Consider the following 446,947-nt stretch of genomic DNA (forward strand, 5'->3'; position numbering starts at 1 on the left):
CGGGATTATCCGGCAATTCTCATCACCACCGCCGACACCGATGATCGCGTTGTTCCGGGCCATAGCTTCAAATATGCCGCTGCGCTCCAGGCGGCGGCACTTGGCGACAAGCCACGCCTGATCCGCATCGAGACGCGCGCTGGCCATGGTTCCGGCAAGCCGACCGACAAGATCATCGAGGAAGCGGCCGACCAATGGGCGTTTATCGCGCGGTGGACCGGCATGACGGTCGCCGCGCCCGAATAGAATTGGTCCTGTTCACGCGGGACCGGGGCATTGTCCCGCCCGGCCGTCCATATGATGCTGCCGGGACCGGCGGGGAATGCCGGTGTCGATCCCGGCGCCCCCAGGCGCAGTTCATCGCCGGGACAGCGGAACCGGTTTATCCCGATGATGCTTTACGACTCGACTGTTGATCGGAAGGATCATGCGATGGTCAGGTTGGGTATATCCGTTGTCGCCTTGGCCTTCGCGGCGCCGCTCGCCGCGCAGGTTGAATCGGTGCCGCTGCCGCCTTCCTCGGTGGCTGATGACCGGCCGGACGCGGCGCTGAGCCGCGACATCGGTCGCGCCGCCGGGGCAATGGCGGTCGCCGCCGGCCGAGTTGCCGCGGATGCGAAGGGCGCGGCGCGCGCCGCAAAGCACGAATTTCGCCGTGGTTTCGCGGAAGGCGCCAGCGCGCAACCGCCGTCCGAACGCCTCGCTCCGCCGCCGATCCGCTATGAGGAGGAGGCGGTAGACGCCTGCGCTGCCGCCGCGGAGGAGGAAGGGCTGGCGATCGCCCGGCTCGCCGCGGTTCGCGACATCCTGCGTGTCGGAGCCGGGCGTTACGGTTGGGACATCGAAGGTACGATCGACCTGCGCGACAGCTATCTGGAACGGCGAGGCCCGCCGTTGCGGTTCGTTTGTGCGGTTCGTGACGGTGGTATCGCCGATCTTCGCCTTGGCGACAGTCTGGCGCGGCGCTGACGCGACGGGGCTTCCCCCGCGCGCGTCATCTGCTAACAGCCGCGGATGACCGATGCCGCGCACGACACCATCCTGATCATCGATTTCGGCAGCCAGGTGACCCAGTTGATCGCGCGCCGGGTGCGCGAGGCCGGGGTCTACAGCGAAATCGCGCCGTTCAACGCCGCCGCCGAGGTTTTCGCGCGGCTGAAACCCCGGGGGATCATCCTGTCGGGCGGCCCCAATTCGGTCGTCGGCATCGATCCGCCGATGCCGCCGCAGGCTGTCTGGGACGCGGGCTTGCCTGTCCTTGGTATCTGCTATGGTCAGCAGGCGATGGCGCAGGCGCTGGGCGGCACCGTCCATGCCGGCGACAGCGGCGAATTCGGCCGCGCCTTCATCGAGGTTGCCGAAGATTGCGCCTTGTTCGACGGGCTGTGGCAACCCGGCGAGCGGCATCAGGTGTGGATGAGCCATGGCGACAAGGTCGACGCGCTTCCGTCCGGCTTCCGTCCGGTCGCGCGGTCGGAAGGGGCGCCCTATGCCGCGATCGCCGACGAAAGCCGCCATTTCTATGGCGTCCAGTTCCACCCGGAGGTGGTGCACACGCCGGACGGCGCCAGGCTGATCGCCAATTTCGCCCGCCATGTCTGCGGTCTTTCGGGCGACTGGTCGATGGCGGAGTTCCGGGCCACCAAGATCGCCGAGATCCGGGCGCAGGTCGGCGAGGGCAGGGTGATCTGCGGCTTGTCCGGCGGCGTCGATTCGGCGGTGGCGGCGGTGCTGATCCACGAGGCGATCGGCGACCAGTTGACCTGCGTCTTCGTCGACCATGGCCTGATGCGGCTGGGTGAGGCAGAACAGGTCGTCAGCCTGTTTCGCGGCCACTACAATATCCCGCTCGTCCACGTCGACGCGAGCGAGACCTTCCTCGGCGGGCTGGCCGGCGTGTCCGACCCGGAAGCGAAGCGCAAGTTCATCGGCAAGGCGTTCATCGACCTGTTCGAGGGCGAGGCGAAGAAGATCGGCGGCGCCGACTTCCTCGCACAGGGCACGCTCTACCCCGACGTGATCGAAAGCGTCAGCTTCACCGGCGGGCCAAGCGTGACGATCAAGAGCCACCACAATGTCGGTGGCCTGCCGGAGCGGATGAACATGCAGCTGGTCGAGCCGCTGCGCGAGCTGTTCAAGGACGAGGTGCGCGCGCTCGGTCGCGAACTGGGCCTGCCAGAGGTTTTCGTCGGCCGCCATCCGTTCCCCGGCCCCGGCCTTGCCATCCGCATTCCCGGTGCGGTGACCAGGGAGAAATGCGACATCCTGCGCAAGGCCGACGCGGTCTACCTCGACGAGATCCGCAAGGCCGGGTTGTACGATGCGATCTGGCAGGCGTTCGCCGTGCTGCTGCCGGTCAAGACCGTCGGCGTGATGGGGGATGGACGCACCTACGACCATGTTTGCGCGTTGCGCGCCGTCACCTCGACCGACGGCATGACCGCCGATGTCTATCCGTTCGAAAGCGCCTTTCTGAGCGCGGTCGCCACCCGCATCGTCAACGAGGTGCAGGGCATCAACCGGGTCGTCTACGACTACACGTCCAAACCGCCCGGCACGATCGAGTGGGAATGACGGGGCTTCATGCCCCGTCGCTCGGGCGGACACGGAAGGGAGGCAGGGCATGGCGCATTGGCTGATCAAGTCGGAGCCGGTCAAATATAGCTGGGCCGATCTGGTCCGCGATGGCGAGACGATCTGGGACGGGGTGCGCAACAACCAGGCCGCGCTCTACCTGAAGGCGATGAAGGTCGGCGACGAGCTGCTCTACTATCATTCCAATGAGGGGCTGGAGGTCGTCGGCATCGCGAAGGTGGTGAAAGAACATTTCATCGACCCGACCGATCCGAAGGCGCGCTTCGTCGCGGTGTCGGTCGCGCCGGTGCGGCCGTTGCCGCAGCCGGTGTCGCTGAAGGCGATGAAGGCGGAGCCGAAGCTGGCCGGGATGGCGATGTTCCGCCAGTTCCGCCTGTCGGTGACGCCGGTCGGCGACGCCGAATGGGCGACGATCCTTGCGATGGGAGGGGATGCGGCATGACCGTCACCCTGTACGGCATCAAGAATTGCGACACGATCAAGAAGGCGCGAACCTGGCTTGAGGGGCACGGCGTCGCCTATGCCTTTCACGACTACAAGACGGCGGGGATCGATGCCGCCCGGCTGAACGGCTGGGTTGCCGAGCTGGGCTGGGAGACGGTGCTGAACCGGGCGGGCACGACGTTCCGCAAGCTGCCGGAGGCGGACCGGACCGGGCTGGACGCGGGCAAGGCGGTGGCGCTGATGCTGGCGCAGCCGTCGATGATCAAGCGGCCGATGCTCGACCGGGGCGACCGGCGGGTCGCCGGGTTCAAGCCGGACATCTACGCCGCGCTGTTCGGCTAGGCTGGTCACGCGCCGGCCGGCATCGTAAGGCGGCGGCATGTCTGACGCCCCGCTATCGCCCCCCGCCCCGATCGTCGTCCGGCGAGAGGATTACCGGCCGCCGGAATGGCTGGTGCCGGAGGTTGCGCTCGACTTCGACCTCGACCCGGCGCTGACCCGGGTGAAGGCGGTGCTGGCGGTCCGGCGCAACGCCGGCGACGGGCCGCTGCGGCTGGACGGCGGCGGGCAGCAGCCGCTGGCGGTGCGGGTCGACGGCGCGAAGGCGGAATGGCGGATGGAAGGCGACCAGCTGGTCATCCCGCTCGCCGGGGAAGCGCATAGCGTCGAGACCGAGGTCGAGATCGCGCCAGAGACCAATACCCAGCTGATGGGGCTGTATGCGTCGGGCGGGTTGCTGTGCACCCAGTGCGAGGCGGAGGGGTTCCGGCGGATCACCTTCTTTCCCGACCGGCCCGATATCCTGGTACGTTATCAGGTGAAACTCACCGCCGACCAGCGGCAATTTCCGGTGCTGCTGTCCAACGGAGATCGTGTCGGAGCCGGAATGATGCCGGACGGGCGGCACTGGGCGGAGTGGCACGACCCGTTTCCGAAGCCGGGCTACCTGTTCGCGCTGGTTGCAGGCGACCTGGCGGTCAACCGCGACAGTTTCACCACGATGAGCGGCCGGGTGGTCGAGCTGGGCATCTGGGTGGCGGAGGCGGACCTGCCGCGCACCGGCCATGCGATGGCGGCGCTGAAGGCGGCGATGGCGTGGGACGAGCGCGTTTACGGCCGCGAATATGATCTGGACGTGTTCAACATCGTCGCGGTCGCCGATTTCAATTTCGGGGCGATGGAGAACAAGGGCCTCAACATCTTCAACTCGCGCTATATCCTGGCCGACCCGGAAACCGCGACCGACGCGGATTTCGACGCGATCGCCGGTGTCGTCGCCCACGAATATTTCCACAACTGGTCGGGCGATCGGGTGACCTGCCGCGACTGGTTCCAGTTGTCGCTGAAGGAAGGCTTCACCGTCTACCGCGACCAGGAATTCAGCGCCGATATGGGCAGCGCCGCGGTCAAGCGGATCGAGGATGTCAGGGTGTTGCGCGCCGCCCAGTTCCCGGAGGACGCCGGACCGCTGGCACACCCGGTCCGCCCGGAAAGCTACATGGAGATCGCCAATTTCTATACGGCGACGGTGTACAACAAGGGCGCCGAGCTGATCCGGATGATGGCGACGATGCTGGGGCCGGAGCGGTTCCGCGCCGCGACCGACCTGTATTTCGCCCGCCACGACGGCACGGCGGCGACCTGTGAGGATTTCGTCGTCGCGATGGAGGAGGGCGGCGGTATCGACCTCAGCCGGTTCCGCCTGTGGTATACGCAGGCCGGAACGCCGCGCGTCGCCGCGTCGCTGACCCACGCGCCGGGGAGCGGCAAGGCGGTGCTGCGGCTGGCGCAGACGCTGCCGCCGACACCGGGCCAGCCGGACAAGCAGCCGCAGCCGCTGCCGCTGCGCGTTGCGCTGTTCGGCGAGGCGAGCGGCGCGCGGTTGTGCGACGAGCGGCTGGTGGTGCTGGACGAGGCGCAGGCCGAGGTGGTGTTCGACGGCATCGGCGAACGGCCGCTGCTGTCGATCAATCGCGGCTTTTCGGCGCCGGTGATCGTCGATACCGACCGTTCCGCCGCCGAGCTGGCGTTCCTGTCCGCCCATGACGACGATCCGTTCGCCCGTTACGAGGCGATGCAGCAGCTGATGCTCGACCGGCTGGTCGCGACGGTAAGCGGCGGCGACGGCGACCCGGCGCCGGTGGTGGCGGCGGTGCGCGCGACGATCGCCGACCCGACACTGGACCCCGCCTTCGTTGGCGAGGCGATCGTCCTGCCCAGCGAGGCGTTCATCGGCGACCAGCTTGCCAGCGTCGACCCCGACGCGGTGGCGCGGGCGCGCGACGGGCTGCGCCAGGCGATCCTCGACGGCATCGGCCATGGCGCCTGGCGGGCGCTGTGGGCGGCCAACCGCGACAATCGATACGAGCTGGACCCGCGTGCCAAGGGGCGCCGGCGGCTGAAGAATGTCGCGCTCGGCTATCTGCTGGCCGACGAGGCGCCGGATGCGGTGGCGCTGGCCGCCGACCAGTATCGCTATGCCGACAACATGACCGACCGGCTGGCGGCGCTGCAGTTGCTGGCCAGCACGCGCGGCGCGACCCGCGATGCGGTGCTCGCCGATTTCCACGACCGCTGGGCCGACAACGGGCTGGTCCTCGACAAATGGTTTACCGCGCAGGCGCTCAGCACCCGCGCCGATGTCGTCGAGCTGGTCGAGGCGCTGGCCCGCCACCCGGCCTTCACCCTGGCCAACCCCAATCGCGCCCGCGCGCTGATCGGCGCATTCGCGACCAACCAGCGTGGATTCCATGCCGCCGACGGCCGCGGCTACCGCTTCGTTGCCGACATGCTGATCGCGCTCGACCGGCTGAACCCGCAGACCGCGGCGCGGCTGGTGCCGCCGCTTGGCCGCTGGCGGCGGTTCGAGCCGGGCCGCGCCGCGCTGATGAAGGCGCAGCTGGAGCATATTCTGGCGGCGCCGCGCCTGTCGAAGGACGTGTACGAGCAGGCGTCGAAAAGCCTGGGGCCGGCTTAAAGCCTGTCCGCGTCAGGCGGGAACGGGCTGGTGCCGCTTGACGGGACAGGCCCCGGTTGCCGGCAGGGCCGGCGCGATCAGGCGCAGGCGTCTGGATCGGCGGGATCGTGCGCCTGCGCGCAGTGGGACACTTCGATCGTGACATGGCTGAGCCATGACAGCGGCGCGAGGCGGGCGCGGTAGGTGGCGGGCGGTTGCGGGTCGGCCGCGACCAGCGCGACGATTGCCGCATGGGCGCCCGGCCCGACCTGCCAGACATGGAGATCGGTGACGGTGACGTCGCCGGGCGCGGCGATCCGATTCGCGACATCGGCGATCCGGTCGGTTTCCGAGGCGTCGACCAACACCCGCGCGCAGTCGCCGAGCAGCCCCCAGGCCCAGCGGCCGATGACGATCGCACCGACGATGCCGACTGCCGGATCGAGCCAGAGCCAGCCGAACTGGCGGGCGCCGAGCAGGGCGAGGATGGCAAGGACCGAGGTCAGCGCGTCGGCGAGGACATGGAGATAGGCCGAGCGGATATTGCGATCCTCCCCATGGCCGCCGGCGGCGGGGACCGCGTGGGCATGGCCATGGGCGTGGTCGTGATGGTGCCCGTGCCCGTGCCCGTGCCCGTGATCGTCGCGCAGCAGCCAGGCGCTGACCAGATTGACCAGCAGCCCGAGCACCGCGACCAGCATCGCCTGGTCGAAGGCGATCGGGCCGGGGGTGACCAGCCGGGCGACCGATTCGGCGACGATGCCGAGGGCGACGACGCCAAGCAGGATCGCCGAGGTGAAACCGGCAAGGTCGCCGACCTTGCCGGTGCCGAAGGTGAAGCGCGGATCGCCGGCGCGGGTGCGGGCATAAGCATAGGCGGCGACGCTGATCCCCATGGCGCCGGCATGGGTGGCCATGTGGAAACCGTCCGCCAGCAGGGCCATCGACCCGGACAGCCAGCCCACCGCGATCTCGCCGACCATGGTGACGGCGGTCAGCACGACGACGATCAGCGTCCGCCGTTCATTGCGGGCATGGCTGGCCGGCAGGTAATGGTGACGGTGGCCGTGATCGGCCGCGCTATGCCCGTCGCGCATCAGCCGGCCGATGCTGGGTTTTCGGTCAAACAGGCTCCTTTGCCGGCAATACGCCGCGCCTGATCTGGTCGAGTTCGATCGATTCGAACAGCGCCTTGAAATTGCCTTCGCCGAAGCCGTCATTGCCCTTGCGCTGGATGATCTCGAAGAAGATCGGGCCGACCATGTTTTCGGTGAAGATCTGGAGCAGCAGGCCGCCGCCGGTTTCCGGCGCGCCGTCGATCAGGATGCGGCGCTTGCGCATTTCGCCGATGTCGTGGCCGTGGCCGGGCAGGCGCTGGTCGATCATGTCGTAATAGGTTTCGGGGCTGTCCTGAAACCGGATGCCGTTGGCGCGCAGCGCGTCGACCGTCGCGAAGATGTCGTCGGTTGCCAGCGCCAGATGCTGGATGCCTTCGCCCTTATATTCTTTCAGAAATTCCTCGATCTGCGAGTGTTCATCCTGGCTTTCGTTGAGCGGGATGCGGATCTTGTCGTCCGGCGCGGTCATCGCCTTGGACAAGAGCGCGGTCTGCTGGCCCTCGATGTCGAAATAGCGGATTTCACGGAAATTGAAGATCGTTTCGTAGAACGATGCCCAGTGGTTCATCCGGCCGCGATTGACGTTGTGGGTCAGGTGGTCGAGCGTGTGGAGGCCGACGCTGTTGGCGTCGCGTTCCGCGCCGGGTACCGGCCGGAAATCGATGTCGTAAATCTCGTGCGCGCCATAGCGGTCGACGAGATAGAGGTTGGAGCCGCCGATCCCCTCGATCGCCGGGATGTTCAGTTCCATCGGGCCGACGCGGCCCTCGATCGGCTTGGCGCCGCGCTTTACCGCCTCCTCGAACGCCTGCGTGGCGTCGTGGACGCGAAACGCCATCGCGTTGGCCGACGGGCCGTGGGCGTCGCGGAACGACGCGACCTGGCCGGCGCCGTCCATGTTGAGCAGGAAGTTGATGTCGCCCTGCGCGTAGCGGCGGACGTTCTTTGACCGGTGGGTGGCGATGTGGGTGAAGCCCATCGCGGTGAACAGGCTGGCCAGCGCCTCCGGATCGGGGCCGGTGAACTCGACGAATTCAAAGCCGTCGAGGCCGAGCGGGTTGGCGTGTGGAGTGGGTGTGGTCATTGGAAATCACCATGAAAACATGCTGTCATGGCCATTGACCTACCATCCGGCGCGGGGCACCGCAAACGGCGCTTGACATGTTATAAAATAACATGTGTGTGCGCGCTTCCGCAAGGGAGCAGCCCATGAAATCCGGTCTTTCGTTCGTTGCCGCGTCGATGCTTGCCGCCGTTTCACCGGCTGCTTTTGCCGCGTCCGCCGACGACCCGGGCCAGCCATCCGCCGGCGACCACCACGATGCGGCGCCGGAGATCGTCGTCACCGCCCTGTCGCGCAACCGCGGCGACCTGCTGTCGGGCACGTCGGTGCTGTCCGGCACCGCGCTGGCGACGGTGAAGCGCGCGACGATCGGCGACACGCTCGACCATCTGCCGGGCGCGAGCAGCAGCAGTTTCGGCCCGTCTGCCGCGCGGCCGGTGCTGCGCGGGCTGCAGGGCGACCGGGTGCGGGTGCTGACCGACGGCATCGGCGCGTTCGACGCGTCGGGCACCAGCGCCGACCATGCGGTGGCGATCAACCCGATGACCGCCGACCGGATCGAGGTGCTGCGCGGGCCGTCGGCGCTGCTCTACGGATCGGGCGCGATCGGTGGTGTCGTCAACGTCATCGATTCCCGCATTCCGCTGCGCGTGCCGGACGAGGCGGTCCACGTCCACCTCGACGGCGGCTATGCGAGCGCCGCCGACGAGCGCACGATGGCTGGTGCGATCGACCTGCCGCTGGCCGGGCGGATCGTCGTTCATGTCGACGGCAGTTACCTGAAGGCGAACGACATGCGCACCGGCGGTTATCTGCTGTCGGCGCCGCTGCGCGCGCAGGCGGCGGCATCGCCCGACGCGGATATCCGGGAGCTGGCGACGCTGAAGGGCAGGCTACCCAACACCGCGGCGCGGACCTGGGAGGTGGCGGCGGGCATCGCCTATATCGGCGACGGCGGCACGATCGGCCTGTCCTATGCGCGTCTCGACAATGTCTATGGCGTGCCGATCCGCTTTTCGCTGGACCCGGCGGGCGACGCGGAGGCGCCGCGCATAGCGCTGAAGCAGGACCGTTATGATCTGCGCGCCGAGGTCAATACCGGCGGCGGCTTCCTCGACAAGCTGCGGCTGCGCGCCGGTTATGGCGATTATGTCCACCGCGAGCTGGAACCGGACGGCGCCGTCGGCACGACATTCTACAATACCGGCATAGAGGGCCGGATCGAGCTGATCCAGGCGAAGCGCGGCGCGTGGAGCGGTGCGTTCGGCGGGCAGGTGGTGACCCGCGATTTCGACGTGGTCGGGGCGGAGAAGTTCCTGCCGAAATCGTCGACCGAGCAGGCCGGGCTGTTCACCGTCCAGCAATTCGACCTTGGCGCGGTCAAGGCGGAGGTCGGCGGCCGGATCGAGACGACCAGCGCCCGCGCCTATGCCGACGCCGCCATCGGCAACCCCGACCTGCGCCGGCGTTTCACCGCGCTGTCCGGGGCGGCGGGGGCGAGCCTGGCGGTGGCCGACGGCTGGCGCGCCGGCGTCAACCTGACCCATTCGGAGCGGGCGCCGACGGTGGAGGAGCTCTACGCCAACGGCCCGCACGGCGGCACCGAATCCTTCGAGATCGGCCTGCCCGGCGCGCGGCTGGAGCGCAGCAACGGTGCCGAGCTGACGCTGAACGGCAAGGGGCCGGGCTATTCGGTCGAGCTGTCGGGCTATTACAACCGCTTCTCCAACTTCCTCTATCAATTGCCGACGGCGGATATCGAGGACGGACTGCCGGTCTATGAAATGGCGCAGGGGCGGGCGACGCTCTACGGCTTCGAGGCGCAGGCGCAGGTCGACGTCGCGAAGGTCGGCGCCGGCACCGTCTCCGTCGACGGGGTCGCCGACTATACGCGCGCGACAGTGAAGGGCTTCGGCCCGGCGCCGCTGATCCCGCCGCTGCGCGTGCTCGGCGGCGTCGGCTATGACGACAACGCGGTCAACGCCCGGGTCGAGGTGGAGCATGTCACCGCGCAGGACCGGGTGGCGCCGCTGGAGACGCGGACGCCTGGCTTCACCATGGTCAACGCGTCGCTGGCGTGGAAGGTCGGCGGGCCGGGGGCGCCGCTCAGCCTGCGCCTGTCGGCCAACAACATCTTCGACGTCGAGGCGCGCCGTGCCGCGTCGCTGCTGAAGGATTATGCGCCGCTGGCGGGCCGGGACATCCGCGTCGGCGCGGCCGTGCAGTTCTGACCGGCCAGGGGGGCACGCGACACGACACCGGACGCGGTTGCCGAAGCGGGGGGGATTGCCTATCTCCGCAAGCATTCCTTCCCGCTTTGCAACGGACAGCGCATGAGCACGACGCACACCACCCGGATGCTGATTTTGGGGTCCGGCCCGGCCGGCCTTTCGGCCGCGATCTACGGCGCGCGCGCCGGCATGGCGCCGATCGTCGTGCAGGGCATGCAGCCGGGCGGCCAGTTGATGACCACCACCGATGTCGAGAATTATCCCGGCTTCCGCGATGTCATCCAGGGGCCGTGGCTGATGGAGCAGATGCAGGCGCAGGCCGAGCATGTCGGCACGCGGATGCTTTGGGACCAGATCGTCTCCGTCGATCTGTCGCGCCGGCCGTTCCGGCTGACCGGCGACGGCGGCGACGTGTATGAAGGCGACGTGCTGGTCATCGCCACCGGGGCGCAGGCCAAGTGGCTGGGGCTGGACAGCGAGAAGCTGTTGCAGGGCAAGGGGGTCAGCGCCTGCGCCACCTGCGACGGATTTTTCTATCGCGGCAAGAAGGTGGTGGTGATCGGCGGCGGCAACACCGCGGTCGAGGAAGCGCTCTACCTGACCAACCACAGCCAGGACGTGACGCTGATCCACCGCCGCGACAGCCTGCGTGCCGAACGCATATTGCAGGAGCGGCTGTTCGCCCACCCGAACATCACGGTGCTGTGGAACAAGACGGTCGACCGCTTCGTCGGCGCCGGCGATCCGGCGGTGCTCGTCGGCCTCGACCTGAAGGACACTCTGACCGGCGAGATCAGCCATATCGCCGCCGACGGCGGGTTCGTCGCGATCGGCCACAAGCCGGCGACCGAGCTGTTCAAGGATCATCTGGAACTGGATGCGGACGGTTATATCCGGGTCGAAACCGGGTCCACCCGCACCGCCATCCCCGGCGTGTTCGCCTGCGGCGACGTGATGGACAAAACCTACCGTCAGGCGGTGACTGCGGCCGGTACCGGCTGCATGGCCGCGCTCGATGCCGAACGGTTCCTGGCCGAGGCGGATTTCGAGGCGCAGCGCGAGCGGGTTGACGCCTGAGGGGGCTTCCCGGCCCGGCCGGTTCCTTGAGGACGGGCCGGAGATATTCGCGACTTTTCTGTCCATCCCGAGCGTAGTCGAGGGACGCACCCAGTCATTGTGCGTCCCTCGACTGCGCTCGGGATGGACGGGTTCGGGTAAGGGCTTGGTGGGTTCCGGGTTCGCTGGGGTTCAGTGTTTTGCCTTGAGTGCTTCGGCCAAGGAGGCGGTGGCGCTACCGCGGCGGGCGGGTTTCGGCTGCGACGGATCGGGCGCCCAGCCGGTCAGGTAGACGAGATCGAAGACTTCGGGCGTCCGGCCGTCCGCGTCCGCCTGTTCCGCGAAGGAAGCGAGGGCACGGGCGAGCTGGGCGCGGCCGAGCGGCGGGGCGGTGTCGGCCAGAACCGAGGTGGCGCCCATGCCGCGCAGATCGGCGGCGAGGCGGATCAGCGCGCCGTAGCGCACCGTCAGCCGTTCGCCGTCCGCGACCGGCAGGGCGAAGCCGGCGCGCATCAGCAGGTCGCCGGCGCCGCCGACATCGATCTGCGGGTGGATGCGGGCGGCGACATGGTCGCCGTCGCCCTCGAACATCGCGAGGCGCAGCCGCGCCAGGCTGCCGGCGCCGATGAAGGCGCCGAGGAACAGCCCGTCCGGGCGCAGGATGCGGCGGATTAGCGCCAGCGCGCCGGGCAGGTCGTTGACGCTGTCGAGCACGCCGACCGACAGGACGAGATCGACGCTGGCGTCGGCGAAAGGCAGCCGGTCTTCATCGCACTGCACGCCGCCGGCGGCGCGGGCGAAGGCGAAGCCGGCGTCGGCGGCGACGACGGCGGTGCCGGTCGCCCGCAGCCGGGCGATCAGTTCGGTGTCGGCGGCGCCGATGACCAGCGCCCGCGCGAAGCTGTGCTTGACCAGCGCCAGCCGGTCGAGCAGCTCGTCGCCGACCCGGCGAACCAGAAAATCATGGTCGGCGAAGCGGGCGGCGGCGCGGTCCCGCCTTTGGCGGCGGCGGCGGCGGTCGAACAGTTCGGCGGTGTCCATCGCCCGGCTTGTGCAGAAGCGGATCGGCGCCGACAAGGGGCGATGGCGTTGTTTCTCCAGCCCTTCGCCGCCGCCGTTGCCTTTGCGCTGCCGCCGCGCTGCCCGGGCTGCGGCGTTGTTGTCGACGCGGACCGGCGCTTCTGCGTCCGCTGCTGGCAGACGATGGATTTCCTGACCGGACCGGGCTGTATCACCTGCGGCGCGCCGCTGGCCGGACCGCCGGGGGGGCAATGCGCGCCGTGCATGGCCGAACCACCGGTGCATGACGGGGTTCGCGCCGCCGTCGCCTACGGCCCGATCGCCCGCGCGCTGGTGCTGAAGCTGAAATACGGGCGCAAGCCGGGGCAGGCGGCGCTGATCGCTGAGCATCTGGCCCGCCGGGTCGCGCCGGGCGAGGCGGCCCTGCTGGTGCCGGTGCCGCTCCACCGCTGGCGGTTGTGGGGGCGCGGTTTCAATCAGGCGGCGCTGATCGCCGGGCGGATCGGCGCGGCGACCGGCCTGCCGGTTGCACCGGAGCTGCTGCGCCGGGTGAAGCGGACGCCGCCGCTGCGCGGGCTGGGCCGGGCGGCGCGGGCGCGGGCGGTGCAGGGGGCGTTCCGCGCCGCGCCGGACGCGCGGCAGCGGATCGGCGGGCGCGCCGTCTATCTGGTCGACGACGTCTATACCAGCGGGGCGACCGCCAATGCCTGCGCCGCCGTGCTGAAGCGGGCGGGCGCGGCGCGGGTGACGGTGCTGTGCTGGGCGCGGGTGGTGCACGACGAGGGAGATTGACGACGGTGACGATCGCACGGCAAAGAGTCGGTATGGCTAAGGTGGAAATCTATACCAAGTTCGGCTGCGGCTATTGCGTGCGGGCCAAGGCGCTGCTGACCGCCAAGGGTGTCGCGTTCGAGGAATATGACATCACGATGGGCGGGCCACAGCGTGCCGAGATGCTGGCGCGGGCCAACGGCCGCACCACCGTGCCGCAGATCTTCATCGACGGCGCTCATATCGGCGGTTCCGACGACCTCGCCGCGCTCGATCGCGGCGGCAAGCTCGACCCGCTGCTCAGCGGCTGATCCGGCGATGCGCGCCGCCCTGTTCCAGATGACCAGCGGCATCGACCCTACCGCCAATGCCGTCGCGCTGGCGGAGGCGGTGGCGACGGCGAAGGCGGGCGGCGCCGACATGCTGTTCGTGCCCGAAATGGCCGGGCTGCTCGACAGCGACCGGGCGCGATCCGCCGCCCATATTGTCGCCGAAGCGGAGGACCCGGTGCTGGCGCGGGTGCGCGAGGCGGCGGCCGCCGCCGGGCTGTGGGTCCATATCGGTTCGCTGGCGCTGGCCGAGGGCGACGGCGGGCGACGGGTCAATCGCGGTTTCGTCATCGACGACGGCGGCGCGATCCGGGCGCGCTACGACAAGATGCACCTGTTCGACGTCGACCTGCCGAGCGGCGAAAGCTGGCGCGAATCGGCGGTCTATGCGCCCGGCGCCGGGCCGGTGACGGTGGCGACGCCGTGGGGGGTACTTGGCCTCAGCATCTGCTACGACCTGCGCTTTCCCGACCTGTACCGTGCGCTGACCGACGCGGGCGCGACGCTGCTGGCGGTGCCGGCGGCGTTCACCGTGCCGACCGGCCAGGCGCATTGGCACGTGCTGCTGCGCGCCCGGGCGATCGAGGCCGGGGCGTTCGTGATTGCCGCTGCCCAGTGCGGCACCCATGCGGACGGGCGGCGGACCTACGGCCATTCGCTGATCGTCGACCCGTGGGGGGCGGTGGTGCTCGACGCCGGGGAGCGGCCGGGCCTTGCCTATGCCGACATCGACCCGGCGCAGGTCGCGGCGGTGCGCGCGCGGGTGCCGGCGATCCGCCACCGCCGCGCGATAGGCCCGGTGGCGGCGGCATGATCGTCTTCGACCTGAAATGCGGCGACGGTCATGTCTTTGAAGCGTGGTTCGGCAGCAGCGCCGATTATGAGGACCAGCGCGGGCGCGGGCTGGTCGCCTGCCCGCTGTGCGGCGATCCCGATGTGGCGAAGGCGGCGATGGCGCCAAGGCTGGCGCCGGGCGACCGTGCCGCCGCCGCGCCGCCTTCGCCCGATGCCGGCGACCCGGCGGCCGCCCGGCGGATGCTGAGCGAGCTGGCCCGGATGCAGGCGCGGATGCTGGAAAAGTCCGACTGGGTCGGCGATCGCTTCGCCGAGGAAGCGCGGGCCATGCACCATGGCGAGCGTGACGAGCGCGCGATCCATGGCCGGGCGAGCGCCCGCGACGCCGAGGCGCTGGCCGAAGAAGGCGTCAGGGTTGCGCCGTTGCCGTTTCCGGTGACGCCGCCCGACCAGTGCAACTGACCCCCGCCCGGCGCCGGGCGGGGCGGCGAGAAGGGGGCTTGCCGCGAAAACGCCCGGACCCTAGGGCGGACGCCGGGCGCCCGTAGCTCAGCAGGATAGAGCACCAGATTCCTAATCTGGGGGCCAGAGGTTCGAATCCTCTCGGGCGCACCACCGGCCACCCGCCGGCGGCGTCAGGATGATTGCGCCAGCAGGGTCGACAGCGGGACGTGGTTCCAGAACCGCCGGACCTCGTCGTCATGGCCGGTCAGGTCATAACGCAGCAGCGAGACCGGCAGGCGGCCGGTGTTCATCAGATAGTCGTGGAACGCCCGGAGCGAGAAGGCGTCGCCGAGCTGGCGCTTGCGATCAACCAGGAGCTGCTGAAGCTGCATCGCCCCGATCGTGTAGGTCATGCCGTAGCCCGGCGGGCGGCGGATGTAGATGGCGGCGTCGACCCGGGCGACATTGTCGTCGAGATAGGGCGTCCATTCCTTCCAGAATGCCATGGTTTCGCCGACGGTCATCTGGTTGCGCTGCATCTTCACGTCGCCGATCGTCCGCGCGGCACGGAACAGGCCGAAGATGTAAATGAATTCCCGGGTGCGGGCGCGATCGTCGAACAGGCCGAGCTGGAGGGCGGTTTCTTCCAGATAATAGCCCCAGCCTTCTGTCCGGCCGCTGTCGCGGATGTGACGGCGGATCGGGTCGGTGACCCGCTGGCCGGTCATTCCGTCGAACCGGTGGCCGGGGAAGGTGGCGTGGAGGTGGTCGGGCGACGCGTCACGGAACTGGATCTGTTCCCAGAACATCGGCCCGTTCGGGCGAACGATCCACGGCGCGTTGAAGCCGACTTCCTTGTAGCTCGACGGAATATAGTCGGGGATCGAGATGATCTCCTCATCCTTCAGCCAGCCGCGGATCTTGGCGTCGGTGGCGGCGAGCTGCGCCTCATATTCCTCCGCCGAGCGGGCGAGGTCGAGTTCCGGCAGGTTGCGGTTGCGGTGCCGTTCGGTCGTGTAGTTCGCCCAGTGGCGGTTCAGCTCGCGCTCGGCGAGGGTGACGATCTGGTCCGAATCATACGGCATCAGCCGGACGTTGGTCAGGAACCAGTCATAGGCCGGCTTGCCGACGCCGGCGCGCGCCGTCATTCCCGGGCGGGCGGCGACCAGCCAGTCGCGGAACCCGGCGATCGCGCGCTGGGCGGCGTCGATGTCGCGGACCAGCGTCGGCTGGGTGGTGGCCGCGCGGCCGCGCAGATCGGCGAACCAGCCGATCAGCCCTTCCGGCTCCACCGCGCGGTAGGGCATGCCGTGGCCGACGCCGTCGCCGTGCGACAGGCTGTGGATCGCCAGATCGGCGTAATCGGCAGCCACCGAATCGAGGTTGACCCGCGCCTGCGCCAGATAGGCCGGGACCGCGCGCAAGCGGGCCTGGAACGCGGACAGCGCCGGGCCTTTCAGCGGCAGATCGGCATAGGCAAGCCGTTGTAGCGTGTCGATGTAAAGGCCGGGGTCGCGGGCCCATGGCTTGGTGACGTTCAGGGTGAAGTCGGCCAGGTCCATCTGGGCGCGGACCGCCAGATAGTCGACCTGCTGGTGCCGGCCCCAGCGCGCGACGGCGAAATCGGGAAGCTTCGCCTGGAAGGTGCGGAGTTCGGCGCGGCGCTGCGCGACGGCGGCGGGGCTGTAGTCGACGACGCCGTCGACTGCCTTTGGCGTATTCCATTCGGTGAAGGCGGCGAACAGGGCGACAAGCGCATCGTGGCTGCCATTGCCGTTGGGCGGGCCGGCCGGGGCGGCGGCGGCCGGGTTGATCGCGGCGGCGGCCGGGGCGAGGGCGGTGCCGCCGGCGAGCAGCGCCGCGGCGAGGATGAGCGAGGCCTTGCGCATGGTTCGTCTCCCGTTGCGCGACCGCGCCAAGACGTGGTCGCGCGTATTTAATACTAAAAACGCATGAATTTGGTTATGATGTGGTGATCGCCGATGGCGGTCAAGGGCCTTTCGCAGCAGGCCGGGGCCGGCGTGCCGGACTGCGGGCACCGGCAATATAGAAGCCGTCGGGAAGCCGGGTTGGTGCTGGTCGGTACGGTCAGGCAATAAAAGGAGCACTGTTATAACAATGGTATGGATATAGCCTGGGCGTTGGTGACGTGTCCCGGAGATGGCGGCGATGACCGCCGCCGTGCGAGGCGTATCAAAAATGCCACGTTTCAGATTTTTTACACCGGGCGATTGACGCCATCGGGCAATATAATCAAAATCACGCAACTGTTCACGGGATTTGAATGGCGATGCACGTCAGCGGCCCTGGCGGTCACAGGCGGCATACGCAGGTCTGGGGAGTTTAACGAACATGGGAATCAAGCGGGATATGGGCATTCGGGCAGGTTTGAAGGCCGGTTCGGCACTGTTTCTTTCGATGGCGGCGATGAGCGCGGCCATCGCGCAGGCGCCGGCGGATGACGATGACGGCGCGGCGATCGTCGTCACCGGATCGCGCATTCCGCGCCCCGACATCGTGTCCAACAGCCCGGTCAACGTTGTCGGCGCCGAAGAGATCAAGCTGGCCGCCACGGTCGAGAGCGAGCAGCTGCTGAACGCGCTGCCGCAGGCGGTGGCTGGTGCCGGTGCCCAGTCGAACAGCGGCAACGGGTCCGCGACGGTCAACCTGCGCAACCTGGGCACCGTCCGCACGCTGGTGCTGCAGAACGGCCGCCGCGTCGTCGGCGCGTCGCAGGACGGCGTCGTCGACCTGAACATGATCCCGCCGTCGCTGGTGTCGCGGATCGACGTCGTCACCGGTGGCGCCTCCGCCGTGTACGGGTCGGACGCGATGGCCGGTGTCGTCAACTTCGTGATGAAGGACGATTTCGAGGGCCTTGAGGTTGGTGGTTCCTACGGGATCAGCGACGAGGGCGATGCATCGCGTTACAACCTGGAAATGACGGCTGGCGGCAACTTCGCCGACGGTCGCGGCAACATCGTCTTCCACGGCAGCTATTATAACCGCGCCCAGGTGAAGGGCGCTGCGCGCGACCACGCCACCGTCTATCTGGCCGACGCCGTCGTCAACGGCGTGCCGAGCCTGATCCCGGCCGGCAACGGCGTGACCCCGCAGGGGACGATCTTCAGCCCGCAGCTCGTCGGCCTGACCGACCCCTACGGCAACACGATCGGCACCGCCGGCATCTTCTTCGCGCCGGAAGGCTGGCGCGCCTACCGGGCGAGCGACGGCTTCAACGACCGGCCGTACACCAATCTGCAGATGCCGATGCAGCGCTGGCAGGGCTCGGTGCTCGGCCATTTCGACGTGACCGACAGCGTCACCGCCTTCTGGGAAGGTTCCTACGTCCACAGCAAGATCAATTCGACGCTGGGCGCGGTGCCGATGAGCAGTTCCGGCTTCATCCCGGGTTTCCAGCTTGACCTGCGCAACCCCTATCTCGACCCGTCGCTGCGTAATTTCCTGAGCGCGAACATGGATGCGGACGGCGACAATCTGGTCCCGGTCAACATCAACCGCCGTCTGCTTGACGGCGGGTCGCGGACCAGCGACCAGACCCGCGATTTCTATCGCTTCGTCGTCGGGCTGAAGGGCGACCTGACCGACCGGCTGAAGTGGGAGGTCTTCTTCAATCAGGGCCAGACCAAGATCACCGACGTCCAGGGCGGCGGCGTGCTGATCGATAATTTCGCCAACGGCTTCCTGACCAACCCGGCCGACCCGTACAAGTGCGCGTCGGCGGACCCCAAGTGTGTCGTCCTCAATCCCTTCGGTCTCAATTCGCTGACGAAGGAGATGATGGACTATATTTACACCGACCTGACCAACATCACGACGATCCGCCAGAAGCAGGTCGGCGCGAGCCTGACCGGGTCGCTGTTCACCCTGCCGGCCGGCGATGTCGGCATCTCGCTGGGCGCCGAGTATCGCAAGGAAAGCTCGTCCTTCAATCCCGACCAGCTGTATGTGCAGGGCAAGGCGCTGTCGCGTTCGGCCGGGCTGAGCCCGACCGCCGGTTCGTTCGACGTCGCTGAGGTCTATGGCGAGTTGTACGTGCCGATCCTGGCCAACACGCCGGGCTTCGAACTGCTCGCTTTCGAGGGCGGTTTGCGCTTCTCCGACTATTCGACCGCCGGTTCGGTCTGGTCGTACAAGGCGGGCGGTGAGTACTCGCCGGTTCGCGGGCTGAAGCTGCGCGGCCTGTATCAGCGCGCGGTGCGCGCGCCGAACGTGGTCGAGCTGTATTCGGGTGCGACCAACACGGCGCCGCAGGCCGTCGACTTCTGTAACGCCGGCCCCGACCGTACCGCGCAGGAGCGTGATTTCTGCGTCAACACGCTTGGCGTGCCGGGCGCGGTGATCGACGTGTTCCAGCAGGAGAACCAGCAGATTCGCGCCATCACTGGCGGCAACCCGAACCTGCAGGAAGAAACGTCCGACACCTGGTCGGTCGGCGCGGTGTTCCGCCCCGATTTCCTGCCGGGTTTCCAGCTGACGGTCGATTATTACAACATCAAGATCAAGGACGCGATCGGCTCGTTCGGCGGCGGTCTGCAGGCAGTGATCACCGCCTGCAACGCCGACATGTCGCTCAGCAACGTGTTCTGCCAGCCGCTTCGCAACCGCACGCCGGACGGCCAGCTGTATGACGTGCCGTTGCTCAACGCCAATATCGCGCGGATGGAAGCGTCGGGCATCGACTACCGGCTCGACTATCGCCACAACCTCGGTTCGGCGGGCACGCTCAGCTATTATCTGGCTGGCACCTACCTGATCGACGCGATCACGCAGGGCAGCCCGATCGCCAACCCGGTGAACTGTGCCGGCTATATCGGCGGTGGCAGCTGCAGCACGGCCAACCCGAAATGGCGGTTCACCCAGCGGCTGACCTGGGGCACGGACAAGCTGCAGCTGTCCCTGCGCCACCGCTTCATCGGTTCGGCCAAGGACGGCCGGATCGCCGGCGCCAAGGCGTCGGGCGCAGCGATGCCGCAGCTTGCCCGTCCGAAGACCGGGGACGTCCACTATTTCGATCTGAGCGCCAATTACGACGTTGTGGAGAATTTCAGCTTCTTCGCGGCGATCGACAACCTGCTCGATCGGAACCCGCCTTACTACCTCTACGAGCGTGAAACCTACGACGCCATCGGTCGGCGCTTCACCGTCGGGTTCAAGGCGAGCTTCTGAGTGGAAATGTCCCGGCCGTGGCGGCATGGTGCCGCCACGGCCGGGGTGCCATCGGACGTTTATACAGGTTGAGGTTGCGCCAGATGGGTAAGGCAAGTCTATTCCGGCCGGGTCTGTTCCGGTCGGCCGGGGTGATGGCGGCGCTGCTGCTGTCGACGATGGCGGCGGCGCAGGACCGTCCGTGGCCCCATGCGCCGGTTCATGGCGGGGCGGCGGTGGCGGGCACGACGCTGTCGATCGATGCGCTTTACCAATACCAGAGCCTGATCGGCACGACGCCGGAAGGCTATAGCTGGACCCGCGACGGCGGCACCGTGCTGTTCCTGTGGAACGACGCGGGCTTCAGCTTTCGCGACATCTGGGCCTATTCGGTCCGCACCGGCAAGAAGACGCGGCTGACGTTCCTTGGCCGCGACAGCAAGCCGGAGGCCGAGCAGAAGGGCGTCGCCCAGGCGATCGCGCTCGACGGCAAGGGCCGGATTGCCTTCACCGTTGGCGGGCAACTGCACATTCGGGCTGCTGACGGCACGATCACGAAGGTCGAGACCGACAAGCAGGCGATCCGCAAGCTGGCGCTGTCGCCGGACGGCACGCGGCTGGCCTTTATTTCCGGCAACCCGGTCGACGCGCGCAATCGTGTGACGCTGGGCGGGGTGCTGTGGGTGCGCGATGTCGCCACAAATGGCGACAGTGCCGCGCGCCGCGTCGCCGGTGCCGACGATCCCAAGGTCTATATCAACGATTTCCAATGGTCTGACGACGGCAGGACGATCGCCTTCCAGCAGGGGGACGACCGCGCGATGCCGGAGCGCGATATCTATTATTACGCCAAGGGCGCGCTGCAGAATAATCGCGTCATCCGCGCCTTTCCGGGCGACGAGACGACCAAGGCGACGGTCGGCGTCGTCACCCTCGCCACCGGCGAGACCCGGTTTTTCGAGCGGCCCGAGGCGAAGGACCATATCTGGGATTACGGCCTGTCGGGCGATGGCAGGCGGCTGTTCGTCAGCGGCTCCGACATGGAGGCCAAGGCCCACACGATCTACGTCTATGATGTGGCGACCGGCGCGCGCGAGACTTTCTACCAGCTGCGCGAGCCGAAGCACCTGCGGCCCGACTGGAAGGTGGCGTGGGCGCCCGGAGACGACGGGCTGATCATCCTGACCGACCGCGACGGCTGGCTGCACCTGTACCACCAGCGCGCCGCGGGCGCCGCGCCGCGCCAGATCACCAGCGGCCAGTGGGAGGTCGAATCCTTCACCGTCGACCGCAAGGGGCGGCAGCTCTATTTCACCGCCAACGAAGCCTATATCCCGGAACGGCAGATCTATCGGGTGCCGGTTGCCGGCGGGGCGATCAAGCGGATCAGCGGCGCCGCTCCTGGCACGCACGAGCCGGTCTATTCACCCGATTTCCGTCATATCGCCGACTGGTACAGCAACGACGACACGCCGCCGGAACTGTACCTGATCGATACCGCGAAGCCGGGGCGTGCCGTGCAGGTGACCCGTTCGCCGCAGCCGGCGTTCTATGACCAGACCTGGGCCAATATCGGCTATGTCGAGTTCCCCAGCCATGTAGACGGCGTGCCGTTGATTGCGCGGCTGAGCCTGCCGGCGAATTACGACCCGGCGAAGCGTTATCCGGTTATCGTCGGATCGGTCTATTCCGACGCGGTTCGCAACCAGTGGGGCGGGCGGCGCGCCCACCCGACCTGGGGGCTGGACCAGTATTTCGTCGCGCGCGGGTATATTGTCCTGAACGTCAATATCCGCGGGTCCTGGGGCCAGGGGCGCGACCATAACCAGACCCAGTATCACAGCTATGGCGAAACCGACATCAACGACCTGGAGAGCGGCGTCCGCTTCCTTGTCGAAAAGGGCTATGCCGACCCGCGGCGTGTTGGCCTGTGGGGTTCCAGCTATGGCGGGCTGATGACGATCATGTCGCTCGCCAAGAAGCCCGGCGTCTATGCCGCCGGCATCGCCGGGGCGCCGGCGACCAACGTCTGGCACGCCTATCCGTCGCAGATGTGGATCATGGGGCCGCCCGACGGCCCGGACATGCCCGGCCGCTACGAGGCGCAGTCGGCGCTCTATCAGGCGCAGGGCATCCGCGACCCGCTGATGATCATCCACGGCACCCGCGACCCGGTGGTGCTCTATTCGGACACGATCGCGCTGGCGGAGGGGATGATCGGCCGCGAGCAGATGTTCGAGCTGGTGACATTGCCGGGGGCCAACCACGCCTGGGCGAGCGACACGCTGCCGCAGGCGCGGTTCGCATTCAAGAAAATGGTCGATTTCTTCGACCGCAACGTCCGGGACAGGAAATAGCATGTTGCGGCGCCTGATCACCGCCGTTGTGGGCGGCGCGATGCTGTTCGCCGCGCAGGCGGCGTCGGCGGAGGCCGACGTCCAGCGGCTCGGCGCCGAGTTCTGGGACTGGCGGGCGACGACCCAGCCGGCGACGAGCGACGACATCCCGCGTATCGTGCGGCCGGACAACTGGCTGCCCGACTGGTCGCCGCAGGCGGTTGGCGCGCAGCGGGCGCGGCTGGCCGCGTTCGAGGCGCGGTGGCAGGCGCTGGCCGGCCGGCCGCGCTCGGCCAGCGAGACGGTCGATTACCGGCTGGTCGGGTCGGCGCTGGCGCGGGTGCGCTGGGAACTGGACCATGTCGCCGCCTGGCAGCGCCAGCCGCATTTCTATGTCGCGCAGGCGCTGAACCCGATTTTCGAGCGGCTGCTGCCGCCGCCCCCGCTGGAGGCAGCGCGCATTGACGGCGTCATTCGCCTGCTTGGCAATGCGCCGGCGATCCTTGCTGCCGGCAAGGCCAATCTGACCGACATGCGCGGGCCGTTCGTCGACGTCGCGCTGGAACAGATCGCGGCGGTGCCGGCGAGCCTGAACGGGATGGTCGCCGGGATCGCGCCCGAAGCAACGCCGGCGCAGCGCCGCCGGCTGGACGCCGCGGCGGCGCGGGCGAACGCGGCCTTCGCCGATTTCGAAGCCTTTCTGAAGGCGCGCCGCGCCGGATTGTCCGACGCGACCGCGGTCGGCGGCGACAGCTATCGGTATTTCCTGGGCAGCGTTGCCCTCTACCCCTACTCGCCCGAGGAACTGCAGGTGATGGGGCGGCAGGAATGGGCGCGCGCCGTGCTGTTCGAGGAACTGGAGCGCAACCGCAATGCCGGTGTGCCCGAACTGCCGATCGGTGCGTCGATCGAAGCGGTGATCGCCCGGCTGAACGCCGACGAGCTGAAGGTCCGCGATTTCCTGCGCGTGAACAACCTGCTGACCGTGCCGGACTGGGCCGGGCATTACAACGCGCGGCCCTTTCCCGCCTATCTGGCGCCGATCGGCTGGCTTGGCCGCACGTTCGACCTGACCAGCCGGGTGCGTGTCGGCCAGGACGCGACCGTCTATCTGCCCGAACCGTCGCCGGCGCTTGGGTACTTCAACCTGTCGATCACCCGCGACCCGCGCCCGATCATCGTCCATGAAGGGGTGCCGGGGCATTTCTTCCAGCTGACGCTTGGCTGGAAGCACCCGAACCCGCTGCGCCGCCACTATTACGACAGTGGCGCCAACGAGGGCACCGGCTTCTACGCCGAGGAGATGATGCTGCAGGCCGGGCTGTGGGCCGACGCGCCCAAGACCCGCGAGATCATCTACAATTTCGCCCGGCTGCGCGCGCTGCGCGTCGAGGTCGACGTGAAGCTGGCGCTGGGCGCATTCAGCATCGCCGAGGCGGCCGACTATCTGGAACGGATGGTGCCGATGGACCGTGCCACCGCCGAAGAGGAAGCGGTGTTCTTCGCCGCGTCGCCGGGGCAGGCGATCAGCTACCAGATCGGGAAGCTGCAGACCGCCGAGTTCCTGGCGGAGGCGCGGGTGGCCGAAGGCAAGGCTTTCGACCTGAAACGCTTCCACGACTATCTGTGGCTGAACGGCAACGTACCCATCGCTCTCCAGAAGGAAGAGTATCTGGCGATGCTGGGCGGGAAATAGGGGAAGACATGCGTATCATCCGTCTGGTCGAGCCGCAGTCCGGCCTGTCCGCGCGCTGCCGGTTGCTTGACGATGTAGCGCCGCAATCGACGGCGTTCCTGTGGGACCTCGCCGAACGCAAGGCCGGGTTCGAGGCGATGCACGCGATCTGGACCGGCCCGGAAATTTCCGTGCCGATGCCGTCGAGCACGCTGCCCGCCGGCATGGCGCAGCCGCCGATCCCGGCCGAGAACGCCACCGCCTTTCCCGAAGCGGGCGACATCGTTCTCGCCTATCTCGCGGCGGGCAGCACCAAGGGGCTGCCGCCCGGGCCGTTTTACGACATCGGGCTGTTCTACGCCGGCGGTGGCCGGTTGTTGATGCCGTTCGGCTGGATTCAGGCCAATGTCTGCGCCCGTATCCTCGACGAGGATCTGGCGAAGGCGCAGGCCGATTGCCGCAGCATCCGGCGCAGCGGTGCCTGCACCATGACCATCGAAACCGTCTGAGGACCGCCGCCGATGACCTATGACCAACTGATGGCGTTGCTGGGCAACTGGCTGCTCCCCGGCTCGCTGGTCGCCATCATGGTGTCGATGGGCCTGTCGCTGACCGCCGCCGATTTCCGGCAGGTGTTCCGCAACAAGCGCGCCCTGATCTTCGGTGTCTGCTCAATGCTGGTGGTGCCGCCGCTGATCGGCCTGACCCTGGCGGTGACCGTTGCGCCGACGGCGGCGCTGGCGGTCGGTTTCGTGCTGCTGGCAACGACGCCGGGCGGGATGTTGTCGAACCTGTTCACCGACATGGCGGACGGGGACCTGGCGCTGTCGATGTCGATGACGCTGATCCTCAGCATGATCTACATTTTCGTCGTGCCCTTCTACGCGCATTTCGCGCTGCTCCATTTCATGGGGCTGGAAGCCGACGTGCAGGTGCCGCTTGCTTCGTTCTTCTGGGACATCTTCTCGATCACCGTGCTGCCCGCCGCGGTCGGCTTTGCCGTCCGGCGGTGGCGTCCGGATTTCGCGATCTGGTTCAAGCGCTATCTGAAGAATGCCGCGACGATCGTGCTGTTCAGCTCGTTCGGCGTGATCCTTTACGATCAGGTGCCGGTGCTGCGCGAGAATCTGGGCGCGCTGTTCTGGATCACCGTGGCGCTGAACCTGATCATGGTCGTGGTGGTGATGTCGATCGTCCAGTTCGCCGGGTTTACCCGCCGCGAGAATGTCGCGATCGGCATCGAGCATCTGATGCGCCAGGAGGGCACGGCCATCTTCATTGCCGTGACGATCGTCGGTAACAACGAGATGTCGTTGCCGATGATTATGAACACCCCCGTCGCGCTCTGTTTCGTGCTGCTGTTCGTCGCCGTGGCCCGGCGAACCGGGCGGCCGGAGTCGGGCAGTCCAGCCACACGCTGAAGCATAGCAGGATAAGGCGCCCGCCGACCGGGCGCCGAGGAAAGTTCGCAGTCATGACTTTGTTCCCAGTAATGGGCGCCGCGGCGGAACTGCTCCCCCCGGTTGCGACCCGTGCCCCTTTCGGCGCCCCGGTGGAGCGGTGATGCAGCGCCGACCCTTGCTTGCCGTCGGGCGCGGCAATGGCGTGACCCAGCCGTTGTGGACGGCGACCGCGGCACCGGGACCGGCGCTGTCCGCCCTGTCCGGCGTGGTCGACACCGACATCCTGATCGTTGGTGGCGGCATTGCCGGCATGGCGACGGCGTTGCACCTGGGCGAACGCGGCCTGCGCGTCGCGCTGGTCGAGGCCGGGCAGCCCGGCGACGGCGCCACCGGGCAAAGCGGCGGGCTGGTCGCGCCCGATTATATCCGTCATTCGCCGGAAACCGCCCGCGCGCTGTTCGGCGCGGAAGCGGGCGAGCGGCTGACCGGGATGATCGGCGGTTCCGGCCGGCATGTGTTCGACCTGATCGACCGGCTGGGCATTGCCTGCGACGCGCGCCGCGACGGTTTCTATACCCCCGCCCATACCGAGGCGCTGGCCGACAACCAGCGGGAATATGCCGCACAGTGGCGCGCGCGCGGGCATGATGTCGCCTTCATCGACGGCGACGAGGCCCGCCGGCTGTTCGGCGCCGACCGTTATTGCGGTGCGCTGCGCTTTGCCGAGGGCGGCAGCCTCAACCCGCTGGCCTATGTGCGTGGCCTGGCGACGGCGGCGGAACAGGCGGGCGCCCGGCTTTTCGCCAACAGCCCGGTGCGCGCGCTTGAGCGCCGCAGTGACGGCTGGACCTGCCGGACGCCGGGCGGCACCATCCGCGCCGCGCGGGTGGTGCTGGCGGCGAACGGTGGCAACGCCGCGCTGCACCCGGCGATGCGGCGGACCACTTTGCCGCTTCACGTCTTCCAGTTCGCGACGGCGCCGCTCGACCCGGCGCAGCGCGAAGCCATCCTGCCGGCCGGCGGTGGCTTCACCGACAAGCTGCCCTATCTGTTCACCGCCCGGATCGACGGGCATGGCCACCTTGTTTCCGCCTTTCCGGCGTCGTTCATGGTCAGCGGCAATGCCCGGCTGTACCGCGAGGCGCGGCGGCGTCTGGCGCAGCATTTCGCGGTGCTGCCGGCGGCGGAAATCGCTTTCCTCTGGCGGGGGCTGGCGCGGGTCAACACCTCTTTCCTGCCGGAAATCTATGACCTGGGCGACGGCGCGATCGCAATTCAGGCGTGCAACGGGCGCGGTATTGCGACGAACAGCGTGCTGGGCGCGGAAGTGGCCGCTTTCCTTGCCACCGGCGACGAGGCCGCGCTGTCGGTCCAGCCGCGCAGTCCCGCGCCGATCCGTTTCCACGCCGCCGCCGCGCTGCTGCCGAAACTGCTGATGTCGATCGCCTATCTGTCCAACTGAGCCGCGTCGGAAAGGAGCCGTGATGGCCAAGCGAACCCTGTCCCTGCCCCGCGCCCTGGTGCGCGCGGCAATGCTGAGCGGCGCGGCGCTGCTGCTCGGTGGGGCGGCGACGCCGAACCTGCCCGACCTGATCGCGCAGTACGAGCATTTCGCCGAAGATTATCCGATGGAGGCGGGGCGGTCCGATCCGGCGCGCGCGCGCAGCGGCTGGCCGGACGAGACGCCGGAGGGCATGGCCCGCCGCAAGGCGGCGCTGCAGAAGATCGCCGGTGCGCTTGACCGGCTGGACACGACTGCGCTCGACGATGAGCGCCGCGTCGACCGGGCCTATCTGCGCGAACTGATCGGCTGGCGGATCGAGGGTATCGATTTCGACGAGCGTCGCTTCGCGTTTGTCGCCCACGAAGGATTCTACAACACCCCTTACGCGCTGGCCCGCGCCCTCAACCCCGGAAACGAGGTGGAGGCGCGCGCCTGGGTGGAGCGGATGCGCGGGGTTCCCCGCTATTTCGCCGAGCAGCGCGCAAACCTCGAACGCGGGGTCGCAACCGGCTGGACCCATCCGGCGGTGGTGATCGACGTCGGCGTCGCAATTCTGCGCAAGCAGATCGCCCAGCCGGTGGCGGAGGACCCGATGCTGGCGCCGCTGAACGCCTATCCGGCCGTTCTGGCGGAAGCGCGGCGGCTGATCGAGACCGAGATCCGGCCGGCGCAGCGCGCGACGCTTGCCTATATCGACGGCCCGTATCGCGCCCATGCGCGCAAGGATCTGGGTATCGCCGCGGTGCCGGGCGGGCGGGCCTATTACGATTTCCTGCTGCGCTATTACACCACGACCGACCTGAATGCCGAGCAGATCCACCAGATGGGGCTGGCCGAGGTCGCGCGCATCCGCGGCGAGATGGACAAGGTGATTGCCGCCGCCGGTTTCACCGGCAGTTTCGCCGACTGGTTGCATTTCCTGCGGACCGACCCGCAATTCTATGTGACGAGCCGCGAGGCGCTGATCGAGAAATACGCCGCGGCCGCCAAGCGGATCGATGGGGTGCTGCCGCGCTATTTCTCCGTCCTGCCGCGCCAGCCGTTCACGATCGTGCCGGTGCCGCGCGAGCTGGAGGAAGGCTATACCACCGCGCGGGGCGGTGGCGGCGGTGATTTCGACAAGGGCTTCCCCGGCTATTTCGTCGTCAACACCTCTCACCTCGACCAGCGGCCGCTCTACGAGGTGCCGGCGCTGAGCCTGCATGAGGCGGCGCCGGGGCACAACACCCACGGTTCGCTGAACAACGAGAACAAGGCGCTCCCCGGTTTCCGCCGCGCCCGCGACCTGCTCGCCTTCCGTGAGGGCTGGGCGCTCTATGCCGAGCGGCTGGGCCATGAGATGGGGGTGTATCGCGACGCCTATGAAGCGTTCGGCAGCCTGTCGACCGAGATGTGGCGGGCGTGCCGGATGGTCGTCGACACCGGCATTCACGTCATGGGCTGGAGCTATGCGCAGGCGCGGAAGTGCTTTGAAGAGAATACCGCGCTGGCCGACATCAACATCGACACCGAACTGGCGCGCTATATCGGCGCGCCGGGCGGCGCCGTCGCCTACAAGGTCGGGGAACTGAAGATCGTCGAGCTGCGCCGGCGCGCCGAACAGGCACTGGGCGACCGGTTCGACATTCGGGCCTTTCACGACCTGATCCTGGCGCAGGGCCAGTTGCCGATGACCCTGCTTGAGGCGAAGGTCGACGCCTGGATCGCGCGGATGCGCGGGTGACGGCGGCCGGGGCAGGCAGCGGCCGCCCCGGCAATCAGCCCGGTACGACGTCGAAAGCGATGGTCGTGCGGTGGGCGGTGTCCGCGAACGGCACGGTCCCGTGGTAGAAATAGGACGGAAACAATACCAGCAGCCCCGGTTCCGGGCGGATGCGGTGAAGCACGCGTTCGCGCGGGCCGAGCCGCAGCCCGGTTTCGCCAAAGCACAGCCAGCCCTGTTCGCCCTGCGCGACAGCGGCGGGGAGGGCGACATAGTAGACGGCGCTGATCCAGCCTTGCGGATGGATATGGTTGCTGTGGTGGCCACCGTCGTGCAGCCGCGCCGACCAGGAGCCGGAGAAGGCGAAGCCACGCCCCTTGCGGTTGAGGAAAGGATGGGTGGGATCGTCCGGTAACGCGGCGATATAGCGCCGGACCCCGTCTTCGATCAGCGCGCGGATGGCGTCGACCGCCGGTATCGCGCGGCCGAACAGGTCGTCGGTCGTCTGGGTGCCGCCGCGCAGGGTCTGCTCCAGCGGGTGGTGGCGGGCATGGTGGAGCGTGTCGAGCGCGCGGTCGAGGCGGCGGTTGAAGGCGGTGCCGTCGCCATCGCCGGGGTGCAGCGCCACACGACCGATCAGCGCCGGATCGACCAGCCAGCCGGCGCGTGGATCGCCGGTCAGGCGCCAGGCGACTGCCTGCAGCGCCAGCGCCTGCTGATCGTGCGGCGCGGCGGCGAGGCGTTGGGCAAGGCGCGGCAACGCCGCCTCCGCCCGGTCGAGGATGAGCAGGGCGCGGGCCGATTCGCATAGCGCGCCCGCATGGCCGCTTTCGGTGGCGAGCACGGCGTCGAACGCCGCCAGCGCCGGTTGCGCCGCGCCGCTCGACCACAGAGCCTGCGCTTCCCGATAGCGGAGTTCGGCGCCGCCGATGCCGCGCGCCACCGCCGGGGCGAGCAGTGTCGCCGCGTCCGCCGCCGCCCCGGACAGGGTGAGGCGGGCGGCGAGGCCGGCGAGGAGGGTGGGCGCGTCAGGATGATCGGCGAGCGCGGCGCGGTAGCTGTCGACATGGCGGTCGCGCTCACCCTGCGCCCAGAGCAGGCGGCTGAGCGAATCGTGGATCGCCGCGTCGGTCGGCGCCAGCCGGATCGCGGCGCGATAGCTGTCCGCCGCCGCGCCCGCGTCCCCCAGGTCCTGAAGGCAATGGCCGAGATTGTAGAGGATATCCGCCTGTTGCGGCATGCCGGCGGCGCAGGCCCGAAACAGCGGCAGTGCTTCCGCCGCCCGACCGGTCAGCCGCAGCGCCACCGCGAGATTGTGCTGCCAGGGGAGGTGGCCGGGGCGGAGGCGAAGCGCGGCGCGATAGGCGTCGACCGCCTCGGCGTTGCGGTTCAGCGCGTTGAGCGCCTGACCAAGCACCGCCCAGCCGCGCGCCTGATCCGGCCGGGCATCGACCAGCCGGCGGAGTTCGGCATGCGCGGCCCTGGCATCGCCAAGCGCGATCCGGGCGACAGAGCGGTTGATCCGTGCCTCGTCATAGCCGGGACGCAGGGTCAGCGCCCGGCCATAAGCCTCCGCCGCGTCCGCGTGGCGGCCGAGCGCCGCCAGGCTGTTGCCGAGGTTGTTCAGCACGTGGGGCTGGGCGGGGCGGGCGGCCAGCGACTGGTGGAACAGGGCGATGGCCGTCGCCTGATCGCCGCGTTGCCGGGCGATCATGCCGAGCAGTTGCAGCGCGTCAGGCTGGGCGGGTGTCCGGGCGAGGATCGCGCGCAGTTCGGCCTCGGCGGGGGTCAGTTGCCCCGCCTTGGCCAGCGCCATTGCCCGGCCGAGCGCCTGTTCGAGATCCGCGCGTGGCGTGGCCGTTTGCATGACGCCCTCCCGGCGATCGCGATCGCCGGCCGACCCGATCTGGTGTCAGACAAGCAAATCCCTCTTGTATCGTCAAGGCAATCGCGCTTTAAATCACGTGTAAAATCACATGTTCTGGAGATCGTCATGCCTATCATGTCCATCGGTCGTTCGGCGTTTGGCCGCGGGCGGCGTGCTGCTCTGGGCGCTGGCGTGTTCGCTGTGCTGGCCGTGTTGGCACCGACGGCGGGCGCCGCGCAGCGCCCGATCCCCGAAACCACAGACGATATCCGCCGCCTGCCGATCCCGCCGGTCGACCGCAGCCGCGAGCCGGTCGTCGCCATCGTCGGCGGCACGTTGATCGACGGGCGTGGCGGCAGGCCTGTCGCCAATGCCGTGGTGCTGACCCAGGGCGATCGCATACTCGCCGCCGGCCCGGCGGGCAGCGTTGCGATTCCGGCGGACGCGGCGCGGCGGATCGACGCGACGGGGCTGTACATCCTGCCCGGGCTGATCGACCTGCACATTCATTTCACCCAGCAGCGCGGGGCCGATTTCGGCAAATATGCCGACAGCCCGGCCGGCGCGGCGATCCGCGGGGTTGCGCTGGCTGAACAACTGGTGGGCGCTGGCATCACCGCCGTGCGCGATGTCGGCACCGTCGACGACGTGGCGCTGCGTATCAAGGAAGCCGTCGACCGCGGTGTCGTGCGCGGGCCGCGCGTGTTGTGGAGCGGCCGGATCATCGCCACCACCGGCGGCCATGGCGACGAGGTGACGTCGACAGCCACAGGGCGGCAGAAGCCGGCGATGGGCGGGACGACCAAGGGCTATAACGGCCCGTGGGAATGGCGCGCGGCCGTTCGCCATCAGGTCCGCAACCTGGCCGACTGGATTAAGCTGGGCGCGCCGGCGAGCAAGGAGGAACTGGCCGCGGCGATCGACGAGGCCCATTCGCTGGGCGTCCCGGTCGCGATCGACAGCTATGGCGAATACACCGACTGGGCGATCGAGGCCGGGGTCGACACGCTGGAACATCCGTTGCTGATGAGCGCCGGTTCGGTGGCGCTGATGAAGAAGCACGGCACCGCTTTCGTCCCGACGATCGGCGCGTTCGACAATCTGCTGGAGGGCGGCTACCCGACGGCGGGCATCCCGACCGGCGGTTTCTACCACACCCATTCGCGCCGCTTCGTCATCGACCAGCAGGATCATCTGAACAAGGTGACCGAGGCCTATCGCGCCGGGGTGCCGATCGGCGTCGGCACCGACATCCCGTTCGAGAACGATACCCGCTATCCCGACGCCTATTTCCGCGAACTCGCCTATCTGAGCCAGGCGGGGATGAGCAATGCCGATGTCCTGGCTTCCGCCACCCGTGTCGGCGCGGAGATCATGCGGATGGGCGACAAGCTGGGCACGGTCGAAAAGGGCAAGATCGCCGATATCCTGATCGTCGGCGCCAGCCCGCTCGATTCGCTCGGTAACCTGCGCGACGTCCGCTACGTGATCGCCGACGGCAAGGTCGTGGTCGACGGAGCGGCCCGCTAACCGCCGGTCCGGCGCCAGCGCCCGGTCCCCGGCCCAGCCGCCGCCGGGGACCGGATGAAGGTTATTCGATCGGCAGCTTGCTGAGATTGGCGCCGATCTTCTGCAGGGTGCGCAGCAGATGGGCGATGTCGCGGTTGCTGATACCGTCCATCGCCCGGGTGAACTGCCGCCCGACGATTGGCGTCAGTTTGCGCAGCGTCTGCTGGCCGCCGGGGGTCAGCGTCACTTCGGTGATCCGGTGATCTTCGGGGTTGGACTCGGTGGTTACCAGCCCCTGTTCGACCATCCGGTCGATGATCCGGCTGATCGTCGAACGCTTGGTCAGCGCGGCTTCGGCGATTTCGCCGATGCTGGCCGGCTGGCGTTCGCGCAGCACGGTCATGACCCGGTAGACCGGCTTGGACACGCCGTGCTTGTGCAGCACCTTGTCCATGTCCTCGTGATATTTGAAGTCGGCGTGAGCCATCAGGTAGAAGGGCGAGTTTTCAAGGCGGAAGGTCGCACTGCTCGGGTCGTAATCGCTACGATTTTCCATTTGATCCCCTGTGGTCTCCGTCGATGCGTCCGCCGGTCCTGGCGCATGTCTTCCTCAAATATCCGGTCGGATCAAGCCGCTCGATCATGGCTGCCGCCGCCCGCGCGAAACAACCCGAAGCAGGTGTATTTGAGCCGAGTTGCCGCGACGGCCGCCGTGCGAGCGGTTCTCCGCGCCGGGAAGCGGCCTGTCGCGCATCGCGTCGAAATTGACAAGATTTACGTGAAAACGGATAGATGACCGATGCCGATTTACGGCACGACCGACGGGGAGGAAGAGGCCGGTGCCAAGGAACGGATTGCGGTTGCTGCTGAGCGCGCTGGCGCTGTCGTCGACGATGATTGCCGCCCCGACGCAGGCGCAGGAGGCGAAGCAGCGCTGGGAGCAACTGTGCCAGATCCGCAAGGACAAGCTGGACCTGATCCTGCCCGAGGCGATGCGCGAGAACGGCATCGACATGTGGCTGGTCGCGTCGCGCGAGGGGCATGACGACCCGAACGCGGCGATGCTGGGCGGCGGCTATGTCGGCGATATCGGCTACTATATCTTCACCGACCGCGGCGGCGGACGGATCGAGCGGGCGGCGCTGGGCATTGGCGGCGCGGCGTTCGACCAGTGCCCGCTCTATGACATAAAGGGCGCGCCATCGGGCCTGCGCGCCTTTGTCGAGGCGCGGGCGCCGAAGCGGATCGGCATCAACGTCGCGACGGAGATCGGCACGGCCGACGGGTTGAGCCATTCACTCCACGAACATTTGCGTAACACGCTTGGCCCGGAACTGGCGGCGCGGCTGGTGTCGGCGGAGAAGCTGGTGTCCGACGTGCGGTCGCGGCACACCGCCACCGAGATCGCCGCTTTTGCCCGCGCCGGCGAATATGCCCGCACCATTACCGAGCGCGCGCTGTCGAACGAAGTGATCCGCCCCGGCCACACGACGACCGGCGACGTCGCCTGGTGGATGATGGAACGGTTGTACGAGAACGGGCTGGGCAACAGTTTCGGCATTCCCAGCATCTATGTGCTTGGCCCCGGCGAGCGTGGGCCGGTATCCGGCGACCATGTCATCCAGCCGGGTGACCTGATCACCATGGACTGGGGCGTCAATTATCTGCTCGCCTATACCGACATGAAGCGCATGGCCTATGTGCTGAAGCCGGGCGAGAACGGGCCGCCGGCCGGGGTGCAGCGGGCGTTCGACAAGGCACTGGAGATCCGGCGGATGATCACCGAGTCCGTCCGCCCCGGCGTGACCGCCGGGGAGGCGCTGGCCGCGGCCAAGCAGCGTGTCGCCGCGACGCCGGGGCTGGCGATGGGCCGCTATGACGACCCGAGCAGCGATATGAAAGTGTCGGACGTGGTGATCGGCAGTCACGCGGTCGGCGACTGGGGGCATGGGTCCGGCCCGTCGATGGCGGATTTCAACCCGCTCCGGATGACCTACACGTTGCGACCGGGCAATTTCCTGTCGATCGAATTGTTCCTCTATACGCCGGTGCCCGAATGGGGGCCGCGCAAGATCAAGATCCCGCTGGAGGATAACGGCATGGTCACCGCGCGGGGGCTTGAGTGGCTGGCCCCGCCGGCGAGCCGCGTCCTGCTGGTGAAATAACGCCGCCGGCCGGCGGCGGTCCCGTTCCGTTTGGCCGTGTTCGGCCCGCCTGCCCGCGCGCCATGCTCGGCAAGGGGAGACTTGGCTTTCAAAATGAGATATATCACGCAATAATTCACATGATGGCAGTGTTTGGAGATCGCAGATGAAGTGGCCGGCCCAGCGCCTGACGACCGGATCGAAGAAAAGCTTCGGCATGTACGACGAAGCAGTGAAGCTGGACGCCGAGGGCGCCGACCTGATCCATCTGGAATTTGGCCGGCCGCATGCCGACACGCCGGTTCACATCAAGGAGGCCGCGAAGGCGGCGCTTGACGCCGGCATCGTCCATTATGGCGATTTTCGCGGCACGCTGTCCTTCCGGCAGGCGCTGGTCGAAAAGCTGCGCTCCTTCAACGGGCTGGACTATGGCGCCGACGAGGTGCTGGTCACCAACGGGCTGACCCACGCATCCTTTGCCGCGTTCATGGCGGCGATCGATCCCGGCGACGAGGTCATCCTGCTGTCCCCCTATTACCCCCAGCATGTCGGCAAGACCGAACTGGCCGGCGGCAAGGTGGTGGTGGCCGAGCTGGACGCGGCCAACGATTTCGCGATTTCCAAGGAAAACATCGCGGCGAAGATCACCGACCGGACGCGGATGATCGTGTTGATCAACCCGGCCAACCCGACCGGTCGCGTCTACAGCCGCGACGAGTTGCAGCAGGTCGCCGATCTGGCGATCGCGCACGACCTGCTCGTGCTGTCCGACGAGGTCTATGAATACATCACCTATGGTGACGCGCGCCACGTCAGCATCGCCAGCCTGCCGGGCATGCGCGAGCGCACGATCACCTGTTTCGCGTTCACCAAGGCTTATTCGATGGATGGCTGGCGGATCGGCTATCTGACGGCGGACGCGCGGCTGATGCCGGCGATCCTGCGGATCGCGATGACCGACGTCACCCACGTCAACGTCTTTGTCCAGGAAGGCGCGCGCGCTGCCGTCGAAGGCCCGCAGGATGCGATGCACGCCCTGGTCGCGGCGGACCGCCGCAAGCGCGATATCGTCGTCCAGGCGCTGAACCAGATGCCCGGCGTGACCTGCGCTGAGCCGGAAGGCACGATTTATGCGTTTCCCGACATCACCGGCACCGGCCGCACGTCCCACGAGCTGGCGATGGCGATTTTGAAGGATGCGCATGTCGTCGTCGAATCCGGCAGCTTCTACGGCCCCGGCGGCGAAGGCCACCTGCGCGTCTGTTTCGGTTCCGAATCCGAGGCGCGGGTCAAGGAAGCGATGGACCGGCTCGGCCGTTTCTTCAACGCACTGTGACGCCGGCCGCGGTGATGCGCAGAAAGGGAATTGCCATGAATACCCGATTGCTCCCTCTTGCTGCCGCGCTGCTGGCGGCCCCTGTTCTGTCGGTTGCCGTCGCGCCGGCGCTTGCCGCGCAGGCGCCGGCCCAGCGTTCAGACCACGCTGCACTGGTCACGCTGTACGAAGCGTTTCGCGCGATAGTGCCGCCAGCGGTGGTGAACGGCGTGCCGGATTATTCGCCGGCGGCGATGGCCGCGCAGCAGGCGGAGCTGGAACGGTTCCGCGCGCGGTTGAAGGCGATCGACGACAGCGACTGGCCGGTTGCCGAGCGCGTCGATTACATGGTGGTGCTGGCCGAGATGCGCGGGCTGGAGTTCCAGCACCGTGTCGTCCAGCCGTGGAAGCGCGACCCGGCGTTCTACAGCACGACGAACCTGGGCTTCGGACCGAAGATGCACGGGGCGATGGCGATCCCGAAGCTGCCGTTGCCGAAGGACCGCCTTGCCGCGTTCCGAACGAAGCTGGACGCCGTGCCGGCGATTCTGCGGCAGGCGCGCGTCAACCTGACCGAGCCGCGCGGTGACTTGGCACGGCTGGCGATCGCGCAGAAGCAGGTCGAGGTGAATGTCTATGGCGAACTGGCCGCGCAGGCCGACAAGGTGCAGCCGGCGCTTGCCGCCCCGGCACGGCGGGCGCAGGCGGCCGCGGCCGAATTCAAGGCCTGGCTGGAGAGTATCGAGGCCGGTCTGCCGGCGCATGGCGGGGTCGGCCACGACAATTACGCCTGGTATCTGAAGAATGTGCTGCTGCTGCCCTACACCCCCGAACAGGTTGGGGTGATCGGCGAGCGCGAATATCAGCGGCAGATCGCCTTCCTGAAGATCGAGGAGCATCGCAACCGCGCGATCGCGATGCCGGAGCCGGTGCAGACCCGCGCCGCGTTCGATGCCAAGCGCAAGGCGGAGGACGAGGCGCTGCTTGCCTTCCTGCGCGACGGCGACTGGGTGACCATCCCTGACTATGTCCAGCACGACCCGGAAGAAGGGCCGTACCAGTTCCCGTTCGAGAAGGACCCGTCCAAGCCGGGCCTGTTCGACCCGCCGCTCAACCTGCATTTTTTCTTTCAGGCCGAGTTTCGCGACGGGCGGCCCCTACGTGCCCATAACCTGCCCGGCCATGCGTTCGACGCGTTGCAGGCGGCGCGCGACACGCGGCCGGTGCGCGGCGCGCCGCGGCTGTTCTTCGTCAACGGCCTGCGCAACGAGGGCTGGGCATTCTATCTGGAGGAGATGATCCTGCAGGCGGGGATGCTGGACGACCGGCCCAAGACGCGCGAGATCGACTATATCCTTGGCGCGAAACGGGCCGCCCGCGTCCTGCCTGAGCTGAAGATGCAGGCCAATGAATGGACCTGGCAGCAGGCGAACGAGTCCCTGATCGCCCGGACGCCGAAGTGGATGGCGAAGGGAGACGCCGTCGCCCAGTTCGACATCGAGCTTTACCTGCGTCAGCCCGGCTATGGCATTGGCTATTACATGGGCAAGGTGGAGCTGGAGAAGCTGATGGCCGATGTCGCGATGCAGGAGGGCGCGGCGTTCGACATCAAGCGCTTTCACGACCGTTTCCGCGCCGCCGGCTCCATCCCGATTTCACTGATCCGCTGGGAAATGACCGGACGTGACGACGAGATCCAGGCGATGCGCGACTGAACGCGCTCGCCCGCGCCCCGGTGCGGGCGGCGCCTTGTTTCGGTGCGCCCGCTCGCCTATTCGCCGAAAAATGGTTGAACATTCATGATTCGACACATGGCCGGCCTTGGCGCGTTGATAATGGGTTGCGGGGTGCTTCTGCCCGTGCCGACGCCTGCGGCGGCGTGGGTGCAGCCCGATGCCGGCGCGCCGGCGATGGAGACGGTGACGATCCGCCGCGACCCGTGGGGTACGCCGCACGTCTATGGCGACACCAGCTACGGCCTTTTTTACGGCTTCGGCTATGCGATGGCGGAAGACCGCCTTTACCAACTGGAAATGGCCCGCCGGTCCGGCAATGGCACGGTCGCCGAAGTGCTTGGTGCCGACTTCGTGGCGACCGATGTGGCGACCCGGACGGGCACCGACATCGCGTCGATCCGCCGGCAGATGGCGGCGCTTTCGGCAGAGGATCGCGCGATGTTCGACGGCTATGCCGCCGGGATCAACGCGCGCATCGCCGAAGTTCTTGCCGCGCGCGACCGGCTGCTGCCGCGCGAATTCGTCGATGCCGGGTTCGACCCGCAGCGCTGGACGGCGGAGGACACGGCGCTGGTGTGGATCGGCCTGATCCTGCAGCGATTTTTCGGCGGGACGATGGAGGTGGCCAATCTTGCGCTGCTGAACGATCTGGTCGCGGCGCGGGGTGAGCGGATCGGCCGGCAGATCTATGACCAGATGCGCTGGCGCGACGACCCGCGCGCGCCGACGATCATCCGGCAGCCAGCCGGCGCGGACGAAGCGTCTTCGGTGCCGGTAGCGCCGAAGCCGGCTACCCGCGCGACTGCGCCGTTGCGGCCGCTGTCGTCGTCTGGCGCCGTGGCGTTCCGCGCCGCGCAGGTCGCGCTCTCCGGCCTGGCCGCGACCGAGGGCATGCCTACCGCCAGCAACGCCTGGGTGCTGGGGCCGGAACGGACGGCGGATGGGGTGGCGATTCTCCACAACGGCCCGCAACAGGGGTTCACCAACCCCGCCTTCGTTGCCGCGATCGGCCTGCACGGTGCCGGTTACGACCTGACCGGCATGACCCCGGTCGGCCTGCTGCCGGTGCTGTTCGGTACCAACGGCACGATTGCCTGGGGGTCGACGGTGGGGTCGCTGGACACCAACGACAGTTACCAGGAGCAGCTCAACCCCGCCGACCGGTATCAATACCGGTTCAACGGGCGGTTCGTGGCGATGGACAGGCGGACCGAAACCATCCGCGTGAAGGGCGAGGCGGATCGCGCCGTCGTCCTCTACGCGACGGTGCATGGCCCGGTGCAGAGCTGGGACCTTCCCAATAACACCGCGTACACGATCAGGCGGTCCTGGCACGGCGCCGAGGTGGAAACGATGCTGGGCTGGGCGAAGGCGGCCCAGGCCAGCGATTGGACGGCGTTCATGACGCAGGCGGCACGGGTCAGTGCGTCGATCACCTGGTTCTATGCCGATGTGCACGGGAATATCGGCGCGGCCGGCCTTGGCGCTTTGCCGCGGCGCCCGGCCAAGCAGGATGTTCGCTTCCCGGCGCGCGGCGACGGCAGCATGGAATGGCAGGGCCTGCTGCCGTTCAGCGCCAACCCCAAGGCCTATAACCCCGGCGCCGGCTATTTCGCGAGCTGGAACAACAAAATCGCGCCTGGGCTGCGCGCGGACGGTGCGGTCTTCGGGCTTGTCGACCGCGTCAACGAGATCACCGCCCGGCTCGACGGTAACGCCAGGCTGACGCGCGAGGCGATCTGGGATGTCGGCAACGCCGCCGCGCATGCCGACCTCAATATCCGCTATTTCCGCGACGGCATCGGCCGCGCGGCGGCGGCGCTGGCGCCGGACAATCCAGCCCGGCAGGCCGCCGACGCGGTGCTGGCGTGGGACATGCAGCTGACCGACGCCGACCGCGACGGGCATTATGACGGCCCCGGCGTCACCATCCTGCAGGCCTGGCTTTCGGCGATGGCCGAGGCCGTGTTCGCCGACGACCTGCCGCCCGCGATTCTCGATACGTTGCGCGATCTGGGATATCCCGCACCCGGCGGCAGGACGCCGGGGAGCGTGCGGCCGGCGCCGGTGGCGTCGCTGCTGTTCAATGCCCTGCGCGGCGGGGCGGCCGGCGTGCCGCAGCATTATGATTTCCTGAACGGGGCGTCGGCGGATGCCGTAGTCCGCGCCGCGCTGGAGCAGGCGGTCGGCCAGCTCCGGCACCGGTTCGGGGCGGACATGGCGCGCTGGCTGACACCGGCCGCCGCGCACCGGTTTTCGAAAGTGAACGCGATCGGCGTGCCGTGGGCGGCGGCCGACCGGACCGCCGCGCTCTACCAGAATCGCGGCACCGCCGACGTCCAGTACGTTCTGCGCCCTGGTGGGATGGAGATGTGTTCACTGATGGCGCCGGGGCAGAGCGGGTTCGTCGGGGCGGACGGCCGGTCCGGCGCGCATGGTGACGACCAGATCACCCTGTTCGAGCGCGGGGCGTGCAAGCCGCAGGCGGTGGGCGCCGCGCAACTGGCAACCGGCAGTGCCACGGAGAAGACGCTGGCGGTGCCGCGCGACCGGTAGGCCGCCGCCGGCCGCGCGTTTTTCAGTACAGGCCCTCGGCCCGTAGCTTGAGCCCGGCGGTGAACAGCGGGGTCGGGGCGGCGGCGAAGGCGCCCGGGGTCATGCCGAAGAAGTGGCGGAATTCCCGGTTCAGGTGCGACTGGTCGAAATAGTTGAGCGCGGCCAGTTCGTCGGCGCTGAACCGGCTGAAGCCGCGCATCGCCATCGCCATGTCGAGGGCGCGGCTGCGACGAAGCACCGCTTTTGGCGAATGGCCGAAGGCGGCGCGGCACTGACGCTCCATCTGGCGGACGGACAGGCCCAGCCGTTCGGCCGCGTCGACGACGCGGATCGTGCTGTCGTTGCGCGCGATATATTCGAAACGCAGCATCTGCGGGTCGGTCGGATGGTCGGCGCGCGCGATCCGGTCGGCGACCACCGCTTCGATCGCCGCGACCACGCCGGTATCGTCAGCGGCGTCACGGACGCCGTGGAGCAGGCGGTCGGCATCGTCGCCCCACAGATCGTGCAACGGGCACATGCTGTCGGCATAGTCGCTGGCCGGGCGGCCGAACAGCGTGCGCCAGGCGCTGGGGTGGATCGACACGCCGATCACCCGGAACGGGCCGGTGACCTTGACCGTGAACGGCCGGAAATTAGAGCCGAACAGCACCACCGGGCCGGCGCCGCGCCAGTCGCCGGGCGCCACTTCGCCCAGCCATTCGCCTTTCAGCAGGATGCGGATGAACGCGGTTTCGGCGAGCAGCCGGTCGATGACCGTGTGGTCTGGCGGCAGGTCCGCCTCGAATACGTAGATGCGCCGCAGATAGGGGGCGAGCGCAGGCGCAGCCGGATAATTGCGCGACAGCAGCAAATTCGTATCCCCAGACCCCTGTTACCCCCGACCCTTAACCGCGATACTTTGGTTGGCAAGCCTTTCCGATCCCACTTTTGATTGGGTTTTCGGCGCGTGATGGCTATATACTGTGCATGGCAACATCTCCCGACACAAGCGGCTACGGCGCCGCCTCCATCAAGGTGCTCAAGGGCCTGGACGCGGTTCGCAAGCGGCCGGGCATGTATATTGGCGACACCGACGACGGATCGGGCCTGCACCACATGGTGTTCGAGGTATCGGACAACGCGATCGACGAGGCGCTGGCCGGTTATTGCGACCTGATCCAGATTCAGCTGAACCCGGACGGATCGGTGTCGGTGGAGGATAACGGCCGCGGTATTCCGACCGGCATCCACCCGGAGGAAGGCGTGTCGGCGGCCGAGGTCATCATGACCCAGCTCCACGCCGGCGGGAAGTTCGAAAACAGTGTCGACGACAACGCCTACAAGGTGTCGGGCGGCCTGCACGGCGTCGGCGTGTCGGTGGTCAACGCGCTCAGCGAGTTTCTGGAACTGACCATCTGGCGTGGCGGCGAAGAGCATTTCATGCGCTTCGAGCATGGCGAGGCGGTCGCGCCGCTGAAAGTCGTCGGCCCGGCCGGCGACAAGCGCGGCACCCGTGTCACCTTCCTGCCGTCGCCGGAGACGTTCAAGATCGTCGTCTTCGACTTCGAGCAACTTGAGCACCGTTTCCGCGAACTGGCTTTCCTCAATTCCGGCGTCCGGCTGCGGCTGACCGACGCGCGCGGCGAGGAGCCGGTGTCACGCGAGCTGCATTACGAAGGTGGCATTGCGGCGTTCGTCAAGTTCCTCGACCGCAACAAGACGCCGTTGTTCCCCGAGCCGATCACCGTCCACGGCCAGCGCGATTCGATCGGCATCGACGTCGCGCTCGAATGGAACGACAGTTATTACGAGAACGTCCTCGCCTTCACCAACAACATCCCGCAGCGCGACGGCGGCACCCACATGGCGGCGTTCCGCGCCGCGCTGACCCGCACGCTGAACAGCTATGCCGACAAGTCCGGCCTGCTGAAGAAGGAAAAGGTCAGCCTGACCGGCGACGACATGCGCGAGGGGCTGACGGCGATCGTTTCCGTCAAACTGCCCGACCCGAAATTCTCGTCGCAGACCAAGGACAAGCTGGTCTCGTCGGAAGTCCGCCAGCCGCTCGAGGCGCTGATGTCGGACAAGATGGCCGAGTGGCTGGAAGAGAACCCGACGGACGCCCGCTCGATCGTCCAGAAGGTGATCGACGCGGCTGCGGCGCGCGAGGCGGCGAAGAAGGCGCGCGAACTGACCCGGCGCAAGGGGGCGATGGACATCGCCTCGCTTCCCGGCAAGCTGGCCGATTGCCAGGAACGCGACCCGGCCAAGTCCGAACTGTTCCTGGTCGAGGGCGATTCCGCCGGCGGTTCCGCCAAGCAGGGTCGCGACCGGCATTATCAGGCGATCCTGCCGTTGAAGGGCAAGATCCTGAATGTCGAGCGCGCCCGCTTCGACCGGATGCTGTCGTCGAAGGAGGTCGGCACGCTGATCCAGGCGCTCGGCACCGGCATCGGCCGCGACGATTTCAACATCGACAAGCTGCGCTACCACAAGATCGTCATCATGACGGACGCCGACGTCGACGGCGCCCATATCCGTACGCTGCTGCTGACTTTCTTTTACCGGCAGATGCCGGAAATCATTCACCGCGGCCATTTGTTCATCGCCCAGCCGCCGCTGTACAAGGCGACACGCGGCCGGTCCGAAGTCTATCTGAAGGACGACGGCGCGCTCGACCAGTATCTGATCGACGCCGGGCTGGCGACGATGGTGCTGGACGGCACCGAAGGCCAGCGTGCCGGCGACGACCTGCGCCTGCTGGTCGAACATGCCCGGCGCATGCGGATGCTGATGACTTATATCCCGCGCCGTTACGATCCGGCGATCGTCGAGGCGATGGCGCTGACCGGGGCGCTGGCGACGGAACTGGACGAGGCGGGCAAGACGGCGGCGGTCGATCGTGTCGCCGCCTGGCTGGGCACGGCCGACCCCGGCGCGCGCTGGAGCGGTTCGCTCGGCAGCGACGGCGGCTACCACCTGGCCCGGCTGTGGCGCGGCGTGACCGACCATCACCATGTAGACGGCGCCTTCCTGGCCAGCGCCGAGGCGCGCAAGCTTCACGGCCTGACCCAGGAACAGGCACAGGCCTATGCCGCCCCGGCGCGGCTGGTTGCCGCCCGGCAGGCGGCCGCCGCGCGCGATGAAGAAGGCGAGGAGGATGTCGTCGATACGCGCGGCACCCCCGTCAACCGGCCGAGCGAGCTGCTGGAGGCGGTGCTCGCCGCCGGGCGCAAGGGGCTGGCGATCCAGCGCTACAAGGGTCTGGGCGAGATGAATTCCGAACAGCTGTGGGAGACGACGCTCGACCCGCAGAACCGCTCACTGCTCCGCGTGCAGGTAGCGCAGGCCGATCTGGCCGACGAAATCTTCACCCGGTTGATGGGCGATGTCGTCGATCCGCGCCGTGAGTTCATTCAGCAGAACGCGCTGAGCGTCGCCAACCTCGACGTGTAGCGTCGCGGCAACGTCGCCGCGCGGACGCTGCGGCTCACCGTGGAAAGCGGGAACTTTCCGCGGCGATCCGCGCTTCTGCCGCATGGGTGTGAGCGATTTCTTCCGGCAGGCCAGAACGGCCCGCCAGGCCGAACGGGCCGGCCGTCTGCGCGCCGAGGCGAGCAATTGTCTGGCGATCGCGGTCGGCAAGCGTGGCGATAGTGCCGCGGCGCTGATCGACGAGGCCGTTCGTCTGGCTCAGCGCGCCCGGGAACTGGGTCGCCCGGCCGAATAGCCCGGCGCTGACCATGCTGGCATCGCGCGGCGGAATGCCGCACACAGCGCACATGACCCAGCCGAACATCGTCGACCGCCCGACCTTCGTCAGCCATCTCGAATGCGCCGCGACGGGGGAGCGTTACCCCGCCGATACCGTCCACGGCCTGTCGCGGGTCGGCAAACCGCTGCTCGTCCGTTACGATCTGGACCGTGTGCGCGACGTATTGAGTCGCGCGGTGCTGGCGGCACGGGCGCCCGACATGTGGAAATGGCGCGAGATGCTGCCGGTGCGCGCCACCGCCAATATCGTCAGCCTGGGCGAGGTGGCGACGCCGCTGGTGCCGGTGCCGGTGCTCGGTGACCGGCATGGCGCGGTGGCGCCGATCGTCAAGGATGAGGGCCGGTTGCCGACCGGGTCGTTCAAGGCGCGCGGACTGGTGATGGCGGTCAGCATGGCCAAGGAACTGGGCATCCGCCGCATCGCCATGCCGACCAACGGCAATGCCGGCGCCGCGATGGCCGCCTATTGCGCGGCGGCGGGGATCGAATCCTATGTCTTCTGCCCCGATGATACGCCTGAGGTGAACGTCCGCGAGATCGCGCTGCAGGGCGCGAAGGTGTGGCGGGTCAACGGCCTGATCGGCGACTGCGGCAGGATCGTCGGCGACGGGCGGGAGGCGATGGGCTGGTTCGACCTGTCGACGCTGAAGGAGCCGTATCGGATCGAAGGCAAGAAGACGATGGGGCTGGAACTGGTCGAGCAGCTCGGCTGGCAGGTGCCCGACGTCATTTTCTACCCGACCGGCGGCGGCACCGGGTTGATCGGCATGTGGAAGGCGTTCGCCGAACTGGAGGCGATTGGCCTGATCGGGCCGGAGCGGCCACGGATGGTGGCGGTGCAGGCCAGCGGCTGCGCGCCGATCGTCAACGCATGGAAAGCCGGCGCTGACCATGCCGAGCCGGTTGCCAACGCCCATACCGTCGCCTCCGGCATCCGCGTGCCCGGCGCGATCGGCGATTTCCTGATTTTGAACGCGGTGCGCGAATCGGGCGGCTTCGCGATCGCGGTCGATGACGACGCGATCATCGAGGTCCGCGACCGGGTGGCGCGCGAAGGCGGTTTTCTGCTCTGCCCGGAAGGGGCGGCGACGGCGGCGGCGTGGGAAGCGGCGCTTGACCAGGGGCTGATCGCCCGCACCGACCGCGCCGTGCTCTATAACTGCGCCAGTGGCCTCAAATACCCGATGCCGCCAGCCGACGCGGCGATCGACCGGCACCAGCCGATCGACTGGGCGGCGATACGATGAGATTGGGCCGCGCCGCTAGAATTCTCGCGACAGCGCGAATTCGAAGCGGGTGCGCTTGAATGCATAGAGGCCGACGGTCGAATCGTTGACCGACCGGGTGACGCGCAGCAGTGGGGACAGGCCCTTATAGCTGAACTGGCGCAGCACGATGCCGCCGGTCACATCCCAGCGGGTGTCGCGGCGTGTCTTGGGAAACAGGCCGAGCCGCGCATCGCTGCCCAGCCGGCTGACGCTGCCCTGCACGAACAGCAATTGTTTGCCGAAGCTGCGCGCCGCGAGCAGCTCGATCGCGCCGCTGGTCGAGGCGAGCGCGGACATCGCCGCTGTCTGCCGATCGAATCGCGCGCCGATGCGGGTGCTGAAGCGCGGCGTGATCGCACGATCATAGGCGATGTTCAGGTCATAGAGCGTCCCGTTCTGCGCCGGGACCAACGGGTAGCGGCTTTTAAGCGCGGTCGCTTCGATCTCGATCTGGCTGCGCGGGTCGAGCGGTTTCAGCACGTTGAGCGACGCGCCATAGCTGTTGGCATAGAGCCGGCCGCCGAACCAGCGCTTGCTGGCGATCGCCGCCGGTCGCCAGCGGGTGCGCCCGGCGCGGATTTCCGGGCCGGTGGCGACGGTGGCGATGATGTCGTTGAAGCGGCTGGCGCCGTATAGGTTGGCGCTGCCGGACAGCCGGGTCAGCCAGGACGTGGTGTCCGACAGGTCGACGCGGGCGAAAGCCTGACCGGCGATTGCGACGCCAAGGCCGGAGCGGGCACGGGCGTCGTCGTCCAGGTAAAGCGGGGCGATGACCGTATCGACGGTCTCGCGCGCGGTGGCGCGGTTGATGTTGCTGTCCGGCGCGAGCGCGATTTCGAACGATCCGCCGAACGGGCGGCTGGAGCGCAGCGCGGCGGCGAAGCGGTCGACGGCGCGGGCGACGTCCTCCGGCAAGCCGGCGGCGCCGGCGCGGCGCAGTTCGCGACGGGCGCCGGATTCGTCACCGGCGAGGGCGAGCAGGCGCGCCAGTTCCAGCCGCACCGGCTGGGCATTCGGTTGCTCGTCGAGCAACGCCTTCAGCAGCGCGACCGCGCTGTCGCGGTCACCCCGGCTTTCACGCAGGCGGGCGAGGCGGAAGCGCGCTTCGGCGCGGATGTCGGCCTGCCCATCGCCGGTCAGGCCGCGCAGCAGGGTTTCGGCGTCGTCGAGCCGGCCGGCGCCGATATAGCGGTCGGCGGCGGCGAAGACCTCTGCGGCGGTCAGATTGGTCGCGCAGGCGCGGTCCGGCGGGCAATCGGCCGGGGGCGCCTGCGCCGCCGCTGCCCCACCGCACAAGGCGAGCGCGGCGGCGATCAGCAGCCGGAACATGGCGCGACCGGTTAGTTTTTCTTGCCGACGACCGCGCCGACCGCGGCGCCGTTGGCGCCGGTCAGGCGGTAGGTGTAGCCCATCTCGCTGCCCGTCGGGCCGAAGAAGGCGCCGTTGAACCCGCCGGAATAGACATTGCCGCCGGCATCGGTGCCCTGATGGGCGAAGGTGCCGCCGAACCCGCCGCCGAACTGGGCGATGGTGCCTGTGCCCTTGAACAGACCAAGCGTTCTGGTGCGGGAGCCGTCGAGGATGTCGGTGCCGGTCAGGCTGAGGTCGGTCGATACCGTCATCGCCGAAAAGTCGGCGTTGAACGTAGCTGTGCCGCCAAGTGCGAAGAGCCCGGATGTGGTGTTCCACGACCCGTCGACCTGGGTGGTATAGCTTGCCGAACCGGTGCTCGGCTGGTTCGCTCCCTGGCGGATGCCGTAGACGAAGTAACGCTGGTCGACGTTCAGCGACCCGCCATCGTCGAGGATCGTCTGCCAGGCGCCGTAGCTGACATAGGTCAGAGCCAGCACCGTGTTGCCGGTGCCGGGGTTGAACAGCACCAACTGGTCGCTGCGGTTGGCGGCGTCGGAACGGCCGTAGACGCTGATGACCGCGGTGCTGTCGGCGGCGCTTCGGTCTGCCGGCAGGAAGGTCTTGCTCGCCGCGCCGTCGGTGATCGTATAGCCGCCGGTCGCCGCGTTATAGGCGAGGGACACGCCGCCGCCGAAATCGCGCGCGGCGGAAGTGATGCCGCTGGCGGTTGTCGTCGTCTTGTTGACCGTTGTGTTCACCGACGCGCCGGCCGCCTGGAAGGTCTCGCTGACCGACAACGGACTGAGCGTCGTGTTGGTCGGCGTGGGACTGGGCGAGGGTGATGGGCTCGGCGAGGGTGATGGGCTCGGCGAGGGTGACGGGCTCGGCGAGGGTGACGGGCTCGGCGAAGGCGACGGGCTTGGCGTGGGGGTAGGGGCCGGGGTGGAATTGACCCCGCCCCCGCCGCCGCACGCGGCAAGCACCAGCCCGAGGCTGAATATGCAGTAGTTCCGGCCGTTCATCATGGGGGTTACGCCTGCCTTCGCTAATACGGATGGGAAGGCTATGCGTAGCAGGCGTTGCGAACTGGTTAACGCCGCGTTGAGATTGCGGCGGGCCGATCAGGCCGCGTGCATGTCCAGTGCCTTTTGCCGCCGCCGCTGCACCGACGAGCCGATGCCTATCGCCTCGCGATATTTGGCGACGGTCCGCCGGGCGATGTCGAAGCCGCGTTCGCGCAGCATGTCGACCAGCGCGTCGTCGGACAGAATCGCGTCGCGATCCTCCGCCGCGATCAGCGCCCGGATCGCGCTCTTCACCGCTTCCGCCGACACCGATTCGCCGCCGTCGGCCGCCTGAATCGCGCTGGTGAAGAAGTATTTCAGTTCGAACAGCCCGCGCGCGCAGCTCAGATACTTGTTGCTGGTGACACGGCTGACCGTCGATTCGTGCATGCCGATCGCCTCCGCCACCGTGCGCAGCGTCAGCGGCCGCAAATGGGCGACGCCGTGCAGGAAAAACGCCTCCTGCTGTTTCACGATCTCGCTGGCGACCTTGATGATCGTTCGCTGGCGCTGGTCGAGGGCGCGGACCAGCCAGTTGGCGCTGGCGAGGCATTCGGACAACCAGCTCTTCGCCGCCTTGTCCGGGCTGCCGGCCTGCAAATCGACATAATAGCTGCGGTTGACCAGCAGGCGCGGCAGCGTTGCGGCGTTGATTTCGATCGCCCAACCGGCACCGCGCCGGGCAACGAACAGGTCCGGCGTCACCGCCGGGCTGCGCTCACCGCCGAAGCGCAGCCCCGGTTTCGGATCGTAACCGCGCAATTCGCGGATCATGTCGGCCATGTCTTCGTCCTCGACGCCGCACATGCGTTTCAGCCGATTGATTCGCCCGGCGGCAAGCAGATCGAGATTGTCGAGCAGCCGCGCCATCGCCGGGTCGTAGCGGTCGGCTTCGCGCGCCTGCAACGCCAGGCATTCGCCGAGCGAGCGGGCGCCGACCCCGGTCGGGTCGAAGCCCTGGACCACCGCCAGCACCCGTTCGATCCGCGCGAGCGGGACGCCCAGCCGGGTCGCCATGTCGAGCAGATCGGCATCGAGATAGCCGGCCTCGTCGATCTGGTCGATCAGGTGGCCGGCAATCGTCAGATCCGCCGCGGCGAAGGCGGTGCCGGCCTGGGCCAGCAAATGATCGTGGAGCGACGGCGCGTCCGCCGCGAAGCTGTCGAAATCGATCGCTTCGCCGTCCCCGCCCGCGCCGCCGCTGCCGCCAAGGCCAAGCGCCCCGTCCATGCCGGGCGCCGCCGCGTCGGCGGCGCTGTCATGATGGAAGGTTTCGGCGGCGTAGTCGACATCGAGCGGGGCGTCGCTGTCGGCGGCGCCATGTTCGAGCAGCCGATCGGCGGTTTCCGGCTCCGGCGCCTCGCCGCCGATTTCGCCGCCCGCGTCGCTGCTGTCGTCGTGCCCGGCGCTATCGCCGTCAGGAACCGGATCGCCGCGTTCATCTCCGCCGGAATCGAGCAGCGGGTTACGCTCCAGTTCTTCGGCGATGAAGCTTTCCACCTCCAGATTGGACAGCGCGAGCAGTTTGATCGCCTGCTGAAGCTGCGGCGTCATCACCAGCGACTGGCTCTGGCGCAGGTCGAGGCGCGGGCCGATCGCCATCGTCGCTACAACTCGAAGCTTTCGCCGAGGTAGAGGCGCCGGACATTTTCGTCGGCAACGAGCGCCGCCGGGCTGCCGGCGAACAGCACCCGCCCGTCGTAGATGATGCAGGCGCGGTCGACGATATCCAGTGTTTCGCGGACGTTGTGGTCGGTGATCAGCACGCCGATGTTGCGCTTCTTCAGGTCGCGGACCAGGTCGCGGATGTCGGCGATGGAGATCGGGTCGATGCCGGCGAACGGTTCGTCGAGCAGCATGATCGACGGGTCCGCGGCCAGCGCGCGGGCAATCTCGCAGCGTCGCCGCTCACCGCCGGACAGCGCCATCGCCGGGGCGTCGCGCAGTCGGGTCAGGCCGAATTCGGCGAGCAGCGTTTCCAGCCGTTCGGCGCGGACCGCCTTGTCCGGTTCGGTCATCTCCAGCACCGCCGAGATGTTCTGGCCGACGCTGAGGCCACGGAAAATCGACGTTTCCTGTGGCAGATAGCCGAGGCCGAGGATTGCGCGCCGGTACATCGGCAGGCCGGTGATATCCTCTCCGTCCAGCATGATCCGGCCCGAATCGGGGCGGACCAGCCCCATCACCGAATAGAAACAGGTGGTCTTGCCGGCGCCGTTCGGGCCGAGCAGGCCGACGACCTCGCCGCGCGCGACCGACAGCGATACGTCGGACAGCACCGACCGCCGGTCATAGGCCTTGGCGATCGACACCAGCGCCAGACCGTCGGCCGGCGGCGGCATGTCGTGAGAGGAAAAGGCTGCTATATCGTCCATCCTGATTCCGGCTGGTCGCATGAAGCGGTTAGGCGATGGTTAACGGCGGGGATTCTGGCAAGCTTCGTGCATGGCGGCAACCCGCCATCGTCACGGCTGGGGTGTCGGCGCCGGATTTGGGGCGGCATTGCCACGATCCGGCACGGTGAACCGGCCGGTCACCCGGCCGCCGGTGCCGCCTTCGATGCGCGGGCCGCCGGTTGCGGCGCCGTCAACCGAGGCGCGGCCGCTATCGAGATCGTAGACCAGCCGCGCACCGCGCAGATGGTTTGAACCCTGATCGAGGATGACGTTGCCGAGCATGGTGATCTGGCGCCGGTCGAGGTCGTAGATCGCGAAGTCGCCGCGCGCGGTTTCGCCGCGGCTGCGGACCACCACTCCGCCGGCCGCGTCGAGCCGCCGGATCTGGATGCTGCTGCCGGCCGCGGCATCGGCATAGGCGACGGTTACCCGCTGCGAATCGAGCGCCAGCCCGGACTGGCGGACGCGGACATTGCCGGAAAAGATCGCCCGGTCGGCGCGGTCCTGCACTTCGATCCGGTCCGCTTCGACATCGACAGGTGCGCGCGTGTCGTGGTTTTTCAACGCCTGGGCATGGGCCGTCGCCCCGCTGGCGCCGAGCAGGAGGAGCGAGAGGAGCGGGACAAGACGCGTCATTGCGTTCCCTTGGCCGCGCGTTGATCGATATGCAAGCGGGCGCGGCCCTCCAACCGGACGATGCGCTGGTTGAGGTCGGCGCTCATCCGATCGCCGCTGAAGGTGCCGAGCGGCATCTGGCCCTCGACCGCGCCGCGGCTGGCGGCCATGCGATTGCGGATGTCGACGTCGACGTCGTGGGTCAGGATGCGATAGCCGTCGGCCGAACGGAACAGCACCGGGCCGTCGACGGCGATGGTTTCCCGGTCCATGTCATAGCGGCCCTGGTTGGCGGCGATGACCGCCGGGCCTTCCTGCATCTCGATCCGCGCGGTCAGCCGGTTGAGCCGGACCACCGGATCGGCGGAACTGCGCTGCACCGCCGAGCCGGCGCTGAGCACGAACGGTCGGTCCTTGCTGTCGCGGCCGCGATAATTTGCGGCGACGACACGCATCCTTTCCTTGGCGACGGCGACCTTGCCCTTGTCGAGTACGAAGCTCAGGTCCTTGCCGGTGGTCAGCGGCGCGATCGCCAGCAGCGCGGTCAGCCCGCCGATCGCCGCCGGCAGAATGACACGCAGCACCCGGATCAGCGAATCGTGCGGGCTGCCGGGCGCCGCCCAGCGTCGCCGCGCCGACTGCTGCCGGATCGCGATTTCAGACATGGGCGAAAATATCGATTTCCGGCCAGCCGGCCAGATCGAGCGCGGCGCGGTGCGGCAGGAAATCGAAACAGGCCTGGGCAAGGGCGGTGCGCCCCTCGCGCGCCAGCCGGCGGTCAAGCTCCTCCTTCAACTGGTGGAGGTAGCGCACGTCCGACGCGGCATAATCTTTCTGCGCGTCGCTCAGCACCGGCCCGCCCCAGTCGGACGATTGCTGCTGCTTCGAGATGTCCTGCGCGAGCAGTTCGCGGACCAGTTCCTTCAGGCCATGACGGTCGGTGTAGGTCCGCACCAGCCGCGACGCGATCTTGGTGCAATAGACCGGTGCCGCGACCACCCCCAGATAGGCCTGGATCGACGCCAGATCGAACCGTGCGAAATGATAAAGCTTCAGCCGCGCCGGATCGCTCAGTACCGCCTTCAATACCGGTGCGGCATAGCGGCTGCCGGGGCCGAAGCGGACGAGATGCTCGTCGCCGCCGCCATCGGAAATCTGGACAAGGCACAGCCGGTCGCGGCCGGGGTGCAGCCCCATCGTCTCGGTATCGACGGCGACGGCGGCGCCGGCGGCGAACACGCCTTCCGGCAGATCTTCTTCGTGGAAATGGACAGCCATCAGCGGCCAATAGGCGCGCTGGGCCGCCGGCTCAATGGCTGATCATTCGCCAGCATGCCCGCCGGCCCGGCGGCGGGCACGCCGCGCCGCCATGTTCAGCCCCTCGACCAGCGCGGAGAAGGCCATTGCGGTGTAGATATAGCCCTTGGGCACATGGACGCCGAAACCGTCGGCGATCAGCACCAGCCCGATCATCAGCAGGAAGCCGAGCGCCAGCATCACCACCGTCGGGTTATTGGCGATGAAATTGGCGAGCGGATCGGCGGCGAGCAGCATCACGGCGACGGCGGTGATCACCGCGATGACCATGATCGGTACGTGATCGGTCATGCCGACCGCGGTCAGGATCGAATCGATCGAGAAGACGAGGTCGAGCAGCAGAATCTGGACGATCGCGCTGCCGAACGACAGCGCGGCGGCGCCCTTTTTGTCGAGCATGGCGTGCGACGGCGTCGGGTCGACGCTGTGGTGGATTTCGGTCGTGGCCTTCCAGATCAGGAACAGGCCGCCGGCGATCAGGATCAGGTCGCGCCAGGAAAAGGCGGTTTCCAGCGCCGGGCCGTGATCGCCATCGATGGTGAAACCAAGGTCGAACACCGGCGTTGTCAGCCCGACCAGCCAGGATACGGTAAGCAGCAGGCCAAGCCGCAGGCCAAGCGCCAGCGAGATGCCCAGCCGCCGCGCGCGCTGGCGCTGCCCTTCCGGCAGCCGGTTCGACAGGATCGAGATGAACACCAGATTGTCGATGCCGAGCACGACCTCCAGCACCACCAGCGTGGCAAGCGCGGCCCATGCCGTCGGGTCGGATAGCAGGGTGACGATTGCGTCCATCGATGTGCCTTTGGGTTCGGCCGGATAGCCGGGAAGGGTGTTATTGCCGGACTCTATAGGGATGAATAGTCATCAATTGGCGTGGTCACTTCGAAATTGTTCGCCCAATGCTGTTTTTTTCGCTATGAACGACTAGTCGGCGCGACTCTGGTTTGCGTGCCGTAGGTCTTGCGCCCGTCGCCCGGCGTGCAAGGTCTCGCGTTAAGTCGGGCGGACCGGGAAAGATCAACAGGGCATGAGTTTTGAGAAAGGGCGGCGCGGCCAGCGTGGTGGGCGCGATAAACGCGACGGTTTCGGCGACGAGCATTTCGACGGTTACCAGGACAGGGGCAGCAGCCGGTTCGGCGGCGGCGATAGCTACGGCGGCGGTGGCGGCGGTTACGGCGCTCCGCGTGGCGGCGGCTACGGCGGTGGCGGCGGTGGCGGCTTCGGTGGTGGCGGTGGGCGTGGCGGCATGCCTGCCCAGGTCGTCGGCGAAGGCAATGGCGTCGTAAAATTCTTCAACGGCCAGAAGGGCTTCGGTTTCATCGTCCGTGACGATGGCGGCGAGGATGTGTTCGTGCACATCAGCGCGGTCGAGCAGGCCGGGCTGACCGGTCTGGCCGAAGGCCAGCCGCTGGGCTTCACCCTCGTCGATCGTGGTGGTCGCGTGTCGGCCACCGATCTGAAGATCGAGGGCGAACCGCTGCCGGTAACCGATCGCGGCCCGCCGCCGCGGGATCGCGACAGTGGCGGTGGTGCGCCGCGTGGCGGCCCGCAGCGCCAGCTAACCGGCGAAAAGGCGACCGGAACGGTGAAGTTCTTCAACGCAATGAAGGGCTTCGGCTTCATTCAGCGCGATGACGGCCAGCCCGATGCGTTCGTGCATATCAGCGCAGTCGAGCGGGCCGGGATGGCGGCGCTGAACGAAGGCGACCGGTTGGAGTTCGAGCTGGAGGTCGACCGGCGTGGCAAGTACGCCGCGGTCAACCTGCAGGCGGCCCAATAGCACCTGCCGCCGGCCTACCGGCCCGGCGCGGACTGCATGAGATAACCCCCGGTGGAGCCACGGCTTCACCGGGGGTTTTTCTGTGTATCGGCAGCGGCGTGGTGGGCGATGGCTATCGCATCACCAGGTGCGGATAGCGCATGAACCAAGAAGGCGCGGCCGCCCCGACCATGAGGCGCGGGCCGAATCGCCTAGTCAGCGAAACCAGTCGGTCAGGCGCGGTCCTCGACCAGCGCGATCGACAGATGGGCGCGAATCCGCTTGAGTTCGGCGAGCATGGCGGCGGACAGGCCGGCCGGTGCCTGAACCACCGGTTGCGGCTGGATCGGCGCCGGTTCGGGCGCGTCATCGTGCGGATGGGTGCCGAGCAGTTTCTGCACGCCCCGGATCGTATAGCCTTCCTGGTTCAGCAGCCGGTTGATCCGCCGAACCAGCGCCACGTCGTCTGGGCGATAATAGCGGCGCTTGCCGGCGCGCTGCAGCGGCCGCAACTGGGGAAAGCGTGTTTCCCAGTAACGCAGGATGTGCTGTGGCAGACCAAGGTCCTCGGACACTTCGCCGATGGTGCGGAACGCGCCGGCGGCCTTGTCCTCGGACATGGCGGTCAGCCGGCGCGGACGATGCGGTCGCGCATCATCTGGCTGGCGCGGAAGGTCAGCACCCGGCGCGGCGCGATCGGTACTTCGATCCCCGTCTTGGGATTGCGGCCGATGCGTTCGCCCTTGTCGCGCAACACGAAGCTGCCGAAGCTGGAGATCTTCACATTCTCCCCCTTCGCCAGTGCATCGCCGATATGACCGAGCAGTTGTTCGACGATCGCCGCCGATTCGGCTCGCGACAGGCCGATTTCAAGATGAATCGCCTCCGCCAGATCAGCGCGCGTCAAAGTTCCCGGTTCAGCCATTCGCTCTTGCCCTTTTTACCCCTTGCCGGCGTACAGTATACCAATACGCCGCTGGGTAAAAGCACAGTGCTGCTAGTGCTTTAGTAGCGTAGGACCGACGCGCCCCAGGTGAAGCCGCCGCCCATCGCCTCCAGCACGACGAGGTCGCCGCGCCGGATGCGCCCGTCGGTCACCGCGGTGTCCAGCGCCAGCGGCACCGATGCGGCCGAGGTGTTGGCGTGGCGGTCGACCGTCATCACCACCTTTTCCGGCGGCAGGCCGAGCTTGCGCGCGGTCGCGTCCAGGATACGCGCATTGGCCTGGTGCGGGACCAGCCAGTCGATCGCGTCGGGGGAAATGCCCGCTTCTTCCAGCACCTCGTTCATCACCGATGCCAGGTTGACGACGGCGTGTCGAAACACCTCGCGTCCCTTCATCCGCACCTTGCCGACCGTCTCCGTCGTAGATGGGCCGCCGTCGACGTAGAGCAACTCGTTGTGACGTCCGTCGGCATGCAGCCGGGTGGCGAGGATCCCGCGGTCGCCGCCCTGTTCCGCGCCGAGCACGACGGCGCCGGCCCCGTCGCCGAACAGCACGCAGGTGCCGCGGTCTTCCCAGTCGAGGATGCGGCTGAAGGTTTCCGCGCCGATAACCAGCGCGGTCCGCGCGGCGCCGGTGCGGATCATGCTGTCGGCGACGGACAGCGCATAGAGGAAGCCGGAACAGACCGCCTGCACGTCAAACGCCACGCAATCGTCGATGCCGAGTGCCGCCTGCACCTTGGTCGCGGTTGCCGGGAAAGTCTGATCCGGCGTTGCGGTGGCGAGGACGATCAGGTCGATCGCGTCGGCGGCGATGCCGGCGGCGGCCAGCGCCCGGCGGGCCGCGTCGGTGGCCAGCGTCGCCGTCGTTTCGCCTTCACCGGCGATATAGCGGAAGCGGATTCCGGTGCGCTCGACAATCCACGCGTCGGTGGTGTCGATGGTTTCGGCGAGTTCGGCGTTGGAAACGCAGCGCCGCGGCAGCGCCGAACCGGTGCCGAGGATAACGGAGCGTGTTGTCATTGCGCGGCGGCCGGTGTCGCGGAGGTCTGCGCGCCAATGCCGGTCAGATCGTCGGCGATCCGCCGGCCGATATCGTCGCGGACCAGCTTGGCGGCAACGCCGATCGCGTGGGCAACGCCGGCTGGGTTGGCGCCGCCGTGGCTTTTCACGACAATGCCGTTCAGCCCCAGGAATACCGCGCCATTGTGGTTGTTCGGATCGAGATGGGTGCCGAGCATGTGGAAGGCCGGGCGCGATAGCACGAAGCCTGCCTTGGATCGCAGCGAGCTGGTGAACGCCCGGCGCAACAGGTCGGTGATCATCCGCGCGGTGCCTTCCATCGATTTCAATGCGATATTGCCGGTAAACCCGTCCGACACGACGACGTCGACATCGCCGCGGCCGAGCCGGTCCGCTTCGATGTAACCGTCGAAGCATAGCGCCAGGTTCGGCGCGGCGCGCAGCATGGCCGCCGCGGCCTTGACCTCGCTGGTGCCCTTCAGCTCTTCCTCGCCGATGTTGAGCAGACGGACGCGCGGCTGGGTCAGGCCGTTGACGGTGCGGGCATAGGCGGCGCCCATCACCGCGAACTCGACCAGGTTGCGCGCATCACACTCGGTATTGGCGCCAAGATCCAGCATCACCAGGTCATTGTCGCCCAGCGTCGGCAGTAGTGCGGCCAGCGCCGGCCGGTCGATGCCCTTCAGCGTGCGCAGGGTGATCTTGGCCATCGCCATCAACGCGCCGGTGTTGCCGGACGACACGGCCGCATCCGCATTGCCTGCCTTCACCGCGGTGATCGCCAGGCCCATCGAACTGGTCTTGATCCGGCGCAGTGCGGCGCTTGGCTTGTCTGTGCCGGCGATCACTTCGCTCGCGGCGACGATGTCCGACGCAGCGGCCAGATTCGGGTGGGTGGCGAGCCCGGCGCGAATCTGCGCCTCGTCGCCGACCAGCAGGAAGCGGAGCGCGGTATTCTGGCGGCGCGCGAGGGCAACGCCGTCCAGCATAACCGCCAGACCCTCGTCACCGCCCATCGCGTCAATCGCAATCCGCGGCGCACCGCTCACTCGCCGCACCTCCCGGTAAGCGTGACCGTCAGGCCCCGATCGAAACGACCTCGCGGCCGTTGTAATGCCCACAGGACGGGCAAATATTGTGCGGGCGCTTCAGCTCGCCGCAGTTCGAGCATTCCTGAAAAGCGTGGGCCGACAGCGCGTCATGGCTGCGGCGCATGTTGCGCTTCGAAGGCGAAGTCTTTCTCTTTGGCACTGCCATGACGGCACCTGTTCCAATCCGAATCCAACCATGTACGCAGGGAAGGCCGCAGAAGAACAACGGCCGTCGGGGCCGCGGACCTTTGGCGGCCGACTGTGCGCAAGCGAGCCTGGGCCTATAGCGATTCCCGCCATCGTTGCAAGCGCCGAGTCCGCGTGGCATGCCGCTGTCGATAACGGGGAGGGAAAGATGATCCTGCCGATCACCCTGACGATTGCAGGCGCCGCGGCGCTGATCAACATCTGGCTGGGCTGGCGTTGCGGCCAGATCCGCACACGCGAAAAGATCTTCATCGGCGACGGTGGCAACCCCCTGCTCGTTGCCAGGATGCGGGCCCATGCCAATTTCATAGAGTATACCCCGATCGTGCTGATTCTGATCGGCCTGATCGAGCTGGCGGAAGGAACCAGCCCGTGGCTGTGGACGGTCGGCGTCGTCTATGTCCTTGCCCGTATCTGCCACGGTTTCGGCATGGACGGGGTGGTGCGGCTGCGCGTCATCGGCACGGTGGTGACGATGTTGACGCTCGCCGGACTCGGCATCTGCGCGCTCGTCATCCCCTTCGCATCGGGCGGGCGGGTTAGCGAGGCGGTGACGATTGGTTCGGCGCCGGCGTCGGCGCCGGCGGCGATGCTGACGCTGCCGCGCGTCTCGCTGCAGTAACCGCTCAGCCGGCGGCGAGTACCGAATCGGCAACGAACGGGTTGCTGCGCCGTTCGTGCGCGAAGTTGGACATTGGACCGTGGCCGGGCACGAAGGCGGTGTCGCCGCCCAGCGGCCACAGCTTGCCGGTGATCGCGTCGATCAGGTGCTGATGGTTGCCGAGCGGAAAGTCGGTGCGGCCGATCGACCCCTGGAACAGCACGTCGCCGACGATCGCCAGTTTTGACGCTGCGTGGTGGAAGACGACATGGCCGGGCGTGTGCCCGGGGCAGTGGATGACATCCAGCACCAGGTCGCCGACCGTCACCGTATCGCCGTCCGCCAGCCAGCGGTCCGGCTCGAACACCCGCCCGTCGACGCCGTAGCGGCGGCCGTCATCCTCCAGCCGCGCGATCCAGAATCGGTCGGCCTCGTGCGGCCCCTCGATCGGCACGCCCAGTTCCTTCGCCAGCGTTCCCGCTTCGCCGCAATGGTCGATATGGCCGTGGGTGATCAGGATCTTCTCGATGGTGACACCGGCCTTGGTCGCCGCGTCGCGCAGCCGGGGCAGGTCGCCACCCGGATCGACGAACGCCGCCTTGTTGGTCGCGGTGCACCACAGCAGGGTGCAGTTTTGCTGCAACGGCGTGACCGGCACGATCGCCGCTTTCAGGGGGGGATTGCTCATCGCCCGGAAATGGCGTGGCCGGCGCGCCGGCGCAAGCCGTCGCCGCCCCTTGCCATCACGCGCAGATCCGGCTTTGACGCCGGCGTGACCCTGCCCGAACCGTTTGTCCTGCTCGATGACGCCGGCCCCAGCGGCAGCGCGCGCCTGTACCGCGCGCCGGCGGAGATCATCCGCGCCGACCGGCCGGAGGAGCTGGCGCCGGCGCTGGCGCGGTTGCGCGCGACGTCCCGCCACGCCGTCGGCTTTCTGTCTTACGAGGCGGGGCACGCGCTGGAACCGGCGCTGGCCGGTGTGGCCCGCGCGTCCGGCGCGCCGCTGCTGTGGTTCGGCCTGTTCGACCGGGTCGAGACGGTCGACGCCGACGCGGTGCTGCCCGACCCGGCCGGCGCCTGGGCCGGGGTGCCGCGCCCGGCGGTCGATGCCGCCGCCTATCAGGCGATGGTCGCGGCGGCGCAGGCGGCGATCACCGCCGGCGACATCTACCAGGCCAATATCAGCTTTGATGCCGCCGTGCCCGTGCTCGGCGATCCACGGGCGCTGTATGCCGGGCTTCGCCGCCGCCAACGCGCCGGGTACGGTGCACTGCTGTTCACCGGCACTGACTGGGTGCTGTCACTGTCGCCCGAACTGTTCTTCACGCTGGAGGATGGCACGCTGACCGCGCGGCCGATGAAGGGCACGGCAGCGCGGACCGACGACGATGCCGCTGCCATCGCCCGCCTGCGCGACGACCCGAAGCAGCGGGCCGAAAACCTGATGATCGTCGACCTGCTGCGCAATGACCTGGCGCGGGTCGCGAGGCCGGGCAGCGTCGCCGTGCCGCAGCTGTTCGCGGTTGAGACCTACCCGACCGTCCACCAGATGACGTCGACGGTCACCGCCCGGCTGGCGGCGGGGCTGGACGCGGTCGACGCGCTGACGGCGCTGTTCCCGTGCGGATCAATCACCGGCGCGCCGAAGCTGCGGGCGATGGAACTGATCGCCGCAATCGAGGGCCGGGCGCGGGGAATCTATACCGGCGCGATCGGCAGGCTTGATCCGGACGGCAATGCGGCGTTCAATGTCGCAATCCGCACGCTCCATTTGCGCGCCGGGGCACAAACGGCGTCGCTGGGGCTGGGCGCCGGGATCGTGTCCGACAGCGTACCGGCGGCCGAATGGCGCGAATGTCTGGACAAGGGAGCGTTCGTGGCGACAGCGACGGGATTCGACCTGATCGAGACGATGGCCTTCGATCCGGTCGACGGCCTGCTCCGCCTCGACCGCCATCTGGCGCGGATGAAGGCCAGCGCCGAGGCGTTTGGCTTTCCGTTCGACCGGCATCAGGCGCGCAACGAATTGCAGGCGGCCACCTTTCGCCTGCGCGATCCGGCGCGGGTGCGGTTGCTGCTTGCCGCCAACGGCGCGCTGGCGGTGGAGGCGCGGGCCGCGCCAGTCGCGCCTGTCGGGCCCGTCGACGTCGCGCTGGCACCGCTGCCCGTTCCCCCGGCTGATATCCGCCTGCGCCACAAGACCAGCGACCGAGGTTTCCTGGCCGCTGCCCGCACCGCCGCCGGCACGTTCGAGGTGGCGTTTGTCGATCCCGACGGCTTCCTGACTGAGGGAAGCTATTCGAACCTGTTTGTCGCGCGCGGCGACCGGCTGCTGACCCCGCCCGCCACGCGCGGCTTGCTCCCCGGGGTGTTGCGGCAGGATCTGCTTGATAGCGGCCGGGCGGTGGAGGCGGATTTGACGCCCGCCGATCTCACCGACGGCTTTTTGATCGGAAATGCCCTTCGCGGCCTGTTGCCCGCGCGTGTCGTTGCGCTATAGCGCCGCCGCGCCGCAACATAAGGAAACGCCATGCCCCGCCTCTCCGCCGCGATCGATCGCATTCAGCCGTCGGCCACTCTTGCCATGACCGGCCGGGTGTTCGAGCTGAAGCGCCAGGGCGTCGACGTGATCGGCCTGTCGGCGGGTGAACCGGATTTCGACACGCCGGATTTCGTCAAGGAGGCGGCGATCGAGGCAATCCGTGCCGGCAAGACCAAATATACCCCGGTCGACGGCACCGCCGAGCTGAAGCAGGCGGTGATTACCAAGTTCAAGCGCGACAACGGCCTGACCTATGAGGCGAACCAGGTCAGCGTCAACGTTGGCGGCAAGCACACGCTGTTCAACGCACTGGTGGCGACCGTCGATGCGGGCGACGAGGTCATCATTCCCGCGCCCTACTGGGTCAGCTATCCCGACATCGTCGCCTTCGCCGGCGGCACGCCGGTGATCATCGCCGCCGGGGCGGACCAACAGTACAAGATCACCCCGGCGCAGCTTGAGGCGGCGATCACCCCGCGCACCCGCTGGGTGCTGCTCAACTCGCCGTCCAATCCCAGCGGCGCTGCTTATTCGGCGGATGACCTGAAAGGGTTGGGCGAGGTGCTGCGCCGCCATCCGAACGTGCTGATCCTGACCGACGACATGTACGAGCATATTTTCTATGCCGACTATGCGTTCGCGACGATCGCCCAGGTCTGCCCGGACCTTTACGACCGCACGCTGACGGTCAACGGCTGTTCCAAGGCCTATGCGATGACCGGCTGGCGGATCGGATTTGCCGGCGGCCCGGCCTGGCTGATCAAGGCGATGGCCAAGCTGCAGTCGCAGTCGACGTCCAACCCCTGCTCGATCGCGCAGGCCGCGGCAACGGCGGCGCTGAACGGCCCGCAGGATTTCCTGAAGGAGCGGCAGGAAGCGTTCCGCAAGCGCCGCGACCTGGTCGTCGGCATGCTGAACGCGGCGCCCGGCCTTGTCTGCCCGACGCCGGAAGGCGCCTTCTACGTCTATCCCGATGCCGCCGGCTGCATCGGCAAGTCGACGCCGAAGGGCGTGGTGATCGACAGTGACGAGGCACTGATCAGCTATTTCCTCGACGAGGCGCGGGTCGCTGCCGTTCATGGCGGCGCGTTCGGCCTCAGCCCCGGTTTCCGCGTCAGCTATGCGACGTCGGAAGCGGTGCTGACCGAGGCGTGCACCCGCATTCAGCAGGCTTGCGCCGCGCTGCGCTGACGCGGCCGCTGAACCAATGCCAACCAGCCGGTTAAGCGAACGGTCATCGATTCGCGGCTAGGCGGTGGCGTGACGCTTGGCCGCAAGACGGGAATCCATTTCGTGACCACCTTTTTCCGTTCCGATCTGTTCCGGCATTTCGCCGCCGGCTTCGCGCTTGTCGCCATTGTCGTGCTGGGTTTTGCGCCCGATACGGATGCCGATTCCGCCGCCGCCGCGCCATCGGCGGTCGAGCAGCCCGCCGGCTGATCCGACCCGGTGGGGTTTACGGTTCGCGGATATCCGCGTCGCCGCGATATTTCAGTTCCAGATATTTGCCGCGGGTGGCGAGCGCGTCGAGGTCGCCGGCGGCGAGCTGCTCGGTCATCCGCGCCAGTTCGCTGTCGACCAGCTTCAGCCCGTCGAGGAGCTGGGCGTCGGGGCTGGGGCCGTCGCGTCCCTCGCGGCGCAGGCTGGCGGGCACGCGCTGATAGCCCTTGACCAGTTCCGGCAGATCCTCGCCGATCAGGCGGCGCACTTCGGCGGCGGCCGGTTCGCGCGGGTCGAGGCCCTGAAGTTGCGGCGCGATCGCGTCGAGGCGGACGCCGATGCCGTCGACCAGCCGGGCGGCGGGGGCGGGTAGCGCCGGGCGCTGGCGTTCCAGCCATTCCTCCGTGCGGCCGGGAAGCAGGGTGAGGTCGGTCTGGACCAGCGCCTCCGCGCTCGGTTCCGGGCGACGGGAAAAGGCGATGACTGTACCCCAGGTGAGGACGAGGGCGAGGGCGGTGACGAGAACGCCGGTGTCGCCGATCGGCCCGAGGACAAGCCCGGCGACGATCGCGGCGAGGAAGATCGCGACGGTGGCGCCGAACAGCCGCCGCGCCACCCGCCAGAACGCCCGGCGGCGGCGCTCGCGGGCGCGACGCGCCCGTGCCCGCCCTTCCGGCGACACGCGCCGCATGAATTCCTCAGCGTGGCGGATGATGCTGTCGCTGTCGACCAAGGCCGGTCCTTACCCCGCCTGCTCCAGCGCGCCGAACGGATCGGGGCCGGACGGCAGCGCCTTCGCCTGCTCCGCGCCCTCGGCACGGGCGATATAGCCTTTCGACTTCTCGACCTCCGCCGACAGGGTGTTGACCGTCGTCTTCATCGAATCGAGCGCCTTCAGCTTGAACGTGTCGATCGAATCCATCGTGTCGTAGATGTTCTGGAACGCGCGCTGCAGCACCTCGATTGGGATCGTCGCCGACGCCGCCTGCTCATGGATGCGGCCGGTCTGCTCCTTCAGCATCTTGCCGGTACCATCGATGATGTTGGCGGTGGTGGTGTTCAACTGGGTGATCTGTTCCAGCACCAGCTTCTGGTTGGTCAGCGCCTGGGCGACGGTGACGGCGGTGCGCAGCGCCGAGACGGTGGTGGTCGACGCGCGGTCGACGCCCTTGATCAGCTCGACATTGTTCTTCTTGACCAGATCGAGCGCCAGATAGCCCTGCACGCTGACCGCCATCTGGGTCAGCAGATCCTGGGTGCGCTGGCGCACGTAGAACAGAGCGGTCTCGCGGATCGCCTTGGCCTTGGCCGGATCGGTCGCGTCGAGGTCGTTCGCCTTGTCCTCAAGCTGGGCGTCGAGCGTCTTCGACATGTGGATCATCTGTTCGAGGCGGCCCATCGCCGCCCACAGCTTCTGTCGCTCGACCGCGATCGCGGCATTGTCCATCAGCAGCTCGTCCTTGCCGCCGGCGAGGCGGGTCAGGATGGTCGCGATGTGGCTCTGCGCCGATTTGTAGCCGTCGAAATAGTCGCGCATCTTCGACCCGAACGGGATGATGCCGAACAGTTTCTTCGGGGCGAGCAGGTTGCCGCGCCGCGACGGATCGAGATCCTCGATCGTCTGGCGAAGCTGAAGCAGGTCGTTGCCGACGCCCGATTCCTGATCCATCGCCCGTACCGGCCGGTCCAGGAAGCGGTTGCTCTCCCCTGCGGCGGCGCGGATTTCCTTCTGGCCGAGCGCGGTGATCGAATCGACCCGCTTGCCGAATTCAGGGCTGTTGACGTCCTGCGCGATCAGGTCGTCGACGAAGGCGGAGACTTTCTGGTCGAGCGCGCTTTTCTGCCCGCTGTCGAGCGGGACGAGACCGGCGGCCTTTTCCGGCGCGACGGCGGGAACCGGATCGGGGGCGGTGAGGACGAGATCGGCCTCCGCCGTATGGGTTGGGGTGCTTGCCATGGGTGCTCCTGCCCGCGTTTCTTCCAAGATTAGGCGCTTTGGTCGCCCGTTCAAGCGCGTTCGTGGAAGGCGGTGGTGTGTCGGTCGAGGGGGGAGAGGGCTGGCGCCGCTTCAAACAAAAGCCCCCACGCGGCTAGCGCGGGCGGCGATAGGGGGTGAATTCGCCGAGCAGGCAGAACGGGCCGGGCATCGTCGAACCGGGCTGGAGGGAGTAGAAGCGGTCGCCGCGACAATACTGGCCGCCAAATGTCTCGGTCACCAGGGTTCGCGCCGGGGCGAGGCCGGGGCAGGGCGCGTCGAGCCGGCTGACCCACAGGGTGCGGCCGTCGCGATAGGCGAGCGTTTGATTGTCGATCACCCGCAACGCTTCGCCGCCGTTCGCGGTGGGTACGCAGCGTGCGGGTTTTCCGGCGGTGCGGCCGGCGATGTCCTTCGTAAGCTGGCGCTGGGCGCTGGTCGGCGTGTCGGCACCGCACAGCGCAAGGGCCGGCAGCAGGAGCAACGGCAGGGCGAGGCGAGTCATCGTCCCCGCTTATAGCACCGATCGGGTTGCGATGCGCTGGTGGAGATGCGACAATAAATGCGCCCCTTTCCGCGCCGCACCATTTAGGCTATGCGCGACCGCCCGCTTTTTCGCGCACCATCGGAATTCTGAATGAGCCTTCGCAATGTAGCCATCATCGCGCACGTCGATCATGGCAAGACCACCCTTGTCGACCAGCTTTTCCGCCAGTCCGGCACGTTCCGAGACAATCAGCGCGTCGAAGAGCGGGTAATGGACTCGAACGATCTGGAGCGCGAGCGCGGGATCACCATCCTTGCCAAGTGCACGTCGGTCGAGTGGGACGACCAGTCCGGAAACAAGACCCGGATCAACATTGTCGACACCCCCGGCCACGCCGATTTCGGCGGCGAGGTGGAACGTATCCTGTCGATGGTCGACGGCGTGATCCTGCTGGTCGATTCGGCCGAAGGGGCGATGCCGCAGACCAAGTTCGTCACCGGCAAGGCGCTGGCGCTGGGCCTGCGCCCGATCGTCGTCGTCAACAAGATCGACCGCTCCGACGCCCGCGCGCAGGAAGTGCTGGACGAGGTGTTCGACCTGTTCGTGTCGCTGGAGGCGAGCGACGAACAGTTGGATTTCCCGGTGCTGTTCGCGTCTGGCCGCAACGGCTATGCCGGCGACAACCCGGATGTGCGTGAAGGTACGCTGGCGCCGCTGTTCGAAACGATCGTCCGCCACGTGCCGGCGCCGAAGGCCGACCCGAACGGGCCGTTCAAGTTTCTCGTCACCCTCCTCGACCGCGACAATTTTCTCGGCCGCATCCTGACCGGGCTGGTCCATTCGGGCTCCGTCAAGCTGAACATGCCGGTCCACGCGCTCGACGGTGACGGCAATATCATCGAAACCGGCCGCGCGTCGAAGCTGCTTGCGTTCCGCGGGCTGGAGCGGGTGCCGGTGGAGGAAGCAGGCGCCGGTGACATCATTTCGATCGCGGGACTGACCAACACCACCGTCGCCAACACCATTGCCGACGTCAGTGTCAGCGAGCCGCTGCATGCCCAGCCGATCGACCCGCCGACGCTGTCGATGCGTTTCGCGGTCAACGACAGCCCGATGGCCGGGCGCGAAGGCACCAAGGTGACCAGCCGGATGATCCGCGACCGCCTGCTGCGCGAGGCGGAGAGCAATGTCGCGATCAAGATCACCGAGGCGGCGGACAAGGACAGTTTCGAGGTCGCCGGCCGCGGCGAGTTGCAGCTTGGCGTGCTGATCGAGACGATGCGCCGCGAGGGGTTCGAGCTGGGCATCAGCCGGCCGCGTGTGCTGTTCCGCGAGGAAGGCGGCGTGCGGCAGGAGCCGTATGAGACCGTCGTCATCGACGTCGACGACGAGCATTCGGGCACCGTTGTCGAGAAGATGGCGATCCGCAAGGCGGAGTTGACCGACATGCGTCCGTCGGGCGGCGGCAAGACGCGGATCACCTTTTCCGCCCCGTCGCGCGGGCTGATCGGCTACCACGGTGAGTTCCTGTCCGACACCCGCGGCACCGGCATCATGAACCGGCTGTTCGAGAAATACGGGCCGTATAAGGGCGTGATCGAGGGCCGGAAGAACGGCGTGCTGATCTCCAACGGCGGCGGCGAGGCCAACGCCTATGCGTTGAACGCGCTGGAGGAGCGCGGCATATTGATGGTCGCGCCGGGCGACCCGCTCTACGAGGGGATGATCATCGGCGAGAACGCCAAGCCGGATGACCTGGAGGTCAACCCGATGAAGGCGAAGCAGCTGACCAATTTCCGCGCCAGCGGCGGCAAGGACGACGCGATCCGGCTGACCCCGCCCCGGCGGCTGACGCTGGAGCAGGCGATCGCCTATATCGACGACGACGAAATGGTCGAGGTGACGCCGAAGTCGATCCGGCTGCGCAAGCGCCATCTGGACCCCCACGAGCGCAAGCGGGCGTCGCGCGCCAAGGCGGCCTGATCGTCCCGTTTCGGGACGACGAATCGCCGCGCCATGCCCACGCCGCGTGACAGCATGGTTACCGGCGCAGTCATCAAACTGTCAGCACCCGATGGAAGGAGGGCGCTGTCCGCTGCCGCATGCCGGCAGAACGGACGGGTCCAGTTCTTCACGGGGAATATCGATCATGCTCAAGTCCAGTTTCGTTCTGGCTGCCGCCGCGCTGGCTGCCGCCGCTCCCGCATCGGCCGTCGTCGTCACGCCGGTCGGCGTCACCGCGTCCAGCACCCAGGCTCATGGCGGCGTCTACAAGGCCGGGAACCTGATCGACGGTAGCGGCCTGACCGGCGGCCTGCACGACGCCAATTTCGCCAATATGTGGATGACCAATCAGGGTGACGGTGCCGCGCAGGCGCTGCTGACCTTCGATCTGGGCGCCGTCTACACGCTCTCCAGCGCCGACATCTGGCAGTATAATTTCGGCACCAACACGCCGGTCATTTCCACCCTCGATCGCGGGGTGAAGGACTTCCGCATCCTGACCTCGCTTGACGGGGTCAGCTTCGCCGAAGTGTTCAGCGGCCGGATGGACCGGGCGCCGGACGGCACGCCGATCGCGGCGCAGCGTTTCGCGATCGGCGGCGACGCGCGCTACGTCCAGATCGACATCCTCAACAACTATGCCGAGGGGACGATTTATACCACCTATTCGTCCGGCCTGTCCGAAGTCCGCTTCAATGCGGTGCCGGAACCGGCGAGCTGGGCGATGATGATCGGCGGCTTTGCGCTGGTCGGCGGCGCGGTGCGCCGCACGCGTCGCCCGGCGGCGCTCGCTGCCTGACCGCGAATGGATGAACGGGGCGGGGAGGGGCATCGCGGCCTTTCCCCGCCCTGTTTTCGTATCCGCCAGACGCCCCGCTCCGCCGCTGCCGGTTGAATTGCAGCTTAACGGCTGGTTCGCCGCCGGTTCAGCCGGCCTGCGCGATAGTGCATAAGACGACAGGACAGCGTGCGAGTCGCGCCGCCGCTCGTCGGGTACTGCTCAGGTGGAGACAAGCGATGAAATCTTGGATGGGGAAGGTCGCGCTTTCAGCCGTCGCTGTCGGTGCGATGGTAGCGGCAACGACACCGGCCGAAGCGCGGCGTTATGGCGGCGGTTATTACGGCGGCCATGGCGGCTATAGCCACCATTATCGTGGTTATCGCGGTGACCGGGCGGGGCTGGCGATCGGCGCCGGCATCCTCGGCCTGGCGGTCGGCTCTGCGCTCGCCTCGCGCGATCGCGGCAGGTATTACGATGGCGGTTACGGGTACAGCTACGCGCCGCCGCCGACGCGCTACTATGCGCCCGGCCCCTACTACCGCGACTATGGCCGCTGCTGGTGGGACCGTGAGTGGGACGGCTATGGCTGGCGGCGGGTGCGCGTCTGCGACTGATCAGCGCAGAGCGCGAATGGTCGCGCCGATATCCGCCATGCGGACGGAGGCGATTTGCGGCGCAGGCGCGTCGGCTGCGGCCGGCGCGTCCTTCGCGTAGATGAAGCCATAGGTCGGGTAGACAGTGGTGCCGAGATTGCCCGATCCGGCATACCAGACGCGGACCCGGCTCCAGTCGCCGCTATCAGACACGTCGACCATGCGGACGTTGCGTTCGACCTGGCCGCGGCGCGACCAGTTGGCATGGGTGACCAGCACCTCGCGCGCCGAGACGATTTTGCTGACCATTGCGACATGGCCGACGCGCATATCGGCATAGGGTTTCAGCACGACGACGGCGCCCGTCTGCGGCGACTGGCCGCGCTCGTAGCGGTTTTCCGCCTGTGCCCACCAGGTGCCGGCGTTGCCACGGATGTCGATGCCGGAGATCGAGCGGGCGAACGGCGCGCACTGCCAAAACTGCGCCATGGCCGGCGTGGCCGCCACGGCGGATGTCGCAAGAACCACAGCGCAGAAAAACGTGCGAATCGAACCGGTGATCAAGATGCCCGCCCCTTCGAGGTACAATCGGTGTGGCGGCACAGGCGCCGGGAGGAAAGAGCGCCGGGTTAACGGATGCGCCGCTTTGCGATGAGCTGACGCGACGACGCGATCAGTGCGTTTCGTTCAGGCGCCGGTCAGAATGGGAGGGGCAGGACCGTTGCCATGACTGTGCGTTCCGTCCTACCCATCGCTGGCCTTGCCGCCCTGCTTGCCGCCGCGCCCGCGTTGGCGGAGGCGCCGGACACGGCCGCGCCGGCCCACGTCATCCGCCTGACGCCGGAACAGCGCGAAGCGGCCATGGCGGATGGCAGCGAGAAAAAGGTCGACGTGGCGCTGGCCCAGGCGGCTGGCGGCGGCGCCGTCGAGGATGACGCGTTTGAGGACATCGACCGGCCCGACCGGCGGATTCACGGCGAAGTCGGCTTCATGATCGGCACCGGCGGCGCGCGCGGCGTCTATGGCGCGGCGGCGATTCCGCTCGGCGACAATGCCGGGGCGATGATCTCCTTTTCGCAGCAACGCTACGGTCTGCCGCGCTACCGGCGGCGTTAGCCGGCGAAGCGGCACCGGGCGGTTGCCCCGGCGGGGAGGCGCCGAGGCAGGGCCGGTTATTTCAGCACGTCGATCGAAGCACCGAAATTGATGTGATAGGGCTGGCCGTCGAGGACGAGCGCCGGCACCGACTTGACGCCGGCAGCCTCCGCTTCCGCAACCCGGCCGGACTCTTCGCCGAGATGGACGATCTCGACCGCGTAGCGCGCCGGGTCGATCGCGGCGGCGACCGCCTGCTCGGCATCGACGCAGACGCTGCAGCCGGCATGATAGAAAATCGCTTTCTTGGGCATAGGATTCTCCTTGGTCGAGCGCAATAAGTAGCGACTCGATACCATTCGAATGCCACAGGCTTTCGACTTGAGCAAATGGTTTTTAGTCGATACCATCTGGGCTGTGCCCGATCGCCTGCCCGACCTGTTGACCCGCGCCGCCCGGCTGATCGCCGGCGACGGCCATGGCGACGGGTTGAAGCCGGTTCAGTTGCAGGCGCTGCGCTACCTGGCGGAGGCGAACCGATTCTCGCGCACACCCGGCGCGCTGACCGCCTGGCTCGGCCAGACCAAGGGCACGGTGTCGCAGACGATCGCCGCGCTGGAACGCAAGGGGCTGGTCACGCGGACCGGCGATGCGGCCGACCGGCGGTTGGTGCGGCTTGCACTGACCCAGCGCGGGCAGGCGGCGCTGGCCGAGGCGGGGGACGGCGTGGCGGAGGCGATGCTTGCCGGGCTGGACGCGGGCGAGCGGGCGGCGCTGGCGCCGCTGTTCGCGCGGATGCTGGCGACTTATCTCGGCGCGCGCGGCTACCGCGCCTTTGGCCAGTGCGCCGACTGCCGGCATTTCCGCCGCGATGCGGAGGGCGGCGCGCCGCATTTCTGCGCGCTGCTGGCGGTGCCGCTCGACGCCCGCGATGCCGCCGCGATCTGCGTGGAGCAGGAAGCGGCGTAGGCCGGCGGCGCGCGCGGATCGGCGCGCGGTTTCCCGGATCAGCCGCCCAGTGCGTTGACCGCGAGGCCGGCGAGCAGGATCGCGGTGCGGTCCTGATAGAGGTCGGCGATCACCTGCATGCCGATCGGCAGGCCGTCCGCCGTGGTGCCGATCGGCGCTGCGGTGGCAGGCAGGCCGGGATAGGCGGCGATGCCCGCCCAGGCGAACTGCACGCCGAACGGCGTCGCTTCCCCGTCGATCAGCAACTGGCGCTTGCGCGGGTCCGGTTCCGGATCGTGGGGGAAGGCGGCGACACCGCAGGCGGGGGCGAACACCGCGTCGAAATCCTCGAACAGCCGGTGCCACTGCCGCTGGTAGCGGGCCTGATCGTCGCACATCGCGAACCATTGGGCGGCGGTGGTTGCGGTGCCGCCGGGCGGCGGCGCGCCACGGGCGAGGGCGGTGTTCATCATCCGCATATAGGCGCGGTGCATCGCGTCCAGATCGGACAGCGCCGCGCTGTCGGCGACATGGGCGCCGGCCCGCGCGCAGGCATCGCCCGCCGCATTGATCGCCGCGACGATCGCGCTGTCGGCGCGGGCGAGCGGGTGGGCGGTCAACAGCAGGATGCGGGCGCCGGCCAGCGATTCCACCCGTGCCGGCGGCGGCGGGATGTCGGCGGTTAGCGCCAGGGCGAGGGCAAGGTCTTCCGGGTTGCGGGCGAGCGGGCCAACCACGCCCAGCGGGACTGGCGCGCCATCGGTACGCGGGAAGGCGTGGCCTTCCGACGAGACCAGCCCGAAACTGCTCTTGTGCCCCCACACCCCGCAGAAATGCGCCGGGGTGCGGATCGACCCGCCGATGTCGGAGCCATATTCGAGCGGGATCATGCCGGCGGCGAGCGCGGCGGCGGCGCCGCCCGACGAGCCGCCGGGGGTGCGCGCCGGATCGTGCGGGTTGTTGGTGCGGCCGTGGATTGGGTTGTCGGTCTGCAGGTCGGTCAGCCCGGTCGGCACGTTAGTCTTGCCAAGAAACACCGCTCCTGCCGCCTTCAGCCGCCGGACAACGACCGCGTCGGCGGCGGGAACGTGGTCGCTGAACTGGGGAAAGCCCCAGCTGGTCGGCAGGCCGGCGACGTTGAACGATTCCTTGATCGTCATCGGTACGCCGAGCAACGGCGCGCGTTCACCCGCCGCCAGCCGCGCGTCGGCGGCATCGGCGGCGGCAATGGCGCGATCGAAGTCGCGGATGACGACGGCGTTGATCGTCCCGTCCCGCTCCACGATCCGCGCGATCGCCGCCTCGCACGCCGCTCGCGCGCTGGTATTGCCAGCGGCGATGGCGGCGGCGGTGGCGATCGCGCCCGGCTCTGCGGCCGGCCGGATCACGCGGTGAAGCGGCCCTTCGTCTCCGCCTTTTCCTTCAGCAGCGGCGCGATGGTGAAGCCGTGCTTTTCGAGGCCGGCGACAATCTTGTCATTGCCTTCGAGATCGGCCCAGAACATCGGGCCGCCGCGATAGACCGGCCAGCCATAGCCGTAGATCCAGACGACATCGATGTCGGACGCGCGCTGCGCCATCTTTTCCGCCAGGATCAGCGCGCCTTCGTTGACCATCGGGTAGAGGGTGCGCTCGACGATTTCCTCGTCGCTGATCGCCCGCTTGGTCATCCCCGCCTTGGCGGCGAAATCGTCGATGATCGCCTGCACCTCCGCGCTCGGGCTGGGCCGGCGCTTGTCGTCATAGTCGTAGAAGCCCTTGCCGGTCTTCTGCCCCCAGCGGCCGACGGCGCAGAGCGCGTCGCGGATATTCTCGATTCTGGCCGGGTCGCGGTGCCAGCCGATGTCGACACCGGCGAGGTCGCTCATCTGGAACGGCCCCATCGGCATGCCGAAATCGACATGAACCTTGTCGATCTGCGCCGGGGTTGCCCCTTCCATCAGCAGCTTCATCGATTCGACCTGACGCGGCATCAGCATGCGGTTGCCGATGAAGCCGTGGCAGACGCCGGCGACGACCGCGACCTTCTTGATCTTTTTGGCCAGCGCCATCACCGTCGCCAGCACGTCCGGCGCCGTCTTGGCGCCGCGCACCACCTCCAGCAGCTTCATCACGTTGGCCGGCGAGAAGAAGTGCATGCCAAGCACGTCCCCGGCCCGGCCGGTCGATGCGGCGATCTCGTCGATATTCAGGTAGCTGGTGTTGGAGGCGAGGATGGCGCCGGGCTTGACGATGCGGTCAAGCTTGCCGAACACTTCCTTCTTCACATCCATATTCTCATAGACCGCCTCGATCACCAGATCGCAGTCGGCGAGGTCGTCGAACGACAGGGTCGGGGTCAGCGCCGCCATCGCCGCCTCCACCTGTTCCGGCATGAAGCGGCCCTTGGCGGCGGACGCTTCGTAATTCTTGCGGATCAGGCCGACGCCGTGATCGAGCGCCTCCTGCTTCATCTCGACGATGGTGACCGGAATGCCGGCGGTCAGGAAGTTCATCGAGATGCCGCCGCCCATCGTGCCGGCACCGATGACGCCAACCTTGTTGATCGGGCGGAGCGCGATGTCCTTGTCGACGCCGTCGATCTTCGCAGCCTGCCGTTCCGCGAAGAAGATGTGGCGCATCGCCGCCGACTGGGCGCCGAACAGCAATTTGGTGAACTGTTCGCGCTCGAATGCCATGCCTTCGTCGAACGGCAGGCGGGTTGCCGCCTCGACGCAGGCGAGGGCGGCGGCGGGGGCGTCGAAGCCGCGGAATTTCTTCGCATTGGCTTCGGCGAAGGCCTTGATCGCGGCCGGGGCGCCCTTGATCGGCAACGCGCGGGTCGGGCGCGGGCCTTGCGCGATCACTTCGTTGGCGAAGGCGAGCGCGTCGGCGGTCAGGCTGTCCTCGCCGGCCAGCCGGTCGACCAGACCAAGGTCGAGGGCGCGTCTGGCGCCGATCGGCGTGCCGGTGGCGCACATTTCCGCTGCTGCTTCGATCCCGGCGGTGCGTGGCAGGCGCTGGGTGCCGCCGGCGCCGGGCAGCAGGCCCAGCTTCACTTCCGGCGTGCCGAGCTTCGCCGACGGCACGGCGATGCGGTAGTGGCAGCCGAGCGCCGTCTCCAGCCCGCCGCCGAGCGCGGTGCCATGGATCGCGGCGACGACCGGTTTCGGGCTGGCCTCGATCGTGTCGACCAGCGCGGGCAGCCAGGGGTCAACCGGCGGCTTGCCGAATTCGGTGATATCTGCGCCGGCGAAGAAGGTGCGGCCTTCGCAGCGGATGACGACCGCCTTGACCGCGTCGTCGGCGACCGCCGCGCGGATCGCAGCGTCAAGCCCGGTGCGGACGGCGGCGCCGAGCGCGTTGACCGGCGGATTGTCCGACGTGATGACAAGGACGTCGCCGTGGCGTTCGGTGGAAATGGGGGAGGACATGGGCTTCCTTTCTTACGCAGCAGTCTTGCCCGTCTCCTGACGGGTCACGGGGTGGGAGGAGGACAGGCCGCCGTCGACGGCGATCGCCTGCCCGTTGACATAGCTCGCCTCGTCGGAGACGAGGAACAGCGCCAGCGCCGCGACTTCCGCCGGCTGGCCGGCGCGGCGCAGCGGGTTGAGCCGGCCGATGCGGTCGGTCACGCCCTTTTCGGCGGCATAGTCGAACGCACGCTGGGTCATGCCGGTCTGGATCAGGCCGGGGCAGATGGCGTTGACGCGCACGCCGGTACCGGACAGTTGCTGCGCCGCGGTCTGGACCAGGTTGATCACCCCGGCTTTCGATGCCGAATAGGCCGGGCAGCCGGCGCCGGAGCGCAGGCCGGCGACGCTGGCGGTGCACAGGATCGCGCCGCCGCCGGCCGCGATCATCACCGGCGCGGCGTGCTTTATCAGCAGGAACGGGCCGATCAGGTTGACGCGGAGGATGGCGTCCCAGTCGGCGACGCTATGATCGAGCAGGCCGGTCAGCCCGCCAGAGATGCCGGCATTGGCATAGGCGATGTCGAGCTGGCCGAAACGGTCGGTGGCGGTGGCAACCAGCCGGGCGACATCGGCTTCGTCGCCGGCGTCGATGACGAGCGCGGTCGCGGCGTCGCCGATCGCGGCGGCGGTTTCCAGCACCGAATCGCTGGCGTCGCCGAGCACCAGCCGCGCGCCTTCGGCGGCGAAGCGCCGTGCGGTCGCCCGGCCGATGCCGGACCCGGCGCCGGTGATGATCGCGACCTTGCCCGCCAGCTTCACCGTTTTCCGTCCTTCCTCATGCCCCCGCCCGTTCGGCGAAATGCCAGGCGGCCTGCGCCAGCGCCGGCAACCGCGCCGCCGTAGCCTCCGCTTCCGCCGAGCTGGCATTGCCGTCGACGATGCGCTTCTTGATGCCCTGGACGATGCCTGTAAGCCGAAACAGGTTGTAGCTGAAATACCAGTTGAGGTCCGGCAGGGCAGAACGCCCGGTCGCGGCGCAATAGCGTTCCGCCGCCGCCTCCAGCGTCGGGATGCCGAGCGCCGGCAGGTCCAGCCCAGCGAGGCCGGAGCGGCCCTCCGGCTCCGTCACCCAGTTCATCAGCAGGTAGGAGAAATCGGCGAGCGGATCGCCGAGCGTCGACAATTCCCAGTCGAGCACCGCGACGACGCGCGGTTCGTCGGCGGCGAAGATCAGGTTGTCGAGCCGGTAGTCGCCATGGACGATCGAGACGCGGTCCTGCGGCGGCACCGTTGCGGGGAGCCAGGCGATCAGCCGGTCGACTTCCGGCACAGTTTCGGTTTCCGACGCGCGATACTGCTTGGTCCAGCGGGCGACCTGCCGTTCGAAATAATTGCCAGGCCGGCCATAGTCGCCAAGGCCGACGGCGGCGGGATCGACGGTGTGGAGGCGGGCGAGCGTGTCGATCATCGCGTCATACAGGCCGTGCCGCTCGTCCGGCGCGCAGCCGGGCAGGCTGCCGTCCCACAGGTTGCGCCCTTCGGCGAGGCCCATCACGTAGAACAGCGAACCGATCACCGCCGGATCGGTGCACAGGCCGTAAGGGCGGGCGACCGGAAAGCCGGTCGGGTGCAGGGCGGCGATCACCCGATATTCGCGGTCGACGGCGTGGGCGGAGGGGAGCAGCGGGCCGAACGGCTGGCGGCGCAGCACATAGGCGCCGCCGGGCGTATCGACCCGGTAGGTCGGGTTGGACTGGCCGCCCTTGAACTTGGCAAGGGTCAGCGGGCCGGAGAAACCGGCGATATTGGCCGCCATCCACCGTTCGAGCCGGCCGATGTCGAGCCGGTCCCGCTCGGCGACGGGGATCGTGTCGCTCATTCGAAGACCACGACGCTGCGGGTCGAATCGCCCTGGCGCAGCTTGGCGAAGGCGTCGTTGATCCCGGCGAGCGGAATGCGTTCGGCGATGATGCTGTCCAGATCGAGCAGGCCGCGCAGGTAGAAGGCGACGAGGCGGGGAATGTCGACCGGGAAATGGTTGCCGCCCATCAGCGCGCCCTGCAGTTTCTTCGACGCCAGCAGGTCGAGCGCCGACAGGCCGACCTTGTGGGTCAGTGGCATCATGCCGAGGATGGTCGCGGTACCGCCGCGCCGGAGCACGCCGACGGCAAGGTCGCCGGACGCCGGGCGGCCGACCGCCTCGATCGCGTGGTGGACGCCGCCCTTGGTCATCGCCACCACCTGCGCCGCGGCGGTGTCGGACGCGGCGTCGATCGCGTCGGTGGCGCCGAGCTTCAGTGCCAGCTCGCGCTTTTCCGGCACCGGGTCGAGCGCGATGATCCGGCCCGCACCGGCGATCTTCGCGGCGTTGACCGCCGCCAGGCCGATGCCGCCGCAGCCGACCACCGCCACCGTTTCCCCTGGCTCGACGCCGGCGGCGTGGAAGATTGCGCCGGCGCCGGTCGTCACCGCGCAGCCGAGCACGCACGCCCGGTCGAGCGGCATGTCCGGGTCGATCGCGACGCAGGCATGTTCGTGGACCAGCATCTGCTCCGCATAGGCGGACAGGTTCAGCATCTGGTGGACGGTGCTGCCGTCGGCGGCCAGGGTCAGGCGCGGCGGCTGGTCCTTGCGCCGCTTCACGCCGGCGTCGGTGCACAACGCCATATGGCCGGTGACGCACTGGTCGCAATGGCCGCAAAAGGCGCTGAGGCAGGTGACGACCGGGTCGCCGGGGCGCACCGTCGTCACCTCGCTGCCGACCGCCTCGACGATGCCGGCGGCTTCATGGCCGGGGATGGTCGGCAGCGGATGCGGATAGGCGCCGTCGACGAAATGCAGGTCGGAACGGCAGACACCGACCGCGACGGTGCGGATCAGCACCTCGTGCGGGCCGGGGGCGGCGATCGTCACCTCCTCTATGGTCAGCGGCGTGCCGGGGGCGGTGAGGATCGCGGCCTTCATCGGGCTGCCCCCGCTTTGGCGGCAGCGATCGCCTCTCGCCCGCCATGCTTGCCGAATTCGAGGCGGGCGATGGCGCGGTTGTGGACCTCGTCCGGCCCGTCGGCGAGGCGCAGGGTGCGGATGCCGGCATAGGCGCGGGCCAGCCCGAAATCCTCGCTGACCCCGGCGCCGCCATGCGCCTGGATCGCGTCGTCGAGGATGCGCAGCGCCATTTGCGGGGCGGCGACCTTGATCATCGCGATTTCCGCCTGCGCCGCCTTGTTGCCGGCCTTGTCCATCATGTCGGCGGCCTTCAGGCACAGCAGCCGGCACATTTCGATGTCGATCCGCGCGGCGGCGACGCGCTGTTCCCAGATGCTGTGTTCGGCGATCGCCTTGCCGAAGGCGACGCGCGACAGCAGCCGCCGCGCCATCTTGTCGATCGCTTCCTCGGCGACGCCGATCGTCCGCATGCAGTGGTGGATGCGGCCCGGCCCGAGGCGGCCCTGCGCGATCTCGAACCCGCGTCCTTCGCCGAGCAGCATCGCGTCGACGGGGATGCGCACGTCCTTCAGCGCGATCTCCATATGGCCGTGCGGCGCGTCGTCGTAGCCGAACACCGGCAGGTGGCGCAGGATGGTGACGCCGGGCGCGTCGAGCGGCATCAGCACCATTGACTGCTGGGCGTGGCGCTGCGCCTCGACATCGGTCTTGCCCATGACGATGGCGATCTTGCAGCGCGGGTCGCCGGCACCGGACGACCACCATTTGCGGCCGTTCAGCACATAATGGTCGCCGTCGCGGGCGATCCGTGTCTCAATATTGGTCGCGTCGGACGAGGCGACGCCCGGCTCCGTCATCAGGAAGGCGGAGCGGATCTCCCCGTCCATCAGCGGTTGCAGCCAGCGGTCTTTCTGCGCGCGGGTGCCGTAGCGGTTCAGCACCTCCATATTGCCGGTGTCGGGCGCGGAGCAGTTGAACACTTCCGACGCCCAGCCGATCCGGCCCATTTCCTCCGCGCACAGCGCATATTCGAGGTTGGTCAGCGCTGGCCCGTCAAACGCGAAGCTGTCGTCGACCGGGGCGTGGCCGGACGATGGCGGCATGAACAGATTCCAGAGGCCCGCCGCCTTTGCCCGCGTCTTTTCCTCCTCGATCACCGGCAGCACTTTCCACCGGTCTCCTTCCGCCTGCTGGGCGTGATAATCGCCGTCGCGCGGGCGGACATGGGTGTCGATGAACGCGCGGACCCGGTCGCGCCAATGGGTCTGGCGATCGGTCAGGGTGAAATCCACGGACACTCTCCCGGCTGCTGTTCACGACAGTCTTGTCAGCCGGCGCCCGAGTCCGCCAGCCCTGAAATCCGTCATTTTTTCGGCGCCGGCGCTGCCGCTACGGCAAGCTTGGCCAACCGCGCCTCATGCTCTGCCCGGCCGAAAGGAAAGCGAGTGAACAGCCAGGCCGCGATCAGGCTGAGCGCCACCGTCACCCCGGCGAATCCGGCCATCATCCGGTCGACCACCGAGTCGGGAAGCGTACCGGCGACCGCCCCGGCCGGCAGCGCGGCGGCGGCGACGATCAGTCCGGCGGCAAAGATGCCGAGGCCGGATGTGCATTTCTGCATGAACAACGAACCGGCGTAGAACAACCCTTCGTCGCGCCGTCCGGTCCGTTCTTCCGATGCTTCGACGACGTCGGCCATCATCGATCCGGTCAGCATCATCACCGCGACGCCGCAGCCGGTGGCGGCGCCGGCCAGCGCAAGAAAGGCGGGCAGCATCGCCGGGTTGCCAGGCAGCGGAAACAGGTCGGCCAGCCGCAGCCAGTAGGGCAGCGTCGCGAACAGGCAGGCGCACAGGGCGAGCAGCGCCGCCGCATGTTTCTTGCCGAGCCGGCGCGCGATCGGCGTCACCGCGAAGAAGGCGACGGCGACCCCGGCGAACAGGACCACGGCATAGATCAGGAAATCGCGCGGCGCGAAATGCCAGACGAAGTTCAGCAGGTAATTGGTCATCGCGAATGTCACGCCCTGATTGACATAGGCGAAGATGCCGGCCGCCATCAGCAGCAGGAAGGCGCGGTTGGACAAGGCGCGGCCAAGGTCGCGCAGCAGCGCGCGCGGCGATTCCACCCTGACGCCGGCACGGTCGGGCAGCGCCGCCATCCGCCGGTGGGTGGCGAGGGCGGACAGCAGTACGCTGACCAGCATCACCGCCGCGCCGACCAGCGCGAAATTATGGTAGCCGGGCGGGGCGAGCGGGCCGGTCAGCGCGCCGCGCGGCGGCACGAACAGCCAGCCATAGGCAAGGAACAGCAGCGCCAGCCCGCCGGCCCAGCCGAACAGGTAACGATAGCGGATGACGGCGGTGCGTTCGTGATAGTCGCGGGTCAGTTCCGGCACCATCGCCACCGATGGCACTTCGTTGGTCGAGATGGCGGTGCGGACGAGGATGGCGATCAGGAACAGGTAGAGCGGGGTCGAAAAAGCGTCGGCCGGCGGCGGATTCCACAGCAGGACCCAGCTGAGCGCGATCGGCAGCGCCGAACCGTAGAGCCAGGGATGGCGGCGGCCCCATCGGGTGCGGGTGCGGTCGCTGGCGACGCCGATCGCCGGGTCGACGAAGGCATCGACGAACAGCGCCGCCATGATCACCAGGCCAACGGTGCCGGCCGGCAGGCCGACGACCTGATTGTAGAAGATCAGCAGGAAGACCTGAAAGCCGTTGTCCTTGATGCCGTAGGCGACGGCGCCGAAACCATAGGCCAGCTTAGTGGCAAGCGGGACCCGGTCGGCCGCGCCGGTCATTTCCCGGCCATCGCCTCCAGCGCGTCGAACAACCCCGGTGAATCCGCGTCCCAGCTATGCCGGGGGCCGACGCTCATCCCGCCGTCGACAAGGATGTGGGTGCCGGTGACGAAGCCGGCGTCCTCTTCGCTGGCGAGGAAGGCGACGGCGGCGGCGATGTCTTCCGGCCGGCCGGGGCGGCGGACGGGCTGGGAACCGGCGGCGACGGTGGCGATCGCGGCGTTGGCCTGATCGCGCACTGCCCCGGTCAGGCCAAGGGTGGCGGTGAAGATGTTGGTGACGATGAAGCCCGGCAGCACCGCGTTGACCCGGATATTGCTGCGCGCCAGATCGGCCGCTGCCATCTTCGTCAAATGGAGGACGCCGGCCTTGGCGGTCGAATAGGCGGTCGGCGCCGCGCCGGACATTGTCGCCGCGATCGACGCGGTGTTGACGATCGCGCCGCCGCCCCTCGCCGCCATCAGCGGTGCGGCGTGGCGGATGCCGAGCGCGACCGAGCGCAGCAGAAGCGCCATCGTCGCGTCCCAGCCGACGGCGTCGATCTCGTCGATCCGGCCGCGCTGGCCGCCGGCGCCGGCGTTGTTGAACAGGATGTCCGGCCCGTCGGCGGCGGCGAGCAGCGCGACGATGTCGGCTTCGGCGGTGACGTCGGTGCGTTGGAAGCGGATGCGGCCCTGTGCCTCCGCCTCTGCCACCAGCGCGGCACCGCCGGTTTCGTCGATGTCGCCGGCTATCACCTGCGCGCCCTCGCGGGCGAAGCGCAACGCGGTCGCCCGGCCGATGCCGGACGCCGCCCCTGTCACCACCGCCGTCTTGCCCGTGAATCGCATCGGTCCTCTCCTGTTCTCACGGTTGAGAATATGGCCGGGACGGGCGCCGTCAACGGCCAGCCATCCGCCGCTACGGAATGCGGCGTTGCGGCGTTGCGACTTGACGAGAACGGCAAGCGCGGTCGACACAGCCCCCGAAAACGCGGAGGTTTGCCATGGATATCGCAGGACTGTTCAGCCTTGAGGGGCGCGTCGCGCTGGTCACCGGGGGATCGCGCAACATCGGCCGCTGGATCGCCGAGGGGTTCATCGCGCAGGGTGCGAAGGTCTATATCTCTTCGCGCAAGGCCGACGCCTGCGAGGCGACCGCCGCCGAGCTGGGGCCGAACTGCATTGCCCTGCCGCAGGACGTGTCGACGGTCGAAGGCTGCAAGGCGCTGGCAGCGCGGCTGGCGGGGGGTGAGCCGCGGCTGGACATACTGGTCAACAACGCCGGCGCCGCGTGGGGCGAGCCGTTCGAGAGCTTTCCGGAGGCGGGTTGGGACAAGGTGATGGACCTGAACCTGAAATCGCCGTTCTTCCTGACCCAGGCGCTGTACCCGCAACTGAAGGCCGCCGCAGCCGGCGGCCGCCCCGCCAAGGTGATCAACATCAGCTCGATCGACGGTCAGCGGCTGAACGGGTGGGAAACCTACAGTTATCAGGCGTCGAAAGCCGGGCTGATCCACCTGACCCGGCGGATGGCGGCGCGGCTGATCGCCGACGGCATCGTCGTGACCTCGCTCGCCCCCGGTGCTTTCGGGTCGGACATGAACAAGGCGGCGCGCGACCATGGCGACGCGGTGGCGAAGGCGATCCCCGCCGGGCGGATCGGCCGGCCGGAAGATCTGGCGGCGGCGGCGGTCTATCTGGCCAGCCGCGCCGGCGATTATGTGGTTGGCGATACCGTCACAGTCGACGGCGGGCTGGTCAATGCCCGGATCGATACGATGATCGATGGGTGACGGGCGGCGCGGCTAGTCCCGGTCGATCAGCACGTTCATCCAGGCGGTGGCGACCGGGCGGGCGCGGTCGTCCTGCCAGGCGATGGCTTCCAGATTGGCGATGCGGTTGCCGAGGCGGGTGACGATGCCGACGGCGCGCGTCTCGCGCTCGCGGGCGCCGCGCATATATTCGACCGAGACGTTGATCGGCTTCAACCGCGGGTGATCGTCGCCGGAAAAGCGGGCACGCAGCGCGCCGAACGCGGCCATTTCCAGCAACCCGCCGAGCGCGCCGCCGTGAACGAAGCCGGGGCGGCCGATCACTGGCGGCGCGAACGGCATCACCAGCACCGGCGCGCCGTTCTCCTCTCCCTCGACGGTCAGGCCGAGGCTGAACGCGTAGGGGGGCAGCGCCATGCTCATCCCATGCTCGCCATGAACATGAAGGTGCCGACGACATGGGCGACCGGGTCGTCTGGATCGCCGTCATGCGCCTGCCCGCGCACGAAGCCGATCGATCGGGTCAGTCGATAGCATTCGCCGCGGCCGGTCACCCGGTGGCCGGGCGTTGCCGGGCGCAGATAGTCGACACGCAGGTCGAGCGTCGCCTGCGGGCGGAAGCGGCCGCTCCTGACCCAGATCGCCATGCTGGTCGCCATGTCCATCATCGCCAGGATCGGGCCGGAGGCGAGCACGCCGTTTTCCGGATCGCCGACGAGGTGTTCGGCATGGGGGATGGACAATTCTACCCAGTCGGCGCCGTGGCGTTCATAGCGCAGGGCGAGCAGGCCGCTGTGATGACGACCGGCAAGCGCGTCGATGAACCGCGCGGGATCGAATGCCGGACCCTCTGTGTGTGCCATGACGCGAGCCTGTAGCGGGCCGCCACTTGCCGACGCAAGCGACATGCTCTTGCCGTGCCAGCCGGCGTGATGGAAAGTCGGCGGCGGCAAGGGACTGGAAAGGCAGGGGCATGGGTGATCGGGTAACGATGACGATGACGGACGGCGTCGCCGATGTGCGGCTGGCCCGGCCGGACAAGATGAACGCGCTCGATCCGGCGATGTTCGACGGGATCGTCGCGGCGCTGGCCGAGCTGGAGGCTATGCAGGGGCTGCGCGCTGTCGTGCTGTCCGGCGCGGGACGCGCCTTCTGCGCCGGGCTGGATGTGGCGAGCTTTGCCGGTGGGCTGACCGGTGGGCTCGACGCCCGGCCTTACGGCCCGGCCAATATCTTCCAGCATGTCGCGCTTGGCTGGCGGGCATTGCCGGTGCCGGTGATCGCCGCCGTCCACGGCGTTGCATTCGGCGGCGGGTTCCAGATCATGCTTGGCGCCGACATCCGTATCGCCGCGCCCGACAGCCGGCTGTCGATCATGGAGATCAAATGGGGGCTGGTGCCGGACATGGCCGGTGTCGCGCTGTTGCGCACATTGGTTCGCGACGATGTCGCGCGCGACCTGACCTATAGCGGCCGGCAATTCGATGCGGCGGAGGCTGCCGCGCTTGGCGTCGTCACCCGGCTGGCCGGCGACCCCCATGCCGAGGCGCTGGCGCTGGCGCGGGCGATTGCCGGGCGCAGCCCCGATGCCGTCCGCGCCGCCAAGCGGCTGTTCAACGCCGCGCCGGATCAGGATCTGGCCACTATCCTGCGGGCGGAGAGCGCGGAGCAGGCGGCGCTGATCGGCGCGCCCAATCAGCGCGAGGCGGTGCTCGCCAATGTCGAGAAACGGACACCGTGTTTCACGACTCCATGAGCGCGTCGTCCGGTGCCGTGCATAGCGGCGGCGCGCGCCCCCTTTTCTTCACCCGCGGAACCGGCCATAGTCGTGCCGTAACAGGGGGTTCGGCACATTCGCCGCCATCGGGGCAGCCCGGCAATGCGCGCGGAATGACCGGTTGAGTCAAGCAGAACAGGCAAACCGCGATTGGCGGCAGGGATGGGGTTGCACCGGTGGATTCGCTCGACAGTTCCGACATCAACGACCGCGACCTTGTTCATTCGCTTGCCCGCGGGCTGGAAGTCATCTGCGCCTTTACGCGCAACCGGCCGAAAATGACGTTGAGCGAGGTGGCGCGCGCCACCGATATGACGCGGGCGACCGCCCGCCGCTTTCTGCTGACGCTGGTCCATGAAGGTTATGCCGACAAGGACGGCAAGCTGTTTTCGCTGAAGCCGAAGGTGCTGCGCCTCGGCTATTCGGCGTTGGCGTCGATGGGCATATTGGAAGTGGCGCAGCCGATCATGAACGATCTGGCGAAAACGCTTCAGGAATCGGTGTTCGTAGCGGTGTTGTCCGGCGAGGACACGGTCTATATCGCGCGGGCGACATCGGATCGGCTGATGAATATCAGCTTCGCGGTCGGCACGCGCGCGCCCGCCCATGCGGTGTCGACCGGGCGTATCCTGCTGGCGATGGAGCCTGAAGCGGTGCTGCTCGACTATCTCGACCGGGTGAAGCTGGAACGGCTGACGTCGAATACCGTCACTTCCCGGGTCAAGCTGCGGGCGATGATCGACGAGGCACGCACCCAGGGCTACGCGATCGTCGATCAGGAGCTTGAGGTCGGCATCCAGTCTATCTCGGTGCCGATTCGCGATAGCGCTCACCGGACGATCGCGGCGCTCAACGTCTGCTGCCCGACCGCCCGCTTCGCCATGCCCGATATCACCGGGCGAATCCTGCCGGAATTGCAGGCGGCGTCGCGACGGATCACCGCCGGTCTCTAGGCCGGCAAGCGGCGCATTGACAATGTTCGCCATGCGAACGCAGTAATTTCGTAGCAAATCAGCCACTAAGACGATTGTTGCGAACACGTCTTGCGCGCGTGGCGAACATTTGTACTCTTCACTTGTATACAATATTCGGGATCGCTGGGTTCCGATACCAGTGGGGGCAGTGTGATGAAGGCGATGATGGCGTTCGCGGCCGGTCTGGCTGTGCTGGTGTCCGCGCCGGCGATGGCGGCGGAAAAGACCGATCCGGCGATGCCGGCAATCCTGCCGCTGGTCGAGCGCGCCAAGGTCGAGGACCGCTGGCTGAAGGAGCGGCTCGACACGCTCGTGCCGATGCTGATGCGCCGCGACAAGGTGCAGATGTGGATTCTGGTCGCCGGCGAGTATAACGAGGACCCGGTTGCCGAAACGATGCTGCCCGCCACCTGGCTGAGCGCGCGGCGGCGGACGATCCTGGTGTTCTTTGACCGTGGCGGCGACAAGGGTGTCGAGCGGTTGGTGCTCGCCCGCTATCCGGTCGGCGATTTCGTGCCATCTTGGAACCCCGACGCCCAGCCGGACCAGTGGGCGGAACTGGCGAAGATCGTGCGCGAGCGCGATCCGAAGACGATCGCGCTCAACCGCGCCGCTGAATTCCCGCTTGCCGACGGCATGACCGCCAGCTACCTCGTTGAACTGACCCGCGCTGTCGGGCCTGAATACGCCGCTCGCTTCGTCAGCTACGACCGGCTTGGCCTCGGCTGGCTGGAAACGCGGATTCCGGCGGAAATGGCGACCTATCCGACGTTGTCGCGGATCACCCATGCGATCATCCAGGAAGGCTTTTCGGAGCGGGCGATTACCCCCGGCGTCACCACGACGCAGGATCTGGTCTGGTGGTTCCGCGAACGGGTGGCAGAGTTGAAGCTCGACACCTGGTTTCAGCCGTCGGTGTCAATCCAGCGCCCACAGATGGCAACGTTCGATATCGAGACGATCAGCCTCGGCAACAAGGAGATCATCCAGCCGGGCGACATGCTCCACCTGGACTTCGGCATTTCCTATTTGGGGCTGAAGACCGACGTGCAGCGCATGGCCTATGTGCTGCGCCCCGGCGAGACAGAGGCGCCCAAGGGGCTGCGTGACGGGCTTGACGCGATGAACACCGTTCATCGCGCCGCGGTGGCGGAGCTGCGGTCCGGGCGGACAGGCAACGACGTCCTTGCCGCCGCGCGCAAGCGCATTGCCGCCGCCGGTGTCGACGGCACCATTTATTCGCACGCGATCGGCTATCACGGCCACGGTGCCGGTCCGTGGATCGGTGCGTGGGAGGATCAGTCCGGCGTGCCGTTCCGCGGCGAGTACCCGATCCACCCGAATACCGCCTGGTCGATCGAGCTGAGCGCCAGCCATCCGATCGCGGAATGGGGCGGCCAGAAGGCGCGCTTCATGTTCGAGGAAGATGGCTTCTACGACGGCAAGACCTTCCGTTTTCTCGACGGCTACCAGTCCGACATGATCCTGATCCCACGGCCGTGAGCGGTTCTCGCCGGGCCTGAATCGCCAGCATGCTGACCAAGGATTATACACCGATGACCCGTTTTTCGCGCTTTGCCCTGCTCCCTCTGCTCGCCGCGGTGGCGCTGCCGGCCGTGCCCGCGGCTGCCCAGCCCCCGGCGGCGTTGAACACCGAGGAGATCGATCGTCCTGCTTATCCGCAGGTCTTGTCCATGCGTGAGCGGGCCGAAGTCCGCGACGGCTGGTTGAAGGAGCGGCTCGACACGGTGGTCGCGCCGCTGATGCGCGAAAACGGCGTCGACATGTGGGTGTTGATCGCTCGCGAGAATTTCGAGGACCCGGTCGTTCAGACGATGCTCGACGCAAAGAGCATGCACGCGCGGCGACGGACGATCCTGGTGTTCTTCGACCCTGGCGCCGGCAAGCCGATCGAGCGGTTGACCGTCAGTCGCTATGGCCTCGCCGATTTCTTCAAGGCGGCGTGGGAGCCGGAGAAGGAGCCGGATCAGTTCAAGCGGCTTGCCCAGATCATTGCCGAACGCAACCCGAAGAAGATCGCGATCAATGCGTCTTCGCTGACCGCCTATGCCGACGGCATGACCCTCAGCCAGTATGAGGATATGACCGCGGCGATGACGCCGGAACTGCGGTCGCGGATCGTGCGGACCGACAATCTGGCGGTCGGCTGGCTCGAAACCCGCATCCCGGCGGAAATGGAGCGCTATCCCGAGATCGTCCGCCTGGCCCATGCGATGATCGCTGAGGCCTTGTCGGAAAAGGTCATCACCCCCGGCGTCACGACCACCGACGACGTCGTCTGGTGGTTGCGCGACAAGATCGCCGAAATGCGGGTAAGGACATGGTTCCAGCCGTCGGTATCGGTGATGCGGCAGGGCGCGAGCGGTCGGCTGGGCGGTAATACCGTCATCCAGAAGGGCGACATGCTGTGGACCGATTTCGGCATCACCTATCTTGGGCTGAACACCGATACCCAGCATCTCGGCTATGTGCTGCGTGACGGTGAGAGCGATGTCCCGGCGGGGCTGAAAGCCGGTCGCCTGGCAAACAACCGGGTGCAGGACGCGCTCACTTCATCCTTCCGGGTTGGCGATAGCGGCAATACGGTCCTCGCGCGCGCGCGCGCCAAGGCGATTGCGCAAGGGCTGCAGCCGTCGATCTATTCGCACCCGATCGGCTATCACGGCCATGCCGCCGGTGCGTCGATCGGTTTCTGGGACAACCAGAATGCCGACCCGCGCGGCGAATACCGGCTGCGGCCGAACACGGCCTGGTCGATCGAACTGAGTGCCACCGCCGCCGTGCCGGAATGGGGTGGGCAACTGGTCACTTTCCCGTCGGAAGAGGATGCGTTCTTCGACGGCAAGGTCGTGCGCTACATCGACGGCCGCCAGAGCGGCTTTCATCTGGTCAGGCCAAACCCCTGATCGGGTCGCCGGGCCGCTCGCCGGGCGCGGGCGGCCCTTGGTTGGAGCTACATCGAAAGATTGAGGCGCCGGTGCACCACTGCACCTGAAATGTGTCCGAATAGTGAAATAATGTTCGCTATGCGCCCAAATAACTTGGTTAGATAACGATACCTACGTAACGCCTGTGATACCGCGCGCTCGCAAAAGGCGCGTCAGGCTGAGGTTTGGCCGAAAGGGGGAAGTTTATGAGGGGTTGGACGACGGTGCGTCGCGGTCTGCTGGCAAGTGCGCTGGTAATGGCTGCCATGCCGGCGGCGGCGGAAAATTTCCGCGTCGAACTGGCCGGCAAGGGGCTGGAGCGCTCCTATGACGGTCGTGTCATTCTGATTCTGACCCCCGACGGCAAGACCGAGCCGCGCTTCCAGGTCAACCCGACCTTCAAAGGCGCGCAGATTTTCGGCGTGAATGTCGACGGGTTGAAGCCCGGCCAGGCGACGACGATCGCGCCGGGCGTGTTCGGCTTCCCCGCGAAAGATGTCGGCCAGGTTCCGGCCGGGACGTATTACGTTCAGGCGGTTCTGCATAAATACGACACGTATAACCTGTCGAACGGCAAGACGGTGAAGCTGCCCGCGGCGCGCGGCGCCGGGCAGAACTGGCGGATGGAGCCGGGCAACGTCATCAGCAAGCCGATGCAGATCACCTTCGACCCGGCGAAATCCGGCGAGATCAAGGTGACGCTGGATACGGTGCTGCCGCCGATCGCCGAGCCGAAGGACACGGAATTCGTCCGCTACTTCAAGTTCCGCAGCCCGAGCCTGTCGAAATTCTGGGGCCGCGACGTGTTCATCAACGCGCATGTGCTGGTGCCCAGGGATTTCGACAAGCACCCGGAGGCGCGTTACCCGCTGGTGGTGTTCCACGGCCACTTCCCGAAGGAATTCGGCGGGTTCCGGACGACGCCGCCCGATCCGAACGAGGCGTGCGTGCCGAGCGCTCGGTTCGGCGAGCCGTGCTACAACCGGATCGAGGCGCAGGAGGCCTACGACTTCTACCAGAAGTGGATCTCGCCCGACTTCCCGCGGATGCTGATCATCGAGATCGACCACTCGAACCCGTATTATGACGACAGCTATGCGGTGAATTCCGAAAATCTCGGGCCGTATGGCGATGCGATTACGCATGAGTTCATCCCGGCGCTGGAAAAGAAATTCCGGGGCCTGGGCCAGGGCTGGGCGCGCTTCACCTATGGCGGCTCGACCGGCGGCTGGGAAGCGCTGGCCGTTCAGGTCAAGTATCCGGACGAATATAACGGCGCCTTCGCCGCTTGCCCGGACCCGATCGACTTCCGGCAGATGGAAGTCACCAACATCTATGACGATGACAATGCCTATTGGCGCTACGGCCCGTTCGGCCGCGTGCCGAAGCCGGCGCATCGCGACTATCTGGGGCATGTCACCCACACCGCCGAGATGGAGAACCACTGGGAATTGGTGCTGGGCGACAAGAGCCGCTCCGGCGCGCAGTGGGATATCTGGGAAGCGGTCTATTCGCCGATGGGCGAGGATGGCTATCCGAAGCGCATCTGGGACAAGAAAACCGGCGTCATCGACAAGGAGGTCGCCGCCTACTGGCGCGAGAATTACGACCTGCGCCATATCATGGAGCGTGACTGGCAAACGCTTGGTCCGAAGCTCCAGGGTAAAGTTCACATCTATGTCGGCGATATGGACAATTATTACCTGAACAACGCCGTCTACCTGACAGAGGATTTCCTGAAGAAGACCAAGAACCCGCACTACGACGGGGAGGTCAAGTATGGCGACCGTGACGAGCATTGCTGGAACGGCGATCCGAACCAGCCGAATGCTATTTCGCGTCTGCGCTACAACACGATGTACGTGCCGAAGATCCTGAAGCGGATCGAGGCCGCCGCTCCGGCGGGCGCGGACCTGACAAGCTGGCGCTACCGCTAAGAGCGGCCGCCGCAGGCGGCCGCGCCGAAGGGAGGCGCGGCCGCAAAAACAACAACCCGAAACACGACAGGAAAAGGGGGGTTTCATGAAATCCACGACAATCAAGACCTTGCTGATGGCCTCGACCGTACTGGTCGGGGTGGCCTATGCCGCGCCGGCCGTGGCGCAGGACGGGGCGGAAGCCGCTGACATCGTCGTCACCGGTTCGCGCATCCGTTCCGCCAACCTGGAGAGCGTCAGCCCGATCACCCAGGTGAACAGCGAGGAATTCACCGCGCGCGGTACCGTCCGTACCGAGGACATGGTCAACCAGCTGCCGCAGGTGTTCGCCGCCCAGGGCGCGAACAACTCGAACGAAGCGACCGGCACCGCCCAGGTCGACCTTCGCGGTCTGACCCCGTCGCGCACGCTGGTGCTGATCAACGGCCGCCGTCTGCCTTACGGTTCGCCGAAGAACATCCCGTCCGACGTCAACCAGGTGCCGCAGGCGCTGATCGAGTCGGTCGAAGTGCTGACCGGCGGTGCGTCCGCCGTCTACGGTTCGGACGCCATTGCCGGCGTCGTGAACTTCAAGCTGCGTAACAACTTCGAAGGCGTGCGGTTCTCGACCAACGTCTCCGGCTTCCAGCACCACAATGACCGCACCGAACTGCGTAACCTGCTCGACAGCTTCAACGCCCAGTTCCCGGGTGAATTCGAGAATGCCGACAAGAACGTCTGGAACGGCTTCGCCCAGGATTACTCGGTCGTTCTCGGTGGCAACTTCGCCGAGGGCCGCGGTAACGTCACCGCTTATGCGACCTACCGCAAGGTCAATCCGGTCCTGCAGAAGGACTTCGATTACAGCGCGTGCGCGCTGGGCGCGGCCGGCACCGGCGGCAGCGACTACACCTGCTCCGGTTCCGCCAATAATGCACCGGCCAACCTGACCAATGCCGGTGCCAACCGCATCACTCAGTTGCCGGTTTCGTTCCGTGTTTCGAACGGCCAGTTCGTCGACGGCACGGCGCGTTACAACTATCAGCCGTCCAACTACTATCAGCGGCCGGACGAGCGCTACATGCTCGGCGCGATGGCGCATTACGAGGTGAACGAGCACTTCACCCCCTATGTCGAGCTGAGCTTCATGGACGATCACTCGGTCGCCCAGATCGCACCGGGCAACAACTCGGGCGGCATCTTCAACACCGGCGGCAGCCTGAACAGCATCAACTGCGACAACCCGTTTCTCAGCGCGCAGCAGGCGGATTATCTCTGCACCAGCACCGGCCGTTCGCTTGGCAGCATCTATGATGCCGCTGGCAACTATGTCGGGCCGGAAGGGATTGCGGAAGGCATCACCATGGCCCGCCGCAACGTTGAAGGCGGCAACCGCCAAGACGATCTGCGTCATACCGTCTACCGCATTGTCCTTGGCACCAAGGGCAAGCTGGCCGGGCCGTTCAACTACGACATCTACGGTCTGTACGCGAACGTCGGCTACCGCAGCAGCTTCCTCGGCGATTCCAATCGTCAGCGTACGTCCAACGCGTTCTACGCGGTGCGTGATGGTCGTCCGGGGTCGAGCACCTACGGTCAGCCCGTTTGTATGATCAACGCGGATGCCAGCACCGCCAACGACGATCCGAAGTGCTCGCCGCTCGATTATTTCGGCGCGGCCGCCAGTCAGGAAGCTGTTGATTATATTGCGGAATACAAGAGCATCACTGGCGACACCAGTCTGGTCAACATCGTTGCCGCCGTTGACGGCGACCTCGGTGAAGTCGGTCTGACTTCGCCCTGGGCGAGCACCGGCGTCGGCATCGCCTTCGGCGTCGAGTATCGGAAGAACAGCGTCAACTATCAGCCGGACGAAAACTACCAGAACGCCGGCAGCCCTGAACTGCCGATCAAGGGCAACACCGTGGCGAAGGAAGCCTTCGTCGAGGTCAATGTCCCGATCGTCGAGGATCAGCCGTTCTTCGAGCTGCTGTCGTTCGAAGGCGCGTACCGTTATTCCGACTATAAGGGTCGCGACGTTCTGACCGGCTCGCGGGCGAACTTCAAAACCGACACCTACAAGCTGGGCGTGAACTGGGCCCCGGTGCGCGACGTGCGTTTCCGCGGCAGCTACCAGCGTGCGGTGCGTGCGCCGAACGTTGTGGAACTGTTCTCCAACCAGTCGATGTTCGAGGTCAACCTGACCCGCAACGCGGACGGTTCGTTCGATCCGTGCGCCGGCGCGACGCCGTTCGCCACCCTGGCGCAGTGTCAGCGTACCGGGGTGACTGCCGGTCAGTACGGCTTCATCGTCGATAACCCTGCCGGCCAGTTCGGCGCGATGATCGGCGGTAACCCGGGCCTGAAGCCGGAAACCGCGAACACACTGTCGTTCGGCACGGTCATCCAGCCGTCGTTCATTCCGCGCCTGTCGATCTCGCTCGATTACTTCAACATCAAGGTCAAGGGCATGGTGGGCAGCGTGAACCCCACGCTGTCGCTGAAGAACTGCCTCGAGACCGGCGATCAGTATTTCTGCGATCTGATCGTCCGCAACCCGAACACCGGCTCGCTGTGGCAGGGTGACATCGGGCACTTCGAGCGGTTCAACGTCAACACCGGCTCGCTCAAGACGACCGGCCTCGACGTGAACGTCGACTACCGCGCGGATCTGGCCAGCCTGGTCGGCAGCGAACTGGGTAGCCTGAGCTTCAACCTGGTCGGCACGTACCTCGGCAAGTTCGAAACGACGCCGCTGCCGGGTTCGCCGCAGTCCGACGTTTACGACTGCGCCGGCCTCTATGCCGGTCTGTGCGGCCGTCCGCGTCCGGAATGGCGGCACAAGTTCACCACGACCTGGAACACGCCGTGGGATCTGTCGGTTGGCTTGACCTGGCGTTATACGTCGGCGGTCAAGATCGCCTCGACCAGCTCGCAGCCGGCCCTGAACGGCAGCTATGCGCTGGTTGACAAGGAGCTGGGTTCGCGCAGCTACTTCGACCTGACCGTCGGCTATGAGATCCGCAAGGACTTCAACCTGCGCGTCGGCGTCAACAACATCTTCGACCGTGATCCGCCGCTCACCACGAGCACCGCGATCGAAGATGGTGGCAACGGCAACTCTTATCCGCAGTATTATGACGCGATGGGCCGTTACCTGTTCGCGGGCGCGTCCATCAACTTCTGATGACTGCGCATACGAAAATCTGGTGACATGGAAGGGCCGATCGCGTGTGATCGGCCCTTCTTTTTTGAAGTGAGGATGAGGAAGAAAATGCACCGCCGTACCGTCAAGTTCATGCTCGGCGTCACCGCGTCGATCCTGGTCGCAACCCCCGCCCTGGCACAGAAGACCACGGTCACCGACGCTGACCGCGCGATGGTGCGCGAAATGGTGGAGGAAGCGATCAGCTTCCGCACCGCCAAGGGGCATGGCCAGGTGCCGGCGCTGGTCGACGCGCTGACCGCCCGGTTCCGCGCGGCCGGTTTCGCGGCGGAGGACATCCAGTCCGTACCGGTCGAGATCGACGGTGAGCAGACGATGGGGCTGGTCGTGCGCTATCGCGGATCGGGCAAGGGGGCGAAGAAACCGATCGCATTCCTCGCCCATATGGACGTGGTCGACGCGCTGGCTGAAAACTGGGCGACCGATCCGTTCAAGCCGGTCGAAAAGGACGGTTATCTCTACGGGCGCGGCTCGAGCGACAACAAGGCGGGGATGACCCTGGTCGCCGCGACCTTCATGCGGCTGAAGAAGGCGGGCTGGACCCCCAGCCGCGATCTGGTCATCGCCTTTTCGGGCGACGAGGAAACCGGCATGCGCACCACCCGCGCGCTGACCCAGCACCCGTGGGTGAAGGATGCCGAATTCGCGCTTAACGCCGATGCGGGCGGCGGGTCGATGGAGCGCGACGGCTCGAACCCGACCTTCTCCATCCAGGCGGCGGAAAAGACCTTTGCGACCTTCCTGATCTCGACCAGCAACCCCGGCGGGCACAGCGCCTCGCCGCGCGCGGACAATGCGATCTACGAACTGGCGGACGCGATCAAGGCGGTGCAGGGCCTGAAATTCCCGGTCCAGTTCAACGAGATCACCCGCGACATGGTGAAGAAGGTCGCCGCCAAGCGCGGCGGCGATGTCGGCGCCGCGTTCAACCGGCTGCTTGCCGATCCGAACGACGTGGCGGCGCGCGCGGTGGTCGAGAAAGTGTCCGATTCCAACATTCTGTGGACGACCTGCGTCGCGACGATGCTGAAGGCGGGCAACGCCCCCAACGCGCTGCCGCAGAATGCGATCGCCACCGTCAACTGCCGGATCTTCCCGAGCACCCCGGTGGCGGAGGTGCAGCAGACGCTGGCCAAGGCGATCGGCAACCCGGCGGTCAAGGTAGAGCTTGACGGCGAAGGGGTCGAAAGCCCGGCCTCGCCGATCAACGAACCGCTGTTCGCGATTCTGCGCAAGGCGATCCACGCCAATTATCCCGGCGCCCCGGCGGACCCGAGCATGTCGTCGGGTGGCACCGACGGTCGCGAATACCGGCGCGTCGGCATCCCGACCTACGGCGCGGGCAGCCTGGCGATGGTCCGCCCGGACGACAGCCGCGCCCACGGCACCGACGAGCGGCTGCTGCTCAGTTCCTTCTACAAGGAACTGGTGTTCTGGGATGTGCTGCTGAAATCACTGGCGGGAGGGAAGTAAGATGACCATGCCCAGCGCAAGCCGGCGGAATTTTCTGGCGCTCGCGACCGGCGCCGGCGCGGTCGCCGCGACGGCCGGGGTCGCGTCGCGCGCTCTGGCCCAGGTGCCGGCGGCGCCGGCCAACACGCCGATCGCCGCCGCGGCGCCGATCACCCGTGAGGAGCGCAACGCCCGCCTGTCGCGCGCCCAGGCGCTGATGCGCCAGCACGGCATTGCCGCGCTGCTGGTCGAGGCAGGGTCGACGCTGACCTATTTCACCGGCGTCAAATGGGGGCGCAGCGAGCGGCTGACCGCGGCGCTGCTGCCCAATGACGGGCCGATCTGCATGGTCACCCCCGCGTTCGAGGAATCGCGGGTGCGTGAGATGCTGGTCGTGCCCGGCGAGGTGCGGGTGTGGGAAGAGGATGAGGACCCGTCGAAGCTGGTCGCCGGCTGGTTGCAGGAGCACAAGCTCGCGTCCGGCAAGATCGGCATCGAGGAAACCGTCCGCTATTTCGCGGTCGACGGGCTGCAAAAGGCGCTGCCCGGTGTGCAGGTGCTGTCCGGCAACCCGATCGTCAACGGCTGTCGCATCATCAAGACGCCGACCGAGATCGCGCTGATGCAGCGCGCCAACGACATCACGATCGCTGCCTATCGTTCGATCGGCCAGAAGATCGAGCGCGGGATGAGCGGCGCCGACATCACCGCGCTGATGCGCGCGGCGACGGCGTCGTTCGGCGGCGAAACGCCGTCGGGCGGCACCACCGTCGACAAGGCAACCGCCGCGCCGCACGGGCTGAAGGAGCCGCAGCTGGTCAAGGACGGCTCGGTGATCCTGATGGACTGCGGCTGCACCGTCGACGGCTACCATTCCGACATCTCGCGCACCTTCGTCTACGGCGAGCCGTCGAAGCTGCAGCGCAAGATGTGGGCCGACATCCACCGCGGGCAGGAAATCGCGATGGAAGCGGCTCGCCCCGGCGTGCCGTGCGGCAAGGTCGACGACGCGGTCCGCGCCTATTACGAGAAGATCGGCTATGGCCCCGGCTACAAGACGCCGGGCCTGTCGCATCGCACCGGCCACGGCATCGGCTTGGACGTCCACGAACCGGTCAACCTCGTCCATGGCGAGACGACGCCGCTCGCCGCCGGCATGTGCTTCTCCAACGAGCCGGGCCTGTACGCGCCGGGCGTGTTCGGGGTGCGGCTGGAGGATTGTTTCTACATGACCGAAACGGGGCCGCGCTATTTCTCGGTGCCGCCGCCGTCGATCGACAACCCGTTCGGCTGATCGTCGGGCGCCGCTGGGGAGAGAGCATGATGAAGCATTTCTGGCTGGCGGCGCCGTTGGCGCTCGCCCTGGCGGCGCCGGCCGCCGCCGCCGCGCCCGCGCAGGGTGAGGAATCGATGAGCCCGGCGCGGCCGGCGATCCTGCCGCTGCGCGAGCAGGCGAAGCTGCGCGACGCCTGGCTGAAGGAACGGCTCGACACCGTCCTGCCAATGTTGATGCGCGAAAACGGCATCGACATGTGGGTGCTGGTCGCGCGCGAATATCTGGAAGACCCGGTGGTCACGACGATGTTGAACGCGGAAAACCTCCGCGCGCGGCGGCGGACCATCCTCGTCTTCTTCGATCCGGGCGAGGGCAAGCCGGTCGAGCGGTTGGTGATCAGCAAGCATGGGATGGGCGACGTGTTCCCGGCGGCATGGGACATGGAGAAGCAGCCCGACCAGTGGAAGCGGCTGGCAGAGATCATCACCGAGCGCAATCCGCGCAAGATCGCGCTCAACACCTCGTCGCTGACCGCCTTTGCCGACGGCATGACCTACAGCCAGTATAACGACCTGCTGGCGGTACTGACGCCGGAACAGAAGGGGCGCGTCGTCTCCGGCTATCCGCTGGCGATCGGCTGGCTGGAGACGCGGACCCCGGCGGAGATGGAGCGCTACCCCGAAATCGTCCGCATCGCCCATGCGATCATCGGCGAGGGGTTTTCCGGCAAGGTGATCAAGCCGGGGGTGACGACCAATCAGGACCTTGTCTGGTGGTATCGCCAGCGGGTGAACGACCTCGGCCTCGGCTCGTGGTTCCATCCGTCGGTGGAAATCACCCGGCGCGGGGTGCAGGGGGTGCTGCGCGAACAGGGCGCGCCGATCGAGAAGGGGGACATGCTTCGTGTCGACTTCGGCATCGTCTATCTTGGCTTCAGCACCGATACCCAGCACGTCGCCTACGTTCTGAAGGACGGGGAGACGGACGCACCGGCCGGGCTGAAGGCCGGGCTGCTCGCCAATAACGGCGTGCAGGACGCGGTGACGTCGGAATTCCGGGTTGGCGACACCGGCAACCAGGTGCTCGCCCGCGCGCGCGCCAAGGCGATTGCCGCCGGGCTGAACCCGACGATCTATTCCCACCCGATCGGTTATCACGGCCATGGTGCCGGCAGTTCCATCGGCCTGACCGAGGAGCAGGTCTTCGTTCCGCATGGCGAGCACAGGCTGCGGGCCAACATCGCCTGGTCGATCGAGTTGAAGGCGACCAAGGCGGTGCCCGAATGGGACAACCAGATTGTCGACTTCAAATCCGAGGAAGACGCGTTCTTCGACGGCAAGACGGTGCGTTACATCGATGGCCGGCAGACGAAATTCCACCTGATCCGCGCCGAGGATTGATCTGCCCCCGCCGGCCGGGCTGCAATCAGCGGTCCGGCCGGTTCAGAACAGCCCCTGATAGACGCCGCCGTCGTTGACGATGTTCTGGCCGGTGATGAAGCCGCCATGCGCGCTGCACAGGAAAGCGATCAGCGCGCCGCATTCCGCTGGATCGGCGAAGCGCCCGGCCGGGGTCCGCGCCAGCCGGTCGGCGACGATCGCTTCATAGCTTCTGGATGCCCGCTCGGCGTGGCTGTGCAGGTTCTGGCGCAGCGCCTCCGTATCGAAGAAGCCGGGCAGCACACTATTGATCACGACGTTATGCGGCGCAAGATCGCGGACCATCGCGGCGATCGTCGCGGCGAGCGCGGCGCGCGCGGCATGGCTGTGGGCAAAGCCGGTCTGCGGGAATTTGATGTTGCTGACCGATATGTTGACGACCCGGCCGAAACCACGCCCGCACATGCCCGGCACCGCCGCCAGGATCAGGTCGCGGACAGCGTGGAAATGCGCCTCCATCCAGAAATCCCAGCCGTCGCGGCCGAGCGCGTGGATGTCGGCCGGCGTCTGGCGGACGCCGGGATTGCATACCAGTATGTCCGGCTCGCCCCATGTCGTGGTCAGCCGGGCGCGGGCGTCGGGACAGGTCAGGTCGGTGGCGATATGGTCGACAGTGACGCCGGCTTCCGCGCTGATCGCTCCCGCCGCCGCGGTCAGCGCTCCGGCGTCGCGCGCGACCAGGGTCAGGTGCACGCCCTCGCGTGCCAGTGCTTCCGCCGCCGCGCGGCCAAGGCCGCGGCTGCCGCCGCAAACCAGCGCGTGTCGCCCGGCGATTCCCAGATCCATCGTCCCTGCCCCTAATCCCTCGTCCGCCCGATCACCCCGCCGGTCACATCGCCTTGCCGTCGACCGCCGCGAGACCGATTTCGTCGATCCGCCGCCCGCTGTCGGCGTCGAAAAAGTGCAGGCGATGCTGGCGCAGCGCGAAACGCACCGTCTCCCCGACTGCTGCGAGGCTGGAACCGGCGATGCGGGCGCACAGCCTGGCGCCGCCCGTCTCCAGCGTCAGGATCGTTTCATGGCCGATCGGCTCGACCGCGCCGATCCGTGCCGCGAACGGGCCGTCGCCGACCGTCACGTCCTCCGGCCTTATGCCGACGGTCACCTGCCATGTCCCGACCGGCCGGTCGCGGAACCGCCGGATGCCGAGGTCGACGGTCAGTCCGCCGATGCCCAGGATCGCGCGGTTCTCCTGGAACAGCAGCGCGCCGTCGATCAGCGCCATCGCCGGGGTGCCGACGAAACCGGCGACGAAGCGATTGGCCGGGCGCTCGTAGATGTCGGCGGGCGTGCCGTATTGCTGAAGGGCGCCGTCGGCCATCACCGCGATCCGGGTGGCCATCGTCATCGCTTCAAGCTGGTCGTGGGTAACGTAGAGCATCGTCCGGCCCAGTCGCCGGTGCAGGTCGATCAGTTCGCCGCGCATATGGGCGCGCAGCTTGGCGTCGAGGTTGGACAGCGGTTCGTCGAACAGAAAGACACTGGGGTCGCGCACCATGGCCCGGCCCAGCGCGACGCGCTGTTGCTGCCCGCCGGAAAGCTGCGCCGGTCGTCGGTCGAGCAGCGGCGCGATCTGGAGTGTTTCGGCCAGCGCGCGCACCCGCCGCAGCCGTTCAGCGCGCCCGACGCCACGCTTGCGCAGCGGATAGGCGATGTTCTGGGCGACGGTCATGTGCGGGTAGAGCGCATAGCTCTGGAACACCATCGCGATGTCGCGCTCGCCCGGCGTCAGCCCGCCGACGTCGCGGCCGTTGATCAGCATACGGCCGCTGTCGGGCATGGTCAGCCCGGCGAGCATCCGCAGCACCGTCGACTTTCCACACCCTGACGGGCCGAGCAGCGTCACCATTTCCCCGGACGCAATGGTCAGGGTGAGCGCGTCGATCGCGACGACGTCGTCGTACCGCTTGCTCACCCGGTCGAATACCACCTCCGCCATACCGCCTCCTTCAGCTCCGGAGCCCGGCGGTGCCGATCGCCCGGCTCAACTGGTGGTGGAAGAAGGTGAACAGGATGATCGGCGGGATGCTCATCAGCACCGACGCGGCCATCAGCATCGACCATTCGACGTTGAAGGTGGTGACGAACATGGTGATGACGCCGGTGGTCAGCGGCCGGGCGGTGTCGGTGTTCACCAGCACCAGCGCGTAGAGATAGTCGTTCCAGGCAAGGATGAAGGTGAACAGCGCCGTCGCGCCGATGCCGGGCAGCGCCTGCGGCAGGATGACGTCGACGAAGGCGCCGATGCGGCTGGCGCCATCGACCCGCGCCGCCGCCTCCATCTCCTCCGGGATAGCCGCCATGAACGAACGCAGCAGCCATAGCGCGTAGGGCAGGGCGAAGCTGGTATAGGCGATGATCAGGCTGGCGAGCCGGTTGGCGAGGCCCACCTCGACCATCATCAGGTACAGCGGCACGATCAGCACCACCGACGGCAGCAGGTAGGTGGCGAGGACCAGCGTCGCCAGCGTTTCCCGGCCGCGATAGGAAAAACGCAGCAGGCTGTGCGCGCCGATCGCGCCGATGGTGACGACGAGCAGCGTCGTTGTCGTCGCCAGCACGACCGAATTGGCGAAATAGCGCGGGAACGGCGTGTCGGTGAGCAGGCGCAGATACGGCGCGAAGGTTATGCTTTCCGGCAGAAAGGTCGGCGGCAGAGCGAACAGCTCGGTCTGTGGCTTCAGCGAGGTGAGCAGCATCCACAGCAGTGGAAAGACGATGAGCAGGACCAGCGACCAGGTCAGCGCGGTCGCGCGCCATGCGGGGCGGCGGGCGGTCACCGCCGCCTCCGGGTGCGGACGAGATAGGGAATGGTGATCGCCAGCGCGAGCAGCATCATCAACACTGCATAGGCGGATGCCATGCCCATCTGGTTGAGGCCGAACGCCTGCTGATAGACAAGGAGCGGCAATGTGCGTGTGTGGTCGAGCGGCCCGCCGCCGGTCAGCAGATAGATCAGGTCGAATTCGCGGAAATCCCAGATCATGCGGAGCAGGGCGACCAGCCCCAGCACCCCGGCCAGATGCGGCAGGGTGATATCGGTAAAGCGCGCCCACGATCCGGCGCCGTCGAGTCGTGCCGCTTCGTACAGATGGGCCGGCACGGTCTGCAGCCGGGCGAGCACGGCGATGACGACGAACGGGAAGAATTTCCACGCGCCGATGACGATCGTCGTCGCCATCGCATTGGGCATCGTGCCCAGCCAGTCGATCGGCGCGTCAATCAGGCCGAGGGCGATCAGCATATGGTCGACGACGCCGAACAGCCCGTTCAGCAGCCAGCGCCAGACCAGCACCGCGACCACCGTCGCCAGGAAATAGGGGAAGAGGACAAGACTGTGGGCGAGCGCGCGCAGGCGGATGTTGCGGTTGAGCAGTAACGCCATCGCGACGCCGAACAGCAGTTGCAGGACAAGGGTGCCGATCGTCCAGACCAGCGTCGTCGCCAACGCGCGCCAGAAGACGCTGTCGGAGAGGATGGCGTGATAATTGGACAGGCCCACCCATTCCGTCGCCAGCGTCGGCGTGTAGACGCTGTGCAGTGACAGATAGGCGGTGGCAGCCAACGGGTAGACGACGACCGTCGACAAAATCAGCACCGTCGGCGCGATCAGCAGCAGGCCGAGCATCGCGTCGCGCCGCGCCAGCGCCTGGGGGGATGTGGCCGGCCGCAGGCGCAGGAAGGCGGCCAGGCCGGTCACGCCGACATCAGCCTTTCCAGCGTGTCCGCCGCGCGCCCCACCGCCTGGCGCGGTGGCTCGCCCTCAAGCACCACACGCTGCACCAGTTCCGCGATGCAATTGCTGGCGATGATCTCGCCGGCGCGGAGATTGGGATGATGGGTGGGTGATTCCATGCCGAGATTGTGCCCGTTCGCGGCGTGTTTCGCCATCATCGCGATCTCGCGCTGGTATTTCCCGATCAGCGGGTCGGCCAGGTAGACCGGATCGTCGACGATTCCCTTTAATGTCGGCAGGATATGACCCGGCGTCGCGCGCAGTTGCGCGGTGTAGATGTCGGGCGAGAACAGCGAGATGGCGAAGGCCTTGGCCAGCGCCGGGTTGCGCGATCCCTTGGGGATGAACAGGCTGGGGAAGTCGTTGAAGGTCCAGGACGGGATCGCGCGCGACAGGGTCGGATAGGCGACGCAGTCGATCACGTCGGCGATGCGTGGGTTCTGTGCCGCGACGTTGGCCAGCACTCGGCCGCTGTAGATACCGGTCGCGCTGGCGCCGGAAACGAAGGCGGTCAGGCAGTCGCCCCAACTGAAGATCGTCGCGCCGGGCGGACAGAACTCGCGCATCCCGCGATAGAAATCGAGTGCGGCATAAGTTGGCGGCGTGTCGATCGCGACGTCGAGGTCGGGGGTGAACACCTGGCCGCCGGCCTGGTGGATGATGCTGACGAAGATCAGCGACGTCATACTGTTCATGCCATAAGGCAGGGCGGTGCCGTACAGGCCGCGGCGCTGGACCCGCGCGCAGGCGGTGCGCAGTTCGTCCCAGGTGCGCGGCGCGTGGTCGATCCCGGCGAGCTGCAACAGGTCCTGCCGGTACCACAGCATGTCGACGGCGGTGCTACCGATCCCGACGGCGCAATAATGGCCGTCGGCGGCGCGGAACGGGGCGAGCGCGCCGGGAAAGAACTGGTCGGCGCCGATCGCGGCGACGACATCGTCCATCGGCTCGATCAGGCCGCGATCATAGTAGTTCTGGGCGGCGAAGGACGGCAGGTGGGTGACGAGGTCCGGCATCTGGCCGGCGGCGAAAGCGGCGGCGAACTGGGTCGGATAGCCTTCGTCCGACGTTGGCTCGAAAACGATGCGGACATTGGGGTTACGGCCTTCGAACGCGCTGATCTGTTCGCGATAGCTGGCGACCTGCTCTGGCGCTGACTGCGGCGACCACCAGCGCAGGGTGGTCGGACCGCCGGACCGCTCACTGCCGCAACCGGGAAGAAGCGACAGTCCCGCCGCCAGCCCGCCGGCGCCGATGCCGCGGAGCAGTTGGCGCCGGGCGATCGGCACTGGTCGGTGCCTGTCCGGCCTCGGTCGCTGTTGCCAGCCCATCCGCGATGATCGTCCCTGTTCAGTTCAGATATCGAACATTTGTTCAATATGCGACCACCATTAGCAATGGCGGGCGATATCAAATGCGCGAAACGACCAAATATTTCCACCTAATCCGTCTAAAAATAACAGATGATTGACATAATATTGCGCGATCGGTGCCATGGCCCGCGCCGGCGCCGCTCTTAGCGGTAGCGCCAGCTTGTCAGGTCCGCGCCCGCCGGAGCGGCGGCCTCGATCCGCTTCAGGATCTTCGGCACGTACATCGTGTTGTAGCGCAGACGCGAAATAGCATTCGGCTGGTTCGGATCGCCGTTCCAGCAATGCTCCGCCCGGTCGCCATATTTGACCTCCCCGTCATAATGCGGGTTCTTGGTCGTCTTCAGGAACGCTTCGGTCAGGTAGACGGCGTTGTTCAGGTAAAAATTGTCCATATCGCCGGTGTAGATATGGACTTTGCCCTGGAGTTTCGGGCCAAGCGTCTGCCAGTCACGCTCCATGATATGGCGCAGGTCGTAATTCTCGCGCCAGTAGGCGGCGACCTCCTTGTCGATGACGCCGGTTGTCTTGTCCCAGATCGGTTTGGGGTAGCCGTCCTCGCCCATCGGCGAATAGACCGCGTCCCAGATGTCCCACTGCCCGCCCGAACGGCTTTTCGATCCGATGACCCGCTCGTAGCGATTCTCCATCTCGTTGGTCCAGTTGACGTGGCCGAGATAGTTGCGGTTGATCATCACCGGGACCCGGCCGAACGGGCCGGTTTTCCAGAACGCATTCTCGTCGTCATAGATGTTGACGACCTTGGTCTGGCGGAAGTCGATCGAATCCGGGCAGGATGCGAAGGCGCCGTTGAACTCGTCGGGATATTTGACCTGAACGGCCAGTGCTTCCCAGCCGCCGGTCGAGCCGCCATAGGTGAAGCGCGCCCAGCCCTGGCCCAGGCCCCGGAATTTCTTTTCCAACGCCGGGATGAATTCGTACATGATCGCATCGCCATACGGCCCGAGATTTTCGGAATTCACCGCATAGCTGTCATCGAAATACGGGTTCGAGTGGTCGATCTCGATGATCAGCATCCGCGGGTGGTCGGGCGAGATCCACTTCTGGTAGAAGTCGTAGGCTTCCTGCGCCTCGATCCGGTTGTAGCACGGCTCGCCGAACCGCGCGCTCGGCACGCACGCCTCGTTCGGATCGGGCGGCGTCGTCCGGAACCCGCCGAATTCCTTCGGGAAATGGCCGTGGAACACCACCAGCGGGTAACGCGCCTCCGGGTGCTTGTCGAAATCCCTGGGCACCAGCACATGCGCGTTGATGAACACGTCGCGGCCCCAGAATTTCGACAGGCTCGGGCTGCGGAACTTGAAGTAGCGGACGAATTCCGTGTCCTTCGGCTCGGCGATCGGCGGCAGCACCGTATCCAGCGTCACCTTGATCTCGCCGGATTTCGCCGGGTCGAAGGTGATCTGCATCGGCTTGCTGATGACGTTGCCCGGCTCCATCCGCCAGTTCTGCCCGGCGCCGCGCGCCGCGGGCAGCTTCACCGTCTTGCCGTTCGACAGGTTATACGTGTCGTATTTATGCAGAACCGCCTGAACGTAATACGTCCCGGCGGGCAACTGACCGAGGTCCTCGATCGGATAACCGGTGATGCCGGTGGTGATCGTCGCCGATTCACCGCCCTTGATGCCGTTCACGTCGACGCCGAACACCTGTGCGACATCCAGCCCGCGCGACGCCTGGAAACGCGGCTCCCGCTTCGCGTCCTTGCTGATGATCAGGATAACGCGGCCGTCATAGCTGGCCTGCGGCAGGCCGCGGCCAAGCTCGACACGGAACGTCTCGGCCTGGGCGGCGGTGGCGGTGATCGCGGTCAGCGCGATAGCGCCGCCGGTCAGAAGCGCGCGCAGGTAAGTCTTCATATTATCCCCCCCGAAGGTCTGGCGCGAACCCGCGCCGTTATCGCTGAAAGGATAGCGCGGCCCCGGTGGGATGACCACCGGTTTTGCGAACGTATGTGCGTTGCGCGAATTTTCTGGATGCATCCGGCTGGCCCGGCGCGGGCGCCGTCGCGCCCTGCCGGACCATGCCGCCGGTCAGCCGTTGCGCGCCGCCGCCATGCCGCGTTCCAGGTCGGCGATGATGTCGTCGCTATGCTCCAGCCCGACGGACAGGCGGACATAGCCGTCGGATGCGCCGGCGATCGCCCGTTCCTCCGCCGACAGTTGCGAATGGGTGGTCGACGCCGGGTGGATCGCCAGGCTGCGCGTGTCGCCGATATTGGCGACATGGTAGAATAGCTGCAGCGCGTCGATGAACCGCTTACCGGCCTCCAGCCCGCCTTTCAGCTCGAAACCGAGCAGCGCGCCAAGGCCGCCCGTCAGGATACGGTCGGCCCGTTCGCGCTGGACGCCGGTCTGCACCGACGGGTGGATGATCCGCGTCACCTGCGGCTGGCTCTTCAGATAATCGACGACCTTCAGCGCATTGGCGCAGTGGCGCGGCATGCGCAGCGGCAGCGTTTCGACGCCCTGCAGGATCTGGAAGGCGTTGAACGGCGACAGCGCCGCGCCCAGATCGCGCAGCAGCACGGTGCGCGCGCGCAGGATATAGGCGATCGGGCCGAGCGGCTTCGCCGCCTCCACCCACACCGCGCCGTGGTAGCTGGGGTCGGGTTGGTTCAGGTTCGGCTGGCGTTCCGGCACGGCGCTCCAGTCGAAATTGCCGCCGTCGACGATCATCCCGCCGATCGAGGTACCGTGGCCGCCAAGATATTTGGTCGTCGAATAGACGATGATCGCGGCACCGTGGTCGAACGGCCGGGCGAGCAGCGCCGCGCAGGTGTTGTCGACGACGAGCGGAATGCCGAGCGGCCGGCCGAGTGCGGCGATCTCGTCGATCGGACAGACCGACAGCTTCGGGTTGGGCAGCGTTTCCGTATACCAGGCGCGAGTGCGCTCGTCGCTGGCGCGGACAAAGGCTTCCGGGTCGGCCGGGTCGGCGAAGCGCACCTCGATCCCCATCGTCTTGAAGGTGTTGACGAACAGGTTCCACGTGCCGCCGTACAGGTCGGTGCCGGCGACGATGTTGTCGCCGGCGCTGGCAAGGTTCTGGATCGCGTAGGTCGACGCGGCCTGGCCGGACGCGACCGCCAGCGCCGCCGCGCCGCCCTCCAGCGCGGCGACGCGCTGTTCCAGCACGTCGGTCGTCGGGTTCATGATGCGGGTATAGATGTTGCCCATTTCCTCCAGCGCGAACAGCCGGGCGGCGTGGCCGGTGTCCTTGAACTGGAAAGAGGTGGTCTGGAAGATCGGCGGCGCCACCGCGCCGGTCGTCGGGTCCGCGCGCCAGCCGGCGTGCAGGGCCAGGGTTTCCGGGTGCAGGGGACGGTCGGTCATCATTCTCTCTCCAGGTTCGAACAGGGGGTGAGCGGCGACGGGCTAGCTTTCGTCGCGGATCCGCTCGTGGTGGTGGATCACCTCGTCGATGATGAAGCGCAGGAATTTCTCGGAGAATTCGGGGTCGAGGTGAGCCTCATGCGCCAAGCGGCGGAGCCGTTCGATCTGGCGTTGCTCGCGGCCGGGGTCGGCGGGCGGCAGGCCGTGCTCGGCCTTGTGGCGGCCGACGGCCTTGGTGATCTTGAACCGTTCGGCGAGCATGAACACCAGCGCGGCATCGATGTTGTCGATACTCTCCCGGTATTGCGTCAGCCAGTCGTCGGTCATCGCATTCCCCATCTTCGCGCCCGTTTCTAGGCGGTTGCGGTGTCGCTCCGGCGCTTGGCGCTTGCGCTTGGCGCCGGGGCGGGCCACATCGCCGCCATGACCGCGACCATCCACCAGATCGGCGCCCGGCGCCAACCGTCCCTTGACCCCATGGTCGCGCTGGTGGCGCACGAAATGAATGCGGTCAACAGCGTGATTCTTGACCGGATGAAATCGGACATTCCGCTGATCCCGGAACTGGCCGGCCATTTGATCGCCGGCGGTGGCAAGCGGATGCGGCCGATGCTGACCGTCGCCTGCGCGCGGCTGGTCGGCTATCTCGGCAACCGCCATCACCGGCTGGCGGCGGCGGTCGAGTTCATCCACACCGCGACGTTGCTCCACGACGATGTCGTCGACGGGTCCGACCTGCGGCGCGGGCGGCGGACGGCGAACATCATCTGGGGCAACCCGGCCAGCGTGCTGGTCGGCGATTTCCTGTTCAGCCGCTCGTTCGAGCTGATGGTCGAGGACGGCAGCCTGCGCGTTCTCCGCATCCTCTCCGGCGCCAGCGCGGTGATCGCCGAGGGCGAAGTCAACCAGTTGAGCGCCCAGCGCCGGGTCGACACCGGCGAGGAACAGTATCTGGCGATCATCGGCGCCAAGACCGCCGCGCTGTTCGCCGCCGCCTGCCGCATCGCCGCCGTCGTCGCCGAACGGCCGGAGGCGGAGGAGGAAGCGCTCGATTCCTACGGCCGCAATCTCGGCATCGCTTTCCAGCTGATCGATGACGCGATCGACTATGCGTCCGACGCGGAGACGATGGGCAAGGGCGTCGGCGACGATTTCCGCGACGGCAAGGTGACGCTGCCGGTCATTCTCGCCCACGCGCGCGGCGCCGATGCCGACAAGGCGTTCTGGCGCGACGCGATGATGGGGCACCGGATTTCCGACGCCGATCTCGCGCATGCGACCGGCCTGCTGCGTGCGACCGGGGCGCTAGACGACACGCTGGCGCGCGCGCGGGTTTACGGCCAGCGGGCGATCGACGCGCTCGGCCGCTTCCCCGACGGGCAGGCCAAGGCGGCGCTGGTCGAGGCGGTCGAATTCGCGGTGGCGCGGGCATACTGAGCGCGCTGCCGATCGCAGCGGTGCTGCCGGCCCTGCTCGCCGCATTGCGGCGGGGGCCGAATGCGGTGCTGGTCGCGCCGCCCGGTGCCGGCAAGACGACGGCCGTCGGCCCGGCGCTGCTCGCCGAGGACTGGTGCAGTGGGCAGGTGCTGCTGTTGTCGCCGCGCCGGCTGGCGGCGCGGGCGGCGGCGGAACGGATGGCGGCGCTCGCCGGCGAACCGGTCGGCCGGACGATCGGCTATGCGACGCGGATGGATTCGAAGCAGTCGGCGGCGACCCGGCTGCTGGTGCTGACCGAGGGGATTTTCCGCAACCGCATCCAGGCCGACCCGGAACTGGCCGGGGTGTCGGCGGTGCTGTTCGACGAAGTGCACGAACGCTCGCTCGACAGCGATTTCGGGCTGGCGCTGGCGCTCGACGCGCAGGCGGCACTGCGCCCGGACCTGCGGCTGCTGGCGATGTCTGCGACACTGGACGGTGCCCGCTTCTCCGCGCTGATGGACGGCGCGCCGGTGATCGAGAGCGCCGGGCGCAGCCATCCGCTGACCCTGCGCCATGTCGGTCGGGCGGCGGAGGCGCGGATCGAGGATGCGATGGCCGCCACGATTCGCCGTGCGCTGGTTGAGGAAGCGGGCGGGCTGCTCGCCTTCCTGCCCGGCGTGGCGGAAATCGAGCGGACGGCGGAGCGGCTGGACGGGCTGCCCACCGACGTCGTGCTCCACCGGCTGCACGGCTCGCTCGACCCGGCGGCGCAGCGCGCGGCGATCGCCCCGGCCGCGCCGGGGACGCGCAAGCTGGTGCTGGCGACGGCAATTGCCGAGACCAGCCTGACGCTCGACGGCGTGCGGGTTGTCATCGACAGTGGGCTGGCGCGGCGGCCGCGCTATGACCGGGCGGCCGGGCTGACCCGGCTGGTCACCGAGCGCGCCAGCCGCGCCGCCGTCACCCAGCGCGCCGGCCGCGCCGCGCGGCAGGCGCCGGGCGTCGCCTACCGGCTGTGGGAAGACGCGGCGACCGCCGGGCTGCCGCCCTATGATCCGCCCGAAATCGCCGAGGCCGACCTGTCGGCGCTGCTGCTCGATTGCGCGCTGTGGGGCGTCGCCGATCCGCGCACCCTGCGCTGGCTCGACCCGCCCGGCGCGGCGGCGCTGGACGAGGCGCGGCACCGGCTGGCGGCGCTTGGCGCGCTGGACGAGTCCGGGCGGCCGACCGCGCATGGCCGGGCGATCGCGGCGCTGCCCCTGCCACCGCGCCTGGCCCATATGCTGATCGCCGGTGGCGCGCGCGGCTGGGGGCGGGCGGCGGCAGTGGTCGCCGTGCTGTTGTCCGAACGCGGGCTTGGCGGCAATGACGCCGATCTGGAACTGCGCGCCCGGCGCTGGACAAGCGAGCGCGGTTCGCGCGCAGAGGCGGGGCGGCGGCTGGCGGAACGCTGGCGCCGGCTGGCCGGGGCTGATGACGACGGCAGCGGAGACATCGGCGCCTGCATCGCCCTCGGCTTTCCCGATCGCGTGGCCAGACGGCGCGGCGCGGACGGGGCCGACTGGATCAGCGTCGGCGGGCGCGGCTTCCGCCTCGACCCGGCTTCCCCGCTGGCGCGGGCGGAATGGCTGGCGGTCGCCGAAACCCAGGGCACCGCCGCCGGCGCCCGCATCCTGGCGGCGGCGGCCATCGATTATGCAACGGTCGAGGTGCTGTTCGGCGAGCGGATCGAAACGATACGCAGCGTCGCTTTCGACCCGGCGACCGGCGGTGCCTCGGCCAGCCGCGTTCGCCGACTGGGCGCGATCGTGCTGGCGCGGGGGCCGGATGACCGCGTGGAACCGGAGGCGATCGCGGCGGCGCTGCTCGCCGGGGTGCGCGCCGGCAGCCTTGCCCTGCTGCCATGGGACGGGCCGGCCGCCGCGCTGCTCGCGCGGGCGCGCTTTGCCGCCGCGCACAGTGCCGGGCTGCCCGACCTGTCCGACGCCGTGCTGGCCGATACGCTCGATGCCTGGCTGCCGCCGCTGCTCGCCGGCCGGCGGCGACTGGGCGACATCCCGGCGGAGGCGCTGGCGGCGGCGGTCGCCGGCCTTCTCGACTGGGACGGGCAGCGGCTGCTCGATCGCTTCGCACCGGCGCGGCTGGAAACGCCGGCGGGCAGCAGTCATGCGATCGACTATGCGGCGGAAGGCGGACCGAAGGTGGAGGTGCGGGTGCAGGCGTTGTTCGGCCTCGCCGTCCATCCCACGGTAGCGGACGGGCGGGTGCCGCTGGTCCTCAGTCTGACTTCGCCGGCGGGCCGGCCGATCCAGACGACGCGCGACCTGCCGGGTTTCTGGGCGGGGAGCTGGGCGGCGGTGGCGAAGGAGATGCGCGGCCGCTACCCCCGACACCCCTGGCCGGACGACCCGGCGGCGACCGCGCCGACGTTGCGCACCAAGAAGGCGGACGCCCGCCGGCGCTGACCGGCTTGCCAGCGCCTATCGGTCGCCGGTATGGGCGGCGGAACAGGAGCATGGCATGGCGACGGCGCGAATCTACCAGCGGATGAAGAATGCGATGCAGTCGGGGCGGGCACGCACCGACCTTTGGATGCTGGAATATGAACCGGCGGAGGCCAAGCAGCCGGACCCGCTGACCGGCTGGGCCGGATCGGGCGACACCCGCCAGCAGCTCCGCCTTGGTTTCCCGACGCTGGAAGCGGCGACCGCCTATGCGGAGCGCGAAGGCATTGCCTATCATGTCGTACCGGCGCCGGAGCGGGTGCTGAAGCTGCAAGCCTACGCGGATAATTTCCGCTAGGCCCAGTCTGGCGGAATGAAACCGGCGTGCATATGCCTCGCCGCCGGCGTGCCGATCAGCTTTCGCTGGCGCGCGCCGCCTTTTCCGTCAGCCCGGATACCCCGTCGCGGCGATCCAGCTCGGCCAGCACATCGGCCAGCGACACGTCCATGTCGGCCAGCAATACGGTCAGGTGGAACAGCAGGTCGGCGGCTTCCGATATGGTGCCGCGGCGGTCGTCTGCGGTGGCGGCGATCACCGTTTCCACCGCTTCCTCGCCCAGCTTCTGCGCCATCCGCCGCCGCCCGCCGGCGGTGAGCTTCGCGACGTAGGAACTGGCCGGGTCGGCGTCGCGCCGGGCGCGGATTGTTGCTTCGAGGCGGGAGAGCGTGTCCATCGGCGTCACCATCCCAGCGGCTTTCGCACCGGCAGTCCCGCCGCCGCAAGCGCGGCGTGCGCATCGGCGATGCTGATCTGGCCGAAATGGAAGACGGACGCGGCGAGCACCGCGCTAGCGTGGCCTTCCGCCACCCCGGCGACAAGGTCTGACACCTGGCCGACCCCACCGCTGGCGATCACCGGCACCGGCACCGAATCAGCGATCAGCCGGGTCAGCGACAGATCATAGCCGTCGCGGGTGCCGTCGCGGTCGATCGCGGTGACCAGCAATTCTCCCGCGCCCAGCTCGGCCAGGCGCACGGCATGGGCGACGGCGTCGACCCCGGTCGCCCGCCGACCGCCATGGGTGCACACTTCCCAGCCCTCGTCGACCCGCCGGGCGTCGACCGAGGCGACCACGCATTGCGCGCCGAACCGGTCGGCTAGCTCGGCAACCAGTTCCGGTCGGGCGACCGCCGCCGAATTGACCGCGACCTTGTCCGCCCCGGCAAGCAGCAGCGCGCGCGCATCCTCCACCGACCAGACGCCGCCGCCGACGGTCAGCGGCATGAAACAGACTTCGGCGGTGCGGCGGACGACGTCGATCATCGTTCCGCGCTGCTCGTGGCTGGCGGTGATGTCGAGGAAGCACAGCTCGTCCGCCCCGGCCGCGTCATAGGCGCGCGCCTGCTCGACCGGGTCGCCGGCATCGGCAAGGTCGACGAAGTTGACGCCCTTGACGACGCGCCCGCCGGCGACGTCGAGGCAGGGGATGACGCGGATGCGGACGCTCATCGACCGGTCCTCATGGTGCTGCCGTCGCAATGGCGAGCGCGGTGGCCAGGTCCAGCCGCCCGTCATACAGGGCGCGGCCGGTTATCACGCCTTCGACGCCCTCCTTCGCGTACCAGCTGAGCGCGCGGATATCGCCGATGCCCTTGACCCCGCCGCTGGCGATCACCGGGATGCGGACGGCGCGGGCGAGGTCGACGGTCGCCTCGACATTGCAGCCTTTCAGCAGCCCGTCGCGCCCGACATCGGTGAACAGCAGCGCGGCGACGCCGGCATCCTCGAACCGGTGGGCGAGGTCGACGACCGGCACGTCGGATACGTCGGCCCAGCCGCGGGTCGCGACCATGCCGCCGCGCGCGTCGACCGCGACGACGATGCCGCCGGGGAAATCGCGCGCCGCGGCGCGGACGAAATCCGGGTCGTCGAGCGCGGCGGTGCCGATGACGATGCGCGCGACGCCAAGGCCGAACCAGCGTTCCACCGCCGCCCGGTCGCGGATGCCGCCACCCAACTGGACATGGCCGGGAAAGCGTTCGACGATCGCCTGCACCGCCTCGGCATTGACCGCCTGACCGGCGAAGGCGCCGTCAAGGTCGACGACGTGCAGATGCGCCGCCCCCGCTTCAGCGAACAGCAGCGCCTGCGCCGCCGGATCGTCGCCATAAATGGTGGCGCGGTCCATATCGCCTTCGGCAAGGCGGACGACCTGTCCACCCTTCAGGTCGATGGCGGGAAAGACGATCAGGCTCATGGCCGCCACGCCAGAAAGCGTTCGAGCAGCGCGATGCCGTAGCGCTGGCTCTTTTCCGGGTGGAACTGCACGCCGGCCAGATTGTCGCGGCCGATCGCGGCGACCACCGGACCGCCATGATCGCTGGTCGCCAGCACATCGGCGCCGGTGAATGCATAACCGTGGAGGAAATACGCCTCGCCGGCGTGGATCAGCGGGTGATCGCCCACTGGCACTACGTCGTTCCAGCCCATGTGCGGCACCTTGACGCCGTTGCCGTCCAGCGCCGCCACCTGTCCGTCGATCCAGCCCAGACCTGCCGTCTCGCCATGTTCCAGCCCGGCCTTCGCCATCAATTGCATGCCGACGCAGATGCCGAGGAACGGCCGGCCGCCGTCCAGCACCGCCGCGTCCAGCGCCGCGACCATGCCGTCGATCGCGCGCAGCCCGGCCATGCAGGCGGCAAAGGCGCCGACACCGGGCAGGACGATCCGGTCGGCGGCGGCGACGACCGCCGGGTCGGCGGTGACGACGACATCGCCGGCGCCCGCCGCCTTCAGCGCATTATGGACGGAATGCAGGTTGCCCGCGCCATAATCGATCAGCGCGACCCGATCAGCCACCGCCAAGCGTGCCCTTGGTCGACGGGATCGCGTCGGCCTTGCGCGGGTCGATCTCGACCGCCTGGCGCAGGGCACGGGCCAGCGCCTTGAACGCGCTTTCGGCGATATGGTGGTTGTTCTGGCCGTACAGCGTCTCGACGTGCAGGGTGATTCCCGCCGCGCTGGCGAAACTGTGGAACCAGTGCTCGAACAGCTCGGTGTCCATCTCGCCCAGCCGTGGCTGGCTGAACCCCGATTTCCACACCAGGAACGGCCGGCCGGAAATGTCGATCGCGGCACGGGTCAGCGTTTCGTCCATCGGCGCGTAAGCGTGGCCGTAGCGGGTGATGCCGCGCCGGTCGCCCAACGCCTGCGACACCGCCTCGCCGATCGCGATGGCGCTGTCCTCGACGGTGTGATGCTGGTCGACATGCAGGTCGCCCTGCACCTCCAGCGTGATGTCGATCAGCGAATGGCGTGACAACTGCTCGATCATATGGTCGAGGAAACCGATGCCGGTCGCCACCTGGTAGCTGCCGGTGCCGTCGAGGGCGACGGCGACGCGGATCGCCGTTTCCTTCGTCTTGCGATGAATCGAGCCGTTGCGCATGGCGGACGCCTATAGCGATGCGGCGGGGCGGTGCAACGCGTCTTGACCATCGGCGCGCGCGCGTTCACCACGGCGGCGATGAACGACAAGACACCCGACAGCCTGATTCCCTATGACGAGATCGTGCAGGAGGCCCTGCGCGCCGTCGTCGGGCGCGTGCTGGGCGAGGTCGAGAAAACGGGTGGTCTGCCGGGCGAGCACCATTTCTATATAACCTTCAAGACCGGCGCCGTCGGCGTCGACATTCCGAAACACCTGACCGAACGTTTCCCGGACGAAATGACCATCGTCCTCCAGAACAAGTTCTGGGATCTGAATGTTCAGCCGGACGGCTTTTCGGTCGGGTTGAGCTTCAACCAGTTGCCGGCGAAGCTGGTCATTCCGTTCGCGGCGGTGACCGGTTTCGTCGATCCGGCGGTCGATTTCGCCTTGCAGTTCCAGGCGCAGGGCGATGGCGATGGCCCGGAACCGCACGATGAAGCGGAGAATGACGGGCCTGTCGCAACGCCGGTGGAAGACGGGTCGAACGTTGTCACCGTCGATTTTGGCCGCAAGAAATAATCCGCCTTCGGGCTTGACCCGCGCGCGCCAACGCCGTTGAGGCATGGGCCAGCACTGGCCCACCCAACGGAGTTGCAGGATGAACACCCGTACCGAAACCGACAGCATTGGCGCGATCGAGGTCCCGGCCGACGCCTATTGGGGCGCGCAGACCCAGCGGTCGGTGGAAAATTTCCCGTTCGGTGCGGAAGAACGGATGCCGATCGGCATCGTCCACGCGCTGGCGCTGGTCAAGCAGGCGGCGGCGCGGGTTAACCGCAGCCACGGGCTTGACGCAAAGCTGGCCGAGGCGATCGACGCGGCGGCGGCGGAAGTCGTCGCCGGCAAGCTCGACGACCAGTTCCCGCTGGTCATCTGGCAGACCGGCAGCGGTACCCAGTCGAACATGAACGCCAACGAGGTGATCGCCGGTCGTGCCAACGAGGTGCTGAGCGGCCAGCGCGGCGGCAAGACCCCGGTTCACCCGAATGACCATGTAAATCAGGGCCAGTCGTCGAACGACAGCTTCCCGACCGCGATGCATGTCGCGGCGGCGCGCGCCGTTGCCGATCAGTTGCTGCCGGCACTGGCGACGCTGCATGCCAGCCTCGACGGCCATGCCCGCGACTGGGACGACATCGTCAAGATCGGCCGCACCCACCTGCAGGATGCGACGCCGCTGACGCTGGGTCAGGAATTTTCGGGCTATGCCGCGCAGGTCGCCGCCTGCATCGAGCGGGTCGAGGCGGTTCGCCCGCGCCTGCACCAGCTGGCGCAGGGCGGCACCGCCGTCGGCACCGGCCTCAATGCCGCGCCCGGCTTTGCCGAGGGCGTCGCGGCGGAACTGGGCCGGCTGACCGGCCTGCCCTTCGTCAGTGCGCCGAACAAGTTCGCCGAGCTGGCGGCGCACGACACGCTGGTCGAGCTGGCCGGGGTGCTGACCGTCGTCGCCGTCGCCTTCACCAAGATCGCCAACGACATTCGCCTGCTTGGCAGTGGCCCGCGCTGCGGCCTGGGTGAGCTTGACCTGCCGGCCAACGAGCCGGGCAGCTCGATCATGCCGGGCAAGGTCAACCCGACCCAGTGCGAGATGCTGACGATGGTCGCCGCGCAGGTGATCGGCAATGGCCAGGCGGTGACGGTCGGCGGCCTGCAGGGCCATATGGAACTGAACGTGTTCAAGCCGCTGATCGGCGCCAATGTGCTGCGCTCGATCGCCCTGCTCAGCATCGGCGCGGAAAGCTTCACCGAACGTACCCTCGCCGGGCTAAAGCCCAACCGCGCGCGGATCACCGAACTGCTCGGCCGCTCGCTGATGCTGGTGACGGCGCTGGCACCGGAAATCGGTTATGACAATGCGGCGAAGATCGCCAAGCACGCCCATCTCGAAGGCCTGACGCTGAAGGAGGCGGGCCTTGCGCTCGGCCTGATCGATGCCGAGACGTTCGACCGGGTGGTGCGGCCGGAGGCGATGCTCGGTCGCTGACCGGCGCGACGGCGCCGACCGGTCGGGAACCTTTGCCGCCGTGCCGCGCTATGGGCGGGATGGGGAGGATTGCATGATCGGCAAGGTTATCGGTGCTCTGGTTGGCCGACAGATCGACCGGCGGGATGGCAAAGGCGGCGTGAAGGGCGCTGTGCTCGGCGCCGCCGTTGCCGGCGGGCTGCGGCGGTTCGGTCCGCTTGGCCTGGTGATCGGCGGCGCCTATGTGGCGAAGAAGCTCTACGATCGCAGTCGTGCCGACGGGGCCGCGCCGGAACCGCCGGAGGCGCCCTGATTGTTCGACATGCCATGCGGTGATTGACGGCGCGGCTTCGCCACGGCACTAGCGGCCATGGCCGAACCGTTCCCGCCCAAGGCCCCGCCGGCCGACCGTTCCGATCCGTTCAAGTTCAAGCGACGGGGGATGCTGTTCGTCATCTCCTCGCCGTCCGGCGCCGGCAAGTCGACCGTGTCGCGCAAGCTGCTCGCCGCCGACACCGGCCTGGAGATGTCGGTTTCGGTGACGACGCGGCCGATACGGCCCGGCGAGGTCGACGGCGTCGACTATCATTTCGTCGACCTGGCGCGGTTCCGCGAGATGGTGACCGCCGGCGAATTCCTGGAATGGGCGCACGTCTTCGGCCACCGTTACGGCACGCCGCGCGCGCCGGTGGAGGCGATGCTGGCCGCCGGCCGCGACATCCTGTTCGACATCGACTGGCAGGGCGCGCAGCAGCTACACCAGCTCGCCGGCGGCGACGTGGTCCGCGTGTTCATTTTCCCGCCGTCGATGGAGGAGCTGGAACGCCGCCTGCGCAGCCGCGCCACCGATTCGGAAGAGGTGATCGCCGCCCGCATGGCCCGTGCCACGACCGAGGTCGGCCACTGGGACGGCTATGACTATGTGCTGGTCAACCAGGACGCCGACGTCTGTTTCGGCGCGCTGAAGACCATCCTTGACGCCGAACGCCACCGGCGCAGCCGCCAGACCGGGCTGATCGGCTTTGTCCGCAGCCTGACCCGCGACCCGATTGTGCAGGGAACCGGTCCGGCCTAGCCTCCGTTGTCGCACGACAGGGAGGAACCCCCATGCCAAAGCTAGTGCTCGGCGCGGTCGCCGCCGCGATCGCCATGTTCATCACCGGCTTCATCTTCTTCGCCACGCCGCTGGGCCAGATCGCCTACGGGTCGGCGACCGAGGCGCAACAGGCGGCGGTGCAGAACGCGCTGGCCGCAAACCTGTCCGGCACCGCCACCTATGTCGTGCCGTCGCCCGACACGCCGGCGACAACCGTGCTGTTCGGCAAGGGGCCGGTGGCGACCGTCCATTACAACAGCGCCGGGTTCAGCGTCGCGTCGCCGGACGCGCTGATCGCCGGCTTGGTCCTCGACCTGATCGTCGCGCTGCTGATCGGCCTCGCCCTCTACGGTGTTGCCGGGCGGGTGACGCAGTTCGTCGATCGCGTTCGTCTGCTGGTGCTGTTCTCGGTCGCGGCGCTGCTGATCGGCCTGGTCAGCGATTCGGTCTGGCTGCACGTCGACTGGGTCTACACGCTCTATGCGTTCGTCGGGTCGCTGGCGATGCTGGTGGTTGGCGGGCTGGTCATCATCCGCTGGTTCCTGCCGGCGGCAGCGGTGGCGGCGGCTTCAGCCGAGCAGGTGTAGAAAGCGTGCCGCCGCGTCGAAATCGGCGCGGCGTGCGGCGCGGGCGGCGGTGGCGAGCGCGTCCTCGCCCCACTGCGCTTCCTGCCACAATTCGTCATGGTGGACGGCCTGCCAGACGGCGTCGGCGTCGAACGCGCGTTCGGCGAGCGCCAGTGCCGCGACCAGCGACCCGCCGATCGTGACCAGCGGCGACAGCGCCGCCAGCGCGAACGGGTCGTGCGCGGTCAGCGCCTGGGTCAGCCGCGCGACCGTGGCTTGCGGCTGCGGCCGGTGAAGGATGCCGGCGACGGTTTCGACATGCGCGTCATAACGCTGCCGTGCCCAGGCGAGCAGCGGGTCCCACGCCGCCGCCTGCGCCGCGACCAGCGCCGCCGGATGTTCGGCGCGATAGGCGAGCAGGTCGGTTTCGGCATAGGCGGCGAGCGGAACGGCGAAGGCGGTCGGGTCCGGCGCGACGATGTCGATCGCGGCGTTGGCCAGGCCGGTCAGCGGCATCGCGCGCGGATCGAGCGTATCGCCGACCGCGTTCCACTCGGCCGCGACCGCATCGGCCAGCGCCGCGGTCGGCAGGGTGAGTGCCCGCCCACCCGGCGTCCGCACCGGCCGCCCGTCAAGCGCGAGCGCGCCGTCGGTCACCGTCGCCTGTTTCCAGAATCGCTTCACGGCCGCGGCGGCGTCCGCCATCGCCGGGCAAGCAGGCGCGGGAACAGTACCATGTCGAGCAGGCCGGCGCCGATCAGCGCATAGCCGGCCACCGCCGGCAGGCTCTCGACCCGGCCGGATGTGACGACGATGCCGATCAGCACCAGAACCGCCCCGCTCAGCCGGACCAGCGACAGCGCGAAATAGCGGGTGCGCGCCTGCGCGTCCCTGTCCCTGTTGTCCCCGGTCATGCCAGCGTCTCCAGATGGGGCGGCAGCGCGCCGGCGCTGGACACCACCAGCCCCGCGCCGGCCGCGATCAATTCCGCCGCGTCGTGATAGCCCCAGTCGACACCGACGGCATGGGCGCCGGCCGCCTTCGCCATCAGCATGTCGAAGCTGGTGTCGCCGATCATCACCGTCGTCTCCGGGCTGGCGCCCGCCTCCGCCATCGCCAGCGCGGCCATCGCCGGGTGCGGCTTCGACGGGTGGCGATCGGCGGTCTGCAGGGTGACGAAGGCGCTGGCAAGGCCATGATGCTCCAGGCACAGCTTCAGCCCGCGATCCGACTTGCCGGTGGCGACGCCGAGCAGCCATCCGGCATCGGCCAGCGCGGTCAGCACCTCCGCGATGCCGTCGAACAGCGGCTCCTCGACCAGCCCGTCATGGCGCAGGCCCTGGAACACCCGCTTGTAGTCGGCGGCCAGCTTCACGTGCAGCGCATCCTCGCCGTCGGGGACCAGCGCCCGCATCGCCTCGACCAGATTCAGGCCGACGATGCGGCGGATCGCGGCGCGGTCGGGCGCGGCAAGGGCAAACCCGTCGAACGTCTGCTCCATTGCCCGGCAGATATTGGCCTGGCTGTCGACCAGCGTGCCGTCGCAGTCGAACAGCGCCAGCCGGTTCGGGCCGCCGCTCATGCCGGCGTGCGCCCGCGCCCGCGCCGTTCGCCCTTGCGCTCCTTGCGGCGGGCCTTGGCGGCGGCGCTCGCCGCCTTGCGCTTGCCCTCCGGCGTTTCGGAGAATTTGATCTCGTCGATCGGCAGGTCGCCCAGATGCGGGTCGAAGCCGAGATGGGCGACGCTGTCGGCGAAATGCTGCGGCGGTTCGGCGGTGACGTCGACGCGGCCGCCGTCGGGGTGGTCGATGCGGATGCGGCGGGCGTGCAGGTGCATCTTGCGGCTGATCCCGCCGGTCAGGAACGCATCCTGCCCGCCATATTTGCCGTCGCCGACGATCGGGTGGCCGATTGCCGCCATGTGGACGCGCAACTGGTGGGTGCGGCCGGTGAACGGTTGCAGCTCGACCCAGGCGGCGCGGTTGCCGGCGCGCTCGATCACCCGGTAGCGGGTCCGCGCCGGGCTGCCCGCCTTTTCGTCGACATGCATCTTCTCGCCGCCGGTGCCCGGCTGCTTGGCTAGCGGCAGTTCGACCATGCCGTCCTCGATAGACGGCACGCCGACGATCAGCGCCCAATAGACCTTGCGCGCGGTGCGGCCGGAAAAGCTCTTGGCGAAAAAGGCGGCGGCGCGGGCGCTGCGCGCCAGCAGCAGCGCGCCGGACGTGTCCTTGTCGAGCCGGTGGACCAGCTTCGGCCGGTCGTCGCGCTCGAAGGCGAGCGCGTCGAGCAGGCCGTCGACATGGTCGTGGGTCTTGGTGCCGCCCTGCGTCGCCAGGCCCGGCGGCTTGTTGATGACGATCGCCTGCGCGTCGCGGTGGATCACCATGTCCTGGGCATAGGCGATCTGGTCGGGGCTGAGCGGCGCTCGTTCGCGCTTCGGCCGGGCCTTCGCCTCCGGCTTCGGCTCGGCGGGGGGCACGCGCAGCACCTGCCCCGTCTCGATCCGGTCGCCGGGGGTGGCGCGCTTGCCGTCTACGCGCAACTGGCCGGTCCGCGCCCAGCGCGACACCTGCGCGAAGCCGACGTCGGGCAGGTGGCGCTTGAACCAGCGGTCGAGCCGGATGCCGTCGTCGTCGGGCGCGACGGTGAACTGGCGAACCTCGTTCATGCCACCGCCCGGGCCAGCGCCAGCCCGGCGAACAGCGCGGCGACCGCGCCGATCACCGACACCGCGACATAGCCGGCGGCGGCAAACAGCGCGCCGCGCTCGATCATCAGCGCGGTTTCCAGACTGAAGGCGGAAAAGGTGGTGAAGCCGCCGAGGATGCCGACGCCGACGAACAGGCGCCACGCCTCTCCGCTGCCGCTCAGCCGGCCGAGCAGCCCGGCGAGCAGGCCCATCGCCAGTCCGCCGATCAGGTTGGCGAACAGCGTCCCCCACGGATAGTTGGGGCCGAGCAGCAGCATCGACCCGCGGCCGAGCTGATAGCGCAGCAGCGCGCCGATCGCGCCGCCGACCATGACCAGAAACGATGCGTTCATGCCCCGCCTTAGCCGGGCACGGGGCGTTGGAAAAGGCTCAGCGGCCGTTGTTGACGACCAGGTCGGCATCGCCGCCGCCGGTGCGCGGGCTGACGATAAGGTAATAGGCGTCGTCGCCGCGCGTGCCGGCCAATATGTCCGCCTATCCCTCGCGACCCGTTCCGCGTCGAAACCGGCGCGGTGGGCGCGGGTGTAGTAGTAATCGAGCAGCGCCGCCGGTGCCGCGTCGGTGGTGAAGCTGACGATACGCAGCCGGCAGCGCACGGTGTCGCTGCGCTCCTTCGTCATCGGCCTGTTTGCCATCCGGGCTGCGGAAATGCCCGAAAAACGTGAAGGAAGATTTGACCACGCCCCTGCCCTTTTGGTCCAATAGGCGTTTGACAGTGCGTGCGGCGCCCCCACATGGGGCGGGACCAAGGGGAGCAGGCGATGCGGCTCAACGCGAAATGGATCTTCGGCGGGATTGCGGTGGCGGCCGCGGCGGCGGCGGGCGGCTGGTATCTGCGCGAACGGGCGACCGAGCGGCCCAATCACCGCACCATCGCCACCGACGGCGCGTTCGAACTGCGCGCCTATCCGGCGGCGTTGCTCGCTGAAACGGTCCGCTCCGGCCCGCGCGTCGCCGCGCTGATGGAAGGCTATGAGGCGCTGCTCGACTATGTCCTCGCCCGTTCGCGCAAGGGTGAGCGGCTGGCGATGACCACGCCGGTGCTGAGCGACCGCGCCGAACCGGTCGGCTGGCGCACCCGCCTGTTCATGCCGGGCAAGTGGACGGCGGCAACCCTGCCGCCGCCGCCGGACGACATCGCGATCGTCGAACTGGCGCCGCGCCGGGTCGCCGCCGCCCGCTTTTCCGGTCGGGCGGACGACCGCACGCTGGGCCGCAAGGAACGCGCGCTCCGCCGCTGGCTGGAGGGGCAGGGCCTGCGCGCCGCCGGCCCTGCCGAATATGCGTCCTATAGTGGCCCGTCGGTGCCGGCGCCGATGCGCCACAATGAAGTGCTGATTCCAGTCGCGTAGAGTTTGCGCTGTTCAAACGGCACCGGGCCGCTCCCGATTCCGTCCGAAGCCGGCAAACGCCGGACTCCAGGTCTTGCGCGCGCGGGCGGACACCCCCACTATCGGGATATGCTGAACATCCTCTCGATCCTGATCGGCCTGTTCGCGCTCTTGCTGGCGATCCCGGCCTTTATGCCCATCCTCGGTGCCGCGAACTGGCTGATCGTACCGATCGCGCTGGTCGGCATCGGCGTCGGCGCGCTGTCGCGCAGCAACACCGGCCGCAACCTCAACATCATTGTCTTTTTGATCTGCTGCGTCCGCCTCTGGCTGGGCGGCGGCATTCTGTAAGCGGCCCCCGCCTTAGCGGAAACGCCAGCGGAAACGGCCCGCTCCGCCGCGCTCGCCGCGCATGATATACTGTTCGGCCAGGTAATGGCGCGCGCAGCCAAGAGTGAGCCAGTCCATCAATCGCGTCCGGCGCCGGCCAAAGCCGTTGACCCGACCGTCGACGACATTCAGCCCGGCACCGCGCATCAGCGCCAGCGCCGAATGCTCGGTGAAGAAGCGCAGGTGGGTGCGGTCCATGATGCCCGCGTCGGTATAGTCGAAACGCCGGCGGAGCAGCAGGTCGCGCACCACCTTGTAATGGGCGACGTTCGGCACGGAAACGATTACCGCGCCGCCCGGCTCGAGCAGGGCGACAAGATTGGTCAGCACCGCCTGCGGGTCGGTCAGATGCTCCAGCACATCAAGCGCCAGGATCAGGTCGAACCGGCCGAGATCGTCGGGCAGCGGCTGTTCCAGGTTATGGATGACGGCGCGGTCGACGCGCTGTTCCAGCACCGGGCGCAGCGCGGCCTGTCCCTCGCAGGCGACCGCTTCCGCTTCCGGCCAGCGCTGCTTCAGCCAGGCCAGGGTGCCGCCGGCGCCGCTGCCGATTTCCAGAATGCGGCGGGGCGCCCTGTCGGGCAGCAACGGCGCGATTTCGGCGCGGATATGCTCGAAATATTCGGAAGGACTCTGGTCGGCCATCTTTCACTCTTCAACAAGGCGGCGGCGCCCGCCGGGGCCGGCACGGCGGCACCCGCAATAGGGCGTTACCCTTAAGCGATGATGACCGCCACCGATCTGCATAGGCGGGCGGGGGCGGCATCGCCAAGCCGAAAACGCGCCGCGCCGTCATCGGCCCGGTTCTTAGCGCGGTGTTGAAGAAATCGGTGGCATGCTACGGCCGAATGTGATTCGCGGCGCGGTCGGCGTCCAACGGGTAGAGTGGCTGCATGTTGAGAGCGCTGAAGGGCGGCATTGCGAATTATCTGGCTTTCCTCATGAAGCCGGCGCCGGCCGTGCTCGGCCCCTTTCGGGCGCCGGTGGCGCCACACCGCGCGTTGGTGCGCAAGACGCTGTTCCTGGCGGCCTGCGCCTTTGCCGGCATCTTCTACGGTTTTGTGTTCACGGTGTTCCCGCCATTCTTCGTCATCGTCCTGTCGATCCCGATCCTTGTGCTGATGCTGGTGGTGATCTGGTCGCTGCCTGATCAGAAGACGGCGCCGACCCGGTTGCTGACGTGGCTGCTGTTCTTCTTGCTGATCGTCACCGTGCTGTGGCCCAATTATCTGGCGATCGCGCTGCCCGGCATGCCGTGGATCTCGGTCCGCCGGGTCGTTGGCGCGATGGTCGGCATCGTGCTTTTGCTCTGCCTGTCGGTCTCGTCGGATTTTCGGGGCAGGCTGAAAGAGGCGCTGACCGCTACGCCCTTCCTCTATTACGGCATGGTCGGTTTCGTCATCATCCAGTTCGCGACGTTGTTCTGGTCGGACCCGCTGTTCAGCAGTTTCTTCCCGGTGCTCGACCACCAGTTCGTCTGGACCGCCGCCTTTTTCGCCAGCGTTTGGGTGTTCCAGCAGCCGGGCCGGGTCCGTCTCTATGCGGCGCTGATGGTGGGGATGACGGTGTTCCTCGGTCTGATGGCGATCGCCGAATACCGCAACCAGGCGATCCTGTGGGTCAACCACATCCCGTCCTTCCTGCGCGTCGGCGACGAAGCGGTCGAGCGGATGCTGACGTCCAATTTCCGCGACGGGCGCTATCGCATCACCACCACCTTCGGCATGTCGCTGACTTTCTCGGAATTCCTCGCGATGGTGTCGCCCTTCGTGCTGCACCGGGCGATGAACGCCAAGCATGTGTTCAGCATCGCGTTCTGGGTGATCGCCGACATCTTGTTGCTCGTCCTCACCTACATGACGACATCGCGGCTCGGCGTCGTCGGCTGGATCGCGGCGCATTGCTTCTACCTGATGGTCTGGACCTTCCGCCGCTGGCGCCAGAACCCAAGCGATCTGTTCGCGGTGGCGCTGGTCGTGGCGCTCCCGGCGGCGGGCGCGATGGTACTGATCGGCGTGACCTCGGTTGATGCGATCAGCAAGCGGACGATCGGCGGCGGTTCCACCGGGTTGAGCGACACCGGCCGAAAGGAACAATTCCGCATGGCGCCGCCGGTCATCGCCCGCAATCCGCTCGGCTACAGTTCGGGCAAGGGCGGGCCGGCGCTCGGCTACCGCGCGCCCGGCGGGCAGTTGACCGTCGACAGCTATGTCCTGAGCGCGGTGCTCGACTATGGCGTCATCGGTTTCATCATCTTCTTCGGTATGATGATCGGTATGATCTTCGGCCTGTCAAAGGTGACGCTGGAGGAGGACGGGTCCGACCCGGACATCCACCTTGCGCTTGCCGTGGCGGGATCGCTCGTCGCCTTCCTGACCACGAAGCTGGTGCTCAGCCAGGAAGACAACCATATTCTGTACTTCGTCCTGCTCGGCATGGCGTGCGCGATCCTCGCGCGCCACCGGCAGGCGATGGCCGGGCGGGCGCCGGCGCTGCCGGCAGTGGCCTGAACCGCCGCGTCCGGTTACGCCGGGATAACCGCCGTCGCTTCAATCTCGACCAGGAAATCCGGTATCGCGAGGCGGGCGACGCCGATCAGCGTGCTCGCCGGCAGGTGGTCGGCGCCAAAGAATCCGGTCACCGCCTCGCCGATGATCGACAGATAATCCGGCTTGTGGTCGACGACATAGATGCGGATGCCGACGACATCGCGCGTCGCCGCCCCTGCCGCCGCCAGCGCGCGGCCGACATTGCGCAACGCTTCGTCAAGCTGGGCGGCGAAGTCGCCGGCGCCGATCAGGGCGCCATCCTTGTCCCACGCCGTCTGGCCGGAACAATAGACGGTCTCGCCGGCACCGGCCTTGACCACCTGGCTGAAACCGAATGGGCCGCTGTCGAACAGCGTCGGGGGGTAAAGGCGGTGATGGGCCATGGCGTAACGCTCCACACGCTGTTTCAGAGGATCAGGGGAATAACAGAACCGGGCCGATCGTGTCCCGGCTTTCGACCTTGCGGTGGGCCGATGCGGCGTCGCACAGCGCGAAGCGGCCGCCGATATCGACCGTGATCGCGCCGCTGCGCAGCATCGCGAACAGGTCCGCGGCGCTGGCCAGCAGGTCCTCGCGCCGCCTGGTGTGGGCGAAGAAGGACGGCCGCGTGTAGAAATAGGATTTCCAGATGTCGAACTTCATCAGCTCCAGCGGCGGCGGGTGGCCGGATGCGATGCCGTAAAGCACCATCAGCCCGAACGGGTCGAGGCACTCCAGCGACTGCATGAAGGTTGCCTGCCCGACGGAATCATAGACAACCGGCAGTCCGGCGCCGTCGGTGATCTCGCGCACGCGAGCGACGAAATCTTCCTCGCTGTAGTTGATGATATGGTCGCAACCGTGGGCGCGGGCATAGTCCGCCTTGTGCGCGCTGCCGACCGTGCCGATGACGGTGGCGCCCAGATGCTTCGCCCATTGGCAGACAAGCGATCCGGTGCCGCCGGCGGCGGCGTGGACCAGCACCGTGTGCCCGGCGCCGACGGCGAATGTCTTGCGCACCAGATAGCGGGCGGTCATCCCCTTGTGGATCGTCGCGGCGGCCAGCTCGTCGGAAATGTCGTCGGGCAGCGCGATCAGTCGTTCGGCGGGCAACACCCGCTGCTCGCAATAGCTGCCGGTCGGCACCGTTGCATAGCAGACCCGGTCGCCGGGCTTGAATTCGCTGACCCCGGCGCCGGTCTCGACGACCACCGCCGCCGCCTCGATGCCGGGGACGGTCGGCAGCGGCGGGCAGGGGTAGGCGCCTTGCCGCTCGCCGATCTCCTTCATGTTGACGCCGATCACCACGTTGCGCAGCAGCACTTCGCCGGGCCCCGGCGGCGCAACCTCAACCTCCTCCCAACGCAGCACGTCCGGGTCGCCGACGGTGTGGAAACGAATGGCGTTGGTCTTCATGGGCGGCACGATCCTGCTGCTCTGTTCGGGAAAGGGGCTCAGAATGTCCGCCGGACGGACAGCGACCATTCGCGCGGGTGGGAGAAGACACCCTCGATCACCCCGGCATTCTGGTCGTTCACCCCCGCGACCAGATAGGACCGGTTGGTGATGTTCTTGACCATCGCCGTCACCGCCCACAACGCATCGGCGTCGGTCAGGCGCAGCGCGGCGTTCAGCAGGCTGACCGGTTTCTGGATCAGCAGCGGCGTGTTGGCGGCGTCGTTGGCGATCGTCGAGGTGTAGGCATAGTCGACGCGCGGCGTAACCATCCACCCGTCCGCCACCGCGATGCTGTAGGCAATCGCCGCGTTGACCGACCATTTCGGCGTGTTGACCAGCCGGTTGTTCAGGGTCAGCTGCGCGCCCGGCTCCAGGCTGCGATAGCGGGCGTCGAGGTAGCCGAGGCCGCCTTCCAGCACCAGATTGTCGGCCGGCACCGCGTGCAGCTCCAGTTCGCCGCCGCGGATGCGGGCTCTGGCGGCATTGCGGGTGATCGTGCCGATCTCGGTGGTGCCGGGCGTCGCTTCCGACACGTTGATCTGCATGTCCTTATAGTCGGTCCAGAACAGCGCGCCGTTCAGCCGGACATGGCTGTCGGCCCAGCTCGACTTGAAACCGATCTCGTAGGCGTCGACCTTCTCCGGCCGCGCGCTTGGAATGTCCGGGCGCGGCGGGAACACGCGCTGGGTGAAGGTGCCGGATTTGAAGCCCTTGCTGTAGGACGCATAGGTCATCACGTCCGGCGTCCACTTATAGGCCAGGTTGACGTAGGGCGTCGTCTCCCTGGCGTGGATCGCTTCCCAGCGGTCCGGCAGCACCGGCACGCCGGCGGGAATACCCAGGCCGTTGTCCTGCGCCACCGCCGACTTCGGATTGAACTTCTTGGTCTCGTCGGTGTAGCGGCCGCCCAGCGTCACGCTCAGCTGGTCGGTGATGTCGTAGGTGAACTGGCCGAACAGCGCCTTGTTGTGGCTTTTCACCAGCCCGCCGGAATTGAACACCGCACCAGCCAGCTCGATGATGTCGATGTGGGTGCCCTGCTCCTCGAAATAATAGCCGCCGACCAGCCAGGCGAGGCGGTTGTCCGCCGTCTTGCCCTGCACCTGGATTTCCTGGCTGAACTGGTCCTGCTTGTAATAGTCGGTGGTCTGCAGGACGGTCAGCGGCGAATGGTCCGAATCCCGGCTCCAGAAGCCGGAGATCTTGCGATAGGCGCTGATCGACCGGATCGAGACGCTGTCGCCGACCTGCCAGTTCAGGTCGAGCGAGGCGCCGAACGCGCTGGTCCCGGTGTCCGGCGACAGCGGGTGGCCGGGGATCAGCGCGTTGACCAGCGGGTTGGTGCTCAGATGCTGGCTGTAGGTGCGGTATGGCCCGGCGATCCACTGCGCGTTGAAGCATGTCGGGTCGGACAGCCGCGCCGGGCTGCCCTGGTTCAGGCAGTTGGCGCTCGGGTTCTTGCCATATCGGTTGACCGGGTTGGTCGGGTCCAGTTCCAGCCCGTTGGCGATCAGCGGGAAGATCGCGTTTTCGTTGGCGGCGATCAGCACGTTCGCCGCCGGGTTGGTGCGGTCGCGCGATCCGTCGACGGCCAGATAGACGTCCAGGTCCGGTGACGCCTTCCACAACAGGCTGGCGCGCCCGGCCCAACTTCCCTCGTCGCCCAGGTCCGGCCCGCCGGGCAGCAGGTTCCTGACGTATCCGTCGCGGCTCTTGCGCGATCCGGCGAAATTCACCGCCAGCGAGTCGGACAAGGGCAGGTTCAGGCTCAGGCGGAAATCAGCGCGGCTGTAGCGGCCGATGGTGATCTCGCCGCTGCCCGAAACGCCGTCGAAGCTGGGCTTGCGGGTGGTGATGCTGATCGCGCCGCCAATCGTGTTGCGGCCGAACAGGGTGCCCTGCGGGCCTTTCAGCACCTCGATCCGCTCGACATCCAGCATGTCGAGCACCCCGCCGATCGAGCGGGCGACATAGACGCCGTCGACATAGACGCCGACGCCGGGGTCGGTCGCCAGCGCCCAGTCCTGCTGGCCGATGCCGCGGATGTAGATCGACGATGCCGAACTGGTCGCGGCGAAGGCGGCGGTGTTGCGGAAGGTCAGGTTGGGCGCGAAACTGTTGATCTCGGCGATGTTGGTCAGGCCGCGCGCCTCGATCCCGGCGGCGGAGAATGCGGTGATCGCGATCGGCGTGTCCTGCAGGTTCTCCGCCCGCTTGCGCGCCGTGACGATGATGTCTTCCACCGCATAGGCGGTGGTGGATGCCGGCTGGCCTTCCCCGGCCTGCGCCTGCGCGCTGGCAAGGGCAGGGGTGGTCCCCCCCATGAAACCCGCCAGGATGATTGTTGCGGAAAGCAATGATCCCGATGTGTGCCGCATGGACCGTTCCCACCCCCTGCCAGTTCTTGTCGTTATGTGTTTTTGCGCTGCCTGCCGGGCGACCGGGCCTGCCCTGCAAACAGCGAGGGGCAAGGCTAGGTGGGGGCACGCGCTGCGGCCTATATCGTTTCGGCCGAATCCTAGCCCAATTCCGTCGAAATCGTGCTGGGCGGCGGCGGAAGCGGCGGGCCGGATTGACAAAATTCATGCCCCGGCAGCAGAAAGGCGGCGGCTACGGAGATACGCAGCATGGCCTCGTCCCGGAACGCTGTCGCGGGGATCGCTCCCCTTGTGATACCGGAATGGCGGGGGCCGGGCATCGCCGACAGCATGGCGACCAGCGTGTTCCACCGCTTCGCCACCACCGATCTCGACATCGTGCGCGATACGATGTGCGGCCGGTTCCGCCCGCATGCCATCAACCCGCGCGGCCGCCCCGGCGAACCGCGCATGTTCGAACTGGACGAAGTGGCGCTGGGCGGTGACCTGATCCTGACCAAATTCCGCTACAATCGCGAAGTGACGATAGAGGCGCCGCCGCTCGACGATTTTTTCGTGCTGAAGTTCACGCTCAGCGGCCGGTGCCAGACGTCGCAGGGCGACGCGTCGACAAGCAGCCTGCCGGGCACGCTCTGCGTGCTCAACACCACCCAGCCGATCCGGCTCGATATGGACGACGCCTACAGCCAGATGACGGTGCGGATCGGGCGCAACGTGCTGGAGGAGGCACTGACCGCCGATCTCGGCCGCCGTCTGCCGCGCCGTCTGGAATTCCAGACGGCGGCACGGCCGCTTCACGGCGGACTGGCCAGCCTCGCGCGGACGGTGGTGGCGATCTGGGGCGATCTGGCGGCGACCGGCGATCATTCCGGTTATTGTCTGAAAGCGGTGCAGAAAAGCACGCAGCAGACCATCGCCGCGCTGCTGCTGTCCGCCTTTCCCCACAATTTCTCGGATGCGCTGCCGGGGGCCGGGGATGGACCGGTCCCGTATTTCGTATTGCGCGCCGAACGGTTCATCCGGGCTCATGCCGCCGATCCGATCGCACTGGCCGATATCGTGCGCGCCGCCGGTGTCGGCGAACGGGCGCTGCAGGCGGGCTTTCGTCGGTTTCGCGCCACTTCGCCGACCGGTTATCTGAAGCTGGAACGGCTGGAACAGGCCCGACTGGCACTGCTCACCGGCGCCCGTGCCCGGCGCACGGTGACCGACATCGCGCTCGACTGCGGCTTCTCCCATCCCAGCAAATTCGCCCGGTGCTACCGCGATCGATACGGCGAAACCCCGTCGGAAACCTTGCGGCGCGGGTGGGGCTGAATCGGCCGCTTTTCGCCTGCCCACGCCCTCGGGCGTGGCCGATATGCAACATGATTGGCATCGCCGGGCGATTGGTCTAGGGGCGCGGGCGGCAGGCGGGGTCACCCGCTTGTCGCAAGATCGCGCCGGTGCCCCGCAAGGGGCTTAAACGGGAATGCGGTGCGGGTGGCGACACCCAAATCCGCGGCTGTCCCTGCAACTGTAAGCGGTGAGCGTGATGCACTGGGTCCCTCCGATGGAAGGGGCTGCCACTGGGCCGAAGCCGAAACGGCGGGGTCTGGGAAGGCGTGCATCGTGCCCTGACCCGCGAGCCAGGAGACCTGCCGGCGCATGGTCGCTCTTGCCCCGGTCCAGGGAATGGCCGCGGCACGGTCCTCCGTCTGAGCGACGCAGTGTGCGGCCGGGGCCGCACCGGCATGTGTGCCGGGCGCTATCGCGTCCGTCCGGCAGCGCGCGCTGGCCGCTCGCGCGGACGCCCCGGCCCGTCGTTCGGACGCTTGGGGTTTTTTGATAATGTTCAGTTCTGTCTCTTCACGCGCGGCGATCGCGGCAATCCTGTGCGCCGGCGCCGCCCATGCCGAGGGCGCGCCGGCTCAGCCGGACGACGGCAAGGCGATCGTCGTCACCGCCTCGCGCTCTGGCGATGCCATCCCCGCCTACCTGCTTGGCGCATCCGTCACCCTGCTCGACGCGGCCGCGCTCGAACAGCGCCAGACCCGCATCGTTTCCGACGTGCTGCGCGACGTGCCCGGCGTTGCGGTCAGCCGTGCCGGCGGCGTCGGCGGCCTGACCGCGCTGCGCATCCGCGGCGCGGAGGCCAATCACGTGCTGGTGCTGGTCGACGGCATCAAGGCCAGCGACCCGTTCAACGGCGAGTTCGATTTCGGCACGCTGATCGCCGATGAAGCCGCGCGGATAGAGGTGCTGCGCGGCCAGCAGAGCGCGCTCTACGGATCCGACGCGATCGCCGGCGTCGTCAACTACATCACGTTGAGCGGGCGCGAGGCGCCGGGCGTCAGCCTGCGCGCGGAAGGCGGATCGTTCGAAACCCTGTCGGCCGGCGCCCGCGTCGGCGGCGTAGCCGGCACGCTCGACTATGCGTTGACCGGCACCTACTTCCACACCGGTGGTACGCCGACCGCGCGCGGTGGCAACCGCGATGTCGGGTCGGACAATGCCGGCGCATCGGCCAAGCTGGTGTGGGCGCCGTCGCCGGACTTCAAGGTCACCGGCGTCGCCCGTTACAGCTATACCGACGCCGAACTGAACGCCAGCGACGGCGACGCGGCCAGCCCCAGCTTCGGCTACACCATCGACAGCCCCGGCGCCCATTACCGCAACGAGGCGTTTTACGGCCTGGTCCGGGCGGAGGCGACGGCGTTCGACGGCCACTGGACCAGCGCGCTGTCGTTCCAGATCGCCGACACCACGCGCAAGGGCTATGACGTGCCCTTCTCCTTCCTGCCGCGCGCCGGCCAGACCGTCGGCTATGCCTATGGCGACAAGGGGCGGCGCTATCGCGGCTCCTATGAAAGCACCGTCCGCTTCGGCAATGCCGACGTGCAGAACCGCTTCACCTTCGCCGTCGATGCGGAGCGTGAGGAGTTTCAGAACACCTCGCCGCCCGCCATCGCCGGCAATTTCACCGGAAAACGGCACAGCGACACGCTCGGCTTCGTCGCCCAGTATGACGTGACGCTGTTCGACCGGCTGGCGCTTGGCGGCTCGCTGCGCATCGACGACAACGACCTGTTCAGCGACAGCACCACCTACCGGGGGCAGGGCAGCTACCGCTTCGGCGAAGGCACCCGCATCCACGCGGCGGCCGGCTCCGGCATCAAGGCGCCGGGCTTCTTCGAACTGTTCGGCTTTTCCGACGGTCGCTACACCGGCAACCCGGCGCTGCGCCCTGAACGCTCGGAAGGCTGGGAAGCGGGGGTCGAGCAGAGCTTCGCCGACCGGGCGGTGACGCTTGGCGCCACCTATTTCTCCAACCGCTTCAGCGATGAGATCTACACCACCTACGTTCAGGTCGGCGGCCAGTATGTCGCGACGCCGGACAACCGCGCCACCGCCACCCGGCAGAAGGGTGTGGAGGCCTATGCCCAGGCGCGGCTCGGCGACGGCTGGCGCGTCGATGCCAGCTACACCTGGCTCGACGCGAAGCAGGATCAGGACGTGCTGCCGGTCGTCGCCTTCGTCCCGACCCGGTTCAGTGGGCAGGCGGTCAGGCGGGCGAAGCACATCGCCAGCGCCAACCTCAGCTGGGCGCCGGTGGACGGCCCGCTGAGCGCGACGCTGACCGTGCGCTATAACGGGGCGCAGAACGATCTGGCCTTCGTCGACCCCGCCTACGTGCCCGAACTGGTTCGCCTGCGCTCGTTCACGCTGGTCAACTTCAATGCGGAATACCGGCTGACCCCGGCGATCGCGCTGTTCGGCCGCGCCGAAAACCTGCTCGACCGGCGTTATGAGGAAGTGTTCAGCTTCGCTACGCCGGGCCGTGCCGTCTACGGCGGCGTCAAGGTTCGCCTCTAATGCCGCCCGCCGCCCGGATGCGCCTGCCGCATCTGGGCGGCCAGGCTGCGCGCGGCCCGGACATAGGCCGGGCCGCCGCACACCGTCCACGCCTGCGACAGGCGAAGGCGCGGGATCGCGGCCAGCGCCGGATGCCGCAGCATCTCGGTGCCGTGGTCGACGACCTGCTCGCTGTCGCTTTCGACGATCAGATAGTCCGGCCGGCTGGCGACCAGCTCCTCGATGCTCAGCCGCGACAGCGGGCCCTTGCCCAGCACGCTGGCCAGGTTGCGCAGCCCCACCCGGCGCATCAGCTCGTCTATCAACGTGCCGGTGCCGCTCAGGAAGCCGCGCCGCTGGTAATAGGCGGCAACGCCCCCGCCCTTCAGCACCGGGATCGCCGCCAGCTCGGCGCCCATCCGGCGGATCATCGCCTCGCCGCGCGCCGGGTGGCCGACCGCCGCGGCGACGGTGCGGATGTTGGCGATGATCTCGGCATGGCTTTCCGCCGCCGGCAGCTCGACGACGCGGTAGCGCCCGCTGGTCAGCGCTGCGATCCGCCCCATTGCGAAGCCGGGGTTGGCGACGACCAGATCGGGGCGAAGCGCCAGTACGGCCTCCGCGCTGCTGTCCGATACCGGCGCGTCGCGCGCCTCGGCTGCGGCGGCGGACATCGAAGGGTCTTTGACGAACCGGGTCAGTGCGGCAATCTGGCTGCGGTCGGCCAGCGCGAGGACGAGCTGGTCGGCGCACAGGTTGAGCGACACGATCCGCGCCGGTGGGGCCGCCGCCGCCGGTGCCGCCGCGCCGCACAGCAGCAGGGCAAGGCAAAGGCGTAGGGCGATGGCGGGCATGGATCTCTCGACGGACGCGGTCACGCCCCCGCTCATGCCGCCGCCCGGCGGCCGGCACAAGCGCGCTCTGGTCACCCTCGGCTTGCTCTTCGCCTGCGTGGTGGCGGCGCTGCTGTCGGTGCTGGTCGGCCCCGCCGGGCTGCCGCCGGGGCGGCTGCTCGCGGCGGCGGCGGGCGGCGACGACTGGATCGCCCGCACCATCCTGTTCGAACTGCGCCTGCCGCGCGCGGTACTGGCGCTGGCGGTCGGTGCGATGCTCGGCGCCGCCGGCGCGGCGCTGCAAGGTTATCTGCGCAATCCGCTCGCCGAACCGTCGGTGCTCGGCGCGTCGAACGCGGCGGCGCTGGGCGCGGTCGTCGCGCTTTATTTCGGGCTGGCGGCGCTGCACCCGGCGGTGCTGCCGCTCTGCGCCATCCTCGCGACGCTGATTGCTTTGGCGTTGCTGTTCCTGCTCGCCGGCCGGTCGGAAAGCCCGCTGACCCTGATCCTCGCCGGCATCGCCGTCGGGACGATGGCCGGTGCCGGGATCAGCCTCGCGCTCAACATGGCGGCCAACCCGTTCGCGGCGATGGAGATCATGACCTGGCTGCTCGGTTCGCTGGAGGACCGGTCGACCACCCATATCTGGATCGCGCTGCCCTGCATCGCCACCGGCCTCGCCCTGCTGCTGTGGGACGGCCGGGCGCTCGACGCGCTGACGCTGGGCGAGGACGGGGCGCTGGCGCTCGGCATCGACCTCGGCCGGGCGCGGCTGCGGCTGCTGCTCGGCGTCGCGATCGGCGTCGGCGGCGCGGTCGCGGTGTCCGGCGCGATCGGCTTCGTCGGGCTGATCGTGCCTCACCTCGTCCGGCCGCTGACCGATCGCTCGCCCTCGGCGCTGCTCGTGCCCTCGGCCATCGCCGGGGCGGCGCTGCTCACCCTTGCCGACGTGCTGGTCCGGGTCATCCCGTCGACCAATGAGCTGAAGCTCGGCGTCGTCACCGCCTTCGTCGGCGTCCCCGTCTTCCTCGTCTATCTGATGCGGGAGCGACGGCTGTGGTGACGATCGCCCTCGACGCGCTCGGCGTCACCCTCGGCCGCCGGCCGGTGCTGCGCGACGTTTCCGCCACCCTCGGCGGCGGCAGCCTGATCGGCGTCATCGGCCCCAACGGCGCCGGCAAGTCGACGCTGGCGCGGGCGATATTGCGGTTGGTGGCTGCACAGGGGCGGGTGCTGGTCGACGGCACCGACGCCGCCACCCTGTCGCGCGCCGAACTGGCCCGCACCATCGCCTATCTGCCGCAGGGCCAGACGCTGCACTGGCCGCTGGCGGTGGAACGGCTGGTCGCGCTCGGCCGGCTGCCGCACCTAGCGCCCTTCTCGCGCATCGCCGCGGCCGATCATGCCGCGATCGAACGGGCGATCCGCCTCGCCGACGTCGACGCGCTGCGCGACCGGGTGGCGACCGAGTTGTCGGGCGGCGAGCGCGCGCGGGTGCTGCTCGCCCGCGCGCTGGCGGTGGAGGCACCGGCGCTGATCGTCGACGAACCGCTCGCCTCGCTCGATCCGGGGCATCAGCTTGAGGTGATGGAACTGCTGCGCGATCAGGCGGCGGGCGGGGCGCTGGTCATCGCCGTGCTGCACGAACTGACGATGGCGGCGCGCTTCTGCGACCGGCTGCTGTTGCTCGACGGTGGGGCGCTGGTCGCCGACGGCACAGCGGCGGAGGTGCTGACCCCGGCCCGTCTTGCCGCCGTTTACGGCATCGATGCGTGGATCGGCACCGCCGGCGACGCGGCGCTGGTCGTGCCGCTGCGCCGCTGTGGAGATGACCGGACGGGATAAGCGGGCGCTGCATCACCCCCATGCCCCGTCCGGCCAGGTCGCCGGTCGGACCCTTCCGGGAATTCAGGATCCGGCCAGCTTCGCTTTCACCACCGTGGTGAATCGGTCGATCGGGCAGGGCGCGGTGTCGCCCGCCGCGTTGCAGCCGGGGATCGGCAGATAGGCGCGATAGCCCGGCGCATCCGGGTCCAGCGCTTGTTGTTCCCGCAACTGGTCCATCGTCTGCGCGCGGAAAAAGGCGCGGACGAAGCGCTGGCCCTTGCCGTCGCGCAGCAGTTCAAAGCCAAGCGCCCCGCCCGGCGGAATGTCGTCTTTCGGATAGCTCGGCACCTGCCAGTCAAGGCCGAGCAGGCTGCCGATATCGGCCAGGTTTGTGTCATGCCCGAACAGCAGGGTCATCCGGGCTCCGTCCGCCCCGGCGGTCAACGCGCCAAGCATGCGCGAAACCAGCGGCCCTGCCGCGCGCTGCGCGACATAGGGCGATCCGTTCTCGTAGCGGAACTTGACCGGGTGGAAGACCAGCAACTGTTCGATCTGGTCGCGGGTCACCCGGCCCCAGCCGACATCGCTCATCGGCATGCCTTCCAGATATTCGAGCAGCAGGGTCTGGCTGATCGTCGACCCGATCGCCAGCGGCCCTTCCAGGTCCGGCCGGTCATGCGGATGGGCGGCGAGCGTCGTCGGCAGGTCGGCCAGCGTACAGGCTTCGCCAGCCCCGTTCGCCGCGCAGACCGTGGCTGAACAACAGCCAAGGACGGTGCCCAGCATGGTGATCTCGGTGTTGTAGGCGGCGGCCTCTGCCGGCATGCCACCGGCCGGCGCCAGCGCCAGCGCCTCGGCATGGCCGCGCGCGCCGTCGAAATCGGCCGGACCGGAATCGAGCGGGTGGAAGATCGCGTCTTCCGGCCCTTCCTTGGCCGGGTGGGCGACCGCGACGACGCAGCCGGGCAGCAAGGTTTCCAGATAGGCCTCGCCGGTCTTGATCGCGCGCTGCTTGGCGCTCGCCTCGGCATCGACGGCGCCGGCGGCCAGGCAGCCATTGGCCGGGATCAGCCCGCGCTTTACATATTCGGCGCGGTCGGCGGTGCCGAGCAGGCGGATGCCGGCGGCGCCGCGTGGGGTCAGTAGGCCGTAATCGACCGGCCAGGCCGGCCACGGATCGCTGGCATAATTGGTGCCCTTCGCCGGGTCCTTGGTCGGCGGGCGGATGCCGTGCCGCATCACGAACACCACCCGTTCCAGCGCCATGTCGCTGGCGCCGGCCGGGCTGTCGGTCGCGGCGCAGCCGCCGGCGGCCAGCGTCGTCAGCGCAACGCCGATCATGGCGCGAATGGCTGTGTGCATGGTCATCCTCCCCTCCGGCCGCTCAGCGGCTTTCCAGTTTCAGCGCGGCGGCGATGTCGGCCCAGCTGACGATCTTGAAATTCTGCTTTTCGCCGGGCAGCACGTTGCGGCCGTCCTGCGCGACCATCGCGCCCTTTTCGAAACCGGGACCAAGCGGCAGGCTGGTCACGTCCAGTCCGTCGGTTTCCGAAATGCCGTCGATCCCGGTCGCGCCGTCGGCGACGACGGCGAAGGAACCGCGATAGGCGTTGGTGCCGTCGCGGTCGTAGACGGCGTAGCTGTTATTGCCCTGGCTCGACACGACCAGATAGCCGCGCCCCTTGCCCAGATCATACAGCGACACGCCTTCCAGATCGTCCTTCAGCGACGGGTTGGCGGCGACCGAATCGACCTGCTTGCGGGTGTCCCCGGCCTTCGGTTCGGCGCCGACCCGCCACAGCGCGACATCCTCTTCGGCGATGTAGAGCGCGCCGTTGGCGTCGTCGGCGACACAGCCTTCGGTCTGCGACCCGAACCGGATGTCGCGCACCTGCCTGATCGCGATCTTGCCGTTCGGCCGGGAGACCAGTTCCCACTGGCGGTTCAGCCCGTCCGGGTCGCTGACGATCACATAGCTGCGGCCCGACTTGGCGCTGCGGTACATGCACAGGCCATAGGGGTCGGACAGGCCGGACGGCTGCAACCCGTCGGCAATGTCGATCAGCGCTCCGGTCGCGGTGTCCAGCCGGTATATCGCCACCGCCTTCCGCGTCCGGTCGCTGGCGGTGACCAGCACGATCGGCTTGCCGTCCAGCATGAACCCGTCGCGCAGGTCGACATTGTTCATCCGCCCGACCGGCGCGAAATGCACGACCTTGCCCTGCATGTCGTAGACATACAGCCCCGCCTTCTTGTCGGTGCCGATGATCAGGCTGGCGGCCGGGTCGGCCGGGTTGTGCCAGATCGCCGGGTCGTCCGCCGCGTCGCCGGCGGCGGCGACCGGCACCGTCTCCACCCGCGCGGTGACGGTCGGGAAGCGCGGCGCGACGCTGGTCGGCGGCAGCTCCGGCGTGCCGACCGCCAGGCCAAGCGGCGCGGCGAGCGCGTCGAACCCGACCAGCTTGTAATTGGCGCCGCCGGCCGCGTCCTCATCCGCCGCGATGAGCAGGCCGTGGCCGAACGCACTGCCCAGCGCGGCGCCGGTCGCGGCGAGGCCGCCCGGTTCCTTGACCGCCGCGCCGCCCGGGCCGGCCAGCGTCACCGCGCCGGCATAGGCGTCGTCCTTGTTGCGGTCGTACAGGAACAACCGGCCGGTCGATGCGTCGGACGCGATCAGCCAGCGCGCCGCCCCGGCGTTGTACAGCGCGACACCGCCCAGTTCCTCGCTGATCTGGCCGATGCGCGGCGCGTCGATCAACGCCGGCGACGAATCGGTTTCCGGGTCGCCGTTGAACCGCCACAGGCCGGTTGCCTGTTCGGCGACGTACAGTTTTCCGCTCACGTCGTCGGCGACACAATGCTTGATCTTGGTCGGCAGGGTGATGCGCCGCGCCTGGCGGGCGTCTACCTTGCCGTCGGGGGTCGCGTAGACCATCCACTGATCGATCTCGCCGCCGTCGCCGACCGCGATCGCATAGAGCGCGGCGTCGGGCGCGTTGCGGAACAGGCAGACATTCTCGACCGCAAAGTCCAGCGGCACCGCCCGTGCGCCGACCTCGGTCAGCCGGTCGTCGCCCAGCGTGAAAAAGCGCAGGGTATTCGCCGCGCCGTCAGCGGAAACCACCAGTGTCCGCGCCGCGCCGCCCAGCATGAAACCGCCGCGCAGCGCGACGCCGACCGCCTCGCCGGCCTCCGCCGTGTCGAGCAGCCGGCCGTCGAGCGCGTGAACCTGCAATCCCTTGCCCTCGGCGGTGGTGACGATCCGGCTTGCTTCGGGCGCGGCCGGATCAACCGCGATTGCCGCCTGGTTGGCGTCGCCGCCGGGGGTGGCCTGCGTCTCGGCTGCCGCTGTCACCGTCGCCGGCTGGCTCTGGGCGATGCCGGCCGCCGGCACCAGCGCTGTCCCGACCAGCAGGCCGATCGTCGTTACCAGTTTCATCCCTCTCTCCCGCGCTGTCAGGCTGTCATCGCCGCTTCATTTCGCCTGCGCAGAGTAAGTGCGTGCGAAAAATATGCAAGAACTATTCTAAATATGTTGCAAAATAGAATTTTCATTCATACTATCTCCTGGACGAATCGCACCGAGCCAAGAGTGCGGGGCGGATATGGAGGGCAAGATGGCTGCTGATCTCGGGGCGTGTGTAAAGGCGTTGATGCTGACGACAGGGCTTGTCGGTCTGGCGCCGGCCATGGCCCAGGGTGGGGGCGGCCCGGACGATATCGTTGTCACTGGTCGTCGTGCCGCAGATCGCGCGGCCATCGAGGAAAAGCGGCAGTCCGACAATCAGGTTGATGCGGTGCGCGGCGACGACGTCGGCCGCCTGCCGGACCAGAATGTCGCGGAAGCGGTGCGCCGCCTTCCGGGCCTGTCGGTCGCCAACGATCAGGGCGAGGGCCGATACCTTACGGTCCGCGGCGTCGGCCCGGAATTGCTGAACGTCACGCTGAACGGCCAGTCGGCGCCGGCGCCGGAACCGGACGGCCGCCAGGTCAAGCTGGACGACATCCCTTCCGCGCTGATCGGTTCGGTCACCGTGGTCAAGACGCTGACGCCGGACCTCGACGCCAACGCGATTGCCGGTCAGGCCAATATCCAGACGCTGACGGCGTTCGACCGCAACAAGACCTTCGTTACCGGCAAGGCGGCGGTCGGCTATTATCAAGCCAACCACAAGAAGCCGTATGAGGTCGACCTGACCGCCGGCGCGCTGTTCGGCGCCAACAAGGAATTCGGCGCGGTGCTGTCGTTCAGCCGGTCGGATCGCAAACTGCGGGCCGACAATGTCGGCGCGTCGGAAAACTGGGTGGACGTCAACGGCTTCGTCATTCCCGACGAATTCAGCATCCGTCGTTATTCGACCCACCGCACCCGCACCGGCGCCGTCGCCAATTTCGACTGGCGGCCGAGCACCGACGTCAAGACTTTCCTGCGCTTCACCTATTCCAAATACGAAGACAGCGAATCGCGCCAGCATTTCGGCGCCCAGTTGCCGGTCGACGACCCGGCGGAAATCACCAACCAGACGGCGACCAGCGGCGACTACGCCAATGGCAGCGCCGACCGGCGCGTCCGTACCCGTCAGGAAGCGACGAGCAGCTTCTCCGCCTCGACCGGCGGCGAATTCATGCTCGGCGACAGCCAGTTGAACGTCGAAGGCACCTATTCGCGCGCCCGCAAGCGCGATCCGCATCGCGACGAATGGACGTTCAAGGCCAAGAAGATCGGCGGCAGCTACGAATTCGACGATTATATGGTCGACGTCTCGCCGCTCGCGGCCGCCTATGACCCGTCGAAATTCACCGCGTCGAAGGCCAAGTACGAAAACCGGCTGGCGCTGGAAAATCTGTATCAGGCGCGGATCGACTTCCGCACCCCGCTGGAAATCGGCGACAGCGCCTATTTCAAGACCGGCGCGAAATATGTCGATCGCCGCAAGAGCAACGACAAGGAAAATCGTACCTACGGGACCAAGGGGCCAATGACCGCCGCCGACGTGGTCGGCGCCGATGTCGGCAACATCTACAAGGGCACCGCCTATCCGTTCGGCTCCGGTATCGACGCGGCGGCGGCCGATGCCTACTTCGCCGCCCATCAGGGGGAATTCAAGATCGACGACGAAGGCTCGATCTCGGACAGCCTCGCCGGCGACTATCGCATCCGCGAACGGGTGCTTGCCGGTTATGTGATGGCCAGCGCCAGGTTCGGCGCCTTCACCATCGTGCCGGGTGTCCGCATGGAGCGCACGCGCGGCCATTTCGCCGGCAAGACGGTGACCGATACCTCGACCTACGATCAGGGCTTCGACAGCTTCGGCCGGCGCAGCTACACGGACTTTTTCCCCGGCATCAACCTGCGCTTTGATCCGGCGCCGGGGCTGACGATGCGCGGCGCGGTTACCCGGGCGATCGGCCGGCCGAATTACGAAGACATCGCGCCCTATGTGCTGGTCAATGCCGGGGACAAGGAAGTCAGCCTCGGCAACCCCGACCTCAATCCGCTCTATGCGACCAATTTCGACGCCGCGATCGAATATTACATCGGCAAGCAGGGCATCCTGTCCGCGGCCTTCTTCCACAAGCGGATCGAAAACCCGATCTTCCTGACCGGGCGGACCGTGGTCGGCGGCACCTATGCCGGCCAGACGCTGCCGACCGCCTTCGTCACCCAGCCGCAAAACGCGGACGAAGCACGGGTCACCGGGCTTGAACTGAACGCGCAGATGGAATTGAGCTTCCTGCCGTCGCCGCTCGACGGGTTCAGCGTCGGCGCCAGCATGACCTTCGTCAAATCGCGGGCGACCGGCATCCCCGACCGCGCCGACGCGGTCCGGCTTGCCAACCAGTCAAATCGCGTCGCTTCCGCCCAGCTCACCTACGAAAAATACGGCATCTCGGCGCGTGTCGCCTACACTTACCGGTCGCGCTACCTCGATACCGTCGGGGAAACCCGCGCCGGCGATCAGTATGTCGACAACTTCAACCAGTTCGATGCCCGCATCGGCTATGCGGTCACCCCCAACTTCAATATCTTCGTCGAAGGGGCGAACCTGAACGACGAACCGCAGCGCCGCTTTATCGGCATCCCGCGGCATATGGTTGAGATCGAACGCTACGGCTGGTCGGCGAAAACCGGCGTACAGCTTAGCTTCTAGGCGGTTTCCGGGCCGGCTTCGATCCGGCGCCGGGTTCACTGGACGGCCCCGGTCCGGCCCATGCCGGGCCGGGGCCGGAACGGCACCGGGTACAGCCGGGCCGTGGGCGAAGGGAGCGGGGGACGGCGATGCTGCGCTATTTCGTGACCGGGCAGGATCGCCCCGTTCTGGCCGACAAGGCGGAAATCGACCGGCTCTACCGCCACCACCGCCTGCGGGTGATGATCGCCATCACCCTCGGTTACGGGCTGATCTACACCTGCCGCCTCGCCCTCGGCGTCGTCAAGAAACCGCTGATCGACGAAGGCATCTTCACCCCGGTCGAGCTGGGGATGATCGGTTCGGCGCTGTTCTATACCTATGCGCTCGGCAAGCTGGCCAACGGCTTCCTCGCCGATCACGCGAACGTTCGCCGTTTCCTGACCGTCACTTTCCTTGCCACCGCCCTTTGCAACATCGCGATGGGCGGCATCACCGTGCTCTGGGCGGCGGTGCTGGTCTGGGGCCTGAACGGCTGGTTCCAGAGCGCGGGCGCCCCCGCCGGCGTCGTCGCGATGACCGCCTGGTATTCGAACCGCGAACGCGGGCGCATCTACGGGATCTGGAGCACCGCCCACTCGATCGGTGAGGGATTGACCTTCGTCATGGTCGGCGGGCTGGCCGCCGCCTTCGGCTGGCGCTACGGCTTCTGGGGGCCGGGTCTGCTCGGCCTGCTGACCGCCGCCGGTTGCTGGTGGCTGCTGCGCGACCGGCCGCAGACGCTTGGCCTGCCCCCGGTCGCCGAATGGCGCGGCGACCACCATGCCCATGTCGAACGCGGCACCGCGCGCAGCGTTCTGGCCACCCAGCTGTCGATCCTGAAGATCCCGGCAATCTGGGTGCTCGCCGTGGCCAGCGCGCTGACCTACGTCACCCGCTATGCGATCGACAGCTGGGGCGTGCTCTATCTGCAGGAAGTGCGCGGCTACAGTCTGCCGATGGCCGGTACGCTGCTGATGCTTAGTACCCTGGCGGGTATCGTCGGTGCGATCGCCTTCGGCTTCATTTCCGACAAATGGTTCGCTACCCGCCGCCCGCCCGCCAACCTGCTGTTCGCCGTGCTTGAACTGATCGGCCTGCTGCTGATCTTCTTCGGCCCGGCGAGCACGCCGATGTTGGTTCTCGGCATGCTGCTGTTCGGCATGGGGCTGACCGGCCTCGTCACCTCGCTCGGTGGCCTGTTCGCGGTCGACATTGCGCCGAAACGGGTGGCCGGCGCGGCGATGGGGGTGATCGGCGTGTTCAGCTATGTCGGCGCCGCGGTGCAGGAACATGTCTCCGGCGCGCTGATCGAAGGCGGCATGCGGATCGTCGACGGCCAGCGCCATTACGATTTCGGCCCGGTCATCTGGTTCTGGATCGGCGCCTCGGTGCTGTCGATGCTGCTGGCTGCCAGCCTGTGGCGGACCCATCTCTCCGATTGAGCCGGCCCCGCTCACCCGCCGAACGCCCGCCGGACGGTGAACAGCACGGTCGGCGTCGTCGCCGTCCGCCGCGTCTCGGTCTTGTCGGGGGCGGCCAGGCTGCGCGCGCCGGCATATTTGCGCCGGGTCTCGGCAAAGGACAGGCCGGTCAGATTGACGGCCTCCAGCCGCAGGCGCCAGGCCGGGCCGGGCCGGTATTCGACATGCGCGTCGAACCGGAAACCGCGCGCCTTGGTGCGGATCTCGTCCAGCCGGTATTCGCGCTTCAGCTCGGCCATCCGCATATCCGCGCCCCAGCTTATCGCACCGCCGGGCAGGTCGTGGATCAGGCTGATCGTGCCGGTCACCGGCTTGTCGCCGGAAATCCAGCGGCGCGCGCCGGTCACCGGGTCGTCGACCCGGCTTCGGGTCAGCGTCACGTTCGATACGATCCGCGCCCCGGCCATGCCGAGCGGCGTCAGCGGCAGGGTGGTTTCGGCGGTCAGCGTGTCGCGGCTGCCGCGGCCGATATTGCCGATCGCGTCGAACGGCACCCCCTGGTCGTGGCGCACGACATGGTCGACGACGTCGCTGATCCGTTCATGCGCCGCGCGCAGCACGATCGCGCCGTCGCCGGCGAAACGGTGTTCGTAGGTCGCGGTGACCGTCCAGCTGCGCGGCGGCCGCAGGTCGACCGCCCCGGCGTTGATCTCGCCCCGGTCGAGCGAGGCGGACGCGACGAAGTCGTTGAAATCGAGCTGGCCGACGTCGCGCTGCACCGCCAGCCGGATCTGATCGCCGCCGCCCAGCGCGCGGGTCAGCGCCAGCCTCGGCTTCCAGTAAGTGAAGCGCCGGTCGAGCACCGCGTCGCCGCGCTGGCGCAGCCCCGATCGCTCCAGCCGCAGCGCCGGTTCGACGGTCAGCCGGGCGAACGGGCGCCAGGTCGCGCCCAGCGACGCCTCAACGCGCTGCTCCTCGACCCGGCTGTTCGATCCGGGCACCGGCACCGGCGCGCCGTTGGCGAACAGCGCGGCGCTGCCGTCGGCGCTGTTGATCGCGCCCTCGATCGCCGCGTCGATCGCCAGCGTTCCGCGTTCGCGGCGCAGCGACAGCCGCGCGATGCTTTCCGCCGTGTCGCTGCGCTGGGTGAAATGTTCGCTGTCGCTGCCCTCGGTCGCGGTCGAATCGAACCGCAGCCGGCCGATGCGGCGGATCACCAGCGCCTCGATCCGGCTGTCGGCGCCGATCGGATGGCGGTACTGCGCGCCTGCCTCGCCCTCGGTCAGCGTCTCGCGCTCGCGCACAGCCTCCGCGCCGGTGTCGACATCTTCCCGCTTGCGCGCGCGGCTGACGCTGGCGTTGGTGGACAGCGTGCCGCCGGCCAGTGGCGTGTCCCAGGCGCCGCGCCCGGCCACGGTCTGCACCGTTTCCCATTTGCGGCGCGGCTGCTGCCGGGTGACCACCCCGGCCGCGTCGATCGTCCGGGTCGTGCCGCGCCCGGCATCCTCGTCGATCTCGGTGGTGATCCCGATTGCGCCTTCGATCCGCCGGGCGCCGGACTGGCGCGACGCCTCCAGCGTGACGACAGGGCGCAGGACATGGTCGTTGGCCGCGACCGCGCCGGCGGTGATCGCGGCGTGGCGGCTGGCGGTGGTCGCGCGCACGACATTGGCGACGACGTCGCGCCCGCCCATCGCGATCCCCGGCGCGCCGCCGCGGATCAGTTCGATCCGCGCCACCGCCGCCGCCGGTATCCGGCGCAGCAGGTCCTCCAGCGACTCCGCCTTGGTCGACGGCGGCTTGCCGTCGAACAGGATATTGCCCGCCGCCTCGGCATAGCCGCGCACCTCGGCATCGGCGTCGACGATCGCGAAGCCGGGCAAGCGCCGGATCATGTCGAGCGCGTCGTTCGGCCGCGAACCGGCGAAGAAGTCGGGCGTGAACACCAGCACGCCGCTGGCGGCGGCGGGTTCGGCGGCGGGCGCGGCGATCGCGGGTGTGCCGGCAAGCAGCAGCACCGTCACGGTTCCGGTGGTGAATCTGTTGGCTCCCATGCCGGCGGTGATAGGCGCCGGGTGCTGACGCCCCGCCGCCGCCGGCCGTCAGCCGGATGTCAGCGGCGCCTGGTTAGGCAATGGCCATGATGAAACGCCCATCCCCCCGCCAGACGATCGCCGCGGCGCTGCTGCTCGCCATCGTCCCCGCCGCTGCCGTTGCCGGCAGCAAGTCCCACAAGTCGCACGAGCAGGTTCGCGATGCGCTTCGCCGTGGCGAAGTGCTGCCGCTGACCCGAATCATGGCGATCGCCCAGGCCAGCGCGCCCGGCCAGGTCATCAAGGTGGAGCTCGACGATGACGATGACCATCCGCGCCTGTTGATCTACGAAGTGAAAACGCTGTCGCCCAACGGACGGGTGATGGAGGTGGAGATCGACGCCCGCACCGGCAAGGTGCTGAAGGTCGAGGAGGACTGACCGCCGGATGCGCGCCCTGGTCGTCGAGGATGAAGCCGCCGTCGCGGAAGACATCCGCGCCGCGCTCCATGCGGCCGGCTTCGTCGTCGACATCGCGCCGGACGGCCGCGATGCCTGGTTCGCCGGCGATGTCGAGGATTACGACATCGCCATCCTCGATCTTGGCCTGCCGCAACTCGACGGCCTTTCGGTGCTGAAACGCTGGCGGGCCGCCGACCGGCTGTTCCCGGTTATCATCGTCTCGGCGCGCGGCGACTGGACCGAACGGGTCGAAGGGATCAACGCCGGCGCCGACGACTATCTCGGCAAGCCGTTCGAGATGGGCGAGTTGATCGCCCGGGTTCGCGGTCTGCTGCGCCGCGCCGCCGGGCGCGGGTCGAATGTGGTCGCCGTTGGCCCGCTGCGCATCGACAGCCAGCGGATGACGGCGGAACTGAACGGCGTGCCGGTCCGCCTGTCGCCGCTCGAATTTCGCCTGCTCGATTATCTGGCGCACAGCCCGGCCCGCGCCGTTTCCGCCATGGAACTGGCCGACCATCTCTACGGCGCCGCCGATACGACCGATTCCAACGCGATCGAGGCGCTGGTCGCCCGGCTGCGCCGCAAGGTCGGCGCCGGGCTGGTCACCACCCGGCGCGGCTTCGGTTACATGCTCGGCGACGGCGGGTGAGGCTGCTCGCCTCGCTGCGCTGGCGGCTGCTCGCCGTTGGCACCGTCGCCATCGCCGCGGCGCTGGTCGCCGCCTGGCTGTTCATGACCGTGCTGTTCGAACACCATCTCGAACGCCGCCTCGCCGACGAATTGCAGCGCGACGGGCTGAAGGTCATTGCCGGCCTGTCGCTCGCCCCCGGCGGCGCGCTTCGGGCGCAGGACATGCCGACCGACGATCGCTTCGCTACCCCGGCGAGCGGCCTCTACTGGCAGGCGTCGAACGCCGCCGGCATCGTCCGCTCGCGCTCGCTGTGGGACCAGGCATTGCCCACCTCCTCCTCCGCCTCGCGGGAAAGGTGGAGCGAACGCCTTGCCCCCGGCCCGTTCGAACCCCGGCTGGTCATGCTCGAACGGCGGGTGGTGCTCGACGCCGGCAGCGATCCGGTGCTGGTCCAGATTGGCCAGAATGCGGACGCGCTGGCCACGGCCGGGCGGGAATTCGGGCGGGAACTGGCGATCTTCCTTGCCGTGCTGTGGCTGGCGCTGTCCGGCGCCGCCTGGGTACAGGTCACACTCGGGCTGCGGCCGCTCGCCCGCATCCGCCATGCGCTCGACCGGCTGCGGCAAAGCCCGGCGGAACGACTGGCGGCGGAAGGGCCGTCGGAAGTGCAGCCGCTGGTCGACGCGATCAATGCGCTTGCCGACGCGCGCGAGGACGATGTGGAACGCGCCCGCCGCCGCGCCGCCGATCTCGCCCATGGGTTGAAAACGCCGCTCGCCGCGCTTGCCGCGCAAAGCCGCCGCGCGCGCGAATCCGGCGCCACTGCTGCCGCCGACGGGCTGGACCGGGCGATTGCCGCCGTCCGTGCCGCGGTCGAGGGCGAACTGGCCCGCGCCCGCGTCGCCGGGGTTCGGCGCGGCCCCGGCCTGTCCTGCCCGGCGCGCGCCATCGCTGAACAGGTGGTCGCCGTGCTCGAACGGACCGAAAAGGGGGAAGGGCTGGCCTTCGCCGTCGCGGTGCCGGACGCGCTGCGTCTGCCGCTCGCGGCGGAAGACCTGACCGAACTGCTCGGCGCGGCGGCGGAGAACGCGGTGCGCTACGCGCGGCGGCGGGTGCGGATCGCCAGCGCCGAACGCCATCTGACGGTCGAGGATGACGGCCCGGGGCTGGACGAGGCGGCTGCGCGGGCGGCGCTGGAACGCGGCGCCCGCCTCGACGAAAACGGCGGGCAGGGCCTCGGCCTCGCCATTGTGCGCGATGTCGCGGTGGCGACCGGCGGCGCGATAACCTTGTCCCGCTCTACCCTTGGCGGACTGTGCGTGACGATCGGCTGGCCGGAATAGCGGCCGCCTTCGCCGGCCTTCGCACCCGTTATCCCGCTCTGATCGCGTCGAGCAGTTCCGCCTGAATCTGCGGCGTCGTCGCCAGCACGGTGCCGCCGGACAGGTCGAGCGCGGTCCCGGCGGTATTGGTGACGACACCGCCCGCCTCGCGGACGATCACCACCCCGGCCGCCATGTCCCAGGCGCTGACGCTCTGCTCCCAATAGGCGTCGAACCGGCCGCAGGCGACATAGGCCATGTCGACCGCCCCGGCGCCCAGCCGGCGGATGCCGGCGACGCGCGGGGTCAGGCGTTCCATCTCGGTCACGAACTGCTGGTGGCGCGGCTTGCCGGCGAACGGGATGCCGACCGACAGGATCGCCTTCACCATCTCGCTGCGCCGCGACACCTGGATGCGCTGGTCGTTCAGCCAGGCGCCGCCGCCGGTCTCGGCGCGGAAGGTTTCGTTCTGCGCCGGTACATGGGTGACGCCGGCGATGACCTCGCCGTCGCGGGCCAGCGCGATGTTGACCGCGAAGATCGGCAGGCCGATCAAGAAATTCGCCGTGCCGTCCAGCGGGTCGACGATCCAGACATGGCGCTTGTCGCGGCCCTCGCGCAGCCCGCCTTCCTCGCCCAGGAAACCGTAATCGGGCGCGGCCTGTTCCAGCATCGACCGCACCGTTTCCTCGGCGCGCAGGTCGGCCTCGGAAAACGGGTCCGCCGGGCCGTTCTTGTGGCGGACGTCAAGCCGGTCGATCGTCGCGAAATCGCGCATCAGCCCTTGTCCCGCCGCCTCGGCGGCGGCGACCATCGTTGCGATCAGGTCGGATCGGCCGGCCATGTCCGTCACGCCATTGTCGGGATGACGAAGGCGTTCGACCCGTCGGGCGTGCCGTCGGGCCAGCGCTGCGTCACTGTCTTGACCTTGGTCCAGAAACGCACGCCGTCCATGCCGTACTGGTTGGTGTCGCCGAAGGCGGAACGCTTCCACCCGCCGAAGCTGTGGTAGGACACCGGCACCGGGATCGGCACGTTGACCCCGACCATGCCGACATTGACCCGCGCCGCGAATTCGCGGGCGGCATGGCCGTTGCGGGTGAAGATGGCGACGCCGTTGCCATATTGGTGGTCGCTCGGCAGCCGGAGCGCGGTCTCGAAATCGGGGGCGCGGACGATCTGCAGCACCGGCCCGAAAATCTCCTCGCGGTAGCTGCTCATCTCCGGCGTCACCCGGTCGAGCAGGGTCGGGCCGACGAAAAAGCCCTGCTCATGCCCCTGCAGGGTGAAACCGCGCCCGTCGACGACCAGTTCGGCGCCCTCGTCGATCGCGGTCTGGACCCACGCCTCGATCCGCGCCTTGTGCGCGGCGTTGACCACCGGCCCGTAATGGGCGTCGGCGTCGGTCGATATGCCGACCTTCAGCGCGGCGATCGCCGGAATCAGCCGCTCGCGCAGCCTGTCGGCGGTGTCCTCGCCCACCGGCACGACCACCGGCAGCGCCATGCACCGCTCGCCGGCCGAACCGAACGCCGCGCCGCACAGGTCGTGGATCACCTGATCCAGGTCGGCGTCGGGCATGACGATGCCGTGGTTCTTGGCGCCGCCCATCGCCTGCACCCGCTTTCCGGCGGCGACGCCGCGATTGTAGACGTAATGCGCGATGTCGGACGACCCGACAAAGCTGACCGCCGCTATCGCCGGGTGGTCGAGGATCGCGTCGACCATCTCCTTGTCGCCGTGGACGACCTGCAGAATGCCTTCGGGCGCGCCCGCTTCCAGCATCAGTTCGGCCAGCCGCAGCGGCACCGACGGGTCGCGCTCGGACGGCTTCAGGATGAATGCATTGCCGACGGCAATGGCGATGCCGAACATCCACATCGGGATCATCGCCGGGAAATTGAACGGGGTGATGCCGGCAACCACGCCCAGCGGCTGGCGCATCGAATAGACGTCGATGCCGGGGCCGGCGCCTTCGGTATATTCGCCCTTCAGCGCCTGCGGGATGCCGCAGGCATATTCGATGACGTCCAGCCCGCGCTGCACGTCGCCGCGCGCGTCGGCCACCACCTTGCCGTGTTCGGACGACAGCAGCAGGGCCAGTTCCTCCATATGCGCCTCGACCAGTTCCTTGAACCGGAACATCACGCGGGCGCGGCGCTGCGGGTTGGTCCGCGCCCAGCCCGACTGGGCGGCGAGGGCGGCGGCAACCGCCTTGTCGAGCAGCGCGGCGTCGCCCAGCGGCACCTGCCGCGCGATCTGGCCGGTATTGGGGTCGAACACGTTGCTCTGGCGGCTGCCTTCCGAAGAATGCGTGCCGCCGACGAAATGTGAAACGATGGTCATGACAGGTCCTTGCTAAACACCAGTTGGTTCAATTCCGGGCGACGATCCATGCATGGGCGGGATCGTTCTTGAAGATCCACTCGCGTTTCGGCCCGGCCATGACGTTCAGGTAATACAGGTCATAGCCGTGCGGTGCGCCGACCGGATGATAGCCGCGCGGTGCCATCACAACATCCCCATCCTCCACGGTGATCGTCTCGTCAATGCTGCGGTCGTCGGTGTAAACCCGTTGAAAGGCAAAGCCCTGCGGCGGATTCAGCCGGTGGTAGTACGTCTCCTCCAGCGCGGTTTCCTCGCCGGGCACGTCGCGGTCGTGCTTGTGCGGCGGATAGCTCGACCAGTGGCCGCCCGGCGTGATCACCTCGACGACCAGCAGGCTGTCGGCCGGCTCGTCCTGCGGCAGGATGTTGCGGACGAAGCGCTGGTTGGTGGCCTCGCCGCGCACCTCGCGGGTCATTGTCTCCGGCGCGATCAGCCGGGGCGCCCGGCCGGGCGTGCCCGGCGCGGTGCACACCGCCAGTTCGACCGCGTCGCGGGCCGTCACCCGATAGCGGGTTTCCGCCGGTACATAGACGGCGGCCGGCGCGACATCCTCGAACACGCTCGCCCGCCCGCCAATGCCGGGAAACGCGGCATCACCGGCGGCGATATCGGCGGTGCCGGACAGCACGACCAGACAGGCTTCGCGGTCGACGCCGCCGCCGGCCAGCATCTGCCCAGGCGTTAGCCGATGGACGCGGAAACCGACGCGGTCCCAGCCGGCGCTCTCCGGCGTCACCTCCAGCACGCAGCCGGTCGCGTCGGGGGCATGGGGGCGCACGCGCAGGGTCATGCCGCCGCTCGCCATGCCAGCCCGGCCTGGTCGGCGCAGCGTTCCAGCGTGCGCAGCCCGATCTCGCCGTAACGGCGGGGGTCGGCAATCGCCGGGTCCTGCTCCGCCTCGACGATCACCCAGCCGTCATAGCCGATGTCGGCCAGCGCCCGCATCGCGTCGCCGTAATCGAGGTAGCCGTCGCCCGGCACGGTGAACATCCCGTCCAGCACCCCGTCCAGAAAACTGCCCTGCCGCCGTCCCAGCGCGCCGAACACCTCCGGCCGGATGTCTTTGCAATGGACGTGGGCGACGCGCTCGGGGTGGTCGCGGATCAGCCGGAACGGGTCGATCCCGCCCAGCGCAGCATGGCCGGTGTCGACGGTCAGCCCGACGCTGGCGCCGGTTGCCTGTAGGAAAAGTTCCAGATCGCGCTGCCGCTCGACGACGGTGCCGAGATGATGGTGATAAGCTAGGCGCAAACCCGCCGCCGCGACATGGTCGGCCACCGCCGTCAGCCGCGCCCCGAACCGCTGCCAGTCGCCCGCCGCCAGCCGCGGTGTCGCGGCCAGCGGCCGGCTGCGGTCGCCGTGGATCGCGTTGCTCGTCTCGGCGATGATGAACACGGTGCAGCCCATCGCCTTCAGCAGCCTCAGGTGCGGCTGCAACGCGGCGATCTCCGCTTCGGCGGATCGGGTCAGCAGGCTGGCGCTGTACCAGCCGCCGACCAGTGCCAGGTCATGCCGGTCGAGTAGCGGCTTCAACACCGCCGGGTCGCGCGGGAACACGCCGCCCAGTTCGACACCGGTGAAGCCGATCGCCTGTGCGTCGGCCAGCACCGACTCCAGCGGCGTGCCGCCGCCCAGTTCCGGCATGTCGTCGTTGATCCATGCGATCGGGCTGACCCCGAATCTTATCGCCATGTCCGTCTCACTTCCCCTCGTCCCGGCGCAGGTGCCGCTCATAGGCGGCGCGCGCCGTATTGACCGCTTCGCGCGCCGACACTTCCGGCACCGCGACGTCCCACCAGGCGCCGCCGGCCTCGGTGCTCGCCACCGGGTCGGTGTCGATGACGATGACGCTGCTGTGCGTGGCCGTCCGCGCCCGTTCCAGCGCCGCTTCCAGTTCGGCGATCGACCCGACCTTCTCGGCATGGGCGCCAAGGCTGCGGGCGTGGCCGGCGAAGTCGATCTCGGCCAGTTGCGTGTGGCGGGTGTCGGCCAGCAGGTTGTTGAACGGCGCGCCGCCGGTCGCCGCCTGCAACCGGTTGATGCAGCCGAAGCCGCGATTGTCGAGCAGCACGACGATCAGCTTGATGCCCATCGCGACGGCGGTCGCCAGTTCCGAATTCAGCATCAGGTAGCTGCCGTCGCCGACCAGCACGTACACCTCGCGCTCCGGCGCCGCCATCTTCGCGCCCAGCCCGCCGGCGATCTCGTAGCCCATGCACGAATAACCGTATTCGACGTGGTAGCCACCGGTCGCTCCGGTCGGCCACAGCTTGTGCAGCTCGCCGGGCAGGCCACCGGCCGCGCAGACGACAACCGCGTCCGGCGCCGCGCCGCGCGCCACCGCGCCGATCACCTGCGCGTCGGACGGCATTTCATTCCCGGCCGGCGCCGCCGTCACCGCTGCGGCGGCACGATCCCATTCGGCCCGCGCCGTCCGTGTGTCCGCCTGCCATGCCGCGCTCGCCGCGATCCCATCCGCCGCCCCGGCCAGCGCCAGCAGCACCGCCCGCGCATCGCCGAAAACCGGCAGCGCGCCATGCTTGTGTGCGTCGAACGGTGCAACGTTGACCTGCGCCAGCCGGGGCGCGCCGTCGATCAGCGCGCGCGATCCGGTGGTGAAATCCTGCAACCGGGTGCCAAGCCCGACGATCAGGTCTGCTTCCGCCGCCGCGCGGTTGGCGGCGCTGCTGCCGGTCACGCCGATGCTGCCCAGATTGTGCGGGTGGTCGTGGGGCAGGGTGCCCTTGCCCGCCTGCGTTTCGGCAAAGGGAATGCCGGTCGCCGTGACGAATGCATCCAGCGCCGCCTCACCCCCGGCGTAGCCGACACCGCCGCCGACGATCAGCAGCGGCCGCGCCGCCACGCGCAGCCTGTCGGCCAGCGCGGCAATGTCGGCGGGGTCCGGCATCACCACCCGGTGCCGCCAGCTGCGCGGCGCGAAGAATGCTTCGGGATAGGCAAAGGCTTCCGCCTGCACGTCCTGGCAGAACGCCAGGGTGACCGGCCCGCAATCGGCCGGGTCGGTCAGCGTTGCCATCGCGCGCGGCAGGGCGTCGAGCAACTGTTCCGGCCGCGTGATCCGGTCGAAATAGCGCGACACCGGCCGGAAACAGTCGTTGGCGGAAACGGTGCCGTCGCCGAAATCCTCGATCTGCTGCAACACCGGGTCGGGCCGGCGGCTTGCATAGACGTCGCCGGGCATCAGCAGCACCGGCAGGCGGTTGACATGGGCCAGGGCGGCGGCGGTCACCATGTTTGTCGCCCCCGGCCCGATCGACGTCGTGCACAGCATCGCCCGCCGCCGACGGTTCTGCTTGGCAAAGGCGATGGCGGCGTGGGCCATCCCCTGCTCGTTATGCGCACGCCAGGTCGGCAGGGTGTCGCGGGCGGCATAAAGCGCCTCGCCGATCCCGGCGACATTGCCGTGGCCGAAAATCGCCCAGGCGCCGGCAAAGAAGCGTACCGGGCCGTCGGGCAGGGGGACATACTGGTTGGCAAGCCAGGTCACCGCCGCCTGCGCTGCCGTCATCCGCCTGTCGGTCATGCCGTCTTCCCCACGCCGGCGCGCGCCTTGCGCCACGCCTCGACGAGCAGCGAGAATCGTTCGGCCAGCGCGTCCACCGCGTCGGCATCGCTGATCGCGCCGCGCATCCATTCGCGCGCGACATCGTAGAAGATCGTGCGGCCGACGGCGAATCCCTTGACGACGCCGACCGCGGCGGCGGCGTCGAACGACGCGATCAGTTGCGGCATGGGCGTCGACAGGCCAAGCAGCACCACCCCCCGGCACAGCGGGTCGTTCTCGGCGATCGCCGCCTCGATATTGCGCCACGCCGCCGGGTCGTCGACAGGTTCCAGCTTCCACCAGTCGGGGTGGATGCCGATCGCGTAGAGCCGGCGGATCGCGCGGGCGACGGTCATCGCGTCAACCGGCATGTCGGGCGGAACGATCACCTCGACCAGCAACTCATGGCGGGTTTTGCGGCAGGCGTCGAACAGGCGCAGCAGCTGTCGCTCCTGCCGGTCGCGCATCTCCTGCGTGTCGTCGGGGTGGTAGAAGACCAGGCATTTGACGACATGGTCGACCGGCCATTCCGCCAGCTCGGTCGCGACATCGGCCGATCCCTCGAATGCCAGCGGCCGCGATTTGGGCCGCTCGATCGGCCGGCCGATCCAATAGGGGTGGTCGGCGGCGGCGGCGAGCGTGTCGAAGCCGTATCGCCCGTCGACCAACAGGCCGAAACCGGGATCGCCCTGCGCCACCCTGTCGAGCGCGGCGAGTGCAAAGCCCTTGAACCGGCCGACCCGTTCGGTGTCGACGCCCAGTTCCTCGGCCAGTTCCTCGAACTGGCTGCGGTGGTCGACGGCGATCACGGTCAGCGAGGGGTATGCGCGTCGCCGCGTCGTTGCCCAGTGGATCTGCTCCAGCGCGGTGTCGTCGCGTAGGCGCAGCGGATAGGCGTCTCTCGCCAGAAAGGCTTCCAGCTCGGTCCAGCTTGGCATCGCGGGCGCGCAGCCGTGGCGCGACACCACGATCGCGCCGCAGGCATTGCCGAAGGTGCAGCAGTCGGCGATCGTCTCACCGCGCAGCCAGCCGCGCGCGAACCCGGCCATGAACGCGTCGCCGGCGCCAAGTACGTTGAACACCTCGATGCGGAAACTGCGGCCGCTGATCCCATCGTCCAGCCGGTCGGGAATAGCGCCCTCGAACGCGGCGCAGCCCAGCGCGCCGCGCTTGCACACCAACAGCGCGTCGCTCCGGGCGCGGATCGCACGCAGTGCGGCGATGGTGTCGGTGCTGCCGCCGAGGATGTGGATTTCCTCCTCCGTCCCGACGATCAGGTCGCACAGCGGCAATACCTGCTGCAGCCGCTCGGTGACGGCCGGGTCGGCGACGAAGCGGTTCTCGCCCATGTCGCGCCCGGTCAGACCCCATAGGACCGGTCGATAATCGATGTCGAACAGCACCTTGCCGCCCGCTTCGCGCGCCCAGGTCGCGGCGGCGACGCTGGCGGCATAGACGTTCGGCTGCGACAGGTGGGTGCCATTGATCAGCACGGCGCCGGCCGACTGGATCCAGGCGCGGTCAAGGTCGTCGCGGGTGAGCGCCATGTCGGCGCAGTTTTCGCGGTAGAAGATCAGCGGAAAATTCTCGCGGTCGCGCAGGCCCAGGATAACCAGCGCCGTCAGCCGATCAGGGTCGAAAACGACGCCGCGAGTGTCGACGCCTTCGCGCTCCAGCTGCTCTTTGAGGAAGCGCCCCATATGGTCGGTGCCAACCCGCGTCACCAATCCGGTGCGCAGCCCCAGCCGGGCGCCGCCGACGGCGGTGTTGGTCGGGCTGCCGCCGACATATTTGGCGAAGGACGCCGTGTCCTCCAGCCGTCCGCCCGACTGCTGGCCATAGAGGTCGACGCTCGATCGTCCGAGGGTGATGAGATCGAGCGTCTTGTCCGAATGCGCCATAGCGGTCCCGTTCCCGCCGCCCGCAGCATCGAGCGACATGTAACGTCTATTCCATCGATTCCACTTATGCAATAGAAATTCTAGAATGGACCTGCGGCAAAATATCTCAACCGCGTTTGGCCGGCGCCGTCTCGAATGCAAAGCGGATGACCAGCGCCTGCGCCAGGCACATCGACGTCGCCAGAGAGCGGAAACCGCGCACTTCCGACTCGCGCACCTGCAGGACCAGCGATGCCGGCTTGGCGATCGGGCTGACCAGGCTGTCGCTTAGCGACAGCACCGCCGCGCCCTGTTGCGAGGCGATATCGACCAGCTGCACCGTTTCCTCGGCATAGGGGTGGTAGCTGATCGCAATCAGCAGGTCGCGCGGGTGCATTGCGCTCGCCTGCTGCTTCGCCAGCCCGGCGACGCCGTCCATGAACAGTACCCGTTTCCCGGTCTGCTGAAGCGAATAGGCCAGATAGGCGGCGACCGGAAAGGAGCGGCGGAACCCGGCGACATGCACGGTTTCGGCCTCGGCGATCATGGCAATCGCCCGGAGCATATCCGCGTCGCTGATCGTCTGCGCCAGGTTTTGCAGGGCAAGGACATTGCCCTCGACGAACTCGTTCAGCACTTCTTCGCCCGCCTTGCGGCGGCTGACGACATCGTTGAACTGGCGGACCCGGTCACCGTAGCCGAGCGCGGCGTTGCCGGACAGCAGCCCGTCGCGGAACAGCCGTTGCATCTGCGTCGCCCCGGAAAATCCGAAGCTTTTGGCAAAGCGGACGATGGCGGAAGGCTGCACGCCCGATCGTTCGGCGATAACCGCCAGCGTTTCCAGCGCCAGTTCGTTGGGCTGGTCCAGGACGTAGCGGGCGATCTGCTGCAGGCGCCGGCTCAGCCCGTCATAGCGCTCCAGCACCAGCGCGCGGAATTCTTCTGCTGTCGTCGGTACCTGCGGCTCGTCGGTCATGGGAATCCTCGATACTGGCCGGGTTAGAATATCTGTTCCGACCGCAAACGCAAAATATCATTGCTGCGATGTAAATTCCATTCTATTCAGAAACGGAAATCACATTCTATATGATGATTGATTGAGGCAAGGAGACGGCGCCATCATCCGCATCGCACAACTCGGCGCCGGGCGCATGGGCAGCGTTCACGCCCGCAACGCCGCCGCCAACCCCCGCCTCGACCTGGCGTGGATTGTCGACCCGCGCGCCGATATCGCCGGCGCTCTCGGCCACGAAACCGGGGCGCAGGTTGCGACGCTTGCCGCGGTGCTGGCCGATCCGGAGGTGCGCGGCATTGTCGTCGCCAGCTCGACCGACGCCCATCTTGACGACACCCGCGCCTGCCTTGCCGCCGGCAAGGCGGTGTTCTGCGAAAAGCCGCTCGACCTGTCGCTGGAACGGTTGGAGGCGGCGGCCGCCGACTTCACCCGCGCAGATGTGCCGCCGCTGTTCGTCGGATTCAACCGGCGCTTCGATCCGCATTACCGGCTGCTGAAGCAGCGGCTCGACGCCGGCGAGATCGGCGCGCTCGAATCGCTTCAGATCGTCAATCACGATCCGGAAACCCCGCCGCCCGCCTTCATTCCCGGCAGCGGCGGGCTGTTCAAGGATTTCACCATCCATGATTTTGACCTGGTTCGCTGGCTGGTCGGCGAACCGGTGGTGCAGGTCTTCGCCTGGGCCAGTTGCCTGATCGATCCCGAAATCGCCGCGCTCGGCGATGTCGATACCGCCAAGCTGTTGCTACGTACTGCCTCGGGCAAGCTCTGCGTCATCTCGAACAGCCGCCGGTCCGGCTACGGCTATGACCAGCGGATCGAGGCATTCGGCGCGGGCGGGGCGCTGCGCGTCGACAACGTCACCAACAGCGCGGTCAGCGCCTGGCGCGCCGGCGGCGCCCAGGCCGATGCCTTCCCCTATGCGTTCATCCAGCGCTACGCGGGCGCCTATCAGGCGGAAATGGACCATTTCGCCGACATCCTCGCCGGCGCCGCCACGCCGGAAACCGGCTATGCCGCCAGCCGCGCGGCGCTGGCCCTGGCAGAGGCATCGGCGCTTTCGGCGCGCGAGGGGCGGCCGGTGGCTTTGGACAAGGAATGACCATGTACGAAATCGCCCTGATCGGCGCCGGCCGCATCGGCCGCATCCACGCCGGCAACGTCGCCGCCGAACCGCGCCTGCGCCTTAGCCATGTTGTCGATCCAGTCGACGCGGCGGCGCGGGAGGTGGCGGCGGCAACCGGCGCTGCCGTTGCGACGCTCGATGCCGTCCTCGCCGATCCGGCGGTACACGGTGTGATCATCGCCAGTGCGACCGATACCCATCTTGATTACACGACGCGGGCAATCGCCGCCGGCAAGGCGGTGTTCTGCGAAAAGCCGATCGACCTCGATCTGACGCGCGCACGCGGGGCGGCGGATCGGCTCGGTGGCGCCGGGGTGCCGCTGCTGCTTGGTTTCAACCGCCGTTTCGATCCGCATTTCCGCGCGCTGCAGGCGCGGCTCGGCGCCGGGGCGATGGGTAGCCTCGAAACGCTCCACATCATCAGCCACGACCCGGCGCCGCCGCCGATCGCTTATGTCAAAGTGTCGGGCGGCCTGTTCAAGGATATGGCGATCCACGATTTCGACATGGCCCGCTGGCTGCTGGGGGAAGAGCCGGTGGCGGTCTTCGCCGCCGCCAGTTGCCTGGTCGATCCGGCGATCGGCGAGGTCGGCGATGTCGATACCGCGCGCATCTTCCTGCGCACCGCGTCCGGCAAGCTCTGCGTCATCTCGAACACCCGCCGTTCCGGCTATGGCTATGACCAGCGGATCGAGGCGTTCTGCTCCGGCGGGCTGATCCGCGCCGGCAATGTCCGCGAAACGACGGTCGAGTGCTGGGGCGAGGCGGGGGCCGCCGCCGATCCGCTGCAGAATTTCTTCCTCGACCGCTACGCCGACGCCTATCGCGCGGAAATGACCCATTTCGCCGACATGCTCGCCGGTGCCCCCGCCGCCGTCGGCTATGCCGACGGCATCGCCGCGCTGGTGCTGGCGGAAGCGGCCGGCCGTTCCGCCGCCGAAGGCGCCGTCGTCACGCTGTAACGGGCAGACCCAGGCCGCAATCCCCGCGTCGCATCAGCCGCGGCGGCGCCGCGCCTCGCGCCGCCGGCGGCGCTGGCTGACGGCGCGCCAGATCGCGCCCACCCCCGCCAGCAGGATCAGCGCGATCAGCGCATAGGCGATCAGGTGTCGTGGCTCAGGCATGCGTCATTCTCCCGCGCCCCCGTCAGCCAAGTGTACGGCGCGGTCTGGTTACCGAACAATGAATCCCGCGACGCAAGGTGGGCTGGCCGGGACGAACGCGCCCGGTCGCGCCTATTCGCCCATCGCGTTCATGATGATGTCGTGAATGCGGTTCTGTTCGATCACGCCGCGCACTTGTGCGGACCCCGCGCCGATCGCGTAGAGCGGCACATCCTCGCCGCCATGGGTTTCGGCGCTGAGCGGGACGAGCGCCTGTTGCCGCGCCCTGGGGTCGTCCGACGGCGCCGGGCGCGGGGCGGTGGTCACCGCGCCGGGGCCGTTGCGATAGCCGAGTGCGGTATAGGGCTGGCCGTCATCGGCAAGACTTGGCCGCTCGTTCGCGACGCCGCGCGCGTCGTTACCGGTCACCAGCCCCAGGATCGGGTTGCCGCGCGTCGGGTAGCCGCCGAGGGTGAAGACATGGCTGTGGTCGGCGGTGACCAGGATCAGCGTGTCGGACAGGTCGACACTGGCGCGCGCGACGGCGACCGCCTTCGACAGTTCCTGCACTTCGCGCAGGGCATAGGCGGCCTTGCCGTCGTGGTGGCCATGGTCGATGCGGCCGGCCTCGATCATCAGGAAATACCCGCCCGGGTGCCGCGCCATCCGGGCGATTGCCGCCTGCGTCATTTCGGCCAGCGTCGGCTCGCGCGAATCTGGCGCACGGTCGAGGGTGTAGGTCATGTGCGAATCGGCGAACAGGCCGAGAACCGGGCGGTCGCCGGCCAGTGCCGCTTCCATCCCCGCCCGGTCCTGCACATAGACGCCGCCGGTCCGCGCCGCCCATACGCCCGGCAGGTTGTCCGTGGCGTCAAGCCGCGCACCGCCCCCGGCCTTGCCAAGGAAGTTCGTCCGGCCGCCGCCCATCGCCAGGGTAAACGGGAAATCGACCAGCTGCCGCGCGATATCCTGGCACCCCTTGGCGCGCTCCGCTTCGGGGATGGCGGCGTCGCTTTCCCATCCGCGTTCTGAAACATGGGCAAAAACCGCCGCCGGGGTGGCGTGGGTGATCCGCGCGGTCGATACGATGCCGATCGCCTTGCCGCGCCCGGCCAGCGTCTCGGCCATCGTCGGCAGGCGGTGGGCCAGCGCCCCGGCGCAATCGCCACGCAGGCTTTCCGGCCCGACGCCGATCATCCCGGCGCGCGTCTTGACCCCGGTGTTGATCGCGGAAGCGGTGCCGGCGCTGTCGGGCACCTGCTGGTTGGTGTTGTAGGTCTTGACCAGCGCCAGTTGCGGGAAATGCTCGAACGCCAGCAGGTTCTCCTCGCCGGTGCCGCCGCGCGACTGACCATCGTAAATCCGCCCGGCGGTCACCGTCGACACGCCCATGCCGTCGCCGATAAACAGAATGACGTTGCGCGCCCGCCCGTCTGCGCCGGCGGCCGACGCCGACAGCAGCGGCGGCGTGTCCTGGGCGGTGGTGCACGCCGCGGTCAGCGGCAGTAGCAGCGCGGTCAGCGCGGCGACGATTCCGGGCCTGGTCATCCGGTTCCTCCTGTGGGCAAAGCTGCGTTCAGTCGGCGGACCCGGCCGGGCCTGCCATGGCGGGATCGGTCACGCCGGCCAGGCCGGTTTCGACCCGCCCCGCATAGCGCCAGTCGAAACCGCCGTCGTCGGTCGAAACGCTGAGATCATACCAATGGTGGTGGTGCGCGCCACCATCCCGGCTTCGACCGGCGCGGTGAGAGTGTGCCGGTCGAAGCCGTGGATCGGGGTCGCGGAGCGCGTGCGAAACCTGCTTGCCGCCTGTTTCGCGCAGCGCGTCGGCGAAAACGCCCGGTATTCGCGAAGATGGTGAGGTTATCGCTCGCGAATTTTTGGGCTTGCCGCCATCGCCTTTTCGTGAGGCGGGCTTTGCCGCAATGGCGATAACGGGGCTTTCGGGGCGTCGCCATTCATGCTTGCCGAACTATAAACCGGTTCGACTTGGCGTTTTTCTTTAATCTCCCTATGTTTTCTTGGCCGTAACGACGGGTCGCCGTACACGATAATAGCCTTTGGTTCCGTTGTGGACGGGTGGGGAGAAGCTGTGTTTTACGGAAAGGCACGGGTGGCGGCATGGGGCGCCGGGGTGGTGATGATCGCGGTGTTGGCCGGCGCGGCGGATGCGCAGCCGGGCGCGGCGCAGCGGTTGCGCGCGGTGGATGCCGCGCGAATGGCGCAGGTCGAAATCGCGCCGCCGGCAGAGGCGGCCGCCTATGCGACACCGGGGTCGGTGACGCTCCGGGCCGGCAGCACCAGCGCGGTCCTGCGCCAGTTGTCGGTCAGGCAACGCCTGCCGCTGGCGACGCTGCGCGCCAATCCGGTTGTTGCGCTTGGCGACGGCACGGCCGACCTGCGCCCGTTGCTGTCCAACCCGGCGGCGCTGACCAACATCGGCGCGCGGCTGAAGAGGCAACCGGCGCTGGCCAGGGTGGCGGCCGATACGCTGGAAGCGGTGGAGGTCGATCAGGGGCTCGTCGTTCGCCAGTTCCTGTCCTACCGGCTGAACACTGGCGTCTGCGCCGACAGCCGCAAGCGGGCGCAACTCGCCCGCGATGGGGTGTCCTGCTTCGAACGCCAGACGCCGGCGGCACGTGCCGCCGCCTTCGCCAATCCGGCTGATCCGCATTACGTCGCCGACCGGCGCGACCGGGCGAAGGCGCTGGCCCGCGCGGCGGAGGCCGAGCGGGCAGAGACCGCGGCGGTGGCGGAAGGGCTGGCGACCTTCCGCGCGATGCTGCGTGACCCGGCTCGCCGCGCGGAAATCGTGCGAGAAATCGGCGCGGCGGAGGCGGACCGGCTGGCGAGGCTGGACGACGCCACGCTTGAAGGCGAAATGCTGAACGCCGCCGAAATCGAGATAGAGGAGGTGCTGTTCGTTCCCGGCCGGTCGCTGGCCGGTCCGGCGTTGCGCCGGCGGGCCGATCTGGCGCTGGCCGGCGCCTTCACCGCCGCCCCGGCCAGGGACAGCGGGTCGAAAACCATCCCCCTTGTCGACATCCGCGCCGCGCTCAAGGCCGAACACCGGATCGACGACCAGATTTACCTGACCGGCTTCACCCTCGGGCGGGAACATGAATGGCGCCGGCGGGTATCGGTATCGATCAAATGGTGTCTGGTCGGCTGCAAGAAGACCTATTTTGCCGAATTATATGCCGGCTTCAACTACGGCTTCGGTCTGCGTTTCCCGGTCCGGCTCGGCGGCGCCTACGCCTATGACGGCCGGGCGGCCAGCTTCACGCCCCGGTTCGAGACGATCAACGGCGCCCCGGCGGATTACGCCGCCTCCGGCCTGCCCGCGAACAAGCTGTTCGACGGGAAGGAACTGGTCGCCGAAGTCGGCGCCTATGCCGGTCTCAACTACAAGGTGCCGGCGTTCGGCAGCGGCGGCGTCGGCTTCGACATCGGGCTGGACCTGACCCGCCAGTTGCCGGCGCCGTTCGCCAATGGGCAGTTCGCCCCGCCGATGCCCGGCCGGCCGGCGACCCGCGGCGACAAGCTGTTCGAGTCGATCGACCTGATCGGTGGCCGCGCCAATTTCGGCATTGTCGGCGGCAAGGTGATGCCGGCTCTCCAGCTTTCCCTGCAATCGGATCGGCTCGATTTCCGGCTGACCGACCGGATCACCGGCCAGTCGCAGGTGGTGAACGCCTCCGGCCGGGCCTATCGCCTGGCGGTCGACCCGACCGATCGGACGAGCCGCTTCGCGATCGGCGATCCCGCCTATCGGCTCCGCTTCGCGATGACGCCGGGTATCGTCGGGCGGTTGTTCGTCGATGTGAAGGCGTGGTCCAAGACCTGGGACTGGCCGGTCTGGTTCCCGGAACTGGCGATTGCCCTGCCGGCGGGAAATGACAGTTTCGGCTGTCATCTCGGCACGGTCTGCGCGCGCAACTACGTGATGTCGCCGACCACGGCACAGGGGGGCACGGCGGAGAGCGCCGATCCGATCGAGCGGATCGTCGGCCGCTGGGCGGAGGAATTCGAACCATTCTGGGCGCGGCAATGCCCGGACGAGAAGCTCCGCCTGTGCGCGACCGCGATCATGGCGACGACGACCAACTACCGGAACCGCATGGTCGTCGACATGGGCAAGGCGAAGGCTGAGCGCGATCAGCTGGTAATCTTATCGAAATACAAGGCCGAGGCGCAGAAGAAAGCCGCGTCGATCATCCGCGAATCGCGTCAGCGCGCCGCCCGCCGATAGCCGTGGTCGCCGGGCCGGCGCAGACGTGCCCCGGCCCGGTCGCCCCGGCGGCGTCAACGCGCCGCGGCCAGCGTTTCATAGCTGGTGATCAGGTTGCGATAATCGGGGATGTGGCTGGAAAACAGCGCGCCCAGCCCATCGACATCGTTGCGCCAGTCGCGGTGCAATTCGCAGGCGGTGCCGAACCAGGTCATCAGCTGCGCGCCGGCCTGGGTCATCCGCGCCCATGCCGCGTCGCGGGTGATCGGGTTGAACGTGCCGGATGCGTCGGTGACGACGAACACGTCATAGCCTTCCGCCAGCGCCGACAGGGTGGGGAAGGCGACGCAGACCTCTGTCACCACGCCGGCGACGATCAGCTGCTTGCGGCCGGTGGCCTTCACCGCCGCGACGAAATCGGCATTGTCCCATGCGTTGATCTGGCCGGGGCGGGCGATGTACGGCGCGTCGGCGAACTGCTCTTTCAATTCGGGGACCAGCGGGCCGTTCGGGCCGGTCTCGAAACTGGTGGTCAGGATGGTCGGCAGCGCAAAATAGCGGGCGAGCGCACCGAGTGCGAGGACGTTGTTCTTGAATCGGTCCGGCTCGATATCGCGGACCAGCGACAGCAGCCCGGCCTGGTGGTCGACAAGCAGCACCGCCGCGTCGTTGCGGTCGAGGCGGGTATAGGGTCTGGACATGGGTGTCTCCTCCGTCGCCCGCGACAAAGCCGCCGCGCGGGCGGCGCCCGGCGGACGACCGGCGGCGGCGCGAGCTGGAACCGCCGCCGACACATTTCAGGAAAAAGAGGCGGCCCGATCCCGAAGGACCGGGCCGCCTCAAGGGTCAGGCGGCGGCGGCGAAGCGACCGGCGTTGAAGTCGTCGATCGCCTGGCGGATCTCCGCCTCGCTGTTCATCACGAACGGGCCGTAGCCGACGATCGGCTCGTCGATCGGCTCGCCGGTCAGCACCAGCAGCTTGGCGTCGCCGTCGGCATGGACGGCAACGCCGCCGCCGGTCCGGTCGAGCAGCACGACTTCCGCCTCGCCCGCCGGCTCGGTGCCGTTGACCGTGACATGGCCGCCAAGCACGACCAGCATCGCGGTGTGCCCTTCCGGCAGGTCAAGCGTCACGTCGGCATCGCGGTTCAGCCGCACGTCCCAGACGTTTATCGGCGTGAAGGTCCGCGCCGGCCCCCGTGCGTCGCCGAACGCGCCGGCGATGATCCGGGCGGTGCCGGTGCCGCCGGGCAGGGCGACCGACGGGATGTCCGCCGCGGTGATCGCCTGATAGGCGCCGGGCGTCATCTTGTCCTTCGCCGGCAGGTTGACCCACAGCTGCACCATGCGGAACGGGCCGCCGGTCCTGGCGAAGGCCGGCGAATGATATTCCTCGTGCAGGATACCGCCCGCCGCCGTCATCCACTGGACATCGCCGGGGCCGATGACGCCGCCGTTGCCGGCGGAATCACGGTGCTCGACTTCGCCGTCATAGACGATGGTTACCGTTTCGAACCCGCGGTGCGGGTGCTCGCCGACGCCGCGCCGCGCATCGGTCGGCTCGAACATGTGCGGCCCGGCATAGTCGAGCAGCAGGAACGGGCTGATATGCGCGCCCAGCGTGTTGTAGGAAAACAGCGAGCGGACGGGAAAGCCGTCGCCGACCCAGTGGCCGGGGGTGTTGCCGTAGCGGCCGAGAATCTTCCTGGTCATCGTTTGTCTCCACGGGATGGCGGATTGCGGCCGTCCCCTTCGCCAGCAGAGATAATCGCAGGACGAATAATCGGAAAGATTGAGATGGCGGACCCTGCGTCCTATAAACAGGACGATGCAGGACCTGAACGACCTTTATTATTTCGTGCAGGTCGTCGACCATGGCGGCTTCGCGGCGGCCGGGCGGGCGATCGGGCTGCAGAAGTCCAAGCTCAGCCGGCGCATCGCCCAGCTGGAGGCGCGGCTGGGGGTGCGGCTGCTCAACCGCTCGTCGCGGCGCTTTTCGGTGACGGAGGTCGGGCGCGAATATTACGAACGCTGCGTCGCGATGCTGGTTCAGGCGGAGGCGGCCGACCAGCTCGTCGCCGAATTGCGGGCGGAACCGCGCGGGGTGGTCCGGGTCAGTTGCCCGGTGGCGCTGCTCGATTTCCAGTTCGCGGCGCTGTTCACGCGGTTCATGGCCCGCCACCCGGCTGTCTCGCTTCACCTTGAAAGCACCAACCGCCGCGTCGACCTGATCGCCGAAGGGTTCGACATGGCGATCCGCGTCCGCTTCCCGCCGATTCCGCCCAGCGATCTGGTCATGCGCCGGCTCGACAGCAGCACCCAGTGCCTGGTCGCCAGCCCGGCGCTGCTCGCCGCGCCGCTTCGCTCGCCGGCCGACCTGCCGGGCCTGCCCAGCCTGGCGCTGTCGGCGCCGCGCGGCGCCCACCAGTGGCAGCTCGAACATGCCGATGGGCAGACGGCCGTCGTCCCCCATGCGCCGCGGCTGGTGACGGACGACATGACCATGCTGCGCGACGCGGCGATCGAGGGCATCGGCATCGTCCAGTTGCCGACGATGATGATCTGGCGCGATGTCGCGGCCGGCCGGCTGATCCATGCCCTGCCGGACTGGCGGCCGCCGGCCGGGATCGTCCACGCGGTGTTCCCGTCGCGGCGCGGCCTGCTGCCGTCGGTTCGGGCGCTGCTCGATTTCCTTGCCGCCGCCTGCGCGGAGGAACGGCGGCGCGTCCGGCTCGACCCGCCCGGCTCAGGCGGCGCCGATCGCGGCTGAATGCGGGTCCGCCGGGTGGATGGCGGGCGCGTCCCCGTTCGTCTCCGCCGCCAGCGCCGCGCCGATCCGGGCGAGGTCCGCCACCGTGTCGCGGATGTCGGCGTCGCTTGTCCGCGGGTTAATCGTGCACAGCCGCAGCACCGAACGGCCGTTCAGCACTGTCGATGTGACCAGCGCGCGCCCTTCGGCCATCAGCGCCTCGACGATCCGGCCCTGCAGCGCGTCGACCGCCGCGTCGGCCATCCCGGCCGGGCGGTAGCGAAAGGTGGTGACGCCGATCTGCGCCGGGGTCACCACCTGCCAGGCCGGGTCGCCGGCGCGCAGCACCGCTTCCGCCAGCTCGGCGAGACCGATGCCGCGCGCGATCGCGGCGCGGAACGCATCGAGGCCGAAGGTTTGGAGCGACAGCCATAGCTTCAGCGCGCGGAAGCCGCGGGTCAGCTGGATGCCGTAATTGCCGAAATTCACTTCCTCCGCCGTGCCCAGCGTGTCGCGCAGATATTCCGGCATCACCTGGAAGGTGTCGCGCAGCAACGTGCGGTCGCGCACCAGCACGCAGCCGGTCTCGAACGGCTGGAACAGCCATTTATGCGGGTCGAGCGACAGCGAATCGACGCCGCCCAGTCCGTCGAGCAGGACGCTGCCCGCCTCGGTCAGCACCGCCGGCGCGCCATAGGCGCCGTCGGCGTGCAGCCACATGCCCTCCGCCCGGCACAGCGCCGCCAGCGCCGGCAGCGGATCGATCGCGCCGCTGTTGGTGGTGCCGGCATTGGCGATCACGCAGAACGGCCGGCGCCCGGCTGCGCGGTCGGTGGCGATCGCCTGCGCCAGCCGGTCGAGCGGCAGCTGGAAACGCTCGTCGCTCGGCAGGATGCGGATGCGGTCGTCGGTGAGGCCGAGCACGCGCAGCGCCCGCGCGACGGAAGAATGGGTCTGGTCGCTGGTATAGGCGACGGCGCCGTCGGTGCGGTCGGCAAGGATCGCGCTGCGCGCCACCGCCAGCGCGGTCAGGTTGGCCATCGATCCGCCGCTGACGAACAGGCCGCCCGCCCCGTCCGGCAGGCCGCAGAGCGCGCGCAGCCAGTCGATCACCACCAGCTCGACCTGCGCCGGGCCGGACCCGGCATACCAGGTGCCGGCAAAGCAGTTCAGCCCGGCGGATAGCGTTTCCGCCATCACGCTGACGAAGTTGCTGGCGCCGGGTACGAAGGCAAAGAAGCGCGGATGGTCGACGTGCAGCATGTTGGGGAACACGTCGCGTTCCAGCCGGTCGAGCAGCGCCGCCGGGTCGCCCGGTCCCTCCGGCACCGGCTCGCGCAGTAGCGCCTCCAGCGTCGACCGCTCCGCCTTGCGCCCGACCGGCTTGTCGGCCAGCCCGGCGCGGTGGTCGATCAACATGTCGACCACCCGATAACCGAGCGCGCGCATCGCTTCCGCCGGAAGCGTTAACGGCTCCTGCTCCGTCGCCATGATCCCCCTTCGCCCTTTCCGTCCGCCGTTAACCCGATTTCGTTTTGTCGTTGTCCGGCGCGTCGTTAAACTGGCGGCGCGCGCGGCATCGCGATGGCCTACACTGCTTGAAAACACAAGTATTTTGCCGTCCGCCGCGTGAGGACAGGGGAGATTGGTGATGACAGATACGCCCGCCGCCGCCCTGGCGATTGCCGCCTTGCTCGTCGGTGTCGCGCCGGCGCCGCTCGCCGCGCAGACCCGGCCGGCGCCTTACCCGGACCGGTCGCACATCCGGCCACCGGCCGGCGACTATGCGCAGACGCTGCGCTGTGAATCGCGCAAGAACCGGCGGCAGCGCTGCGTGGCCGACACCGGCAATCGCGTGCAGTTGATCCGCCGTCTCGGCGGCACCTGCACCGAAGGGCGCAGTTGGGGCTATGACCGCCGGGCGATCTGGGTCGATCGCGGCTGTCGCGCCGAATTCGCCTATGGCCGCTACGGTGGCGGCGGGCACTATCCGCGCCCCGATCCGAATGCCGATCGCGACAAGGGACCCAGCACCGGCGCGATCATCGCCGGGGTCGCCGTCGCCGGTGGCCTGCTTGCCCTGCTTGCCAGCAACGCCAACAAGAAGAAGGCGGAACAGACCAGCGCCGCGACGCCGGAACCGCAGGCCCCGGCCAGCTTCCCGCCCGGCCCGCCGGCGGTGATCACCGCCGATCTGTCGCCGCTGCCGTCCGCGTCGCGGCCGTCGGTTCAGACCTGCCTGAACGAGGCCTCGCGCCAGGTTGGCGCAACCGGCGGCACCCGCCTGTCCTATGACCGGCTGACGTCGCTGGAACCGGGCAATGGCGGCTGGCGGTTCGGCGCGGTGCTGACCGGCACCTATCCGGACGGGCCGCGTGTCCTGCCGATCTATTGCCGGGCAACGCCGACGAAGATCGTCCAGTTCGACTTTACCGAGGCGGAATAGGCGGGTTCCGGCGCGGTAATCTACCCGTCATCGGGTTCCGGCACGGTGCACACATCGACCCAGGCGGCGCCGGTCAGCGCGACCATCCGTTCCGGGGTGATGCAGACGGAAGCGGTGCGCGCGCCCGCCGCCGGGTAGACGGTGTCGAAGGCCCGCAGCGATATGTCGCAATAGACCGGGATCGCCGTCGCCAGCCCGAACGGGCAGACCCCGCCCGGCGGGTGGCCGGTCAGCGCCTCGACATCCTCGGCGCCCAGCATGCGCGGGCGGTTGCCGAATGCTGCCTTGGTCTTGCGGTTGTCCAGCCGCGAATCGCCGCGGGTGACGATCAGCATCGGCTGCCCGTCGACCCGGATCGACAATGTCTTGGCGATCCGGGCCGGGGCGACGCCCAGGGTGGCGGCGGCTTCGGCCACGGTGGCCGTGCTCGCCGCCTGGGCGATGATGGCGATGTCGGGGGCCTTCTCCGCGAAGAAAGCCCGGACGGACGCCAAACTCACGGCTCAGCCGTTCAGCCGGTCCTTGACCGCCTTGGCGGCAGCGAAGGTCAGCTTCTTCGACGCGGCGATCTGGATGGTCGCGCCGGTCGCCGGGTTGCGGCCTTCGCGCGCCGGGCTTTCCTTCACCTTGAACTTGCCGAAACCGTTGAGGGACACTTCCTCGCCACGGGCGGCGGCATCGGCGATCGCGGCGAAAACCGCATCGACCGCCTTGCGCGCGTCGGCCTTGGACAGGTCCTGGCTGGCGGCGAGCGAATCAGCGATATCGGCGTTGTTCATGTGCAAATCCTTCCTTGTGGTCGCGTTCGCCTCCTAGACGCGGAAATAGGCACTGGTCCAGACGGTCTGCACCGGGTTTGGGCGGTGTATCGCGGTCAATCGTCGCCCCGTCGCCCGAAACACGGTTAATCGGGGTCCTGCTCGATCGACGGCCGGGCCAGCGGCTGCGGCGCTCCGGCCAGCGCGCGGTCCAGTTGTTCGCGGTCCAGCGCCCCGTCCCAGCGGGCAACGACCACCGTCGCCACCGCGTTGCCGATGAAGTTGGTCAGCGACCGGCACTCGCTCATGAACCGGTCCACCCCCAGGATCAGCGCCATGCCGGCGACCGGGACCGACGGCACGATCGACAGCGTCGCCGCCAGGGTGATGAAGCCGGCGCCGGTCACCCCGGCGGCGCCCTTGGAACTGATCATCGCGATCAGCAGCAGTGCGATCTGGTCGCCCAGCGACAGGTCGACATTGCACGCCTGGGCGATGAACAGCGCCGCCAGCGACATATAGATGTTGGTGCCGTCGAGGTTGAACGAATAGCCGGTCGGCACGACCAGCCCGACCACCGGCTTGCTGCACCCGGCCGCCTGCATCTTGTCGATCAGGCTGGGCAGCGCGGCTTCCGAAGAGGATGTGCCGAGCACCAGCAGCAACTCCGCCTTCAGATAGCGGCAGAGCGCGAGGATCGAAAAACCGGTCAGCCGCGCGATGGCGCCGAGCACCAGCAGCACGAACAGCAGCGCCGTCAGGTAGAATGTCGCGACCAGCGCGCCGAGGTTGACCAGCGCGCCAAGGCCGTACCGGCCGATGGTGAAGGCAATGGCGCCAAGCGCGCCGATCGGCGCCGCCGCCATCAATATCGCGACCAGCCGGAACACGACCAGGCCGGTCCGCTCCAGCAGGTCGAGCACCGGCGCCGCCGGTTCGCCGACCAGCGATAGCGCCACGCCGAACAGGATGGCGATCAGCAGCACCTGCAGAATCGACCCGTCGGTCAGCGCCGACAGCGCCGTCGTCGGGATGATGGCGAGCAGGAAACCGGTCAGTGACGCTTCATGCGCCTGTTCGCTGAATGTCGCGACCGCGCCGGCGTCCAGCGTCGCCGGGTCGATGTTCAGCCCGGCGCCCGGCTGCACGACATTGGCGACGACCATCCCGACGATCAGCGCCAGCGTCGAAACGACGAGGAAATAGGCGAACGCCTTGCCGGCCACCCGGCCGACCGACGCCATTTCCTTCATGCCCGCGATGCCGGTCGCCACGGTCAGGAAGATGACCGGCGCGATGATCATCTTGACCAGCTTGATGAAGCCGTCGCCGAGCGGCTTCAGCGCCTCGCCGAGCTGTGGCCAGAAATGGCCGATGACCGTGCCGAGCAGGATCGCCGCCAGCACCTGCACATACAGGTGGCGGTACAGCGGCCGGCGGCCGGGCGGGGCGGCGTTTGCGCTGGCGGAAATCGTCGACGCTCCTCTCTGCTCCGGCCGCTTGGGCGCTGGGCACGCCTTCTACTGCCTGTCTCCGGCGGATGGAATCGGCAACTCGCGGCGGCGCGCCCGTTCAGTGTTCCAGCGTGTCGAGGATCGGGCAGTCGGGGCGGCTGTCGCCATGGCAGCGCGCGGCGAGGTCGAGGAGGACGCGGCGCATCTCCTCCAGCGCCAGCGCCTTGCGGCCAAGCGCCTCGGCGCGGGCGGTGGCGAGCGCCTTGACGTCGGCGGAGGACCGGCCGGCGTCGCTCCACAGGCCGAGCAGGGTGCGGATCTCTTCGATCGGGAAGCCCAGGTCGCGCGCGTTGGCGATGAAGCGCAGGCGGTGGACGTCGGCGTCCGAATAGTCGCGATAGCCGCTGTCGCGCCGGGGCGGTGCCGGCACCAGCCCGATCGCCTCGTAATGGCGGATCATCCGCGCCGAAACGCCGCTCGCCGCCGCCGCCGGGCCGATCTTCACAGCGCCACCCGGTTGAGGCGCAGCGCGTTCATCACCACCGCGAAGGACGACAGCGCCATCGCCGCGCCGGCGAACATCGGCGACATCAGGATACCGGCGACCGGGTAGAGCACGCCCGCCGCCACCGGCACGCCGATGCCGTTGAACAGGAAGGAGAAGAACAGGTTCTGGCGAATGTTGGTCATCGTTGCCTCGGCCAGCCGGCGGGCGCGCACGATAGCACCCAGATCGCCGCGCACCAGCGTGATGCCGGCGCTCTCGATCGCGACGTCGGTGCCGCCGCCCATCGCCAGCCCGACATCGGCGGCGGCCAGCGCCGGCGCGTCGTTGATGCCGTCGCCGGCCATCGCCACCTTCGCGCCGCCCGCGCGCAGTTCGGCGATGATCTGCGCCTTGTCGTCGGGGTGCAGCCCGGCGCGGACCTCGTCCAGCCCGCCGGCGGCGGTCGCCACCGCCTCGGCGGTCGCCCGGCTGTCGCCGGTCAGCATCACCAGCCGCAACCCGTCGCGGCGCAGCGCCGCCAGCGCCCCGGCGGCGGATGGGCGCAGCGGGTCGGCGACGGCGAGCAGCCCGGCGGCCTTGCCGTCGATGGCGATGAACATCACCCCGGCACCGGCCTGGCGGTGGGGCGCCGCCCGTGCCTCCAGCGCGGCCGGGTCGGCGCCCGCCTGTTCCATCTGCCGGGCATTGCCGACCGTGACGGCGTGGCCGTCGACACGCGCGCTGACCCCGCTGCCGGTATGCGACTGGAAATCGGCGACCGTGCCGGTGGGCAGGCCGCGTTCGGCGGCGGCGGTGACGATCGCGTGGGCCAGCGGGTGCTCGGAATGCGCCTCGACCGCCGCCGCCAGCGCCAGCAGCCGATTCTCCTCAACCGCGCCGAGCACCTCGATCGCGATCAGCTTCGGCTTGCCTTCGGTCAGCGTGCCGGTCTTGTCGACGACCAGCGTGTCGACGCGTTCCAGCGCCTGCAATGCCTCGGCATGCTTGACCAGCACGCCGGCGCGCGCGCCGCGCCCGGTGCCGACCATCACCGCCATCGGCGTCGCCAGACCAAGCGCGCAGGGGCAGGCGATGATCAGTACCGCGATCGCGTTCAGCAATGCATGGCCCAGCCGGGGTTCCGGCCCCGCCAGCGCCCAGACGATGAAGGTCAGCACCGCAATCGCGACGACCAGCGGCACGAACCAGCCCGCCACCCGGTCGGCGACCGCCTGAATCGGTGCGCGGCTGCGCTGCGCCTCGGCAACCATGCGGACGATGCGGGACAGGATCGTGTCGGCGCCGACCGCCTGCGCCTCGATGACCAGACTGCCGGTGCCGTTAACCGTGCCGCCGGTGACGGCGTCGCCCGCCGTCTTGGCAACCGGCGCCGGTTCCCCGGTCAGCATCGCCTCGTCGACGGCGGATCGTCCGTCGACCACGGTGCCGTCGACCGGCATCGCCGCGCCGGGGCGGATGCGCAGCCGGTCGCCGACCGCGACGCGGTCGAGCGGCACCTCTTCCTCGGTTCCATCGTCCCGCAGACGCAGCGCGGTTGCCGGGGCGAGCCGCATCAGCGCGCGGATCGCCCGGCCGGTCGCGGCGCGGGCGCGCAGCTCCAGCACCTGGCCGAGCAGGACAAGCGCGACGACGACGCCCGCCGCCTCGTAATAGACCGGCACCATGCCGCCGTGGCCGCGCGCCGCATCGGGCAGCAGGCCGGGCGCCACCGTCGCGACCAGGCTATAGGCGAAGGCGGCGCCGACTCCGATCGCGATCAGGGTGAACATGTTCAGGTGGCGGGTGCGCAGCGATGCCCAGCCGCGCGCGAAGAACGGTGCCCCGGCCCACAGCACGATCGGCGCCGCCAGCGCCAGCTGGACCCAGGGCGACGCCGCCGGGCTGACCAGGTGGATGCCGGCCATGTCGCCCAGCATCGATACGAACAGCAGGGGGATTGCCAGCACTCCGGCCACCCACAGCCGCCGGGTGAAGTCGGTCAGCTCCGGGTTGGGCGTGTCGTCCAGCGACGGCGCCTCCGGTTCCAGCGCCATGCCGCATAGCGGGCAGCTATCCGGCCCGTCGCGGCGGATCTCCGGGTGCATCGGGCAGGTCCAGATCGCTCCCGTCGGCGCCTCTGCCACCGGGCGCGGCCGGCCGTCCAGATAGGCGGCCGGGTCGGCGACGAACTTGGCGCGGCAGCCAGCGCTGCAGAAATGATAGGCGCACCCGGCCTGTTCGGCATGGTGCGGTGTCGTCGCCGGGTCGACGGTCATGCCGCAAACCGGGTCGATCGCCGCCGTGTCGGCGGACGCCGTCGCCGCGCCGCCGCCGCAACAGGCACCCTTATGCCCGCTATGTCCGTCGGCGGCGTGGCTGGACGGGTGGCGCGCGCCGGCATCTGGCATGTGAGTCGATCCTGTCATGCCGACCCAGATAGGGTCTGACATCATGTCAGGGTCAAGCGGCCGGTGAAAATGCGCAAAAGGGGGTTGACCCTGCCATAATGTCAGGTGCGATTGGCCGGTGATGGCATTCACGCGCCCGGCTCTGAACATCACCGCCCCCGTCGACCGGCGAGGGTTGCTGCGCGGCGCCGCCGCGTTTGGCGGCACCGCCGCCTTCGCGCCATGGTTCCCCGGCTGGGCGCAGCCGGTGTCGGCGGGGATCGTCCGGGCGCCGACGGTGCTGTCGGGCGGCGACATCCACCTGCGCATCGCCCACCAGATGCTGAGCATCGACGGCAAGACCCGCCACGCCATCGGCCTCAACGGCACCGTGCCGGGGCCGCTGCTGCGCCTGCGCGAGGGGCAGGACGTGCGCCTGCACGTCGAGAATGCGCTGGACGAGGACAGTTCGATCCACTGGCACGGGTTGCTGCTGCCGGCCCATATGGACGGGGTGCCCGGCGTCAGCTTTCCCGGCATCGCGCCGCGCGCCACCTTCGTCTACGAATTCCCGGTCCGTCAGGCCGGGACCTACTGGTATCACAGCCATTCCGGCCTGCAGGAGCAGATGGGCCATTACGGCCCGATCGTCATCGACCCCGCCGGCCCCGACCCGATCGGTTCCGACCGCGAGCATGTCGTGGTGCTGTCGGACCACAGCCCGTTCCACCCGCACGCGATCTTCCGCAAGCTGAAGCTGCAGGGCGGGTATTTCAATCGCCAGAAGCAGACGCTGGCCGACCAGCTGCGCGGCGAGGGGCAGTCGGCGGCGGAACGCTTTGCCTGGGGCGCGATGCGGATGGACCCGACCGACATTTCCGACGTGACCGGCGCCGCCTATACCTATCTGGTCAACGGCCACGGCCCCGCCGACAACTGGACGGCGCTGTTCGCGCCGGGCGAGCGGGTGCGGTTGCGCCTGATCAACGCTTCGGCGATGACCACCTTCAACGTCCGCATCCCCGGCCTGACGATGACCGTGGTGCAGGCCGATGGGCTCGATGTCCGCCCGGTGACGGTCGACGAACTGCAGATCGCGATCGCCGAGACCTATGACGTGATCGTCACCCCGGCCGAGGACTGCGCCTATACGCTGGTCGGCGAAAGCGTCGACCGATCCGGCATGGCGCGCGCCACCCTTGCCCCGCGCGCCGGCATGGCCGCGCCGGTGCCGCCGCTGCGCCCGCGCCCGACCGCGACGATGGCGGATATGGGCATGGGCGGCATGGCGCACGGCGGCGACGCCTGCACCGCCGAGCATGCGGCGATGGGCCATTGCACTCCGGCGGCGCACGGTGCGCCCACCGGCGCGCCGGCAATGGATCACGGCATGCGCGATTTCGCCAATGCGCCAGAGGTAAAACGCACGCCGGTCGTCCAGTCGATATCGCCGATGCCGGTCGACCGCACCGGGGAGCCGGGGCAGGGGCTGGCCGATGCCGGCCACCGCGTCCTCGTCTATCGCGACCTTGTCGCTACCAGCCGCAACCCGGACATCCGCGCCCCGGCGCGGGCGATGCGCATCCACCTGACCGGCAACATGGAACGCTATATGTGGGCGTTCGACGGCACGACGCTGAACGCGGTCACCGCGCCGATCCCGTTCCGCCAGGACGAGCGGGTCCGCATCACCCTGGTCAACGACACGATGATGGGCCACCCGATCCACCTGCACGGCCATTTCTTCGAGCTGGTGACCGGCCATGGCGACCATGCGCCGCGCAAGCACACGGTGCAGGTCCAGCCGGGCGGCACGGTGACGTTCGACGTGACGATGGATGCGCCCGGCGACTGGGCGTTCCACTGCCACATGCTGTACCACATGCACGCCGGGATGATGCAGGTCGTCACCGTCCGGCCGGTCGAAGGCGCGCCGGCATGAGCGCGGCGCTTGCCCTTGCTGCCGCGCTGGCGGCGCCGCAGGCGCACGGCGATGGCCATGCGGTACCGCTGCCCCCCGCCTGTACCGCCGAACATGCGGCGATGGGGCATTGCACCCTGCCACAGGCCCCGCCGCCACCCGCCCCGGCCTGCACCGCCGAGCACGCCGCCATGGGCCATTGCACCCTGCCGGCCGCCCCCGCGCCGGACCCCCATGCCGGGCATGCGCTGCCGGAACCGGCCGCCGCCGGAACCGCCCTGCCGGCGGGAACCGCGCCGCCGCCGCCCGCGTCGGCGGCGGATTATGCCGACCGGGTCTGGGGCGGCGCGGCGATGGCGGCGTCGCGCGCCGCGCTGCGCCGCGACCATGGCGGCGGCCGCTTTTCCCAGCTGATCGTCAACCTTGCCGAATATCAGGCGCAGCGCGGCCGCGACGGCTATCGCTGGGCGGCGGAGGGCTGGTTCGGCGGCGACATCAACCGCGTCGTCGTCAAGACGGAGGGCGAGGGCGTTTTCGGCGGCGGCGTCGACCATGCCGAGGGGCAGTTGCTCTACAGCCGGGCGATCGACCCCTATTTCAACCTGCAGGCCGGTGCGCGGCAGGATTTCGCGCGCGGCCGGGCGCGCAGCTACGCCACCGTCGGGGTCGAGGGGCTGGCGCCTTACTGGTTCGAGGTGGAAGCGGCGTTGTTCATGTCCGACCGCGGTGCCCTGTTCGCTCGGCTCGGCGGCAGCTACGACCAGCGCATCACCCAGCGGCTGATCCTGCAGCCGCGCGCCGAACTGAACCTCGCCGCGCAGGCGGTGCCGAAAAACGGCGTCGGCGCCGGCCTGACCGATGTCGCGCTGGGCCTGCGCCTGCGCTACGAGGTGGTGCGCGAATGGGCGCCCTATGTCGGCCTGTCCTGGCACCGCAAGGCCGGCGCCACCGCCCGCCTCGCCCGCGTGGCGGGAGAGGATGTTTCGGCCACCAGCATCGTCTTCGGCGTCCGCGCCTGGTTCTGATTCAGCCGTCGATGTAGCTGCGGTAAGCGATCACGTCGTTGCTGGTCTGGATATAGAGCGCATCCTGCACCTCGGGCGGCAGGGTCGCGGCCTCGGCCAGCGCCTCGGCCAGCGTGCCGTAAAGCACCGTCTCGGCGGTCCCGCCAACTGCGTCGTCGAGCAGATAGAGCCTGACCGGCACGTCTTCGGAAATCGTCCGCATCGCCGCGCGCCCCGCCCGCTTATTGCCCGTCGAGCAGCTTGATGATCGCGGAGAAATCCAGTCCGCCGTGCCCGGCATTGTGAAACGCCTGGTACAGCGCCTCGGCGGTCGCGCCCATCGGCACGCTGGCGTCGACGCTCTGCGCGGCCGCCATCGCCAGCTTCAGGTCCTTCAGCTGCAGCGCGGCGGCAAACCCGCCCTGGTAATCGCGGTCGGCCGGGCTTTCCGGGCCGACGCCGGGCACCGGGCAATAACTGGTCATCGACCAGTTCTGGCCGCTCGCCTTGGACGAGATATCGTAGAACGTCTGCAGGTCCAGCCCCAGCTTGCGCGCCAGAACGAACGTCTCGCAGGTCGCGATCATCGACGCGCCGAGCAGCATGTTGTTGCAGATCTTCGCTGCCTGCCCGCTGCCGGACGGGCCGGCATGGATCACCGCCTTGCCCATCGCCGCCAGCACCGGCTCGGCGCGGGCGAAGTCGGCGGCGGACCCGCCGACCATGAAGGTCAGCGTGCCGGCATTGGCGGCGGCGATGCCGCCCGACACCGGCGCGTCGACCATGCCCAGCCCGCGCGCGCCAGCCGCCGCGCCCACCGCCCGCGCGGTATCGACGTCGATCGTCGAACAGTCGAGCAGCAGCGCGCCCGGTGCGGCGGCGGCGAAAATCTCGCCCTCGTAAACGGCGCGGACATGCTTGCCGGCCGGCAGCATCGTCACGACCGCATCGGCGCCGTCAACCGCGTCGGCGGCCGATGCCGCCACCAGGCATCCGGCGTCGGCGGCGCGGGCGAGCGCCGCTTCCGCCAGGTCGAACGCACGCACCGCATGGCCTTTCTTGGCCAGGTTCGCGGCCATGCCGCCGCCCATATTGCCCAGCCCGATGAAAGCGATGCGTGCCATTGTCCCGTGTCCTGTCCGTTCAACCCATGGGTTCGCCGGGGCTTAGCGCCCCTGCCACACCCCTTTGCGCTTCTCGACGAAGGCGGTCATCCCCTCCGCCTTGTCCTCGGTCGCCGCCAGCCCGGCGAACAGCCGCCGCTCGAACTGGATGCCCATGCCCAGCCCGGTCTCGAACGCGGCGTTGACCATCTCCTTGTTGGCGATCGTGGCAAGCGGCGGCATCGCGGCAATCGCCTCGGCGGTCTTCAGCGCCTCGGCGATCAGCTCGGCGGCGGGGACGACGCGCGACACCAGGCTGGCGCGTTCCGCCTCGGCGGCGTCCATGAACCGGCCGGTCAGGCACATCTCCATCGCCTTGGCCTTGCCGACGGCGCGGGTCAGGCGCTGCGATCCGCCCATGCCCGGCGCGACGCCCAGCTTGATCTCCGGCTGGCCGAATTTCGCGCTGTCCGCCGCGATGATGAAATCGGCCATCATCGCCAGTTCGCATCCGCCACCCAATGCAAAGCCGGCGACGGCGGCGATCCACGGCTTGCGCGTCGCCGTCACCCGTTCCCAGCCGGCGAACAGGTTCTCGCCATAGACGCGGGCAAAGCCCATCGGCTGCATTTCCTTGATGTCGGCGCCGGCGGCGAACGCCTTCTCGCTGCCGGTCAGCACCGCGCAGCGTTGTTCGGCGTCCGCGTCATAAGCGGCGAAGGCGGCGATCAGGTCGGCCAGCACCTGCGCGTTCAGCGCGTTCAGCGCCTGCGGGCGGTTGAGGGTGATCAGCGTCACCGGCCCCCGCGTCTCGACAAGGATCGTCTCGTAATCCGCCATGCTCGTCACTCCTTCTCTACAGCGGCGTCCATTCCTGGTCGGCCGGCAATGGTGCGAAAAACGAATCGACCAGTGCGTCGCTCACCGCTTCCGGGGTGGCGGGGTTCCAGCGCGGCGCATTGTCCTTGTCGATGATCAGCGCGCGCACCCCTTCCAGAAAGTCGGGCTGGCGGCAGATGCGGGTGGCGATCCGGTACTCGGCGGTCATTTCGTCGGCGAAGTCGCGGCGTTCGCGCGCCTCGGCCAGCAGCCGCAACGACACCTTGCAGGTCTGCGGACTCTTGGTCGCCAGCGTTGCCAGTTCGGCCTTCGCCCATTCGGAGCCGTCCGCCTTCAGCGCCGCGAGGATATCCTCATACCGCTCGGCGGCGAACAGCCGGTCGATCGTTTCGCGCCGGCCGAGGATGCGCGCCGGCGGCGGCGTCACCGCCGCCTCGGCCAGAATCGCGGCGACATCGCCCGGCGCCTCGGCCAGCCGCTGCTTGACCCCGGCCAGTTCGGCGGACGGGATGTAGTGGGTGGCAAGGCCCAGCGCCATGCACTCGGCCCCGTCGATCCGCGCCCCGGTCAGCGCCAGGAACGCCCCGGTCCGCCCCGGCAGCCGCGACAGATACCAGCCGCCGCCGACATCCGGGAACAGGCCGATGCCGCTTTCCGGCATCGCATAGCGGGTCTGCTCGGTGGCGACGCGGTACCGCGCCGGCTGCGAAAGGCCGACCCCGCCGCCCATCGTTATCCCGTCCATGAACGCGACGATCGGCTTGCTGTAGGTGAACAGCAAATGGTTCAGCCGGTATTCGGCGCGAAAGAAGCGCGCGGCATCGGCGCCGTCGCCACCGCCGCTCTCGGCGATCATGCGGATGTCGCCGCCGGCGCAGAACCCGCGCCCCTCGGCATGGTCGATGGTCACCAGCCGCACCGCCGGGTCGTCGCGCCAGCGCAGCAGCGCGGCGATCATCGCCTCGCACATCGCCAGGTTCAGCGCGTGGATCGCCTTCGGCCGGTTCAGCCGGATGCGGCCGACGCCGCCTTCCTCCTCGATCAGCACGTCGGTGGTCATTGGCGCAGCAGCTCCCGTGCGACGATCATCCGCATCACCTCGTTGGTTCCCTCCAGAATCCGGTGGACGCGCAGGTCGCGCCAGAAACGCTCGACCGGATAATCCTGCAGATAGCCATAGCCGCCGTGCAGCTGCAGCGCCCGGTCGACCACCGCCGATCCGGTATCGGTCGCCAGCCGCTTGGCCATCGCCGCGAACTTGGTCTTGTCCGGCGCGTTTTCCGTCACCCGCGCCGCGGCGGCGTAGAGCAGGGTGCGCGCCGCCTGCAATTCCGTCTCCATGTCGGCCAGGGTGAACTGGCTGTTCTGGAAATCGGCGATCGCCTTGCCGAACTGGCGGCGCTCGCGGGTATAGGCGATCGCTTCGTCCAGCGCGCGCTGCGCCCCGCCCAGCGAACAGGCGCCGATGTTCAGCCGCCCGCCGTCCAGCCCGGCCATCGCGATGCGGAAGCCTTCGCCCTCGCCGCCGACCCGGTTGGCGACCGGCACGCGGACATTGTCGAAATTGACCTGCGCGGTCGGCTGGGCATGCCAGCCGAGCTTCTTCTCCTGCGCGCCGAAACTGACGCCGGGCATGTCCTTCTCGATGACCAGGCAGCTGATGCCCTTCGGCCCGTCCTCGCCGGTGCGGACCATCGTCACATAGATGTCATTAACGCCGCCGCCGGAAATGAACGCCTTCGATCCGCTGACGACATAATGGTCGCCGTCCAGCACCGCCCGCGTCCGCAGCGCCGCCGCGTCGGACCCGGACGACGGCTCGGTCAGGCAATAGGACGCGATCCGCTCGCACCCGACCAGCGACGGCAGATAGGCGTCCTTCACCGCCTGCGATCCGTAACGGTCGATCATCCACGATGCCATGTTGTGGATCGAAATGAACGCGCTTGTCGCCGGACAGCCATAGGCCATCGCTTCCATGATCAGCGCCGATTCCAGCCGACCGAGGCCGATGCCGCCGCTCGCCTCCGATACGTAGATCGCGCCGAAACCAAGCTCCGCCGCCGCCTTCACCGTGTCGCGCGGAAAAATATGCTTCTCGTCCCATTCCGCCGCGTGCGGGGTGATCGCGTCGGCGGTGAACTTGCGCGCCATGTCCTGGATCGCGCGTTGTTCGTCAGTCAGGTCAAATTGCATCGTTGCTCTAGCCCTTGCGGGTGCCGGGGACGGGCGTCGCGTCGCGGCGCGAGTCCCCTTCGCACATGCCCTCCATTTCCGGCACCGGCGCCGCTTTGTCCATCGCCGAACCGCGTATTGGGCCGGGCAAGGGCATGATCGTGCCGCGCCAGGCGCCGGAAAAAGCCTGATAATGCTTCCACTTGCGCGGATCGAGGGCTAAGGGGCTTCGCGATCGGGCGCCGCCGCGCGCCGGAAGCAGGGGAGCGACGATGAGCGTTCTGGAACATGCGTTGATCACGATAAAGCCCGGCGCGGAGGCGGCGTTCGAAGCCGCCGTCGCGCAGGCGCTGCCACTGTTCCGCACCGTTCCCGGCTGTCACGCGGTCCGCCTCGACCGGTCGATCGAACAGGGCAGCTATGTGCTCCTTGCCCGCTGGGACGAGGTCGCCGACCATATGGTGTTTCGCGCTTCTCCGGCTTTCGCGCGCTGGCGCGAACTGGTCGGCGGCTATTTCGCCGCGCCGCCGGTGGTGGACCATCTGACGCCGACCGCCGCCGCTTTCGGCATATTGGAAGGCTGAGGGCCGGTCAGCCGTCCTTGCCGCCCGTGCCGGGCAGGGCGTTGAAATAGCCGCTCAGCCGGTCCATCGCCTGTTCGATCCGCGGCATCGGCTCCGATCCGAAACAGATGCGGATATGCCCGCGTCCGCCGACGCCGTAGAACGCGCCGTCCTCGACGACGACATGCGCCTGTTCCAGCAGGTCGGTCGCGATGCTGGTCGAATCCCGGCCGGTGCCCTCGATATTGGCGAAGGCATAGATCGTCGCCTCCGGTGACGCGCATGTCACGCCCGGCATCTGGTTCAGCCGCCGGACGACATAGTCGCGCTTGTCCCGGTCGTCGGCGACCATCGCGGCGCGGCTGGCCTGATCGTCGGCGACGGCGGCCAGCGCGCCGTACTGGATGAAGGTGTTGACATGGGTCACGTCGTTCATCGCGATCTTCAGCAGCGCCGGGATCATCGCCGGCGGCGCGGCGATATAGCCCAGCCGCCACCCGTCCATCGCATAGGCCTTGGTAAACGCGAACAGCGACAGGGTACGCTCCGCCATGCCGGGCAGCGATGCGATGCTGATATGGGCGCCGTCGTACAGGACATGCTCGTACACTTCGTCGGTGACGACCAGCAGGTCATGCTGGATGGCGAGCGCCGCCACCGCTTCCAGCTCGGCGCGGGAATAGACCCGCCCGGTCGGGTTGGACGGGTTGACCAGCACGATCATCCGGGTCCGTGGCGTGATCCGGCGCTCGATCCACTCGGCGCGGATCGCGAAGCCGTCGGCGCGGTCGAGCGGGGCGAACACCGGCACGCCGCCAGCCAGTTCGATCTTGTTGATGTGCTGCGGGTAATAGGGGTCGAGCAGGATCACCTCGTCGCCGGGGTCGATGCTGGCCATGAACGCCAGATAGGCGGCATGGGTCAGCCCGTTGGTGACGAGCACTCCGTCCGGCCCGACGGCGATGCCGTTGTCCGCCGCCAGCTTGGCGGCCAGCGCGGCGCGCAGCGCCGGCTCGCCGCACAGGTCGCTGTAATGGACCTTGCCGGCCTGCAGCGCGGCGATCGCCGCGTCCTTAATGTGCTGGGGCGTGTCATGCACCGGCTTGCCGAATTCCAGGTGGATCAGGTCATGCCCGGCCGCCTCCAGCGCCAGCGCCTTTTCGAACATGCCGAATGATTTCTTCGACGTGTCGGTAATGCGGTTGGCGGGCCATTTCATTGCTGCGTGTCTCCGGTTCGGCGGGCGGCCGGGCGGCGGCGGCCCCCGCCGCGCCGGGGCGGGCGTGCGCCGCCCGGGCCGAAAAGCCTGAAGGCCCGATCCCATATGCCATTGGAGATATTTGTCAAATCATATGATGAATATTATATCTGCCGCGCGCCGACCCCGGCACCGCGGCGGTTTCAGGCGGCGTCCACCGGCTTCAGCAGGGCGGCGCGGATGTCGTCGGGCCAGGGCTGCGACCGCCCGGTCGCCATCGCCATGCTGACAATGACCACCGCCGCGCGCAGCCGGACCGTGTCGCCGCAGCGCACCTCCACTGTCAGGTGGAGCGAGCTGTCGCCGACCCGTTCGACGGTCAGGTGAAAGGCGAGGGTCTCGCCCAGCCGGCTCGGCGCCACGAAATCGACGTCCAGCTTCACCGTCGGAATGGCCAGGCCGCGCTTCAGGTGCAGCGTCGCGAAATCGACACCGACATGCCCGGCGAAAAAATCCTCGACGGTTGCGTTCAGCATCTCGAAATAGCGGGGATAGAACACGATGCCGGCGGCATCGACATGGGCGAAGCGCACGGCGCGCCGGGCGACGAAGCTCATTCGAATTCTCCGTTCGCATGTTCCGCGCCGATCGACGCCTTCATCACCGCGAGCAGGCGGTAAAGCGCGCCCAGCTCGTCGCGCGACACCCCGGCCAGCATGCTCTTGATCGACGCGTGGTGGGCGGCGGCCATCTCGGTGAAATGCGCCCGGCCGGTCTCGGTCAGCGAGACGATCGACGACCGCCGGTCGTCGGGCGCCGGCCGGCTGGTGATAAAGCCGGCCTTCTCCAGTTGGCGGACCAGCGCGGTGACGTTGCCGTTGGACACCAGCAGCCGCTTGGACAATTCTCCCATCGACAGGCCGTCATCCTCGCGTTCCAGCGCGGCCAGCACGTCGAAACGCGGCAATGTCGTGCCGAACCGCTCGGAAAAACGCCGGCGAAGCCGCTTCTCGATCGTCGTCGTGCAGCTCAGCATGCGCAGCCACACCCGCACGTCCATCCGCCCGGTCAGTGCGCCGTCATGCTTTTCCCTGATCGGCCGCGCCACGTCGCTTCCCCCGCCAATGCGGCAAGGCCGCGATATATTTCAGCTATAAAAGGGGCGCCGGCCTTGCAAGCTGCAACCGGTCCCGCCCATCGGAACCAGCCTTAAGAATGGCCGCGCCGGTCATTTTTCCCGACATTCTTCCATGTCCAGATTGGCATAGAGCCGCCCGAGCAGGTCGATCAGCTTGTCGAAATCGCGGGCGGACAGGCCGCGGATGATTTGGGCATAGACCGGCGCGGTCGCGCGCCGCGCCTCGGCCAGCTTGGCTTCGCCCAGCGGCAGCAGAGAGACATGGGTGACGCGCGCGTCCTCGGCGCAGCTCGTCGCGGCGACCAGCCCGGCGGCGGCCATGCGCTGGATGATCCTGGTCATCGTCGACAGCGGGATGACGGCGCTGCTGGCGATGTCGCGCACGCCGCGCGGCGCCCGTTCGCCCAAAATCATCAGCACCCGCCAGTAGGGGATGTCGAGGCCAATGGCGCGCAGGCGCCCGTCGATCACGCCGTTGTAACGTCCGACCAGCCGGTTGAGCAGGTAGAACGGGTATTTCTCGACATGAAACGCCTCGGTGCTCGGATCGCCGAGAATACGATTGTCCACGGGCACTCCCTGTTTGGGTGACGCCTTAATCCGCCGGCGGCGTTGCGGCAACGGGCGGGCGGCGCGCTCATGCCGCCACCGCCGGTGCCGCAACGGCATTGCTGCCGACAAGCGTGGTGCCGCGCAACCATAAAAGTTGCATCTGCACGTTTTATCGGGCAGTCTTTCGAATCGAGAACATCGCCCCGGGAGGATTATCATGTCGCTTGCCACGCTGACCGACTTCGCCGCCGCCGTCGCCACCGGCGCCATCCGCACCGTCGACCTCACCCAGACGCTGTCGCCCGACACGCCGACGCTGGTCCTGCCGCCGCCGTTCGGCCAGTGCGCGCCCTTCTCGATGGAGGAAATCTCGCATTATGACGAGCGCGGCGTCGCGTGGTACTGGAACAACTTCACCGTCGGCGAACATACCGGCACCCATTTCGACGCGCCGGTCCACTGGGTGACCGGCAAGGACCTGGCCGATAATACCCTCGACACGATCGACCCCAAGGCGTTCATCGCCCAGGCGGTGGTGATCGACATTTCGGCCAGGGCCGCCGCCGACCCCGACTATCTGCTGACCGTCGCCGATATCGAGGCGTGGGAAGCGGAACATGGCCGCATCCCGCCGCGCGCCTGGGTGCTGCTGCGCACCGACTGGTCGAAACTGCCGGTCGACGCCTACACTAACCGGCGCGAGGACGGTGCCCACACCCCCGGCCCGTCGGCGGAAGCGGTGCGCTTCCTGGTCGACGATCGCGACGCCCACGGCTTCGGGGTGGAAACGATCGGCACCGATGCCGGTCAGGCGCATCTGCTCAACCCGCCCTATCCGGCCCACGCGCTGTTCCACGGCGCCGGCCGCTACGGCCTGCAGTGCCTGCAGAATCTGGATAAGCTGCCGGCGACCGGCTCGGTCGTCGTCGCGACGCCGCTCAAGATCAAGGGCGGCTCGGGCAGCCCGCTGCGCGTGATCGCGCTGGTCGCGGAATAAGGCGATGGCGGAAAGGTCCTTCAAGAAGGAAGTCGAGAAGCTCCGGCTCGGCGCCGGTGAGGTGTTCGAGGGTGAAGGCATTCTCGCCGTCACCAAGGCGCTTCTCCAGGCGGGCGTCGCCTATGTCGGCGGCTATCAGGGTTCGCCGATCAGCCACTTGATGGACGTTTTCGCCGACGCCGATCCGCTGTTGCGTGAACTCGGCGTCCATTTCGAATCCTCGGCGTCGGAAGCGGCGGCGGCGGCGATGCTCGCCGCCTCCGTCAACTATCCGCTGCGCGGTGCGGTGGCGTGGAAATCGGTGGTCGGCACCAACGTCGCCTCCGACGCGCTGTCCAACGTTGCCTCGGGCGGCATCACCGGCGGCGCCTTGGTCATCGTCGGCGAGGATTACGGCGAAGGCTCCTCGATCATGCAGGAGCGCACCCACGCCTTCGCGATGAAATCGCAGATGTGGTTGCTCGATCCGCGGCCGAACCTGACCAGCATCGTCGACATGGTCGAAAAGGGCTTCGAGCTGTCGGAGGCGTCGCACACCCCGGTGATGCTCGAACTGCGCGTGCGCGCCTGCCACGTCACCGGCAGCTTCGTCGCCCGCGACAACAAGCGCCCGCCGCTGACGGTGGGGGAGGCGGCGGCCAGCCCGCGCCGCGACGTCAACCGCATCGTGCTGCCCCCCGCCAATTTCCTGCACGAGGTCGAGAAGATCGAGCAGCGCTGGCCGGCGGCGGTGCGCTTCGTCGCCGAACAGCGGCTGAACGAACATTTCGGGCCGGAACGCGATTCGATCGGCATCATCGTCCAGGGCGGGCTGTTCAACACGCTGAACCGCGCGCTGGAACTGGCCGGCCTGTCCGACGCCTATGGCGCGGCGCAGGTGCCGATCTATTGCATGAACGTCACCTACCCGCTGATCCCGGACGAACTGCGCGCCTTCTGCGCCGGAAAGTCCGCGGTGCTGCTGGTCGAGGAAGGCCAGCCCGAATTTATCGAGCACGAACTGAACACGCTGCTCCGCCAGGCCGATCTCCAGACCCGCGTCATCGGCAAGGAATTGCTGCCGCGCGCCGGCGAATATTCCGGCCAGGTGCTGTATGACGGCATCGTCGGCTTCCTCCGGCAATGGGCGCCAGAACGGGCGCCGACGGTTCCCGTCCCGGTCCCGCCGGAACCGGAACTGGCGGCGGTGGTGCCGCCGCGCCCGGCCGGTTTCTGCACCGGCTGCCCGGAACGGCCGATCTTCGCGGCGATGAAGCTGGTCCAGCGCGAACTGGGCGAATTCCACGTCTCCGCCGACATCGGCTGCCACCTGTTCTCGATCCTGCCGCCGTTCCATATCGGCAACACGACGATGGGCTACGGCCTCGGCACCGCCGCCGCCTCGGCATTCAAGCCCAGCGAAGGGCCGGGCGGGCGCCGCGCGATCGCGATGATGGGCGACGGCGGCTTTTGGCATAACGGCCTGACCTCGGGCATCGGCAACGCGGTGTTCAATCAGGACGACAATCTGACGATCATCGTCGACAACGGCTATTCGGCGGCAACCGGCGGGCAGGACATCCTGTCGTCCAAGGCCGACAACGCGACGCGCAAGACCAATAATCCGATCGAAAAGGCGGTGCGTGGCATGGGCGTCCGCTGGGCGCGCACGCTGACCCGCACCTACGACGTCGCGGCGATGCGCGATGCGATGCTGGAAGCGCTGACCAGCCCCGAAAAGGGGCCGAAGGTTATCGTCGCCCAGTCCGAATGCATGTTGAACCGCCAGCGCCGCGAACGGCCGCTGCTCGCCAAGGCGGTGAAGGACGGCAAACGTGTCGTCCGCGACCGCTTCGGCGTTGATCCGGACACCTGCACCGGCGACCATGCCTGCATTCGCCTGTCCGGCTGCCCGTCGCTCAGCGTCAAGGCAAACCCCGATCCGCTGCGGCAGGATCCGGTCACCCATATCGACAACAGCTGCGTCGGCTGCGGCAATTGCGGGGAGGTCGCGCATGCGGCGGTGCTCTGTCCTAGTTTCTATCGTGCCAGCATTATCTCCAACCCCACCGGTTGGGACCGCACGCTGCACCGGGTGCGCGGCGCGGTGATCGGCTGGCTCCAGCGGCGGCAGGCGCGCGGCATCGCCGCGCGGGCGTTCTGATGAGCGGCCCCTTCCCACAGGACCGTGACCGCATCACCATCGCCATTCTGGCGCTGGGCGGGCAGGGCGGCGGCGTTCTCGCCGATTGGATTCTCGATACCGCCAACGCCAATGGCTGGACGGCGCAGGGCACGTCGGTGCCGGGCGTCGCGCAGCGCACCGGCTCGACGGTCTATTATATCGAAATGGTCCGCAAGGGCGCGGCCGGCGCCAACCGTACCGATCCGGTGCTGGCGATGATGCCGGTGCCCGGCGACGTCGATGTCGTCGTCGCGTCGGAATTGATGGAGGCCGGCCGGGCAATCCTGCGCGGCTTCGTCTCGGCGGAACGCACGACGCTGATCGGCTCGACCCACCGCATCTACGCGATCTCCGAAAAAGCGGCGATGGGCAACGGCCTGGGCAGCAGCGAACGCATCCTCGACGCGGCGGAACGGCGGGCAAAGCGGTTCATTGGCTTCGACATGGACGCCGCCTCGGCCCGCTCCGGTGCCGCGATCAGCGCGATCATGCTCGGCGCGCTGGCGGGCAGCGACGTGCTGCCGTTCGGGCGCGAGGCGTTCGAAGCGGCGATCCGCCACGGCGGCAAGGCGGTCGCCGCCAACCTGAAGGGCTTCGAGGAAGGCGCCGCCCGCGCCCGCAGCCGGGTCGACGAAGTCGAAGCGGCGCTGCAACCGCCGGAGCCGACGACCGCGGCCGGGGCAGAACTTGCCGCCCGCATCGCCGCGACGCTGCCGCCCGCCGCCCACCGCTTCGCGATCGAGGGCGTCCGCCGGCTGATGGACTATCAGGACCGCGCCTATGCCGAATTCTACCTCGACCGGCTCGACAGCGTCCGCGCGCTCGACGGCGGCGAGGACGATTTCCGCCTGACACGGGAAACCGCGCGCCACCTTGCTCTCTGGATGAGCTATGAGGACACGATTCGCGTCGCCGACCTGAAGGTGCGCGCCACCCGCATGGACCGTGTGGAAAAGGACGTGCTGCTCGGCCGGGACCAGCTGATGACGCTGACCGAATATATGCACCCGCGCCTGCAGGAAGTGTGCGAGACGATGCCGGCCTGGCTCGGCAACGCCATCCTGTCGCGCCCCGGCCTCAGCCGGCGGTTGCAGCCGTTCTTCGAGAAGGGCCGCCATGTCCAGACGACCAGCCTGCGCTGGTTCCTGATGCTGAACATGCTGTCCGGCATGCGGCGCTGGCGCCGCTCGACCCTGCGCTACATCCATGAGCAGGAACGGATCGAAGGCTGGCTGGACAAGGTTCGCCGCGTCGCCGCGACCGACGTCGCCCTGGCAGCGGAAATCGTCGCCACCCAGCGGCTGATCAAGGGCTATGGCGACACGTTCGAACGCGGCCTCGGCCGGTTCAACGCGGTGGTCGATGCGGCGGTACCGCTCGCCGGCGCGCCCGATGCGGTCGATCAGGTCCGCCGGCTACGCGATGCCGCGCTGGCCGACGAGAGCGGTGCCGCTCTCGCCGGCGCGATGGAGCAACTGCCCCCGGCCCGGGTTCAGGAAAACGCCTGAAGCCCGGTCTGGGCGCGGCCCAGGATCAGCGCGTGGACGTCGTGCGTCCCTTCATAGGTGTTGACGGCTTCCAGGTTCATCACGTGACGGATCACGCCGAATTCGTCTGAAATGCCGTTGCCGCCGTGCATGTCACGCGCCATCCGCGCGATGTCGAGCGCCTTGCCGCAATTGTTGCGCTTGATCAGGCTGATCGCCTCCGGCGCCAGCCGGTGGTCGTCCATCAGCCGCCCGGCGTGGAGGCAGGCGGACAGGCCAAGGGTGATCTCGGTCTGCATGTCGGCCAGCTTCTTCTGGAATAGCTGGGTCTGGGCCAGCGGCCGGCCGAACTGCTTGCGGTCGATGCCGTAGCGCCGCGCCGCGTGCCAGCAGAACTCCGCCGCGCCCATCGCGCCCCACGCAATGCCGTAACGCGCGTTGTTCAGGCAACCGAACGGCCCCTTAAGGCCCTCGACGCCGGGCAGCAGCCGGTCCTCGGGGACGTGCACGTCGTTCATCACGATCTCGCCGGTCACCCAGGCGCGCAGAGAGAATTTGCCCTCGATCTTCGGCGTCGACAGGCCGGCGTCGCCGCGCTCCAGGATGAAGCCGCGGATCTTGTCGTCGTCGCACTTGGCCCAGACAACCAGCACGTCGGCGAAGGGGGAGGAGGTGATCCACATCTTGGCGCCGTTCAGGACATAACCGTCGGCGACCTTGCGGGCGCGGGTCTTCATGCCGCCGGGGTCGGATCCGGCGTCCGGCTCGGTCAGGCCGAAACAGCCGATCCATTCGCCGGTCGCCATCTTCGGCAGATAGCGTTCGCGCTGCGCCTCGGTGCCGTAGGCGTAGATCGGGTACATGGCGAGGCTCGACTGCACCGACAGGGCAGAGCGGTAGGACGAATCGACCCGCTCGGTCTCACGCGCGATCAGCCCGTAGGCGACGTAGCTGACACCGGGGCAGCCATAGCCGTTGATCGTCGGGCCGAGCAGCCCGACCGAACCGAACGCCTGCATCAGTTCGCGCTGGCAGGTCTCATGCCGGTTCGACTCGAGAACGATCGGCGCCAGATGCTCGTCGGCAAAGGCGCGGGCGGTGTCGCGCACCAGCCGTTCCACGTCGGTCAGCAACTCGTCGAGCAGCAGGGGGTCGTCAGGGGAAAAGCTGGGCCAGCGGGTGGAATCGGCAGACGACATACGGGTTTTCTCCGGTGGTTTCGCGGCATAATTATTTTATGCTTGAAATAATTTCAAGGCGTTTTAGGATTCGTTTCATCCAAAGCGGAAGGCGGCCAATGAAGATTGCATGCGTAGGCGGCGGTGCCGCCGGACTCTATTTCGCCATCTCGATGAAGCTGCGCGATCCCTCGCATGAGATCGCGGTTTTCGAACGCAACCGAAGCGGCGACACGTTCGGCTGGGGCGTCGTGTTCTCCGACCAGACGATGGAAAATCTCTACGCCAACGACCCGATCAGCGCCCAGGCGATGCTCGATGAACTGGCGCATTGGGACGACATCGATATCCGCATCGAAGACGGTGAGAAGAAGACGGCAATCCGCTCCGGTGGCCACGGCTTCATCGGCATCGGCCGCAAGCGGCTGCTCAACATTCTGCAGGACCGCGCCCGTGAACTGGACATCGACCTGCATTTCCAGGTCGAGGTCGAACCGGACAGCGCGTTCCTCGCCGACTATGATCTGGTGATCGCGGCCGACGGCCTCAACAGCAAGCTGCGCCGCCGCTACGACGAACATTTCGAAACCGACATCGACGTCCGGCTGAACAAGTTCGTCTGGCTCGGCACGCACCAGCGCTTCGACGCGTTCAAATTCCTGTTCGTCAACACCGAATGGGGCTGGATCTGGGCGCACGCCTACCAGTTCGACAAGGACACCGCGACCTTCATCGTCGAATGCGGGCCGGAAACCTTCGAACGCGCCGGCTTCGGTGAAATGAGCCAGGAAGAAACCTGCCGCCTGTGCGAAAAGATCTTCGCGGAGCATCTCGGCGGCCATCCGCTGATGACCAATTCGGCGCATATCCGCGGCTCGGCGTGGATCAACTTCCCGCGCATCATCTGCAACACCTGGCATTACAAGAACATCATTCTGCTCGGCGACGCCGCGCATACCGCGCATTTCTCGATCGGCTCGGGCACCAAGCTGGCGCTGGAAGACGCAATCAAGCTGGCGGAGGTGATGAACCGCCCCGGCATTGCAGAGGCCGGCGCCCTCGACACCGCGCTCACCGACTATCGCGACGAGCGGCAACTTGAGGTGGTGAAGCTCCAGAACGCGGCGCGTAACTCGACCGAATGGTTCGAAAATCTCGACCGCTATCTGAAGATGGAACCGATGCAGTTCGCCTACACGCTGCTCACCCGCAGTCAGCGTGTCAGCCACGAAAATCTGCGCCTGCGCGACCCGGAATGGCTGGCCGCGCTGGAAGCGAAGCTGGTCGAAACCGCAACCGGCAAGCCGGCCGAAGGCCCGACGCCGCCGATGTTCCTGCCGCTGAAGCTGCGCGGGATGACGGTGCGTAACCGCGTCGTCATGTCGCCGATGGCGATGTATTCGGCGGTCGACGGCATGCCGGACGATTTCCACCTCGTCCACTACGGCGCCCGCGCGCTCGGCGGTGCCGGCATCATCTTCACCGAAATGACCTGTCCGTCGCCGGAAGGGCGGATCACACCCGGCTGCACCGGCATCTGGAACGACGAGCAGGCCGCCGCCTGGCGCCGGATCACCGATTTCGTCCACCGCACGCCCGATGCGCGCATCTGCCTGCAAATCGGCCATAGCGGGTCGAAGGGATCGACCCGGCTGGCATGGGACGGCATCGACAAGCCGCTGGAAAGCGGCAACTGGCCGGTGGTCGCGCCGTCGGACGTCAAATACACGCCGGAAAGCCAGACGCCGGTCCCGCTCGACCGGGCTGGGATGGACGTGATCCGCGACGAATTCGTCGCCGCCGCCCGCCGCGCCGACGATGCCGGCTTCGACATGATCGAACTGCACTGCGCCCACGGCTATCTGCTGTCCGGCTTCATCAGCCCGACGCAGAACAAGCGGACCGACGAATATGGCGGCAGCCTGGAGAACCGGCTGCGCTATCCGCTGGAGGTGTTCCGGGCGATGCGCGCGGTCTGGCCGGTCGACAAGCCGATGTCGGTGCGTATTTCCGCCCATGACTGGGTCGGCGACGACGGCGTCACCCCGGACGAAGCGGTCGAGATCAGCCGCGCCTTCGTCGAGGCGGGCGTCGACCTGATCGACGTGTCGTCGGGGCAGGTGACCAAGGCCGAAAAGCCGGTATATGGCCGCATGTTCCAGACGCCCTTCTCGGATCAGATCCGCAACGAACTCGGCGTGACGACGATGGCGGTCGGCAACATCTACGAGATCGACCACGTCAACAGCATCATCGCCGCCGGCCGGGCCGATCTGTGCGCGCTTGCCCGCCCGCATCAGATGGACGCCAACTGGGTGATCCGCGCGGCGGCGCAGCAGCAATATCCGGCCGCGCCGGTGCCGAAGCAGTATCTGAGCGGCTATTTCCAGCTGAAGCTCAACCTGCAGCGCGCGGCGCAGATGACGCCGCTTAAATGACGGCGGCGCCCCATGCGGTGGTCACCGGTGGCGGCAGCGGCATCGGCCTCGCCATTGCCCGCGCGCTCGCCGGTGCCGGCCATCCGCTGACGATCATGGGGCGCAACCGCGCCCGGCTCGACGCGGCGCTCGCCGATCTGCCCGGCGCGCGGGCGCTTGCCTGCGACGTTGGTGACGGCGATGCGGTCGCCGCTGCCTTTGCCGATGCGGCCGGGGCGGCGGGGCCGGTCGGGCTGCTGGTCAACTGCGCCGGGGTCGTCCGCACCGCGCCGTTCGAAAAGGGCGACGACGCGCTGTGGGCGGACCTGTGGCGGACCAACGTCATCGGCTGCGTCAACACCTGCCGGGCGGTGCTGCCGGGCATGCGCGCGCTGCCCTCGGCGCGCATCGTCAACATCGCCAGCACCGCGTCGCTGAAGGGCTATGCCTATGTCAGCGCCTATACCGCGACCAAGCACGCGCTGCTCGGCCTGACCCGGTCGCTGGCGCTGGAACTGGCCGGCACCGCGATCACCGTCAACGCCGTCTGCCCCGGCTATGCCGATACGGAGATCATCCGCCAGTCGATCGCGACGATCGTCGCGCGCACCGGCCGCAGCGAGGCGGATGCGCTGGCGACATTCACCGGCACCAATCCGCAGGGCCGGCTGATCGACCCGGACGAGGTGGCGGCGACAGTGCTATGGCTGGCGGCGGACGCCGCGCGCTCGGTCACCGGTCAGGCGATCGTCGTCGCCGGCGGCGAGGTTATGTAAAGGGAGAGATGATGAGCGGTTTCGATCCGGCGAGCTATGCGCCCGACCATTTCGCGTTCGCCTTCGCCGACAGGGTGGCGACGGTCACCCTCAATCGGCCGGAGCGCAAGAACCCGCTGACCTTCGAGTCCTATGCGGAACTGCGCGATCTGTTCCGGGCGCTGGTCTACGCGCCCGCCGTCCGCGCGGTGGTGGTGACCGGCGCCGGCGGCAATTTCTGCTCCGGCGGCGACGTGCACGAAATCATCGGCCCGCTGACCAAAATGACGATGCCGGAACTGCTCGCCTTCACCCGGATGACCGGTGATCTGGTCAAGGCGATGCGCGGCTGCCCGCAGCCGGTCGTCGCCGCCGTCGACGGCGTCTGCGCCGGGGCCGGGGCGATCATGGCGATGGCCTCCGACATCCGCTTCGCGACGCCCGCCGCCAAGACCGCCTTCCTGTTCACCCGCGTCGGCCTCGCCGGCGCGGACATGGGCGCCTGCGCCATCCTGCCCCGGATCATCGGGCAGGGCCGGGCGGCGGAACTGCTCTATTCCGGCCGCTCCTTCTCGGCGGAGGAAGGCGAACGCTGGGGCTTCTACAACCGCGTCTGCGCCGCCGACGCGCTCGCCGGCGAAGCCGCCGCCTATGCGAAGATGCTCGCCTCCGGCCCGACCTTCGCCCACGGCATGACCAAGAACCAGCTCAACATGGAATGGGCGCTGCCGATCGAAACCGCGATCGAGGCAGAGGCGCAGGCTCAGGCGATCTGCATGCAGACGAAGGATTTCGAACGCGCCTACCATGCGTTCGTCGCCAAGCAGAAGCCGGTGTTCGAGGGCGATTGACATGGCTGACCAAAGCTTCATCGACTGGCCGTTCTTCGCGGCGCACAACCGCGACCACTTCGCCGCGCTGAAGGCGTGGTGCGGCGCCAACGACGCCGCGCTCCATGCCGAAACCGGCGATGTCGACGCCGACTGCCGCCGCCTCGTCCGCCTGCTCGGCGACGCCGGCTGGCTGCGCCACGCCGTCCCCGCCGCCTATGGCGGGGCGAGCGAGACGCTCGATGTCCGCAACCTCTGCCTGACCCGTCAGTCGCTCGCCTATCATGCCGGCCTCGCCGACTTCGCCTTCGCGATGCAGGGGCTCGGCACTGGCGCGATCAGCCTGTTCGGCAGCGAAGGGGTCAAGCAGGCCTATCTGCCCCGCGTCGCCAGCGGAGAGATGATCGCCGGCTTCGCCCTGTCGGAGGCAAAGGCCGGGTCGGACGTCGCGGCGATGGAGACGACGGCGCGCCGCGTCCCCGGCGGCTGGGTGATCAACGGCGAAAAGACCTGGATCTCCAACGGCACCATCGCCGACCTGCTGACCGTCTTCGCCCATAGCGGAGAGGCGCCGGGCGCCCGCGGCATCTCCGCCTTCGTGCTGCCGACGGCGACGGAGGGTTTCTCGGTCGTCGATCGCATCGACGTGATCGCGCCGCACCCGCTGGCGACGATCCGCTTCGCCGACTGCTTCGTGCCCGACGATCATCTGATCGGCGAAGCGGGGCAGGGCTTCAAGATCGCGATGGCGACGCTCGACGTGTTCCGCTCGACGGTCGGCGCCGCCGCGCTCGGCTTCGCCCGCCGCGCGACGGACGAGGCGCTCGACCGCGCGGTCAACCGCAAGCTGTTCGGCGCCCCGCTCGGCGATCTGCAGCTGACGCAGGCGGCGCTCGCCGACATGGCGCTCGGCAACGATGCCAGCGCGCTGCTGATCTACCGCGCCGCCTGGGCCAAGGACAGCGGCCAGCCGCGCGTCACCCGCGAAGCGGCGATGGCGAAACTCCACGCCACCGACACGGCGCAGCAGACCATCGACAAGGCGGTCCAGCTGTTCGGCGGCGCCGGGGTGGTCAGCGGCAACATGGTCGAGCGGCTCTACCGCGAAATCCGCGCGCTGCGCATCTACGAAGGCGCCAGCGAGGTTCAGAAGGTCGTTATCGCGCGCGCGGCACTCGCCGCCGCGCAAGCAAGGGAAAAGTGATGAAGCGAGTATTGTTGCCGGCCGGCTGGCCGCGCCCAAAGGGTTACGCCAACGCCATCTCGACGCGCGGCCGCACGATCTACGTCGCCGGGCTGATCGGCTGGACGGCGGAGGAAGTGTTCGAGGCGAAGGACCTGCCCGGCCAGTTCGAACAGCTGCTGCGCAATCTCGTCGCCCTGCTGGCGGAGGATGAGGCCGGCCCCGAACATGTCGTGCGGATGACCTGGTACATCACCGACAAGCAGGCCTATCTGCGCAACGCCCGCCGCATCGGCGAAATCTACCGCGAGATCATGGGCAAGAATTTCCCGGTCATGGCCGTGGTTCAGGTCGTCGCCCTGATCGAGGATGAGGCGCTGATCGAAATCGAAGCCACCGCCGTCGTCCCCGACTGATCCGGCGCCGGGGGCGGCCCGCCAGCCGCCCCCAGTGCGCTACCCCCTGCGCTACCCCTCCGCCGCCAGCCGCCGCCGGTCTTCCGCGTCGATCGCGACCAGCGACGCCCCCCGCGTCTCGCGCATGGTCAGCGCCGCCGCCAGGCTCACCGCCCCCGCGCCCAATATGTAGAGCGCGATCGGCAGCCACGCGTCATACGCGCGCAGCAACGCCGTGCCGATCAGCGGCGCCCAGGAACCGGCGATGATCGCCGTCGCCTGATAACCGATCGACACGCCCGAATAGCGCATCCGCGTCGGGAACATCTCCGCCATGATCGCCGGCTGCGGCGCATACATCAGCGCGTGGACCGCCAGCCCCAGCATGATCGCGAGCAGGATCATCGCCGTCGCCCCGCTGTCGAACAGCGGAAAGGCCAGGAACGGCCACGCCATGGTCAGCGCCGCCCCCGCCGCATAGACCGGCCGCCGGCCGATCCGGTCGGCCAGCGTCCCGACCAGCGGGATGACGACGACATGCAGGACATGCGCCGCGAACAGCAACGCCAGGATGCGCGTCGTGTCGACCCCGCGATGGTGCAGGTAGGTGATCGAGAATGTGACGACCATGTAGTAGACGATGTTCTCGCCAAACCGCAGCGCCATCGCCGTGAACACCCCGCGCGGGTAGCGGCGCACAACCTCGATCAGCCCGTACCCCGCCTCCGCCGCCTGCTCCGCCTTGGCCTTCGCCGCCTCGAAAATCGGGGAATCGCTCACCTGCGTGCGGATGTAATAACCGATGATGACAATCACCGCCGACAGCCAGAAACCGACGCGCCAGCCCCAGGCAAGGAACGCCTCGTCGGGCAGCGCGGCGGACAGCGCCAGCAGCACCACCGTCGCCAGCAGGTTGCCCAGCGGCACGCCTGCCTGCGGAAAGCTGCCCCAGAAGCCGCGGCTGCGGTTCGGGCAATGCTCGGTGACCAGCAGCACCGCGCCGCCCCATTCCCCACCCAGCGCAAAGCCCTGGATGAAACGCAGCGTCACCAGCATCACCGGCGCCCAGTATCCGGCACTGGCGAAACCGGGCAGGCAGCCCATCAGGAACGTCGATACGCCGATCAGCACCAGGCTGAATTGCAGCAACGCCTTGCGGCCGATCCGGTCGCCGATATGGCCGAACACCACCCCGCCCAGCGGCCGCGCGATGAACCCCACGGCATAAGTGGCAAAGGCGGCGATGATCCCGTCCAGCTCGTTGCCGGTATCGGGAAAGAACAGCTTGCCGAACACCAGCGTCGCGGCGGTGCCGTACAGGAAGAACTCGTACCACTCGACAACCGTCCCCGCCATCGACGCGCCGACCACCTTGCGCAGATAGGGCAGGTCCGCCTGCTGTTCATGCCGCATCCTCGCCCGCTCCCCCGCCTGTCAGTCCCCCCTGCCTATGCCCCTGCACCCCCAAAAGAAAGACGGCGGTATAGTCTTCAAACACACTCAATCGCAGTGGGAGGATATCTCACCAACGGCGGATTCTAATTCGCTCTGTGCGCTCTTGAGGCGCCGAAACTCAGTGGAGCAATCGTCTCGACCATCGCTGTTTGAAAGGCAGTTACCGTACCGCCTCAGGGCATACGACACGTCGCTGAGGGCAAAGTTGTAGCGATCAATAGCGTCGCCGCAGTCCGAAGCGCGCGCTGGCGTCGATGCAGCAATCAAGGCCCCGATCGCAAGAACAGCAACGGACTTCACTCCGGATTCTCCGGCGGTGACGCCTTTGCCTTCGCGACCTTCTTCAGCCGCTCATTCCAATACGCTTCATCCTCGTCCGCCTCATGTTTGCGGGCGGCTTCCTTGATCGTGTCCATCTGCGATTGCTCATCCGGCACGATACGATTCCTTAATGGCGTTGCGACGAAGGTATGGGGTCGCTATATAACAGCGAAAGAGACGGTGGACCTAGAGGGACTTGCACCCTCGGGGCGACAGGTGGGTAGCCGGCACCCCGCACTATGCTAGGCCCAACGCTCTGGACGCCCCACCCTCACAGGTGGGGCGTTCGCACATCAGAAGGGGATGTCTTCATCTAGATTGTCGACACCACCCCCTGCTTTAGAGTCCCAACCGCTTGACGCTTGGGGAATATAATAGACGCCCTTCCGGCCCTCGACACTGTTTATGATTCCCTTTTGGGCCATCCGGTACAGCTTATTCATGATAAAACGGCGCTCCTGCTCGACTTTGTGGCGGCGCCAAAGCTCGATGATGATCGAGTCCAGTCCGACCTCTTTTCCGTTCGCCGCAGCAACTATATCGCGCATTTGCTGCTCCAACTCGTCGATTTTCGCGAGATTAAGTTGAGCGATAACGGATGGGGGGAGATCAGATAGATCACCGTACTCGGTAGGAACTGAAAGAAGGCGCTTTCGCGACAATTCCAGCTCTTCCACGACTGCCTCAAGATTTTCGGCGTTGCGGGTGTAGCGATTGGCGCGAGCGGTATGGCCCTCATCCTCAGAGGCCTTCGCCCACTTACGATAATTGGCGACAAGCGCCTTGACCTTCACAAGTGCATCAGGCACCGTGAACTCCTCTAAATGAGGGGTGTAGGGTTCGACCGCCAAGAAGAACCTACGCCCCCATGGACGGCCTCGATTCGCTTGCAGCGGTTCGGGGCCGTTTTGCTGTATGCGGCATTAACGCCGATCGTGTCAAGCGCTTGCCCCGCACTCTTCCGCATTTCAGTCTTTTCGCACTCTTTTGTTTTGTCGCAATCGTTGCCTGTCTCGTCAGTTTCTTGTATTTAGTCGTGCGCGTTTCTCGAGATTCGGACGGCGGGTTGCCCGTGGGCGAGGAGTTTTCCTGCAATCCCCCACGCGGCCGCGACGGCGCGATTGGTGTCGTTGCAGTGGAGAGCGCCCAGCTATTGTAGCAGAGCTCATATTCCGCCGGATATCGGTGCACATGCTGCTCGGCGTTGTCCTGATAGAACCCGTTCACGCCGCACTTGAGGATCCGGAAGTAGCCTTCCGCCGTAGTCGCAATGCTCGTCAGCCATCACGCGGACCTCGCGAGCGACGGTGGCGCGAAAGATCGACATGAACGTTTCGGCCTTCACATTCTTGACAGCCATCGTTCGGGTATTTCCGGTGTTGCGGTCAACGAGGGCGAGAACCTTGGTCTTGTGGTGCAAGGCAAGGCGCTTCTCGACCCCCTTGAGTTGGGCGATGAACGCGTCGTCCACTTCCACTATTCCGCCAGCGCCGCCGAGCCGGGTAAAGTCGCCGTCCGTCATGGCTTCGCGGATACGGAGGGCCAACAACCACGCGGCCTTATAGGTGATCTCAAGGACGTGGTGCGGTTGAAGGGCGTTGATGACCTTCTTGCTGCTAGTCATGGGATAAACCGCCTGAATCGCCTTGTTCAGCGGGAGGCGCATATGTTCGAACAGCGCGCCGATCTTGTCGGTGCACTGCCGATTGCAATCGCCATAGCGCCACAGGCCAACACGGACGCGCTTTTCGGGATTCGCTTTGTCCTTCGCGATGCGGCCCAACCTCCCGCAATGCGGGCATACCGGCGAGCCGTTCCAGATGCTACGCGATAAGTGGGCGAACTCAGCTTCCTCGTTGTGGATCTTGGGGCAGCTAAATGCGGACACGACATTGAACTCTTTATGCGGAGCTTATGGGATGCCCGGCTGCGTTTGCGATATATATATGAACCCCAAAGGGAAGCCGCCCCGCATCCAGCCCCTGCTTCCCTTTTCCCCCCTTCGGCGGTAAGGCGGCCCGATTTTTTCTGATTCCTCCAAGGTCCAGAGGCACGAATTTGGCGAAAGAAGAACTGCTCGAAATGCGCGGCCAGGTGGTCGAGCTGCTTCCGAACGCGATGTTTCGCGTGAAGCTTGAGAATGACCATGAAATTCTCGGCCACACCGCCGGCAAGATGCGCAAGAACCGCATCCGCGTCCTTGTCGGCGACGAGGTGCTGGTCGAACTGACCCCGTATGATCTGACCAAGGGCCGCATCACATACCGCTTCAAGTAATGCCGGGCGCCGCCGGGCGCGGGCCGGGCAGGGGCGGCCGATGCCGCTGATCCTCGCCTCCGCCAGCCCGCGCCGCCGCGATCTCCTCGCCCGCATCGGCATCACCCCCGACGCCATCGACCCGGCTGACATCGACGAAACGCCGCTGAAGGCGGAACTCCCCGCCGCCCATGCCCGCCGGCTGGCGGCGGCGAAGGCGGCTGCGGTCGCCGCGCGCCACCCCGGCGCCACCATCCTCGCCGCCGACACCGTCGTCGCCGTCGGCCGCCGCATCCTGCCCAAGGCAGAGGATGCGGCGACCGCCGCCGCCTGCCTGGCGCTGCTCTCCGGCCGCCGCCACCGGGTGTTGAGCGCCGTCACCCTCGTCGACGCCGCCGGCGCCGCGCGCCACCGCCTGTCGACCAGCGTCGTCGCGTTCAAGCGGCTGACCGATGCGGAGGTCGCCGCTTACCTCGCCGGCGGCGAATGGCGCGGCAAGGCCGGCGGCTACGCGATCCAGGGCAGCGCCGAGGCGTTCGTCCGCTTCCTGTCGGGCAGCCATTCCGGCGTCGTCGGCCTGCCGCTGTTCGAAACCCGCGCGCTGCTCGCCGCCGCCGGCCATGCCGCCGGCTGAGTGGTTGGTCGAGGACGGCGTCGGCGAAACCCGCGCCGCGCTGGTCGAAGGCGGCACGATCGTCGAGGCGCTGGTCGAGCGGGACGATCCGGCGCCGCGCCCCGGCGCGATCGTCTCCGCCCGCCTCGTCCGCCTGCTCGTCCCCGGTCGGCGCGGCATCGCCCGGCTCGACGGCGGCGACCTCGAAGGCTGGCTTGAACCGATCCCCGCCGGGCTGAGCGAAGGCGGCACTTTCCTGGCGGAGGTGACGCGCGAGGCGCTGGCCGAGCCGGGCCATCCGAAGCGCCTGCGCCTGCGCGCCGCCCCCGCCGGTGCCGCCCCGGCGCCCGGACCGGCGCTCGCCGACCGCGTCGCCGCCACCGGCCTGCCGGTCCGCCGTCTCGCCGCGCATCAGCCGGACCGGCTGGAGGCCGCGGGGTGGGGCGAACTGCTCGACGCGGCGATGACCGGCGATGTGGCCTTCCCCGGCGGCGGGCTGCGCATTGCGCTGACCCCGGCGATGACGCTGATCGACGTCGACGGCACGCTCGCCCCCGCGGCGCTCGCCGTTGCCGGGGCGCGGGCGGCGGGGCAGGCGATCCGCCGCTTTGGTATCGGCGGCTCGATCGGCATCGACCTGCCGACCGTGCCCGATCGCGCCGCTCGCCTCGCCGCCGCCGCCGCGCTCGACGCCGCGCTGCCGCAGCCGTTCGAACGCACCGCCGTCAACGGTTTCGGTTTCCTACAGGTCGTCCGCCGCCGCGCCCGCGCCTCGCTGTTGGAAATGCTGCGCGACGACCCGGCCCGCGCCGCCGCCCTCGCGCTCCTCCGCCGCGCCGAACGCACCCCCGGCGCCGGGCTTTGCACGCTGGTTGCCGATTCCGCCGTCGTGTTTCACCTGACAACCTGGCAGGAAACGCTCGCCCGCCGCATCGGCGCCCCGGTCGCCTTGCGCACCGACCCTTCGCTCGCCATATCCGCCGGCGATGTCGAATTCCGCCAGGCCTGATCGCTGCCCGATTTGCGGCAAGCCCCCCGCCGCTCCCCACGCCCCGTTCTGCGGTCAGGGCTGCCGCGATCGCGACCTGCTCGCCTGGCTTGGCGAGTCCTATCGCATCCCCGCGCGCGAAACCGGCGAAGATGGACTGGACAGCCCCCCTCGGCCGCCTCTATAGGCCGCCTTTCCCGCCCGTGCGGGCATGCCCAGGTAGCTCAGTTGGTAGAGCATGCGACTGAAAATCGCAGTGTCGGCGGTTCGATTCCGTCCCTGGGCACCACCGTCTTCCATCCTCGCGCCGCTTGCCCGCGCTGCGGTGTGCATGTGATCGGGGCGGCATCGGGTGAGGGCGGACCATGGCGCGGCTGCTGATCATCGAAGATAATATCCGGCTGGCGAAGCGGATTGCCGAGGGGCTGGATCAGCGCGGCTATCGCTGCGACCACGTCGCCTCGCTGGCCGATGCCGACGTGGCGCTCGGCACGGACATGTTCGACGCGATGATTGTCGACCTCGGCCTTCCTGACGGCGACGGGCTGGCCTGGCTCCGCGGCCGTCCGCCGGGTGGAGAACCGCCGGCGCTGATCCTGACCGCGCGGGACGGGCTGGAGGACAGGATCAACGGCCTTGATGCCGGTGCCGACGATTACCTGGTTAAACCCTTCGCGCTGGACGAACTGGCGGCGCGGCTGCGCGCGATGCTCCGCCGGCCGGGCCGCCGCGCCGGCACCGTGCTGCAGGTCGGCGAGATTTTCTACGACAGCAGCCGGCGTGCCGCCCATGTCGCGGGACGGGTGCTCGACCTGACGCGGCGAGAGGCCGACCTGCTGGAACTGCTGCTGCGCCAGGCGGGGCAGGTGGTTCGGCGCCAGGCGATGGAGAGCGCGCTGTATCGTTTCGACGAGGCGGTCACCCCCAACGCGATCGAGGCGAGCGTGTCCCGGCTGCGCCGCAAACTGGACGAAGCCGGTGCGAACGGCCAACTCCACACCGTCCGCGGCGTTGGTTACTTGCTGAAAGACGTGCCGTGAAGCGTCAGGAGTCGATCCTCGGCCGGCTGATGCGCAGCCTTGCGCTGGTATCCGCTACCGGGCTGTTTCTGCTGCTTGTCTTCATCTGGGTCGAATACCAGATATCGATCCTGCACTTCGCCGATCTCGATCAACTGAGGCGGTCGGCATACGAACTGCTCGAACATATCGGCCTGCCGATGGTGCTGCTGGCGATCCCGACGGTTCTTGCCGGGCGGTGGGCTATCCGGCGGGGGGTGCAGCCGCTGGCGGAGGCGGCGGCGCGGATCAACGCTGCGAGCGGCGAAGCGCGCGGCGTCCGGGTCGATGCGTCGACATTGCCAGTCGAAACCGTGCCCTTCGCCGATGCGGTCAATCGGTTGCTCGACCGGGTCGACCGGGCCGCCGCTGCGCACGAAGCGTTTGCTGCCGACGTAGCGCATGAGCTGCGCACGCCGCTGACGCTGCTCTCACTGGAGCTAGACGGGCTGGACGATCCCCGTGCCGAAGCGATGCGTGCGGATGTGGCGGCGATGCGCCGGTTGATCGATCAGTTGATGCTGCTCGCCCAGATCGATGCCGAAGCAGCCGCGCACCTGCCGCCCGACGATGTGGATCTGGTCGAAGTGGCTGGTGACGTGGTTGCGCGGATGGCACCTGCGGCGCTTGCCGACGGCAAAGTGCTGGAACTGCGTGGGGAACGGGCGGGGATAATACGGGGGCGGCGGGAAAGCGTGGCCGCCGCGCTGCGCAACCTCGTCGAGAATGCGTTGCGGGTCACAGATGCAAAGGTGCCGGTCGTCATCCTTGCCGACCGACCGTCCGAGCTCGCGGTGCGAGACGGTGGCCCCGGACTGTCCGTCGTTCGCCTGCACGCCATGACCCAGCGTCTTAGTCGTGCCGATCATGCGAGCGCGAACGGCGCAGGCCTTGGTCTGGCGATCGTGTCGCGGATCATGGCGGCGCATGGCGGGTGGCTTACGGCCGATGAGGAAAAGCGCGAACTGCGGCTGATCTTCGCAAAAAGCTGACCCCTCGTCAGCGGGGCGTCAGTTTTCTCCGCCTAGCTGCGCGTCATGATAAGGACCAAAGGGTTTTGGGCGGCGGCGCTTGGCGTGGTTGCACTGGTGATCGCCGGTTGGCTGGTGTTCTCCGGCCGGGGTGGCGACGGCGCGGGTGGCGACACGCCACGCCCGCCGAACGTTGCGACGTCTGGCGAGATACCACTGACGGCGGATCAGGTCGCTGCTCTGTCGCTGCGCTTCGCAGCTGCAGAACCGGCATTGGTCGAGCCGGTCGCTGCCCTGCCGGCGCAGATCGCTCCGCCGCCGAATGCTCGGGTCGCCGTCGCCGCTCAATTGCCCGGCATCGTCACCCGCATTCATGTCGTCGAAGGCGATGTCGTGCGCGCCGGCCAGACTCTGGCGACGGTATCGAGCCGCGACATGGTGTCGCTTGGCTCCGATCTGGCACGCGCGCGCGCGCGACTGGCCGTGGCACGGGCGAGCGCCGACCGGATCGGGCAGTTGAACCGTGAGGGCATTGTCGCCGCCGCACGTCTGGACGAGGCGCGTGCTACGCTCCGCGAGGCAGAGATCGATGTGCAGGAACATGCGCGTCTGGTCGGCATGGCGAATGGAGCGGCGGGGGGAAGCTATGCACTGATCGCGCCGATCGGCGGCCGGGTCAGCGCGATGACGATTGAAACCGGCAAGGCGCTCGACCCCGGCGCTGCACCGTTCGTGATCGATGGCGCCGGGCCGTTGCAGGCGCAGGTGCAGCTGCCGCATCGGCTGATTGGTCGCGTGCACCCCGGTATGCGCGTCATCGCGGCATCCGGCCTGGAAGGGCAGGTCGTCGCGGTCGGGACGACGCTTGACCCGCAAACGCGGTCCGCGATGCTGACCGCCCACTTTCCGGATGCCACCGGGCTGCGATCCGGTCAGTCGTTGATCCTGTCGGTGCTGGGGCCGGCGCCGGACGGCGCGGTGCGGGTGCCGGCGACAGCGATCGCCCGATTGGGCGATGATACGCTGGCCTTTGTCCGGACCAAGGGAGGGGTGGCGGTACGCCCGGTCCAGCTTGGTGAGGGCGGCGGCACAGACGGGGTGCAGGTTGTGCTGTCTGGCCTCAAGCCTGGCGAACAGGTGGCGGTAAGCGCGGTGAGTGAGTTGAAATCGCTCGCGGCGGCGGATTGACCGCCGATGCTGCGCGCACTCGTTGCCTATTCCCTGTCCTACCGGTTGCTTGTGCTGCTGGTCGCCGGAATCATCGCGGCACTTGGCGCCTGGGCGTTCGCCCGGCTGCCGGTGGATGCCTATCCCGATATCGCGCCGACGCAGGTGAAGATCATCCTGAAGGCACCGGGCATGACGCCGGAGGAGGTCGAAACGCGCGTCATCACCCCGATCGAGATGGAAATGCTGGGTATTCCCCGGCAGGTTGTTCTGCGCTCTCTCGCCAAATACGCCCTTGCCGACATTACCATCGATTTCGAGGATGGTGCGGACATCTACTGGGCGCGCCAACAGGTGACCGAGCGGTTGTCTGGCGTGATGGCAGAATTGCCGCCGACGGTCACCGGCGGTCTCGCGCCGATTTCGACGCCGCTGTCCGAATTGTTCATGTTCACGATCGAAGGGCCGTTGTCGCTGGAGGCCAAGCGCAGCCTGCTTGACTGGACGATCCGTCCGGCACTGCGCACCGTGCCGGGTGTTGCCGATGTCAATGTGCTCGGCGGGCATGTGAAGGCGTTTGAGGTCCGGCCGGACCCGGTGGCGCTGGCCGCCGCCGGGCTGGGCATGGACGATTTGCGGGAAGCGATAGAGGCAGGCAACCGAAACGATGGTGCCGGGCGCCTTGCCGATGGCGAGGATGTACTGATCGTCCGCGCGGTCGGCGCCATACGGACGGTGGCCGATCTGCAGGCTCAGGTGCTCCGGGCGCACGACGGCAAGGTCATCCGGCTCGGCGATGTCGCCGAGGTCGGCATCGGCAGCGTCACGCGCTACGGCGCGGTCAGCAAGGACGGACAGGGCGAAGCGGTGCAGGGGCTGGTGATCGCCCTGCGCGGCGCCGATGCGCGCCGGGTAGTGGATGGCGTCAAGGTCCGTCTGGCCGAAGTGCAGGCAACCTTGCCGGCCGGCACCGACATTCATGTCTTTTACGATCGGTCGGACCTGATCGACCGCGCTGTCGGCACCGTCGAAAAGGCGCTGCTCGAGGCGACGGTGCTTGTCGTCATCCTGCTGATCCTGTTCCTCGCGGATTGGCGCGCCGCGGCTATTGTCGCCGCCACCTTGCCTCTTGCGGCGCTGATCACTTTCCTTGTCATGCGCGGGGTAGGGCTGACGGCCAATCTTATGAGTTTGGGCGGACTGGCAATCGCCATCGGCATATTGGTAGATGGCGCGGTCGTGGTGGTCGAAAATGTCGTGGAGCGCCTGAACGGCGCCGACCCGGCCGACCATCGCCCGCGTCTCAACCATGTATTCCGCGCCACCAGCGACGTCATCGTCCCGGTTGCCGCGGGTATCCTGATCATTGCCCTCGTCTTTCTGCCGCTGCTGTCGCTGGAAGGGCTGGAGGGCAAGCTGTTCGGCCCGGTTGCGCTGACCATCATCATCGCGCTGATCGCGTCGCTGCTGATTGCGCTGACGCTGGTGCCGGTGCTGGCGTCGCTCGGCCTGCGTCCGGGCCGGCATGCCGAACCGTGGATCATGCGCATGCTGATGCCGCGCTATCGTGCCCTGCTCGAAGCGGCCTTTGCCAACAAACCGGTCGTCTACATGCTGGCTGGCGCAGGCCTGGTGGCGGCAGTGGTCGCCTACGGCGCGGTCGGCAAGGCCTTCATGCCCGCGATGGATGAAGGGTCCGTCGTCATGCAGACCGCCAAGCTGCCCAGCATCGGCCTCGCTCGATCGGTCGAGATGGACATAGCGGCGCAGCAGGCCATTCTGGCAAAGGTGCCGGAGGTGACTGCGGTGATCACCCGCGTCGGCACCGATGAGATCGGTCTCGACCCGATGGGGCTGGGCGAGGCGGACAGTTTTGTCATGCTGAAACCGCGTGCTGAATGGCGCGGTGACAAGGACCAGATCGTCGCCGGCATGCGCGAGGCAATGCAGGCCCTGCCCGGCACCGATGTCAGCTTCACCCAGCCGATCGAGATGCGGGTATCGGAAATGCTGACCGGTGCACGCGGGGACCTGGCGATCAAGGTCTTCGGTCCGGACCTTGGCACGCTCGCCGATCTTGCCGGGCGCGTGCAGGCGGTGCTGTCGCGGGTGCGTGGCGCGTCGGAGGTGCTGACCGTCGCGAATGATACGGTCGACTATCTACAGATCGACATCGATCGGCTGGCGGCCGGGCGCGCCGGTATGCCGATCGATACGCTACAGGATGCGATGCGGACCCAGTTGGAAGGGATGGATGCCGGAATAGTCGCCGAGGGGCAGCGCCGGACGCCGATTATCGTCCGTGGCGACGACACGTTGCGCAATGACCCTGCGCGCTTCGCTGATCTGATGCTGCGTTCGCCGAACGGCAGCCTGGCCCGGGTCAGCGATCTTGCGGGCCTATCCCGCGTTGCCGGTCCGGTGAAGATCGATCATGAGGATGGCGCCCGCTACGCGCTCGTCCAGGCCTTCGTGTCCGGCCGCGATCTGGTCGGCTATGTCGATGAAGCAAAGGCGGCGGTTGCGGACGAGATTGCCCTGCCGGATGGCTATCGGCTTGTCTGGGGCGGGCAGTTCGAGAATCAACAGCGGGCCTCGGCTCGGCTGATGCTGGTCGTTCCCGTCGCGTTGCTGCTGATTTTCCTCGTGCTGGTCGGCGCACTCCGGTCGTTGCGTGCTTCTGCTCTGATCATCGCCAATATCCCGTTCGCGCTGGTCGGCGGCATCCTGACCCTCTGGATATCGGGAGAATATCTGTCGGTGCCGGCATCGGTCGGCTTTATTGCGCTGCTTGGCATCGCGGTGCTGAACGGATTGGTTCTGGTCACCTATTTCCGGCAATTGCGAGCGCAAGGCATGCCGATGGCGCAGGCTGTGCGGCTGGGTGCCGAACGCCGCCTGCGGCCGGTGATGATGACGGCAAGCATCGCCGCATTCGGTCTTGTCCCGTTGCTGTTCGCCACCGGACCGGGGTCTGAAATCCAGCGGCCGCTGGCGATCGTCGTGATCGGCGGCCTTGTCACCTCGACACTGCTGACGCTGATCTTGCTACCGATGCTGTTCGAGCGATTTGGTGAAGCCGCCGAGGAGGTCAGCTATGCCTGACGTGATGCTCACCTTCTACTGCGCCGCCGCTGACGGCGGTATGATCGCCCAGGCCATGCGCGACGTGGCTGGCGGGATCGTGCACCTTCGTCCTGAAACCGTTTTCGGACGCGATTTTAGCGATGCCTGCACCGCTGAACAGGTCGCCGGACAGCTCGATCGGGCGGCGGTCGCCCTGATCGTGCCGGGGGATGCGGTCGACGGGCTTGTCGCCAGCGTCGCGGCGCTTCAGCGCAGCGGACCGGTGCGTTGGCAGGTCATGCCCGTATTGGCGGCGGGGCGGGTGGCATGAAGGAGGCGGCGCTTTCACGATGGCTTTATGCGCTGGGCACGGTCATGCTGGCCGGCACTGCCGCCCATGGCCAGCGCGCCGATCTGCCGGTGCCGGAACTGGTCGCTGCCGCTCTCGATAATCACCCGACGGTCCTTGCCGCGTCCGCCCGGCTCGATGCGGCGCGTGCGCAGGCCGACATGCTGCGCGCTGGCCCGCATGAAATCACCGTCGAGGGTGGTTACGCCCGCCGCTCGATCGAGATGGAGGGGCGCTTCGGCGAATTCGACGCGACGATCAGCAGGCCGATCCGCCTGCCCGGCAAGGCGGCGCTCGACCGAAGGGCGGGGGGGCTTGTCATCGATGCGGCGCGCAATCGTCTGGCCGACGCCCGTCACGCGATGGCGCTGACGCTGGGGCGGCTGTGGTATGACTGGTTGACCGCGACCGCTCTCGCGCGGACCGACGCGGAGGCGGTCGCCAATCTGGAGCAGGCGCGTGCCGGGGTCAGCCGACAGATCGCCTTGCGCGATGCTGCCCCGCTCGATGGAGACCGGGCGGGCTCGGCACTGGCGATGGCAAAGGCGCAACTGGCGGAATCGCGGGCCCGTGCGGCGGCGGCCCGCGCGGTATTGGCGGCAAGCTTTCCGGAACTGCCGCTGCCGGTGGACCCGCCGGCGCTGGCTGAACCGACGGCGCGTGCGGATGGCTTGCCGGCATTGCGCGATCGGGTTGTCGCGGAAAGTCACGCGATCGCCGCCGCCCGAGCGGAAGCAGGTCGCCATGTCGTGCTTGCCGATCGTGCGCGTGCGGACCGGGTTGCCGACCCATCGCTGGGCATTCGTCTGTTCAGCGAGCGCGGTGGCATGGAAAAAGGAGCCGGGCTTGTTGCGTCGATCCCGATCGGCGGACGGCATCGCGCTGCCGCTGTCGACGATGCCGCTGCCGCCACCCGTTCGGTCGCGCTGGAACTGGCCGCCACCGAGCGCGAGGTAGAAGCGGAGGCAAGTGCGGCCCTGTCAAACGCCCGGATGCTGCTCGACGTCTGGAAGGAAGTCGCAGAGGCGGCGACGCAGGCCGAAGCTGTTGCCGGACGCACCGCGCGCGGCCGCGCGCTGGGCGCGATCGATCTTGCCGATCAGCTTTATGCCGAAAGACAGGCGCGCGAGGCGCGCCGAGCAGAGATCGCCGCCCGTGGCGAAGCGCTGCGCGCCATGCTGCGGCTGGAGGTTAACGCCCATGTGTTATGGGCGGCGGAGGCCGGATAGCGTGGGTCTGGTTTCAGACCGTCTTGCTTAGCCAGCGACGACGGGGTGGCGCAGGGTGCCGATGCCGTCGACTCCAGCCTCGATCACGTCGCCGGGCCACAGCCATTCCTGCGGATCGCGGCCGGCGCCGACGCCCGCCGGCGTGCCGGTGGCGATGATGTCGCCGGGTTCGAGCGCGATACCCTGGCTGATGTCGGCGATCAGGGTGGCGACGTCGAACAGCATGTGGCGGGTATTCGACCGCTGCTTTTCAACCCCGTTGACGGTCAGCCACAGGTCGAGCGTCTGCGGATCGGGAATCTCATCGACGGTGACGATGCACGGGCCGAGCGGCGCGTAGCTGTCCATGCCCTTCGAATAGATCCACTGGCCGGCGCGGCGGTTGTCGCGGGCGCTGATGTCGATGCACACGGTGTAGCCGAACACGTGGTTCAGCGCGGCTTCGGTCGACACCCGACGCGCGCTGCGCCCGATCACGCAAGCCAGTTCCACCTCCCAGTCGAGCTGCTGGGTGATCGCGCCGTTGTGGACGACGGGGTCGCCGGGGCCGATGACGCAGGTCGGCGGCTTGGAGAAGATGATCGGCTGCTTCGGCAGGTCTTTGGCGGTGTCGAGCGAGCGGGCGCTTTCGTTGACATGCTCGACATAGTTGAGGCCGATGCCGAACAGGTTCTTGCGCGGGCGCGGGATCGGCGCGAGCAGCGTCACATTCTCGATCGGAAGCGCCCCGCCGACCGGCCAGCGGCCGTTCGCCGCCGCCAGCAGCGCCCTCAACTCGGCAAGGGCGACCGGGCCGAGATCGATGAAGTCCAGCATCCGCGACGGCATCGGCACGTTGGCGCGGGCGCCGAGCGCCGCGACGTCGACGACCAGATCGTCGACCAGCACGCCAAGCCGGCTCTCCGCTTCGATGGTGGCGCGATAGGTGACGAGACGCATGGCAATCCTTTCGGGAGCGGGAGATCAGGGAAGAACCGGCTGGCGGCCGCCATTCTCGGCCAGGCCTTCGGCCCGGTAGAGACCGAGCGATCGCATCACCGGCAGGTCGTGGAACGAGAACAGGCAGGCGTCTTCGCTGGCGGAGGCGTTGGCATGTTCGTGCCACATCCACGACGGGACGACGAAGATGTCGCGTTCTTTCCAGTCGAGCCGGTGGCCGTTGACGATCGAGTGCCCGGCCCCCTTGGCGCATTGATAGACGAAGGAGCCGACCTCCCGGTGCGCCAGCGTGTGCTCGCCGGGGCGCAGCAACTGCATCGACGCGCCCATCGTCAACATCGGCGGGCCGCCGGTGAACGGGTTCACATAATCCATGTGGATGCCGTCATAGGGTGAGCCGTCGGTGACCCGGCTGTAGCGCAGCAGCGCTTCGTAGGTCGGCGCCCATTCATATTTGAGCAGCGGCGAATAGCGTTTCGACCAGTTTTCGCCCGCCGGCTTCAGCGCGGGATTGCCCCAACTGGCGGTCGAATCGTCGATCGGGAACGGAACCGCCTGCTGCAGGTCCGGGTGGACCTCGTAGAAATTGGCGTCGAGCGCGTTCATCAGCGGAATGTCCAGCCCGTCCTGCCAGGTGCAGATGGTGCCGCCTTCGGCGACGCCATGTTCGTGCCAGGTGCCGTTCGGGGTCAGCACGAAATCGTTGCGGCCGAGGGTCATCTTGTGACCGTCGACATTGGTGAAGGCGCCGGACCCTTCGATGATGAAGCGCAGCGCCGATGCGGAATGGCGGTGGCTGGACGCCAGCTCGCCCGGCGCCATCACCTGGATGCCGGAATAGAGCCAGCCGACCGCCGCGGTCACGTCCACCCGCCCCGGATTGGCGAGATAGACGACGCGCCGTCCCGCCTGTTCGGGCGTCACCAGATCGAGCGCGCGCAGCACATGGGCGCGCAGCCGGTCGTAATGCCAGACGACGGGGACGGAAGGGGAGGCAGGCTCCCACGGCTCGATCTTGTTGGCGACGGTCCACAGCGCGCCGGCGTGCTGCCGTTCCAGGTCGCGGTAGAAATCGACCAGCTCGGCGGTGTCGGCCACGTTGGCGCGGCCGATCATTTCTTCGCGATACTGGTCGTAGCTTTCGGTCGCCACCGGCGCGCTCCCTTGCAGCTATTATAGGCCTAAAATATATCCACTCGGGCTGTCAACGCGATGGCCGACCGGCTATCGCAAGCGGACGGAGGCTTCAGATGACCCAGTATAAGACAGCGGTAGTCCAGTCGGCGTCGGTGCCGTTCGATCCGCTCGCCTCGGCGGAGAAGGCCGCCCGGCTGGTTCGCGAGGCGGCGGCGGCCGGGGCGCGGCTTGCGGTGTTCCCGGAAGTGTTCCTTGGCGGCTATCCGAAGGGGGCGTCGTTTGGCGCCCCGGTCGGCCTGCGCAAGCCGGAGGGGCGGGACGCCTTTCGCCGTTACCATGACGGCGCGGTCGATCTGGATGGGCCGGAACTGGCAGTGATCGCCGAGGCGGCCGCCGAAACCGGCCTGTTCGTGGTGATCGGCGCGCTGGAGCGGGACGGCGGCACGCTTTACTGCTCCGCCCTGTTCATCGACGGCGCCAACGGGCTGGTCGGCAAGCATCGCAAGCTGATGCCGACGGCCGCCGAACGCCTGATCTGGGGGTTCGGGGACGGATCGACCCTGCCGGTGTTCGAGACCAGCCTGGGCCGGATCGGCGCGGTGATCTGCTGGGAAAACTACATGCCGGCGCTGCGCCTGGCGATGTACGACAAGGGGATCAGCATCTATTGCGCGCCGACCGCCGACGACCGCGATAGCTGGGCGGCGACGATGCGGCACATCGCGCTGGAAGGCCGCTGCTATGTGCTCTCCGCCTGCCAGCACATCACCCGCGGGGTGTTCCCGGCCGATTATGAATGTGCTCTGGGCGATGCGCCGGACACGGTGTTGATGCGTGGCGGCAGCCTGATCGTCAGTCCGCACGGCGAACTGCTCGCCGGCCCGGATTTTAGCGGCGAGACCATCCTTTATGCCGACATCGATCTGGGCGAGGTGGTGCGCGGCAAATATGATTTCGACGTCGTCGGCCATTATGCGCGGCCCGACGTGTTCCGGCTTATCGTCGACGAGGCGCCGAAGGCCGCCGTCGTCCGCCAGGGCTAGGGCGGTGGACGTCGACATGCGCGCCCTGCCGCGGGAGGGGCGCTACAAGATTTTGACGGCATGCGTGACGCCCCGGCCGATCGCCTGGGTCACGTCGTGCCGGCCGGGCGGGCCGGTCAATGCCGCGCCCTACAGCTTCTTCAACGTGCTGGGCGACGCGCCGCCGACGATCGCGCTCGGCCTGCTCGCGCGTGGCGAGGGACGGCTGAAGGACACCGCTGCCAATATCCGCGCGACCGGGGAGTTCGTCGTCAACCTGGTCGATACGACGCATGGCGCGGCGATGAACCTGACCTGCATCGACGCCCCGCCGGAGGTGAGCGAGGCGGAATTGGCCGGGCTGGCGCTGACGCCATCCGCGCAGGTGGCGCCGCCGCGCATCGCGACCGCGCCGGCCAGTTTCGAATGCCGGGTGCTGCACGCGATCGAGACCGGCCCGCACCAGACTGCGGTGATCGCCGAGGTCGTCCACGCCCATATCGACGACGCATTGCTGCTCGACCGGGACCGGCTGCACATCGACACGCCGGCGATGGACCTGATTGCGCGGATGCACGGCGCCGGCTGGTATGCGCGCCAGCCCGAGCTGTTCCAGATGGAGCGCCCGCGCTGGACGGAGCGCGCCGGGCCGGACAAGGCCTGACGGCGTACCCGCCGCGGTCAGGCGCGGATCGCCGCCTGCTTGGCGATCTCGTAGAGCAGGGCGACATAGGCCTTGCTCGCTTCCGCCATGCCCATCACCTTCGGGTTGGCGCTGTCGATCAGGAAATATTCGTCCGGCCCGTGCGCGCCGCTGCCGTGGCCCATGCCCCATTGCGCGGCCGGCAGGTTGAGCGGCGGCCCGGAGAAGACGACGCCCGGCCATGACCCGGCGCTGCGCGGGATGATCGTGTAGGCGACGCCCAGCCGCTCCATCACCGCCTTTTCGGAGCGGACGAGCGCGCTGTCCTCGTTGGTGATCGTCGGGCCGTAGCCGCCGGTGATCTCCACCTCCAGATCGTCGAAGCCGTGCTTCTTCAGATGGGCGTTGAACTTAGCGATCGCCTCTTCCTTGGTCATCGCCGGGGTCAGGCGGAACTCCATCTTGGCGACGGCGCGATGGGGAAGGATCGTTTTGCCGCCCGGCCCGGTATAGCCGGCGACCAGGCCCTGGATGTTGATCGTCGGCTGCGAAGCGAGCCGTTCCAGCGCCTGGACCCAGGACTCGTCGTTGATCCAGCGTTTGACGCCAAGCTGGCGCTTCACTTCGTCCTCGCTCGTCCGCTTCGCGGTTTCCGCGATCAGCGCCTTTTCGCGCGCGGAGAGCGGCAGGACATTGTCGTACCAGCCGTCGACCGCGATGGTGTGCCCGTCCGGCTTCATCAGCGTGTCGAGCGCCTGGACGAGCCGCCAGGCCGGGCTGTCGACGCGGGCGAAGTTGCTCGAATGGATGTCCTTGGTCGGCCCGCGCCCCCAGCGTTCGCCGCTGGAAATCAGCTGTAGCTCGACCGCGCCCTTCGCGCCCAGCGTCAGCGTGCTGGTGCCGTCCATCGCCTGGCTGGCGGACGGGATGAACACGCCGACGCATTTCTGCAGGATCGGCAGCACGTCGGGATGGCTGATCGCCTTCGGGAAATTGGGTGAGGCGATCTCCTCCTCGCCTTCGGCGATCAGGGCGATGTTGACCGGCAACTTCCGGCCGCTGTCCTTGAAGGCGCGGACGGCGGCGAGGAAGGTCATTTCCGGCCCCTTCTGGTTCACCGCGCCGCGCCCGACCATCACCTTGCCGAGGCCGGGCCGGTCGACCAGCCGCGCCTCCAGCGGTGGCGACGACCACTCTGCCGGGTCGAACTGCTTGACGTCGTACATGAAGTAGACGCCGATCCAGTGCTTGGCGCCGCTATCCAGCGTTGCCAGCACCGACGGTACGCCGCCGGTCGGGATGGCCTTCGCGGTCTGAAAGCCGGCGTCCTGCGCCAGTGCGATCATGTGGGCGACGCCTTCGTCGATATTGCGCTTCTCGGCGGCGATCGACGGCAGCTTGATCCAGTCGGCGAGGCGCTGCACCGCCGCGTCCCGATTGGCGTCGATCGTCTTCAGTACCGCCGCCTGATCGGCATCGCCGCGCGCCGCTTTGGCCACGGCCGGCGCCAGCAGCGCCGCCGCCGCACCTCCCGTCTTTATCATCGTCCGCCGATCGACTGACGCGGTACCCTTATCGCTGTCGCTGACCATCCCGCCTTCCCCTGCGCATCGTATTGATGCGGCAGCCTATCTCTGGGCAAACCGGCTGAACAGAGGGATAGCGGGCAAAAAGAAACCCCGGCAACCGGCTCCTGGAAGGAGCGGTTGCCGGGGCGGCGTTTCAGGTGACCGGGATCAGATCGCCGCGTGGGCCAGCGCCGCGAGCAGTAGTAGCGCAACGATGTTGGTGATCTTGATCATTGGGTTGACGGCGGGACCGGCGGTGTCCTTGTACGGATCGCCGACGGTATCGCCGGTGACCGCAGCCTTGTGGGCTTCGCTGCCCTTGCCGCCATGGTTGCCGTCCTCGATATACTTTTTGGCGTTGTCCCACGCCCCGCCGCCAGAGGTCATCGACACGGCGACGAACAGGCCGGAAACGATGACACCGAGCAGCAGCGCGCCGAGCGCGGCGAAACCTTCCGCCCGGCCGGCGACGGCACTGACCGCGAAAAACACGACCAGCGGCGCGAGTACCGGCAGCAGCGACGGCACGATCATCTCGCGGATCGCCGCCTTGGTGACGAGGTCGACGGTGCGCGCGTAGTTCGGCCGGCTGGTCCCTTCCATGATCCCCGGGTTATCGCGGAACTGGGCGCGAACCTCCTCAACCACCGATCCGGCGGCGCGGCCGACCGCGGTCATCCCCATGCCGCCGAACAGATAGGGCAGCAGCGCGCCGAGCAGCAGGCCGACGATCACATAGGGGTTGGACAGGGTGAAATCGACCGCGAGATCCGGGAAGAAGATGCCGAGGTCGGTGGTGTAGGCGCCGAACAGCACCAGCGCGGCAAGGCCGGCCGAACCGATCGCATAGCCCTTGGTCACTGCCTTGGTGGTATTGCCAACTGCGTCGAGCGCATCGGTGCGGTGGCGGACTTCGTCTTCCAGACCAGCCATTTCGGCTATGCCGCCGGCATTGTCGGTCACCGGGCCATAGGCGTCGAGCGCAACGACCATGCCGGCGAGTGCCAGCATCGAGGTGGCGGCGAAGGCGATGCCGATGACGCCGGCGATCTGGTAGGCGGCGATAACCGCGACGACGATGACCAGCGTCGGCAGTGCGGTCGATTCCAGGCTGATCGCCAGCCCCTGGATGACATTGGTGCCGTGGCCGGTTTCCGACGCCTTGGCGATCGAGCGGACCGGACGATAGCCGGTGCCGGTGTAGTATTCGGTGATCCAGACCAGCAGGCCGGTGACGGCAAGGCCGATCATCATGCACCAGAACAGGCCCATGCCGGTCACGCCGCCGGCGATGCCGGTTGCGGTGGTCGTGTCGACCAGACCGTCGGGGAAACCTTCGGTCGCGCTTTGCAGGAATTCGGCGCCGCCGATCACCTGATGCATGTCGCCGAGCGCGTACTGGGTGGCGAAGTAGATCGCCGGGACGGCGAGGATTACGGTGGCCCAGAAGCCCTTGTAGAGCGCGCCCATGATCGACTGGTTGCCGCCGAGGCGGACGAAATAGGTGCCGATGATCGAGGTGATGATGCAGACGCCGCCGACGAGCAACGGCAGCGCCATCAGCGCGGCGAGCTGGGCGGCGGAAGTCTGCACGAGCAGCGCGACCGACACCATGGTGACGCCGAGGGTGACGACATAGGTTTCGAACAGGTCGGCGGCCATGCCGGCGCAATCGCCGACATTGTCGCCTACGTTATCGGCGATAACTGCCGGGTTGCGGGGGTCGTCCTCCGGAATCCCAGCCTCTACCTTGCCGACCAGATCGGCGCCGACATCGGCGGCCTTGGTGAAGATGCCGCCACCGAGGCGGGCGAAGATCGAGATCAGCGAGGCGCCGAAGGCGAGGGCGACAAGCGCGTCGATGACGATTCGGTCATTCGGAGAATTTCCGGCAATATCAGTAAGATACCAGTAGAATCCGGCGATGGCGAGCAGGCCGAGCCCGGCGACGAGCATGCCGGTGACCGCGCCGGAGCGGAAGGCGAGGGTGAGGCCGCCCTGCAGCGAGCCGCGTGCCGCCTCCGCCGTGCGGACGTTGGCGCGGACCGAGATGTTCATGCCGATGTAACCGGCGACACCGGAGAGCAGCGCGCCGATCACGAAGCCGGTGGCCGAGACCATGCCGAGGAAAACAGCGACGATGACTGCAACAACAACACCAACGATCGCGATGGTACGATATTGACGGCCAAGATACGCCTTGGCCCCTTCCTGGATCGCACCGGCGATCTCTTGCATCCTTTGATTGCCAGCCGATGCGGCGAGGATTTGCCGACTGGTAACGACGCCGTACAGCACCGCAATCACGCCACAAATCATGGCGAGTATGACCACTGTCATCTATCAATCCTTCCCCTGCTCTCGACGCGTAGACCCGAGGGCGGCATCCGCGTCTTTTATGCCGTCATATGTATAGGGGCCGATTTTTCGATTTGACAAGCGAATGGCACGGCCGGGGTCGGCGGCGGGTGTCAGCCGTGCAGATAGCCGAGCCGGGCGGGAAGCGGCACTGGTTCGCCGCCATCGGTGAGCGCCAGTCCGCTGCCTGTCGCGAACCGGCCGATGCGGGTGGCGGCGACAGGGACGGCGCGGTCGGGCGCGAGAGCGAACAGCAATTGATAATCGTCGCCAGCGGTGGCGGCGTCGCCGACGGCCAGCCCTTCCGCCCGTGCCACATCCGACAGCGGCACAGCGTCAAGGGCGAGGGTGAGGGCAAGGCCGCTCGCCGCCGCCATTCGCGCCGCATCGAGCAGCAAGCCGTCGGACACGTCCATCATCGCGCTGACATGCGGTGCGAGCGCGCGGCCATCGGCAAGGCGGGGGACCGGGCGGCGATAGGCGGCGATCGGCGCCGCAGGTTGGGTGCGGCCGGCGCGGAGCAGGGCGAGGCCAAGCCCGGCATCGCCGATCGTGCCGGTGACGTAGAGCGCGTCGCCCGCCCGCGCCCCGGCACGCGACGGGGCGACGGTGGCACGACCGATCGCGGTCAGGCCGAAGCTGCGCGGCGCCCCGGCCGGCATCGCCACCGTGTCGCCGCCGAGCAGCGGCAGGGCGAAATGCGCCAGCGCCGCGCCCAGCCCGTCGACGAAGGCGGCGTTCCACCCGGCGTCACCGCTTAGTCCGGCGCCGAGCAGGCAACCGACCGGTTCCGCCCCCTTGGCGGCCAGGTCCGACAGGTTGACCGCGACCAGTTTCCACGCAACGTCGGCGGGAGGGTCGTCGGCAAGGAAATGTACGCCGGCGACGATCATGTCGTGGGTCAGAACCAGATCGCCGAGCACCGCCGCGTCGTCGACAAGCCCACGTGCCGCCGGGTCGGTGGCGAGGGTGCGCAGCGCGGCGATGAAAGCGGCTTCGTTCATCGCCCGCCGCGCGCGGTCACGGCCGCGCCTGCTTCGCCACCGCGTCGAGCAGGCCGTTGACGAAGCTGGTTTCCCGCTTGTCGTAGAACGCATGGGCGACGTCGACATATTCGCTGATGACCGCGGCGACGGGAATGTCGGCGCGCGCGAGCAATTCATAGGTGCCGGCGCGCAGTATCTGGCGCATCGGCCGGTCGAGTCGGTCGAGCGACCAGCCGGCGGCGAGGTGCGTGCCGATCAGCGTGTCGATTTCGTCGCGGCGAGCGATCGCGCCCTTGACCACATCGTCGAAGAAATCGACCTCCGCCTCGGCATATTCGACCTCTTCGATCGTCGCGCCGAGACGATGGTGGTGGAATTCGTGGAGCAGCCGTGGCGGCTCGGTACCCTCCATCTCATGCTGGTAGAGGGCCTGGACGGCGGCGAGCCGCGCCGCCGATCGGGACTGGGAACGGTTGGATTTAGTCATACTGCGCGTCCCCCTAGAGCCTTTTCGCGGCAGATGGAATTGCGCGTCCCGCTTTCGTGAGAGCCGGGTGGGGGTGTGCGGCAATTGTGGGGGAAGATGTCCGGCGGTCAGCCGTCCAGCCGGGCGGCGACCGAGGCGGCATGGGCCGGCAACCCTTCCGCTTCGGCCAGCGCCACCGCCGCCGGGCCGATTGCGGCGAGTGCGGCGGAATCGCAGGACAGGAAGCTGGTCCGCTTCATGAAATCGGTGACTGACAGGCCGGAGGAGAAACGCGCGCGCCGCCCGGTCGGCAGTACATGGTTCGGCCCGCCGACATAGTCGCCGACCGCTTCCGGCGTGTAGCGGCCGAGGAAAATCGACCCGGCATGGCGGACGGCGTCGAACAGCGGAGCCGGGTCAGCGACGGCCAGTTCCAGATGTTCCGGCGCCAGCCGGTCGACCAGCGGCGCCGCGTCGATCAGCCGTTCGACGACGATGATCGCGCCGTTGGCCTGCCAGCTGGCCCGTGCGGTCGCTTCGGTGGCGAGGGTAGGCAGGCGGCGTTCGACCGCCGCCGCCACCGCATCGGCGAAGCCGGCGGCGTCGGTGAACAGGATCGATTGGCTGGTCGGGTCGTGTTCGGCCTGGCTCAGCAGGTCGGCGGCGATCCAATCCGGATCGTTATCCGCATCGGCGACGACGACAATTTCGCTTGGCCCGGCGACCATGTCGATGCCGACGACGCCGAAAAGCTGGCGCTTCGCCTCTGCCACCCAGGCGTTACCCGGACCGGTGATGACGTCGACCGGCGCGATGCGCGCGGTGCCGTAGGCGAGGGCGGCGATCGCCTGGGCGCCGCCGATCCGCCAGATTTCGTCAATACTGGCGATTTCCGCCGCGGCGAGGACCAGCGGATTGAGCGCCCCGTCCGGTGCCGGCGTGACCATCGCCAGCCGCGCGACCCCGGCGACCCGCGCCGGTATGGCGTTCATCAGCAGCGAACTGGGATAGGCGGCGCGGCCGCCCGGCACATACAGCCCGGCGGCATCGACCGGGCGCCAGCGCGCGCCGAGGCGGACGCCGGCGGCGTCGACCGAATCGCTATCCGCCGGCTTTTGCGCGGCGTGGTAGGCGGCGATGCGCTGGGCGGCGAGATCGAGCGCGCGGCGCAGGTCCGGCGACAGGCCGTCGAGCGCGGCGCGGCGCTCCGCAGCGGGCACGGTCCAGCCCGCTGTGTCCGGATCGAAACGGTCGAAGCGGCGGGTATAGTCGGCAACCGCTGCGTCGCCATTGGCGCGGACCGCAGCGATGATCGCCGCGACATCGCGGGAGACATCGGCATCCGCTTCGCGCCGGGCGTTGACCAGCGCGGTGAAGGCGGCCGCGAAATCCGAGGCGGTGGCGGTGAGGCGCTGGGTCATGGGCGGGCGCGGTTGGGCTGGAGCGTGGTGGGTCCCTCGACTTCGCTCGGGATGGACGGAGATGTGGGGGTGTTGGTGGGGGTGGCGTGTCCCTTGGCTGCGGTCGGGATGCGCGGGGGTGTTGGGGTGTTGGTGGAGCGGCGGCGGGATTGTGCGTCCCTCGACTGCGCTCGGGATGGACGGGTTTGGAAGAAGGCTGTGCTATTCCGGGCGACGGAAGGGGCAGGGCCGGGCACCGTCCCGTCCATCCCGAGCGTAGTCGAGGGGCGCACGAGGGGGGTCATGCCGCTGCCTTGCGGAACGCCTCGACCAGCGGTGCCACCTCGGCCGCGCGCAGCTTGAACGCGGCACGGTTGACGATCAGGCGGGCGGAGACTTCGGCGATCACCTCCACTTCGACCAGCCCGTTCTCCTTCAGCGTGCGGCCGGACGAGACGAGGTCGACGATACGGGAAGCGAGGCCGAGGGTGGGGGCGAGTTCCATCGCGCCGTTCAGCTTGACGCATTCGGCCTGGATGCCCTGCGCCTCGAAATGGCGGGCGGTCAGATGCGGGTATTTGGTGGCGATGCGGACGTGGCTGCGTTCGCGCTGTTCCGTCGCGGCGAGGCCGACCGGTTCGGCGATCGAGATGCGGCAGCGGCCGATGCCCAGATCGACCGGCGCGTAAAGTTCCGAATAGTCGAATTCGAGCAGCACGTCGGAACCGACGACGCCGATCTGCGCCGCGCCGTGGGCGACAAAGGTCGCGACGTCGAACGCGCGGACCCGGATCAGCGAAATCGTCGGATGGTTGGTCGAGAAACGCAGCGCCCGGCTGTCGGGATCGGCGAAGGCGGCTTCCGGCTCTATCCCGACCTGGGCGAGCAGCGGCAGCGCTTCGTCAAGGATGCGGCCCTTCGGCACGGCGATGATCAGTGGCGCGGACATGGCCGCGCGGCTTTACGGGCAGCGCGGGGCGAGGGCAACCGGGTGCGCGCCACCTCAGGCGGCGGGGCGGGCCGAAAGAAAGGCGCGGATCGCGCGGTTGACCGGTTCCGGGGCTTCCCAGGTCAGGAAATGGCCGGCGTCGACACGGACCAGCGTCAGATCGTCGACCAGCCCGTCCAGCCCCTCCAGCTGACAGGGGAGCAAGGCGGCGTCGCGAGTGCCCCAGACGACCAGCGTCGGCACCGTTACCGGCGGGAACGGCGCGTCGATAAACGCCGGGCGCTCGACCGTTTCATCCGGCGCCGGCACGACGACGGCCGCGGCGCGGTACCAGTTGAGCATGCCGGTCAGCGCCCCCGGCTGGCCCCATTCGGCGAGGTAGGCGGCGCGGTCTTCGGCGGCGATGCGGGTGAGGTCGGCATGGTTGCGGAAGCTGGTGTCGAAGAAGGTGCCGAGGCCCATCGCGGTGATCGCCGCCTCCATGCCCGGATCGCGAAAGGCGCGGATATACTGGCTGGCGGCACGCTGGGCGGGATCGTCGATCAGCGTGCGCTGGAAGATCAGCGGGTGTGGGGCATTGAGGATGACGAGGCGGGCGATGCGGTCCGGTCGGGCAAGTGCCGCCGCCCAGGCGACCGCGCCGCCCCAGTCGTGGCCGACAAGGGTGAAGCGGTCGATGCCGAGCGTATCGGCAAGGGCGAGCAGATCGGCGATCGGCTGGGCGGTATGATAGGCGTCGACCGCCTCGGGCTTCGACGAGCCGGCGAAGCCGCGCTGGTCCGGCGCGACGACGAAATGGTCGCGGGCCAGTTCCGTCATCTGGTGGCGCCAGGTGCGCGCCGATTCAGGGAAACCGTGCAGGAAGATCAGCGCGGCGCCGTCCTCCGGCCCGCCGAGAGTGACGTCCAGCGTCACGCCGGTGGGGAGGGGAATGCGCCTGCGTTCGAGATCGATCATGCGGACGGTCCTTTCCCGGCGGCTGAGCTACGCGATCATGCGACCGGTTTACGCAAACGGCAAGTCAGGGATAGCTGACCGTTTTCGGCACTTCCGGGATCGGGATGAATTCCTTGTCGTCGCCCGGCACCGTCGGGAAGCGGCCGGCTTTCCAGTCTTCCTTCGCCTGGTTGATCCGATCACGATCCGACGAGACGAAGTTCCACCAGACGTGGCGCGGGGTGGCGAACGCTTCCCCGCCGCACAGCATGACCCGGCCGCCCTGTTCCGAGCGCAGCGTCGCGGCGGCGCCGGGGCGCAGCACGTACATCGTCTGCGGCTCCAGCGGCTGGCCGTCGAGGCTGGCATCGCCAAGCGCGACGTAGAGCGCGCGCTCGTCGGCGCCGGCGTCGATCGGGATGGTGCCGCCGGGGGCGAGCAGGATGTCGGCGTAGATCGTCTCCGCATGGCAGGTGGTCGTAGCCGTCTGGCCCCACAGCGTGCCCATGATGACCCGCGCCGACACGCCGTCGTCTTCGACCAGCGGCAGATCATCCGCCGCGACATGTTCGAAGGCAGGGGCGATCTCTTCCTTGCCGTCGGGCAAGGCGAGCCAGGTCTGGATTCCGGAGAGGTCCGGTCCGATGGCGCGCTCTGCGGACGGAGAGCGTTCGGAATGGACGATGCCGGTGCCGGCGGTCATCAGGTTGACCGCGCCCGGCGTGATCGTCGCGAAGGTGCCGAGCGAATCGCGGTGGTCGATCGCGCCGTCGAACAGGTAGGTGACGGTTGCCAGGTTGATATGCGGATGGGGGCGGACGTCGATGCCCTCGCCGACCGGGAAGCTGGCCGGGCCCATCTGGTCGAAGAACACGAACGGGCCGACCATTGTGCGCGGCCGCGACGGCAGGGTGCGGTGGACCTTGAACCCGCCAAGGTCGTGGCTGGTCGGCGTTATGGTCTGGATGACGATGTCTTCAACCACGGTCTGAACTCCATTCTCGTGCGTCCCAGCCCGGCGCCACGGCGTCGAGCATAGCAACGATATCGGCCGGGAAAACCGGCTCAGTGGGGGCGGCCAGTTCGGCGCGGGTCCACCAGTGCAGCCCGGTCATCACCCGAAGCTCCAGCGGCGTCAACGCTGCCCGGCTGATCGTCCGGTCCGGCACGCGCAGCAGATAGTAGCGTTCGTCGGCGACCACCGGCTCGCCTTCGACGGTGGTGAAGCGGGCGCGGCGGCGCGCCACTTCCGGTCCCGGATCGAGGCTGAGGCCGGTTTCCTCGAACAGTTCGCGGCGGGCGGCGGTGGCGTGGTCCTCGCCCGGGTCGAGCGCGCCGCCCGGCGTCGCCCAGAACGGCGCCATCGCGATTTCCGGCACGAAACGGAACAGCAGCACCGACCCGGCCGGATCGACCATCAGGATCCGGGCCGCAGGACGTTCGCGCAGCGGCGCGGTCACAACCCCGCTTCCGCCGGGGTGCGGACCGCCATGGTCAGCGCGTGGACCCGGTCGGCGAGCAGATCGGCGAGGGCGCGGTTGACCATGCGTTGCCGTTCAACCCGGCCGAGGCCGGCGAAGGCGGCGCTGACCAGTTCGACCGAAAAATGCGATTCGCCGCGCGGATCGTGCCCGGCATGGCCGTGATGTTTGGCGCTGTCGTCGGTGACGACAAGGTGGACGGGGGCGAAGGCCGTGGTCAGCCGGGCGACGATCTCCGTCGCGACCGGCCCTCTCGATTGATCGGGCATCGGCCATATATAGGAGGTTTTTCGAGTACGGGGAGCCGGTTTGGCACGCAGCGGCGACGGCAGGGACAGGACGGCGACGCGCTTTCACGGCCGGGTGGAGGGCGCCGCCCCGCATTGCGCGGCGCCGGGATGCACGGCGGCGGGCGAGTTCCGCGCGCCGCCGGAGGGCGGGGCTGCAAGCGGCGACGCACCGCGCGCGTGGCGCTGGCTGTGTTTGGAGCATGTTCGCGCGTTCAATGCGAAATATAACTATTTCGCCGGGATGAGCCCCGACGAGATCGAGGCGGAACAGCGGCCCTATGCCGGGTGGGAGCGGGAGACGCGCGCCTTTGCCGCCAACGGATCGCCCGGCCCGCGCTGGGCCGATTTCACCGACCCGCTGGATGCGATCGGCGCGCGTTTCGGCCAGCGGGCAGCGACGGAACGCAAGGACGGCCGGCCGCTGTCCGGCGACGACCGGCGCGCGATGAAGGTGCTCGGTCTGGCGCCCGACGCCGACCGGCAGGCGCTGCGCCGTCGCTACACCGAACTCGTCCGGCGGTATCACCCCGACCGCAACGGCGGCGATCGCAGCCACGAACACAAGCTGCGCGAGGTGATTGCCGCCTATGACCGGCTGAAGGCGGCGCCGGCGTTCGCCTGACCATAGCGACGGTGGTCGGCCACCGAGGGGCTAATCGGGCACGCCGATCCGTTGCGATCAGGCGGCGGGATCAGTCGCTGCCGGTGTCGAGCAGGGTGGTGAAGCCGCCGAACACCAGGCGCTTGCCGTCGAAGGGCATCTCCTGCGGCCCGTCCTTCAGGCGCGGATCGGCCATCACCTTGGCATTGCCGGCGTCGCGCGCCGCCTTCGACGGCCAGACGATCCACGAGAATATGACATTCTCGCCTGATTGCGCCTGCACCGCGCGGCGGAAATCGGTGACCTTGCCGTCCGGCACGTCGTCGCCCCAGCATTCGACCACGCGGGTGGCGCCATGTTCGATGAAGATCGGCGCTGCCATCGCCGCCATCGCGCGATAGGCGTCGCGCTTGTCCTGCGGCACCGGTATGATGAAGCCGTCGATATAGCTCATCGCATCTCTCCTGCGGATTATATCGTCGGGCAACGCGCGGATGCCCGCCCGCGATCCGGGATTTTGGCGACTATTGTCGCCGTTTATGCGCAACCCCCTTCATTTTTGTGGCGTTTGGGGTGAAAGGGCAATCGACTGGCCCGCGGCGCGGGTGGATGAAAGACCGAGCATGACCGAGATTCCCAACACCCAGCCCGACAGCCGCGCCGAAACCGTGCTTGCCGCCCCGGACAGGACCGTCGACGCACGCGAACTGTTCGGCATCGACATCGACATGCAGGTGCCGGCGTTCAGCGAGGCGGACGAGCGGGTGCCGGACCTTGACCCCGCCTATGTCTTCGATCCCGACACGACGCTGGCGGTGCTCGCCGGCTTCGCCTTCAACCGGCGGGTGATGATCCAGGGCTATCACGGCACCGGCAAGTCGACTCACATCGAACAGGTGGCGGCGCGGCTGAACTGGCCGTGCATCCGCATCAACCTGGACGCGCATATCAGCCGTATCGACCTGGTCGGGCGCGACGCGATCGTGCTGAAGGACGGCCAGCAGGTGACGGAATTCCGCGAAGGCCTGCTGCCCTGGGCGTTGCAGACGCCGACGGCGCTGGTGTTCGACGAATATGACGCCGGGCGGCCGGACGTGATGTTCGTCATCCAGCGGGTGCTGGAGACCGAGGGCAAGCTGACCCTGCTCGACCAGAACCGGGTGATCCGGCCGAACCCGTGGTTCCGCCTGTTCGCCACGTCGAACACCGTCGGGCTGGGCGACACCACCGGCCTGTATCACGGCACCCAGCAGATCAACCAGGGCCAGATGGACCGCTGGAACATCGTCGTCACGCTTAACTACCTGCCGGCGGCGGTCGAGTCGCAGATCGTCCTCGCCAAGTCCGGCGAATATGATTCGCCCGATGGCAAGAAGCTGGTCGAGAACATGGTGAAGGTCGCCGAACTGAGCCGTGCCGGCTTCGTCGCCGGGGATATTTCGACGGTGATGAGCCCGCGCACGGTTATCACCTGGGCGCAGAACGCGCTGATCTTCAAGGATGTCGGTTTCGCGTTCCGCCTGTCCTTCCTCAACAAGTGCGATGAGGCGGAGCGGCCGCTGGTCGCCGAGTATTATCAGCGCGTGTTCGGCAAGGACCTGCCCGAAAGCGTGGCCAAGAAGGCAAGCTGACCGCGCCGATGGCGGAACAGACCCCCCTCGATCAGTTTCGTCAGGTGCTGGGCGGCGCCGCCCGCGCGCTGTCCGGCGAGCCGGAGGTCGAGCTGGCCTACACCGCCGACGCGCCGACCGCGGCGGGCAAGCACATCAAGGTGCCGATGCCGGCGCGCGGCCTGCCGCCGGAACAGGTGGCGGAGGCGCGCGGCTTTGCCGACGGTTTCGCGCTACGGCTGAAGCACCATGACCCGGCGCTGCACGCCCGCGGGGTTCCGGCGGAAGCGGTGGCGCGCGCGGTGTTCGACGCGGCGGAAACCGCGCGGGTCGAGGCGCTTGGCACCCGGGCGATGGCGGGGGTGGCGGACAATCTGGATTCGGCGCTGGCGGTGCGGTTGCGCGCCGACCCGATCACGCGCGCCCGCAGCCGGGACGAGGTGCCGCTGTCGACCGCCGTCAGCCTGCTGGTTCGCGAGCGGCTGACCGGGCGGCCGGTGCCGGCGGTCGCCGCCAGCGGCATGGCGATGGTGCGCGACTGGATCGAGGAGAAGGCCGGAAAGGGCCTTGATTCGCTGGCGCTGGCACTGGACGACCAACGCGCGTTTGCGACTCTGGCCAACCGATTATTGCAGGATTTGGAGCTGGTCGACGGCGAGGTGTCGCCGGACGATACGCCCGACGAAAACGACGAAAGCGACGGTGAGGACCAGGACGAAGGCGAGGACGGCGACGAGGGCGATGAGTCCGCCAGCGCCGCCGGCGATGTCGACGCCCGCGCCGACGCTGAGGATTCGGCGGACAGCGATGCCGAGGGCGACGACCCCGGCGAGGAAAGCGGCGACGAGGGCGATGAGGGCGGCGACGGCGAGGAAGGCATGCTGCCGGTGCGGCCGAACCGCCCGCCGGCCGATTTCACCCCCGATTTCGACTATCAGCCCTATACCACCCGTTTCGACGAGATCGTCGTGGCCACCGACCTGTGCGACGAGGACGAACTGGTGCGGCTGCGCGCCTATCTCGACCAGCAACTGGTTCACTTGCAGGGCGCGGTGACCAAGCTGGCCAACCGGTTGCAGCGGCGCTTGATGGCGCAGCAGAACCGGAGCTGGGATTTCGACCAGGAGGAGGGGCTGCTCGATGCGGCGCGGCTGGCCCGTGTCGTCGTCAACCCGACCCATTCGCTCAGCTACAAGATGGAGCGGGACACCGATTTCCGCGACACCGTCGTGACGCTGCTGATCGACAATAGCGGGTCGATGCGCGGCCGGCCGATATCGATCGCCGCGATCAGCGCCGACATATTGGCGCGCACGCTGGAGCGGTGCGGCGTGCAGACCGAGATTTTGGGCTTCACCACCCGCGCGTGGAAAGGCGGGCAGGCGCGCGAGGAATGGCTGGCCGCCGGCCGTCCGACCCATCCCGGCCGGCTGAACGACCTGCGCCATATCGTCTACAAGAAGGCGGAGGAGCCGTGGCGGCGGGCGCGCAAGGCGTTGGGCCTGATGATGCGCGAAGGGCTGTTGAAGGAGAATATCGACGGCGAGGCGCTGCTCTGGGCGCATAGCCGGTTGATCGCCCGGCCGGAGGAACGGCGCATCCTGATGGTGATTTCCGACGGCGCGCCGGTCGACGATTCGACCCTGTCGGTCAATTCCGGGACCTATCTGGAAAAGCATTTGCGCCAGGTGATCCACTGGATCGAGAACCGGTCGCCGGTGGAGCTGTGCGCGATTGGCATCGGCCACGACGTCACTCGCTATTATGCGCGGGCGGTGACGATCATGGACGCCGAGCAACTGGGCGGGACGATGGTGGAGCAGCTTGCCGCGCTGTTCGACACCGAACCGCGTTAGGGTTTGTCGGCCTTAGGCGGATCGGTGCCGTTCTACCGACAAACAAAGGGCCGAGGTCCGAAGACCCCGGCCCCCTTTCCCCCGGCTACGCTACTGGGAGGAAAGCAACCCTCGATACGCGACCCGAGGGATGAAAGGATGGCGGTTCAGCAGCGGCGGGGGCTGTCGGCCCGGTCGATCGCCCGGCCCGCCAGGGCGCCGACGCCGGCGCCGATGATCGCGCCCGCCGTCTTGTCACCGTGCCGCCCGACCACTTCGTTGCCGAGCAGGCCGCCGGCGATCGCGCCGATGATCGTTCCGCCGGTGCCGCTGTCGCAACGATAGCTGTTGCGGTAGCCGCGATAGGCGCGGCGGTCCTGATAGCGGTAACCGCGATAGTGGTTACCGCCGTTATAGTAATTCCCGTTGTAATAGCCGCGATCATAACCCCGGTCGTAACCGCGATACTGGGGACGAGCCTCCGCGGAGGCGGGGATCACAGCGCCGGCCGTCATCGCGATGGCCGCGCCGATCATGCTCAGCTGCTTGATCATTTCCAACTCCTCCAGTCTGCGCCGGCGGTTGCCCGTCGACAGGGCCTTGATGGACCGATTCGCTTGAGTGGGTCCTGAACACGGGTGTTAGCTGCCGTTCAGCTTGGTAAATGCGCTTCCCCGTCCGGCCGGGCGCGGTAGAAGCGGACGTGGCCCGTTTCCTGACCCCGGTCCTGCTGCTGCTCGTTGGCGTCGGCGACTATGCCGGCGAACCGGCGCGGCCGCTGATCGGCCCCGGCGCACCGATCGGCACGATGGCGGTGCCGCTTGTTCCCGGCGATCCGGCTGTCCGGCGGGTCGGGGCGCTGACTTTCGTCGCGGGATGGCAGTTGACCAGCGCGGACCCGGCATTTGGCGGGGTATCCGCCATGGCGGTGGCCGGTCGGCGCTTCACCCTGTTGAGCGATGCCGGCAGCGTGATGGCGTTCGACCTGGACGAGAAGGGGCGCGCGAGCCGCGTCCGCTTTACCGACCTGTCGACCGGGCCGGGGGTTGGCTGGTCGAAGGACGACCGGGACACCGAGTCGCTGGCGATGGACCCGGCGAGCGGCCGCGCCTGGGTCGGCTATGAAGGATTCAACCAGATCTGGCGCTATGCACCGGGTTTCACGCGGGCGGAGGCGGCGGTCGCGCCGCCCGAAATGGCGGACTGGCCGACCAATTCAGGCGCGGAGGCGATGGCGCGGCTGCGGTCCGGCCGGTTTGTCGTCATCGCCGAGGCGCCGGGCGCGGACGGAACCCATGCCGGGTTGCTGTTCGCCGGCGACCCGACGCGGGGCGAGCGGCCGGTGCGTTTCCGTTATGCCGCGCCGCGCTGGTACCGGGTGACCGACATGGCGGAACTGCCCGACGGGCGGCTGCTCATCCTGCACCGCAACGTCAACCCGCGCCGCGCCCGATTCGGCTGGCGGGACGGACGGGTGACGCTGGTCGCCGGGGTGTCGGCGCTGGTGACCGCGATCGATCCGCGCGCGATCACGCCGGGCATGCGGCTGATGTCGACCGAGGTGGCGCGAATCGGCCCGCCGCTCAATGTGGAGAATTACGAGGCGATGGCGGTGACGCAGGAAGGCGGCCGGACGATGGTATGGATCGCCTCGGACGACAATTTCGCCTGGTATCAGCGAACCCTGCTGATGCAGTTCGCACTCGACCCGGCGGTGCCGGGCCGGGCGGCGCGGGTCAGGCGGCCTTAGCCTTCGCCACTTCGCGCTTCAGCCGCCGGGCGCGCAGGCTGAGCTTTTCGTCGTTGGTCTTGAGCAGCCAGTTGTCGAGGCCGCCGACATGTTCGACCGAGCGCAGGCCGTGAGTCGACACGCGCAGCCGCACGCTGCGGGCCAGCGTGTCCGACATCAGCGTGACATTCTGCAGATTCGGCAGGAAGGTCCGCTTGGTCTTGTTGTTGGCGTGGGAAACATTGTGCCCCACCTGCCGGCCCTTGCCGGTCAGTTCGCAGATACGCGCCATGTCATTCGTCCTGAATTTCGGGTTGCCCGGAAAGCGCTGGCCGATACCGGAGAAGCACCGCGCGGTCAACCGGATGGTGGCGCCGGGCCGGCGAGAGGCCGCGCGACATAGCGCGCGGCACCATAGGCGGTCGAGTGGCACGACGCCACCACCCGATAGCCGCACGGTATCCGGGGCTGAGGGTGGGGGTGGCGCTCGAAAACCCTCGCTGGCTGGCCCTCGCTGATTTTGCGTTGCGGCGAGGCGTCATTGCCAAGCCCGGCGCGGAGGTATAGAGCACAATGAGAATTACTCGCAATAGCAGAGCTGCTCCGTCCCTGTGAACACGCGTTCGATCCGCGCCTGGTATCTGGTCCATAAATGGACCAGCCTTGTCTGCACGCTGTTCCTGCTGATGCTGTGCCTGACCGGCCTGCCGCTGATCTTCCACGACGAGATCGACGCGTTGAGCGGCGATCAGGTGACGATGGCCGGTCTGGCTTCGTCCGGCGACGGGCCGGGACTGCTGCCGCTCGACACGATGCTGGCGAAGGCGCTCGCCGCCCGGCCCGGCGAGGTGCCGGTGCTCATGGCGTTCGACAATGAATCGCCGGTGCTGACCGTCACCACCGCGCCGCGCCCGGATTCGCCGGCCAGCGCCATGACCATCCAGCTGTTCAACCGGGCAACCGGCGCGCCGGCGGGCCAGGTCGACGAACAGGGTGTGATGCCGTTCCTGCTCCAGCTTCATACCGACATGTTTCTTGGCCTGCCGGGCATGCTGTTTCTGGGGGCGATGGGGCTGCTGTTCGTCGCGGCGATCGTTTCCGGCGTCGTCCTCTACGCGCCGTTCATGCGCAAGCTTCGCTTCGGCACGCTGCGGCTGGCACGCAGCGCCCGGCTCAAATGGCTCGATTATCACAATCTGCTCGGCATCGTCGTGCTGGCGTGGATGACGGTCGTCGGGCTGACCGGGGTGATCAACGCGCTGGCGACGCCGATCATCCAGATCTGGCAGATGAACGAACTGGCGGAGATGACCCGCGCCTATCAGGGGCGTTCAGCCTTGCCGCCGGCGCGTTATGGCTCGCTCGACACCGCGATGGCGGCGGCGCGCAAGGCGATACCCGGCAATAACCCGCAATTCATCGCCTTTCCCGGCGGAGCGTACAGCAGCAAGCATCACTATGCCGTTTTCTTCCAGGGGACGACGCCGCTGACCGAGCGTGCGCTGACCCCGGCGCTGATCGATGCGGAGACCGGACGGCTGACCGACGTGCGGCCGATGCCCTGGTACACGCTGGCGCTGACCTATTCGCAGCCGCTGCATTTCGGCGACTATGGCGGCTTGCCGCTGAAGCTGCTGTGGGCGGCGTTGACCCTGTTCACCATCGTCGTGCTCGGGTCCGGCCTTTACCTCTGGCTCGGCCGCCGCCGCGCGCCGTTGGAGACGCGGGTGCGGGAAGTCGAAGCCGGCGGGCTGCCGGTGCCGGCCGAATGAAGCGGCACCAGTCCAACCGCGCGATTTTCGCCGCGCCGGTCGTCATAGCGGCGGTCAGCCTGTTCGGGCTGGTTGCGGCGCTGACCGGCGACGGCCTGCGCGACATGGCGTCGTGGATCGGGCTGGCCGTGCCGGTCGCCGTCATCGCCTGGGCGCGCCGCCGGGCAGGATCATCGGAACCAGACAGCGCGCAACGACGCGCACCGGGAAAAAAGGGGACTTTATCATGACCATGTTTCGCCGACGCACCGTGACCCGGCTGACCGTCGCCGCCGGGGTGGTGGCGCTCGCCGCCCCCGCCGTCGCGCAGGACGACATCATCGTCACCGCGCAGCGCGGCAACCAGACGGAGGTCGCCCGCGGCGGTAGCCTGGGCATATTGGGCGACAAGGCGGCGGAGGACGTACCGTTCGCGGTCAAGAGCTACAACAGCGCGCTGATCCTGAACCAGCAGCCGCAGACCTTGGGGCAGGTGCTGGAAAACGACCCGTCGGTCCGCACCTCCTACGGTTTCGGCAACGCGGCGGAGCAGTTCATCATCCGGGGTTTTGCCCTGTTCGGCGACGATGTCGGCCTCGACGGCCTGTACGGCATCGCACCGCGCCAGCTGATCGCGCCCGAACTCTATGATTCGGTGCAGGTGTTGAACGGCTCCAGCGCTTTCCTGAACGGCGCGGCGCCGTCCGGCTCCGGCCTTGGCGGCAGCGTCAACCTGATGCCCAAGCGCGCCGGCACGCGGCCGCTGACCCGCCTGACCGCCAACTTCACGTCGGACGCGCATATCGGCGGCAGTTTCGACGTCGCGCGCCGGTCGGGCGACGTCGGCTTGCGGATCAACGGCGTGGGGCGGTCGGGCGACGTCTCGATCGATGGCGAGTTTCGCAGCACTTATACGCTGGGTGGCGCGCTCGATTACGACGGCGGCCCGCTGCGGCTGTCGCTGGACCTCGGCTATCAGCGGGTGAAGGTCAGGGGGCTGCGGCCGAAGGTCACCGTCGGCACGACGGTTATCCCACGGGTGCCGAAGGCCGACAGCAACTATGCGCAGCCGTGGACCTATACGACGCTGCGCGACGTGTTCGGCATTGTGAAAGCCGAATACGACGTCGCCGACAATGCGATGCTCTATGCCTCGTTCGGCGCGCGCGACGGGATGGAAGACGGGATTTACGGCGGGATTACCATATTGGATGCGGCAACCGGCGCGGCCAACGGCAACGCCCTGTATGTTCCGCGCACCGACAATAACGAAGCGGCGCAGGCCGGATTGCGCGTCAAGCTGGGCGAACGGGTGACCCATGAGATCAATTTCGGCGGGGCGATCAACTGGCAGGTCAACCGCAACGCCTATGATTTCCTGTACGGTCCCGGCTTCGCGGGTTTCGACACCAACCTCTATAACGCGACGCCGGTCGCGATCCCGAGTTCCGCGCTGGTCGGCGGCGATCTCGACGACCCGTTCCCGATCAGCCGCACCCGCCTGACCAGCCTGTTCGCGTCGGACACGATCGGCCTGTGGGACGACCGCATCCTGGTCACCGTCGGTCTGCGCCTGCAGGCGATCCGGGCGAAGGGCTATGCAGCCAACGACAGCACGATCTTCGATCCGGTGCCGTTCAGCGCCGGCGACCTGATCAGCGAATATAACGAGGACGCGGTGACCCCGGCCTTCGGCCTGGTCATCAAGCCTATTGAGGGCCTGTCCTTCTATGCCAACCGGATGCAGGGTTTCGAGAAGCCGGACGCCGCGCCCGCCAGCATCGGCGGCGTCGCGGTCAGCAATTCCGGTGCGCTGTTCGCCCCGGTCAAGAGCAAGCAATATGAACTGGGCGCCAAATACGGCACCGGCCGGTTCAATGCGTCGATCGCGCTGTTCCAGATCGACCGGCCGCGCCCGTCGGCGGTGGCCGACCCGGCCGACCCGACCCGGGCGGTTTACGGCCTGTTCGGCGAACAACGGAACAAGGGCGTCGAACTGAGCGTCGACGGCGAGCTGACGGAAGGGCTGCGCCTGATCGCCGGTGCGTCGCTGGTCGACGCCAAGCTGCGCCGGACCTATGGCGGGGTCAATCAGGGCAATGACGCGCCGGGCGTGCCGGAATATCTGGTCAACGCCAATGTCGAATGGGACATGCCCTTTGTCCCCGGCTTCACGATGACCGGCCGCGTCGTCCACACCGGCAAGCAGGCGGCGAACGAGGCCAATACCCTGACCCTGCCGTCATGGACGCGGTTCGACCTGGGCGCCCGCTATGTCGCGGTGGTTGCCGACAAGCCGCTGACCCTGCGGTTCAGCGTCGATAACGTCGCGAACAAGCGGTACTGGGCGTCGGCGTTCGACACGTTCCGGCCGGACCTGCTGCAGGGCGCGCCGCGTACCTTCAAGGCGTCGGCGTCGATCGATTTCTGATCGGCGGGGCCGGTGCCGCCCGAACGGAACAAACTCTATTCCGGGTCGCTGTCGTCGAACAGAATGCGTTCGGCCGCGCCGTCCAGGTCCTCGTACTGGCCGGCGCGCAGCGACCAGAAGAAGGCGGCGAGGCCGAGGCAGCCGAGGCCGATCGAGATCGGCAGTAGCAGCCACAGCATGTTCATTGCGCCGCCGCCGCGATGCGGGGCGGGGCGGCTGTTCCGACGCGCCGTCGCCCGGCGCCGCGCGCGGGGCGCAGGCGCAGCGCGTTGGCGACGACGATGATGGAGGAACCGGACATCGCCAGCGCGGCGATCAGCGGCGTGACGAAGCCGGCGATCGCGACCGGCAGCGCGATCAGGTTGTAGATGACCGCGAGCGCGAAATTCTCTCGCACCAGCCGCCGCGCGGCAACGGATATGGCGAAGGCGAAGGGCACCGCGTCCATATCCGGACGCAGGAATACGAAGTCGGCGGCCTGCCGCCCGACATCGGCGGCGGTCGCCGGAGTCATCGAGACATGGGCGGCGGCGAGGGCCGGGGCGTCGTTCAAACCGTCGCCGACCATCAGCGCCTTGTGGCCCCGCCCGGCGAGCGCCCGGATATGGGCGGTCTTCTCGCCCGGCAGCATCTCTGCATGGACGGTGGCGATACCAAGCGCGTCGGCCAGCCGCGCGACCGGCACAGCGCGGTCGCCGGACAGCACCGCCAGCGACAGGCCGGCACCGCGCAACGCCGCCACCGCATCGGCGGCGCCCGGGCGGCTGTCGTCGTCGAAGCGGAAGGCGGCGACGAAACGACCGTTCAGGGTCAGCAGCGTTTCCGCCGCGTCGCCGGCGTCATGGCCTTCGCCTTCGCCGTCGATTGCCCATCCGGCCCGGCCCAGCCGCCATGCGCCGCCGTCGACCGTCGCTTCCAGGCCGAGGCCGGGCTTTTCGACGACGCTGTGGAAGTCGGGTGACGGGCTTCCGGCGAAGGCGGCGAGCGCGCGCGAATAGGGGTGGCGCGAATGGGCGCCCAGCGCCGCGGCGATCGCCAGATGATCGGCAGAGACGCCGTCGCGGCGCAGGGTCGGTTTGCCGAGCGTCAGCGTGCCGGTCTTGTCGAACAGCACGGTATCGACCTCGCCCAGCCGTTCCAGCGCCGAGCCGTCCTTCATCATGATGCCGCGTTCGTAGAGGCGGCGCGCGGCGATGACATGGACCATCGGCACGGCAAGGCCGAGCGCGCACGGACAGGTGATAATCAGCACGGCGACGGCGACGGTGACGGCGCGGTGGGCGTCGCCGGTCGCCAGCATCCAGCCGATGAAGCTGAGCAGCGCCGCGCTGTGGACCACCGGGGCGTAGAGCCGGGCGGCGCGATCGGCGAGCCGGCGGTAGCCGGAACGACCGGATTCCGCCGCTTCCATCAGCCGCACCATCTCCGCCAGGAAGGAATCGTCGGCGATCGCGTCGGCGCGGATGGTGAGTGGCCCGGTCAGGTTCAGGGTGCCGGCGCGCAGCACCGATCCGGCGGCGACCGCTTGTGGCGCGCTTTCCCCGGTCAGCAGCGCGCAATCGAGGTCGGACCGGCCCGACAGTACCGTCGCGTCGACGGGCACCCGTTCACCGGCGGCGAGCAGGATCGTCATTCCCGGCGCGATGTCCTCGGTCGGGGTGTAGCGCTGGCTGCCGTCTTCTTCGACGACCATCGCGCCATAGGCGGCGAGCCGGCTCAGCCCCTTGACGGCGGTGCGCGCCCGTTCGCGCATCACATGGTCGAGCGTCCGGCCGATCAGCAGGAAGAACAGCAGCGAGATCGACGCGTCGAAATAGGCGTGCGGCTGGTGGTGCAGCGTGTCGTACAGGCTCATCCCGAAGGCAAGCAGCACGCCGATCGAGATCGGCACGTCCATGTTGGTCTGGCCCCGGCGCAGCGCGCGCCAGGCGGACGCGAAGAAAATGCGGCCGGAATAGGCGAGGGCGGGCAGCGCGATCGCCGCCGATATCCAGTGGAACAGGTCGCGCGTTTCGCCGGTGGCGCCCGACCAGACCGAAACGGACAGCCCCATGATGTTCATCGCCGCGAATCCGGCGACGGCAAGGGCGCGGATCAGCGTGGAGAGCGTCGCGTCAGGCCGGTCATCCGCACCGTGCTGGAGATGGGCTTCATACCCCATACCCTCCAGCGTTTCGCGCACCGGCGGCGGGCCGTCGGCGGCGCGCCAGCGCACGGTGACGCGCCTGGTCGACAGGTTGACCCGGGCCTGGGCGATGCCCGGAAGGGCGGTCAGCGCCTGTTCGATCCGCCGGATGCAGCCGCCGCAATGGATGCCGGGGACGGCCAGTTCATTTTGCCGAAGGCCGTCGGGCAGAGCGCGGCTGGCGAGCAGCAGCTCATCGCCGCCGTGGCTCATCGCACGGCTTCATAGGCGTGCCATGTCGCGTGCCCGAGCAGCGGGAACACCAGGATCAGCCCGACGAGGCCGGTGGCGAGGCTGAACAGAAACAGGGCGAGGACGATCGCCCCCCAGACCAGCATCACCGGCAGGTTGTGCCACACCATCATCCAGCTCGTGCCCATCGCGGTCAGCGCATCGATCCGCCGGTCGAGCATCATCGGGATCGAAAAGGCGGAGATCGCGAAGGAAAAGGCGGCGAACAGCCCGCCGATCAGGCTGCCGACGATCAGCATCGCCCCGCCGACCGGCGTCGTGAACAGCATCGTCACGATATGGTCGAGGCCGGGGAAGGGCCGGACGCCGAAAAACAGCGCGTAGAGCAGCACCGCCGCGCGCATCCACAGCATCATCAGCAGGCAGAGCAGCGCCCCGGTGAACAGGATTTGCCCGCCGGACGCGACCTGCGGCGCAACCATGCCGGCCAGCGATACCGGTTCGTCGCGCGCCAGCCGCCGGCTCTTGTCGTACAGGCCGAGCGCCAGGAACGGGCCGACGACCATGAAGCCGGCCAGCGCCGGGAACAGGATGTAATCCCATTGCAGCAGAACGAGGCCGAGGGTGATCGCCAGCGACAACAGGAAAACGAACAGGCCGTAGGCCAGGCTAGGCCCCGGATTGGCCCACAGGTCGCGCCAGCCGGCGCTGAGCCAGCCGAACGCATCGCCCGGCCGCAGGACGCGGTCATGGCGGCGTGCCCGTGGCAGTGGGGGGACGGTAGGCGGAATGACAACCATCATGCTCTCCCGTTCTGACCGGCCATCAGCATGACGGCTTGGCCGCGGCGAAGCGGCCTGGCGTCGGCCCCGCGCTGTCGGCGCGAAGATGGGCGACGCAATCCGGCTGGGTGGTCAGCGCAACATAGATCATGTGCCCGTTGGCGGCGAGCAGGACCAGGCCCGCGACCGCCAGCACCGCCAGCACCACGGGCCGTGACAGGCTCATTTGGCTGCCGACCGATCGAGCACGTAGAGCGTCAGGATCTTGCGATCGGTATCGCTCAGCCGTTCGTTCCAGGCCGGCATTTCGCCCTGACGACCGCCGTGGATGCTGGTGTAGATCGCGTTGGCGTCGCCGCCGAATATCCACGCCTTGTCGGTCAGGTCGGGTGCGCCGAGCGCCTGGTTGCCGCGCCCGTTGTCGCCGTGGCAGACGGTGCAGTTGGCGTCGAACACCGCCTTCCCCGCGGCGACCGAGCGGGCCGCGCTTTTGGCGACCGCCGGATCGGACAGAGAGCGGACATAGTCGGTGACCGCGAGCACCTGATCGTTGGTCAGAATCTGGTCGCGGCCGAAGGCAAGCATCTGACTGACCCGGCCTTCGGCATGGCCGTTGTTGATGCCGAAGGCGATGGTGTGCGCGATCGCGTCCGGCGTGCCGCCCCATAGCCAGTCCTGGTCGGTCAGGTCGGGATAGCCCGGCCCACCCCTGGCATTGGCGCCGTGGCAGGCGGCGCAATTGTCGCCGAACAGCGCGTGGCCGCGCTCGCGCACTGCCTGCATCAACTGCGGGTCGGCCTGGATCGCGGCGTAGTTCAGCCCGGCGATCCGGCGCGTCCATTCGGAGCGTTCGAGCTGGGCCTGCCTGACCTTTTCGGTGACCGCGCTGCGGGCATCGGCGCCGAGCAACCCCTTGGTATAGCTGCGTCCCGTCGGCCAGGCGGGCATCAGCACCCAATAGACGATGCCGAACAGCGCTGTCGCGATCAGGAAGAACCATACCGGCCACGGCACCGGAGTGTTCAGTTCCTTGATGCCGTTCCATTCATGACCGGTGGTCATGTGGCCGGTCAGCGGATCGCGCTCGCCTACAGACACGGTGTGTCCTCACTATCCTCGAGAATGGCGTTGGCGGCGCGGTCGAACCTTTCCCGGTTCGACGGCCACAGCGCATAGGTCAGCGCGGCCAGCGACAGGCCGATCAGGTAGAACAGTCCGAACGACTTGGAGAAGCCGACCAGGATATGGTGGTCGAAGATCATTTCGCGGGCGCCTCCGCCGTTGCCGGCGCCGGCTTGTGCGCGGCGTCGGTCAGTTTGCCGAGGATCTGGAGATAGGCGACCAGCGCGTCCATTTCGGTCACCACCGGCTTGTTGCCGTCAAAGGCGCGGACATGGGTTGCCTCGCCATAACGCTCGGTCAGGCCGCTGACGCCATCGCCGTCCGGGTTGGCCTGGGCCAGCGCGTCGGCTTCGGCATTGGCGATCTGCGCGTCGGTATACGGCACGCCGACCGTGCGCTGGGCCGCCAGATGCTTGCCGAGGTCGTCGGTACGCAGCCGGTTGCGGGCCAGCCAGCCATAGGCCGGCATTACCGATTCCGGCACGACGTCCCGCGGGTTGATCAGGTGGGCGACCTGCCAGGCATCCGAATACTTGCCGCCGATGCGCGCGAGGTCCGGCCCGGTGCGCTTCGACCCCCATTGCATCGGATGATCGTATTTGGATTCGACCGCCAGCGAATAGGGGCCGTAGCGTTCGACGTCATCCTGCAGGGTGCGGATCATCTGCGAATGGCAGGCGTAGCAGCCCTCGCGGATGTAGATGTTGCGGCCCGCCAGTTCGAGCGGGGTGTAGGTCCGCATGTCCGGCGCCGCCTCAACCGTGTCGTCGATGGTGAACAGCGGTGCGATCTCGACCAGGCCGCCGATGCTGGCGACCAGCATGATGCCGAGGGCGAGGCCGATCGACTTGCGTTCAAGCTTGTAGTGGGTGGAGAACATGGGACCTTATTCCGCCGGCTGGAGGCTGGGCGCCGGCGCCGCCGGCAACGGGGTTTCCTGCCCGGTGGCGCCGGATTCCTCCGCGCCCTGACGGATCGTCATCCAGATATTGTAGCAGCCGACGATCGCGCCGAGCAGGAACAGCAGGCCGCCGATCGCCCGCGCGATATAATAGGGGTGCATCGCGACCAGCGAGTCGGTGAACGAGTAGGCGAGGGTCCCGCTCTCGGTATAGGTGCGCCACATCAGGCCCTGAATGATGCCCGAGTTCCACATCGCGAAAACGTAGACCAGGGTCCCCGCCAGGGCGAGCCAGAAGTGGACTTCCACCAACGCCGGCGAATACATCCGCTTGCGTTTCCACAGCGATGGCACCGTGGCGTAGAAGGCGCCGAAGATGATCATCGCCACCCAGCCGAGTGCACCGGCGTGGACATGGCCGACCGTCCAGTCGGTATAGTGGGACAGCGAGTTGACCGCACGGATCGCCATGAACGACCCTTCGAAGGTCGACAGGCCGTAGAATACCGCCGCGATCATCATGAAGCGCAGGGTCGCGTCGTCGCGCACCTTGTCCCACGCGCCGTTCAGGGTGAGCAGCGCGTTCGCCGCCGCGATCCACGACGGGACCAGAAGGGTCAGCGAGAAGGTCATGCCCAGCGTCTGCACCCACTGCGGCAGCGCGGTGTAGTGCAGGTGGTGGGACCCGGCCCACATGTAGAAGAAGGTGATGCCCCAGAAGCCGACGATCGACATGCGATAGGAATAGATCGGCCGCTCCGCCCGCTTCGGCAGGTAGTAGTAAAGCATGCCGAGGAAACCGGCGGTGAGGAAGAAGGCGACGGCGTTGTGGCCGTACCACCACTGGGTCATCGCATCCTGCACGCCGGAGAACAGCGAGTAGCTCTTGGCGCTGAGGAACGACACCGGCACCGCCAGCCCGTTGACGATGTGGAGGATGGCGACGACCAGGATGAACGCCAGATAATACCAGTTGGCGACGTAGATATGCGGCTCTTTGCGGCGCATCAGCGTGCGGATGTAGAGGATGAAATAGGTCACCCAGACGATGACCAGCCAGATGTCGGCATACCATTCCGGCTCGGCATATTCCTTCGACTGGGTAATGCCGATGAAATAGCCGGAAATGGCGAGGATGCAGAACAGGTTGTAGCCGATCAGCACGAACCACGGGCTGAGCTGGTCCGGCATCCGCGCCCGCGAGGTGCGCTGCATGACGTGGAAGGACGTGGCGATCAGCGCGTTGCCGCCGAAGGCGAAGATCACGCCGGTGGTATGGACCGGGCGCAGCCGGCCGAAACTGGCCCATGCCGCGTCGAACGTCAGTTCGGGATAGGCGAGCAGCCAGGCGACCCAGTCGCCGACGAACATGCCGAACACCGCCCAGACCATGGCGATGACAATGCCGGCCTTGGTCGGGCTGTCGTAATAGCTGCGCAGCCGCGACTCGGATGGTTCCGGCGCGGAATAGCCGGACGCGACCACGAACAGCATCACGATCGCGTAAAGCAGCACGATGAAGCCGTGGACGCCCAGCGGGTCGTTGCTGCCGCCGATGGCCATGATCATGCCGCACAGCGCAAGCAGGCCCGCTATCCCCATCGCGCGTTCGCGCTCGGCGACTGTCAGTTCAGAGACCATCTCGTCATCGCTCCGCTGCCCAATTACGCGTCGTTTCAGGCGATTGGGCGGCTGACGCCTAGCCCAAGCCGGCGGCGGTGTATTTGACCTGGATCAAATCTATGACCGGGCCGGCGCTGACAAGCGATGGCCGATCTGGCATGAGGCGGCATGGGCTATGTGGAACCGCATCTGGACGAGCGTTGCGCGGCCTGCGTGGTGCGGGATCAGGCGCTGTGCGCCAGCCTCGCCGACGATGAACTGTCGGCGCTGAGCGCGATCGGGCGGAGCCGCCCGCTGGCGCGCGGGCAGACGCTGATCTGGGCCGGAGACAGCAGTTCCGTCTGCGCCAACATCGTCACCGGCGTGCTAAAGATGGCGACGGCGACCGCCGACGGACGCGAGCAGATCGTCGGCCTGCTGTTCCCCGGCGATTTCGTCGGCCAGCCCTTTGTCGAGGAGGCGAGCCTGACCTTCGCCGCGCTGACCGATGCCAGCCTGTGCGTCTATCCGCGCGAGGGGTTCGTGGAGGTTCTGGCCGATTATCCGGCGCTGGAACGGCTGCTGCTCCAGCGGACGATGGCCGCGCTCGACGATGCCCGCGCGCGGATGCTGACGCTCGGCCGGCGCAGCGCGGGCGAAAAGGTCGCCGGCTTCCTGCTGGAACTGGGCAACCGCCTGCCGCGCCGCCCCGGCGCGCCCGCGGCCGCCGGTTATGTCTTCGATCTGCCGCTGGGCCGTGCCCAGATTGCCGATGTGCTTGGTCTGACCATTGAAACCGTCAGCCGGCAACTGACGCTGTTGCGGGCCAGCGGCGTGATTGCCCTGAGCGGCCGGCGCACCGTTGCGATCCATGAACCGACCCGCCTCAAGCGCCTGGCCGGTGCCGCCGGCGCCTGAGGCGTGAATCGCGACATGGTCGTGTGCGTGCTGGAAGAAGCGCTGCGCCGCTCAAGGACGAACGCGTCGCCGATCGGCAGGCAGCCGCACCAGTTGTGGACATACGTCCACAACTGAATTGGCTGGCGAGCTTCCGGCGGCTTCAACCCTGCGCGCGGCGCAGGGCCTCGTTCATGCGGCTCTGCCAGCCGGGGCCAGCGGCCTTGAACTTCGCGATGATGTCGCGATCGATTCGGAGCGACACCTGCACCTTGTTGGACCCGCGCGGGCGCCCGCCCTTCGATTTGGGGAAGGCGGCGGCCAGTTCGGGATATTCGTCGAGGGGGCGGGCCCCGGCGAAATCCGCCTCGGTCCATTCCGGGTTGTCGTGGTCGAAAGTGACGGGCTTCTTAGGCATGGCGTCTGACCTCCTTGGCGTGGGCGCGGCGTAGGCTGATGGCGCACACCGTCTGGCCCGCGCAGGGTGGCAGCGGCGCAATGCCAGGTCCCGTCGATGCGGCCGTAAACGCGGAACCGGGCTTCATCGAACCGATCATCGGCGACGACGATCGCGTCTTCCATGTCGGCGACGCGCGCCAGTGAGATGCCATGCTTGTCGCGGTTAATGGCGTCTTTCGCTGGATCGAACTCAATGTCCATATGGTTATTGTGGATACAATAACCCATGACGTCAACAGGTTTTCGTATCTACAATTCGGCGCCAGCGTATGGATATCCATATGCTGGCTCGGCCGGACAAATTGTCCGGGCAAGAGGCTTGCGACGCGTCACCATATGGTGACGACTGCAGTCGCGCTTGGCTGGGTGACCTTTTTTGGAATTTACCGAAAAACAGGCTGGGCGGCGAGCGGCCATGCTGCATCCGTGTTGCATGTAGCCGCCGGCACTCATTCAGAAACGGCGGAAATCCGAGAGAAATGACGCAACGCCAAGCAACATATGGCGGCGCTCAATCGGCACGCCTGTCAGCAATTAAGATATTGATATAAGTCGATTTTTGTTGGTAGCGGAGGAGGGACTTGAACCCCCGACACGCGGATTATGATTCCGCTGCTCTAACCAGCTGAGCTACTCCGCCCCGTCGGGCTTGCGCGGAGGCGGCCTATAGGCACCGCGCCAACGGCGGTCAACAGCGTCCGGTGCCGCTGGTTGGCCACCGGGGCTTTCGCCCGTCCGCCGCCACGGCTAAAGCGGCGCGATGAGCGATGTCGAGCGCCCGATCCTGACCCCGCCGGACGGCGCAGCCAAGGTGCTGCTGCACAGCTGCTGCGCGCCCTGTTCCGGCGAGGTGATGGAAGCGATGACCGCGAGCGGCATCGACTACACGATCTTCTTCTACAATCCGAACATCCACCCGAAGGAGGAGTATCTTCTCCGTAAGGAGGAGAATGTCCGCTTCGCCGAGAAGCACGGCATTCCGTTCGTCGACGCCGATTACGACACCACCAACTGGTTCAGGCGCGCCAAGGGCATGGAGTGGGAACCGGAGCGTGGCGCCCGCTGCACGATGTGCTTCGACATGCGGTTCGAGCGCACGGCGCTTTACGCGCATGAGCACGGCTTTCCGGTCATCACCAGTTCGCTCGGCATATCGCGCTGGAAGAACATGGCGCAGATCAACGATTGCGGTGAGCGGGCGGCGGCGCATTATCCCGGCATCGCCTACTGGACGTTCAACTGGCGCAAGGGCGGCGGCGCCAGCCGGATGATCGAGATTTCCAAGCGTGAGCATTTCTATCAGCAGGAATATTGCGGCTGCGTCTATTCACTGCGCGACACCAACGCCCATCGGGTCGCGCAGGGCCGCGACGAGATTCGCATCGGCGAGCTGTATTACGGGGACGACGGCGTCTGAGCGGCGGCCGCGCCGTTGCCCCTTGGACCCGGCAACTCGTCGCAACGAAATGTTGCGATGCACAAAAATCGTTGATCCGGCGACGGCGATCGGCCATTCTCGACTCATGCAACCGAACAAGCTCCTGCTCGAGGCGATCGCGCTGCGCAAGTGCATCATGGCGACGTACAACCGCACCGCGTTCAAGCTGGCGCCGCACATCCTTTACACCCGTCACGACGACCTGTTCGTCGACGCGGTGACAGTGGAACGTGACGGCCGCCCTCCGCGCGAAATCAAGCTCGGCGCGTTCAAGCTCGCCGGACTGAGCGAGCTGGCGCTGACCAGCCAGACCTTCGAGACGGAGGCGCTGTTCGATCCGTCTGCCGAGCGCTATGTCGACACGACGGTGTTCGCCGTCGAGCCGTGATTGCCCGCTGCCGGGCAGGGAGAGGGACATGGCGGATTTTCGCCCCGCGCCGGAACTGGACGTCACCGAATGGCTGAACACGCCGGAACCGCTCAGCCTTTCCGCGCTTCGCGGCCGGGTGGTGGTGGCGGAAGCGTTTCAGATGCTGTGCCCCGGCTGCGCGCAGATGGCGTTGCCGCAACTGGCGCGGGTGCATGAACAATTCAGCCGGATGGGCGTGGCGGTGCTCGGCTTGCACACCGTGTTCGAGCACCACGAGGCGCAAGGCCCGCGTTCGGCGCTGGAGGCGTTCCTGCGCGAATATCGCTACAGTTTCCCGGTCGGCATCGACCGCCCCGCGCCCGAGGGGCGCGGGATGCCGGTGACGATGGCCGCGTACCGCATGGAAGGCACGCCGACGCTGATCCTGATCGACCGGCATGGGCGTCTGCGCCGTCAGGCGTTCGGTCATGTGCCCGACCTGCAACTGGGCGCCGAGATCATGGCGCTGATCGCGGAGCGCGACGCCGCCTGAAGCCGCCGTCGCACCGGGCGACTTCCCTGCCCACGGCAGAAAACGGGACAGCGGCGCGCGCGCTCGGCGCTTGCCAAGGGGGGGTGTCGCCGGTAGCCCCGTCGCCAGGGGTGGCGCCTTGGCGTCGCGCATATGTGCAGCAGTTGTGCAGGCGGAGGGGCTGACATGGGGGAAATCGCGTCGCGGTCGCAGATACGCATGGCATTGCTCCGTCGCGCGCTGGTGACGGTGCCAGGGGTGGTTCTACTCGGTTTTGCATCGGCGAAATTTTCCGGTTCCACGACCGACAGCTACTGGTTCCAGCAGTTGGCGCTGCCGGCGTTCATGCCGCCGGACTGGCTGTTCCCGGTCGCCTGGACCATCCTCTATGCGCTGATCGGCATCGCGCTGGCGGTGGTGCTGAACGCGCGCGGCGCCGCCGGGCGCGCGCTGGCGATCGCGCTGTTCGTTGTCCAGCTGGCGCTGAATCTGGCCTGGTCGCCGCTATTCTTTCGCCTGCATCAGGTCGATGCGGCCTTCTGGCTGATTGTCGCGCTGCTCGCCGCCGCCGTTGCCACTGGTGCCCAGTTCGGCCGGGTGCGGGCGATCGCCGGCTGGCTGTTTCTGCCCTATATCATGTGGATCGCCTTCGCCGCCGCGCTGAATTTCAGCATCGACCGGATGAATCCAGGGGCGGGAGAGGTTGTCGAGCCGGCCGCCTCTACCAACATACAGGTCTGAAGGAGATCGCGATGCAATCCGAAAATCGCTTGTTCGAGGACCTGAGCAAGGTCGTGAACGGTTTCGCCGGGACGATTGCCGGCGTCGGCCGCGAGGCCGAGGCGGCGGCGCGCGAGCGTGCGCGCGAATGGATCGGCGGGCTGGATTTCGTCAGCCGCGACGAGTTCGAGGCTGTGAAAGCAATGGCGGCGGCAGCCCGCGACGAGGCGGACGCGCTCCGCGCGCGTCTCGACGCGCTGGAAGCGGCGGCGGGCGGCACGAAGCCTGTGCCGAAGCGGGCGCCGCGCAAGGGAGCCTGACTGTCCCGCCTGCTTTTTTGCGGGCAAGGCCGTTTCCGATCATGCACAAACGCCTCACCGCTTATCCACAGCTTTTTCCGCAGCGGGCTTGCCCGGCGGCCGCGATCGCGTCAGCTAAGCGGCGGGCGCGAAACGGGGCGATTGACGCCGAATGACATTGGACGAATTCGAGGACACACCGGGCGACGAAGCCGCCCCGATCGACATGCTCGAGGATTATTTCGGCGCGCGTGGCTGGAGCTGTGACCGTGGCGGCGATGACGAGATCGTCGCCCATGTCCAGGGCAGCTGGGGCAAATACGAGCTGCGCGGCGTGTGGCGGGAAGAGGACCGCGTTCTCCAGTTCCTGGCGATGCCCGACATCCGCGTGCCCGACGACAAGCGCGCGACGCTGTACGAGGCGATCGGGCTGGTCAACGAACAGCTATGGCTCGGCCATTTCGAACTGTGGGCGAACAGCGGCATCCTGCTGTTTCGTCACGCCGCGCTGCTTTCCGGCAATGACGGCCCGACGCTGGAGCTTGATCAGGCGGAAACGCTGGTCGAGGCGGCGATCGACGAATGCGAGCGCTTCTACCCGGTGTTCCAGTTCGTGCTGTGGGGCGGCAAAAGCCCGCGCGAGGCGATCGACGCCGCGCTGATCGAGACGCAGGGCGAGGCCTGAACCGCCGCGGGCGCGGTTATCCGCCGCTGCCGGACCCTTCCGCCATCAGCACCTGATTGCGGCCATGACGCTTGGCGCGATAGAGCGCGGTGTCGGCGTTGCGCAACATGGTTCGGCCGTTCTCGTCATTGTGGAGTTCGGCGACGCCGGCGGAGAAGGTGACCTGGCCGATCGGATCGCCCGAATCCTTGAGGCCTAGCCGGCGCGCGGCAAGGGTGCGGCGCGCGTCGTCGACCACCTCGAATGCCTGATCGGCGGTCTTGCCTTCGAACAGGATGACGAACTCCTCGCCGCCGTGGCGGGAGACGTGGCAGGCGTCGTTCGAGATGTCCGACAGCAAACGGGCGACATATTTCAGTACCCGATCGCCGACCTCGTGGCCGTGGGTGTCGTTGATCTTCTTGAAATTGTCGATGTCGCAGAACGCCAGCGCCAGTGGAGCGCCGTTGCCGCGCGCGGCGTGGACGGCGCGGGCGAGCTGGCTTTCGAATGCGCGGCGGTTGGCGAGACCGGTCAGCGGATCGCTCTCCGCAACCCGCTGGGCTTCGACAAGACTACTGCGCAAAGCGGATATCCGCTTGTCGGTCTGGCGCAGCTGGCGTTCTGCATCGCGGGTCTTCTCAATCATCGCGCGGGTCAGGAAGACCAGCGCGGCAAGGCTCTGATCACCACCCTCTGCGCCGTCTTCGCGGGACAGGCCGGCAACCTTGTCCTCCAGCGCTTCGCCATAGGCCTGGGCATCGGCGCCGGATTGCTTGACCACGCCGGCGATGCTGGCAAGGCCAAGCTGCGCTTCGTCGATTAGCTTGGACAGCGCCTCGGCTGACAATTCGCTGCGGGTTTCGGCCAGGATCGCCTCGGCCACTTCGTCGGTCAGCCGGCCGTCGCGCGCGATCGCCCGGTCGACGGCGAAGCGCAGCCGGCGATTGGAACCGAGGCAATAGGCATGGGCCAGTTCGTAATGGCTGGGCAGTGGTTCCAGCTGATTGGTGAACAGGAATACGCCGATCCGCTCGAACAGGTCGCGGCCGCTTTGGTCCGGCGCGTCTGCGTCGGCATCGTCGCCGCCCAGCATGGAACGGACGGCGTGGATCAGCCGGTTGGTACGTCGGTCGCCGGGCCTGTTTGTCGTCACGCTGTCGCCTCTCTCGCGCATCGCCATCACTGTTTCTCCGTCTCGTCATGTTTAACGGCGGATTTCGTAATATTTTGCTAGGCGCTGGCGGCGGCGGCGAAAGATTGCGCCGCTTCGGAGGAAATTTTGCACGCGGATGCGGTGTATGGCCGCATCCGTTGAACGGGAAAGCCCGGATTCCCGATGAATTTCGCGCTGGCCGATTATAAGGGTGAGTGATGACGACACTGGATGAAACGATGACACCGCTGTGGATGATCGGCTGCGGCAACATGGGCGGCGCGATGCTGACGCGCTGGATCGCGGCCGGGCTGGACCCGGCGGCGGTGACGGTGGTGCGCCCAAGCGGCCAGCCGGTCGCGCCGGGGGTGCGCGTGGTCACGGCGATCCCGGTGGGCGAGGCGCCGCCGCGCACGCTGATCCTGGCGGTCAAGCCGCAGAAGCTGGCCGACGTCGCCGCCGACGTCGCGGCGGTGGTGGGGCCGGACAGCCTGGTCGTGTCGATCCTTGCCGGGGCGCGCGTTGCCGCCCTGCGCGATTATTTCCCCGGCGCCGGGGCGATCGTCCGCGCGCTGCCCAACACGCCGGTCGCGATCGGCAAGGGCGTTGTCGGGCTGCATGCGGGCACGGAAGCGGACGCCGGGGCGCGGGACGCGGCGGCGGCGCTGATGGCGCCGCTCGGGCTGGTCGAATGGATCGCCGACGAAGAGCAGTTCGATCTGGTCACCGCGCTGTCGGGCAGCGGGCCGGCCTTCCTGTTCCGCTTCGTCGGCGCGCTCGCCACCGCCGGGGCGGAGCTGGGCCTGCCGGCGGACCAGGCGGCGCGGCTGGCGATCGCCACCGTCGAGGGTGCCGCGCTGCTTGCCGCCGCTTCCGACGAGACGCCGGGCAAGCTGGCCGATCGCGTCGCCAGCCCCGGCGGGTCGACGCGTAAGGGGCTGGATGTGCTCGACGCCGAGGGCGGGCTGCTGCCGCTGCTACGTGAAACGCTGGCCGCCGCCGCCCGCCGCAATGCCGAGATGGCGGCAGAGGCGGTCAGAGCCTGAGTAGCCGGGCGCGCTCGCTTTCCGGGATCAGCCCTTCCAGCACCCGCCAGAAGCCGGTCACGGCGTCCTGCCCCGCCTCCGCATAGGCGGCGGCAAGGCGGCTGCGCATCGCCTCGTACAGCTGCGATTCCAGCGCGCGGCCGGCATCGGTCAGGCGCAGCAGCCGCTGGCGACGGTCGTTGCGGCCCTGCCGGGTCTCGACCAGCCCCTGCGCCGACAGGTCGGCCAGGACGCGGCCGAGCGACTGTTTGGTGATCGCCAGCAGGCGCAGCAGATCGGTGACGCTCAGGTCCGGCTGGCGGGCGATGAAATAGAGCGCGCGCTGGTGCGCCCGGCCCAGCCCGGCGGCGGCCAGCGCCGGCTCCAGCGCGCGGTGCAGCGCCGCCTGCCCGAAATGCATCAGTTCGATGCCGCGCCTCACCTCCGCCTCGCGGAGGAACAGCGCCGACGCTGCGGGACTCTGGCTGACCATGTTGACGCCTCTAGCGGCCGCGCCTAGGTCCGGGCAAGCCGCGACCCGGTTGCCGCCGGGTAACGGCGCCTGACCAGCCGGGAGCAGCAAATGGGCGATACGCCGCCGCAATTTACCTTCGAACCCAATGCCAACGCGGTGTCGGCAGCGGAGCGGGCCGGCCTGATCGCCGATCCCGGTTTTGGCCGGGTGTTTACGGACCATATGGCGGTCGTCCGTTATTCGGACGCGAAGGGATGGTACGATGCCAGGATCACCGCCCGCGCGCCGCTGCAAATGGACCCGGCGTCGTCCGTGCTCCATTACGCGCAGGAGATTTTCGAGGGGCTGAAGGCCTATCGCCTGCCGGACGGCGGCGCCCAGCTGTTCCGGCCGGAGGCGAATGCCCGCCGCTTTCGCCATTCGGCACGACGACTGGCGATGCCGGAAATGCCGGAATCGCTGTTCATCGAGTCGATCGAGCGGCTGGTCGAGGCCGACCGCGCGTGGATTCCGCAGGCCGACGGTGCCGCGCTCTACCTGCGCCCGTTCATGATCGCCAGCGAGGTGTTTCTGGGGGTGAAGCCGTCTTCAGACTATCTCTACATGGTCATCGCGTCCGCCGTCGGCGCCTATTTCAAGGGCGGCGCCAAGGCGATCAGCCTGTGGGCCACGCCGACCTACAGCCGCGCCGGGCCGGGCGGCACCGGCGACGCCAAGTGCGGCGGCAACTACGCGTCCAGCCTGATCGCTCAGGCGGAGGCAACCCGCAACGGGTGCGACCAGGTGGTGTTCCTCGACACCAAGGAGCACCGCTGGGTCGAGGAACTGGGCGGCATGAACATCTTCTTCGTGTTCGAAGACGGATCGTTGCTGACCCCGCCGCTCGGCGGCACGATTTTGCCCGGTATAACCCGCGATTCGCTGGTCGCGCTGGCGCGGGCCGAAGGGCTGACCGTGCGCGAGGAACTGTACGGTATCGACCAGTGGCGCGCCGATGCGGAAAGCGGGCGGCTGCGCGAATGCTTCGCCTGCGGCACCGCCGCCGTCGTCACTCCGATCGGTCAGTTGAAGGGACCGGATTTCGGCTTTGTCATCGGCAATGGCGGGCCCGGCATGGTCACCGGCAAGCTGCACGATGCGCTGGTGTCGATCCAGCGCGGCACCGCGCCCGACCCGCATGGCTGGTCGCGCCGGCTGTTCTGACGCGCTTTCGTGTCGCGCGCTCTTTTCAGCGGGCGCCGGCGCGGCTAGACGCTTTCGCCCGGGCCGACGCGCCCGGCCCTGCTGGGGCGTAGCCAAGCGGTAAGGCAGCGGTTTTTGGTACCGCCATGCGCAGGTTCGAATCCTGCCGCCCCAGCCATCATCGCGTCCTGTTCCGGGGCGCGATCGTCGTAATCTCGATGTCTATCCATTCGCAGGTCGGAACTGGCTTGCCGCCTGGCCCGGATTGCCGAAACCGCCTCCAGTTCGCGAGAGATGCGGGCGCGATGACAAGTTTCCCAATGGCCGGAACGGCGCGCACGCTGCGACGGTGTCCGAGGCTATCGGCCGACGGTTTCGGGAACAATGCTATCTAACGGTTGGATTGGCAGGTGCCGATGGCGTCTTATCGTTCGCACCGCGCAGCCGGAAACGGATCGGCCGGGCGGGGAGAATGATGTGACGCTATCGGAAGAACTGCGGCTGCGGCAGCAGGGGGCCGTGGCGGCCGGGGTCGCCACGAAATCGATTTTCGCCGACCGGGCCGACAATGCGGAACTCTGGGATATCGACGGGCGGCGCTATGTCGATTTCGCCGCCGGCATCGCCGTTAACAATACCGGCCATCGCCACCCGAAGGTGATGGCCGCCGTCGCTGCGCAGGCCGAACGTTTCACCCACACCTGCTTCCACGTCGCGCCGTTCGAGGACTATGTCCGCCTGGCCGAGCGGCTGAACGCGATCGCGCCGGTGCGCGGCGCGGCCAAGACGATGCTGGTGACCACCGGCGCCGAAGCGGTGGAAAACGCGGTGAAGATCGCCCGCGCGGCCACCGGGCGGTCGGCGGTCATCGCCTTTTCCGGGGCGTTCCACGGACGCACGATGATGGGCATGGCGCTGACCGGCAAGGTCGCGCCTTACAAACGCGGCTTCGGTCCGTTCCCGGCCGACGTCTACCATGCCGCGTTCCCCAACGAATATCTGGGCGTGACGACCGAAGCCGCGCTGGCCAGCATCGAAGATTTGCTGGCGGTCGATGTCGACCCCGGCCGGGTGGCGGCGTTTATCGTGGAACCGGTGCAGGGCGAAGGCGGCTTCGTTCCCGCGCCCGATGCTTTTCTGCGCGGCCTGCGCGCGCTGGCGGATGCGCATGGCATTCTGCTGATCGCGGACGAGGTGCAGGCCGGGATGGCGCGGACCGGCCGGATGTTCGCCTGCGAGCATGCCGGGATCGAGGCTGATCTTGTCGTGCTGGCCAAGGGACTGGCAGGCGGCTTTCCCCTTTCCGCGGTTGTCGGTCGCGCCGACGTGATGGATGCGCCGGCGCCCGGCGGTCTTGGCGGTACCTATGCGGGCAACCCGCTTGCGGTGGCGGCGGCCAACGCGGTTCTGGACGTCATCGAGGAAGAAGGCCTCTGCCAGCGGGCGGTGGCGATCGGGCAGCAGATGACGGCCCGCCTGCAACGGCTGGCGGAGCGCCCCGACATGGCCTTCATCGGCGATGTCCGGGGACGCGGGGCGATGGTTGCGTTCGAACTGGTCGACGACCGCCGGGCGCGCACGCCCGATGCCGAACGCGCGGTGAAACTGGTCGCGGAAGCGCAGCGTGCGGGGTTGGTCCTGCTGTCGTGCGGCACCCGCTTCAACGTGATCCGGCTGCTGCCCCCGCTGACGATCAGTGACGCGGTTTTGAACGAAGGGCTGGACATCATCGAGCAGTCCCTTGCCGCAATCGCCCGTTAGGCGGGCCATGCGCATTGTCTCGCGCTTGTCCTCCCGAATGCAACCGTGCGGATATGGCGATACCGGGCGGAATATGACAGTGATTCTGTTGGTCGAGTACTAACCATGGATAGTATGTGAAGAGATTGCTCGATGTTACTTCGCATGATATAAAATTGTGTAAATAATATTATATAATAAATATGTGATTAGCCTGAAAAAATCCAAATAATAGATAAGAATAATAATTTTATTATATAAAATACTACAAATTCAAATATAAATAAAATCATTAGGGAGGATCTGCGATGAAACACGGGGAGGAATGTCCGTTCTTTTTCCTGGCTCTTGCGGGTGGCCTGGGTCTGATGGCACTTTCCGCGCCCGCCCTGGCACAGGAAGCGCCGCTCCCCACCGCCGCGGAAGGCAGCGGCGCCCTCGATGACATCGTGGTCGTCGCGCAACGGCGCGCGCAGAATCTTCAGGATGTGCCGACCGCCATTTCAGCCCTCGATTCAGCCAGGCTCGAGCGGGCCAGCGTCGTTTCCGTCAACCAGCTTGGCGCTCTCGTCCCCAGTTTCCAGGTGGCGCAGCCCTTCGGCGCGGGCGGGCCGGGCGCCTACACCATCCGCGGTATTTCCTCGACCGACTTCAGTCATAACCAGAGCCGCCCGATCGCCGTCTATATCGACGAAGGTGTGCGGCAACTGCCGGCGCTGGAATTCATGCCGCTGTTCGATTTGGAACGGATCGAAATCCTGCGCGGCCCGCAGGGTGCGCTTTACGGCAAGAACGCCACCGGCGGCGCGGTAAACATCATCACCAAAGAGCCGGGGTTCACGACCGAAGGCCATCTGATGGCGGGTTACGGCAATTTCGACCGGCGTGAGAGCCAGGGCGCGATTCAGGCGCCGATTGTAGATGACATGGTCGCTGTGCGGGTCGCCTACACCTACATCAAAGATGATGGCGTTATTAAAAACGTCTTTCCGGGTGTTCGCGACCTTGACCAGACCGATGTCTTCGGCCTGCGGGCAAGTCTGCTCCTCAAGCCGAGCGAAACGTTCAAGGCTATCCTTCGCTTCACCCATTCCAGCTCGACCGGCGCGCCGGCGGCGGCCTATGCCACCGACATCGATTTCGCCGGCGCCGGCTTTCCCTCGCTGGCCGCGGTGCCGGGCAGCGACCGTGCCGGTCTTGGTTTCTTCAAGAACAACCAGCCGTTGCGCGGTTCGCAGAAGCTGAAGTCGGACGGCGTGAACCTGCGCCTCGACTGGAACCTGGGCGACGCCGTCGATCTGACATCCGTCACCACCTATGACGAGGCGAAATGGATCCGTTTCCAGGAGGGGGGCGGCCTGCCGCTGTCGCTGGCGCCGCTCTACGAAGACGGCAAGGATATTTCCCAGTTCGTGCAGGAAGTACGGCTGGCCGGCGGCGACGCGGGGTTCCAGTGGCTGGTCGGCGGCTTCTACGGTCGCGACAGCATTTTCGTGACATCCTATTATCCGTGGATGACCGACCCGCGCTGCGGCGCGGAGTGCGATTTCTGGCTGGGTGGGGGCGGTATCGGCTTTGTGTCGACCAATGCCTTCCGGCAAAAGCGGCAGAGCTATGCCGCCTTCGCGCGCGGCGAGTATGAACTCACCCCCGGACTGACTCTGGCGCTGGGCGGTCGATACAGCCGCGACGAAATCCGGCGCAGCGATCTGATCGCCTTCATCGGGGATTCGGCGGCACCCGAACTGATCCAGACGATCGGCGCGCCCGCCGACGGCGGACCGCTGGCCCAGCGCCGCAATTTCGAACGGTTTACCGGCGAGGCGACGCTGAGCTGGGCGGCGAGCGACGACGTCAATGCCTATGCCAGCTTCAAGCAGGGTTATCGGTCCGGTGCGTTCAACGCGTTCGTGTTCCTGATCGACGACGCGACGATCGCGCCTCCGGAAACCGCCGACAATTTCGAGCTGGGCATCAAGTCGCAGTTCCTCGATCGACGGGTGACGTTCAACCTCGCCGGTTTCTACACCAAGTATAAGAACCAGCAGGTGATCAGCGCCGAAAACGGAACCTTCCCGCTGCGCCGCGTCGACCGGGCGCGGATCTGGGGACTTGAGGCGGATCTGACGGTGCGGCCGGTGTCGGCACTGACGCTGAACGCATCGCTTGGTTACACTAACCCGAAATACCTGCGGGGTATGATCGCCGGTATCGACGTGTCCGGCAACCAGATAACCAATGCGGCCAAATGGGCGGTCAATGTCGGCGCGGACTGGACCATGGCCGATCTGGGCGATGGCAGCGTGACCCTGCACGTCGATGCCCGCCACCAGTCGCGCGTGTTTTTCGACATCAACAACACGCCTTCCATCGGCGACGGCGGCTATACGGTCGCCAACGCGCAACTATCGTTTAACATGCGCTCGTGGGATTTCGAGCTGTGGGGCAGCAACCTCACCAACACGCGCTACGCCAATTACGGCGTCAGCCTACAATCCTATGGGTTCAGCTATCTGAACCGTGGCACCCCCCGCCAGTTCGGCGCGCGGGTCCGCCATCGTTTCTGATAATGTCGCCGGCGATTTGAGGGCAGCGCGGGCGTTACGCGGCCGGCTCGTCTCCGAACAGATGGGCGATGAACTGCCACAGCACCTCGCGCTCGGTGGTGATGTCCAGCTTTTCGTACAGGCGGTGCTTGTAACTTTTCACCGTGCCGACCGTCAGGTTCAGTTTCTGCGCGATGCCGCTGGTCGGATAGCCGCGGATCGTCAGTCGGATCAGCTCATGCTCGCGCGGCGTCAGGTTGTTGGTTTCGGCGAAGCTGGCGAGCGATCCCTCGATATCGCCCTGGACATAGCCGGGGCTGCGGCTTTCGAGCAGGAAGACCCGCCCGTTCGGCGCCAGCGGATGGTCGGCCGCGATCTGGTCCCAGTGCAGGATATAGTCGCCAATCCGCACCGGCGCGGCCGGACCGCCGCCGCCTGATACTTCCGCCATGATCTGATCGACGACATCGCTTTCGGGGAAGTCCCAGTTGGCGCTGCGGTGGAGCACCCGACCGTCGACGTCGCAGACCGCCTTGCGGGTGGGGTTGTCCTCTCGCGGCGTGTCGATGTCGCGGGCAAGGCTGCGTTCGATGTGGAGCCGGTGGAGCGGCACCACAATGTCGCGCAGCAACCCGGCATGATGCAGGTCGCCCGGTGTGAAACTGGCGTCCCGATATCCCAGCGTCAGCACCAGATACGCGCCGCCAAGGTCCGGGGAAAAGACGATCAGCTCGTCCTCGACGAAGCTGCGCCGGTACAGTCCGTCATAAGAGGCGTCATGCTCCCCCTGGCTCCGCAGTTCGCGGAACGAGGTAACCGGCGGCGGCGTGCCGCGCGTCACCATCTGGAGTATGGGGTCGAGCCGGTACAGCCCGTCGAGGTAGATGGTCGCGGTCTGGCGGGAAATGGCGCGGTTGACGATGATTTCCGGCCGCGCGAATTTACGGTAGCGCATCAGCATCCAGCGCTTGCTATCCAGATACTCGGACGCGAATTCACCGAGCGACTGATAGAAGGCGTTGGTTCCGACCGATCCGATCACCCCGCCAAGCAGAGCGAAGGACCGTGCGTTGCAAGCGTCGCGGCGCGCCCGGTCGGCCGGGGCATTCACGTTTCGGCGCCTTGCGTCATCGAATGCTGCCGGTCGTGCTGATCGCGGGATAACAGCCTACAAAGCCGGTGATGGGCCTGCAAGGACCGCCGGCGTGCCGGGGCGGCCGCGCGATCAATACTGGCTTTCGGGCAGGTGGACGATCAGCCCGTCCAGCGCTGGCGACACCTTAATCTGGCAGGACAGGCGCGAATTCGCGTCGGGGTCCCTGGCGAATTCCAGCAGGCTTGTCTCCATGTCGCCGGCCTCGCCGGTCGCGGCCAGCCAGCGCGGATCGACGTGGATGTGGCAGGTGGCGCAGGCACACGCGCCGCCGCAGTCGCCAACCACCCCCGGTATGCCGTGCTTCACGGCGAGGTCCATGACGGACTGACCTGCCTCTCCCTCCACGACATGCACTGCGCCGTTATACTCGATGAATGTGATCTTCACGCTGTCTCGTTCCGTCATTCCGTGGTCTGCGTGGCCTGCGCCAGGCATTGCTTGATGGGGATGGTCGCATCGGCGAGCCGGTCGGGGCTGACGCGTCGGCGGTCGGCGACCAGCATCCGCCCGAACATGAACTCGGCGGGCGCGTTGACTGCCTCCACCGCCTGAACGCGCTCTTCGGCGTCCAGATGGAATATCGCGAAGCGGCCGCTGTCCCGGTCGCCGCGCAGATACGTCTGTGCGACGCCGATCGGTAGCCCGACGATCTGAAGCTTGACGTCGTACTGGTCGGACCAGAACCACGGTGCCTCCGGCGCCGGCGCCGGTGCGCCGGTCAGGTCCGCCACGAGTTGCCTGGCCTGCTCGAGCGCGCTCGGCACACTCTCGACGCAGGCGGTCGCTTCATAAAGCGGCAGCGGACGGCGGGTGGCGTCGCCAATCGCGTATATTCCCGGAACAGATGTCCGCGCGCGGGAATCGACGATGATGCCGTCGTCGCATGCACAGCCCAGAGCGCGGGCAAGCGCATCGTTTGGCGCGGCACCGATGCTGACCAGCGCAAGGTCCGCCGCGATCGTCCGCCCGTCCGCCAGCGCGACGCCGCGCAGCACGCCATCCTCGCCGTGGAAGGCGGCGACCTCCGCGTCACATTCAAAAACGACGTCGCGGCGCTGGTGATAATCCTGAAAGAACGCCGAAAGCGGTTCGGACGCGACGCGGGCGAGAATGCGCGGCGCGCGTTCGATGACGACGACATCCACCCCCAGGCTGCGGGCGGATGCGGCGACTTCAAGGCCCAGATACCCGCCACCGATCACCGCCAGCCGCCCGGACGTCGCCAGCGCGGTCTTCAACCGTTCGGCATCAGCCGCGGAACGGAGCGCGAGCACGCCGGGAAGGTCATGACCCGGCACGCCCAGGCCGCGAGCGCGGGCGCCCGTCGCCAGGATCAGCGTGTCGAACGCGACCGTCTCGCCGGTCGAGAGCGACAGGCTGCGGGCGGCCGCGTCGGCGCCGGCGACTGTTGCACCCAGTTTCAGGGCGATTGCCCGTTCGGCGTAGAAGGCGTCGTGCTTCAGCGCCAGCGCCCCGGCGTCCGCCTTCCCCTTCAGCCATGCCTTGGACAGGGGGGGGCGCTGATAGGGCAGGACCGGCTCGTCGCCGATCAGGGTGATCGGGCCGGTCCAGCCGTGCTGCCGGAGCAGCGCCGCCGCGGTGCCGCCAGCATGCCCCGCGCCGACAATCGCGATCCTGTTGTCCGGTTGGTGCATTGGCCTTGTATCCTGCCGGTTTTCTTACTGGGCGAAAATCGGGCGGCCGCGCCGCCGCCGGTCGGTCAGGGTCCGGGCGGACCCGCTTTCGCCGGGAATGCGATGCGCCTCAATTGTAGATAGTCGTAGGTGTGCCGCGCTGTCTCGATCTCGTTCAGGCCGATCTCCGCCGACAGCAGGGTTTCCGACGCCCCGTCGGCTTCGGCGAGAATTCGGCCGGCGGGGTCGACGATCAGGCTGCCGCCGGCAAAGCTGTCGATGCGCCCCTGCCCGACACGATTGCACATGACGAGGAATGCCTGGTTCTCCATCGCCCGCGCGCAGGCCGCGATCCGGTGATTTGGCCCGAACGGCGCCATGTTGCCGTTGCACACCGCGATAACCCGCGCGCCCGCCACCGCCACCGCGCGCGCGGTTTCAGGGAATTCGACGTCGAAGCAGATCAGCGCGCCAATCCGCGTGCCATGCCATGCGGCGGAACCGAACGTGTCTCCGGGCGTGAAGATGCCGGTTTCCCCGACCCAGAGCTGGGTCTTGCGATAGGCGATCTGCACCGCGCCGTCGGCGACGACCACCGCCGTATTGAACAGTCGGCCCGCGTCGCGCTCCGCAAGGCCGCAGGCGATGGTCAGGTCATACGCGCGGGACCAGTCGCGGAGGCGGGCGACGGTGGGGCCGTCCAGCGGTTCGGCCAGTCGCTCGACATCGTCGCGCGACGCAAAGCCGCTCGTTGCCGTTTCAGGCAGGACGAGCAGATCGTGATCCGGCCCGGCCGTGGCGACCGCGGCGCCGATGCTGGCGAGGTTGGCCGCATAGTCGCCATCGACGAGCGCGATCTGCGCGGCGGCGACGCGAAGCCGTGTCATCGCCGCCGTCCCGCGCCCGAGCGTTGCGCCGGCCACATGTCAGCGGCGGCCCAGCGCGATCGCGGACAGCGCCTCGAGCAGAATGCGCACGCCCAGCCGCGAGGTGATGCCGGACGGGTCCCAGGGCGGCGACACTTCCGCGACATCGACCGCGCGGATCGGCAGCCTCCGGAAGCCGCTGATGATCGTCAGGATTTCGCGGGATGTCATGCCGGACGGCGTCGGCACGCCGGTGCCGGGCGCATAAGCGGCGTCGAGCACGTCGATATCGACGGTCAGGTAGATCGCGTCGAGATCGGTCATCACCTCGCGCGTGCCCTCGACGATCGCCTGGGGACCAAGCGCGCAGACGTCGTCAAGGGTGAACAGGGTGATGCCGGCTTTCTTGACATATTCCAGCTCGGACGGCGGGTTGAGCCAGCCGCTCGGCCCGATCGTGACGATCTTGCGCGGATTGAAGCCGGCATCGACCGCGCGGGCGACCGGGCAGCAATGGCTGAGTGGTTCGCCGCCGATTTCCTCTGCGGTGTCGAAATGGGTGTCGAAATGGATCATCCCGCAACGCGCATATTTCTTCGCGAAGGCGCGCGACGGCCCGATGGTGATCGAATGCTCGCCGCCCAGCACGACGGGGATCGCGTCGGCCGCCAGTATTTCGGCGGTGGCGGCTTCGGCGCGGTCCTGGGTTCGGGCGGGGTTGCCCGGCACGACGGCGACATCGCCGCAGTCGACGATGTTGAAGGCGGTGTTGAGGTCGACGCCGCTATTGGCGTTGTAGGACAGGAACTGCTCGCTCGCTTCGCGCAACCCGCGCGGACCAAGCTGAGTGCCGGGGCGGCTGATGCAGGTGCCGTCCCAGGGAAAGCCAAGTACTGCGACGGTTGCGCCGGCGGCCCTCAAAAGAGCGGCGTCCGGTGCCACGCGTGGGCGGTTCATGAACGTACCTAATGATCCCGAATGCAGGGAGCCGTCCCAAATATTGTCGTCAACCATCTCTTTTTCCACGCCCATCGTGGCCTCCCGGACCAAGTAGTCGGGCAGGGTATGGACGGCCTTTCAGGCGAGCAATGCTATCGGAGGATGACTTTGACGGGGGGCACCCGGCTGCCATGATCGGCCATAGAGAGTGAGGCGGTTCGCCCGCTCCATGGGGAGGGTTTTGCAGGGGGGCGGGCGCCGCCGCGCATCCGGCCTGCGAAGGCAGCTGAAAGGAATCCCGGCCGTGGACGCCACCGATGTCGATTCACCGCTTCTGCGCATGATCGATTTCCTCAACAGCGGGGATGTCGATAGCGCGATGAAGCTGATCGCGCCCGATTTCGAAGGCGAGGAGGTGCCCCATGGCGGCATTATCCGCGGCCGTGACGGCGTGCGGGCCGAAGCCGAGGGCTGGGCCGGACTGGACGGTGGACAGCGGATCAGCAACGTCATTGTCTCCGGCGACCGGATCGTCCTCGAAGGCGTCATCGGCGGCACCCACAGCGGGCAGGTCACGATCGGCGGTGAGGCGTTTCCGCCGACCGGGCGCCATGTCGAAATCCGTTTCTGCACCATCGGCACCATCCGCGACGGCATGGTCGCCCGCGAGGTGCATTACTACGACATGGCCGCGCTGCGCGCCCAGCTTTCCGCTCGATAACGCTTTTAAAGATGGAGTCTTTTTCCATGGCGAATACCGCGACGCCGCTGTTCAGCCCCGAAGGGGCGGCGGTGCTGGCCAACGTGATGAAGCCGGCGTTGCAAGCGTCCACGCTGCCGGCCGAGGCTTATTGGTCCCCCGCCGTCTATGAGCGTGAGATGGAACGGATCTTCCGCAAGGAATGGATCTGCGTCGGGCGGCGCGAGGATGTGCCGAATACCGGCGACTATTTCACCACGACGCTTGCCGGTGAGCCGTTGATCGTCGCGCGCGACGAAAGCGGCGAGATCGGTGCCTTTCTGAACGTCTGCCGCCATCGCGGCTGCGAGGTTGTTCAGGGCGCGGGCAATGCGGAGCGGTTCCGCTGCCCCTATCATGGCTGGCTTTACGGTCTGAACGGCGAATTGAAGACGACGCCCAATTTCGCCGGGGTCGAGAATTTCGACAAGAGCAAGCACGCGCTGCACGCGGTGAAGGCGGAGGTCTGGGAAGGCTTCATCTTCGTCAACCTCGACCGTGACGCCGAACCGTTCGCGCCGCGGGTGAGCGAGATGAGCCGGTGGCAGTTTGAGAAATACGGCTTTGGCGACAAGGAAGTCACCCACAGCTTTTCCTACGACATCGCCGCCAACTGGAAGACCTATGTCGAAAACGGCATGGAGGAATATCATACCCCCTGGGTACATGCGGAAACGCTGCAGCCGTTCATGCCGATGCTTGGCTGGAAGGAGCTGACCGACGTCAGCGATCAGCCGTGGACGGTGATGATCGGCCAGTTCCCCGGCATTTCGATGAGCCCGACCGGCAAGTCGCTGTTGCCGATCCCGGACTCGTTCAAAGATATCGATCCGCAGTTCGACGGCATGCCGATCGCCAACATCTTTCCGAATTTCCTGATCGTCGCGACACCGGATTCGATGTCCTACATCATGGTGGAACCGACCGGCCCGGAAACGACGCGGGTGACCATCCGCATGTGTCTGCCGAAAGAGGTTGCGGCGGCGTTCCGCGCCGGCGACCCGGAGGCGACGAAGATCGCCGAAGCCTATGCGGAGACGATCCCGCCGTTCATGGCCGAGGACAACATGACGGCGGAAGCCCAGCAGCGCGGGCTGCGTTCGAAGCTCGCCTCGTCCGGCCGCTATTGCAAATACGAACAGCTCGCCTGGCGCTTCGTGAACTGGGTTGCGCGGAAGGCCTATATCTGACGCGCGCAGGCGCGCGTGGATGAAAGTCGAAAAAGAGCAAAAGGCGAAGGCCGCAAGGCCGCCTTCGGTCGGTGATCGGGGAGAGGAGCAGCCAGTGACGAGCAAGAACAATCCAGAGCTCTGGATGTACGAGCGCATGTACAAGAGCCGGCATTTCGAGGAGCGGATCGAGGCGATCTACCTCGAAGGCAAAACGCCGCTGTTCAACATGGCGAACGGCCCAATCCCCGGCGAGATGCATCTGTCGAACGGGCAGGAGCCATGCGCGGCCGGCGTCTGCGCCCACCTGACGGCGGCGGATTTCGTGACCGCGACCCACCGGCCGCATCACATCGCCATCGCCAAGGGGGTCGACCTGAACGCGATGACGGCGGAAATTTTCGGCAAGGCGACCGGTCTGTCCGGCGGCCTTGGCGGGCACATGCACCTGTTCGATCCGCGCGTGAATTTCTGCTGCAGCGGCATCATTGCGCAGGGCATGGGGCCGGCGGTCGGCGCCGCGCTGGCGTTCAAGATGCGCGGGGAACCGCATGTAGCGGTTGCCTATGTCGGCGAAGCCGCCGTGAACCAGGGGGCCTGGCACGAGGCGATGAACCTCGCCGCGGTGTGGCAGTTGCCGTTCGTCTGCATCATCGAGGACAACGCCTGGGGGATTTCCGTGTCGAAGGAAGCGTCGACGGCGGTGAAGACCAACGACGTGCGGTCGGCGAGCTACGGCATTCCCGGCGTGCACGTTCCGGGCAACGACCCGCTGAAGGTCTATGAGGCGGCGGGCGATGCCGTCCGCCGCGCCCGCGACGGCCAGGGGCCGACGCTGATCGAGATCGAGACGTTCCGGCTTGCCGGCCACTTCATGGGCGATGCCGAAACCTATCGCGCGCCGGGGGAAAAGGTCGCGCTGCTCGAACGCGACGCGCTGCCCCTTCTGCGCCAGCGGCTGATTGCGGCGGCAACCATCACAGAACCGCAGGTCGATACTATCGAGGCGGCGGCGCGCGAGGAGGTCGATGAGGCGATCCGCCTGGCGCGGGCGGCGCCGGCCCCGGCGCCGGGCAGCGCCGAAAAAGCGGTGTTTTTCGAAGGGAGGGACGCGCAATGAGCGACGCACCGGCCGACAGGGACGCGGGCGGCACCGGGAAGCTCCGGCGCCTGACGATCGCGAAGGCGATGAACGAGGCGATCGCCCAGGAAATGCGCCGGGACGAAAGCGTGTTCGTGATGGGCGAGGATCTCGGCGCCCTCGGCGGTATCTGGGCATCCACGCAGGGGTTGCTGGACGAATTCGGCGCCGAGCGGGTTCGCGATACGCCGATTTCCGAAACCGCGTTCATCGGCGCGGCGGTGGGCGCATCGGCGGTCGGGATGCGGCCGATCGTGGAACTGATGTTCGTCGACTTCTTCGGCGTGTGTTTCGACGCGATCTACAATCTTGCGGCGAAGCAGGCGTATTTTTCCGGCGGCAATGTCAGTTGCCCGATGGTGCTGATGACCAGCGTCGGTGGCGGCTATTCCGACGCCGGGCAGCATTCGCAATGCCTCTATGCCAGCTTCGCGCACATGCCGGGGCTGAAGATCGTCTCGCCATCCAACGCCTATGACGCGAAGGGGCTGATGGTCGCGGCAATCCGCGATCCGAATCCGGTGGTGTTCATGGGCCACAAGGCGCTGCAGGGCATGGGCTGGCTCGGTACGGCCAAAGGCTCGCTCGCCGACGTGCCGGACACACTCTACACCGTTCCGATCGGCAAGGCGGCCGTCGTTCGCGAAGGCGGCGACATCACCCTGATCGGCTGGGCATCGACCGTTCACACCGCGCTGGCCGCCGCCGATGCGCTGGCGAAGCAGGGCGTTTCCGCCGAGGTGGTCGACGTTCGCACGCTCGCGCCGCTCGACATGGAAACGGTCCTCAAATCGGTTCGCAAGACCGGGCGCGTCATCGTCGTTGACGAGGATTATGCAACCTGCGGCCTCGCTTCCGAAATCGTGGCGCGGATCGCGCGTGAATCGTTCAGCGACCTGCGTAGCGCGCCGGGGATGGTGACCTATGGCGATGTTCCCCCGCCCTTTGCGCGCAATCTCGAGCAGGCGCTGATCCCCAGCGTCGATACGGTTGTCGAAATGGCGGCCCGGCAGGTGGCACCGTGAGCGCGGCAATCGACATCATCGTCCCCGAAGGCGTCGGCGAAGACGCGGATGACGAGATCGTGCTGGCGGCCTGGTATTTCGAGGACGGCGAGGCGGTTTCGGCGGAAGCGGACATCTGCCAGTTGATGGTGTCGAAGGTGAGCTTCGATGTCATGGCACCGGCGGCGGGGCGGTTGCGCCATGTCGCCGCGGTCGAAGACATCGTGACGACCGGGCAGGTCATTGCCCGGATCGAGCCGGCGTGACCGCGACGATCGCCTTTTCTGGAGCGCGCGGCGCGATCGCGCGCCACATGAAGGAAAGTCTCGCGACCGCCGCGCAGCTTAGCTACTTCGCGGTAGCGGATGCCTCGCTCCTGAAACGGGCGCGCGCGGCGTGGCAGGAACAGGGTGTCGCCGCCGGCTTCGAGGACCTGATCCTCGCCGCGCTGTGCCGGGTTCTGGGGCAGTTTCCGCAGTTCAACGGCGTGGTGCGGGACAAGGGCGCGGAACTGGATGACGCCGTCCGCGTATCGGTGGCGATCGCGCTTCCCGGCGGGCTGATGGCCCCGGCGCTGCCAGACCTGCGCGACATGACGGTGGCCGATATCAGCGCGGCGCGGCGCGATATGGTCGATCGTGCCCGGCGCGGAGCGCTGACCGTCGCGGAAATGAAGGCAGGCACCTTCACGATCAGCAACCTTGGCGTGTCGCGGGTCGACCATTTCACGCCGATCCTGAACGGCGGTCAGATCGCGCTTCTCGGTCTGGGCCGGATCGCCGATGTGCCGGCGGTGCTGGCCGACGGGCGGATCGGCGCCCAGCCGCAACTGGCGCTGTCTCTCACCACAGATCACCGCGTGGTCGACGGCGCCCCGAGCGCGGCCTTCCTGTCGGCGCTGGCGGAGGCGATCGAGACCGATCTCCCCCTGCCGGCAGCCCGGTAACGGCGGGGGGCGGCTGGTTGGCGCGGGGGCTGCCGTTGGAGGTGCCGCGGCCATGACGAAGCGGCCGAAAGGCCCTCGGCCACTGCGCAGGCTTTGGATATGCCTGCGACGGGTGTGGTGGGCGTCCGGTAACGCCCAGAACCACCCCAATCGCGAGATCGAAAACCTGCCGGAAGAGATGCGCGACCGGGTAAGGCAGCGCTTCTGGATCAACCCGCGTCGATGATTGCCCCCGCCGCCGCCGCGCGCGATGGCGGGATCAGGCTCCGTCGTCGCGATAGGCGAGCAGGCGCAGCGCGTTGAACACGACCAGCAGGGTCGACCCCTCATGCACCGCAACCGCCGGGCCGATGCCAAGGCCCAGGATCGTCGCCGGAACGAGCAGGGCGACGATGCCAAGGCTGACGAACACATTCTGGCGGATCACCGCGCGGGTCGTGCGGCTGAGACCGACGGCGAAGGGCAGGTGCGACAGGTCGTCGGCCATCAGCGCGACATCGGCGGTTTCCAGGGCGACGTCGGACCCGGCAGCGCCCATCGCGATGCCGACGGTCGCGCTGGCCATGGCGGGGGCATCGTTGACGCCGTCGCCGACCATCGCGACCTTCGCCTCTTCGCGCAGCGTCCGGATCGCCTCGACCTTGTCCTCCGGCATCAGGTCGCCCCACGCCTCGTCAAGGCCGACCTGGGCGGCAACGGCGTCGGCCACGCGCTGGTTGTCGCCGGAAATCATGATCATTCGCTCGATGCCGATCGCGCGCAGCCGGTCGAGCGCGGCGCGCGCCGTTTCGCGTGGCGTATCCATCAGGCCGATTGCGCCGAGATCGCGGTTGTCGCGCCGCACCACCATCGTCGTATGGCCACTCTCGCGCAGCATCGCGATTGCCGTCGCCATGTCTTCGGAAAGCGGCGGGATCCCGTCGGTGCCGAACATCTCCGCCTTGCCGATCAGGATCTCGTCTTCGCCGATGATTGCCGACACGCCCTTGCCGGTCAGGCTTTTCAGCGTGTCGGCTTCGGGTATCGGGCGGTCGCCGGCATGCGCGCGACCGTCGCGGGCGATCGCCTGAGCGAGCGGATGGTCGGACAGGCTTTCCACCGCCACGGCGACCGCCATCAACTCTTCGGTGGAAACGCCCATGGCCGGGACGATGCGCTGGATGCGCGGCTCGCCTCTGGTCAGCGTGCCGGTCTTGTCGAATGCGATCGCGTTCAGCGATCCCAGCAGCTCAAGCGGCGCGCCGCCCTTGACGAGCACGCCGCCGCGCGCGGCGCGGGCGACGCCGGACAGCACCGCGCTCGGCGTCGCGATGGCAAGCGCGCACGGGCTGGCGGCGACCAGCACCGCCATCGCGCGGTAGAAGCTGTCGCGAAACGGCTCGTCGACGACGACCCACGCGAACAACAGGGTGAAGGCGAGCAGCAATACGCAGGGCACGAATATCCGCTCGAATCGGTCGGTAAGGCGCTGGGTCGGTGATTTCTGGGTTTCCGCCTCGCTGACCATCTTGACCACCTTGGCGAGCGTGCTCTCGCTCGACAGCCGGGTGACCTCGATCTCGATCAGGCCGCTGCCGTTGATCGTGCCGGCAAAGACACGGCAGGCCGGGTCGACCCGATCCGGGTTGGCGCGCGCCAGTGCCCTGTCCGTGACCGGCCGCTTGTCGACCGGCATGCTCTCGCCGGTCACCGGCGCCTGGTTGATCGCCGACGTTCCGGCGGTGACGAAGCCGTCGGCGGCAACCCGTGCGTCGGGTTTGACGATGACGGTATCGCCAAGCTGCACCGCCTCCACCGGAATTTCCTCAACCGCGCCGTCCGCGCGCCGGACGGTGGCGGTGCGCGGCGCGAGCTCGGCCAGCGCGGCGATCGCCTGCTTGGCGCGCCCCATCGCATAATGTTCCAGCGCGTGACCGAGGCTGAACAGGAACAGCAGCAGCGCGCCTTCGGCGAATGCGCCGAGCGCGGCCGCGCCGGCTGCGGCGACCAGCATCAGCGTGTCGATCTCGTAGGTGCGACGCTTCAGATTCCCCACCGCTTCGCGCAGGGTGAAGAACCCGCCAAAGCCGTAGGCGCCGATATAGAGGGCCAGTGGCAGCCAGCCCGGCGCTCCGGGAACCAGTGTCTCGACGGCGAAGCCGGCGGCGAGCAGTGCGCCGCACGCCAGCGAAAACACCAGTTCGGCCGCGGCGCCGAGCGGGCCGCCGTGGTCATGGTCGTGATCGCCGCCATGGTCATGGCCGGCGGCCGGTGCGGCGGGCTGCGGGCGAACCCCCATACCGCTCAATGCTTCGCGCAACGCCTGTTCCGTCATCCGGGTACGATCAAACTCGACGCGCACCATGCCGGCGGCGGTGGCTTCCGCTTCCAATACGCCGGGCAGCGCGCGGAGTCCGTCGCCGACCGCGCGCGCCTTGCGCTGGTGCCCGACCCCCTCGACCGGCCAGAGGATGTGGCCGTAACGGCCGGCGATTTCCGCGCCGGCCGCCCGGGCGATGGCGCGGATACGCGGCATCGACACCCGATCCGAGGCGTAATGGATGCACAGCAGCGGCGGCGCGTCGCCCTGGGCGGCGACGACATGCGCCTTCTCCACCCCCGGCCGGGCGGTCAGGTTGGCGGTCAGCCGGGCGACACAGGTGTCGCCGGCATCCGGTATTTCGGGAAGGATGAGGGGGATTTCGAGCCGAAGTTTCTCCGTCATCGTCATCTCCTGTCTGCAATGGCCGAAAGGGAAACGTCGTCCTGCACCTGCGCGTCCCACCGCCCGTAACGCGCGTAAAGCGTCGGCAGCACGAACAGGGTGAGCAGCGTGGCAGAGATCAGCCCGCCGATCACCACCGTCGCCAGCGGCTTCTGTACTTCCGCGCCCGACCCGGTGGCGATCGCCATCGGCACGAAACCGAGGCTGGCAACCAATGCGGTCATTACCACCGGCCTCAGGCGCATCATCGCGCCTTCATAGGCTGCCTGCGCCCGTTCCATGCCGCCGGCCATCAGGCTCTGGATCGACGTGACCATGACCAGACCGTTCAGTACGGCGATGCCGGATAGCGCAATGAAGCCGACCGCCGCCGATATCGAGAAAGGCATGCCGCGCAGCGCCAGTGCCGCGATCCCGCCGACCAGCGCCAGTGGTACGCCGGTGAACACGATCGCGGCGTCACGCGCGCTGCGCAACGCCCCGTAGAGCAGCAGGACGATCAGCACGAAGCAGGCCGGCACCACCAGCATCAGCCGCGCGCTGGCGGAGCGGAGATTTTCGAACTGGCCGCCCCAGTCGAGATATTGGCCGGCGGGCAGGCGTACCTCCCGGTCGATCGCGGTCTGCGCATCGGTCACGACACCGGCGACGTCGCGGCCGCGCACATTGGCCTGGACGACGACGCGCCGCTTGCCGTTTTCCCGGCTGATCTGGTTGGCGCCGTCGGTGACGCCGATCGTGGCGACGCTTTGTAGCGGCACGAAGCCGCCGCCGGGCAGCGGCACCGGCAGTTGCGCCAGCGTCTGCATGTCGGCGCGGGCCTGGTCCGCCAGCCGGATCGTCACGGCGAAGCGCCTGTCGCCTTCGAAGATCATCCCGGCATCGCGCCCGCCGACGGCGGCGGCCACGGTGTCCTGCACGGTCTGCGCGGTCACTCCCAGCCGCGCCATCGCGTCGCGGTTCGGGCGGATGTCGAGCATCGGCAGCCCCTGCGTCTGTTCCACCCGCACGTCCGCCGCGCCCCGCGTCTTGCGGAGTACGGCGGCAATCTGGGTGGCCGTGGCGTTCATCGTGTCGAAATCGTCGCCGAACACCTTGATCGCGACATCGCCGCGCACGCCGGCGATCAGTTCGTTGAACCGCATCTGGATCGGCTGGCTGATCTCGAACGCGCCGCCGGGAATGCCCTCCAGCAGCGTCTCGACCTTGGTCACCAGCGCCGCCTTGGTCAGGCGTGGGTCGGGCCATTGCTTCTTTGGCTTCATGATGATGAAGGTATCGGAAATGTTGGGCGGCATCGGGTCGGAGGCCAGCTCCGCCGTACCGGTTTTCGAAAAGACGAACTGCACCTCCGGCAACGTCGCGATCGCCTTCTCCACGCGCGACTGCATCGCCTGGCTCTGGTCGACGGATGTGCCGGGCACGCGCAGCACCTGCGCGGTCAGGTCGCCTTCGTCGAGTTGCGGCAGGAATTCCTGCCCCAGCGCCGAAAAGGTCAGCAGCGCGACGAGGAAGGCGCCGATGCCGACGCCCATGGTCAGCGTTGGCCGCCGCATCGCGCGGCCAAGGCCCGGCGCATAGCGCCGCTTCAGCCAGTCTATGATCCGGCCTTCCTTCTCCTCCACCGGTTTTGACAGCCATAGCGCCAGCATGGCCGGCACGAAGGTGATCGACAGGACAAACGCAGAGGCGAGGGCGATGATGACGGTCAGCGCCATCGGCGAGAACGTCTTGCCCTCCACCCCGGTCAGGGTCAGCATCGGCACATAGACGAGGATGATGATCGCCTGCCCGAAGACCGACGGGCGGATCATTTCGCGCGCCGCCCGCGCGACCGAATCGAGCCTTTCGGCCCGTGTCAGCGTGCGTTCCAGCCGGTGTTGCCGTTCGGCGATCCGCCGCAGCGCGTTTTCGACGATGATCACCGCGCCGTCGACGATCAGGCCGAAATCCAGTGCGCCAAGGCTCATCAGATTGGCCGAAACCTCGCCCTTCAGCATGCCGAAACTGGTCATCAGCATGGTGATCGGGATGACGAGCGCCGCGATCAGCGCCGCGCGGAAATTGCCGAGCAGCAGAAACAGCACGACGATGACCAGCAACGCGCCTTCGGTCAGGTTCTTCGCCACCGTCCGGATCGTCGCGTTGACCAGCGCGGTACGGTCGAGCACCGGCTGGATGACGACATCCGCCGGCAGCGACGCGTTGACCGTCTGCAGCCGTTCCGCCACTGCGGAGGCAACGGTGCGGCTGTTCTCGCCGATCCGCATGATCGCGGTGCCGACAACGACCTCGCGGCCGTCCTCAGACGCCGAACCATGGCGGATCGCCTGACCGAGGCGGACCTCGGCGACCGAATCCAGCCGGATCGGCAGGCCGTCGCGGGTGGCGATGACGGTCGCCGCCAGTTCGCCGATCGTGCGGATCCGCGCGTCGGAGCGGACGGCAAGCCCTTCGCCGCCGCGGTCGACCACGCCGGCGCCGACACTGGCATTGTTCGCTTCCAGTGCCTCAGCCAGGTCGGTCAGGCTCATGCCGATCGCGGCGAGCCGCTGCACGTCGGGAACGACCTGGAACTGTTTCACATAGCCGCCGATCGAATCGACCCCGGCCAGGCCGGGTGTGCTCTTCAGGAGCGGTGCGACGATCCAGTCCTGCGCGGTGCGCAGATAGGTTGCCTGTTCCGCTTCGGTGACCAGCCGGTCGCCTTCCGGGGTGATGTAGCTGCCGTCGGGCTGCATGCCCGGTTCGCCCGGCTTGTGGGTATCCTCGTCTCGGTGCTGGAAATGGACGGTCCACATATAGACTTCGCCCAGCCCGGTGGCGATCGGCCCCATCGTCGGCGTCGCCCCTTCGGGCAGGCTTTCCTCGGCGATACGCAGCCGTTCCGCCACTTGCTGGCGGGCGAAATAGATATCGGTCGATTCGGAGAATATGGCGGTGACCTGCGCGAAGCCGTTGCGGCTGAGCGAGCGGGTATGGTCAAGCCCCGGAACCCCGGCGAGCGCCGTCTCGATCGGGAAGGCGACCTGCTTTTCGACCAGTTCGGGCGAAAGCGCGGGCGCGGTGATGTTCACCTGCACCTGGTTGTTGGTGATGTCGGGTACGGCGTCGATCGGCAGGCGGGCGATGGCCCAGCCGCCGATGACCATGGCGATCAATGTCATCAGCAGCACAAGCCAGCGCCGCTCGACGGACAAGGTGACGATGCGGTCGATCATGCTCAATGTCCGTGCTCCGCTTCGCCCTTGCCCAGTTCGGCTTTCAGGGTGAAGCTGTTGGTACTGGCGATCCGTTCGCCGCCGTTCAGGCCCGTCGTCACGATGACATCGTCGCCGCTTGGGCCGCCCAGCGTCACCGGTAAGGCGCGGAAGCCGCGATCGGTGCGCACGAACACGGTCGGTCGTCCTTCCACCGTCTGCACAGCGCCCTGCGGCACCAGAACCGGCGCCGCGCCACCGGCCTTGGCATCGGCCAGGCGGATCGACGCCGTCACTGGCTCCCCGACACGCCACTGCCCGGCGCGGTTGTCGATCACCGCGATCACGGCCGCGAGCCGCGTCTTCTCGTCGAGGATCGGTGAGACGAAATCGACCCGCGCGGTCGTGCTGCGATCGCCGGAGGTGATGGCGATTTCCGCGCCAGGCCGCACCTTGCCGGCATCGGCGGGCGGCAGGGCCAGCGTCACCGCCACGCGCGACAGGTCGGCGACGCGGAATAGCTCCGCATCGGCCGCCACCGTCTGGCCCAATGTCACGTTGCGCGAAACGACCTGCCCGGCCAGCGGCGCGGGGATCGCGATGCGGTTGAGCGCACCGCCGCCGCCGCCCGCCGCCGCCACCTGCTGCTCGGCCAGGCGCAGGGCGATGCGCGCCTCGGTTGCGGCGGTCCGCGCCGCGATCAGGTCCTGCTCTGGCGAGACTTTCTGGTCGAACAGCCGCTGTTCGCGCCGCAAATTGGCTGCGGCGAGCGCAAGCCGCGCGCGGGCGGCTTCTATCTCGGCGTTCAGCGCCGCCGCTTCGCGGCTTTCGATTACCGCCAGCGCCTGCCCGCGCCCGACCGACTGGCCAAGGTTGCGGGTCAGCGCGACGACACGGCCACCGATCGCGGCGGAAACGACCTGCATGCCCTGCGGGTCGCCCTCGATCGTCGCGGGCAGGGTCAGGGCACCGCTGCCGCCACGCACCGTGCGGACCAGCGTGATGCCGGCGGCATCGATCTGCGCGGCGGTCAGCACGATTTCGCCCTCCACCGCATCGTGTCCGGCGGCTTCGGTCGCATTATCGGTTTCCGGCGCGGGCGCGTCGGCGGAACAGCCGGCGATCAGTAGCGCCGCCATCACCAGCGGCAGGGCCGTTCTGTATGGCATGGTCATCGGTCAGTTTCCCTGAAGGTCGGGCGCGGGCGCGGTCAGCCGTTCCAGCTGCGCCTGGGCGATGTGGTAGGTAAGAAGGGCATCGATCGCGGCCAGCCGGGTGTCGGCCAGCGTCCGTTCGGCATCGAGCAGGTCCAGCTGACCGGATTTGCCCTCGCGATAGCCGATCCGGGCAATGCGGGCGGTCTCTTCCGCCGCCGCCAGCGCCGGGCCCTGGGCGTTCGTTGCCAAAGTAGCCGCATTGGCGGCCTGCGCCTGCGCGCGGGCGATCGCCTGATCGGCCGCCAGCCGGGCCATCCGCTGCTGCGCCTCGGCCCGGCGGCGTTCGGCCGCCGCCTGGTCGACCGCGGCGCGGCCGGTGTTGAACAGCGGCAGCGGAATGCTCAGGCTGAACACCGCCGCGGTATCACCGGTTTCGCGCAGGTAACGCGCGCCGGTGCCGACGGTCAGGTCCGGCATGCGCTGGCTGCGGGCCAGGCGGACGCCGGCGTCGGCAATCGCCAGGTCGGCGTCTGCCGCTGCCAGCGCCAGCGTGCCGGTGCTGTCGGCCTGCGGCGGCGGGCCGTAGCCGGACCGGACATCGCCGAACCAGCGGCTGTCAAGCACACCGGTCACCGGCCGGCCGATCAGCCTGGCCAGAGTGAAGCGCGCAACTTCCGCCAGGCGGCGGTCGCGCTCGGCGGCCGCGCCGGCGTTCAGCCGGGCAACGTCGGCGCGCTGCACCTCGATCGGGGATGCGCGCCCCGCCGCGACCCGCGCTTCGGCGGCGCGCAGCCCGTCGGCGGCGATCTGCGCCTGCTCGCGGGCGGTGGCCAGCCTCTGTTCGGCGGCGGCTGCTTCGGCATAGGCCTGGATAACGCTCTGGCGCAGTTCCGCCTGCGTGATCGCCGCCTGCACCGCCGCGCGTCGCGACCGGGCGTCGGCAACGCCGATCCGGGCCGACCGCTTGCCGCCCAGCTCGATCGGCAGGGCGACGGCGGTGGTCGTTTCCATGCTGCGGGTGCCCCGATACACGCCGCTGCCCGCGACATTCTCGGCGTCGATCGTGATCTCCGGATTCGGCCGCAGGCCGGCGACGGCGCGCCCGGCGGCGGCGGCGCGGATGTCGGCTTCGGCGGCGTCGAGCGACGGTGCCGTTGCCCCGGCCAGGGCTAGGGCTTGCTCAAGGCTGAGGGGGGCGTCCGCCGCGACGGCGGGCGCGGTTTGCGCCTGCGCGGTGCTGGCGCAGGCCGACGCGGCCAGCATGGCCGCGATCAATCGATGCATGACGGAATATCCTGAACTGAAACGTCAACGGCGCCACACCCCGCGCTGGCGGGGCAAGGTTGCGATCATGACGGGTTCAGGCGATCGGCGGGCGCAGGTCGGGGCCGGTCGGTCGGGACGGGGGCGTGTGCGCCTGCATCATGGCAAAGGCGTTGGCGCCGGGATGCGGCACGGCATATGCCGGGCCGGCTCCGCCCAGAAAGGATGACGCGGTGTGGCAACCATGGTGATGGGCGACCGCCTTGTCTGTGTCGCCGGATGGGCCGGACGGCGGCGCGTCATTCTGCTCGGAATGAACCTCGCCGACGCATTCCAGCTGGGTCAGGCCGGACGATTCCTGCGCATGCACGATGGTCGACGCGACCAGCGACGTGATCAGAAGGCACAGAATGGCAAGGTCCTTGCGGAACATGTCGCGTCCATAGCGGCGTTCCGATCCGATGTCACTGCAAAATTATCATGAATGGCCAGCAATACAGAAGGCTGCGTAAATTGATTCTGCGATCGTCATGAATAACGATAGGAAATCCGGGGAATTGGACTATTCGGTAACCCCGAAATCAAATTCATTTGATATGGTATAACGTGGTTATGTAGAAAACTATTGCATGGTTACAAGATAACATCATATCGCGGTGGTCCCATGGTTATGCTGTATTCACTGTTCGTCGACCCATTCACGGCGCAGCGCCGGGCCAGCCGCCGCCATCAGCACGGCGGCAAGGGCGTAGAGGGATAATGCGTAAAGCATGGAATAACGCAGCGCCTCCGCACCGTGAATCGGCGTCAGCAGGCGGGACAGGGCGCCAAGCGCATAGATGCCGCCGCCCAGCCCGATCAGGTTGTTGATCAGCAGGAACAGCGCCGACGCCATCGATCGCGCCGCCGGGCGGACCAGATGCTGCACGGCCGACAGCACCGGGCCAAGCCAGATATAGGCCAGCGCCTGCGGGATCAGGAACAGCAGGAATGCGGCGGCCGCACTGCTGCTCAGCACGCCGCCGGCGAACAACGGCGCGCCGATGATGAAGGCGAGGCCCGGCAGATAGCCATAATAGGCGCGGTCGCGCCGCCCCAGCCAATCGCCCAGCCAGCCGCCGGCCAGCACCCCGGCGGTGCCGCCGATCAGCAGCACGGCGCCGAAGAATTGCGATGTCTGGACCAGATTCAGCCCGAAACTGCGTTGCAGCAGGCTGGGCAGCCAGAAGGCGATGCCATAGCCGAGCATCGAGCTGGATGCGGCGCCGAACGCCAGTAGCCAGAAGGCGCGCTTGCCGGCCAGCGTGCGCGCGGTCGCGGCCAACTGGCCGCGGCTGTCCGCCCGGACCGCCGGTTTCGGCGGGTCGCGCACCAGCCATTTGAACAGCGGCGCGATCGCGACGCCGGCCAGGCCGACGGCAAAGAAGGCCAGCCGCCAGTCGACGGTCGCCGCGATATAACCGCCGGCCAGCGCCCCGGCCGCCGAACCGATCGGGATGCCGAGCGAATAGATCGACAGCGCAAAGGCGCGCCGCTCGCTGGGGAAATAATCGCCGATCAGCGCGTAGGACGGGGCGACGCCGCCCGCCTCGCCGATGCCGACGCCCAACCGTGCGAGGAAGATGTGCCAGAAACCGTGTGCCAGCCCGCACAGCGCGGTAAAGCCGCTCCACAGCAGCAGCGAGGTGGCGATCACCCAGCTTCGGCTGGTCCGGTCGGCCAGCCAGGCCAGCGGCACCGCCAGCGTCGAATAGAGCAGCGCGAAGGCCAGGCCGCCGAGCAGCCCCATCTGCGCGTCGTCCAGGCCAAGGTCGGCCTGGATCGGTGCGGCGAGAATGGCGAGGATCTGCCGGTCGACGAAATTGAAGATGTAGACAAGGAGCAGCATCGCCAGCACGATGCCGGGCCGCTGTCCATGCCGGCCGCCGGCGTCAACCATGGCGGGCAAGGAAGGCCTCGATCGCGGCGATGGCTTCCGGCTCGTCGAGGAGCGGCGCATGGCCGCGCCGGGCGATGTCGACCCGGCTGAACGCCCCGGTATGGCGCCGGGCCATGTTATCGGCGGTGGCGGCGGCCAGCACGTCGCTCAGCGCGCCGCGCAGCAACAGGGTCGGAACGGTGCCGAGACTGTCCCACAGCGGCCACAGGTCTTGTTGCACCGCTGCCGTCTGCATCGCCGCGCCGACCGCCGGGTCATAGGCGAAGGCGACACGCCCGTCCGCCAGTTCCGTGCAGGTGCGCCGGGCAAAGGCGGCCCAGTCCGCCACGGTGAAATCGGGAAAGGCGGCGCCGTTGATCGCGGCGCAGCGGCCGGCCGCTGCGGTCCAGTCGGCGGTGGGTGCCTGACCGCCGGTATAGCCGCGAATGCGTTCCAGCCCTTCCGGCATCAATTCCGGCCCAACGTCGTTCAGCACGATCAGCGACACCCGGTCGCGGTGGACCGCGGCCATGATCATCGCCATCAACCCGCCCATCGACGTGCCGATCAGCCCGATGCGGTCGATGCCTAACCCGTCGAGCAGCGCCCACATGTCGAGCGTGTAGATGTCCGGCCGGTAATTTGCCGGCTGCGGGTCGGGGTCGGACAGCCCACGCCCGCGCTGGTCGGGGACGATCAGCCGGTGGCGCCCGGCCAGATGCCGCGCCAGCGGCTCGAAATCCGCGCTGTTGCGGGTCAGGCCGTGCATCAGCAGCAGCGGTGCTCCGTCGCCGGGGTAATCGCGGGCGAACAGGGTCAGCCGCCCGTCGGCGCTACGGTAGCGGCGGCTTCGGTAAGGCGGGGTCATCGCGGGGCACCGTCGCGTGTCCGTCGGCCACACCTCAGAATTTCAGCGTGCCGGTGACGAAGACCTGGCGCGGGTTGCCGTAGAACGCGGTCAGCGTCCCTTCCGTGCCGAGGTTGCCGACCGGCAGGCCGTTCGCGCCGGGAATGATTGCGCCGGTGTCGGGCCTGACGTTGACGAAGGTATAGCCCGACGTCTTGTACTTCTTGTTCGCCAGATTCTTGCCGTGCAGGCCGATGCTCCAGCGGTCGTCCGCGCCGGTATAGACCAGGTTCGCGTCCCACAGCATGAAACCCTTCTGGTCGATATACGGGTTCGGGATTTCGAACTGGTAGGTCTTGCTGCGGTAAGACAGGGTCGTGCTGAAATCGATCGTCCCGTCACCGGCCGGCGCGCGGTAGGCGAGGGTGCCGCTGGCTGTCCATTTCGGCGTATTCTGCACCTTGCGGTAACGCGCGACATCGGTCGGCACCCCGGCGATGTTGGTGATGTATTTCTTGTATTCGGCGTCGATGTAACCAAGCGATCCGGCCAGGCTCAACCGGTCGCCGCCCACCGCCAGGTCGCGGCCGATCCGGGCGTTGGTTTCGAATTCCAGGCCCTTAAACGTCGCCTTGCCGGCGTTGGAGACGATGCCGCAGAAGGTCGAAATGCCGCCGACGCTGCACGCGACAGAACCGGGAATCTGCACGTCGGTATAGTCGGCATAGAACCCGGCCAGCGCGACATAGACCGCCCCGTCGATCAGGCTGCCCTTGTAGCCCACTTCGTAGCTGTCGACCTTTTCCGGTCGGAAGCTCAGGAATGTGGCGATCTCGCTGTCCTCGACGACGCCGTTCTTGTTCAGGTCGGGCGCGTTGTCGCCAACGCCGCGTGGGTCAAAGCCGCCGCCTTTGAAGCCTTGGGAATAGCTGGCGTAAAGGTTGTGGTCCGGCGTCGGCTTGAAACTCAGCGACGCGCGCGGTGTGAATTTCTTGAAGCTGCGGCTGCCCTGAAAATTGGTGTTCGGCGCCCCGAACGGCACGCCGGCGCCGCCGAAGAAAGGCGATCCGCCGCCCAGATAGTTCTGGCGCAGGATATAGGCGGTGCGCTCGTCCCAGGTATAGCGCCCGCCGACCGACAGACTCAACTGGTCGGACAGATCGTAGGTGAAATCGCCGAACACCGCGTAAGTGTTGGTGTCGACATCCGCCTGGGTGAAAGCGGTAAAGCCCTGGAAGGTGGTGAACAGGCGTACGTCGAACAGCGTGTCCGCCTTGGCGTTCAGATAGTAGAAGCCCAGCAGCCCCTTCAGCGGGCCGTTGTCGTAGAGCAGCTGGAATTCCTGGCTGATCTGTTCGTTGTAATAGGCGCCGGGCACGTCGAGGTCGGCATCGGGCAGCGCGTCGAAATCGATCGGCGTCTCGCTGTTGTCCTTGCGCCAGGCGCTGATCGAACGCAGCGTCACCGCGTCGTTCAGCTCGGCGGTGATGTTCATCGCCAGACCATAGGATTCGACGTTCTGGATCGGGTCGATCAGGCCGCCCTGCGTGTCGAACACGTCGCGCAGCACCGGCGTGCCGGATACCTGCGCCGGAATCAGCCGGTGGCCGCCGCGCGGCGCGCTCTTGTCCTTAGAATAATCGCCGGAAATGCGGATCAGCACCGGTTCGCCATGGCCGCCGATCTCGACGGTCGCGCGCCCGGCCCAGATGTCCTTGTTGTAATTCTCCAGCCCGGTGGTCAGGTTCCGGCCGAAGCCGCCGCGCGACAGCCGCGCCAGCGATCCGCCGACGCGGACGATGTCGCCGATCGGGGCGGAAACGCTGACCACGCCGTCGGCCTGGTCATAGCTGCCATAGGTGCCGCGCAGGCTGAGCGCGAAATCCTGCGGCAACTGGCGGGTGACGTATTTGACCGCGCCGCCAATCGTGTTGCGGCCGTAAAGCGTGCCTTGCGGGCCGCGCAGCACCTCGATCCGTTCGACATCGTATATGTCGAGCACCGCCGCCTGCGGCCGGTTCAGATAAACGTCGTCGAGGTAAATGCCGACGCCCTGTTCGAACCCGGAAACCGGGTCCTGCTGGCCGACGCCGCGAATGAACGCGCTCAGGGTGGAATTGCTGCCGCGTGAAACCTCCAGCGTGGTGTTCGGCGTCACCTGGCCGAGATCGGTGATGTCGAGCGCGCCGCCCCGGCTGAGTTCCGCGCCGGAAAAGGCGCTGACAGCGATCGGGACATTGACCAGATTTTCCTCACGACGCCGGGCTGTGACGACGATCGTGCCATCGCCGTCCGCCTCGTGGGCAGCGGGCGCTGCCTGGGCGTGGAGAGGGGCGGCCGGCATACCGGTTGCAAGGGCAAGGCCGAGGGCGAACGTGCTGGCACCGGGCATGGCAAGGCGGAAAACGGTCATTATGTCCTCTCCCGAACGCATTATGCAGTTTCGATGGCTCCCATCTTTAATGAAATATGAATCACCTTTCAAGTTTGTGTGATTGCGCGGGGATCGATGTGCCGTTAGCTGTTGCCGAATGGACACGCCGCATGCCGCCCCCCGACCGTCGACCGCCCGGAAACCCCGCACCGAACGCGGCCGGCAGACGCGCCGCAGGCTGATCGACGCGGCGGCGGCGGAATTCGGGGAAAAGGGGTTTCACGACGCATCGATCAGCGGCATCACCCAGCGCGCCGGCACCGCTCTGGGCAGTTTCTATACCTATTTCACCTCGAAGGACGAGATTTTCAGCGCGCTCGTCCACGATCTGAGTGAGCGAGTCCGGAACCGCGCCGCTGACGTCGTCGCACCCGAACGCAATGCCGTCGATACAGAACGCGAGGCGCTGGCCGCCTTCCTCACCTTCGCGCGCGAGCATAAGGAAATCTACCGGATCATCGACGAAGCCGAGTTCGTCGACCCGCAGAGCTATCGCACCCATTACGAAAGCGCGGCGGCCCGCATCCTCCAGCGCCTGCGCGGCGGCGCCGAACGGGGGGAAATCCGCCCCGATATCGACGAAGCCCATGCCTGGGCCATCATGGGCATGAACGTCTTTCTCGGCCTGCGTTACAGCATCTGGTCGGATGAGCGCGCGGTGGAGGATATCGCCCGCGTCGCCAACGCGGTGCTGCGCGACGGCCTCGCGCCGAAAGACTGATCTTCGCGAAGGGGCGCGCAGCGGGTCCTCCGCTCCGGCGCGCGGCTCAATTCTGCTTGCGGACCCCGGCGATCGCGGTCGCCTCGATCTCGATCATCAGTTCGGGCAGCGCCAGCGCCCGCACCTCGACGATGCTGTCCGCCGGGTAGGGCGCGGTGAACCATTTGCGGCGCAGTTCGACGACCTTCGGGAAATACTGCATGTCGGTCAGGAAGATCGTCACCTTGACGATGTCGGCCAGGCTGGCGCCCGCCGCCGCCAGCAGCCGCGCGATATTGCGGAACACCTGCTCGGCCTGCGCGTCGAAATCGCCGATGCCGACGACGGCGCCTTCTTCCGTCATCGCCGCCTGCCCCGACAGGATGATCAGATCGCCGATCCGGAATCCCTGCGACAGGCAGAAGGGTTCGAACGGATCGGGGCTGGTCTTTATCCGCTGTGCCTGACGGCCTTCCATGTCTGCCTCCCCATTATGCCGGTGTCTGGTCCCGGCGGGCATCGCCGCCGGGGTGTGGCTGCCCGGCGCCCGCCGGCATGGGCGGTTCGTCGCAGGCATGCCGCAGGCAGTGAAGCCGATGCCGGCGGTCGGGGCAAGGGGGGCGGGAACAAGGCTGGGCGGCCGCCCGCCACATGGTCAGCGCAGATCGGGCGCCGGGCCGGTGCTGCCGCGCACCACCAGTTCGTGATCGAGGGTAACGACACGGGTCTCGGTGGCGGCGCCTTCGATGATCGCCAGCAGCAGCTTGACCGCGGTCTTGCCGATCATCTCCATCGGCTGCCGCACCGTGGTCAGCGGCGGGTCGAGGTAGCGGGCATAGCGGATGTCGTCGAAACCGACGATCGACAGGTCGCGCGGGCAGCGCAGGTCGTGGGCGCGGCAGGCGGCGAGTGCGCCGACCGCCATCTCGTCGCTGAAGCAGAATATCGCGGTCGGGCGCTCCGGCAGGGTCAGCAACCGCTCGGCTTCGCGCTGCCCCGCCTCGATGGTATAATCGGCATGGCGGATCAGCAATTCGCTTTCCCGTCCGGGGGTGGCGGCGGCGTTGCGCACCCCGGTCAGCCGGTCGCGGGTGATATTGCTTTCGATCGGCCCGGCGATGATCCCGATGCGACGGTGGCCCATCGACTGCAGCAGCGCCATCGCTTCATGCGCGGCGCGGGCATTGTCGATATGGACGCTGGATACGCCGAACGCGGGGGAGAAATCGCAGCTGTTGACGATCGGCGCCTGCGGCCCCTTGTCCCGGACCGCGTTGACCAGCGCCGTCGGCATCCGGTGGCCAAGGAAGATCACCCCGTCGGCTTCCTTGCGCTGGAGCATGTCGGCGAACTGCGCCTCACGCTTCGCATCGTCGCGCGTGTCGCCCAGCAGCACCGAATAACCGGCCTGCTTCGCCATGTCGTCCGCCCGGCGCAGCACTTCGGAAAAGAACGGGTTGGACACGTCGGGGACCATCATCACGATCTTCGACGTGCGCAGCATGCGCAGGCTCTTGGCCGCGAAGTTGGGCGCATAGCCCAGTTCCTTGATCGCGGCCTGCACCTTGGCGCGGGTTTCGGGGACGACGATGTCGGGGTTGCTGAGCGTGCGCGAAACCGTCGCCGTCGAAACGCCGGCGCGCGCCGCTACCATCTTGATCGTGCTCATTGCCCCCTCTCGCCCCGTACCGGCGGCTTCGTCATGTAAAGGATCCCATGCGCCGATCAACGCCGCGTCGGCCCGCCAGTCACCATCGAAACCCCGCCAATGTCAACGGGCGGATATGCGGGCTTGACGGGAGGCGCGGCATCGACGATTTCATATGTAAACCATTACAGGCGTAAGGGAGCGGTCGAATGGCGGGCATCGTGTCTGAAAGGCGGTTGTTCGCCGGTAGTTGCGCCGCCATTGCCGCGCTGGCGTTCAGCTTCGCGGCGATCAGCGCGATCATGTACGACCTGAAGGGCGAATTTCTGCTCGACAATGCCCAGGTCGGCCTGATCGGCGGCGCCGCCCTGTGGGGCATGGCGATTTCGCAGATCGGCTTCTCCTCGCTGTGCGACGTGTTCGGCATGCGCAACCTGATGCGACTGGCCTGTGTCGGCCATGTCGCCGGGGTGCTGCTGCTCGTCACCGCCGGCGGGTTTACCGGGCTTTTCGCCGGTGCGCTGGTCCTCGCTATCGCCAACGGCGTGATCGAGGCGGTGTGCAACCCGCTTGTCGCGACGCTGTACCGCGACCGCAAGGCGGCGATGCTCAACCGCCTTCACCTGTGGTTTCCCGGCGGTATCGTCATCGGCGGCCTGGCCATCTGGGGGCTGAGCCTGCTCGCCGTCGACTGGCGGGTGAAGCTGGTGGCGATGCTGGTGCCGGTGGCGCTCTACGCCTGGCTGCTCTGGCGCAGCCATTTCCCGCCGACCGAGGCGGCCGAACATGGCGCGCCGCTTGCCGCGGTGTTCAAGGCGGTCGCCTCCACCCCCATCCTCTGGCTGTTCCTGGGGCTGATGATGGTGACGATGAGCCTCGAACTGGGGCCGAACCGGTGGATTCCGGCGGTGCTCGAAGCCGGCGGCCTGCCCGGCATCCTGGTCCTCGTCCTGATCAACGGGGTGATGGCGCTCGCCCGCGCCAACGCCCATACCATCCTTGACCGCGTCTCGCCGCCGGTGCTGCTCACCGTCTGCGTCGCGATCGCCGGGCTCGGCCTGCTCGGCCTCAGCTACGCGGAAGGGCTGGCGCAGACCATCCTCGCGGCGCTGGTCTTCGCCCTTGGCATTTCGGTGGTTTGGCCGACGATGATGGGTTTCGTCGCGGAACGAGCGCCGGCGACCGGCGCGCTCGGCCTTGGCTTGATGGCGGCGGTCGGCTCGCTCGCCGTCGGTGTCGTCACCACGCCGATGCTCGGCCGCATCGCCGACTCGCACCTGCTGGAAGCGGTGTCGCCGGCCGCGATCCACAGCGTTGCGGTCGACGCGCGCGCACAGCCTGGCCCGCTGCAAGGCGCGGCACAGGCCATCGCCGACGGCCGCGCCTCGGCGGAGGAAACGCGGGACTTCCTGCGCCGCGCCACCGCCGGAGAGGCGGGGCCGCAGGTCGCCGCCACCGCCGGCCCGCTGCTGCACGCCGGAGAGAACAGGTCGGGCCTGCTCTCCTTCCGCTATCTTGTGCCTTTCGCCGTGCTGGTCTGCCTGTTGCTGGGCGCGGTTGCGCTGAACGATCGGCGCAAGGGCGGTTACGCCGCCCAGGCCGCCCGCGCCCGGCTCGACGGCAACGGCTAGCGGTCAGTTCTGCCGTTTCGGGGGAAGCGCGAAGGCGATGAAGCTGCCGCCGGGCAGGTTCGCGCCGCCGGCCTTGCCGCCCCCGGCCGCGATCACGACGAACTGCCGGCCCTTCGCTTCGTAGACCGCCGGGGTGGCGTTGCCGGCGGCGGGAAGCGTCGTTTCCCAGAGCAGCTTGCCGGTCCGCTTGTCATAGGCGCGGAACTTGCGGTCGTCGGTCGTCGCGCCGATGAACAGCAGCCCGCCGGCGGTGACCACGCCGCCGCCGTAATTGTCCGACCCGGTGTTGCGGATGCCCTTGGCGACCAGTTCGGGATATTCGCCGAACGGCTGGCGCCAGGCATAGGCGCCGCTGTTCAGGTCGATCGCGCTCAACGTCCCCCAGGGCGGGAGCAGCCCCGGATAGCCGTCGGCGTCGGTGAACTTGCCATATCCGGCAAAGGTATAGGCCGCCGCGTCGGATCGCGGGCCGACGGCGTGGGTCAACGCCGTGTCGCGATCGTAGACGATATAGTCGGCGACCGCGCCGATCCCCTCGTTGCCGAGGTGGGCGAAGCCCGGCATGCGTCCGCCGCCGCGGGCGATCATGCCGAACACGTTGAATTTGGTCAGCCGGTCGCCAATGCCGATCAGCGACGGGAATTCCGGCGGCATGCCTTCCCGCTTGCTACCGTGGCAGGCGGCGCATTCGGATTCGTATATCGCCCGGCCCGATGCGACGGCCGAGGTCGACCGCTTGCCAAGCTGCAGGATCGACGGCTTCTCGTTGCTGTTGACGTACAGCATCGCGGTTTCCGGGTCGAACGCGGCGCCGCCCCATTCGGCGCCGCCGTCGGTGCCGGGGGTGATCAGCGTCCCGCCGAAGCTGGGCGGCGCGAACAGGCCGGTGGCCTCGAACTGGCTGAGGCGTTCGGCCATCGCCCTGGCGGCCTCCGGCGTGCGGTCGGTCACGTCGTCGGCGGTGATCTGCTGGCGGGCGAATGGCTTGGGAAGGAGCGGGAAGGGCTGCGTCGGCGATGCGTATTCGCCGGGGATCGGCGACGGCGGCACCGGCCGCTCGACGATCGGGAACAGCGGCTCGCCGGTCACCCGGTTGAACACATAGACGAAGCCCTGCTTGCTGATCTGGGCAACCGCGTCGACCGGCCGGCCGTCACGCTTGACCGTGACCAGCGCGGGCGGCGCAGGGAAATCGTAATCCCACAGGTCGTGGTGAACCGCCTGGAAATGCCACAGCCGCTTCCCGGTTGCCGCGTCCAGCGCCAAGAGCGTGTTGGCGAACAGGTTGTCGCCCTTGCGGTCGCCGCCAAAGAAATCCTTGTCGCCCTGTCCGGCCGACGCGGTCGGCACGAACACCATGCCGCGCGCCTGGTCCACCGCCAGGCCGGCCCAGGCATTGGCGCCGTTCATCGTTTTCCATGCGTCCTTGGGCCAGCTGTCATAGCCGGTTTCGCCGGGCTGGGGGATGGTGTGGAACGTCCACCGGATCGCACCGGTGCGCACGTCATAGGCGCGGATGTGGCCCGGCGCCCATCCGGTCGTGCCCATGATCAGCAGGTCTTTGTAGACGACACCGGGCGTATTGGCGCCGACCGACACGTCCCGCGGGTCGCGGCCCAACCCGTCGCGAAGGTCGACCCGGCCGTTGGTGCCGAAACTGGGGATCGCCTTGCCGGTACGCGCGTCGATCGCGATCAGGAAGGATCGCGCCGTCATGAATATCCGCGCTTCCGTCCCGTCCGACCAGTAGCTGACACCGCGCAACCGCTGCTTGGTCAGCACCGGCTGGTCGCCATTGGGGTCGAACACCCAGATCTGCCGCCCGGTCGCGGCGTCGAGGGCGAACACCCGCAGCTTGGGCGACACGACATACATCACCCCGTCGACGATGATCGGGTTGCACTGCATTTCCGACGCGTTGCCGCCCTCGCCGAAAGCGTCGCCGGTGTCGAACGTCCACGCGACGGACAGTTGCGCGACATTGCCGGTGTCGATCTGGCGCAGCGCCGAATACTGGATGTGGTCCGGTCCGCCATAGACCGGCCAGCCGCGATAGGCGGCATCGTCCGCCAGCAGCGGGGCGGCGATCACCAGTCCAGGGGCGGCGGCGAGGGCAAGGATGGTGAGGCGGCGCATCGGCGGTCTCCGTGACGGGGGGCGGGACGAATGGTTCGCGACGCCGCTTCTACACGCTGCGCCGGTGGGTCAGAAGCCCAGGATGCGCCGGTTGCGCGCGTCGTCGCGCTCGCCGCCGCCGACGAAATCGTCAAAGCCGTGACTGGTGACGGGAATGATGTGGCGCCGGACGAACGCGGCGCCCTCGCGGGCGCCGACCGCCGAATCCTTCAGCGCGCATTCCCACTCGACCACCGCCCAACCGGGGAAGTCGTATTGGGCGAGCTTGGAAAATATCGCGCCGAAATCGATCTGGCCGTCGCCGAGCGACCGGAAACGGCCCGGCCGTTCGGCCCAGCCCTGATAACCGCCATACACGCCGCTGCGCCCGTTCGGGCGGAACTCGGCATCCTTCACATGCATCATCTTGATGCGGTCGCGGTAGATGTCGAGGAACGCCAGATAGTCCAGTTGCTGAAGCAGCAGATGGCTCGGGTCGTAGAGGATCGACGCGCGCGGATGGGCGCCGACCGCGTCCAGGAACCGCTCGAAGCTGGCGCCGTCGTGCAGATCCTCGCCGGGATGGATTTCGTAGCACAGGTCGACGCCGGCATCCTCATAGGCGTTCAGGATCGGCGTCCAGCGGCGCGCCAGCTCGGCAAAGCCTTCCTCGACCAGCCCGGCGGGCCGCTGCGGCCAGGGGTAGACCATCGGCCACAGCAACGCGCCGGAAAAGGTCGCCGACGCGGTCAGGCCCAGCCGCTGGCTGGCGCGGGCGGCGAGCAGCAACTGGTCGGTCGCCCAGACCTGCCGTTCGCTGTCCGATGCGGTGCGCAGCGGCGCGGGCAGGAAATTCTCGAACAGGGTCCGCACCCCCGGGTGTACCGCGACCATCTGGCCCTGGATGTGGGTCGACAATTCGGTGATGACCAGGCCGTGTTCGGCCAGCGTGCCTTTCAGCTCGTCGCAATAGGCGTCGCTTTCCGCCGCCAGCGCCAGATCCATGCAGCGCGGGTTGTCCGACGGCATCTGCACGCCCAGATAGCCGCATTCCGCCACCCACGGCGCAATCGTCTCCAGCCGGTCGAACGGCGGCGTGTCGTTCATGAACTGGGCCAGGAACAGGGCGGGGCCTTGGATGGTGCGCATGCCGGACTCCAACGGGATCAGTCGTTTACCGCGACCCAGCCATGGGTCCGGCTGCTTTCGATAACGGCCTCGACAAAGGCCAGGCTACGCATGCCGCTGGCGATGCCGGGCAGCGGCGGCGCGGCATCGCCACGGCCACGAAGCGTCAACGCAAAGCTACGGTACAGATTCGCCAGCGCCCCGATATAGCCTTCCGGGTGACCGCCGGGCAGCCGCAATGCGGCGCGCGCGGCGGGGTCCGTCATCATCGCCGGATTGGCCGAAAGGGTCGTCGCCCGTCCGTCGGCGTCGGTCAGGACGATCTGCGTCGGCTGCTCCTGCGCCCAGCGCAGCGCCCCTTGTGTCCCGAACAGCGCGATATCGAACCGGTTCTGTTCGCCCGCGCAGACCTGGCTCGCGACCAGCGTGCCGCGCACGCCCCCGGCCAGCCGCAGCAGCGCGGCGCCGTCGTCGTCCAGCCGCCGGCCCGGCACGGCGGCGCGGATGTCGGCCATGACCGCCTCGATCGGCAGGCCGGACAGGAACTCGACCATGTTCTGCGCGTGGACGCCGATGTCGCCGAAACAGCCGCTGCTGCCCGATTGCGCCGGGTCGGTGCGCCACACCGCCTGTGCATTGCCCTGCGTCTCGACCGGCTGGGTTAGCCAGCCCTGAGTGTAGCTTACCGAAACCCGCTGCAGCGTGCCGATCGCGCCGGCCGCGATCAGCGCCCGCGCCTCCTGGACCATCGGGTAACCCTGATAGGTATAGGCCATCGCGAACCGGTCGGGGCGGGCGGCGGCAAGCGCGGCCACCGCGTGGGCATCGGCGGCGTCGCGCGCCAGCGGTTTTTCGCAGAATACCGCGAAACCGCGCTCCAGCGCCGCCGTCGCGACCGCGGCATGGATATTGTTCGGCGCGATGATGCTGATCAGTTCCGCGCGCTCGTCCTTTGGCAGCGCCGCTTCGCGGTCGAGCAGGGCAATCGCGTCGGTGGAAATCCGGGCGGGGGAAATGCCGGCCGCCTCGGCGGTCGCGCGATTGCGACCGTCATCGCGGCTGAACGCGCCGGCGACCAGGCGAATGCAGTCGTCCATGGCGGCGGCGCGGCGATGGACCGGGCCCATGAATGAGCCGGGGCCGCCCCCAATCATCGCCATTCGTACCGGATTCATGGCCCCTCCTTGCCGTTGAGCCTCGTCTAAGCGTCAATGTAAACAATTACAATAGAGCGATGCCAACGACTCTCAATATCCCCCGCGCTTAGAAGGGGGGCGTCGGATTCGGCCAAAATGCGCCATGCTTGACAGCGGATAACCGAAAGGATCATGATGAAATCGGTTTCATTGGGGTTGCCGGCCAACGCGCTGCGTCCGCAGTCGCCCGGCCCTTCTGAGGCGTGACGACGGGCGGAAAACAGAGATGGGCATGGCAGAGGATATTCTTCCTTCCGGAACGGGCGGCCTGCTGGGTGCCGCCGTCGATCGCCGGGCGCTGATCCGCGGCGCGGGCGGGGCGCTTGGCGGGGTGTGGCTGTCGGCGCTCGGCGCCGGCCCGCTCGCGGCCGACGCCGGTCTGGCGCCGCTGTTCCGGCGGCTCGGCGAAATCGTCATCCCGACCACCGATACGCCGGGCGCCGGTACGGAGGAGCTGTTCGCCTTCCTGTCGCGCGCGGCCGAGGCGGGATTGTTCGGGGTGCCGGCCGATCTGCTCGGCCGCCTGCGGCGGGATGTGGATGCACGCGCCGGCGGCGATTTCCTGCGGCTGCCGGCGGCGGCGCAGGCGGCGCTGGTCGTCGCGCTCGATGCGGAAAGCTATGCGCCGGGCAGTCGCGGCGATGCGCCCTGGTGCATGGTCAAGACGCTGATCCTCGTCGGCTATTATACCAGCGAGGCGGGCGCGTCGGAGGAACTGGACTATCAGCCGGTGCCCGGCCGCTACGACCCGGACGTTCCGACCGGTGCCGGCTATCGGGCGCAGTCGACCGACTGGTCCGGCCTGTCGATCAGAAAGGATGTGGCGCGGCCATGAGCACCCAGTTCGATGCGATCGTCGTCGGTTCCGGCATCACCGGCGGATGGGCGGCCAAGGAACTGACCGAGCGCGGTCTGACCGTATTGCTCATCGAGCGCGGGCCGATGGTCGAGCATCAGGTCGACTACAAGACGGAAATGCTGGCGCCGTGGGAGATGCAGTATCGCGGCCACGGCGATGCCCGGCTGTTCGCGCGCGACTATGCGGTGCAGAGCAAGGGCATGTCGTTCAACGAATGGACCTACCAGCATTTCGTCAACGACCGCGAAAACCCCTATCAGACGACGGAGGAAAATCCGTTCCAGTGGCGCCGCGGCTATCAGCTCGGCGGCAAATCGCTGCTGTGGGGTCGGCAGTGCTACCGGTGGAGCGATCTCGATTTCGCGGCCAACGCCGCCGACGGACATGGCTGTGACTGGCCGATCCGCTACCGCGACGTCAGCCCGTGGTACGATCATGTCGAACAGTTCATCGGCGTGTCCGGCTCCAGCGAGGGCCTGTCGCAGCTGCCCGACGGCCAGTTCCAGAAACCGATGGCGATGAATGCCGTCGAACTGGCGCTGAAAGCGAAGCTGGAGGCCGCCTATCCCGACCGCAGGCTGGTGATCGGCCGCAGCGCCAACATGACCGAGGAAAAGGAAGGGCGCTCGCCCTGCCAATACCGCAATATCTGCGCTCGCGGCTGCTCGTTCGGCGCCTATTTCAGCACGCAAAGCTCGACGCTCCCGGCCGCCCGCGCCACCGGCCGCCTGACGCTGCTGACCGACAGCCTCGTCGATTCGCTTGATTATGACCCGACAACCAAGCGGGTAACCGGCGTCCGCGTCGTCAACACCCAGTCCCGCGCCCGCCAGGCCTATACCGCTCGCATGGTGTTCCTCTGCGCCGGCACGATCAACAGCATCAGCGTGCTGCTACGCTCGGCCAGCGCCGACCAGCCGCACGGCCTCGCCAACGGCAGCGGCACCCTTGGCCGCTATTTCATGGATCACGCCCTGACGATGTCGGTCGTCGCCGAAATCCCCGGTTTCCTCGATCACGGCTATTTCGGCAACCGGCCGAACGGCATCATCGTCCCGCGCTTCTACAATCTCGACAACAGCGCTCGCGATCTGGTCCGCGGCTATTCCTATCAGGGCGGCGCCTATCGCCGTGGTTGGGCGCGCGGCGCGAATCGGCCCGGCGTCGGCGCGGCATTCAAGCAAGAGCTTCATGCGCCGGGCGAATGGAACTTTCTGCTTGGCGCCTTCGCCGAATGCCTGCCGCGCGCCGAAAACCGCGTCTCGCTCGACCCGAAGATGGTCGACCGGTTCGGCATGCGTCAGTCCCGCATCGATTTTGCCTATGGCGACAATGAGCGGCGGCTGTTGGCGCGGGCCGGGCAGGAGGCAAAGGAAATGGTCGCCCTGCTCGGCGCGAAGCTGGTCAGCTATTCGGAAGATCCCGGCCCCGGCGGCACGGCGGTGCACGAAATGGGCGGCGCGCGGATGGGCAATGACCCGGCGGCGGCGGTGCTCAATGGCTATAATCAGGCGCATGATGTCGCCAATCTGTTCGTGACCGACGGTGCGGCGATGGCGTCGTCAGCCTGCCAGAACCCGTCGTTGACCTACATGGCGCTGACGGCGAGAGCCGCCGCTTATGCGGCTGACAGGCTAAGCAACAACGCGTTGTAGGCGCTGATTTGCAGGGCGCGCGCGAGGGCGTTTCCGGCGACATAAGCGTTGATTGCGGCGGCGTAGGGCGGGGTTTTCGCCGGGCGGAAAATGGGGCTTCCATTTTTGTGTAAAATGCGCGATGTAATCGTTACCATTTTGCACGCAGGTTAGTTGAAACGGCAAGCGACAGGCTGGAGTGTCTCATCATCGGGCAAGGAATGTAATCGATACCATAACGAAAGAGGGCGGCTACATGGTCGGGGTGATTGGCCCGGCCGCGGTGCCGCAAGGGCATGCTCTAGTGTCGCCTCCGGATGGTTTCGAGCGTTCCGATCACGAGAATGAGGCTGGCCTGGCTTTGCAGAGTAGGGTTTGAGAAGGGGAGGGTTATGATCAACTTTGAACGTATCGCTGGAAAACGGCGCTTTCTGGCAAGCGCGGCGGCTGTGATCGCGGTGGTCGTGCCGGCGGCGGCGATGGCGCAGGATGCCGCTCAGTCGGACGATGGCGGCATTGGCGAGATCGTCGTGACCGCAGAGCGGCGTGAGACTACGGTGCAGAAGACGCCGATCGCGATTTCCGTGCTGGATTCCGACGCGATCCGTCGTAACGGCGTGAACAGCCTGATCGATCTGTCGTCGCTGACGCCGAGCCTCAATTTCGCGCAGAACTCCGTCAACACGATCATCACGATTCGTGGCGTTTCGAGCCGCGACACAACCGAGATCGGCGATCCGGCCGTCTCGATCTCCACCGATGGTTTCTATTATCAGCGTCCGTTCGGCTTCAACGATACGCTGTATGATCTTGAGCGCGTTGAGGTGCTGCGTGGCCCGCAAGGCACGCTTTACGGTCGCAACGCGACCGGCGGCGCGATCAACTTCATTACCGCCAAGCCTGGCCGGGATTTCGGCGGCTTCGCCACCGTTGGTGTCGGCGCCTACAACCTCCTCACCGGCGAGGCGGCGGTCAATGTTCCGCTGGCCGACAACCTGCAGACCCGCACCTCGGTCTATTTTCAGCGGCGCGATGGCTACCGGAAAAACAACTATGTTGGTCGCGACGGCGATGACGCCGATTCAGTCTCGGTGCGCTTCCAACTCAACTTCGAGCCGACCGAGCGGCTGTCGATGCTGCTTTCGGCGCAGACAACCAATATCGGCGGGGTCGGTCCGACGATGTACGGTGTGCTGTTCAACGGGCCGGTCAACCACAATGTTCGCCCGGTGATCGACCGCAAGGGCTCCGTTCTCGGTTCGCCGCGGCAGAGCATCGACGGTGCCAACCGGTCGATCCAGCTGACCGTCAATTACGACATGGATTTCGCGACGCTGACCTATCTCGGCGGTTTCCGGAACCAGAAGTACCGGCAGGTCCGCGACCTCGACGGTGTGGCGAAGTCTGACGCCTATTTCCTGCCGAGCGAGGACGTGCGCGACTGGCAGCATGAATTGCGCGTCACGTCGAATGGTGACGGTCCGTTCAAGTGGCAGGCCGGCCTCTTCTATTTTGACGAAGACAACAACACCAACACCGATTTTTCGAGCTATACGAACCCGATCGCGCCCGGTGAGCCGGTCGCGCGCTTCATCTTCCGGTATCCGAGCGTGGTTGCCCGTTCCAAGGCGGCGTTCGCCCAGGCGTCCTACGAGATTGTGCCAGGCCTGTCGTTCGAAGCGGGCATCCGATTTTCGCGGGATTACAAGGCGCGGCGCGGTTTCTCGAACACGACGGGCACCGCGTATACCGGCGTCGGCAATGTTCCGACCGACGTCAATACGCGCAGTCGCAAGACCACGACCCATTTCGCCCTGCACTGGCAGGCCACCCCGTACAACCTGATCTATTTCAAGCGTGACACGGGGTATAAGGCCGGCGGCTTCAGCGATGTGCAGAACATCGGTAACGTCCCCTATGGGCCGGAAAACATCACGTCCTACGAGTTCGGCGCGAAGAACCGCTTTTTCGACAATGCGTTGCAGCTCAACCTGTCGGCCTATCGCTACGACTATCGCGACCAGCAGATCAGCCAGTTCAACAATGGCTTCACCGCGATCTTCAACGCCGGTAAGTCGCGGATCAAGGGTGTCGAGATCGAAGCGGTGGCACAGCCGGCGCCGGGCCTGCAGTTCGACGGGTCGATCGGCTATCTTGACGCCAAGTTCCTCGACTTCCTGGTCAGCAATGTTCAGTACGCCGGCAACCGGCCGCCGAGCTCGCCGAAATGGCAGCTGGGCGCGGGGCTCCAGTACGACATCCCGGTCGGCGAGGGCACGCTGACGCCGAGGGTGCAGACCCATTACGAGAGCCAGTCCTATCTTGCGTTCACCAATTACGAACGCGAGCGCAACCGGGCGTTCTCACGCACCGACCTGATGCTGACCTACAACGCGCCCGACCGGCGCTGGAGCCTGCAGGGTTACATCCGCAATCTTGAAAACAAGATCGTGATCACCTCGGCTTCGGCAAGCGGCCTGTTCGGTGCCTACACCTATCAGCTGGCTCCGCCGCGGACGTTCGGCGCCCGGCTGACCTACAACTTCTGATGAGCGTTACGCCGCGAACCCCGGCGCGGCGCGAACGGGCGGCCAGGGCATTGATTGCCCTGGCCGGCCTGGTCGCGCTGGGCAATGTCCAGCCGGACGCCGCCGAATGGCGTCCGCTGTTCAACGGGAAGAACCTCGACGGCTGGGTGGCGAAGGTCAATCATCACCCGGTGGGCGACAATGCCTACGGCACCTTCTCGGCGAGTGATGGTATCCTGCACGTCCGCTATGACGGCTATCCCAGCTTCTTCGACGAATTCTCGCATCTCATCTACAATCAATCTTTCTCCAGCTACCGGCTGCGCTTCGATTACCGCTTCGTTGGTACCGACACGCCTGGTGGGCCGCCGTGGAGCAAGCGCAACAGCGGCGTGATGATCTACGGCCAGTCGCCCGAGGGGATTGGCCGTGATCAACCCTTTCCGATCTCTATCGAAATCCAGTTGCTGAATGGCGAAGAGGGCAGCGGGCGCAGTACCGGCAATATCTGCACCCCCGGCACCAATGTCGAAGTCGATGGAAAGCGCGTGACTACGCACTGTATCCAGTCGAGTTCGCGCCCGTATTCCGGCGAAAACTGGGTTCACGTCGAGATCGAGGTGCGTTCAGGCCGTAGCACGACCGTAGAGGTCGATGGCATTCGCGTCGCGCAGTTCGACAAGCCGGAACTGGACCCGACCGACCTGACGGCGATGCCGGTCTATCTCGCCGCCGGGGCCAATTCGGTGGCGCTGACCTCCGGCTATATCTCGCTTCAGGGGGAAGGGCACCCGATCGACTTCCGCCGCATCGAGATTCGGGAGCTGGCCGACGACGCCCCCTGAGCGGAGCGGCGTTACTCGACAGCTTCGGAATCGTAGACGATCACGCGCTCCCAAAGCTGCGAATAATCGGCGACAAATTTCAGATGGATCGGGTCATCCTGATACGCGTCCTGATCGGCCTTGCTGTCGAATGCCAGCATCCACGACACCGCATAGGACCGGTCGATGACCGGCCGGTCGGTCCCGGCCGGCGTGCCGATGTGATAGGCCTTGATCGTCTTGATCCCGGTCAGGCTCCTGAGGCCCTCGATCAACTTGGCGCGATCATCGGGCTGGTCGGGCTGCTTGAGCCAGAAATAGACGTGATGAACGAACGGCTGGGAAAGTTCCGCCGCGAATGCGGGGGCGGCCATGGCGCCGGCGATCAATCCGGCGACGATCATGCTGGCCATTGGCCTGCGGATGTTTCCTCTCATCGGCCTTGCTCCATCAATGTAACCGATTACGTCATGATTGCGTCGGGCGGTGACTGTCAAGTCGACCATCGGTATGGAAGTCAGGCCGTCGACCGAGAGATTGACATTTGCTTTGCGGCGTAGGACGCTGATAACGATTACATTGGGATGGGGCGCATGGATAGACGGCAATTCATCACCGCATCGGCGCTGGGGCTTCTGGCGGGGGGGCTGGTTGCGCCTGCTGGGGTGTATGCGCGCCGGCCGCACCGGCGCTGGGGGTTGCAGCTGTTCACCGTCATTGCCCCTCTTGAACGCGATTTCGAAGCTACGGTTCGGACTGTCGCCGCCATAGGGTATAAGGAAGTCGAAACCGTTGGCAGCTTCGGACGCGACCCGCGACGAGTCCGCGATACGTTTGAGCGGTATGGTCTTGTCTCGCCGTCGCAGCACATCGCGTCCGACGCGCTTTATGCCTCATTCTCGGCGTGGACCCGGCGTGAGATCAGCACCGAGCAGAACCGGGCCAATTACGTCGCGGCGTTCCAACCCGACAATGCCGCTCGCCTCGTCGATGAAGCGATCGGCGTCGCCAAGGCGCTGGGGCAGCGTTATGTGGTCTGGCCGATCCTGCTCGCTCCGCATCTCGCCACGCGCGAGATGGTCGACGCATTTATCAAGGCGTTCAACGCCGCCGGGGCTGCCTGCGCGCGCGAAGGGCTGGTTTTCACCTTCCACAATCACGACCGGGAACTGGCCCGTCTCGGCGACGACGTGATCTATGATCTGTTGTTGCGTGGGACCGACCCGGAAACCGTGAAGATGGAGATGGATTTCTACTGGTTCCGAAAGGCGAATGCCGATCCGCTAGCCTATCTTGCCGGCTATCCCGGTCGGTTCCGGCTGGTCCACGTCAAGGACATGGCGCCCGATGGCGACTTCACTGTCGTTGGTGGCGGGATCATCGATCTGAAGCAGTTGATCGGCCGGGCCCGCGAAGCTGGGGTTGAGCATTTTTATGTCGAATATGATCGTTCGGCCGATCCTCTCAAGGAGGTTCGGGCGTCGTTCGCGTATCTGAATCGTATTCGCTGACCGGTTCGTTCGCGCGAAGGCGTGGCGGTCATGGTCGGTGCACAGGGGATTTGCAGGGAGTAGGATGAATGATGATCGATAGACGCCAGTTTCTCGCGCGCGCCGGTGCTACGGCGATGGTGCTCGGCGCGGCCCCGGCCCTGGCCGGTGGGCGGGCGCGGCAGTTCGGTGTCCAGCTCTTCTCGATTCCGAAGATGCTGGAGCAGGATTTCGCCGGGGCCATCACCTTTCTGGCGGAACTCGGCTATCGTGAGATCGAGACCTTCGGCCCATATACGTTCAGCGATCCGCAGCAGATCGCAAGCTGGAAACGGATCACGCCCGACCTCGGCTTTTCGGGAAGCGGCTTTTTCGGCAAGACGCTGGTTGAGGCGCTCGCCATCCTGAAGGGCAATGGCATGTCGGTGCCGTCGATGCACACCGACCTGCATACGCTAGAGGGGCGGATGGGCCAGCTGGCGGAGGCCGCCCACCAACTCGGTGCCGGTTATGTGACTCTCCCGTCGATCCCGGCGGACCGGCGCAAGTCACTCGACGACTACAAGCGCACGGCCGAGCTGTTCAACCGGGTCGGCGCGGAAGCCATTAAGCATGGCGTGAAATTCGCCTATCACAATCATGGCTACGGTCTGAAGCCGATGGACGGGCAGGTTCCGCTCGAACTGCTGTTGCAGGCCACCGATCCGGCGCTGGTTTTCCTGGAACTCGACATCTACTGGACCGTCGCCGGCGGCGCCGATCCGATCGATTACCTGAACCGTCATGGCAATCGCTATCGGCTGATGCATCTGAAAGACATGAAGCAGATTCATCATTTCGAGGGGGACGGCGGGACGCCTGACCAGTGGATCAAGCTTTTCCCCTACATGACCTATCTTGGCGACGGTGCCATCGCCCTGCCGGCGATCCTTTCGGCTGCCGAGCGTGTGGGCGTTGAGCATTATTTCGTCGAGCAGGACACTGTTGCCGACCCGCAAAAGGCGTTGCAGGCCAGTGCGGCGTATCTGCGGACGCTTGGTTTCAAATAGGCGCGAAAGCCAGGGCGCTCGCCCATCGGGCGGGCGCCCGTGCGCACGGGTGGTCAGGGGAGGGGCTGGCCGGTCGCCGCTTCCAGTAGGGTATACCAATCCTGCCGGGTCCACACCACGCGCCTGGCATCGGCCGCCCGCCGGATGCGTTCAGGTGCTTGCGAGCCGACGATGGGGATCGGCCGCGCCGGATGGGCCATTACCCACGCCAGGGCAATCGCGGCATCGTCCACGCCGTGCTGCGTGCCGAGGGCGCGCAGCGCTTTCGCGAGCGGTGCGGCGCATTGTTCCAGCCGACCGCCGCCGAGCGGCGACCAGGCGAGGACGGCGGCACGGCGGGTCATTGCGTCATCCAGTGTACCGTCGTGCAGCGGCTGGGGTTGCCACAGCGAAAATTCGACCTGCGTCGACCGAGTTGGCGCGCCGATGAATGCGTGTAGCGCGGCCGCTTCCGATGGCGCATAATTGGACAGGCCGACCGCGCCGATCTTACCGCTGGTTATCATGTCGTCGAGTGTCGCGGCCAGTTCGTCCGGCGCGGTCAGCCAGTCGCGGCGGTGGATCTGATACAGGTCGATCCGCTCAACCCCCAGGCGCCGCAGCGATCCGTCGAGCGCATCCAGCAAATAGGCGCGGGAGCTGTCATAGGGGATGCCGGGACGGATGCCGCCTTTCGTCGCCAGGCAGATGCGATCGCGCAGGCATGGCCGCTCGCGCAACGCCTGACCGAGCAGCGTTTCGGCCGCGCCGAAACCGTGGGATGGCTCACCGTAAATATCGGCGGTGTCGAACAGCGTGAACCCCGCCTCCAGCGCCGCGTCGATCCGTTCGCGCGGGGCGGCGCCCGCTTCGCACAACCGCCAGCTACCCCAGGCGATATCTGACACCAAAGGGTGGAATGACATGGTTGATATCCTTGCGCCGCCAGCGAGCCATTATTTGTAAACGATTTCAGAATACGATGCGACCGAAACCGGACGCGCGCCGGTTTGATGCGCGGAGTGTCGCGTAACCCGCTCGGTTGCTTACGGGACCGGGCTGGCGCGGGGTGGCGTACCGCCGGCGGCACGCTGGCGGACGAGGCGGAGATAGGTGTCGACCAGGGCCTGATTGACCTGATCCCAGCCGAAACGTTCGCTGATCCGCTCGCCGGCGTGGCCGGAGGCGGCGCGGGCCTGCGGCTTTTCGCAGTAATATTGCAACGCGTCGGCAAAGGCTTCGATCGCGCCGGGGCGGATCAGCCTGCCGTTGACCCCATCTAGCACCAGGCTCTGGCTGCCGGTGGCGACCGCCGCGACGACCGGAAGCCCGGCGGCCATCGCTTCCAGCGTCACGTTGCCGAACGTTTCGGTGACGGATGGGTTGAACAGCATGTCCATGGACGCGACGGCGCGGCCAAGGTCGCCGCCGCCCTGAAAGCCAGCGAACACCGCTTGCGGCAGCCGGCGCTGGAACCAGTCCCGCGCTGGCCCGTCGCCGACAACAAGGACCCGGTGGGGAACGCCGCGCCGTTCCAACTGGTCGACTGCGTCCGAAAACACGTCCAGCCCTTTTTCCATCACCAGCCGGCCGACGAAGCCAATCGTCACCGCGTCGTCGGCAATGCCCAATGATCGGCGCCAGGCAAGATCGCGGCGGGCGGGGTTGAAAACGGTGCGGTCCACCCCCCGCGTCCAGATGCCGACGTCGAAGCTCATCCGCTGTTCGCGCAGCAGTTGCGCCATCGATTCCGAAGGCGCCACAATCGCATCGCAGCGCCGGTAGAAGCGCCGCAGCATCGCCTCGACCAGCGGTTCCAGGAAGGCGAGGCCGTAATAGCGCGGATAGGTCTCGAACCGGGTGTGGACCGAGGCGACAACCGGAATGCTGCGCCGCCGCGCCAGGCTGACCGCGCGATGGCCGAGTATTTCCGGGCTGGCAACGTGGACGACATTGGGGGCGAAGGTAGCAATATCGCGGCGCACGCTGGGCGGAATCAGCAACGGTGCGCGGTATTCGGTACGGCCCGGAAAGGGCAGGGCGGGTATTCCGACCAGATCGCCGGTCGGTGGAAAAGCCGGGTTGGGCACGACCGGGGAATAGATGCGGACGGCAGCCCCCTGCCGGAGCAGATAGCCGACCAGCCGGTTCAGGGCCTGGTTCGCACCGTCGCGCACATAGTTGTAGTTGCCGCTGAACAGCGCGACGCGGAGGTGGGTGACGTCCATCTGCCGGCTTGTTAGGCGGATCATGCGCAAAATGCCACTGCCGCCATACGCTTTATATCCCGCCAACCATCCGCGTGATTGATGCCGCGCACCCGCACACCATATAAGGCGCGAACCGCACCGCGCAGGTGCCGCCGGAGTTTGCATGAAAACAGTTTATCCGATCCTTCCGCTTCGCGACATCGTGGTATTCCCGCAGATGATCGTGCCGCTGTTTGTCGGCCGCGAGAAGTCTGTCGCCGCGCTTGAGCAGGCGATGGCCACCGACAAGGAGATTTTCCTTGTCTCGCAGCTCGACCCGGCGGAGGACGACCCGCGCCGCGAGGACCTTTACGACCTCGGCGTGCTGGCGACGGTGCTGCAGTTGCTGAAACTGCCCGACGGCACAGTGCGCGTGCTGGTCGAGGGGCGCCACCGTGCGACCCTGCATAATCTGGAGGAGGAAGGCACCTATCTTGTCGCCACGATCGCCAAGGTCGAGGAGACGACGGTCGAGGGCAACGAGATCAAAGCGCTGATGCGCTCGGTTGTCGAGCAGTTCGAAAATTACGCCAAGCTCAACAAGAAGCTGCCGGCCGAAACCGCCGTGCAGCTCGCTGAGATCGACGATCCGTCGAAGCTCGCCGATGCGGTCGCCGCAAATATCTCGATCAAGGTGGCCGACAAACAGGCGCTGCTTGTCGAAAGCGATCCGGCCCGGCGGCTGGAGATGAGCTTTGCCTTCATGGAGGGCGAACTGGGCGTGCTGCAGGTCGAGAAGAAGATCCGCAGCCGCGTGAAGCGTCAGATGGAGAAGACGCAGCGCGAATACTATCTGAACGAGCAGTTGAAGGCCATCCAGCGCGAACTGGGCAGCGAAGGCGATGATGACGGTAACGAGATTGCCGAACTGGCGGCGCGGATCGCCAAGCTGAAGCTGTCCAAGGAGGCACGAGCCAAGGCGACGTCGGAGCTGAAGAAGCTGAAGACGATGGCGCCGATGTCGGCTGAGGCGACGGTCGTCCGCAATTATCTGGACGTGCTGCTCGGCCTGCCCTGGGGCAAGAAATCGAAGCTGAAGCGTGATATCGCAGAGGCGCAGCGCACGCTCGACGAGGATCATTACGCGCTGGAGAAGGTCAAGGACCGGATCGTCGAATATCTCGCGGTGCAGGCGCGGACCAACAAGCTGAAAGGGCCGATCCTCTGTCTCGTCGGCCCGCCTGGCGTCGGCAAGACGTCGCTCGGTCGCTCGATCGCCAAGGCGACGGGGCGCGAGTTCGTCCGCCAATCGCTGGGCGGCGTGCGCGATGAAGCGGAAATCCGCGGCCACCGGCGCACCTACATCGGTTCGTTGCCCGGCAAGATCGTCACCAACCTGAAAAAGGCGGGGGCATCGAACCCGTTGTTCCTGCTCGACGAGATCGACAAGCTGGGGCAGGATTTCCGTGGTGACCCCGCCTCGGCGCTGCTCGAGGTGCTCGACCCCGAACAGAACAACAAATTCCAGGACCACTATCTGGAAATCGACATTGATCTGTCGGACGTGATGTTCGTCACCACCGCCAATTCGCTGAACCTGCCGCAGCCGCTGCTCGACCGGATGGAAATCATCCGGCTGGAAGGCTATACGGAGGACGAGAAGGTTGAGATCGCCGAACGCCATCTGATCGCCAAGCAGGTCGAGGCGAGCGGGTTGAAGCCGGGCGAGTTCGTGCTGACCAACGCCGGGCTTCGCGATCTGATCCGCTATTACACCCGTGAGGCCGGTGTCCGCACGCTGGAGCGGGAGATCGCCCGGTTGGCCCGCAAGGCGCTTCGGCGCATTCTCGAAGGCAAGATCGAGAAGGTGGAGATCGGCCCGGACAACTTGGCCGACTATGCCGGCGTGCGGAAGTTTCGCCATGGCATCGGCGAGGAAGAGCATCAGATCGGCGCGGTGACCGGACTGGCGTGGACCGAAGTCGGCGGCGAATTGCTGACCATCGAGTCGGTGACGGTGCCGGGCAAGGGCGGCGCCCGCACCACCGGCAAGCTGGGTGAGGTAATGACCGAGTCGATCCAGGCGGCGCTCAGTTTCGTCAAGGCGCGTAGCCCGGCCTATGGCATCAAGCCCAGCCTGTTCGCGCGCAAGGACATTCATATCCACCTGCCGGAAGGCGCGGTGCCGAAGGACGGGCCTTCGGCCGGCATCGGCATCGTGACGTCGATCGTTTCGACGCTGACCGGCGTCGCGGTGCGCCGCGATGTGGCGATGACCGGAGAGGTGACCCTGCGCGGTCGGGTGCTGCCGATCGGCGGCCTGAAGGAGAAATTGCTGGCGGCGTTGCGCGGCGGGATAACTACCGTGTTGATTCCAAAGGATAATGAGAAGGATCTGGTCGAGATTCCGGCGAATATCGTTGACGGGCTGACCATCGTGCCGGTCGCCCATGTCGATGAGGTGCTGAAACTGGCGCTTACCGAGCCTCTGACCCCGATTGACTGGACGGAGGCGGATGAGCTGGCCGCGCAGCCGCCCGCTGCCCTGCCGCCGGTGGTTGGCGACGGTAGCGCCGGGCGGACGCATTGAGCGGGAACGATATGTGGGAAAAATAGGGTTGCCGCCGGCCATACGGTGTTTTTTGCCGCTTTTGCTTTGACAGGCACCGCAACACGCGCCTTACTGCCGCCCGGCTGAAAGCCATGATCCAATATTTAGCTCAATTTAGGGGGTTCCCAGGGCATGAATAAGCAAGAGCTGATCGGTGCCGTCGCGGACGGTTCGGGCCTGAGCAAGGCGGATGCCGGCAAGGCCGTCGAGGCCGTGTTCGACTCGATCGCCGCCGCTCTGAAGAAGGGTGACGAAGTGCGCCTCGTCGGCTTCGGGACCTTCTCGGTCAGCAAGCGCAAGGCGTCCACCGGCCGCAACCCGCGGACCGGCGAGCCGATGACCATCAAGGCGTCGAGCCAGCCGAAGTTCAAGGCGGGCAAGGGCCTGAAGGACTCGGTCAACTGATCGTTCGGCCGGCGCGGGGGCGACCCCCGCGCCGGCACCGTTCCGTCCGGCGCGATACGGGCTGGACAATCACGTGGCGGATGCTATTTCGCCGCGACCGGAGCGGTTAGGCCTTGCCTGATCCCTTTCGGTGCGGAGGGCGCCACCACGCGCCAGATGCGGGCAATCCCGCCTCCACGACCCGATATTTGGGCGCGTAGCTCAGTGGTAGAGCACACCCTTCACACGGGTGGGGTCGCAGGTTCAATCCCTGCCGCGCCCACCATCACTGAAGCATTTGATTGTATTTGGCCTGCTTGTGGCTTTGCGCGCCCGTTCTCGGTGACCATTTGAGCAGCCTCTGCTGCTTCGCTCGGTCGCCTGAGGCCGTTCGGATCGCTGGAATTATGACGTCGCACTTCTTTGTCCGAGGCGCGGCGCCGAATAGTCATCGGGTTTTTCGATAAGGGTGACAGTTTTTATGACGCTGGTGAATTGGCACCATGCGGCTAACAAAGACCGTCGTCATTTCGGAAGGAGAAGCTGCCATGACCAAGACACACCCCGACGCCGGCCAGTGTCCGGTTTCCCATCTGACGACGGCATTCGGTGCGCCGGTGCCCGATAATCAGGACAGCCTCACGGCCGGCGGGCGCGGGCCTTTGCTGGCTCAGGATGTTTGGCTCAACGAGAAGCTCGCCAATTTTGTGCGTGAGGTGGTCCCCGAGCGACGCATGCATGCCAAGGGATCGGGCGCTTTCGGCACGTTCACCGTGACCCAGGACATCAGCCGCTACACCCGCGCCAGCATTTTTTCAGAGATCGGCAAGAAGACCGAGATGTTCGCGCGCTTCACGACCGTCGCCGGCGAGCGCGGCGCCGCCGATGCCGAGCGCGACATTCGCGGCTTTGCGCTGAAATTCTACACCGACGAAGGCAATTGGGACATGGTCGGGAACAACACCCCGGTCTTTTTCCTGCGCGACCCGCGCAAATTCCCCGATCTTAACAAGGCAGTGAAGCGCGACCCGCGCACCAACATGCGTAGCGCCACCAATAATTGGGATTTCTGGACGCTGTTGCCCGAAGCCTTTCATCAGGTGACGATCGTGATGTCCGATCGGGGCCTGCCCAAAAGTTATCGCCACATGCATGGTTTCGGCAGCCATACCTACAGTTTCTGGAACGAGGCGGGCGAGCGCTTCTGGGTTAAATTCCACTTCAAGACCCGACAGGGCATTGACAATCTGAGCGATGCGGAGGCGGCGGCGCTGGTCGGCGACGACCGCGAATCGCACCAGCGCGATCTGTACGAGGCGATCGAGCGTGGCGACTTCCCGAAATGGACGATGTATGTCCAGATCATGCCGGAGGCGGACGCCGAAACCTATCGCTTCCACCCCTTCGACCTGACCAAGGTCTGGTACAAGGCCGATTATCCGCTGATCGAGGTCGGCGAGTTCGAGCTCAATCGCAACCCGGAAAATTTTTTCGCCGATGTCGAGCAGAGCGCTTTCGCGCCGTCTAATCTGGTGCCGGGAATCGGCGTGTCGCCCGACCGCATGCTCCAGGCGCGTCTGTTCAACTATGCGGATGCCCAGCGTTACCGGCTCGGCGTCAACTATCATCAGATTCCGGTCAACGCCGCGCGCTGCCCGGTGATGAGCAATCATCGCGACGGGGCGGGGCGGGTAGACGGCAATTACGGCAGTCGTCCGCATTATGAGCCGAACAGCTTCGGCCAGTGGCAGCAGCAGCCCGACTATGGCGAGCCGCCGCTGCGCATCAGCGGCGACGCGGCGCACTGGAATTTCCGCGATGACGACGACGATTACTTCACTCAGCCACGCAAGCTGTTCCAGCAGATGCGGCCGGAGCAGCAGCAGGTGCTGTTCGACAATACGGCGCGGGCGATGGGCGATGCACCAGCCTTCATAAAGCAGCGGCATATCGACAATTGCACCCGCTGCGACCCCGCTTACGGCGCCGGGGTCGCCGCCGCGCTTGCGATGAGCGCCCGTCCGGCGGCCGATCTTCCGGCGGAGCCGGAAACGCCGCCACAGAATTCGCGGCGCTGATCCATGCGCCCCTCCCTTTCGGGGGAGGGGCGCGGCTCGCGCGAAACGGAGCCGGATGCCAAGGACATTTGAAGCTGCATCCGCGCCAATCATCGTCAGCGGCTGGCGGAGCGTTACGCGTGCCGCATCGCTGGATGTCGGGCTGCGGAGAGCAGAGACAGTCTCAGGTCTCTCAATTGCCCATCAAGTCCGGGAAGAAGTTTTCGTGAGCGGAACGAAGGGTGGTGAGGGACAGGGCGACGGCATTTGCCGGGTCAGTGATGGCGTCGGCAGCTACTTGGCCTACCAGCAGGGCCTCTACGCCGGCGGCATCGGCCGCGGCGACGAGCGCGTCTGAGTCGGCGGTCGTCACCAGATAGCGGGCCTGATCCTCGCCGAAATACCAGTCGCGGGCGACGGTGCCGGCGGGCAGGGCGGCGAGCGCCGCGCCGAGATTGCCGGCAAGCGCCATTTCAGCGAGCGCGACGAGCAGGCCGCCGTCCGACAGGTCATGCACGGCGGTCAGCGTGCCGTCGGCGATGCGATCGCGGACGAAATCGCCGTTGCGGCGTTCAGCGGTCAGGTCGACCGGCGGCGGCGGGCCATCTTCTCGCCCGGCGATCTCGCGCAGCCACAGTGACTGGCCGAGATGGCCGGCGGTGGCGCCGATCAGCACGATCGCTTCGCCTTCCGCCTTGAACGCGACGGTCGCCGAGCGGCTCCAGTCGGCGAGCAGGCCGACGCCGCCGATCGCCGGGGTCGGCAGGATGGCGCTGGTCGTGCCGTCGTCGTTGCGGGTTTCGTTGTAGAGGCTGACATTGCCGCTGACGATCGGGAAGGCGAGTGCGGTGCACGCTTCCGCCATGCCCTCGATGCAGCCGACGAACTGGCCCATCACCTCCGGCCGCTGCGGGTTACCGAAATTCATGCAGTCGGTGGTGGCGAGCGGCGTCGCGCCGACGGCGGTCAGGTTGCGCCAGCATTCGGCGATCGCCTGCTTTCCGCCCTCATAGGGGTCGGCGTAGCAATAGCGCGGGGTGCAGTCGGTGCTGATCGCCAGACCTTTCTGCGTGCCGTGGACGCGAACGACCGCGGCGTCGCCGCCGGGGCGCTGGACGGTGTCGGCGCCGACCATGTGGTCGTATTGTTCCCAGATCCAGCGCCGGCTGGCGAGGTCCGGCGACGCCATCAGTTTCAGCAGGTCGGCGGCGATGTCGGTCGAAGCCGGCACGTCGGTGAGCGGCGCCGGCTTCGGCGTCGGGACATGGGGGCGGTCGTAGAGCGGGGCGGAATCGGCGAGGGGGGCGAGCGGGATGTCGGCGACGGTCTCGCCCCGCCAGTTGAGGACCATGCGACCGGTGGTTGTCACCTGGCCTATCACGGCAAAATCAAGTTCCCACTTACGAAAGATCGCTTCCGCTTCCGCCTCGCGGCCGGGCTGTAGGACCATCAGCATGCGTTCCTGGGATTCGGACAGCATCATTTCGTAGGGGGTCATCCCTTCTTCGCGGCAGGGGACGGCGTCCATGTCGAGGACGATGCCGACGCCGCCCTTCGACGCCATTTCGACGCTGGACGAGGTCAGGCCGGCGGCGCCCATGTCCTGGATCGCGACGATCGCGTCGGAGGCCATCAGTTCGAGGCAGGCCTCGATCAGCAGTTTCTCGGTGAACGGATCGCCGACCTGTACGGTCGGGCGCTTTTCTTCCGAATCCTCGGAGAATTCGGCCGACGCCATCGTCGCGCCGTGGATGCCGTCGCGGCCGGTCTTGGAGCCGACATAGACGATCGGATTGCCGGCGCCGGACGCGGCGGAATAGAATATCTTCGCGGTTTCAGCGACGCCGACGGTCATCGCGTTGACGAGGATGTTGCCGTCATAGGCGCGGTGGAAATTCACCTCGCCGCCGACCGTCGGCACGCCGACGCAATTGCCGTAGCCGCCGATGCCGTGGACGACACCGGCGATCAGGTGACGCATCTTCGGGTGGTCGGGCCGGCCGAAACGCAAAGCGTTCAGGTTGGCGACCGGGCGCGCGCCCATCGTGAACACGTCGCGCAGGATGCCGCCGACACCGGTCGCCGCGCCTTGATAGGGTTCGATGTAGGACGGGTGGTTGTGGCTCTCCATCTTGAAGATCGCCGCCTGCCCGTCGCCGATATCGACGACGCCGGCATTTTCGCCGGGGCCGCAGATGACCTGTGGGCCGGTGGTCGGCAGCTTCTTCAGATGCAGGCGCGACGACTTGTAGGAGCAGTGTTCCGACCACATGACGGAGAAGATGCCGAGTTCCGTCAGGTTGGGCGTGCGGCCCAGCGCGGCGAGGACGCGGTCATATTCTTCCGGCGAAAGCCCGTGTTCGGCGACGATGTCTGGCGTGATCTCGGTCATGGGCCGATCCGGTAGCCTGCCGCGACGGCCCTGTCAGCCTGAATTGCGGCGACGGTGGAAAGCGGCGATGCTTCGCCCCGTTCCGAATCGCAGGAGAGCAACGATGGCGCGGCCGATCCCCGAGGGGTTTCATACCCTCACCCCCTATCTGACCGTCGACGATGCCGATGGCGCGATCCGTTGGTATGGGGCGGTGTTCGACGCGGTCGAACTGTTCCGGCTGCCGTGGGGCGACAAGATCGGCCATGCCGAGATTCGCATCGGTGATTCGCATATGATGCTGGCCGACGAGTCCCCGGAGAGCGACACGCGCAGTCCACGCGGGCTGGGCGGGACGACCGGCACCCTGTTGCTGTATGTCACGGATGTCGACGCGGTGTTCGCGCGCGCCGTCGCCGCCGGGGCGACCGCGCTGCGGCCGGTCGAGGATCAGTTCTACGGCGATCGCGCCGGGCGGTTGCGCGACCCGTTCGGCCATGAATGGATGCTGGCCACCCATATCGAGGACGTTTCCCCCGAGGAGATGGAGCGGCGGATGGCCGGCATGGCGCCGGAATGCTGATTGCGGCGGGCGATCAGGAGGCGATGCGGCGGGCGCCGGTGAGCAGTTCGGTCACCACTTCCGCCGGTGACGGATAGCCGAACAGGAAACCCTGGCCGACGGTGCAGCCGTGGCGTTTCAGGAAGGCGGCCTGGCGGCGGGTTTCCACCCCTTCGGCTACGACGGTCATGCCGAGCGAGTGGCCGAGCTTGATGATCGCCGAGACGATCGCGCCGCTGTCGGTGCCGTTGCCGGTTTCGCCGAACAGATCCATGATGAAGCTGCGGTCTATCTTCAGCGCGTCGACCGGAATTTCGCGCAGGTGGGTCAGCGATGCGTAGCCGGTGCCGAAATCGTCGAGCGAGATGCCGAAGCCTTCGTGCTTCAGTTCCAGAATCATCTGGCTGACCAGCGGCGCGGCGCGGCCGACGAACACGTCCTCGTTGACTTCAATGCAGAAGCGGTCGCGCGGGATGCCGGCACCGTCGGCATGGGCGATCAGCCGCTGAATGAAGTCGCGGTTGCGGAATTCGGCGGTCGAGGCGTTGATCGACATCACGCCGAAATCCAGGCCCTGAGCGCGCCACATCTTCATGTCGGCGACGATCATGTTCAGCATTTCGATACCGATCGCTTCGGCAACCTCGAAGTCCTGGAATGCTTCGTAGATCGTGCCGGGCAGACAGATCGCGCCGCTGCGGTCGCGCCGGCGCAGCAGCGCCTCGAAGCCGAGCACCGCGCCGGTTTCCAGCGAATATTGCGGCTGGTAGTAGGGGAGCAGCCGGCCGTTCTCCACCGCTTCACGGCCGAGGTTGATCATCGCGACCCGGCGCTGCATCGCGTTTTTCATCTTCGGTTCGAAGGCGAGGTAGCGGCCGCGGCCGGTGTTCTTCACCTCGTAAAGCGCGATGTCGGCGTGCTTGAACAGTTCCGACGCGTTGTTCGCCTGGGTCGGGAAGATCGCCCAGCCGGCACTGGCCCGGCAGTCGAAATCGCGGCCGTCGAGCTTGATCGGGGTTTTCAGCCCGGCGAAGATCGCTTCGATCAGGTCTTCCATGACCTTCGGGCTTTCGAGGTTGGGCAGCAGCACCGCGAATTCGTCGCCGCCGAGACGGGCGATCGTCCCTTCGACGAACACGCTGTTCTGCAGCACCTTGGCGAACTGCATCAGCAGCCGGTCGCCGGCGTCGTGGCCGAACAGGTCGTTGACGTCCTTGAAATGGTCGAGGTCGAGGACCATCAGCCCGACCCGGCTCATATCAAGCGCGGCATGGGCGATCACTTCGTCCAGCCGGCGGTTGAACAGCGCGCGGTTGGGCAGCGCGGTCAGCGAATCATGCTCCGCCGCCCAGCGGGTCTCGATTTCCTGGAGGACGATTTCGTGAATGTCCTCGGTATAGCCGTACCACTGGAGAACGGTGCCGCTTTCGTCGCGCAGCGGGAAGCATTGCGAGCGCATCCACCGATATTCGCCGCTGGCGACGCGGAAGCGCAGGCGCACGTCGGTCGCCTCGCCGAGCATCATCGCCCGGCCGACCGTCGCCTGCATCTTTTCGAGGTCTTCGGGGTGGATGACCTTCATCCAGCCGAGGAAGCCGAGCGCCTCCTCCTCTTTCAGCCCGACCAGCTTCAGATAGCGTTCGGTGACGGCGGTGACGCCCTTATCCTGTTCCGCCAGCCAGGGCAGCTGCGGGTTGAGATCGACCGTCTGCCACAGATGCTTGTTGCGGCGGCGCAACTGGGCGATTTCCTCGCGTTCCTGGGTGCGGTCGACGATCGTCGCGACCAGCACCCGCTGATCCGCCGTGCCGCCAAGGCTTAGGGTGATGTCGCTGTGGACAACCGCTTCGTCGACCAGCCAGCCGACGGCGAGCCGGGCACCCTGCCCGGCGAGGGCCTGCCGAATAGCGGCGAACAGCGCGGCGCGGTCCGCGGGCGCGACCAGCCGGAGCAAGGCCCGTGCGGTGGGTGCCGGCCCGATTTTCAGCAGGGCGGCGGCGATCGGATCGACCTGCGCCGACGCGTCCAGCCCGGTCAGCCGGCATTGCCCGACGCCGGCCAGTGCCAGCGCCGTTGCCATGGCGTCTTGCGCCGCCGGAGCGGCAGAGCCGGGGCCGAACCAGTCGGCCGGGGAGGGCGGATCGTTCTTCAATGGTGCACTCGTCCGTGCGGTTTAGTGAACAAGATTTAAGGGAGGCTTACCGGCGGCGCGCAAACCGGCTGTTAACCAGGGCGGTCTATCGCGGGACGACAGTGTTTCACGGGAGGCCTGACGCATGGCCGTTCACGCCGCAGCCGGCGGCCCGCCGCCATCGGCCTATCCCCGCCTTCGCACGGCGGTGATTATCGAAAACAGCCTGGAGACGCTGGTTGGCGCCTTCGCCGAGGCGCTGCGCGAGGACGGCATTGCCGGCCATGTCTGCGCCCGCGTCGGCGACGGGGCGGCGCAGGCGCTGTTCGGCGACATGCCCGAACTGGTTCTTTTGAATGACAACACCGATGTGGCCTGCGACGATGACGGTTTGATCGTCCGCCTGTCCGCGCCGCCTTCGGCCGAAGCGCGGGCGCGGGTGCGCGGCTATGCCGTGCTCTACGCGGCGCGGGGGGTGGAGCTGCACGCGATTGCGTCGCAACCGGCGACGGCCTGCGGCCTGACAGTGCGCCAGCGTTTCATTCTGGGACGGCTGTTGCTCGGCGATTGCCCGGACGAAATCGCCGCGGCAAGCGGGGCAAGTGTGGCGGCGATCCGCGACGCAACGCGCCGTGCGGCGGCGATCCTGGGTGCGAAGAATCAGCAGGACGCGGTGGCAATCGCCGCCCGGCGCGGGCTGCTTCTTACCACAGAGACTCGATTTCCCGCTTTATCCCCCCGAAATATTGCCTATTATTCCTGAAACCGTCGCGCGTCGGCGGCTGGAGGGCGGGTGTAGTGCTGCATTTGGTGACGAGGGAGAATCGCTCGCTCTACGAGCGTGAACTCGACGATCTGTTTCGTCGCCGCAAGACGGTATTCGTCGATGAACTGGGCTGGCACCTGCCGGTGACCGCGGATGGCCGCGAAATCGACGGTTATGATGATGATCTGGCGATTTACGGCATTGGTTTCGACAGCGCCGGGCGGGTGACGATGTCCGGCCGGTACCGGCCGACCGCCGACCGTTCGATGCTGGTCGACGTGTTCCCGGACGCGCTGGCCGATGGCCCGGACGGGCTGAACGGCCCGGATGTTTGGGAGTTCAGCCGCGGGTTCTGCCTGGAGACCGGCGGGCGCGACCATAACCGCCGCCGACGCGCGATGTTGATGCTGACGCCGCTGGAAGTGGCACTGGCCCGCGGCATCAAAAGCTATGTCGCCTTTTCGGAGGTGCGGTTGCTGCCGTTGTTCATCAGCATGGGCTGGCGCGTGCGGCTGCTCGGCGACCCGGTATCCTATGGCGAGGGCGAGGGCATTGCCTATCGCGTCGAGGTGTCGGAGGAAGCGGTGCGCGAAATGCGCGAAAGCTATGGCCTGCCGGCGCCGGCCCATATCCACCTGTTGCCCGACCCGACCGACACCCGCAGCGTCCATGAACGGGCGCGGGAGATTGCCGAGCGCAACCCGGCCTATGCGCGGATGATGCCGCAGCCCGACGACCGACCCTATGTCGCCCACATCGGCGTCCGGCCGATCGACGAGGCGGTGCTGCGCCGGCGCGCGGTCGCCTGGACCCGCCAGAACCAGCACATCGTCGGCTGAGCGCCATGAAAAAGGCCGGCGGATCGCTCCGCCGGCCGTTATGCCTTGAATGGCGTGGCGGTTCTTAGCTCTTGCAGCTTTGCGGCGCGTCGCCGTTGATGCCGATGTTGACCGTCTCTCCGGTGCCGGAGATCGACCAGCCGTTGCCGGACATCGCCTCGCCCTCGGTCTCCGCGGTCACGTGCGCGGGCAGATCGGTGCGCTGCAGGCGCAGGTTGGCCGATTTGTCGTCCGACATGAAGTCGACATAGACGACGCGGTTGTCCTTGCAGCGATAGCTGACGCTGGACTTGACCGACGGCGGCAGCTCGACGGGCGGCGCGTTGGCCAGCTCGGTCGCCATCGGATCGGGGTTGGTGTCGAGGACCTCGGGCTTGCTGTCACAGGCGGCGAGGGTGAGGAGAGCCGCTACGGCGGCGAGGGGAAGGGTGTGCTTCATGGCGGGGGCACCCTTTCGCGGGCGCGTGGGGGTCAGTCAAGGGTTGATGGCGGTTTGGCCGTATTTTTCCTTTGCGGATTGCAAGCACTGCCTGCTTGCCGGACTCGCCTGGGCTCGGCTATCGGCAGGGTATGATCGCTTCCGACACGCTCGCGCTGATCGGTAACACACCGCTCGTTCGCCTCAACGGCCCTAGTGCGGCAACCGGCTGCGAAATCTTCGCCAAATGCGAATATGCCAACCCAGGCGCTTCGGTTAAGGACCGTGCCGCGCTGTACATCGTCGAGGATGCGGAGGCGCGCGGCGTCCTCGCCCCCGGCGGGACCATTGTCGAGGGGACGGCCGGCAACACCGGCATCGGCCTGGCGCTGGTCGCCAACGCCAAGGGCTATCGCACGATCATCGTCATGCCGGAGACGCAGAGCCGGGAGAAGATGGACACGCTGCGCGCGCTTGGCGCCGAACTGGTGCTGGTGCCGGCGGCGCCTTATTCCAACCCCGGCCATTTCGTCCACACATCCCGCCGGATCGCGGAGGAGACGGAAAACGCGGTCTGGGCCAATCAATTCGACAATATCGCCAACCGCCGCGCCCATATTCGCGGCACCGCCGAGGAGATCTGGACGCAGATGGACGGGCGGGTCGACGGTTTTACCTGCGCGGCGGGGACCGGCGGCACCATTGCCGGCGTCGGCCTGGGCCTCAAGGCGAAAGACCCGGACGTGACGATCGCGCTGACCGACCCGCACGGCGCCGCGCTCTACAGCTATTTCGCCTGCGGCGAGCTGAAGGCCGAGGGCAATTCGGTGGCGGAAGGGATCGGCCAGGGGCGGATCACCGCCAACCTCGACGGTGCGCCGATCGATACCCAGTTCCGCATTTCCGACGAGGACGGGTTGGCACAGCTGTTCGCGCTGCTCCGCGACGAAGGGCTGTGTGTCGGCCTGTCGAGCGGGATCAATGTCGCCGGGGCGATGGCGCTGGCCCGCCAGCTGGGGCCGGGCAAACGGATCGCGACGATATTGTGCGATACCGGTTTCCGTTACCTGTCAACGCTTTACAATCCCGAATGGCTGGCGGCGAAGGGGCTGCCGGTGCCCGGCTGGCTGACGGCGCGCTGAGCGTTCGACAGCGGCGGCGGAACAGGCTAGCCTAGGCGCGATGCGCGTGGACGAAAGGCAGCTCCGGATGCAGCGTGTGCGGGTTGGCCTCACCGGCCTGGCCGTGGTCCTGCTGATCGCGGCGGCGACGGCCGCCATCCTTCAATCGGCGAATAGCGACGAGAGCGCGGCGAACGGTAATGCGGCGATCGCCGCGGCGGTGCCGGGCGGCGCCGGCAATGTCGTCGATGCGCCCAGGGAGCCGCTGGCCGAGATCGGCGTCGCCCCCGGTGCCGGGATGACCGATGTCGAAAAAGCCGCCGAGGCGACCAACAGCGATCGCAAGCTGGCGCCCCCCGCCAACGCCCCCGGCCGCTGACATGGCCGATTCGCCATGCCCGCGCCTCAGCTTTCGGTGCCAAGCACCTGTAACCATGGTTAAAACCGGGCGGAACATCCCGCGAACGCCGTTTTTGGCGTCCGCGAAACCCCCCGGATTCCAGCGGGTTGGAGAAACCTCTCCATAGATTCCCGTAAAATCCCGTAAAATCCCGTTGTATCCCGCATCTGCTCCAAGTATGCATTGGAGCAGGGCGGGAGATTTCCCTGTGTCACGCACGACACCGAAAGGCCGGCGCGAGCCGCTTTTCGGATCGGGGAAGCTTGTTCACCGCCCGCGAAGGGCAGCAGGTGAGCGACAGGCAGGCATATTCAGGCATGGCGGTGACCGGGATCGACGCGAAAGGTCGCGCCGCCATCCCCGCCTTCCTGCGTGCCGCGCTTGACCGCAACGGCGCGGAATCCCGCGTCATCATCGCTGAAAGTGCCAATGCGCCGTGCCTGATCGGCTTCGACCCCGCCTACCTCGAAGCCAATCGCGCCAAATACGGCAGCCGCGCCGACGCCCGGCTCGATGCCGGCGAAACCGTCGACGCCAACGCCGCCCGCCTGGCCTTCGCGCTGAACGACATCGCCAGTTACGATTCGAGCGGCCGGTTCGTCCTGCCGCCGTTCCCGGCGATGAAGGCCGGCCTCGACAAGACCGGTCCGGTGCTGTTCGCCGGGCTGGGCGACACGTTCGAGATCTGGAACCCGGAACTGCTGGAGGCCGACGCCAAGGTCCACCCGGCGTTCAAGGAGCGCGCGCTGTTCTGCCTCAGCCAGTGGAAGAAGGGGGGCAAGGGATGACCGCCGCCCAGCCCGCCACCCAGCCGCATGTTCCGGTGATGCGCGACCCGTTCGTCGACGCCCTTGCCCCGGCCCCCGGCAAGCGCGTCGTCGACGGCACGTTCGGCGCCGGCGGCCATAGCCGTGTGCTCCTGGCGCGGGGCGCGACGGTGATCGCCCTCGACCGCGACCCTGACGCGATCGCCGCCGGGCAGGCGCTTGTCGCCGAGGCCGATGGCGCGCTGACCCTGATCCACGAGCGATTTTCGCGGATGGATGCGGTCGTCGACGGCGCGGTCGACGGCGTCGGCCTGGATATTGGCGTGTCGTCGATGCAGATCGACCAGGCGCCGCGCGGCTTTTCCTTTCAGGCCGACGGGCCGCTCGACATGCGGATGGATCAGGCCGGGCCGAGCGCCGCCGACTTCGTCAACGAGGCCGACGAGGGGCTGATTGCCGACATCCTCTATCGCTACGGCGAGGAGCCGCGCGCCCGGCGCATCGCCCGCGCCATTGTCGCGGCACGGCCGATCGCGCGTACCGGCGAACTGGCGGCGGTGGTGCGCCGCGCGGTCGGCCACCGGCCCGGCGAAAAGAAGGACCCGGCGACCCGCGCCTTCCAGGCGATCCGCATCCATATCAACCGCGAGCTGGGCGAGCTGGAGGATGGGCTGGCGGCGGCGGAACGGGTGCTGAAGCCCGGCGGCCGGCTGGCGGTCATTACCTTCCACAGTCTTGAGGACCGGATGGTGAAGAGCTTCCTGCGGATCCGCAGCGGCGCCACCCCCGCCGGTTCCCGCCACCTGCCGGCGGCGCCGGTAGGCCGCGCCCCCACCTTTGATGCGGTTGCCAAGCCGGTCCGCCCGAGCGCGGCCGAACTGGAAGCCAACCCACGGGCGCGTTCGGCGACGTTGCGCGTCGCCAGCCGCACCGCCGCCCCCGCCTGGCCCTTCGCAGGAGACGCATGATGATCGCCCACCGCCTTCGCCCGATCGGCTGGATTCTGGCGGTCGCCGTCGCGGCGCTGGTCCTGTATCTGATCTCGTCGCGGGTCGCGGCGGAGCGTGGCCGGCTGGACGCGGTCAACGCCGAGATCAGCCGGGTGAACGGCGACATTCGTCACCTGCAGACCGAACTGGCGGCGCGGGGCAGCCTGCGCCAACTGGAGCGGTGGAACGGCGAGGTGCTGGCGCTGTCCGCGCCGAGCGCCGAGCAGTACCGCAACGAGGTCCAGCTCGCTTCGCTGCAGGTCGGTCCTGCCGCGAAAACGCCCAATGTCGTTCAGGTCGCGCTGGTCAGCGCCGAGCCGGCGGTGCGCGCCGCGATGCCGGTCGTCGCCCGCGCGGTCGAGACGCGCCGGACGAGCAATGCCGGGCCGGCCGATCCGTCCGGCGGCCGCCCGGACATGCTGCGGGCCGCCGCGCAGATCGTGCCCGCGCGGCCGGACGCGGCGCCGCAGGCGCGGCTTCAGCGCGTGGCGATGCTGGATGCCGGAACGCTGGACGACCTGTCGCGCCGCGCCGCGCGGGAAGCGCATGAGGCGGGGGGGCGGTGACCGCGCTGGTCGCGTCACCACGCCGATTCCGCCAGGCAAGCCAGCGCGGCCAGAGTGTCGCGCTTTCGCATTTTCGGCTGACCTTGCTGATGCTGCTGTTTATCGGTGGCACCGTTGCGGTTGCGACACGGCTGGTCTGGCTGGCGGTGTTCAGCGACGCGGCCGCCGTGCGCAGCGGCATTGCCGCCGGCATTCCGCCGCGCGGCGACATAGTCGACCGTAACGGCGTGCCGCTGGCACGGATGATCGACGCCTGGTCGATCGGCATCCACCCGGCCAAGGTGATCGGCGACAAGCGAAAGCTGGCGGAGACGCTGGCCCGGCTGATGCCGGAGCGCGATGCCGATGCCTATTACCAGCTGCTGCGATCGGACCTGACCTTCACCTATCTGCGCCGCCGCGCGCTGCCCGAGCTGGTGGCGGCGGTCAATGCGCTGGGCGAGCCGGGCATCGCCTTCGCGCGCGAGCCGGAGCGCGTCTATCCGCAGGCGACGCTGGCCGCGCACGTGCTTGGCTATCTCGACATCGACGGGCATGGCCGGCAGGGCATGGAGCGGGTGCTCGACAAGCGGCTGACCGACCCGCTGACCCGCGGCAAGCCGGTGGCGCTGTCGATCGACAGCCGGGTGCAGGCGGCGATGGAAAGCGAGCTGTACGCCGCGATGGTCAAACACAGCGCGCTGGGCGGCACCGGTATCGTGCTCGACGTGGAAACCGGCGAGGTGATCGCGATGGCGTCGCTGCCGGTGTTCAATCCCAACCGGGTCGGCGCGTCGCCGGAGGACGCCCGCCGCAACGGCGTGACCCAGAGCGTTTACGAACTGGGTTCGACGTTCAAGCCGCTGACCGTCGCGGCGGCAATGGACAGTGGCGTCATAACGTCGATGGGCCAGCGTTACGATGTGTCGACGCCGTTGCAGGTCGGCCGGTTCCGCATTCGTGACGACCACCCGGCCAAGGGTTCGTTCACCATTCCGGAGATTCTGGTCCATTCGTCCAACATTGGCACCGCCCGCATCGCCGACGCGATGGGGCAGGCGATGATGGAGAAGAATTTCCGCGCGCTCGGCTTTTACGGCCCGCCCGATATCGAGCTGCGCGAGAAGGGCGCGTCGATCGTCCCGTCCTTCTGGGCGCGGACGACGGTGATGACCACCGCCTATGGCCACGGCATTGCCGTGACGCCGCTGCAGCTGGCCAACGCCTATGCGACGCTGGTCAACGGCGGCATCTGGCGGCCGACGACGCTGCTGCGCCGCGATGCCGACAAGGTGCCCGCCGGCCACCGCGTCTACAGCGAGGCGACCAGTTTCCGCAGCCGCCAGCTTCTGCGCCTGATCGTCGAGGACGGTACCGGCCGCAAGGGCGATGCACCCGGTTTTCGGGTCGGCGGCAAGACCGGGACGGCGGAAAAGCCTTCGAACGGCGGCTATAACCGGCGCAACAACGTGTCCACTTTCGCCGCGGTGTTTCCGATGGACGCGCCGCGCTATGTTGTGATCGCGATGCTCGACTCGCCCAGGGGCACGGCCGACACCTTCGGCTTCACCACCGCCGCCTGGACGGCGGCGCCGGTGGTCAAGCGGGTGATCGAGCGCACCGGGCCGATGCTGGGCGTCAACCCCGATTTCGGCCGCGACATCGACACGGCCGAAATGAACGCGCTCGTCGCGAAAAAGGAAGATTGAGAGGGATGAAGCTCGGCGCGCTGATCGGAGGACAAGGCGGGCCGGAGGTGACCGGATTCGCGATCGACCACCGCAAGGTGGCGCCCGGCACCGTGTTCGGCGCGTTCCGCGGCAGCCGCGTCAACGGCGAGGACTATATCGCGCGGGCGGTGGCGGCGGGCGCGATTGCCGTCGTCGCCCGGCCGGAGGCGGAGGTGACGGGCGCCGCCCATGTCGCGTCCGACGACCCGCGCCGCGCCTTCGCATTGCTTGCCGCCCGCTTCTTCGCGCCGTTCCCGGCGACGACGGTGGCCGTCACCGGCACCAACGGCAAGACGTCGACCGTCGAGATGACCCGCCAGCTCTGGCGGATGCAGGGCCACCATGCCGCATCGATCGGCACGCTTGGCGTCACCACATCCGTCGACCGGGCGGTGACCGGGCTGACCACGCCCGACATCGTGACCTTTCTGTCCAATGTTGCCGGGCTGGCGCGCGAGGGGGTGACTCATCTGGCGTTCGAGGCATCCAGCCACGGGCTGCACCAGTACCGGACCGAGGGGCTGCCGGTACGCGCCGCCGCCTTCACCAACCTGTCGCGCGATCACCTCGACTATCACGGCGACATGGCGGCCTATTTCACCGCCAAGCTGCGGCTGTTCTCCGAGGTGGTCGATAGCGACGGCAGCGCGGTGATCTGGGCCGACGACCCGGAGGCGGCGCGGGTGATCGACCTGGCGCGCGAGCGCGGGCTGAAGCTGCTGCGCGTCGGCGAGCATGGCGAGGAACTGCGGCTGCTGAGCCGGACACCGACCCGGCTGGGGCAGGCGCTGGTCGTCGAGGCGGGCGGGCACCAGTATAAGGTGACGCTGCCGATGATCGGCGCCTATCAGGCGGCGAATGCGCTGGTCGCTGCCGGGCTGGTGATCGCGACCGGCGGCGACGTCGCGGCGACGCTGGACCATATGGCGCGGTTGCAGCCGGTGCGCGGGCGGCTGGAGCGGGCGTTGATTACCCGCGCGGGCGCGCCGGTCTATGTCGACTATGCCCATACCGCCGACGCGCTGGAGGCGGCGATCGTGGCGCTGAAGCCGCATGCGAAGGGGCGGCTGATTCTGGTGTTCGGCGCCGGCGGCGACCGCGACACCGGCAAGCGGGCGGAGATGGGCAAGATCGCCGTGGCGCTGGCTGATCACGCGATCGTCACCGACGACAATCCGCGCACCGAGGACCCGGCGGCGATCCGCCGCGATGTGCTGGAAGGCGCGGTTGGCGCCGACGAGATCGGCGACCGCCGCGCCGCGATCGCCGCCGCGATTGCCGAAGCGGGTGCGGATGACATCGTGCTGATCGCCGGCAAGGGGCATGAGCAGGGCCAGCTGGTCGGCGACCGGGTGCTGCCGTTCGACGACGTGGCGGTGGCGCGCGAGGTTGCCGGATGAGCGCGCTGTGGACAGCGGACGCCGTCGCCGCGGCGACCGGCGGCACCGCGAGCGGGGATTTTGCCGTCAACGGCGTCGCCTATGACAGCCGCGAGGTCGGCCCCGGCGACCTGTTCATCGCGCTCGCCGGCGAGATGACCGACGGGCACCGATTCCTTGACGGGGCGTTCGCGGCCGGGGCGGCCGGCGCCCTGGTCGAGCATGACATTGCGCAGCCGCATGTCCGCGTTGCCGACACGGCGGCTGCCCTGAATGCCCTTGGGGTCGCATCCAGGGCGCGCACGGCGGCAAAAATCGTCGGCGTAACGGGGTCGGTGGGCAAGACCGGCACGAAAGAGGCGTTGTTCGCGGCGTTCGACCGCATCGCGCCCGGCCAGGCCCACCGATCCGTCAAGAGTTACAACAACCATGTCGGCGTGCCGCTCAGCCTGGCGCGGATGCCGGCGGCGACGCGCTATGGCGTGTTCGAAATGGGCATGAACCATGAGGGCGAGCTGGCGGCGCTGACCCGGCTGGTCCGCCCCGACATTGCCATCATCACCGCGATCGCGCCGGCGCACCGCGCCCATTTCGCCAGCGAGGAAGCGATCGCCGACGCCAAGGCCGAGATTTTCGAGGGGCTGGAGCCCGGCGGCACCGCCATCGTCCCCCATGACAGCCCGCACCGCGACCGGCTGGTCGCCGCCGCCCGGCCCCATGCGGCGCGGGTGTGGACATTCGGCTTCGGCGAGGGCGCCGACGTGCGGGCGACGGCGACCGCGCCGGCGGCGAACGGCGGCACCACCGTGTCGATGACGATGCCCGACGCGCAGCTGACCTTCACCATCGGCCAGCCCGGCGCGCACTGGGTGTCGAACGCGCTGGCGGTGCTGGCGGCGGTTGAGGCGGCGGGCGGCGACATCGCGGTTGCGGGGCTGGCGTTGGCCGGGCTTGGCGGGCTGGCGGGGCGCGGCCAGCGCCACAGCATTCGCGTCGGCGACGGCGAGGCGCTGCTGATCGACGAAAGTTACAACGCCAACCCGGCGTCGATGGCGGCGACGCTGGCGGTGCTCGGCGCCGAACCGGCGGCGCGGCGGATCGCCGTGCTGGGCGCGATGCGCGAACTGGGCGAGGAGAGCGATGCGCTCCACGCCGCGCTGGCCGGGCCGATCGAGGCGGCTGGCGTGGATTTCGCGCTGCTCGTCGGCGCGGAGATGGCCCCGCTTGCCGCAACGCTTGAGGGGCGGGTGAAAATCTGTCAGGCGCCGGATGCCGCTGCCGCGCTGGCCATCCTCCACGATGTCCTGAAGCCCGGCGACGCGGTGCTCATCAAAGGGTCGAACGCAATCGGGCTTGCCCGCACCGTGACGGCATTGGCGGGGGACAAGGACTGATGCTGTATCTGATTGCCGAGCAGCTGGGCTTTCCCGGCGTTCTGAACCTGATCCGCTATCTGAGCTTTCGCACCGGCGGGGCGGTGGCGACGGCGTTGTTCCTCGGCCTGCTGATCGGGCCGAAGTTCATCGGCTGGCTGCGCCTGCGGCAGGGCAAGGGCCAGCCGATCCGCAGCGACGGGCCGCAGAGCCACCTTGCCAAGCGCGGCACGCCGACGATGGGCGGGCTGATGATCCTGACCGCGCTCAGCGTGTCGCTGCTGATCTGGATGGACCCGCGCAATCCGTTTGTCTGGGCCTGTTTGTGCGTGACGCTGGGTTTCGGTGCGATCGGTTTCATGGACGATTGGGACAAGGTCCGGAAATCGAGCGCCAAGGGCATTTCCGGGCGCACCCGGTTGCTGCTTGAATTCGCCATCGCCGGGGTCGCGAGCTGGATCATCCTGCGCCAGACCGGAACGATGCTGCATGTCCCGTTCTTTTCCAATATCGCGATCGACCTTGGCTGGTTCTACATCGTCTTTGCCGCGTTCGTGATCGTCGGCGCGGGCAATGCCGTCAACCTGACCGACGGGCTGGACGGGCTGGCGACGATGCCGGTGATCATCGCCGCCGTCGCCTTCATGATCATCGCCTATCTGGCCGGTAATGCGAAATTCGCTACCTATCTGGGCATCCCGCACGTGCCGGGGGCGGGCGACCTGGCGATCCTGTGCGGGGCGATGGTTGGCGCCGGCCTTGCCTTCCTGTGGTTCAACGCGCCGCCGGCGGCGGTGTTCATGGGCGATACCGGCAGCCTGGCGCTGGGCGGCGCGCTTGGCGCGATCGCGGTGACCGCGCACCATGAAATCGTGCTGGCGATCATTGGCGGGCTGTTCGTCGTCGAGGCGCTATCGGTCATCATCCAGGTCTACTTCTTCAAGCGGACCGGGAAGCGCGTGTTCAAGATGGCGCCGATCCACCACCATTTCGAGCAGCTCGGCTGGAGCGAGCCGACGGTGGTCATCCGGTTCTGGATCATCGCCTTCGTGCTGGCACTGGCCGGCCTGTCGACGTTGAAGCTCCGGTGATCCTGTCCCCCGCCTTTGCCGGTCGCCGCTATGCCGTGCTGGGGCTGGCCCGATCCGGGCTGGCGACGGTCGCGGCGCTGGTCGCCAGCGGGGCGGAGGTGGTCGCGTGGGACGGCAATGCCGAGGCGCGGGCGAAGGCGGAAGGCGTGACGCTGGCCGATCCGCTGGCGATCGACCTGGCGGGGTTCGCGGGCGTTGTCGTGTCGCCGGGGGTGCCGATCAACCGCCACCCGATCGCCGCCAAGGCGCGGGATGCGGGGGTGCCGCTGATCGGCGATATCGAACTGTTCGCGCAGGCGCGGGCCGAGTTGCCGCCACACCGGGTGGTCGGCATTACCGGCACCAACGGCAAGTCGACGACGACCGCGCTGATCCACCACATCCTGACGACGGCCGGGGTGCCGAGCCTGATGGGCGGCAATATCGGCCTGCCGATCATGGCGCAGACGCCGTTGCCAGCGGGCGGCGTCTATGTGCTGGAACTGTCGAGTTACCAGATCGACCTGACCGACACGCTTGCCTGCGACGTGGCGGTGCTGCTCAATATCACCCCCGATCATCTCGACCGTTATGACGGTTTTGCCGGCTATGTCGCGTCGAAGGCGCGGCTGTTCGCGATGCAGCGGCCGGGGCAGGTGGCGGTGATCGCGACGGAGGACGAGCAGACGCGGGCAATCGCCGCCACGCTGCCGGAACCGGTTGCCGTGTCGTCCGCCGCCATTGGCGACCAGGCGCGGTGGCCGGCGCTGCAGGGGCCGCATAACGCCCAGAACGTCGCGGCGGCGACGGCCGTCTGCACCGCGCTGGGGCTGGACGCGGCGGCGATCGAGGCGGGGCTGGCCAGCTATCCCGGCCTGCCGCACCGGATGGAGCGGGTGGCGACGCGCGGCGGCGTGCTGTTCGTCAACGACAGCAAGGCGACCAACCCGACGTCGACCGCGCCGGCGCTGGCCGCTTATCCGAAGATCCGCTGGATCGTCGGCGGCAAGCCCAAGACCGACGAGCTGGACGCCTGTGCCCCGCATTTCGGCCATGTCCGGTCCGCCTACACGATCGGCGAGGCCGGGGCGCTCTATGCCCGGCTGCTGGCGCCGCACATGCCGGTGGTCGAGAGCGGGGTGCTGGAGGCGGCGGTCAGGGCGGCGGCCAACGACGCCGAGAGCGGCGACGTCGTGCTGCTGTCTCCCGCCTGCGCGTCGTTCGACCAGTATAGCGACTATGAGGCGCGCGGCGCCGCGTTCCGCGCGGCGGTGGAGGCGCTGGCATGACGGCGGAGGCGACGATCAGGACCGAACGCAAGCGCCGCCCGCGCATGGCCGCCCGGCTTGGCCGGTCCGACCGGTCGGCGATCGGCACGCTGTTCTGGGAAATGGACCGCGTGCTGCTGATGATGGTGATGGTGCTGATCTCGATCGGCCTGATCGCCGTCGCGGCGGCATCGCCGGCGGCGGCGCACCGCTATTCCGGCGGCGGCACCGTGTTCGCGCCGTTGCATTATTTCTGGCGCCAGCTCGCCTGGGTGATCATCAGCTTTCCGGTAATGATCGGCGTGTCGATGCTGCCCAAGGTCGCGGCGCGGCGTTTCGCGATGATCGGCGCGGGGGTGTTCACCCTGGCGCTGGCGCTGGTGCCGCTGATCGGTATCGAGGTGAACGGCGCGATGCGCTGGATCGGCGTTGGCATCGCCCAGTTCCAGCCTTCCGAATTCCTGAAGCCGTTTTTTGTCGTCACCCTTGCCTGGCTGCTGTCGTTGAAGGCGCAGGACGAGACATTGCCGGTGGTGCCGATTTCCGCCGCCGCGCTGCTGCTGATCGCCGGGTTGCTGATGAAGCAGCCGGATTTCGGTCAGACGGTGATGTTCGGCGCGATCTGGATGGCGCTGCTGCTGCTGTCGGGCGTGTCCGCGCGGCTGATCGGCGGGGTCGTCGGCGGTGGCTTCGCGGCGATTGTCGGCGCCTATCTCTTTTACCCGGTCGCGACCCAGCGGATCAATAATTTTCTGTTTTCAGAGGGTGATACCTATCAGGTCGACAGCGCCTATGCGACGTTGACCGGCGGCGGGCTGTTCGGCACCGGGCCGGGCGGCGGCGTTGCCAAATACCGGCTGCCGGAAGCGCATACCGACTATATCTTCTCGGTGATCGGCGAGGAGTTCGGGCTGGTCGCCTGCGCGGTGATCGCGCTGCTCTATCTGGCGATCGTCGTCCGCGTGTTCGTTCGCCTGCTCGACGAGGAGGACAGTTTCACCCTGCTCGCCGCCGCCGGGCTGGTCACCCAGTTCGGCGTGCAGGCGCTGATCAACATGGCGGTCAACCTGCACCTTGCGCCGTCGAAGGGCATGACGTTGCCGTTCATCAGCTATGGCGGATCGTCGATGCTGGCGCTGGCGATCGGCATGGGGCTTCTGCTCGCTTTCACCAGGCGCAACCCGTATCTGACGCGTTCTCCCTATGTCGTGAAATGGAGCGGCAAATGACCGAGGCGCGTCATTTCGTCCTCGCCGCCGGCGGCACCGGCGGACACATGATCCCGGCGCATGCGCTGGCCGAGGAGCTGAGCCGGCGCGGCCACCATGTCGCGCTGATCACCGACGAGCGCGGTGCGCGCATTCCCGGCCTGTTCGACGGGGTGCAGACCCATATCCTGCCGGCCGGGCGGCTGGCCGGCGGGCCGCTCGGCTGGCTGCGGGGCGGCCGCGCGATCCTGGAAGGGCGGGCGATGGCCGGGCGGCTGTACGAGGCGTTCGCGCCGGCGGCGGTCGTCGGCTTCGGCGGCTATCCGGCGCTCCCGGCCCTGCTCGCCGCGCTGAAGGTCAAGGTGCCGACCGTTGTCCACGAACAGAATGCGGTGCTGGGGCGGGTCAACCGGCTGCTCGGCGGGCGGGTCGACGCGATCGCCACCGCCTATCCCGACGTGCGGCGGCTGAAACCGGCGTGGTTCGGCAAGACCCATCTGGTCGGCAACCCGGTGCGTGACAGCGTGCTGGCGCTGCGCGACCTGCCTTATCCGGCGCTCGACCATGTCGGGGTGTTCCGGCTGCTCGTCACCGGCGGCAGCCAGGGCGCGTCAGTGCTGTCGCAGGTGGTGCCGGCGGCGCTCGGCATGCTGCCGCTGAACCTGCGCCGGCGGTTGCAGGTGGTGCAGCAGTGCCGGGTCGAGGATATCGAGCAGGTGCGCGCCGATTACGCCGCGCTCAGCATACCGGCGGAACTGGCGACCTATATCGCCGACATGGCCGGACGGCTGGCGCTGGCGCATCTGGTGATTTCGCGGGCCGGGGCGTCGACGATCGCCGAGCTGACCGCCGCCGGGCGGCCGGCCATCCTGGTGCCGCTGCCGTCGGCGACCGACGACCACCAGACCTACAATGCGCGCGAAATGGCGAAGGCGGGCGGGGCGCGGGCGATCGCCCAGCCGCGCTTTACCGCCGTCGAGCTGGCCAAGCAGATGCAGAAGCTGGCGCTGGAGCCGGGCGCGCTGGAAAATGCGGCGCGGCGCGCCCATGCCTGTGGCCGGCCGTACGCGGCGAGCGACCTCGCCGATCTGGTGGAGAGCCTGGCATGAAGGGCGTCGCGCTCGACATCGGCGTCATCCATTTCATCGGCATCGGCGGCATCGGCATGTCCGGCATCGCCGAGGTGATGCACAACCTGGGCTATAAGGTGCAGGGATCGGACATCGCCGAAAGCTATGTCGTCGAAGGGCTGCGCAAGCGCGGGATCACGGTGATGATCGGCCATGACGCCGCCAACGTCGTCGACGCGGCGGTGGTCGTCACCTCGACCGCGATCAAGCGCGGCAACCCGGAAGTCGACTATGCGCTGGAGCACCGCGTGCCGGTCGTCCGGCGGGCGGAGATGCTGGCCGAGCTGATGCGGCTGAAATCGACGATCGCCGTCGCTGGAACCCACGGCAAGACGACGACGACGTCGATGATCGCCGCGATGCTCGACGCCGGCGGGGTCGACGCGACGGTCATCAACGGCGGGATCATCAACCGCTACGGTTCGAACGCCCGACTGGGCGCCAGCGACTGGATGGTCGTCGAGGCCGACGAGAGCGACGGCAGCTTCCTGCGGCTGGACGGGACGATCGCCGTCGTCACCAATATCGACCCGGAACATCTGGACCATTACGGATCGTTCGAGCGGGTGAAGGACGCGTTCGTCGAGTTTGTCGAGAATGTGCCGTTCTACGGCGCGGCGGTGCTGTGCCTCGACCATGCGGAGGTGCAGGGCATATTGCCCCGCGTCCGCGACCGGCGGATCGTCACTTACGGCTTTTCCGCGCAGGCCGACGTGCGCGGCGAGCAGGTCGTCCAGATCCCCGGCGGCAACCGGTTCGACGTGCTGGTCCGCAACCGCGACGGCGAGACGCGGCGGATCGCCGGGATCGCGCTGCCGATGCCGGGGCGCCACAACGTCCAGAACGCGCTGGCGGCGGTGGCGGTGGCGGTCGAGATGGGCATTCCCGACGAAAGGATCATCGGCGGCTTTGCCCAGTTCGGCGGGGTCAAGCGCCGCTTCACCAAGGTCGGCGAGGCGCTGGGTGCGACGATCATCGACGATTACGGTCACCACCCGGTCGAGATCCGCGCGGTGCTTGCGGCCGCGCGGGAGAGTGCGGAGGGGCGGGTGATCGCCGTCGTCCAGCCGCACCGCTATTCGCGGCTCGGCGCGCTGATGGAGGAGTTCGAGTCGGCGTTCAACGATGCCGACATGGTCTATGTCGCGCCGGTCTATGCGGCAGGCGAGGCGCCGATCGAGGGGGTCGATGCGGAGGCGCTGGTCGCCGGGTTGAAGCGGCGCGGCCACCGCGCGGCGGCGCCGATCGCCGATGCCGGGGCGCTGGCCGGCGCGTTGCGCGACACCGTCCGGCCGGGCGATCTGGTCGTCTGTCTCGGCGCGGGCGACATCACCAAATGGGCGGCCGGGCTGGCCGGGGCGATGGCGGCGGGATGAGTACGCTTACTGCCCCGACAATCCCGCTGCTGAACGGGTCGATCGCGCCGGGCGGCAGCCTGGCCGATTTCATCTGGTTCCGCACCGGCGGGCCGGCGGAATGGCTGGTCCGGCCGAAGGACGTCGCCGACCTGTCCGCCTTCCTGAGCGCGCTCGACCCGGCGGTGCCGGTGCTGCCGGTCGGTGTCGGATCGAACCTGATCGTCCGCGACGGCGGGGTGCCGGGCGTCGTCATCCGCCTGCCCAAGAGTTTTGCGCGGATCGCGATCGAGCCGGGCGAGCGCGTCCGGGCCGGCGGCGGGGCGATGGGGATCACCGTCGCCAGCGCGGCGCGCGACGCCGGTATCGCCGGGCTGGAGTTCCTGCGCGGAATACCGGGGACGGCGGGCGGCGCCGTGCGGATGAACGCCGGTGCCTATGGCCGCGAGACCGCCGACATTCTGGTCGAGGCGACGCTGGTGCTGCGCGACGGACGGGTCGAGACCTGGCCGGCGGCGCGGCTGGGTTATAGCTATCGCCATTCGGCGGTGCCGGAGGGTGCGATTGTTGTCGAGGCGCTGTTCGCCGGGGTGCCGGGCGACACGGCGGCGATCGGCGCGGAGATGGACCGGATCGCCGCCGAGCGTGAGGCGTCGCAGCCGCTGCGGTCGCGTACCGGCGGATCGACGTTCAAGAACCCGCCCGGCGAGAAGGCCTGGCGGCTGATCGACGCCGCCGGCTGCCGTGGCCTGCGCCACGGCGGCGCGCAGGTGTCGGAGAAGCACTGCAACTTCCTGCTGAATCTGGGCGACGCGACCGCCGCCGATATCGAGGCATTGGGCGAGATGGTCCGTGAACGGGTCAGGGCGCATTCGGGGGTGATGCTCGAATGGGAAATCCAGCGTATCGGCCAGTATGACGGAGCAAGTAGTGGGTGAGCGTCTTCATATCGCGGTGCTGATGGGCGGCTGGTCGGCCGAGCGCGAGGTGTCGCTGACCTCCGGCAAGGGGGTGGCGGACGCGCTGGAGGCCAACGGCCACCGCGTCACCCGCATCGACATGGACCGCGACGTCGCCGCGCGGCTGGCGGAGGCGAAGCCCGACGTGGTGTTCAACGCCCTCCACGGTACGCCGGGCGAGGACGGGGCGGTGCAGGGCATGCTCGACATCATGGGGCTGAAATATACCCATAGCGGGCTCGTCACCTCGGTCATCGCGATCGACAAGCAGCTGACCAAGGCGGCGCTGGTCCCCCATGGCATCCGCATGCCCGACGGCGTCGTCGTCGCCAGCGAGAGCCTGTATGCCGGCGACCCGCTGCCGCGCCCCTATGTGCTGAAGCCGGTCAACGAGGGATCGTCGGTCGGCGTCGCCATTGTCACCGAGGGCGGCAATTACGGCAACCCGATCGGCCGCGACGCGGAAGGGCCGTGGCGGCATTTCGACGAACTGCTCGCCGAACCGTTCATCAAGGGGCGCGAACTGACGACGGGGGTGCTCGACGACAGCGCGCTAGCGGTTACCGAGTTGCGCCCGAAAAGCGGGTTCTACGATTACGACGCCAAATACACCGACGGGATGACCGACCATATCTGCCCCGCCGACATTCCGGCCGAGATCGCCGAGGCGGCGAAGGCGATGGCGCTGGCCGCCCACCGTATTCTGGGTTGCAAGGGGACGTCGCGCGCCGACTATCGCTGGGACGATACGCAGGGGGTCGACGGACTGTACCTGCTGGAGATCAACACCCAGCCGGGCATGACCCCCTTGAGCCTGGTGCCCGAACAGGCGAGATATCTCGGCATGTCTTATAACGACCTTGTCGAGCGTATCGTGCGGGCGGCGTTGTGAGCGGTTCCGCCACCATCCGCCGCGGCAAGCGGCCGCGCGGTTCGGTGCAGCCGAAACGGCGGCGGCAGGCGCGCAAGCCATCGCTGCTCAGCCGGACGGCGGCGCTGGTCCCGGTCGCGCCCGAAACGGTGCAGCGGGCGACGACCTGGGTTGTCGTTACCGCGGTGACCGGTGTTGGCATCGCCATCGCCTTTGCTCTTGGCCTGCCCGGCATGGCCGGCACCGCGCTGGCCGAGGTGACCGGCAAGGCCGGGTTCGAGGTCGATCGGGTGGAAGTGACCGGCATCAACCGGATGGACCGGTTGACCGTCTATGCGATCGCCCTCGACCAGAAATCGCGGGCGATGCCGCTGGTCGACCTGCAGCGGGTGCGCGGCGAGCTGATGCAATATGGCTGGATCGCCGACGCGCGGGTGTCGCGGCGGCTACCCGATACGCTGGTCGTTGACGTGGTCGAGCGTTCGCCCGCGGCGGTGTGGCAGAATCAGGGGCGGCTGGCGCTGGTCGATCGCGGCGGCGTGGTGCTGGAGGATGTGTCGCTGTCCGCGCTGCCCGATCTGCCGCTGGTCATCGGGCCGGGGGCGAATGGCCAGATCGCCTCGCTGGAATCGCTGCTGGAGGCGGTGCCGCGCATTCGCCCGGTGCTGGCCGGTGCAACGTGGATCGGCGGGCGGCGCTGGGACCTGCGTTTCCAGTCCGGCGAGACGCTGGCCCTGCCCGAAGGCGATCTGGCGGCGAAGAAGGCGCTTGACCGTTTTGCGACGCTGGACGGCAGCGACCGTCTGCTCGGGCGCGGTTTCCTGCGCTTCGACATGCGTGACCCGACCCGGCTGGTCGTCCGTGTCGACCGCAACCCAAAACCGATAGACGCCGTGCAGAGCGACGGGGCGGCGGCGCCGGTCCCCGCGCCGACGCAGGCACCCCGTGAAGCCCCCGCGCCGCCCGATGGCGGCCAGTTGTTGAGGACGAGCCAGACGACATGAGAGCAGGGCAGGACAGGCGCGTGCAGCCGCGCGGCGAGAAGCTGATCACCGCGCTCGACATCGGATCGTGGAAAGTGTCCGCGCTGATCGCGTCGCAGAACGAGAGCGGCGAGATGACCGTGCTCGGCACCGGTCAGCGCGAGAGCCGGGGGGTGCGCCGCGGCTATATCGCCGACATGGCGGCGACCGAGATCGCGGTGCGCGAGGCGGTGGAGCAGGCCGAACGGATTGCCGGCACCAACATCGAGGACGTCTGGGTCAGCTTTTCCGCCGGCGGGCTGGTCAGCGATCTGGCTTCGGTCGAGGTGGAACTGGGCGGGCACCGGATCGACCAGGAGGATATCGACGAGCTGCTTGCCGCCGGTAAAAGCTCCATCGACCCGCATGGCCGCATGGTCCTCCACGCCCAGCCGACGCTGTATACGCTCGACGGGTTGCAGGGGGTGAAGAAGCCGCTTGGCCTGCACGCCGACCGGCTGGGTGTCGACATTCACGTGGTCGCGGCCGACGGATCGCCGGTTCGCAACCTCGACCTGTGTGTTCGCAGCGCGCATCTGGAAGTGAAGTCGATCGTCGCCTCGCCGGTTGCCACCGGCATGGCCTGCCTGTCCGACGAGGAGCGCGAGCTGGGTGTCGCGCTGGTCGAACTGGGTGCCGGCGTCACCAACGTATCGCTGTTCTGCGGCGGGTTGCTCGTCGGCCTTGCGTCGATCCCGTTCGGGGCGGCCGACATAACCGACGACATCGCTTCCGCATTCGGCACGCGCCGCAGCCAGGCGGAACGGATGAAGTGCTTCTTCGGCTCCGCCACCGCCAGCCCTCGCGACAACCACGAGATGATCGAGGTCGCGCCGATTTCGGCGGAGGAGGATGCGGCGGAGACGACCCGGATCACCCGCGCCCAGTTGATCGCCGTTATCCGCCAGCGGCTGGAGCACCTGATGGGCGAGATCGCCAAGGCGTTGAAGGAGCTGGGTTTCGGCGGCCCGGTCGGGCGCCAGGTGGTGCTGACCGGCGGCGGTGCCGAGTTGAAGGGCATCGCCGATTACGCGCAAGGCAATCTGGGCCGGGCGGTGCGGGTTGGCCGGCCGCGCGGACTGGCCGGGATTCCAGACGCGCATAGCGGTCCCGCTTTTGCCACGCTCGCCGGGCTGATCCATTTCGCCGCGTCGGACCCGGTGGATCTACGTGCGCTGTCCTCTGTCGACCAAACCATTGTAAAAGCACCGGGTTCTGCGTTGTTGTCGCGTTTGATCGCGGCGTTTCGCACAAGTTACTAACAGAAAAGTCCACAGGATTAACTTTTTGGGTGAAACGGTGAATCGGATTGTGCAAGAGTGGCGGCGGACAGGTGTTTCGCGCCGCGCGGGACATGGGGAGATTAGCGCATGAGCATCGAATTCATTCCGCCCGAAGTCGACGAGCTGCGACCCAGGATCAGCGTGATCGGCGTCGGTGGCGCCGGTGGCAACGCGATCGCCAACATGATCGCCAGCCAGGTGCAGGGCGTTGACTTCATCGTCTGCAACACTGACGCGCAGGCGCTGAACGCCTCGTCGGCGGAGCGCCGTATCCAGCTGGGCCTGAAGATCACCCAGGGCCTTGGCGCCGGCGCCCGGCCCGAGATTGGCCGCGCGGCCGCCGAAGAAGCGCTGGAGACGGTGGAGAAGGCGCTGGAAGGCGCGCATATGTGCTTCATTGCCGCCGGTATGGGCGGGGGCACCGGCACCGGCGCGGCGCCGGTGATTGCCAAGGCGGCGCGCGAACGCGGTATCCTGACCGTCGGCGTGGTGACGAAGCCGTTCAGCTTTGAGGGCAACAGGCGGATGAAGTCGGCGGAAGCCGGCATTGCCGAGCTGCAGAAGCATGTCGACACGCTGATCGTCATCCCCAACCAGAACCTCTTCCTGATCGCCAACCCGAACACGACCTTCAAGGAAGCGTTCAAGATGGCGGACGAGGTGCTGCAGCAGGGCGTGCGCGGCATCACCGACCTGATGGTCATGCCCGGCCTGATCAACCTCGATTTTGCCGACGTCCGCTCCGTGATGGGCGAGATGGGCAAGGCGATGATGGGCACCGGCGAGGCTGACGGCGACAACCGTGCGATCGAGGCAGCGGAAAAGGCGATCGCCAACCCGCTGCTCGATGGTGTGTCGATGAAGGGCGCGAAGGGCGTCATCATCTCGATCACCGGCGGCGAGGACATGCGCCTGATGGAGGTCGACGAGGCCGCCAACCACATCAAGGAACTGGTCGACCCGGACGCCAACATCATCTGGGGTTCGGCGTTCAACGACAATCTGGACGGCAAGATCCGCGTGTCGGTCGTTGCCACCGGCATAGAGGCCGAGGCGGTCGCCGCGCCGGAACCGGCCCGCGTTCTTGCCTTCCCCGCCGGGCGCAAGGCCGAGACGGTGCCGTCGCCGGTCGAGCGGCTGACCGGCCTTGCCACGCGCGCCGAGGAGGCGCCGGCCGCCGAGATCACCCTGACCCCGCCGGAGCCGGTTGCCGAGGAACCGGCAGTGGCGGATGCGGTGGCAGAGGTTGCGGCGGTCGCGGAAGAAGCGCCGTTGACCCTGGATCAGCCGGTTGCCGGGGACAGCGGGGCCGACGAGCTGCTGCTCGATGAGCCGGCAGCCGAACCGGGCGATGCCGACCTGGAGGCCGGGCGGCGCTGGCTGAGCGGCGGCGAGCCGGAAGCGAAGCCGGCGCGGGTTGCCGGTGGCACGCTGTTCGAGCGGATGTCGAGCATCGCGCGCGGCAACGCCAAGGCGCCGGGCGACGACGCCGACCGGGAAAGCCCGCTCGACATTCCGCGGTTCCTCAATCGCCAGAACAACCCCTGATCCGATGTTTCGCCCTTTCCCGGCGCTGGCCGGGAAGGGGCGGGCGCGGGTTCGGCTCGTTTCGGCGCCGGCCCGGCCCCCACGCATTGCGGAGCGACGCGTTCTGCGGATAAGCGTGGCCCACGATGACATCGCGATTTGCTTTCGGACGCCCTGCCCGCGCTTTTGCCGCCGGCCTGCTGATCACCGCGCTATCGCCGCTCGCCGCGCAGACAGTGACGCGGGGCGGTGTGCTGCCCGCCGGGGCGCCGGCCCCGACCAGCGCCGACCGGCTGACCGCGCACCTGCGTGAGCTGGCGAGTGATCCGGAAAATCTGGTTGCACTGAAGGGGGCGGGGGACGCGGCGCTGGAGATTGGCGATGCCAATGCCGCGCTGGCCTTCTATGCCCGGGCCGAAAGGCTGGCGCCGCGCGACGGCGCGATCAAGGCCGGCCTTGCTCGCGCGATGCTGAAGGCGGAAAATCCGCGCGACGCGCTGCGGTTGTTCGATGACGCCACCGACCTGGGCGTGCCCGCCGCGCTGATCGCCGGAGATCGCGGGCTGGCGCACGACCTGCGCGGAGAGCCGCGCAAGGCGCAGAAGGACTATGCACTGGCGCTGGCACGTGGGCCGGATGACGAAGTAACGCGGCGCTATGCGCTGTCGCTGGCGATATCCGGCGACCGGGAACAGGCGCTGGCGCTGCTCGACCCGCTGCTTCACAAGCGTGATCAGGCGGCGTGGCGGGCGCGGGCGTTTGTGCTGGCGCTGACCGGCGATCCGACCGGGGCTGGCAAGATCGTCGAGGCGATGATGCCGGCGCCAATGGCCGGGGCGATGCAGCCCTTCCTTGTCCGGCTGGGCGGGCTGAAGCCGACGCAGAAGGCGCTGGCCGTCCATCTGGGCCAGTTTCCGGCTGACAAGCCGACACGGCTGGCCACCGCCGAGCGTAATGAGCCGACGCCGACCCGCGCCCGGCGGGCTGCGCGTAACCAGCCCGCGACCGGCGGGGCGCAGCCAGCCGCCGCCGCGCCGGCGCCGAAGCCGGCCACGGCGGGCGCGCAGGAGGCGCCGGTGCGGATGACGGCGGAGGCGCGGCGTGGCGCGTTGGCCGAGATCATCAGCGGTTTGCGTATCCCGGAGAATGAGGTGATCGCGTCCGCCGCGAAGGCGAGTGGCCCGGCGCCGGTCCGGCCGACCCCGGCCAGAGCGGAAGCGCCCCCGCCCAAAGCGCCGGCCAAGCCGAAGCCGACCAAGGCCGAACTGGCGAAGCAGGAAGCGGCGAAAAAGGCGGCGGCCCAGAAAGCGGCGGCGAAGAAGGCGCCGTCGCGCGTCTGGGTGCAGGTGGCGAGCGGCGCCAATCGCGGCGATCTGCCGAAGGCGTGGGGCGCGGTGAAGGGCAAGGCCGCCGATCTGAAGAACCGCAGCGCGCATACGACGAAGGCGGGGGCGACCAACCGCTTGCTGGTCGGCCCGTTCAAGACATCCGCCGAGGCACAGGCCTTCGTCAACAAGCTGAACCGGCAGGGGGTCAAGACCTTCGTCTTTACCAGTTCGGCCGGGCAGGAGGTCGAGAAGATCGGCGCGAAATGAGGACGGTTGCACCCTGGGCATCCGACCCGGCGAAAAGTCGCGGCCGCCTGCATGAAGAGGCCGCTGGCGCGCTGCGCGGGCCGCGCGATGCGTTCCAGCGCGACCGCGACCGGATCATCCATTCGATCGCGTTCCGCCGGCTGCGCCACAAGACCCAGGTGTTCATGGCGCCGGATGGCGACCATTTCCGCGTGCGGCTGACCCACAGCCTGGAGGTGGCGCAGATCGGCCGGGCGATCGCCCGCACACTGGGCCTGAACGAGGACCTGACCGAGGCGCTGTGCCTGGCCCACGACATTGGCCACCCGCCGTTCGGCCATGCCGGTGAGGATGCGTTGCGCGCGGCGATGGCCGGGGCGGGCGGGTTCGACCACAATGCCCACACGCTGCGCACGCTGATGCGGATCGAGAAACCCTATCCGCTGTGGGACGGGTTGAACCTGACCTGGGAAATGCTGGAGGGACTGGCCAAGCATAACGGGCCGATCGACGCGCCCACCTGGGCGCTGGCCGAGGCGGATGCGACATTTCCGCTTGCGCTGACGACATGGCCGTCGCTGGAAGCGCAGGTTGCGGCGATCGCCGACGACATCGCCTATGACAACCACGATATCGACGACGGGGTGCGCGCCGGTCTGCTCGACATCCGCCAGATCATGGGCGTGCCGCTGGTCGCGCGCGGGTGGAAGGCGGCGAAGGCGCGCTACCCGGACACCGCCGACACGCGATTGCTGCCTGAACTGATCCGGTCGCAGATCGGGCTGATGGTCAACGACCTGATCGCCGAGACCCGCCGGCGGCTGCGCGACAGCCGGATCGAGACGGCGGATGACGTGCGGGCGGCCGGGCGGCAGCTTGTCGGCTTCAGCCGGGCGCTGCGCGCCGAGGAGCGCGAGCTGAAACGGTTCATGTATGCGAATCTGTACCATCACCCGCATCAGTTGGAGGCGGCGACGGCGGCGCGGACGGTGATTGGCGGGCTGTTCGGCGCCTATGCGGCCGACCCGGCGCTGCTGCCCGATTCCTGGCGCGAAACGCTGCCGGCGGCGGAGCCGGAGCGCAGCCGGCACATCGCCGACTTCATCGCCGGAATGACCGACCGTTATGCGATCGCCCGTTACCGCGAATGCGTCGGGCCGATTACCCTGCCGGACGGGTTCTGACCCCGGCTCAGCGCCCGGCTTGCCGGGCTTCGCGATTGAGCAGCGCCCGCTTGCGCGCCACGCCCCAGCGATAGCCGGACAGGCCGCCGTCGCTGCGGACGACGCGGTGGCAGGGGATGGCGACGGCCAGCGCGTTGGCGGCGCAGGCCCCGGCGACAGCGCGGACCGCATTCGGCGCGCCGATCCGTGCCGCGACCTCGGTATAGCTGGCGGTGGTGCCGGCCGGGATCGCCCGCAATGCCTGCCAGACCCGCTGTTGAAAGGCGGTGCCGCGTATGTCGAGCGGCAGGGCGAGGCCGGTGCCCGGCGCCTCGACGAAGCCGACGACGGTGGCGACCAGCGCCTCGTAAGCCGCATCGCCGCCGATCAGCCGGGCGTGGGGAAAGCGATCCTGCAGGTCGCGGGCCAGCGCGTCGGGGTCGTCGCCGAGCAGGATAGCGGCGACGCCGGCGTCGCTCGACGCGACGAGGATGGCGCCGAGCGCGGACTGGGCGATCGCGAAGCGCAATGTTTCGTCGGTGCCGCCGGCGCGGTAGCGGCCGGGCGTCATGCCGAGCAGGCCGGTCGCCTCCGCATAGAAACGGCCGTTGGAGCCGTAGCCGGCGCCGTAGATCGCCTCGGTCACGCTGGCGCCATCGGCCAGTTGGGCGCGGACCCGCCCGGCGCGATGGGCGGCGGCATAGGCGCGCGGGGTCAGCCCGGTTTCAGCCTTGAACAGCCGGTGGAAATAACCGGGGCTAAGCCCGGCGGCAGCGGCCAGCGCGGTGAGGCTGGGCGGTCGTTCCGCCGCCGCGATCGTGCGGCAGGCCGCGGCGATGATCGCCGCGCCCTGTTCCCGCGTCGAGGCGCCATCGGGATTGCAGCGGCGGCAGGGGCGGGCGCCAGTCGCCCGCGCGGCGGCCAGCGTCGCGTGGATGGTGACGTTGTCCGGCCGGGCGGTGCGCGACGGGCAGGACGGCCGGCAGTAAACGCCGGTCGTCGCGACCGAATACCAGAAGGCGCCGTCCGCAGACCGATCCCGCGCGACGATCCGCGCCCAGCGCGGGTCATCGGCGGTGGCGATCGGCGTTTCGATCCTGTCGGTGCGCATCGTCTGCTTCCTTGTCCGTTCGCCTGTGCTGTCGCACGGGGCGGGACGGGCTGCGCTCCGTTCCTTGCTGTCGAATCCGAAAAACCGGTCAGCCGGCCGCCGGCAGCACCCAGTTGGGCCGGATGAAGTGGCAGGTGTAGCCGTCCGGAATCCGTTCCAGATAATCTTGATGTTCCGGCTCCGCTTCCCAGAACGGGCCGGCGGCGGCGAGTTCCGTCACGACCTTGCCGGGCCACAGGCCGGAGGCGTCGACATCGGCGATCGTCTGTTCGGCCACCCGCTTCTGATCGTCGCTGGTGTAGAAAATGGCGGAGCGGTAGCTCATCCCCCGGTCGTTGCCCTGGCGGTTCATCGTCGACGGATCGTGGATCTGGAAGAAGAATTCCAGCAGCTTGCGGTAGCTGATCCGGGCCGGATCGAAGACGATCTCGATCGCCTCGGCATGGGTGCCGTGGTTGCGGTAGGTGGCGTTCGGCACGTCGCCGCCCGAATAGCCGACGCGGGTGCGGAGCACCCCGTCATAGCGCCGGATCAGGTCCTGCATCCCCCAGAAGCAGCCGCCGGCGAGGATTGCGCGTTCTTCGGTCATCAATGCGTCTCCACCTGGTCCAGATAGGCGCCGTAGCCCTCGGCGGCCATCGCGTCGCGGTGCACGAAGCGCAGCGCGGCGGAATTGATGCAGTAGCGCAGGCCGCCCCGGTCGCGCGGCCCGTCCGGAAACACATGGCCGAGGTGACTGTCGCCATGCGCCGAGCGGACTTCGGTGCGGATCATGCCGTGGGTCGCGTCGCGCAGTTCGTTGACGTGGGCCGGCGCGATCGGCTTCGTGAAGCTGGGCCAGCCGCAACCGGATTCGAACTTGTCTGAAGACGCGAACAGCGGCTCGCCCGACACGACGTCGACATAGATGCCGGGCGCGGTGTTATGCAGATAGGCGCCGCTGCCGGGGCGCTCCGTGCCGCTTTCCTGGGTGATGTGAAACTGCTCTGGCGTCAGCCGGGCCAGAGCCTCCGGCGTCTTGCGATAATCGGCCATCATTGCTTCTCCGTATCGCCCACAAGTGGTTGCTCACCGCCGCTTTGTCGAGGCCGGGTTCCGGCTATCCGTCGCAATCGGCCGCCGATCACGCCTCGACCGGGCTGTCGGCGGCGGTCGACCAGCCGAGCTGGGGGATGGTGAGCGTCCGCCGGCCGCGCAGGTCGGTGCGCGAAACGATCACGCCCTGCCCCTCGATAAAGCCGATCAGCCGGCGGACCCGGCTGAGCGAGTGGGTGCCATAGGTCTGGGCCAGCGCCTCGTCCGTCGGACAGGGCGCGCCATCCCGCGCGGCCTGCGCGATCGACAGGAACAGGCTGAGCATATCCTCTGGCAGCCGGTCGGCGATCGCCAGCGCCTGGGCCATCGTATCGTCGGGCGCCGGTTCGTCGAACAGGCCGGCGCGGGCCATGGCCAGTCGCCGGGTGAAGGCGGTGGGGGCGAGCGCCGGGCGCGGGTGGCCGCGCATCCGGCAGCGGACGATGAAATCCTGATAGAGTTCGGGCGGCGCGCGGTAGGCGGCGTCGGCGTCGGCGACGATGTCTTGCAGGACCGCTTCGGCGATGGCGGCGGTGTCGTCTTCGCCCTCATCCGGCGCGGCGGCGGGGTCCGCGGGCACGGCGGGCTGTGCCTTGTCGTCGATCGCGCGAAACAGCGCCTCGACCGGGACCGGCGGCGGCACCGGCGGCGGGGCGGGCGGTTCCGCCTCGACCGCTTCGAACAGCAGGGCGCGACGATCGTCGTCGGACAGGGTGGGGAGTGGGGCCAGCGCCGGGCCGCCGCCGCGCCCGACCGTTTCCACCGCGCCGATGCGGATCAGGCGCGGGCGGCGGGCAAGGGCGGGGCCCAGCGCCAGGAACTGCCCGCGTTCCAGATCGCGGATCTGTTCCGCCTGCCGCCGTTCCATGCCGAGCAGGTCGGCGGCGCGGGCCATGTCGATGTCGAGGAAGGTGCGGCCCATCAGGAAATTCGACGCCTCCGCCGCAACGTTCTTGGCCAGTTTCGCCAGCCGTTGGGTGGCGATGACCCCGGCGAGGCCGCGCTTGCGCCCCCGGCACATCAGGTTGGTCATCGCGCCGAGCGCCGCCTTGCGCGCGTCTTCGCCCACATCGCCCGCCGCCGCCGGCGCGAACAGCTGCGCTTCGTCGACGACGACCAGCACCGGGTACCAGTGGCCGCGCGGCGCATCGAACAGCCGGTTGAGGAAGGTGCCGGCGCAGCGCAACTGGGCGTCGACATCCAGCCCCTCCAGGTTGAGGACGACGGAGACGCGGTGTTCGCGGACGCGGGCGGCGATGCCGGCGACTTCCGCCTCGCTATAGTCGGCCGCCTCTACCACCATATGGCCGTAGCGGTCGGCCAGCCCGACGAAATCGCCTTCCGGATCGATGACGACATGCTGCACCCATTCGGCGCTGGCTTCGAGCAGGCGGCGGAGCAGGTGGGATTTGCCCGACCCGGAATTGCCCTGCACCAGCAGACGGGTGGCGAGCAGTTCCTCCAGATCGAGGCTGGCCGTGGTGCCGGCGGAATCAAGGCCCATCGGAATGCGGATCGTCATGCCCCTGCCAGTGCCCTATCCGCGCGACCGGGTGCAAGGCGCGATCCGGCGCATGGCCGGAATTCCATTTTGGCGAATCGACGCCTAAGGGCGCTGAGTATGGAACCAGCGCAGATTCTTGGACCGATTCTGTCGGTGATCGACCTGCTCGGCATCGCGGTGTTCGCGGCGTCCGGCGCGTTGCAGGCGGCGCAGCGCCGCCAGACGCTGGTCACCTTCGCCTTTTTCGCGCTGATCACCGGCACCGGCGGCGGTACGGTGCGCGATTTGCTGATCGGCGCGCCGGTGTTCTGGGTGGTCGACAGCCGCTATCCGCTGATCTGCCTGGTGACGGCGCTGCTCGTCTGGATGACGCCGCGCGCCTGGTGGAAGGACCGGGCACTTGACTGGTTCGACGCGATCGGTCTTGCCGCCTACGCGGTCTATGGCGCCGCCAAGGCGCTGAGCGCGGGCGTCGCGCCGTTGCCGGCGGCGATGATGGGGGTGGTGACGGCGTGCATGGGCGGCATCATCCGCGACGTGCTGGCCGGCCAGCCGTCGATCATCCTGCGGCCCGAACTTTATGTGACCGCCGCGGTGCTGGCGGCGGCGCTGTTCGTGCTGCTGGTGCTGGCGGGCATGGCGGTGCCGGTCGCCGCGATCCTAGCCGCGCTGGCCGGGTTCCTGCTGCGCGCGCTGGCGATCGTGCGCGGGCTGGCGCTGCCCGTCTACCGGGGCTGAGCGGCCCGCTTCGGCAGGATAAGCCCTAAGGATCGCGGCGGACGCCGACGTCGGCGAAGCGCAACGGTTCTTCCGGCGGGCCGTTCGGTTCGGCGAGGCTGGCCTGCCAGATGCCGACATCGTGCCAGCGCCCCTGTTTCCAGCCGACCTCGCGATAAACCCCGGCGCGGCGGAAGCCGACCGATTCGTGCAAACCGATCGACGCGTCGTTGGGCAGGGTGATGACCGCGATCGCCTGGGTGAAATTCTGGGCGCGCAGCGTATCGATCAGTGCTTCGTAAAGCAGCCGGCCGACGCCCTGCCGGGCCGCCCCGCTCGCGACATAGACCGACGTTTCGACGCAGAAGCGGTAGGCGGCGCGTTCGCGGAACCGCATCGCGCTGGCGTAACCGAGCAGTGCGTCGGTGTCCTCTCCGGTCGCGACCAGCCAGGGGTAGAGGCCGTCCTCTCCCTCCATCCGCGCGCGGATGGTCCGGGTCGACGGCGGTTCGGTTTCGAACGACACCGCGCTGGCCAGCACGTGGGTGGAATAGATGGCGGCGATCTGGGCGGCGTCTTCCGGCCGCGCTGCGCGGATCAGGATCATCGTGCCAGCCTCCCCGCCAGCCAGCCGATCAGGGTCGCGTCCCCCGTCGTGGGTGGCGCGACCGCATAACGCGCGCATTCGAGGCAGCGCACCTGCAACGCCGGTCCACGGACCATTGCCGCCGCGTCGGTGAGCGCGCCGAGCAGAAGCGCCCGGTTGCGCCGCGCCATCTGGGTCAGCAGATCGGAGGCGCTGCCCTGCCCGGCGGAGTCGTCGTCATTCTTGCGTGCCCATGCCTGGACTAAAGACGACCAGGTGTCCGGCGCTTTTTCGAGGTAGACGGTCCTCGCCGTAGCCGGATCGATCCGGGCGCGACGGGCGGCGTCGGCGACCGCGTCGTCAAGCGAGCCGAACGCATCGACCAGGCCGAGCTGGCGGGCGGTGCCGCCGTCCCACACCCGGCCCTGGCCGATCTCGTCGACCCGTTCGACCGGCAGGCCACGTGCTTCGGCGACGAGGCGCAGGAAGCGGCGATAGATATCCTCCACGCCAATCTGCATCATCCGGTCGAATTCCGGGGTGGTGCCGCCGATCAGGTCCGGCTGGCCGCTGAGGGGGGTGGTCTTCACCCCGTCACTGGTCACCCCGACCTTGGCGAGGGCGTTTTCCGCGGTGGGCAGCACGCCGAACACGCCGATCGATCCGGTGATCGTCGTCGGTTCCGCGAAGATCCGGTCGGCGGCGGTGGTCACCCAATAGCCGCCGGAAGCCGCAACCGAGCCCATCGAGACGACGATTGGCAGGCCGTGTTTCCGCGCGTCGAGCAGCGCCGAACGGATCTGTTCGGACGCAAGGGCGGAGCCACCGGGCGAATCGACCCGCAGTACCAGCGCCTTCAGCGATTTTTCGGCAAGGCCCTTGTGGATGAAGCGGGCGATGGTCGCGCCGCCGGCGGTGCCGGGGCCGGCCTCTCCATCGACGATCGTGCCGGCGACGGTGACGACGCCAACCGTGCCGCCCGATGGCGGCGGGTTGCCGGCGATCCAGTCGTCAAGGGAGATGCGCCGGAACCAGCCCGCCGGCTTCGCCGTGTCGCCGCCGGAGATGGTGGCAACACGGGTGCCGAAAGCGGTGCGATCGCCAAGCCGGTCGACGATGCCGGCGGCGAGCACCGCTTTCGCCATGTCGCCGCCCGCAGCGGTAAGTGCCGCCGACGGATCGCCGACGAAGCCGGCGAGCTTTGCCTGCGGACGGGCGGCGGCGACATGTTTCTTCCAGCCTTCCCACAGCGCATCGGCCAGCGCCTGATTCGCTGCCCGCGCCTCCGGTGACTGATCGGCGCGGGTATAGGGTTCGACCGCCGACTTGAACGCGCCGACCCGGTAGACATGGGTGGTCACGCCGAGCCGTTCGATAAGCCCCTTGTAATAGAGCCGAGACCCGCCGGGACCGGTGAACGCCGCGAGGCCCATCGGGTTGAGCCAGATTTCGGAGGCGTGGGCGGCAAGCGTGTAGCTGTCGTCGGTATAGCCGGTTGCGTAGGCGAGCACCGGCTTGCCGGCCTTGCGAACCCGGCCGAGCGCATCGCCGACGGTTTCGAGCGCGACCGCGCCACCGCCGACAAAGCCATCCAGCTCAAGCACCACGGCCTTGACGCGCCCGTCGGTGGCGGCGGTATCGAGAGCGCGGACCAGATCGCGCAGGCGGAATTCGCGCAGGCGCTTTTCCTGGCCGGTGAGCGCCGTCAGGCCGCTGACCTCAGCCGGTTGCTCGACGATGGTCCCTGTCAGGTCCAGCAGCAGGGCGCCGTCGCCGGTGGCAGATGCCGCCGGTCGCATCGACAGCACCGCATAGAGCAGCGCGAAGAACAACAGCATGAACACCAGCACCAGCGCGTCCTTGACGCCGACCAGCACCGTCCAAGCACCCTTGAGCAATTTCATCGTGCGCAGTCTCCGCCGCCGCGGGGCGCGGTGGTCAGGTTTGTTTACGGTTCGATCGGTAAAAAGGGAAACCCGTCCGATTCGGAAGCGGCGAAATTTCGGAGCGCGCGGCTGTGCCGAAAGCGGACAATGTCGGCAAAACTGACATTAACCGCATGTTTTTACCGTCGTTTCGCCCGGAATGCATAAATGGCACGGTGATTGCTGTGCGGGGATTCGTCGACGTCCGGTGTTTTGGAGATCGGGGGACGTCGTGTTGATAGGGGGTTCGTTCATGTCGCGTATCAAGGCTCGTTTCGCTGCTCTTCTCGCCACCGCCGCCTTCGCCGCCGCGCCGGCCGCCGCCGTGGACCTGTCGTTCGTCGGCACCCTGCCGGCCGAGAATGGCGTGGCGTTCATCGATTTCTCGCTGAACGCGGCGGGATCGGTGACCCTCGCCAGCTACGGCTATGCCGGCGGGACCAACGCCGCCGGGCAGGCGATCGTCGCTGGTGGTTTCGACAGCATCCTGACGCTGTTCGACAAGGCGACCGGCGCGCGCATCGCCCAGAACGACGACCGCAACGGGTGGGGCGCCATCGCTTATGACCCGTTGCTGACGCTGAATCTCGCGGCCGGCAGCTATACCGCCGCCCTGTCGTCCTTCACCAATTTCTCGATGGGGCCGAACCTGGCGTATGGCTTCACCGATTTCGGCCTGTTCTTCGGTCGTTCCGGCAACTGGGCGCTCGATATTTCGGGCGACACGCTGGTCGCGCCGGCGATCCGCGCCAACACCGCGCCGGTCGCGGTGCCGGAACCCGCGGCATGGGCGCTGATGATTGCCGGATTCGGCCTCGCCGGCTATGCGTTCCGCCGTCGCCGCTGCACCGTCCGCTTCGCCTGAGGTCACCCTCGTCGATCCACGATCGATGCCGCCGCTGGCCCGTGCCGGCGGCGGTTTTCGTTTTTCGCGCCGATATTCCTCCGCCCCCGTTGACAGGCTGGGCGGCCCTCCACATATGGCTGGCTGTTAGCACTCTCTTTGGGTGAGTGCTAATCCTGTTCAACACCGGGGGCGTTGCGCCTTCGACAAGCAAAAGGGATGGCCGAAATGAAATTTCGTCCGCTTCACGACCGCGTGCTGGTTCGCCGGGTCGAGGCCGAGGAAAAGACCGCCGGCGGGATCATCATTCCCGACACGGCCAAGGAAAAGCCGCAGGAAGGCGAAGTCGTGGCTGTCGGCGAGGGTACGCGCGACGATGACGGCGATCGCATTGCGCTCGACGTCAAGGCCGGCGACCGCATCCTGTTCGGCAAGTGGTCCGGCACCGAGGTCAAGGTCGACGGCGAAGACCTGATCATCATGAAGGAAAGCGACATCCTGGGGATCGTCGGCTGATTTTCCAGCCCCGCCGTCCGGCGGGGCAAAGAGCGATCGCATGACTATGGGCCCCGGCCATCCGGGGGTCCGCAAAGGAAGGAACAACGAACATGGCAGCGAAAGACGTCAAGTTTTCGCGTGACGCGCGCGAGCGCATCCTCCGGGGCGTGGACATCCTCGCCGACGCGGTGAAGGTGACCCTGGGCCCGAAGGGCCGCAACGTCGTCATCGACAAGAGCTTCGGCGCGCCGCGGATCACCAAGGACGGCGTGACCGTCGCCAAGGAAATCGAACTGAAGGACAAGTTCGAGAACATGGGCGCGCAGATGCTGCGCGAGGTGGCGTCGAAGACCAACGACAAGGCCGGTGACGGCACCACCACCGCGACCGTGCTCGCCCAGGCGATTGTCCGCGAGGGCATGAAGTCGGTTTCCGCCGGCATGAACCCGATGGACCTGAAGCGCGGTATCGATCTGGCCGTCGCCAAGGTGGTCGAGGACATCCAGAAGCGTTCGAAGCCGGTCGCCGGTTCGACCGAGATCGCCCAGGTCGGCGTGATTTCCGCCAATGGCGACACTGTCGTCGGCGAGAAGATCGCCGAGGCGATGGAGAAGGTCGGCAAGGAAGGCGTCATCACCGTCGAGGAGGCCAAGGGCCTCGAATTCGAACTGGACGTCGTCGAAGGCATGCAGTTCGACCGCGGCTATCTGTCGCCCTACTTCATCACCAACCCGGAAAAGATGCAGGTCGAGCTTCAGGACCCCTACATCCTGATCCACGAGAAGAAGCTGTCGAACCTGCAGGCGATGCTGCCGATCCTCGAATCCGTGGTGCAGAGCGGCCGTCCGCTGCTGATCATCGCCGAGGACATTGAGGGCGAGGCGCTGGCGACCCTGGTCGTCAACAAGCTGCGCGGCGGCCTGAAGGTCGCGGCCGTCAAGGCGCCGGGCTTCGGCGATCGCCGCAAGGCGATGCTGGAAGACATCGCGATCCTGACCAATGGCGAGATGATTTCCGAAGACCTCGGCATCAAGCTGGAAAGCGTCACCCTCGGCATGCTCGGTCAGGCCAAGCGCGTCACCATCGACAAGGACAACACCACCATTGTCGACGGTGCCGGCGACGAAGCGGCGATCAAGGGCCGCGTCGAGGCGATCCGCCAGCAGATCGAGCACACGACCAGCGACTATGACCGCGAGAAGCTGCAGGAGCGGCTGGCCAAGCTGGCCGGCGGCGTTGCGGTGATCAAGGTCGGCGGTTCGACCGAGGTCGAGGTCAAGGAGCGCAAGGACCGCGTCGACGACGCTCTCCACGCCACCCGTGCGGCGGTCGAGGAAGGCATCATTGCCGGCGGCGGCACTGCTCTGCTCTATTCGACCAAGGCGATCGAGGGGCTGAAGGGCGCCAACGACGACCAGACCCGCGGCATCGACATCGTTCGCAAGGCGCTCTACGCGCCGGTCCGTCAGATCGCGCAGAACGCCGGCCATGACGGCGCGGTGATCTCCGGCAAGCTGCTGGAAGGCAGCGACACCGCGGTCGGCTTCAACGCCCAGACCGACAAGTACGAGAACCTGGTCAACGCCGGCGTGATCGACCCGACCAAGGTCGTTCGCACCGCCCTCCAGGACGCGGCCTCGGTCGCCGGCCTGCTGATCACGACGGAAGCCGCCGTGTCCGAGCTGCCGGAAGACAAGCCCGCCATGCCGATGGGCGGTGGCGGCATGGGCGGCATGGGTGGCATGGACTTCTAAGTCCTCCCCCAGCCGTTCGGCTGAAACAGGAAGGGCCGGGGAGCGATCCCCGGCCCTTTTTGCGTGTGGAGGGGGTGAGGCAGGAGGCCGTTATTTTCTGCCCTATCCGTCCATCCCGAGCGTAGTCGAGGGACGCACCCGGCTATCCTGCGTCCCTCGACTACGCTCGGGATGGACGGGTGTGGGGGTGAGCAAAGGAGGGCCGGGGGTTACCGGCTCTTCACATAGCGGCCCGGCGCGTCTTCGATCGCTTTCAGCTTGCCCTTGCCGGGGATGCGGGCGCCTTTCGCCTTGACCTCGGCGTCGTCGTGACCGTGCAGCCAGGCGAGCCAGTCGGGCCACCAGCTGCCTTTCGTCTCGGTCGCGCCGGCGATGAAGGCGTCGAGGTTGGGCGCCCGCTCCGGGTTGGTCCAGTACTGATATTTGCCGGCGCTCGGCGGGTTGACGACGCCGGCGATATGGCCGGAGCCGGCGAGGACGAAGCGGAGCGGGCCGGTGAAATGCTCGGTGATCTTCCACACGCTGTCGGGTGGGGCGATATGGTCTTCGCGCCCGGCCTGGACGTAAGAGGGCGTAGTCACCTTGGTCAGGTCGATCGGTGTGTCGGCGGCGCTGAGCGCGCCGGGTTGGACCAGCTTGTTGTCCCTGTAGAGGTCGCAGAGATAGGCGCGGTGCCATTTCGCCGGCAGGTTGGTGGTGTCGCCGTTCCAATGGAGCAGGTCGAACGGCGGATAATCCTGCCCGAGCAGATAGTTGTTGACGACATAGTTCCAGATCAGGTCGCGCCCGCGCAGCAGGTTGAACGTCACCGCCATGTAGCGCCCGTCGAGATAGCCGTCGCCGGACAGGCTTTCGATCAGCTTGAGCTGCTCGTCGTCGATGAAATGGCGGAGTTCCCCGGCGCGGGAAAAGTCGACCTGGGCGGTGAAGAAGGTGGCGCTGGCGACTGTCTCGGCCGCGCCGCGCGCCGCGAGCACCGCCAGCGTCGCCGCCAGCGTCGTGCCGGCGACGCAATAGCCGATGGTATGGACCGCCGGCACGTCGAGCAGCGCGCGCACCGTGTCGACCGCGTCGATCTGGGCGGCGATATAATCGTCCCAGGTGACGTCCTTCATCGATGCGTCGGCTGATTTCCACGACACCACGAACACCGACAGGCCCTGCTCCACCGCCCAGCGGATGAAGCTTTTTTCCGGGTTGAGGTCGAGGATGTAGAAGCGATTGATCCATGGCGGGAAAATCAGCAGCGGCACGGCCAGAACAGTATCCGTCGCCGGTGTGTAGTGGATCAACTGGTAGAGCGGGGTTTCGTGGACAACCTTGCCCGGTGTCGTCGCGATGTTGCGGCCGATTTGGAAGGCGTCGGGGTCGGTGTGGGTCAACTGGCCCTTGCCCAGATCGCGCAGCATATGCTCCAGCCCCTTGAGCAGGTTCTCGCCGCGGGTCTCGACCGTTTTCGCCATCACGTCCGGGTTGGTGAAGGCGAAGTTGGACGGGCTCATCGCGTCGACAACCGCCTTCGCCGCGAAGCGCAGCTTGTCCTTCTGTTCGGCCGGAATGCCGTCGAGCGCCTCGACCCCGCGCAGCACATGATCGGCGATCAGCAGGTAGGACTGGCGGATCAGGTCGAACAGCGGGTTTTCCTGCCACAGCGGCGAGGCGAAGCGCCGGTCCTTGACCGTCGGCGGATCGGCCGGGGCGACCGCCGGGTTCAGGAAACGTTGCCACAGCGCCATGCTCTCGGTCCAGAAATCGACCTGGGCCTGCGCCAGCGGCGCCGCGCCGCCGATGCCGGCAAGCGCGCCGGGCGCCGGCATCTCCACCGCCTTTGCCATCTGGTCGAAACCATGTTCGAGCAGCATCTGCTGGGCGCGGCCGATCACCCAGGTCCAGCGCTGCATGTCCTCCAGACTGGGCGGCGGGGGCGGTGCGGCGGTGTCGGTCATCGGCTGGCTCCTCCAGCGGGCGAGACTAGGACGGAAGCGGACGGAGCGGAATAGTGCGCGTGCGCTTTCCCGCCAGTCGCCATCCGCCGCTTAAACAGGCTTCGACAAGGCCTTGCCGGCACGGTATCAGCGGGGTTCCATTATCTAACCGGACCGGAGTCATGACTGACGATTTCTATCGCATCCGCCGCCTGCCGCCCTATGTCATCGCCGAAGTCAACGCGATGCGGGCAGCAGCACGCGCGGCGGGCGAAGACATCATCGATCTTGGCATGGGCAATCCGGACCTGCCGCCGCCGCCGCACGTGATCGAGAAACTGTGCGAGGTCGCGCGCAAGCCAGACGCACACGGCTATTCCGCGTCGAAGGGCATCCCCGGCCTGCGTCGCGCCCAGGCCAATTATTACCAGCGCCGCTTTGGTGTCGAACTGGACCCGGACAGCGAGGTCGTCGTCACGCTGGGCTCGAAGGAGGGGCTGGCGAACCTGGCGCAGGCGATCACCGCGCCCGGCGACGTCGTGCTGGCGCCCAACCCCAGCTACCCGATCCACACCTTCGGCTTCATCATCGCCGGCGCGTCGATCCGTTCAGTGCCGACGACGCCGGACGAACGCTATTTCGAGGCGCTGGAGCGGGCGGTGAAGTTCACCGTGCCCAAGCCGTCTGTGCTGGTCGTCGGCTATCCGTCCAACCCGACGGCGGAGGTCGTCGACCTTGCCTTCTACACCCGCCTGGTCGCTTTTGCGAAGGAACACGGCCTGTGGGTGCTGTCCGACCTCGCCTATTCGGAAATCTATTTCGACGGCCAGCCGACGCCGTCGATCCTGCAGGCGCCGGGCGCGCGCGATGTCGCCGTCGAATTCACGTCGATGTCCAAGACATACAGCATGGCCGGCTGGCGGATGGGCTTCGCGGTTGGCAACAAGACGCTGATCGCGGCGCTGACCCGGGTCAAATCCTACCTCGACTACGGTGCGTTCACCCCGATCCAGGCCGCCGCCGTCGCCGCGATCAACGGGCCGCAGGACATCGTCGAGAGCAACCGCCAGCTTTACAAGCGGCGGCGCGATGTGATGGTCGAAAGTTTCGGCCGCGCCGGCTGGGACATTCCGCCGCCGCGCGCCAGCATGTTCGCCTGGGCGCCGCTGCCCCCCGCGCTCGCCCATCTCGGCAGCCTTGAATTCTCGAAGCAGTTGTTGACCCATGCCGGCGTCGCCGTCGCCCCCGGCGTCGGCTATGGCGAGGACGGCGAAGGCTTCGTCCGTATCGCGATGGTCGAGAACGAACAGCGCATTCGCCAGGCCGCGCGCAACGTGAAGCGCTATCTGAGCAGCATGGGCGTCAACACCCCGGCGCGCGACGCGGGTTGAGCGGCGCGCGGCGACTCACTCGTCGAGCGCGGTGAAGCGGAAGTCGCGGAACACGGCGGTACCGGCGCCGGCGGCATAAAGGCCGGGGCGGAGCATCAGGAAGCCGCCACGGACATTGTGGTGGTAGCCCGACACCTCCATGCCGCGATCGAAGCGTTGCCATGTCCGGCCGCCGTCGCCGCTGGTGTGGAAGGAGATGATGTGCCGGCGGTTGGTGACGCGGACCCGCATCCGCGCACCATGCGGGTTGGTCGGGCGGCCGCGTTCCATGCCGTATTGGTGGGTGACGAACCGGTCGGCGTCGAAACCGAGGCCGCAATACAGCGTGTCGTCGTAGAACAGGACGAGGCCAGCGGTGCCGCCCGGCGGCACGGTGATGTCGCATTCGAAACGGTAGCTGGTGTCGCCGGCGGTCAGCAGCAGCGGCGATCCGCTCGACGGGGCGGTGCCGCGTGCGTCCAGATGCAGCGCACCGCCGGTGACGCGGGCGCGGCGCTCCTCGTCCGGCGCGGGGCGGAAGAACGCCCATTTACGGCCCAGCGCCAGCGGTGCGTCGAACGCGTCGGACAGCGGCTGGCCATGGGGCACGGCCTTCCCCCCGCCGCCGGGTTTGGCGATCGGCCGCGACAGGTCGCCGCCGGTCATCCGGAACCAGCCGTCCGCCGTCCATTCGATCGCATCGAGCAGGCATTGCCGCCCCAGCGTCCAGAAGCCGCGTTCATAGCCGTGGTAGAGTGCCCACCACGATCCGTCCGGCCCCTCGACCAACGAGGCATGGCCGCGTGACCACCATGCTTCATCCTCGCTTTGGGTGCGGACCAGCGGGTTCGCCGGGTGCTGCTGCCAGGGGCCGTGGACCGAGCGGGCGCGGGCGGCGATGACCATATGGCCGGTCGGCGGGCCGGCGGTGCCGCCGACCGCGGTCAGCATGTAGAACCAGCCGCCGTGACGGTGAATCTTCGGTCCTTCCGGCGAAAATCCTTCGACATCCCAGTCGTCTGGGTAGCGCCAGGGGTCGTAGACATGCTCGACCGGGCCGATCGTCGACAGGCCGTCGGCGGCCAGCCGCACCCTGTCTCCGCCCGACAGGAACAGCCAGCGCGATCCGTCCTCGCCGACGACATGGCACGGATCGATATGGGCGGGGAGGCCAAGCGGGACCGGGTCGCTCCACGGCCCGTCGATCCGATCCGCCCAGCTGACGAAAATGTCGTTCGGCGCCGCCTTGACCGGAATGTAGAGGAAATAGCGGCCGGCGTGCCTTTCGAGGCTGACCGCCCAGACCGAACCGATATTGCGGTGCAGGGCGGCGGTGCGCGGTTGCCAGTTCACCAGGTCGCGCGAATGCCAGATGACGAGACCGGGATAGGCGTCGAAGCTGGAAAAGGTCAGATAGTAATCGCGCCCGTCCTTCAGGATCGCCGGGTCGGGGCGGTCGCCGGACAGGATCGGGTTGAGGAAGCGGCCGTCGCCGAGGTCGGCGATCCTCTGGTTGTCCGCCCCCCGCCGCCATCGGCCGGCGGCAGGCGTGCCGGCGCCAACCGGGGCGGGTAGCGACAGGCCGAGCGTTGCCAGCGCGGTAGTGCGTATCGCCTGGCGCCGGTCCACCGGTTCAGACCAGTCCGATGGTGCGCGCCCAGGCCAGCCATAGTTCCGGCCAGGCGGAAACCGGCTTGCCGATCGCCTTGCGCAGGCCGAAGCCGTGGCCGCCGGCGGCGAACAGATGGGTCTCGACGGCAATGCCGCGCGCGGTCAGCGCGGCGCGCAGCAGCAGGGTGTTGGCGACCGGCACGGCGTCGTCGTCCTCGGCATGGAGCAGGAAGTGCGGCGGTGCATCCGCCGGCACGTTGCGGTCGGGCGAGTGCGCCGCCTCCATTGCCGGCGTCGGTGCCGCGCCGAGCAGCATCGCGCGCGACCCGGCATGGGCATCGGGCAGGCGCATCGAAATGACCGGATAAAGCGGCGCGGCGCTATGCGGCCGGGCGGACAACCGGTCGGCGGCGTCGACCGGGGCGTAGACGCCGGTGGCGAAGCGGGCGGCGAGATCGGCGCAGACATGGCCGCCGGCGGAAAAGCCCATCGCCGCGACGCGATCCGGCGACAGGGCATAGGCACCGGCATGGTGGCGGACCAGCCTGATCGCGCGCTGCGCGTCGGCCAGCGGGGTGTCCGCCCCGGCGGCCCAGCCTTCGCCCGGCAGGCGATAGAACAGGACGAAGGCGGTGAAACCGCGCGCCGCCAGCCAGCGCGCCATTTCATAGCCTTCCTTGTCGATCACCACCCAGCGATACCCGCCGCCCGGCGTGATCAGCACCGCCGCCCCGTTCGGGCGGTCCGGGCGGAACACCGTCATGCGCGGCCGGGCTATGCCCCAGACGGCGCGATCGGCAAGCAACGGGTCGGTCGCGCGTTCCTCCACCGTTTCCACGGGGAGCGGCGTCGGCGCGCCGGGGGCGCCGCCCGGCCACAGGTCGATCGTCTCGACCGGATCGGCGAGGCCGGGGGAAAGGGGGCGGGCGGCGCGGGGCGGCGGGGTCTGCGCCGCCGCCCCGCCGGCGAGGCCGGCGGCCAGCCCCCCGATCAGCAGCGCGCGGCGGCCGACCCCCCGTTCCGCGTCGGCGCCACCCATGTCAGTAACGGAACCGGGCGCCGAACAGGATGGTGCGGCCGAAATGGTTATTCTCGTAATTCCGGTCGGCGTCGAAGTCGGTGTAGCGGTAACGGTAGGTATCGAGCAGGTTGTTGCCCTCGACCGACAATTCGATCTGGTCGGTCAGCTTGTAGCGCATCGATGCATCGAGGTTCCACGTCGCGCCATAGCCTTCAAAGATGTTGCCGGTGCCGCTGTTGGCGTCGATGTAGCGGCTGCGATAGCTGCCCATCACGCGGGCGCTGAACCGGCCGTCGTCGAAATAGAGGGTGGCGTTGTAGGCCCGCTTGGACACGCCGAACAGCGTGGCGGTGCGGGTTTCCTTGATCAGCGCGCCGCCGGGGGCAACGGCCGGGCCGCTGACCGAATAATCGGCATTGGACGAAATGAACGTCGCATTGGCAAGCAGCCCGAAATTGCTGAGCATGCCGGGCAGGAAGCGGAACGGCATCTGCAGCGCCAGTTCAGCGCCCTTCAGCGTTGCGCCTGACCCGTTGACGTTACCGGTGATCGTATAGATCTGGCTCGGGTCGAAATTGATATAGGCCGGTGAACTCGGCGGCAGCGCGTCCTTGCTGAGACCGGTGGAGGCGAATGTCGCGCTGTAGGTGTCGGACACCGGGAAGCTGGCGACCTTCTTGCGGAACAGCGCCAGCGACAGGATCGACTGCGGGGCGAAATACCATTCCACCGCGAGGTCGAAATTGGTCGCCCGATACGGGTCGATGAACGGATTGCCGTAGCTGATCTTGTAGTTGAACCCGTCGACCGAGCCGCCGGGCGTCAGGTTGCCGAGCGTCGGCCGCGTCATCACCTTGGCGATCGCGCCGCGAATGATGATGTCGCGATGCGGGTAGAGCGCCAGGTTTGCCGACGGCAGCCAGTCGTCATAGCTGCGCGTCACCGACACGGTGTTCCCGCTCAGCACGCCGGTGGAGCTTTGCCTGGTATGGGCGTAGCGGATGCCGGCGTTGCCGGCATATTCCAGGCCGAAAATCTCGCCCTTGGCGTCGAACTGGAGGTAGAAGCCGCTGGTTTCCTCGCGCACACTGCGGGTATTGCCCGTATCCGGCTTGGCCGTCCGATCGTACAGGCCGGTGAAGGCGGTGGAACTGGCGAGGTCGGGGATCAGCCACTGCGTCGTCGTGCCCGCCGGCTGGCCCGACCGGCGCAGGGTGAATGTTTCCGCTAGGTCCGCGATGACCGGGAAGCCGTAGACCGCGCCCGGCCCGAACGCGTTCTTCGGCGAGCAGGTAATCGTGCCGAGAACCAGATCGACGCCACCGTCGCCGCACACCGCGGTGTCGCGGGTGAAGGCGAGCGAAGCGAAGTCGAACCGCCGCCAGACCGCGCCGGCCTTGACCTGAAACCCGTCGGCGACGTCCCATTCGGTGCGAAGCTGGGCGGTCCGGAATTTGTTGCTGACGTTGGACGGCCGGTCGCGGACCTCGGCGAGCTGGAAGGTCGACGGATCGGTGACGCTCGGCGTGCCGAAGGTCAGTACCGGATTCTTCATGTCGCGATAGTCGTAGGAATAGCCCTGCGCGTCGCGGTCATCGAACACCACCGTCGTTTCGACCGGGATGTTGGCATCCGATTTCGACAGGCCGCCGAGCAGGGTGAAGCGGAAGCTGTCGCCAAGGTCCTGGTCCCAGCTTGCCCCGACCTGATAGAATTCGGTCGACGAGCGGCGCAGGTAATGTTCGTTGCGGACATAGGCGTCGTTCAGCGTCGCCGCGATCATGTTGCCGTTGCCGTCATAGACCGGGTTCAACACGTCGATCGATCGTTCGTTGGAGCGCAGCAGCACCTCGCCCCACTTCTCCTCGCGAGTTTCTTTGAATTTCGAATAGAGCGCGTCGATCGAGAATTTGGTCGCCTCGGTCGGTGCGAACTGGATCGAGCCGGTCAGGCCGAGCCGTTCGCGATCGTGGAGAATCTCGCCATAGCGCGGGATGCGCGGGTGAAAGGAAAGGGCGGCCGCGTCACAGGCCGCACTGGCGGTATAGCTGCCGCCGCTGTTCGGCGCCGACCAGCAGGGCGTGCCGTCGACCGAGTCAAACCGCGCCTGCGCCCAGCGCACCGTGTTGTTGCCCATCTCCAGCGCCTGCGTCTTCGAATAGGCGGCGGAGATCGATGCGCCGAAGGTGCCGTCGACATTGCGCCAGCTGAGCAGCCCGGCGAGGCGCGGGCCAAGGTCCTTCGACAGATCGTTATAGGAACCGACCGCCGAAAGCGCGCCGTGCCCCCCGGCTTTACCGGCCAGCGGATTACCGGTGTTCAGGTCGACCACCGCGCCGAGCGAGCCTTCGTCGAGCGACGCCTCCGCCGTCTTGTGGACGACAAGGCTGCTGAACAGTTCCGATGCGAAAACGTTGAAGTCGAAGGCACGGTCACGGTTGGACGACGCCCCGTCGGTCGAAGTGGCGACCGTTTCCAGCCCGTTCACGCGGACGCGGGTGAACTGCGCGCCAAGCCCGCGAACGGTGATCGCGCGACCTTCCCCGCCGTCGCGCTGGATCGATATGCCGGGGATGCGTTGCAGCGATTCGGCCAGATTCTGGTCGGGGAATTTGGCGATGTCTTCCGCGACGATCGCGTCGACTGCCGCGATCGAGTCGCGCTTGACGTTCAGCGCCGCTTCCAGCGACTGGCGAAAGCCGGTGACGACGATCACGTCCTCGTTGCCCGTTGTCGCGGCGGCATCCGCCGGTGCCGTGCCCTGTCCGAAGGCGGCCGCCGGCGCGACCAGCGCGCTCCCGGCGATCAACGCCAGCTTGACCAGCGAAATCCGGCTCAGTTCCGTGCCCATTGTCCTTCCCCCTTCGATGCCCGGAAGGGCACCATTATGCTACCGGTGTCATCGAGGGGCGCAACAGAAAATGCGCAAACCTCCGGCACCTCATCCTAAACGCGCCCAATGGCGCCCCGCGACTGTCGGATCGCGGATCGGCCCCGGTTTGGTAACCGGTGTCATTTTTAATTGCCTCGCATCGGCGGCTCTGTCAAGAAGCAAGCGCGGGAGAGCGAGACATGATGAATTGGCTGCGGAATCTGGCGATTGTCGCCATCCTGTTCCACCTGATCGGCGCCGATATAGCGCTGGCCGCCGACCGGGCGGACCCGACAAGAGGTGGCGCGGGCGGGCGAATCATCCGCGTCACGACGCTGGCCAAGGACGGGCCGGGATCGCTGAAGGCGGCGGTCGACGCGAAGGGGCCGCGCATCGTCGTATTCGAAGTCGGCGGCGTCATCGACATGGAACGCAGCGTGCTGACCATCGCCGAACCGTATCTGACGATCGCTGGGCAGACCGCACCGTCGCCCGGCATCACCCTGATCCGCGGCGGCATCGATCTGAAGGGGCACGACGTCATCGTCAGCCATCTACGGGTGATGACCGGCGCCGACGGCCAGCCGCATTTTTCCGATTGGGAAGCGGATGCGTTGTCGACTGTCGCCGCACATAACGTGATCGTCGAGCATTGCAGCTTCCTGTGGGCGATCGACGAGAACATGTCGGCGTCCGGCCCGCGCTTCACCGGCGCGGACGTCCGCGCCTGGCGGGCGGGGACGAGCCACGACATCCTGTTCCGCGAAAACCTTGCTGCCGAGGGGCTGGCCAATGCCAGCCACCCGAAGGGTGAGCATTCGAAAGGTACGCTGGTTCACGACAACGCGACCGGCATCACCTTCTACCGCAATGTCTGGGCGCACAATGTCGAGCGGGCGCCGCTGGTCAAGGGCGGGGCGCAGGTGCTGATGGTCAACAACATGATCTACAATCCCGGTCGCCGGGCGGTGCATTACAACCTGATGAACCTCGAATGGGCCGGCCACGCCTATGTTACCGGCGAGATCACCGCGATCGGCAATGTGATGCGCGGCGGTAACGACACCGACGCCGGCCTGCCGTTCCTGATGCTCGGCGGCGACGGCGATCTTGCGTATTACGGCCATGACAATATCGCGGTCGACCGGCACGGCGCACCGCTGCCGATGTTCGGCCGCTATGGCGTGACCGGGGCGCGACTGATTACGGCGGACGCGCCGCTCGCCAGCCCGGCCGGACTGGCCGTGCTACCCGCTGCGGCCCTTGAAACCGATCTCCTCCGCACCGTCGGCGCGCGGCCGTGGGACCGGGCGGCCGACGACATCCGCATCCTGTTCTTCATCGCCGAGGGGCGTGGCGATATCATCGATGACGAGCATCAGGTCGGGCGCGGCTACCCCCAGCTGGCGGCGACCCGCGCCGCATTCGATCCGGCGGCGTGGAACCTGGACGACATGACGCCGCGTGCCGGTATCTACCCCGGTCAGGTGGCGGGCGCGCAGGAGGCGCTGTCCGCCCGCGACAAGGCGATGCGGGCCGAACCGAAGTGATCGCCGCCGCCGCTCTCGCTCTGCTCGCCGCCGCGCCGCCGATGGTGGTGATTGACGAAGCCGCGACCCGGCGTGAGGAGGCGCCGCCGCACGGCGCGATCGGGATGAGCACCGCCTATCGTATCTCCGACGCGGCGCCGCTGCCGCGGGCGATGGAGTTCCGCCGGCGCGATCTGCACCCCGGTGCGGCGATCGGCGCCCACCCGATCGACCATGACGAGGTCTATTACGTGCTCGCGGGGCAGGGTGAGGTGGAATCGGACGGTGTCCGCCGGACGGTCGGGCCGGGGATGGCGGCTTACCTTTATCGCGGCGCCGTCGTCGGTATCCGCCAGACCGGCGCCGACCCGCTGTCGCTGATCATCGCCTACCCGAACCCGCCGGCAGCGGGAGCAGCAGCCGGGCCGGGTAAGCGGCGCTAGCTGCCCGGCTGGATATAGGGCGCCGTCGCCCATAGCGCGCGTTCCCAGCCGCGCGGGTCGTCGGCCATGCGCGGTGGCGTATCGAACAGCATCGTCGCGCGGCTTGGCAGGCGGTACGGTTGCCAGCCCGGCAGGCCGGGCCGCCCGCTATGCGCCAGCCCGGCAAAGGCGGCCATCATCGCGTCGCGCAGCGCCCGCGCCTCTGCCCCGGTTCCGCTGAAGCTGCCCGGCGCGTCGAGCGTGCCGAATACATAAGGGATGTCGTCCATATGCGCGGCGCCGCGCAGCGGGTCGACCGGCGACTGGCGGTCGAACTGGTAGACCCACGTCGCCTCCGCCCCGGCGGCGGCGCGGGCGTCCGCCTCTATCACCTGTCCCGGCCAGCTCCGCCCCGCGGTGGTCGCCGCGTAGAACAGCCGTTCCGGCGTCCAGTCGGGAAAGCGGGCGCGGTAGCCCGCGACCACCCAGGCAGGATCGAGATCGATCTTGACCTCCGCGCCGATCCGCGCGGCAAGATTGTCCCAGTTCAGCCCGGCGAGTTTCGGGCCGCGTGGATCGATGAAGGCACGGGTCTCGTCGCGGGTATTGCCGAGGATCATCGGTATTGCGTGCGACTGCGGCGCCGCGTCCGGCCAGAACGGGTGGCGCGGCAGGTTGGTCATGTCGAGCACCGGACCGAAATAGAGCGGCCCGCCGAGCACCGGGTCGTTGGCGCCGAGCGCGTCGACCAGCCTTGGCCATGGCATGGTCCGCAACGCCGCGACGGCGTCCCCGGTCAGGCCGAGCGCGGCGATCAGCGCCTGCGTTCGCCGCCATGCATGGCCGGGGCCGGATGCGGTTACCTGCTGCCCGCTCATCGTCGCCGCCGCGTGGAACAGGCCGTTTGCCGCCGGCATCGCCATCAGCGTCGCGATCTTGGCGCCGCCGCCCGACTGGCCGAACAGCATTACCCGGTCGGGGTCGCCGCCGAACGCGGCGATATGGTCGCGGACCCAGCGCAAAGCGACGATCAGGTCGAGCTGGCCAAGGTTGCCGCTGTCGGCGAAGGCGGGGCCGAACGGCTTCAGCCAGGCATAGCCGAACAGGTTCAGCCGCTGGTTGACCGTGACGACCACGACGTCGCCGCCAGCCGCCAGCCGGGCGCCATCGGTCAGCGGGTCGGTGACGGTGCCGCCGTTGTAAGCGCCGCCGTGGAAATAGACCATCACCGGCCGCCGCGCCGCCGGGTGCGTGTCCGGTGTCCACACGTTCAGGTACAGGCAGTCCTCGTCCATCGCCGCCGTCGTCGGGCCGCGCTGCGGCGCCAGCGGGCCGAAGCGGTCCGCGCGCAGCGTTGGCCCGTCAAACGGCTCCGCTCGTGGGACGGCAAAGCGTTCGGCGCGGGCATAGCGTATCCCCCTGAACGCGCAGACGCCCTGTTCGCGCACGCCCCGGTAGCGCCCGGCGGCCGGGTCGCCGCCGCCGCTGATGGCGGGTGAGGACAGGGCGAGCGCCACCGTCGCGCCGCCGCCGATCAGCGCGCGGCGGCTCAGCCGCTCAGCGGGCGAGCCAGCCGCCGTCGACCGCAAGGATGTGCCCCTGCACATAGTCCGCCGCCGCGCTCGCCAGGAACACCGCCGCGCCGCCAATGTCTTCCGGCCGGCCCCAGCGGCCTTCCGGGATGCGCTCCAGTATCTGGCGGTTGCGCGTCGCGTCGGCCTGCAGGGCGGCGGTGTTGTTGGTTTCGATATAGCCGGGCGCGATCGCGTTGACGTTGACGCCCTGCGCCGCCCATTCGTTGGCGAGCAGCCGGGTCAGGCCGGCGACGCCGCTTTTCGCCGCAGTATAGCTCGGCACCCGGATCCCGCCCTGAAAGCTGAGCATCGACGCGATGTTGATGATCTTGCCGCGCCCGCCGCCGGCGGCGTGGCGGGCGATCATATGGCGCCCGGCCGCCTGGCACAGGAAGAACAGCGCCTTCAGATTGGTGTCGATCACCGCGTCCCAGTCCGCCTCGGTGAAGGCGACGGAATCGGCGCGGCGGATGATGCCGGCGTTGTTGACGAGGATGTCGAGCCCGCCCAGTTCGGCGATCACCCGGTCGACCGCCGGCTGGATCGGCGCGATGCTCGACAGGTCGGCGGGCACCAGCAGGCAGCGGCGACCGGTGGCTTGCACCAGCGCTGCGGTTTGCTCCGCCGGGCTGCGGCCGACGGCGGCGATGTCGGCACCGGCCGCGGCCAGCGCCACGGCGATGCCCTGGCCAATGCCGGTGTTGGCGCCGGTGACGAGGGCGATACGGCCGGAAAGATCGAACGGCGCGGCCATCATTTCAACTGGCAGATATCGAGGACGTTCATGTCGGTGTAGTCGAGATTCTCGCCGCCCATCGCCCAGATGAACGCATAGCGTTTGGTGCCCGACCCCATGTGGATCGACCAGGGTGGGCTGATCACCGCTTCCTCGTTGGCGATCGCCAGATGGCGCAGGCCGTCCGGTTCGCCCATGTAGTGGAACACCCGGTCCGATGGTTCCGGCATGTCGAAGTAGAGGTAGATCTCGCTGCGCCGGTCGTGGAGGTGCGGCGGCATCGTGTTCCAGACGCTGCCTTCCTCCAGCACGGTCAGGCCGAGCAGCAACTGCGCGCTTTCGCACACGCCGGGGATGACGAGCTGGTAGATCGTGCGCTGGTTCGAATTGGCAAGGTCGCCGCGCGCCAGCGGGTTCGCCTGATCGAGGGTGATGTGCTTGAGCGGGCAGGTTTTGTGGGCGGGGACGGAGGCGAGATAGTAACGCGCGCCGTCGCCGGCGAACAGCACCTCGCGGCTACCCATCGGAACGTAGAGGCATTCCTTGTTGGCGAGCCGGAACGCCTGGCCGTCGACGGTGACGGTGCCGGGCGCGCCGATGTTGACGATGCCCATTTCCCGTCGTTCGAGGAACGGATGGCCGGCGGCGCTGGCCGGTTCCGTCTGGTCGGGCAGGCGGATGGTGGCGCCGGCGGGGACGGCGCCGCCGATCACGAAACGCTCGGTGTGCGAATAGGTGAGGGTGACCGCGCCGTCGTGGAACAGGCCGGAAACAAGGTAGCGGTCGCGCAGGGCGTCGTTGCTGGCGCCAGCCATCATGTCCGGGTGGGTGGCATGGAATGTCTTGGCGAACACGCGCGGTTTCTCCCTGGGTTATCGGGTGGATGACAGGGGTCTAGCCCGCAAAGGTAACCGGTGTCAACGAAGAGGGAAAAGCGGGCCGTCGGGGCCGCCGCCGGGGCCGTCAGGCCGCCGGAGGGGCGACGGAGGCGCGGGGGATCAGGTCGGACAGGAACAGCGACGGCTGTTGCGCGGCGGCTTCCGGGTTGACCAGTTTGAGCGCGGCGGAGCGGGCCATCGCGACGATCGGCCAGCGCACCGTCGTCATCGGCGGCCAGATATGGGCGGCGATCGCGGTGTCGTCGAAGCCGACGAGCGATAGCTGATCGGGCACGCGGATGCCGCGTTCGCGGGCGGCGTGAAGGACGCCGGCCGCCATTTCGTCGTTGCTGGCGAAGATCGCGGTCGGGCGCGGCGTCGCGTCGAGCAGCCGCGCGCCGGCGGCCAGCCCGGATTCGAACGTGTAATTGCCCTGCGCCTTCAGTTCGGCCCCGGCATCCAGTCCAAGCCGGGCGACGGCTTCGTCGAACCCGGCCTCGCGCTCTGTCGCCGAGCGGAAGCCGACCGGGCCGGTGATCAGGCCGATGCGGCGGTGGCCGGTCTGGGCGAGATGCTCGATCGCGTGGCCGACGACCTGCCGGTCGTTCGATTCGACCATATGCGCCGGTTCGTCGAGCCGCGCCGAACCCATGCGGACATAGTTGCAGCCGAGCTCGCGGCAGGTCTCGGCGATCGCGTCGTTTTCCGACACCGGCGGCAGGATCAGCACGCCATAGGGGCGTTGCTTCATGATGAAGGCGCTGATGTCGGCAAGCAGGCCCGGCGATTTCCGGTCGACCGGCCGGACGACCAGCGCGAATTCGGTATCGCGGATCGCGTCGAGCACCCCTTCCTGAAAATTCAGGACCATCTGAGCATTGGGGTTGTCGTGGATCAGGCCGATCAGGAAATTGCGCCGCAACGCCAGCGCCCGCGCCTGCGGGTTCGGGACATAGCCAAGTTCGGCGATGACCTGTTCGACCTTTTGGCGCGTCGTCTGGTTGAGCAGCGGCGAGCGGTTGATCACCCGGCTGACCGTCTTTTTCGACACGCCGGACAGCCGCGCGACATCGTTGATTGTCGGCTTGCCCGCGCTTTTGCTGGTCCTGGCCATAAGACTCCCGGTCACAGGCCAAACACCGGCCCGGTCCGACATGTGCCCGCTTCGGCAAGCGGAGACAATGTCTGACACCGGTGTCTGCCTAGCCCGGACGCGGGCGATGGGCAAGCCGCTTGTCCGGTGAGGGGACGGGGCGACCGACTCGGCGGCGCGCCGCAGAATGGCGCCGGATTTCGTGCCCGTCATCTGCCGGCGTCGGCGCAGCGGTGCGGCGTGGCCGGCCATGCCGGCAACAAACGATAATCCAAATAAACAATTGAAATATATAATATAATACACTGATCGGTGACGGGAAAAGCACGCGGCGTATTGAATATGACACCGGTTTCCTATAGGCAGCCGCCAACGGGGCACAAACGACGGGGACAGGATTGACCGACCAGGCCGAAATGGTGGCGCGAGCGTTCGTTACGGCGCGGCGCGAGGGACGGGTTCTTGCCGAATACCCCGGCGTGCGCCCGGTCGATCTGGCCGGGGCCTATCGCATCCAGGATCGCGCGCTGGCCGTCGACGGCCGCCGGGTCGCCGGCTGGAAGGTCGGGCGGATCAACCCGCCGGACGACGCCCGGTTGGGCGCCGACCGCCTGTCCGGGCCGATCTTCGCCGACGCGGTGATCACGCTGGCCGACGGGGCGCCCGGCGCCGCCGCGCCGGACATGCCGGTCTATGCGGGCGGTTTCGCGGCGGCCGAAGCGGAGTTGCTGCTGCACGTCGCGCCGGGCTGGAACGGCACGGTGCCGACCGACGACGCCGGCACGCGCGCGCTGCTCGACGATGTGCGGCTGGGCATCGAGATCGCCAGTTCGCCCTATCCGCGGATCAACGAGGACGGCCCGGCTGTCACCATTTCCGATTTCGGCAACAATGCCGGGCTGATCGTCGGCGCCGCCGTTGCCGACTGGCGCGCGATCGATCTGTGCGCGATCGCGGTCCGGCTGGAGATCGACGGCACGGTCGCCGGTGCCGCGACGGCGCGGACGATGCTGGACGGCCCCTATGGCGCCGTCCGCTTCCTGCTTGCCAACCTGGCCGGGCGCGGCATCGCCCTGTCCGCCGGGCTGTGGGTGTCGACCGGGGCGATCACCGGGGTCCACCCGGTCACCCCCGGCCAGCGCGTTCGCGCGGTGTTCGACGGGCATGGCGCGATCGATTGCCGGATCGTACCGGTACGACAAATCTGAGGACGGTTTTTGCGGACCGTCTCAGGGCGGCCGCCAGGAGAGAGTGCCGCGATGACTGAAGCGATGGCCAAACCGCAGAAACCCGCCGGCCGGCGCCGCTGGATTGTCGTCGCGCTGTTGTTCGCGGCCACCGCGATCAATTATATCGACCGCCAGATGATCGGCGTGCTGAAGCCGACGCTCCAGCAGGAATTCGCGTGGAGCGAGAGCGATTTCGCCAACATCGTGTTCTGGTTCCAGCTTGCCTACGCGATCGGTTACCTGAGTTTCGGCAAGGTCGTCGACACGATCGGCGCCCGGCTGGGTTACACGGTGGCGATCGTCATCTGGACCATCAGCCACATGGCGCACGGGCTGGCGGTGGGCGTCACCTCCTTCGCGGCGGCGCGGTTCGGTCTGGGCATTGGCGAGGCCGGCAATTTCCCGTCCGGCATCCGCGCCGTCACCGACTGGTTTCCCCAGCGCGAGCGCGCCTATGCGATCGGCCTGTTCAACGCCGGCGCCAATATCGGCGCGATCATCACGCCGCTGCTGGTGCCGCTGCTCGTGCTGTGGTTCGACTGGCGCGCCGCCTTTTTCCTGACCGGCATTTTCGGCATTGTCTGGTTGATCGTCTGGCTGCGCGTGTACCGTCACCCGGCCAAGGACCCGGCGGTCAGCGCCGAGGAACTGGCCTGGATTCGCCAGGACCCGGCCGACCCGGCGGAGCCGATCGGCTGGCTGCGGCTGCTGACCGTGCCGGAGACCTGGGCCTATGCGCTCGGCAAGTTCCTGATCGACCCGATCTGGTGGTTCTTCCTGTTCTGGCTGCCGGGTTATCTGTTCCAGCGCTACGACCTGGACCTGACCAGTTTCGGTCTGCCGCTGGCCGCGATCTACCTGATTTCGGATCTGGGCAGCATCGGCGGCGGCTGGATGTCGTCCCGGATGATCCGCGCGGGCTACTCCCCCAATGTCGCGCGCAAGGTGACGATGCTGCTATGCGCGTTGTGCGTGCTGCCGATCTGGTTCGCGCAGGATATCGACAGCGTCTGGGGCGCGGTGTTGGTCATCGGGCTGGCGACCGCCGCTCACCAGGCGTTTTCCGCCAACCTCTACACCCTGCCGTCGGACGTGTTCCCGCGCGCGGCGGTCGGTTCGGTCGTCGGCATCGGCGGGACGGTCGGCGCGCTTGGCGGCATGGGGATGGCGATTTTCACCGGCTACATCCTCGACACCACCCACAGTTACCAGTTGCTGTTCGCGCTGTGCGCCAGCGCCTATCTGGCGGCGCTGCTTGTCGTTCACCTGCTCAGCCCGCGGCTGGCCCGCGCGCGGGTCTGAGGGACGGGCCGGCAAGCGGCCCACTGTCCGCGACGGTGGCGGTTCCGCCTGAGGTAGCGAAACCCTAAAGCTTTGGCAGGGTGACGCCGCGCTGGCCCATATATTTGCCGGCGCGGTCGGCATAGCTGACCTCGCAGGGTTCGTTGCCCTGCAGGAACAGGAACTGGCACGCCCCTTCATTGGCGTAGATCCGCGCCGGGAGCGGGGTGGTGTTGGAGAATTCCAGCGTCACATGGCCTTCCCAGCCGGGTTCCAGCGGGGTGACGTTGACGATGATTCCGCAGCGCGCATAGGTCGACTTGCCGAGGCAGATGACCAGCACGTCGCGCGGCACCCGGAAATATTCGACGGTGCGGGCAAGGGCGAAGCTGTTCGGCGGGATGACGCAGACGTCGGTCTTGCGATCGACGAAGCTGTTGGCGGCGAAGTCCTTCGGGTCGACGATGGCGCTGTCGACATTGGTGAAGATCTTGAATTCGTCCGCCACCCGCGCGTCATAGCCGTAGGAGCTGAGCCCGAAGCTGATGCAGCCGTCACGCTTCTGGCTTTCGACGAACGGTTCGATCATGCCGTGGGCCAGCGCCTGTTCGCGGATCCAGCGGTCGGACAATATCGCCATCAGCGCCTCTCTTTTCGTGTGTCGGTGGCCGGCCCCGGACCCAGATCCGCCGGGCCGAAGGCATGGGGAAGCAGCGCCGACAGCGCGTGGGTGACGATGGTGTCGCCCTCCGCCGCCGCGCAGTGGACGACAATGTCACGCCCGCCGGTCTGCGCCGCTTCGTTCAGCAGTTGACGGCAGCGGCCGCACGGGGTGACCGGCGCGGTGCCGCTGATCGCGCCGGCGCGGAGCGCGCCGCCGGCGACGGCGATGGCGACGACATCCGCCAGCCGGCCCTGCGCGCTGGCGGTGGCGAGCGCCACCGTTTCGGCGCAGAGCGACAGGCCGTAGCTGGCGTTTTCCATATTCGCGCCGGTGACGACGCCGCCGTCGGCAAGCAGCACCGCGGCGCCGACGCCGAAGCACGAATAGGGCGCGTGGGCATGGGCCGCGGCGGCGCGCGCGGCGGCGACGAGCGCGGGCGGGGCGGGCAAGGCGGGGGCGGCGGCCGTCATCTCAACCCTTGATATGGAGCACGCAGATCAGCGTGAACAGCCGCCGGGCGGTGGGGAAATCGACCTCGATCTTGCCGCCGAACCGCTCGATCAGCAATTCGGCCGCGCTGTCATGGATGCCGCGCCGGGCCATGTCGATCGTCTCGATCTGCTGCGCGCTTGCCTGGCGGATCGCCTGATAATAGCTGTCGCAGATCGCGAAATATTCGCGGATCGGGCGCTGAAAGCGGCCGAGGGCGAGGATCAGCGTGTCGAGCGGGGTGCCGTCTTCGCGCGCCAGGGCGACGACCAGCCGGCCTTCCTCGACGCTGAGGCGCAGGCGGTACGGGCCGGCATAACTGTCCGCCGCGTCGCGCAGCGGCTTGAAAAAATTGCCCTCGATCAGGTCGAAGATCGCGATCCGCCGTTCCTGCTCGACGTCGGCGTTGCGCCACAGAATGGTGCGTTCGTCCAGTTCGACGTCGATGATCCGTGGATCGCCCATGTCCGGCCTGTAGAAGGGAAGTGCGGCGCAGCAAAGCCCCCGTGGGGCGCGGCGCGGTTATTCACAATCCGCTCACAGGGCTTGGCGTGACTTATCCTGTCTTGCCGGGGGCGGCGGAAAAGGGGACAAGGCGGCGATGGGGAATTTGTTATCGATCGTGCCGCCCGTGGAGGGCGAGGCCACCGTCCTGCCGCAGAATATCGAGGCGGAAGCGGCGTTGCTCGGCGCGCTGATGATCGACAACCGGCTGGCCGAAGACGTGCAGATGAAGCTGCGGGCGGAGCATTTCTTCGAGCCGATCCACGGGCGGATCTACGAAGCGATCCTGAAGTTGCTCGACCGCAACATGGTGGCCAACCCGGTGACGCTGAAGCCGCTGTTCGACGGCGACGAAGCGATGAAGGAGGTTGGCGGGCCAGCCTATCTGGCGCAGTTGACCGGCAGCGGCGCGGCGCTGATCGGCGCGCGCGACTTCGCGACGCAGATCTATGACCTGGCGATGCTGCGGTCGCTGATCGACGTTGGCCGGACCATGGTCGAAAACGCGATGGACACGTCCGAGGCGGTCGACCCGAAAAGCCAGATCGAGGCGGCCGAGGTCTCGCTCTACAAGGTGGCCGAGGGCGGCGACGAGAGCGGCGGGGTCAAGAGCTTCCTTCAGGCGGCGCGATCGGCGGTCGAGGCGGCGGAGCGCGCCCAGAACGCCGGCGGCAAGATTTCCGGCATCACCACCGGGCTGAGCGACCTGAACGCGCAGACCGGCGGCCTGCAGCGCAGCGACCTGCTGATCCTCGCCGGGCGGCCGGGCATGGGCAAGACGTCGCTTGCCACCAACATCGCGTTCAACGCCGCCACCCGCTGGATGCGCGACCGCGACGACGGCATCCCGCCGGAACGCTCGCTCGGCGCGCGGGTGGCGTTTTTCAGCCTCGAAATGTCGGCGGACCAGCTGGCGACCCGCATCCTGGCGGAGGAGTCGGGCGTGGTCGCCCACAAGATACGGTCCGGCGCGCTCAGCACCCACGACTTTCGCGAATTCGCGCGGGCGGCGGCGACGCTGGAGGAGCTGCCGCTGTTCATCGACGACACGCCGGGCCTGACCATCGCCGCGCTGCGCACCCGCGCCCGGCGGCTGAAACGGCGGCACGACATCGGCCTGGTCGTCGTCGACTATCTGCAGCTTCTGCAAGGCGGCGGCCGCAGCTCGAACGAGAACCGCGTGCAGGAAATTTCGGAGATCAGCCGCGGGCTGAAGACGCTGGCCAAGGAACTGAACGTGCCGGTGCTGGCGCTGTCGCAGCTCAGCCGCGCGGTCGAGCAGCGCGAGGACAAGCGCCCGCAGCTATCCGACCTGCGCGAATCCGGCTCGATCGAGCAGGACGCCGACATCGTCATGTTCGTCTATCGTGAGGAATATTATCACGACATGAAACGGCCGGACGAACCGAACGACCACAGTTCCGCCGAGGACCGCGACAAATACAGCAACTGGCAGGCCCGCCATCTGGAAGTGGTCGGCCGGGCGACGGTGTTCGTCGCCAAGCAGCGCCACGGCGCCACCGGCAACGTCAACCTGCGCTTCGAGAGCGAGATCACCAAATTCTCCGACCTGGCGCATGACGACTATACGGCGGTGCAGACCCGCTGACAGGGTGGGGGCCTCGCCCCACCTCCGGTTTTTCTCCGGCCCCGCCACACCCGCCCATCCCGAGCGCAGTCGAGGGACGCATGGCAGCGGGTGCGTCCCTCGACGGCGCTCGGGATGGACGGGTATGTGGGTGGTGCGGGTGCGTCCCTCGCCTATGCCGGGGATGGGCGGTCCGGGGCGGCGCGGCGCCGGGGTCAGAAGACCGGTTCGTCGCCTTGGTTGGCGACGTGGATGCCGCATTCCACCTTGTCCCAGCCGCGCCAGCGGCCGGCGCGGGGGTCTTCGCCGGGGCGGACCTTGCTGGTGCACGGCGCGCAGCCGATCGACGGATATCCCTGCGCCTCCAGCGGGTGGCGGGGGAGGGCGTGCTCGGCGAAATAGGCGTCGAGGTCGGCCTTGGTCCAGTCGGCGAGCGGGTTGAGTTTCAGCCGGCCTTCGTCGATCTCAAAACGGGGCAGGGCGGCGCGGGTGCCGCTCTGAAAGCCCTTGCGGCCGGAAATCCACGCGTCGAACGGCAGCAGCGCGCGGCGCAGCGGTTCGACCTTGCGGATGCCGCAGCAGCCGTCCGGGTCGTAGGACCAGCGCAGGCCGGTTTCGTCGCGCGCCGCCAGAATGCGGGGGTCCGGCCGGTAGACGCGCAGATCGATGAAGCCGAGCCGTTCGGCCAGCTCATCGCGATAGGCGAGCGTTTCGCCGAAGATCTTCTGGGTGTTGACGAAGATCAGCGGCACCGCCCGATCGACCTGGGCGACAAGGTGGAGCAGCACCGCCGATTCCGCGCCGAACGACGAGACCAGCCCGATCCGCCCGGCGAGTTCGCCGGTCAGCAGTTCCGCCAGCATCGTCGCCGTGTCCACGCCGGTGTAGCGCGCGTTCAGCCGATCGGCATCGGCCGGCGTGAAGCCGGGCGCGACGTCGATCGTGTCGAGCCGGCGGGCCGGCTCACCCATGGCGCAGGTTCCACACCGGCACCGAACGGTCGGCGGCGGTCTGGTAGACGTTGCGGTACCGTTCGAGCGAGGCCTGAACCACTTCCGGGTCGAGCGGCTGGGCCGGCGCGAAACTGTCGAAACCGCAGCGGCGCATGAACAGCAACTGGTCGACCAGCACGTCGCCTTCGGCCCGCAATTCGCCGGTGTAACCGGCTTCGCGCAGGATGCGGGCGGAGGAATAGCCGCGCCCGTCGCGGAAGCGCGGGAACGACACCTCGACCAGCGCCAGCCGGGCGAAATGCGGAATCAGCAGCCGGGCGTCTTCCCCCGCTTCCAGCCGGACGGCGGTGGCGTCGCCCTGTTCGAGAAAGGCGTCGAGGGTGACCGCCGGTTCCTCGTGCGGCTCGTCGTCGCGAAAACGCAGGAGATTATCCATAGATCGCCTCCTTGAACGGTTCGAAGCCGACGCGGCGGTAGGTGTCGAGGAAGCGTTCGCCGTCGGTGCGGAGTTCGCGATAGCGTTCGATCGTCCGTTCGACCGCATCGACGACGCCGTCTTCGTCGAAGCCGGGGCCGGTGATCTTGGCGAGTGCCGCATCCTCCGCGCCGGACCCGCCGAGCAGGAGCTGGTAGTTCTCCGTCCCCTTCCGGTCGACGCCGAGAATGCCGATATGGCCGACATGATGGTGGCCGCAGGCGTTGATGCAGCCGCTGATCTTGATCTTCAGCTCACCCAGGTCCTTTTGCCGGTCATAGTCGGCGAAGCGGTCGGCGATCTTCTGCGCGACCGGGATCGAGCGGGCATTGGCGAGGCTGCAGTAATCAAGGCCGGGGCAGACGATGATGTCGCTGACCAGATCGAGATTGGCGGTGGCAAGGCCGGCGGCGTCGAGCGCCTGCCACACCGCGTAGAGATCGGCCTTGCGGACATGCGGCAGCACGACGTTCTGGGCGTGGGTGGAGCGCAGTTCGTCGAACGAGTAGCGTTCGGCCAGATCGCCGAGCAGTTCGAGCTGCGCGGCGGTGATGTCGCCGGGGATGCCGCCGGGCGGCTTCAGGCTGACCGAGGCGATCGCATAGCCGGGCTGGCGATGGGCGTGGACATTGTGCGTCAGCCAGCGGGCGAAGGCCTGATCGGCGGCGGCCGCCGGGTCGATGGTGTCGGCAAGGCCGGTTTCGAACGGCGGCGGCGCGAACTGGACGGCGATGCGGTCAAGCTCCGCCTGCGGGAAGGGCGGTTCCGTCGGCAGCATCAACTGCCATTCTTCCTCGACCTGGCGGGTAAATTCTTCCGCGCCGAGATCGTGGACGAGGATCTTGATCCGCGCCTTGTGGATATTGTCGCGCCGGCCGTAGCGGTTCCACACCCGCATGATCGCCGCGATGTAGCTGAGCAGCTGCTGCGGCGGCAGATAGGGGCGGATCAGCTTGGCGACGAACGGGGTGCGGCCCATGCCGCCGCCGACATAGACGCAAAAGCCGATTTCGCCGTCCGGCCCCGGCACCAGTTTCAGTGCGATGTCGTGCGACAGCGCCGCGATGCGGTCGTTGTCCGACGCGGTCAGCGCGATCTTGAACTTGCGCGGGAAATAGCTGAATTCCGGGTGGAAGGTCGTCCACTGGCGGATCAGTTCCGCCCACGGCCGGGGATCGGCGATCTCGTCGTCGGTGGCGCCGGCGAAATGGTCCGACGAGATATTGCGGATGCTTTCGCCGCTGGTCTGGATGGCGTGCATCTCGACCGTGGCCAGTTCCGCCAGAATGTCCGGCGCCTCTTCCAGCTTGATCCAGTGGAACTGCATGTTCTGGCGGGTGGTGAAATGGCCGTAGTCGCGGCTGTAGGTGCGCGCGATGTGGCCGAGCATGCGCAGTTGCCGCCCGGACATCATGCCATACGGCACGGCCACGCGCAGCATATAGGCGTGGAGCTGGAGGTAGAGCCCGTTCTTCAGGCGCAGCGGCTTGAACTGGTCCTCGCTCAGCTCGCCGGCGATGCGGCGGCGGGTCTGGTCGCGGAACTCGTCGACGCGCGCATCGACGATCTCCTGGTCGAAGCGGTCATATTTGTACACGATACGGCTCCTGCTACGCGGCCATCAGATGACCCAGCCGCCAGCGTCGGGATCGGCCGGCTTCAGGGTCAGGTCGGGGCGCACGGTGGGGCCGAGCGCGCGGATACGGTGCTTGATATGGGCGGGGCGCGGGCCGTCCGGCGTTGCCACCGCGTCGACGATCGCCGGCGAATTGACCCGGCGCAGCGCCTCTTCGCGCGCCAGGATCGGTTCGCCATGTTCGCCGACGTCGACCGCGTCCTCGACATGGAGCGACCAGTCCTCGCCGGTCCACCAGGTGACCGCGCCGCTTTTCAGATCGTTTCCGGTCAACAGTTTCATGCCAGCGCCTCCGCCCGGCGGGCGAGGGCGTGCAGCCGGTCGTCGGCGTCGGCGCGGGCCGCGACCTGGCCGACGACGATCAGCGCCGGGCTGATCACGCCTTCGCGCGCGACCATGCCGCCGAGGTCGGCGAGCAGGGTGCGCAGCGCGCGAAAATCCGCCCGGCCGCCCTTTTCGAGGACGACAACCGGCATGGCCGGCGACACGCCGTCCATCATCAGCTTGTCGGCGATGGCGGCAGCGGTGGCGACGCCCATGTAGATGACCAGGGTGCGGCCGTGACCGGCCAGCCCCGCCCAGTTCTGTTCCGACAGGCCCTTGCACTGGCCGGCGACGAAGCTGACCGCGCTCGCCGCGTCGCGGTGGGTGAGGGGGAGCAATGCCTCCGCCGCGCAGCCGAGCGCAGCCGAGATGCCGGGGACGACCTCCACCGGCACGCCGGCGGCGCGGCAGGCCTCGACCTCTTCGCCGCCGCGCCCGAAGATGAACGGATCGCCGCCCTTCAGCCGGACGACGCGATGCCCGGCCCGCGCCTCCGCCACCAGCAGGGCGTTGATCGCGTCCTGCGCCATCGTATGGCGGCTGCGCGCCTTGGCCACCGACACCAACCGCGCCGTCGTCAGCGCCAGGATGCGCGGATCGACCAGCCCGTCATGGACGACGACATCCGCTTCGCCGAGCAGGCGCGCCGCCCGCAGCGTCAGCAGTTCCGGATCGCCGGGGCCGGCCCCGACCAGATAGACAGTTCCACTCATGCCCGCGGCAATGCTGCGGGCGGCGGGAAAGCTCAAACCGCATTTGTTTGCGGGGGGTTTAGCTGGTCTTTCTCAAGTCAATGAAAAGAGAATAAGGATCAGGCGTCGCGCAGGCCGATGCCGAGCGAGGCGCGCGGTTGTTCCGCTTCCGACGACACGACCGGATAGGCGCAATAATCGGCGGCGTAATAGGCGCTTGGCCGGTGGTTGCCCGACAGGCCGATGCCGCCGAACGGCGCGGAGGATGAGGCGCCGTTGGTCGGCCGGTTCCAGTTGACGATGCCGGCGCGGATATTGGCCCAGAACTGGTCGTATAGCTGGGGCGAACCACCGACCAGCGAGGCGCTGAGGCCGTAGCGGGTGTTGTTCGCCTCCGCCAGCGCGGCTTCGAAGTCGGGAACGCGGATCATCTGGAGGACCGGGCCGAACATTTCCTCGTCCGGCCGGTCGGCGACGTCGGTCACGTCAATGATCGCCGGCTTCAGGAACGGGCGGCCGTCGATCGGCCGTTCCAGGTGCTTGATCGGGCGGCCGCCCTTCATCAGCAGGTCCAGAAACGCCTCGGTCAGCCCGTCGGCGGCGGCGTTGTCGATCACCGGGCCGAGATAGGGCGCCGGGTCGCTATGCGGTTCGCCGATGATCAGCCGGTCGGTCAGCTTCACCACTTCGGCGAGCAGCGGTTCATGGGCGCCGTCACGCACGATCAGCCGACGCGCGGCGGTGCAGCGCTGCCCGGCCGACAGGAAGGCCGACTGGATGACCAGCACCGCCGCCGAATGGATGTCGACGGTGTCCCACACCACCAGCGGGTTGTTGCCGCCCATTTCCAGCGCCAGGATTTTTTCCGGCGTGTCGGCGAACTGGCGGTGGAGGGAAAGGCCGGCGCGCGCCGACCCGGTGAACAGCAACCCGTCGATGTCGCGGTGGCCGGCGAGGGCGCGGCCGGTGTCCGGCCCGCCGACGACGAGGCGGACCGCCCCTTCCGGCACCCCGGCGGCGTGGTAGCATTCGACCAGCATCCGCCCGACCGCCGGCGTCTTTTCGGACGGCTTGAACACCACCGCGTTGCCGGCGAGCAGGGCGGGGACGATGTGGCCGTTGGGCAGGTGGGCGGGGAAGTTGTACGGGCCGAGCACCGCCAGCACGCCATGCGGCTTGTGGCGGAGCGCGGTGCGGCCGCCGAGCGCGCCTTCCATCCGGCGCTGGGCGGTGCGTTCCGCATAGGCGGAGACCGAGATGTCGACCTTGTTGACCACCGAATCCACTTCGGTGCGGGCTTCCCATAGCGGCTTGCCGGTTTCGCGCGCGATCAGGTCGGCGAGCGCCTCGTGCCGGCCGCGCACGACATTGGCGAAGCGGCGCAGCGCCTCTGTGCGGAAGGCCAGCGATTGCGAGGCCCAGCCGGCCCAGGCGGCACGGGCGGCGGCGACTTCCGCGTCGACGTCGCTGACCGGGGCGCTCCATACCATCGCGCCGGTCGCCGGTTCGGTCGAAATGATCTCAGCCGCCATACGCTCCCGTTCCTCTGGAACTGCTCCACATCATTTGGCAGCGCCGGTCAATGCCTCGCCCATGGCCCGGATAGCGGCGATCCGGGCATAAAGGGCGGTCCAGTCGTCGGCCTCGGCGATCGGCGCCCAGATCGCCTCGACCTCGTCGATCAGCATCGAACAGGGTTCGCCGCGCCAATAGGGGTGGGCATGGTCGCGCGCCGGGCGGTAGCCGGCGATCAGCGCGCGGAAGCCAGCGAAGGCTTCGTCGGCATAAGCGGGCGCGCGCGCCGGGTCGCGCAGGGCGCCGCCGGACCAGTCGAAGAAGAAGCGGTCGATTGACGCTCCGCTGTCGATCAGCGCCTGTTCCAGCGCCAGCACCAGCGCGCCGTCGGCCGCCGAATCTTGCTGGATGACGCCCAGCCGCCACAGCATCCGTTCGGCCAGCGCCGCGTCATAGCTGGCCGGAAAGCGTTCGAGCGCTGTGACCAGCGCGTCGCGTTCGGCGATCTGGCTGAGCGCGATCGCGAGCTGAACGACATCCCACTGGATTGCCTCCGGCTGGCGGCCGAAGGCGTAGAGGCCGGCATGGTCGAAATAGGCGGCGGTGAACTGCGGATCGAAGTGCGGCGCGAAGCGCCACGGGCCGTAGTCGAAGCTTTCGGCGGTGATATTGATATTGTCGCTGTTCAGCACGCCGTGGACGAAGCCGGCGGCGATATAGCTGGCGGCAAGCCGGGCGGCGCCGGCGGCGACATGGCCCAGCAGCCGGGCCGGGGCGTCGGCGCCCGCTTGCTCTCCGTAATACTGTTCCAGCGCATAGGTGGTCAGGCGATGCAGCCCGTCGGCGTCGTTGGCGTGGGCGAGGCGCTGGAAGCTGCCGATGCGGATATGGCCGTGGCTGAGCCGGACGAGTACCGCCGAACGCGTCGGCGACGGTTCGTCATTGCGGGTCAGTTGCTCGCCGGTCTCGATCACCGACAACGCGCGCGAGGTCTGGACGCCAAGCGCCTCCAGCATTTCCGCCGCCAGTATTTCGCGCACCGCCCCTTTCAGCGTCAGCCGGCCGTCGCCGAAGCGGCTGTAGGGCGTCTGGCCGGACCCCTTGGTCCCAAGGTCCATCAGCCGCCCGGCCCGGTCGCGCAACTGGGCGAACAGAAAGCCCCGCCCGTCACCCAGTTGCGGGTTGTAGATGCGGAACTGGTGGCCGTGATATTTGAGCGCGAGCGGCTCCGGCAGGTTGCCGGGCAGCGGCGCGAAGCGGCCGAAATGGGCGATCCACGCCGCGTCGTCCAGCCCGTCCAGCCCGACCTCCGCCGCTGCCCGGTCGTTGCGGTAGCGCAGCACCGTTTCGGGAAAGGCGGCGGCGGCGACCGGCACCGCGATCAGCCCGCCGAGGGCGCTGACGGGCGTGTCGGGGCGACAGGGTTGCGGGTGAGGAACCATGCGGCGATATGGGGTGGCCTTGGCAGAGGACGCAAGCATGGCCGATTTCGTCGACGGATATTGGTGGTCGAACGATGGCCTGCGCCTCCATTATCGCGACTATGCCGGGGGCGCCGGGCGGCCGCCGTTGCTGTGCCTGCCCGGCCTGACCCGCAACGCCCGCGATTTCGAGGATCTGGCCGGGCGGCTGGCGCCGGAGTGGCGGGTGATCGCCGTCGATTTTCGCGGTCGTGGCGACAGCGCTTACGCCAAGGACCCGATGTCCTACGTGCCGCTGACCTATGTGCAGGATGTCGAGGCTTTGCTGGCCGAACTGGGTATTGACCGCTTCGTCGCGATCGGCACCTCGCTGGGCGGGTTGGTGGCGATGCTGCTTGCCGCGGCCGCGCGCGAGACGATGGTCGGCGTCGTGCTGAACGACATCGGCCCGGATATCGATGCGACCGGTCTGGCCCGCATTCGCGCCCAGGTTGGTAAGGGCGGGTCTTTCCCGACCTGGCTGCACGCGGCGCGGGCGGTGGCGGAGGCGCATGCCGCGATCTACCCCGCCTATGGCCTGGCTGACTGGCTGGCGATGGCCAAGCGGCTCTACCGGCTGAACGCGGCAGGCCGCGTCATCCTCGATTACGACCAGAAGATCGCCGAGCCGTTCCGCGCCCCCGGCGGTGACGGCGGCATTGATCTGTGGCCGGCGCTCGACCGGCTGGCCGGGACACCGGCGCTGCTGCTGCGCGGCGCGCTGTCCGACGTGCTGAGCGCAGAGACGCTGGGCCGGATGGGCGCGCGGCTGCCGCTGGCCGAGGCGGTGACGGTGGCCGCCGTCGGCCACGCGCCGGCACTGAGCGAGCCGGACGCCATCGCGGCGATCGACCGGCTGCTCGCCCGCGTCGCCGCCGCCGGGTGAGGCGGCGCCGGCGCGCGTGCATATCCTCCACCTCCATTCGACCTTTGCGCCGGGCGGCAAGGAAATGCGCGCCGTCCGGCTGATCGACGCCCCTGGCCATACCGCGACCTACAGCATCGCCAGCGCTGTGCCGGGCGCGCTTGGCGCCCGCGCCGCGAGCGCGCCGGATATCGACGCCCGTTTCCCCGCCGACGCGCCGCTGCTGCCCGGCTTTGCCCGTCGGCGCGGTCGGCCGGTCGGTGCCGCCAATCGCGCGGTTGCGGCCGATCGTTTCGACGAAGGCACGATGATCGCCGCCTATAGGGGCCTGTATCAGGCCGCCGCGCAGGGCTTGCTAGTGTCATGAAATTTAACGCTATCGGCGCATAATGTGCATCGAACGCGCCAGCCCGATCGGCGAAAAGCTTGATCTGACGGCATTTCCCGGCTCATAGCCGGGTTCGGCGTATTCGGGGGGCGTGGTGTTTAGACACGTCGCGGAGTCTGGAATGAATTTCGACAAGGCCATTGCCCCGCTGCTCGGGCTACCGCGCATCTCCAAGCGCGCGATTGTCGTCAGCGTTGACGCCGGCCTGTGCGTGCTGACCGTCTGGCTGGCCTATTTCCTGCGTATCGGCGAATGGGTAACGTTGTCCGACGGGCGGCTGCTGCCGGTGGCGGTGTCGATCCTGTTCGCCATCCCGATCTTCAGCATGGCCGGCCTGTATCGCACCGTGTTCCGTTTCGCCGGTACCCGCGCTTTTCTGGCGACGGCGCGGGCGGTGGCGATTTACGGTCTGCTCTACGCCGCGTGGTTCACCGCGGTCGGCGCGCCCGACGTGCCGCGCACCGTCGGCCTGATCCAGCCGGTGCTGCTGTTGCTGGCGGTCGGCGCGAGCCGCGCCGTTGCCGCCTACTGGCTGGGCGGCGCCTATCAGACGATCCTGAACGGCAACCGGCGGCGCGACAATGTGCTGATCTATGGTGCCGGCTCGTCCGGGCGGCAGTTGTTCGGCGCGGTCGCCAACAGCACGGAGATGCGCGTCGTCGGCTTCCTCGACGACGACGAGAGCCTGCACAACCGGACGTTGAACGGCCTGACCATCCACAACCCGGCCAAGCTGGCGGCGGTGATCGAGCGGCTGAAGGTCAACGACATATTGCTGGCCATCCCCTCCGCCTCGCGGGCGCGGCGCAACGCGATCATCGACCGGCTGAGCAAGGCGCAGGTCGGGGTGCGGACCTTGCCCGGCCTGATGGATCTGGCGCGTGGCGACGTGCTGGCCAGCGACATCCGCGAGCTGGAGATCGACGATCTGCTCGGCCGCGACGCGGTGGCGCCGGATGCGGAACGGATGCGCTACAACATCCGTGACAAGGTGGTGCTCGTCACCGGTGCCGGCGGCTCGATCGGCAGCGAGTTGTGCCGCCAGATCCTGGCTGAGCGGCCGACGGTGCTGCTGCTTGTCGAGATGAGCGAGTTCGCGCTTTACGCGATCCACCGCGACCTGCTGAAGCGGCTGGCGGCGGCAACGGCCGGCGGCGCGGCGGGGGCGCCGCCGCGGCTGGTACCGCTGCTCGCTTCGGTCGACGACCCCTGCCGGATGGCGGTGCTGATGGAAACCTGGCGGCCGAACACCGTCTACCACGCTGCCGCCTACAAGCATGTCCCGCTGGTCGAACACAACCCGATTGAGGGCATCCGCAACAACGTGATCGGCACGATGACAGTGGCGCTGGCCGCGATCGAGCATGGTGTCGACGATTTCGTGCTGATCAGCACCGACAAGGCGGTGCGGCCGACCAACGTGATGGGTGCGACCAAGCGTTTCGCCGAAATGGTGTTGCAGGCGCTGGCGGCGGAGCAGGACGGTACCCGCTTCGCGATGGTCCGGTTCGGCAATGTGCTCGGCTCCAGCGGGTCGGTGGTGCCGCTGTTCCGCCAGCAGATCCGCGACGGCGGGCCGGTGACCCTGACCCATGCGGAAATCACCCGCTATTTCATGACCATTCCGGAGGCAGCGCAGCTGGTCATTCAAGCCGGCGCGATGGCCGAGGGTGGTGAGGTGTTCGTCCTCGACATGGGCGAACCGGTGCGGATCATGGACCTGGCACGGCGGATGATCGAGCTGTCCGGCCTTAGCGTGCGCGACAAGGCCCACCCGGCCGGCGACGTCGAGATCAGGGAAATCGGCCTGCGCCCCGGCGAGAAGCTGTATGAGGAGTTGCTTATCGGCGACAATCCGCAGCCGACCGCTCACCCGCGGATCATGAAGGCGACAGAGGTTTTCCGGTCCTGGGAGATGCTGATGCCGATCGTCCAGCGGACGAAGGCGGCGATCGCCGCCGGCAATGTCGAGCAGGCGCGCGACGCGCTGCTGCTGGCGGTGCCGGAATATGCGTCGGCCGACGGCAATGTCGACTGGGTCGATACCGAGCGCAAGCGGCAGGGCCCGGCGGCGCGGCCGCGCGGCGTCAAAGCGTCCGCCGCTTCCTGAAGGTCTGGCAGGCAAGAGTTAAGCTTCCGGGTGTATCGCCCGGCGGCGTTATGTGTGGTGTGTTGACAGGGGTATGGCATGAAACGGCTTCGTAAGGCGGTGTTTCCGGTTGGCGGTCTCGGCACGCGGTTCCTGCCGGCGACCAAGGCGTTGCCGAAGGAAATGCTGCCGGTCGTCGACCGGCCGCTGATCCAGTACGCGGTCGATGAGGCGCGCGAGGCGGGGATCGAGCAGATGATCTTCGTCACCGGGCGCGGCAAGTCGGCGATCGAGGACCATTTCGACATCGCCTATGAGCTGGAAACGACGATGGTGAGCCGCGGAAAGTCGCTCGCCATGCTCGACGCGACGCGGATGACGCCCGGTTCCGCCGCCTATGTCCGCCAGCAGGAGCCGATGGGGCTGGGCCATGCCGTATGGTGCGCGCGCGACATCGTCGGCGACGAGCCGTTCGCCGTGCTGCTCGCCGACGACTTCATGGTCGGCAGGCCGGGCTGCCTGAAGCAGATGGTCGACGCCTATGAGCGGATCGGCGGCGGCAATATCATCTGCGCGCAGGAGGTGCCGGCCGACCGCACCCATATGTACGGCGTCATCACCCCCGGCGCCCGCGACGGCGCGGTTACCGAGGTCAGGGGGCTGGTCGAGAAGCCGGCGGCCGGCACCGCCCCGTCCAACCTGGCGGTGATCGGCCGCTACATCCTCCAGCCGGAGGTGATGGACGTGCTGAGCCGGCAGGAAAGCGGCGCCGGCGGCGAGATTCAGCTGACCGACGCGATGGCGACGATGATCGGCCGCCAGCCGTTCCACGGCCTGACCTTCGACGGCGTGCGCTACGATTGCGGCGACAAGGCCGGGTATATCCAGGCCAATCTGGCGCTGGCGCTGGAGCGCGAGGACATCGGCGCCGACGTGCGGGCGTTCGCCAAGACAATGCTGGGGTAGGTCCGCCGGATTGCGCCGCCGGATCTGGTTTCAGGCTTAACGCGGCGCGGCCGCGCGGCGGAGGCGGTCGTTGATCGCGGCGCCGAGGCCGGCGGCGGGGATCGGGCGGACGGCGATCGCCGGGTGGGGCGCCGCGTCGGCGGTGTGCAGCGCGTCGAACAGCCGTGCCGCCGCCGTCACCGGATCGCCGTCCTCGCTCAGCGCATAGTCGCAGGGGCCGGGGCCGAAACCGATCAGAAACGCGTCACCCGGATCGCCGTCGACATTCAGCCGGATCGGCTTGGACGGGGCGTAGTGGCTGGCCATCTGGCCCGGTGCCTCGATGCCGCCGGCGCCCGGCGCGGCGACCGGCAGGCCCACCGCGTCCGCCAGCCTGTCGGCGGTGAGCGGGCCGGGGCGGAGCAGGCGCAGCCCGCCGGCGCCGACCGCGACGATCGTCGATTCGATGCCATGGGTGGTCGGGCCGTCGTCGACGACCATCGCGATCCGGCCGTTCAGGCTGCGCAGGACATGAGCGGCGCGGGTCGGGCTGATCGTGCCGCTGGCATTGGCGGAAGGCGCGGCGAGCGGAAGGCCGGTCGCGGCGAGCAGCGCCGCCATCGCCCGGTGCGCCGGGCAGCGCAGTGCTACCGTCCGCAGCCCGGCGGTGGCGATGCCGGCGACCGGCGAATCCGCGGCGAGCGGCAGCACCAGCGTCAGCGGCCCCGGCCAGAACGCATCGGCGAGCGCGCGGGCGGTGGCGTCGAACGTCGCGATCCGTTCGGCGGCGGCGCGGTCGGCGACATGGACGATCAGCGGGTTGAACGCCGGGCGGCCCTTGGCGGCGTAGATCCGCGCCACCGCTTCGCCATTGGTCGCGTCGGCGGCGAGGCCGTAGACGGTTTCCGTCGGCACGGCGACCGGCTGGCCGGCGCGGATCAGCGCCGCCGCCTCGGCAATCGCCTCCGCGCCGAACGGGCGCAACCGGGTGGCGGGGGCCGGCACCGGATCAGAGCCGGTGGTAGGCGCGGAACCAGGCGACGAAGCGCGGGATGCCGGTGGCGATGTCGGTGGTCGGCGCGTAGCCGAGTTCGTCGGCGATCGCCGAGATGTCGGCATAGGTTTCCGGCACGTCGCCGGGCTGCATCGGCTGCAGGTCGCGGATCGCGGCGCGGCCGCAGGCCTGTTCGATCACCGCGATGAAATCGGTCAGCGCCTCTGCCCGGTTGTTGCCGATATTGTACAGGCGGTGGGGGGCGATGCTGCCGCCCGCCTTCGGCGCGCCGTCGTCCGGCGGCGGATTGTCGAGGCAGGCGACGACGCCGGAGACGATGTCGTCGATATAGGTGAAGTCGCGGCGCATCTGCCCGTGATTGAACACCTTGATCGGCCGGCCTTCCAGAATGGCGCTGGTGAACAGCCAGGGTGCCATGTCCGGTCGCCCCCACGGGCCGTAGACGGTGAAGAAGCGCAGGCCGGTCAGCGGGATGCGGTAGAGATGGGCGTAGGTCTCGCTCATCAGCTCGTCGGCCTTCTTGGTCGCGGCATAGAGCGATACCGGGTGGTCGACCCGGTCCTCGACCCGGAACGGCGTGTTGGCGTTGCCGCCGTAGACCGACGAGGAGGAGGCATAGACCATCGGCACCGCCCGAGCGCGCGCCACTTCCAGCATGTTCAGGTGGCCGAGCAGGTTGGCGCGGGCATAGGCACGGGGATTGTCGATCGAATAGCGCACGCCGGGCTGGGCGCCGAGATGGGCGATGGCGCTGGCGTCGACCCCGGCCAGCGCCGCGTCGAGGGCATCGGCGTCGGCGAAGTCGACGCGCAGCAGGCGGAAGGCGTCGCCGAATCGGGCGGTGAGGTCGGCGACCCGGTCCTCTTTCAGCGACGGCGGATAATAGGCGTTGAAATTGTCGATGCCGATCACCCGTTCGCCCCGCGCGAGCAGCCGGGCGGCAAGGTGGTAGCCGATGAAGCCGGCGGCTCCGGTGACGAGAATGGGCATGCAATGGCCTTTGGACGCTGTGTCGCGGCCGGGCTATAGCGCTGGGAACCCACAAGCAAGACCGGATGCCGCGATGAGCTTTACCCCGCCGACCGCCGAACAGCGTTTCCTCCTCGACCATATCGTCGGCATCGCCGATCTGGCGGCGCACGAACGCTTCGCCGCCGCGACGCCCGATCTGGTCGACGCGATCGTTGAAGGGGCGGGGGCGTTCGCCGCCGGGGAATATGCGCCGCTGAACCGCGCCGGTGATGAAATCGGCGCGGTGTGGAACGACGGCGTTGTGACGATGCCGGACGGCTTTCGGCAGGCCTATCAGGCATTCGTCGCCAATGGCTGGGGTAGCATCAGCGCGCCGGAGGCGTTTGGCGGGCAGGGCCTGCCCAACGTGCTGGCGACGGTGGTGATGGAGGATCTGGGCACCGCCAATATGGGTTTCTCGCTGGTCAACATGCTGACCCCGGCGGCGATCGAGGCGCTGATCCAGCACGGCACCGACGCGCAGCGCGCAGACTGGTTGCCGAAACTGGTGACCGGCGAATGGAACGGCACGATGAACCTGACGGAGCCGCAGGCCGGCTCCGACGTCGGCGCGCTGAAGACGCGGGCGACGCCGGCGGAGGACGGTAGCTGGCGGATCGCCGGCACCAAGATCTTCATCACTTTCGGCGAGCACGACCTGACCGACAATATCGTCCACCTCGTGCTGGCGCGCACGCCGGGGGCGCCGGAGGGGACGCGCGGCATTTCGCTGTTCATCGTCCCCAAGATCCGGCTGGACGGCACGCCGAACGATGTCCGTTGCGTGTCGATCGAACACAAGCTGGGCATCCACGCCTCGCCGACCTGCGTGATGGCCTATGGCGACAAGGGTGATTGCCACGGTTGGCTGATCGGCGCGGAGAATGGCGGGATGCGGGCGATGTTCACGATGATGAACAACGCCCGGCTGAATGTAGGCCTGCAGGGGGTGCAGATCGCCGAGCGGGCGCGCCAGCAGGCCGCAGCCTATGCGCGCGAACGGGTGCAGGGCGGGCAGCCGATCGTCGCCTACCCGGACGTGCGGCGGATGCTGCTCCGGATGGCGGCGCTGACCCAGGCGGCGCGGGCGCTGGTCTATTACGCCGGCGGCCAGCTCGACCGCGCCCATCTGGGCGACGGCGACGCGCAGGCGCGGCTCGACCTGCTGACCCCGCTTGCCAAAGCCTATGGCACCGACGTCGGCTGCGAGGTGTCCTCGCTTGGCGTGCAGGTGCATGGCGGCATGGGCTATATCGAGGAAACCGGCGCCGCCCAGCATTTCCGCGACGCGCGGATCGCGCCGATCTACGAGGGGACCAACGGCATCCAGGCCGCCGATCTGGTCGGCCGCAAGCTGGGGCTGGAAGGCGGGGCGGTGTTCGCCGCGCTGATCGCCGACATCCGCGCCGATGCCGTGCCGGAACTGGCGGTGCTGGTCGACGCGGTCGAGCGGGCGGGCGCCACGCTGGCGACGACAAGCGCGGAGGACCGGCTGGCGGGCAGCTACCCGTTCCTGACCATGCTGTCGGTCGCGACCTGCGGCTGGCTGATGGCACGGCAGGCGCGCGCGGCGGAGGCGGCCGATGCCGACCCGGCCTTCCTGGCGCTGAAGACGGCGGCGGCGCGCTTCTACCTGGAACGGATTGTACCGGAAGCGGTGGGGCTGGAAGCTGGCGCGACCGGCGGTGCCGCTTTGCTTTACGCCGTCGATGCCGAGGCGCTGGGCTGAAGCAGCGATGAAGTGGAGGCCCGAGCCGGAATCGAACCGGCGTGCAAGGATTTGCAGTCCTCTGCGTAACCACTCCGCCATCGGGCCGGAGCGGCGCGTTTCCTTGGTTCCGCGCCCGGTGTCAACCGGATTTGCGGCGGCGGGGTGCCGGGGCGGAGCATTTCCCCGCGCATTTTCGGTGACATGGCGCGCGCTTTGGCGAAAGCGCGCTTGGCGGCGGCGGCGGGACTGGATAGAAGCGGGCGTCGACAATAGTGTATTGCACGACTAAAACAGTTGTGCGACGTAAGGGGTCGAGATGACCGAGCAGAATTTCCACGCGATGCGCCAGGCGATGGTCGCCTCTCAACTGCGCCCGAACGCGGTCGATGACCCGCGGGTGATCGCGGCAATGGACACGGTGCCGCGCGAACGCTTCGTACCGGCCGAACGGGCGGCGATCGCCTATGTCGATACCGCGATCCCGCTGGGCGACGGCCGGGCGCTGAGCCCGCCGATGACGCTGGGCCGGCTGCTGACCCGGGCCGAGGTGGCGCCGACCGATTCCGTGCTGCTGATCGGCGCGGCGACCGGCTATGGCGCGGCGGTGCTCGCCCGGCTGGCGGCGCGTGTCGTCGCGGTCGAGGTGGATGCCGCGCTGGCGGCGGCGGCAAAGGCGGCGCTGGCCGATACCGCCAATGTGACGGTGGTGAGCGGGGCGCTGGCCGCCGGGTACGGCGCGGGCGCGCCTTACGACCTGATCGTCATCGACGGTGCCGTTGCCGAGGTGCCGGAAGCGCTGGTCGCCCAGCTTGCTCCGGCCGGGCGGCTGGCGACCGGTGTTGTCGAAGACGGGGTCACCCGGCTGGCGATCGGCCGGCGGGGTGGAACGGGTTTCGCGCTCGATGCGTTCGCCGATGCCGATACCATTCTTCTTCCCGGCTTCGACAAGCCGCCGATCTTTCGTTTCTGAGCAGGTGCCTATGGTCCGGCGTGTTTCATTGCTGACAGGCGTTTCGGTCGCTCTGTTCGGCCTGTCCGCGCCTGCCGCGGCGGAAACGCTGCGCGATGCGCTGGTCAAGGCCTATACCCACAATCCGATCCTGACCGGCGCGCGCGCCGGCCAGCGCGCGAATGACGAGAATGTGCCGATCGCCCGCGCCGACGGGCTGCCGAGCGCGCAGGCATCGGTGAATTATGACGAGTATCTGGCGAACACGGCGGTGGTTTCGGGCGGCGGGCTGACCGCCAACAACCCAGCGCGCGCGCTGACCGGCAATGTCCAGCTGGCGGTGCCGATCTATCGGGGCGGCGCGGTGCGTAACGCGGTGCGCGCCGCGAAAACCCGGGTCGAGGCCGGGGCGGAGGGGTTGCGCGCGACCGAGGCGAGCGTGTTCAGCCAGACCGTCGCCGCCTATATGGACGTGATCCGCGATCGCGCGATCGTCGAGCTCAACCGCGAGAATGTGAAGGTGCTGGAGGTCAACCTGCAGGCGGCGAAGGACCGTTTCGAGGTTGGCGACCTGACCCGCACCGACGTGGCGCAGTCGGAAGCGCGGCTGGCGATCGCGCAGAGCGACCTGCGCGGCGCCCAGGCCCGGCTGATCGCCAGCCGGGAGAGTTACATCAAGATGGTCGGCGACGTGCCGGGCGACCTGGAGCCGCCGCCGCCGCTGCCCGACCTGCCCGCCGACCCGGACTCTGCAGTCGACGTGGCGATCGCCGAGAATCCCGACCTGCTTGCCGCCAACAAGGAACGGCAGGCGTCCGGCTATGACATCAACGCCGCCCAGTCGAACTGGCTGCCGCGCGTGTCGGCGGTCGCCAGCGGCGGCTATAACGATTATCTGAACAGCATCCCCGGCGCCGGCCGGACGATCGATACCAAGAGCGCGACGGTCGGCGTATCGGCGACGATTCCGATCTTTCAGGGCGGGCGGCCGGGCGCGCTGGTCCGCCAGGCGCAGGCGCGGTCCGGCCAGGCGATCGAGAATGCGATCGCGGTCGAGCGCGACGTCGTCGCCCAGACCCGCGCCGCCTTCGCCAGCTGGCGGTCATCGCTGGAGGTGATCGAATCGTCGCAGGTCGCGGTCAGCGCGAACACCTTGTCGCTGGAAGGGGTTCGCGCCGAAAACAGCGTCGGCAATCGCACGATCCTCGACATACTGAATGCCGAGCAGGAACTGCTGAACGCGCAGGTCCAGCTCGTTTCCGCGCGGCGTGACGCCTATGTCGCCGGCTTCGCGCTGCTGGCGGCGATGGGCCGGGCGGAGGCGCGCGACCTTGCCCTGGATGGCGGCACCGCGCTGTACGACCCGACCGTCCATTACCGGCGGGTCAGCCACGCGATCTGGGACTGGGATTCCGGCAAGACGCCGCAACCGGTTGCGACGCGCACCGTTGACACGCCCTCTCAAAATCCGGAAACAGCCCCGACGCCTGCCAAATAGGGTAAACGCGCCGATGGGGCATATCAGCCACGAACCTTCGATGGAGGAGATTTTGTCCTCCATCAAGCGGATCATCGCCGAAGACGATGCGCCGGCCCCCCGGCGCAAGCCGTCGGCAAAGGCGGCGAAACAAGCGGTTAGCCAGCCGCGCCCGGCGGCCGAGCCAGAAGTGCTGGAGCTGACCGACGCCGTTGACGCGGACGAACCGGCCGCTCCCGCCGCGAAGGTCGCCCCGGCGAATCCGCCCGAATCGCCTGCGTCCGTCCCGGCCGTGGAAGAGGACATTGTTTCCGCCGCGGTGGCCAGCGCCAGCCGCAACGCGCTCGCCAGCCTGGCACGGCTGAAAGTCCGCGCCGAGGACAATGTGCCGGAAAACAGCCTGGAAGGGCTGGTTCGCGACATGCTGCGGCCGATGCTGAAGGAATGGCTGGACGCCAATCTGCCAAGCCTTGTCGAGGCGATGGTGGCGAAGGAGATCGCCCGGATTTCCGGCGACCGCCTGTAACCTGCACCGGCGCGATTGCGCGCGCCGCCAGCGGTGTTAAACCTTTAGCATGAACAGGATCATGCTCGCGGCCCTGTGTGGGCTCGCTCTTCCGTCGACCGTCGCCACCGCCCGGCCGATGACCGCCACCGATCTCGCCAGCCTCAGTCGGATCGGCACCGCTTCCCTTGCCCCGGACGGCCGCCGGCTGGTCTGGCAGCAGCGCGAGACAGACCTTGCCGCCAACAAGGGTGTGACCAGCCTGTGGTCGCTCGACCTGACGGCGAAGGGCGCGGCGCCGGCGCGGCTGGCGACGGCGGCCGGCAAGAACGCGCATGACCCGGCCTTTTCCGCCGACGGCGCGTGGATCTACTACCTGACCGACGCGTCGGGCAGCGACCAGCTATGGCGGGTCGCGGCGGCCGGCGGCGCGCCGGAGCAGGTGACACACCACGCCGTCGCCCTGTCCGGCTTCCTGCTGTCGCCAAAGGGCGACCGCGTCGCGATCTGGGCGGATACCGCAACCGACTGCGCGGCGCTGCCGTGCCCGGCGACCGCGAAAGCCGACGGGGGCAGCGGCCGGACATACGACCAGCTATTCGTCCGTCACTGGGATACGTGGGCGACGCCGGGGGTGCGCCAGCGCGTCTATGTCCAGCCGCTCTCCGGCGGGCCGGCAAAGGCGGTAGCTGGCCCGCTGATCGGCGACTCGCCGTCAAAGCCCTATGGCGGGGCGGAGGAACTGGCGTGGAGCGCCGACGGCCAGACGCTGTTCTTCACCCTGCGCGAGGCGGGGCGGATCGAGCCGCTGTCGACCAACCTCGACATCTTCGCCGCGCCGGCCGACGGCAGCGGCGGGCCGGTCAATTTGACTGGGACCAACAAGGCGATGGACAGTTTTCCTGCCGTGTCGCCGGACGGCCAATGGCTGGCCTATGCCGCGATGGCGCGGCCGACCTACGAGGCCGATCGGCTGGCACTGCACCTGCGCAACCTGACGACCGGCGAAGTGCGCGCGCTGGCGCCCGACTGGGACCGGTCGGTCGATTCGATCGCCTGGGCGGCCGACGGCAAGAGCCTGCTGGTCACGGCGGGCGACCACCTCGATTCGCCGCTGTTCCGGGTGAGTGTGGCCGACGGCAAGGTGACCCGGCTGACCCAGCGCGGCCACGCCGCCGGCGTGCTGCCGACGCCGGACGGCGGCGCGATCGTCACCCTCGACACGATGACGGCACCGGCCGATTTCTACCGCGTGTCGGCGAAGGGGCAGGCGACTCGGCTGACCGATGTCAACGCCGCCAAGCTGGCCGGCGTCGACCTGCCGACCGTCCAGCGTTTCACCTTCCCCGGCGCCAATGGCGACACGGTCAGCGGCTGGCTGGTCGCGCCGGCCGGGGCGGCGGCGAAGCTGCCGACGGTGATGCTGGTCCACGGCGGGCCGCAGGGCAGCTTTTCCGACAGCTGGTCCTACCGCTGGAACCCGATGCTGTTTTCCGCCCCGGGCTACGCGGTGGTCAGCGTCGATTTCCACGGATCGACCGGATACGGGCAGTCGTTCACCGACAGCATCAACCGCGACTGGGGCGGCAAGCCGCTGGAGGACCTGAAGCTGGGGCTGGCGGCGGCTGCGGCGAAATTCCCGGCGGTCGACCCGGCCAATGCCTGCGCCGCCGGCGGCTCCTATGGCGGATACATGATGAACTGGATCGCCGGGACCTGGCCGGACCAGTTCAAATGCCTGGTCGTCCATGCCGGCGTGTTCGACGCGCGGGCGATGGCGTATGAGACCGAAGAATTGTGGTTCGACGAATGGGAGCATGGCGGTCCCTATTTCGAACAGGCCGCCGCTTACGAGCAATGGAACCCGGTCAACCATGTCACCGCGTGGAAGACGCCGATGCTGGTCATCCACGGCGAGAAGGATTTTCGCATTCCTTATACCCAGGGGATCGCCGCCTTCACCGCCGCGCAGCGGCGCGCCGTGCCGTCGCGGCTGGTCGTCTTCCCGGACGAGAACCACTGGATCCTGAAGCCGAAGAACAGCATCCAGTGGTATGGCGAGACGTTCGACTGGTTCGGCAAATGGTTGAAGCCGGCGCGGTAGGGCGGGGGCGGGCGTGCGGATAATTCGACGCGCCCGCTTGGCCCCGGCCCGGTCACTCGTCTAAGGCTCGGCGCCTATGACCGAACTTGCCAAGACCTTCGACCCCGCCGCCATCGAGGCGCGCTGGTACGCGCGCTGGGAAGAGGAGGGGCTGTTCCGCCCCGACCGTCCGGATGCGGAGCCGTTCACCATCGTCAACCCGCCGCCGAACGTCACCGGCTCGCTCCACATCGGCCACGCGCTCGACAACACGCTGCAGGACGTGATCGTCCGCTACGAACGGCTGCGCGGCAAGGATGCGCTGTGGGTGGTCGGCACCGACCACGCCGGCATCGCCACGCAAATGGTGGTCGAGCGGCAGATGAACGCGCGCGGAGAGAAGCGCACCGATTTCACCCGCGAGCAGTTCATCGACAAGGTGTGGGAATGGAAGGCGGAAAGCGGCGGCGCGATCACCGGCCAGCTCCGCCGCCTCGGCTGTTCGATGGACTGGAGCCGCGAACAGTTCACCATGGACCCGCATTTCACCCGTGCGGTGGTGAAGGTGTTCGTCGACCTGCACCGGCAGGGCCTGCTCTACCGCGACAAGCGGCTGGTCAACTGGGACCCCGGCCTGAAAACCGCGATCAGCGACCTGGAGGTCGAGACGCGCGAGGTGAAGGGCGGCTTCTGGCACTTCAAATACCCGCTGGCCGACGGCGTGACACTGGCCGACGGGCGCGATTACATCGAAGTCGCGACGACCCGGCCGGAAACGATGCTGGCCGACATGGCGGTGGCGGTGAACCCGGCCGACGAACGCTATGCGAACGTGATCGGCAAGGAGATTCTGCAGCCGATTACCGGCCGCCGGTTCCGCATCGTCGCCGACGAACATGCCGACCCGGAACTGGGCAGCGGCGCGGTCAAGATCACGCCGGGGCATGATTTCAACGACTTCGAGGTCGGCAGGCGCGCCGGCATCAAGGCGGCCGACATGCTCAACATGCTCGATGCCGACGCGAAGGTGGTGCAGACGGCAGACGGACTGGTCCCGGCCGAATATCTCGGCCTCGACCGGTTCGAGGCGCGGGCGCTGGTCGTCGAGCGGATGAAGGAACAGGGTTTCCTGATCCCGCACGTGACGCAGGACAAGGACGGCGAGCCGGTCGCGCACGACGCGGAGCCGCGCACGATCCAGACGCCCTATGGCGACCGCTCCGGCGTGGTCATCGAACCGTGGCTGACCGACCAGTGGTATGTCGATGCCGCGACGCTGGCCAGGCCGGCGATCGAGACGGTGCGTTCCGGCGCGATCGAGGTCGTGCCGAAAAGCTGGGAAAAGACCTATTTCAACTGGATGGAGAACATCCAGCCCTGGTGCGTGTCCCGCCAGTTGTGGTGGGGGCACCGGATTCCGGCGTGGTATGGGCCGTATGCGTTTTCCAAAGAGGAGCGCCTAACACCGAATTGGCCGAAAATTTCTTACAGCGTTCCTGACGATTATGCTCTGGCCAACTCGGTCTCGATGGATGACGAAGTTTGCGTATGCGAAGATGAATCGTCAGCGATCGCATACTTCGAGAAATATTATTCTGAAAGAATTGGAAATAGAAAGATAATCCTCTGCGCATCTAGGAGTGATGCACTGGGCAAGCTGTTGAATGGCGAGCTTGATCAAAGCAGTGAAATGCCGATTTGGCGCGATTCTGACGTGCTCGACACCTGGTTTTCCTCCGCGCTCTGGCCGTTCGCGACGCTGGGCTGGCCGCCAAATGAAACCGGGGGCGTGGACGCGCCGTTGCTCGCCAAGCATTACCCGAACGACCTGCTGATCTCCGGCTTCGACATCCTGTTCTTCTGGGATGCGCGGATGGCGATGCAGGGCATCCACTTCATGGGCGAGGTGCCGTGGAAGCGGCTTTACCTGCACGGGCTGGTGCGCGCGGCGGACGGGCAGAAAATGTCCAAGTCCAAGGGCAATGTCGTCGATCCGCTCGGCCTGATCGACCAGTACGGCGCCGATGCGCTGCGCTTCTTCATGGCGGCGATGGAAAGCCAGGGCCGCGACATCAAGCTCGATGAAAAGCGGGTCGAGGGCTATCGCAACTTCGCGACCAAGCTGTGGAACGCGGCGCGTTTCTGCCAGGCAAACGGCATCGGCGCGTCGGCGACGCTGCGCGCGCCGGCGGCGGCGCTGACCGTCAACCGCTGGATCATCGCCGAGACGGTGGCGACGGTCCGCGCGCTCGACGCGGCGCTGGCTGATCTGCGTTTCGACGAGGCGGCGAACGCGATCTACCATTTCGTCTGGAACCGGTTCTGCGACTGGTATCTGGAACTGATCAAGGGCCAGATCGACGCCGAGACGAAGGCGGTCGCCGGCTGGGTGCTCGACCAGATTCTGGTCATGCTCCACCCGTTCATGCCGTTCGTGACCGAGGAATTGTGGAACGCGCTGGGAACGCGCCAATATCCGATCATCATCGCCAAATGGCCGCTGGCGGAGAGCGGCGCCGCGGCGGATGGCGCCGATGCGGCGGCGGAGATCGACTGGTTGATCCGGCTGGTCGGCGAAATCCGCGCCGCGCGCACCGAACTGGGCGTGCCGCCGGGGGCGCGAACGGAGCTTCTGGTTCTATCGCACGCCGAAACGAAGCGCGGTACTCTTCATAGCCGCCCGCCCGCCAGTGATCTGATAGAGCGGGTCAGGTTGAATCGCGCATCTATTCATCGGCTGGCCCGCGTCGAGACCGTGACGTTTTTTAATTCTGGTACCAGATTCGATCTGAGCACGGGCACGTCTCGAGATCGGACGGAGGACGACACGAACTCTCGATCGCCCGGTATCCAGCTGGTTGTCGATGGCGACACGTTTATGCTTCCGTTGGAGGGGGTCGTCGACCTGGCCGGCGAGCGCGCCCGGCTGGCCAAAACACGCGACGCCGCGGCCAGGGAACGCGACAGCCTCGCCACCCGCCTCGCCAACCCGTCCTTCGTCGAACGCGCCAAGCCGGAAGCAGTGGAAAAGGCCCGCGCCGACCATGCCGACAAGGCGGCGGAAGTCGAGCGGCTCGACGCGGCGCTGGCGCGGCTGGGGTAGGGTGCACGTGTTCGGCGGGAAAGCGTTTGTAATGCGAGGATGGTTGGCGTGAAGCGAGCTTTCGATCTGGTATTGGCGCTGCTTCTGCTTCCGTTTGCGCTGATCGGCGTCTTTCTGTTCTCAGTGCTGATCCTGTTTGACGATGGCGCCAACCCGCTGTTCCTGCAGCAGCGCGTGGGCCAGGATGGCAAGCTATTCACGTTGTTCAAGTTGCGGACGATGCGAGTGGGTTCGCCGAATGTCCCGTCCCATGTCGCCTCGTCGTCCCAGTTCACACGGCTGGGGCGGTTTCTGCGCAGCGCCAAGATCGACGAGCTACCGCAAATCTGGAATGTCGTGACCGGCGATATGAGCTTTGTCGGCCCGCGTCCGTGCCTCCCCAGCCAGCACGAGCTGATCGCCTGTCGTGCCCGGCTTGGCCTGTCCGGCCTGCGCCCCGGCATAACCGGGCCAGCGCAGGTTAAGGGCATAGACATGCGCGACCCGGCGCGGCTGGCAGAAGCCGACGCAGTCTATCTTGGCCGCTGGTCGCTGGCGCGCGATATCGGATATATCGCCGCGACGGCCATCGGATCAGGCTCTGGCGATGCGGTGAAGGGCAGTTGAGCCTGTGGCGGACGGTGCGGCCTCGCGCTTACCCCGTCAGCTTTAGCGCCGGGGTGCCTTCGGTGCGTTTCGGCTGGTCCGGCCAGATGCCGCGGGTGTCGTAGACGATCTTGCCAGCGCGTTTGTCGAACGGGACGGAACGGAACACGTCGTGGTCGACCAGCCCGATCGCGTCGGCAATGCGCAATAATTCGTCGGCGATGGCGATGTTGGCGCCGTCAGCGGGGTGGACGGGCACCCGCAGGTCCTGCCGCAGCCGCGCCAGCAGGCTGATATAGCTAAGGCCGACGACGCAGACGCTAGGCGGACGATCCAGACTCATCGGCGATGATCGTCGCGATGCGATCGCTGGCATGGCCGTCGCCGAACGGGTTATGTGCGCGGGCCATGCGGGCGTAGGCCGTCGTGTCGTCGAGCAGGGTAAACATCTCGTGGACGATCCGGTCGCGGTCGGTGCCGACGAGGCGAGCGGTGCCGGCGGCGATCCCCTCCGGCCGCTCCGTCGTATCGCGCATGACCAGCACCGGCTTGCCGAGCGCCGGCGCCTCCTCCTGCACGCCGCCGCTGTCGGTCAGGACAAGATGGGCCATGTCGAGCAGACGGACGAAATGGGGGTAGTCGAGCGGGTCGACCAGCGCGACGTTCGGCGAGTTGCGCAGAACTACGTCCATCACGCGCCGGACGTTGGGATTAGGGTGGACCGGGAAGATTACGGCGATGTCCTGCCGGGTGGCGATGGCTTGTACGGCTTCGGCGATATGCGCCATGCCGTCGCCGAAATTTTCGCGCCGATGACTGGTGACCGCGACGATTCGCCGGCCAGCGAAGCGGGCGAAGAGCGGATCTAGCCCGGCGGCGAGCGCGGGATTGGCGGCAATCCGCGCCCGGGTGGCAAGCAGCGCGTCGATCACTGTGTTGCCGGTGACATGGATACGGTCCGGCACGACATTTTCGCGGCGCAGCGCGGCGGCGGCGGTCTCGGTCGGCGCGAAATGCTGATCGGCGATCGCCGAGATGACCCGCCGGTTCGCTTCCTCCGGCCAGGGCTGAAAGATGTCGCCGCTACGCAGTCCCGCCTCGACATGGGAGACCGGCAGCCGGCGGTAGTGGGCGGCAAGCGCGCCGGCCATCGCCGTGGCTGTGTCGCCCTGAACGATCACCCGGTCGGGCCGTTCGCTGTCGAGGGCCTGGCCGATCGCGGTCAGCAGTCGCGCGGTCAACGCGTCGAGGCTCTGGTCCGGCCGCATCAGGTCCAAAACGATGTCAGGCACGAGCCCGGTGACGGCAAGCACTTGGTCGAGCATCGCCCGATGCTGGCCGCTGGCCAGCGTGCGCACCGTAACGCCGCGCCTGCCGCGCAGGGCATCGACCACCGGAAACAACTTGATCGCCTCAGGCCGTGTGCCGAACAGGACAAGGATTTTCCGCATGCGGCATCGGCGCATAGCCGGGCTGTATTGACAAGGGATAAGAGCGCTCCGCTGCGGAGTTTACGGCTTAGGATCAAGACGCTAATGCCGCTTCGAATTCCAGACGCCCTATCGTGAGTGGGCGAATGCACACGCAACAGGATGCATAACGCACATATGCCGAGGCACCGGAAAAAATCGTTCCAGATGAAGTGGTCGGCAGGACAGTTGTCTTTCTGGCTTCCGGTTGCCGCGATCGCCATATTTTTTGTGATGCTCATGTTTGGCGGCGGCGCGTCACGCGCCGACGCGGCTTCGCAGATGTTGGTGCGTGCGACCGCGATTATGGCTTTGGCCGCTGTGTTGGTGGTGTTCCCGCGCGAAAGCTGGCGGGATTTGCGGACCCCTTTCCTGCTTTTGGCCGGTTTGGCCGGCATTATGGCGATTCAGCTCGTTCCGTTGCCGCCCGATTGGTGGGCAGCGCTGCCCGGGCGTGGCCTCTATGCCGAAGCCGCGGCGGTGCTTGGTGTTGAGCAGCCCTGGCGCCCTGTTAGTCTGACGCCGGACCTGACGTTGAACAGCCTGCTCGCGGTATTCCCACCGCTAGCGGCAATGGTCGCCGCGGCATGGCTGGGGCGCGTCCGCCGAGACTGGGTGCTGGCTGGGGTGGTAATCCTTGTTCTGGTAACCGGAGTGATGGCGGTGTTTCAGTTCGCGGAAGGGCCGACCAGTTCGCTTCGGCTCTATCGCGTCTCCAGTTTCGATACGGGGACGGGTCTGTTCGCCAATCGCAATCACAACGCATTGCTCCTGGCGCTTGGTATTCCGCTGACATTGTGGAGCGTTTTCTGCCGGTTGGAGAATATTTCCAGCGCGTTGTTGCGCTGGGCCATTGCCAGCGCGACCCTTGTGTTCCTGTTGGTATCAATTGTCGTTGCCGGGTCGCGGTCCGGCATCCTTCTGACCGGTTTGGGACTAGGGATGGGCAGCCTGTTGTTGTGGCGCGAAGGTGTGTTATCGCGGATCGACCGACGTCTGTTGCTGGGAGGAATGGTCGCAGGAAGTGCCGTCGTTTTGCTGGTTGTACTGCAGGTTGCTAATCTTGACCGGTTCAAGACGGACGTAATAAGCGGCGATGCGCGGATCAAACTGTTCTCGGAATTTTCTGCGTTGGGCAAGCAGTTCTTTCCCGTCGGATCGGGGTTTGGAAGTTTCGATCCGGTTTACCGCGCGGTGGAGAAGCAGGATGCGCTCGCCGAGATATACATGAATCACGCGCATAACGACATTATTGAAATCATTATAGAAGGTGGCGCATTGGCTGGTGTGCTGCTTATTCTGGTTCTTGTGATCTATGGGATTTCTTGCTGGAGCGTATGGCGTGCCAAGAAGCGTGGCTCGGTTACTATTGGACTGGCGCGTCTTGCGTCGATCTTTATCGCAATGATTCTACTGCATAGTTTTGTCGACTATCCCGCTCGCACACCTATCATTGCAGCGTTACTGGCGATATCGGCCGTGTGGCTGTCCGCAGGTGCGCGTTTGGCTCGTGAACGAGGCGGTTGAACGTGTTCGTAGCTTTACGGCCGTGATTCACCGGTCTACATCGCCCCCTTGCTGCAGAAAGATGTGAAACGTAGTGATCTCCCGCTTTTTGATGTTGTCGTTTGCGACGCCTCTGGCTTTGGCCGGATGCGCCACGGGGCCGGCGCTGGTGGGCGGACCGGCGGTGCAGGTTCTCGATACGGCTGAACTGCCTGCGCCGAAGCAGGTCGGCGCCGATGGCGAGCTGGCATACATCATCGGTCCGTTGGACAAGCTGTCGGTAACGGTGCTCGGCTTGGAAGAGCTGAGCAGCAAGGAGGTCCAGGTTGATACAGCGGGACGCGTTGCCGTTCCGCTCGCCGGCGCAATAGATGCTGGCGGCAAAACCCCATCCCAGCTCTCATCCATGATTGAGGGCAGGTTGCGTGCCTACGTCCGGAACCCGCAGGTGACGGTCAATATCGTCGATTCCGCGCGTAATGTCATAACCGTGGATGGGCAGGTTCGCGAGCCGGGCATCTACCCCGTGATTGGTGAAATGACTCTGATGCGTGCGGTGGCTTCGGCCAAGGGTGCTGGCGATTTCGCTAAGTTGCGCGAAGTCGTTGTGTTCCGAAAGGTTGAAGGCCAGCAATACGCTGCGCTCTATAATCTGGATGCAATCCGCAAGGGGGTCTATGATGATCCCCGGGTTTATCCCAGCGATATCGTCGTTGTCGGCGACTCGCCGGCGCGTCGGATGTTCTCCGAGATTCTGAAAATCACACCGCTGATCACAACGCCGCTTGTTACTTTGATCGCCTATCGGCGATGAGTTCCTCTTCGACGAGAGTTGCGCCTGCTTCCATGAACAAGTCTGACACGATTGCGCGCGATGGCGCCTCTGCCTTGCCCCCGGCATCGTTGCTTCAGGTGCGCGATGGACCGTCGTTGCCGCTTTTGATGCAGTATTGGCGAATTATCGTTCGCTGGCATCGAGTGATTATCGGCGCTGTACTTGTCTCCCTACTCATGGGTGTCGCGGTAACCTTGCTGATGACGCGCATGTACACGGCGACAGTCACGGTCGAGATCGCGCGCGAAGAAGCGCAGATTCTGAAAATGGATGGGCTTGAGCCAAAGAACGCGGCCGCCGATCAGGAGTTCTATCAGACCCAGTACGGGCTGCTCGCTTCTCGCTCGCTGGCCGACCGGGTGGTGCGTGATTTGCGTTTGGCGAATAATCAGGCGTTCCTCGACATGTTCGGGATCAAGCGCCCGGTGGCGACGGGCGCAGGGGAACGACGGGGCAATGATGCGGTCGCCCGCGACGCGGCCGAAGCGCTGCTCGATCATATTTCGATTTCGCCGGTCCGGCTGTCGCGGCTCGTATCCATTTCTTTCTCAAGCCCTGACGCCGCTTTCTCTGCCCGGGTCGCTAACGCCTGGGCTAGGTTGTTCATCGAATCGTCTCTCGAGCGGCGCTATGAGACGACCGCCTACGCTCGGCGCTTTCTTGAGGAACGTTTGACCGAGACGCGTGCGCGTCTGGACGAGTCCGAGCGCAAGCTGGTGGCGTATGCTGCAGACCAGCGGATTATCAGTGTCGGCTCGGCAAGCACCGACCCGAAAGTCCCGTCTACAGAGCGCCCTCTGTTGGCGGATGACCTGGTCGCGTTCAATGCCGGTCTGGCTACGGCGACGGCTGAGCGGGTCGCTGTGGAAAGTCGTGCGCGTCAGGCACGGTCCTCGCGCGCGTTGCCTGAGGATTTGACGACACCGGCTATTGCGACCCTGCGTCAAGACCGCGCGCAGGCGGCAGCGGATTACGAAAAGATGCTGAGCCAGTTCGAGCCAGGCTATCCGCCCGCGCAGGCGCTGAAGGCCCAAATCACACAATTCGATCGCAGCATCGTTCGAGAAGAGGCGCGCGTTCGGGATTCGATCCAGACCCAATTTCGTGAGGCGGTGGATCGCGAAAACGCGATGGCGCAGCAGGTTGAGGCCCTGAAAAACAACTTCCTCAATCTTCGGCGCCGTAGTATCCAGTACAATATTTATCAGCGGGATGTGGATACCAACCGCAGTCTGTATGATGGACTTCTCCAGCGTTATAAAGAAATCGGTATCGCGGGGGGCATAGGCGCTAATAATATTTCCATTGTCGACGAGGCGGAAGTTCCCGAAGCGCCGTCGCGGCCACGTCCGCTGATCAACCTGCTATTGGCCTTGGTCGGTGGCGCTGCGGTTGGTTTCGGTTTGGCTTTCGTTCTGGAGCAGATCGATGAGGTCATAACAGACCCGGGTGATCTGGAAGCGACACTTAATCTGCCGCTGCTGGGGGCAATACCCAGCGTTGATGGTGATCTGAGCGTTGTGGAGGCGCTGAGCGACCGGAAATCTCCGATTTCGGAGGCCTACATGTCGGCGCAGACAAGTCTCCAATTCTCGACGGCGGACGGTGTGCCGCGTAGTTTGATGATAACCTCGACGCGGCCAGCGGAAGGCAAGTCGACGACGGCATTTGCTATCGCTCAGTGCCTGGCCCGGCTCAACCGACGTACATTGCTGATAGACGGCGACATGCGGTCTCCATCCGTGCATGTCGGCGTCGGAATCGACAATGAGAGAGGGTTGAGTAACCTTTTGTCGGGTAATGCGTCGCTCGTCGATGTGACGCGTGAGAGCGGAATCGATAATTTGGCCGTGGTCAGTGCTGGGCCGCCGCCGCCGAACGCTGCTGAACTGTTGTCCAGTGACCGGATAGAACAGGTCATCGCTGACGCACTGCGTTATTATGACAATGTCGTGGTGGACGCGCCGCCGGTTATGGGGCTTGCGGATGCTCCGCTGATCGCCAGTAAGGTCGCGGGGACGATTTTTGTGGTCGAATCGCGTGGAATTCGCGCCGGCCTTGGCAAGGTGGCGGTCGGGCGTCTGCAGAACGCGCAAGCTCACATCCTCGGAGCGATCCTGACGAAATTCAGCCAGAAGCATGCGCATTTCGGCTACGGCTATGACTACGGTTACGGCTATGGTCAGAAGAAGACCGGGGCGGATGTCTGATCAGACGTCGGAGGCCAATCCCGACGGGGCGACGCGGCGGCGTTCCCTGGTGTTGCGGGCGCTTGTTGCCGGCCCCGTTGCGATAGTCTGTCTGTGGCTTGTCGTTGTGACCGGGGTGGCCGGCAATCAACGCAGCCGCAATCCAGCCATAGCGTATCAGATATGGCCGGTGGACGCGCGTGCATCGGCCATGCTGGGCAGCGAGCGGCTTCTGGCGGCTCCCAAGCCGGACGTCGCGGCGGCCGCCCGCGAACTGGCGCTGACGGCCTTCCAGCGGGATCCGACAGTTCTGGCGGTATACAACGTGCTGGGAATGGCCGCGGATATCGGCGGTGACAGGCCGGCTGCCGAGCGTATATTCAATTATGCCCACCGCCTCTCGCGGCGTGACCTGGCCACCGAGCTTTGGCTGATCGAAGCGAACGTCGCGCGCAATGACGTGAACGGAGCGTTGACGCATTTTGACGCGGCGATGAGTACGTCGCGCCGGGGCTGGGAGACTTTGTCGCCGATTCTGCTCGCGGCGCTGGACGACCCGGAACTGGTGACGCCGATCGCGCGCTTGGCCAGTCGCGGAAGGTGGTGGAGTTTCGCCTTTCAGCATCTGGTGGCGACACAAGCGCCGTCATTGCCCAGTGCAACGCGGTTTTTCATGCAGTTGGATGCGATGGGCGTTCGTCCAAACGAAAGCAGCACGCAGTCGTTGGCGTTTCGGCTGGTGAATGCACATATGCCTGATCGCGCTGCGGCGCTGGATGCATTGACGACCGGCGGCAATGCGGAAGCCGGTATTCGCGATGGCGGGTTTGAACAGCAGCAGGGTCTCGTCCCGTTTCGGTGGCAGTTCCTGGAAAATGACAAGGTTGCGGCCGAACGGATCGCACGGTCGGATAAGCAGAGTGATATTGCACTGAATTTTTCAGTGGAACGCGGAATGTCCAATGCCATCATGCGGCAGCTCGTAGCACTCGCGCCGGGCGATCATACTTTGTCAGTGGAAGGTTTCGCAGAAGAGGGCGGAGCTAACTGGGCGTTGAGCTGGGTAGTGTCTTGCGAGAACACCAAAGCACTGGTGGCGGCAATGCCCTGGCCGATATCGACTGGCGACTGGGCGGTCCATAAGGCGCGTTTCACCGTGCCAACCGGTTGCCCGTTTCAATGGATAACCTTGATCGCCGACAGCGAGCGCAATGCTGGGCGCCTGATCGGATGGGTGGATACTGTCGCAGTAATGCCCACCCGTTAGTGGCTCTGCTCAGGCGACTCTGTGCTGGCGGTTGGCCGGGGCAGGGAAGCACCACTGAAATGGGAATGGGCTGACGACGGCGGCGGTGCCCGGAAATAGAGTAAGCGTTTCGGGTTCGGAAAACGTAGCGCAGTAACGGCTCTTGGTAACGACGATCGGATCAGGTCGTTGGCCGGCGCCGCGGAATTGATTCCCGCCTCATGGTTATGGCTCTGCAACCACCGGAATTTCGAAAATCCAGCCGCGTTCGACGCCGCTCTCATCCCGCCAGTACGCAAAGTGCCGGTGTCCGGTGCCGCCGACTTTTCGGACGTCAAGCGCTTCGCCGGTGCCGGACCCCAGAAAGTCGCTGGTTACGATAATGCCGCCACTCGCTTTGCTGGTGGAAGCCCGGCGGCCAATGGCCGGAATGATCGTGTCGGTGATTTGGGTCGCATCGACGCGCATCAGGCGCGCGTAGGGGGCGTCGATTATCAACCCCTGTACCCCGTCGCCATATGTCACCGCCGCAGGGTAAGCGGCTGTCTGCAACCTGGTCCCGACAGACCGCACGATCACGCGGACTACCTGCGCATTCCCGTCCAGAACGGCCGTGTAGGTGCTCCCCGACAGCGTTTCGGACACGTCAGGCGCGCTAGTATAGTCTGAACCTGGGAAGGTGACGATTGCGTGGCTGACCTTGCCATCCTTGCCGACCGATGCCCAGCCTCTCGCACCGCGACCGCCGCCGCCTCTGAATGTTAAGGGTATAAGGCTGCAGCTTTGTAAGCAGTCTAGGCCGTGAATGACGGTGTGTTGTGCGTTTTCGACATGGATGCGGGGGCCGCGTTGGCTAAAATAGGGCCTTTCCGGATCAGTGACATGCCCTAGCCCGCCGCCATAAATGGCGACATTCGAGGTTCTGGCTGCGCCCATCTCACCGATGACAACGGGGTTGGCTACTTCTTCGGTGTAGGGATTGATGATGTTAAGGCTGCTGGCCTGACGCACGTAAAAGCCATATTGGCCGCCTTGGGCGACGCATCCAAGCAATGTATTGTCATGGCCTTGCGGTAAGTTGCCTGTTGGGTTGGCTTGGCCGTTCCCGTCTATGTAAAAACAATATTTGTGATCTCGACTGCCGCCGGTGTATAAATTCTGCATTACCATGCCATTAATGGTTGCTAATATTCGATGGCATGCATTTAGGATGTGTGATCCAGCTGTTGATATTCTTGATATGGACGATCCATAGAGATTTGCGTAGGTTGCGCCGTTGTTCCACTTTCCTTTGATATTTATGTTAGAAACATCAATGTTAACGCCGCCATATGCTTTGACGTTGTTTACGGCGCAGTAGAACGCGTCTTGCCCTGATCCATCGATAGTGAAATTTGTAAATCTTAAATCGCCATGTTTTCCTACGCGATCATCAAGCATGACGGCTTTGCCGTTGCCATTGTAGAGAAGTTTTGTCCGGCCGGAGTTTCCGATCAGGGAAACGCCGCTCCTAAGGACAAGGGCCCTGTTTCCAAGATTATAGGTGCCGTCAGGGAAATATAGTGTGCCGCCGCCATTGGCGGACATCGTCTCGATCGCTGCTTGCAATGTTTCATGGTCACGCGGCGCACCGTTTCCGGAAAGGCCCAGTTCCGACACGGAAACGGCGGCGCCCGGAGCGCCGGACCAAGCCGCAGGAAGGCTGCCGCCATTTTTCGAAAGGGTCTGTGCTATGGCAGGCGCCGCTGTTGCTGAGGCCATCCCGCCGATTGCCCAGCGCCGGGTAATTGCGTTCTTGGTCATTGAGATTTCTCCGGGCCGGGAAATGGCACGCCGCCCTTGATGCTGCGTCGATATCAGAATTGTAAGCATAGACGCGCTTTGTCTGAACCGCGAGGAGCTGGCTACCTGACCGTTCCGGAATCGCGTTGAGCCGAGACCGGCGCACTTGATCCACCATCTGCTTCGATTTATGGGCTTTGCGGTCCAAGACGGATGCCGGATGCGGCTTCACCAGGACGGGCAGGTGCGGGGCGCTCCTGCTGCAAAACCAAGCGGATGCTAATGTTCCAAGAGAAGATACTTCTGATAACCGGGGGCACCGGGTCCTTCGGATCGACGGTTTTGAAACGGCTTATCAACGAACCGTTCCGGGAAATCCGCATCTTCAGCCGCGACGAGAAGAAGCAGGAGGATCAGCGCCTGTTCTATCGGGACAAGCGCCTGCGCTATTACCTCGGTGACGTACGCGATTATCGTTCGATCGCCGGCGCGACCCAGGGGGTGGACTACATCTTCCACGCCGCCGCGCTGAAGCAGGTGCCGTCCTGCGAATTCCACCCGATGGAAGCGGTCAAGACCAATGTCATGGGCACCGACAACGTGCTGGAGGCGGCGCGGGCCAACCGTGTGTCGCGCGTCGTCTGCCTGTCGACCGACAAGGCGGTCTACCCGATCAACGCGATGGGTATTTCCAAGGCGTTGATGGAAAAGGTGATGATCGCGCAATCGCGGTTGGCGATCGGCAGCGCGACGGTGATCTGCGGGACGCGCTACGGCAATGTGCTGGCATCGCGCGGGTCTGTCATTCCCCTGTTCGTCGACCAGATCCGCCGCGGCAAGCCGCTGACCATCACCGACCCGGCGATGACGCGGTTCGTTATGTCGCTGGGCGAGGCGGTCGACCTGGTGCTCCATGCGTTCGCCCACGGCCACAACGGCGATCTGTTCGTGCAGAAGGCGCCGGCGGCGACGGTGGAGACGCTGGCGCAGGCGGTGAAGGACGTCATGGGCGTTGCCGATCATCCGCTGAAGGTGATCGGTACACGACACGGCGAAAAACTGTACGAGACCTTGCTTAGCCGCGAGGAGATGGCGGTGGCGGAGGACCAGGGCGCCTATTACCGTGTGCCGCCGGACAATCGCGACTTGAACTACGCGGCGTTCGTGGAAACCGGCAATGCAGAGGTTGCCGAGCATGCCGACTTCAATTCCCACAACACCCGCATCCTTGACCGCGCCGAGATGGCGGAAACGCTGCTGCGGCTCGATTATATCAAGCGCGTCCGCGAAAATCCGGCCGATACGCCAGAGGGCGACTGAATGAGTGGCCGCCGCACCATTGCGGTTACCGGCGCGGCGGGCTTCGTCGGGCAGAATCTGCTGCTTCGCCTGAAGGAAACGGGCCGGTTCGACGTAGTGCCGATCCTGCGCGACGCGACCAAGCAGGACTGGATGGAGCGGATCGGCGCTGCCGATGCGGTGGTCCATCTGGCCGGTGTCAACCGGCCGCAGGACCCGGCCGAATTCGCCACCGGCAACGGCGGCACCGCCGCTCTGCTGGCCGATGCCGTCGAGGCGTCAGGCCTGCCGATCCCGATCCTCTACGCATCGTCTGCGAAGGCAGTTGAACCCGGCCCCTATGGCGAAAGCAAGAAGGCGGCGGAGGATGTCCTGCTCGGCGTGGCGGAACGCACCGGCGCGCCGGTCGCCGTCTATCGGCTGCCCAACATCTTCGGCAAATGGTGTCGCCCGAACTACAACAGCGCGGTTGCCACCTTCTGCCATAACATCGCCCGCGGCCTGCCGATCCGTATCGACAACCCGGCGGCGCCGCTGACGCTGGTCTACATCGACGATGTCGTAGACGCCTTCATCGGCCAGCTCGACGCCGGCGATTTCGTCACCGGCTTTCACGCTGTGACTCCGGCCTATGACAGCACTGTCGGCGCGGTGGCGGAGATCGTCCAGCGGTTCCGCGACGACCGGGCCGACAATCTGATCCAGAATGTCGGCAGCGGCTTAGTCCGGGCGCTCTACGCCACTTATGTCTCCTACCTGCCGCCGGCGGAGTTCAGCTATCCGATCGCCAGCCACCGCGACCCGCGTGGCGCATTCTCGGAAATGTTGAAGACCAGGGATGCGGGACAATTCTCCTATTTCAACGCCCTGCCCGGGGTGACGCGCGGCGGCCATTATCACCACACCAAGACCGAGAAGTTCCTGATCGTCCACGGCGAGGCGCTGTTCCGCTTTCGCCACATGCTGAGCGGTGAAGTCCATGAGGTGCGTACCAGCGCGGAGGCGCCTGTCGTCGTCGAGACGGTCCCCGGATGGACCCATGACGTGACTAATGTCGGCGACGGCATCATGGTTTCGCTGCTCTGGGCGAACGAGATATTCGACCGCCAGCGCCCTGATACGATTGCCGAGAAGGTTTGACATGGCACGCATGAAGGTGATGACCGTCGTCGGCACGCGGCCGGAGATCATCCGCCTGTCGCGGGTGATGGCGCGGCTGGACGAGCACACCGACCATGTGATCGTCCACACCGGGCAGAATTACGATTACGAGCTGAACCAGGTCTTTTTCGACGATCTCGGCCTGCGCAAACCGGACTATTTCCTCGACGCGGCCGGCGGTTCGGCGGTGGAGACGATCGGCAAGATCGTCATCGCGGTCGACAAGGTGCTGGCGGAGGTCCGGCCGGAGGCGATGCTGGTTCTCGGCGATACCAACAGTTGCCTCGCGGTAATCCCGGCGAAGCGGCGGCGGATTCCGATCTTCCATATGGAGGCGGGCAACCGCTGCTTCGACGACCGGGTACCGGAGGAAATCAACCGCCGCATCGTCGATCATACCGCCGACATCAACCTGCCTTATTCGGACATCGCCCGCGCCTATCTGCTGGCGGAAGGGCTGCCGGCGGAACGGGTTATCAAGACCGGCAGCCCGATGTTCGAGATATTGAGCCATTACCGCGCCGGAATCGCCGCGTCGCCGGCGCTGGCCGAGGCCGGGGTGGCGCCGGGCCGCTATTTCCTGGTCAGCGCCCACCGCGAGGAGAATGTCGATTCCGAACGCAACCTGCGGGCGCTGCACGACACGCTGAACGCGATCGCCACGCAGTATGACGAACCGGTGCTGGTCAGCACCCACCCGCGCACGCGCAAGCGGATCGAGCAGTACGGGCTGGAATTCCACGCCAATGTCCGGCTGATGAAGCCGTTCGGCTTCCTTGCCTACAACGCCCTCCAGATGCACGCCCGCGCGGTGCTCTCGGATAGCGGCACGATCAGCGAGGAAAGTTCGATCCTGAACTTCCCCGCCGTCAACATCCGGGAGGCGCATGAACGCCCGGAAGCGATGGAAGAAGGGGCGGTGATGATGACCGGTCTCGGCCGGGACCGCGTCCTCCAGGCCCTGGCGATACTGGAGAGCCAGGGCCGTGGCGAGGATCGCACCCTGTGCCTAGTCGGCGACTATGCGATGCCGAATGTGTCGGACAAGGTGTTGCGCCTGATCCTCAGCTATACGGACTTTGTACAGCGGACGGTGTGGAAGCGGTATTAGGACGTGGCCGGTGCCCGCAAAATCGCGCGCCGCATTGTCACGCGCTGGACGGCTCCGTTAAGCGGGCTGATCAGCCCGGACACGCTCAAGCGCTTTCTGACGCTTTCCAGCTGGACGATGGTGTCCTTCGCCCTTTCGAAAGGGGCGATGATGATCGTCGTCATCTATCTGGCGCGAGTGCTGGGTGCGGAGGATTACGGGCGCCTGACCCTGACGCAGGGGTTGGTGAATATCCTTGAGCTTTTTATCGTCCTGGGGGCCGGACCGTTTGTTTCGAAGCATGTGCCACAAATGTTGCAGGAAGGCGCGCATCGGGCGATTGAAATCGTTAATCTGAGCGCAGCGATCATACTGGCGATGGGCGTTTCGCTATGCATCGTGGCGCCATTTGCGGTCGGTACTATAGCTACAGACGTCCTGAGCCTGCCGAAATTATCGCTCATACCGTGGTGGACGCTGGCGTGGGTTATCCTGCTGGCCTTTAACAATCTCATGCTGGTTGTGCTGTTGTCGCTGGAGAGGGGCAAGGCGTTAGGGGCGGCGGCTTTGGTCGCTGCCGGGCTGTCATTATTGATCATTCCCTGGTTCGGTACGCTGTGGGGCCTGCAGGGGGCGGTCGCCGGCTTTGTGGCGGTGGAAGCGATCCGGTTCGTCGCTGTCTTGTTGATCTATGCGCGCATTGTCAGGAATATGGGGGCGAGGGTGTTTGCTCTGCCGCGGCGTTCTGATCTACGCCTATTGCTCACGTTCGGTTTGCCGGCATTCCTCACCTCGGCGATCTATTCGCCGACGATCTGGGCCGCTCAGCTCATCGTTAAAGCGTTCGCGCCAGATGGATTGGCTATCGTCGGAATCTATGGATTGATGAACAATATTCTGGGCGCATTACTGGTGATCAGCGGGCTGACCAATCAGGCCGCTATGCCCATATTCTCTTCGCTGGACTCGTCAGGAAATGAGAAAGAATTGAGACGTTCCTGCCGATTTCTCAGTATGGCGCAAGTATTTGTTGCAACCGTGGTCAGTATTCCGCTCGCAATTTGTGTGCCGTTCATATTGTCATACGCTGGTCCGGCATTTGTACAGGCATGGCCGGCGTTTTTGATTATGCTGGTCGTTGGAATTATAACGGCAGGTCAGACATCGCTCGGGAATTACTTGCTGGTCATTAATCGGCCCTATTTCGTTCTTGGAGCAACCGTGCCGTGGAGTATGGTGGTTCTGGGCGCTGCCGCGTTGTTCTTTGCCCATGGGATATATGCTCTGGTCGGTGGGATGCTGGCTGGCGCTATAGTGAAGACAGGACTCTTTGTGTGGGGCTACGCCAAGCGATCACAGTGTCGGGCATGATCTGCTCATGACGCGAAAAGTCTGCCGAAAAAAAGCGACGGCCCGCGGCCGCGGAATCCGGGTTGAGCGGGGCCGGGTCGCTCCATACGTGCTGGGATTATGTGATGGAATCGTATGACTAGTACGACGCATTCGCGCGGTGAGACCCGCAGCTTCCTGTCTGACCTGTCCTATGGTCTGCCGATAGTCGCGATTGCCATGCGGGGCGGAGCGGAGTCGACGGTCGCGGCATCGTATGGTTTTCTGGCTTTATTTGCTTTATTCGGCCGAAGTCAGGCGATTTACGCGCTGTTCCTTTCATGGTTGTTCACGATGGTGAGCGAAGGTGTGGCGCCAGAAGGCGGGGGCGGTGTCGGCCGCTATGTCGTTATTCTTGGTGTGGCGTTGTCCGCTGGCGCGCGAAGCTGGATATTTTCTTCAAGGGCTCGCCCATCATCCCTTCTTATTATGACCATATTGCTTGGCGTATTCATTGTAATTCACTCTATTGTTTACAGCTCGATGCCTGATGTCTCCATTTCCAAGGCGATATCCTGGATCGTAACGATGATGGCGGTGATTTCGCTTTGGGTCGGCTGCTCTCCTGAGCAGCGCTCTAGGATAGCTGCAGTCATATTCGGCGGGTTGACGACAATCCTCGTTGTCAGCCTGCCGCTGATTGCGCTGCCGCTTGGTTATCTTGTGAATGGTACCGGCTTCCAGGGTGTGATCAATCACCCCCAGGTCATGGGCAGCACCGCGGCATTGGTTGGAACCTGGGCTATCACCCGGATGTTGGGGGAGCGTAAGCCCGGTTGGGGCTTGTTGGCGATCACCGTCATGAGTCTCGCCATTACCCTATTGTCCGAAGCCCGAACTGCCGGGCTGGCGATGGTTCTGGGCGTGGGCTTTGCTCTGGCGACGTTGCCGGCGTTTTCTGGCAGGTCCATTGCCAGCCTGGCGCCGGGCTTATTCTCAGCACGCTTCTTCACGATTATCTGGTTGGGGGTTATCGGCGCGATCGCCGCGGCCGGTGCAGTGGCTGATCTCATCCGGAATTTTTTGTCGAAATCGGGCCGTGCGGGCGTGGATGGATTGCTGAGCGCCTATGATGTGTCTCGGGGTTTTCTGATCGACATGATGGTGATCAATATTCGGCATCATCCGTTTACCGGTATCGGGTTTGGCACCCCGTCAGTGCCGGGAAACGTTTGGGGCATCGACCGTGATCCTATATTTGGAATACCCTTTGGTGCGCCGGTAGAAAAAGGTGTGGCGCCTCTTGCCGTGATGGAGGAGCTTGGCCTCTTCGGCGCGGCTCTGGTGCTCTGTTGGTTGTTCGTACTGTTGCGCGGGGCGAGCCGCGGTAGCCTGGCCGCTTTTGCACTATGTGTCGTGATCCTGACCCTCAATTTGGGGGAAAACACTTTGTTCTCACCGGGTGGGCAGGGCCTGCTGGCCCTTGTTCTTCTTGGTTGGGCTTATGCGGATGGAAATAATGACGCAGCGAACGGTCGTTCTGCCTGAAATCTGGTTCTGGCAGCGCATCTTGTCGCCGCACATGGCGGGGCTGGCGGTGGAGCTGGCGGCGCGGGGCCACAGCGTCACCTATGTCGCTGAACGTCCGATGTCGGATGATCGAGCGAAACAGGGCTGGCGGCCAGCAGATACTGGCGCGGCGCAACTACGGTTTGCACCGGATTCGGCGGCGATGGCGCGTTTGGTAGCCGAGGTCCCGGAAGGCGCGATTCATATTTGCCAGGGATTCAGGGGGAATGGCTTGATCAGTGACGCGCGCGCCGCGCTGATAAAGCGCGGCGCCAAGCACTGGGTTATTATGGAAACCGTCGACAATAGCGGCTGGAGGGGCGTGCTGCGGCGGGCGGCTTATCGGCGATTGATCAGTCGGTCGCAGGGCCATCTGGCAGGCATACTGGCGACAGGTCATGCTACTCCCGCTTGGCTCGCGAAGTGTGGTGCGCCAAAGGAGCGAGTGTTTCCGTTCGCTTATTTTTTGCCTGGCAGCATGGCGCCGCGCTTGGCTTCACCGTCACTGCCCGAGGCCCCGTATCGTTTGCTGTATGTCGGCGCGCTAATCGAGAGGAAGCGATTGGATCTTCTGCTGGCAGCATTGGGGCGCTTGGAAGATGACGCTGTCGAGCTGGTGATTATTGGCACCGGGCCGTTGGAGAGTCGGTTGCGCGCCCAGGCCAGCGCAGTCGCCGGTGGGCGCGTGAAGTGGCTTGGCTTGCAGTCCATGGACGCCATCCCTGATCATATGGTCGATGCCGATTGCCTTGTGTTGCCAAGTCGGCACGACGGCTGGGGGGCGGTGGTCTCCGAGGCGCTGATTGCCGGCACGCCTGCTATCTGCAGCGATCGTTGCGGCGCGGCTGGCGTGGTCCGCGCCAGCGGAGTTGGGGCTGTTTTTACTGCGGGAGACGAGGATGCACTGGTCGCCGCGCTCAATCGCGTGATTGCAAAAGGGCGTATATCCCCCGAGGATCGGAGCAGTCTGGCAGGCTGGGCGCGGTGCTTGGGCGCCATGGCGGGGGCTGAGTACCTGGAGCGGATACTGGTTTTGTCCAGCGATGAGGAGGGGGCTGTGAAGCCACAAGCGCCCTGGGTCGTAGCTGCACCGACTGCGATAGCGGGCTATTCAGCATGACGGCCCTCACGCCCACTATTGTGCGTCCGGTGGTTCTGGTGTCGGTGGATCATTATCTGCCGGGCTATAAGGCAGGGGGGCCGATCCGCTCTATTGCCAACATGGTTGCCCAACTGGGCGACACATTTCATTTTCATATTGTGGCGGTGGACCGGGATCTTGGGGATGACCATGGCTATCCCGGGGTGGTTCCCAATACCTGGACGGATTGTGGGAAGGCGCGTGTGTTCTACCGTACACCGGGCCGTGCCGGGTGGCGAGCGCTTCTGGATAGCCTCGCCGATATCGATTTCGACCTCCTGTATCTGAACAGTTTCTTCAGCACAGACGCCACCCTTCGGTTTCTGGCATATCACCGGTTGGGCCGTATTGCTCGGCGGCCGGTGTTGCTTGCGACCCGAGGCGAGTTGTCGCGCGGTGCATTGGCGTTAAAGGCGCCGAAGAAACGTGCATTCATTGCGATAGCCAAGGTCCTCGGCTTGTATCGTGGGGTCACTTTTCATGCATCGTCCGATTATGAGGCAGAAGACATAAAGAATATTTTCGGACCATCTATTTGTATTTCAGTGGCATCAAATTTATCTACAAATGAAAAATTGGCAGAATTAAAGCATAACTCAGATAATTATAGGAGAATTAGAGGGGTTTTTTTATCTAGAATTAGTCAAAAAAAGAATTTATTGGGAGCAATAGATATTTTAGATGATCCGGGCGTCCCGGATATGGATCTAGATATATATGGGACACTTGAGAATAAGGCCTATTGGGAGGCGTGTCAGGAGAATATTGCGAAGCTACATGGCAATGTAAGAGTAAAATATTGCGGTGCGCTTCATCATGACGCGGTGCTGGATACCTTGTCGGGATATGATTTCTTCTTCTTTCCAACCTTGGGTGAGAATTTCGGCCATGTGATTGCGGAGGCGTTGGCAGTTGGATTGCCCGTGCTAATTAGTGATCAGACGCCTTGGCGTGATTTGCAGGCGAAAGGCGTCGGCGCCGATCTGCCTTTGGATCAGCCCGAAGCGTTTCGCGCATGGATCCGGCAGTTCAGCGCGTATACGCCCGTCGAGCGGCAAGCGATCCGCCTTGCCGCCCAGGCTTTTGGTCGAAGCCGCCAGTTGGCGGATGAGGACCGTCAGGCCAATTGCGCAATGCTTCGCGCCGCCATGGCGCAAAATCCCTAGCCCAGGCGCGCCATTTGCGCAGGGGGATCCGGGCTTGGTAAGGCTTACGAAGCCTGGGTATCGGCCGCTTCGCTCAATGTCTGCTCAAGGCGTCCATACACCACCGACGGAGAGTAATTCTCGTCGAAATACCCCCGGCTGCGTTCCGCCATCTCGTTGCGCTGGGCCAGCGGCATGTCCATCATCCGGGTGATCGCTTCGGCCAGCAGGTGCGGCGTCGATGCGGGCGCCACCAGCCCCGCGCCGGCTTCGCTGATGATACGCGCTCCTTCACCGTTCAAAGAGGCGATCAGCGGTTTGCCGCACGCCATATAGCACTGAACTTTGTACGGAACCGTCAAGGCGAAGATCGGGCTGTCTTTGAGACTGACGATCATCGCATCGGCGTGTGAAAAGAAGTAGGGCATCTGCTCTTCTTCGTGGCGACCGAGAAAGCGGAATCGGTCGGTTAAACCATGCGCCGTAATTACCCGTCGGACGCGTTCGTCGTCACGTCCTGAGCCTATGATGACCCAGGTAAGGTCGATACGATCCCGTAGTAACGCGGCTGCGGCGATCAGCGTGTCGAAATCTTGGCTTTCCCCAATATTGCCGGCGAACATCAGGCGGAAGCCTTCTTGTGGAACAAGGTGTGCCTCGGCTGGGGCGTCCTCCGGCGCGATCGGTTTGAAATTATCGGGCGCGGTGTTTGGAAGGATACGAATGCGGCTGGCGTCCACGCCAAACCGTTCGATCATCGCCGGAAATGCGGCGCTCTGGACCATGACAATATCCGCTTGCCGATAAAGCCAGCCGCATATCCAGTTCAGGGGGCGCACGATCAACGGGCTGCGAATACCGAACGTGTAGGTCGCGCTCTCTGGCCAGATGTCCTGAACCCAATACACGCACGGCACCGCCTTGCGCCATTTTAGAGTGATGCCGGCGAAAGCTTGGAAAAGTGGCGATGGCATGGAAACGAAGGAAACGTCCGGCCGGCGGCGCAAGCGCCGGCTTAGGGTCCAGCTTGCGGCGATCGGGTAGAGTAGATAGTTCAGCATCAGGCGAATGGCCGACTTGCCGCGAGGAACGGTCAGCGCGCGAAAAATATGGACACCTTCCCACACCTCCTGGCGCCGAAGCCGGTTTGAATAGCCCGGGCTGAATGTTCCTGCGGGGTAGTTTGGTACGCAGGTCACGGCATCAACGCTGTGCCCCATGTGAACCAGATGGCGCGCAATCGAATTGTTCGAAAATGACTCTGGATAGAAATATTGAGATATGAACGCAATGTGCATGAAATCATGCTCCGGTCTGGCCATGTCACTGTTGTCTAGAGCGGTACGTTATTCCGGGATGATGATATGATAACGGTGGCGGTCACTGGCGCTTCTGGTTTCATCGGAACAGCCGTGTTGTCCACGCTTCCTGCCTTGGGCATCCAGGTAAGGGGCATCTCCCGGCAGGAGAGAGAGGCAAACTTATTCGGTGCGGATTGGTGCCGGGTCGACGATTACGCCGATATCCCGGGATTGACCAGTATCCTGAGGGGCGCAGATATCGTCCTGCATTTGGCGGATAACCCCGAACGGGGACGGACGGATGGCGATGGCGCTGCCGCCGCCATGGCAGACGCATTGATATCCGCCATGCGTTTAGCAGGGACGCGCCGCGTGATCGTCGCGAGCAGCGTCTATGCTCGGGAGGTGCCGACAGGCGGGTCCTATCCCTATGCGCGGATCAAGCGGACTATCGAGAACAGGTTTCTTGCCGCGGGTGATCTTCAGAGCGTCATTCTGCGTTTGCCCCCGGTATACGGCGCTGGAGGAAAAGGGGGCTTCGGCCAGTTGGCAAGCCTCGTGCTTAAGGGGCTGCCTTTACCTTTTGGCGGCGCCGGGGCGAAGCGAGCGTATCTGTCGCGGAATAACCTTGTTGATCTTCTCGCGGCGATCTGCGCGGCGGACGAGGCGGCTTGGGACATCGCTTCCGGGAAATGCTTTGAGCCGTCGGATGGCGCACCGGTGTCGACCCGTGATCTCGTTCGAATGATCGCCGTCGTGACCGGCAAGCCGGCGCGCCTGCTTGCCGTGCCGATTCCGCTGCTGCGCCTGATCGGGAAAGTAAGTGGCCATGCGCATGTTGTCGAAGGTGCCGTCGGCGCTCTTCAGCTTGCCGATATATCGGAATTGGAGGCGCTTTTCGGATGGCGTCCGGCGGAGACGATGCCGGAAAGCCTGTCTTTCCTGCAAGAACATGGCGCGGGGGCGGCGTGAGCCGGAGGCGGCAGGCGGGACTCTTCCCACTTTGCTTAAAAATGCGGCGTTCCCTCTGCATCTGTGCAACGAATTGGCAGTGCTGATTAAGCCCTAGAAAATATTCCCTTGCGTTTCGGCAGGGTGCCATGTGGCACGGCATTTGCGGTGCAGCTTCTCGGGTAATCGCGAGAGGTCGATGAAACTGGTCACCGCTGACATCGGGTCCTTTGCATTCGATGACGCGCGCGCAGTGCCGACGAAAGCCGGCGCATTTGGCGCAATGCAGTGCGAGCCGGTCGATCGGCCGCCGCAGAAGAGGCCAGTTCAACTCCGTCACGGCGCCGGATGCGGCATCAGCTTTGCCGCCGCTGGCGAAGCCAATCGGCGCAAGCCGCAAAAGGAGGGCAGAATGTCGTTTCCGTACAAGGGTATTGTTGCGTTACTCCTCGCTGCGGGGCTGTCTTGGCCGGCACAGGCAGTCGCTACGGCCACCGCCGACACCGTCAACAAGGGCGATGTCGCGTGGATGATGACGGCGACGGTGCTGGTGCTGTTGATGATCGTGCCCGGCCTTGCGCTGTTCTACGGCGGCCTTGTCCGCACCAAGAACATGCTGTCGATGCTGACCCAGGTGCTCGGCGTCTGTGCGCTGGCGATGCTGGTTTGGGTCGGCTGGGGCTACAGCCTGGCGTTCAGCGGTGGCGGGCCGTTCGTCGGCGACGGGGCGAAGCTGTTCCTCGCCGGGGTGACGCCGGAAACGCTGGCGGAAACCTTTACCGCCGGTGTCGCCATTCCTGAATATGTGTTCGTGTCGTTCCAGATGACCTTCGCCGCGATCACCGTCGCGCTGGTGCTGGGCGGTCTGGCGGAGCGGCTGAAGTTCACCGCGGCGCTGCTGTTCGCGGCGATCTGGCTGACCATCGTCTATTTCCCGATCGCGCATATGGTGTGGGCGGCGGGCGGCTATCTGTTCGAAATGGGCGCGCTCGATTTCGCCGGCGGCACCGTCGTCCACATCAATGCCGGCGTCGCTGCGCTGGTCGGCGCGCTGATGCTCGGCCGCCGCACCGGTTACCAGCGCGACGTGATGGCGCCGCATTCGCTGGTGATGACGCTGATCGGCGCCGGGCTACTGTGGGTCGGCTGGTTCGGGTTCAACGCCGGTTCGGCGCTGGAGGCGAACGGCGCGGCGGCGCTGGCCATGGTCAACACCTTCGTCGCGACGGCGGCGGGCGTGCTGGCTTGGATGCTGGCGGAACGGGTCGCCGGACACAAATGCTCGCTGCTCGGCGCCGCTTCTGGCGCGATCGCCGGGCTGGTCGCGGTCACCCCGGCGGCGGGCAATAGCGGCCCGCTCGGCGCGATCCTGCTCGGCGCGATCGCCAGCGCCTGCTGTTTCTGGTTTGTCAGTGTGCTGAAGCCGCGCCTGCGCTTCGACGATTCGCTCGATGCGTTCGGGATCCACGGTATCGGCGGCATCATCGGTTCGCTCGGCACCGCGATCGTCTATGCGCCGGCACTGGGCGGGCCGGGCGCCGCCGACTACGCGATCGCGCCGCAGCTCGTCACCCAGGCGGTGGCGGTCGTGGTCGCGGTGCTGTGGTCGGGCATCGGCTCGGCGGCCGCCTTCGGCATCGTCAAGCTGACGATCGGACTTAGGGTCAGCGAGGATGTCGAGCGCGAAGGCCTTGATGTCGGCGAGCATGGCGAGCGCGCCTATAACTATTGAACGGGGTTCCACCTGCGAACGCACTGGGCCGGCGCGGCGACGTGCCGGCCCCTTTCTTTGCCCATGGCGCGTGGCGGAAAAGGGGGCGCGCAAAGGAAAGGGGCGGCCCCGGCGTCCCGGAACCGCCCCCTTGCCGTAAAAGCCGGATCGGCGATTAGCGCTTCGAGAACTGGAAGCTGCGGCGGGCCTTGGCCTTGCCGTACTTCTTACGCTCGACGGTGCGGCTGTCGCGGGTCAGGAAGCCGGCGGCCTTGACCGGCGCGCGCAGCACCGGCTCGAACCGGGTCAGCGCCTGGCTGATGCCGTGCTTGACCGCGCCGGCCTGGCCGGACAGGCCGCCGCCCTTGACGGTAGCGATCACGTCGTACTGGCCTTCGCGCTCCGACACGCTGAACGGCTGGTTGAGCACCAGGCGCAGGGTCGGACGGGCGAAATAGACGGTCTGGTCGCGGCCGTTGACCGTGATCTTGCCGGTGCCGGGCTTCAGCCAGACGCGGGCAACCGCATCCTTGCGGCGGCCGGTGGCATAGGCGCGGCCCTGCGCGTCAACCTGGCGTTCGCGCAGCGGCGCGGTGGGCTGGGCCGGCGCGGCGTCGGCGACGACGGGGGTTTCAGCGGCATCGGCCGGGGCGGCCGGCGTGGCGGCTGCGGGGGTGGCGGCCTGCGCGCCGGTCAGCGCGGCGAGGTCGGACAGGGACTGGCGGTTGTCGGACATTATGCGCCCACCTTATTTTTGCGGTTCATCGCAGCGATGTCGAGCGGCTCGGGGTTCTGGGCCGTGTGGCTGTGCTCCGGGCCGGAAAACAGGCGCAGGTTGCGCATCTGCTGGCGGCCGAGCGGGCCGCGAGGGATCATCCGCTCCACTGCCTTTTCAAGCACGCGCTCCGGGAAACGCCCTTCCAGCACCTTGCCGGCAGTGATTTCCTTCAGCCCGCCGGCATAGCCGGTGTGCTTGTAATAGGTTTTCTGCTTCAGCTTGTTGCCGGTGAAGCGCACCTTGTCCGCGTTGATGACGATGACGTTGTCGCCACAGTCGATATGCGGGGTGTAGCTCGGCTTGTGCTTGCCGCGCAGGATGTTGGCGATAATCGTGGCAAGGCGCCCGACCACCAGACCGTCGGCATCGATCAGATGCCATTTCTTTTCCACCTGAGCCGGGGTGACCGACTTGGTGGTCTTCAGCAGCGCCTTCATGGGCCCAGACCTCGTCTTGCGTAAACAAAGCGCCGCCCGTTGCCGGACGGCGGTGCTTGGCGACCTATTGGCGAAGGCGAGGCGGTAAGTCAAGCAAATCCGCGCCTTTGCGGACGGGTATTAGGATACCCGATACCGATCAGGGGCGGCGGCCAAGCGCGTGCGCGCTGCCAAGCGACGCGGCAAGCAGCAGCGCCGCGACACCCTGGTGCGCGACGGCGATGTCGATGCGAACGCCGCTGTGCAGCGTCGCGATGCCGAGCAGGATCTGGACGAGGAGCAGCGCCGCGACGGCGCGGGCCGCCGGCCGGCCGCCGCGCTTCGCCGCGCGCATCGCCAGCACGCCAAGCGCGGCGGCGGCGGCGAAGGCGACCCAGCGGTGGATGAACTGGACGACGATCGGGTTGTCGAACAGGTTCAGCCAGGCCGGGTCGAGCATCGGCGTGTTGGCGGGAAACCAGTTGTCGCCCATCTTCGGCCAGCTTGAAAAGGCATAGCCTGCCCGCAGCCCGGCGGTGAACGCGCCGTACATGATCTGGACCGACAGCACCGCCAGCGCCATCGCGCCAATGCCGGTCAGCCGCGCCGGCCGGGCGGCCGGGTCGCGGGCCAGCGCGCGCAGGTCGAACACCGTCCACAGGATGACGGCGAAAATCAGCAGCGCCGCCATCAGATGGATGGCAAGGCGGATATGGCTGACCTCGGTGCGGTATTGCAGGCCGGACGTGACCATCCACCAGCCGATCACCCCCTGCAGCCCGCCGAGCAGCAGGATAACGATGATCCGCCGGCCGTAACCCTGCGGAATCGTCCCCCGCCACCAGAAGGCGAGGGCGACCAGCGCCAGCACCAGTCCGATCGCCCGGGCGATCAGGCGGTGGACATATTCCCAGAAATAGATCTGCTTGAACCCCTCCAGCGTCATGTGGGTGTTCAGCTCGATATATTGCGGGATCGCCTGATAGGCGGCGAATTCCGCCTGCCATTGCTCGGCGTTCAGTGGCGGTATGATGCCGCGCACCGGCTTCCATTCGACGATGGACAGGCCGGATTCGGTCAGCCGGGTGATGCCGCCGACGACGATGATCAGGAACACCAGCGCCGCCACCAGCAGCAGCCACCAGGACAGGGCGAGCGGGCGCGGGGTAGCGGCGGGCCGTCCCCATCTGCGTTGGGCACTGGTCATCGGCCGGGCCTATGCCCCGCCCGCCCGGCGGGCGCAAGCGCCGCCGGGCATGGCAATGATATGTTGTAACACATTGAAGCTCGTGGCATAGCCGCCGGCATGCACGAATCGCGACTCACGCTTTGGTTTGCCCGGGATGGGGTACTGGACCGGCTGGCCATTGCTCTGTCGGGCCTGTGCATGGTCCATTGCATCGGCACCGCCGTGCTGCTCGGGCTGGTTTCGGCCGGGGGCAGCTTCTTCAGCCACGCCGTCCACGAAATCGGGCTGACGCTGGCGATCGGGCTGGGGCTGATCGCGCTGACCGGCGGCATCATCCGCCACCGCCGCGTGTTGCCGGCCGCGATCGGCGGCATCGGCCTGGGAGTGATGGCGGCGGCGCTGGCCATGGACCATAGCGGGCTGGAGGCGGCCTATACCGTCGTCGGTGTCGGCATCCTCGCTTTCGGCCATATGCTGAACATCCGCGCGGTGCGCTGAACCGCTCGCTCGCCCGCCCCGCCGATATTGCCGGAAGGGACGGGAAAGCCTACATCCGTCCCATGATTGACCGCCACGAGCATCACCAGCCCGAAGGGGCGGCGCTGGCCGGGGCCGCCAGGGACGTGCTTGAGCAGTCCGGCGAGCAGTGGACCGATATGCGTGCCTGCATTTTCGATGCGCTTGCCGGCTTCGACCGGCCCGCTTCGGCCTATGACATCGCCGATGCGGTGTCGCAGGCGCGCGGGCGCCGGGTGGCCGCCAACAGCGTCTACCGCATCCTGGACCTGTTCGTGACCGCAAATCTGGCGCGCCGGGTGGAAACCGCCAATGCCTATATCGTCAACGCCCACCCCGGCTGCGTCCACGACTGCATCTTCCTGGTCTGCGACAAATGCGGGCAGACGATCCACATCGACGATGACCGCGTTGCCGGCGATGTCCGCAAGACGGCGCGGCGCAGCGGCTTCATGCCGGAACGGCCGGTCATCGAAGTGCGCGGCCGCTGCGCCGGCTGTGCCTGACGCATCGACACCGTCGACACGCTATTCTAGAACGCCGGGCGAATGAGGAACTTGATGGCCGAAAAGCCTGCCACCCCGTTGCTGGACGCCGCCGATACCCCGGCGGACCTCCGCCGCCTCCGCCCAGACCAGCTGCGCCAGCTAGCGGACGAGCTGCGTGGCGAGACGATTTCGGCCGTCTCGGTCACCGGCGGCCATCTTGGCGCCGGGCTGGGCGTGGTCGAACTGGCGGTGGCGCTCCATTACGTGTTCGACACGCCGACCGACCGGTTGATCTGGGACGTCGGCCACCAGGCCTATCCGCACAAGATTCTGACCGGGCGGCGCGACCGTATCCGCACCCTGCGCCAGGGCGGCGGGCTGAGCGGCTTCACCCGCCGCGCCGAAAGCGAATACGACCCGTTCGGTGCCGCGCACAGCTCGACCTCGATCTCCGCCGCGCTCGGCTTCGCCGTCGCCAACAAGCTCGCCGACCAGCCCGGCAAGGCGATCGCGGTGATCGGCGACGGCGCGATGTCGGCCGGCATGGCCTATGAGGCGATGAACAATGCGGAGGCGGCGGGCAACCGGCTTGTCGTCATCCTGAACGACAATGACATGTCGATCGCGCCGCCGGTCGGCGGCCTGTCCGCCTATCTGTCGCGCATCGTCTCCAGCCGCGAATTTCTGGGCCTGCGCGGCCTTGCCCGCCGGGTGGCGCGCAAGCTGCCGCGCCCGCTTCACGTCGCCGCGCGCAAGACCGACGAATTCGCCCGTGGCATGACGATGGGCGGCACGCTGTTCGAAGAACTCGGTTTCTATTATGTCGGCCCGATCGACGGGCATAACCTCGATCACCTGATCCCGGTGCTCGAAAATGTCCGCGACGCCGCTGAAGGGCCGATCCTCGTCCACGTCGTGACCCAGAAGGGCAAGGGCTACGCCCCGGCCGAAGCGGCGCCCGACAAATATCACGGCGTCCGCAAGTTCGACGTCGTCTCCGGCGAGCAGGCAAAGGCGCCGCCGGGGCCGCCGAGCTACACCGGCGTGTTCGCCAGGGCGCTGCTTGCCGAGGCGGAACGTGATCCCGCGATCTGCGCGATCACCGCCGCGATGCCGTCCGGCACCGGGCTGGACAAGTTCGCCGCCCGCTTTCCGGACCGCAGCTTCGACGTCGGCATCGCCGAACAGCACGCCGTCACCTTCGCCGCCGGCCTCGCCGCGCAGGGGATGCGGCCGTTCTGCGCGATCTACTCGACCTTCCTGCAACGCGCCTATGATCAGGTCGTTCACGACGTCGCGATCCAGAACCTGCCGGTGCGGTTCGCGATCGACCGCGCCGGGCTGGTCGGGGCGGACGGCGCCACCCATGCCGGCAGTTTCGACGTCACCTACCTTGCCACCTTGCCCAATTTCGTCGTGATGGCGGCGGCGGACGAGGCGGAACTGGTCCACATGGTCCACACCGCCGCGCTCCATGACAGCGGGCCGATCGCCGTCCGCTATCCGCGCGGCGAAGGGGTCGGCGTACCGCTGCCCGCGGTGCCGGAACGGCTGGCGATCGGCAAGGGCCGGGTCGTGCGGCAGGGCAAGACCGTTGCGCTGCTTTCGCTCGGCACCCGGCTCGGCGAAGCGCTGAAGGCGGCCGATCGGCTGGAGGCGCAGGGCCTGTCGACCACCGTCGCCGATCTGCGTTTCGCCAAGCCGCTCGACGAGGACCTGATTCGCCGCCTGCTTACCAGCCATCAGGTGGCGGTGACGGTGGAGGAAGCGAGCATCGGCGGACTGGGCGCGCATGTGCTGACCATGGCCAGCGATCAGGGGCTGATCGACGCCGGGCTGAAGCTCCGCACGATGCGGCTGCCCGATCATTTCATCGACCATGATTCGCCGGAACGGCAATATGCCGAAGCCGGGCTGGATGCCGACGCGATCGTCGCGACGGTGTTGACCGCCCTGCGCCGCAACGCCGTCGGGGTTGTCACTGGCGCGCGCGCCTGATCGACGCATGATTGGGACTGGACGCCTCTTTGGGCATGCGGCGGCCATGCCGGTGCGGGCCTGTGCTCTGCTGGGGCTGCTTGCCGCCGCGCCATCCGCCGCCTTTGTCGCCGAAGAGGACGGGTTCAGCCTGTCGGGTAGTGTCCGCGCGCGCTACGAAACGCTCGACCGGCAGGCGCGGGCCGGTTTCGGCGCGCCGGACGATTTGCTGGCGTTCCGTACCATCGTCGGCGCCCGCTACCGCGCCGGCGCGGTCGAACTTGGCGCGGAACTGCGTGACAGCCGCGCTTATCTTGCCGAACGCGACAGCCCGATCTCGACCGGAGAGGTCAACGCGCTGGAACTGGTCCAGGCCTATGTGCGGGCGCGGGTCGGTACGGCGGCGACGCTGCAGGCTGGCCGTTTCGTGCTGAGTCCCGGTTCCGGCCGGCTGGTTGCCGACGACAGCTATCGCAACACCACCAACGGCTTCACCGGTTTCCGCCTCGATCTTGGTGAAGAGGATGATGCCGGGCCGGCGGCGGTACTGTTCGCCGTGCTGCCGCAAAACCGCCTGCCGGACGGGCGCGACGCGCTGCTCGCCAACCGTGTCGCCGTCGATCGCGAAAGCTTCGATACCGTCCTGATCGGCGGGGTCGGGACCGCGCCGCTGGCCGGCGCGCGGGTGCAGGGCGGCTATTATCTGCTCAGCGAACGTGACGGCGGGCGTGCCACCCGCGACCGGCGCCTGCATACGCTGACCGCCCGGTTGCTGCGCGATCCCCAGCCCGGTGCCGTCGATTTCGACATTGAATATGCCCGCCAGTTCGGCCGCGCCGCCGCGTCGACCGCTGCCGCCGCGCCGCGCCAGACGGTCAGCGCCTTCTACCTCCATGCCGAAGCGGGGCGAACATGGGCGGGGCCGTGGCAGCCGCGACTGTCGGTCGAACTGGAATGGGCGTCGGGCGATGGCCCCGGCCGGCGCTATGGCCGGTTCGACACGCTCTATGGCTCGCGCCGCAGCGATCTGGCGCCGTCGGGCATTTACGGCGCGGTCGGCCGCGCCAACATCATCAGCCCGGCACTGCGGCTGGAAGTGGAGCCGGGGCCGCGAACCGACGCCTTCGTCGCCGTCCACGGCCTATGGATGGATTCGGCGACCGATGCGTTCGCCACGTCCGGCGTGCGCGATCCGGCGGGCGCCGCCGGGCGCTATGTCGGCACCCAGGTTGAAGGGCGGTTGCGCCACTGGCTGCTCCGCGACCGGCTGCAATTCGAAGGCAATTTCGCCTGGCTCGCCAAGGGCCGCTTCTACCGCGCCGCCCCCAACAGCCCCGGCACCGCCAACACCCACTATCTCTCGCTGGCCCTGACCGCGTTTTTCTAGGGGCGCGAAAACGCCACCGGTCTAGGGCGTAACTCCAGCTAGGCCAGGCATCGCCGAAGAATCATATCGTCCCGTTGATGAGTCGCGTTGTGACGGCCTGCTGACATTTGTGCAGAAGTTTCTCCATATTCCTTACAAATATTGTGTTGTTTCCATTTGTGTACTCAGAGAATGCTCTCTTGAACGGATCGTAACAATAGGGATGAAATCCGAACTGGCTCATCTTGTCTCTGATGTCCTGATCGGAAACACCGAATTTCTCGCCCGATCCGTTGGTCTCCATTATAATGGCCTCAACGCGGTCGGACATCAATGTGCGCTCCCCACCGCTCAAGACGGGGATTTCGTGTCCTTCGACATCGATTTTGATGATTTGGGGAATATCATCGACGCAAATATCGTCGATTGTTCGCACCGGTACCGCGATGGTTGGCAGCGTCTCGTCAGCTAGGGCTACCCGGTTCATCGTGTCAAGCGTAGCCGTAAAGCGGATCGTGCCCGGCTCTGATGACAGGCCGCAGCACAATGTTTCTACACGAGGGCTGAGGTTGTTGAGGCGCATATTGGCCTCAAGTCTTTCGAAGGTGGAGGGCACGGGTTCGATCGCTATGGCGCGAGCGCGCCGCGCGCCCGCCGCCAATATGGAATAGGACCCAATATTCGCGCCAATATCCAGAAACAAATCGTCCGGGCGAAGGGCGTGGAGCGCGAACCCCATCTCCTCCGGCTCATGCAGGCCGCAATACCAATTGCCGGTCGCGCCAGCCATTCCGTTCTCGGTTAGTAGGCGCGTATCTTCCGCAAACGGTAATGCGATCGGGGCTTTGATCAGGCGGCTGGCGATTTGCCAGCGGATGAAACGGGAAACGGCGGCAAGGGGGGCCTCGCGATTAAGCGGATGAGATACAATAAAGCGAATAACCGAAAGCGCGTTCATTCCAGTTCCAGCATCGTTTGCGAAAGTTGGTGCGTGTCTCGCTGATATGGTGCTGTCCCGCAATCGCTAATGCCTCGGTCGGCGAATTGGCTACTCCGTAGTCACGCGGGCGGTGCTTCAGGGCTGGAAACTGTCGGCGCAATCGCCGCCTCTTGTCAGATTGCGCGTTCGCCCAGCACGTTGCCGCCTTCGCTGTAGCGGCAGACCAGCACGTCTTCGCGGCCGCCGGTGGCGAGGGCGCAGCCGACCTTGCGCGTCGCACGCCAGATCACCTGAGTATAATGGCCGACATCCTCGAAATCGCCGGTCAGCGATACGTTGGGGATGCGGCCGGGGCGGTAGTTGTGCTTCTCGTCGACCCACAGACCGACCATGTCTTCCGGCGAGTAGGCGCCGGCGGTGCCGGCCCACAGGTTTTCGCCCTGCGGATCGGGGTCGTCGGGGTCGTCGCGGCTGTGCTCGAAGGTTCCGGTGCTGCTCAGCGCCCGCGCCCATGCGGCGGCGTCGGCGCTTAGTTTCCGGTCCCATTCCAGCGCCGGCAGATCAAGCGCGGCGCGTTCGCGGTTATGGGCGGCAAGCAGGCGCTGCTCCAGATTGACCGTACGGTCAATGCTGCCCAGCAGCAAAGGCGCTACGGCGAGCAGGGCAAACAGACGGGGGAATCCGGCGGCCATGGCGTCCGGTTAACCCGGCACCGGTTCCCCCCCGCTTGCCGAACAGGGTGAATATTCTGGCAAGCATTTTTATCAGCGGGCGCCGGTCCGGCTCCGCCAGGGTGCGCGGTAGATATGGGCGTGTGCCGCCGCATATTTGCGCCAGAACCCGCGAGCCGCCTGCTCAACCTGGTTGCTGAACGCGGCGTGGTTGTCGCTCCACATCCGGGCTTCGATCGGATCGATCATTGTCTATCTCCTTGTTGAAAAATAAGGCCCTGCTAAAAGTGATATGCCCGCTGCTTGGGGAATCTTCCAACAAAAGCCCTCGCCTAAATCATAAGTACAGCTTATGGATTGGTCATGCGTCGTCTGCCCCCACTCGCCGCCGTCCGAGTTTTCGAGGCCGCTGCGCGGCACGAGAATTTCACCGCAGCCGCAGCGGAACTGGGCATGACCCAGGCGGCGGTCAGCTATCAGATCAAGCTGCTGGAGGAACGGGTCGGGGTGCCGCTGTTCGTCCGTGCCCGGCGGCAGGTGACGTTAACCGACACCGGCAGGCGAATCGCGCCGCTGGTGTCCGGCGCGTTCGATACGCTCGACACCGCCTTCGCCTCGGTTCGTGCCGAAGACGCGGCGATGCTGACTATTTCCACCTCGCTGACCTTCGCGAACACCTGGCTCGCCTGGCGGCTCGGCGGCTATCAGATGGCCCACCCCGATCTGGCGGTCAGAATGCTGACCACCGACACGCTGACCGATTTCGTCAGCGACGATGTCGATGTGGCGATCCGTACCGGGCGGGGCGAATGGCCGGGGCTGGTCGCGAAACTGCTGTTCCGCAACGCCTTCACGCCGATGTGCAGCCCGGCGTTCCTCGCCCGTCACGGCGGTACGCTGGCCCCCGCCGATCTGCCCGGCCTGCCGCTGATCAGCCCGCACGATCCATGGTGGAACGACTGGCTGCGCGACGCCGGCGTCGCGGTGCCGGACGGGCCGATCCGCCCCGGCATCCGCCTCGATTCCCAGGCGAATGAAGGCCATGCCGCGATTGCCGGGCAGGGGATGGCGATGCTGACGCCGTTCTTCTGGCGGATGGACCTGGCCGAAGGGCGGCTGGTCCGGCCGTTCGCGCAGGTGTCGACGCGCGGCTACGGCTATTGGCTGGTCTACCCCGAACACCGCCGCACCGTGCCGAAGATCAGGCAGTTCGGTGAATGGCTGCTGGCGGAGGTCGCCGCCGACCTGGCGCAGCTCGACGCCGGATGACGGCCCTTTCCGTCCGATGCCAAGCGCTGCTACACGCCGCGGCATGAGTGATGTCCTTGATCCGTCCGACGGCAACATCGTTGACGCCCCGTTCGATTCCGCGCTGTCCCAGCGCTATCTGGTCTACGCGCTGTCGACGATCACGGCGCGCTCGCTGCCCGACCTGCGCGACGGGCTGAAACCGGTCCACCGCCGGCTGCTCTGGGCGATGCGGCTGCTGAAACTGGACCCGGCCGCAGGCTACAAGAAATGCGCCCGCGTCGTCGGCGACGTGATCGGCAAATACCACCCGCATGGCGACCAGTCGGTCTACGACGCTATGGTCCGCCTCGCCCAGACCTTCGCCCTGCGCTATCCGCTGGTCGACGGGCAGGGCAATTTCGGCAATATCGACGGCGATAACGCCGCCGCCTACCGCTATACCGAGGCGCGGTTGACCCAGGTCGCGATCGACCTGATGGCCGGCCTCGACGACGGCACCGTCGATTTCCGCCCGACCTACAATGGCGAGGACGAGGAACCGGAAATCATGCCGGGCCTGTTCCCCAATCTGCTTGCCAACGGCGCCAGCGGCATCGCCGTCGGCATGGCGACCAGCATCCCGCCGCACAACGCGGCGGAGGTGATCGACGCGGCGATGCTGCTGATCGATCAGCCGGAGGCGGACAACGCGGCGCTGCTTGCCCATGTGAAGGGGCCGGATTTCCCGACCGGCGGGATCATCGTCGATTCACCGGCGGCGATCGCGGAGGCCTATGCCACCGGCCATGGCGGCTTTCGCGTCCGCTCGCGCTGGGAAAAGCAGGATGAGGGGCGCGGCACATGGGTCGCGGTGGTCACCGAAATCCCTTACGGCGTCCAGAAGGGCAAGCTGATCGAACAGATCGCGACGCTGATCAACGACAAGAAGCTGCCGATCCTCGCCGATGTCCGCGACGAATCCGATACCGACATCCGCATCGTCCTCGAACCGCGCAGCCGCACCGTCGACCCGCAATTGCTGATGGACGGGCTGTTCCGGCTGACCGATCTCGAAAGCCGCGTGTCGCTGAACCTGAACGTGCTCGACGCCACCCGCACCCCCCGGGTGATGAGCCTGAAGCAGGTGCTGGACGGCTGGCTGACCCACCAGTTCGTCGTTCTCGTCCGCCGCTCCGAGCACCGGCTGGCCAAGATCGCCGACCGGATCGAACTGCTCGAAGGCTATCTGGTCGCCTATCTGAACCTTGATCGGGTGATCGCGATCATCCGTGGCGAGGACGAACCGAAACCGGTGCTGATGGCCGAATTCTCGCTGACCGACCGCCAGGCGGAGGCGATCCTCAACATGCGCCTGCGCTCGTTGCGCAAGCTGGAGGAGATGGAGATTCGCGGCGAGCGCGATGCGCTGGAAAAGGAGCGGGAGGAACTGACCCTGCTGCTCGGCTCGCCGGCCCGCCAGCGCACCCGGTTGAAGCGTGATCTGGCGAAACTGCGTGAACGCTACGGCCCGGACACGCCGCTCGGCCGCCGCCGCACGCTGGTCGAGGAAGCGGCGCCGACGCGCGATATCCCGTTGGAGGCGATGGTCGAGCGTGAGCCGATCACCGTCATCCTGTCCCAGCGCGGCTGGATTCGCGCGCTGCGCGGCCATATCGACCTCGCTTCCGCCGACGCGGTGAAGTTCAAGGAGGGCGACGGCCCGGCCCACGCCCTCCACGCCCAGACCACCGACCGGCTGATCCTCGCGGCGGAGAACGGCCGTGTCTACACCCTGCCCGGTGATCGGCTGCCCGGCGGGCGCGGCTATGGCGAGCCGGTGCGGCTGATGACCGATCTCGATGCCGATACCGGCATCGTCGCGCTCGCCGTCGCCAATGCCGAGGGGCGGCTGCTCGTCGCCTCGTCGGACGGGCGCGGCTTCATTGCCCGTACCGCCGACGCGGTGGCGGAAACCCGCAAGGGCAAGCAACTGGTCAACCTGCGCGCCGGTGCGAAGCTGAAGATCGCGCGGCCGATCGCGGCGGAGGCGGATTACGTCGCGGTGATCGGCGACAATCGCAAGCTGGTGCTGTTCCCGCTCGCCGAGCTGCCGGAAATGGGGCGCGGGCAGGGGGTGATGCTCCAACGCTATCGCGACGGCGGGCTGGCCGATGCGACGACGCTGGTCTTCGCCGCCGGGCTGAGCTGGGCGATGGGCGGTGACAGCGGCCGGACGCGGACGGAGGCGGACCTGTCGCCCTGGCGCGCGGCGCGCGGCGCCGCCGGCCGGATGCCGCCGGTCGGGTTCCCGCGCGACAACCGTTTCGGGTAAGGTTTTTTGCTTCTGGCGGGCCGGTGCCGCCCGAACACCACGCCCCTAGCCGGGCGGGTGTTTCAGCCCGGCACGGGACCGCGCCGTTCCGGTTGACTTTGCATTAACCTGTTGTGGCCTAGGGCGTTTTTGATGCGTCCGAACCGAAAATACGGTATCCAGCCGCCGATGGATCACACGGAAGACAGCGTCGGCGTCGCCGATCTGCCGCCGGTGTTGCGCGACAAGCTGATGCGGGCGCGCAGCCTGTTTCTCGATGCGATGCCGCTGGCGGCGGCGGTGATAATCCAGACCGGCGGCGCTGCGCCGGAACTGGGCGTCAGCAATCGGCTTTTCCAGGTGCTCGATGCCGCCGATCCCGCCGGCAAGGGGCGCGGCATCGTCGCACGCAGCGGGCTTGGCCCCCGAATGGAAGCCTTCCTCGCCGGCACGGACGAGACTCAGATGCTCGACTGGGTCGATGGCGACGAGGTTGTCGGCCGCCAGTTCGAGGTGCGGCTGTCGCGGCTACACACGCTGGACGCGCCGGCGCCGCGCGGCCTGATCACCCTGATCGACCGGACCAGCGAGCGCCAGGCGCACAAGACGCTGCGGCTGGAAATGCTGCATGACGCGCTGACCGGCCTGCCCAACCGCGCCGGTTTCAACGAACGGATCGAGGCACTGATCGACGAGGGCGACGATCACGCCGACCATGCCGTACTGATCGTCGACGTGCGGCGATTCAGCCGGATCAACGAATCGATCGGGCCGATCGCCGGCGACGAACTGCTGATCACCGTCGCCCGGCGGCTGATGGCGGTGCTGCGCGCCGGCGACGTCATCGCCCGCACCGGCGGCAATGAATTCGGCCTTCTGGTCCGTCTCAACAACGGCATCGCCGATGCCGAACATATCGCCCGGCGCATCGCCGGCATTTTCGCCGATCCGTGCCGCCTGTCGGAACTGGAGATCAGCATCGATTGCGCGGTCGGCGGCGCGCTGTTCGACCCGCGCTGCGACCTGGCCGAAACCGTCCGCCGCGCCCAGTTCGCGGTCAAGGCGGCCAAGGCCAGCGGCCGGTTCGAGGTCTATCGTTCTTCGGCCTCCAATCTTGCCGCGCACCGTTTCGCGCTGGAAACCGAACTGCGCCGGGCGATCGAGCAGGATGCGCTCAGCCTCGCCTTCCAGCCGCTGATCGATCTTGCCACCGGCGCCGTTTCGGGGTTCGAGGCGCTCGCCCGCTGGCAGGTCGACGGGCGCGACGTGCCCCCGAATGAATTTATTCCGGTGGCAGAGGAATCGGGCCTGATCCGTCCGCTCGGCCGCTGGGCGCTGGACAGCGCGCTGCGCGCCCTTGCCGACTGGGACCGGCAGGCCGGCGCGCCGCTGCCGATCTCGATGGCGGTCAACATTTCGCCGATTCAGATCGTCAGCGACAATGTCGCGGCGGCGGTGGCCGCCGCGCTCGCCGCCCACGGCATCGGCGGCGAACGGCTGGTGCTGGAACTGACCGAAAGCGCGATCATCGCCGACCCGGACCGCGCCGCCCAGACGCTCGGTTCGCTGAAAGACCTCGACGCGACGATCGCGATGGACGATTTCGGCACCGGCTTTTCCAACCTCGCGCTGCTCCAGCGGCTGCCGATCGACATATTGAAGATCGACCGCAGCTTCGTCACCGACATGCTGGTCGACCGGGACAAGTCGGCGATCGTCCGCGCTATCCTGTCGCTTGCCCAGGCGCTCGGCATGGAAACCATCGCCGAGGGCATCGAAACGCTGGAGCTGTCGCAACTGGTCGGCGCGCTCGGCTGTACACGCGGGCAGGGCTATTACTATGCCCGTGCCCTCAATGCGGATGAGGCATGGGCCTACTGGCGCGAACGCCCGTCGCCGCGCCGGCCCGGTCTGGTTACTCCGCCGTCCGCCTGACCACAGCGTCGGCGATCGCCGCGACCCGCGCCGCGTCGGGAAAGCCCTCCGCCACCCACTGTTCCTCGATCTCGCGCAGCGCCCGCGCCACCGCTGGCCCGGCGCTCAGCCCGCGCGCGACCAGCGCGCCGCCGCCTATCGGCAATGCCGGGCGCTGCCAGCCGGTCAGCGCCACCGCCGCATCCGTTTCCCCGCCGATCAGCAGCCGGTCGATCGCCGCCTCGCGCCCCAGCCGGTAGCCGATCCGTTCCGGCACCGTCTCGGCACAGGGGGCCAGCACCAGCGCGGCGCGCTTGCGGATCGCGTTGGACAGTTTCAGCCGGGCGAGGATCGCGTCGGCGGCGGCCGGGTCGCCGGGCAGCAGCGCGATCAGCCGGCGGACGCGGTCGGGGGGGATGCCGGCGGCCGCTTCCGCCGCGACCAGCGCCGCCAGCCGCTGTTCGCCGCATTCGTCGATCTCCGGCAGCACCGGGGTCAGGATCGCGCGCGCGCGCATCAGCGCGATCGGCGCGGCCGGGTCGTGCCCGGCCAGCATCTTCAGCAACTCGTCGGCGATCCGTTCGCGGGACAGCGCCATCAGGTCGTTGGCGCGTTCGGCGCAGGCGGCATAGCCCTCGGCGTCCGGCGCGCCGTCGCCGAAGCGGGCGTGGAAGCGGAAGAAGCGCAGGATGCGCAGATGGTCCTCGGCGATCCGGGTCAGCGGGTCGCCGATGAAGCGGACCCGCCGGGCGGAGAGGTCGGCTTCGCCGCCGAAATAGTCGAACAGCGCCCCGCTCGCCGGATCGGCATAGAGCGCGTTGATCGTGAAATCGCGCCGCGCCGCATCCTCGCGCCAGTCGTCGCTGAACGCGACCGTTGCCCGGCGCCCGTCGGTCGACACGTCGCGGCGCAATGTCGTCACCTCGACCGGTCCGTCGTCCAGCACCGCGGTGATCGTGCCGTGGGCAAGGCCGGTCGGCACCGCTTTCAGCCCGGCGGCACGGATGCGGTCGCGCACGTCCTCCGGCCGCAGCCGCGTTGCCAGGTCGAGGTCGGCGACCGGCAGCCCCAGTAGCGTGTCGCGCACCGCCCCGCCGACGAAGCGGGTCTCGCCCGCGCCGGCATCGAGCGTGGCGAGCAGCCGGTCCAGCCCCGGCCGGTGGCGCCAGGGCGCGTCGGGCAGGGTCAGATCGGCCATGCCAGCCGCCTGCCGAGATTGACCAGCATCGCCGCCGTCGCCCCCCATATCCGGTGCCCGTTCCAGATGATCTCGTGGTAATGCCGCGTCCGCCCGCGCCATTCGGCGCTCAGCTCGGTCTGGTTGCCCGGCTCCAGCAGGAAGGCGAGCGGCACCTCGAACCAGCTTTCGACTTCCGCCGCGCTCGGGTGCAGCGGCAGGTCCGGCGGGACGACGCCGACGACGGGCGTCACGTCGAAACCGGTGATCGTGCGATAAGGGTCGACAGTGCCGATCACCGACACGGCGGTACGGGGCAGGGCGATCTCCTCTTCCGCCTCGCGCAGCGCGGCGGCGACCGGGCTGGTGTCGGTCGGGTCGATCCGCCCGCCGGGCAGGGCGATCTGCCCGGCATGCTGACGCAGCGTCGCGGTGCGCCGGGTCAGGATGACGCCGGGGTCCGGCCGTTCGGTGATCGCGACCAGCACCGCCGCCGGCACCGGCGCCGCCGGTGCGCCGGCGACCAGATCCATCGTGTCGCTGGCGATTAGCGCGACGTCGCGATCGTGCGCCGTCGCCAGAGCGGCTGCCAGACGGTCGGCAAGCGATGAGGCGGGGGCGATCATGTCGTCGGGAACGGAAAGAACACGCCGTCGCTCCACACGCCGGGCAGGGCGTCGCCATCGTCGAGCGCCAGCGCCGCCAGTTCGTAGTAGACCGCGCGGGCGACCAGCGCCTCCAGTCCGCCGCGCACCGTCAGGTAGGGGCGCGGCCCCGTCCCGGTCTCGGCGAAGCGCAGCGGGTGTTCCGCCCCGGCGACAACGCCGTCGCCGGTGTTCAGCCGGAAGGCGAGCCGCCGGTCGCGGCCCTGTCCCTCGCTTTTCAGCTCGACCGCGACGAACGGCGCGTCGTCGACGGCGATGTCCAGCTTCTCGACCGGGGTGACCAGCACATAGCCGCCGTCCGGCTCGCGGCGCAGGATCGTCGAAAACAGCCGGACCATCGCCGGGCGGCCGATCGGCGATCCCTGGTGGTACCAGGTGCCGTCGCTGGCGATCCGCATCTCGCTGTCACCGCAATGCGTCGGGTTCCAGCTGTCGACCGGCGGCAGGCGCCGCGCCTCCGCCAGGCGGGCGATCTCGGCAAGCGACAGGCCGGCAAGATCGGCAAGGGGCGGCTGGCTGGACATGCCCCAGCCATAGCCGCGCCGCCCCCGGATGCAACCGCTCAGCCGGCCGGCGCGTCGGTGCGGGGCAGGATCGCGCCGTCGGCGGCGACGCGGCGGCCGGGGCGCAGCCGGGCGAGCAGCCGCCGCCGTTCGACCGGGCCGTCTATCGACCAGCCGCCGGTCGCATCGGCGGTGAAGCCGAAGAAGCGGCCGTAATATTCCGGGTCACCGATCATCATCAGCGCGTCGGCGCCGGGCAGGGCGCTGGCGTCGGCGGCGGCGATCAGCGCGGTCATCAACGCGCGGCCGATGCCGTGCTGCTGGTGCGCCGGCTCGACCGCGACCGGGCCGACCATGACCAGCGGGTCGTCGTCCAGCCGTACCGGCCAGCTCTGCACGCTGCCCAGAAACCGCCCGGCCGCGTCGGTCGCCGCCAGGCTCAGCGCCGGGATGCAGCGGGTGCCTGCGCGCAGGCGATAGGCGGTTCGCCCGTGCCGGTCCGCGCCGAACGCGCGGTCGAGCAGCGCTTCGACCTCCGCGTCGGGAATGGCGGACAGCGGCACGATGGAAACCATGGCAGGAACCTTCACAATCGGGGCATGGACGCCCGGCGCCGCGCGCTCTAGAGCCTTTTCAGGTCGGGGAAACGTGGGAACCGATCGCGCTCTAGCGCCGCGTCGGCGAAAGGGAAGCGTGAATCCGGCCGCCCGTCCGCATCGCCCGCCGCAAAGAGGAACGCGAATGATCGAGACTGCGGAAGACCTGCTGCGCCTGGAGGTCAGCGACATCAGCATCGCGCTGCTGACCGGCATCCTGTCGGAAGAAACCAAGCTGCCTCAGCCGCTGCGCATTTCGGTCACCGCCGACCTGCGCTGCCCGGACCGGTTCGCGCCGGACACGCCGCTGACCGCGTCGAAAAACTATCTCGACCTGAAACGCGCGGTGACGGAAGCGATCCCGCGCGACGTCCATTTCGGGCTGATCGAATCGATCGCCGACCACATCGCCGACACCCTGTTCCTGCAGGACCCGCGCGTCCGCCGCGTCTCGGTCAAGATCGTCAAGCTCGCCATCTCCCACAACGGCGAATCGATCGGGCTGACGATGGTCCGGCACGCGCCATGAAACTGGCGCTGGTCACCGGTGGCTGCCGCCGGCTCGGCGCGGCGATCGCCGGGCGGCTGGCGGAGGACGGCTATGCGCTGGCCCTGCACGCCAGCGGCGACGGCGGGTTCGAACCGGGGCTGGCCGAACGGATCGCCGCGGCCGGCGTCGCGGTCGAACGCTTCGCCGCCGATCTGGCGGACCCGGCGGCGGTGGCGGCGCTGCCCGAACAGGTGCGCGCCCGTTTCGGCATGGCGCCGACGCTGCTGGTCAACAACGCGGCCCGTTTCGAGGAAGATGACGCCGGCACCGCGACCAGCGCCGGCCTCAACGCCCATCTGGCGGTCAACGCGGTCGCGCCGTTCGCGCTGACCCTGGCGCTGGCGGCGATGGCCGGCGGTGCCGCGCCGCTGACCGTCGTCAACATCCTCGACGAACGCATCGTCAACCCGCACCGCGACCAGCTGTCCTACACCTTGTCGAAGCAGTTGCTGGCGGAAATGACCCGCACCCTGGCCCGCGCGCTGGCACCGGCGGTGCGGGTGTGCGGCGTCGCGCCGGGACTGACCCTGCCGACCGCCGATTATGTGCCGGAACAGGTCGACCGGCTGGCGGCGATGATGCCGCTCGGCCGCCTGTCCAGTCCGGCGGATGTCGCCGACGCGGTCGCCTTTCTCGCCGGTGCCGAATCGACGACCGGCCAGATCCTGTTCGTCGACGGCGGCGCCAGTCTGACCGCCTTCGACCGCGACTTCATCCACCTCGGCAAGGCGCGCTGACCGGCGGCGCCTGGACGGGCCGCGGGCTTAGTCCCGCTGGCGGTTGCGCTCGCACGGGCCGAGCTGGCGGATCACCACCCGATAGTCGGCGCGAATCATCTCCGCCTGTGCCGGGTCGGCGCCGGCCAGCGCTCCATACGGCAGGGCGCGGGGCAGGCCGCAGGCCAGCCGGTACCAGAGCAGGCTGGCCGGGGGCGGCGGCGCCGCCGCTTCGTCGACGATCTCGCTCAGCGCGACCGACCAGCCGGGCGCCGTGCCGGGCCGGCGCAAGACGCTGAGCGAAACCGGCCGGTTATCGGCGGTCCGCAGGAAAATCTGCGTTTCGCTCTCCCCCGGCAGGTTGCCGGGCACGTGGAACGCGTTGCCGACACCGGTGATCGGCGGCGGCGCGCCGGGCGCGGTCGCTTCCTTCAGGATCGCGCGCAGCGTCGCCTCGGTTTCCGCCGCCCAGGGCAGTTGCGCATCCGGGGCGACGAGGCGCAGGTCGGCGCCCTGCGCCCCGGCGGCGAGAAGGATGACCGGCGCCTTTTTCAGCTTGGGCGGCCGGCCCCGCGAATCGAGCGGCAGGTCGACGAGATAGTTTATGGTTGAAGGGATACCATTGGCCCCGCGAATCAATGTCGTCACGGTGACGGTCACGTACAGCCGGGCCATGCCGGGGGGTGTTCCGGCCGCCTGTTCACCCTTCAGCCGGACGGTTTTCGTCACCGTCCCCGACAGCACGATCGGGGCGGCCAGGGCCAGATCGGCCAGGTCGGCATAGGTGTAGCGCGGCGCCTCAACGCCGACGTTAACCGATTGTTTATCAGTCATTTGGGCGGCATGTGTGCCGGTTGCTGCCAACAGCAGCGCCAGGGTCGTCAATATGCGCATCGGTCCTCCGCCGTCTCCGTCCGCTCCGGGCGGTGCGGTGCAGCATTACTGCCATAACCAACTGCGATACTCAAAGGAGGGACAAAGCGTTTGCGTTCGGACGTTGTTGCGCGATAGACAACCCGCCTCCGCCGGATGAGATCATAATGCAGGGCGGACCGGGGTTGTTGCCAATTTCGTCGCGGTCGCGCTGATGCGGCGGCCGTGGCAGGGGTAAGAGGGAGTGTCGTTTCTGAATGGCCTACGCTGACCAGAAAATGGGTGGCGGCAAGATCGGGGCGATTGTCGTCGTCCTGCTTCTTCACGCTGTCCTCGGCTATGCGTTCGTCACGGGTCTCGCGTTCAACGTGATTAAGAAGGTCCAGGAGGACCTGAAGACCTTTGACGTCGCGGATGAGCCGCCGCCACCTGAAGAGCCGCCGCCGCCGCCGCCGCCGGACCAGCCGCTTCCGCCGCCACCGGTGGTTGCGCCCCCGCCGATCGTGCAGGCGCCAACCGTGACCGCTGCGCCGGTCATATTCACCCAGCCGGTCGCGCGGCCTGAGCCGCCGAAACCGCCGCCTCCGCCGCCTCCGCCACCCCCTCCGGCGATCAGCAAGGCTGCGGCTGCTTCGGGTAATCCGGCGAACTGGATCACCGATGCTGACTATCCGCCCGGCGCCCAGCGTCGCGAGGAGCAGGGCACCAGTGCCATTGCCTGGGAAATCAACGAGCAGGGCCGCGTGGAAAATTGCCACGTGACGGATTCAAGCGGTTCCAAGGAACTGGATGATGCCGCTTGCAGGTTGATCACCCGTCGCGGCCGTTACAAGGCGGCGCTCGATCAGGCGGGAAATCCCATTCGCTCGACGTCGTCGCGGCGCGTGCGGTGGGTGCTGCCGAAATAACGACCGGCCAACCTGGCCCGGCGGGCCAGGTTGGCTTTGATGCTCAACAGACATAAGCACTTGTGAGGAAAGCAATATGTTGATCCAGCTCATGGCCGCCGCCGGCGCGGCCGCCCCCGCGGGGGAGAACCCGTACGGCCTGGTCCCGGCGCTTCAGCAGGGCGGTATCATCGCCTGGGCGACCTTCGTTATCCTGGTCGTCATGTCGGTCTTCTCCTTCTACATCCTGTTCACCAAGCTCTATGAACAGCAGCGCATCCTCAACCAGACCCGGCGTGTCCGCGCCAGCTTCTGGAACCTGACCAACCTGAAGGACGGCGCGGCGAAGCTGGAGAAGAACTCCGCCTATCGCCAGATCGTCGACGACGCGATCGCGGCGCAGGAACAGCACGCCAAGCTGACCGACAGCTCGATCGAGGCTCATGACTGGATGGACGCCGCGCTCGGCCGCAGCCGTGCTCTGGTTTCGTCCAGCCTCGAAGGCGGCGGTCTGCCGTTCCTCGCCACCGTGGGTGCGACGGCGCCGTTCATCGGTCTGTTCGGGACCGTGGTCGGCATCTACCGCGCGCTGATCAAGATCGGCCTCGCCGGTCAGGCGTCGATCGACGCGGTTGCCGGCCCGGTCGGTGAAGCGCTGATCATGACCGCGCTCGGTCTCGTCGTCGCCGTTCCGGCGGTGCTTGCCTACAACTGGCTGCAGCGTCGCAACAAGGTGATCGCCGAGGATCTGGCCGGTTTCGCGTCCGACGTGCAGAGCTACCTCAGCTCCAGCGGCAACGTCCGCCCGGTCGCGGCCAAGGCTGCCGCCCCGGCTCGTCCGGCCGCCGCTGCCCCGGCCCGTCCGGCTGCGCCGGGCAACACGCCGCCGAAGGCCTGATCGTATAAAGGGGCGGGTGCCCGGCACCCGCCCCCTCCGCCCGTTCGCGGGCGGGCGATAAGAATGTGACGGATAGGATCCTAGACTATGTCTTTCTCTGTCGGCGAAAATACAGACGTGCCGATGTCAGACATCAACACGACGCCGCTCGTCGACGTCATGCTGGTGCTTCTGATTATCTTCCTGATCGCCGTGCCGGTTGTGATCCAGTCGGTTGACGTTAAGTTGCCCGACGTGCGTTTCGATCCGACCACGACGAAGCCGGAAAACGTCTCGCTGTCGGTCAAGGCCAGCGATACCGGTGCGTGCGAGGTTTATTGGAACCTGACGCGGGTGGACTCGACGGACCTGCTTAATCGCGCGGTCGACAAGCTGCGGCTGGAGATCGAGAAGCAGGGCGGCCCTGACGCGCCTGGTCTCGAACTGCCGGAAGTCCATATTCGCGGCGACGTGAACACGCCCTACCGGTGCATCGGTGGGACGATCTTCACGATGCAGCGGGCTGGCTTCGCGCGCGTCGGCTTCATTTCCGAACCGCCGCCGGGCGGCTCTGTCGCGCGTCTCTGACGAACCGGCTGCCAAGGAGTAACGACACATGGCAATGAGCGGTGGCCGCGACGACGGCTCCCCGATGATGGAAATGAACACGACGCCGTTGATCGACGTCCTGCTCGTTCTGCTCATCATGTTCATCATCACCATCCCGATCCAGACCCACGCGGTTAAGATCGATCTTCCGGCCAATTCGGACCAGAAGAACCCGCCGCCGGTCGAACCGGACAAGAACCAGCTCAGCATCGACGCCCGTGGCGTCGTGCTGTGGAACGGTTCGCCGATCGACCTGGTGACGCTGCGCCAGTATCTCGACCGGACCAAGGTCATGACGCCGGAGCCGGAACTGCACATCCAGCCGGATCCGCAGGCCCGCTACGAGGTCGTCGACCGGGTTCTGGCCGTGGTCAAGCGCTCGGGCGTGACCAAGATGGGCTTTGTCGGCAACGAACAATATGCGGTGTTCGGCAAGTAACATCTGCGTCCGCTAGCCGGATGAACGGATAACCATCGGCAAGGGCGGTCCCGCAAGGGGCCGCCCTTCTGCTATACGCTGTGTCCACCCCGCCCGCATCAGTATGGCCACGCGCTGCCGCGCACGCTGGTCCGCCAGCCACGGATCGCCATCACGCGATTATCGGGCGTCAGTCTGCCACCAGGGCGCAGGGCGCCTGGCACGGTCACCCCCCAAACCTGTGCCATCCGCCCGCCGCCAGCCACCTGGCGCCGCCAACCGCGCGTGATATGGGGTTGCCTCGCAGACCAACGTCGCACCGTCCTTGTGCGCGGCGGTGTTGCCGGCCGAAATCCATGCGCGCTGAAAGCCGGGGCGATGAACGCCGCCCGGTCGCCGTCCGGTGCCGGCACCGCGACAGCCATCCACCCGTCGGCCACGCGCAGGCTGCGCTTCACACCCAGCCTGCGCCCCCTCCTGCGCGCCCCTGCGAATGGCCGCGCCGCGATGCATGGCCCCGAAGCCGGGAAGCACGCGCGGTCGGGGCCGTCGACAGGGGGGCTGTACGGCAAACCGAAATCGCCGCTTCTGGACATGCGGTGGGGGGCCGGGCGGGTCACCCGCCGCCGGTATGCGTCGCGCCTACCCATCCGTCCGATACCGTCCGGTATCGTCGGGAGGAGGCGCGGGCAATCAACCGCTACACCCCGTACAGGGGCGGTGGTCTCCGTACCTAAGCTGGGGCCTTTCCCCGGTGCGGCGCGCCGTGCCCGGTGTCGGGCAAGCAATAGCCGTCGCCTGCTGAACAGGTCGTCGTTGCAAACGCGCCACCGGGCACACGGCAATTACCACCCGAAATCCGCAATAGGCCGTTGAACCGTGCGGACAGCACCGCTTCCTCGCGCGGACGACAGCGCGGACCAGCATCGCCGCAATGCTGTCGGCGGCACTTGCTTCCGTGACGGCCGGTTCTAAATCCTCCGGTGCCGGTAACAGCCGTGGTCAAGTGCAGCCACCGCCGGGCGCCGCCCGGTCACTCCACGCCTCGCTACTCCACGCCCCGCCGCGCCGGTCATCTCGTCCGGGGGCACGCCAGCGCCGACGCCTGCGTCGCGGCGGGCCACCGCGTGAGCGTTTAGTAGCGGCGCAGCAGCCCGGCCAGTTGGCCCTGCACGCGGACCTGGTCGGGGTGGTAGCGTTGCGGGTCATAGGCGCGGTTCGCCGGGTCGAGCCGGACCATCGCGCCTTCATGGCGATAATATTTCAGCGTCGCTTCGCTGTCGTCGATCAGCGCGACAACGATCTGGCCCTCGCGCGCGCTGTCCGCCCGGCGGATCAGCGCATAGTCGCCGTCGAGGATGCCGGCATCGACCATCGAATCGCCCGATACCTCCAGCGCGTAATGCTCGCCATTGCCGAGCAGCGCCGCCGGCACCGACAGCATGCTCTGCCCTTCCAGCGCCTCGATCGGCAGGCCGGCGGCGATGCGGCCGTGCAGCGGAATCTCCAGCACGTCGTTGGCGGCGATCGGCGGTGGGGTCGGCGCCGGGCGCGCGGTACCGGTGCTCTTCGCCCGTTCCGGCACGCGCAGCACCTCCAGCGCGCGGGCGCGGTTGGGCAGGCGGCGGAGATAGCCGCGCTCGACCAGCGCATTGACCAGCCGGTGGACCCCGGACTTGGATTTCAGCTCCAGCGCCTCCTTCATCTCCTCGAACGAGGGCGACACGCCGCCTTCGCTCAGCCGGTCGTGGATGAAGCAGATCAGTTCATGTTGCTTGCGCGTCAGCATGGGGCATCTCCGCTGGAACGAACGGAGAACGTGTAGGAAACATTGGCCCCGGCGTCAAGCGTGGGCGTGGCGCCGCCGCGAAAACCTACCGGCCAAGCAGCCGCCGCGTCGCCGCCTCGACGTCGCTCTCGCGCATCAGCGCTTCGCCGACCAGAAAGCAGCGCACGCCGTGGGCGGCCATTGCGTCAAGGTCGGCGGCACTGCCCAGGCCGCTTTCGGCGACGAAGGTGCAGCCGGCCGGCGCCCGGCCGACCAGCGCATAGGTCCGTTCGAAATCGACCGAGAAGTCGCGCAGGTTGCGGTTGTTGACGCCGATCAGCCGCGATTGGAGCCTGAGCGCCCGCTCCAGTTCCGCCGCGTCATGGACTTCGACCAGCGCATCCATGCCGTGCTCGATCGCCGCCGCCTCTATCTCCGCCATCTGCCCGTCATCGAGGGCGGCGGCGATGATCAGGATCGCGTCGGCGCCCATCGCGCGCGCCTCCACCACCTGCCACGGGTCGACCATGAAGTCCTTGCGCAGCACCGGCAGGGTGCAGGCGGCGCGTGCCGCGACGAGATAGCTGGCATGGCCCTGGAAATACGGCGTATCGGTCAGGACGGACAGGCAGGCGGCGCCCCCCGCCTGATAAGCGCGGGCGTGGGCCGCGGGGTCGAAATCGGCGCGGATCAGTCCCTTGGACGGGCTGGCCTTCTTGATCTCGGCGATCAGCGCGTGGCCCGGCATCGCGTCGAGCGCGGCGCGAAAGCCGCGCGGCGCCGTCTGCCCGGCAATCGCCGCGTCCAGCTCGGCGAACGGCCGCGCGACCTTGCGGCGGGCAACCTCCGCCCGCGTCGTGGTGCAGATCATGTCGAGCATGTCGGTCATCGGCAGGTTTCGATCCAGCAGTCGAGCAGCGCCTTGGCCAGCCCGCGGTCGATCGCCTCGGCCGCTTCCTCCGCGCCCTCGGCAAGCGTCGCGGCATGGCCGGCGACAATCAGCGCGGCGGCGCTGTTCAGCAGCACGGCGTCGCGATACGGGCTGGCCTCGCCGGTCAGCAGTGCGCCGAGTGCGGCGGCATTGAATGTCGGGTCGCCGCCGCGAATCGCGTCCAGCCCGTGGCGGGGCAGGCCGGCGTCCTCCGGCATCACCGTCACCGTGGCGCTGCCGCACGTGCCAAGCTGGACCATCCGGCTCGGCCCGGCGATCGACAGTTCGTCCAGGCTTTCCTCGCCGGACACGATCAGTGCCGCTTCGGCGCCGAGCTGGTCGAGCGCCCCGGCCAGCGTCGGCAGGTAATCGACCCGCGCGACGCCGATCAGCTGGCGGGTGACCCGCGCCGGGTTGGCGAGCGGACCGAGCAGGTTGATGATCGTCCGCCGCCCGATCGCCCGCCGCACCGGCGCCAGCCGGCCGAGCGCCGGGTGGTGGGTCTGGGCGAACAGAAAGGCGATGCCGATGTCGCCCAGCGTCTCCTCCGCCAGTTCCGACGCGCGCGCCAGGTTCAGGCCCAGCGCCTCCAGCGTGTCGGCCGCCCCGGCCTTGGACGAAGCGGCGCGGTTGCCGTGCTTGGCCACCGGCACGCCGCACGCCGCGACGACAATGGCGACGGCGGTGGAAATATTCAGGCTGTGGGCGCCGTCGCCGCCGGTCCCGCACACGTCGATCGCCCCGGCCGGGGCCGAAACCGGAATCATCCGCGCCCGCATCGCCCGCGCGGCGGCGGCGATCTCGGTGCTGGTTTCGTCGCGCACCGTCATGCCGACCAGAAAGGCGGCGACGGCGTCGTCGGCACAGCGCCCGTCAAGGATCGCGTCGAACGCCGCGCGCGCCGTCTCGGCATCCAGCGGCGTCGTCGGGTCGGGCAGCCGTGTCGTGACGGTCATGCCGCGACCGCCGCGCTCACCCCGGCAATCCGCAGGAAATTGGCGATCAGCGCGTGACCATGCTCGGTGGCGATGCTTTCCGGGTGGAACTGCACGCCGTGGATGGGCAGGCTCTCATGCCGCGCCGCCATTACGCTGCCGTCCGGCGCGGTCGCGTTGACGACCAGCGGCGGCGCCAGCCCGTCGACGATCAGCGAGTGATAGCGCGTCGCGGTGAATGGAGAGGGGAGGCCGGCGAACACGCCGCTGCCGTCATGCGCGACCGGAGAGGTCTTGCCGTGCATCAGTCCGCCGCGCACCACCCGCCCGCCGAAATGCTGGCCGATCGCCTGATGGCCAAGGCAGACGCCGAGCAGCGGCCGCCCCGCCTCCGCGCAGGCGGCGACCAGCCCCAGCGAAATGCCGGCGTCGTCCGGCGTTCCCGGCCCCGGTGAAATCAGGAACCCCGCCGCCCCGGACGCCATCGCCTCGTCGACGCTCAGCGCATCGTTGCGCACCACCCGCGTCTCCGCGCCCAGTTCCATCAGGTAATGGACCAGGTTCCAGGTGAAGCTGTCATAATTGTCGACGACCAGGATCATGCCGCCGCCCTTAGCCGCGCGACCGCCCGCTTGGCAAACGCTGGCGGGCGGTAAATGGCTACTGCCCGAACCCCGCTTCCCCGGCGATGCGGGCGGCTTCGCGGGCGGCGGCGAACAGGGCGCCGGCCTTGGCCTCGCATTCGCGCTGTTCGGCCGCCGGGTCGCTGTCGGCGACGATGCCGGCGCCGGACTGGACGTGCATCACCCCGTCCGTGACCACGGCGGTGCGCAGCACAATGCACGAATCCATCGATCCATCGGGAGAAAAATAGCCGACACCGCCGGCATAGGCGCCGCGCGTTTCCGGCTCCAGTTCGGCAATGATCTCGCAGGCGCGGACCTTGGGGGCGCCGCTGACCGTGCCGGCCGGGAAGCCGGCGAACAGCGCGTCGAGCGCGTCCTTGCCGGGCGCGATCCGCCCGACGACGTTCGACACGATGTGCATGACGTGGCTGTAATATTCGACCGCGTAGCTGTCGGTCACCGTCACGCTGCCCGCCGCCGCGACCCGGCCGACGTCGTTGCGGCCCAGGTCGAGCAGCATCAGGTGCTCGGCCCGCTCCTTCGGGTCGGCGAGCAGGCTGGCGCGGTTGGCGGCGTCCTCGGCGGCGGTGCGGCCGCGCGGGCGGGTGCCGGCCAGCGGGCGGATCGTCACCTCGCCGTCGCGGGCGCGGACCAGGATTTCCGGCGAACTGCCGATCAGCGCGAAGCCGGGCAGGTCGAGGTAATAGAGGAAGGGCGACGGGTTGACCCGGCGCAGCGCGCGGTACAGCGCGAATGGGGGCAGGATGAATGGCGTGGTGAAACGCTGGGCCAGCACCACCTGAAAAATGTCGCCGGCGGCGATATGCGCCTGCGCGCTGGCGACCATTTCGGCGTAGCGCCCGGCGGGCAGAACCGGCGTCGCCGCGATCTCCGGCAGGGCGGCGGGCGCGGCCTCGGCGGGCAGCGGCCGCGCCAGCCGGGCCATCGCCGCCTCGATCCGCTCGACCGCCGCGTCGACCCCGCCGGCTGCCTCCGGCCACACCGGCGCGACGAAGAACAGCTCGTCGGTCAGCCGGTCGAAGATCAGGATCAGCGTCGGCCGGGCGAACAGCATGTCGGGCAGGGCAAGCGGGTTGGGCGCCGGGCGCGGCAGCTTCTCGACCAGCCCGATCGTCTCATAGCCGAAATAACCGACCAGGCAGGCCAGCGCGCGCGGCAATTCCGGCGGCACCTCCATTCGGCACGCGGCGACCAGCGCGCGCAGCGCCGACAGGGCGCCGCCCTCGGCCGGCTCGAACGCCTGCCGGTCGGTCAGCCACTGGCGGTTGATCTCGGCGCGGTCGCCGACGGCGCGGAACAGCAGATCGGGCGCCAGGCCGATCAGGCTGTGCCGGCCGCGCGTCTGCCCGCCCTCGACCGATTCGAGCAGATAGTCGCCGCGGCCCGGCTCGATCAGCTTCAGCGCGGCGGAAACCGGGGTTTCGGTGTCGGCGATCCGCCGCCGCCAGACCAGCGCCGGGCGACCGGCGGCCAGCGCCGCGCGCGCCGCTGCGTCGCCCGCGCCGTCCGTCACTGGTTGGGGCCGCCGACCAGCTCGCGTTTCAGCCGCTCGACCACCGCGGTGTTGTGGGTCGCGCCTACCGCCGCGCGCGCTGCCGCGGCGAACTGCATCGCATATTCCTGACCCAGCACCTGCGAGAACTGCGCCCGTGCCGCCGATACCAGGTCCGGCCGGCCGGTTGCGTTGCCCGGTTTCACCCGGTCGAGATAGACGACGTACCAGCCCCTGCGGTCGGGCGCTTCCAGCGGCTTGGCGGTTTTCGCGGCCATGCTGAACAGCAGGGCCATTTCCGGGTTCGCCCGCTGGCCGGGGCGCATGATGTCCTGCCGCTGGCTGCCGATCGCGGTCGGCGCGGGCAGCGGGGTGCCGGCTTCGGCGAAGGCCTGGGCCAGCGTGCTGCCGCCCTTGACCTTGGCGATGGCCGCGTCGGCGATCTTGCGTGCCGCCTCCATGCCGCGGTCGGCGATCAGGTCGGCGGTGACGCGCGCGCGGATCTGGGCCAGCGGCGGCGGGGCGGCGGCGATGATCTGGTCGAGCGCGACGAGGACGAACAGCTCGTTCGATACCGCCTGCTCGACGGTCGGGTCGTCGCCCTGTTCGGATGCGAAGGCGGCCTTGGCGGCGGCGGCGACTTCCGGCGTCACCGGGGCATCGGGCGCGGCCGGGTCGACGCCGCTCGCCAGCAGCGGCGGCGTGGTCTTCGCGGTCAGGCCGTTGGCCTTCACCGCCTCGTCAAAGGTCGCGCCCTCCGCTACCGCATCCTCGATTCGCGCAACGATGTCGGACAGCGCCTGATCGGCCTTCTGCGTTTTCAGCGCGGCGGCGATTTCGTCGCGCACCTGGTCGAGGCTGCGCGCCGGCGTCGCCTCGATCGCGTCGACGCGCACGACATGCCAGCCGATCGCCGACTTGGCCGGCGTCACCACCGTGCCGGCGGGCGAAGAGAATACGGCGGCGGCAAGGGAAGCATTGCTCTGCGGGGTGAAGCCCTCGCGCGTCTGCTTGTCGAGCACGGCGGCGGCAAAGCCGGCGGCTTCGGCGGCGGTGGCAAGCGGAGTGCCGGCGCCCGCCTTGGCGGCGATCGCCTTCGCCGTGGCCTCGTCCGGCACGATGACCTGGCTCAGCCGGCGGGTCTCGCGGGCGGCGTAGCGCGCCTTCTCGTCCTGATAATATTTGGCGATTTCCGCCTCGGTCGGCGCCGCCCCGGCGGCGGCGGCGGCGCGGGCGATCGTCGCATAACGCACGGTGCGGCGTTCCGGCACGGTGTAACGCATCGCGTTGCGCTGGTAGTAGGCGGCGATATCGGCATCGGTCGGCGCCGTGGTCTTGACCGCGCTGACCGGCACGAAGCCCAGGCTACCGGCCCGTTCCTCAAGCAGCATCGACGCATAGGGGGTGACCAGGCCGAACGGCGCGCGGGCGGCGCCCGACGCCGGCGTCATCAGCAGGCTGGTCATCGCCTCGCGTGACAGTTCGGCGCGGAACTGGGCCTCGGTCATCCGCGTCTGGTTCAGGAACTGGTCGATCGCGGCGCGGTCGACCGATCCGTTGAACGCGCGGAACAGGGGAATGCTGGCGATCTGCCCGTCTTCCAGCTTGCGGCTGACCAGCATGCCCTGGCTGCGGGCGAATTCGCTGAGGGCGACGCTGTCGACCAGCTGCGCCAATATGTCCTCCACCCCGCCGGCCGACACCAGTTGCTGCATGGTGATGTCGGGCCGGTCGCGCCGGGCGAGGTCGAGCTGGCGCTGGATGCGCTGGGAAAACTCGGTCGCGTCGATCTTCTGCTTGCCGACCGTGGCAAGGGTGGTGCGGCCGCCGCCGCCGTCACCCATCTGGTAACTGCTCATGTCGGCCATGGCGAAGCCGACGGCGATCGCGACGACGAAGATGCCGACGAAGAACAGGCCGATCTTGGAATTGGTCAGGCCGCGGAAAAATGCAAACATGCGGTATCCGTCGCTGCGATTGGATCAGGAAGTCGAACCATGCTTTAGGGGGCGCGCCGGGCGGCATCAAGCGCCGGGACGAATATCGCCCGCCGGGCACGTCGCCTCTTCATTTTTCCGGCGGGACGGGGGAAAGGGGCGGATCGGCTGACCAAGGGAGGACGGATCGTGCTGAGGACGCTCGTTGCTGGCAATTGGAAGATGAACGGCAGCACGGCCGCGCTGGCGGAAGTCGACGCGATCGCGGCGGCGGCGCGGGCGCATCCCGGCGTCGATGTCGCGCTGTGCCCGCCCTTCACCCTGATCGCCGGCGCCGCCGGGCGCGGGGTGCCGATCGGCGGGCAGGACGTTCATGCCGCCGCGTCGGGCGCGCATACCGGCTGCGTCTCCGCCGCGATGCTGGTCGAAGCGGGGGCCGAACTGGTCATCGTCGGCCATAGCGAGCGCCGCGCCGACCAGCACGAAACGGACGCGGAGGTCCGCGCCAAGGCGGAAGCGGCGATCGCCGCCGGGCTGACCGCGATCGTCTGCGTCGGCGAGACAGAGGCGGAGCGCGACGCCGGCAACGCCGTCGCCGTCGTCTCCGCCCAGCTCGCCGGCTCGCTGCCCGCCGCCGCCGACCGGCTGGTCGTCGCCTACGAACCGGTCTGGGCGATCGGCACCGGCCGCACCCCGTCGATCGATGACGTGGCGGAAATGCACGCGGCGATCCGGGCGGCGCTCACCGGCGCCTATGGCGATGTCGGGCGGGGGGTGCGGATTCTCTACGGCGGGTCGGTCAAGGCGTCGAACGCGGCGGCCTTGCTCGGCGTGGCCGACGTCAACGGCGCGCTGGTCGGCGGGGCCAGCCTGACCGCGGCGGATTTCGTGCCGATCATCGTCGCCGCCGGCGAAAGCCGTGGTTGAACCACGGCCGCCAATTCGCTAAGGCGGCCGCCATATCCGGCGCCTTTCGCCGCCCCCTATCCGCAAGAGCACGCATGTTCACTTTTCTCCTCGTCGTTCAGGCCATCGTTGCCGCCGCGCTCGTCGGCATCATCCTGATGCAGAAATCGGAAGGCGGCGGCCTCGGCATGGGCGGCGGCGGCAGCCCGGCCGGGCTGATGTCGGCGCGCGGCGCGGCGGACTTTCTGACCCGCGCCACCACCGTGCTGGCGACGATCTTCATCCTGCTCAGCATCACGCTGGCCTTCGTCGCCGCGCATTCGCGCAAGACGACGGAAATCGATACCAGCCTTGCCGCCCAGGCACCGGCCGCGCAGCAGCAGGGAGAGGCGCCGCCGCTCCCGGTGGACGATCCGCTCGCCGCCGCGGCAGAGCAGGCGACCGGCGGCGGTGCCCCGGCACCGGTCGCGGCGCCTGCGCCTGCGGCATCGCCCACCGCCGCGGCGACTCCGGCGCCAAAGGCCGCCGCCACCCCGACGCCGGCGGCTTCGCCCACCTCCACCAACTGATCGGCCGCACCCGGCCGCAGCGAATTATTCGTCGCAAGACGGATAACGCCGCTTGTCGTCGGGTATGGTTCGCGGCTAGGCATCAACTCCCATGGCGCGGTTCATTTTTATCACCGGCGGCGTGGTCTCCTCGCTTGGCAAGGGTCTCATGGCGGCATCGCTCGCGGCGTTGCTGCAGGCGCGGGGCTATCGCGCCCGCATCCGCAAGTTCGATCCCTATCTGAACGTCGATCCGGGGACGATGAGTCCCTATCAGCACGGCGAAGTCTATGTGACCGACGACGGCGCGGAAACCGACCTCGACCTTGGCCATTACGAACGCTTCACCGGTGTGCCGGGGCGGCAGAGCGACAACGTCACCTCCGGCCGCATTTACCAGACGATCATCCAGCGCGAACGGCGCGGCGACTATCTCGGCGCGACGGTGCAGGTCATCCCGCACGTCACCGACGCGATCAAGGCCTTCGCCCAGGCGGATACCGACGATGTCGACTTCGTTCTGTGCGAAATCGGCGGCACCGTCGGCGACATCGAATCGCTGCCGTTCATCGAGGCGATCCGCCAGCTCCGCAACGACATCGGCCGCGAAAACACCGTGTTCGTCCATGTCACGCTGGTGCCGTTCATCGCCGCCGCCGGTGAGCTGAAGACCAAGCCGACCCAGCACAGCGTGCGCGAACTGACCAGCCTCGGCATCCAGCCGGACGTGCTGGTCTGCCGCTGCGAACAGCCGCTGCCGGACAGCGAGCGCGCCAAGATCGCGCTGTTCTGCAACGTCCGCAAGGAAGCGGTGATCCCGGCGCTCGACGCGCCGAGCATCTATGCCGTGCCGCAGGCCTACCATGCCGAGGGGCTGGACCGCGAAGTGCTGCGCGCCTTCGGCATCACCGCCAACGACAGCCCGGACCTGTCGCGCTGGTCGGAAATCGTCAGCCGCCTGTCCAACCCGGAAGGGGAGGTGACGATCGGCGTCGTCGGCAAATATGTCGGTCTGCCGGACGCCTATAAGTCGCTGCACGAGGCGCTGGTCCACGGCGGCATCGCCCACCGGGTCAAGGTCAATGTCCGCTGGCTGGACGCGGAACTGTTCGAGCATGAAGACGCGCTCGCCGCCCAGCTTGAGCCGATGCACGCCATCCTCGTTCCCGGCGGCTTCGGCGAGCGCGGGTCGGAAGGCAAGATCGCCAGCGTCCGCTTCGCCCGCGAACGCAACGTGCCGTTCTTCGGCATCTGCCTCGGCATGCAGATGGCCTGCATCGAAGGCGCCCGCAACCTCGCCGGCATTGCCGATGCGTCGACGACTGAATTCGGTCCGACGCCGGAACCGGTGGTCGGTCTGATCACCGAATGGATGTCGGAAGAAGGCCTGCAGAAGCGCGAGGCCGGCGGCGATCTCGGCGGCACGATGCGGCTCGGCGCCTATCCGGCAACGCTTGCCGGCAACAGCGTCGTCCGCGCGATCTACGGCACCGACGAGATCAGCGAGCGCCACCGCCACCGCTACGAAGTCAACGCCCATTACCGCGACGCGCTGGAGGCGGGTGGCCTCGTCTTCTCCGGCATGTCGCCGGACGGCACCCTGCCGGAAATCGTCGAGCGGCCGGACCATAGCTGGTTCGTCGGCGTCCAGTTCCACCCGGAACTGAAATCCAAGCCGTTCGATCCCCATCCGCTGTTCGCCAGCTTCATCGGCGCCGCCGTCAAGCAGTCCCGGCTGGTCTAACCCGCCGGCTGCGACCAACGCCCGCGTTCGGACGGCAGCAAGGAGCCGATCAGGTCCCACTCGGCATCCGACAAGTCTCCGCGACCCATGACTGCTCCCAAAAAAGCAGCCTTGAATCAGAACCCGGACCAATTGGGGATCCCTTTTGTCAACGCGGGCTAGGGCCGCCCCCCGTCGTTCCACGCTCGAAGCTCCGTCAGGCCATAGGGCAGCATCCTGTTCGGGTTGCGATGGGCGCGGCGGTGGCATAGGGGGCACAGCACTATCAGGTCTGATGCCCGTGTCTTTCGCGGCCCGGCCAGCAATGGATGCGGGTGGTGGGCGTCGAACATGGCGCGGTCTGAATGCTGAAAGCCGCAAGCCTCGCAGGCATGGATGCCCCCATGCACTTCGGCATTCTTCGCCAGCGCGGCCTTTGCGATGCGGGAACTGCGCTCCACCTTCCGTTGCATCTGCCACATCGCTTCCCCTTCCGGGGACGCGGCGAAGGCAGCAATCTGCCCGGTGTCCACGTCCCCGATAATGGCATGGTCGCTCCGGTAGGCGTATCGTGCCCATGCAATCCAACCATCATCCCATTGGATTTTCAGGGTGTCCCGGTGCTCCCTGAAAGTGTCCAGCAGGGTCAGATGATACAGGTCGGCTTCGCGGCCCTTATCCGCCCCCGGTGGCATCCCGGTCATCGGGCATAGCCAGTCTATTTCTGCTCGGTCCCCAAGGCTGGCGGAATACAACCCGACGAACAGCGTTTCATTCGCCGGGTTGGATACGAAGCTGGCCCAATAGGGCGATTGGAACAGGGCTTTGCCGGGGGCTTGCGTGCTCTGGTATCTATCAAATGAACCATCGCGCCGCTGCCACAGGTCATAGGGGGTAATGCCCAAACGCGCCTTGCCACTATGACGCAGCAAGGTCACTTGCGCTGGATCAATTGTGTTCGCGCTCAACAATTCATTGAACGTCACCAAGATATGTTCCCCTGCTTGCTAGCCCCGAACCTGCTGCCAGCTTGCGCCAATTCCAAAATCCCATAGGTTGCCGTCACTATCTATGAACTCATTTATTCCAGAAGATAGGCGCCTAGTGCAAAAATACTCTCCAGATTCCAGCACGGTAAAGAGATATGACATGCCCAGCGGTATGTTGTCTGTTACATCATATCCGCCAAATTTCCTCTGAACTGCGATGTATCTCTTTCCGTTACTCTCAACGGGGACGATGACGCATTTATCGTATTTTTTAGCTTCGGACGGAGTAGGTGTGACTGCTGCGATTAGAGAGAGGCAGAGAACGCCGACCTTTGAAATCGGGTTTTTCATGCCGTTACCTCCCTATAAAACGCCAATAAACATGCGCCGCCTTATGGGTGGTAAATCCTACCGTCCTGCTAAGTCACTAGGCTGCGTTGACAAAAGACTTCAACCATAGGCGTGCGCCTGCAAGGTTAAGAAAGCTTTTGAAGGATAGGGTGGTCTTGTCGTAGCGCGTGGCGATGCGGCGCTGTTGCTTGAGCTTGCCGAACATGCGTTCGATCCGGTTGCGATCCTTGTAGAGACGATAGTCGGGATGTTCGGGGACCTTTCGGTTCGAGCGTGGCGGGATGATCGGCAGGCCTCCCCCGGATCAGCAGGCTTTCCCGGAACGGTCGCCATCATAGCCTTTGTCCGCTAGCAGTGCCTTGGGTGCCCCGACAGGGATTTGCATCAGCGGTTCGGCGGCGGTGTAGTCTGACGCTTCGCCGCCCATCAGGATGAAACCGAGAGGCAGTCCCTGATTGTCGCAGCGGACATGGACTTTGCTCGTAAAGCCGCCGCGTGATCGACCAAGAGCGTTCGCACAAGCCCCCCTTTTCTCCGCCCGCTGCCGGACCCCCCTCGTCCTTGCGAACCCGCACCGGCAGCGCGGCCAACCCTCGCTTTCCTTTATCCCGCGCAGCCTTTAAGCAGCCCGGCCGCCAGATCTGCGCCTGAAAGGCCCCTTTTTTCCGTGTCGATTCACCTCTCACCCAGCCGGATGCGCCCCGCCATCGCCTTCATTCTGGTGACGGCGCTGCTCGACGTGATGGCGATGGGGCTGATCATCCCGGTCCTGCCGACGCTGGTCGAGGAATTTGCCGGGTCGACCGCTTCGGCCGGGATCTGGAACGGCGCGCTGATCGCGATCTGGGCGGGAATGCAGTTTCTCTGCTCGCCGGTAATCGGCGCGCTGTCCGACCATTACGGCCGCCGGCCGGTGATCCTGATCTCCACCGCCGGGCTGGCGATGGACTGGGTGCTGATGGCGCTCGCCCCCGATTTGTGGTGGCTGGCGGTCGGCCGGCTGATCGGCGGTATCACCTCGTCCAGCTTCACCGCCGTCTTCGCCTATATGGCCGACATCACCGCGCCAGAGGGCAGGGCGCGCGCCTATGGGCTGGTCGGCGCCGCCTTCGCCGCCGGCTTCGTCGCCGGCCCGGCGCTTGGCGGGGTGCTCGGCGAATGGGGACCGCGCGTGCCGTTCTGGGTCGCCGCCGGCCTGTCCGCCTGCGCCTTCCTCTACGGCTGGCTGGTGCTGCCCGAATCGCTGCCGCCCGAACGGCGAATGGCCTTCACCTGGGCGCGGGCCAACCCGCTCGGGGCGCTGCGGCTGCTGCGTTCGCATAACGACCTGACCGGCCTCGCGGCGATCAACTTCCTGCTTTACTTCGCCCATCACGTCTTTTCGGCGATCTACGTGCTCTATGCCGGCCATCGCTACGGCCTCGGCACGTTCGAGGTCGGGCTGCTGCTCGCCGGCGCGGGCCTGCTCGACATGGCGGTGCAGGGCCTGCTCGTCGGCCCGGTCGCCCGCCGGCTGGGCGATCGGCGGACGATGATCGTCGGGCTGACCGGCGGCGCCTTCGGCCTGCTGGCGATGGGCATCGCGCCCACCGCCTGGCTGTTCGCCGCCGCGTTGCTGCTCAATGCGCTGTGGGGCCTGGCGATGCCGACGTTGCAGGCGCTGATGACCGCGCGCGTCGCCGAAAACGAGCAGGGCCAGCTTCAGGGCGCGAACAACAGCGTCGCCAGCATCGCCGGCATCGCCTCGCCGTTGTTCTTCGGCTGGGTCTACAGCCTGTCGATCGGCACGCTGCCGGGGCTGGGCTTCGTCATCGCCGCGGCGGTGCTGCTCGGTGGCGCGCTGCTCGGCCTGTTCGTCGCCCGCGCCCGGCCGGCTACAGGATGAAGCGGCTGAGGTCGGTGTTCCGCGCGATGCCGGAAAGCTGACCCTCGACATAGGCGGCGTCGATGGTCAGCGTGCCGCCGGTCCGGTCCTCGGCGTGGAAGCTGACATCCTCGATCAGCTTCTCCATCACCGTCTGCAACCGGCGCGCGCCGATATTCTCGACCTGGCCGTTCACCTCCGCCGCAATCCGGGCAATGGCGCGAATGCCATCGTCGGTATAGGCGATCTCGACGCCTTCGGTGGCGATCAGTGCCCGATATTGCTGCGGCAGGCTGGCCTTGGTGTCGCTCAGGATGCGGACGAAATCCTCCTCGCTCAACGCCTTCAGCTCGACGCGGATCGGCAGGCGCCCCTGCAGTTCGGGCAGCAGGTCGCTCGGCTTCGCCACATGGAACGCGCCGCTGGCGATGAACAGGATGTGGTCGGTCTTCATCGGCCCGTATTTGGTCGAAACCGTCGTCCCCTCGATCAGCGGCAGCAGGTCGCGCTGCACGCCCTCGCGGCTGACCGATCCGCCGCGCACGTCACTGACCGCGATCTTGTCGATCTCGTCGAGGAAGACGATGCCGTTGGCCTCGGCGTCGGCCAGCGCGACGCGGCTGACCTCGTCCTGGTCCAGCCGCTTCTCCGCCTCTTCCTCGACCAGCTTGTCCCATGCCGCGCGCACGCTCAGCTTGCGCCGCTTGGTCTGCTGGCCGCCGAACGCCTTGCCCATCATGTCGCCCAGGTTGATCATGCCGACCTGGCCGCCGGCGCCGGGCAGTTCGAACGGCATCTGCGGCGCCGCCTGCAGCTCGATCTCGATCTCGGTCTCGTCCAGATGGCCGTCGCGGAACCGCTGGCGGAACGCGCTGCGTGTCGCCTCGCTCGAATCCTTGCCGGTCAGTGCGTCGAGCAGCCGGCCCATCGCCGCCTCTTCCGCCTTGTCCTTCACCGCGGCGCGGCGGCGCTCCTTCTCCAGCCGCACCGCTTCTTCGACCAGGTCGCGGGCGATCTGCTCGACATCGCGGCCGACATAGCCGACCTCGGTGAACTTGGTCGCCTCGACCTTGACGAACGGCGCGTCGACCAGCTTGGCCAGCCTCCGGCTGATCTCGGTCTTGCCGCAGCCGGTCGGCCCGATCATCAGGATGTTCTTCGGCGTCACCTCGTCGCGCAGGTCGGCGGACAGCCGCTGCCGCCGCCAGCGGTTGCGCAGCGCGACGGCAACCGCGCGCTTCGCCTCGGTCTGGCCGATGATGTGCGCGTCCAGCGCCGCGACGATGGCTTTCGGGGTCAGGGAATCGTTCATGCGTCTCTCAGGGAAAGGGGGAAAATCAGGCGGCGCTGTCCAGCGTCTCCACCGTCACATTCTCGTTGGTGTAGACGCAGATGTCGGCGGCGACCTTCATCGCCTTGCGGCACAGCGTTTCGGCGTCCTCTTCGTAGTCGGACAGCGCCCGCGCCGCCGCCAGCGCGAAATTGCCGCCGGAGCCGATCGCGGCGATCCCGCCAACCGGCTCCAGCACGTCGCCGTTGCCGGTCAAGACCAGCGTCACCTCCTTGTCGGCGACGATCATCAGCGCCTCCAGGTTGCGCAGATATTTGTCGGTCCGCCAGTCCTTGGCCAGTTCCACCGCCGCGCGCATCAACTGGCCGTTGTGCCGCTCCAGCTTCGCCTCCAGCCGCTCGAACAGGGTGAAGGCATCGGCGGTCGCGCCGGCAAAGCCGCCGATCACCTGTCCGTCGCCCAGCCGCCTGACCTTCTTGGCGTTCGGCTTCATCACCGTCTGGCCCATCGACACCTGGCCGTCACCGATGACGACGACCTTGCCGCCGCGCCGCACCGACAGAATTGTCGTGCCATGCCATGTCAAACTGTCGCTCATGCCTGTCCCGCTCGTCATATCCGTTCAGCGCATATGGGAAGGCGGCGGGCGAGTGCAATCACGCCGTCCGTCCGGCGAACATGAATGCCGCCGCGCCGAGGATGCAGACGAACGCGCCGGCATAGCGCCAGCTCAGCGGTTCCTTCAGCACAACGACGGCGAATACCGCGAACACGATCAGCGCGACGCATTCCTGCATGATCTTCAACTGCCCGCCGCTCAGCCCCTGGGCATAGCCGATCCGGTTGGCCGGCACCGCCAGGCAATATTCGACGAGCGCGATCCCCCAGCTGACGAGGATGACGATCCACAGATTGGCGTGGCTGAATTTCAGGTGCCCGTACCAGGCGATGGTCATGAAGATGTTCGACGCGATCAGCAGCAGCAACGGTGTCATCGGCGCCTCACCGGCAGGAATGTCGCTCCCGTCCTAGCCGGGCGACGAAAAAGCCGCCATGCTGCCGGCGCAATCCATCACGCAAGGGGATCATGATGAGTGCAGAGTTTCCGGGCGATCGGCCCGCCACCCATGCCGGCCGGGCGAAGCGCCTGCTGCTGACGCCGGCGGAAGAATGGCGGGCGATCGATGCGGAGCCGATGACCGTCGCCGGCATCGTCAAGGGCTGGGTGCTGCCGCTGGCGGCGATCGGCCCGGTCGCCGGGCTGGTCGGCGGACTGGTATTCGGCCATTCGCTGCTCGGTATCACCTACCGGCCCAGCATCGGCGCGGCGCTCGGCACGGCGGTCGCCGGCTACATCGCCACCGTCGTCGGCACGATCGTCCTCGCCTTTATCATCGACGCGCTCGCCCCCAGCTTCGACGGGACGAAGAACCGGGTGCAGGCGATGAAGGTCGCCGCCTACGCGGCCACCGCCGGCTGGCTTGCCGGCATCTTCCAGGCGCTGCCGGCCATCTCCTGGCTTGGGCTGCTCGGCCTCTACAGCCTCTATCTGCTCTATGTCGGCCTGCCGCTGCTCATGCGCGCGCCGGCGGCCAAGGCGCTTGGCTACACCGTCGTCACCGTCATCGCCGCCGTGGTGCTGTTCGTGGTCGTCGGCATGGTCGCGGCCGGTGTCGGACGAATGCTGGCTCCGGCGCCGCTGATCGGTGTCGGCTCCGGCGGCAGCGTCAGCGGCACCCTCGCCATCCCCGGCGTCGGCTCGGTCGATGTCGGCAAGATGGAGGAAGCCGCCCGTAAGATGGAGGCCGCCGCCGCCACCCCGCGCACCGCCGTCGCGCCGGACGTGCTGCAGGGCCTGCTCCCCGCCGCGCTCGGCGACTGGAAACGGACGGAGATTGAAAGCTCCGGCGCCAATGCCGGCGGCCTCGGCGGCTCGCGGGCGGAAGCGCGCTACGAACGCGGCGACGATCATTTCCGGCTGGAAGTGACCGACATCGCCGCCATTGGCGCGCTCGCCTCGCTCGGTAGCGCCCTCAACGTCCAGTCGAACAAGCAGACCGCGACCGGCTACGAAAAGACCGGCATCGTCGACGGGCGGATGACCACGGAAGAATGGGACACAGAATCGCGCGAGGGCAAATACGGTGTCCTCGTCGCCGATCGCTTCATGGTCGAAGCGGAAGGCAACGTCTCCGGCATCGATACGCTGAAACAGGCGGTCGCCGCCGTCGGCATCGCCCGGCTGGAAGGGCTGGCCAAATAGGGCCGCGCGCCACGCCCATCCGCGCCTCCACCCCCGTGCCCGGCAACCAGTCCTTCACCATGCTTGGCGAAGGTCTGTAGACCGGGTCCGGTTATACCGCCGCGATCCGTCGCGTCGCTCGCGCGGCGGTATCGGGGGCAGGGGGCGCATGATGACAGGAAAATCGGACGGTACGGTTGCGGCCGCGCTCCGGCATGGTGCGGCGCCGTGCCTTCGCCACGCCCTTTTCGCCGCCGCCGCGACCATGCTGGCGTTCCCCGCCGGCCCGGCCGCGGCGCAGGGCGGCACGCGCAGCGCCGACGGGCTGTGGAGCGCGGTGCAGGCAGGTGACTGCATCATCGTCCTCTATACGGAAAACCACCCGCTGTTCGGCCCGCGCCGCACCAACCGCACCGCGCACTGGACCGGCGGCTGCGATGCCGACAACCTCGCGCACGGCACCGCGACCTTCTCGGTCGAAAGCCGCGTGGCGCCGTTCGAAGGCGCCGACTACGACGAACGCGTCGAATATCGCGTGACCTTCCGCAACGGGCTGATCGACGGCCCCGGCGATATCACCGAATACAACACCCGCCGCTCGCCGCGCCTGGCCCTCGCCGCGGTCCCGCGCCGCGCCACCAACCCGTCGGTCGTCTTTCACCGTGGCGGCTGCGAGTTTTTCGTCCAGCCCAACGGCAAGATCGACGCGGCGCCGTTCTGGAAACAATGCAACGCCGCATCCGGCGCCGCCCTGCGCGACCGGGTCCGCGCCGCCGCCGCCACCGTCCGCCGTGGCGCCCAGCCCCCCGTGGCGCAGGAGCGCCCCGAACCGCCCGCCGCCGCTACCCCCGCGCCCGCCGCCCGGCCCGGCGGCGCGGCGTCCCCGGTAGCACCGGACGGCATTGTCGATCCGTCCCGCCGCCGCCTGCTCCACAATCCGGCCGCCTCGGCGATGGATTGCGCCGCCCTCCGCCGCCAGCCGAACGGCCGGAACTATATCATCAACGAATGCGGCGTGCCGATAGAGGCGTTCTGGTGCTCGGTGACCAGCGGCGAATGCGATCGCGGCTTCAGCAACAGCTGGACGATCGGCATCAACAACAACTGGCCGCTCAGTTCCGACGAATACCGCTGGGCCGCCTGCCGCGGCCGCAACAGCGGCAAGTTCGACAAGGACTCTCAGGGCACTCGCTTCATCTGCCCGGATATCAACCCGCCACGGTAGCGCGCGCGGCAGCGGGCCTGTCCGTCGCTTCTCCACGCGGCGATCCGCGCCTGCCATTGTGGGGCGTGCCGCACAATGGCAGGCGTCTGAACCGACAGGACTTAGAACCGATACCCTAATGTCAGCTGCAAAATCGGATAGACCTTGTAGTCGTCGACATCGCTCTGCAGGCTCATGCGCTCGGCTTCGAGGTCGGCTGCTGACACGCCGCTCCCGCTGGCGGTGAAGTTGCGTAGCCGGACCTTGCCCTGAAACAGCACCCCGGCTTCCACGCCGGCCGTAAACCCGGAACGCAGCCCGCCACCGTAACCAAGTGTCAGCGCCGGCGCAAAATTCTTCGTTTCCGCCTTGCCTCGCAGCGTTCCGACCTGGGTTGGCGTATAGGATGTGCCGTTGAGCTCGATATCCTCGGTTGGGGTTGCGCGCACGGTTCCGGCGTTGCCGTTGATGCGCGCGCCGGCTGAAATCCGGAAGCCTCCACCGAACGGGTAGAGGTCGAACATCATGCCGACGGATTTCAGCTTCACCTTGCCCCGATAGGTCACATCATCGGAATCGAAGTTGTGGCTGACGGACAGGAAGGTCGCATTGCCGCGGACGCCAAACGTGTCCGACAACCGATACCCCAGCTCCGGCCCGATGCCCAGGGTGCCACCGGTCAGGCTGGCGCTGACCTGGCCTTCCGCCATCGCCTGGGTTGGGACGCACAAGGCGGCCAGCACGCCGGACAGCAATAAAACCCTCATAATCTGTTCCCCTTCGACGATAGTCAGTATCGCCCCCGGTTCTGAACCGTTTTCTACGCTGCCGCTTCCCCCAAACGGGGGATAGCGCCGCCGTCCCGATTCTGGATCAACGTCGGCAAGGTGGCGGAAGCGCGGCCGCTTAGGTGTTCAGTCCCGGCATTTTGCGGGTCGGATTGACGATGCGCCGTTCTGGCCCTGACGTCCGATCTTGGCGATGTATTCTTAGGGCGAGAGTCCGTTGAGGGTCTTGAGGCGGAGACGGAGGCGGCGGCCGAAATTGTAAGCGCCGATGAAATCGGCGAGGCGCGTGCGCGGTTGGTCATGGCGTTCGTGGAGAAAGCGTCTGCCGGTGGCCTCGGCGGCCTGCACTTCAGCGATAGCGATGTGGCAGAAGCCGATGGGATAGCGCTTGAACCGCTGCCGTTTTGGCCTGTCGACCTCGATATCTGGCAAGCGCGAGATTGCCGACAGCGGTGAAGCGCCGATCGTGTCAGGTGCGGGATCGTCGGCTGCAGAGCGTAGCGGCGGTCGCCCCACGGCAGCAACATATGCCGTCGAAACGCGACCACCATCGCCTCCTCGGTTGCGATCAGAGGCGTGGAATGAGGGCGCCTTCGACAGGCTCAGGCCATTTCGGCCTGGTCTTCCAGTCCTTCACCGCTGCCCGCTTTCGCTACTTCGCCACCCCCCGGCTCTTCCCCCAGGAACGCGCGGCGGTGTAGCCAAGGTAGCCGGTGCCGAACAGCGCGTAGAGCGGTTCCGGAATACCAGCCAGATAGGCGTTCATCCCACGCGCGATCGCTTCGGCCGTGTCCGGCCGGATCGCGGCGATCACCCCCATCGGGATCGCCCACAGCAGCAGCGCGTACATCACGTAGAGGAAGCTGGGCCGGGCGCGGCTGGTCCACGGGTCGGGCGACTGCGCTTCCGCCAGGATCGCCGCCATCTGCGCCTTGGCCACGTCCAGCTCGCGGCTGCTCTCGAGCTTCAGCAATTCCAGCTTGGCGGCGTCGCGCGCTTCCGGGTCGGGGATGATCTTGTCGAGCAGCTTGGTGATCGGGCTGACCAGCCCGCCGAGAATATCCATGCTTCGTCTCCACGAAAACGGGGGGAAGGGAGGGGAAGGCGAGCGCTGCCGGCGTTCCGGCGCGGCGCGCTCCGGCCGGCCGGCCGGTTCAGGCCAGCCGGTTGGCCAGCCAGCCGTACAGGAACGCCTCGTTCGCCGGCCGTCGTTCCGCCAGCCGGATATAGCGTTCGCCCTGAAGCGCGTTCAGCGCGCGCAGCAGCACCGCTTCGCCGCCGGGCCTGCGCCGGTCGAGAAAGGCGGTGAGCGCCGCCTCGGTCTGCGGGCCGAGCGCGCCGTCGGCGGCGATGTCGGGGTAATCGGCGGCGTCGCGGTTCAGCGCGTTCAGCGCCCGCTGCAGGAAGGCGGTCGCCACCGCCGGGCCCATGTTGATCCCGGTGTCGAACAGTTCGGCGGCGATCGCCGGCGCGGCGGCGGCGATCCGCGCATAGCCGGGCTGCTCCCAGTACAGCCGGCGGTAGATGCGTTCGGCGGTGGCGCGCGGCAGCGCCCGCATCGGCCCGGCATAGCCGTTCGCCCGCGCCACCGCCTCGCTGATCCCGAATCGCGTCGGCCCGCCCCGGTCGGCCGGGTGGTCGGCATAGCCGCCTTCCCGCCCGATCGCCGCGTCGATCAGGTCGTCAATGTCCATCCCGGCCTCCTCGGTTCGATACGATTCGCATATCTAACCAAATAGGTTTATTGTAGGACAGCGAAAAGCGCCGCGCCGGAACCTTCCGGTCCGCCACGCTGTGTTTTCCCTGATAACCTCGCTGGAAACCGCTTGTGAAATTGGTCGGGGCGACAGGATTTGAACCTGCGACCCCCACACCCCCAGTGTGATGCGCTACCAGGCTGCGCTACGCCCCGACCGACGGGCCGTCCGACCCGAAGCCGCGCCCATTAAGCCCAGTCGCGGCCCGGCGCAAGGTGCGGGGCGAACCGTCACCCCACGCTGGCCGGTTGCGCCCGGCCCGCACATCGTGATAGGCGCCGCCTTTTCCGGTCGGCCCTGCGGCCGGCTGCCCCTTGCCAGGCGATAACTGACGATGTTCGCTACACCTGCATATGCCCAGGCGGCCGGTGCCGCCGCCCCGACCGGCGGGATGTCCTTTCTGATCCAGATGGTCCCGCTGATCGCGATCTTCGTGATCTTCTACTTCCTGCTCATCCGCCCGCAGCAGCAGCGGATGAAGAAGCACCGCGCGATGATCGACGCCGCCAGGAAAGGCGATCAGGTCGTCACCGGCGGCGGGCTGGTCGGCAAGGTGACCAAGGTCGACGACGCCTTCGTCGAGGTCGAGATCGCGGCCAACGTCCGGGTCAAGGTGGTGAAGGCAACGCTGAGCGACATCACGCCGGCTGGCGGCGCGCGTCCGGCGAACGACTGATGGGCCTGCTGGATTTTCCGCGCTGGAAGGTCGTCAGCATCCTTGGCGTCGTGCTGTTCGGCGTCTCGCTGGCGCTGCCCAGTCTGGTGCCGGAGGCCTACTGGCCCCGCTTCCTGCCGGCGCCGCGGATCAATCTTGGCCTTGACCTGTCCGGCGGCAGTCACCTGCTGCTGGAAGCGGACCCGACCGACGTCGCCAACCAGCGGCTCGAACAGATGCAGGACACGATCCGTACCGAAATGCGGCGCGGCGATCCCCGTATCGACATCAGCGATATCTCCAGCCAGGGCGGCCGGCTGAGCTTTCTGGTCCGCAACCCGGCGCAGACCGACGCGGCGGTCGAACGCATCCGCGCTCTGACCCAGGGCGTCGGCGTCACCGGCCAGCGGGACTGGAATGTGCAGGTCGAAGACACCAGCCGTGTCATCGTCACGCCGACGGCGGCGGGCCGCGACGCTGCGGTCGACGCCGCGATGCAGGTCGCGACCGAGGTTGTCCGCAAACGCATCGACGAACTCGGCACCCGCGAACCGACGATCATCCGGCAGGGGGCGACCCGCATCCTTGTCCAGGTGCCCGGCCTCCAGGACCCGGAAGCGCTGAAGCAGCTGCTCGGCAAGACGGCGAAGCTAGAGTTCAAGATGGTCGACGTCACCGCCAATCCGGCCGACGTCGCGCAGGGCCGCGCCCCTCCGGGCAGCCAGGTGCTGCCCTATCCCGATTCCCCCGGCGTGGTGAAGGCGATCGCCGTCCACCGGCAGGTGCTGATTTCCGGCGACCAGTTGATCGAGGCGCAGCAGGGATACGACCAGCGTGACAACTCGCCGGTGGTCAACATTCGCTTTGACGCGGCGGGCGGCAAGCGCTTCGCCCGGGTGACGCAGGAAAATGTCGGCCGGCCGTTCGCGATGATCCTCGACAACGCGGTGCTG

411 protein-coding genes, 7 tRNA genes, 2 pseudogenes and 1 riboswitch (2 of these 421 running past the window's edge) are annotated in these 446,947 nt (G+C 67.5%); of the genes and pseudogenes, 216 read left to right on the forward strand and 204 right to left on the reverse strand.

Annotated features, from left to right (window positions below):
- The 6 genes from ACMT1E_RS00310 to pepN all read left to right on the forward strand — a co-directional run.
- Window positions 1–246, forward strand: the 3' end of a protein-coding gene (locus tag ACMT1E_RS00310) for a prolyl oligopeptidase family serine peptidase (RefSeq protein ID WP_414901464.1). Its footprint begins 1,884 nt before the window's first position; only the last 246 of its 2,130 coding nucleotides appear in the window; the start codon falls outside the window, past its left edge; its stop codon occupies window positions 244–246.
- 186 nt (window positions 247–432) lie between these two features.
- Complete coding sequence (locus tag ACMT1E_RS00315; RefSeq protein ID WP_414901465.1) at window positions 433–969, forward strand: hypothetical protein; 537 nt, start codon at window positions 433–435, stop codon at window positions 967–969.
- A 45-nt stretch (window positions 970–1,014) separates the two neighbouring features.
- The gene (guaA, locus tag ACMT1E_RS00320) at window positions 1,015–2,574 is read left to right on the forward strand and encodes a glutamine-hydrolyzing GMP synthase (protein ID WP_414901466.1); all 1,560 of its coding nucleotides are present in this window, start codon (window positions 1,015–1,017) and stop codon (window positions 2,572–2,574) included.
- A 49-nt stretch (window positions 2,575–2,623) separates the two neighbouring features.
- Entirely contained in the window at window positions 2,624–3,037 is a 414-nt protein-coding gene (locus ACMT1E_RS00325; protein ID WP_414901467.1) for an EVE domain-containing protein, read from the forward strand.
- Window positions 3,034–3,381, forward strand: coding sequence for an ArsC family reductase (locus tag ACMT1E_RS00330; RefSeq protein WP_414901468.1), 348 nt, complete (start codon window positions 3,034–3,036; stop codon window positions 3,379–3,381). The genes ACMT1E_RS00325 and ACMT1E_RS00330 overlap by 4 nt, the downstream gene beginning before the upstream one ends.
- Before the next feature lie 37 nt (window positions 3,382–3,418).
- Window positions 3,419–6,016 (forward strand): aminopeptidase N, encoded by a 2,598-nt coding sequence (pepN, locus tag ACMT1E_RS00335; protein ID WP_414901469.1) that lies wholly within the window; start codon window positions 3,419–3,421, stop codon window positions 6,014–6,016.
- Window positions 6,017–6,093: 77 nt separating this feature from the next.
- On the opposite strand, the gene dmeF is transcribed toward pepN, so the two are convergent.
- Entirely contained in the window at window positions 6,094–7,092 is a 999-nt protein-coding gene (dmeF, locus tag ACMT1E_RS00340) for a CDF family Co(II)/Ni(II) efflux transporter DmeF (protein ID WP_414901471.1), read from the reverse strand.
- A 25-nt stretch (window positions 7,093–7,117) separates the two neighbouring features.
- Window positions 7,118–8,197, reverse strand: coding sequence for a 4-hydroxyphenylpyruvate dioxygenase (gene hppD, locus ACMT1E_RS00345; protein WP_414901472.1), 1,080 nt, complete (start codon window positions 8,195–8,197; stop codon window positions 7,118–7,120).
- 125 nt (window positions 8,198–8,322) lie between these two features.
- Between hppD and ACMT1E_RS00350 the strand changes: the two genes are divergently transcribed.
- Both ACMT1E_RS00350 and trxB read left to right on the forward strand, forming a co-directional pair.
- Window positions 8,323–10,407, forward strand: coding sequence for a TonB-dependent receptor (locus tag ACMT1E_RS00350; RefSeq protein ID WP_414901474.1), 2,085 nt, complete (start codon window positions 8,323–8,325; stop codon window positions 10,405–10,407).
- A 102-nt stretch (window positions 10,408–10,509) separates the two neighbouring features.
- Window positions 10,510–11,484: a thioredoxin-disulfide reductase gene (gene trxB, locus ACMT1E_RS00355; RefSeq protein ID WP_414901475.1), complete on the forward strand. Its 975-nt coding sequence runs from the start codon at window positions 10,510–10,512 to the stop codon at window positions 11,482–11,484.
- A 171-nt stretch (window positions 11,485–11,655) separates the two neighbouring features.
- Here the strand turns inward: trxB and ACMT1E_RS00360 are convergent, their stop codons facing one another.
- Window positions 11,656–12,504, reverse strand: coding sequence for a methyltransferase domain-containing protein (locus ACMT1E_RS00360; RefSeq protein WP_414901477.1), 849 nt, complete (start codon window positions 12,502–12,504; stop codon window positions 11,656–11,658).
- Window positions 12,505–12,546: 42 nt separating this feature from the next.
- Between ACMT1E_RS00360 and ACMT1E_RS00365 the strand changes: the two genes are divergently transcribed.
- The 5 genes from ACMT1E_RS00365 to ACMT1E_RS00385 all read left to right on the forward strand — a co-directional run bounded on the left by ACMT1E_RS00365 (window position 12,547) and on the right by ACMT1E_RS00385 (window position 14,993).
- Complete coding sequence (locus ACMT1E_RS00365) at window positions 12,547–13,275, forward strand: double zinc ribbon domain-containing protein (RefSeq protein ID WP_414901479.1); 729 nt, start codon at window positions 12,547–12,549, stop codon at window positions 13,273–13,275.
- Window positions 13,276–13,307: 32 nt separating this feature from the next.
- Window positions 13,308–13,565 (forward strand): glutaredoxin 3, encoded by a 258-nt coding sequence (grxC, locus tag ACMT1E_RS00370; protein WP_414901480.1) that lies wholly within the window; start codon window positions 13,308–13,310, stop codon window positions 13,563–13,565.
- A gap of 7 nt (window positions 13,566–13,572) precedes the next feature.
- Entirely contained in the window at window positions 13,573–14,397 is an 825-nt protein-coding gene (locus ACMT1E_RS00375; protein ID WP_414901482.1) for a carbon-nitrogen hydrolase family protein, read from the forward strand.
- Entirely contained in the window at window positions 14,394–14,840 is a 447-nt protein-coding gene (locus tag ACMT1E_RS00380; protein ID WP_414901484.1) for a DUF1178 family protein, read from the forward strand. The genes ACMT1E_RS00375 and ACMT1E_RS00380 overlap by 4 nt, the downstream gene beginning before the upstream one ends.
- Before the next feature lie 76 nt (window positions 14,841–14,916).
- Window positions 14,917–14,993 (forward strand) — tRNA-Arg (locus ACMT1E_RS00385).
- A 20-nt stretch (window positions 14,994–15,013) separates the two neighbouring features.
- Here the strand turns inward: ACMT1E_RS00385 and ACMT1E_RS00390 are convergent.
- Window positions 15,014–16,711, reverse strand: a complete 1,698-nt coding sequence (locus ACMT1E_RS00390; protein WP_414901486.1) for a DUF885 family protein — start codon at window positions 16,709–16,711, stop codon at window positions 15,014–15,016.
- Window positions 16,712–17,249: 538 nt separating this feature from the next.
- Here ACMT1E_RS00390 and ACMT1E_RS00395 point away from each other — a divergent pair.
- The 7 genes from ACMT1E_RS00395 to ACMT1E_RS00425 all read left to right on the forward strand — a co-directional run bounded on the left by ACMT1E_RS00395 (window position 17,250) and on the right by ACMT1E_RS00425 (window position 28,632).
- On the forward strand, window positions 17,250–20,012 hold the full coding sequence (locus ACMT1E_RS00395; protein WP_414901488.1) for a TonB-dependent receptor plug domain-containing protein: 2,763 nt from the start codon (window positions 17,250–17,252) through the stop codon (window positions 20,010–20,012).
- Window positions 20,013–20,095: 83 nt separating this feature from the next.
- Window positions 20,096–22,348: a prolyl oligopeptidase family serine peptidase gene (locus tag ACMT1E_RS00400; protein WP_414901490.1), complete on the forward strand. Its 2,253-nt coding sequence runs from the start codon at window positions 20,096–20,098 to the stop codon at window positions 22,346–22,348.
- A gap of 1 nt (window position 22,349) precedes the next feature.
- Entirely contained in the window at window positions 22,350–24,023 is a 1,674-nt protein-coding gene (locus ACMT1E_RS00405; RefSeq protein WP_414901492.1) for a DUF885 family protein, read from the forward strand.
- Between the two features lie 8 nt (window positions 24,024–24,031).
- Complete coding sequence (locus ACMT1E_RS00410; RefSeq protein ID WP_414901494.1) at window positions 24,032–24,511, forward strand: DUF3830 family protein; 480 nt, start codon at window positions 24,032–24,034, stop codon at window positions 24,509–24,511.
- 12 nt (window positions 24,512–24,523) lie between these two features.
- Window positions 24,524–25,423, forward strand: coding sequence for a bile acid:sodium symporter family protein (locus ACMT1E_RS00415; protein WP_414901495.1), 900 nt, complete (start codon window positions 24,524–24,526; stop codon window positions 25,421–25,423).
- Window positions 25,424–25,565: 142 nt separating this feature from the next.
- Window positions 25,566–26,867 (forward strand): NAD(P)/FAD-dependent oxidoreductase, encoded by a 1,302-nt coding sequence (locus ACMT1E_RS00420; protein WP_414901497.1) that lies wholly within the window; start codon window positions 25,566–25,568, stop codon window positions 26,865–26,867.
- Window positions 26,868–26,889: 22 nt separating this feature from the next.
- Window positions 26,890–28,632 (forward strand): DUF885 domain-containing protein, encoded by a 1,743-nt coding sequence (locus ACMT1E_RS00425; RefSeq protein ID WP_414901498.1) that lies wholly within the window; start codon window positions 26,890–26,892, stop codon window positions 28,630–28,632.
- A 34-nt stretch (window positions 28,633–28,666) separates the two neighbouring features.
- Here the strand turns inward: ACMT1E_RS00425 and ACMT1E_RS00430 are convergent, their stop codons facing one another.
- Window positions 28,667–30,478 carry a tetratricopeptide repeat protein gene (locus ACMT1E_RS00430; RefSeq protein ID WP_414901500.1) on the reverse strand — a complete coding sequence of 604 codons (1,812 nt, stop codon included), beginning with the start codon at window positions 30,476–30,478 and terminating at the stop codon, window positions 28,667–28,669.
- A 126-nt stretch (window positions 30,479–30,604) separates the two neighbouring features.
- Between ACMT1E_RS00430 and ACMT1E_RS00435 the strand changes: the two genes are divergently transcribed.
- The gene (locus tag ACMT1E_RS00435) at window positions 30,605–32,008 is read left to right on the forward strand and encodes an amidohydrolase family protein (RefSeq protein ID WP_414901501.1); all 1,404 of its coding nucleotides are present in this window, start codon (window positions 30,605–30,607) and stop codon (window positions 32,006–32,008) included.
- 61 nt (window positions 32,009–32,069) lie between these two features.
- Here the strand turns inward: ACMT1E_RS00435 and ACMT1E_RS00440 are convergent, their stop codons facing one another.
- Window positions 32,070–32,543 carry a MarR family winged helix-turn-helix transcriptional regulator gene (locus tag ACMT1E_RS00440; RefSeq protein WP_414901502.1) on the reverse strand — a complete coding sequence of 158 codons (474 nt, stop codon included), beginning with the start codon at window positions 32,541–32,543 and terminating at the stop codon, window positions 32,070–32,072.
- Window positions 32,544–32,826: 283 nt separating this feature from the next.
- Between ACMT1E_RS00440 and ACMT1E_RS00445 the strand changes: the two genes are divergently transcribed.
- The 4 genes from ACMT1E_RS00445 to ACMT1E_RS00460 all read left to right on the forward strand — a co-directional run bounded on the left by ACMT1E_RS00445 (window position 32,827) and on the right by ACMT1E_RS00460 (window position 39,738).
- Window positions 32,827–34,152: a M24 family metallopeptidase gene (locus ACMT1E_RS00445; protein ID WP_414901503.1), complete on the forward strand. Its 1,326-nt coding sequence runs from the start codon at window positions 32,827–32,829 to the stop codon at window positions 34,150–34,152.
- A gap of 145 nt (window positions 34,153–34,297) precedes the next feature.
- Window positions 34,298–35,467 (forward strand): pyridoxal phosphate-dependent aminotransferase, encoded by a 1,170-nt coding sequence (locus ACMT1E_RS00450; RefSeq protein ID WP_414901505.1) that lies wholly within the window; start codon window positions 34,298–34,300, stop codon window positions 35,465–35,467.
- A gap of 35 nt (window positions 35,468–35,502) precedes the next feature.
- The gene (locus ACMT1E_RS00455; RefSeq protein WP_414901506.1) at window positions 35,503–37,161 is read left to right on the forward strand and encodes a DUF885 family protein; all 1,659 of its coding nucleotides are present in this window, start codon (window positions 35,503–35,505) and stop codon (window positions 37,159–37,161) included.
- A gap of 132 nt (window positions 37,162–37,293) precedes the next feature.
- Window positions 37,294–39,738, forward strand: a complete 2,445-nt coding sequence (locus ACMT1E_RS00460; protein WP_414901507.1) for a penicillin acylase family protein — start codon at window positions 37,294–37,296, stop codon at window positions 39,736–39,738.
- 22 nt (window positions 39,739–39,760) lie between these two features.
- On the opposite strand, the gene ACMT1E_RS00465 is transcribed toward ACMT1E_RS00460, so the two are convergent.
- Window positions 39,761–40,591: a helix-turn-helix domain-containing protein gene (locus ACMT1E_RS00465; RefSeq protein ID WP_414901509.1), complete on the reverse strand. Its 831-nt coding sequence runs from the start codon at window positions 40,589–40,591 to the stop codon at window positions 39,761–39,763.
- Window positions 40,592–40,707: 116 nt separating this feature from the next.
- Here ACMT1E_RS00465 and gyrB point away from each other — a divergent pair, with 116 nt between their 5' ends.
- Window positions 40,708–43,176 carry a DNA topoisomerase (ATP-hydrolyzing) subunit B gene (gyrB, locus tag ACMT1E_RS00470; protein WP_414901511.1) on the forward strand — a complete coding sequence of 823 codons (2,469 nt, stop codon included), beginning with the start codon at window positions 40,708–40,710 and terminating at the stop codon, window positions 43,174–43,176.
- A gap of 34 nt (window positions 43,177–43,210) precedes the next feature.
- Here the strand turns inward: gyrB and ACMT1E_RS00475 are convergent, their stop codons facing one another.
- Window positions 43,211–43,465: a hypothetical protein gene (locus ACMT1E_RS00475; protein ID WP_414901513.1), complete on the reverse strand. Its 255-nt coding sequence runs from the start codon at window positions 43,463–43,465 to the stop codon at window positions 43,211–43,213.
- A 19-nt stretch (window positions 43,466–43,484) separates the two neighbouring features.
- On the opposite strand from ACMT1E_RS00475, the gene ACMT1E_RS00480 reads away from it, so the two are divergent.
- A complete protein-coding gene (locus tag ACMT1E_RS00480; protein WP_414901514.1) occupies window positions 43,485–44,741 on the forward strand; it encodes a threonine synthase in 1,257 nt (418 codons plus the stop codon).
- Between the two features lie 15 nt (window positions 44,742–44,756).
- On the opposite strand, the gene ACMT1E_RS00485 is transcribed toward ACMT1E_RS00480, so the two are convergent.
- Together ACMT1E_RS00485 and ACMT1E_RS00490 are read right to left on the reverse strand one after the other, a co-directional pair.
- Window positions 44,757–46,091: a surface lipoprotein assembly modifier gene (locus ACMT1E_RS00485; protein WP_414901515.1), complete on the reverse strand. Its 1,335-nt coding sequence runs from the start codon at window positions 46,089–46,091 to the stop codon at window positions 44,757–44,759.
- A gap of 11 nt (window positions 46,092–46,102) precedes the next feature.
- Complete coding sequence (locus tag ACMT1E_RS00490; protein WP_414901517.1) at window positions 46,103–46,873, reverse strand: hypothetical protein; 771 nt, start codon at window positions 46,871–46,873, stop codon at window positions 46,103–46,105.
- Between ACMT1E_RS00490 and ACMT1E_RS00495 the strand changes: the two genes are divergently transcribed.
- The gene (locus ACMT1E_RS00495; RefSeq protein WP_414901518.1) at window positions 46,857–47,123 is read left to right on the forward strand and encodes a hypothetical protein; all 267 of its coding nucleotides are present in this window, start codon (window positions 46,857–46,859) and stop codon (window positions 47,121–47,123) included. The two genes, ACMT1E_RS00490 and ACMT1E_RS00495, sit on opposite strands and share 17 nt — an antisense overlap.
- Window positions 47,124–47,236: 113 nt before the next feature.
- On the opposite strand, the gene rpoN is transcribed toward ACMT1E_RS00495, so the two are convergent.
- From rpoN to ACMT1E_RS00525, 6 genes are all read right to left on the reverse strand, one after another.
- Window positions 47,237–48,781, reverse strand: a complete 1,545-nt coding sequence (gene rpoN, locus ACMT1E_RS00500) for an RNA polymerase factor sigma-54 (protein ID WP_414901520.1) — start codon at window positions 48,779–48,781, stop codon at window positions 47,237–47,239.
- 5 nt (window positions 48,782–48,786) lie between these two features.
- Window positions 48,787–49,554, reverse strand: a complete 768-nt coding sequence (gene lptB, locus ACMT1E_RS00505; RefSeq protein WP_414901521.1) for an LPS export ABC transporter ATP-binding protein — start codon at window positions 49,552–49,554, stop codon at window positions 48,787–48,789.
- 90 nt (window positions 49,555–49,644) lie between these two features.
- Window positions 49,645–50,211 (reverse strand): LptA/OstA family protein, encoded by a 567-nt coding sequence (locus ACMT1E_RS00510; protein ID WP_414901522.1) that lies wholly within the window; start codon window positions 50,209–50,211, stop codon window positions 49,645–49,647.
- Window positions 50,208–50,855, reverse strand: a complete 648-nt coding sequence (lptC, locus tag ACMT1E_RS00515; RefSeq protein ID WP_414901524.1) for an LPS export ABC transporter periplasmic protein LptC — start codon at window positions 50,853–50,855, stop codon at window positions 50,208–50,210. Before lptC ends, ACMT1E_RS00510 begins: the two co-directional genes overlap by 4 nt.
- Window positions 50,848–51,468 (reverse strand): ribonuclease D, encoded by a 621-nt coding sequence (locus ACMT1E_RS00520; RefSeq protein ID WP_414901525.1) that lies wholly within the window; start codon window positions 51,466–51,468, stop codon window positions 50,848–50,850. The genes lptC and ACMT1E_RS00520 overlap by 8 nt, the downstream gene beginning before the upstream one ends.
- Before the next feature lie 42 nt (window positions 51,469–51,510).
- Window positions 51,511–52,299: a TerC family protein gene (locus tag ACMT1E_RS00525; RefSeq protein WP_414901527.1), complete on the reverse strand. Its 789-nt coding sequence runs from the start codon at window positions 52,297–52,299 to the stop codon at window positions 51,511–51,513.
- Window positions 52,300–52,534: 235 nt separating this feature from the next.
- Between ACMT1E_RS00525 and ACMT1E_RS00530 the strand changes: the two genes are divergently transcribed.
- Window positions 52,535–53,287, forward strand: coding sequence for a cold-shock protein (locus tag ACMT1E_RS00530; RefSeq protein WP_414901528.1), 753 nt, complete (start codon window positions 52,535–52,537; stop codon window positions 53,285–53,287).
- A 212-nt stretch (window positions 53,288–53,499) separates the two neighbouring features.
- Here ACMT1E_RS00530 and ACMT1E_RS00535 read toward each other — a convergent pair whose 3' ends face one another.
- The 5 genes from ACMT1E_RS00535 to rpmF all read right to left on the reverse strand — a co-directional run bounded on the left by ACMT1E_RS00535 (window position 53,500) and on the right by rpmF (window position 56,491).
- Window positions 53,500–53,886: a MerR family transcriptional regulator gene (locus ACMT1E_RS00535; RefSeq protein WP_414901529.1), complete on the reverse strand. Its 387-nt coding sequence runs from the start codon at window positions 53,884–53,886 to the stop codon at window positions 53,500–53,502.
- A 5-nt stretch (window positions 53,887–53,891) separates the two neighbouring features.
- Window positions 53,892–54,191 (reverse strand): integration host factor subunit alpha, encoded by a 300-nt coding sequence (locus tag ACMT1E_RS00540; RefSeq protein WP_414901530.1) that lies wholly within the window; start codon window positions 54,189–54,191, stop codon window positions 53,892–53,894.
- An 80-nt stretch (window positions 54,192–54,271) separates the two neighbouring features.
- Complete coding sequence (locus tag ACMT1E_RS00545; RefSeq protein WP_414901531.1) at window positions 54,272–55,234, reverse strand: beta-ketoacyl-ACP synthase III; 963 nt, start codon at window positions 55,232–55,234, stop codon at window positions 54,272–54,274.
- A complete protein-coding gene (gene plsX / locus ACMT1E_RS00550; RefSeq protein ID WP_414901533.1) occupies window positions 55,231–56,283 on the reverse strand; it encodes a phosphate acyltransferase PlsX in 1,053 nt (350 codons plus the stop codon). Before plsX ends, ACMT1E_RS00545 begins: the two co-directional genes overlap by 4 nt.
- 28 nt (window positions 56,284–56,311) lie before the next feature.
- Window positions 56,312–56,491, reverse strand: coding sequence for a 50S ribosomal protein L32 (rpmF, locus tag ACMT1E_RS00555; protein WP_136163439.1), 180 nt, complete (start codon window positions 56,489–56,491; stop codon window positions 56,312–56,314).
- 189 nt (window positions 56,492–56,680) lie between these two features.
- Here rpmF and ACMT1E_RS00560 point away from each other — a divergent pair, with 189 nt between their 5' ends.
- On the forward strand, window positions 56,681–57,154 hold the full coding sequence (locus ACMT1E_RS00560; protein ID WP_414901536.1) for an MAPEG family protein: 474 nt from the start codon (window positions 56,681–56,683) through the stop codon (window positions 57,152–57,154).
- A 4-nt stretch (window positions 57,155–57,158) separates the two neighbouring features.
- Here ACMT1E_RS00560 and ACMT1E_RS00565 read toward each other — a convergent pair whose 3' ends face one another.
- The gene (locus ACMT1E_RS00565; RefSeq protein WP_414901538.1) at window positions 57,159–57,821 is read right to left on the reverse strand and encodes an MBL fold metallo-hydrolase; all 663 of its coding nucleotides are present in this window, start codon (window positions 57,819–57,821) and stop codon (window positions 57,159–57,161) included.
- A gap of 84 nt (window positions 57,822–57,905) precedes the next feature.
- Here ACMT1E_RS00565 and pabB point away from each other — a divergent pair, with 84 nt between their 5' ends.
- The 3 genes from pabB to ACMT1E_RS00580 all read left to right on the forward strand — a co-directional run bounded on the left by pabB (window position 57,906) and on the right by ACMT1E_RS00580 (window position 61,115).
- A complete protein-coding gene (pabB, locus tag ACMT1E_RS00570; protein WP_414901540.1) occupies window positions 57,906–59,633 on the forward strand; it encodes an aminodeoxychorismate synthase component I in 1,728 nt (575 codons plus the stop codon).
- A 30-nt stretch (window positions 59,634–59,663) separates the two neighbouring features.
- The gene (locus ACMT1E_RS00575) at window positions 59,664–60,866 is read left to right on the forward strand and encodes a pyridoxal phosphate-dependent aminotransferase (protein ID WP_414901541.1); all 1,203 of its coding nucleotides are present in this window, start codon (window positions 59,664–59,666) and stop codon (window positions 60,864–60,866) included.
- Between the two features lie 102 nt (window positions 60,867–60,968).
- The gene (locus ACMT1E_RS00580) at window positions 60,969–61,115 is read left to right on the forward strand and encodes a hypothetical protein (RefSeq protein WP_414901542.1); all 147 of its coding nucleotides are present in this window, start codon (window positions 60,969–60,971) and stop codon (window positions 61,113–61,115) included.
- A 16-nt stretch (window positions 61,116–61,131) separates the two neighbouring features.
- Here the strand turns inward: ACMT1E_RS00580 and ACMT1E_RS00585 are convergent, their stop codons facing one another.
- From ACMT1E_RS00585 to ACMT1E_RS00595, 3 genes are all read right to left on the reverse strand, one after another.
- Window positions 61,132–61,848, reverse strand: coding sequence for a hypothetical protein (locus ACMT1E_RS00585; protein ID WP_414901544.1), 717 nt, complete (start codon window positions 61,846–61,848; stop codon window positions 61,132–61,134).
- Window positions 61,849–61,857: 9 nt separating this feature from the next.
- Complete coding sequence (locus tag ACMT1E_RS00590) at window positions 61,858–63,072, reverse strand: toxic anion resistance protein (RefSeq protein ID WP_414901545.1); 1,215 nt, start codon at window positions 63,070–63,072, stop codon at window positions 61,858–61,860.
- A gap of 133 nt (window positions 63,073–63,205) precedes the next feature.
- Window positions 63,206–63,595, reverse strand: a complete 390-nt coding sequence (locus ACMT1E_RS00595) for a hypothetical protein (RefSeq protein WP_414901546.1) — start codon at window positions 63,593–63,595, stop codon at window positions 63,206–63,208.
- 132 nt (window positions 63,596–63,727) lie between these two features.
- On the opposite strand from ACMT1E_RS00595, the gene typA reads away from it, so the two are divergent.
- From typA to ACMT1E_RS00610, 3 genes are all read left to right on the forward strand, one after another.
- Window positions 63,728–65,560 carry a translational GTPase TypA gene (typA, locus tag ACMT1E_RS00600; RefSeq protein ID WP_414901547.1) on the forward strand — a complete coding sequence of 611 codons (1,833 nt, stop codon included), beginning with the start codon at window positions 63,728–63,730 and terminating at the stop codon, window positions 65,558–65,560.
- Window positions 65,561–65,726: 166 nt separating this feature from the next.
- Window positions 65,727–66,380, forward strand: a complete 654-nt coding sequence (locus ACMT1E_RS00605) for a PEPxxWA-CTERM sorting domain-containing protein (RefSeq protein ID WP_414901548.1) — start codon at window positions 65,727–65,729, stop codon at window positions 66,378–66,380.
- Between the two features lie 218 nt (window positions 66,381–66,598).
- A complete protein-coding gene (locus tag ACMT1E_RS00610) occupies window positions 66,599–66,976 on the forward strand; it encodes a hypothetical protein (RefSeq protein WP_414901549.1) in 378 nt (125 codons plus the stop codon).
- On the opposite strand, the gene ACMT1E_RS00615 is transcribed toward ACMT1E_RS00610, so the two are convergent.
- A complete protein-coding gene (locus tag ACMT1E_RS00615) occupies window positions 66,977–67,444 on the reverse strand; it encodes a CHAP domain-containing protein (protein ID WP_414901550.1) in 468 nt (155 codons plus the stop codon).
- A gap of 237 nt (window positions 67,445–67,681) precedes the next feature.
- Between ACMT1E_RS00615 and ACMT1E_RS00620 the strand changes: the two genes are divergently transcribed.
- Window positions 67,682–68,071: a hypothetical protein gene (locus tag ACMT1E_RS00620; RefSeq protein ID WP_414901551.1), complete on the forward strand. Its 390-nt coding sequence runs from the start codon at window positions 67,682–67,684 to the stop codon at window positions 68,069–68,071.
- A gap of 56 nt (window positions 68,072–68,127) precedes the next feature.
- Here the strand turns inward: ACMT1E_RS00620 and ACMT1E_RS00625 are convergent, their stop codons facing one another.
- Window positions 68,128–68,364 carry a thioredoxin family protein gene (locus ACMT1E_RS00625; protein ID WP_414901552.1) on the reverse strand — a complete coding sequence of 79 codons (237 nt, stop codon included), beginning with the start codon at window positions 68,362–68,364 and terminating at the stop codon, window positions 68,128–68,130.
- Between the two features lie 67 nt (window positions 68,365–68,431).
- Here ACMT1E_RS00625 and ACMT1E_RS00630 point away from each other — a divergent pair, with 67 nt between their 5' ends.
- Window positions 68,432–69,019 carry a MarR family winged helix-turn-helix transcriptional regulator gene (locus tag ACMT1E_RS00630; RefSeq protein ID WP_414901553.1) on the forward strand — a complete coding sequence of 196 codons (588 nt, stop codon included), beginning with the start codon at window positions 68,432–68,434 and terminating at the stop codon, window positions 69,017–69,019.
- 38 nt (window positions 69,020–69,057) lie between these two features.
- Here the strand turns inward: ACMT1E_RS00630 and ACMT1E_RS00635 are convergent, their stop codons facing one another.
- The 8 genes from ACMT1E_RS00635 to ACMT1E_RS00670 form a co-directional block, all read right to left on the reverse strand.
- Window positions 69,058–70,386 carry an amidase family protein gene (locus ACMT1E_RS00635; RefSeq protein ID WP_414901554.1) on the reverse strand — a complete coding sequence of 443 codons (1,329 nt, stop codon included), beginning with the start codon at window positions 70,384–70,386 and terminating at the stop codon, window positions 69,058–69,060.
- The gene (locus ACMT1E_RS00640) at window positions 70,383–72,410 is read right to left on the reverse strand and encodes a 3-hydroxyacyl-CoA dehydrogenase NAD-binding domain-containing protein (protein WP_414901555.1); all 2,028 of its coding nucleotides are present in this window, start codon (window positions 72,408–72,410) and stop codon (window positions 70,383–70,385) included. The genes ACMT1E_RS00635 and ACMT1E_RS00640 overlap by 4 nt, the downstream gene beginning before the upstream one ends.
- Window positions 72,411–72,422: 12 nt before the next feature.
- The gene (locus ACMT1E_RS00645) at window positions 72,423–73,211 is read right to left on the reverse strand and encodes an SDR family NAD(P)-dependent oxidoreductase (protein WP_414901557.1); all 789 of its coding nucleotides are present in this window, start codon (window positions 73,209–73,211) and stop codon (window positions 72,423–72,425) included.
- A 16-nt stretch (window positions 73,212–73,227) separates the two neighbouring features.
- Window positions 73,228–74,271 (reverse strand): phosphotransferase family protein, encoded by a 1,044-nt coding sequence (locus ACMT1E_RS00650; protein ID WP_414901558.1) that lies wholly within the window; start codon window positions 74,269–74,271, stop codon window positions 73,228–73,230.
- Window positions 74,268–75,356 carry a Zn-dependent alcohol dehydrogenase gene (locus tag ACMT1E_RS00655; RefSeq protein WP_414901560.1) on the reverse strand — a complete coding sequence of 363 codons (1,089 nt, stop codon included), beginning with the start codon at window positions 75,354–75,356 and terminating at the stop codon, window positions 74,268–74,270. Before ACMT1E_RS00655 ends, ACMT1E_RS00650 begins: the two co-directional genes overlap by 4 nt.
- Window positions 75,353–76,630: an acyl-CoA dehydrogenase family protein gene (locus ACMT1E_RS00660; protein ID WP_414901562.1), complete on the reverse strand. Its 1,278-nt coding sequence runs from the start codon at window positions 76,628–76,630 to the stop codon at window positions 75,353–75,355. The genes ACMT1E_RS00655 and ACMT1E_RS00660 overlap by 4 nt, the downstream gene beginning before the upstream one ends.
- Window positions 76,631–76,701: 71 nt before the next feature.
- Entirely contained in the window at window positions 76,702–78,141 is a 1,440-nt protein-coding gene (locus tag ACMT1E_RS00665) for an MFS transporter (RefSeq protein WP_414901563.1), read from the reverse strand.
- Window positions 78,138–78,971, reverse strand: a complete 834-nt coding sequence (locus tag ACMT1E_RS00670; RefSeq protein WP_414901565.1) for an SDR family NAD(P)-dependent oxidoreductase — start codon at window positions 78,969–78,971, stop codon at window positions 78,138–78,140. The genes ACMT1E_RS00665 and ACMT1E_RS00670 overlap by 4 nt, the downstream gene beginning before the upstream one ends.
- A 155-nt stretch (window positions 78,972–79,126) precedes the next feature.
- Between ACMT1E_RS00670 and ACMT1E_RS00675 the strand changes: the two genes are divergently transcribed.
- Window positions 79,127–79,915 (forward strand): SDR family oxidoreductase, encoded by a 789-nt coding sequence (locus tag ACMT1E_RS00675; protein WP_414901566.1) that lies wholly within the window; start codon window positions 79,127–79,129, stop codon window positions 79,913–79,915.
- A 12-nt stretch (window positions 79,916–79,927) separates the two neighbouring features.
- On the opposite strand, the gene ACMT1E_RS00680 is transcribed toward ACMT1E_RS00675, so the two are convergent.
- Window positions 79,928–80,311 (reverse strand): PaaI family thioesterase, encoded by a 384-nt coding sequence (locus ACMT1E_RS00680; protein WP_414901567.1) that lies wholly within the window; start codon window positions 80,309–80,311, stop codon window positions 79,928–79,930.
- Between the two features lie 2 nt (window positions 80,312–80,313).
- Window positions 80,314–80,757: a PaaI family thioesterase gene (locus ACMT1E_RS00685; protein ID WP_414901569.1), complete on the reverse strand. Its 444-nt coding sequence runs from the start codon at window positions 80,755–80,757 to the stop codon at window positions 80,314–80,316.
- A gap of 110 nt (window positions 80,758–80,867) precedes the next feature.
- Here ACMT1E_RS00685 and ACMT1E_RS00690 point away from each other — a divergent pair, with 110 nt between their 5' ends.
- From ACMT1E_RS00690 to ACMT1E_RS00730, 9 genes are all read left to right on the forward strand, one after another.
- Window positions 80,868–81,650, forward strand: a complete 783-nt coding sequence (locus ACMT1E_RS00690) for a crotonase/enoyl-CoA hydratase family protein (RefSeq protein WP_414901571.1) — start codon at window positions 80,868–80,870, stop codon at window positions 81,648–81,650.
- 197 nt (window positions 81,651–81,847) lie between these two features.
- Window positions 81,848–82,624, forward strand: coding sequence for an IclR family transcriptional regulator C-terminal domain-containing protein (locus ACMT1E_RS00695; protein ID WP_414901573.1), 777 nt, complete (start codon window positions 81,848–81,850; stop codon window positions 82,622–82,624).
- A gap of 174 nt (window positions 82,625–82,798) precedes the next feature.
- Window positions 82,799–84,148: a M24 family metallopeptidase gene (locus tag ACMT1E_RS00700; RefSeq protein ID WP_414901574.1), complete on the forward strand. Its 1,350-nt coding sequence runs from the start codon at window positions 82,799–82,801 to the stop codon at window positions 84,146–84,148.
- 53 nt (window positions 84,149–84,201) lie between these two features.
- Window positions 84,202–85,572 carry a M24 family metallopeptidase gene (locus ACMT1E_RS00705; RefSeq protein WP_414901576.1) on the forward strand — a complete coding sequence of 457 codons (1,371 nt, stop codon included), beginning with the start codon at window positions 84,202–84,204 and terminating at the stop codon, window positions 85,570–85,572.
- Between the two features lie 227 nt (window positions 85,573–85,799).
- Window positions 85,800–87,530, forward strand: coding sequence for an alpha/beta hydrolase-fold protein (locus tag ACMT1E_RS00710; RefSeq protein WP_414901578.1), 1,731 nt, complete (start codon window positions 85,800–85,802; stop codon window positions 87,528–87,530).
- Between the two features lie 85 nt (window positions 87,531–87,615).
- On the forward strand, window positions 87,616–90,696 hold the full coding sequence (locus ACMT1E_RS00715) for a TonB-dependent receptor domain-containing protein (protein WP_414901579.1): 3,081 nt from the start codon (window positions 87,616–87,618) through the stop codon (window positions 90,694–90,696).
- An 87-nt stretch (window positions 90,697–90,783) separates the two neighbouring features.
- A complete protein-coding gene (locus ACMT1E_RS00720) occupies window positions 90,784–92,208 on the forward strand; it encodes a M20/M25/M40 family metallo-hydrolase (protein ID WP_414901581.1) in 1,425 nt (474 codons plus the stop codon).
- Window positions 92,209–92,215: 7 nt separating this feature from the next.
- Window positions 92,216–93,481 carry a M24 family metallopeptidase gene (locus ACMT1E_RS00725; protein ID WP_414903481.1) on the forward strand — a complete coding sequence of 422 codons (1,266 nt, stop codon included), beginning with the start codon at window positions 92,216–92,218 and terminating at the stop codon, window positions 93,479–93,481.
- A 26-nt stretch (window positions 93,482–93,507) separates the two neighbouring features.
- On the forward strand, window positions 93,508–94,863 hold the full coding sequence (locus ACMT1E_RS00730; protein WP_414901582.1) for a M24 family metallopeptidase: 1,356 nt from the start codon (window positions 93,508–93,510) through the stop codon (window positions 94,861–94,863).
- 42 nt (window positions 94,864–94,905) lie between these two features.
- On the opposite strand, the gene ACMT1E_RS00735 is transcribed toward ACMT1E_RS00730, so the two are convergent.
- The 8 genes from ACMT1E_RS00735 to ACMT1E_RS00770 form a co-directional block, all read right to left on the reverse strand.
- Entirely contained in the window at window positions 94,906–95,688 is a 783-nt protein-coding gene (locus ACMT1E_RS00735; protein WP_414901583.1) for an SDR family oxidoreductase, read from the reverse strand.
- Window positions 95,689–95,731: 43 nt separating this feature from the next.
- Window positions 95,732–96,841, reverse strand: a complete 1,110-nt coding sequence (locus tag ACMT1E_RS00740) for an ABC transporter ATP-binding protein (protein WP_414901584.1) — start codon at window positions 96,839–96,841, stop codon at window positions 95,732–95,734.
- A 10-nt stretch (window positions 96,842–96,851) separates the two neighbouring features.
- Window positions 96,852–97,682 carry a carbohydrate ABC transporter permease gene (locus ACMT1E_RS00745; RefSeq protein ID WP_414901585.1) on the reverse strand — a complete coding sequence of 277 codons (831 nt, stop codon included), beginning with the start codon at window positions 97,680–97,682 and terminating at the stop codon, window positions 96,852–96,854.
- The gene (locus ACMT1E_RS00750; RefSeq protein WP_414901586.1) at window positions 97,679–98,602 is read right to left on the reverse strand and encodes a carbohydrate ABC transporter permease; all 924 of its coding nucleotides are present in this window, start codon (window positions 98,600–98,602) and stop codon (window positions 97,679–97,681) included. The genes ACMT1E_RS00745 and ACMT1E_RS00750 overlap by 4 nt, the downstream gene beginning before the upstream one ends.
- Window positions 98,599–99,927 (reverse strand): ABC transporter substrate-binding protein, encoded by a 1,329-nt coding sequence (locus ACMT1E_RS00755; protein WP_414901588.1) that lies wholly within the window; start codon window positions 99,925–99,927, stop codon window positions 98,599–98,601. The genes ACMT1E_RS00750 and ACMT1E_RS00755 overlap by 4 nt, the downstream gene beginning before the upstream one ends.
- A 227-nt stretch (window positions 99,928–100,154) precedes the next feature.
- Window positions 100,155–101,888 carry a hypothetical protein gene (locus ACMT1E_RS00760; protein WP_414901590.1) on the reverse strand — a complete coding sequence of 578 codons (1,734 nt, stop codon included), beginning with the start codon at window positions 101,886–101,888 and terminating at the stop codon, window positions 100,155–100,157.
- A gap of 174 nt (window positions 101,889–102,062) precedes the next feature.
- Window positions 102,063–103,364: an O-acetylhomoserine aminocarboxypropyltransferase/cysteine synthase family protein gene (locus tag ACMT1E_RS00765; RefSeq protein WP_414901592.1), complete on the reverse strand. Its 1,302-nt coding sequence runs from the start codon at window positions 103,362–103,364 to the stop codon at window positions 102,063–102,065.
- A gap of 42 nt (window positions 103,365–103,406) precedes the next feature.
- Window positions 103,407–103,691 carry a chorismate mutase gene (locus ACMT1E_RS00770; RefSeq protein ID WP_414901593.1) on the reverse strand — a complete coding sequence of 95 codons (285 nt, stop codon included), beginning with the start codon at window positions 103,689–103,691 and terminating at the stop codon, window positions 103,407–103,409.
- A gap of 96 nt (window positions 103,692–103,787) precedes the next feature.
- Here ACMT1E_RS00770 and ACMT1E_RS00775 point away from each other — a divergent pair, with 96 nt between their 5' ends.
- Genes ACMT1E_RS00775 through ACMT1E_RS00785 form a run of 3 tightly spaced genes read left to right on the forward strand, consistent with a single transcriptional unit; the run spans window position 103,788 to window position 107,585 of the window.
- A complete protein-coding gene (locus tag ACMT1E_RS00775; protein ID WP_414903482.1) occupies window positions 103,788–104,801 on the forward strand; it encodes a polyprenyl synthetase family protein in 1,014 nt (337 codons plus the stop codon).
- Window positions 104,798–107,248 (forward strand): ATP-dependent helicase HrpB, encoded by a 2,451-nt coding sequence (gene hrpB, locus ACMT1E_RS00780; RefSeq protein WP_414903483.1) that lies wholly within the window; start codon window positions 104,798–104,800, stop codon window positions 107,246–107,248. The genes ACMT1E_RS00775 and hrpB overlap by 4 nt, the downstream gene beginning before the upstream one ends.
- A gap of 55 nt (window positions 107,249–107,303) precedes the next feature.
- Window positions 107,304–107,585 carry an ETC complex I subunit gene (locus ACMT1E_RS00785; protein WP_414901594.1) on the forward strand — a complete coding sequence of 94 codons (282 nt, stop codon included), beginning with the start codon at window positions 107,304–107,306 and terminating at the stop codon, window positions 107,583–107,585.
- A gap of 55 nt (window positions 107,586–107,640) precedes the next feature.
- Here ACMT1E_RS00785 and ACMT1E_RS00790 read toward each other — a convergent pair whose 3' ends face one another.
- The 5 genes from ACMT1E_RS00790 to hisB are packed head-to-tail and all read right to left on the reverse strand — an operon-like array spanning window position 107,641 to window position 110,676.
- Entirely contained in the window at window positions 107,641–107,973 is a 333-nt protein-coding gene (locus tag ACMT1E_RS00790; RefSeq protein ID WP_414901595.1) for a phosphoribosyl-ATP diphosphatase, read from the reverse strand.
- Window positions 107,967–108,737 (reverse strand): imidazole glycerol phosphate synthase subunit HisF, encoded by a 771-nt coding sequence (gene hisF / locus ACMT1E_RS00795; RefSeq protein WP_414901596.1) that lies wholly within the window; start codon window positions 108,735–108,737, stop codon window positions 107,967–107,969. The genes ACMT1E_RS00790 and hisF overlap by 7 nt, the downstream gene beginning before the upstream one ends.
- A gap of 10 nt (window positions 108,738–108,747) precedes the next feature.
- Window positions 108,748–109,485 (reverse strand): 1-(5-phosphoribosyl)-5-[(5-phosphoribosylamino)methylideneamino]imidazole-4-carboxamide isomerase, encoded by a 738-nt coding sequence (gene hisA / locus ACMT1E_RS00800; protein ID WP_414901597.1) that lies wholly within the window; start codon window positions 109,483–109,485, stop codon window positions 108,748–108,750.
- Complete coding sequence (hisH, locus tag ACMT1E_RS00805; RefSeq protein ID WP_414901598.1) at window positions 109,482–110,087, reverse strand: imidazole glycerol phosphate synthase subunit HisH; 606 nt, start codon at window positions 110,085–110,087, stop codon at window positions 109,482–109,484. The genes hisA and hisH overlap by 4 nt, the downstream gene beginning before the upstream one ends.
- On the reverse strand, window positions 110,080–110,676 hold the full coding sequence (gene hisB, locus ACMT1E_RS00810; protein WP_414901599.1) for an imidazoleglycerol-phosphate dehydratase HisB: 597 nt from the start codon (window positions 110,674–110,676) through the stop codon (window positions 110,080–110,082). The genes hisH and hisB overlap by 8 nt, the downstream gene beginning before the upstream one ends.
- 78 nt (window positions 110,677–110,754) lie before the next feature.
- Here hisB and ACMT1E_RS00815 point away from each other — a divergent pair, with 78 nt between their 5' ends.
- The 5 genes from ACMT1E_RS00815 (at window position 110,755) to ACMT1E_RS00835 (ending at window position 114,364) form a co-directional block, all read left to right on the forward strand.
- Window positions 110,755–111,237, forward strand: a complete 483-nt coding sequence (locus ACMT1E_RS00815; RefSeq protein WP_414903485.1) for an SspB family protein — start codon at window positions 110,755–110,757, stop codon at window positions 111,235–111,237.
- A 79-nt stretch (window positions 111,238–111,316) separates the two neighbouring features.
- Window positions 111,317–112,702 carry a class II fumarate hydratase gene (gene fumC / locus ACMT1E_RS00820; protein ID WP_414901600.1) on the forward strand — a complete coding sequence of 462 codons (1,386 nt, stop codon included), beginning with the start codon at window positions 111,317–111,319 and terminating at the stop codon, window positions 112,700–112,702.
- A gap of 73 nt (window positions 112,703–112,775) precedes the next feature.
- Window positions 112,776–112,994 carry a hypothetical protein gene (locus ACMT1E_RS00825; protein ID WP_414901601.1) on the forward strand — a complete coding sequence of 73 codons (219 nt, stop codon included), beginning with the start codon at window positions 112,776–112,778 and terminating at the stop codon, window positions 112,992–112,994.
- Window positions 112,995–113,123: 129 nt separating this feature from the next.
- On the forward strand, window positions 113,124–113,756 hold the full coding sequence (gene gmk / locus ACMT1E_RS00830; RefSeq protein WP_414903486.1) for a guanylate kinase: 633 nt from the start codon (window positions 113,124–113,126) through the stop codon (window positions 113,754–113,756).
- Between the two features lie 32 nt (window positions 113,757–113,788).
- Window positions 113,789–114,364 (forward strand): hypothetical protein, encoded by a 576-nt coding sequence (locus tag ACMT1E_RS00835; RefSeq protein ID WP_414901603.1) that lies wholly within the window; start codon window positions 113,789–113,791, stop codon window positions 114,362–114,364.
- Here ACMT1E_RS00835 and ACMT1E_RS00840 read toward each other — a convergent pair.
- From ACMT1E_RS00840 to crcB, 5 genes are read right to left on the reverse strand one after another with little or no spacing between them, the layout of a single operon-like run.
- A complete protein-coding gene (locus ACMT1E_RS00840; RefSeq protein ID WP_414901604.1) occupies window positions 114,347–115,027 on the reverse strand; it encodes an ATP12 family chaperone protein in 681 nt (226 codons plus the stop codon). The genes ACMT1E_RS00835 and ACMT1E_RS00840 overlap by 18 nt on opposite strands.
- Window positions 115,024–115,257 carry a hypothetical protein gene (locus tag ACMT1E_RS00845; RefSeq protein ID WP_414901606.1) on the reverse strand — a complete coding sequence of 78 codons (234 nt, stop codon included), beginning with the start codon at window positions 115,255–115,257 and terminating at the stop codon, window positions 115,024–115,026. Before ACMT1E_RS00845 ends, ACMT1E_RS00840 begins: the two co-directional genes overlap by 4 nt.
- Window positions 115,254–115,925: an HAD-IA family hydrolase gene (locus ACMT1E_RS00850; protein ID WP_414901607.1), complete on the reverse strand. Its 672-nt coding sequence runs from the start codon at window positions 115,923–115,925 to the stop codon at window positions 115,254–115,256. Before ACMT1E_RS00850 ends, ACMT1E_RS00845 begins: the two co-directional genes overlap by 4 nt.
- Window positions 115,922–117,013, reverse strand: coding sequence for an RluA family pseudouridine synthase (locus tag ACMT1E_RS00855; RefSeq protein ID WP_414901608.1), 1,092 nt, complete (start codon window positions 117,011–117,013; stop codon window positions 115,922–115,924). Before ACMT1E_RS00855 ends, ACMT1E_RS00850 begins: the two co-directional genes overlap by 4 nt.
- The gene (gene crcB, locus ACMT1E_RS00860) at window positions 117,010–117,387 is read right to left on the reverse strand and encodes a fluoride efflux transporter CrcB (protein ID WP_414901609.1); all 378 of its coding nucleotides are present in this window, start codon (window positions 117,385–117,387) and stop codon (window positions 117,010–117,012) included. Before crcB ends, ACMT1E_RS00855 begins: the two co-directional genes overlap by 4 nt.
- Before the next feature lie 429 nt (window positions 117,388–117,816).
- On the opposite strand from crcB, the gene ACMT1E_RS00865 reads away from it, so the two are divergent.
- A complete protein-coding gene (locus tag ACMT1E_RS00865; protein ID WP_414901611.1) occupies window positions 117,817–118,407 on the forward strand; it encodes an SOUL family heme-binding protein in 591 nt (196 codons plus the stop codon).
- Window positions 118,408–118,410: 3 nt separating this feature from the next.
- Complete coding sequence (locus ACMT1E_RS00870; RefSeq protein ID WP_414901612.1) at window positions 118,411–118,737, forward strand: hypothetical protein; 327 nt, start codon at window positions 118,411–118,413, stop codon at window positions 118,735–118,737.
- A gap of 12 nt (window positions 118,738–118,749) precedes the next feature.
- Here ACMT1E_RS00870 and ACMT1E_RS00875 read toward each other — a convergent pair whose 3' ends face one another.
- Entirely contained in the window at window positions 118,750–119,421 is a 672-nt protein-coding gene (locus ACMT1E_RS00875) for a class I SAM-dependent methyltransferase (RefSeq protein ID WP_414901614.1), read from the reverse strand.
- A gap of 248 nt (window positions 119,422–119,669) precedes the next feature.
- Between ACMT1E_RS00875 and ACMT1E_RS00880 the strand changes: the two genes are divergently transcribed.
- The gene (locus tag ACMT1E_RS00880; RefSeq protein WP_414901616.1) at window positions 119,670–121,286 is read left to right on the forward strand and encodes an O-antigen ligase family protein; all 1,617 of its coding nucleotides are present in this window, start codon (window positions 119,670–119,672) and stop codon (window positions 121,284–121,286) included.
- A gap of 14 nt (window positions 121,287–121,300) precedes the next feature.
- Here the strand turns inward: ACMT1E_RS00880 and ACMT1E_RS00885 are convergent, their stop codons facing one another.
- From ACMT1E_RS00885 to ACMT1E_RS00895, 3 genes are read right to left on the reverse strand one after another with little or no spacing between them, the layout of a single operon-like run.
- Entirely contained in the window at window positions 121,301–121,708 is a 408-nt protein-coding gene (locus ACMT1E_RS00885) for a RidA family protein (RefSeq protein ID WP_414901617.1), read from the reverse strand.
- A 31-nt stretch (window positions 121,709–121,739) separates the two neighbouring features.
- Complete coding sequence (locus tag ACMT1E_RS00890; RefSeq protein ID WP_414901619.1) at window positions 121,740–122,720, reverse strand: quinone oxidoreductase family protein; 981 nt, start codon at window positions 122,718–122,720, stop codon at window positions 121,740–121,742.
- Window positions 122,721–122,758: 38 nt separating this feature from the next.
- Window positions 122,759–125,086, reverse strand: a complete 2,328-nt coding sequence (locus ACMT1E_RS00895; RefSeq protein WP_414901621.1) for a TonB-dependent receptor — start codon at window positions 125,084–125,086, stop codon at window positions 122,759–122,761.
- 345 nt (window positions 125,087–125,431) lie between these two features.
- Between ACMT1E_RS00895 and ACMT1E_RS00900 the strand changes: the two genes are divergently transcribed.
- The gene (locus tag ACMT1E_RS00900; protein ID WP_414901622.1) at window positions 125,432–126,457 is read left to right on the forward strand and encodes an AraC family transcriptional regulator; all 1,026 of its coding nucleotides are present in this window, start codon (window positions 125,432–125,434) and stop codon (window positions 126,455–126,457) included.
- Between the two features lie 109 nt (window positions 126,458–126,566).
- Window positions 126,567–126,800: riboswitch (cobalamin riboswitch) on the forward strand.
- Between the two features lie 170 nt (window positions 126,801–126,970).
- Window positions 126,971–128,995 carry a TonB-dependent receptor plug domain-containing protein gene (locus tag ACMT1E_RS00905; RefSeq protein WP_414901623.1) on the forward strand — a complete coding sequence of 675 codons (2,025 nt, stop codon included), beginning with the start codon at window positions 126,971–126,973 and terminating at the stop codon, window positions 128,993–128,995.
- Here the strand turns inward: ACMT1E_RS00905 and ACMT1E_RS00910 are convergent.
- Window positions 128,992–129,828: an ABC transporter substrate-binding protein gene (locus ACMT1E_RS00910; RefSeq protein ID WP_414901624.1), complete on the reverse strand. Its 837-nt coding sequence runs from the start codon at window positions 129,826–129,828 to the stop codon at window positions 128,992–128,994. The genes ACMT1E_RS00905 and ACMT1E_RS00910 overlap by 4 nt on opposite strands.
- Window positions 129,829–129,862: 34 nt before the next feature.
- Between ACMT1E_RS00910 and ACMT1E_RS00915 the strand changes: the two genes are divergently transcribed.
- Both ACMT1E_RS00915 and ACMT1E_RS00920 read left to right on the forward strand, forming a co-directional pair.
- Complete coding sequence (locus ACMT1E_RS00915; protein WP_414903239.1) at window positions 129,863–130,870, forward strand: FecCD family ABC transporter permease; 1,008 nt, start codon at window positions 129,863–129,865, stop codon at window positions 130,868–130,870.
- Window positions 130,864–131,652 carry an ABC transporter ATP-binding protein gene (locus ACMT1E_RS00920; protein ID WP_414901625.1) on the forward strand — a complete coding sequence of 263 codons (789 nt, stop codon included), beginning with the start codon at window positions 130,864–130,866 and terminating at the stop codon, window positions 131,650–131,652. The genes ACMT1E_RS00915 and ACMT1E_RS00920 overlap by 7 nt, the downstream gene beginning before the upstream one ends.
- Before the next feature lie 63 nt (window positions 131,653–131,715).
- Here the strand turns inward: ACMT1E_RS00920 and ACMT1E_RS00925 are convergent, their stop codons facing one another.
- Together ACMT1E_RS00925 and ACMT1E_RS00930 are read right to left on the reverse strand one after the other, a co-directional pair.
- Window positions 131,716–133,002, reverse strand: a complete 1,287-nt coding sequence (locus tag ACMT1E_RS00925; protein WP_414901626.1) for a histidine-type phosphatase — start codon at window positions 133,000–133,002, stop codon at window positions 131,716–131,718.
- A gap of 16 nt (window positions 133,003–133,018) precedes the next feature.
- Window positions 133,019–135,073 (reverse strand): phytase, encoded by a 2,055-nt coding sequence (locus ACMT1E_RS00930; RefSeq protein ID WP_414901627.1) that lies wholly within the window; start codon window positions 135,071–135,073, stop codon window positions 133,019–133,021.
- Window positions 135,074–135,251: 178 nt separating this feature from the next.
- On the opposite strand from ACMT1E_RS00930, the gene ACMT1E_RS00935 reads away from it, so the two are divergent.
- Together ACMT1E_RS00935 and ACMT1E_RS00940 are read left to right on the forward strand one after the other, a co-directional pair.
- On the forward strand, window positions 135,252–137,786 hold the full coding sequence (locus tag ACMT1E_RS00935) for a TonB-dependent receptor (RefSeq protein ID WP_414901628.1): 2,535 nt from the start codon (window positions 135,252–135,254) through the stop codon (window positions 137,784–137,786).
- A gap of 128 nt (window positions 137,787–137,914) precedes the next feature.
- Window positions 137,915–139,249, forward strand: a complete 1,335-nt coding sequence (locus ACMT1E_RS00940) for an MFS transporter (protein WP_414901629.1) — start codon at window positions 137,915–137,917, stop codon at window positions 139,247–139,249.
- 11 nt (window positions 139,250–139,260) lie between these two features.
- Here the strand turns inward: ACMT1E_RS00940 and ACMT1E_RS00945 are convergent, their stop codons facing one another.
- Window positions 139,261–141,282: a TonB-dependent receptor plug domain-containing protein gene (locus ACMT1E_RS00945; RefSeq protein WP_414901631.1), complete on the reverse strand. Its 2,022-nt coding sequence runs from the start codon at window positions 141,280–141,282 to the stop codon at window positions 139,261–139,263.
- An 86-nt stretch (window positions 141,283–141,368) separates the two neighbouring features.
- Between ACMT1E_RS00945 and ACMT1E_RS00950 the strand changes: the two genes are divergently transcribed.
- The 3 genes from ACMT1E_RS00950 to ACMT1E_RS00960 are packed head-to-tail and all read left to right on the forward strand — an operon-like array spanning window position 141,369 to window position 143,696.
- Window positions 141,369–141,701, forward strand: a complete 333-nt coding sequence (locus tag ACMT1E_RS00950) for a PepSY domain-containing protein (protein ID WP_414901632.1) — start codon at window positions 141,369–141,371, stop codon at window positions 141,699–141,701.
- 7 nt (window positions 141,702–141,708) lie between these two features.
- Complete coding sequence (locus tag ACMT1E_RS00955; protein ID WP_414901634.1) at window positions 141,709–142,371, forward strand: response regulator transcription factor; 663 nt, start codon at window positions 141,709–141,711, stop codon at window positions 142,369–142,371.
- Window positions 142,368–143,696 carry an ATP-binding protein gene (locus ACMT1E_RS00960; RefSeq protein ID WP_414901635.1) on the forward strand — a complete coding sequence of 443 codons (1,329 nt, stop codon included), beginning with the start codon at window positions 142,368–142,370 and terminating at the stop codon, window positions 143,694–143,696. Before ACMT1E_RS00955 ends, ACMT1E_RS00960 begins: the two co-directional genes overlap by 4 nt.
- Window positions 143,697–143,724: 28 nt before the next feature.
- Here the strand turns inward: ACMT1E_RS00960 and ACMT1E_RS00965 are convergent, their stop codons facing one another.
- From ACMT1E_RS00965 to ACMT1E_RS00995, 7 genes are all read right to left on the reverse strand, one after another.
- Window positions 143,725–144,519: an inositol monophosphatase family protein gene (locus ACMT1E_RS00965; protein ID WP_414901637.1), complete on the reverse strand. Its 795-nt coding sequence runs from the start codon at window positions 144,517–144,519 to the stop codon at window positions 143,725–143,727.
- A gap of 5 nt (window positions 144,520–144,524) precedes the next feature.
- The gene (locus ACMT1E_RS00970; RefSeq protein WP_414901639.1) at window positions 144,525–146,021 is read right to left on the reverse strand and encodes a CoA-acylating methylmalonate-semialdehyde dehydrogenase; all 1,497 of its coding nucleotides are present in this window, start codon (window positions 146,019–146,021) and stop codon (window positions 144,525–144,527) included.
- 28 nt (window positions 146,022–146,049) lie between these two features.
- Window positions 146,050–146,853: a 5-deoxy-glucuronate isomerase gene (iolB, locus tag ACMT1E_RS00975; RefSeq protein ID WP_414901641.1), complete on the reverse strand. Its 804-nt coding sequence runs from the start codon at window positions 146,851–146,853 to the stop codon at window positions 146,050–146,052.
- A complete protein-coding gene (iolE, locus tag ACMT1E_RS00980; RefSeq protein WP_414901643.1) occupies window positions 146,850–147,755 on the reverse strand; it encodes a myo-inosose-2 dehydratase in 906 nt (301 codons plus the stop codon). The genes iolB and iolE overlap by 4 nt, the downstream gene beginning before the upstream one ends.
- Before the next feature lie 7 nt (window positions 147,756–147,762).
- Window positions 147,763–149,607, reverse strand: a complete 1,845-nt coding sequence (gene iolD / locus ACMT1E_RS00985) for a 3D-(3,5/4)-trihydroxycyclohexane-1,2-dione acylhydrolase (decyclizing) (protein ID WP_414901644.1) — start codon at window positions 149,605–149,607, stop codon at window positions 147,763–147,765.
- Entirely contained in the window at window positions 149,604–151,529 is a 1,926-nt protein-coding gene (locus tag ACMT1E_RS00990) for a bifunctional 5-dehydro-2-deoxygluconokinase/5-dehydro-2-deoxyphosphogluconate aldolase (protein ID WP_414901646.1), read from the reverse strand. The genes iolD and ACMT1E_RS00990 overlap by 4 nt, the downstream gene beginning before the upstream one ends.
- Window positions 151,530–151,635: 106 nt before the next feature.
- On the reverse strand, window positions 151,636–152,484 hold the full coding sequence (locus ACMT1E_RS00995) for a MurR/RpiR family transcriptional regulator (RefSeq protein ID WP_414901648.1): 849 nt from the start codon (window positions 152,482–152,484) through the stop codon (window positions 151,636–151,638).
- A gap of 121 nt (window positions 152,485–152,605) precedes the next feature.
- Between ACMT1E_RS00995 and iolG (ACMT1E_RS01000) the strand changes: the two genes are divergently transcribed.
- Window positions 152,606–153,625 (forward strand): inositol 2-dehydrogenase, encoded by a 1,020-nt coding sequence (gene iolG / locus ACMT1E_RS01000; protein ID WP_414901650.1) that lies wholly within the window; start codon window positions 152,606–152,608, stop codon window positions 153,623–153,625.
- A gap of 2 nt (window positions 153,626–153,627) precedes the next feature.
- Entirely contained in the window at window positions 153,628–154,611 is a 984-nt protein-coding gene (gene iolG, locus ACMT1E_RS01005; protein WP_414901652.1) for an inositol 2-dehydrogenase, read from the forward strand.
- A 33-nt stretch (window positions 154,612–154,644) separates the two neighbouring features.
- On the opposite strand, the gene ACMT1E_RS01010 is transcribed toward iolG (ACMT1E_RS01005), so the two are convergent.
- Together ACMT1E_RS01010 and ACMT1E_RS01015 are read right to left on the reverse strand one after the other, a co-directional pair.
- Window positions 154,645–154,773 (reverse strand): hypothetical protein, encoded by a 129-nt coding sequence (locus ACMT1E_RS01010; RefSeq protein ID WP_414901653.1) that lies wholly within the window; start codon window positions 154,771–154,773, stop codon window positions 154,645–154,647.
- Window positions 154,774–154,884: 111 nt separating this feature from the next.
- Window positions 154,885–156,300: an alkaline phosphatase gene (locus ACMT1E_RS01015; RefSeq protein WP_414901654.1), complete on the reverse strand. Its 1,416-nt coding sequence runs from the start codon at window positions 156,298–156,300 to the stop codon at window positions 154,885–154,887.
- A 544-nt stretch (window positions 156,301–156,844) separates the two neighbouring features.
- On the opposite strand from ACMT1E_RS01015, the gene ACMT1E_RS01020 reads away from it, so the two are divergent.
- Entirely contained in the window at window positions 156,845–159,004 is a 2,160-nt protein-coding gene (locus ACMT1E_RS01020) for a hypothetical protein (RefSeq protein WP_414901655.1), read from the forward strand.
- A gap of 53 nt (window positions 159,005–159,057) precedes the next feature.
- Here ACMT1E_RS01020 and ycaC read toward each other — a convergent pair whose 3' ends face one another.
- Together ycaC and ACMT1E_RS01030 are read right to left on the reverse strand one after the other, a co-directional pair.
- Window positions 159,058–159,684, reverse strand: coding sequence for an isochorismate family cysteine hydrolase YcaC (gene ycaC / locus ACMT1E_RS01025; protein WP_414901656.1), 627 nt, complete (start codon window positions 159,682–159,684; stop codon window positions 159,058–159,060).
- Between the two features lie 145 nt (window positions 159,685–159,829).
- On the reverse strand, window positions 159,830–160,696 hold the full coding sequence (locus tag ACMT1E_RS01030) for a pirin family protein (RefSeq protein ID WP_414901658.1): 867 nt from the start codon (window positions 160,694–160,696) through the stop codon (window positions 159,830–159,832).
- Window positions 160,697–160,811: 115 nt separating this feature from the next.
- Here ACMT1E_RS01030 and ACMT1E_RS01035 point away from each other — a divergent pair, with 115 nt between their 5' ends.
- Window positions 160,812–161,753, forward strand: coding sequence for a LysR substrate-binding domain-containing protein (locus ACMT1E_RS01035; RefSeq protein WP_414901660.1), 942 nt, complete (start codon window positions 160,812–160,814; stop codon window positions 161,751–161,753).
- Here ACMT1E_RS01035 and ACMT1E_RS01040 read toward each other — a convergent pair.
- Window positions 161,730–163,223: a pyridoxal phosphate-dependent decarboxylase family protein gene (locus tag ACMT1E_RS01040; RefSeq protein ID WP_414901662.1), complete on the reverse strand. Its 1,494-nt coding sequence runs from the start codon at window positions 163,221–163,223 to the stop codon at window positions 161,730–161,732. The two genes, ACMT1E_RS01035 and ACMT1E_RS01040, sit on opposite strands and share 24 nt — an antisense overlap.
- A gap of 160 nt (window positions 163,224–163,383) precedes the next feature.
- Here ACMT1E_RS01040 and ACMT1E_RS01045 point away from each other — a divergent pair, with 160 nt between their 5' ends.
- Window positions 163,384–164,178, forward strand: coding sequence for a DUF3011 domain-containing protein (locus tag ACMT1E_RS01045; protein ID WP_414901664.1), 795 nt, complete (start codon window positions 163,384–163,386; stop codon window positions 164,176–164,178).
- 20 nt (window positions 164,179–164,198) lie between these two features.
- Here ACMT1E_RS01045 and ACMT1E_RS01050 read toward each other — a convergent pair whose 3' ends face one another.
- The 5 genes from ACMT1E_RS01050 to ACMT1E_RS01070 form a co-directional block, all read right to left on the reverse strand.
- Entirely contained in the window at window positions 164,199–164,678 is a 480-nt protein-coding gene (locus ACMT1E_RS01050; protein ID WP_414901665.1) for a YbaK/EbsC family protein, read from the reverse strand.
- A gap of 3 nt (window positions 164,679–164,681) precedes the next feature.
- A complete protein-coding gene (locus ACMT1E_RS01055) occupies window positions 164,682–164,957 on the reverse strand; it encodes an HU family DNA-binding protein (RefSeq protein WP_414901667.1) in 276 nt (91 codons plus the stop codon).
- 125 nt (window positions 164,958–165,082) lie between these two features.
- Complete coding sequence (locus tag ACMT1E_RS01060) at window positions 165,083–166,408, reverse strand: dicarboxylate/amino acid:cation symporter (RefSeq protein ID WP_414903240.1); 1,326 nt, start codon at window positions 166,406–166,408, stop codon at window positions 165,083–165,085.
- A 100-nt stretch (window positions 166,409–166,508) separates the two neighbouring features.
- A complete protein-coding gene (locus tag ACMT1E_RS01065) occupies window positions 166,509–166,895 on the reverse strand; it encodes a Cu(I)-responsive transcriptional regulator (protein ID WP_414901668.1) in 387 nt (128 codons plus the stop codon).
- On the reverse strand, window positions 166,892–169,153 hold the full coding sequence (locus tag ACMT1E_RS01070; protein WP_414903241.1) for a heavy metal translocating P-type ATPase: 2,262 nt from the start codon (window positions 169,151–169,153) through the stop codon (window positions 166,892–166,894). Before ACMT1E_RS01070 ends, ACMT1E_RS01065 begins: the two co-directional genes overlap by 4 nt.
- Before the next feature lie 253 nt (window positions 169,154–169,406).
- Between ACMT1E_RS01070 and ACMT1E_RS01075 the strand changes: the two genes are divergently transcribed.
- Window positions 169,407–171,206 carry a copper resistance system multicopper oxidase gene (locus ACMT1E_RS01075; protein ID WP_414901670.1) on the forward strand — a complete coding sequence of 600 codons (1,800 nt, stop codon included), beginning with the start codon at window positions 169,407–169,409 and terminating at the stop codon, window positions 171,204–171,206.
- On the forward strand, window positions 171,203–172,210 hold the full coding sequence (locus tag ACMT1E_RS01080; RefSeq protein WP_414901672.1) for a copper resistance protein B: 1,008 nt from the start codon (window positions 171,203–171,205) through the stop codon (window positions 172,208–172,210). Before ACMT1E_RS01075 ends, ACMT1E_RS01080 begins: the two co-directional genes overlap by 4 nt.
- Before the next feature lies 1 nt (window position 172,211).
- Here ACMT1E_RS01080 and ACMT1E_RS01085 read toward each other — a convergent pair whose 3' ends face one another.
- Genes ACMT1E_RS01085 through ACMT1E_RS01105 form a run of 5 tightly spaced genes read right to left on the reverse strand, consistent with a single transcriptional unit; the run spans window position 172,212 to window position 176,328 of the window.
- Window positions 172,212–172,412 (reverse strand): hypothetical protein, encoded by a 201-nt coding sequence (locus ACMT1E_RS01085; RefSeq protein ID WP_414901673.1) that lies wholly within the window; start codon window positions 172,410–172,412, stop codon window positions 172,212–172,214.
- Window positions 172,413–172,431: 19 nt separating this feature from the next.
- Window positions 172,432–173,313 carry a 3-hydroxyisobutyrate dehydrogenase gene (gene mmsB / locus ACMT1E_RS01090; protein ID WP_414901674.1) on the reverse strand — a complete coding sequence of 294 codons (882 nt, stop codon included), beginning with the start codon at window positions 173,311–173,313 and terminating at the stop codon, window positions 172,432–172,434.
- Between the two features lie 42 nt (window positions 173,314–173,355).
- A complete protein-coding gene (locus ACMT1E_RS01095) occupies window positions 173,356–174,132 on the reverse strand; it encodes an enoyl-CoA hydratase-related protein (RefSeq protein WP_414901675.1) in 777 nt (258 codons plus the stop codon).
- A gap of 16 nt (window positions 174,133–174,148) precedes the next feature.
- Window positions 174,149–175,192 carry an enoyl-CoA hydratase/isomerase family protein gene (locus tag ACMT1E_RS01100; protein WP_414901677.1) on the reverse strand — a complete coding sequence of 348 codons (1,044 nt, stop codon included), beginning with the start codon at window positions 175,190–175,192 and terminating at the stop codon, window positions 174,149–174,151.
- Window positions 175,189–176,328, reverse strand: a complete 1,140-nt coding sequence (locus ACMT1E_RS01105) for an acyl-CoA dehydrogenase family protein (RefSeq protein WP_414901678.1) — start codon at window positions 176,326–176,328, stop codon at window positions 175,189–175,191. The genes ACMT1E_RS01100 and ACMT1E_RS01105 overlap by 4 nt, the downstream gene beginning before the upstream one ends.
- Before the next feature lie 251 nt (window positions 176,329–176,579).
- Here ACMT1E_RS01105 and ACMT1E_RS01110 point away from each other — a divergent pair, with 251 nt between their 5' ends.
- Window positions 176,580–176,891, forward strand: a complete 312-nt coding sequence (locus tag ACMT1E_RS01110; RefSeq protein ID WP_414901679.1) for a putative quinol monooxygenase — start codon at window positions 176,580–176,582, stop codon at window positions 176,889–176,891.
- 7 nt (window positions 176,892–176,898) lie between these two features.
- Here the strand turns inward: ACMT1E_RS01110 and ACMT1E_RS01115 are convergent, their stop codons facing one another.
- The 4 genes from ACMT1E_RS01115 to ACMT1E_RS01130 form a co-directional block, all read right to left on the reverse strand.
- Window positions 176,899–178,089 carry a pyridoxal phosphate-dependent aminotransferase gene (locus ACMT1E_RS01115; RefSeq protein ID WP_414901680.1) on the reverse strand — a complete coding sequence of 397 codons (1,191 nt, stop codon included), beginning with the start codon at window positions 178,087–178,089 and terminating at the stop codon, window positions 176,899–176,901.
- Between the two features lie 182 nt (window positions 178,090–178,271).
- Window positions 178,272–178,685 carry an acyl-CoA thioesterase gene (locus ACMT1E_RS01120; RefSeq protein WP_414901681.1) on the reverse strand — a complete coding sequence of 138 codons (414 nt, stop codon included), beginning with the start codon at window positions 178,683–178,685 and terminating at the stop codon, window positions 178,272–178,274.
- Window positions 178,682–179,176, reverse strand: a complete 495-nt coding sequence (locus ACMT1E_RS01125) for a MarR family winged helix-turn-helix transcriptional regulator (RefSeq protein WP_414901683.1) — start codon at window positions 179,174–179,176, stop codon at window positions 178,682–178,684. The genes ACMT1E_RS01120 and ACMT1E_RS01125 overlap by 4 nt, the downstream gene beginning before the upstream one ends.
- 120 nt (window positions 179,177–179,296) lie before the next feature.
- Entirely contained in the window at window positions 179,297–179,776 is a 480-nt protein-coding gene (locus ACMT1E_RS01130) for a MarR family winged helix-turn-helix transcriptional regulator (RefSeq protein WP_414901684.1), read from the reverse strand.
- Window positions 179,777–179,975: 199 nt separating this feature from the next.
- Between ACMT1E_RS01130 and ACMT1E_RS01135 the strand changes: the two genes are divergently transcribed.
- The 3 genes from ACMT1E_RS01135 to ACMT1E_RS01145 are packed head-to-tail and all read left to right on the forward strand — an operon-like array spanning window position 179,976 to window position 184,427.
- Window positions 179,976–180,755, forward strand: coding sequence for a cyclase family protein (locus ACMT1E_RS01135; RefSeq protein ID WP_414901685.1), 780 nt, complete (start codon window positions 179,976–179,978; stop codon window positions 180,753–180,755).
- A 4-nt stretch (window positions 180,756–180,759) separates the two neighbouring features.
- A complete protein-coding gene (locus tag ACMT1E_RS01140; protein WP_414901687.1) occupies window positions 180,760–182,898 on the forward strand; it encodes a thiamine pyrophosphate-dependent enzyme in 2,139 nt (712 codons plus the stop codon).
- Entirely contained in the window at window positions 182,898–184,427 is a 1,530-nt protein-coding gene (locus ACMT1E_RS01145; protein ID WP_414901688.1) for an indolepyruvate oxidoreductase subunit beta family protein, read from the forward strand. Before ACMT1E_RS01140 ends, ACMT1E_RS01145 begins: the two co-directional genes overlap by 1 nt.
- Here ACMT1E_RS01145 and ACMT1E_RS01150 read toward each other — a convergent pair.
- Window positions 184,412–185,605 (reverse strand): acyl-CoA dehydrogenase, encoded by a 1,194-nt coding sequence (locus ACMT1E_RS01150; RefSeq protein ID WP_414901690.1) that lies wholly within the window; start codon window positions 185,603–185,605, stop codon window positions 184,412–184,414. The genes ACMT1E_RS01145 and ACMT1E_RS01150 overlap by 16 nt on opposite strands.
- Window positions 185,606–185,703: 98 nt before the next feature.
- Between ACMT1E_RS01150 and ACMT1E_RS01155 the strand changes: the two genes are divergently transcribed.
- The 5 genes from ACMT1E_RS01155 to ACMT1E_RS01175 are packed head-to-tail and all read left to right on the forward strand — an operon-like array spanning window position 185,704 to window position 191,185.
- Entirely contained in the window at window positions 185,704–188,022 is a 2,319-nt protein-coding gene (locus ACMT1E_RS01155; protein ID WP_414901692.1) for a bifunctional salicylyl-CoA 5-hydroxylase/oxidoreductase, read from the forward strand.
- Window positions 188,019–188,777: an SDR family NAD(P)-dependent oxidoreductase gene (locus ACMT1E_RS01160; protein ID WP_414901693.1), complete on the forward strand. Its 759-nt coding sequence runs from the start codon at window positions 188,019–188,021 to the stop codon at window positions 188,775–188,777. Before ACMT1E_RS01155 ends, ACMT1E_RS01160 begins: the two co-directional genes overlap by 4 nt.
- Window positions 188,778–188,788: 11 nt before the next feature.
- A complete protein-coding gene (locus ACMT1E_RS01165) occupies window positions 188,789–189,607 on the forward strand; it encodes an enoyl-CoA hydratase family protein (protein ID WP_414901694.1) in 819 nt (272 codons plus the stop codon).
- A 1-nt stretch (window position 189,608) separates the two neighbouring features.
- Window positions 189,609–190,790, forward strand: a complete 1,182-nt coding sequence (locus tag ACMT1E_RS01170) for an acyl-CoA dehydrogenase family protein (RefSeq protein ID WP_414901696.1) — start codon at window positions 189,609–189,611, stop codon at window positions 190,788–190,790.
- Entirely contained in the window at window positions 190,790–191,185 is a 396-nt protein-coding gene (locus tag ACMT1E_RS01175; RefSeq protein WP_414901698.1) for a RidA family protein, read from the forward strand. The genes ACMT1E_RS01170 and ACMT1E_RS01175 overlap by 1 nt, the downstream gene beginning before the upstream one ends.
- 51 nt (window positions 191,186–191,236) lie before the next feature.
- Here the strand turns inward: ACMT1E_RS01175 and ACMT1E_RS01180 are convergent, their stop codons facing one another.
- Window positions 191,237–192,577, reverse strand: a complete 1,341-nt coding sequence (locus ACMT1E_RS01180) for an MFS transporter (RefSeq protein ID WP_414901700.1) — start codon at window positions 192,575–192,577, stop codon at window positions 191,237–191,239.
- Between the two features lie 656 nt (window positions 192,578–193,233).
- On the reverse strand, window positions 193,234–193,749 hold the full coding sequence (locus ACMT1E_RS01185) for a hypothetical protein (protein WP_414901702.1): 516 nt from the start codon (window positions 193,747–193,749) through the stop codon (window positions 193,234–193,236).
- A 59-nt stretch (window positions 193,750–193,808) separates the two neighbouring features.
- Here ACMT1E_RS01185 and ACMT1E_RS01190 point away from each other — a divergent pair, with 59 nt between their 5' ends.
- Window positions 193,809–194,099, forward strand: a complete 291-nt coding sequence (locus ACMT1E_RS01190) for a hypothetical protein (RefSeq protein WP_414901704.1) — start codon at window positions 193,809–193,811, stop codon at window positions 194,097–194,099.
- Window positions 194,100–194,105: 6 nt separating this feature from the next.
- Here the strand turns inward: ACMT1E_RS01190 and ACMT1E_RS01195 are convergent, their stop codons facing one another.
- On the reverse strand, window positions 194,106–194,828 hold the full coding sequence (locus ACMT1E_RS01195) for an IS1595 family transposase (protein WP_414901705.1): 723 nt from the start codon (window positions 194,826–194,828) through the stop codon (window positions 194,106–194,108).
- A 170-nt stretch (window positions 194,829–194,998) separates the two neighbouring features.
- On the opposite strand from ACMT1E_RS01195, the gene infA reads away from it, so the two are divergent.
- The 11 genes from infA (at window position 194,999) to ACMT1E_RS01250 (ending at window position 204,637) form a co-directional block, all read left to right on the forward strand.
- The gene (gene infA, locus ACMT1E_RS01200; RefSeq protein ID WP_010162480.1) at window positions 194,999–195,217 is read left to right on the forward strand and encodes a translation initiation factor IF-1; all 219 of its coding nucleotides are present in this window, start codon (window positions 194,999–195,001) and stop codon (window positions 195,215–195,217) included.
- 40 nt (window positions 195,218–195,257) lie between these two features.
- Window positions 195,258–195,830, forward strand: a complete 573-nt coding sequence (locus ACMT1E_RS01205) for a Maf family protein (protein WP_414901707.1) — start codon at window positions 195,258–195,260, stop codon at window positions 195,828–195,830.
- Entirely contained in the window at window positions 195,817–196,818 is a 1,002-nt protein-coding gene (locus ACMT1E_RS01210; RefSeq protein ID WP_414901709.1) for a ribonuclease, read from the forward strand. Before ACMT1E_RS01205 ends, ACMT1E_RS01210 begins: the two co-directional genes overlap by 14 nt.
- Complete coding sequence (locus ACMT1E_RS01215; RefSeq protein ID WP_414901710.1) at window positions 196,796–196,984, forward strand: DNA gyrase inhibitor YacG; 189 nt, start codon at window positions 196,796–196,798, stop codon at window positions 196,982–196,984. Before ACMT1E_RS01210 ends, ACMT1E_RS01215 begins: the two co-directional genes overlap by 23 nt.
- A gap of 26 nt (window positions 196,985–197,010) precedes the next feature.
- A tRNA-Phe gene (locus ACMT1E_RS01220) sits at window positions 197,011–197,086 on the forward strand.
- A gap of 76 nt (window positions 197,087–197,162) precedes the next feature.
- Window positions 197,163–197,837, forward strand: coding sequence for a winged helix-turn-helix domain-containing protein (locus ACMT1E_RS01225; RefSeq protein ID WP_414901712.1), 675 nt, complete (start codon window positions 197,163–197,165; stop codon window positions 197,835–197,837).
- Entirely contained in the window at window positions 197,834–198,847 is a 1,014-nt protein-coding gene (locus tag ACMT1E_RS01230) for a sensor histidine kinase (RefSeq protein ID WP_414901713.1), read from the forward strand. Before ACMT1E_RS01225 ends, ACMT1E_RS01230 begins: the two co-directional genes overlap by 4 nt.
- 45 nt (window positions 198,848–198,892) lie before the next feature.
- Window positions 198,893–200,014: an efflux RND transporter periplasmic adaptor subunit gene (locus ACMT1E_RS01235; RefSeq protein ID WP_414901714.1), complete on the forward strand. Its 1,122-nt coding sequence runs from the start codon at window positions 198,893–198,895 to the stop codon at window positions 200,012–200,014.
- Window positions 200,015–200,020: 6 nt separating this feature from the next.
- Window positions 200,021–203,098, forward strand: a complete 3,078-nt coding sequence (locus tag ACMT1E_RS01240) for an efflux RND transporter permease subunit (RefSeq protein WP_414901716.1) — start codon at window positions 200,021–200,023, stop codon at window positions 203,096–203,098.
- Complete coding sequence (locus tag ACMT1E_RS01245; RefSeq protein WP_414901718.1) at window positions 203,091–203,390, forward strand: DUF3240 family protein; 300 nt, start codon at window positions 203,091–203,093, stop codon at window positions 203,388–203,390. The genes ACMT1E_RS01240 and ACMT1E_RS01245 overlap by 8 nt, the downstream gene beginning before the upstream one ends.
- Window positions 203,387–204,637, forward strand: a complete 1,251-nt coding sequence (locus ACMT1E_RS01250) for a TolC family protein (protein ID WP_414901719.1) — start codon at window positions 203,387–203,389, stop codon at window positions 204,635–204,637. Before ACMT1E_RS01245 ends, ACMT1E_RS01250 begins: the two co-directional genes overlap by 4 nt.
- Window positions 204,638–204,664: 27 nt before the next feature.
- On the opposite strand, the gene ACMT1E_RS01255 is transcribed toward ACMT1E_RS01250, so the two are convergent.
- Together ACMT1E_RS01255 and ACMT1E_RS01260 are read right to left on the reverse strand one after the other, a co-directional pair.
- On the reverse strand, window positions 204,665–205,576 hold the full coding sequence (locus tag ACMT1E_RS01255) for a fumarylacetoacetate hydrolase family protein (protein WP_414901720.1): 912 nt from the start codon (window positions 205,574–205,576) through the stop codon (window positions 204,665–204,667).
- Window positions 205,577–205,600: 24 nt separating this feature from the next.
- Window positions 205,601–206,728: a cupin domain-containing protein gene (locus ACMT1E_RS01260; protein WP_414901722.1), complete on the reverse strand. Its 1,128-nt coding sequence runs from the start codon at window positions 206,726–206,728 to the stop codon at window positions 205,601–205,603.
- Window positions 206,729–206,826: 98 nt separating this feature from the next.
- On the opposite strand from ACMT1E_RS01260, the gene ACMT1E_RS01265 reads away from it, so the two are divergent.
- Both ACMT1E_RS01265 and ACMT1E_RS01270 read left to right on the forward strand, forming a co-directional pair.
- Window positions 206,827–207,756, forward strand: a complete 930-nt coding sequence (locus ACMT1E_RS01265) for a carbon-nitrogen hydrolase family protein (RefSeq protein WP_414901723.1) — start codon at window positions 206,827–206,829, stop codon at window positions 207,754–207,756.
- Window positions 207,757–207,772: 16 nt separating this feature from the next.
- Complete coding sequence (locus tag ACMT1E_RS01270; protein WP_414901724.1) at window positions 207,773–208,399, forward strand: flavin reductase family protein; 627 nt, start codon at window positions 207,773–207,775, stop codon at window positions 208,397–208,399.
- A gap of 17 nt (window positions 208,400–208,416) precedes the next feature.
- Here ACMT1E_RS01270 and ACMT1E_RS01275 read toward each other — a convergent pair whose 3' ends face one another.
- The 10 genes from ACMT1E_RS01275 to ACMT1E_RS01320 form a co-directional block, all read right to left on the reverse strand.
- Window positions 208,417–209,970, reverse strand: coding sequence for a M20/M25/M40 family metallo-hydrolase (locus tag ACMT1E_RS01275; RefSeq protein WP_414901726.1), 1,554 nt, complete (start codon window positions 209,968–209,970; stop codon window positions 208,417–208,419).
- Between the two features lie 144 nt (window positions 209,971–210,114).
- Entirely contained in the window at window positions 210,115–212,286 is a 2,172-nt protein-coding gene (locus ACMT1E_RS01280; protein WP_414901728.1) for a sodium-translocating pyrophosphatase, read from the reverse strand.
- 131 nt (window positions 212,287–212,417) lie between these two features.
- Window positions 212,418–213,308, reverse strand: coding sequence for a thiamine-phosphate kinase (gene thiL, locus ACMT1E_RS01285; RefSeq protein ID WP_414901729.1), 891 nt, complete (start codon window positions 213,306–213,308; stop codon window positions 212,418–212,420).
- 16 nt (window positions 213,309–213,324) lie between these two features.
- Complete coding sequence (nusB, locus tag ACMT1E_RS01290) at window positions 213,325–213,777, reverse strand: transcription antitermination factor NusB (RefSeq protein ID WP_414901731.1); 453 nt, start codon at window positions 213,775–213,777, stop codon at window positions 213,325–213,327.
- A gap of 107 nt (window positions 213,778–213,884) precedes the next feature.
- The gene (gene hisD, locus ACMT1E_RS01295; protein WP_414901733.1) at window positions 213,885–215,177 is read right to left on the reverse strand and encodes a histidinol dehydrogenase; all 1,293 of its coding nucleotides are present in this window, start codon (window positions 215,175–215,177) and stop codon (window positions 213,885–213,887) included.
- Window positions 215,178–215,457: 280 nt separating this feature from the next.
- Window positions 215,458–216,105 (reverse strand): ATP phosphoribosyltransferase, encoded by a 648-nt coding sequence (gene hisG / locus ACMT1E_RS01300; RefSeq protein WP_414901735.1) that lies wholly within the window; start codon window positions 216,103–216,105, stop codon window positions 215,458–215,460.
- Between the two features lie 54 nt (window positions 216,106–216,159).
- Window positions 216,160–217,062: an alpha/beta fold hydrolase gene (locus ACMT1E_RS01305; RefSeq protein WP_414901737.1), complete on the reverse strand. Its 903-nt coding sequence runs from the start codon at window positions 217,060–217,062 to the stop codon at window positions 216,160–216,162.
- Between the two features lie 64 nt (window positions 217,063–217,126).
- Window positions 217,127–218,026, reverse strand: coding sequence for a pirin family protein (locus ACMT1E_RS01310; RefSeq protein WP_414901739.1), 900 nt, complete (start codon window positions 218,024–218,026; stop codon window positions 217,127–217,129).
- Window positions 218,019–218,501, reverse strand: a complete 483-nt coding sequence (locus ACMT1E_RS01315; RefSeq protein ID WP_414901740.1) for an NUDIX hydrolase — start codon at window positions 218,499–218,501, stop codon at window positions 218,019–218,021. Before ACMT1E_RS01315 ends, ACMT1E_RS01310 begins: the two co-directional genes overlap by 8 nt.
- Window positions 218,498–218,791, reverse strand: coding sequence for a BolA family protein (locus ACMT1E_RS01320; RefSeq protein ID WP_414901741.1), 294 nt, complete (start codon window positions 218,789–218,791; stop codon window positions 218,498–218,500). Before ACMT1E_RS01320 ends, ACMT1E_RS01315 begins: the two co-directional genes overlap by 4 nt.
- A 40-nt stretch (window positions 218,792–218,831) precedes the next feature.
- On the opposite strand from ACMT1E_RS01320, the gene ACMT1E_RS01325 reads away from it, so the two are divergent.
- Window positions 218,832–219,434 (forward strand): J domain-containing protein, encoded by a 603-nt coding sequence (locus ACMT1E_RS01325; RefSeq protein ID WP_414901742.1) that lies wholly within the window; start codon window positions 218,832–218,834, stop codon window positions 219,432–219,434.
- A gap of 70 nt (window positions 219,435–219,504) precedes the next feature.
- Here the strand turns inward: ACMT1E_RS01325 and ACMT1E_RS01330 are convergent, their stop codons facing one another.
- Window positions 219,505–219,867 carry a DUF1428 domain-containing protein gene (locus tag ACMT1E_RS01330; protein WP_414901743.1) on the reverse strand — a complete coding sequence of 121 codons (363 nt, stop codon included), beginning with the start codon at window positions 219,865–219,867 and terminating at the stop codon, window positions 219,505–219,507.
- Window positions 219,868–220,036: 169 nt separating this feature from the next.
- On the opposite strand from ACMT1E_RS01330, the gene cobS reads away from it, so the two are divergent.
- A complete protein-coding gene (gene cobS, locus ACMT1E_RS01335; RefSeq protein ID WP_414901745.1) occupies window positions 220,037–221,044 on the forward strand; it encodes a cobaltochelatase subunit CobS in 1,008 nt (335 codons plus the stop codon).
- An 8-nt stretch (window positions 221,045–221,052) separates the two neighbouring features.
- A complete protein-coding gene (gene cobT / locus ACMT1E_RS01340; RefSeq protein WP_414901746.1) occupies window positions 221,053–222,879 on the forward strand; it encodes a cobaltochelatase subunit CobT in 1,827 nt (608 codons plus the stop codon).
- A 146-nt stretch (window positions 222,880–223,025) separates the two neighbouring features.
- Here the strand turns inward: cobT and ACMT1E_RS01345 are convergent, their stop codons facing one another.
- Window positions 223,026–223,412, reverse strand: coding sequence for a glycine zipper 2TM domain-containing protein (locus ACMT1E_RS01345; RefSeq protein WP_414901748.1), 387 nt, complete (start codon window positions 223,410–223,412; stop codon window positions 223,026–223,028).
- 149 nt (window positions 223,413–223,561) lie between these two features.
- Here ACMT1E_RS01345 and ACMT1E_RS01350 point away from each other — a divergent pair, with 149 nt between their 5' ends.
- Entirely contained in the window at window positions 223,562–224,608 is a 1,047-nt protein-coding gene (locus ACMT1E_RS01350) for an esterase-like activity of phytase family protein (RefSeq protein ID WP_414901749.1), read from the forward strand.
- On the opposite strand, the gene rpmB is transcribed toward ACMT1E_RS01350, so the two are convergent.
- Entirely contained in the window at window positions 224,595–224,879 is a 285-nt protein-coding gene (gene rpmB, locus ACMT1E_RS01355) for a 50S ribosomal protein L28 (RefSeq protein WP_414901750.1), read from the reverse strand. The two genes, ACMT1E_RS01350 and rpmB, sit on opposite strands and share 14 nt — an antisense overlap.
- Window positions 224,880–225,198: 319 nt before the next feature.
- Here rpmB and ACMT1E_RS01360 point away from each other — a divergent pair, with 319 nt between their 5' ends.
- The 3 genes from ACMT1E_RS01360 to ACMT1E_RS01370 are packed head-to-tail and all read left to right on the forward strand — an operon-like array spanning window position 225,199 to window position 228,769.
- Complete coding sequence (locus ACMT1E_RS01360; RefSeq protein ID WP_414901752.1) at window positions 225,199–226,359, forward strand: PepSY-associated TM helix domain-containing protein; 1,161 nt, start codon at window positions 225,199–225,201, stop codon at window positions 226,357–226,359.
- On the forward strand, window positions 226,356–226,589 hold the full coding sequence (locus tag ACMT1E_RS01365) for a hypothetical protein (RefSeq protein ID WP_414901754.1): 234 nt from the start codon (window positions 226,356–226,358) through the stop codon (window positions 226,587–226,589). Before ACMT1E_RS01360 ends, ACMT1E_RS01365 begins: the two co-directional genes overlap by 4 nt.
- Window positions 226,586–228,769 carry a TonB-dependent receptor gene (locus ACMT1E_RS01370; protein WP_414901756.1) on the forward strand — a complete coding sequence of 728 codons (2,184 nt, stop codon included), beginning with the start codon at window positions 226,586–226,588 and terminating at the stop codon, window positions 228,767–228,769. Before ACMT1E_RS01365 ends, ACMT1E_RS01370 begins: the two co-directional genes overlap by 4 nt.
- A 35-nt stretch (window positions 228,770–228,804) precedes the next feature.
- Here the strand turns inward: ACMT1E_RS01370 and ccoS are convergent, their stop codons facing one another.
- From ccoS to ccoN, 8 genes are read right to left on the reverse strand one after another with little or no spacing between them, the layout of a single operon-like run.
- Entirely contained in the window at window positions 228,805–228,954 is a 150-nt protein-coding gene (gene ccoS, locus ACMT1E_RS01375) for a cbb3-type cytochrome oxidase assembly protein CcoS (protein ID WP_414901757.1), read from the reverse strand.
- A complete protein-coding gene (locus ACMT1E_RS01380) occupies window positions 228,951–231,167 on the reverse strand; it encodes a cation-translocating P-type ATPase (RefSeq protein WP_414901758.1) in 2,217 nt (738 codons plus the stop codon). Before ACMT1E_RS01380 ends, ccoS begins: the two co-directional genes overlap by 4 nt.
- Window positions 231,164–231,949 (reverse strand): DUF2189 domain-containing protein, encoded by a 786-nt coding sequence (locus ACMT1E_RS01385; protein ID WP_414901760.1) that lies wholly within the window; start codon window positions 231,947–231,949, stop codon window positions 231,164–231,166. Before ACMT1E_RS01385 ends, ACMT1E_RS01380 begins: the two co-directional genes overlap by 4 nt.
- 22 nt (window positions 231,950–231,971) lie before the next feature.
- The gene (locus ACMT1E_RS01390) at window positions 231,972–232,154 is read right to left on the reverse strand and encodes a hypothetical protein (protein ID WP_414901761.1); all 183 of its coding nucleotides are present in this window, start codon (window positions 232,152–232,154) and stop codon (window positions 231,972–231,974) included.
- Window positions 232,151–233,026, reverse strand: coding sequence for a cytochrome-c oxidase, cbb3-type subunit III (gene ccoP, locus ACMT1E_RS01395; protein ID WP_414901762.1), 876 nt, complete (start codon window positions 233,024–233,026; stop codon window positions 232,151–232,153). Before ccoP ends, ACMT1E_RS01390 begins: the two co-directional genes overlap by 4 nt.
- Entirely contained in the window at window positions 233,017–233,190 is a 174-nt protein-coding gene (locus ACMT1E_RS01400) for a cbb3-type cytochrome c oxidase subunit 3 (RefSeq protein WP_414901763.1), read from the reverse strand. The genes ccoP and ACMT1E_RS01400 overlap by 10 nt, the downstream gene beginning before the upstream one ends.
- A complete protein-coding gene (ccoO, locus tag ACMT1E_RS01405) occupies window positions 233,187–233,930 on the reverse strand; it encodes a cytochrome-c oxidase, cbb3-type subunit II (RefSeq protein WP_414901764.1) in 744 nt (247 codons plus the stop codon). Before ccoO ends, ACMT1E_RS01400 begins: the two co-directional genes overlap by 4 nt.
- 6 nt (window positions 233,931–233,936) lie before the next feature.
- Window positions 233,937–235,592 (reverse strand): cytochrome-c oxidase, cbb3-type subunit I, encoded by a 1,656-nt coding sequence (gene ccoN, locus ACMT1E_RS01410; RefSeq protein ID WP_414901766.1) that lies wholly within the window; start codon window positions 235,590–235,592, stop codon window positions 233,937–233,939.
- A gap of 150 nt (window positions 235,593–235,742) precedes the next feature.
- Between ccoN and ACMT1E_RS01415 the strand changes: the two genes are divergently transcribed.
- The gene (locus ACMT1E_RS01415) at window positions 235,743–236,471 is read left to right on the forward strand and encodes a Crp/Fnr family transcriptional regulator (protein WP_414901767.1); all 729 of its coding nucleotides are present in this window, start codon (window positions 235,743–235,745) and stop codon (window positions 236,469–236,471) included.
- Window positions 236,472–236,613: 142 nt separating this feature from the next.
- Here the strand turns inward: ACMT1E_RS01415 and ACMT1E_RS01420 are convergent, their stop codons facing one another.
- On the reverse strand, window positions 236,614–236,868 hold the full coding sequence (locus ACMT1E_RS01420; protein ID WP_414901768.1) for a BrnA antitoxin family protein: 255 nt from the start codon (window positions 236,866–236,868) through the stop codon (window positions 236,614–236,616).
- Between the two features lie 38 nt (window positions 236,869–236,906).
- Here ACMT1E_RS01420 and ACMT1E_RS01425 point away from each other — a divergent pair, with 38 nt between their 5' ends.
- Together ACMT1E_RS01425 and ACMT1E_RS01430 are read left to right on the forward strand one after the other, a co-directional pair.
- Window positions 236,907–237,053: a hypothetical protein gene (locus ACMT1E_RS01425; RefSeq protein ID WP_414901769.1), complete on the forward strand. Its 147-nt coding sequence runs from the start codon at window positions 236,907–236,909 to the stop codon at window positions 237,051–237,053.
- Window positions 237,054–237,059: 6 nt separating this feature from the next.
- Complete coding sequence (locus ACMT1E_RS01430; RefSeq protein ID WP_414901771.1) at window positions 237,060–237,392, forward strand: hypothetical protein; 333 nt, start codon at window positions 237,060–237,062, stop codon at window positions 237,390–237,392.
- Between the two features lie 80 nt (window positions 237,393–237,472).
- Here the strand turns inward: ACMT1E_RS01430 and ACMT1E_RS01435 are convergent.
- Window positions 237,473–237,549 (reverse strand) — tRNA-Met (locus ACMT1E_RS01435).
- 120 nt (window positions 237,550–237,669) lie between these two features.
- Between ACMT1E_RS01435 and ACMT1E_RS01440 the strand changes: the two genes are divergently transcribed.
- The 6 genes from ACMT1E_RS01440 (at window position 237,670) to ACMT1E_RS01465 (ending at window position 240,932) form a co-directional block, all read left to right on the forward strand.
- Window positions 237,670–238,326 carry an epoxyqueuosine reductase QueH gene (locus ACMT1E_RS01440; protein ID WP_414901773.1) on the forward strand — a complete coding sequence of 219 codons (657 nt, stop codon included), beginning with the start codon at window positions 237,670–237,672 and terminating at the stop codon, window positions 238,324–238,326.
- 106 nt (window positions 238,327–238,432) lie between these two features.
- A complete protein-coding gene (locus ACMT1E_RS01445) occupies window positions 238,433–238,735 on the forward strand; it encodes a hypothetical protein (RefSeq protein ID WP_414901774.1) in 303 nt (100 codons plus the stop codon).
- 28 nt (window positions 238,736–238,763) lie between these two features.
- Entirely contained in the window at window positions 238,764–239,249 is a 486-nt protein-coding gene (locus tag ACMT1E_RS01450; RefSeq protein WP_414901776.1) for a peroxiredoxin family protein, read from the forward strand.
- A 165-nt stretch (window positions 239,250–239,414) separates the two neighbouring features.
- Window positions 239,415–239,969, forward strand: coding sequence for a TspO/MBR family protein (locus tag ACMT1E_RS01455; protein ID WP_414901778.1), 555 nt, complete (start codon window positions 239,415–239,417; stop codon window positions 239,967–239,969).
- A gap of 11 nt (window positions 239,970–239,980) precedes the next feature.
- Window positions 239,981–240,268: an accessory factor UbiK family protein gene (locus tag ACMT1E_RS01460; RefSeq protein WP_414901779.1), complete on the forward strand. Its 288-nt coding sequence runs from the start codon at window positions 239,981–239,983 to the stop codon at window positions 240,266–240,268.
- Between the two features lie 151 nt (window positions 240,269–240,419).
- The gene (locus tag ACMT1E_RS01465; protein ID WP_414901781.1) at window positions 240,420–240,932 is read left to right on the forward strand and encodes a YbjN domain-containing protein; all 513 of its coding nucleotides are present in this window, start codon (window positions 240,420–240,422) and stop codon (window positions 240,930–240,932) included.
- A gap of 16 nt (window positions 240,933–240,948) precedes the next feature.
- Here the strand turns inward: ACMT1E_RS01465 and ACMT1E_RS01470 are convergent, their stop codons facing one another.
- Window positions 240,949–242,067: a diguanylate cyclase domain-containing protein gene (locus tag ACMT1E_RS01470; RefSeq protein ID WP_414901783.1), complete on the reverse strand. Its 1,119-nt coding sequence runs from the start codon at window positions 242,065–242,067 to the stop codon at window positions 240,949–240,951.
- 218 nt (window positions 242,068–242,285) lie between these two features.
- Here ACMT1E_RS01470 and proC point away from each other — a divergent pair, with 218 nt between their 5' ends.
- Window positions 242,286–243,113, forward strand: a complete 828-nt coding sequence (proC, locus tag ACMT1E_RS01475; protein WP_414901784.1) for a pyrroline-5-carboxylate reductase — start codon at window positions 242,286–242,288, stop codon at window positions 243,111–243,113.
- On the opposite strand, the gene ACMT1E_RS01480 is transcribed toward proC, so the two are convergent.
- Window positions 243,103–243,585 carry a MarR family winged helix-turn-helix transcriptional regulator gene (locus ACMT1E_RS01480; protein WP_414901785.1) on the reverse strand — a complete coding sequence of 161 codons (483 nt, stop codon included), beginning with the start codon at window positions 243,583–243,585 and terminating at the stop codon, window positions 243,103–243,105. The genes proC and ACMT1E_RS01480 overlap by 11 nt on opposite strands.
- Before the next feature lie 90 nt (window positions 243,586–243,675).
- Between ACMT1E_RS01480 and ACMT1E_RS01485 the strand changes: the two genes are divergently transcribed.
- From ACMT1E_RS01485 to ACMT1E_RS01505, 5 genes and pseudogenes are all read left to right on the forward strand, one after another.
- Window positions 243,676–244,770: a branched-chain amino acid aminotransferase gene (locus ACMT1E_RS01485; RefSeq protein WP_414901787.1), complete on the forward strand. Its 1,095-nt coding sequence runs from the start codon at window positions 243,676–243,678 to the stop codon at window positions 244,768–244,770.
- An 82-nt stretch (window positions 244,771–244,852) separates the two neighbouring features.
- Window positions 244,853–244,927: transfer RNA gene (locus ACMT1E_RS01490), tRNA-Gln, on the forward strand.
- 299 nt (window positions 244,928–245,226) lie between these two features.
- Window positions 245,227–246,510: a 4-aminobutyrate--2-oxoglutarate transaminase gene (gabT, locus tag ACMT1E_RS01495; RefSeq protein WP_414901788.1), complete on the forward strand. Its 1,284-nt coding sequence runs from the start codon at window positions 245,227–245,229 to the stop codon at window positions 246,508–246,510.
- Between the two features lie 347 nt (window positions 246,511–246,857).
- A pseudogene (locus ACMT1E_RS01500) lies at window positions 246,858–247,238 on the forward strand (TonB-dependent receptor plug domain-containing protein); the annotation flags it as partial.
- Between the two features lie 177 nt (window positions 247,239–247,415).
- Window positions 247,416–249,056 (forward strand): TonB-dependent receptor, encoded by a 1,641-nt coding sequence (locus ACMT1E_RS01505; protein WP_414903243.1) that lies wholly within the window; start codon window positions 247,416–247,418, stop codon window positions 249,054–249,056.
- Window positions 249,057–249,090: 34 nt separating this feature from the next.
- Here ACMT1E_RS01505 and ACMT1E_RS01510 read toward each other — a convergent pair whose 3' ends face one another.
- From ACMT1E_RS01510 to ACMT1E_RS01530, 5 genes are all read right to left on the reverse strand, one after another.
- Window positions 249,091–250,146, reverse strand: coding sequence for a helix-turn-helix transcriptional regulator (locus tag ACMT1E_RS01510; RefSeq protein ID WP_414901789.1), 1,056 nt, complete (start codon window positions 250,144–250,146; stop codon window positions 249,091–249,093).
- A gap of 114 nt (window positions 250,147–250,260) precedes the next feature.
- Window positions 250,261–250,578 carry a 2Fe-2S iron-sulfur cluster-binding protein gene (locus ACMT1E_RS01515; RefSeq protein ID WP_414901791.1) on the reverse strand — a complete coding sequence of 106 codons (318 nt, stop codon included), beginning with the start codon at window positions 250,576–250,578 and terminating at the stop codon, window positions 250,261–250,263.
- 14 nt (window positions 250,579–250,592) lie between these two features.
- A complete protein-coding gene (locus ACMT1E_RS01520) occupies window positions 250,593–251,846 on the reverse strand; it encodes an NAD(P)/FAD-dependent oxidoreductase (RefSeq protein WP_414901792.1) in 1,254 nt (417 codons plus the stop codon).
- Window positions 251,847–251,911: 65 nt separating this feature from the next.
- A complete protein-coding gene (locus ACMT1E_RS01525; RefSeq protein WP_414901793.1) occupies window positions 251,912–252,712 on the reverse strand; it encodes a nitrilase-related carbon-nitrogen hydrolase in 801 nt (266 codons plus the stop codon).
- A 39-nt stretch (window positions 252,713–252,751) separates the two neighbouring features.
- On the reverse strand, window positions 252,752–253,648 hold the full coding sequence (locus tag ACMT1E_RS01530) for an agmatinase family protein (RefSeq protein WP_414901795.1): 897 nt from the start codon (window positions 253,646–253,648) through the stop codon (window positions 252,752–252,754).
- Window positions 253,649–253,934: 286 nt separating this feature from the next.
- Here ACMT1E_RS01530 and ACMT1E_RS01535 point away from each other — a divergent pair, with 286 nt between their 5' ends.
- The 6 genes from ACMT1E_RS01535 to ACMT1E_RS01560 all read left to right on the forward strand — a co-directional run bounded on the left by ACMT1E_RS01535 (window position 253,935) and on the right by ACMT1E_RS01560 (window position 258,629).
- Window positions 253,935–254,351: an ester cyclase gene (locus tag ACMT1E_RS01535; protein WP_414901797.1), complete on the forward strand. Its 417-nt coding sequence runs from the start codon at window positions 253,935–253,937 to the stop codon at window positions 254,349–254,351.
- Window positions 254,352–254,377: 26 nt separating this feature from the next.
- Window positions 254,378–255,559, forward strand: a complete 1,182-nt coding sequence (locus ACMT1E_RS01540; RefSeq protein WP_414901798.1) for an aromatic ring-hydroxylating oxygenase subunit alpha — start codon at window positions 254,378–254,380, stop codon at window positions 255,557–255,559.
- A gap of 94 nt (window positions 255,560–255,653) precedes the next feature.
- Window positions 255,654–256,658 carry a thiamine pyrophosphate-dependent dehydrogenase E1 component subunit alpha gene (locus ACMT1E_RS01545; protein WP_414901800.1) on the forward strand — a complete coding sequence of 335 codons (1,005 nt, stop codon included), beginning with the start codon at window positions 255,654–255,656 and terminating at the stop codon, window positions 256,656–256,658.
- Window positions 256,655–257,704 carry an alpha-ketoacid dehydrogenase subunit beta gene (locus tag ACMT1E_RS01550; RefSeq protein ID WP_414901801.1) on the forward strand — a complete coding sequence of 350 codons (1,050 nt, stop codon included), beginning with the start codon at window positions 256,655–256,657 and terminating at the stop codon, window positions 257,702–257,704. Before ACMT1E_RS01545 ends, ACMT1E_RS01550 begins: the two co-directional genes overlap by 4 nt.
- Window positions 257,701–257,949: a biotin/lipoyl-containing protein gene (locus tag ACMT1E_RS01555; RefSeq protein ID WP_414901802.1), complete on the forward strand. Its 249-nt coding sequence runs from the start codon at window positions 257,701–257,703 to the stop codon at window positions 257,947–257,949. Before ACMT1E_RS01550 ends, ACMT1E_RS01555 begins: the two co-directional genes overlap by 4 nt.
- Window positions 257,946–258,629 (forward strand): 2-oxo acid dehydrogenase subunit E2, encoded by a 684-nt coding sequence (locus tag ACMT1E_RS01560; RefSeq protein ID WP_414901803.1) that lies wholly within the window; start codon window positions 257,946–257,948, stop codon window positions 258,627–258,629. The genes ACMT1E_RS01555 and ACMT1E_RS01560 overlap by 4 nt, the downstream gene beginning before the upstream one ends.
- 259 nt (window positions 258,630–258,888) lie before the next feature.
- On the opposite strand, the gene ACMT1E_RS01565 is transcribed toward ACMT1E_RS01560, so the two are convergent.
- From ACMT1E_RS01565 to ACMT1E_RS01600, 8 genes are all read right to left on the reverse strand, one after another.
- Entirely contained in the window at window positions 258,889–261,333 is a 2,445-nt protein-coding gene (locus ACMT1E_RS01565; protein WP_414901804.1) for a heavy metal translocating P-type ATPase, read from the reverse strand.
- A gap of 2 nt (window positions 261,334–261,335) precedes the next feature.
- Entirely contained in the window at window positions 261,336–264,554 is a 3,219-nt protein-coding gene (locus ACMT1E_RS01570) for an efflux RND transporter permease subunit (protein WP_414901806.1), read from the reverse strand.
- Window positions 264,555–264,556: 2 nt separating this feature from the next.
- Window positions 264,557–265,702 (reverse strand): efflux RND transporter periplasmic adaptor subunit, encoded by a 1,146-nt coding sequence (locus tag ACMT1E_RS01575; RefSeq protein ID WP_414901807.1) that lies wholly within the window; start codon window positions 265,700–265,702, stop codon window positions 264,557–264,559.
- Between the two features lie 9 nt (window positions 265,703–265,711).
- Entirely contained in the window at window positions 265,712–266,974 is a 1,263-nt protein-coding gene (locus ACMT1E_RS01580) for a TolC family protein (RefSeq protein WP_414901808.1), read from the reverse strand.
- Between the two features lie 76 nt (window positions 266,975–267,050).
- On the reverse strand, window positions 267,051–267,386 hold the full coding sequence (locus tag ACMT1E_RS01585; protein ID WP_414901810.1) for a hypothetical protein: 336 nt from the start codon (window positions 267,384–267,386) through the stop codon (window positions 267,051–267,053).
- Window positions 267,387–267,632: 246 nt separating this feature from the next.
- Window positions 267,633–268,892, reverse strand: coding sequence for a spinster family MFS transporter (locus tag ACMT1E_RS01590; protein WP_414903244.1), 1,260 nt, complete (start codon window positions 268,890–268,892; stop codon window positions 267,633–267,635).
- A complete protein-coding gene (locus tag ACMT1E_RS01595; protein ID WP_414901812.1) occupies window positions 268,885–269,739 on the reverse strand; it encodes an alpha/beta fold hydrolase in 855 nt (284 codons plus the stop codon). The genes ACMT1E_RS01590 and ACMT1E_RS01595 overlap by 8 nt, the downstream gene beginning before the upstream one ends.
- Before the next feature lie 34 nt (window positions 269,740–269,773).
- On the reverse strand, window positions 269,774–272,131 hold the full coding sequence (locus ACMT1E_RS01600) for a TonB-dependent receptor (protein ID WP_414901813.1): 2,358 nt from the start codon (window positions 272,129–272,131) through the stop codon (window positions 269,774–269,776).
- Window positions 272,132–272,249: 118 nt separating this feature from the next.
- On the opposite strand from ACMT1E_RS01600, the gene ACMT1E_RS01605 reads away from it, so the two are divergent.
- On the forward strand, window positions 272,250–272,873 hold the full coding sequence (locus ACMT1E_RS01605; RefSeq protein ID WP_414901815.1) for a TetR/AcrR family transcriptional regulator: 624 nt from the start codon (window positions 272,250–272,252) through the stop codon (window positions 272,871–272,873).
- 46 nt (window positions 272,874–272,919) lie between these two features.
- Here the strand turns inward: ACMT1E_RS01605 and ACMT1E_RS01610 are convergent, their stop codons facing one another.
- Window positions 272,920–273,330, reverse strand: coding sequence for a RidA family protein (locus tag ACMT1E_RS01610; RefSeq protein ID WP_414901816.1), 411 nt, complete (start codon window positions 273,328–273,330; stop codon window positions 272,920–272,922).
- A gap of 177 nt (window positions 273,331–273,507) precedes the next feature.
- The gene (locus ACMT1E_RS01615) at window positions 273,508–274,521 is read right to left on the reverse strand and encodes a LacI family DNA-binding transcriptional regulator (protein WP_414901818.1); all 1,014 of its coding nucleotides are present in this window, start codon (window positions 274,519–274,521) and stop codon (window positions 273,508–273,510) included.
- A gap of 188 nt (window positions 274,522–274,709) precedes the next feature.
- Here ACMT1E_RS01615 and ACMT1E_RS01620 point away from each other — a divergent pair, with 188 nt between their 5' ends.
- Window positions 274,710–276,131, forward strand: a complete 1,422-nt coding sequence (locus tag ACMT1E_RS01620) for an MFS transporter (RefSeq protein WP_414901819.1) — start codon at window positions 274,710–274,712, stop codon at window positions 276,129–276,131.
- A gap of 3 nt (window positions 276,132–276,134) precedes the next feature.
- On the opposite strand, the gene ACMT1E_RS01625 is transcribed toward ACMT1E_RS01620, so the two are convergent.
- The 3 genes from ACMT1E_RS01625 to ACMT1E_RS01635 all read right to left on the reverse strand — a co-directional run bounded on the left by ACMT1E_RS01625 (window position 276,135) and on the right by ACMT1E_RS01635 (window position 280,549).
- Window positions 276,135–278,267, reverse strand: a complete 2,133-nt coding sequence (locus ACMT1E_RS01625; protein WP_414901821.1) for a PQQ-binding-like beta-propeller repeat protein — start codon at window positions 278,265–278,267, stop codon at window positions 276,135–276,137.
- 69 nt (window positions 278,268–278,336) lie between these two features.
- On the reverse strand, window positions 278,337–279,395 hold the full coding sequence (locus ACMT1E_RS01630; RefSeq protein ID WP_414901822.1) for a sugar phosphate isomerase/epimerase family protein: 1,059 nt from the start codon (window positions 279,393–279,395) through the stop codon (window positions 278,337–278,339).
- Window positions 279,396–279,412: 17 nt separating this feature from the next.
- On the reverse strand, window positions 279,413–280,549 hold the full coding sequence (locus tag ACMT1E_RS01635; RefSeq protein ID WP_414901824.1) for a Gfo/Idh/MocA family protein: 1,137 nt from the start codon (window positions 280,547–280,549) through the stop codon (window positions 279,413–279,415).
- 253 nt (window positions 280,550–280,802) lie between these two features.
- On the opposite strand from ACMT1E_RS01635, the gene ACMT1E_RS01640 reads away from it, so the two are divergent.
- The 4 genes from ACMT1E_RS01640 (at window position 280,803) to ACMT1E_RS01655 (ending at window position 286,436) form a co-directional block, all read left to right on the forward strand.
- On the forward strand, window positions 280,803–281,405 hold the full coding sequence (locus tag ACMT1E_RS01640) for a gluconate 2-dehydrogenase subunit 3 family protein (protein ID WP_414901825.1): 603 nt from the start codon (window positions 280,803–280,805) through the stop codon (window positions 281,403–281,405).
- A complete protein-coding gene (locus tag ACMT1E_RS01645) occupies window positions 281,402–283,084 on the forward strand; it encodes an FAD-dependent oxidoreductase (protein WP_414901827.1) in 1,683 nt (560 codons plus the stop codon). The genes ACMT1E_RS01640 and ACMT1E_RS01645 overlap by 4 nt, the downstream gene beginning before the upstream one ends.
- A 371-nt stretch (window positions 283,085–283,455) precedes the next feature.
- The gene (locus tag ACMT1E_RS01650) at window positions 283,456–285,612 is read left to right on the forward strand and encodes a TonB-dependent receptor (protein ID WP_414901828.1); all 2,157 of its coding nucleotides are present in this window, start codon (window positions 283,456–283,458) and stop codon (window positions 285,610–285,612) included.
- The gene (locus ACMT1E_RS01655; protein WP_414901830.1) at window positions 285,612–286,436 is read left to right on the forward strand and encodes a DUF1080 domain-containing protein; all 825 of its coding nucleotides are present in this window, start codon (window positions 285,612–285,614) and stop codon (window positions 286,434–286,436) included. The genes ACMT1E_RS01650 and ACMT1E_RS01655 overlap by 1 nt, the downstream gene beginning before the upstream one ends.
- An 11-nt stretch (window positions 286,437–286,447) precedes the next feature.
- Here ACMT1E_RS01655 and ACMT1E_RS01660 read toward each other — a convergent pair whose 3' ends face one another.
- Complete coding sequence (locus ACMT1E_RS01660; RefSeq protein WP_414901832.1) at window positions 286,448–286,828, reverse strand: Dabb family protein; 381 nt, start codon at window positions 286,826–286,828, stop codon at window positions 286,448–286,450.
- Window positions 286,829–287,008: 180 nt separating this feature from the next.
- Here ACMT1E_RS01660 and ACMT1E_RS01665 point away from each other — a divergent pair, with 180 nt between their 5' ends.
- Both ACMT1E_RS01665 and ACMT1E_RS01670 read left to right on the forward strand, forming a co-directional pair.
- Window positions 287,009–287,926, forward strand: a complete 918-nt coding sequence (locus tag ACMT1E_RS01665) for a sugar phosphate isomerase/epimerase family protein (RefSeq protein ID WP_414901833.1) — start codon at window positions 287,009–287,011, stop codon at window positions 287,924–287,926.
- Between the two features lie 68 nt (window positions 287,927–287,994).
- Window positions 287,995–288,954: a sugar phosphate isomerase/epimerase family protein gene (locus ACMT1E_RS01670; RefSeq protein WP_414901835.1), complete on the forward strand. Its 960-nt coding sequence runs from the start codon at window positions 287,995–287,997 to the stop codon at window positions 288,952–288,954.
- 53 nt (window positions 288,955–289,007) lie between these two features.
- On the opposite strand, the gene ACMT1E_RS01675 is transcribed toward ACMT1E_RS01670, so the two are convergent.
- On the reverse strand, window positions 289,008–289,859 hold the full coding sequence (locus ACMT1E_RS01675) for an aldo/keto reductase (protein ID WP_414901837.1): 852 nt from the start codon (window positions 289,857–289,859) through the stop codon (window positions 289,008–289,010).
- A gap of 120 nt (window positions 289,860–289,979) precedes the next feature.
- Window positions 289,980–291,161: a glycosyltransferase family 4 protein gene (locus ACMT1E_RS01680; protein WP_414901838.1), complete on the reverse strand. Its 1,182-nt coding sequence runs from the start codon at window positions 291,159–291,161 to the stop codon at window positions 289,980–289,982.
- Window positions 291,162–291,306: 145 nt separating this feature from the next.
- Here ACMT1E_RS01680 and lon point away from each other — a divergent pair, with 145 nt between their 5' ends.
- From lon to ACMT1E_RS01700, 4 genes are all read left to right on the forward strand, one after another.
- Window positions 291,307–293,712 carry an endopeptidase La gene (lon, locus tag ACMT1E_RS01685; RefSeq protein WP_414901840.1) on the forward strand — a complete coding sequence of 802 codons (2,406 nt, stop codon included), beginning with the start codon at window positions 291,307–291,309 and terminating at the stop codon, window positions 293,710–293,712.
- A 153-nt stretch (window positions 293,713–293,865) separates the two neighbouring features.
- Complete coding sequence (locus tag ACMT1E_RS01690; protein ID WP_136161200.1) at window positions 293,866–294,138, forward strand: HU family DNA-binding protein; 273 nt, start codon at window positions 293,866–293,868, stop codon at window positions 294,136–294,138.
- Between the two features lie 190 nt (window positions 294,139–294,328).
- Window positions 294,329–294,403: transfer RNA gene (locus ACMT1E_RS01695), tRNA-Val, on the forward strand.
- 262 nt (window positions 294,404–294,665) lie between these two features.
- Window positions 294,666–296,195 (forward strand): catalase, encoded by a 1,530-nt coding sequence (locus tag ACMT1E_RS01700; RefSeq protein WP_414901841.1) that lies wholly within the window; start codon window positions 294,666–294,668, stop codon window positions 296,193–296,195.
- Between the two features lie 172 nt (window positions 296,196–296,367).
- Here ACMT1E_RS01700 and purL read toward each other — a convergent pair whose 3' ends face one another.
- Window positions 296,368–298,566: a phosphoribosylformylglycinamidine synthase subunit PurL gene (purL, locus tag ACMT1E_RS01705; protein ID WP_414901842.1), complete on the reverse strand. Its 2,199-nt coding sequence runs from the start codon at window positions 298,564–298,566 to the stop codon at window positions 296,368–296,370.
- A gap of 103 nt (window positions 298,567–298,669) precedes the next feature.
- Between purL and ACMT1E_RS01710 the strand changes: the two genes are divergently transcribed.
- Window positions 298,670–299,128 (forward strand): VOC family protein, encoded by a 459-nt coding sequence (locus ACMT1E_RS01710; protein ID WP_414901844.1) that lies wholly within the window; start codon window positions 298,670–298,672, stop codon window positions 299,126–299,128.
- A 13-nt stretch (window positions 299,129–299,141) separates the two neighbouring features.
- Here the strand turns inward: ACMT1E_RS01710 and ACMT1E_RS01715 are convergent, their stop codons facing one another.
- A complete protein-coding gene (locus ACMT1E_RS01715) occupies window positions 299,142–301,259 on the reverse strand; it encodes a putative bifunctional diguanylate cyclase/phosphodiesterase (protein ID WP_414901846.1) in 2,118 nt (705 codons plus the stop codon).
- Window positions 301,260–301,383: 124 nt separating this feature from the next.
- Here ACMT1E_RS01715 and ACMT1E_RS01720 point away from each other — a divergent pair, with 124 nt between their 5' ends.
- Both ACMT1E_RS01720 and ACMT1E_RS01725 read left to right on the forward strand, forming a co-directional pair.
- Complete coding sequence (locus tag ACMT1E_RS01720) at window positions 301,384–302,001, forward strand: hypothetical protein (protein WP_414901847.1); 618 nt, start codon at window positions 301,384–301,386, stop codon at window positions 301,999–302,001.
- Between the two features lie 47 nt (window positions 302,002–302,048).
- Window positions 302,049–302,843, forward strand: coding sequence for an acyl-homoserine-lactone synthase (locus tag ACMT1E_RS01725; RefSeq protein ID WP_414901849.1), 795 nt, complete (start codon window positions 302,049–302,051; stop codon window positions 302,841–302,843).
- A gap of 64 nt (window positions 302,844–302,907) precedes the next feature.
- On the opposite strand, the gene ACMT1E_RS01730 is transcribed toward ACMT1E_RS01725, so the two are convergent.
- Complete coding sequence (locus ACMT1E_RS01730; RefSeq protein ID WP_414901851.1) at window positions 302,908–303,282, reverse strand: hypothetical protein; 375 nt, start codon at window positions 303,280–303,282, stop codon at window positions 302,908–302,910.
- Between the two features lie 131 nt (window positions 303,283–303,413).
- Between ACMT1E_RS01730 and ACMT1E_RS01735 the strand changes: the two genes are divergently transcribed.
- From ACMT1E_RS01735 to ACMT1E_RS01830, 20 genes are all read left to right on the forward strand, one after another.
- Window positions 303,414–304,403: a cysteine synthase A gene (locus ACMT1E_RS01735; protein ID WP_414901852.1), complete on the forward strand. Its 990-nt coding sequence runs from the start codon at window positions 303,414–303,416 to the stop codon at window positions 304,401–304,403.
- A 67-nt stretch (window positions 304,404–304,470) separates the two neighbouring features.
- On the forward strand, window positions 304,471–304,761 hold the full coding sequence (locus ACMT1E_RS01740) for a hypothetical protein (protein WP_414901854.1): 291 nt from the start codon (window positions 304,471–304,473) through the stop codon (window positions 304,759–304,761).
- Window positions 304,762–305,072: 311 nt separating this feature from the next.
- Window positions 305,073–305,570, forward strand: a complete 498-nt coding sequence (locus tag ACMT1E_RS01745; protein ID WP_414901855.1) for a division/cell wall cluster transcriptional repressor MraZ — start codon at window positions 305,073–305,075, stop codon at window positions 305,568–305,570.
- Window positions 305,567–306,517, forward strand: a complete 951-nt coding sequence (rsmH, locus tag ACMT1E_RS01750; protein WP_414901856.1) for a 16S rRNA (cytosine(1402)-N(4))-methyltransferase RsmH — start codon at window positions 305,567–305,569, stop codon at window positions 306,515–306,517. Before ACMT1E_RS01745 ends, rsmH begins: the two co-directional genes overlap by 4 nt.
- On the forward strand, window positions 306,517–307,104 hold the full coding sequence (locus ACMT1E_RS01755) for a colicin transporter (protein ID WP_414901857.1): 588 nt from the start codon (window positions 306,517–306,519) through the stop codon (window positions 307,102–307,104). Before rsmH ends, ACMT1E_RS01755 begins: the two co-directional genes overlap by 1 nt.
- Window positions 307,101–308,792, forward strand: a complete 1,692-nt coding sequence (locus ACMT1E_RS01760; protein ID WP_414901858.1) for a peptidoglycan D,D-transpeptidase FtsI family protein — start codon at window positions 307,101–307,103, stop codon at window positions 308,790–308,792. The genes ACMT1E_RS01755 and ACMT1E_RS01760 overlap by 4 nt, the downstream gene beginning before the upstream one ends.
- A gap of 5 nt (window positions 308,793–308,797) precedes the next feature.
- Entirely contained in the window at window positions 308,798–310,213 is a 1,416-nt protein-coding gene (locus ACMT1E_RS01765) for a UDP-N-acetylmuramoyl-L-alanyl-D-glutamate--2,6-diaminopimelate ligase (RefSeq protein WP_414901859.1), read from the forward strand.
- On the forward strand, window positions 310,210–311,586 hold the full coding sequence (locus ACMT1E_RS01770; protein WP_414901860.1) for a UDP-N-acetylmuramoyl-tripeptide--D-alanyl-D-alanine ligase: 1,377 nt from the start codon (window positions 310,210–310,212) through the stop codon (window positions 311,584–311,586). The genes ACMT1E_RS01765 and ACMT1E_RS01770 overlap by 4 nt, the downstream gene beginning before the upstream one ends.
- Window positions 311,586–312,656, forward strand: coding sequence for a phospho-N-acetylmuramoyl-pentapeptide-transferase (mraY, locus tag ACMT1E_RS01775; protein ID WP_414901861.1), 1,071 nt, complete (start codon window positions 311,586–311,588; stop codon window positions 312,654–312,656). The genes ACMT1E_RS01770 and mraY overlap by 1 nt, the downstream gene beginning before the upstream one ends.
- Window positions 312,653–313,924, forward strand: a complete 1,272-nt coding sequence (murD, locus tag ACMT1E_RS01780; protein WP_414901862.1) for a UDP-N-acetylmuramoyl-L-alanine--D-glutamate ligase — start codon at window positions 312,653–312,655, stop codon at window positions 313,922–313,924. The genes mraY and murD overlap by 4 nt, the downstream gene beginning before the upstream one ends.
- Window positions 313,921–315,132, forward strand: coding sequence for a peptidoglycan glycosyltransferase FtsW (locus ACMT1E_RS01785; RefSeq protein WP_414901863.1), 1,212 nt, complete (start codon window positions 313,921–313,923; stop codon window positions 315,130–315,132). Before murD ends, ACMT1E_RS01785 begins: the two co-directional genes overlap by 4 nt.
- Window positions 315,129–316,220 (forward strand): undecaprenyldiphospho-muramoylpentapeptide beta-N-acetylglucosaminyltransferase, encoded by a 1,092-nt coding sequence (gene murG, locus ACMT1E_RS01790; RefSeq protein ID WP_414901864.1) that lies wholly within the window; start codon window positions 315,129–315,131, stop codon window positions 316,218–316,220. Before ACMT1E_RS01785 ends, murG begins: the two co-directional genes overlap by 4 nt.
- Window positions 316,217–317,617: a UDP-N-acetylmuramate--L-alanine ligase gene (murC, locus tag ACMT1E_RS01795; protein WP_414901865.1), complete on the forward strand. Its 1,401-nt coding sequence runs from the start codon at window positions 316,217–316,219 to the stop codon at window positions 317,615–317,617. Before murG ends, murC begins: the two co-directional genes overlap by 4 nt.
- Window positions 317,614–318,534 (forward strand): UDP-N-acetylmuramate dehydrogenase, encoded by a 921-nt coding sequence (gene murB / locus ACMT1E_RS01800; protein WP_414901866.1) that lies wholly within the window; start codon window positions 317,614–317,616, stop codon window positions 318,532–318,534. Before murC ends, murB begins: the two co-directional genes overlap by 4 nt.
- Window positions 318,512–319,447, forward strand: a complete 936-nt coding sequence (locus ACMT1E_RS01805) for a D-alanine--D-alanine ligase (RefSeq protein ID WP_414901867.1) — start codon at window positions 318,512–318,514, stop codon at window positions 319,445–319,447. The genes murB and ACMT1E_RS01805 overlap by 23 nt, the downstream gene beginning before the upstream one ends.
- Entirely contained in the window at window positions 319,444–320,430 is a 987-nt protein-coding gene (locus tag ACMT1E_RS01810) for a cell division protein FtsQ/DivIB (RefSeq protein ID WP_414901868.1), read from the forward strand. Before ACMT1E_RS01805 ends, ACMT1E_RS01810 begins: the two co-directional genes overlap by 4 nt.
- A complete protein-coding gene (gene ftsA, locus ACMT1E_RS01815; RefSeq protein WP_414901869.1) occupies window positions 320,427–321,710 on the forward strand; it encodes a cell division protein FtsA in 1,284 nt (427 codons plus the stop codon). Before ACMT1E_RS01810 ends, ftsA begins: the two co-directional genes overlap by 4 nt.
- A 108-nt stretch (window positions 321,711–321,818) precedes the next feature.
- Entirely contained in the window at window positions 321,819–323,279 is a 1,461-nt protein-coding gene (gene ftsZ, locus ACMT1E_RS01820; protein ID WP_414901870.1) for a cell division protein FtsZ, read from the forward strand.
- 125 nt (window positions 323,280–323,404) lie between these two features.
- Window positions 323,405–324,853 carry an SPOR domain-containing protein gene (locus ACMT1E_RS01825; protein WP_414901871.1) on the forward strand — a complete coding sequence of 483 codons (1,449 nt, stop codon included), beginning with the start codon at window positions 323,405–323,407 and terminating at the stop codon, window positions 324,851–324,853.
- Window positions 324,850–326,016 (forward strand): deoxyguanosinetriphosphate triphosphohydrolase, encoded by a 1,167-nt coding sequence (locus ACMT1E_RS01830; RefSeq protein WP_414901873.1) that lies wholly within the window; start codon window positions 324,850–324,852, stop codon window positions 326,014–326,016. Before ACMT1E_RS01825 ends, ACMT1E_RS01830 begins: the two co-directional genes overlap by 4 nt.
- Window positions 326,017–326,023: 7 nt before the next feature.
- On the opposite strand, the gene ada is transcribed toward ACMT1E_RS01830, so the two are convergent.
- The 4 genes from ada to ACMT1E_RS01850 form a co-directional block, all read right to left on the reverse strand.
- Window positions 326,024–327,106, reverse strand: coding sequence for a bifunctional DNA-binding transcriptional regulator/O6-methylguanine-DNA methyltransferase Ada (gene ada / locus ACMT1E_RS01835; protein ID WP_414901874.1), 1,083 nt, complete (start codon window positions 327,104–327,106; stop codon window positions 326,024–326,026).
- An 88-nt stretch (window positions 327,107–327,194) separates the two neighbouring features.
- Window positions 327,195–327,695, reverse strand: coding sequence for a peptide-methionine (S)-S-oxide reductase MsrA (gene msrA, locus ACMT1E_RS01840; RefSeq protein ID WP_414901875.1), 501 nt, complete (start codon window positions 327,693–327,695; stop codon window positions 327,195–327,197).
- The gene (gene msrB, locus ACMT1E_RS01845; RefSeq protein WP_414903246.1) at window positions 327,695–328,141 is read right to left on the reverse strand and encodes a peptide-methionine (R)-S-oxide reductase MsrB; all 447 of its coding nucleotides are present in this window, start codon (window positions 328,139–328,141) and stop codon (window positions 327,695–327,697) included. Before msrB ends, msrA begins: the two co-directional genes overlap by 1 nt.
- A gap of 88 nt (window positions 328,142–328,229) precedes the next feature.
- Entirely contained in the window at window positions 328,230–329,702 is a 1,473-nt protein-coding gene (locus tag ACMT1E_RS01850; protein WP_414901876.1) for a helicase HerA domain-containing protein, read from the reverse strand.
- Between the two features lie 99 nt (window positions 329,703–329,801).
- On the opposite strand from ACMT1E_RS01850, the gene ACMT1E_RS01855 reads away from it, so the two are divergent.
- Entirely contained in the window at window positions 329,802–330,422 is a 621-nt protein-coding gene (locus tag ACMT1E_RS01855) for a trimeric intracellular cation channel family protein (RefSeq protein WP_414901878.1), read from the forward strand.
- A 25-nt stretch (window positions 330,423–330,447) separates the two neighbouring features.
- Here the strand turns inward: ACMT1E_RS01855 and ACMT1E_RS01860 are convergent, their stop codons facing one another.
- Both ACMT1E_RS01860 and sppA read right to left on the reverse strand, forming a co-directional pair.
- Window positions 330,448–331,008 (reverse strand): N-acetyltransferase family protein, encoded by a 561-nt coding sequence (locus tag ACMT1E_RS01860; RefSeq protein WP_414901879.1) that lies wholly within the window; start codon window positions 331,006–331,008, stop codon window positions 330,448–330,450.
- Complete coding sequence (gene sppA / locus ACMT1E_RS01865) at window positions 331,005–332,891, reverse strand: signal peptide peptidase SppA (RefSeq protein WP_414901880.1); 1,887 nt, start codon at window positions 332,889–332,891, stop codon at window positions 331,005–331,007. Before sppA ends, ACMT1E_RS01860 begins: the two co-directional genes overlap by 4 nt.
- A gap of 274 nt (window positions 332,892–333,165) precedes the next feature.
- Here sppA and ACMT1E_RS01870 point away from each other — a divergent pair, with 274 nt between their 5' ends.
- The 3 genes from ACMT1E_RS01870 (at window position 333,166) to groL (ending at window position 336,008) form a co-directional block, all read left to right on the forward strand.
- Window positions 333,166–333,777 carry a DVUA0089 family protein gene (locus ACMT1E_RS01870; RefSeq protein WP_414901882.1) on the forward strand — a complete coding sequence of 204 codons (612 nt, stop codon included), beginning with the start codon at window positions 333,166–333,168 and terminating at the stop codon, window positions 333,775–333,777.
- Between the two features lie 207 nt (window positions 333,778–333,984).
- A complete protein-coding gene (groES, locus tag ACMT1E_RS01875) occupies window positions 333,985–334,272 on the forward strand; it encodes a co-chaperone GroES (protein WP_136161170.1) in 288 nt (95 codons plus the stop codon).
- Window positions 334,273–334,364: 92 nt separating this feature from the next.
- The gene (gene groL, locus ACMT1E_RS01880; RefSeq protein WP_414901884.1) at window positions 334,365–336,008 is read left to right on the forward strand and encodes a chaperonin GroEL; all 1,644 of its coding nucleotides are present in this window, start codon (window positions 334,365–334,367) and stop codon (window positions 336,006–336,008) included.
- 209 nt (window positions 336,009–336,217) lie between these two features.
- On the opposite strand, the gene ACMT1E_RS01885 is transcribed toward groL, so the two are convergent.
- Window positions 336,218–337,954: a PHA/PHB synthase family protein gene (locus tag ACMT1E_RS01885; RefSeq protein ID WP_414901886.1), complete on the reverse strand. Its 1,737-nt coding sequence runs from the start codon at window positions 337,952–337,954 to the stop codon at window positions 336,218–336,220.
- 161 nt (window positions 337,955–338,115) lie between these two features.
- Here ACMT1E_RS01885 and ACMT1E_RS01890 point away from each other — a divergent pair, with 161 nt between their 5' ends.
- On the forward strand, window positions 338,116–339,324 hold the full coding sequence (locus ACMT1E_RS01890) for an LL-diaminopimelate aminotransferase (protein ID WP_414901887.1): 1,209 nt from the start codon (window positions 338,116–338,118) through the stop codon (window positions 339,322–339,324).
- Between the two features lie 15 nt (window positions 339,325–339,339).
- Here ACMT1E_RS01890 and ACMT1E_RS01895 read toward each other — a convergent pair whose 3' ends face one another.
- Genes ACMT1E_RS01895 through ACMT1E_RS01905 form a run of 3 tightly spaced genes read right to left on the reverse strand, consistent with a single transcriptional unit; the run spans window position 339,340 to window position 344,786 of the window.
- Window positions 339,340–340,932 (reverse strand): family 43 glycosylhydrolase, encoded by a 1,593-nt coding sequence (locus tag ACMT1E_RS01895; protein WP_414901888.1) that lies wholly within the window; start codon window positions 340,930–340,932, stop codon window positions 339,340–339,342.
- 4 nt (window positions 340,933–340,936) lie between these two features.
- Window positions 340,937–341,953, reverse strand: a complete 1,017-nt coding sequence (locus tag ACMT1E_RS01900) for an alpha/beta hydrolase (protein WP_414901889.1) — start codon at window positions 341,951–341,953, stop codon at window positions 340,937–340,939.
- Window position 341,954: 1 nt separating this feature from the next.
- Entirely contained in the window at window positions 341,955–344,786 is a 2,832-nt protein-coding gene (locus tag ACMT1E_RS01905) for a TonB-dependent receptor (protein ID WP_414901891.1), read from the reverse strand.
- Window positions 344,787–345,007: 221 nt separating this feature from the next.
- Here ACMT1E_RS01905 and ACMT1E_RS01910 point away from each other — a divergent pair, with 221 nt between their 5' ends.
- Window positions 345,008–346,357 carry a pectate lyase family protein gene (locus ACMT1E_RS01910; protein WP_414901892.1) on the forward strand — a complete coding sequence of 450 codons (1,350 nt, stop codon included), beginning with the start codon at window positions 345,008–345,010 and terminating at the stop codon, window positions 346,355–346,357.
- A gap of 41 nt (window positions 346,358–346,398) precedes the next feature.
- Window positions 346,399–346,779, forward strand: a complete 381-nt coding sequence (locus tag ACMT1E_RS01915) for a cupin domain-containing protein (RefSeq protein ID WP_414903248.1) — start codon at window positions 346,399–346,401, stop codon at window positions 346,777–346,779.
- Here the strand turns inward: ACMT1E_RS01915 and ACMT1E_RS01920 are convergent.
- The 4 genes from ACMT1E_RS01920 to ACMT1E_RS01935 all read right to left on the reverse strand — a co-directional run bounded on the left by ACMT1E_RS01920 (window position 346,776) and on the right by ACMT1E_RS01935 (window position 351,060).
- Entirely contained in the window at window positions 346,776–348,347 is a 1,572-nt protein-coding gene (locus ACMT1E_RS01920; RefSeq protein WP_414901893.1) for a carboxylesterase/lipase family protein, read from the reverse strand. The two genes, ACMT1E_RS01915 and ACMT1E_RS01920, sit on opposite strands and share 4 nt — an antisense overlap.
- A complete protein-coding gene (kduD, locus tag ACMT1E_RS01925) occupies window positions 348,316–349,086 on the reverse strand; it encodes a 2-dehydro-3-deoxy-D-gluconate 5-dehydrogenase KduD (protein ID WP_414903249.1) in 771 nt (256 codons plus the stop codon). Before kduD ends, ACMT1E_RS01920 begins: the two co-directional genes overlap by 32 nt.
- Entirely contained in the window at window positions 349,086–349,922 is an 837-nt protein-coding gene (gene kduI, locus ACMT1E_RS01930; protein ID WP_414901895.1) for a 5-dehydro-4-deoxy-D-glucuronate isomerase, read from the reverse strand. The genes kduD and kduI overlap by 1 nt, the downstream gene beginning before the upstream one ends.
- A 109-nt stretch (window positions 349,923–350,031) precedes the next feature.
- On the reverse strand, window positions 350,032–351,060 hold the full coding sequence (locus ACMT1E_RS01935; RefSeq protein ID WP_414901896.1) for a LacI family DNA-binding transcriptional regulator: 1,029 nt from the start codon (window positions 351,058–351,060) through the stop codon (window positions 350,032–350,034).
- Between the two features lie 377 nt (window positions 351,061–351,437).
- Between ACMT1E_RS01935 and ACMT1E_RS01940 the strand changes: the two genes are divergently transcribed.
- Together ACMT1E_RS01940 and ACMT1E_RS01945 are read left to right on the forward strand one after the other, a co-directional pair.
- Window positions 351,438–352,247, forward strand: a complete 810-nt coding sequence (locus ACMT1E_RS01940; RefSeq protein ID WP_414901898.1) for a 2-keto-4-pentenoate hydratase — start codon at window positions 351,438–351,440, stop codon at window positions 352,245–352,247.
- 51 nt (window positions 352,248–352,298) lie between these two features.
- Complete coding sequence (locus tag ACMT1E_RS01945) at window positions 352,299–353,570, forward strand: MFS transporter (RefSeq protein ID WP_414901899.1); 1,272 nt, start codon at window positions 352,299–352,301, stop codon at window positions 353,568–353,570.
- Window positions 353,571–353,634: 64 nt separating this feature from the next.
- On the opposite strand, the gene dcd is transcribed toward ACMT1E_RS01945, so the two are convergent.
- From dcd to ACMT1E_RS01960, 3 genes are read right to left on the reverse strand one after another with little or no spacing between them, the layout of a single operon-like run.
- Complete coding sequence (dcd, locus tag ACMT1E_RS01950; RefSeq protein WP_136161165.1) at window positions 353,635–354,189, reverse strand: dCTP deaminase; 555 nt, start codon at window positions 354,187–354,189, stop codon at window positions 353,635–353,637.
- Entirely contained in the window at window positions 354,189–354,683 is a 495-nt protein-coding gene (locus ACMT1E_RS01955) for a cytidine deaminase (RefSeq protein ID WP_414901900.1), read from the reverse strand. Before ACMT1E_RS01955 ends, dcd begins: the two co-directional genes overlap by 1 nt.
- 1 nt (window position 354,684) lies before the next feature.
- A complete protein-coding gene (locus ACMT1E_RS01960; protein WP_414901901.1) occupies window positions 354,685–355,167 on the reverse strand; it encodes a UPF0262 family protein in 483 nt (160 codons plus the stop codon).
- Window positions 355,168–355,303: 136 nt separating this feature from the next.
- On the opposite strand from ACMT1E_RS01960, the gene ACMT1E_RS01965 reads away from it, so the two are divergent.
- The gene (locus ACMT1E_RS01965; RefSeq protein WP_414901902.1) at window positions 355,304–356,815 is read left to right on the forward strand and encodes a replicative DNA helicase; all 1,512 of its coding nucleotides are present in this window, start codon (window positions 355,304–355,306) and stop codon (window positions 356,813–356,815) included.
- Between the two features lie 194 nt (window positions 356,816–357,009).
- On the opposite strand, the gene ACMT1E_RS01970 is transcribed toward ACMT1E_RS01965, so the two are convergent.
- The 7 genes from ACMT1E_RS01970 to ACMT1E_RS02000 form a co-directional block, all read right to left on the reverse strand.
- Window positions 357,010–357,765 (reverse strand): phosphoadenylyl-sulfate reductase, encoded by a 756-nt coding sequence (locus ACMT1E_RS01970; RefSeq protein ID WP_414901903.1) that lies wholly within the window; start codon window positions 357,763–357,765, stop codon window positions 357,010–357,012.
- A complete protein-coding gene (locus tag ACMT1E_RS01975; RefSeq protein ID WP_414901905.1) occupies window positions 357,758–358,183 on the reverse strand; it encodes a DUF934 domain-containing protein in 426 nt (141 codons plus the stop codon). The genes ACMT1E_RS01970 and ACMT1E_RS01975 overlap by 8 nt, the downstream gene beginning before the upstream one ends.
- Window positions 358,176–359,819 carry a nitrite/sulfite reductase gene (locus ACMT1E_RS01980; protein WP_414901906.1) on the reverse strand — a complete coding sequence of 548 codons (1,644 nt, stop codon included), beginning with the start codon at window positions 359,817–359,819 and terminating at the stop codon, window positions 358,176–358,178. Before ACMT1E_RS01980 ends, ACMT1E_RS01975 begins: the two co-directional genes overlap by 8 nt.
- A 24-nt stretch (window positions 359,820–359,843) precedes the next feature.
- Complete coding sequence (locus ACMT1E_RS01985; RefSeq protein WP_414901908.1) at window positions 359,844–360,140, reverse strand: DUF2849 domain-containing protein; 297 nt, start codon at window positions 360,138–360,140, stop codon at window positions 359,844–359,846.
- Entirely contained in the window at window positions 360,137–360,895 is a 759-nt protein-coding gene (gene cobA / locus ACMT1E_RS01990) for a uroporphyrinogen-III C-methyltransferase (protein WP_414901909.1), read from the reverse strand. The genes ACMT1E_RS01985 and cobA overlap by 4 nt, the downstream gene beginning before the upstream one ends.
- A 98-nt stretch (window positions 360,896–360,993) precedes the next feature.
- The gene (gene astD / locus ACMT1E_RS01995) at window positions 360,994–362,406 is read right to left on the reverse strand and encodes a succinylglutamate-semialdehyde dehydrogenase (protein WP_414901910.1); all 1,413 of its coding nucleotides are present in this window, start codon (window positions 362,404–362,406) and stop codon (window positions 360,994–360,996) included.
- 30 nt (window positions 362,407–362,436) lie between these two features.
- Window positions 362,437–363,870, reverse strand: coding sequence for a protein adenylyltransferase SelO family protein (locus tag ACMT1E_RS02000; protein WP_414901911.1), 1,434 nt, complete (start codon window positions 363,868–363,870; stop codon window positions 362,437–362,439).
- Here ACMT1E_RS02000 and ACMT1E_RS02005 point away from each other — a divergent pair.
- From ACMT1E_RS02005 to galU, 4 genes are all read left to right on the forward strand, one after another.
- Window positions 363,869–364,735, forward strand: coding sequence for an alpha/beta fold hydrolase (locus tag ACMT1E_RS02005; RefSeq protein ID WP_414901913.1), 867 nt, complete (start codon window positions 363,869–363,871; stop codon window positions 364,733–364,735). The genes ACMT1E_RS02000 and ACMT1E_RS02005 overlap by 2 nt on opposite strands.
- Window positions 364,736–364,751: 16 nt before the next feature.
- On the forward strand, window positions 364,752–365,081 hold the full coding sequence (locus tag ACMT1E_RS02010; protein WP_414901914.1) for a hypothetical protein: 330 nt from the start codon (window positions 364,752–364,754) through the stop codon (window positions 365,079–365,081).
- Between the two features lie 142 nt (window positions 365,082–365,223).
- Window positions 365,224–367,212: a polysaccharide biosynthesis protein gene (locus ACMT1E_RS02015; RefSeq protein WP_414901916.1), complete on the forward strand. Its 1,989-nt coding sequence runs from the start codon at window positions 365,224–365,226 to the stop codon at window positions 367,210–367,212.
- 78 nt (window positions 367,213–367,290) lie between these two features.
- Window positions 367,291–368,157 (forward strand): UTP--glucose-1-phosphate uridylyltransferase GalU, encoded by an 867-nt coding sequence (galU, locus tag ACMT1E_RS02020; RefSeq protein WP_414901918.1) that lies wholly within the window; start codon window positions 367,291–367,293, stop codon window positions 368,155–368,157.
- 36 nt (window positions 368,158–368,193) lie between these two features.
- On the opposite strand, the gene ACMT1E_RS02025 is transcribed toward galU, so the two are convergent.
- Both ACMT1E_RS02025 and ACMT1E_RS02030 read right to left on the reverse strand, forming a co-directional pair.
- The gene (locus ACMT1E_RS02025; protein ID WP_414901920.1) at window positions 368,194–369,141 is read right to left on the reverse strand and encodes an L-threonylcarbamoyladenylate synthase; all 948 of its coding nucleotides are present in this window, start codon (window positions 369,139–369,141) and stop codon (window positions 368,194–368,196) included.
- A 4-nt stretch (window positions 369,142–369,145) separates the two neighbouring features.
- Window positions 369,146–370,141: an NAD-dependent epimerase/dehydratase family protein gene (locus tag ACMT1E_RS02030; RefSeq protein ID WP_414901921.1), complete on the reverse strand. Its 996-nt coding sequence runs from the start codon at window positions 370,139–370,141 to the stop codon at window positions 369,146–369,148.
- Between the two features lie 73 nt (window positions 370,142–370,214).
- Between ACMT1E_RS02030 and ACMT1E_RS02035 the strand changes: the two genes are divergently transcribed.
- Window positions 370,215–371,891, forward strand: a complete 1,677-nt coding sequence (locus ACMT1E_RS02035; protein ID WP_414901923.1) for an acyl-CoA dehydrogenase — start codon at window positions 370,215–370,217, stop codon at window positions 371,889–371,891.
- Window positions 371,892–371,904: 13 nt separating this feature from the next.
- Here ACMT1E_RS02035 and ACMT1E_RS02040 read toward each other — a convergent pair.
- A tRNA-Cys gene (locus tag ACMT1E_RS02040) sits at window positions 371,905–371,978 on the reverse strand.
- A gap of 211 nt (window positions 371,979–372,189) precedes the next feature.
- Between ACMT1E_RS02040 and ACMT1E_RS02045 the strand changes: the two genes are divergently transcribed.
- The 6 genes from ACMT1E_RS02045 to ACMT1E_RS02070 all read left to right on the forward strand — a co-directional run bounded on the left by ACMT1E_RS02045 (window position 372,190) and on the right by ACMT1E_RS02070 (window position 380,596).
- A complete protein-coding gene (locus ACMT1E_RS02045) occupies window positions 372,190–372,843 on the forward strand; it encodes a protein-L-isoaspartate O-methyltransferase family protein (protein WP_414901924.1) in 654 nt (217 codons plus the stop codon).
- A 10-nt stretch (window positions 372,844–372,853) separates the two neighbouring features.
- Window positions 372,854–374,320, forward strand: coding sequence for a TolC family outer membrane protein (locus tag ACMT1E_RS02050; protein ID WP_414901925.1), 1,467 nt, complete (start codon window positions 372,854–372,856; stop codon window positions 374,318–374,320).
- A gap of 52 nt (window positions 374,321–374,372) precedes the next feature.
- Window positions 374,373–374,825: a DUF2497 domain-containing protein gene (locus tag ACMT1E_RS02055; RefSeq protein ID WP_414901927.1), complete on the forward strand. Its 453-nt coding sequence runs from the start codon at window positions 374,373–374,375 to the stop codon at window positions 374,823–374,825.
- Window positions 374,826–374,874: 49 nt separating this feature from the next.
- Window positions 374,875–376,908, forward strand: coding sequence for a S9 family peptidase (locus ACMT1E_RS02060; RefSeq protein ID WP_414901928.1), 2,034 nt, complete (start codon window positions 374,875–374,877; stop codon window positions 376,906–376,908).
- Window positions 376,909–376,984: 76 nt separating this feature from the next.
- Entirely contained in the window at window positions 376,985–379,990 is a 3,006-nt protein-coding gene (locus tag ACMT1E_RS02065) for a valine--tRNA ligase (RefSeq protein ID WP_414901930.1), read from the forward strand.
- Window positions 379,991–380,038: 48 nt separating this feature from the next.
- Entirely contained in the window at window positions 380,039–380,596 is a 558-nt protein-coding gene (locus tag ACMT1E_RS02070; RefSeq protein WP_414901931.1) for a sugar transferase, read from the forward strand.
- Between the two features lie 28 nt (window positions 380,597–380,624).
- Here ACMT1E_RS02070 and ACMT1E_RS02075 read toward each other — a convergent pair whose 3' ends face one another.
- Window positions 380,625–380,918 (reverse strand): hypothetical protein, encoded by a 294-nt coding sequence (locus ACMT1E_RS02075; protein ID WP_414901932.1) that lies wholly within the window; start codon window positions 380,916–380,918, stop codon window positions 380,625–380,627.
- The gene (gene wecB / locus ACMT1E_RS02080) at window positions 380,896–382,026 is read right to left on the reverse strand and encodes a non-hydrolyzing UDP-N-acetylglucosamine 2-epimerase (protein ID WP_414901933.1); all 1,131 of its coding nucleotides are present in this window, start codon (window positions 382,024–382,026) and stop codon (window positions 380,896–380,898) included. The genes ACMT1E_RS02075 and wecB (ACMT1E_RS02080) overlap by 23 nt, the downstream gene beginning before the upstream one ends.
- Window positions 382,027–382,212: 186 nt before the next feature.
- Here wecB (ACMT1E_RS02080) and ACMT1E_RS02085 point away from each other — a divergent pair, with 186 nt between their 5' ends.
- From ACMT1E_RS02085 to ACMT1E_RS02100, 4 genes are all read left to right on the forward strand, one after another.
- Window positions 382,213–383,571 (forward strand): O-antigen ligase family protein, encoded by a 1,359-nt coding sequence (locus ACMT1E_RS02085; protein WP_414901935.1) that lies wholly within the window; start codon window positions 382,213–382,215, stop codon window positions 383,569–383,571.
- Between the two features lie 73 nt (window positions 383,572–383,644).
- Complete coding sequence (locus ACMT1E_RS02090) at window positions 383,645–384,364, forward strand: polysaccharide biosynthesis/export family protein (RefSeq protein WP_414901937.1); 720 nt, start codon at window positions 383,645–383,647, stop codon at window positions 384,362–384,364.
- Between the two features lie 32 nt (window positions 384,365–384,396).
- On the forward strand, window positions 384,397–386,595 hold the full coding sequence (locus ACMT1E_RS02095) for a GumC family protein (RefSeq protein WP_414901939.1): 2,199 nt from the start codon (window positions 384,397–384,399) through the stop codon (window positions 386,593–386,595).
- Window positions 386,588–387,841, forward strand: a complete 1,254-nt coding sequence (locus tag ACMT1E_RS02100) for a tetratricopeptide repeat protein (RefSeq protein WP_414901940.1) — start codon at window positions 386,588–386,590, stop codon at window positions 387,839–387,841. The genes ACMT1E_RS02095 and ACMT1E_RS02100 overlap by 8 nt, the downstream gene beginning before the upstream one ends.
- Window positions 387,842–388,045: 204 nt before the next feature.
- On the opposite strand, the gene ACMT1E_RS02105 is transcribed toward ACMT1E_RS02100, so the two are convergent.
- Entirely contained in the window at window positions 388,046–389,623 is a 1,578-nt protein-coding gene (locus ACMT1E_RS02105) for a glycosyl hydrolase family 28-related protein (RefSeq protein WP_414901942.1), read from the reverse strand.
- A gap of 321 nt (window positions 389,624–389,944) precedes the next feature.
- Between ACMT1E_RS02105 and ACMT1E_RS02110 the strand changes: the two genes are divergently transcribed.
- The 7 genes from ACMT1E_RS02110 (at window position 389,945) to ACMT1E_RS02140 (ending at window position 398,357) form a co-directional block, all read left to right on the forward strand.
- Window positions 389,945–390,922: a polysaccharide biosynthesis protein gene (locus tag ACMT1E_RS02110; protein ID WP_414901944.1), complete on the forward strand. Its 978-nt coding sequence runs from the start codon at window positions 389,945–389,947 to the stop codon at window positions 390,920–390,922.
- Window positions 390,923–392,041: a UDP-2-acetamido-2,6-beta-L-arabino-hexul-4-ose reductase gene (gene wbjC / locus ACMT1E_RS02115; protein ID WP_414901946.1), complete on the forward strand. Its 1,119-nt coding sequence runs from the start codon at window positions 390,923–390,925 to the stop codon at window positions 392,039–392,041.
- A gap of 1 nt (window position 392,042) precedes the next feature.
- Window positions 392,043–393,173, forward strand: a complete 1,131-nt coding sequence (wecB, locus tag ACMT1E_RS02120; protein ID WP_414901948.1) for a non-hydrolyzing UDP-N-acetylglucosamine 2-epimerase — start codon at window positions 392,043–392,045, stop codon at window positions 393,171–393,173.
- Between the two features lie 3 nt (window positions 393,174–393,176).
- A complete protein-coding gene (locus tag ACMT1E_RS02125) occupies window positions 393,177–394,523 on the forward strand; it encodes an oligosaccharide flippase family protein (protein ID WP_414901949.1) in 1,347 nt (448 codons plus the stop codon).
- Between the two features lie 114 nt (window positions 394,524–394,637).
- Window positions 394,638–396,029: a hypothetical protein gene (locus ACMT1E_RS02130; RefSeq protein WP_414901951.1), complete on the forward strand. Its 1,392-nt coding sequence runs from the start codon at window positions 394,638–394,640 to the stop codon at window positions 396,027–396,029.
- Window positions 396,001–397,170 (forward strand): glycosyltransferase family 4 protein, encoded by a 1,170-nt coding sequence (locus ACMT1E_RS02135; protein ID WP_414901952.1) that lies wholly within the window; start codon window positions 396,001–396,003, stop codon window positions 397,168–397,170. Before ACMT1E_RS02130 ends, ACMT1E_RS02135 begins: the two co-directional genes overlap by 29 nt.
- Entirely contained in the window at window positions 397,167–398,357 is a 1,191-nt protein-coding gene (locus ACMT1E_RS02140) for a glycosyltransferase (protein WP_414901953.1), read from the forward strand. The genes ACMT1E_RS02135 and ACMT1E_RS02140 overlap by 4 nt, the downstream gene beginning before the upstream one ends.
- 44 nt (window positions 398,358–398,401) lie before the next feature.
- Here ACMT1E_RS02140 and ACMT1E_RS02145 read toward each other — a convergent pair whose 3' ends face one another.
- On the reverse strand, window positions 398,402–399,658 hold the full coding sequence (locus ACMT1E_RS02145) for a glycosyltransferase family 4 protein (protein WP_414901955.1): 1,257 nt from the start codon (window positions 399,656–399,658) through the stop codon (window positions 398,402–398,404).
- Window positions 399,659–399,700: 42 nt separating this feature from the next.
- Here ACMT1E_RS02145 and ACMT1E_RS02150 point away from each other — a divergent pair, with 42 nt between their 5' ends.
- A complete protein-coding gene (locus tag ACMT1E_RS02150) occupies window positions 399,701–400,609 on the forward strand; it encodes an NAD-dependent epimerase/dehydratase family protein (RefSeq protein ID WP_414901956.1) in 909 nt (302 codons plus the stop codon).
- A 391-nt stretch (window positions 400,610–401,000) separates the two neighbouring features.
- Entirely contained in the window at window positions 401,001–402,320 is a 1,320-nt protein-coding gene (locus ACMT1E_RS02155) for an ammonium transporter (RefSeq protein WP_414901957.1), read from the forward strand.
- A 154-nt stretch (window positions 402,321–402,474) separates the two neighbouring features.
- On the opposite strand, the gene rpsI is transcribed toward ACMT1E_RS02155, so the two are convergent.
- The 3 genes from rpsI to ACMT1E_RS02170 form a co-directional block, all read right to left on the reverse strand.
- Entirely contained in the window at window positions 402,475–403,035 is a 561-nt protein-coding gene (gene rpsI, locus ACMT1E_RS02160) for a 30S ribosomal protein S9 (RefSeq protein ID WP_414901959.1), read from the reverse strand.
- A complete protein-coding gene (gene rplM, locus ACMT1E_RS02165; RefSeq protein ID WP_414901960.1) occupies window positions 403,035–403,514 on the reverse strand; it encodes a 50S ribosomal protein L13 in 480 nt (159 codons plus the stop codon). The genes rpsI and rplM overlap by 1 nt, the downstream gene beginning before the upstream one ends.
- A gap of 139 nt (window positions 403,515–403,653) precedes the next feature.
- Entirely contained in the window at window positions 403,654–404,700 is a 1,047-nt protein-coding gene (locus tag ACMT1E_RS02170; RefSeq protein ID WP_414901962.1) for a COX15/CtaA family protein, read from the reverse strand.
- Window positions 404,701–404,799: 99 nt separating this feature from the next.
- Between ACMT1E_RS02170 and ACMT1E_RS02175 the strand changes: the two genes are divergently transcribed.
- The 4 genes from ACMT1E_RS02175 to ACMT1E_RS02190 all read left to right on the forward strand — a co-directional run bounded on the left by ACMT1E_RS02175 (window position 404,800) and on the right by ACMT1E_RS02190 (window position 409,050).
- A complete protein-coding gene (locus ACMT1E_RS02175; protein WP_414901963.1) occupies window positions 404,800–405,180 on the forward strand; it encodes a MerC domain-containing protein in 381 nt (126 codons plus the stop codon).
- 62 nt (window positions 405,181–405,242) lie between these two features.
- Window positions 405,243–405,704 (forward strand): Fur family transcriptional regulator, encoded by a 462-nt coding sequence (locus ACMT1E_RS02180; protein WP_414901965.1) that lies wholly within the window; start codon window positions 405,243–405,245, stop codon window positions 405,702–405,704.
- A gap of 54 nt (window positions 405,705–405,758) precedes the next feature.
- Window positions 405,759–407,684: a 1-deoxy-D-xylulose-5-phosphate synthase gene (gene dxs, locus ACMT1E_RS02185; protein ID WP_414901966.1), complete on the forward strand. Its 1,926-nt coding sequence runs from the start codon at window positions 405,759–405,761 to the stop codon at window positions 407,682–407,684.
- A 46-nt stretch (window positions 407,685–407,730) separates the two neighbouring features.
- Entirely contained in the window at window positions 407,731–409,050 is a 1,320-nt protein-coding gene (locus ACMT1E_RS02190; protein ID WP_414901967.1) for an alginate export family protein, read from the forward strand.
- Between the two features lie 61 nt (window positions 409,051–409,111).
- Here the strand turns inward: ACMT1E_RS02190 and ACMT1E_RS02195 are convergent, their stop codons facing one another.
- From ACMT1E_RS02195 to ACMT1E_RS02205, 3 genes are all read right to left on the reverse strand, one after another.
- Window positions 409,112–409,987 carry an FkbM family methyltransferase gene (locus ACMT1E_RS02195; RefSeq protein ID WP_414901968.1) on the reverse strand — a complete coding sequence of 292 codons (876 nt, stop codon included), beginning with the start codon at window positions 409,985–409,987 and terminating at the stop codon, window positions 409,112–409,114.
- 155 nt (window positions 409,988–410,142) lie between these two features.
- The gene (locus tag ACMT1E_RS02200; RefSeq protein ID WP_414901969.1) at window positions 410,143–410,661 is read right to left on the reverse strand and encodes a CAP domain-containing protein; all 519 of its coding nucleotides are present in this window, start codon (window positions 410,659–410,661) and stop codon (window positions 410,143–410,145) included.
- Window positions 410,662–410,733: 72 nt separating this feature from the next.
- Complete coding sequence (locus ACMT1E_RS02205; protein WP_414901970.1) at window positions 410,734–410,889, reverse strand: hypothetical protein; 156 nt, start codon at window positions 410,887–410,889, stop codon at window positions 410,734–410,736.
- A 114-nt stretch (window positions 410,890–411,003) separates the two neighbouring features.
- Here ACMT1E_RS02205 and gcvA point away from each other — a divergent pair, with 114 nt between their 5' ends.
- From gcvA to ACMT1E_RS02220, 3 genes are all read left to right on the forward strand, one after another.
- Entirely contained in the window at window positions 411,004–411,909 is a 906-nt protein-coding gene (gene gcvA, locus ACMT1E_RS02210; RefSeq protein WP_414901971.1) for a transcriptional regulator GcvA, read from the forward strand.
- Between the two features lie 43 nt (window positions 411,910–411,952).
- Window positions 411,953–414,202, forward strand: a complete 2,250-nt coding sequence (gene parC / locus ACMT1E_RS02215) for a DNA topoisomerase IV subunit A (RefSeq protein ID WP_414901972.1) — start codon at window positions 411,953–411,955, stop codon at window positions 414,200–414,202.
- Window positions 414,203–414,334: 132 nt separating this feature from the next.
- Window positions 414,335–416,116, forward strand: coding sequence for a putative bifunctional diguanylate cyclase/phosphodiesterase (locus tag ACMT1E_RS02220; protein WP_414901973.1), 1,782 nt, complete (start codon window positions 414,335–414,337; stop codon window positions 416,114–416,116).
- On the opposite strand, the gene ACMT1E_RS02225 is transcribed toward ACMT1E_RS02220, so the two are convergent.
- The 4 genes from ACMT1E_RS02225 to ACMT1E_RS02240 are packed head-to-tail and all read right to left on the reverse strand — an operon-like array spanning window position 416,097 to window position 419,015.
- Window positions 416,097–417,293 carry a CCA tRNA nucleotidyltransferase gene (locus tag ACMT1E_RS02225; RefSeq protein WP_414901974.1) on the reverse strand — a complete coding sequence of 399 codons (1,197 nt, stop codon included), beginning with the start codon at window positions 417,291–417,293 and terminating at the stop codon, window positions 416,097–416,099. The genes ACMT1E_RS02220 and ACMT1E_RS02225 overlap by 20 nt on opposite strands.
- Window positions 417,281–417,898, reverse strand: a complete 618-nt coding sequence (locus ACMT1E_RS02230) for a CoA pyrophosphatase (protein WP_414901975.1) — start codon at window positions 417,896–417,898, stop codon at window positions 417,281–417,283. The genes ACMT1E_RS02225 and ACMT1E_RS02230 overlap by 13 nt, the downstream gene beginning before the upstream one ends.
- Window positions 417,895–418,461 carry a DUF1285 domain-containing protein gene (locus ACMT1E_RS02235; RefSeq protein ID WP_414901976.1) on the reverse strand — a complete coding sequence of 189 codons (567 nt, stop codon included), beginning with the start codon at window positions 418,459–418,461 and terminating at the stop codon, window positions 417,895–417,897. The genes ACMT1E_RS02230 and ACMT1E_RS02235 overlap by 4 nt, the downstream gene beginning before the upstream one ends.
- 38 nt (window positions 418,462–418,499) lie before the next feature.
- On the reverse strand, window positions 418,500–419,015 hold the full coding sequence (locus ACMT1E_RS02240) for a GNAT family N-acetyltransferase (RefSeq protein WP_414901978.1): 516 nt from the start codon (window positions 419,013–419,015) through the stop codon (window positions 418,500–418,502).
- Between the two features lie 166 nt (window positions 419,016–419,181).
- Between ACMT1E_RS02240 and ACMT1E_RS02245 the strand changes: the two genes are divergently transcribed.
- Both ACMT1E_RS02245 and ACMT1E_RS02250 read left to right on the forward strand, forming a co-directional pair.
- Complete coding sequence (locus ACMT1E_RS02245) at window positions 419,182–419,565, forward strand: dihydroneopterin aldolase (RefSeq protein WP_414901980.1); 384 nt, start codon at window positions 419,182–419,184, stop codon at window positions 419,563–419,565.
- On the forward strand, window positions 419,562–420,323 hold the full coding sequence (locus ACMT1E_RS02250) for an SDR family oxidoreductase (protein WP_414901981.1): 762 nt from the start codon (window positions 419,562–419,564) through the stop codon (window positions 420,321–420,323). Before ACMT1E_RS02245 ends, ACMT1E_RS02250 begins: the two co-directional genes overlap by 4 nt.
- A 27-nt stretch (window positions 420,324–420,350) precedes the next feature.
- On the opposite strand, the gene ACMT1E_RS02255 is transcribed toward ACMT1E_RS02250, so the two are convergent.
- Window positions 420,351–421,136 (reverse strand): hypothetical protein, encoded by a 786-nt coding sequence (locus ACMT1E_RS02255; RefSeq protein ID WP_414901983.1) that lies wholly within the window; start codon window positions 421,134–421,136, stop codon window positions 420,351–420,353.
- A gap of 296 nt (window positions 421,137–421,432) precedes the next feature.
- Between ACMT1E_RS02255 and ACMT1E_RS02260 the strand changes: the two genes are divergently transcribed.
- The 4 genes from ACMT1E_RS02260 to ACMT1E_RS02275 all read left to right on the forward strand — a co-directional run bounded on the left by ACMT1E_RS02260 (window position 421,433) and on the right by ACMT1E_RS02275 (window position 423,987).
- Complete coding sequence (locus ACMT1E_RS02260; RefSeq protein WP_136161110.1) at window positions 421,433–422,083, forward strand: energy transducer TonB; 651 nt, start codon at window positions 421,433–421,435, stop codon at window positions 422,081–422,083.
- Window positions 422,084–422,159: 76 nt separating this feature from the next.
- On the forward strand, window positions 422,160–422,960 hold the full coding sequence (locus tag ACMT1E_RS02265) for a MotA/TolQ/ExbB proton channel family protein (protein WP_414901984.1): 801 nt from the start codon (window positions 422,160–422,162) through the stop codon (window positions 422,958–422,960).
- An 87-nt stretch (window positions 422,961–423,047) separates the two neighbouring features.
- Window positions 423,048–423,527 carry an ExbD/TolR family protein gene (locus tag ACMT1E_RS02270; protein WP_414901986.1) on the forward strand — a complete coding sequence of 160 codons (480 nt, stop codon included), beginning with the start codon at window positions 423,048–423,050 and terminating at the stop codon, window positions 423,525–423,527.
- A gap of 28 nt (window positions 423,528–423,555) precedes the next feature.
- Window positions 423,556–423,987, forward strand: coding sequence for an ExbD/TolR family protein (locus tag ACMT1E_RS02275; protein ID WP_414901987.1), 432 nt, complete (start codon window positions 423,556–423,558; stop codon window positions 423,985–423,987).
- Window positions 423,988–425,101: 1,114 nt separating this feature from the next.
- On the opposite strand, the gene lexA is transcribed toward ACMT1E_RS02275, so the two are convergent.
- The 6 genes from lexA to ACMT1E_RS02305 form a co-directional block, all read right to left on the reverse strand.
- Complete coding sequence (gene lexA, locus ACMT1E_RS02280; protein ID WP_414901989.1) at window positions 425,102–425,755, reverse strand: transcriptional repressor LexA; 654 nt, start codon at window positions 425,753–425,755, stop codon at window positions 425,102–425,104.
- 85 nt (window positions 425,756–425,840) lie between these two features.
- Entirely contained in the window at window positions 425,841–426,623 is a 783-nt protein-coding gene (gene trpC, locus ACMT1E_RS02285) for an indole-3-glycerol phosphate synthase TrpC (RefSeq protein WP_414901990.1), read from the reverse strand.
- Window positions 426,620–427,621 (reverse strand): anthranilate phosphoribosyltransferase, encoded by a 1,002-nt coding sequence (gene trpD, locus ACMT1E_RS02290; RefSeq protein ID WP_414901991.1) that lies wholly within the window; start codon window positions 427,619–427,621, stop codon window positions 426,620–426,622. The genes trpC and trpD overlap by 4 nt, the downstream gene beginning before the upstream one ends.
- Window positions 427,618–428,202, reverse strand: coding sequence for an anthranilate synthase component II (locus ACMT1E_RS02295; RefSeq protein WP_414901992.1), 585 nt, complete (start codon window positions 428,200–428,202; stop codon window positions 427,618–427,620). Before ACMT1E_RS02295 ends, trpD begins: the two co-directional genes overlap by 4 nt.
- Window positions 428,203–428,260: 58 nt before the next feature.
- Entirely contained in the window at window positions 428,261–429,760 is a 1,500-nt protein-coding gene (locus tag ACMT1E_RS02300) for an anthranilate synthase component I family protein (protein ID WP_414901994.1), read from the reverse strand.
- The gene (locus ACMT1E_RS02305; protein WP_414901995.1) at window positions 429,757–431,697 is read right to left on the reverse strand and encodes a peptidyl-prolyl cis-trans isomerase; all 1,941 of its coding nucleotides are present in this window, start codon (window positions 431,695–431,697) and stop codon (window positions 429,757–429,759) included. The genes ACMT1E_RS02300 and ACMT1E_RS02305 overlap by 4 nt, the downstream gene beginning before the upstream one ends.
- Window positions 431,698–431,898: 201 nt before the next feature.
- On the opposite strand from ACMT1E_RS02305, the gene tpiA reads away from it, so the two are divergent.
- The 3 genes from tpiA to ACMT1E_RS02320 all read left to right on the forward strand — a co-directional run bounded on the left by tpiA (window position 431,899) and on the right by ACMT1E_RS02320 (window position 434,874).
- Window positions 431,899–432,603 carry a triose-phosphate isomerase gene (gene tpiA, locus ACMT1E_RS02310; protein ID WP_414901996.1) on the forward strand — a complete coding sequence of 235 codons (705 nt, stop codon included), beginning with the start codon at window positions 431,899–431,901 and terminating at the stop codon, window positions 432,601–432,603.
- 74 nt (window positions 432,604–432,677) lie between these two features.
- Entirely contained in the window at window positions 432,678–433,151 is a 474-nt protein-coding gene (secG, locus tag ACMT1E_RS02315) for a preprotein translocase subunit SecG (protein ID WP_414901998.1), read from the forward strand.
- A 91-nt stretch (window positions 433,152–433,242) separates the two neighbouring features.
- On the forward strand, window positions 433,243–434,874 hold the full coding sequence (locus ACMT1E_RS02320) for a CTP synthase (RefSeq protein ID WP_414902000.1): 1,632 nt from the start codon (window positions 433,243–433,245) through the stop codon (window positions 434,872–434,874).
- A gap of 158 nt (window positions 434,875–435,032) precedes the next feature.
- Here the strand turns inward: ACMT1E_RS02320 and ACMT1E_RS02325 are convergent, their stop codons facing one another.
- The 4 genes from ACMT1E_RS02325 to ACMT1E_RS02340 all read right to left on the reverse strand — a co-directional run bounded on the left by ACMT1E_RS02325 (window position 435,033) and on the right by ACMT1E_RS02340 (window position 436,809).
- Complete coding sequence (locus ACMT1E_RS02325; protein WP_414903251.1) at window positions 435,033–435,839, reverse strand: HNH endonuclease; 807 nt, start codon at window positions 435,837–435,839, stop codon at window positions 435,033–435,035.
- A 21-nt stretch (window positions 435,840–435,860) separates the two neighbouring features.
- Window positions 435,861–436,193 (reverse strand): hypothetical protein, encoded by a 333-nt coding sequence (locus tag ACMT1E_RS02330; RefSeq protein ID WP_414902002.1) that lies wholly within the window; start codon window positions 436,191–436,193, stop codon window positions 435,861–435,863.
- Window positions 436,194–436,269: 76 nt separating this feature from the next.
- On the reverse strand, window positions 436,270–436,398 hold the full coding sequence (locus ACMT1E_RS02335) for a hypothetical protein (protein ID WP_414902003.1): 129 nt from the start codon (window positions 436,396–436,398) through the stop codon (window positions 436,270–436,272).
- A 99-nt stretch (window positions 436,399–436,497) separates the two neighbouring features.
- The gene (locus ACMT1E_RS02340; RefSeq protein WP_414903252.1) at window positions 436,498–436,809 is read right to left on the reverse strand and encodes a transposase; all 312 of its coding nucleotides are present in this window, start codon (window positions 436,807–436,809) and stop codon (window positions 436,498–436,500) included.
- A 51-nt stretch (window positions 436,810–436,860) separates the two neighbouring features.
- Between ACMT1E_RS02340 and ACMT1E_RS02345 the strand changes: the two genes are divergently transcribed.
- On the forward strand, window positions 436,861–438,078 hold the full coding sequence (locus ACMT1E_RS02345) for a TCR/Tet family MFS transporter (protein ID WP_414902004.1): 1,218 nt from the start codon (window positions 436,861–436,863) through the stop codon (window positions 438,076–438,078).
- On the opposite strand, the gene hslU is transcribed toward ACMT1E_RS02345, so the two are convergent.
- The 3 genes from hslU to ACMT1E_RS02360 are packed head-to-tail and all read right to left on the reverse strand — an operon-like array spanning window position 438,068 to window position 440,343.
- Entirely contained in the window at window positions 438,068–439,369 is a 1,302-nt protein-coding gene (gene hslU / locus ACMT1E_RS02350; RefSeq protein ID WP_414902005.1) for an ATP-dependent protease ATPase subunit HslU, read from the reverse strand. The genes ACMT1E_RS02345 and hslU overlap by 11 nt on opposite strands.
- A gap of 25 nt (window positions 439,370–439,394) precedes the next feature.
- Window positions 439,395–439,946: an ATP-dependent protease subunit HslV gene (gene hslV, locus ACMT1E_RS02355; RefSeq protein ID WP_414902006.1), complete on the reverse strand. Its 552-nt coding sequence runs from the start codon at window positions 439,944–439,946 to the stop codon at window positions 439,395–439,397.
- 58 nt (window positions 439,947–440,004) lie between these two features.
- Window positions 440,005–440,343: a DMT family protein gene (locus tag ACMT1E_RS02360; RefSeq protein WP_414902007.1), complete on the reverse strand. Its 339-nt coding sequence runs from the start codon at window positions 440,341–440,343 to the stop codon at window positions 440,005–440,007.
- 95 nt (window positions 440,344–440,438) lie between these two features.
- Here ACMT1E_RS02360 and ACMT1E_RS02365 point away from each other — a divergent pair, with 95 nt between their 5' ends.
- Window positions 440,439–441,611 (forward strand): Yip1 family protein, encoded by a 1,173-nt coding sequence (locus ACMT1E_RS02365; protein WP_414902008.1) that lies wholly within the window; start codon window positions 440,439–440,441, stop codon window positions 441,609–441,611.
- A gap of 151 nt (window positions 441,612–441,762) precedes the next feature.
- Window positions 441,763–442,815 carry a hypothetical protein gene (locus ACMT1E_RS02370; RefSeq protein ID WP_414902009.1) on the forward strand — a complete coding sequence of 351 codons (1,053 nt, stop codon included), beginning with the start codon at window positions 441,763–441,765 and terminating at the stop codon, window positions 442,813–442,815.
- 101 nt (window positions 442,816–442,916) lie between these two features.
- On the opposite strand, the gene ACMT1E_RS02375 is transcribed toward ACMT1E_RS02370, so the two are convergent.
- The 5 genes and pseudogenes from ACMT1E_RS02375 to ACMT1E_RS02395 form a co-directional block, all read right to left on the reverse strand.
- Window positions 442,917–443,561, reverse strand: a complete 645-nt coding sequence (locus tag ACMT1E_RS02375) for a hypothetical protein (RefSeq protein ID WP_414902010.1) — start codon at window positions 443,559–443,561, stop codon at window positions 442,917–442,919.
- A 366-nt stretch (window positions 443,562–443,927) separates the two neighbouring features.
- A pseudogene (locus ACMT1E_RS02380) lies at window positions 443,928–444,163 on the reverse strand (IS481 family transposase); the annotation flags it as partial.
- Between the two features lie 71 nt (window positions 444,164–444,234).
- Window positions 444,235–444,648 (reverse strand): holin family protein, encoded by a 414-nt coding sequence (locus ACMT1E_RS02385; protein WP_414902012.1) that lies wholly within the window; start codon window positions 444,646–444,648, stop codon window positions 444,235–444,237.
- A gap of 88 nt (window positions 444,649–444,736) precedes the next feature.
- A complete protein-coding gene (locus ACMT1E_RS02390) occupies window positions 444,737–445,276 on the reverse strand; it encodes a glycoside hydrolase family 108 protein (protein ID WP_414902013.1) in 540 nt (179 codons plus the stop codon).
- A gap of 141 nt (window positions 445,277–445,417) precedes the next feature.
- Window positions 445,418–445,494 (reverse strand) — tRNA-Pro (locus ACMT1E_RS02395).
- Between the two features lie 179 nt (window positions 445,495–445,673).
- On the opposite strand from ACMT1E_RS02395, the gene yajC reads away from it, so the two are divergent.
- Together yajC and secD are read left to right on the forward strand one after the other, a co-directional pair.
- Window positions 445,674–446,015, forward strand: coding sequence for a preprotein translocase subunit YajC (yajC, locus tag ACMT1E_RS02400; RefSeq protein ID WP_414902015.1), 342 nt, complete (start codon window positions 445,674–445,676; stop codon window positions 446,013–446,015).
- Between the two features lie 5 nt (window positions 446,016–446,020).
- On the forward strand, window positions 446,021–446,947 hold the 5' portion of the coding sequence (gene secD, locus ACMT1E_RS02405; RefSeq protein WP_414903254.1) for a protein translocase subunit SecD. Its footprint extends 669 nt past the window's final position; 927 of the gene's 1,596 nt are visible here — the first part of the coding sequence; the start codon lies at window positions 446,021–446,023; its stop codon lies off the right edge, out of view.

This window comes from Sphingomonas flavalba (assembly GCF_047553045.1).
Classification (GTDB): Bacteria; Pseudomonadota; Alphaproteobacteria; order Sphingomonadales; family Sphingomonadaceae; genus Sphingomonas_L; species Sphingomonas_L flavalba_A.

Excerpts from the sequence above, each read along its gene's own strand:
- ACMT1E_RS01070 (WP_414903241.1), bottom strand. The coding sequence starts at position 169,153 with ATGACCGTCGACCCGGCGACGACACCGCACCATGCCGAACAGGCCGGG.
- ACMT1E_RS01400 (WP_414901763.1), bottom strand. The coding sequence starts at position 233,190 with ATGATCTTCGACCACCATATCCTGGTCGGCTTCTCCAAGTCGTTCGGA.
- rpmF (WP_136163439.1), bottom strand. The coding sequence starts at position 56,491 with ATGGCAGTGCCAAAGAGAAAGACTTCGCCTTCGAAGCGCAACATGCGC.
- ACMT1E_RS01010 (WP_414901653.1), bottom strand. The coding sequence starts at position 154,773 with ATGCCTGAGCCACGACACCTGATCGCCTATGCGCTGATCGCGCTGATC.
- proC (WP_414901784.1), top strand. The coding sequence starts at position 242,286 with ATGACGACACTGGATGAAACGATGACACCGCTGTGGATGATCGGCTGC.
- ACMT1E_RS02050 (WP_414901925.1), top strand. The coding sequence starts at position 372,854 with ATGGTCCGGCGTGTTTCATTGCTGACAGGCGTTTCGGTCGCTCTGTTC.
- ACMT1E_RS01585 (WP_414901810.1), bottom strand. The coding sequence starts at position 267,386 with ATGTTCCGCAAGGACCTTGCCATTCTGTGCCTTCTGATCACGTCGCTG.
- ACMT1E_RS01110 (WP_414901679.1), top strand. The coding sequence starts at position 176,580 with ATGAGCGTTCTGGAACATGCGTTGATCACGATAAAGCCCGGCGCGGAG.
- ACMT1E_RS00590 (WP_414901545.1), bottom strand. The coding sequence starts at position 63,072 with ATGGCAAGCACCCCAACCCATACGGCGGAGGCCGATCTCGTCCTCACC.
- ACMT1E_RS00395 (WP_414901488.1), top strand. The coding sequence starts at position 17,250 with ATGAGCGCGGCCATCGCGCAGGCGCCGGCGGATGACGATGACGGCGCG.
- ACMT1E_RS01465 (WP_414901781.1), top strand. The coding sequence starts at position 240,420 with ATGACATTGGACGAATTCGAGGACACACCGGGCGACGAAGCCGCCCCG.
- ACMT1E_RS01190 (WP_414901704.1), top strand. The coding sequence starts at position 193,809 with ATGGACGGCCTCGATTCGCTTGCAGCGGTTCGGGGCCGTTTTGCTGTA.
- ACMT1E_RS01680 (WP_414901838.1), bottom strand. The coding sequence starts at position 291,161 with ATGGACGTCACCCACCTCCGCGTCGCGCTGTTCAGCGGCAACTACAAC.
- ACMT1E_RS01945 (WP_414901899.1), top strand. The coding sequence starts at position 352,299 with ATGACTGAAGCGATGGCCAAACCGCAGAAACCCGCCGGCCGGCGCCGC.
- ACMT1E_RS01625 (WP_414901821.1), bottom strand. The coding sequence starts at position 278,267 with ATGCGCCGCCTCACCATCCTTGCCCTCGCCGCCGCCCCTGGACTGGTG.
- ACMT1E_RS00785 (WP_414901594.1), top strand. The coding sequence starts at position 107,304 with ATGGCGACGGCGCGAATCTACCAGCGGATGAAGAATGCGATGCAGTCG.
- ACMT1E_RS02270 (WP_414901986.1), top strand. The coding sequence starts at position 423,048 with ATGTCTTTCTCTGTCGGCGAAAATACAGACGTGCCGATGTCAGACATC.
- hisD (WP_414901733.1), bottom strand. The coding sequence starts at position 215,177 with ATGACCCAGCGCCTCACCGCCACCGCCTCGGATTTCGCGGCCGCCTTC.
- ACMT1E_RS01595 (WP_414901812.1), bottom strand. The coding sequence starts at position 269,739 with ATGACCCCGCCTTACCGAAGCCGCCGCTACCGTAGCGCCGACGGGCGG.
- ACMT1E_RS00670 (WP_414901565.1), bottom strand. The coding sequence starts at position 78,971 with ATGCGATTCACGGGCAAGACGGCGGTGGTGACAGGGGCGGCGTCCGGC.
- ACMT1E_RS00675 (WP_414901566.1), top strand. The coding sequence starts at position 79,127 with ATGGATATCGCAGGACTGTTCAGCCTTGAGGGGCGCGTCGCGCTGGTC.
- astD (WP_414901910.1), bottom strand. The coding sequence starts at position 362,406 with ATGGCGGCTGAGATCATTTCGACCGAACCGGCGACCGGCGCGATGGTA.
- ACMT1E_RS00665 (WP_414901563.1), bottom strand. The coding sequence starts at position 78,141 with ATGACCGGCGCGGCCGACCGGGTCCCGCTTGCCACTAAGCTGGCCTAT.
- wbjC (WP_414901946.1), top strand. The coding sequence starts at position 390,923 with ATGAGTGGCCGCCGCACCATTGCGGTTACCGGCGCGGCGGGCTTCGTC.
- ACMT1E_RS00640 (WP_414901555.1), bottom strand. The coding sequence starts at position 72,410 with ATGTCCTCCCCCATTTCCACCGAACGCCACGGCGACGTCCTTGTCATC.
- ACMT1E_RS00315 (WP_414901465.1), top strand. The coding sequence starts at position 433 with ATGGTCAGGTTGGGTATATCCGTTGTCGCCTTGGCCTTCGCGGCGCCG.
- ACMT1E_RS01085 (WP_414901673.1), bottom strand. The coding sequence starts at position 172,412 with ATGCGGACGATTTCCGAAGACGTGCCGGTCAGGCTCTATCTGCTCGAC.
- gyrB (WP_414901511.1), top strand. The coding sequence starts at position 40,708 with ATGGCAACATCTCCCGACACAAGCGGCTACGGCGCCGCCTCCATCAAG.
- ACMT1E_RS00655 (WP_414901560.1), bottom strand. The coding sequence starts at position 75,356 with ATGAAGGCCGCGATCCTCACCGCCCCCGGCACGCCGCTGACCATAGAG.
- ACMT1E_RS00865 (WP_414901611.1), top strand. The coding sequence starts at position 117,817 with ATGCGGCTCAACGCGAAATGGATCTTCGGCGGGATTGCGGTGGCGGCC.
- msrB (WP_414903246.1), bottom strand. The coding sequence starts at position 328,141 with ATGGCCGATTATCGCAAGACGCCGGAGGCTCTGGCCCGGCTGACGCCA.
- ACMT1E_RS02235 (WP_414901976.1), bottom strand. The coding sequence starts at position 418,461 with ATGTCCAGCCAGCCGCCCCTTGCCGATCTTGCCGGCCTGTCGCTTGCC.
- ACMT1E_RS01710 (WP_414901844.1), top strand. The coding sequence starts at position 298,670 with ATGGCGCGGCCGATCCCCGAGGGGTTTCATACCCTCACCCCCTATCTG.
- ACMT1E_RS00815 (WP_414903485.1), top strand. The coding sequence starts at position 110,755 with ATGAACGACAAGACACCCGACAGCCTGATTCCCTATGACGAGATCGTG.
- ACMT1E_RS01860 (WP_414901879.1), bottom strand. The coding sequence starts at position 331,008 with ATGATCCTGATCCGCGCAGCGCGGCCGGAAGACGCCGCCCAGATCGCC.
- ACMT1E_RS02095 (WP_414901939.1), top strand. The coding sequence starts at position 384,397 with ATGAACAAGTCTGACACGATTGCGCGCGATGGCGCCTCTGCCTTGCCC.
- murC (WP_414901865.1), top strand. The coding sequence starts at position 316,217 with ATGAAGGGCGTCGCGCTCGACATCGGCGTCATCCATTTCATCGGCATC.
- ACMT1E_RS01885 (WP_414901886.1), bottom strand. The coding sequence starts at position 337,954 with ATGACCGACACCGCCGCACCGCCCCCGCCGCCCAGTCTGGAGGACATG.
- wecB (WP_414901948.1), top strand. The coding sequence starts at position 392,043 with ATGGCACGCATGAAGGTGATGACCGTCGTCGGCACGCGGCCGGAGATC.
- ACMT1E_RS01505 (WP_414903243.1), top strand. The coding sequence starts at position 247,416 with ATGGTCGCTGTGCGGGTCGCCTACACCTACATCAAAGATGATGGCGTT.
- ACMT1E_RS02260 (WP_136161110.1), top strand. The coding sequence starts at position 421,433 with ATGGCCTACGCTGACCAGAAAATGGGTGGCGGCAAGATCGGGGCGATT.
- ACMT1E_RS01985 (WP_414901908.1), bottom strand. The coding sequence starts at position 360,140 with ATGAAACTGTTGACCGGAAACGATCTGAAAAGCGGCGCGGTCACCTGG.
- ACMT1E_RS01440 (WP_414901773.1), top strand. The coding sequence starts at position 237,670 with ATGAGCGATGTCGAGCGCCCGATCCTGACCCCGCCGGACGGCGCAGCC.
- ccoS (WP_414901757.1), bottom strand. The coding sequence starts at position 228,954 with ATGAACATGCTGTGGCTGCTACTGCCGATCTCGATCGGCCTCGGCTGC.
- grxC (WP_414901480.1), top strand. The coding sequence starts at position 13,308 with ATGGCTAAGGTGGAAATCTATACCAAGTTCGGCTGCGGCTATTGCGTG.
- ACMT1E_RS02220 (WP_414901973.1), top strand. The coding sequence starts at position 414,335 with ATGCGTCCGAACCGAAAATACGGTATCCAGCCGCCGATGGATCACACG.
- ACMT1E_RS00595 (WP_414901546.1), bottom strand. The coding sequence starts at position 63,595 with ATGACTCGCCTCGCCCTGCCGTTGCTCCTGCTGCCGGCCCTTGCGCTG.
- ACMT1E_RS01530 (WP_414901795.1), bottom strand. The coding sequence starts at position 253,648 with ATGAACCGCCCACGCGTGGCACCGGACGCCGCTCTTTTGAGGGCCGCC.
- ACMT1E_RS01575 (WP_414901807.1), bottom strand. The coding sequence starts at position 265,702 with ATGCCATACAGAACGGCCCTGCCGCTGGTGATGGCGGCGCTACTGATC.
- hisA (WP_414901597.1), bottom strand. The coding sequence starts at position 109,485 with ATGAGCCTGATCGTCTTTCCCGCCATCGACCTGAAGGGTGGACAGGTC.
- ACMT1E_RS01805 (WP_414901867.1), top strand. The coding sequence starts at position 318,512 with ATGACGGAGCAAGTAGTGGGTGAGCGTCTTCATATCGCGGTGCTGATG.
- ACMT1E_RS00540 (WP_414901530.1), bottom strand. The coding sequence starts at position 54,191 with ATGGCTGAACCGGGAACTTTGACGCGCGCTGATCTGGCGGAGGCGATT.
- ACMT1E_RS00875 (WP_414901614.1), bottom strand. The coding sequence starts at position 119,421 with ATGGCCGACCAGAGTCCTTCCGAATATTTCGAGCATATCCGCGCCGAA.
- ACMT1E_RS00965 (WP_414901637.1), bottom strand. The coding sequence starts at position 144,519 with ATGGCCGGCCGATCCGACCTGATCGCAACGATGGTCGCCGCCGCCGAG.
- ACMT1E_RS00910 (WP_414901624.1), bottom strand. The coding sequence starts at position 129,828 with ATGCCCGCCATCGCCCTACGCCTTTGCCTTGCCCTGCTGCTGTGCGGC.
- mraY (WP_414901861.1), top strand. The coding sequence starts at position 311,586 with ATGCTGTATCTGATTGCCGAGCAGCTGGGCTTTCCCGGCGTTCTGAAC.
- ACMT1E_RS00935 (WP_414901628.1), top strand. The coding sequence starts at position 135,252 with ATGGCTGCTGATCTCGGGGCGTGTGTAAAGGCGTTGATGCTGACGACA.
- murG (WP_414901864.1), top strand. The coding sequence starts at position 315,129 with ATGACCGAGGCGCGTCATTTCGTCCTCGCCGCCGGCGGCACCGGCGGA.
- ACMT1E_RS01115 (WP_414901680.1), bottom strand. The coding sequence starts at position 178,089 with ATGAAATGGCCCGCCAACCGCATTACCGACACGTCGAAGAAATCATTC.
- ACMT1E_RS02295 (WP_414901992.1), bottom strand. The coding sequence starts at position 428,202 with ATGATCCTGGTCGTCGACAATTATGACAGCTTCACCTGGAACCTGGTC.
- ACMT1E_RS00480 (WP_414901514.1), top strand. The coding sequence starts at position 43,485 with ATGCCGCACACAGCGCACATGACCCAGCCGAACATCGTCGACCGCCCG.
- iolB (WP_414901641.1), bottom strand. The coding sequence starts at position 146,853 with ATGACCCTGCGCGTGCGCCCCCATGCCCCCGACGCGACCGGCTGCGTG.
- ACMT1E_RS02130 (WP_414901951.1), top strand. The coding sequence starts at position 394,638 with ATGACTAGTACGACGCATTCGCGCGGTGAGACCCGCAGCTTCCTGTCT.
- pepN (WP_414901469.1), top strand. The coding sequence starts at position 3,419 with ATGTCTGACGCCCCGCTATCGCCCCCCGCCCCGATCGTCGTCCGGCGA.
- ACMT1E_RS01630 (WP_414901822.1), bottom strand. The coding sequence starts at position 279,395 with ATGCGCACCATCCAAGGCCCCGCCCTGTTCCTGGCCCAGTTCATGAAC.
- ACMT1E_RS02105 (WP_414901942.1), bottom strand. The coding sequence starts at position 389,623 with ATGACCAAGAACGCAATTACCCGGCGCTGGGCAATCGGCGGGATGGCC.
- ACMT1E_RS00895 (WP_414901621.1), bottom strand. The coding sequence starts at position 125,086 with ATGGGGGGGACCACCCCTGCCCTTGCCAGCGCGCAGGCGCAGGCCGGG.
- ACMT1E_RS00990 (WP_414901646.1), bottom strand. The coding sequence starts at position 151,529 with ATGGCGCATTCGGACAAGACGCTCGATCTCATCACCCTCGGACGATCG.
- wecB (WP_414901933.1), bottom strand. The coding sequence starts at position 382,026 with ATGCGGAAAATCCTTGTCCTGTTCGGCACACGGCCTGAGGCGATCAAG.
- iolG (WP_414901652.1), top strand. The coding sequence starts at position 153,628 with ATGTACGAAATCGCCCTGATCGGCGCCGGCCGCATCGGCCGCATCCAC.
- ACMT1E_RS01380 (WP_414901758.1), bottom strand. The coding sequence starts at position 231,167 with ATGAGCCACGGCGGCGATGAGCTGCTGCTCGCCAGCCGCGCTCTGCCC.
- rsmH (WP_414901856.1), top strand. The coding sequence starts at position 305,567 with ATGACCGCCGCCCAGCCCGCCACCCAGCCGCATGTTCCGGTGATGCGC.
- ACMT1E_RS00950 (WP_414901632.1), top strand. The coding sequence starts at position 141,369 with ATGATGAAACGCCCATCCCCCCGCCAGACGATCGCCGCGGCGCTGCTG.
- ACMT1E_RS02390 (WP_414902013.1), bottom strand. The coding sequence starts at position 445,276 with ATGGACATTGACGACCTGATCGACGCGGCGATCGGGCGGGAAGGCGGC.
- ACMT1E_RS01650 (WP_414901828.1), top strand. The coding sequence starts at position 283,456 with ATGATCAACTTTGAACGTATCGCTGGAAAACGGCGCTTTCTGGCAAGC.
- ACMT1E_RS00545 (WP_414901531.1), bottom strand. The coding sequence starts at position 55,234 with ATGACAACACGCTCCGTTATCCTCGGCACCGGTTCGGCGCTGCCGCGG.
- ACMT1E_RS01255 (WP_414901720.1), bottom strand. The coding sequence starts at position 205,576 with ATGCGTCTCGTCACCTATCGCGCCACCATCGAAGCGGAGAGCCGGCTT.
- ACMT1E_RS01890 (WP_414901887.1), top strand. The coding sequence starts at position 338,116 with ATGACTGACGATTTCTATCGCATCCGCCGCCTGCCGCCCTATGTCATC.
- ACMT1E_RS00685 (WP_414901569.1), bottom strand. The coding sequence starts at position 80,757 with ATGGCACACACAGAGGGTCCGGCATTCGATCCCGCGCGGTTCATCGAC.
- ACMT1E_RS01870 (WP_414901882.1), top strand. The coding sequence starts at position 333,166 with ATGTCGCGTATCAAGGCTCGTTTCGCTGCTCTTCTCGCCACCGCCGCC.
- ACMT1E_RS01855 (WP_414901878.1), top strand. The coding sequence starts at position 329,802 with ATGGAACCAGCGCAGATTCTTGGACCGATTCTGTCGGTGATCGACCTG.
- ACMT1E_RS01420 (WP_414901768.1), bottom strand. The coding sequence starts at position 236,868 with ATGCCTAAGAAGCCCGTCACTTTCGACCACGACAACCCGGAATGGACC.
- groES (WP_136161170.1), top strand. The coding sequence starts at position 333,985 with ATGAAATTTCGTCCGCTTCACGACCGCGTGCTGGTTCGCCGGGTCGAG.
- cobA (WP_414901909.1), bottom strand. The coding sequence starts at position 360,895 with ATGAGTGGAACTGTCTATCTGGTCGGGGCCGGCCCCGGCGATCCGGAA.
- ACMT1E_RS02240 (WP_414901978.1), bottom strand. The coding sequence starts at position 419,015 with ATGGTTTCCATCGTGCCGCTGTCCGCCATTCCCGACGCGGAGGTCGAA.
- ACMT1E_RS00885 (WP_414901617.1), bottom strand. The coding sequence starts at position 121,708 with ATGGCCCATCACCGCCTTTACCCCCCGACGCTGTTCGACAGCGGCCCA.
- ACMT1E_RS02330 (WP_414902002.1), bottom strand. The coding sequence starts at position 436,193 with ATGAAAAACCCGATTTCAAAGGTCGGCGTTCTCTGCCTCTCTCTAATC.
- ACMT1E_RS01425 (WP_414901769.1), top strand. The coding sequence starts at position 236,907 with ATGGCGCACACCGTCTGGCCCGCGCAGGGTGGCAGCGGCGCAATGCCA.
- nusB (WP_414901731.1), bottom strand. The coding sequence starts at position 213,777 with ATGACTAAATCCAACCGTTCCCAGTCCCGATCGGCGGCGCGGCTCGCC.
- ACMT1E_RS01430 (WP_414901771.1), top strand. The coding sequence starts at position 237,060 with ATGCTTGTCGCGGTTAATGGCGTCTTTCGCTGGATCGAACTCAATGTC.
- ACMT1E_RS01280 (WP_414901728.1), bottom strand. The coding sequence starts at position 212,286 with ATGACAGTGGTCATACTCGCCATGATTTGTGGCGTGATTGCGGTGCTG.
- ACMT1E_RS00405 (WP_414901492.1), top strand. The coding sequence starts at position 22,350 with ATGTTGCGGCGCCTGATCACCGCCGTTGTGGGCGGCGCGATGCTGTTC.
- rpmB (WP_414901750.1), bottom strand. The coding sequence starts at position 224,879 with ATGGCGCGTATCTGCGAACTGACCGGCAAGGGCCGGCAGGTGGGGCAC.
- tpiA (WP_414901996.1), top strand. The coding sequence starts at position 431,899 with ATGAACGGCAGCACGGCCGCGCTGGCGGAAGTCGACGCGATCGCGGCG.
- ACMT1E_RS02255 (WP_414901983.1), bottom strand. The coding sequence starts at position 421,136 with ATGACTGATAAACAATCGGTTAACGTCGGCGTTGAGGCGCCGCGCTAC.
- ACMT1E_RS01605 (WP_414901815.1), top strand. The coding sequence starts at position 272,250 with ATGGACACGCCGCATGCCGCCCCCCGACCGTCGACCGCCCGGAAACCC.
- ACMT1E_RS01270 (WP_414901724.1), top strand. The coding sequence starts at position 207,773 with ATGCGCGCCCTGCCGCGGGAGGGGCGCTACAAGATTTTGACGGCATGC.
- ACMT1E_RS00915 (WP_414903239.1), top strand. The coding sequence starts at position 129,863 with ATGCCGCCGCCCGGCGGCCGGCACAAGCGCGCTCTGGTCACCCTCGGC.
- ACMT1E_RS01670 (WP_414901835.1), top strand. The coding sequence starts at position 287,995 with ATGATGATCGATAGACGCCAGTTTCTCGCGCGCGCCGGTGCTACGGCG.
- ACMT1E_RS00765 (WP_414901592.1), bottom strand. The coding sequence starts at position 103,364 with ATGACCGACCGTCCCCTGCACCCGGAAACCCTGGCCCTGCACGCCGGC.
- ACMT1E_RS01600 (WP_414901813.1), bottom strand. The coding sequence starts at position 272,131 with ATGACCGTTTTCCGCCTTGCCATGCCCGGTGCCAGCACGTTCGCCCTC.
- ACMT1E_RS01105 (WP_414901678.1), bottom strand. The coding sequence starts at position 176,328 with ATGCAATTTGACCTGACTGACGAACAACGCGCGATCCAGGACATGGCG.
- ACMT1E_RS01165 (WP_414901694.1), top strand. The coding sequence starts at position 188,789 with ATGAGCGGTTTCGATCCGGCGAGCTATGCGCCCGACCATTTCGCGTTC.
- ACMT1E_RS01035 (WP_414901660.1), top strand. The coding sequence starts at position 160,812 with ATGCAGGACCTGAACGACCTTTATTATTTCGTGCAGGTCGTCGACCAT.
- ACMT1E_RS01830 (WP_414901873.1), top strand. The coding sequence starts at position 324,850 with ATGAGGACGGTTGCACCCTGGGCATCCGACCCGGCGAAAAGTCGCGGC.
- cobS (WP_414901745.1), top strand. The coding sequence starts at position 220,037 with ATGACCGAGATTCCCAACACCCAGCCCGACAGCCGCGCCGAAACCGTG.
- hisG (WP_414901735.1), bottom strand. The coding sequence starts at position 216,105 with ATGTCCGCGCCACTGATCATCGCCGTGCCGAAGGGCCGCATCCTTGAC.
- iolE (WP_414901643.1), bottom strand. The coding sequence starts at position 147,755 with ATGGCGATAAGATTCGGGGTCAGCCCGATCGCATGGATCAACGACGAC.
- ACMT1E_RS00705 (WP_414901576.1), top strand. The coding sequence starts at position 84,202 with ATGACCCGTTTTTCGCGCTTTGCCCTGCTCCCTCTGCTCGCCGCGGTG.
- ACMT1E_RS01665 (WP_414901833.1), top strand. The coding sequence starts at position 287,009 with ATGGATAGACGGCAATTCATCACCGCATCGGCGCTGGGGCTTCTGGCG.
- ACMT1E_RS01175 (WP_414901698.1), top strand. The coding sequence starts at position 190,790 with ATGAAGCGAGTATTGTTGCCGGCCGGCTGGCCGCGCCCAAAGGGTTAC.
- ACMT1E_RS00770 (WP_414901593.1), bottom strand. The coding sequence starts at position 103,691 with ATGACCGACGACTGGCTGACGCAATACCGGGAGAGTATCGACAACATC.
- ACMT1E_RS01240 (WP_414901716.1), top strand. The coding sequence starts at position 200,021 with ATGCTGCGCGCACTCGTTGCCTATTCCCTGTCCTACCGGTTGCTTGTG.
- ACMT1E_RS00565 (WP_414901538.1), bottom strand. The coding sequence starts at position 57,821 with ATGAGCAATCCCCCCCTGAAAGCGGCGATCGTGCCGGTCACGCCGTTG.
- ACMT1E_RS02170 (WP_414901962.1), bottom strand. The coding sequence starts at position 404,700 with ATGACCAGTGCCCAACGCAGATGGGGACGGCCCGCCGCTACCCCGCGC.
- ACMT1E_RS01215 (WP_414901710.1), top strand. The coding sequence starts at position 196,796 with ATGTCGAATTCCGCCAGGCCTGATCGCTGCCCGATTTGCGGCAAGCCC.
- ACMT1E_RS00415 (WP_414901495.1), top strand. The coding sequence starts at position 24,524 with ATGACCTATGACCAACTGATGGCGTTGCTGGGCAACTGGCTGCTCCCC.
- hisF (WP_414901596.1), bottom strand. The coding sequence starts at position 108,737 with ATGAGCGTCCGCATCCGCGTCATCCCCTGCCTCGACGTCGCCGGCGGG.
- ACMT1E_RS00850 (WP_414901607.1), bottom strand. The coding sequence starts at position 115,925 with ATGAGCGGCGGCCCGAACCGGCTGGCGCTGTTCGACTGCGACGGCACG.
- ACMT1E_RS01825 (WP_414901871.1), top strand. The coding sequence starts at position 323,405 with ATGACATCGCGATTTGCTTTCGGACGCCCTGCCCGCGCTTTTGCCGCC.
- ACMT1E_RS00365 (WP_414901479.1), top strand. The coding sequence starts at position 12,547 with ATGGCGTTGTTTCTCCAGCCCTTCGCCGCCGCCGTTGCCTTTGCGCTG.
- ccoO (WP_414901764.1), bottom strand. The coding sequence starts at position 233,930 with ATGTTCTCCACCCACTACAAGCTTGAACGCAAGTCGATCGGCCTCGCC.
- rpoN (WP_414901520.1), bottom strand. The coding sequence starts at position 48,781 with ATGGCGATCGGCCCGCGCCTCGACCTGCGCCAGAGCCAGTCGCTGGTG.
- ACMT1E_RS01480 (WP_414901785.1), bottom strand. The coding sequence starts at position 243,585 with ATGGTCAGCCAGAGTCCCGCAGCGTCGGCGCTGTTCCTCCGCGAGGCG.
- ACMT1E_RS02150 (WP_414901956.1), top strand. The coding sequence starts at position 399,701 with ATGATAACGGTGGCGGTCACTGGCGCTTCTGGTTTCATCGGAACAGCC.
- ACMT1E_RS00380 (WP_414901484.1), top strand. The coding sequence starts at position 14,394 with ATGATCGTCTTCGACCTGAAATGCGGCGACGGTCATGTCTTTGAAGCG.
- ACMT1E_RS00925 (WP_414901626.1), bottom strand. The coding sequence starts at position 133,002 with ATGACCATGCACACAGCCATTCGCGCCATGATCGGCGTTGCGCTGACG.
- ACMT1E_RS01690 (WP_136161200.1), top strand. The coding sequence starts at position 293,866 with ATGAATAAGCAAGAGCTGATCGGTGCCGTCGCGGACGGTTCGGGCCTG.
- ACMT1E_RS01330 (WP_414901743.1), bottom strand. The coding sequence starts at position 219,867 with ATGAGCTATATCGACGGCTTCATCATACCGGTGCCGCAGGACAAGCGC.
- ACMT1E_RS01305 (WP_414901737.1), bottom strand. The coding sequence starts at position 217,062 with ATGATCGATCTCGAACGCAGGCGCATTCCCCTCCCCACCGGCGTGACG.
- ACMT1E_RS01320 (WP_414901741.1), bottom strand. The coding sequence starts at position 218,791 with ATGCCCGATCAATCGAGAGGGCCGGTCGCGACGGAGATCGTCGCCCGG.
- ACMT1E_RS00845 (WP_414901606.1), bottom strand. The coding sequence starts at position 115,257 with ATGACCGGGGACAACAGGGACAGGGACGCGCAGGCGCGCACCCGCTAT.
- ACMT1E_RS01120 (WP_414901681.1), bottom strand. The coding sequence starts at position 178,685 with ATGAGCTTCGTCGCCCGGCGCGCCGTGCGCTTCGCCCATGTCGATGCC.
- ACMT1E_RS01080 (WP_414901672.1), top strand. The coding sequence starts at position 171,203 with ATGAGCGCGGCGCTTGCCCTTGCTGCCGCGCTGGCGGCGCCGCAGGCG.
- ACMT1E_RS00430 (WP_414901500.1), bottom strand. The coding sequence starts at position 30,478 with ATGCAAACGGCCACGCCACGCGCGGATCTCGAACAGGCGCTCGGCCGG.
- ACMT1E_RS01975 (WP_414901905.1), bottom strand. The coding sequence starts at position 358,183 with ATGGATAATCTCCTGCGTTTTCGCGACGACGAGCCGCACGAGGAACCG.
- ACMT1E_RS00740 (WP_414901584.1), bottom strand. The coding sequence starts at position 96,841 with ATGGCGGAGGTGGTATTCGACCGGGTGAGCAAGCGGTACGACGACGTC.
- dmeF (WP_414901471.1), bottom strand. The coding sequence starts at position 7,092 with ATGCGCGACGGGCATAGCGCGGCCGATCACGGCCACCGTCACCATTAC.
- ACMT1E_RS01415 (WP_414901767.1), top strand. The coding sequence starts at position 235,743 with ATGGGCTATGTGGAACCGCATCTGGACGAGCGTTGCGCGGCCTGCGTG.
- ACMT1E_RS01655 (WP_414901830.1), top strand. The coding sequence starts at position 285,612 with ATGAGCGTTACGCCGCGAACCCCGGCGCGGCGCGAACGGGCGGCCAGG.
- dxs (WP_414901966.1), top strand. The coding sequence starts at position 405,759 with ATGGCCGAAAAGCCTGCCACCCCGTTGCTGGACGCCGCCGATACCCCG.
- sppA (WP_414901880.1), bottom strand. The coding sequence starts at position 332,891 with ATGAAATTGCTCAAGGGTGCTTGGACGGTGCTGGTCGGCGTCAAGGAC.
- ACMT1E_RS00615 (WP_414901550.1), bottom strand. The coding sequence starts at position 67,444 with ATGGCGCAGTTTTGGCAGTGCGCGCCGTTCGCCCGCTCGATCTCCGGC.
- ACMT1E_RS01770 (WP_414901860.1), top strand. The coding sequence starts at position 310,210 with ATGAGCGCGCTGTGGACAGCGGACGCCGTCGCCGCGGCGACCGGCGGC.
- ACMT1E_RS02320 (WP_414902000.1), top strand. The coding sequence starts at position 433,243 with ATGGCGCGGTTCATTTTTATCACCGGCGGCGTGGTCTCCTCGCTTGGC.
- ACMT1E_RS01235 (WP_414901714.1), top strand. The coding sequence starts at position 198,893 with ATGATAAGGACCAAAGGGTTTTGGGCGGCGGCGCTTGGCGTGGTTGCA.
- ACMT1E_RS02180 (WP_414901965.1), top strand. The coding sequence starts at position 405,243 with ATGATTGACCGCCACGAGCATCACCAGCCCGAAGGGGCGGCGCTGGCC.
- ACMT1E_RS01140 (WP_414901687.1), top strand. The coding sequence starts at position 180,760 with ATGGCGGAAAGGTCCTTCAAGAAGGAAGTCGAGAAGCTCCGGCTCGGC.
- ACMT1E_RS01955 (WP_414901900.1), bottom strand. The coding sequence starts at position 354,683 with ATGACGGCCGCCGCCCCCGCCTTGCCCGCCCCGCCCGCGCTCGTCGCC.
- ftsZ (WP_414901870.1), top strand. The coding sequence starts at position 321,819 with ATGAGCATCGAATTCATTCCGCCCGAAGTCGACGAGCTGCGACCCAGG.
- lon (WP_414901840.1), top strand. The coding sequence starts at position 291,307 with ATGAAAACAGTTTATCCGATCCTTCCGCTTCGCGACATCGTGGTATTC.
- ACMT1E_RS02045 (WP_414901924.1), top strand. The coding sequence starts at position 372,190 with ATGACCGAGCAGAATTTCCACGCGATGCGCCAGGCGATGGTCGCCTCT.
- ACMT1E_RS00775 (WP_414903482.1), top strand. The coding sequence starts at position 103,788 with ATGACCGCGACCATCCACCAGATCGGCGCCCGGCGCCAACCGTCCCTT.
- galU (WP_414901918.1), top strand. The coding sequence starts at position 367,291 with ATGAAACGGCTTCGTAAGGCGGTGTTTCCGGTTGGCGGTCTCGGCACG.
- ACMT1E_RS01445 (WP_414901774.1), top strand. The coding sequence starts at position 238,433 with ATGCAACCGAACAAGCTCCTGCTCGAGGCGATCGCGCTGCGCAAGTGC.
- ACMT1E_RS02195 (WP_414901968.1), bottom strand. The coding sequence starts at position 409,987 with ATGAACGCGCTTTCGGTTATTCGCTTTATTGTATCTCATCCGCTTAAT.
- ACMT1E_RS01390 (WP_414901761.1), bottom strand. The coding sequence starts at position 232,154 with ATGAGCCTGTCACGGCCCGTGGTGCTGGCGGTGCTGGCGGTCGCGGGC.
- guaA (WP_414901466.1), top strand. The coding sequence starts at position 1,015 with ATGACCGATGCCGCGCACGACACCATCCTGATCATCGATTTCGGCAGC.
- ACMT1E_RS01365 (WP_414901754.1), top strand. The coding sequence starts at position 226,356 with ATGAAGCGGCACCAGTCCAACCGCGCGATTTTCGCCGCGCCGGTCGTC.
- ACMT1E_RS02065 (WP_414901930.1), top strand. The coding sequence starts at position 376,985 with ATGACCGAACTTGCCAAGACCTTCGACCCCGCCGCCATCGAGGCGCGC.
- ACMT1E_RS01675 (WP_414901837.1), bottom strand. The coding sequence starts at position 289,859 with ATGTCATTCCACCCTTTGGTGTCAGATATCGCCTGGGGTAGCTGGCGG.
- ACMT1E_RS01155 (WP_414901692.1), top strand. The coding sequence starts at position 185,704 with ATGAAGATTGCATGCGTAGGCGGCGGTGCCGCCGGACTCTATTTCGCC.
- ACMT1E_RS00510 (WP_414901522.1), bottom strand. The coding sequence starts at position 50,211 with ATGACGCGTCTTGTCCCGCTCCTCTCGCTCCTCCTGCTCGGCGCCAGC.
- ACMT1E_RS01180 (WP_414901700.1), bottom strand. The coding sequence starts at position 192,577 with ATGCGGCATGAACAGCAGGCGGACCTGCCCTATCTGCGCAAGGTGGTC.
- purL (WP_414901842.1), bottom strand. The coding sequence starts at position 298,566 with ATGACCGAGATCACGCCAGACATCGTCGCCGAACACGGGCTTTCGCCG.
- ACMT1E_RS02005 (WP_414901913.1), top strand. The coding sequence starts at position 363,869 with ATGGCCGATTTCGTCGACGGATATTGGTGGTCGAACGATGGCCTGCGC.
- gcvA (WP_414901971.1), top strand. The coding sequence starts at position 411,004 with ATGCGTCGTCTGCCCCCACTCGCCGCCGTCCGAGTTTTCGAGGCCGCT.
- ACMT1E_RS01100 (WP_414901677.1), bottom strand. The coding sequence starts at position 175,192 with ATGACCACCGACGTGCTGATCGAGGAGGAAGGCGGCGTCGGCCGCATC.
- ada (WP_414901874.1), bottom strand. The coding sequence starts at position 327,106 with ATGCGCACCGACAGGATCGAAACGCCGATCGCCACCGCCGATGACCCG.
- ACMT1E_RS01385 (WP_414901760.1), bottom strand. The coding sequence starts at position 231,949 with ATGATGGTTGTCATTCCGCCTACCGTCCCCCCACTGCCACGGGCACGC.
- trpD (WP_414901991.1), bottom strand. The coding sequence starts at position 427,621 with ATGACCGTCACGACACGGCTGCCCGACCCGACGACGCCGCTGGATGCC.
- ACMT1E_RS01030 (WP_414901658.1), bottom strand. The coding sequence starts at position 160,696 with ATGACCAGGAAGATTCTCGGCCGCTACGGCAACACCCCCGGCCACTGG.
- ACMT1E_RS00410 (WP_414901494.1), top strand. The coding sequence starts at position 24,032 with ATGCGTATCATCCGTCTGGTCGAGCCGCAGTCCGGCCTGTCCGCGCGC.
- ACMT1E_RS00530 (WP_414901528.1), top strand. The coding sequence starts at position 52,535 with ATGAGTTTTGAGAAAGGGCGGCGCGGCCAGCGTGGTGGGCGCGATAAA.
- ACMT1E_RS02000 (WP_414901911.1), bottom strand. The coding sequence starts at position 363,870 with ATGCTTGCGTCCTCTGCCAAGGCCACCCCATATCGCCGCATGGTTCCT.
- ACMT1E_RS01345 (WP_414901748.1), bottom strand. The coding sequence starts at position 223,412 with ATGATCAAGCAGCTGAGCATGATCGGCGCGGCCATCGCGATGACGGCC.
- ACMT1E_RS01635 (WP_414901824.1), bottom strand. The coding sequence starts at position 280,549 with ATGAATCCGGTACGAATGGCGATGATTGGGGGCGGCCCCGGCTCATTC.
- ACMT1E_RS00375 (WP_414901482.1), top strand. The coding sequence starts at position 13,573 with ATGCGCGCCGCCCTGTTCCAGATGACCAGCGGCATCGACCCTACCGCC.
- ACMT1E_RS00760 (WP_414901590.1), bottom strand. The coding sequence starts at position 101,888 with ATGAAGACTTACCTGCGCGCGCTTCTGACCGGCGGCGCTATCGCGCTG.
- ACMT1E_RS00605 (WP_414901548.1), top strand. The coding sequence starts at position 65,727 with ATGCTCAAGTCCAGTTTCGTTCTGGCTGCCGCCGCGCTGGCTGCCGCC.
- ACMT1E_RS00720 (WP_414901581.1), top strand. The coding sequence starts at position 90,784 with ATGCACCGCCGTACCGTCAAGTTCATGCTCGGCGTCACCGCGTCGATC.
- ACMT1E_RS01610 (WP_414901816.1), bottom strand. The coding sequence starts at position 273,330 with ATGGAAGGCCGTCAGGCACAGCGGATAAAGACCAGCCCCGATCCGTTC.
- fumC (WP_414901600.1), top strand. The coding sequence starts at position 111,317 with ATGAACACCCGTACCGAAACCGACAGCATTGGCGCGATCGAGGTCCCG.
- ACMT1E_RS01570 (WP_414901806.1), bottom strand. The coding sequence starts at position 264,554 with ATGATCGACCGCATCGTCACCTTGTCCGTCGAGCGGCGCTGGCTTGTG.
- ACMT1E_RS01960 (WP_414901901.1), bottom strand. The coding sequence starts at position 355,167 with ATGGGCGATCCACGGATCATCGACGTCGAACTGGACGAACGCACCATT.
- ACMT1E_RS01135 (WP_414901685.1), top strand. The coding sequence starts at position 179,976 with ATGTCGCTTGCCACGCTGACCGACTTCGCCGCCGCCGTCGCCACCGGC.
- ACMT1E_RS01935 (WP_414901896.1), bottom strand. The coding sequence starts at position 351,060 with ATGGCCAGGACCAGCAAAAGCGCGGGCAAGCCGACAATCAACGATGTC.
- ACMT1E_RS00450 (WP_414901505.1), top strand. The coding sequence starts at position 34,298 with ATGAAGTGGCCGGCCCAGCGCCTGACGACCGGATCGAAGAAAAGCTTC.
- ACMT1E_RS01730 (WP_414901851.1), bottom strand. The coding sequence starts at position 303,282 with ATGAAGCACACCCTTCCCCTCGCCGCCGTAGCGGCTCTCCTCACCCTC.
- msrA (WP_414901875.1), bottom strand. The coding sequence starts at position 327,695 with ATGACCGAAGAACGCGCAATCCTCGCCGGCGGCTGCTTCTGGGGGATG.
- ACMT1E_RS01040 (WP_414901662.1), bottom strand. The coding sequence starts at position 163,223 with ATGGCGACGGAGCAGGAGCCGTTAACGCTTCCGGCGGAAGCGATGCGC.
- ACMT1E_RS02205 (WP_414901970.1), bottom strand. The coding sequence starts at position 410,889 with ATGATCGATCCGATCGAAGCCCGGATGTGGAGCGACAACCACGCCGCG.
- ACMT1E_RS00440 (WP_414901502.1), bottom strand. The coding sequence starts at position 32,543 with ATGGAAAATCGTAGCGATTACGACCCGAGCAGTGCGACCTTCCGCCTT.
- ACMT1E_RS00880 (WP_414901616.1), top strand. The coding sequence starts at position 119,670 with ATGTTGAGAGCGCTGAAGGGCGGCATTGCGAATTATCTGGCTTTCCTC.
- ACMT1E_RS00330 (WP_414901468.1), top strand. The coding sequence starts at position 3,034 with ATGACCGTCACCCTGTACGGCATCAAGAATTGCGACACGATCAAGAAG.
- ACMT1E_RS00455 (WP_414901506.1), top strand. The coding sequence starts at position 35,503 with ATGAATACCCGATTGCTCCCTCTTGCTGCCGCGCTGCTGGCGGCCCCT.
- ACMT1E_RS01620 (WP_414901819.1), top strand. The coding sequence starts at position 274,710 with ATGGCGGGCATCGTGTCTGAAAGGCGGTTGTTCGCCGGTAGTTGCGCC.
- ACMT1E_RS00690 (WP_414901571.1), top strand. The coding sequence starts at position 80,868 with ATGGGTGATCGGGTAACGATGACGATGACGGACGGCGTCGCCGATGTG.
- ACMT1E_RS01640 (WP_414901825.1), top strand. The coding sequence starts at position 280,803 with ATGGCAGAGGATATTCTTCCTTCCGGAACGGGCGGCCTGCTGGGTGCC.
- ACMT1E_RS01015 (WP_414901654.1), bottom strand. The coding sequence starts at position 156,300 with ATGACCAGGCCCGGAATCGTCGCCGCGCTGACCGCGCTGCTACTGCCG.
- ACMT1E_RS00890 (WP_414901619.1), bottom strand. The coding sequence starts at position 122,720 with ATGAAGACCAACGCCATTCGTTTCCACACCGTCGGCGACCCGGACGTG.
- ACMT1E_RS01075 (WP_414901670.1), top strand. The coding sequence starts at position 169,407 with ATGGCATTCACGCGCCCGGCTCTGAACATCACCGCCCCCGTCGACCGG.
- ACMT1E_RS00940 (WP_414901629.1), top strand. The coding sequence starts at position 137,915 with ATGCTGCGCTATTTCGTGACCGGGCAGGATCGCCCCGTTCTGGCCGAC.
- ACMT1E_RS00420 (WP_414901497.1), top strand. The coding sequence starts at position 25,566 with ATGCAGCGCCGACCCTTGCTTGCCGTCGGGCGCGGCAATGGCGTGACC.
- secG (WP_414901998.1), top strand. The coding sequence starts at position 432,678 with ATGTTCACTTTTCTCCTCGTCGTTCAGGCCATCGTTGCCGCCGCGCTC.
- ACMT1E_RS01645 (WP_414901827.1), top strand. The coding sequence starts at position 281,402 with ATGAGCACCCAGTTCGATGCGATCGTCGTCGGTTCCGGCATCACCGGC.
- ACMT1E_RS00825 (WP_414901601.1), top strand. The coding sequence starts at position 112,776 with ATGATCGGCAAGGTTATCGGTGCTCTGGTTGGCCGACAGATCGACCGG.
- ACMT1E_RS00390 (WP_414901486.1), bottom strand. The coding sequence starts at position 16,711 with ATGCGCAAGGCCTCGCTCATCCTCGCCGCGGCGCTGCTCGCCGGCGGC.
- ACMT1E_RS00680 (WP_414901567.1), bottom strand. The coding sequence starts at position 80,311 with ATGGCGCTGCCCCCCTACGCGTTCAGCCTCGGCCTGACCGTCGAGGGA.
- ACMT1E_RS01740 (WP_414901854.1), top strand. The coding sequence starts at position 304,471 with ATGCAGCGTGTGCGGGTTGGCCTCACCGGCCTGGCCGTGGTCCTGCTG.
- ACMT1E_RS01580 (WP_414901808.1), bottom strand. The coding sequence starts at position 266,974 with ATGCATCGATTGATCGCGGCCATGCTGGCCGCGTCGGCCTGCGCCAGC.
- ACMT1E_RS01170 (WP_414901696.1), top strand. The coding sequence starts at position 189,609 with ATGGCTGACCAAAGCTTCATCGACTGGCCGTTCTTCGCGGCGCACAAC.
- ACMT1E_RS01660 (WP_414901832.1), bottom strand. The coding sequence starts at position 286,828 with ATGGCCAGCATGATCGTCGCCGGATTGATCGCCGGCGCCATGGCCGCC.
- ACMT1E_RS01905 (WP_414901891.1), bottom strand. The coding sequence starts at position 344,786 with ATGGGCACGGAACTGAGCCGGATTTCGCTGGTCAAGCTGGCGTTGATC.
- ACMT1E_RS01965 (WP_414901902.1), top strand. The coding sequence starts at position 355,304 with ATGGGGAATTTGTTATCGATCGTGCCGCCCGTGGAGGGCGAGGCCACC.
- rpsI (WP_414901959.1), bottom strand. The coding sequence starts at position 403,035 with ATGTCCGACAACCGCCAGTCCCTGTCCGACCTCGCCGCGCTGACCGGC.
- ACMT1E_RS01210 (WP_414901709.1), top strand. The coding sequence starts at position 195,817 with ATGCCGCCGGCTGAGTGGTTGGTCGAGGACGGCGTCGGCGAAACCCGC.
- ACMT1E_RS00560 (WP_414901536.1), top strand. The coding sequence starts at position 56,681 with ATGATCCTGCCGATCACCCTGACGATTGCAGGCGCCGCGGCGCTGATC.
- ACMT1E_RS00710 (WP_414901578.1), top strand. The coding sequence starts at position 85,800 with ATGAGGGGTTGGACGACGGTGCGTCGCGGTCTGCTGGCAAGTGCGCTG.
- ACMT1E_RS00970 (WP_414901639.1), bottom strand. The coding sequence starts at position 146,021 with ATGACCATCGTTTCACATTTCGTCGGCGGCACGCATTCTTCGGAAGGC.
- ACMT1E_RS01850 (WP_414901876.1), bottom strand. The coding sequence starts at position 329,702 with ATGACGATCCGCATTCCGATGGGCCTTGATTCCGCCGGCACCACGGCC.
- ACMT1E_RS01150 (WP_414901690.1), bottom strand. The coding sequence starts at position 185,605 with ATGTCGTCTGCCGATTCCACCCGCTGGCCCAGCTTTTCCCCTGACGAC.
- ACMT1E_RS02015 (WP_414901916.1), top strand. The coding sequence starts at position 365,224 with ATGAATTTCGACAAGGCCATTGCCCCGCTGCTCGGGCTACCGCGCATC.
- ACMT1E_RS00435 (WP_414901501.1), top strand. The coding sequence starts at position 30,605 with ATGCCTATCATGTCCATCGGTCGTTCGGCGTTTGGCCGCGGGCGGCGT.
- lptB (WP_414901521.1), bottom strand. The coding sequence starts at position 49,554 with ATGGACGATATAGCAGCCTTTTCCTCTCACGACATGCCGCCGCCGGCC.
- ACMT1E_RS01265 (WP_414901723.1), top strand. The coding sequence starts at position 206,827 with ATGACCCAGTATAAGACAGCGGTAGTCCAGTCGGCGTCGGTGCCGTTC.
- dcd (WP_136161165.1), bottom strand. The coding sequence starts at position 354,189 with ATGGCGATATTGTCCGACCGCTGGATCCGCGAACAGGCGCTGGCCCAC.
- ACMT1E_RS01720 (WP_414901847.1), top strand. The coding sequence starts at position 301,384 with ATGGCCGTTCACGCCGCAGCCGGCGGCCCGCCGCCATCGGCCTATCCC.
- parC (WP_414901972.1), top strand. The coding sequence starts at position 411,953 with ATGAGTGATGTCCTTGATCCGTCCGACGGCAACATCGTTGACGCCCCG.
- ACMT1E_RS01520 (WP_414901792.1), bottom strand. The coding sequence starts at position 251,846 with ATGCACCAACCGGACAACAGGATCGCGATTGTCGGCGCGGGGCATGCT.
- ACMT1E_RS02250 (WP_414901981.1), top strand. The coding sequence starts at position 419,562 with ATGAAACTGGCGCTGGTCACCGGTGGCTGCCGCCGGCTCGGCGCGGCG.
- ACMT1E_RS00700 (WP_414901574.1), top strand. The coding sequence starts at position 82,799 with ATGAAGGCGATGATGGCGTTCGCGGCCGGTCTGGCTGTGCTGGTGTCC.
- ACMT1E_RS01970 (WP_414901903.1), bottom strand. The coding sequence starts at position 357,765 with ATGGGTGAGCCGGCCCGCCGGCTCGACACGATCGACGTCGCGCCCGGC.
- ACMT1E_RS00715 (WP_414901579.1), top strand. The coding sequence starts at position 87,616 with ATGAAATCCACGACAATCAAGACCTTGCTGATGGCCTCGACCGTACTG.
- ACMT1E_RS00930 (WP_414901627.1), bottom strand. The coding sequence starts at position 135,073 with ATGAAACTGGTAACGACGATCGGCCTGCTGGTCGGGACAGCGCTGGTG.
- ACMT1E_RS01275 (WP_414901726.1), bottom strand. The coding sequence starts at position 209,970 with ATGGTCAGCGACAGCGATAAGGGTACCGCGTCAGTCGATCGGCGGACG.
- ACMT1E_RS01045 (WP_414901664.1), top strand. The coding sequence starts at position 163,384 with ATGACAGATACGCCCGCCGCCGCCCTGGCGATTGCCGCCTTGCTCGTC.
- ACMT1E_RS01550 (WP_414901801.1), top strand. The coding sequence starts at position 256,655 with ATGAGCGACGCACCGGCCGACAGGGACGCGGGCGGCACCGGGAAGCTC.
- ACMT1E_RS01205 (WP_414901707.1), top strand. The coding sequence starts at position 195,258 with ATGCCGCTGATCCTCGCCTCCGCCAGCCCGCGCCGCCGCGATCTCCTC.
- ACMT1E_RS01755 (WP_414901857.1), top strand. The coding sequence starts at position 306,517 with ATGATCGCCCACCGCCTTCGCCCGATCGGCTGGATTCTGGCGGTCGCC.
- ACMT1E_RS02155 (WP_414901957.1), top strand. The coding sequence starts at position 401,001 with ATGTCGTTTCCGTACAAGGGTATTGTTGCGTTACTCCTCGCTGCGGGG.
- hslV (WP_414902006.1), bottom strand. The coding sequence starts at position 439,946 with ATGAGCGACAGTTTGACATGGCATGGCACGACAATTCTGTCGGTGCGG.
- ACMT1E_RS00525 (WP_414901527.1), bottom strand. The coding sequence starts at position 52,299 with ATGGACGCAATCGTCACCCTGCTATCCGACCCGACGGCATGGGCCGCG.
- iolD (WP_414901644.1), bottom strand. The coding sequence starts at position 149,607 with ATGACCGACAGGCGGATGACGGCAGCGCAGGCGGCGGTGACCTGGCTT.
- ACMT1E_RS01700 (WP_414901841.1), top strand. The coding sequence starts at position 294,666 with ATGACCAAGACACACCCCGACGCCGGCCAGTGTCCGGTTTCCCATCTG.
- ACMT1E_RS02100 (WP_414901940.1), top strand. The coding sequence starts at position 386,588 with ATGTCTGATCAGACGTCGGAGGCCAATCCCGACGGGGCGACGCGGCGG.
- ACMT1E_RS01485 (WP_414901787.1), top strand. The coding sequence starts at position 243,676 with ATGGGCGATACGCCGCCGCAATTTACCTTCGAACCCAATGCCAACGCG.
- ACMT1E_RS00350 (WP_414901474.1), top strand. The coding sequence starts at position 8,323 with ATGAAATCCGGTCTTTCGTTCGTTGCCGCGTCGATGCTTGCCGCCGTT.
- ACMT1E_RS00730 (WP_414901582.1), top strand. The coding sequence starts at position 93,508 with ATGATGAAGCATTTCTGGCTGGCGGCGCCGTTGGCGCTCGCCCTGGCG.
- ACMT1E_RS00905 (WP_414901623.1), top strand. The coding sequence starts at position 126,971 with ATGTTCAGTTCTGTCTCTTCACGCGCGGCGATCGCGGCAATCCTGTGC.
- ACMT1E_RS02135 (WP_414901952.1), top strand. The coding sequence starts at position 396,001 with ATGACGCAGCGAACGGTCGTTCTGCCTGAAATCTGGTTCTGGCAGCGC.
- ACMT1E_RS00835 (WP_414901603.1), top strand. The coding sequence starts at position 113,789 with ATGCCAAAGCTAGTGCTCGGCGCGGTCGCCGCCGCGATCGCCATGTTC.
- ACMT1E_RS00625 (WP_414901552.1), bottom strand. The coding sequence starts at position 68,364 with ATGCCCAAGAAAGCGATTTTCTATCATGCCGGCTGCAGCGTCTGCGTC.
- ACMT1E_RS02370 (WP_414902009.1), top strand. The coding sequence starts at position 441,763 with ATGACAGGAAAATCGGACGGTACGGTTGCGGCCGCGCTCCGGCATGGT.
- hisB (WP_414901599.1), bottom strand. The coding sequence starts at position 110,676 with ATGCGCAACGGCTCGATTCATCGCAAGACGAAGGAAACGGCGATCCGC.
- ACMT1E_RS01900 (WP_414901889.1), bottom strand. The coding sequence starts at position 341,953 with ATGGGTGGCGCCGACGCGGAACGGGGGGTCGGCCGCCGCGCGCTGCTG.
- ACMT1E_RS00535 (WP_414901529.1), bottom strand. The coding sequence starts at position 53,886 with ATGTCCGAGGACAAGGCCGCCGGCGCGTTCCGCACCATCGGCGAAGTG.
- ACMT1E_RS02265 (WP_414901984.1), top strand. The coding sequence starts at position 422,160 with ATGTTGATCCAGCTCATGGCCGCCGCCGGCGCGGCCGCCCCCGCGGGG.
- ACMT1E_RS01915 (WP_414903248.1), top strand. The coding sequence starts at position 346,399 with ATGGTGGTGATTGACGAAGCCGCGACCCGGCGTGAGGAGGCGCCGCCG.
- ACMT1E_RS02085 (WP_414901935.1), top strand. The coding sequence starts at position 382,213 with ATGAAGTGGTCGGCAGGACAGTTGTCTTTCTGGCTTCCGGTTGCCGCG.
- crcB (WP_414901609.1), bottom strand. The coding sequence starts at position 117,387 with ATGAACGCATCGTTTCTGGTCATGGTCGGCGGCGCGATCGGCGCGCTG.
- ACMT1E_RS00610 (WP_414901549.1), top strand. The coding sequence starts at position 66,599 with ATGAAATCTTGGATGGGGAAGGTCGCGCTTTCAGCCGTCGCTGTCGGT.
- groL (WP_414901884.1), top strand. The coding sequence starts at position 334,365 with ATGGCAGCGAAAGACGTCAAGTTTTCGCGTGACGCGCGCGAGCGCATC.
- ACMT1E_RS00485 (WP_414901515.1), bottom strand. The coding sequence starts at position 46,091 with ATGTTCCGGCTGCTGATCGCCGCCGCGCTCGCCTTGTGCGGTGGGGCA.
- ACMT1E_RS00995 (WP_414901648.1), bottom strand. The coding sequence starts at position 152,484 with ATGACCGACGAGCCGCAGGTACCGACGACAGCAGAAGAATTCCGCGCG.
- ACMT1E_RS00425 (WP_414901498.1), top strand. The coding sequence starts at position 26,890 with ATGGCCAAGCGAACCCTGTCCCTGCCCCGCGCCCTGGTGCGCGCGGCA.
- ACMT1E_RS00400 (WP_414901490.1), top strand. The coding sequence starts at position 20,096 with ATGGGTAAGGCAAGTCTATTCCGGCCGGGTCTGTTCCGGTCGGCCGGG.
- ACMT1E_RS01615 (WP_414901818.1), bottom strand. The coding sequence starts at position 274,521 with ATGAGCACGATCAAGATGGTAGCGGCGCGCGCCGGCGTTTCGACGGCG.
- ACMT1E_RS02245 (WP_414901980.1), top strand. The coding sequence starts at position 419,182 with ATGATCGAGACTGCGGAAGACCTGCTGCGCCTGGAGGTCAGCGACATC.
- ACMT1E_RS02060 (WP_414901928.1), top strand. The coding sequence starts at position 374,875 with ATGAACAGGATCATGCTCGCGGCCCTGTGTGGGCTCGCTCTTCCGTCG.
- ccoN (WP_414901766.1), bottom strand. The coding sequence starts at position 235,592 with ATGGTCTCTGAACTGACAGTCGCCGAGCGCGAACGCGCGATGGGGATA.
- ACMT1E_RS02305 (WP_414901995.1), bottom strand. The coding sequence starts at position 431,697 with ATGTTTGCATTTTTCCGCGGCCTGACCAATTCCAAGATCGGCCTGTTC.
- ACMT1E_RS02175 (WP_414901963.1), top strand. The coding sequence starts at position 404,800 with ATGCACGAATCGCGACTCACGCTTTGGTTTGCCCGGGATGGGGTACTG.
- ACMT1E_RS01095 (WP_414901675.1), bottom strand. The coding sequence starts at position 174,132 with ATGGCGGATTACGAGACGATCCTTGTCGAGACGCGGGGGCCGGTGACG.
- ACMT1E_RS02075 (WP_414901932.1), bottom strand. The coding sequence starts at position 380,918 with ATGAGTCTGGATCGTCCGCCTAGCGTCTGCGTCGTCGGCCTTAGCTAT.
- ACMT1E_RS00725 (WP_414903481.1), top strand. The coding sequence starts at position 92,216 with ATGCCCAGCGCAAGCCGGCGGAATTTTCTGGCGCTCGCGACCGGCGCC.
- ACMT1E_RS00360 (WP_414901477.1), bottom strand. The coding sequence starts at position 12,504 with ATGGACACCGCCGAACTGTTCGACCGCCGCCGCCGCCGCCAAAGGCGG.
- ACMT1E_RS01455 (WP_414901778.1), top strand. The coding sequence starts at position 239,415 with ATGGGGGAAATCGCGTCGCGGTCGCAGATACGCATGGCATTGCTCCGT.
- yajC (WP_414902015.1), top strand. The coding sequence starts at position 445,674 with ATGTTCGCTACACCTGCATATGCCCAGGCGGCCGGTGCCGCCGCCCCG.
- rplM (WP_414901960.1), bottom strand. The coding sequence starts at position 403,514 with ATGAAGGCGCTGCTGAAGACCACCAAGTCGGTCACCCCGGCTCAGGTG.
- ACMT1E_RS00325 (WP_414901467.1), top strand. The coding sequence starts at position 2,624 with ATGGCGCATTGGCTGATCAAGTCGGAGCCGGTCAAATATAGCTGGGCC.
- ACMT1E_RS02335 (WP_414902003.1), bottom strand. The coding sequence starts at position 436,398 with ATGTTCGGCAAGCTCAAGCAACAGCGCCGCATCGCCACGCGCTACGAC.
- ACMT1E_RS01370 (WP_414901756.1), top strand. The coding sequence starts at position 226,586 with ATGACCATGTTTCGCCGACGCACCGTGACCCGGCTGACCGTCGCCGCC.
- ACMT1E_RS01250 (WP_414901719.1), top strand. The coding sequence starts at position 203,387 with ATGAAGGAGGCGGCGCTTTCACGATGGCTTTATGCGCTGGGCACGGTC.
- kduD (WP_414903249.1), bottom strand. The coding sequence starts at position 349,086 with ATGGCCGCGCCGTTCGATCTTTCCGGCCGTATCGCCCTCGTCACCGGC.
- thiL (WP_414901729.1), bottom strand. The coding sequence starts at position 213,308 with ATGAACGAAGCCGCTTTCATCGCCGCGCTGCGCACCCTCGCCACCGAC.
- ACMT1E_RS01145 (WP_414901688.1), top strand. The coding sequence starts at position 182,898 with ATGAGCGGCCCCTTCCCACAGGACCGTGACCGCATCACCATCGCCATT.
- ACMT1E_RS02145 (WP_414901955.1), bottom strand. The coding sequence starts at position 399,658 with ATGGCCAGACCGGAGCATGATTTCATGCACATTGCGTTCATATCTCAA.
- ACMT1E_RS01055 (WP_414901667.1), bottom strand. The coding sequence starts at position 164,957 with ATGAACAACGCCGATATCGCTGATTCGCTCGCCGCCAGCCAGGACCTG.
- ACMT1E_RS00955 (WP_414901634.1), top strand. The coding sequence starts at position 141,709 with ATGCGCGCCCTGGTCGTCGAGGATGAAGCCGCCGTCGCGGAAGACATC.
- hppD (WP_414901472.1), bottom strand. The coding sequence starts at position 8,197 with ATGACCACACCCACTCCACACGCCAACCCGCTCGGCCTCGACGGCTTT.
- ACMT1E_RS01540 (WP_414901798.1), top strand. The coding sequence starts at position 254,378 with ATGGCGAATACCGCGACGCCGCTGTTCAGCCCCGAAGGGGCGGCGGTG.
- ACMT1E_RS01225 (WP_414901712.1), top strand. The coding sequence starts at position 197,163 with ATGGCGCGGCTGCTGATCATCGAAGATAATATCCGGCTGGCGAAGCGG.
- murB (WP_414901866.1), top strand. The coding sequence starts at position 317,614 with ATGAGTACGCTTACTGCCCCGACAATCCCGCTGCTGAACGGGTCGATC.
- mmsB (WP_414901674.1), bottom strand. The coding sequence starts at position 173,313 with ATGGCACGCATCGCTTTCATCGGGCTGGGCAATATGGGCGGCGGCATG.
- ACMT1E_RS01525 (WP_414901793.1), bottom strand. The coding sequence starts at position 252,712 with ATGACACGGCTTCGCGTCGCCGCCGCGCAGATCGCGCTCGTCGATGGC.
- lptC (WP_414901524.1), bottom strand. The coding sequence starts at position 50,855 with ATGTCTGAAATCGCGATCCGGCAGCAGTCGGCGCGGCGACGCTGGGCG.
- ycaC (WP_414901656.1), bottom strand. The coding sequence starts at position 159,684 with ATGTCCAGACCCTATACCCGCCTCGACCGCAACGACGCGGCGGTGCTG.
- ACMT1E_RS01565 (WP_414901804.1), bottom strand. The coding sequence starts at position 261,333 with ATGACGGAGAAACTTCGGCTCGAAATCCCCCTCATCCTTCCCGAAATA.
- ACMT1E_RS00735 (WP_414901583.1), bottom strand. The coding sequence starts at position 95,688 with ATGGATCTGGGAATCGCCGGGCGACACGCGCTGGTTTGCGGCGGCAGC.
- ACMT1E_RS00575 (WP_414901541.1), top strand. The coding sequence starts at position 59,664 with ATGCCCCGCCTCTCCGCCGCGATCGATCGCATTCAGCCGTCGGCCACT.
- ACMT1E_RS00520 (WP_414901525.1), bottom strand. The coding sequence starts at position 51,468 with ATGGCTGTCCATTTCCACGAAGAAGATCTGCCGGAAGGCGTGTTCGCC.
- ACMT1E_RS02375 (WP_414902010.1), bottom strand. The coding sequence starts at position 443,561 with ATGAGGGTTTTATTGCTGTCCGGCGTGCTGGCCGCCTTGTGCGTCCCA.
- ACMT1E_RS02140 (WP_414901953.1), top strand. The coding sequence starts at position 397,167 with ATGACGGCCCTCACGCCCACTATTGTGCGTCCGGTGGTTCTGGTGTCG.
- ACMT1E_RS02385 (WP_414902012.1), bottom strand. The coding sequence starts at position 444,648 with ATGGATATTCTCGGCGGGCTGGTCAGCCCGATCACCAAGCTGCTCGAC.
- ACMT1E_RS00790 (WP_414901595.1), bottom strand. The coding sequence starts at position 107,973 with ATGGTGACGCCGATGGACACGCTCTCCCGCCTCGAAGCAACAATCCGC.
- ACMT1E_RS02190 (WP_414901967.1), top strand. The coding sequence starts at position 407,731 with ATGCCGGTGCGGGCCTGTGCTCTGCTGGGGCTGCTTGCCGCCGCGCCA.
- ACMT1E_RS01460 (WP_414901779.1), top strand. The coding sequence starts at position 239,981 with ATGCAATCCGAAAATCGCTTGTTCGAGGACCTGAGCAAGGTCGTGAAC.
- ACMT1E_RS02035 (WP_414901923.1), top strand. The coding sequence starts at position 370,215 with ATGAGCTTTACCCCGCCGACCGCCGAACAGCGTTTCCTCCTCGACCAT.
- ACMT1E_RS00650 (WP_414901558.1), bottom strand. The coding sequence starts at position 74,271 with ATGAGCGACACGATCCCCGTCGCCGAGCGGGACCGGCTCGACATCGGC.
- ACMT1E_RS02360 (WP_414902007.1), bottom strand. The coding sequence starts at position 440,343 with ATGACACCGTTGCTGCTGCTGATCGCGTCGAACATCTTCATGACCATC.
- ACMT1E_RS01590 (WP_414903244.1), bottom strand. The coding sequence starts at position 268,892 with ATGGTTGACGCCGGCGGCCGGCATGGACAGCGGCCCGGCATCGTGCTG.
- ACMT1E_RS01160 (WP_414901693.1), top strand. The coding sequence starts at position 188,019 with ATGACGGCGGCGCCCCATGCGGTGGTCACCGGTGGCGGCAGCGGCATC.
- typA (WP_414901547.1), top strand. The coding sequence starts at position 63,728 with ATGAGCCTTCGCAATGTAGCCATCATCGCGCACGTCGATCATGGCAAG.
- ACMT1E_RS02225 (WP_414901974.1), bottom strand. The coding sequence starts at position 417,293 with ATGGCCGATCTGACCCTGCCCGACGCGCCCTGGCGCCACCGGCCGGGG.
- ACMT1E_RS00475 (WP_414901513.1), bottom strand. The coding sequence starts at position 43,465 with ATGGTCAGCGCCGGGCTATTCGGCCGGGCGACCCAGTTCCCGGGCGCG.
- cobT (WP_414901746.1), top strand. The coding sequence starts at position 221,053 with ATGGCGGAACAGACCCCCCTCGATCAGTTTCGTCAGGTGCTGGGCGGC.
- ACMT1E_RS01245 (WP_414901718.1), top strand. The coding sequence starts at position 203,091 with ATGCCTGACGTGATGCTCACCTTCTACTGCGCCGCCGCTGACGGCGGT.
- trpC (WP_414901990.1), bottom strand. The coding sequence starts at position 426,623 with ATGACCGACATGCTCGACATGATCTGCACCACGACGCGGGCGGAGGTT.
- trxB (WP_414901475.1), top strand. The coding sequence starts at position 10,510 with ATGAGCACGACGCACACCACCCGGATGCTGATTTTGGGGTCCGGCCCG.
- ACMT1E_RS01735 (WP_414901852.1), top strand. The coding sequence starts at position 303,414 with ATGATCGCTTCCGACACGCTCGCGCTGATCGGTAACACACCGCTCGTT.
- ACMT1E_RS00620 (WP_414901551.1), top strand. The coding sequence starts at position 67,682 with ATGACTGTGCGTTCCGTCCTACCCATCGCTGGCCTTGCCGCCCTGCTT.
- ACMT1E_RS01450 (WP_414901776.1), top strand. The coding sequence starts at position 238,764 with ATGGCGGATTTTCGCCCCGCGCCGGAACTGGACGTCACCGAATGGCTG.
- ACMT1E_RS02365 (WP_414902008.1), top strand. The coding sequence starts at position 440,439 with ATGAGTGCAGAGTTTCCGGGCGATCGGCCCGCCACCCATGCCGGCCGG.
- hslU (WP_414902005.1), bottom strand. The coding sequence starts at position 439,369 with ATGAACGATTCCCTGACCCCGAAAGCCATCGTCGCGGCGCTGGACGCG.
- ACMT1E_RS02200 (WP_414901969.1), bottom strand. The coding sequence starts at position 410,661 with ATGGCCGCCGGATTCCCCCGTCTGTTTGCCCTGCTCGCCGTAGCGCCT.
- gmk (WP_414903486.1), top strand. The coding sequence starts at position 113,124 with ATGCTGTTCGTCATCTCCTCGCCGTCCGGCGCCGGCAAGTCGACCGTG.
- ACMT1E_RS02030 (WP_414901921.1), bottom strand. The coding sequence starts at position 370,141 with ATGCCCATTCTCGTCACCGGAGCCGCCGGCTTCATCGGCTACCACCTT.
- ftsA (WP_414901869.1), top strand. The coding sequence starts at position 320,427 with ATGAGAGCAGGGCAGGACAGGCGCGTGCAGCCGCGCGGCGAGAAGCTG.
- ACMT1E_RS00855 (WP_414901608.1), bottom strand. The coding sequence starts at position 117,013 with ATGAACGAGGTTCGCCAGTTCACCGTCGCGCCCGACGACGACGGCATC.
- ACMT1E_RS01765 (WP_414901859.1), top strand. The coding sequence starts at position 308,798 with ATGAAGCTCGGCGCGCTGATCGGAGGACAAGGCGGGCCGGAGGTGACC.
- ACMT1E_RS01910 (WP_414901892.1), top strand. The coding sequence starts at position 345,008 with ATGATGAATTGGCTGCGGAATCTGGCGATTGTCGCCATCCTGTTCCAC.
- lexA (WP_414901989.1), bottom strand. The coding sequence starts at position 425,755 with ATGCTGACGCGCAAGCAACATGAACTGATCTGCTTCATCCACGACCGG.
- ACMT1E_RS01785 (WP_414901863.1), top strand. The coding sequence starts at position 313,921 with ATGACGGCGGAGGCGACGATCAGGACCGAACGCAAGCGCCGCCCGCGC.
- ACMT1E_RS02230 (WP_414901975.1), bottom strand. The coding sequence starts at position 417,898 with ATGATCGCCCCCGCCTCATCGCTTGCCGACCGTCTGGCAGCCGCTCTG.
- ACMT1E_RS02275 (WP_414901987.1), top strand. The coding sequence starts at position 423,556 with ATGGCAATGAGCGGTGGCCGCGACGACGGCTCCCCGATGATGGAAATG.
- ACMT1E_RS00945 (WP_414901631.1), bottom strand. The coding sequence starts at position 141,282 with ATGGGAGCCAACAGATTCACCACCGGAACCGTGACGGTGCTGCTGCTT.